The sequence below is a fragment of the Saccharothrix sp. ALI-22-I genome (genome assembly GCF_001984175.1).
Taxonomy (GTDB): Bacteria; Actinomycetota; Actinomycetes; order Mycobacteriales; family Pseudonocardiaceae; genus Actinosynnema.
In genome coordinates this window covers 794,016-1,120,032 of record NZ_MTQP01000068.1, presented here as the reverse complement: position 1 = coordinate 1,120,032, position 326,017 = coordinate 794,016, and the positions used below count along the sequence as shown (strand labels likewise).

340 protein-coding genes, 8 tRNA genes and 6 pseudogenes (1 of these 354 running past the window's edge) are annotated in these 326,017 nt (G+C 69.9%); 120 read left to right on the top strand and 234 right to left on the bottom strand.

All coding sequences use genetic code 11. The annotated features are described in order from the left end of the window. Positions 1-4 precede the first annotated feature (4 nt). Complete coding sequence (locus ALI22I_RS55795) at positions 5-124, top strand: AbfB domain-containing protein (RefSeq protein WP_443216939.1); 120 nt, start codon at positions 5-7, stop codon at positions 122-124. A gap of 60 nt (positions 125-184) precedes the next feature. On the opposite strand, the pseudogene ALI22I_RS42270 reads toward ALI22I_RS55795, so the two are convergent. From ALI22I_RS42270 to ALI22I_RS42260, 3 genes and pseudogenes are all read right to left on the bottom strand, one after another. After that, positions 185-484: pseudogene (locus ALI22I_RS42270) on the bottom strand (S1 family peptidase); the annotation flags it as partial. Positions 485-506: 22 nt separating this feature from the next. Continuing rightward, positions 507-1,829 (bottom strand): M20/M25/M40 family metallo-hydrolase, encoded by a 1,323-nt coding sequence (locus tag ALI22I_RS42265; protein WP_077011251.1) that lies wholly within the window; start codon positions 1,827-1,829, stop codon positions 507-509. 154 nt (positions 1,830-1,983) lie between these two features. Next, positions 1,984-2,934 carry a universal stress protein gene (locus tag ALI22I_RS42260; RefSeq protein WP_077011100.1) on the bottom strand — a complete coding sequence of 317 codons (951 nt, stop codon included), beginning with the start codon at positions 2,932-2,934 and terminating at the stop codon, positions 1,984-1,986. Between the two features lie 446 nt (positions 2,935-3,380). Here ALI22I_RS42260 and ALI22I_RS42255 point away from each other — a divergent pair, with 446 nt between their 5' ends. From ALI22I_RS42255 to ALI22I_RS54915, 6 genes are all read left to right on the top strand, one after another. Next, entirely contained in the window at positions 3,381-4,139 is a 759-nt protein-coding gene (locus ALI22I_RS42255) for a hypothetical protein (protein ID WP_143532704.1), read from the top strand. Positions 4,140-4,180: 41 nt separating this feature from the next. After that, the gene (locus ALI22I_RS42250) at positions 4,181-4,735 is read left to right on the top strand and encodes a hypothetical protein (protein ID WP_077011098.1); all 555 of its coding nucleotides are present in this window, start codon (positions 4,181-4,183) and stop codon (positions 4,733-4,735) included. Further along, on the top strand, positions 4,728-5,951 hold the full coding sequence (locus ALI22I_RS42245; protein WP_143532703.1) for an MAB_1171c family putative transporter: 1,224 nt from the start codon (positions 4,728-4,730) through the stop codon (positions 5,949-5,951). Before ALI22I_RS42250 ends, ALI22I_RS42245 begins: the two co-directional genes overlap by 8 nt. Positions 5,952-5,970: 19 nt before the next feature. Beyond that, on the top strand, positions 5,971-7,365 hold the full coding sequence (locus ALI22I_RS42240) for an FAD-dependent oxidoreductase (RefSeq protein ID WP_077011096.1): 1,395 nt from the start codon (positions 5,971-5,973) through the stop codon (positions 7,363-7,365). Between the two features lie 14 nt (positions 7,366-7,379). After that, the gene (locus ALI22I_RS42235) at positions 7,380-8,294 is read left to right on the top strand and encodes a virginiamycin B lyase family protein (RefSeq protein ID WP_077011250.1); all 915 of its coding nucleotides are present in this window, start codon (positions 7,380-7,382) and stop codon (positions 8,292-8,294) included. 130 nt (positions 8,295-8,424) lie between these two features. Then, entirely contained in the window at positions 8,425-8,583 is a 159-nt protein-coding gene (locus ALI22I_RS54915) for an NAD-dependent epimerase/dehydratase family protein (protein WP_143532702.1), read from the top strand. A gap of 398 nt (positions 8,584-8,981) precedes the next feature. Here ALI22I_RS54915 and ALI22I_RS42225 read toward each other — a convergent pair whose 3' ends face one another. The 5 genes from ALI22I_RS42225 to ALI22I_RS42205 form a co-directional block, all read right to left on the bottom strand. Continuing rightward, entirely contained in the window at positions 8,982-9,248 is a 267-nt protein-coding gene (locus ALI22I_RS42225; protein WP_077011095.1) for a metal-sensitive transcriptional regulator, read from the bottom strand. Between the two features lie 129 nt (positions 9,249-9,377). Beyond that, the gene (locus tag ALI22I_RS42220) at positions 9,378-10,232 is read right to left on the bottom strand and encodes a sulfite exporter TauE/SafE family protein (protein WP_202971169.1); all 855 of its coding nucleotides are present in this window, start codon (positions 10,230-10,232) and stop codon (positions 9,378-9,380) included. Between the two features lie 4 nt (positions 10,233-10,236). Further along, entirely contained in the window at positions 10,237-10,812 is a 576-nt protein-coding gene (locus ALI22I_RS42215) for a rhodanese-like domain-containing protein (protein ID WP_077011094.1), read from the bottom strand. Next, positions 10,809-12,188 carry an MBL fold metallo-hydrolase gene (locus ALI22I_RS42210; RefSeq protein WP_077011093.1) on the bottom strand — a complete coding sequence of 460 codons (1,380 nt, stop codon included), beginning with the start codon at positions 12,186-12,188 and terminating at the stop codon, positions 10,809-10,811. The genes ALI22I_RS42215 and ALI22I_RS42210 overlap by 4 nt, the downstream gene beginning before the upstream one ends. 13 nt (positions 12,189-12,201) lie before the next feature. Next, entirely contained in the window at positions 12,202-12,519 is a 318-nt protein-coding gene (locus ALI22I_RS42205) for a rhodanese-like domain-containing protein (RefSeq protein ID WP_077011092.1), read from the bottom strand. 232 nt (positions 12,520-12,751) lie between these two features. Between ALI22I_RS42205 and ALI22I_RS42200 the strand changes: the two genes are divergently transcribed. Continuing rightward, positions 12,752-14,419, top strand: a complete 1,668-nt coding sequence (locus tag ALI22I_RS42200; protein WP_077011091.1) for a DUF6461 domain-containing protein — start codon at positions 12,752-12,754, stop codon at positions 14,417-14,419. 93 nt (positions 14,420-14,512) lie between these two features. Here the strand turns inward: ALI22I_RS42200 and ALI22I_RS42195 are convergent, their stop codons facing one another. Then, positions 14,513-15,091, bottom strand: coding sequence for a TetR/AcrR family transcriptional regulator (locus ALI22I_RS42195; RefSeq protein ID WP_077011090.1), 579 nt, complete (start codon positions 15,089-15,091; stop codon positions 14,513-14,515). Between the two features lie 122 nt (positions 15,092-15,213). On the opposite strand from ALI22I_RS42195, the gene ALI22I_RS42190 reads away from it, so the two are divergent. The 5 genes from ALI22I_RS42190 (at position 15,214) to ALI22I_RS42170 (ending at position 19,949) form a co-directional block, all read left to right on the top strand. Beyond that, entirely contained in the window at positions 15,214-16,113 is a 900-nt protein-coding gene (locus ALI22I_RS42190; protein ID WP_077011089.1) for an alpha/beta hydrolase family protein, read from the top strand. A gap of 126 nt (positions 16,114-16,239) precedes the next feature. Next, a complete protein-coding gene (locus ALI22I_RS42185) occupies positions 16,240-16,644 on the top strand; it encodes a GNAT family N-acetyltransferase (RefSeq protein WP_077011088.1) in 405 nt (134 codons plus the stop codon). A 155-nt stretch (positions 16,645-16,799) separates the two neighbouring features. After that, positions 16,800-17,183: a VOC family protein gene (locus ALI22I_RS42180; protein ID WP_338013539.1), complete on the top strand. Its 384-nt coding sequence runs from the start codon at positions 16,800-16,802 to the stop codon at positions 17,181-17,183. Positions 17,184-17,509: 326 nt separating this feature from the next. Further along, on the top strand, positions 17,510-17,905 hold the full coding sequence (locus ALI22I_RS42175) for a hypothetical protein (protein ID WP_077011086.1): 396 nt from the start codon (positions 17,510-17,512) through the stop codon (positions 17,903-17,905). Positions 17,906-18,407: 502 nt separating this feature from the next. After that, complete coding sequence (locus ALI22I_RS42170; protein WP_077011085.1) at positions 18,408-19,949, top strand: ankyrin repeat domain-containing protein; 1,542 nt, start codon at positions 18,408-18,410, stop codon at positions 19,947-19,949. Here ALI22I_RS42170 and ALI22I_RS42165 read toward each other — a convergent pair. The 3 genes from ALI22I_RS42165 to ALI22I_RS42155 all read right to left on the bottom strand — a co-directional run bounded on the left by ALI22I_RS42165 (position 19,915) and on the right by ALI22I_RS42155 (position 22,303). Next, the gene (locus tag ALI22I_RS42165) at positions 19,915-20,283 is read right to left on the bottom strand and encodes a hypothetical protein (protein WP_077011084.1); all 369 of its coding nucleotides are present in this window, start codon (positions 20,281-20,283) and stop codon (positions 19,915-19,917) included. The two genes, ALI22I_RS42170 and ALI22I_RS42165, sit on opposite strands and share 35 nt — an antisense overlap. Continuing rightward, a complete protein-coding gene (locus tag ALI22I_RS42160) occupies positions 20,280-21,089 on the bottom strand; it encodes a phosphotransferase family protein (protein WP_077011083.1) in 810 nt (269 codons plus the stop codon). The genes ALI22I_RS42165 and ALI22I_RS42160 overlap by 4 nt, the downstream gene beginning before the upstream one ends. A 353-nt stretch (positions 21,090-21,442) precedes the next feature. Next, positions 21,443-22,303: a helix-turn-helix transcriptional regulator gene (locus tag ALI22I_RS42155; protein WP_077011082.1), complete on the bottom strand. Its 861-nt coding sequence runs from the start codon at positions 22,301-22,303 to the stop codon at positions 21,443-21,445. Between the two features lie 127 nt (positions 22,304-22,430). Between ALI22I_RS42155 and ALI22I_RS42150 the strand changes: the two genes are divergently transcribed. Then, complete coding sequence (locus ALI22I_RS42150; RefSeq protein ID WP_274523039.1) at positions 22,431-23,444, top strand: aldo/keto reductase; 1,014 nt, start codon at positions 22,431-22,433, stop codon at positions 23,442-23,444. Positions 23,445-23,749: 305 nt separating this feature from the next. On the opposite strand, the gene coaD is transcribed toward ALI22I_RS42150, so the two are convergent. Continuing rightward, positions 23,750-24,160: a pantetheine-phosphate adenylyltransferase gene (coaD, locus tag ALI22I_RS42145; RefSeq protein WP_077011081.1), complete on the bottom strand. Its 411-nt coding sequence runs from the start codon at positions 24,158-24,160 to the stop codon at positions 23,750-23,752. Positions 24,161-24,330: 170 nt separating this feature from the next. Here coaD and ALI22I_RS42140 point away from each other — a divergent pair, with 170 nt between their 5' ends. Both ALI22I_RS42140 and ALI22I_RS42135 read left to right on the top strand, forming a co-directional pair. Further along, the gene (locus ALI22I_RS42140; protein ID WP_143532700.1) at positions 24,331-24,618 is read left to right on the top strand and encodes a hypothetical protein; all 288 of its coding nucleotides are present in this window, start codon (positions 24,331-24,333) and stop codon (positions 24,616-24,618) included. Positions 24,619-24,663: 45 nt separating this feature from the next. Further along, positions 24,664-25,446, top strand: a complete 783-nt coding sequence (locus ALI22I_RS42135; protein ID WP_077011079.1) for a DUF899 domain-containing protein — start codon at positions 24,664-24,666, stop codon at positions 25,444-25,446. 754 nt (positions 25,447-26,200) lie between these two features. On the opposite strand, the gene ALI22I_RS42130 is transcribed toward ALI22I_RS42135, so the two are convergent. Both ALI22I_RS42130 and ALI22I_RS51605 read right to left on the bottom strand, forming a co-directional pair. After that, positions 26,201-30,559: a cation-translocating P-type ATPase gene (locus ALI22I_RS42130; protein WP_077011078.1), complete on the bottom strand. Its 4,359-nt coding sequence runs from the start codon at positions 30,557-30,559 to the stop codon at positions 26,201-26,203. Between the two features lie 6 nt (positions 30,560-30,565). Further along, on the bottom strand, positions 30,566-31,003 hold the full coding sequence (locus tag ALI22I_RS51605; RefSeq protein WP_179118528.1) for a hypothetical protein: 438 nt from the start codon (positions 31,001-31,003) through the stop codon (positions 30,566-30,568). 134 nt (positions 31,004-31,137) lie between these two features. Between ALI22I_RS51605 and ALI22I_RS42120 the strand changes: the two genes are divergently transcribed. The 3 genes and pseudogenes from ALI22I_RS42120 to ALI22I_RS42110 all read left to right on the top strand — a co-directional run bounded on the left by ALI22I_RS42120 (position 31,138) and on the right by ALI22I_RS42110 (position 33,023). After that, positions 31,138-31,656 carry a pyridoxamine 5'-phosphate oxidase family protein gene (locus ALI22I_RS42120; protein WP_077011247.1) on the top strand — a complete coding sequence of 173 codons (519 nt, stop codon included), beginning with the start codon at positions 31,138-31,140 and terminating at the stop codon, positions 31,654-31,656. A 54-nt stretch (positions 31,657-31,710) separates the two neighbouring features. Then, positions 31,711-32,364 (top strand): annotated as a pseudogene (locus ALI22I_RS42115) (acetamidase/formamidase family protein); the annotation flags it as partial. Between the two features lie 128 nt (positions 32,365-32,492). Continuing rightward, the gene (locus ALI22I_RS42110; RefSeq protein WP_338013542.1) at positions 32,493-33,023 is read left to right on the top strand and encodes a DUF1097 domain-containing protein; all 531 of its coding nucleotides are present in this window, start codon (positions 32,493-32,495) and stop codon (positions 33,021-33,023) included. Between the two features lie 3 nt (positions 33,024-33,026). Here the strand turns inward: ALI22I_RS42110 and ALI22I_RS42105 are convergent, their stop codons facing one another. Continuing rightward, positions 33,027-33,941: a helix-turn-helix transcriptional regulator gene (locus ALI22I_RS42105; RefSeq protein ID WP_083752387.1), complete on the bottom strand. Its 915-nt coding sequence runs from the start codon at positions 33,939-33,941 to the stop codon at positions 33,027-33,029. Between the two features lie 97 nt (positions 33,942-34,038). On the opposite strand from ALI22I_RS42105, the gene ALI22I_RS42100 reads away from it, so the two are divergent. Next, a complete protein-coding gene (locus ALI22I_RS42100; protein WP_077011075.1) occupies positions 34,039-34,830 on the top strand; it encodes an NAD(P)H-dependent oxidoreductase in 792 nt (263 codons plus the stop codon). Between the two features lie 114 nt (positions 34,831-34,944). Here the strand turns inward: ALI22I_RS42100 and ALI22I_RS52600 are convergent, their stop codons facing one another. From ALI22I_RS52600 to ALI22I_RS42065, 8 genes are all read right to left on the bottom strand, one after another. Continuing rightward, positions 34,945-35,472 carry an NUDIX hydrolase gene (locus ALI22I_RS52600; protein ID WP_238598814.1) on the bottom strand — a complete coding sequence of 176 codons (528 nt, stop codon included), beginning with the start codon at positions 35,470-35,472 and terminating at the stop codon, positions 34,945-34,947. Then, a complete protein-coding gene (locus ALI22I_RS52595; protein WP_202971167.1) occupies positions 35,469-35,654 on the bottom strand; it encodes a hypothetical protein in 186 nt (61 codons plus the stop codon). Before ALI22I_RS52595 ends, ALI22I_RS52600 begins: the two co-directional genes overlap by 4 nt. 276 nt (positions 35,655-35,930) lie before the next feature. After that, positions 35,931-38,327, bottom strand: coding sequence for a VIT domain-containing protein (locus tag ALI22I_RS42090; protein ID WP_077011074.1), 2,397 nt, complete (start codon positions 38,325-38,327; stop codon positions 35,931-35,933). Next, positions 38,324-38,944, bottom strand: a complete 621-nt coding sequence (locus tag ALI22I_RS42085; RefSeq protein ID WP_077011073.1) for a MerR family transcriptional regulator — start codon at positions 38,942-38,944, stop codon at positions 38,324-38,326. Before ALI22I_RS42085 ends, ALI22I_RS42090 begins: the two co-directional genes overlap by 4 nt. A gap of 46 nt (positions 38,945-38,990) precedes the next feature. Beyond that, positions 38,991-39,239, bottom strand: a complete 249-nt coding sequence (locus ALI22I_RS42080; RefSeq protein WP_077011072.1) for a cytochrome d ubiquinol oxidase subunit II — start codon at positions 39,237-39,239, stop codon at positions 38,991-38,993. Between the two features lie 238 nt (positions 39,240-39,477). Beyond that, a complete protein-coding gene (locus ALI22I_RS42075) occupies positions 39,478-39,990 on the bottom strand; it encodes a DUF1360 domain-containing protein (protein ID WP_077011071.1) in 513 nt (170 codons plus the stop codon). 216 nt (positions 39,991-40,206) lie between these two features. Then, the gene (locus tag ALI22I_RS42070) at positions 40,207-40,533 is read right to left on the bottom strand and encodes a GYD domain-containing protein (protein WP_077011070.1); all 327 of its coding nucleotides are present in this window, start codon (positions 40,531-40,533) and stop codon (positions 40,207-40,209) included. Between the two features lie 122 nt (positions 40,534-40,655). Beyond that, a complete protein-coding gene (locus ALI22I_RS42065; RefSeq protein WP_179118527.1) occupies positions 40,656-40,934 on the bottom strand; it encodes a hypothetical protein in 279 nt (92 codons plus the stop codon). Between the two features lie 335 nt (positions 40,935-41,269). Between ALI22I_RS42065 and ALI22I_RS42060 the strand changes: the two are divergent. Further along, a pseudogene (locus tag ALI22I_RS42060) lies at positions 41,270-41,716 on the top strand (AtzH-like domain-containing protein). A gap of 52 nt (positions 41,717-41,768) precedes the next feature. Here the strand turns inward: ALI22I_RS42060 and ALI22I_RS42055 are convergent. The 3 genes from ALI22I_RS42055 to ALI22I_RS42045 all read right to left on the bottom strand — a co-directional run bounded on the left by ALI22I_RS42055 (position 41,769) and on the right by ALI22I_RS42045 (position 46,099). Further along, entirely contained in the window at positions 41,769-43,079 is a 1,311-nt protein-coding gene (locus ALI22I_RS42055; RefSeq protein WP_077011068.1) for a glycosyltransferase, read from the bottom strand. Beyond that, positions 43,076-45,382, bottom strand: a complete 2,307-nt coding sequence (locus ALI22I_RS42050) for a GH92 family glycosyl hydrolase (RefSeq protein ID WP_238598813.1) — start codon at positions 45,380-45,382, stop codon at positions 43,076-43,078. The genes ALI22I_RS42055 and ALI22I_RS42050 overlap by 4 nt, the downstream gene beginning before the upstream one ends. 144 nt (positions 45,383-45,526) lie before the next feature. Then, positions 45,527-46,099 (bottom strand): hypothetical protein, encoded by a 573-nt coding sequence (locus ALI22I_RS42045; protein WP_143532698.1) that lies wholly within the window; start codon positions 46,097-46,099, stop codon positions 45,527-45,529. A gap of 136 nt (positions 46,100-46,235) precedes the next feature. Here ALI22I_RS42045 and ALI22I_RS54910 point away from each other — a divergent pair, with 136 nt between their 5' ends. Then, positions 46,236-47,006, top strand: coding sequence for a helix-turn-helix transcriptional regulator (locus ALI22I_RS54910; RefSeq protein WP_077011066.1), 771 nt, complete (start codon positions 46,236-46,238; stop codon positions 47,004-47,006). A gap of 73 nt (positions 47,007-47,079) precedes the next feature. On the opposite strand, the gene ALI22I_RS42035 is transcribed toward ALI22I_RS54910, so the two are convergent. Both ALI22I_RS42035 and ALI22I_RS42030 read right to left on the bottom strand, forming a co-directional pair. Next, positions 47,080-48,096: a glycosyltransferase gene (locus tag ALI22I_RS42035; protein WP_077011065.1), complete on the bottom strand. Its 1,017-nt coding sequence runs from the start codon at positions 48,094-48,096 to the stop codon at positions 47,080-47,082. Positions 48,097-48,165: 69 nt separating this feature from the next. Next, entirely contained in the window at positions 48,166-49,182 is a 1,017-nt protein-coding gene (locus ALI22I_RS42030) for an Lrp/AsnC family transcriptional regulator (RefSeq protein ID WP_077011064.1), read from the bottom strand. A gap of 103 nt (positions 49,183-49,285) precedes the next feature. On the opposite strand from ALI22I_RS42030, the gene ALI22I_RS42025 reads away from it, so the two are divergent. Both ALI22I_RS42025 and ALI22I_RS42020 read left to right on the top strand, forming a co-directional pair. Continuing rightward, positions 49,286-50,473, top strand: coding sequence for a M20 metallopeptidase family protein (locus tag ALI22I_RS42025; RefSeq protein WP_077011063.1), 1,188 nt, complete (start codon positions 49,286-49,288; stop codon positions 50,471-50,473). A gap of 240 nt (positions 50,474-50,713) precedes the next feature. After that, the gene (locus ALI22I_RS42020; RefSeq protein ID WP_077011062.1) at positions 50,714-52,141 is read left to right on the top strand and encodes an RICIN domain-containing protein; all 1,428 of its coding nucleotides are present in this window, start codon (positions 50,714-50,716) and stop codon (positions 52,139-52,141) included. A 149-nt stretch (positions 52,142-52,290) separates the two neighbouring features. On the opposite strand, the gene eccCa is transcribed toward ALI22I_RS42020, so the two are convergent. After that, a complete protein-coding gene (gene eccCa, locus ALI22I_RS42015) occupies positions 52,291-56,295 on the bottom strand; it encodes a type VII secretion protein EccCa (protein WP_077011061.1) in 4,005 nt (1,334 codons plus the stop codon). 257 nt (positions 56,296-56,552) lie between these two features. On the opposite strand from eccCa, the gene eccD reads away from it, so the two are divergent. Together eccD and mycP are read left to right on the top strand one after the other, a co-directional pair. After that, positions 56,553-57,947 (top strand): type VII secretion integral membrane protein EccD, encoded by a 1,395-nt coding sequence (eccD, locus tag ALI22I_RS42010; RefSeq protein ID WP_077011060.1) that lies wholly within the window; start codon positions 56,553-56,555, stop codon positions 57,945-57,947. 7 nt (positions 57,948-57,954) lie between these two features. Beyond that, positions 57,955-59,385 (top strand): type VII secretion-associated serine protease mycosin, encoded by a 1,431-nt coding sequence (gene mycP / locus ALI22I_RS42005; protein WP_077011059.1) that lies wholly within the window; start codon positions 57,955-57,957, stop codon positions 59,383-59,385. Between the two features lie 100 nt (positions 59,386-59,485). On the opposite strand, the gene ALI22I_RS51600 is transcribed toward mycP, so the two are convergent. The 3 genes from ALI22I_RS51600 to eccB form a co-directional block, all read right to left on the bottom strand. After that, positions 59,486-60,559, bottom strand: a complete 1,074-nt coding sequence (locus tag ALI22I_RS51600; RefSeq protein WP_077011058.1) for a WXG100 family type VII secretion target — start codon at positions 60,557-60,559, stop codon at positions 59,486-59,488. A 13-nt stretch (positions 60,560-60,572) separates the two neighbouring features. Continuing rightward, the gene (locus tag ALI22I_RS41995; protein ID WP_083752385.1) at positions 60,573-60,929 is read right to left on the bottom strand and encodes a hypothetical protein; all 357 of its coding nucleotides are present in this window, start codon (positions 60,927-60,929) and stop codon (positions 60,573-60,575) included. Between the two features lie 98 nt (positions 60,930-61,027). Then, positions 61,028-62,668, bottom strand: a complete 1,641-nt coding sequence (gene eccB, locus ALI22I_RS41990) for a type VII secretion protein EccB (RefSeq protein WP_077011057.1) — start codon at positions 62,666-62,668, stop codon at positions 61,028-61,030. A 171-nt stretch (positions 62,669-62,839) separates the two neighbouring features. Here eccB and eccE point away from each other — a divergent pair, with 171 nt between their 5' ends. The 4 genes from eccE (at position 62,840) to ALI22I_RS41970 (ending at position 67,401) form a co-directional block, all read left to right on the top strand. Further along, positions 62,840-64,135 carry a type VII secretion protein EccE gene (gene eccE, locus ALI22I_RS41985; RefSeq protein ID WP_077011056.1) on the top strand — a complete coding sequence of 432 codons (1,296 nt, stop codon included), beginning with the start codon at positions 62,840-62,842 and terminating at the stop codon, positions 64,133-64,135. A gap of 71 nt (positions 64,136-64,206) precedes the next feature. Further along, the gene (locus ALI22I_RS41980) at positions 64,207-64,860 is read left to right on the top strand and encodes a hypothetical protein (RefSeq protein ID WP_238598838.1); all 654 of its coding nucleotides are present in this window, start codon (positions 64,207-64,209) and stop codon (positions 64,858-64,860) included. Positions 64,861-65,115: 255 nt separating this feature from the next. Further along, positions 65,116-66,678 carry a S8 family peptidase gene (locus ALI22I_RS41975; protein ID WP_077011055.1) on the top strand — a complete coding sequence of 521 codons (1,563 nt, stop codon included), beginning with the start codon at positions 65,116-65,118 and terminating at the stop codon, positions 66,676-66,678. A 144-nt stretch (positions 66,679-66,822) separates the two neighbouring features. Beyond that, a complete protein-coding gene (locus ALI22I_RS41970) occupies positions 66,823-67,401 on the top strand; it encodes a Uma2 family endonuclease (RefSeq protein WP_077011054.1) in 579 nt (192 codons plus the stop codon). A gap of 3 nt (positions 67,402-67,404) precedes the next feature. Here ALI22I_RS41970 and ALI22I_RS41965 read toward each other — a convergent pair whose 3' ends face one another. Then, on the bottom strand, positions 67,405-68,472 hold the full coding sequence (locus tag ALI22I_RS41965; protein ID WP_077011242.1) for a glycosyltransferase family 4 protein: 1,068 nt from the start codon (positions 68,470-68,472) through the stop codon (positions 67,405-67,407). Positions 68,473-68,521: 49 nt separating this feature from the next. On the opposite strand from ALI22I_RS41965, the gene ALI22I_RS41960 reads away from it, so the two are divergent. Both ALI22I_RS41960 and ALI22I_RS41955 read left to right on the top strand, forming a co-directional pair. Then, entirely contained in the window at positions 68,522-69,259 is a 738-nt protein-coding gene (locus ALI22I_RS41960) for a PIG-L deacetylase family protein (RefSeq protein WP_077011053.1), read from the top strand. Continuing rightward, positions 69,256-70,197: a lysylphosphatidylglycerol synthase domain-containing protein gene (locus ALI22I_RS41955; RefSeq protein WP_077011052.1), complete on the top strand. Its 942-nt coding sequence runs from the start codon at positions 69,256-69,258 to the stop codon at positions 70,195-70,197. Before ALI22I_RS41960 ends, ALI22I_RS41955 begins: the two co-directional genes overlap by 4 nt. On the opposite strand, the gene truA is transcribed toward ALI22I_RS41955, so the two are convergent. The 36 genes from truA to rpsL form a co-directional block, all read right to left on the bottom strand. Beyond that, complete coding sequence (gene truA, locus ALI22I_RS41950; RefSeq protein ID WP_238598812.1) at positions 70,163-70,954, bottom strand: tRNA pseudouridine(38-40) synthase TruA; 792 nt, start codon at positions 70,952-70,954, stop codon at positions 70,163-70,165. The genes ALI22I_RS41955 and truA overlap by 35 nt on opposite strands. A gap of 59 nt (positions 70,955-71,013) precedes the next feature. Then, the gene (rplQ, locus tag ALI22I_RS41945) at positions 71,014-71,607 is read right to left on the bottom strand and encodes a 50S ribosomal protein L17 (RefSeq protein WP_077011050.1); all 594 of its coding nucleotides are present in this window, start codon (positions 71,605-71,607) and stop codon (positions 71,014-71,016) included. A gap of 58 nt (positions 71,608-71,665) precedes the next feature. After that, positions 71,666-72,718 (bottom strand): DNA-directed RNA polymerase subunit alpha, encoded by a 1,053-nt coding sequence (locus tag ALI22I_RS41940; protein ID WP_077011049.1) that lies wholly within the window; start codon positions 72,716-72,718, stop codon positions 71,666-71,668. 148 nt (positions 72,719-72,866) lie between these two features. Next, positions 72,867-73,472: a 30S ribosomal protein S4 gene (rpsD, locus tag ALI22I_RS41935; protein WP_077011048.1), complete on the bottom strand. Its 606-nt coding sequence runs from the start codon at positions 73,470-73,472 to the stop codon at positions 72,867-72,869. 23 nt (positions 73,473-73,495) lie between these two features. Next, complete coding sequence (rpsK, locus tag ALI22I_RS41930; protein ID WP_015105236.1) at positions 73,496-73,903, bottom strand: 30S ribosomal protein S11; 408 nt, start codon at positions 73,901-73,903, stop codon at positions 73,496-73,498. 43 nt (positions 73,904-73,946) lie between these two features. After that, the gene (gene rpsM / locus ALI22I_RS41925) at positions 73,947-74,327 is read right to left on the bottom strand and encodes a 30S ribosomal protein S13 (RefSeq protein WP_077011047.1); all 381 of its coding nucleotides are present in this window, start codon (positions 74,325-74,327) and stop codon (positions 73,947-73,949) included. A 219-nt stretch (positions 74,328-74,546) separates the two neighbouring features. Next, positions 74,547-74,660, bottom strand: coding sequence for a 50S ribosomal protein L36 (gene rpmJ, locus ALI22I_RS41920; protein ID WP_010148647.1), 114 nt, complete (start codon positions 74,658-74,660; stop codon positions 74,547-74,549). 52 nt (positions 74,661-74,712) lie between these two features. Next, the gene (infA, locus tag ALI22I_RS41915) at positions 74,713-74,934 is read right to left on the bottom strand and encodes a translation initiation factor IF-1 (protein WP_005166804.1); all 222 of its coding nucleotides are present in this window, start codon (positions 74,932-74,934) and stop codon (positions 74,713-74,715) included. Between the two features lie 515 nt (positions 74,935-75,449). Continuing rightward, positions 75,450-76,226 carry a type I methionyl aminopeptidase gene (gene map / locus ALI22I_RS41910; protein WP_077011046.1) on the bottom strand — a complete coding sequence of 259 codons (777 nt, stop codon included), beginning with the start codon at positions 76,224-76,226 and terminating at the stop codon, positions 75,450-75,452. A gap of 50 nt (positions 76,227-76,276) precedes the next feature. After that, a complete protein-coding gene (locus tag ALI22I_RS41905) occupies positions 76,277-76,828 on the bottom strand; it encodes an adenylate kinase (RefSeq protein WP_077011045.1) in 552 nt (183 codons plus the stop codon). Further along, positions 76,828-78,141, bottom strand: coding sequence for a preprotein translocase subunit SecY (secY, locus tag ALI22I_RS41900; protein ID WP_077011241.1), 1,314 nt, complete (start codon positions 78,139-78,141; stop codon positions 76,828-76,830). The genes ALI22I_RS41905 and secY overlap by 1 nt, the downstream gene beginning before the upstream one ends. A 631-nt stretch (positions 78,142-78,772) precedes the next feature. Beyond that, on the bottom strand, positions 78,773-79,216 hold the full coding sequence (rplO, locus tag ALI22I_RS41895; RefSeq protein ID WP_077011044.1) for a 50S ribosomal protein L15: 444 nt from the start codon (positions 79,214-79,216) through the stop codon (positions 78,773-78,775). Beyond that, entirely contained in the window at positions 79,213-79,398 is a 186-nt protein-coding gene (gene rpmD / locus ALI22I_RS41890; RefSeq protein ID WP_033428588.1) for a 50S ribosomal protein L30, read from the bottom strand. The genes rplO and rpmD overlap by 4 nt, the downstream gene beginning before the upstream one ends. A 2-nt stretch (positions 79,399-79,400) precedes the next feature. Then, a complete protein-coding gene (rpsE, locus tag ALI22I_RS41885) occupies positions 79,401-80,006 on the bottom strand; it encodes a 30S ribosomal protein S5 (RefSeq protein WP_037329520.1) in 606 nt (201 codons plus the stop codon). 34 nt (positions 80,007-80,040) lie between these two features. Then, entirely contained in the window at positions 80,041-80,439 is a 399-nt protein-coding gene (gene rplR, locus ALI22I_RS41880) for a 50S ribosomal protein L18 (RefSeq protein ID WP_077011043.1), read from the bottom strand. Position 80,440: 1 nt separating this feature from the next. Continuing rightward, positions 80,441-80,980 carry a 50S ribosomal protein L6 gene (gene rplF, locus ALI22I_RS41875; RefSeq protein ID WP_077011042.1) on the bottom strand — a complete coding sequence of 180 codons (540 nt, stop codon included), beginning with the start codon at positions 80,978-80,980 and terminating at the stop codon, positions 80,441-80,443. A gap of 17 nt (positions 80,981-80,997) precedes the next feature. After that, on the bottom strand, positions 80,998-81,396 hold the full coding sequence (gene rpsH / locus ALI22I_RS41870) for a 30S ribosomal protein S8 (protein ID WP_033428586.1): 399 nt from the start codon (positions 81,394-81,396) through the stop codon (positions 80,998-81,000). A 127-nt stretch (positions 81,397-81,523) separates the two neighbouring features. Further along, a complete protein-coding gene (locus ALI22I_RS41865) occupies positions 81,524-81,709 on the bottom strand; it encodes a type Z 30S ribosomal protein S14 (RefSeq protein WP_053715226.1) in 186 nt (61 codons plus the stop codon). Beyond that, a complete protein-coding gene (rplE, locus tag ALI22I_RS41860; protein ID WP_077011041.1) occupies positions 81,709-82,272 on the bottom strand; it encodes a 50S ribosomal protein L5 in 564 nt (187 codons plus the stop codon). The genes ALI22I_RS41865 and rplE overlap by 1 nt, the downstream gene beginning before the upstream one ends. Then, the gene (gene rplX, locus ALI22I_RS41855) at positions 82,272-82,586 is read right to left on the bottom strand and encodes a 50S ribosomal protein L24 (protein ID WP_077011040.1); all 315 of its coding nucleotides are present in this window, start codon (positions 82,584-82,586) and stop codon (positions 82,272-82,274) included. The genes rplE and rplX overlap by 1 nt, the downstream gene beginning before the upstream one ends. A 1-nt stretch (position 82,587) precedes the next feature. Further along, on the bottom strand, positions 82,588-82,956 hold the full coding sequence (gene rplN, locus ALI22I_RS41850; RefSeq protein ID WP_033436721.1) for a 50S ribosomal protein L14: 369 nt from the start codon (positions 82,954-82,956) through the stop codon (positions 82,588-82,590). Between the two features lie 68 nt (positions 82,957-83,024). Further along, on the bottom strand, positions 83,025-83,312 hold the full coding sequence (gene rpsQ, locus ALI22I_RS41845) for a 30S ribosomal protein S17 (RefSeq protein WP_077011039.1): 288 nt from the start codon (positions 83,310-83,312) through the stop codon (positions 83,025-83,027). After that, positions 83,309-83,557: a 50S ribosomal protein L29 gene (gene rpmC, locus ALI22I_RS41840; RefSeq protein WP_077011038.1), complete on the bottom strand. Its 249-nt coding sequence runs from the start codon at positions 83,555-83,557 to the stop codon at positions 83,309-83,311. The genes rpsQ and rpmC overlap by 4 nt, the downstream gene beginning before the upstream one ends. Then, on the bottom strand, positions 83,557-83,976 hold the full coding sequence (rplP, locus tag ALI22I_RS41835) for a 50S ribosomal protein L16 (RefSeq protein ID WP_033436719.1): 420 nt from the start codon (positions 83,974-83,976) through the stop codon (positions 83,557-83,559). Before rplP ends, rpmC begins: the two co-directional genes overlap by 1 nt. A 3-nt stretch (positions 83,977-83,979) precedes the next feature. After that, complete coding sequence (gene rpsC / locus ALI22I_RS41830; RefSeq protein WP_077011037.1) at positions 83,980-84,804, bottom strand: 30S ribosomal protein S3; 825 nt, start codon at positions 84,802-84,804, stop codon at positions 83,980-83,982. Beyond that, positions 84,804-85,220, bottom strand: a complete 417-nt coding sequence (gene rplV, locus ALI22I_RS41825; RefSeq protein WP_077011036.1) for a 50S ribosomal protein L22 — start codon at positions 85,218-85,220, stop codon at positions 84,804-84,806. The genes rpsC and rplV overlap by 1 nt, the downstream gene beginning before the upstream one ends. A 35-nt stretch (positions 85,221-85,255) precedes the next feature. Beyond that, complete coding sequence (gene rpsS / locus ALI22I_RS41820) at positions 85,256-85,537, bottom strand: 30S ribosomal protein S19 (protein WP_033436717.1); 282 nt, start codon at positions 85,535-85,537, stop codon at positions 85,256-85,258. An 18-nt stretch (positions 85,538-85,555) separates the two neighbouring features. Then, positions 85,556-86,392: a 50S ribosomal protein L2 gene (gene rplB, locus ALI22I_RS41815; RefSeq protein WP_077011035.1), complete on the bottom strand. Its 837-nt coding sequence runs from the start codon at positions 86,390-86,392 to the stop codon at positions 85,556-85,558. 22 nt (positions 86,393-86,414) lie between these two features. Beyond that, entirely contained in the window at positions 86,415-86,714 is a 300-nt protein-coding gene (rplW, locus tag ALI22I_RS41810; RefSeq protein ID WP_053715234.1) for a 50S ribosomal protein L23, read from the bottom strand. Further along, positions 86,711-87,403 (bottom strand): 50S ribosomal protein L4, encoded by a 693-nt coding sequence (gene rplD / locus ALI22I_RS41805; protein WP_077011034.1) that lies wholly within the window; start codon positions 87,401-87,403, stop codon positions 86,711-86,713. The genes rplW and rplD overlap by 4 nt, the downstream gene beginning before the upstream one ends. Before the next feature lie 2 nt (positions 87,404-87,405). Next, positions 87,406-88,056 carry a 50S ribosomal protein L3 gene (gene rplC, locus ALI22I_RS41800; RefSeq protein ID WP_077011033.1) on the bottom strand — a complete coding sequence of 217 codons (651 nt, stop codon included), beginning with the start codon at positions 88,054-88,056 and terminating at the stop codon, positions 87,406-87,408. 52 nt (positions 88,057-88,108) lie between these two features. Continuing rightward, positions 88,109-88,414, bottom strand: a complete 306-nt coding sequence (gene rpsJ / locus ALI22I_RS41795; RefSeq protein ID WP_003938093.1) for a 30S ribosomal protein S10 — start codon at positions 88,412-88,414, stop codon at positions 88,109-88,111. 327 nt (positions 88,415-88,741) lie between these two features. Continuing rightward, on the bottom strand, positions 88,742-89,935 hold the full coding sequence (gene tuf / locus ALI22I_RS41790) for an elongation factor Tu (protein ID WP_077011032.1): 1,194 nt from the start codon (positions 89,933-89,935) through the stop codon (positions 88,742-88,744). A gap of 138 nt (positions 89,936-90,073) precedes the next feature. Continuing rightward, positions 90,074-92,176, bottom strand: a complete 2,103-nt coding sequence (gene fusA / locus ALI22I_RS41785) for an elongation factor G (RefSeq protein ID WP_077011031.1) — start codon at positions 92,174-92,176, stop codon at positions 90,074-90,076. A gap of 97 nt (positions 92,177-92,273) precedes the next feature. Continuing rightward, positions 92,274-92,744, bottom strand: a complete 471-nt coding sequence (rpsG, locus tag ALI22I_RS41780; RefSeq protein ID WP_053715239.1) for a 30S ribosomal protein S7 — start codon at positions 92,742-92,744, stop codon at positions 92,274-92,276. Further along, positions 92,744-93,118, bottom strand: a complete 375-nt coding sequence (gene rpsL / locus ALI22I_RS41775) for a 30S ribosomal protein S12 (protein ID WP_030473471.1) — start codon at positions 93,116-93,118, stop codon at positions 92,744-92,746. Before rpsL ends, rpsG begins: the two co-directional genes overlap by 1 nt. A 398-nt stretch (positions 93,119-93,516) precedes the next feature. Here rpsL and ALI22I_RS41770 point away from each other — a divergent pair, with 398 nt between their 5' ends. From ALI22I_RS41770 to ALI22I_RS41755, 4 genes are all read left to right on the top strand, one after another. Continuing rightward, positions 93,517-94,386: a phosphotransferase gene (locus ALI22I_RS41770; protein WP_077011030.1), complete on the top strand. Its 870-nt coding sequence runs from the start codon at positions 93,517-93,519 to the stop codon at positions 94,384-94,386. 38 nt (positions 94,387-94,424) lie between these two features. Next, positions 94,425-94,721 (top strand): TFIIB-type zinc ribbon-containing protein, encoded by a 297-nt coding sequence (locus ALI22I_RS41765; protein ID WP_077011029.1) that lies wholly within the window; start codon positions 94,425-94,427, stop codon positions 94,719-94,721. 96 nt (positions 94,722-94,817) lie between these two features. After that, positions 94,818-95,258, top strand: coding sequence for a hypothetical protein (locus tag ALI22I_RS41760; RefSeq protein WP_077011028.1), 441 nt, complete (start codon positions 94,818-94,820; stop codon positions 95,256-95,258). 62 nt (positions 95,259-95,320) lie between these two features. Further along, a complete protein-coding gene (locus ALI22I_RS41755; protein ID WP_077011027.1) occupies positions 95,321-95,689 on the top strand; it encodes a hypothetical protein in 369 nt (122 codons plus the stop codon). A gap of 60 nt (positions 95,690-95,749) precedes the next feature. Here ALI22I_RS41755 and ALI22I_RS51595 read toward each other — a convergent pair whose 3' ends face one another. From ALI22I_RS51595 to ALI22I_RS41720, 7 genes are all read right to left on the bottom strand, one after another. Next, positions 95,750-96,577 (bottom strand): class I SAM-dependent methyltransferase, encoded by an 828-nt coding sequence (locus tag ALI22I_RS51595; protein WP_179118526.1) that lies wholly within the window; start codon positions 96,575-96,577, stop codon positions 95,750-95,752. Positions 96,578-96,582: 5 nt separating this feature from the next. Then, on the bottom strand, positions 96,583-97,818 hold the full coding sequence (locus ALI22I_RS50025; RefSeq protein ID WP_077011026.1) for an aminotransferase class V-fold PLP-dependent enzyme: 1,236 nt from the start codon (positions 97,816-97,818) through the stop codon (positions 96,583-96,585). Beyond that, a complete protein-coding gene (locus ALI22I_RS50020) occupies positions 97,815-99,011 on the bottom strand; it encodes a hypothetical protein (protein WP_143532694.1) in 1,197 nt (398 codons plus the stop codon). Before ALI22I_RS50020 ends, ALI22I_RS50025 begins: the two co-directional genes overlap by 4 nt. 29 nt (positions 99,012-99,040) lie before the next feature. Continuing rightward, positions 99,041-100,342 (bottom strand): glycosyltransferase family 4 protein, encoded by a 1,302-nt coding sequence (locus ALI22I_RS41735; RefSeq protein ID WP_077011024.1) that lies wholly within the window; start codon positions 100,340-100,342, stop codon positions 99,041-99,043. An 84-nt stretch (positions 100,343-100,426) separates the two neighbouring features. Next, on the bottom strand, positions 100,427-101,425 hold the full coding sequence (locus ALI22I_RS41730) for an NAD-dependent epimerase/dehydratase family protein (RefSeq protein ID WP_077011023.1): 999 nt from the start codon (positions 101,423-101,425) through the stop codon (positions 100,427-100,429). An 81-nt stretch (positions 101,426-101,506) separates the two neighbouring features. Next, on the bottom strand, positions 101,507-102,379 hold the full coding sequence (locus tag ALI22I_RS41725; protein ID WP_238598809.1) for an EamA family transporter: 873 nt from the start codon (positions 102,377-102,379) through the stop codon (positions 101,507-101,509). An 84-nt stretch (positions 102,380-102,463) separates the two neighbouring features. Beyond that, positions 102,464-102,682 (bottom strand): hypothetical protein, encoded by a 219-nt coding sequence (locus ALI22I_RS41720; RefSeq protein ID WP_077011022.1) that lies wholly within the window; start codon positions 102,680-102,682, stop codon positions 102,464-102,466. A 408-nt stretch (positions 102,683-103,090) separates the two neighbouring features. Here ALI22I_RS41720 and ALI22I_RS41715 point away from each other — a divergent pair, with 408 nt between their 5' ends. After that, a complete protein-coding gene (locus ALI22I_RS41715; protein ID WP_143532693.1) occupies positions 103,091-104,305 on the top strand; it encodes a cytochrome P450 in 1,215 nt (404 codons plus the stop codon). Between the two features lie 35 nt (positions 104,306-104,340). On the opposite strand, the gene ALI22I_RS41710 is transcribed toward ALI22I_RS41715, so the two are convergent. Then, the gene (locus tag ALI22I_RS41710) at positions 104,341-105,390 is read right to left on the bottom strand and encodes a methyltransferase (RefSeq protein ID WP_077011021.1); all 1,050 of its coding nucleotides are present in this window, start codon (positions 105,388-105,390) and stop codon (positions 104,341-104,343) included. A gap of 192 nt (positions 105,391-105,582) precedes the next feature. On the opposite strand from ALI22I_RS41710, the gene ALI22I_RS41705 reads away from it, so the two are divergent. Together ALI22I_RS41705 and ALI22I_RS41700 are read left to right on the top strand one after the other, a co-directional pair. Next, complete coding sequence (locus tag ALI22I_RS41705) at positions 105,583-106,911, top strand: NB-ARC domain-containing protein (protein ID WP_143532692.1); 1,329 nt, start codon at positions 105,583-105,585, stop codon at positions 106,909-106,911. A gap of 91 nt (positions 106,912-107,002) precedes the next feature. Continuing rightward, a complete protein-coding gene (locus ALI22I_RS41700) occupies positions 107,003-107,809 on the top strand; it encodes an NTP transferase domain-containing protein (protein WP_083752381.1) in 807 nt (268 codons plus the stop codon). Between the two features lie 73 nt (positions 107,810-107,882). On the opposite strand, the gene ALI22I_RS41695 is transcribed toward ALI22I_RS41700, so the two are convergent. From ALI22I_RS41695 to rplJ, 15 genes are all read right to left on the bottom strand, one after another. Beyond that, positions 107,883-111,779: a DNA-directed RNA polymerase subunit beta' gene (locus ALI22I_RS41695; RefSeq protein WP_077011018.1), complete on the bottom strand. Its 3,897-nt coding sequence runs from the start codon at positions 111,777-111,779 to the stop codon at positions 107,883-107,885. Between the two features lie 109 nt (positions 111,780-111,888). Then, positions 111,889-115,371 carry a DNA-directed RNA polymerase subunit beta gene (rpoB, locus tag ALI22I_RS41690; RefSeq protein ID WP_077011017.1) on the bottom strand — a complete coding sequence of 1,161 codons (3,483 nt, stop codon included), beginning with the start codon at positions 115,369-115,371 and terminating at the stop codon, positions 111,889-111,891. Between the two features lie 468 nt (positions 115,372-115,839). Beyond that, positions 115,840-116,937: a hypothetical protein gene (locus ALI22I_RS41685; protein ID WP_077011016.1), complete on the bottom strand. Its 1,098-nt coding sequence runs from the start codon at positions 116,935-116,937 to the stop codon at positions 115,840-115,842. 9 nt (positions 116,938-116,946) lie between these two features. Next, positions 116,947-117,474 carry a hypothetical protein gene (locus ALI22I_RS41680; protein ID WP_077011015.1) on the bottom strand — a complete coding sequence of 176 codons (528 nt, stop codon included), beginning with the start codon at positions 117,472-117,474 and terminating at the stop codon, positions 116,947-116,949. A gap of 11 nt (positions 117,475-117,485) precedes the next feature. Beyond that, positions 117,486-118,718: an MCE family protein gene (locus tag ALI22I_RS41675; RefSeq protein ID WP_077011014.1), complete on the bottom strand. Its 1,233-nt coding sequence runs from the start codon at positions 118,716-118,718 to the stop codon at positions 117,486-117,488. After that, positions 118,715-119,863 (bottom strand): MCE family protein, encoded by a 1,149-nt coding sequence (locus ALI22I_RS41670; protein ID WP_077011013.1) that lies wholly within the window; start codon positions 119,861-119,863, stop codon positions 118,715-118,717. The genes ALI22I_RS41675 and ALI22I_RS41670 overlap by 4 nt, the downstream gene beginning before the upstream one ends. Next, complete coding sequence (locus tag ALI22I_RS41665) at positions 119,860-121,029, bottom strand: MCE family protein (RefSeq protein WP_077011012.1); 1,170 nt, start codon at positions 121,027-121,029, stop codon at positions 119,860-119,862. The genes ALI22I_RS41670 and ALI22I_RS41665 overlap by 4 nt, the downstream gene beginning before the upstream one ends. 1 nt (position 121,030) lies before the next feature. Continuing rightward, positions 121,031-122,068, bottom strand: a complete 1,038-nt coding sequence (locus ALI22I_RS41660; protein WP_238598808.1) for an MCE family protein — start codon at positions 122,066-122,068, stop codon at positions 121,031-121,033. Next, positions 122,065-123,093, bottom strand: a complete 1,029-nt coding sequence (locus ALI22I_RS41655; protein ID WP_077011011.1) for an MCE family protein — start codon at positions 123,091-123,093, stop codon at positions 122,065-122,067. The genes ALI22I_RS41660 and ALI22I_RS41655 overlap by 4 nt, the downstream gene beginning before the upstream one ends. After that, the gene (locus ALI22I_RS41650) at positions 123,090-124,433 is read right to left on the bottom strand and encodes an MCE family protein (RefSeq protein ID WP_077011010.1); all 1,344 of its coding nucleotides are present in this window, start codon (positions 124,431-124,433) and stop codon (positions 123,090-123,092) included. Before ALI22I_RS41650 ends, ALI22I_RS41655 begins: the two co-directional genes overlap by 4 nt. Beyond that, a complete protein-coding gene (locus ALI22I_RS41645; protein ID WP_077011009.1) occupies positions 124,430-125,269 on the bottom strand; it encodes an MlaE family ABC transporter permease in 840 nt (279 codons plus the stop codon). Before ALI22I_RS41645 ends, ALI22I_RS41650 begins: the two co-directional genes overlap by 4 nt. Before the next feature lies 1 nt (position 125,270). Continuing rightward, positions 125,271-126,002: an MlaE family ABC transporter permease gene (locus ALI22I_RS41640; RefSeq protein WP_238598837.1), complete on the bottom strand. Its 732-nt coding sequence runs from the start codon at positions 126,000-126,002 to the stop codon at positions 125,271-125,273. Between the two features lie 50 nt (positions 126,003-126,052). Then, positions 126,053-127,138, bottom strand: a complete 1,086-nt coding sequence (locus ALI22I_RS41635) for an ABC transporter ATP-binding protein (protein WP_077011007.1) — start codon at positions 127,136-127,138, stop codon at positions 126,053-126,055. Between the two features lie 304 nt (positions 127,139-127,442). Continuing rightward, positions 127,443-127,829: a 50S ribosomal protein L7/L12 gene (gene rplL / locus ALI22I_RS41630; protein ID WP_077011006.1), complete on the bottom strand. Its 387-nt coding sequence runs from the start codon at positions 127,827-127,829 to the stop codon at positions 127,443-127,445. 64 nt (positions 127,830-127,893) lie between these two features. Continuing rightward, positions 127,894-128,451, bottom strand: a complete 558-nt coding sequence (gene rplJ / locus ALI22I_RS41625) for a 50S ribosomal protein L10 (protein ID WP_077011005.1) — start codon at positions 128,449-128,451, stop codon at positions 127,894-127,896. 255 nt (positions 128,452-128,706) lie between these two features. Here rplJ and ALI22I_RS51590 point away from each other — a divergent pair, with 255 nt between their 5' ends. Beyond that, positions 128,707-129,498 (top strand): hypothetical protein, encoded by a 792-nt coding sequence (locus ALI22I_RS51590; RefSeq protein WP_077011004.1) that lies wholly within the window; start codon positions 128,707-128,709, stop codon positions 129,496-129,498. A 100-nt stretch (positions 129,499-129,598) separates the two neighbouring features. Here ALI22I_RS51590 and rplA read toward each other — a convergent pair whose 3' ends face one another. From rplA to ALI22I_RS41595, 5 genes are all read right to left on the bottom strand, one after another. Next, positions 129,599-130,315, bottom strand: a complete 717-nt coding sequence (gene rplA, locus ALI22I_RS41615; RefSeq protein WP_077011003.1) for a 50S ribosomal protein L1 — start codon at positions 130,313-130,315, stop codon at positions 129,599-129,601. Between the two features lie 78 nt (positions 130,316-130,393). After that, entirely contained in the window at positions 130,394-130,828 is a 435-nt protein-coding gene (rplK, locus tag ALI22I_RS41610; RefSeq protein WP_077011002.1) for a 50S ribosomal protein L11, read from the bottom strand. Positions 130,829-130,934: 106 nt separating this feature from the next. Beyond that, on the bottom strand, positions 130,935-131,792 hold the full coding sequence (gene nusG, locus ALI22I_RS41605; RefSeq protein WP_077011001.1) for a transcription termination/antitermination protein NusG: 858 nt from the start codon (positions 131,790-131,792) through the stop codon (positions 130,935-130,937). Positions 131,793-131,857: 65 nt separating this feature from the next. Further along, the gene (gene secE, locus ALI22I_RS41600) at positions 131,858-132,259 is read right to left on the bottom strand and encodes a preprotein translocase subunit SecE (protein ID WP_077011000.1); all 402 of its coding nucleotides are present in this window, start codon (positions 132,257-132,259) and stop codon (positions 131,858-131,860) included. 31 nt (positions 132,260-132,290) lie between these two features. After that, positions 132,291-132,363 (bottom strand) — tRNA-Trp (locus ALI22I_RS41595). A gap of 188 nt (positions 132,364-132,551) precedes the next feature. Here ALI22I_RS41595 and ALI22I_RS41590 point away from each other — a divergent pair. Continuing rightward, a complete protein-coding gene (locus ALI22I_RS41590; RefSeq protein ID WP_077010999.1) occupies positions 132,552-133,793 on the top strand; it encodes a pyridoxal phosphate-dependent aminotransferase in 1,242 nt (413 codons plus the stop codon). Positions 133,794-133,988: 195 nt separating this feature from the next. After that, the gene (locus ALI22I_RS41585; protein WP_077010998.1) at positions 133,989-134,378 is read left to right on the top strand and encodes a hypothetical protein; all 390 of its coding nucleotides are present in this window, start codon (positions 133,989-133,991) and stop codon (positions 134,376-134,378) included. Between the two features lie 5 nt (positions 134,379-134,383). On the opposite strand, the gene ALI22I_RS41580 is transcribed toward ALI22I_RS41585, so the two are convergent. The 7 genes from ALI22I_RS41580 to ALI22I_RS41550 all read right to left on the bottom strand — a co-directional run bounded on the left by ALI22I_RS41580 (position 134,384) and on the right by ALI22I_RS41550 (position 139,471). Further along, positions 134,384-134,803, bottom strand: a complete 420-nt coding sequence (locus ALI22I_RS41580) for a MaoC family dehydratase (RefSeq protein WP_077010997.1) — start codon at positions 134,801-134,803, stop codon at positions 134,384-134,386. After that, complete coding sequence (locus ALI22I_RS41575; protein WP_077010996.1) at positions 134,800-135,249, bottom strand: MaoC family dehydratase N-terminal domain-containing protein; 450 nt, start codon at positions 135,247-135,249, stop codon at positions 134,800-134,802. The genes ALI22I_RS41580 and ALI22I_RS41575 overlap by 4 nt, the downstream gene beginning before the upstream one ends. 71 nt (positions 135,250-135,320) lie before the next feature. Further along, the gene (gene rpmG, locus ALI22I_RS41570; RefSeq protein ID WP_015105301.1) at positions 135,321-135,485 is read right to left on the bottom strand and encodes a 50S ribosomal protein L33; all 165 of its coding nucleotides are present in this window, start codon (positions 135,483-135,485) and stop codon (positions 135,321-135,323) included. 179 nt (positions 135,486-135,664) lie between these two features. Next, positions 135,665-135,737, bottom strand: a tRNA-Met gene (locus tag ALI22I_RS41565). A 42-nt stretch (positions 135,738-135,779) separates the two neighbouring features. Next, positions 135,780-135,855, bottom strand: a tRNA-Thr gene (locus tag ALI22I_RS41560). A gap of 72 nt (positions 135,856-135,927) precedes the next feature. Further along, positions 135,928-138,528: a putative bifunctional diguanylate cyclase/phosphodiesterase gene (locus ALI22I_RS41555; RefSeq protein ID WP_077010995.1), complete on the bottom strand. Its 2,601-nt coding sequence runs from the start codon at positions 138,526-138,528 to the stop codon at positions 135,928-135,930. 175 nt (positions 138,529-138,703) lie between these two features. Continuing rightward, the gene (locus ALI22I_RS41550; protein WP_077010994.1) at positions 138,704-139,471 is read right to left on the bottom strand and encodes a PhzF family phenazine biosynthesis protein; all 768 of its coding nucleotides are present in this window, start codon (positions 139,469-139,471) and stop codon (positions 138,704-138,706) included. Between the two features lie 31 nt (positions 139,472-139,502). Between ALI22I_RS41550 and ALI22I_RS41545 the strand changes: the two genes are divergently transcribed. After that, the gene (locus ALI22I_RS41545; protein ID WP_143532691.1) at positions 139,503-140,294 is read left to right on the top strand and encodes a GNAT family N-acetyltransferase; all 792 of its coding nucleotides are present in this window, start codon (positions 139,503-139,505) and stop codon (positions 140,292-140,294) included. On the opposite strand, the gene ALI22I_RS41540 is transcribed toward ALI22I_RS41545, so the two are convergent. Beyond that, positions 140,291-140,818, bottom strand: coding sequence for a hypothetical protein (locus ALI22I_RS41540; RefSeq protein WP_077010993.1), 528 nt, complete (start codon positions 140,816-140,818; stop codon positions 140,291-140,293). The genes ALI22I_RS41545 and ALI22I_RS41540 overlap by 4 nt on opposite strands. 268 nt (positions 140,819-141,086) lie before the next feature. On the opposite strand from ALI22I_RS41540, the gene ALI22I_RS41535 reads away from it, so the two are divergent. Continuing rightward, complete coding sequence (locus tag ALI22I_RS41535) at positions 141,087-141,329, top strand: hypothetical protein (protein ID WP_077011235.1); 243 nt, start codon at positions 141,087-141,089, stop codon at positions 141,327-141,329. Between the two features lie 90 nt (positions 141,330-141,419). On the opposite strand, the gene ALI22I_RS41530 is transcribed toward ALI22I_RS41535, so the two are convergent. Both ALI22I_RS41530 and ALI22I_RS41525 read right to left on the bottom strand, forming a co-directional pair. After that, positions 141,420-142,349, bottom strand: coding sequence for an HNH endonuclease signature motif containing protein (locus ALI22I_RS41530; RefSeq protein WP_077010992.1), 930 nt, complete (start codon positions 142,347-142,349; stop codon positions 141,420-141,422). A 92-nt stretch (positions 142,350-142,441) separates the two neighbouring features. After that, a tRNA-Tyr gene (locus ALI22I_RS41525) sits at positions 142,442-142,522 on the bottom strand. Positions 142,523-142,645: 123 nt separating this feature from the next. Here ALI22I_RS41525 and ALI22I_RS41520 point away from each other — a divergent pair. Continuing rightward, positions 142,646-143,137: a YajQ family cyclic di-GMP-binding protein gene (locus ALI22I_RS41520; RefSeq protein ID WP_077010991.1), complete on the top strand. Its 492-nt coding sequence runs from the start codon at positions 142,646-142,648 to the stop codon at positions 143,135-143,137. Further along, a complete protein-coding gene (rfbA, locus tag ALI22I_RS41515; protein WP_077010990.1) occupies positions 143,134-144,006 on the top strand; it encodes a glucose-1-phosphate thymidylyltransferase RfbA in 873 nt (290 codons plus the stop codon). Before ALI22I_RS41520 ends, rfbA begins: the two co-directional genes overlap by 4 nt. Positions 144,007-144,019: 13 nt before the next feature. Here rfbA and htpX read toward each other — a convergent pair whose 3' ends face one another. The 4 genes from htpX to ALI22I_RS41495 are packed head-to-tail and all read right to left on the bottom strand — an operon-like array spanning position 144,020 to position 146,397. Continuing rightward, complete coding sequence (htpX, locus tag ALI22I_RS41510) at positions 144,020-144,886, bottom strand: zinc metalloprotease HtpX (protein WP_077010989.1); 867 nt, start codon at positions 144,884-144,886, stop codon at positions 144,020-144,022. A 20-nt stretch (positions 144,887-144,906) separates the two neighbouring features. Then, positions 144,907-145,383: a 4Fe-4S binding protein gene (locus ALI22I_RS41505; protein WP_077010988.1), complete on the bottom strand. Its 477-nt coding sequence runs from the start codon at positions 145,381-145,383 to the stop codon at positions 144,907-144,909. Beyond that, positions 145,376-145,981: an NADH-quinone oxidoreductase subunit C gene (locus tag ALI22I_RS41500; RefSeq protein ID WP_077010987.1), complete on the bottom strand. Its 606-nt coding sequence runs from the start codon at positions 145,979-145,981 to the stop codon at positions 145,376-145,378. The genes ALI22I_RS41505 and ALI22I_RS41500 overlap by 8 nt, the downstream gene beginning before the upstream one ends. Beyond that, the gene (locus tag ALI22I_RS41495; RefSeq protein WP_077010986.1) at positions 145,978-146,397 is read right to left on the bottom strand and encodes an NADH-quinone oxidoreductase subunit B; all 420 of its coding nucleotides are present in this window, start codon (positions 146,395-146,397) and stop codon (positions 145,978-145,980) included. The genes ALI22I_RS41500 and ALI22I_RS41495 overlap by 4 nt, the downstream gene beginning before the upstream one ends. 244 nt (positions 146,398-146,641) lie before the next feature. Here ALI22I_RS41495 and ALI22I_RS41490 point away from each other — a divergent pair, with 244 nt between their 5' ends. After that, positions 146,642-147,679 carry a LysR family transcriptional regulator gene (locus ALI22I_RS41490; RefSeq protein ID WP_077010985.1) on the top strand — a complete coding sequence of 346 codons (1,038 nt, stop codon included), beginning with the start codon at positions 146,642-146,644 and terminating at the stop codon, positions 147,677-147,679. Between the two features lie 10 nt (positions 147,680-147,689). On the opposite strand, the gene ALI22I_RS51585 is transcribed toward ALI22I_RS41490, so the two are convergent. Next, positions 147,690-147,857: a hypothetical protein gene (locus tag ALI22I_RS51585; RefSeq protein WP_179118525.1), complete on the bottom strand. Its 168-nt coding sequence runs from the start codon at positions 147,855-147,857 to the stop codon at positions 147,690-147,692. 126 nt (positions 147,858-147,983) lie between these two features. After that, on the bottom strand, positions 147,984-148,742 hold the full coding sequence (locus ALI22I_RS41485) for a DUF6597 domain-containing transcriptional factor (RefSeq protein WP_238598807.1): 759 nt from the start codon (positions 148,740-148,742) through the stop codon (positions 147,984-147,986). Between the two features lie 63 nt (positions 148,743-148,805). Between ALI22I_RS41485 and ALI22I_RS41480 the strand changes: the two genes are divergently transcribed. Then, positions 148,806-149,375, top strand: a complete 570-nt coding sequence (locus tag ALI22I_RS41480) for a TIGR03086 family metal-binding protein (protein ID WP_083752377.1) — start codon at positions 148,806-148,808, stop codon at positions 149,373-149,375. 66 nt (positions 149,376-149,441) lie between these two features. Here ALI22I_RS41480 and ddaH read toward each other — a convergent pair whose 3' ends face one another. Next, positions 149,442-150,320: a dimethylargininase gene (gene ddaH / locus ALI22I_RS41475; protein WP_083752376.1), complete on the bottom strand. Its 879-nt coding sequence runs from the start codon at positions 150,318-150,320 to the stop codon at positions 149,442-149,444. 75 nt (positions 150,321-150,395) lie between these two features. Here ddaH and ALI22I_RS41470 point away from each other — a divergent pair, with 75 nt between their 5' ends. From ALI22I_RS41470 to ALI22I_RS41455, 4 genes are all read left to right on the top strand, one after another. Beyond that, positions 150,396-150,836, top strand: coding sequence for an Lrp/AsnC family transcriptional regulator (locus tag ALI22I_RS41470; protein WP_077011231.1), 441 nt, complete (start codon positions 150,396-150,398; stop codon positions 150,834-150,836). Positions 150,837-150,846: 10 nt separating this feature from the next. Next, positions 150,847-151,608, top strand: a complete 762-nt coding sequence (locus ALI22I_RS41465; RefSeq protein WP_077010984.1) for an enoyl-CoA hydratase — start codon at positions 150,847-150,849, stop codon at positions 151,606-151,608. Positions 151,609-151,826: 218 nt separating this feature from the next. Then, positions 151,827-153,728 carry a 2-oxoacid:acceptor oxidoreductase subunit alpha gene (locus ALI22I_RS41460; RefSeq protein WP_077010983.1) on the top strand — a complete coding sequence of 634 codons (1,902 nt, stop codon included), beginning with the start codon at positions 151,827-151,829 and terminating at the stop codon, positions 153,726-153,728. Further along, the gene (locus ALI22I_RS41455; protein WP_077010982.1) at positions 153,725-154,780 is read left to right on the top strand and encodes a 2-oxoacid:ferredoxin oxidoreductase subunit beta; all 1,056 of its coding nucleotides are present in this window, start codon (positions 153,725-153,727) and stop codon (positions 154,778-154,780) included. The genes ALI22I_RS41460 and ALI22I_RS41455 overlap by 4 nt, the downstream gene beginning before the upstream one ends. 99 nt (positions 154,781-154,879) lie before the next feature. Here ALI22I_RS41455 and ALI22I_RS55790 read toward each other — a convergent pair whose 3' ends face one another. Then, complete coding sequence (locus tag ALI22I_RS55790) at positions 154,880-155,806, bottom strand: sunset domain-containing protein (RefSeq protein ID WP_443217021.1); 927 nt, start codon at positions 155,804-155,806, stop codon at positions 154,880-154,882. On the opposite strand from ALI22I_RS55790, the gene ALI22I_RS55785 reads away from it, so the two are divergent. Next, positions 155,796-156,308 (top strand): pentapeptide repeat-containing protein, encoded by a 513-nt coding sequence (locus ALI22I_RS55785; RefSeq protein ID WP_083752413.1) that lies wholly within the window; start codon positions 155,796-155,798, stop codon positions 156,306-156,308. The two genes, ALI22I_RS55790 and ALI22I_RS55785, sit on opposite strands and share 11 nt — an antisense overlap. A gap of 1,079 nt (positions 156,309-157,387) precedes the next feature. Then, positions 157,388-158,254 (top strand): EamA family transporter RarD, encoded by an 867-nt coding sequence (rarD, locus tag ALI22I_RS41445; protein WP_238598805.1) that lies wholly within the window; start codon positions 157,388-157,390, stop codon positions 158,252-158,254. 200 nt (positions 158,255-158,454) lie between these two features. On the opposite strand, the gene ALI22I_RS41440 is transcribed toward rarD, so the two are convergent. The 19 genes from ALI22I_RS41440 to ALI22I_RS41350 all read right to left on the bottom strand — a co-directional run bounded on the left by ALI22I_RS41440 (position 158,455) and on the right by ALI22I_RS41350 (position 180,287). Further along, complete coding sequence (locus tag ALI22I_RS41440; protein WP_077010981.1) at positions 158,455-159,456, bottom strand: polyprenyl synthetase family protein; 1,002 nt, start codon at positions 159,454-159,456, stop codon at positions 158,455-158,457. 21 nt (positions 159,457-159,477) lie between these two features. Beyond that, on the bottom strand, positions 159,478-161,049 hold the full coding sequence (nuoN, locus tag ALI22I_RS41435; RefSeq protein WP_077010980.1) for an NADH-quinone oxidoreductase subunit NuoN: 1,572 nt from the start codon (positions 161,047-161,049) through the stop codon (positions 159,478-159,480). 1 nt (position 161,050) lies between these two features. Continuing rightward, on the bottom strand, positions 161,051-162,613 hold the full coding sequence (locus ALI22I_RS41430; protein ID WP_077010979.1) for an NADH-quinone oxidoreductase subunit M: 1,563 nt from the start codon (positions 162,611-162,613) through the stop codon (positions 161,051-161,053). Then, entirely contained in the window at positions 162,610-164,544 is a 1,935-nt protein-coding gene (nuoL, locus tag ALI22I_RS41425) for an NADH-quinone oxidoreductase subunit L (protein ID WP_443217013.1), read from the bottom strand. The genes ALI22I_RS41430 and nuoL overlap by 4 nt, the downstream gene beginning before the upstream one ends. A gap of 10 nt (positions 164,545-164,554) precedes the next feature. Beyond that, on the bottom strand, positions 164,555-164,854 hold the full coding sequence (gene nuoK / locus ALI22I_RS41420) for an NADH-quinone oxidoreductase subunit NuoK (protein WP_077010978.1): 300 nt from the start codon (positions 164,852-164,854) through the stop codon (positions 164,555-164,557). Continuing rightward, the gene (locus ALI22I_RS41415) at positions 164,851-165,693 is read right to left on the bottom strand and encodes an NADH-quinone oxidoreductase subunit J (protein ID WP_077010977.1); all 843 of its coding nucleotides are present in this window, start codon (positions 165,691-165,693) and stop codon (positions 164,851-164,853) included. The genes nuoK and ALI22I_RS41415 overlap by 4 nt, the downstream gene beginning before the upstream one ends. Beyond that, on the bottom strand, positions 165,690-166,229 hold the full coding sequence (gene nuoI / locus ALI22I_RS41410; protein ID WP_077010976.1) for an NADH-quinone oxidoreductase subunit NuoI: 540 nt from the start codon (positions 166,227-166,229) through the stop codon (positions 165,690-165,692). Before nuoI ends, ALI22I_RS41415 begins: the two co-directional genes overlap by 4 nt. Next, complete coding sequence (gene nuoH, locus ALI22I_RS41405) at positions 166,216-167,565, bottom strand: NADH-quinone oxidoreductase subunit NuoH (protein ID WP_077010975.1); 1,350 nt, start codon at positions 167,563-167,565, stop codon at positions 166,216-166,218. Before nuoH ends, nuoI begins: the two co-directional genes overlap by 14 nt. Further along, positions 167,562-170,123, bottom strand: a complete 2,562-nt coding sequence (locus ALI22I_RS41400; protein WP_238598804.1) for an NADH-quinone oxidoreductase subunit G — start codon at positions 170,121-170,123, stop codon at positions 167,562-167,564. Before ALI22I_RS41400 ends, nuoH begins: the two co-directional genes overlap by 4 nt. Beyond that, positions 170,120-171,400 carry an NADH-quinone oxidoreductase subunit NuoF gene (gene nuoF, locus ALI22I_RS41395; protein ID WP_077010974.1) on the bottom strand — a complete coding sequence of 427 codons (1,281 nt, stop codon included), beginning with the start codon at positions 171,398-171,400 and terminating at the stop codon, positions 170,120-170,122. The genes ALI22I_RS41400 and nuoF overlap by 4 nt, the downstream gene beginning before the upstream one ends. Before the next feature lie 15 nt (positions 171,401-171,415). Beyond that, entirely contained in the window at positions 171,416-172,216 is an 801-nt protein-coding gene (gene nuoE / locus ALI22I_RS41390) for an NADH-quinone oxidoreductase subunit NuoE (protein WP_083752374.1), read from the bottom strand. Further along, complete coding sequence (locus ALI22I_RS41385) at positions 172,213-173,583, bottom strand: NADH-quinone oxidoreductase subunit D (protein WP_077010973.1); 1,371 nt, start codon at positions 173,581-173,583, stop codon at positions 172,213-172,215. Before ALI22I_RS41385 ends, nuoE begins: the two co-directional genes overlap by 4 nt. Then, positions 173,580-174,278, bottom strand: a complete 699-nt coding sequence (locus ALI22I_RS41380; protein ID WP_143532719.1) for an NADH-quinone oxidoreductase subunit C — start codon at positions 174,276-174,278, stop codon at positions 173,580-173,582. The genes ALI22I_RS41385 and ALI22I_RS41380 overlap by 4 nt, the downstream gene beginning before the upstream one ends. Before the next feature lie 96 nt (positions 174,279-174,374). Beyond that, positions 174,375-174,923 carry a NuoB/complex I 20 kDa subunit family protein gene (locus ALI22I_RS41375; RefSeq protein ID WP_077010971.1) on the bottom strand — a complete coding sequence of 183 codons (549 nt, stop codon included), beginning with the start codon at positions 174,921-174,923 and terminating at the stop codon, positions 174,375-174,377. Between the two features lie 12 nt (positions 174,924-174,935). Further along, positions 174,936-175,301, bottom strand: coding sequence for an NADH-quinone oxidoreductase subunit A (locus ALI22I_RS41370; protein ID WP_033428518.1), 366 nt, complete (start codon positions 175,299-175,301; stop codon positions 174,936-174,938). A gap of 357 nt (positions 175,302-175,658) precedes the next feature. Then, positions 175,659-176,936, bottom strand: a complete 1,278-nt coding sequence (locus ALI22I_RS41365) for a geranylgeranyl reductase family protein (protein WP_077010970.1) — start codon at positions 176,934-176,936, stop codon at positions 175,659-175,661. A gap of 105 nt (positions 176,937-177,041) precedes the next feature. Further along, positions 177,042-177,731 carry a demethylmenaquinone methyltransferase gene (locus tag ALI22I_RS41360; RefSeq protein ID WP_077010969.1) on the bottom strand — a complete coding sequence of 230 codons (690 nt, stop codon included), beginning with the start codon at positions 177,729-177,731 and terminating at the stop codon, positions 177,042-177,044. 312 nt (positions 177,732-178,043) lie between these two features. Then, a complete protein-coding gene (locus ALI22I_RS41355; protein ID WP_077010968.1) occupies positions 178,044-179,153 on the bottom strand; it encodes a glycosyltransferase in 1,110 nt (369 codons plus the stop codon). A gap of 30 nt (positions 179,154-179,183) precedes the next feature. Further along, positions 179,184-180,287 (bottom strand): glycosyltransferase family 4 protein, encoded by a 1,104-nt coding sequence (locus tag ALI22I_RS41350; protein WP_202971165.1) that lies wholly within the window; start codon positions 180,285-180,287, stop codon positions 179,184-179,186. 144 nt (positions 180,288-180,431) lie between these two features. Between ALI22I_RS41350 and ALI22I_RS41345 the strand changes: the two genes are divergently transcribed. Then, complete coding sequence (locus tag ALI22I_RS41345) at positions 180,432-181,256, top strand: inositol monophosphatase family protein (RefSeq protein ID WP_077010967.1); 825 nt, start codon at positions 180,432-180,434, stop codon at positions 181,254-181,256. A 114-nt stretch (positions 181,257-181,370) separates the two neighbouring features. Here the strand turns inward: ALI22I_RS41345 and ALI22I_RS51580 are convergent, their stop codons facing one another. The 8 genes from ALI22I_RS51580 to ALI22I_RS41310 form a co-directional block, all read right to left on the bottom strand. After that, positions 181,371-181,535 carry a hypothetical protein gene (locus ALI22I_RS51580; protein ID WP_179118522.1) on the bottom strand — a complete coding sequence of 55 codons (165 nt, stop codon included), beginning with the start codon at positions 181,533-181,535 and terminating at the stop codon, positions 181,371-181,373. Positions 181,536-181,647: 112 nt separating this feature from the next. Continuing rightward, complete coding sequence (locus ALI22I_RS41340; protein ID WP_077010966.1) at positions 181,648-182,262, bottom strand: hypothetical protein; 615 nt, start codon at positions 182,260-182,262, stop codon at positions 181,648-181,650. 17 nt (positions 182,263-182,279) lie between these two features. Beyond that, a complete protein-coding gene (gene paaE / locus ALI22I_RS41335) occupies positions 182,280-183,314 on the bottom strand; it encodes a 1,2-phenylacetyl-CoA epoxidase subunit PaaE (RefSeq protein ID WP_077010965.1) in 1,035 nt (344 codons plus the stop codon). Next, entirely contained in the window at positions 183,314-183,805 is a 492-nt protein-coding gene (gene paaD / locus ALI22I_RS41330; protein ID WP_077010964.1) for a 1,2-phenylacetyl-CoA epoxidase subunit PaaD, read from the bottom strand. Before paaD ends, paaE begins: the two co-directional genes overlap by 1 nt. Continuing rightward, complete coding sequence (paaC, locus tag ALI22I_RS41325; protein WP_077010963.1) at positions 183,799-184,686, bottom strand: 1,2-phenylacetyl-CoA epoxidase subunit PaaC; 888 nt, start codon at positions 184,684-184,686, stop codon at positions 183,799-183,801. The genes paaD and paaC overlap by 7 nt, the downstream gene beginning before the upstream one ends. Beyond that, positions 184,683-184,967: a 1,2-phenylacetyl-CoA epoxidase subunit PaaB gene (gene paaB / locus ALI22I_RS41320; RefSeq protein WP_077010962.1), complete on the bottom strand. Its 285-nt coding sequence runs from the start codon at positions 184,965-184,967 to the stop codon at positions 184,683-184,685. Before paaB ends, paaC begins: the two co-directional genes overlap by 4 nt. Next, positions 184,964-185,896, bottom strand: coding sequence for a 1,2-phenylacetyl-CoA epoxidase subunit PaaA (paaA, locus tag ALI22I_RS41315; protein ID WP_077010961.1), 933 nt, complete (start codon positions 185,894-185,896; stop codon positions 184,964-184,966). The genes paaB and paaA overlap by 4 nt, the downstream gene beginning before the upstream one ends. A gap of 41 nt (positions 185,897-185,937) precedes the next feature. Then, positions 185,938-186,423, bottom strand: coding sequence for a DUF3592 domain-containing protein (locus ALI22I_RS41310; RefSeq protein WP_083752373.1), 486 nt, complete (start codon positions 186,421-186,423; stop codon positions 185,938-185,940). Between the two features lie 12 nt (positions 186,424-186,435). Between ALI22I_RS41310 and ALI22I_RS41305 the strand changes: the two genes are divergently transcribed. Beyond that, a complete protein-coding gene (locus ALI22I_RS41305) occupies positions 186,436-187,665 on the top strand; it encodes an isochorismate synthase (RefSeq protein WP_077010960.1) in 1,230 nt (409 codons plus the stop codon). A gap of 45 nt (positions 187,666-187,710) precedes the next feature. On the opposite strand, the gene ALI22I_RS41300 is transcribed toward ALI22I_RS41305, so the two are convergent. Continuing rightward, positions 187,711-189,207, bottom strand: coding sequence for a M1 family metallopeptidase (locus ALI22I_RS41300; protein ID WP_077010959.1), 1,497 nt, complete (start codon positions 189,205-189,207; stop codon positions 187,711-187,713). 56 nt (positions 189,208-189,263) lie between these two features. Continuing rightward, the gene (gene menD / locus ALI22I_RS41295) at positions 189,264-190,886 is read right to left on the bottom strand and encodes a 2-succinyl-5-enolpyruvyl-6-hydroxy-3-cyclohexene-1-carboxylic-acid synthase (protein WP_077010958.1); all 1,623 of its coding nucleotides are present in this window, start codon (positions 190,884-190,886) and stop codon (positions 189,264-189,266) included. A 162-nt stretch (positions 190,887-191,048) separates the two neighbouring features. On the opposite strand from menD, the gene ALI22I_RS41290 reads away from it, so the two are divergent. The 4 genes from ALI22I_RS41290 to ALI22I_RS41275 all read left to right on the top strand — a co-directional run bounded on the left by ALI22I_RS41290 (position 191,049) and on the right by ALI22I_RS41275 (position 195,352). Continuing rightward, positions 191,049-191,960: a 1,4-dihydroxy-2-naphthoyl-CoA synthase gene (locus ALI22I_RS41290; protein ID WP_077010957.1), complete on the top strand. Its 912-nt coding sequence runs from the start codon at positions 191,049-191,051 to the stop codon at positions 191,958-191,960. Positions 191,961-191,969: 9 nt separating this feature from the next. After that, positions 191,970-193,094 carry an o-succinylbenzoate--CoA ligase gene (gene menE, locus ALI22I_RS41285; RefSeq protein ID WP_083752372.1) on the top strand — a complete coding sequence of 375 codons (1,125 nt, stop codon included), beginning with the start codon at positions 191,970-191,972 and terminating at the stop codon, positions 193,092-193,094. 129 nt (positions 193,095-193,223) lie between these two features. After that, on the top strand, positions 193,224-194,426 hold the full coding sequence (locus ALI22I_RS41280; protein WP_077010956.1) for a hypothetical protein: 1,203 nt from the start codon (positions 193,224-193,226) through the stop codon (positions 194,424-194,426). 53 nt (positions 194,427-194,479) lie between these two features. After that, complete coding sequence (locus ALI22I_RS41275; RefSeq protein WP_077010955.1) at positions 194,480-195,352, top strand: 1,4-dihydroxy-2-naphthoate polyprenyltransferase; 873 nt, start codon at positions 194,480-194,482, stop codon at positions 195,350-195,352. 290 nt (positions 195,353-195,642) lie between these two features. Here ALI22I_RS41275 and ALI22I_RS41270 read toward each other — a convergent pair whose 3' ends face one another. Further along, positions 195,643-196,041: a hypothetical protein gene (locus ALI22I_RS41270; RefSeq protein ID WP_077010954.1), complete on the bottom strand. Its 399-nt coding sequence runs from the start codon at positions 196,039-196,041 to the stop codon at positions 195,643-195,645. A 78-nt stretch (positions 196,042-196,119) separates the two neighbouring features. Further along, on the bottom strand, positions 196,120-197,262 hold the full coding sequence (locus tag ALI22I_RS41265; protein WP_077011225.1) for a PLP-dependent cysteine synthase family protein: 1,143 nt from the start codon (positions 197,260-197,262) through the stop codon (positions 196,120-196,122). Here ALI22I_RS41265 and ALI22I_RS41260 point away from each other — a divergent pair. From ALI22I_RS41260 to ALI22I_RS41250, 3 genes are all read left to right on the top strand, one after another. Then, positions 197,238-198,230, top strand: a complete 993-nt coding sequence (locus tag ALI22I_RS41260; protein WP_077010953.1) for an ADP-ribosylglycohydrolase family protein — start codon at positions 197,238-197,240, stop codon at positions 198,228-198,230. The two genes, ALI22I_RS41265 and ALI22I_RS41260, sit on opposite strands and share 25 nt — an antisense overlap. Before the next feature lie 63 nt (positions 198,231-198,293). Further along, on the top strand, positions 198,294-198,629 hold the full coding sequence (locus ALI22I_RS41255; protein ID WP_077010952.1) for a PadR family transcriptional regulator: 336 nt from the start codon (positions 198,294-198,296) through the stop codon (positions 198,627-198,629). Then, positions 198,626-198,925 carry a hypothetical protein gene (locus ALI22I_RS41250; protein WP_077010951.1) on the top strand — a complete coding sequence of 100 codons (300 nt, stop codon included), beginning with the start codon at positions 198,626-198,628 and terminating at the stop codon, positions 198,923-198,925. The genes ALI22I_RS41255 and ALI22I_RS41250 overlap by 4 nt, the downstream gene beginning before the upstream one ends. On the opposite strand, the gene ALI22I_RS41245 is transcribed toward ALI22I_RS41250, so the two are convergent. Then, positions 198,922-199,185 (bottom strand): DUF4229 domain-containing protein, encoded by a 264-nt coding sequence (locus tag ALI22I_RS41245; protein ID WP_274523038.1) that lies wholly within the window; start codon positions 199,183-199,185, stop codon positions 198,922-198,924. The two genes, ALI22I_RS41250 and ALI22I_RS41245, sit on opposite strands and share 4 nt — an antisense overlap. Positions 199,186-199,196: 11 nt before the next feature. Continuing rightward, positions 199,197-199,664, bottom strand: coding sequence for an Lrp/AsnC family transcriptional regulator (locus tag ALI22I_RS41240; RefSeq protein WP_077010949.1), 468 nt, complete (start codon positions 199,662-199,664; stop codon positions 199,197-199,199). A 174-nt stretch (positions 199,665-199,838) separates the two neighbouring features. On the opposite strand from ALI22I_RS41240, the gene ALI22I_RS41235 reads away from it, so the two are divergent. Both ALI22I_RS41235 and ALI22I_RS41230 read left to right on the top strand, forming a co-directional pair. After that, a complete protein-coding gene (locus tag ALI22I_RS41235) occupies positions 199,839-200,057 on the top strand; it encodes a BldC family transcriptional regulator (protein ID WP_077011224.1) in 219 nt (72 codons plus the stop codon). 52 nt (positions 200,058-200,109) lie between these two features. After that, on the top strand, positions 200,110-200,289 hold the full coding sequence (locus ALI22I_RS41230) for a hypothetical protein (protein WP_077011223.1): 180 nt from the start codon (positions 200,110-200,112) through the stop codon (positions 200,287-200,289). Between the two features lie 46 nt (positions 200,290-200,335). Here the strand turns inward: ALI22I_RS41230 and ALI22I_RS41225 are convergent, their stop codons facing one another. The 4 genes from ALI22I_RS41225 to ALI22I_RS41210 all read right to left on the bottom strand — a co-directional run bounded on the left by ALI22I_RS41225 (position 200,336) and on the right by ALI22I_RS41210 (position 205,127). Then, positions 200,336-201,688 carry a nucleotide-binding protein gene (locus ALI22I_RS41225; RefSeq protein ID WP_077010948.1) on the bottom strand — a complete coding sequence of 451 codons (1,353 nt, stop codon included), beginning with the start codon at positions 201,686-201,688 and terminating at the stop codon, positions 200,336-200,338. Between the two features lie 156 nt (positions 201,689-201,844). Further along, on the bottom strand, positions 201,845-202,798 hold the full coding sequence (gene ccsB, locus ALI22I_RS41220; RefSeq protein ID WP_077010947.1) for a c-type cytochrome biogenesis protein CcsB: 954 nt from the start codon (positions 202,796-202,798) through the stop codon (positions 201,845-201,847). Then, entirely contained in the window at positions 202,798-204,291 is a 1,494-nt protein-coding gene (gene resB, locus ALI22I_RS41215) for a cytochrome c biogenesis protein ResB (protein WP_077011222.1), read from the bottom strand. The genes ccsB and resB overlap by 1 nt, the downstream gene beginning before the upstream one ends. A 50-nt stretch (positions 204,292-204,341) precedes the next feature. Beyond that, complete coding sequence (locus tag ALI22I_RS41210; protein ID WP_077011221.1) at positions 204,342-205,127, bottom strand: cytochrome c biogenesis CcdA family protein; 786 nt, start codon at positions 205,125-205,127, stop codon at positions 204,342-204,344. Between the two features lie 186 nt (positions 205,128-205,313). On the opposite strand from ALI22I_RS41210, the gene ALI22I_RS41205 reads away from it, so the two are divergent. Continuing rightward, positions 205,314-206,288 carry a M64 family metallopeptidase gene (locus ALI22I_RS41205; protein WP_077010946.1) on the top strand — a complete coding sequence of 325 codons (975 nt, stop codon included), beginning with the start codon at positions 205,314-205,316 and terminating at the stop codon, positions 206,286-206,288. Between the two features lie 50 nt (positions 206,289-206,338). On the opposite strand, the gene ALI22I_RS41200 is transcribed toward ALI22I_RS41205, so the two are convergent. The 18 genes from ALI22I_RS41200 to ALI22I_RS41115 form a co-directional block, all read right to left on the bottom strand. Further along, on the bottom strand, positions 206,339-206,917 hold the full coding sequence (locus ALI22I_RS41200; RefSeq protein ID WP_077010945.1) for a TlpA disulfide reductase family protein: 579 nt from the start codon (positions 206,915-206,917) through the stop codon (positions 206,339-206,341). Beyond that, a complete protein-coding gene (locus ALI22I_RS41195; protein ID WP_077010944.1) occupies positions 206,914-207,522 on the bottom strand; it encodes a histidine phosphatase family protein in 609 nt (202 codons plus the stop codon). The genes ALI22I_RS41200 and ALI22I_RS41195 overlap by 4 nt, the downstream gene beginning before the upstream one ends. Before the next feature lie 17 nt (positions 207,523-207,539). Then, positions 207,540-208,829: a glutamate-1-semialdehyde 2,1-aminomutase gene (hemL, locus tag ALI22I_RS41190; RefSeq protein WP_077011220.1), complete on the bottom strand. Its 1,290-nt coding sequence runs from the start codon at positions 208,827-208,829 to the stop codon at positions 207,540-207,542. Between the two features lie 11 nt (positions 208,830-208,840). Continuing rightward, complete coding sequence (locus tag ALI22I_RS41185; RefSeq protein ID WP_143532688.1) at positions 208,841-209,176, bottom strand: hypothetical protein; 336 nt, start codon at positions 209,174-209,176, stop codon at positions 208,841-208,843. A gap of 13 nt (positions 209,177-209,189) precedes the next feature. Next, positions 209,190-209,651, bottom strand: coding sequence for a hypothetical protein (locus ALI22I_RS41180; protein ID WP_077010943.1), 462 nt, complete (start codon positions 209,649-209,651; stop codon positions 209,190-209,192). An 8-nt stretch (positions 209,652-209,659) separates the two neighbouring features. After that, entirely contained in the window at positions 209,660-210,241 is a 582-nt protein-coding gene (locus tag ALI22I_RS41175; RefSeq protein ID WP_077010942.1) for a hypothetical protein, read from the bottom strand. 16 nt (positions 210,242-210,257) lie between these two features. Further along, complete coding sequence (locus tag ALI22I_RS41170) at positions 210,258-210,659, bottom strand: hypothetical protein (protein ID WP_077010941.1); 402 nt, start codon at positions 210,657-210,659, stop codon at positions 210,258-210,260. Next, on the bottom strand, positions 210,656-211,093 hold the full coding sequence (locus tag ALI22I_RS41165; protein ID WP_077010940.1) for a hypothetical protein: 438 nt from the start codon (positions 211,091-211,093) through the stop codon (positions 210,656-210,658). Before ALI22I_RS41165 ends, ALI22I_RS41170 begins: the two co-directional genes overlap by 4 nt. 230 nt (positions 211,094-211,323) lie before the next feature. Beyond that, on the bottom strand, positions 211,324-211,827 hold the full coding sequence (locus ALI22I_RS41160) for a hypothetical protein (RefSeq protein WP_077010939.1): 504 nt from the start codon (positions 211,825-211,827) through the stop codon (positions 211,324-211,326). 43 nt (positions 211,828-211,870) lie between these two features. Then, complete coding sequence (locus ALI22I_RS41155; protein WP_077010938.1) at positions 211,871-212,416, bottom strand: hypothetical protein; 546 nt, start codon at positions 212,414-212,416, stop codon at positions 211,871-211,873. Then, the gene (gene hemB, locus ALI22I_RS41150) at positions 212,413-213,390 is read right to left on the bottom strand and encodes a porphobilinogen synthase (protein WP_077010937.1); all 978 of its coding nucleotides are present in this window, start codon (positions 213,388-213,390) and stop codon (positions 212,413-212,415) included. The genes ALI22I_RS41155 and hemB overlap by 4 nt, the downstream gene beginning before the upstream one ends. A gap of 216 nt (positions 213,391-213,606) precedes the next feature. Then, entirely contained in the window at positions 213,607-215,139 is a 1,533-nt protein-coding gene (locus tag ALI22I_RS41145; protein ID WP_077010936.1) for a uroporphyrinogen-III synthase, read from the bottom strand. A 14-nt stretch (positions 215,140-215,153) separates the two neighbouring features. Next, on the bottom strand, positions 215,154-216,095 hold the full coding sequence (hemC, locus tag ALI22I_RS41140; RefSeq protein WP_077010935.1) for a hydroxymethylbilane synthase: 942 nt from the start codon (positions 216,093-216,095) through the stop codon (positions 215,154-215,156). After that, positions 216,092-217,435 carry a glutamyl-tRNA reductase gene (locus ALI22I_RS41135; protein WP_077010934.1) on the bottom strand — a complete coding sequence of 448 codons (1,344 nt, stop codon included), beginning with the start codon at positions 217,433-217,435 and terminating at the stop codon, positions 216,092-216,094. Before ALI22I_RS41135 ends, hemC begins: the two co-directional genes overlap by 4 nt. A gap of 37 nt (positions 217,436-217,472) precedes the next feature. Further along, positions 217,473-218,228 carry a redox-sensing transcriptional repressor Rex gene (locus tag ALI22I_RS41130; RefSeq protein ID WP_143532687.1) on the bottom strand — a complete coding sequence of 252 codons (756 nt, stop codon included), beginning with the start codon at positions 218,226-218,228 and terminating at the stop codon, positions 217,473-217,475. 234 nt (positions 218,229-218,462) lie between these two features. Next, positions 218,463-219,971, bottom strand: a complete 1,509-nt coding sequence (locus ALI22I_RS41125) for a molybdopterin-dependent oxidoreductase (RefSeq protein WP_077011217.1) — start codon at positions 219,969-219,971, stop codon at positions 218,463-218,465. A 74-nt stretch (positions 219,972-220,045) separates the two neighbouring features. Further along, on the bottom strand, positions 220,046-220,282 hold the full coding sequence (locus ALI22I_RS41120; protein WP_179118521.1) for a glutaredoxin family protein: 237 nt from the start codon (positions 220,280-220,282) through the stop codon (positions 220,046-220,048). Positions 220,283-220,287: 5 nt separating this feature from the next. Next, positions 220,288-221,757 carry an AMP-binding protein gene (locus tag ALI22I_RS41115; RefSeq protein WP_077011216.1) on the bottom strand — a complete coding sequence of 490 codons (1,470 nt, stop codon included), beginning with the start codon at positions 221,755-221,757 and terminating at the stop codon, positions 220,288-220,290. A gap of 171 nt (positions 221,758-221,928) precedes the next feature. Here ALI22I_RS41115 and ALI22I_RS41110 point away from each other — a divergent pair, with 171 nt between their 5' ends. The 3 genes from ALI22I_RS41110 to ALI22I_RS41100 all read left to right on the top strand — a co-directional run bounded on the left by ALI22I_RS41110 (position 221,929) and on the right by ALI22I_RS41100 (position 224,725). Next, on the top strand, positions 221,929-222,582 hold the full coding sequence (locus tag ALI22I_RS41110; protein WP_083752370.1) for a sigma-70 family RNA polymerase sigma factor: 654 nt from the start codon (positions 221,929-221,931) through the stop codon (positions 222,580-222,582). A 100-nt stretch (positions 222,583-222,682) separates the two neighbouring features. Then, the gene (locus ALI22I_RS41105) at positions 222,683-223,795 is read left to right on the top strand and encodes a DUF5667 domain-containing protein (RefSeq protein ID WP_077010933.1); all 1,113 of its coding nucleotides are present in this window, start codon (positions 222,683-222,685) and stop codon (positions 223,793-223,795) included. A 39-nt stretch (positions 223,796-223,834) separates the two neighbouring features. Further along, positions 223,835-224,725, top strand: a complete 891-nt coding sequence (locus tag ALI22I_RS41100) for an HAD family hydrolase (protein WP_077010932.1) — start codon at positions 223,835-223,837, stop codon at positions 224,723-224,725. A gap of 244 nt (positions 224,726-224,969) precedes the next feature. Here ALI22I_RS41100 and ALI22I_RS41095 read toward each other — a convergent pair whose 3' ends face one another. From ALI22I_RS41095 to ALI22I_RS50015, 13 genes are all read right to left on the bottom strand, one after another. Beyond that, positions 224,970-225,998 (bottom strand): lysophospholipid acyltransferase family protein, encoded by a 1,029-nt coding sequence (locus tag ALI22I_RS41095; RefSeq protein WP_077010931.1) that lies wholly within the window; start codon positions 225,996-225,998, stop codon positions 224,970-224,972. Positions 225,999-226,028: 30 nt separating this feature from the next. Further along, entirely contained in the window at positions 226,029-227,066 is a 1,038-nt protein-coding gene (locus ALI22I_RS41090; RefSeq protein WP_077010930.1) for an NAD-dependent epimerase/dehydratase family protein, read from the bottom strand. Positions 227,067-227,287: 221 nt separating this feature from the next. Next, positions 227,288-227,389 carry a 30S ribosomal protein bS22 gene (locus tag ALI22I_RS41085; RefSeq protein ID WP_015105422.1) on the bottom strand — a complete coding sequence of 34 codons (102 nt, stop codon included), beginning with the start codon at positions 227,387-227,389 and terminating at the stop codon, positions 227,288-227,290. A 122-nt stretch (positions 227,390-227,511) separates the two neighbouring features. Next, a complete protein-coding gene (locus tag ALI22I_RS41080; protein ID WP_077010929.1) occupies positions 227,512-227,715 on the bottom strand; it encodes a helix-turn-helix domain-containing protein in 204 nt (67 codons plus the stop codon). A gap of 120 nt (positions 227,716-227,835) precedes the next feature. Continuing rightward, a complete protein-coding gene (gene proC, locus ALI22I_RS41075) occupies positions 227,836-228,648 on the bottom strand; it encodes a pyrroline-5-carboxylate reductase (protein ID WP_077010928.1) in 813 nt (270 codons plus the stop codon). Between the two features lie 184 nt (positions 228,649-228,832). Further along, complete coding sequence (locus ALI22I_RS41070; RefSeq protein WP_083752369.1) at positions 228,833-229,639, bottom strand: thioesterase family protein; 807 nt, start codon at positions 229,637-229,639, stop codon at positions 228,833-228,835. Between the two features lie 8 nt (positions 229,640-229,647). Further along, positions 229,648-230,568, bottom strand: a complete 921-nt coding sequence (locus tag ALI22I_RS41065) for a proline dehydrogenase family protein (RefSeq protein ID WP_077011213.1) — start codon at positions 230,566-230,568, stop codon at positions 229,648-229,650. A gap of 300 nt (positions 230,569-230,868) precedes the next feature. Further along, complete coding sequence (locus tag ALI22I_RS41060; protein WP_143532686.1) at positions 230,869-231,654, bottom strand: sugar phosphate isomerase/epimerase family protein; 786 nt, start codon at positions 231,652-231,654, stop codon at positions 230,869-230,871. Then, positions 231,651-232,874: a hypothetical protein gene (locus ALI22I_RS52590; RefSeq protein ID WP_077010926.1), complete on the bottom strand. Its 1,224-nt coding sequence runs from the start codon at positions 232,872-232,874 to the stop codon at positions 231,651-231,653. The genes ALI22I_RS41060 and ALI22I_RS52590 overlap by 4 nt, the downstream gene beginning before the upstream one ends. Then, positions 232,874-233,884 carry a Ppx/GppA phosphatase family protein gene (locus ALI22I_RS41050; RefSeq protein WP_077011211.1) on the bottom strand — a complete coding sequence of 337 codons (1,011 nt, stop codon included), beginning with the start codon at positions 233,882-233,884 and terminating at the stop codon, positions 232,874-232,876. Before ALI22I_RS41050 ends, ALI22I_RS52590 begins: the two co-directional genes overlap by 1 nt. Before the next feature lie 27 nt (positions 233,885-233,911). Next, the gene (locus tag ALI22I_RS41045) at positions 233,912-234,592 is read right to left on the bottom strand and encodes a response regulator transcription factor (protein ID WP_077010925.1); all 681 of its coding nucleotides are present in this window, start codon (positions 234,590-234,592) and stop codon (positions 233,912-233,914) included. Beyond that, positions 234,589-235,788 carry a sensor histidine kinase gene (locus ALI22I_RS41040; protein ID WP_443217011.1) on the bottom strand — a complete coding sequence of 400 codons (1,200 nt, stop codon included), beginning with the start codon at positions 235,786-235,788 and terminating at the stop codon, positions 234,589-234,591. The genes ALI22I_RS41045 and ALI22I_RS41040 overlap by 4 nt, the downstream gene beginning before the upstream one ends. Before the next feature lie 108 nt (positions 235,789-235,896). Continuing rightward, positions 235,897-236,007, bottom strand: coding sequence for a hypothetical protein (locus tag ALI22I_RS50015; protein WP_443217010.1), 111 nt, complete (start codon positions 236,005-236,007; stop codon positions 235,897-235,899). A 12-nt stretch (positions 236,008-236,019) separates the two neighbouring features. On the opposite strand from ALI22I_RS50015, the gene ALI22I_RS41030 reads away from it, so the two are divergent. Continuing rightward, positions 236,020-236,277: a hypothetical protein gene (locus ALI22I_RS41030; protein WP_443217009.1), complete on the top strand. Its 258-nt coding sequence runs from the start codon at positions 236,020-236,022 to the stop codon at positions 236,275-236,277. A gap of 5 nt (positions 236,278-236,282) precedes the next feature. Here ALI22I_RS41030 and ALI22I_RS41025 read toward each other — a convergent pair whose 3' ends face one another. The 8 genes from ALI22I_RS41025 to ALI22I_RS40990 all read right to left on the bottom strand — a co-directional run bounded on the left by ALI22I_RS41025 (position 236,283) and on the right by ALI22I_RS40990 (position 244,457). Then, positions 236,283-237,029, bottom strand: coding sequence for a phosphoglyceromutase (locus ALI22I_RS41025; RefSeq protein ID WP_077010923.1), 747 nt, complete (start codon positions 237,027-237,029; stop codon positions 236,283-236,285). A gap of 171 nt (positions 237,030-237,200) precedes the next feature. After that, positions 237,201-237,443, bottom strand: a complete 243-nt coding sequence (locus ALI22I_RS41020; RefSeq protein WP_077010922.1) for a hypothetical protein — start codon at positions 237,441-237,443, stop codon at positions 237,201-237,203. Between the two features lie 135 nt (positions 237,444-237,578). Beyond that, positions 237,579-239,150, bottom strand: a complete 1,572-nt coding sequence (locus ALI22I_RS41015) for a 4-coumarate--CoA ligase family protein (protein ID WP_077010921.1) — start codon at positions 239,148-239,150, stop codon at positions 237,579-237,581. 363 nt (positions 239,151-239,513) lie between these two features. Beyond that, on the bottom strand, positions 239,514-240,419 hold the full coding sequence (locus tag ALI22I_RS41010; RefSeq protein ID WP_077011210.1) for a DUF4349 domain-containing protein: 906 nt from the start codon (positions 240,417-240,419) through the stop codon (positions 239,514-239,516). 67 nt (positions 240,420-240,486) lie between these two features. Beyond that, entirely contained in the window at positions 240,487-240,987 is a 501-nt protein-coding gene (locus ALI22I_RS41005; RefSeq protein ID WP_238598803.1) for a YbjN domain-containing protein, read from the bottom strand. After that, positions 240,984-242,237, bottom strand: coding sequence for a D-inositol-3-phosphate glycosyltransferase (gene mshA, locus ALI22I_RS41000; protein ID WP_179118520.1), 1,254 nt, complete (start codon positions 242,235-242,237; stop codon positions 240,984-240,986). The genes ALI22I_RS41005 and mshA overlap by 4 nt, the downstream gene beginning before the upstream one ends. Beyond that, on the bottom strand, positions 242,234-243,031 hold the full coding sequence (locus ALI22I_RS40995; protein ID WP_077010920.1) for an alpha/beta fold hydrolase: 798 nt from the start codon (positions 243,029-243,031) through the stop codon (positions 242,234-242,236). The genes mshA and ALI22I_RS40995 overlap by 4 nt, the downstream gene beginning before the upstream one ends. A 280-nt stretch (positions 243,032-243,311) precedes the next feature. Continuing rightward, on the bottom strand, positions 243,312-244,457 hold the full coding sequence (locus ALI22I_RS40990) for a L,D-transpeptidase (RefSeq protein WP_077010919.1): 1,146 nt from the start codon (positions 244,455-244,457) through the stop codon (positions 243,312-243,314). Between the two features lie 78 nt (positions 244,458-244,535). On the opposite strand from ALI22I_RS40990, the gene ALI22I_RS40985 reads away from it, so the two are divergent. Beyond that, complete coding sequence (locus ALI22I_RS40985) at positions 244,536-245,270, top strand: SDR family NAD(P)-dependent oxidoreductase (protein ID WP_077010918.1); 735 nt, start codon at positions 244,536-244,538, stop codon at positions 245,268-245,270. Here ALI22I_RS40985 and ALI22I_RS40980 read toward each other — a convergent pair. Both ALI22I_RS40980 and ALI22I_RS40975 read right to left on the bottom strand, forming a co-directional pair. Beyond that, a complete protein-coding gene (locus ALI22I_RS40980) occupies positions 245,221-246,219 on the bottom strand; it encodes a hypothetical protein (protein WP_077011207.1) in 999 nt (332 codons plus the stop codon). The genes ALI22I_RS40985 and ALI22I_RS40980 overlap by 50 nt on opposite strands. Positions 246,220-246,375: 156 nt before the next feature. Next, positions 246,376-247,485 (bottom strand): UDP-N-acetylmuramate dehydrogenase, encoded by a 1,110-nt coding sequence (locus ALI22I_RS40975; RefSeq protein WP_077010917.1) that lies wholly within the window; start codon positions 247,483-247,485, stop codon positions 246,376-246,378. On the opposite strand from ALI22I_RS40975, the gene ALI22I_RS40970 reads away from it, so the two are divergent. The 5 genes from ALI22I_RS40970 to ALI22I_RS40950 all read left to right on the top strand — a co-directional run bounded on the left by ALI22I_RS40970 (position 247,484) and on the right by ALI22I_RS40950 (position 251,689). Continuing rightward, entirely contained in the window at positions 247,484-247,978 is a 495-nt protein-coding gene (locus ALI22I_RS40970) for a DUF2505 domain-containing protein (RefSeq protein WP_077011206.1), read from the top strand. The genes ALI22I_RS40975 and ALI22I_RS40970 overlap by 2 nt on opposite strands. Continuing rightward, positions 247,957-248,760, top strand: coding sequence for an SAM-dependent methyltransferase (locus tag ALI22I_RS40965; RefSeq protein WP_077010916.1), 804 nt, complete (start codon positions 247,957-247,959; stop codon positions 248,758-248,760). The genes ALI22I_RS40970 and ALI22I_RS40965 overlap by 22 nt, the downstream gene beginning before the upstream one ends. Before the next feature lie 28 nt (positions 248,761-248,788). Further along, a complete protein-coding gene (locus ALI22I_RS40960; protein WP_077011205.1) occupies positions 248,789-249,505 on the top strand; it encodes a maleylpyruvate isomerase family mycothiol-dependent enzyme in 717 nt (238 codons plus the stop codon). Positions 249,506-249,516: 11 nt separating this feature from the next. After that, complete coding sequence (gene purU, locus ALI22I_RS40955) at positions 249,517-250,395, top strand: formyltetrahydrofolate deformylase (RefSeq protein ID WP_077010915.1); 879 nt, start codon at positions 249,517-249,519, stop codon at positions 250,393-250,395. A 220-nt stretch (positions 250,396-250,615) separates the two neighbouring features. Continuing rightward, positions 250,616-251,689, top strand: a complete 1,074-nt coding sequence (locus ALI22I_RS40950) for an LOG family protein (RefSeq protein WP_077010914.1) — start codon at positions 250,616-250,618, stop codon at positions 251,687-251,689. On the opposite strand, the gene ALI22I_RS40945 is transcribed toward ALI22I_RS40950, so the two are convergent. Continuing rightward, positions 251,686-252,234 (bottom strand): YbaK/EbsC family protein, encoded by a 549-nt coding sequence (locus ALI22I_RS40945; protein ID WP_077010913.1) that lies wholly within the window; start codon positions 252,232-252,234, stop codon positions 251,686-251,688. The genes ALI22I_RS40950 and ALI22I_RS40945 overlap by 4 nt on opposite strands. A gap of 72 nt (positions 252,235-252,306) precedes the next feature. On the opposite strand from ALI22I_RS40945, the gene ALI22I_RS40940 reads away from it, so the two are divergent. Then, complete coding sequence (locus ALI22I_RS40940; RefSeq protein ID WP_077010912.1) at positions 252,307-253,065, top strand: MerR family transcriptional regulator; 759 nt, start codon at positions 252,307-252,309, stop codon at positions 253,063-253,065. Between the two features lie 51 nt (positions 253,066-253,116). Here the strand turns inward: ALI22I_RS40940 and ALI22I_RS40935 are convergent, their stop codons facing one another. The 4 genes from ALI22I_RS40935 to ALI22I_RS40915 all read right to left on the bottom strand — a co-directional run bounded on the left by ALI22I_RS40935 (position 253,117) and on the right by ALI22I_RS40915 (position 255,831). Then, the gene (locus ALI22I_RS40935) at positions 253,117-253,671 is read right to left on the bottom strand and encodes a type 1 glutamine amidotransferase domain-containing protein (RefSeq protein WP_077010911.1); all 555 of its coding nucleotides are present in this window, start codon (positions 253,669-253,671) and stop codon (positions 253,117-253,119) included. A gap of 656 nt (positions 253,672-254,327) precedes the next feature. Next, a complete protein-coding gene (locus ALI22I_RS40925; protein ID WP_443217020.1) occupies positions 254,328-254,612 on the bottom strand; it encodes a DUF2516 family protein in 285 nt (94 codons plus the stop codon). Positions 254,613-254,728: 116 nt separating this feature from the next. Beyond that, complete coding sequence (locus ALI22I_RS40920) at positions 254,729-255,442, bottom strand: hypothetical protein (RefSeq protein ID WP_077010910.1); 714 nt, start codon at positions 255,440-255,442, stop codon at positions 254,729-254,731. Between the two features lie 5 nt (positions 255,443-255,447). Then, complete coding sequence (locus ALI22I_RS40915) at positions 255,448-255,831, bottom strand: helix-turn-helix domain-containing protein (RefSeq protein WP_077010909.1); 384 nt, start codon at positions 255,829-255,831, stop codon at positions 255,448-255,450. A gap of 112 nt (positions 255,832-255,943) precedes the next feature. Between ALI22I_RS40915 and tgmC the strand changes: the two genes are divergently transcribed. After that, a complete protein-coding gene (gene tgmC, locus ALI22I_RS40910; RefSeq protein WP_077010908.1) occupies positions 255,944-257,077 on the top strand; it encodes an ATP-grasp peptide maturase system methyltransferase in 1,134 nt (377 codons plus the stop codon). A gap of 175 nt (positions 257,078-257,252) precedes the next feature. Here the strand turns inward: tgmC and ALI22I_RS54150 are convergent, their stop codons facing one another. Next, positions 257,253-257,843, bottom strand: coding sequence for a TFIIB-type zinc ribbon-containing protein (locus ALI22I_RS54150; RefSeq protein ID WP_274523036.1), 591 nt, complete (start codon positions 257,841-257,843; stop codon positions 257,253-257,255). A 73-nt stretch (positions 257,844-257,916) separates the two neighbouring features. Here ALI22I_RS54150 and ALI22I_RS40900 point away from each other — a divergent pair, with 73 nt between their 5' ends. Next, complete coding sequence (locus ALI22I_RS40900) at positions 257,917-259,845, top strand: NACHT domain-containing protein (RefSeq protein ID WP_238598802.1); 1,929 nt, start codon at positions 257,917-257,919, stop codon at positions 259,843-259,845. A gap of 18 nt (positions 259,846-259,863) precedes the next feature. On the opposite strand, the gene ALI22I_RS40895 is transcribed toward ALI22I_RS40900, so the two are convergent. Then, complete coding sequence (locus tag ALI22I_RS40895) at positions 259,864-261,036, bottom strand: pyridoxal phosphate-dependent aminotransferase (RefSeq protein ID WP_077010905.1); 1,173 nt, start codon at positions 261,034-261,036, stop codon at positions 259,864-259,866. 80 nt (positions 261,037-261,116) lie between these two features. Here ALI22I_RS40895 and ALI22I_RS40890 point away from each other — a divergent pair, with 80 nt between their 5' ends. Next, complete coding sequence (locus ALI22I_RS40890; protein ID WP_083752411.1) at positions 261,117-262,322, top strand: DUF445 domain-containing protein; 1,206 nt, start codon at positions 261,117-261,119, stop codon at positions 262,320-262,322. 197 nt (positions 262,323-262,519) lie between these two features. Here ALI22I_RS40890 and ALI22I_RS40885 read toward each other — a convergent pair whose 3' ends face one another. Next, positions 262,520-263,056: a CGNR zinc finger domain-containing protein gene (locus tag ALI22I_RS40885; protein WP_083752364.1), complete on the bottom strand. Its 537-nt coding sequence runs from the start codon at positions 263,054-263,056 to the stop codon at positions 262,520-262,522. A 152-nt stretch (positions 263,057-263,208) separates the two neighbouring features. On the opposite strand from ALI22I_RS40885, the gene ALI22I_RS40880 reads away from it, so the two are divergent. From ALI22I_RS40880 to ALI22I_RS40845, 8 genes are all read left to right on the top strand, one after another. Next, complete coding sequence (locus tag ALI22I_RS40880; RefSeq protein WP_077010903.1) at positions 263,209-263,733, top strand: PadR family transcriptional regulator; 525 nt, start codon at positions 263,209-263,211, stop codon at positions 263,731-263,733. Continuing rightward, complete coding sequence (locus ALI22I_RS40875; protein ID WP_077010902.1) at positions 263,730-264,461, top strand: ABC transporter ATP-binding protein; 732 nt, start codon at positions 263,730-263,732, stop codon at positions 264,459-264,461. The genes ALI22I_RS40880 and ALI22I_RS40875 overlap by 4 nt, the downstream gene beginning before the upstream one ends. Next, positions 264,458-266,749 (top strand): FtsX-like permease family protein, encoded by a 2,292-nt coding sequence (locus ALI22I_RS40870; protein ID WP_077010901.1) that lies wholly within the window; start codon positions 264,458-264,460, stop codon positions 266,747-266,749. The genes ALI22I_RS40875 and ALI22I_RS40870 overlap by 4 nt, the downstream gene beginning before the upstream one ends. Positions 266,750-266,867: 118 nt before the next feature. Next, a complete protein-coding gene (locus tag ALI22I_RS40865; RefSeq protein ID WP_077010900.1) occupies positions 266,868-269,039 on the top strand; it encodes an FtsX-like permease family protein in 2,172 nt (723 codons plus the stop codon). A 103-nt stretch (positions 269,040-269,142) separates the two neighbouring features. Then, complete coding sequence (locus ALI22I_RS40860) at positions 269,143-269,688, top strand: RNA polymerase sigma factor (RefSeq protein ID WP_077010899.1); 546 nt, start codon at positions 269,143-269,145, stop codon at positions 269,686-269,688. Further along, on the top strand, positions 269,685-270,107 hold the full coding sequence (locus ALI22I_RS40855) for a hypothetical protein (protein WP_077010898.1): 423 nt from the start codon (positions 269,685-269,687) through the stop codon (positions 270,105-270,107). Before ALI22I_RS40860 ends, ALI22I_RS40855 begins: the two co-directional genes overlap by 4 nt. Further along, positions 270,104-271,687: a CHAT domain-containing protein gene (locus ALI22I_RS40850; protein WP_077010897.1), complete on the top strand. Its 1,584-nt coding sequence runs from the start codon at positions 270,104-270,106 to the stop codon at positions 271,685-271,687. Before ALI22I_RS40855 ends, ALI22I_RS40850 begins: the two co-directional genes overlap by 4 nt. 316 nt (positions 271,688-272,003) lie before the next feature. Next, complete coding sequence (locus ALI22I_RS40845; RefSeq protein WP_077010896.1) at positions 272,004-273,011, top strand: hypothetical protein; 1,008 nt, start codon at positions 272,004-272,006, stop codon at positions 273,009-273,011. 761 nt (positions 273,012-273,772) lie between these two features. On the opposite strand, the gene yczR is transcribed toward ALI22I_RS40845, so the two are convergent. Further along, positions 273,773-275,233, bottom strand: coding sequence for a MocR-like transcription factor YczR (gene yczR / locus ALI22I_RS40840; protein ID WP_077010895.1), 1,461 nt, complete (start codon positions 275,231-275,233; stop codon positions 273,773-273,775). 61 nt (positions 275,234-275,294) lie between these two features. Here yczR and yczE point away from each other — a divergent pair, with 61 nt between their 5' ends. After that, on the top strand, positions 275,295-275,924 hold the full coding sequence (yczE, locus tag ALI22I_RS40835) for a membrane protein YczE (RefSeq protein WP_077010894.1): 630 nt from the start codon (positions 275,295-275,297) through the stop codon (positions 275,922-275,924). On the opposite strand, the gene ALI22I_RS40830 is transcribed toward yczE, so the two are convergent. Next, entirely contained in the window at positions 275,893-276,426 is a 534-nt protein-coding gene (locus ALI22I_RS40830) for a Clp protease N-terminal domain-containing protein (RefSeq protein ID WP_143532684.1), read from the bottom strand. The two genes, yczE and ALI22I_RS40830, sit on opposite strands and share 32 nt — an antisense overlap. Further along, positions 276,423-276,635: a helix-turn-helix domain-containing protein gene (locus ALI22I_RS40825; protein WP_077010893.1), complete on the bottom strand. Its 213-nt coding sequence runs from the start codon at positions 276,633-276,635 to the stop codon at positions 276,423-276,425. Before ALI22I_RS40825 ends, ALI22I_RS40830 begins: the two co-directional genes overlap by 4 nt. Before the next feature lie 65 nt (positions 276,636-276,700). Between ALI22I_RS40825 and ALI22I_RS40820 the strand changes: the two genes are divergently transcribed. Continuing rightward, positions 276,701-277,453, top strand: coding sequence for a protein phosphatase 2C domain-containing protein (locus tag ALI22I_RS40820; protein WP_077010892.1), 753 nt, complete (start codon positions 276,701-276,703; stop codon positions 277,451-277,453). A 42-nt stretch (positions 277,454-277,495) separates the two neighbouring features. On the opposite strand, the gene ALI22I_RS40815 is transcribed toward ALI22I_RS40820, so the two are convergent. The 5 genes and pseudogenes from ALI22I_RS40815 to ALI22I_RS40800 all read right to left on the bottom strand — a co-directional run bounded on the left by ALI22I_RS40815 (position 277,496) and on the right by ALI22I_RS40800 (position 278,588). Next, a tRNA-Phe gene (locus tag ALI22I_RS40815) sits at positions 277,496-277,572 on the bottom strand. A gap of 35 nt (positions 277,573-277,607) precedes the next feature. Beyond that, positions 277,608-277,681 (bottom strand) — tRNA-Asp (locus ALI22I_RS40810). A 56-nt stretch (positions 277,682-277,737) separates the two neighbouring features. Further along, positions 277,738-277,810: transfer RNA gene (locus ALI22I_RS40805), tRNA-Glu, on the bottom strand. Positions 277,811-278,025: 215 nt separating this feature from the next. Further along, positions 278,026-278,224 (bottom strand): annotated as a pseudogene (locus ALI22I_RS55780) (SCO6745 family protein); the annotation flags it as partial. Positions 278,225-278,342: 118 nt separating this feature from the next. Next, positions 278,343-278,588 carry a hypothetical protein gene (locus ALI22I_RS40800; RefSeq protein ID WP_077010891.1) on the bottom strand — a complete coding sequence of 82 codons (246 nt, stop codon included), beginning with the start codon at positions 278,586-278,588 and terminating at the stop codon, positions 278,343-278,345. Between the two features lie 164 nt (positions 278,589-278,752). Between ALI22I_RS40800 and ALI22I_RS40795 the strand changes: the two genes are divergently transcribed. Further along, on the top strand, positions 278,753-279,082 hold the full coding sequence (locus ALI22I_RS40795) for a hypothetical protein (RefSeq protein ID WP_077010890.1): 330 nt from the start codon (positions 278,753-278,755) through the stop codon (positions 279,080-279,082). Positions 279,083-279,354: 272 nt separating this feature from the next. After that, on the top strand, positions 279,355-279,666 hold the full coding sequence (locus ALI22I_RS40790; RefSeq protein ID WP_077010889.1) for a hypothetical protein: 312 nt from the start codon (positions 279,355-279,357) through the stop codon (positions 279,664-279,666). 125 nt (positions 279,667-279,791) lie between these two features. Here the strand turns inward: ALI22I_RS40790 and ALI22I_RS40785 are convergent, their stop codons facing one another. From ALI22I_RS40785 to ALI22I_RS40775, 3 genes are all read right to left on the bottom strand, one after another. Continuing rightward, on the bottom strand, positions 279,792-279,995 hold the full coding sequence (locus tag ALI22I_RS40785; protein ID WP_015105489.1) for a cold-shock protein: 204 nt from the start codon (positions 279,993-279,995) through the stop codon (positions 279,792-279,794). A 216-nt stretch (positions 279,996-280,211) separates the two neighbouring features. Continuing rightward, entirely contained in the window at positions 280,212-281,039 is an 828-nt protein-coding gene (locus ALI22I_RS40780; RefSeq protein WP_077010888.1) for a glutamate ABC transporter substrate-binding protein, read from the bottom strand. A 239-nt stretch (positions 281,040-281,278) separates the two neighbouring features. Continuing rightward, positions 281,279-282,082, bottom strand: a complete 804-nt coding sequence (locus ALI22I_RS40775; protein WP_238598801.1) for an oxygenase MpaB family protein — start codon at positions 282,080-282,082, stop codon at positions 281,279-281,281. A 159-nt stretch (positions 282,083-282,241) separates the two neighbouring features. On the opposite strand from ALI22I_RS40775, the gene ALI22I_RS40770 reads away from it, so the two are divergent. After that, positions 282,242-282,766: an excalibur calcium-binding domain-containing protein gene (locus ALI22I_RS40770; protein WP_143532683.1), complete on the top strand. Its 525-nt coding sequence runs from the start codon at positions 282,242-282,244 to the stop codon at positions 282,764-282,766. A 72-nt stretch (positions 282,767-282,838) separates the two neighbouring features. Here the strand turns inward: ALI22I_RS40770 and ALI22I_RS40765 are convergent, their stop codons facing one another. From ALI22I_RS40765 to ALI22I_RS40750, 4 genes are all read right to left on the bottom strand, one after another. After that, a complete protein-coding gene (locus ALI22I_RS40765) occupies positions 282,839-287,659 on the bottom strand; it encodes a DNA repair ATPase (RefSeq protein WP_077010886.1) in 4,821 nt (1,606 codons plus the stop codon). Continuing rightward, positions 287,656-289,653: an SPFH domain-containing protein gene (locus tag ALI22I_RS40760; protein ID WP_077010885.1), complete on the bottom strand. Its 1,998-nt coding sequence runs from the start codon at positions 289,651-289,653 to the stop codon at positions 287,656-287,658. The genes ALI22I_RS40765 and ALI22I_RS40760 overlap by 4 nt, the downstream gene beginning before the upstream one ends. Further along, positions 289,653-290,234, bottom strand: coding sequence for a hypothetical protein (locus tag ALI22I_RS40755; protein WP_077010884.1), 582 nt, complete (start codon positions 290,232-290,234; stop codon positions 289,653-289,655). Before ALI22I_RS40755 ends, ALI22I_RS40760 begins: the two co-directional genes overlap by 1 nt. Positions 290,235-290,391: 157 nt before the next feature. Beyond that, complete coding sequence (locus tag ALI22I_RS40750) at positions 290,392-291,258, bottom strand: exodeoxyribonuclease III (protein WP_077010883.1); 867 nt, start codon at positions 291,256-291,258, stop codon at positions 290,392-290,394. 125 nt (positions 291,259-291,383) lie between these two features. Here ALI22I_RS40750 and ALI22I_RS40745 point away from each other — a divergent pair. From ALI22I_RS40745 to ALI22I_RS55775, 3 genes and pseudogenes are all read left to right on the top strand, one after another. Beyond that, positions 291,384-291,459 (top strand) — tRNA-Lys (locus ALI22I_RS40745). A gap of 3 nt (positions 291,460-291,462) precedes the next feature. Beyond that, positions 291,463-292,011 carry an NUDIX hydrolase gene (locus tag ALI22I_RS40740; protein ID WP_443217008.1) on the top strand — a complete coding sequence of 183 codons (549 nt, stop codon included), beginning with the start codon at positions 291,463-291,465 and terminating at the stop codon, positions 292,009-292,011. Next, positions 291,995-292,048: pseudogene (locus tag ALI22I_RS55775) on the top strand (hypothetical protein); the annotation flags it as partial. The gene ALI22I_RS40740 and the pseudogene ALI22I_RS55775, both read left to right, overlap by 17 nt. Here the strand turns inward: ALI22I_RS55775 and ALI22I_RS55770 are convergent. Together ALI22I_RS55770 and ALI22I_RS55765 are read right to left on the bottom strand one after the other, a co-directional pair. Next, complete coding sequence (locus ALI22I_RS55770; protein ID WP_443217007.1) at positions 292,025-292,291, bottom strand: hypothetical protein; 267 nt, start codon at positions 292,289-292,291, stop codon at positions 292,025-292,027. The pseudogene ALI22I_RS55775 and the gene ALI22I_RS55770 overlap by 24 nt on opposite strands. A gap of 131 nt (positions 292,292-292,422) precedes the next feature. Next, positions 292,423-292,902, bottom strand: a complete 480-nt coding sequence (locus ALI22I_RS55765; protein ID WP_083752363.1) for an AMIN-like domain-containing (lipo)protein — start codon at positions 292,900-292,902, stop codon at positions 292,423-292,425. A 226-nt stretch (positions 292,903-293,128) separates the two neighbouring features. Between ALI22I_RS55765 and ALI22I_RS40730 the strand changes: the two genes are divergently transcribed. The 4 genes and pseudogenes from ALI22I_RS40730 to ALI22I_RS40715 all read left to right on the top strand — a co-directional run. After that, the gene (locus ALI22I_RS40730) at positions 293,129-293,602 is read left to right on the top strand and encodes a hypothetical protein (RefSeq protein WP_077010881.1); all 474 of its coding nucleotides are present in this window, start codon (positions 293,129-293,131) and stop codon (positions 293,600-293,602) included. Between the two features lie 47 nt (positions 293,603-293,649). Continuing rightward, positions 293,650-294,135 (top strand): GNAT family N-acetyltransferase, encoded by a 486-nt coding sequence (locus ALI22I_RS40725; protein WP_077010880.1) that lies wholly within the window; start codon positions 293,650-293,652, stop codon positions 294,133-294,135. Positions 294,136-294,332: 197 nt separating this feature from the next. Beyond that, positions 294,333-294,953: a DUF4937 domain-containing protein gene (locus ALI22I_RS40720; RefSeq protein ID WP_338013540.1), complete on the top strand. Its 621-nt coding sequence runs from the start codon at positions 294,333-294,335 to the stop codon at positions 294,951-294,953. Further along, a pseudogene (locus ALI22I_RS40715) lies at positions 294,946-295,080 on the top strand (tRNA-dihydrouridine synthase); the annotation flags it as partial. The gene ALI22I_RS40720 and the pseudogene ALI22I_RS40715, both read left to right, overlap by 8 nt. Positions 295,081-295,098: 18 nt before the next feature. Here ALI22I_RS40715 and ALI22I_RS40710 read toward each other — a convergent pair. From ALI22I_RS40710 to ALI22I_RS40700, 3 genes are read right to left on the bottom strand one after another with little or no spacing between them, the layout of a single operon-like run. Next, positions 295,099-295,491, bottom strand: coding sequence for a PIN domain-containing protein (locus ALI22I_RS40710; protein ID WP_077010878.1), 393 nt, complete (start codon positions 295,489-295,491; stop codon positions 295,099-295,101). After that, entirely contained in the window at positions 295,488-295,808 is a 321-nt protein-coding gene (locus tag ALI22I_RS40705) for a hypothetical protein (RefSeq protein ID WP_077010877.1), read from the bottom strand. The genes ALI22I_RS40710 and ALI22I_RS40705 overlap by 4 nt, the downstream gene beginning before the upstream one ends. Before the next feature lie 53 nt (positions 295,809-295,861). Beyond that, positions 295,862-296,260 carry a DUF6069 family protein gene (locus ALI22I_RS40700; protein WP_077010876.1) on the bottom strand — a complete coding sequence of 133 codons (399 nt, stop codon included), beginning with the start codon at positions 296,258-296,260 and terminating at the stop codon, positions 295,862-295,864. A gap of 188 nt (positions 296,261-296,448) precedes the next feature. On the opposite strand from ALI22I_RS40700, the gene dusB reads away from it, so the two are divergent. From dusB to phoU, 5 genes are all read left to right on the top strand, one after another. Further along, on the top strand, positions 296,449-297,606 hold the full coding sequence (gene dusB / locus ALI22I_RS40695) for a tRNA dihydrouridine synthase DusB (RefSeq protein WP_202971164.1): 1,158 nt from the start codon (positions 296,449-296,451) through the stop codon (positions 297,604-297,606). Next, positions 297,599-298,057 carry a hypothetical protein gene (locus ALI22I_RS40690; protein ID WP_077010875.1) on the top strand — a complete coding sequence of 153 codons (459 nt, stop codon included), beginning with the start codon at positions 297,599-297,601 and terminating at the stop codon, positions 298,055-298,057. The genes dusB and ALI22I_RS40690 overlap by 8 nt, the downstream gene beginning before the upstream one ends. 180 nt (positions 298,058-298,237) lie before the next feature. Beyond that, entirely contained in the window at positions 298,238-299,101 is an 864-nt protein-coding gene (locus tag ALI22I_RS40685) for a GGDEF domain-containing protein (RefSeq protein ID WP_077010874.1), read from the top strand. Between the two features lie 210 nt (positions 299,102-299,311). Beyond that, positions 299,312-302,917: an LCP family glycopolymer transferase gene (locus tag ALI22I_RS40680; protein ID WP_143532681.1), complete on the top strand. Its 3,606-nt coding sequence runs from the start codon at positions 299,312-299,314 to the stop codon at positions 302,915-302,917. Positions 302,918-302,998: 81 nt separating this feature from the next. After that, positions 302,999-303,667: a phosphate signaling complex protein PhoU gene (phoU, locus tag ALI22I_RS40675; RefSeq protein ID WP_077010872.1), complete on the top strand. Its 669-nt coding sequence runs from the start codon at positions 302,999-303,001 to the stop codon at positions 303,665-303,667. Positions 303,668-303,682: 15 nt separating this feature from the next. On the opposite strand, the gene ALI22I_RS40670 is transcribed toward phoU, so the two are convergent. The 10 genes from ALI22I_RS40670 to ALI22I_RS40625 all read right to left on the bottom strand — a co-directional run bounded on the left by ALI22I_RS40670 (position 303,683) and on the right by ALI22I_RS40625 (position 313,074). Continuing rightward, a complete protein-coding gene (locus ALI22I_RS40670; protein WP_083752359.1) occupies positions 303,683-304,480 on the bottom strand; it encodes an ESX secretion-associated protein EspG in 798 nt (265 codons plus the stop codon). Next, positions 304,477-306,045, bottom strand: coding sequence for a hypothetical protein (locus ALI22I_RS40665; RefSeq protein ID WP_077010871.1), 1,569 nt, complete (start codon positions 306,043-306,045; stop codon positions 304,477-304,479). Before ALI22I_RS40665 ends, ALI22I_RS40670 begins: the two co-directional genes overlap by 4 nt. A gap of 19 nt (positions 306,046-306,064) precedes the next feature. Beyond that, a complete protein-coding gene (locus ALI22I_RS40660; RefSeq protein WP_077010870.1) occupies positions 306,065-306,607 on the bottom strand; it encodes a DUF3558 family protein in 543 nt (180 codons plus the stop codon). A gap of 12 nt (positions 306,608-306,619) precedes the next feature. Then, a complete protein-coding gene (locus ALI22I_RS40655; protein ID WP_238598799.1) occupies positions 306,620-306,979 on the bottom strand; it encodes a hypothetical protein in 360 nt (119 codons plus the stop codon). Positions 306,980-307,186: 207 nt separating this feature from the next. Next, positions 307,187-307,963 (bottom strand): phosphate ABC transporter ATP-binding protein PstB, encoded by a 777-nt coding sequence (gene pstB, locus ALI22I_RS40650; RefSeq protein WP_033436541.1) that lies wholly within the window; start codon positions 307,961-307,963, stop codon positions 307,187-307,189. Between the two features lie 10 nt (positions 307,964-307,973). Further along, positions 307,974-308,888 (bottom strand): phosphate ABC transporter permease PstA, encoded by a 915-nt coding sequence (pstA, locus tag ALI22I_RS40645; RefSeq protein WP_077010868.1) that lies wholly within the window; start codon positions 308,886-308,888, stop codon positions 307,974-307,976. Next, positions 308,885-309,940 carry a phosphate ABC transporter permease subunit PstC gene (gene pstC, locus ALI22I_RS40640; RefSeq protein WP_077010867.1) on the bottom strand — a complete coding sequence of 352 codons (1,056 nt, stop codon included), beginning with the start codon at positions 309,938-309,940 and terminating at the stop codon, positions 308,885-308,887. The genes pstA and pstC overlap by 4 nt, the downstream gene beginning before the upstream one ends. Positions 309,941-309,974: 34 nt before the next feature. Then, a complete protein-coding gene (pstS, locus tag ALI22I_RS40635) occupies positions 309,975-311,096 on the bottom strand; it encodes a phosphate ABC transporter substrate-binding protein PstS (RefSeq protein WP_077010866.1) in 1,122 nt (373 codons plus the stop codon). Between the two features lie 191 nt (positions 311,097-311,287). Then, positions 311,288-312,166: a mycothiol synthase gene (gene mshD / locus ALI22I_RS40630; RefSeq protein ID WP_077010865.1), complete on the bottom strand. Its 879-nt coding sequence runs from the start codon at positions 312,164-312,166 to the stop codon at positions 311,288-311,290. A 152-nt stretch (positions 312,167-312,318) separates the two neighbouring features. Next, positions 312,319-313,074 carry a winged helix-turn-helix transcriptional regulator gene (locus tag ALI22I_RS40625; protein ID WP_077010864.1) on the bottom strand — a complete coding sequence of 252 codons (756 nt, stop codon included), beginning with the start codon at positions 313,072-313,074 and terminating at the stop codon, positions 312,319-312,321. Positions 313,075-313,182: 108 nt separating this feature from the next. On the opposite strand from ALI22I_RS40625, the gene ALI22I_RS40620 reads away from it, so the two are divergent. The 10 genes from ALI22I_RS40620 to ALI22I_RS40580 all read left to right on the top strand — a co-directional run bounded on the left by ALI22I_RS40620 (position 313,183) and on the right by ALI22I_RS40580 (position 319,776). Next, positions 313,183-314,055: an alpha/beta hydrolase family protein gene (locus ALI22I_RS40620; protein ID WP_443217006.1), complete on the top strand. Its 873-nt coding sequence runs from the start codon at positions 313,183-313,185 to the stop codon at positions 314,053-314,055. Beyond that, positions 314,052-314,855, top strand: coding sequence for an LmeA family phospholipid-binding protein (locus tag ALI22I_RS40615; protein ID WP_077010863.1), 804 nt, complete (start codon positions 314,052-314,054; stop codon positions 314,853-314,855). Before ALI22I_RS40620 ends, ALI22I_RS40615 begins: the two co-directional genes overlap by 4 nt. Further along, positions 314,856-315,281, top strand: coding sequence for a TlpA family protein disulfide reductase (locus tag ALI22I_RS40610; RefSeq protein ID WP_077010862.1), 426 nt, complete (start codon positions 314,856-314,858; stop codon positions 315,279-315,281). A gap of 66 nt (positions 315,282-315,347) precedes the next feature. Next, a complete protein-coding gene (locus ALI22I_RS55760) occupies positions 315,348-315,425 on the top strand; it encodes a putative leader peptide (protein WP_443217019.1) in 78 nt (25 codons plus the stop codon). 106 nt (positions 315,426-315,531) lie between these two features. Further along, positions 315,532-315,984 (top strand): DUF4395 domain-containing protein, encoded by a 453-nt coding sequence (locus ALI22I_RS40605; protein ID WP_077010861.1) that lies wholly within the window; start codon positions 315,532-315,534, stop codon positions 315,982-315,984. A 24-nt stretch (positions 315,985-316,008) separates the two neighbouring features. Then, positions 316,009-316,854, top strand: a complete 846-nt coding sequence (locus ALI22I_RS40600) for a sulfurtransferase (RefSeq protein ID WP_077010860.1) — start codon at positions 316,009-316,011, stop codon at positions 316,852-316,854. A 2-nt stretch (positions 316,855-316,856) separates the two neighbouring features. After that, entirely contained in the window at positions 316,857-317,156 is a 300-nt protein-coding gene (locus ALI22I_RS40595) for a DUF1416 domain-containing protein (protein ID WP_077010859.1), read from the top strand. A gap of 211 nt (positions 317,157-317,367) precedes the next feature. Beyond that, positions 317,368-318,003, top strand: a complete 636-nt coding sequence (locus ALI22I_RS40590; RefSeq protein WP_077010858.1) for an FABP family protein — start codon at positions 317,368-317,370, stop codon at positions 318,001-318,003. Positions 318,004-318,208: 205 nt separating this feature from the next. Then, on the top strand, positions 318,209-318,814 hold the full coding sequence (locus ALI22I_RS40585) for a 5-oxoprolinase subunit B family protein (protein ID WP_077011198.1): 606 nt from the start codon (positions 318,209-318,211) through the stop codon (positions 318,812-318,814). Then, positions 318,811-319,776, top strand: coding sequence for a biotin-dependent carboxyltransferase family protein (locus tag ALI22I_RS40580; protein ID WP_083752357.1), 966 nt, complete (start codon positions 318,811-318,813; stop codon positions 319,774-319,776). Before ALI22I_RS40585 ends, ALI22I_RS40580 begins: the two co-directional genes overlap by 4 nt. A 178-nt stretch (positions 319,777-319,954) precedes the next feature. Here the strand turns inward: ALI22I_RS40580 and ALI22I_RS40575 are convergent, their stop codons facing one another. Beyond that, positions 319,955-320,797, bottom strand: coding sequence for an aminodeoxychorismate lyase (locus tag ALI22I_RS40575; protein WP_077010857.1), 843 nt, complete (start codon positions 320,795-320,797; stop codon positions 319,955-319,957). Positions 320,798-320,831: 34 nt separating this feature from the next. Here ALI22I_RS40575 and ALI22I_RS40570 point away from each other — a divergent pair, with 34 nt between their 5' ends. From ALI22I_RS40570 to ALI22I_RS40550, 5 genes are all read left to right on the top strand, one after another. Further along, positions 320,832-321,299, top strand: coding sequence for a Fur family transcriptional regulator (locus ALI22I_RS40570; protein WP_274523035.1), 468 nt, complete (start codon positions 320,832-320,834; stop codon positions 321,297-321,299). Next, the gene (ygfZ, locus tag ALI22I_RS40565) at positions 321,296-322,387 is read left to right on the top strand and encodes a CAF17-like 4Fe-4S cluster assembly/insertion protein YgfZ (RefSeq protein WP_077010856.1); all 1,092 of its coding nucleotides are present in this window, start codon (positions 321,296-321,298) and stop codon (positions 322,385-322,387) included. The genes ALI22I_RS40570 and ygfZ overlap by 4 nt, the downstream gene beginning before the upstream one ends. A 101-nt stretch (positions 322,388-322,488) precedes the next feature. Continuing rightward, on the top strand, positions 322,489-323,337 hold the full coding sequence (locus ALI22I_RS40560) for a 3-keto-5-aminohexanoate cleavage protein (RefSeq protein WP_077010855.1): 849 nt from the start codon (positions 322,489-322,491) through the stop codon (positions 323,335-323,337). 60 nt (positions 323,338-323,397) lie between these two features. Next, positions 323,398-323,979, top strand: a complete 582-nt coding sequence (locus tag ALI22I_RS40555) for an RsiG family protein (RefSeq protein ID WP_077010854.1) — start codon at positions 323,398-323,400, stop codon at positions 323,977-323,979. Between the two features lie 80 nt (positions 323,980-324,059). Next, on the top strand, positions 324,060-325,256 hold the full coding sequence (locus ALI22I_RS40550) for an MFS transporter (RefSeq protein ID WP_238598797.1): 1,197 nt from the start codon (positions 324,060-324,062) through the stop codon (positions 325,254-325,256). On the opposite strand, the gene ALI22I_RS40545 is transcribed toward ALI22I_RS40550, so the two are convergent. Next, positions 325,209-326,017: the 3' portion of a hypothetical protein gene (locus tag ALI22I_RS40545; protein ID WP_077010852.1), read on the bottom strand. 73 nt of this gene lie beyond the right edge of the window; 809 of the gene's 882 nt are visible here — the last part of the coding sequence; its start codon lies beyond the right edge, outside the window; its stop codon occupies positions 325,209-325,211. The genes ALI22I_RS40550 and ALI22I_RS40545 overlap by 48 nt on opposite strands.

The window sequence follows — 326,017 nt, the reverse complement described above, 5'->3', positions numbered from 1 at the left end:
GGACGTGTCGTTCGAGTCGCAGAACGTCCCCGGCCGGTACATCCGCCACAACGGGACGACCGTCAACCTCACCACCACACCCGACACCGTCGCCCGCGCCGACGCGACCTTCATCCTGGAGTAAACGTCCCGGAAGGACACCGTGGACCCGCCCATGGCTACACGGGCGGGTCCACGTTCGTTGTCAGGCGGTGAGCAGGATCAGGTCGTAGGCGGACAGGATCTCGTTGATCGGTTGGAACCAGGTCCGGCCGCCGGACGTGCAGTTGCCGTAGCCGCCGGACGTGACGCCCTGGGCCTGGTCGCCGGTGATGAACGAGCCGCCCGAGTCGCCGCCTTGGGCGCACACGCTGGTGCCCGCCATCTGGTGGACGTCGCCCTGTGCGTAGTGGATGGTCTCGTTGCGGGTCTGGATGACGCCGCAGTGCCAGCGGGTCGTGGAGCCGGAGCGGCAGACCGACGTGCCGACCGGTGCCGTCCACGTGTGCGGACGGCACCCGTCGGGGTCAGGAGTTGCGCAGGAACCGGTCCAGCACGCGGACGCCGAACTGCAGCGCGTCCACCGGCACGCGTTCGTCCACGCCGTGGAACAGGCCGGAGAAGTCCAGGTCGGCGGGCAGCTTCAGCGGGGCGAAGCCGAAGTTGCGGATGCCCAACTGCTGGAACGACTTGGCGTCCGTGCCGCCCGACAGCATGTACGGCAGCACCTTCGCGCCGGGGTCCTCGGCCGTGATCGACGCCGTCATCGCGTCGACCAGCGCGCCGTCGAACGTCGTCTCCACCGGCGGCAGCCCCAGCCACTCGCGCTCCACGTCCGGGCCGAGCAGTTCGGCCAACTCGCGGTCGAACGCCTCCTCGCGGCCGGGGAGGATGCGGCAGTCCACGGTGGCCTCGGCGACCGACGGGATGACGTTCGCCTTGTACCCGGCGGACAGCATGGTCGGGTTGGCCGTGTCGCGCAGCGTCGCCCCGATCATCCGGGACAGCGCGCCGAGCTTTCCGACCGCGCCCTCAAGGTCGTCCTCGGGGAACTCCAGCCCGGTAATCTCCGATACCCCGGCCAGGAACTCGCGCACGGACGGCGTCAGCACCACTGGGAACCGGTGCTGGCCGAGCCTGGTGACCGCGGCCGCGAGCTTGGCCACCGCGTTGTCGTTGTGGATCATCGAACCGTGGCCGGCCGTGCCGCGCACGCGCAGCTTGAGCCACCGGATGCCCTTCTCGGCGGTTTCCACCAGGTACGCCCGGACGTCGTCCTTGAGCGTGATGGAGAACCCGCCGACCTCGCTGATGGCCTCGGTGACGCCCTCGAACAGCTCCGGCCGGTTGTCCACGAGCCACTTGGCCCCGTACACGCCGCCCGCCTCCTCGTCCGCCAGGAACGCGAAGACGATGTCGCGGGGCGGCACGATCCCGTCCCGCTTGAACCGGCGCGCGATGGCCAGGCTCATCGCGACCATGTCCTTCATGTCGACCGCGCCGCGGCCCCACACGTACCCGTCCTGGACCGCGCCGGAGAACGGGTGCACGGACCACTCGGAGGCGTCGGCGGGCACCACGTCGAGGTGGCCGTGCACCAGCAGCGCGCCCCGTGACGGGTCGGCGCCGGCCAGGCGGGCGACCACGTTCCCGCGTCCCTTCGCCCCGGACTCGACGTAGGTGGTCTCGTAACCGACCTCGCCCAGTTTCTCCGCGACCCACTCGGCCGCCGCGCGCTCCCCGACGACCGTGGCCGGATCCCCCGTGTTGGTCGTGTCGATCCTGATCAGCTCGCTGGCCAGCGACACGACCTCGTCCTGCGCGAGCCGCAGCCCGGCCCCGTCATCCAAGTTGCTCACCCGGACTTCCTACCATCTGTCACCCGACGACTTCCGGACAGCGCGCGGCACCAGCGCGTTCGGGCTCCCAACCGGTCGGCTGAACGACACTGGTCATCGTCTTTGGTGGCGGACGTGCCGCCCGGCTCGCCCGCTTGACGCAGCGTTAGCGCGGCGGCCCGTCACCGCGCACGACGGCCAGTGAACAGGGCGCGTGGTGGAGCATGGCGTGGCTGACCGAGCCGAGCAGCGCGCGGCGCACTGCTCCGTGTCCGTGGCGGCCGACGACCAGCAGTGCGGCGCCCTCGGCCTGTTCGACCAGAGCTTGGGCGGGCCGCAACAACGAGACCACCCGTTCCGCCCGCACCTCGGGGTGGCGGGCGAGCGGCCCCGCGAGGGATTCGGCGATCAGGGTGTCCGCCGACGCCTGGAGCTGGTCGGTGTCGATGCCCAGTCCGAGGCCCTGTCCCCAGGCGCCGGTCGGCGCGAGCGCGTCCATCGGCAGGCCGGTGGTGGCGTGCACACCGACGACGATGCGCCCGTGCCGGGAGGCGAAGTTCACCGCGAAATCGACCGCGCGGTCGCTCGGCTCCGATCCGTCCACCCCGACCACCACGCGCCCGTCGTCGCCCCCGGCGTCACGGACCACCACGACCGGGCCCGCGAAGTGGTGCGCCAGGTCCGCCGTGACCGAACCGGTGAGCACCCTGGCCAGGCCGGTGGCACCGGACGAGCCGACGACGAGCAGCTCCGCGTCCCGGCCGACCTCGCTCAACACCGCGGCCGGATGCCCGTCGAACACGCGGAAGTCCACCACTACCCCGGGCGCCGCCTGTTCGCACTCCGCGGCCAGCTCCGCGAGGTGGTCGTTCGTGTACGCGCGCACCGCCTTCTCGTCGACGAACTGGGGCAGCGGCATGGACACGGGCGTCACCACCACCTCGGGGAACGGGCCGCGCAGGACGTTCACGATGACCAGGCGCCGACCTCGGCTCGCCGCCTCACGCGCAGCCCAGTGGGCGGCCTGCCGTGACCGCTGCGAGCCGTCGAACCCGACGACCACCGCACCACGCCCGACCGCGCGGTTCAGGGTGCTCGAGCTGTCCGGGCCGGCCATCGCCCACCTCCACGTTCCCGGCGAGAACCGATACCACCTGGGTATCCGAAGAGGTCGGGGCTGACACGTGACCGGCTGTTCGGGTCACAATCGCTCACAGGCGGTGCGGGCACAGGACGAAGGTCGGAATTCGCGGCTGTTCACGAGATCCCGAGGCCCTGCGCACCCCTCAGTCGTGTGCCGCCGTGGCGGATGCGGCGGCACAACCGCAGGGCCTGGTGACGGCCGGCGTGGTCACCTGGGATCTCGCTGTACCGCGCAGCCAGCCTCTCCCGTTCCACTGCTGGGTCGCCATGGGCGCCTGCCCCCAATACCAGTGGAACCGCCACGCCAAGGCTACTGGGGCCCACACGCTGGAATCAACTGGTGTTGCGGAGTAGCTTTGGCGTGCCACTCGCAGTGGAAGTGCCGGCGAGCGGCGGCTGTCGTGCGTACGGGGGGTGACCATGACCGCGGGCCATCAGCGATTGTTCGCCGATATTCTCGACGAGCTGTGCCTGCACCCCGGCGACCGACCCCGGTACACGAATGTGGAACTGGCCGAGCAGATCCGCCTCGACGGCGGCGAGATCACGCACACCTACATCTCGCAGTTGCGCCGGGGCGACAAGGACAACCCCACGTGCCGCACGATCGAGGGCCTGGCCAACGCCCTGCGGGTGCACCCGGCGTGCTTCGTCGGCGGACGCACGCGGCTGCACGAGGGCGAGCGGCCGACGTTGCGGCGTGGCGCGTTGAAGCACCTGTTCAACACGGTGTACCCGGCCAACCGGGGCCCGTTCTCGCCGGAGGAGGTCGCCGCGCGCATCAGCGGCGGCCCGTACGGCTCCATCTCGGCCACCTACATCCGTGAACTCCTGGCCGGCACCAGCGACAACCCCAGGTTGAAGCACATCCTCGGGCTGGCCGAGGCGTTCGGCGCGGCGCCCGCGTACTTCTTCGACGACGAACTGGCCGCGCGGGTCGACGAACAGCTGGAGACCCGGCTGGCGATGGACAAGCTCGGCGTCAACACCGTCATCCTGCGCACCGCGGAACAACCGCCGCCGCCGGGTGTCCGGAACAAGATCCTGCTCGCCCTCGTGCGGGCGCTGCACCCCGGCGTCGCGGCCGAGGACGCCATCAGACGGGCCCTCGAACCGGAGCCGTCCGGGGTGATCGCCGAAGTCGCCGACGGGGTGGTGACCGATGACGAGTCCCGCTGACTTAGCCGTGACGGCCCCCGACAGGCCTGGGTGGTGACCGGATGAAGGCGAAGGACCTGCGTGAACTGCGCGACGAGCTGATCCGCGAGCTCGACCTCGACAAGTCCGCGACCACCGAGACGGTGTGCGTCCGCCTGTGCGAGGTCATGGCCCGGCGGCTTCGGCGGGAGATCATCCTGCGGTTCGACGACCTCGGCGCGGGCGGCACGAGCGGGCTGTGGGCGGTGACCGAGGACGAGGTGCACGTCGTCATCGTCACCACGGCCCGCAGCTGGGTGCACCGGCTGCTCATCCTGCTGCACGAGATCGCGCACATGCTCTGCGGCCATCAGCCGCCGCAGCTCGACGCCGAGGAAGGCCGCCGCCTGCTCTACCCCGACCTGTCCCCCTCGATGCTCCAGATCCTGGCGGGCCGGACCGACATGTCCCGTCGGGAGGAACGCGAGGCCGATCGCGTCGCGGGCGTGCTGACCAGGGCGTTGATCGAGTGGGCGGGCCGACAGCAGTACGAGCCGTCCCTCCCCGACGGGGACGACCTGGCGACGCGGGCGTGGTACTCGTTCGGGTACTCGCCCGAGCGGGGCGCCCGTGGATGACGTGCTCTACCTGCTCAGCGCCTGCGGCGTGCTGGTGTTACTCGCGCACAAGTACCGGGCGTTCCGCCAGGCGCCGCCCGAACGGCGGCCCGCGGTGCTGCCGATCTGCCTCGCGTGCGTGACGGCGGCACCGGCGTTCCTGTTCCTGGCACCGGTGATCGGCGTGAACTTCGACCGGCTCACCGGGGTGCCGAACCTGTCCGTGATGCTGGTGTACGGCTTCGGTGTCGCCTTCGTCGCCGCGAACCAGGCCATGCTGCTGTACTGGCGTCACCCACCCGCGCAGGCGTGGCGGACGACCCGGCAGGTGCTGATCGTCTGTGCTCTCGTCCTTGCCACGATGGTCGTGCTGTTCGCGCTGGGCGCGCCTACCGAGGAGCACCACGGCGACTTCCCGGCGGCGTTCGCCGACACCCCGTACATCGCCGAACTGCTGGTGCTCTACCACTTCACTTACCTGATCGGGCTGCTCAACGTCGTCCGCCTGTGCTGGTTATGGGCCGACGAGACGCCTCGGGACCAGCCGTGGCTGCGGCGCGGGCTGCGCCTCAACGCGGTCGGTGTCCTGGTGGGGGCCGCCTACGCCGTGATCGTGCTCATCGCCGTCGTGGGCAGTTGGTTCGGCGCGGAGCTGGACTCCTGGAGCGTGGCGGCACCGAAGGTGCTCACCCTCGCGGTGCCGGTGGTCGTCGTCGCCGCGAGTATCGCCGCGTGGGGCCCTCGCCTGTCCTACTTGCGTGAACGAATGGCGCGGCTTCGGGACGCGGTCCGCGACCAGGTGCGGCTGCGTCCGTTGTGGCGGGCGCTGAGGACGGTGGACCCGGCCATGCGGCACGCTCCCGGAACGCTGTGGGAGCGCGTCAACCCCGAGTACCGGTTGTTCTGGCGGGTCATCGAGATCAACGACTGGTTGCACCAGCTGCGGGTGGCCCGCGATCCGGCGGTCACGAGCGCGGTGGAGCGAGCGGCAGCAGAACTGCGCCTGGACGAGATCTGGGCGGCCACCGAAGCCGCGCAGATCAAGGCCGCCCTACAGGCCCGTGCGCGAGGCGCCACGACAGCCGACACCGCACCGGCCGACCAGGACGGTCCCCTCCCGGCCAGACACGCGTTCGCCAGTGAACGCACCCGACTGGTACTGGTGGCCCAAGCGTTCGTAGGCCCGGTCGTGGCTTCGGCCCTGTCGGGTATCGGCCGGCCGGCGACACGTCGGTAATCCGGGAAGGGAGCCTTACGTGCCGAGCACACACGCGCTGGTCCTGGGCGGCGGTCTGGCGGGGATGCTCGCGGCCTCCGTCCTCGCCGCGCACGCGGACCGCGTCACTGTCGTCGACCGGGACCGCGTCACCGACGACGGCCACCGCAAAGGGCCACCGCAGACCCGTCACACGCACGTGTTGATGGCTGGTGGGAGTCGTGCGCTGGACGAGTTGCTGCCCGGCTTCACGGCGGACCTGATCGCGGCGGGCGCACAGCACCTCGGCCTGCCGAATCGACTGCTCGTGTTCACCCAGTCGGGTTGGTTACCCCGGCTGGACGAGATGCAGTTCGTGATCGGATGCAGTCGCGCCCTGCTAGACCGTGCCGTAGCGCAACGGGTTCTGGCGATGGACCGCATCAACCTTGTGAGCGCGGCCGACGTCGTCGGTCTGCTCGGCGACCGCGCCCGCATCACCGGAGCACGCGTGCGCGACCGCGACACCGGAACCGAACAGGACATCGACGCCGATTTCGTGGTCGACGCGACCGGCCGCGGCTCCAAAGCCGACCGCTGGCTCACCGCACTCGGTCTGCCGGCCGTGCGGGAAGACCGCGTCGACTCCGGCATGGTCTACGCGACGTGCGTGTACCGCGCTCCCGCCAGTGCACAGGACGGCTTCCCGGGCGTCAACATCGTCAGCGATCCCCGGTCGATGCGATTCGGTCAGGGCGGCGTGCTCCTGCCGATCGAGGACGGCCAGTGGATCGTCAGCCTCGCCGGCACCCGCGGCGGCGAACCGGACATCACCCCGGAAGGCTTCCTCGCCTTCGCCCGCGGCCTGCGCCACCCCGCCATCGCGGACCTCATCAGCGTGGCGGAACCCCTCACCCGACCGTTCGGCTTCCACGGCACCGTCAACCGCCGTCGCCGCTACGAACGCCTCTCCCCCTGGCCGAGCGGTTTCGTCGTACTCGGCGACGCCGCGTGCGCCGTCAACCCCGTGTACGGGCACGGCATGACCGTCGTGACCCGACAGGCCGTCGCACTACGCGACAACCTGACCCGACACGGACTCCACGGCCGGGCGGCCAAGCAGCTCCAACGCAGATTCGCCGCCGTCACGACCGACGCGTGGGACATGGCCACCGGGCAGGACCTGCGCTACCCCGCCACCATCGGCCCGGCCCCCAGCCGCGCCACCCACCTCCAGGAGCGCTACCTGGACCGGCTCATCCTCGCGGCAACGGGCCGAGCCACCGTCACCAAAGCGCAGCTGGACGCGTACACCCTCTCCACACCCCTACGCCGCCTCCTGTCACCACGCGTAGTCCTAGCCGTCCTACGCGGCCCCGGCCGCCCACCACTGACCGACCCACCATTCACCGAAGCCGAGTCACGCGTCCTCGCGGACGTCCAGATCGAGCAGTGAGGAGCACGTTCGCGGTGGAAGCCCAGACTGTGCCAATCGTCGAGTACCCCGTGTCCGAGCCCGGTTCGGGGCCGTACGGCATCACCGCCGGACCCGATCACGCACTGTGGTTCACCGAGGTGCACCACGGCCGGATCGGACGACTCGACCTCCGCGGAGAACACACCTCCTACCGGCTGGATCCACCGTCAGGCCGCCCGTCGCTGCTCACCACCGGGCCGGACGGTGCGTTGTGGTTCACCGAATCACTAGGACACCGGATCGGCCGGATCACCACCGACGGCGACATCACCGCATTCGACACACCGTCCGCCGAAGCAGGACCTTTCGGCATCACACCGGGGCCGGACGGAGCGCTCTGGTTCACCGAGATGAACGCCGACAAGATCGGTCGGATCACCGTGGACGGAACGATCACCGAGTTCCCCCTCCCCCAATCCGGGACCTTCCCGTCGATGATCGCCACCGGCTCCGACAACGCGCTGTGGTTCACGATGAACCAGGCCAACGCCATCGGCCGAATCACCACCGCCGGAGTCGTCACCACGCATCCACTGCCCACCACCAACGCCGGCCCAGTCGGTATCACCCAGGGCGCCGACGGCGCGATGTGGTTCGTCGAGATCGGCGCCGGACAGATCGGCCGCATCACCACGGACGGCCACATCACCGAGTTCCCCCTACCGGACCGCACCGCCCGCCCGCACGCCATCACCGCCACCCCCGACGGGCACTGCTGGTTCACCGAATGGGCCGCCAACCGCATCGGCCGCATCAGCCCGGACGGCACCATCGACACCTACCGGCTGCCGACCCCGGCCTCGGAACCCCACGGGATCACCGTCGGCCCCGACGGTGCACTGTGGGTCGCCCTCGAAATCGGCTCCATCGCCCGCCTGACCCCGACCGATCAGGCCGACCAGCGGTAACCACGCATCAGGCCGAGGTTGCCATTCCGGCAACGAACTTTGCGGCTCCGGCTGAGCGACGACGACGCTGCACACGGGCCGTCACATCAGCGCAGTCAGCGCCAAGGGCCCGGCGACCGGAAGGACTCTGATGCACGTTTTCGTCACCGGGGCGAGCGGCTACATCGGCGGCGCCGTCGCTACCCGCCTCCTCCGGGCGGGCCACACCGTCACCGGCTTGACCCGCGACGTGGCCAAGCCGGCACGTTCTACTTCGTCGAGAACGGCGAGGAATCCTTCGCCGCGATGACCGACGCCATCGCTCGTTCCCTCGGTCTGCCCGGCCCGCGGCCCTGGGCCCCCGACTCCCCGACAGCGTCTGGAACCCGAGTTCGCCATCCACGCCTTGGGCTCCAACAGCCGGGTACGCGCCACCCGGGCCCGCGACCTGCTCGGTTGGCGCCCCCTGCACCACTCGATCACCGACTGGATCATTCATGACTCAAACATCGAGAACGCGACCTTGCCGGCAAACCGGAACCCGGTGATCGCGTTCGCTTTGTATCGGCCGCCGGTCCCGTACCCAAAGGGAGTATCGGCGTCAAAGTACTCGAAGATCTAGGACAAGCAGGAGTGCGATAAAAGGCCGGAACCCGGCCCGACGACGCCGCGCGTCGTCGGGCGCCCTGGGCGCGACGGGTGGTTTGCTCAGGCCAGGGAGAGGAAGAGCTTTTCCAGTTTTGCCCGGTCGAGGGTGTTGCCGTTCTCTCCGGCGGTGATGCACTGCTCCAGGCCGGTGGCGATGATGGCGAATCCGGCCTTGTCCAGGGCGCGGGAGACGGCGGCGAGTTGGGTGACGACGTCCTCGCAGTCCCGGCCGGCCTCCAGCATCCGGATCACGCCGGCCAGTTGGCCCTCGGCGCGGCGCAGTCGCTTGATGACGTCGCCGACGACCTGGGCGTTCTCCAGTTGCATGCCGCTCATCCTCTCCTCACCGCCGGGGTTGGATACCCCGGCGGGTACTGCAATGGTGCAGCGCCGCACGGGCCGTGGACATTCCGGGGCCGCGCGGCGTCCGGCTCACGTCCCGGCCGTCGCACGGGTTCAGGTGGTGCCGATGTGCCGCAGTGGGCAACGGGGCACGAACCCCAGGCAGGTGCCCACGGCGATGCCGAGGCCGGCGACGGCGAGGAGCGCGGGGACGCGCAGCTGGTCCGGGGCCTGCTGGGCCAGCACGAACGCTCCCGTGGCCAGCACGAACCAGCCGAACCCCCGGCGCAGCGCGTCCGCCGGAATCCGGGCCACCAACCGGTTGCCGATGAGGCTTCCGACGACCGCGGCGGCGGTGATCGCACCGGTGAGGGCCCAGTCGATCGGCACCGCGGCCAGGTAGCCGGTCAGGCCCGCGACCGACTTCATGGCGATGACCAGCAGCGACGTGCCGACGGCGACGGACATGGGCAGTCCGCCGAGCAGTGCCAGGGCGGGAACGACGAGGAAACCACCGCCCGCACCGACCAGACCGGTGACCAGGCCGACGACAGTCCCGTCCAGGAGCACCCGGCCGACTGGCAGGTCGGTGTGCGCGGACGTGGTGGCGACCTGCCCGCGACCGCGCAGCATGCCCACGGCGGTGGCGACCATCATGACCGCGAACGCGGCCATCAGCAGCCGGCCGGGCAGGTGGCCACCGACCAGTCCGCCCACGAAGGCGCCGGCCATGCCCGCGAGGCCGAACAGCAGGCCGGTGCGCAGGCGGACCCGTCCGGCGCGGGCGTGCCCGAGGACGCCGACCGCCGAGGTCACGCCGACGACCACCAGGGAGGCGGCGATGGCCTCCTTGGTGTCCATGCCGGCCGCGTAGACCAGCAGCGGCACCATGAGGATCGACCCGCCGCCGCCGAGGAGCCCCAAGGTGATCCCGACGACGACGGCGAGCGCGACGGTCAGCGTCAGCACCGGGTCACCGGTCCGCGGCGAGCCGGTCGATTGGAGACTCGCCGCGGCGGCGGTTCCACGGCATCCGTGCCAGTGCCATGCCCAAAGCGCAGGTGTTCGACAAGGCCGCCACGACCAACCCGCCACCGATGAGCGCCGCCAGCCACTTCGCCTGCGGCACGGCGACGCTGGCGAGCACGGCCGCGAGGACCATCGCACCGGCCGCGAAGCGGATCTGACGTTCCAGCTCCCACACCTGTCGGCCGCGGTCGAGTTCCCCGCCGGCCCTCTCCCAGTCGACGATGCCGCCGGCGAGCACCTTGCTGGTGCCGAGGCCGGCTCCGGCCAATGTCTCCTGGGCCTGGCCGGCACGCCGCCCCGATCGGCAGACCAGGACGATGTCCTGGCCGCGCAGCACGGGACACAGATCGTCCAACCGCTCCTGCAACACGTCCAGCGGCACGTTGACCGCGCCGGGGATGTGCCCGGCCTCGAACTCCACGGCCGTGCGGACGTCGATCAGGCGCGGGGCAGGGCTGGTGACGTCGTCGAGGCGTTCCCGGAGCGATGGGCCGTCGACGGTGGCGAGGTGCCGCGTCATGCGTGGATCTCCTGGTGTTCCGGGGCTGAGGTGAGGGGCAGACCGGCCGGGCCGGCGTTGTCGAAGGTGTCGTCGATCGCCACGACGTCGACCCCGTGGGCGTCGAGCAGGGCGGCCACCACGCCGGCGCGGTAACCACCGGCGCAGTGCACCCAGATCGGGCCTGCCGGCATCTCGTCGAGGCGGTCGAGCACTTCGTGGATCGGGATGTGCGTGGAGCCGGCGATGTGCTGCTCGGCGCGCTCCCAGTTCCGGCGCACGTCCAGGACAACGGTCCTCTGGTCCCGTTCGGCGGCGAGGTCGGCGAAAGTGGCCGTGGGGTAGCGGCGCAGCGGCTCGCCGCCCGCCCAGTCCTCGGGCCGTCCGGTGGCCATCGCGGCCGGGCGGTCGATGCCGATGCGGACCAGTTCGCGCTGCGCCTCGGCGACGTCCTCGACGGTCTCGCCCACCAGCGTCACGGGCGTGCCCCAGGGGATGAGCCAGCCGAGGTAGGTGACGAACGGGCCGTCGAGGCCGAAGTTCACCGTGCCGGCGACGTGCCCGGACGCGAACGCGGTCCGGCTGCGCAGGTCGACGACCCACTCGTGGGCCGCGATGCGCCGCCGCAGTTCGGCCGGGTCGGCCTCGGCGGGCGGTGAGAGGTCCGGCCGGCCCGGTCCGGCGGAGTTCGCGGGAGCCATGTGCGCGTAATACGCCGGGTATGCGTCGAGACCGGCGAGCAGTTCCTCGACGTAGCCGTCCAGTTCCCGGGTCAGCGCCGGGTTGGACAGCTTCTCCTGGCGGATGGTGCCGGTGGTGGCCTCGGACTGGGTGGCCGAGCAGAAGCTGCCGAAACCGTGCGTCGGGTAGACGGCGGTGGTGTCGGGCAGTTCGTCGGCCAACCGGCGGGCCGAGTGCCATTGGGCGTGCGCCAGTGCGTCGGTGTGGTCCGGGCCCAGCAGGTCCGGACGACCGGTGGAACCGTAGAGCAGTGAGCCGCCGGTGAAGGCCGCGAACGGTTCACCGCCCTCCGACAGGGCGAAGGACAGGTGGGTGTGGGTGTGGCCCGGGGTGAGCAGGACCCGCACCCGCATCCGGTCGCCGACCTCGACGACGTCGCCGTCGCGCACGCCGACCCGCTCGAAGGAGACCGGGTCGTCGGCGTTGAGCAGGTACTGCGCCCCCACCTCGCGGGCGAGTTCGTAGCCACCGGTCACGTAGTCGTTGTGGATGTGGGACTCGAAGACATGGGTGATGCGCACGCCTGCGGCACGCGCCAGGCCGAGCACCCGGTCGTAGTCGCGCTGAGGGTCGACCACCAGGGCCACCGCGCCGTCGTGGGCCAGGTAGGTGCGGTCGCCGAGTCCCGGTGTGTCGATGGGCAGAACGGTGATCATCGGTTCGCGCCTCTCACGCCTTCGTGGTCTCGACGGGACGGCCCGAGTCGATCCACGCACCGGTGCCGCCGAGGACGTCGACCGCGTCGACCCCGACGGCGCGCAGGAGGCCGGTGGCCTGGGCGCTGCGACCACCGGCCTGGCAGACGACGTAGACGGGTCGGTCCTTGGGCAGCTCCGCCACGCGGGCGGGCAGCACGCTCAGCGGCACGTTCAGGGCACCCGGAACGTGACCCGGGCGGTACTCACGGGCCTCGCGGACGTCGAGCACGAAGGCGTTTCCCTCGGCGAGGCGGGCGGCGAAGCCGTTCTGGTCGATCTCGGACGTCACATCAGCTCCCGTAGTCGGACTGGATACCCCTGGGGGTATCTACTCCAGACGGTAGCATGCCCCCAGGGGTATGCAAGTGGCCGGAACCTGGCGGGCAGCAGGGCGGTCTTCGACTGGGGCTTGGGCTCGTCCAACCGCTCCCCCATCGGCAGCCACCGTCAAGTGCCCGCATCGCGGCATGACGGGACGTTCCGGCTGGAGGCCCGCTTCGGCGCGCCGGCAGGATGGCGCGATGGGGATCAAGGATTTCGCACCGCTCGTGTCGGCCGCGCTGCCGGACATCGTCGCGGTCGTGCCCGAAGAGCCCGCCGCCCGGCTTGGCCGGTGGGAGCCGAAAGGGAGTCGGCAGCACGGCACGAGAGTCCAAGCGGCACTGGACGAGATCGGCAACGTGCTCTCCGAACGTCTGCTGGGCGCGCTGGAACTGACCGTCGATCGGCTGGCCGTGGACATCCCGCACGATCTTGTTTCCGGCCTGACCCGGCCGACCGTCACGCGGTTCAGCACGATGGCGATCGGCGGTGAGCAGACCGCCACGAAGCAGCCCGTGGCCATCGTCGAACAGGTCCACCCCGGCGCGACCGACCTCGTGGTGGACCTGGTGGAAGCGTTGCGGGACAAGGCTGCCGTGCCCGACGCGACCGGTGACGAAGCGGAGATCGCCGCGCAGCACGGTGCCGCGCACTTCGCCCTGGCCGTGATCGTGTCAACCGCGGTGCTGCGCTCGTTGGGCACCGCCGTGGGCGGCGAGACGTCCGCGATCATCGGTGTGGCGCTGGGCGCCGCGGCGATCGTCCTGCCGACGGTGCCCAAGCCTCGCGGCTACGCGGCGGCCGTGCTGGCCAAGCGGCGCGCCGAATACCTGCTGCCGCGGTCGTGGTCGCCGTCCGCCGCGGTGACGGACCACCAGTTCCGGATCACCGAAGGCTCGGCGCCCGCGAACGTCGATTTCTCCGGCAACGGCCTGGTAGCCGCGGTCGAGGACGGCGTGGTGGTCCGTACCGGCGTGGCAGCGGGCCATGTGCCGACAACGATGCGCGTGCTGGCCGGTCCGCCCGACGAGATCGACCTGAACGGCTGGGACGAGGTCGTCGAGATCAGCTGGACCGCGCCGGAGGGCGGCGCGGTTCTGCACGGTGACACAGCCAGGCACAACCGTCGTTGGGAATTGCCGCCGTGGCCGGGTGACTATCGCGTCCGCGTGCACGTGACCGGCCGCGACGATGCCGAAGACTCCTACCACGTGGTGGTGTGGCAGGCACCGGCCGCGCCCGGGGTCGTGCACAAGAAGACGGACCGGCTCGGCCATCGGCTGCGCGGGGAACCCGAACCGCCCCTGGTGATCCCGCCCGACGCCGAGCACTGGTGGATCGAGAAGAGCTCGCTCAGCGAGGCCGCCACGATCACCGTCGTCCACGGCCTCACCCCGAGCGAGGTGATCAGCACCTTCGGCGGTGACCCGGCCGCACCCGTGTCGATCAAGTCGATCGCCGAGCGACCCGCGTGGGAACGACACGGCGATCCGCGATACGGCTATGTGCCGTTGCTGGCCGTACTCGCGGTGGACGACGTCGTACTGGCCGTCGAGGAGAACGGCTTCCAAGGCGCCGACAATGACACGCTGACCGCGCTGTCCCGCAACGGGAAAGCCGCGAGCCTGTACTGGAACGTCAACGGCAACTTCCAGCTCACCGTCGCCGAGCGCGGGGAGCCGTTGTTCGCGGGCAATCCGCGTCACGAACCGGGCGCACCGCACACCGAAGACCTGGACTTCGACGACTTCCGACACCGCAAAGCCAAGGGCCTGACCGCGGTCGCCCGCTTCACCGGCCGCGGCATCACCGCGGACGACCTCGCCGCGATCTACGCCGCCGACCAGGCCTACGTCCTGAAGGGGTGACCGCCATCCGGCTGCTCCGCACCCAGCCTGCCCACAAAGGACTGCTCCACGAGATCGGCCGCGCGATCTACGCCCCCGCGCCAAGCCCGTGACCTAGCGGAGCCGCAGTCCCGCGATGACGAGTCCGACCATGCGGCGCGCGTCGTAGTGAGGGCTGTCGGCGCCGATGCAGAGATTGCCGATGCCGCGCATCAGCACGAGGGCGTCCATGTCGGGGATGATCTCGCCCGCCGCGGCGGCGGCGGTGAGCAGCTGGGCGCAGACGGGGACGAGGCGGTCGAGGAAGTAGGCGTGCAGCGTCCGGAAGGCGTCGTCGTTGGACTGCAGTGCCTCGGCCAAGCCGTGCTTGGTGACCAGGAAGTCGACGAAGAGGTCGATCCAACCCGCCAGCGCGGTGTGCGGTGTGGCGCTGTCCGCCAGCAGCGCCGGACCGGCTTCGGCGCACGCCTCGACCTGGTGGCGGTAGACCGCGACGATGAGATCGGCCCGCGTCGGGAAGTGGCGGTAGATCGTGCCGACGCCGACGCCGGCCCTGGTGGCGATGTCCCGCACCGGCGCGTCGACGCCGGAGGCGACGAACACCGCGGCGGCCGCGTCCAGCAGCGCCTTCTCGTTGCGTCGGACATCAGCCCGTCTCCGCGGGGCCGCCGATCCGTCGTTCGTGCGGGCCATCGTTACCTCCGTCACATCCCTCGAAAAACGGAACCACGTTCCGTATTGTCGAATCGGAACCATGTTCCGGATCGAAGGATGCCAGTCCGGCAGGCCGATGCCAAGTCACGGAGGAAACAACCATGCACGCGATGCCAGAACCCACACCGGTCGTTTCGGTGCACCCCGTCACGCTGTTGGCCCCGGGTCGAGGCGAGGATCTGCAGGTACGGATCTCCGCGCCGACGACCGGCCACGAACTGCCCGTCATCGTCTTCTCCCACGGCTTCGGCGAGTCGGCGACCAACTACGACCCGCTGGTCGACTTCTGGGCCTCCCACGGCTTCGTCGTCGTTCAGCCCACCCACCTCGACTCGCGGACGCTGAACCTCTCGCCTGACGACCCGCGCACACCGCTGATCTGGAAGTTCCGGATCGACGACCTGAAGCGCACCCTCGACCGACTCGACCTATCGGAGTCGTCCGTCCCCGGCCTCGCCGGACGCCTCGACCGCACACGCATCGCCGTGGCCGGGCACTCCTGGGGCGCCCAGACGGCGAGCACGCTGCTGGGAGCACGAGTCCTCGACGCCGACGGCAACCCCGGAGAGGACCTGTCCGACCCACGGATCAAGGCGGGCGTACTGCTGGCCGTGACGGGCACGGGCGGAGCCGACCTTTCCCCGTTCGCGGCCGAGCACTTCCCCTTCATGAGCCCCAGCTTCGCGGACATGACCACCCCGGCCCTCGTCGTCGCAGGCGACCAGGACGACTCCCTGCTATCCGTCCGGGGGCCGGACTGGTTCACCGACGCCTACCACCTGAGCCGGGGCAGCAAGAGCCTGCTCACCCTGGTCGGGGCGGAACACTCGCTCGGCGGTATCTCCGACTACCAATCCACGGCGACGACGGACGAGAGCCCCGAACGTGTCGCCCTGATCCAGCGGCTCACGTGGGCCTACCTCCGCGAGGCCCTCGGCCTCAAGGACTCCACCTGGCCGGCACCGGTGGAGAGCACCCTGGGCCGCCTCGACTCCAAGTAAGGACAAGCCCAGGTCGTTACGTTGATCAGCAAGACTGCGTTCGGTGAACCACCCGGTAGTGTCCGCCACCGGTTCCACGCATCCAGGCCGACATCGTGCGGACGCGCTGCAAACCACAGGAGTGTCGTGACCTACGTCGTGCGAGCCGAAACGCCCCCGGTCGAGGTGTACCAGCACCTGCGGGTCGCGGCAGGCCTGAGCCCGAAGTCGACAGCGGCGGCAACGGCCGGCCTGGCCGGCACGTGGTACGCGGTCGTCGCCTATCGCGACGACCACCCGGTGGGCATGGGCCGCGTCATCGGTGACGGCGGCACTGCTTTCCAGATCGTCGACATGTGCGTCCTGCCCGAACACCAGGGACGCGGACTGGGCAAGAAGATCATGACCGCGCTGATGGAACACCTGCGGCAACGAGCGCCGCGCACGGCCTACATCTCGCTCATCGCCGACGGCGACGCACGCCACCTCTACGCGAAGTACGGCTTCACGGAGACCACACCGGAGTCGGTTGGCATGGTTCTCCGACTCTGATGGCGCGCCTGTCCGGGGCCTCCCCGCCATGCGGCTGACGCAATGCCGTGCGGCGCGACGATCGTCAGCGGGGCCACGGTTCCGGAAGTAGAACGTCCGCAACGGGTTCTAGGGTGCCGCATGACCGGCAATGACACTCCCTGGAAGGTGTACGGGTGCGATCTCGAACGAAGGGCATGTGGTGGGGAACCGCTATCGAGGCGCCCGACCCCGGCGCGTTGGCGAGGTTCTACTCCGAACTGCTCGGGTGGACCATCGGCCACGAGGAGCCGGGCACGACGATCCTCGCCGCTCCCGAGGGGTCCATCCATGTCGTGTTCCAGCAGGCGACCGGTTACCAGGCCCCCGTGTGGCCGCCCGTCGACGGGCAACAGCGCCCGATGATGCACTTCGACTTCCAGGTCGGAGACCTCGACTCGGCCGTCGCCGAGGCAGTCGCACTCGGAGCCTCGGTCGCCGCCCACCAGCCACAGGACAACGTCCGGGTGCTCTTCGACCCGGCCGGCCACCCCTTCTGCCTCTGCCGCGACGACGGCTGATCACGCGTCCACTCGTCGGCAGTAGCGGACGTTCCGCTGGCGCTGTTCGGACTTGACGTTGCCGAGCCGGGCCGCCGACGCAGCCATCTCCTGCAACGCCCGTAACACTCGAATGCGCGCCGCCCTCGTCACTGATCGACGGCAGGACCTTCTCGACGGCCCCGAGCCGCCTGACCAGGATCCTGCGGTGCCGCTCGTCGAAGGGCCCTGACAACCACGAAACGCACCGGCCTTTCCGCCTGGTCGTCCCGGTACCGTTGATCTCGGGCCGGCTGCACAATGGCCGCCCGCGTCCGTGATGTCCACGTCGAGGAGGTCACACGACCATGTCACCGGGTGAGGGTTCCGCGACGCCGGAAGGGGTGCCGCCCAGCGCGACCAGGGTGGACTGGGGAAAGGCTTCGGCCGGGACCAATGCCGACCACGAACACGCGGCGGGCCGGTACGGCCTCATCAACGCCCTGTTGGCGGCGGGCATCGACGCGACACACATCCACCTGTACCACGACGACGTCCAGCACGGCGCGTACTGGGTCGTCAACCCGCTACGCGGTTTCAGCGTCGTGCTCACCGACGACACGGAGAGCTACGCGGGCTGGCTGGAGGGACCGTGGCCGTTCGTCGCCATGTTCGGCGGCCCGGACGGCGTCGTTCGCACGGAGGTCGACCTCTCCCTCGACACGCTCCTGACCCAGGCCATCGCGTGGTGCACCGACCACTGACAGCCGGTCGGCGCCAAGACGAACTCTGCCGCGTCGGAGACCACCGGGCCGACCTGCCCGGCCTGGTCGCCGGGGTGCCCGACTACGTCCGCGTCGCACCTGCGGACCCGGCGGACCACCGATGACCGGTTCCGCGCGGCCGTCGCATGTCGCTTGAGTTACCGGTCACGGGCCGCCGACCGGGAGCCGGAGAGGGTTCCTGACAGGCAGCGGACGGTACGTGCCGCCGTGGCAGTGCTCGGGAGACGCTCGGTCTGCGGTATGAGAGTGCGTTGGTAGCTGCCTGCTCAGCCGGCGAAGCCGGCGCGGCTCTGCGTCACCGGACGGTTGGGCCCGACGAACCCGCGTGCGCCGGCGCGACTGGGCTAGAATGACGGCGGCTGCCAGGAAGCCACCGGTCCGCGGGAATGGGCTCAGCCCACCTGGCGCGTGCACCACGTGTCACCATCGCTCTCCTTTCGGCCTGACCGAGCGGACATCAGGCAGACGAAAGGAGACCATCGTGCCGACCCCGGGCATGCCCGACCGTCCCCACCTCGACAGCTTCCGCCGGCAGGCCCGTGCCCTGCAGCGGGCCGTCCGGGCCGGTGACCCCGACGCCGTCACGCGGCTGGCCCGTCACCACCCCGGTGTCCTGCCCGACCACGCCGGCGGTTTTCAGCTCAGCGCGGCGCAGTTGGTCGTCGCTCGCGAATACGGATTCGCCAGCTGGCCCCGGCTTGCGCGATACACGGAAACCGTGGCCGAACACGGCTGGGACACCGGGCTCGGTGCGGCGCCCGCGGCCGGCCCGGCGGAGGAGTTCTGCCGCCTCGCCTGCCTGACCTACAGCCGCGAGGACGGGCCGGAGCGCTGGGCGCAAGCCCGTCAACTGCTGGCCGAGCGTCCCGATCTGACCACCCAGAACATCTGGGCCGCCGCGGCGGCCGCCCGCCCCGACGACGTCGGCCGGCTGCTCGCGGAGCAGCCGCGGCGGGTGGCCGAGCGGGGTGGCCCGTTCCGGTGGCGGCCGCTGTTCTACCTCGTCTACTCGCGATTCGACCAAGCCGTGTCGGCCGAGCGTGTGCTCGCGGTCGCCCGGCAACTGCTCGACGCCGGCGCCGACCCGGACGACGGCTACCTCTTCGACGCCCTACCGTCACCGTTCACATTGCTGACCGGGGTGTTCGGCCACGGCGAGCTGGGCCAGCGGCGCCAGCCGCGCCACCCGCACTGGCGGGCGTTGGGCCGGCTGCTGCTCGACGCGGGCGCCGACCCCAACGACGCCCAGGCCCTGTACAACAGGATGTTCGAGCCGGACGACTCGCACTTGGAGCTGCTGTTCGAATACGGGCTCGGCACCGGCGACGGCGGCCCGTGGAGGACACGGATCGCAGAGCCGGGCACGCCCGCGCAGATGCTGCGCATCCAGCTCCGCTGGGCGGTCGAGCACCACCAACCCGCCCGCGTGCGGCTGCTGGTCGAACACGGCGTCGACTTCCACTCGCCGTTCGAGGACGACGGGCCCGCGTGGAGTCCCGGCGACGGCAGGACACCGGTCGAGCTGGCCCGGCTCAACGGCGACACAGAGATCGCCGACTACCTCGTCACACAAGGTGCCGCGCAGCCCGGCCCTGATCCGGTGCGCGAGCTGATCGCCGCGGCGTTCCGCGCCGACCGGTCCACCCTCGACCGGGTCCGCGCCGAGCATCCCGACACCGTGACGGAAACCCGCCGCAGCCGCCCCGGACTCGTCGTGTGGGCAGCGGCCCACGCATCCATCGAGACAGTCACGTTGCTGGCGGAGCTCGGCTTCGACGTGAACGCCTACGGCCGCGGCGATGCGCCGGTCGAAGAGGCTTGGGAGACCGCACTGCACCACAGCGCGATGGCCGGCAACGTCGAGCTCACGCGTCGGCTGCTGGAACTGGGCGCCGACCCCGACCTCCGCGACCAGCGCTTCGACGCGACCCCGCTCGACTGGGCCCGGCACTTCCACCAGCTGTCGACCACCGACCTGCTCGAACCAGTCACCGCTCCCCCGGCAAGCGGCGAACGAGTGTGACGCGGCAGTCGGTCGGGTCGGGACCGCTGCGCCTGAGGCAACGTCCGTGACAGGGCTGTGGACCGCCGGTCGACGACAGCCCGGTCCAGTGCCCGTGCGACCGCGGGCGGCAGTGGAACGAGGGTTTCTTGCCGCCTTTGCCGTGCACGAGCAAGACGCGGTGTTCGTGTTCCTCGCCGATGTCCTCGACGTCGGCTCGGCCGGCCTCCGAGATCCGGAGCCCGAGCAGGCCGAGCATCGCGACCAAGGCGAGGTCGAACGGGTCGTCCGACTCCCGTGCTGCGGCGGGCAGGGCCTCGAACTGCAGGTGCGACAGGCCGAGCACCTTCGTCAAGGAGATATCCGCGTCCTGGCTACTTGCTCCAACAGACGGGGTGTGCGGGCGGGGTTACCGTGCTGGTGCTCCCAGTTGGCTGCTGCGAGCCGGCGCAGCAGCACGTAGAACGGAATCAGCTCGTCGAAAGCTGCCGCTTCCGCCCTCGTCGGCGCGTATCCGTCCAGCACCGCGGGCAGCAGGTCCTCGTCGGCGACTGCGAGCACCGCCAGATCCATTGCGGGGTCGCCGGCGCTGACGTCTTCCAGGTCGATCAGACCGGCGATCCGGCCATCGCGCACCACGAAGTGGTCGGGGCGGCCGTCCAACAGCGTCAGCGTGCCGCGGCTGGTCATCAGCGGCTGGAGGCGTCGGCACCAGGCCTGGATCTCGTCGCACCGCTGCGCCGGCACACCGGCGAAGTCCGCCAGCCAAGCCAGGATCCAGGTGGTCCAGTCCGTCATCCACTCACCGATCGTGTCCGGTCTGCTCTCAGGCTCGGCGTGAACCCGACGCAGCAGCCGGCCCGCCTCGCGCCGCGCCGATGGCGGGCTGGCCGCCGACAGTGGCTCTCCCTCGATCCACCGCAGCACCAGATGGGACGGGGTGCCATCGCGACTGGCGTGGACTTCCGACACCGGCAGGCCCGCCGCGCCGAGCCGGGCGATCGCCGCCCGTTCCCGCACGAACGCGTCCGGCCGCTCGTCGACCTTCACCGCGAAGCCGCCGACCCTGGCGACCAGTCGGCCGGGGCGATCGACATGGATCGTGACCGGCCCGGTCGGCAGACCGTGGCCGGCCACGACGGCGTCCGGGGCGACGAGCACACGGCCGATTCTGGCTGAACGATCCAGCCGGCTCCAGCGAATTTCGCCGCCCGCCCGCCGCGAGCAGAACGGTGCCGGGCATCGCCACGCTGATCAACGGCAACGCGGTGGCGCCGGAACCGCTCGACGGGAACGCTCATCGACAGAAGCGGATGTTCATCGGTACGCGCGCTCGGCGGCAGAAGAGTGCGTTGACAACTCGACCGTCGCGCCCGGGGCTGCGACTGCGTCCGGCATGCGGGCGATTGTTCGTCCACGTGCCCTGGCGGCCTCCGGTCGACGCGGACCGCAGGTCGGCATGCAATTCGGGGGCCACTCCGCCGAATATCGAGCCGGTGCCGTGGTCGGCCGCTTCACCGTAGGGGCGTGCCCGTAGCCCTCGTGGGGAATTCCTCGATGCCGAGCACCTGTAGTAGCTCCAGCCGCTCGCGGGCTTCGGCGTCCGCCGGGGTGAGCACCAGCAGCTGCTGCCCCTGGTCGGGCGTGACCAGAGTCTCGCAGTCCATCGTCAGCCAGCCGACCCTCGGGTGCAGCAGGGTTTTGCGGTCGACGCGCCGGACCGCCACCTCGTGCTCGGCCCAGAGCCGCCGGAAGTCGGCGCTCGCGGCCTGCAACCGGTCGACGAGTCCGGCGACGGTGGGATCGGCGGACCGGCGGCCGGCGACCGCGCGCAGGTCGGCCACGACCTGACGGGCCTGGCGCTCCTGCTCCTCCGGCGGGGTGACGGCGCGGGCGGCGGGGTCGGTGAACCAGCGATATGCGGCGTAGCGCCGGTCGCCGGAGAAACCGGTGTGGTCGCCCGTCAGCAGGACAGCTGCCCGGTTCTGGGCGAGGACCTCGCCCAGGTCGGACAGCACCAGGGCCGGGGTGTCGCCGAGCAGGTCGAGCATGCGCAGCAGGCCGGCGCGGGCCAGGCGGGCCACCCCGTCCGCGGGCGGTGGCCGGTGGCCGGCCAGGTGGAACAGATGGTCGCGCTCGTCGTCGGACAGGCGCAGGGCCCGCGCCAGCGCGCCGAGCAGTTGGGTCGAGGGCTGGCTGCTGCGGCCCTGCTCCAGGCGTACGACGTAGTCCACCGACATGCCGGCGAGCATCGCCACCTCTTCCCGGCGCAGGCCGGTGGTGCGGCGGCGGGGGCCGTCGGCGAGACCCGCCTCGGCCGGCCGGATCGCCTCGCGGCGGCGGCGCAGGAAGTCGGCGAGCTGGTCACGGTGCATGGCCCCATGGTCCCTCGCGGCGGGCGTGCCCATCCAGGGAGCGGCTCTCCCATGATCAACGCTCCGCTCCCACACGTCGTGGCGCGGGCGCAAAGTGGGTGACAGATCGACGACGAAGGAGAACGCAGTGCAGAAACCAATCCTGGGCAAGACACGAACCCTGGGCCGCACCGGCCCGGCCGTTTCCGGGCTGGGCCTTGGCGCGATGGGAATGTCGGGCGCTTACGGCGCGGCCGACCGCGCGGAGAGTATCGCCACCGTGCACGCCGCGCTGGAGGCCGGCGTCACGCTGATCGACACCGGTGACTTCTACGCCATGGGCCACAACGAGTTGCTGCTCGCCGAGGCCCTGCGCGACCGAGATCGGGACAGCTACAAGCTGAGCGTCAAGTTCGGCATGCTGCGGGGGCCGGGCCACGAGTTCGGCGGGTTCGACGCCCGGCCGAAGGCCGTGAAGAACTTCCTGGCCTACTCGCTGACCCGGCTGGGCACCGACCACATCGACATCTACCGGCCCGCCCGGCTGGACCCGGCGGTGCCGATCGAGGAGACGGTGGGGGCGATCAAGGAGATGATCGACGCCGGGTACGTGCAGCACATCGGCCTCTCGGAGGTCGACGCGGCGACGATCCGCCGAGCGCACGCCGTGCACCCGATCGCCGACCTGCAGATCGAGTACTCGCTGATCTCCCGCGCGGTGGAGGAGGACATCCTGCCGACGCTGCGGGAACTCGGCATCGGCCTGACCGCGTACGGCGTCCTCAGCCGCGGCCTCATCTCCGGGCACTGGTCCGCCGGCCACGCCGCCGGCCCCGGCGACAGCCGCGGCTTCAACCCACGGTTCTCCAGCGGGAACGTGGAACACAACCTCGCCCTCGTGGAGGCGCTGCGCCGGGTCGCCGAGGCGAAGGGCCGCACCGTCGCCCAACTGGCCATCGCCTGGGTGGCCGCACAGGGCGAGGACATCGTGCCGCTGGTCGGCGCCCGCACCCGCGACCGGCTGGCCGAGGCACTGCCCGCGACGGACCTGAACCTCACCGCGGACGACCTCGCCGAGATCGAGAAGGCGGTGCCGATGGGCGCGGCACGCGGCGACCGATACCCGTCCGCGTTCATGTCCACTCTCGGCGTGGGGAACTGAGTCCAGCTCTCCTGACTCCACGGACGCCAGACGACGACCGACCACTGCGGACACTTCCCAGCACGCAGCCGCAGCACGCGCGGGACACCTCCGGTCATCGGCATGACCGTGTGGTGGTGGTTTCAGGTTGCTGAGGCCATGTAGGCGGCGAGGATCTAGTTGAGGTGGCGGTCGAGGTTCTTGCGGGCGCGGTCGTAGCGCATGGCGGTCTGGGGGCGGCGTGGCGTGCGGCGATCTGGACGTCGCGGAGATCGGGGAGCAGATCGATGAGGAGGACGGGGCTCGAGCTGCTCTTCGAACGGGCGCTACCGCTGGGCCGTCGCCGCGATGAGGGTTGAGGAGATGTACGCCTGCGCGGGACTGGTCGGGACGAAGAGCGTTTCGATGCCGCTCAGGTGATGGTTCATCCGAGCCATCGGCAACTCGTGCCCTAGGTCGCCCGGGGTGCGCGTGCCTCGCACGATCACGCCGATACCCGCCCCGCGGCAGTAGTCGACCAGTAGCCGGCCGGGGCTGGAGTCCACCGTGACATTGGCCAGGTCGCTGGTCATGTCGGCCAGCAGGGCCAGTCGTTCGGCGAGGGGGAGCCGACCGGTCTTCTCCGGGTTGGTCAGGACGCACACGACGACTTCGTCGAACATGCCCGCGGCCCGGCCCGCCACGTCGAGGTGTCCCTGCGTGGCCGGGTCGAAGGAGCCGGGGAATACGGCGCGCATGGCTTGTCATGCCAACGATCGGCGGTGGTCGCGCGGACGGCCGGTGACAGGAGTCTCTCCCCGGAACGGAACAGCTCCGCCAGGCCGGCCGAGTACCGGATGCGGAGCTCGGTCGAGTGCGTCACCACGCGCACAGCGGCATGAGCATGTCGAGCCGTAGCCTGGGCGTCGTGGCGACTTCGACGGTCACTGTGATCTCCCAGGGATGGGACCTGCCGTACTACCGCGTTCGGACTTCCTCGTTCGTCGTGGCCTTTCTGCTCGGCCACGACGAAGATCCCGATCGAGTGGAGAACCTCGACGCCGAGGTGCGACTGCCCGACGGTTCCCGCTGGAGCGCGTCGATCTTCACGGTCGCCGAGGTAGGACGACTCATGGCACGTTGGGCCCGCACCGGCGAGTACTCGGGCGGCAGCTACTTCTGGTGCCGGGTCGCCGGATCTGTTCTGGTGTCATAGGACGTCGCACGACGCTGCCCGGCACGAGACACCACGGAGGACACCATGACGATCACGCCGGACGACCCGACCACCGCGCTGCCCGGCCGCCCGCCCGTCGTTGACCTGGCCACCTGGCAGGCCGCCCGTGACGAGCTCCTGGTCCGCGAGAAGGCCCACACCCGCGAGGGCGACGCCCTCGCCGCGGCCCGCCGCCGACTGCCGATGGTGGAGTTCGACGGGACGGTCGAGGTCGTCGGACCCGACGGCCCGGTCCCGTTCCTGGACCTGTTCCAGGGCCGCGACGAGCTCGTGGTCTACAAGCACATGTGGCACGACGGCGCGCCGCACCAAGGGCAGTGCGAGGGCTGCACCACCGCGGCCTGGCACCTGAAAGACGCCGTCTACCTCAACGCCCGCGGCGTCTCGTTCGCTGTCCTGACCACGGGCCGTTGGGACGAGGTGGCCTCCTACGTCGAGTTCATGGGCTACACCCAGCCCTGGTACTCGGTGCGCGACGTGGACGCGCCGGTCGGCGGCAGCATGGGTTACATCACCTGCTTCCTGCGCGACGGCGACCGCGTGTTCCTCACCTACTCCACGACAGGCCGTGGCAACGAGCGGATCAACGGGTCCTTGGGTCTGCTCGACATGACGCCCTACGGCCGCGGCGAGGCGTGGGAGGACAACCCCGAGGGCTGGCCCGAAGGGCTCAGCCCGTGCTGGTCCTGGCGCTCGGACGCGGACGGGAACGCCACCTGGGGCCCGACCAGCCGCCCAGTGCCGCAGTGGACCCGCCCCGGCGCGACCCCCGTGGAGACCCTCGGCCGGCACGACCACCACCACTGACCCGCCTTCGTCGACGGCGTCACGGCGTCGACGAAGGTGTCAGGCGTCAGGTGGCGGGCGGAACCTCCGGACGATGCGAGGGTCCGCCCGCGCGCTCGGTCGGTGGGCGGTTCGCCCGGAAGGTGAAGGACTCCTGGTAGGAGAGGGGTTGTCCCAGGAGGCAATCGCAAATCATTGAAAAATTGAAAGCAGCCTCAACGTTGCGGCAACCACACGCTCCTCGATGTGAGCGTGCTTTCACTGTCAGTCACTCTTCCGGGCAGACGCAGTCCGCAGTCGGAGTGACGTACCTCATCGTTTGCCCAGTACCGGCCGGCGGGAACCACAAGGGTGCATATGCACTTTCCCACGGAGGAGACCATGCACGAGACAGTCACTGGGCAGCCCGTCGCCAACCCCCGCAGGACCAGGCTGGGGCCGGACTGGACCGCGCGGTCCACCGGCGTGACCGCGCGCCCACAGCCGATGCCCGGCCCTGCGACCAACGCAGGTGCGGGCAACACTCCCTCGGTTGAGCCGCTGCGGGTGACGGCGGGCGGGCCGCGACGCTGAGGGCGTTTCTCAGGCCATGCGGTAGTTGCGGAACATCGCCTCGAACATGGCTTGCACGAGGCGCACCACGAGCGCTTCGAGCAGAGCGACACCCACCCTGGTGAGAATGCTGGCGAACAGGTCGGGCATGATGATCTCCTACAGCGGCGACGGGTTCCGGACTCGGCGCCACGCTCGCTTCCCTATGTGAAGCCCGTGTTTCCTAAAGGTGTCCACCCGGTGAATCCGGGCGGAAGTCGCCGTGCCGGCTGAACGCCTGGACGGCGGTCGCGGCCGCGGCGGCGGTCAACGCGATGAACCACTGGTGCGGCAGCAGCGGCCGGTTGCCGAAGAACCGGCTCACCCCCGGGACCTGCACGAACGCGGCCAGTGCGACGAGTGATCCGACGCCCGCCGCGACGACCAGCGGCGTTCGGCCGCGCACGGCCACCGTCTGCCCGAGCTGCGCGCTGACGAGCGCCACCAGCGCGGTCGTGCCGGCCTGCCCCGAGGTGCTGACGGGCCGGGCGAGCAGCCACGCGAGCATGGCCGCGCCCGCCGTGGTGGCGGCCCGGACGTAGATGTCACGGGTCAGGCTCACACCGAGCGACGCGTCAGGCCCTTCGGCCAGGAGTTGTTCGGGCGTGGAGTGCGGCGGGGGCCGGACGGCCACCGCCAGGGCGGGCAGGACGTCGGTGAGCAGGTTGATCAACAGCAGTTGCCGGGCGTTGAGCGTGTCGCGCGCGCTGAGCAGCCCGGCGGCCAGCGTGAACGCGATCTCCCCGAGGTTCCCGCCGAGCAGGATCGACAGCGCGGCGCGGACGGACGACCACGTCCCGCGTCCCTCGACGATCGCGTCGGTGATCGTCTCGATCCGGTCGTCGGTGACCACGAGATCGGCCGCCTCCCGCGCGGCCGGGGTCGCGCGGGACCCGAGGGCGATGCCGACGTCGGCGAGTCGGATGGCCGGTGCGTCGTTCGCGCCGTCACCGGTCATGGCGACCACCCGCTTCGCGTGCTGCAACCGGCGCACGATCCTGGCCTTCTGCTCAGGGCTGACCCTGGCGAACACGGTGATCTCCGGCACGACGGCCGCCAGCGCGTCGTCGTCGAGAGCGTCCAACTCGGGACCGGTCATCACGCGCCCTCCATTGAGGACGTTGAGCTCGGCCGCGATCGCCTCGGCGGTGCTGGGATGATCACCGGTGATCATGACGACGTCGACGCCCGCGCGCCGAAGCCGGTCGACGGACTCCGCGGCCGTGGAGCGCACCGGGTCGGCGAGGGCCACCAAGCCGCGGAAGTCGAGATCACCGACGCTCGACTCGGTCAGCTCCGACGAGCCCGAGTCCTCGCGCTCGGCCACCGCCAGCACCCGGAAACCCTTGCGTGCCAAGCGATCCACCGACGCCTCGACATCGTGACGGGCCTGCGCGTCGAACGGTTCACCCCGCCATCGGCTGCACGCCGCGAGCACGGCTTCGGGCGCGCCCTTCACACTCACCACGAGTCCCCGCGGCGAACGGGCGAGCATCGCGTGATAGCCGCGGGACGGTTCGAACGGGAGCGAGGCGACGTGGTCCCAGTCGTCGGGCACCAGGGAAAGCCGACGACCCACGTCGAGCACGGCGCCGTCGGTCGGGTGCGCAGGCGGCCGAGCCGTTTCATGCCAAGGACTTGCCCGCGTCGCCGCGGCGAGAACCTCCCGCAGCGAGGGGGTGAGGTCCGACACCGGCCGCTCGGTCCGGCCGTCACCGATCTGCTGCACCGTGATCCGACCTTCGGTGAGCGTTCCCGTCTTGTCGAAGCACAGCACATCGACCCGGCCGAGCGCCTCGATCGTCGACGGACTCCGCGCGAGCACGCCGTGTCGGGACAGGCGCCGCGCGGAGGCCAGTTCGGCGACCGTGGCCACGAACGGAAGGGCTTCCGGCACCGAGGCCACCGCAAGGCCTACCGCACGTCCCAGCGCCTGGCTCATGCCGTGGCCGCGCAGCAGGTCCATCACCATCAGCAGGGCACCGGCACCGAGGGAAACGGGCAGGGCCTGCTTGGTCAGCGAGCGAAGTCTCGACGCCACACCGGTGATCGGCGCGTCGCCGTCGGCCAGGCGCGTGGTGCGGCCCGCCTCGGTGCGCCCACCGGTGGCCACGACGACACCGACGGCACGGCCGGCGGCCACCACGGTGCCCTGGTACAGCATCGACGAGCGGTCCGCGACCGCGGCGGCGCCGGTCGCCCGCACGGTCTTGGCCACGAGCTGGGACTCGCCGGTGAGGCTGGACTCGTCGACTTCGAGTCGGTCGGCCTCCAGCAGCCGGCAGTCCGCGGGGACCGCGTCACCGGCGTGGTACTCGATCACGTCACCGACGACCAGCTGATCAGCGCGCACGTCCTGCGCTTCCCCCTTGCGCCGCAGCCGTGCCCGCAGGGCGCTGGTGTCCAGCAACCGCCGCAGCTCACGATTGGCGCCGACCCGCTGCGCTCCGCCGATCAGGGCGTTCAGGCCGAGCACGCCGGAGATCATCACAGCGTCGGTGATCGAGCCGAGGCTCGCCGACAGGCCCGCTCCGGCCGCGAGCGCGGGTGTCAACGGGTTGGCCAGCTCCTCCACCGAGGCTCTGGCCAACCCGAACCGGCTCGGATCGTCGTCGACCGGCTCGTGGCGTCGTCTTCGTTCGGACTCGGCGGCGTCCAGACCGCGACTGGAGGAGGTCAGCGCGCTGAGCACCGCCTGCGGCGACATCGCGTGCCACGGCGTCCGGTCCACGGGGACCGGAGCGGGCCGACGCCGAGGCTGCGAGCCCCACCACGTCCCTGCGGCGAGTGCGAGCAGGGCCGCGAGCTGCACCGGGTAGGCGGCGCGAGCGGGTGCCCCGCGAACAGGCCCGAACACGCCGAGCAGCACCCCCAGCGACGATCCCGCGACGGCGAGTTCGGCGCTGTGCCTGCTCGCCTTCCGGGCCGCGGTCGCCGCGTCGAGCACCACGCAGGCCTGCGCCAGTCCCACGCACAGGACGTCGGCTGCCCACGGCACGGCGCCGGTCGGTCCGGGCACGCCGATGCCGAGGTCGGCGGCGGCCAGCGCGGAACGGCCGCGCGTCGACACCACGGCGACCACGTGCCCTTCCGCCTGGAGCGCTCGCACCGACGTCGCCAGCCGGTTGCCGCCCGGAACCACGCGATCCACGTCCAAGCGCTGGTCGAGCCCATCGGTGACCCCGCCGAGCACCAAGGTCCCGGCTCGCCGCGCCGCGGCGATCAGCGCGTCGGTGAGCGGGTCGGTTTCCGCGACGACGCTGACCACACCGACCGGCCGGGCCTCCCGCGTCAGCACCAGCACGGTCGCGCCCGCGTGAGCCTTTTCGCGCGCGACCTGCCTCGCGTGGCCGGGAAGCGACGCGTCCAGCTCACTCACCGGCGCCACCGCCCAGCCGTCGTCGCGCCGGGGAGCCCTCGGCGCGTGCACATCGACGAGATCGAGCGCGTGCGCGAACAGTTCGGCGTGCCCTTCCGCGTCGTCGACGGCCACGACCTCGTCCACGATGTGACGCCCCGTCAGCAGCACCGAGGCGTCCACGACGACGGTGTCCACGCGGTCGAGGCGGCGCAACGCGTCCGGATCGAAGATCAGCGCCCGTGCTTCGGACAGGTCCACGTCGAGCTGGGCGGCGAACGCCTCGCGGCCCACCTTCGCGGCCCGTGCCACGCCGGCGATCAGGACGCCGACGGCACGCCCGGGGTTGCGGACGACGATCCGCCCCGCGGCATAGCCCGCGAGGGCGAGCGCGGCCGAGGTGTTCGCCACGAACTCGACCGGACCGTCGGGAACGGCACGCGGGCGCGGGACCTCGTCGACGGGCTCGGCGCGGTACGCCTCGGGCAGATCGGCGACGCTGGCTTCCCACCGTTGCCAGGCCTGTCGTCTGGCTGTCGCCTCGCGTCGCAGGCACAACCGGTAGGCGATATCGGTGAGCAGCACGACCGGCCGCTGTGACAGGGCGTTGCCCGCCGCGCCGCCGATCGTGAGCAGTGTTTCGGTGGCCTGCCTGCCGAGCGCCGCCTCCAGCTTCGCGCGCAGCCACGGTGCGGTGTCCACGACACCCATCAGTGCGGGGACGAGGGGCGGGAGCGCGCCGACCGGCAGCACCCGCCCCAACGCGGCGTACCCGAGCCCGACCAGGTCGATGCCCAGGGCGGCGACCTCGCGAAGCTGCGGGCTGTCCATGTCGCCGGGGTGCGTGACGCGGGCGGGTGGCTCGTCCAGGTGCAGCCCCAGTTCCTGCTCGATCTCCGCTACCAGCGCGGTCAGCTCCTCGCTACCGATCACGTCCGGGTCGTGGCCGACCACGACCCGGCCGAGGACGCCGTTGACCTCCGCGCTGCGCACCCCGGGCAGCGCGGTCAGCCGTTGGCTCAGGACCCATGCCGCGTCCTGGCTACCGGGCCGCCGCAGCCCTGGCACCTCGACGTGTGTCAGGCCGCCGGAGGTCCACGTCCGGCGGTCAGGGCTGGGTGCCGGCCGAGCTGTCGCCGTGACGAGCCCGGCGATCTTCGAAGCCAGCGCGCGGAGGGTCCCCACCGGTCGTCAGCCGGTCGGTTTCGCCGTGCTCTCGCGTTTCCTCGCGGGGGTGTCCTCGCGGGTGCGTTCCCCGCGCGGAGCGAGCGCCGCTCCGACACCGATGGCCGCGGCGACCGGCCACTCGATCACTTCCAGGGCCGCCATCAGGGCGAGGCCACCGAAGTACAGGACGGTGCGCGGCGCGGGCAGGAACGAGCCCGCGGTGCGGACGACCGCGCCGAGGTCCTCGCGACTGGGGGCGTGGACGTGGGGCATGTGCAGTTCCGGCGCGCGGAACTGCGCGGTCACGAAGGGCAGGTTCACGGTCGCGGTCCGTCCGGCTTCTCGTGTGCCGTCGGTCTCGGTGTCCGCAGCCCTGGTCTTGGCTTCTGCGGTGGGGCGCTGTCGGGACTGAGCCCGTGCTGTTGTCGTGGCCATCAGGTCCCCCGGGGAGGTGGGAGTCATGGACCGCAAATTTTACGCGCAGACGAACATCGAATGAACCAATGGATCTTCGCCCGAACGGGGTATTCACTCGTGCGAACGGTTCTGTGTCGATTTGCGGTCGGCTCGTTCGTCGCCTGGGTATGACTGACACCATGACCGAGCCAATCTCGACTCGCAATCTGGACCGGTACGGGTTCGCGGAGCTGCCGTGGAGCCGTCCGCGCGACGTCCTCGTCAGCGACACGCCCACGGCCGACCTGACGTTCTTCGTGGCGACCGTGCGGCCCGACGGACGGCCGCACTCGGCGGGCGTCGGGGCCGTGTGGGTGGACGACACGCTGTACTTCACGAGCGGACCGGGTACGCGCAAGTCGCGCAACCTGGCGGTGAACCCGGCGTGCAGTGTGTCGGTGCGCTTGCGCGGTATCGACCTGGTGCTGGAGGGCGAGGCCCATCGGGTCACCGACTCCTCCACCCTGGAGCGCGTGGCCGCCGTTTACCGCGTGGGCGGCTGGCCGGCTTCGGTGGAGGGCGACGCGATCACGGCCCCGTACAGCGCGCCCAGTGCGGGTCCCGCGCCCTGGCACCTGTACCGCCTCACCCTGCACACCACCGTCGGCGTGGCCACCGCCGAGCCACACGGCGCCACCCGCTGGGACTTCGCCCACTGAGCAATCGGTTCAGGGCGCTGTGTCGGCTCTACCCCACCGCCCGACCGCCAGGGAACAGGCCTCATCGACACCGATCCGCACCGGGTGCCGGCCCTGGCCCTGCCGCCGCTGGCCCACAACGCGCTGGCAGGCCAGCTGGTCGGCGAGGACGCGGCCAAAGTCGCCCGGGAAGGCGCCCGCACGGTCCCGGCCCGGGAGAACGGCGGCAACCAGGACATCAAGAACTTCAGCCGCGGCGCTCGGGTCTTCTACCCGGTGCACGTCCCCGGTGGTCTGCTGTCCGGTGGCGACCTGCACTTCAGCCAGGGCGACGGGGAGATCACCTTCTGCGGCGCCATCGAGATGGGCGGGTTCGTCGACCTGCGCGTCGACCTGATCAAGGACGGCATGCGGAAGTACGGCGTGACCACGAACCCGATCTTCATGCCGGGCAACGTCGAGCCCCGCTACAGCGAGTTCATCTCGTTCGTCGGGATTTCCGTGGACCACCCCAGCAACACCAACTACTACCTCGACGCCACCCTGGCCTACCGCAACGCCTGCCTGAACGCCGTCGAGTACCTGAAGACTTTCGGCTACAGAGGCGAACAGGCCTACCTGCTGCTCGGTTCGGCGCCCATCGAGGGCCGCCTCAGCGGTGTCGAGGACACCGGATTCATCGACCTGGGCCTGCGTGAACTGCTGGCAAAGCCGGGCGGGCCGGCCTGACCGTCCCTCACCGACCGTGCCGCCGGTGAAGGCCCACTACGGCCTGGGCTTTCACCGGCACTGTCACCGGCACCGCCACCGTCCGTCCACATTGGAGCACCCATCATCGCCTTCGCCTACCGCACGAGATCAGCGCCTCGATAGTCGCCATGGCCACCGTCTTCCTCACCATGAGCCCGCTCGCCCTGCCGACCTGGGCGATCTTCATCGCCTGGGCGGGCACCTTCCTGCTCGGCGGCCCGAGCCGGGCCAACGCGGTCAAGATGATCACCGCCACCACCACCGGTGCGGTGTACGGCGTCGTCGCCACCCTGCTCAACCAGGCGACCGGCACGATGTTCGGCGAGGGGGCGTTCGCCCGGACCCTCGCGCTCGGCGTGGTCATCTTCGTGGCCAACGGCACCCTGCTGGCGACCGGACGCATCCCGTTCTTCGCCTGCATCCCCGGGATGTTCTTCGGCTTCGCCTCCCTGTTCGCCACCTACTTCGACGGATTCGGCTTCGCCCCAGGCGATCTCGCCGGCGCCTTCGTCAGCGCCGCCGCCATGTGCGCACTCAGCCCGCTCTGCGCGTTCCTGGGCCTGCGCCTGATGTTCGCACCGACGGCCCCAGCGCCAGAGTGGACTGAACCGGAAGTCAAGGCCGAAGCCCCGGCTTAGCCTTCACGTGGCCAGTCGGGCGAGGGCGGCGGCCTCCCGGCTGCCTTCCTCGGCACTGAACACGTGCACGACCAGGCCCGTCTCGCCGGGTGCGGCCGGTACGTGCAGCGTCTCGTAATCCAAGGTGAGCGGCCCGGCCTCCGAGTGCCGCAGCCGCTTGCGCCCCGCCCCGCACATCACGACCTCGCCGCTGGCCCAGATCCGGCGGAACTCGGGGCTGCGCGCGGACAGTTCGGTGATGAGCGCGGCCAGTTCCGTGTCGTCGGGGTAACGCCCTGCGGAGACGCGCAGCTGGCCCACGGCCTCCCCTGCCCTGTCCTCCCAGTCGGGGTGGACGAGCCGGGAGGCGGGGTCGAGGAAGAGGTACCTGGCGTTGTTCCGGTCGCGGCCGCCTGGAGCAGCCAGGCCGCCGATCAGTTCGGCGCCCAGGCTGTTCCAGGCCACCACGTCGAGGCGGTGGTTCGTCACGAAGGCCGGGAAGTCGCCCAAGGCGGCCAGGACCCGCTCCAGCAGAGGGCTGACCCGGGCCTTGGGCGCGGGGCCGGACCTGGCACCGGCCAGGGTGTCGAGGTGCTTGCGCTCGGCTGCGTCGAGGCCGAGCGCCCCGGCCAACGCGTCGAGCACCTCGGGGGACGGCTGGGTGGCTCGACCCTGTTCGAGGCGCACGTAGTAGTCCACGCTGATCCCGGCGAGCTGGGAAAGCTCCTCGCGGCGCAGCCCGCGCACCCTTCTGCGCCGACCACCGGCAAGCCCGACGTGCTCCGGCGCGACGCGTCCCCGGCGGGCGCGCAGAAAGCCGCCGAGCGCCCGCCGCGCGTCACCGATCCCGTCGATCCCCTCGATGCGGTCGATCCCGTCGATGTTCTCGATGCGGTTGTCGGCGCCGTCTGTGCGCTCGATGTGATCCACGCCGTCCATGAGCCCAGTATGCGTGGCCCTCGCAGTACCAGGATTGCGGTTCCGCCGGCTGAACCGGGTACTGGTTACGCGCCCGCGCTCGGGAGAACGTGGCGGCATGACCACCGAAGCCACTCGGCAGCCGAAGAAGATCCTGATCGTCAGCGCACACCCGGAACCCCGGTCGCTCAACAGCACCATGACCTCCTTCGCGGTCGAACAGCTGCGCGCGGCAGGCCACGAGGTGCGGGTATCCGACCTCTACGCGATGAAGTGGAAGGCAGCGGTGGACGCCGACGACTTCCCCGACCACACCGCGGACCAGCCGCTGGACGTGCTGGCCGCCCACGAACAGGCCACCCTGGCGGGCCGGCTGACGCCCGACGTCGCGTCCGAGCAGGAGAAGGTGCGCTGGTCGGACGCCGTGATCCTCCAGTTCCCGATGTGGTGGTTCTCCATGCCCGCGATCCTCAAGGGCTGGATCGACCGGGTGTTCACCAACGGATTCGCCCACGGCCCGGCAGTCCCCCCGCCCTACAGCGAGGGCGCCCTGGGCGGACGACGCGCGCTGGTGTCCGTGACGATCGGTGCCCGGGAGTCGTCCTTCTCCGACCGAGGCATCCACGGACGGCTGGCGGACGTCCTCTTCCCGGTGCAGCACGGCCTGCTCTGGTTCACCGGCATGGCGCCGCTCGAACCGTTCGCGATGTACGGCACGGTCGGCCTGACGGAGGAGCAGTTCACGGCGGCGAAGCACGAGTACCGACGACGGCTCGACGGCCTCTTCACCGACGAGCCCGTCCCGTTCCGATCACTCGCCGACGACTACAACCGCGACATGCGGCTACGGCCGGGCTTGGAGGCACCGGGGACCATCGGACTCGACATCCACGTCCGCTCGCGTGCGTGAGCGCGCGTTCGTGGAAGGTGTGGTTCGACCAGGCCATCCTCCCCGCGCGCAACCACCGCACGGCCTCGCCGTAAAAGTAGACGTAACCAGAGCAGGGACCTCCTTCTCGGCGGATCATGGAACCCACCGCTCCGAACGGTGGACGACGTGTGCCAGGTAGTCCACTTGTGTCCCATCGAGTTCCGCCAAGTCGGCCGGTGAGCGGACAAGGGCGATCTGGTCCAGTTCCGGATCACGGCCCAGTGTCGTCTCGGCGGACACCAGGGCGGCGAATCGTTCGCGCAGCAACGACGCCGGCCGTGGCGGAGCGAGGAACAGGACGCCGACGTTCCCCGTGTCGCTGTGCGTCACGAGCCACAGGGTCAGGTCGTCGGGCACCACGTCGATGCCGGTCTCCTCGGCCAGTTCCCGCACGGCGTGGCCGCGGAGTGCGGCCACATCGAGGGTTTCGTGGTCGTCCGGCGGTTCGACCGATCCGCCCGGCAGCTGCCAACGACCGGGAGCGGCTGTCCACGACGCCATCCGCCCCACCAACAGGCGCCCGTCGTCGGTCGGCTGCGCGACGGAGACGAACAGGCACGGTAGCCACGAGGTCACACCCGGGACCAGGCGCAGGGCGTTGAACCGGAACGTCGTCCTCACCCACGCGAGGACCAAGCTGTGTGGCCCTCCCGGTCCAACCCCGCGCACGCCACCACCGGCCCGTCGAAGAGACTCGGCTTGGCCCGCACCGCCTCGTCCCAGACGCGGTCCATGGTCAGTCGGTCTTCGGGCGGCACGCGCGGGGCGGCGGCTTCGACCAGGCGGACTCGGTGAGCTGCCACGATTTCGACACCCGAAGGCCGCCGCGGTGTTCCGGTCACCGGACCATGCTGCCGGCCAGTCGGGATACAGACCGAAGATCACCCGAGTGAGCGAACCGAGCGCCAACCGGAAACTTTCAGCACACCATTGACGTTGCCGGGTTGAGAAGGAGGCAGCGGCACGGCGGGACCGGTGGGTACGGCGTCGGACACGGCTCGAACAGTGACGCGGGCTCGAACAGTGAGGTCCTCGAACAGCGAGGTCCAGGCAGGCACTGGCGAGGGCGAGCGCACCGATCACCGCTTCCAGAACGGGCGCTTGCGCGGCGCGGTCAGCGATTCCAAGGTGGTGATCGCGAGCCGCAGTCGACGTTCGACCTCCGAGGGGTCGGTGGTGGGCGTGGCCAGCCGGGCGACCAGTTCGTCGAGTGCCCGGAGGGTCTCCGCGGGCTCGCCCGCCGCCCGCCAAGCCGCGCGGTGGCGGGTGATCCGGTCGCACAGCCCGGTCAGCGCGGTCAGCGCGGCGGCGCGGTGCTCCGGGTCGTCCGCGTCCACCGCGCGCAGCGCGGCCAGTTCCCTGGTGAGGAACCCGTCCAGGTCCACGGGCGGTTGTTCCCGCGCCCCGGTCGCCTCGGGTCGACCGGCGGGCGCCGACCTGCGCGTCCGCCGGAGGCGACCCGCAGGGGCGGACATGGCGGCGGAGGCCGGTGCGGCGGGCGCGGCGGCGGCAGGTGCGGCGGGCATGGGCGACATCCGGGGTGGGGCTCCGTAACCACCACCGGCGTAGCCACCACCGGCCGCCTGGAACGTGCCGGCTGAGGGCAGGCCGGCCCAGCCTTCGGGGGCCTCCACCGGTTGGGTGACCCGGTGCACGTGGCCGGACTCGTTGACCACCCGTTCGTCGACGGCCACGAACGCGGTGAACCGAGACAGCACGCCGAACTCCAGCGACGTCTCCACGATGCGCCGTTCCAGCGCCCCCGGGTCGCCGGAGCCCACGACGTACCGGTCCTCCAGGTCCCGGATACGGGCCCTGGCCCACAACGCGGTCAGGCTCGGGTTGTCACTCGCGACGGCGTCCACCCGGTGCCGCCACCCACCGTCGCCCACCAGGTCCACCGCGCCGGCGGGCGCGCCGGTGAAGCGGCCGGTGACCACGACCGGGACACCGGTGAACACGTCGGGCAGCGGGGACGGGGCCAGGGAGTCGGCCACCACGGCCAGACCGGCGGACTGCACTCCCAGCCCGGTCAGCACAGGCGCGCCGATCCGGCCGTGGATCCGCCGCATGGCCTCGTCCAGCCGGTCCTCGGACTCCACCAGCTCACACCGCCCGGTCGGCCCGGCGAGCCGCTGGAGGAACGCCTCGTTGACCGCGCGGTCGATGCCGACGGTGTGCACGCGCACGCCGGCCAACCCGGTCGCCAACTCACGCAGCAACCGGTCCTCGTCGCCCACCTGGCCGTCGGTCACCAGCACCAGCACGCGCTCCCGATCACCGTCGCCACCGAGCAGGTCGGCCGCGCGGCGCAGCGGCGCGAGCATCTCCGTCCCACCGCGCGCGGACAGCTCCGCCAGGAACTCCACCGCGCGGTACCGGTTGCGGTCGGTCGCCTCGACCAGGCCGGCGGGCAGCGCGGCAGGGGTGTCCACCCGGTTGTCGAACGCGAGTACGGCGAACCGGTCGTGGGTGTGGAGCGAGTCGACGATGCGACTGGCCGCACGCCGGGCGGCCACCATCTTCCAGCCGTTCATCGAACCGGAGCGGTCCAGCACGAGCACGACGTCACGGCCCCGTGCGGGTTCGACGGCCCGCGGCGGCAGCACGGTCAGCGCGAACGTGCCGGCCTGCGCGTCGTCGTCCGGGCGCACCGCCAGCGACGTGCGGACCACGTCGTCGTCGGCGAACCGCAGGCGCAGCAGGAAGTCGCGGTCCACGCGCGCGCCGGGCTCGACGCGGACGCGGAACCCGGTCGCGGTCTCCTCGGTGACGGTGGCGTGCAGGGTGGCCGACGGCGTGGCGGGCGGCAGTCCCGCCGTGTCCACGTCGACCGCCAGCGACAGCCGGACCGGGTTGGGGAAGCCGGGCAGCAGCACCGGCGGGCTGATGCGCGAGGCGTCGGGCACCACGTCGGTGTCCGCGGCGACGCCGTCGCCGACCTGGCCGCCGGGCAGCGGCGTGCCGGGGATGTAGCGGGGCGCGACCACCAGCGGAAGCCGGAACGTGGCCGCGTCGTCCTCGTAGGCGAGCACCCCGGCCAGGGTCAGGCGCACGGTGACCCGCTCCCCCGGCATGACGTTGCCGACGCGCGTGGTGAACACGCCGGGCCGTTCCTCCTCCGCGATGGCGGCACGTCTACCGGCCGCGATCGCCTGGTCGTAGTCGGCTCGCGCCTCGGCGCGTTCCTTCAGCACGCCCTCGACCACGCGGTCGGCGGCCTCCATGCGCAGTGCCGTGACCGCCGACCGGGCGGGCAGCGGGAAGACGTAGGTGGCTTCGAGCGGGTCCTCGTGCGGGTTGTGGAACGTCTGGGTGATGGTGGTCCGCGAAGCCAGGCCGGTGATCGCCGCGTGCACGTCCACCGCCTCCAGCGGCAGGTTGCCGCGCTCGGTGCGCAGGCAGCCCAGCCCGTCGTCCTCGGTGGGCCGGGTGACTTCCCCCGTGGGCTCGATGACCTCGACGCGAGTGCTCATCCGTTGTCCTCTCCAGTGGTCGGCGCCAGTCCCAGGCGGACGAGCAGGTCCAGCAGGGGCGCCGCAGCGGCTTCGATGGCGGCCAGCTCGGTGGCGTCGGGGATGCGATCGGCGGTGTCGAGCACGACTGTGACACTGTCACCGAGGCGCAGGCTCGGGACGATCTTCGGCGCGGCGGCACGGTCCGGTACGACACGGTCCGGCACGGTCGGTTCGACCGCCGGCAGCGCCCGGTCGCGCCAGAACTCCCCGCTCCGGGGTGGCGGCGGTGGTGCGTCGTTGTCCGGCAGCCCGGGCGCCCCGTCCAACCCGGCCAGTTCGGTGAGCCTGCGGTCGGAGGCACCGACCGTCATGGACTGGATCTCGGCGAGCGTGCGCCCGGCCGCCTGCAGCTTCTTGACCGCGACGATCTGCAGCAGGTGACGCCGCCCGTACAGGGCGGTGCGCCCCCGGTGCGCGGCCGGCCGGTCCACCAGGCCGATGGTCGTGTACCACCGGATGGCGCGGCCGTTGGGCAGCTCCCGCACCCGGCCGCTGCGCTGGCCGTCGTAGTTGTCGGCCAGCAACGCGGCGACCCGGTCCGGGAGCTGTTCGATGGTCCACAGCTCGTCGCTCACCCCACCAACAGTGCCCGCCGGATCTGACACTGTCAAGATTGCAGTGTCAGCGAGATTCTGCGCCGCGGTCGCCGACGACCGGTGGACGTTGGAACAGCGTGTAGAGGTAGACCAAAGCGGGAATGAGCACGACCGCGCCGGCGACGAGGGCGATCAGCAGCGCCATGAGCGTCGAGTGACCCCGCGCGGCCTGTTCGACCGTGAGACCGGGTAGCAGCACGTACGGGTACTGCGCGACCGCCCACCCCACCAGGATCGTGGTCACGGCGAGCGCGGACACCAGCCTGGCCGGCACGTACCGGCGGGGTCAGCAGCAGCACGAGCGCGAGCCCGGTCAGCTCAGGATCGGCCCGCCGGTGCCCGCGCCACTCCGTGAACACCACGATCGCCGGGAAAGCGATGCCGAAGCACGCGAAGATGATGTGCCGCCCCAGTGACAGCGCCATCTGCGTGCGTGCCGGCAACAGGTTCTCCGCGCCACCCGCGGTGATGAACTCGACTACCGCCACACGACCCCCCTACTACCAGCGGCTTCAGTGGTCGAGGACGTCGTGCTTGAGCCTGCTGTCCAGCAAGTGCAGCCAATCCGACACCGCGACGGCGGACAGCGTGGTCGCGGCCAGCCGGGTGACCCGCGGCGCGAACACCAGCCCCGCCGTGAACGCGCTGGCGATCCACACACCCGAGCAGAACGGACACGTCACCAACTCGCCCACCGCGTGCCGGGCACCGTCGCCGCGCACCGACTCGTTGACCTCCGCCGCACCGGCCGGCTCGTCGTACCGGGCGAACGGCGCGCGCAGCACGCTGGTCACCGCGCCCTTCGTCAGCAGCCGGCTGGCCTTGTGGGTGGCCAGCGACAGGAGCAGCGCATCCCTCACGGACACCCGATCGGGCAACCGCACACCGGCGCGCCGGCCGACCGCGGTGGCGCCGACGACCAGCGCGCCGTACGAGCAGAGAGTCGCCAAGTACCCCCGCAACGGGCGCCGCTCGCCGGCGGAGTAGGCGGCGCTGACCCGCCGGAGTACCTCGGTAATCGGCATGGCCAAGGTGTAGCCGCAACCCGCCGGTTCAAACTCGCGTCGGCCGCCGTCAGACTTGGTCGGTCGCGGGATCGGTCGCTACGCGGGCGAGGAGGGTCCCGAGTCCGAGTGGGGCGACCACGTCACCGCCGAGGAATACCAGACCCCAACCGCGTCGCAGAGGTGATGCGGCTGTTCCGGTTGAAGCCGCAGTCCCGCGGTCGAGGAATGCCGCCGTCAGGCCCCGGGCGGGCTGTACTGGATGTCGTTCGAGCGCCGCATCGCGTCCATCGCCTCCTCGACCGTGAGCAGCACGGTGGTCTCGTACTTGCTGAGCGCGCCGCCGCCCGCGATCGCTACCCCGACGGCTGCCATCGACACGTTGTCCGGCGCCTCCCACACGGTGTAGGCGTCGTACTCGCCGAACGCGTACCAGAAGCCCTGGAGATTCCCGCCCACCGCCTCGATGTACGCGCGGGCCGCGTCGCGTCGGTCCTCCGGCTTCCGCGCCAGCCTCGCCCACGTTTCGGGCGTGTAGCTGAACCGGGTCAGGTAGAGCGCCATGCGCGGCCTCCGGCACCTCGTCGTAGCTCGGCCCGACGAGAGTAGGTCCGGCCGGCCCGGTGTGCTCCGTCAGCGAACGCGCGACATCCGATCCGGTGATCCGACATGGTCGGAACCGGCTTTCAGTGACACAGTGGCCGTTCTTCGGCGGTCGGCAGGAACGTCACGGTGGCACCGGGAAGCACACTGCTGCCGGTATCGACGGTGAACGCGAGTCGATCGGCGGACGTGAGCCGCATGGAGCCCGGCAGGTAGTTGACGCTGCCGCGGGCGAGCGGTTCCCCGGGCGGGTCCGTGACCGGCTGCTCGACCTTCCACGCCCGGCCGGCGAAGACGGCGTACACCAGGCCGCAGTGGACGAGCAGGTCGAACGGGTAGGCGACGCCGACGTCGGCTTGCACGGGACCGGTCCTCGGCTGGGCCGGCGACTGGTTGTCCACGGGGGCCTTCGTCGGAGGAGTGCTCACCGGCGTCGATCCGGTGGTCAGCTCGGCGGAGCCCACGGGCGCGGTGCCCTCGTAGGGCGCACTCGCGCACGCGGACAGGGCTAACAGCGCCGCCGTGGCGAGCGCGACCGTCGATCACCGGAGCTTCATCGTCTTCTGCCCTTCCGAAGGTGGGTGGCGCGGCGGAGTCACACCACCTCGGAGACGTAACGCCGGCCGGTCCGGGTTGCCCGCGCCGGCATCCGCGATCCTCGACCGCGCGCCAGGTTACGGGCGGCGCCGTCATTGCGATGGGTGAAGCCGACCTATCGGGGAGTGGTGGTTGTGGTGGCCGAGTGAGCGCCCCGGACACCGCGGTGGTGGTGGACGACCCGGCCGTGGTCGCCGAGGTGTGGGAGGTGTTCGAGCGCTACGAGGCCGCGCTCGTCGCCGGTGATCACGCGGTCCTGGACGAACTGTTCTGGTCGGGTGCGGAGGCCGTGCGGTTCGGCATCGCGGACCTCCAACGGGGTGGCGCGGAGATCCGGGCGTGACGGGCGGGCCAGGGTCCCCTGCCCGGTCGGGTGCGCACCGGCACCACGGTCACCACGTTCGGCGCCGACACCGCGTCGGTCACCACCCTGTTCCACTACCCGGATCGGCCGTTGATCGGACGGCAGAGCCAGATGTGGGTGCGGCTGCCGGAGGGCTGGCGCATCGTGAGCGCCCACGTCTCCGAGATCCCCGCACCGGGGTGATCGCGGCACGGTGCGGCACGCCGTCGAGGTCGGACGGCGTGCCGCACCGGTCTCAGCCTTGGGCGGCGCGAGCGCTGTGCAGGTCCAGCGCGGGCATGGCGACGGGCGGCGGGGGCGTCTCGAACAGGTCGTCGAACACCCTCGCCCGGTCGAACGACAAGGCGTGGGCGCGCGCCCGGCCCTCCATGAGCTCACGTTCCTCGGGCGACATCTCCAGCACCACCCGGTCGATCGCGGCGGCGATGCCGTCGACGTCCCCGGCCTCCACGATGATCGCGGTGTCGCCGACCGCCTCGCCGGTCCCGCCCGTGGTCGTGGTGATCACCGGACCACCGCCCGCGAGCATCTTCTCGGTCAGCGCGATGCCGAAGGTCTCCACGAAATCCGGCTCGGGCTTGGTCGGCAGCGCGTAGGCGGCGCAGCCGCGCATCAGCAGCGGCTTCTCCTCGTCGTCCACATCGCTCAGGAACACGATCCGGTCGTCGTCCCGCGTGAGCGCCCGGACGTCCTCCAGGGCCGGACCGTTCCCGGCCACGACCAGCTTCACCCGCGACCGCGCCTTGGACCGGGCGAACGCCGTCACCAGGTCGTAGATGCCCTTGGCGCGCGCCACCCGTGACAGGAACAGCACGTAACCGTCGCGTTCCAGGCCCCGCCGCGCGAGCGCGGCGTCCACCTGCACCGGGTCGAGGTCCAGGTACGCGGCGGTGTCGATCGGCGGGTAGCTGACCTCCACCCGGCGCCGGCACTCCTCGGCGAGCCGGGTGCCGCAGCGCGCGTCGACCTGCTCGGCGGAGGCGATGATCTCCTGCCGGGTGTACTCCGACACCGCGAGCACCCGGTCGTTGGCCAGGAACGTGGTGAACAGGACCACGGCCGCGCCGAACCGGCCTTCGAGCAGGCAGTTGCGGATCACGTTGGTGACGTCCGAGCCCACCGCCTTCGCCATGGTGACGACGTCGGGCCGGTACCCGGCCGCACGCGCCGCCGTGACGGCCTCCCCCACCACCGCGGTGTGCGGCGCGAGGTACATCGACAGGCACGTGGTCGGCACCTGCTCGGCCAGCAGCTCCACCAGGCGGCCGGTGAGCCCGGCCATGTACCGGCCGTCGGGCACCCGGTAGTCGCCGACCGGTTCGGGCCGCTCCACCGTGATGCCCTCGCTGTAGGGCGTGATCCGGTCGAGCGGTTTCAACGGCAGCCCGGCCGCCTGGAGGGCGGGGATGGGCCAGGTCAACAGGCGCACGTCGTCGAAGCCGCGGGTCAATGCGACCTCGGCGAGGTTGCGCGCCTCACCTGAGTGCCCGCAGATCACCGGATCGGCTCGGACCACGATGACGAGGCGGCGGTTCGGCCTGCTCATGTGCGGGTTCCCGTCGCGGATGGGTCGGACAAGGACGGCGGCCGGATCTTGCGACCCCACTCCGAGGGCTCCGGACCTAGTTCGAGGTGCAGCGTGCCGCCCGCGTGGATGTCGGACGCGCGCAGGTGCGCCACGTCCAGCGGCTTCCCGTTCAACCGGGCGGACTGCACGTACTGCGGCGGCGGCACCCGCTCCAGCCCGTCGGAACTGATGGGCGTCTCGCGGTGGCCGCTGGTCTCGATGACGAAGTCCCGGTCCTGGATGTGGACCGTGGCGCGTTCGAAGGCGGGCGCGTTGACCAGGAACAGGTTCTGCCCGGCGATCGGGAACAGCCCGAGCGAGGCCCACACGTACCAGGAACTCAGCCCACCGGAGTCGTCGTTGCCCGGCAGCCCGCCGGGGCCGGTGCCGAACTGGTAGGTCAGCGCCGCGTGCACGATCTCGGCCGTGCGGTCGGGCCGGCCCGCGTAGTGGTAGGACCAGGGCGCTTCCATGTCCGGCTCGTTGTTGAGGCCTTCGAACCGGTTCAACGAGTAGCCGACCGCCATCTCCACCGGATCGGGCAGCCTGCCGGGCTGCACCACCGGCGGCGCGCCGTAGCCGAAGAACGCGTCCAGCATGGCGACGAACGCGTCGTCACCACCCGCCAGCGCGATCCGGCCGGCCATGTCGTGCAGCAGCCGGAAGGAGTAGTTCCACTTGCCGCCCTCGTAGAACGACGAGTCGTGCAGCAGGCCGGTGGCCGGGTCGAACGCGTTGGACCACAGCAGACTGCGCTTGGCGAGGTCGTCGGCGAGCTGGCGGTCGTTCAGCGCCCGTGCGACGCCGGAGGTGCAGTGGTAGGCGTAGGCGAGGTCGAGGGTGTGCGAGATCGGGTGCACGACGCCCTGCTCGTAGAAGTCCTCGCCGTACATCCGGCGCAGGTCTGCCTCCATGTGCACGAGCGCCCAGTTCCAGTCCAGGTCGCCCAGGCCCAGGGCGTGCACGTCGGCCAACGCGGTGTGCACCAACGCGCTGGCCTGGCGGAAGAACCGGTCCGCGCCCCGTGCCATCCGGTACCCGATCGGGAAGTTGCCCTCCTCCTCGCACACCCTGATCAGCGACTCCAGCAGGTCGACCGCCCGGTCCGGGACGATCGCCTCCAACAGCGGCAGCTGGGTCTTGTAGATGTCCCACATCGTGCAGACGTCGAAGGCGAACGGCCCGGACGTGGGCCAGAACGGGCTCTCGTCGTCGGCGAAGCACGGTTTGATCAGCGAGTGGTACAGGGCCGTGCCGAACACCTGCCGCCGGGCGGGCGACCCGCCCTCGACCTCGATCCGGTCGACGTGGTCGCGCCACCGCTCCTTGGTCTGCTCCAGGACGGTGTCGAAGCCGGGCGGGCCCTCGCCGCACTCGCGGTAGAGGTTCTCCCGGGCCTGCTCGGGGCCGCGCAGGGAGAACCCGATCCGCACCTCGACGCTCTGCCCGGCCCTGGTCGGCCCGAGGAAGAGCAGCCCGAACGGGCGCAGGGTGGTCTGCCGGATGCGGTCGAAGTCCAGCCGGGTGCCGCCCTCGATCAGCCGGCGGTCGTGCCAGAGCATCTGCCGCCAGCCGGGGGTGTCCACCTCGATGTGCACCGACAGCGGCACACCCTCCACGACGACCGTGCCCTGCGCGCGACCGTTGCCGATGCTCTCCACGTGCGCCCGCAGCGGCACCGTGCGGCCGTGGTCGATGGCCAGCCCACCGCAGGACAGGTCCACCACGACGCGGGCGCTGCGGTGCTCCGGGAACGTGTACCGGTGGATCGCGACCTTCGCGCCGACCGTGATCTCGCACCGGACCCCGGTGTCGAGGGTGGCCGCGTAGTACCCGGCTTCGGCGACCTCGTCGTGCAGCGGCCAGGCCTGGCCGAGGGTGTCCAGCGGCTGCACCATCGGGGTCACCCGCACGTAGTTGTAGTACTTGCGGATCGCGCCGGTGCCGGACTGCTGGAAGTGCGTGAACCCGGAGGCCTGCGGCCGGTCGAACATCTCCTCCGGCAGGCCCTCGGTGTTCTTCGTGTAGATGCCGTACCCGGTCGGGTAGGCGCCCGAGTAGGCGCAGGCGGACACCATGCCCAGCGGCGATGTCGCCCCCGGGTGGGTGTTGCCGATCTGCGCTTTCGGCCACCACCAAGTGGCCGCCAGACCCTGCGCCGCTGGCAGTGAGGTCGGGGCCGTACCGATGAAAGGATCAATCTCGTTCAGGATGGCGAGACTGTAGAACAAACCGGGCGTCTTGATGGTTTCAGTCAGGTGAACTCCGGCCGTGTCGCACACGTCCGTTTGATGGAACCCCCGATTCCCGCAGGTGGCGAACCGTCATGCATGCTTTAGGTGACAATCCCATCACATACAGTAGTGACCGAGCCTGCAGTCGGGATGCTTGTCGATCCGGCCCGCCGGCCCGCGTGGGTTTCGTCGTCACCGAACCGGGCGGGGTGGGCGTTCCGGCTTGAGGTGGGGTGCTTTCGTCGTCGGCTTGGTGGTCGGGGTTCCGACAAGCGGAGCGATGACTTCGGCGTCCACGACGACGCCCCGGCAGACGGTGACCTTGCCGTCGCCGCAGACGGGGCTTCCGGGTCGGCTGTCGACCAGCTTGAGGACACCGGCAGTGGTGTCGCCGGACGCGTAGCCGAGGAAGACGCAGATCGCGGGTTTCGTGGGGCACGACCCCGGGCGCCCGGCCAGGGCAGCCGCGACGAGCGGACCGAGGCAGGTTTCCCCGGTGGCCGGCACACTGGCATCCTCACGGCAGCGGTCTTCGATTCCCGCCACTTGTTCTTCGGCGAGGTCGATGCCCGTCATATTCGTCACGTGGTCGGACGGTCTTCCCGGAACTGTGAGGGTCGCCGACGGCACGTCCTGCACGGTCGTGCCCGTCGTGGACGAGTCGGAGTCCTGGCACGCCGCGGTCGTCAACGTGAGGGCGAGTGCGGCGAGCACCGCGATCACCCGGGTGCTGGGGTAGGTCAAGCCTTCTGAAGTGTTCGTCATGGCGGCAGCGTGCGCGTCAGCCGGCACAGCCCGGTATTCGCCTTCAGGCGTATTTCCGTGCGCTCACTTCACTCATCCGCATGATCAGAATCCCGTGCATCACCGGGCGGCGTAGCGTTGGCCGCGGAGGTGGGTGATGGCCGAAACTCTCTCCGACTGGGACCTGCGCCGCCTCGTGACGGTCATCGAAGACGGACGCCGCGACGACCCGAACCGGGCGATGCCGTGGGCCGTGCTGGACGGGTTGCTCGACCTCATCCACTGTGACGCCGTGGGCTTCACCGAGTTCGACGTGCCCCACAAGGTGTTCCTCACCGAGCAGTTCCTCGAAGGCCACGAGCGCTCGCTGGCTCTCGACAACGACCAGGAAACCGACCACCCGTACTGGCGGTTCCACCACGATTTCCTGCCGTGCAGTTACGCCGAACGCACCGGCGATCTCAGACGGATCGTCCTGCACTCGGACTTCTATTCACCTGCCGAATTGCACAACACACCATTCTTCGCCGAGGTGTGGGGCGGCCACGGCCCGACGCACCGCATGGTGGCTACGCTGCCGGCCGCACCCGGCCGCACCCGGCGCATTCTGCTGGACCGCGACAGCGGCCCGGACTTCAGCGAGCGCGACCGCCTGGTGGTCCAGCTGCTCCGTCCGCACCTGTACGAGGTCTACCTCGATGCGCAACGCCGGCTGAACGGCGTTCCCCGACTGAGCGACCGGGAACTGCAAGTCCTCCAGCTGGCCGCTCAGGGGCGCAGCAACGCGGATATCGCGCGGGAACTGTTCATCTCCGTCAGCACCGTGCGCAAGCACATGGAACACATCTTCGACCGCACCGGCGCCCGCAGCCGTGCGGCGGCAGCCGCTCTGGTGGTGCCGCACCTGAACGTCGGCAACCTCGGCTAGCGCTTCTCGCCCATCCGGAATCCAACGCCGTCAGGCTTGGTCACCGGCCTTCAGGTGCACTCGGTTCGATGGCTCATCCGCACTTGGCGTAGTCCGGCAACCGGCGGGCGACCTCGTCCGGGGAGGGCATGCGGGCGATCTCCTCGGCGATCGCGCGGGCCGCGTCGCGGTGGTCGGAGGGTCCGTGGCGGGGCGACAGGGCCCGCACGTGCTCGGCGATGGCGTCCGCGCTCAGTTCGCCGGGGAGGATGCTCAGCCCTGCCCCTGCGGCGGTGACGGCGTCGGGGTTGGCGAACTGGTCGGCGCCCTGCGGCAGGATCAGCTGTGGGACGCCGACGGCGAGCGCTCCGAGGGTGGTGCCGCTGCCGCCGTGGTGGACGACCACGTCGGCGTGCGGCAGCAGGTCAGACTGCGGCACCCAGGTCCGCACGGTGACGTTGTGCGGCACGTCGCCGAGTTCGTCCAAGCGTACGCGGCCGGTGGCGACAACCACGTGGGCGTCCAGCGTCGACAGGCCCTCGATGGCCGTGATGAGCAGTTCGGGGGTGCCGAACGCGGTGCCGAGCGTGAGGTAGATCAGTGGCTGTGACGTGGGCCGACTGTCCCAAGTGGGCAGTGCCGCCGGTTCGGAGTACGGGACGGGGCGCAGTTCGATCCGGTCTTCGGTGGCGATGAAGTCCTTGTCCTGCATGGACGGCGGGCAGATGTCGATGTGCGGCCGTCCGGGGGCTTCGGCGTTCTTCGTGGGCAGTTCGAGGCCGATGCCTTCGGGGATCATGCGGCCGAAACCGTGCCACATACCCGGAATTCCGGCGCGGGCCGCGGCGACGGCCGCCCCCGGCAGTCCCCACTCGTGCACCACGAGGTCGGGCTGGAGCCGTACCAGTTCGGGTTCCAGGTCCTCGGCGTACAGCTCGTAGAACGAATCCGCGGGCCGGAACGGCCGCAGTCCGTTCGCGGCCAGTGGCGCGTGCACGCCCTCGCCGGCCGCGAAATGCACCTCGTGCCCGGCGTCCCGGGCGGCGATCGCGAGCGGGATCAGCGGGTAGGTGTGACCCACCGAAGCCAGGCTGGCAAACAGAACGCGCATGCCGGAGAACCCTACGCGTGATCATCAAGCGCTCGCCGACGGGTTCGCTCACGGCGATGGCACAGCGGGTCAGGAGGACGCCCACGGGTCGATCGGCACCACGTCGGTGATGAGGCCGGTTTCATCGAGCAGGCACCCCATCCGTTTCACCGCACGCAGGGTCACGGCGCGGTCGGTGAGGGTCAGTGCGGGCAGTCGTCTGGCAAGTTCCACCTCCAAGCGTTGGATGTCGCCGAGCGACCGCAGCCACAGCGTCATCACCAGGTTGTCCGCCCCGGTGACGGCCGCGCACAGCCGGACTTCCGGCAGTTCGGTCAGCCTGGTCGCGGTGCGGTCGAGCTCGTCGGGTGGCACGCGGGCCCAGAACGTCGTGGCGATCGGCCACCCCGTGATCGGCTGGGCGACCTCGCAGCGCAGGGACAGCAGTCGGCCGTCGACCATCTCGTTGAGCCAGCGCCGAACCGTGGACCCGCTCTTCCCCGTGCGGGCCGCGATCTCGGCCGCGGGCCTGCGTCCGTCGTCCAACGCGCGCAGCACCTCCCGGTGGTGGTCCTTCCAGACGGCACGGCTCCCGGACGGTTGGGGTTGCGCGGCGAGTTGCCCGCGCCGCTGGGGTTCGAGCGCGCCGAGCCGCCAGTGGTTGCCCTCGCCGTAGACCGTGGTGACGGTGTGGGTGCGCGTCCGGCGCACGCCGGGGAGCCGTTGGAGCCGGTGCAGCACGACCTGGGACAGCGTCGCCAGATCAGGGGTCAGGACGGTCAGGAACAGGTCCCGGCCACTGCTGATGATCGAGATCGAGACGATCTGCGGCAGCCGCGACAGCGCCTCGACCGCGTGCTCGCGGGCGTTCGGCTCGATGTCCAGCTCGATGAACGCGTTGCAGTGGTCCTTGGCCCACAGCCGCACGTCGGGATAGGCGGTGACCCGCGCGAACCCGGCGTCGGTGAGCCCTTGCCAACGCCGTGCGGCGGTGGCCGGGTCGATGTCGAGCGACCGCCCGACCTCGTGCCACGTCGCACGCGGTGCGGCTTGCAGTGCGTGGACGAGCCTGAGGTCGGTCTCGTCAGGTGTGAGCGAATCCTGCACAGATAGCCACCTTGGTGAGCAATTCCAGCAATTTTAGCCCTGAGAGTGACACTCGAAGTGATCCTTCGGCAAGTACCCCAGCCACCAAGTCGAGGAGAGACCCATGCCGGTCCACGAGGACGCCGTCGCGTTGCGGGACGACCTGGTCCAGTTGCGCCGACGCCTGCACGCCGAGCCCGAGATCGGCCTGGACTTGCCGCGCACGCAGGAGAAAGTGCTCGCCGCGCTCGACGGGTTGCCGCTGGAGTTGACGCTCGGGGACGCGCTGACCTCCGTGACGGGCGTGCTGCGCGGCACGCGGCCGGGGCCGCCGGTGCTGCTGCGCGCCGACATGGACGCCCTACCCGTGCAGGAACGCACCGGCCTCGACTACGCGTCCCGTGTGGACGGTGCGATGCACGCGTGCGGACACGACATGCACACCGCCATGCTGGTCGGCGCCGCACACCTGCTCGCCGGTCGGCGGGACGAGTTGACCGGCGACGTCATCTTCATGTTCCAGCCCGGCGAGGAGGGGTGGGACGGCTCGGCCAAGATGATCGCCGAGGGTGTGCTGGACGCCGCCGGCCCGAAACCGACCGCCGCCTACGCGTTACACGTGTTCAGCGCCGCCGTGCCGCACGGGATGTTCACCGCCCGCCCCGGCACGACGATGGCCGCCTCCGACGGGCTGGAGGTGACCGTCGTCGGCTCCGGCGGGCACGGCGCCAGGCCACACCGCGCGAAGGACCCGATCCCGGTGGCCTGCGAGATCGTCACGGCACTGCAGACCCTGGTCACGCGCCAGTCCGACATCTTCGACCCGGTGGTCCTGACCGTGGGTTCGTTCCACGCCGGCAGCCGCCGCAACGTCATCCCCGACACCGCGCGGTTCGAAGCCACCCTGCGGTCGTTCTCCGCGCGGGCCAAGGCCAGGATCAAGGACGCCGCGATCACCCTGACCCGGTCGATCGCCCAGGCCCACGGCCTGCACGCCGAGGTGACCTACATCGACGGCTACCCGATGACCGTCAACGACCCGCAGGAGACGACGTTCGTCGCCGACACGATCACCGACGTCCTCGGTGAGCCACGCTTCCGCCACCTGGCCAACCCGCTCCCCGGCGGCGAGGACTTCTCCCGCGTCCTCCAGCAGGTCCCCGGCGCGTTCGTGCTGCTCGGCGCCGGGAACGGCACCACCGACAACCACTCCCCCCTCGCCGAGTTCGACGACGCCGTACTGCCCGACGGCGCCACCGTCCTCGCCGAACTCGCCCTGCGCCGGAGCCGGCTTCCCGGTGGGGCGGCGTGATCGTGGCCTTCCGGGCGGTTTACCCACGACCGGAAAAACCGAATTCGTGATCGGACGAATCAAACAAAGCCCAACACGGCCGTCGTTAGAGGCGCGACCGGCTGCGTTACACCCTTGACACGAGGGCGTCACGCGCCGTTCTATGTGCGCCAGCGTTTGATTCAGTCAGGTTTTTGCTCGTTCGTGGTCTGCTTTGAGCTGCACTGTGGCTGCGGGCAGTCCGGAGTGAAGGGAACGCCCATGCGTCGTGCTTGGCTGCCGATACTCGCGCTGGTGATGAGTCTGCTCCCGCAGGCGGTCCTGACGGGTACCGCACAGGCGGCGACCGTCACGATCCCCAACGGCGTCCAGTTCACCGACACCACCGGCGCCGTGGTGCACGCGCACGGCGGCGGCGTGATCAAGGTCGGCAACTACTACTACTGGTTCGGCGAGAACCGGAACGAGGACAACACGTTCCGGTACGTGTCCGCCTACCGCTCCACCGACCTGAAGACCTGGGAGTTCCGGCGTCACGTGCTCACCCAGGCCACCGACCCGGAGTTGGCCGTGGCCAACATCGAGCGCCCCAAGGTGGTCTTCAACAGCACCACGGGCAAGTACGTCATGTGGATGCACAAGGAGAACGGCGCCGACTACAGCGAGGCCCGCGCCGCCGTGGCCGTGGCCGACACCGTGGACGGCGACTACTCCTGGCGGGGCAGCTTCCGGCCGCTGGGCCACATGTCCCGCGACATCACGCTGTTCAGGGACGACGACGGCACCGGCTACATGATCTCGGCGGCGCGCGAGAACCGCGACCTGCACGTGTACCGGCTCTCCGCCGACTACCTGACCGTCGAGAGCCGGGTGCAACTGCTGTGGGCGGGCCAGCTCCGCGAGGCCCCGGCGTTGTTCAAGCGCAACGGCGTGTACTTCCTGCTCACCTCCGGCGCCACCGGCTGGAACCCCAACCAGCAGAAGTACGCCACCGCCTCCAGCGTCACGGGGACGTGGAGCGCGCTGGCGGACGTCGGCGACGCCACCGCGTACGGCTCGCAGACCACCTACGTGCTGCCGGTCCAAGGCACCTCGGGCACCTCGTACCTCTACATGGGTGACCGCTGGGGCAACTCCTTCAACCAGAACGTCAACGCCTCGCGGTACGTCTGGCTGCCGTTGGCGTTCCCGACGAACACGACCATGACCATGGACTGGTTCCCGCAGATCACCATCGACACCGCCACCGGTTCGGTGGCCGGCGTCGGCGGCCCGTGGCAGACCGTCACCGCCCGCCACAGCGGCAAGTGCGTCGACGTGCCGAGCAGGTCCGTGGACAACGGCGTGCAGCTCACCCAGTACACCTGCAACGGCGGCATGAACCAGGCGTGGTGGTTCAAGGACCTGGGCAACGGCTACCACCAGCTCATGGCCAAGCACAGCGGCAAGTGCCTGGACGTGGCGAACAACTCCCTCGCCGACGGCAACCCGATCATCCAGTGGCCGTGCGGGTCCGGGAACAACCAGCAGTGGCAGTTGCAGGACGCGGGCAGCGGCTACGTGCGCCTGATCTCCCGCCTCAGCGGCAAGTGCCTGGACATCAAGGACGCCTCGACCGCGGACAGCGCCAAGGTCGTCCAGTTCACCTGCGGCACCGGCACCAACCAGCAGTTCCGGCGCGGCGCCTGAGCTCTTCGCACCACCACGCGGCCCGGCCGGTTCTCCCGGCCGGGCCGCCTGCCGTTGCGGGCCGGAACGCCGGGCACACCGGCCCGTCGAGCGAGCGGCGCTCGCGGGTGGTGAGGTCCCGCGCGGGCAGGGCACCGACGTGACGCCACCTAGTCCGGATCGATCCACGCCACCTGGATGCGCTGCTGGCCCAACTTGCGGGTGACCAGCGTGCCCCGGCCGGGAGGCTGCGGCGAGGCCTTGAGGGTGCCCACGATCGAGCCTTCCTCCTTCGACCCCGAACCCACCATGATCGGCGCCGAGATCTCCTTGAGCTTGCCCAGGATCGGGTCGTACATCGCCCGCGACGCGCCACCCATCCGGCGCACCGCGATGACGTGCAGACCGACGTCCTTCGCCTGCGGGATGAACTCCGCCAACGGCTGCAACGGGTTCTGCCCACCCTGCGGCGCGACCAGGTCGTAGTCGTCCACGACCACGAACAGCTCCGGGCCCTTCCACCAGGAGCGGTTCTTCAACTGCTCCTGCGTGACGTCCGGGCCGGGCAACCGGCCGTACATCGACGTCCGGATGTCCTTGATCATATCCGTCAACTGCAACGACGACGCCGCGTAGGCCAACAGGTGGTCGGTGTCGATGAAACCGAGCATCGTGCGCCGATAATCCACCAGCATGATCAACGCTTCAGCGGACGTGTAGCTGGTCATGATGCCGCGCACGATGGCGCGCAGCAGGCCGGTCTTGCCGGACTCGCCGTCGGCCAGCGCCATGAAGTGCGGGTCGGCGTCGAAGTCCAGGTAGACCGGCGCCAGCTCGTCCTCGTTGACCCCGATCGGCACCAGATGACCCCGATTGGGACGCATCTGCTGCACCTGCGCCATGAAGTCGCCGTACGGCAGCAGATCGGGCAGCAGCCGGACCTGCGGCGCACGCCGGCCCCGCCACGCCCCGTTGACCTTGGCGATCATGTCCTGCACGCCCGCCGCCACGTTCTCCGCGTCCGACGACGCGTCGATCCGCGGCAACGCGGTCAAAAAGTGCAGCTTCTGCGGCGACAGACCCCGACCCGGACGACCCGCCGGGATGTTCACCGCGACCTTCCGGTCCACCTCGGACTCGCTCGGGTCACCCAGACGCAGCTCGAACCGCGTGCCCAGCAGGTCCTTCATCGCCGGCCGGATCTCCGCCCACCGGTTCGCCGCCACCACCACGTGCACGCCGTAGGACAGACCCTGCGCCGCCAACGCCTGCACCATCGGCTCCAGCGCCTCGAACTCCTGCCGGAAGTTCATCCAACCGTCCACGATCAGGAACGCGTCACCGAAGTTGTCGTCCCGGATCTCGCCCCGCCGCTTGCGGTTGCGGTACTCCACCATCGAGTCGATGCCCTGCGCCCGGAACCGCTGCTCCCGCTCCGAGATCAACCCCGACAGCTCCGCCACCATCCGGCGCGCCTTGTCCACGTCCAACCGGCTGGCGAAACCACCCACGTGCGGCAGGTTCTCCAACGCCGCCAACGTGCCGCCACCCAGGTCCAGGCAGTAGAACTGCACTTCCTCCGGCGTGTGCGTCAACGCCATCGACGTGATCAGACCACGCAGCATCATCGACTTGCCCGACTGCGGACCACCCACGATCGCACCGTGACCCGCCGCACCGGAGAAGTCCGCCCACAACAGGTCGCGCCGCTGCTCGAACGGCTTGTCCACCACGCCCAACGGCACCTGCAACTTGCCGTTGGAGAAGAACCCCGGCGCGGTCAACCCGCGATCCTCGGTCGCCTGCAACGGCGGCAGCAGGGTGTCCAGCGACGGCGGCTCGTTCAACGGCGGCAGCCACACCTCGTGCGCCGGCGGGCCCTGCCCGACCAGGCGCTCGACGATGACTTCCAGCTCGGACGGCTCGTTGCTGTCCTCTTCCTTCTTCTCCTGCTTGACCGGTTCGAGCGGCTTGACCGGTTCCTTCGGGATCTCGATGTAGTCCGGCACGAAGTACCGCGGCCGCTTGTCGCTGGTCACCGGCGCGGACGGGCCCGCGACCTGCAACCCGGCTGGCCGGTACGGGCCGGACACGTACAGCGCCTTGAACCGGGTCAGCGGCGAGCCCTGCACGCCCAGGTAACCCGAACCCGGGATGGGCGGCAGCTCGTAGGCGTCCGGCACACCGATCGCGGCCCGCGACTCGGCGGCGGAGAACGTCTTCAGACCGATCCGGTAGGACAGGAACGTGTCCAGACCGCGCAGCTTGCCCTCCTCCAGGCGCTGCGAGGCCAGCAGCATGTGCATCTGCAGCGACCGGCCGACGCGGCCGATCTGCAGGAAGATGTCGATGAAGTCCGGCTTCGCGGTCAGCATCTCGGAGAACTCGTCGATGCAGATGAACAACGCCGGCAGCGGGTCGAGGTCGGCGCCGTTCTCGCGCGCCTTCTCGTAGTCCCACACGTTCTTGTAGTTGCCCTTGGCCAGCACTTCCTGGCGGCGCGACACCTCGCCCGCGATGGCGTCCTTCATGCGGTCGACCAGGGTCAGGTCGCCCGCCAGGTTGGTGATCGTCGCGGCCACGTGCGGCGCCTTGTCCAGGCCGAGGAACGTCGCGCCACCCTTGAAGTCGACCAGGATCATGTTGAGCGAGGTCGACGAGTGCGTCGCCAGCATGCCCAGCACGAGCGTGCGCAGGAACTCGGACTTACCGGAACCGGTCGCGCCGATGCACAGGCCGTGCGGGCCCATGCCCTCCATGGCCGCTTCCTTGATGTCCAGCTCGACCTGCTGACCGAACTCGCCGATGCCGAACGGCACCCGGTAGCGGTCGCGCACCGGCCGGGGCCGCCACGCGCCCTGCACGTCGAAGGTCATCGGGTCGCCGGGGATGCCCAGGAACTCCAGCAGCGGCGGATTGTTGCTCATCGACAGCGGGTCCTCGTCGGTACCGCCCGCGTCCACGCCGCCCACCCGGTACGGCGACAGCCGCCGGGCCAACGCCTCGGCCTCGACCACGCTCAGCCAGTCCGGCCCGCCGAACCACTCGACACCGCTGGCGCTGCGCGCGCCGAGCTTGCCGTCCTCGATCACCAGCCGCAGGCCGCGACGCGCGGTCAGGTTGCCCAGCGACTCGGACAGGTCCAGCAGCGTGACGCCGACCAGGCCCTCCTCCAGGATGATCTGCTCTTCCCGGGTGACGTCGCCGTCGTCGATCACGATCACGATGTGCGGCTGGTCGGCGGGCGGCGGGGCGTTGCGGGTGAACCGCTGCCGGTCGCGCAGCTGCTCGTCCAGCATCTGCTCGACCTCGGCCAGCGAGCTCGCCATCATCCGCATCTGGCCGATGCCGTCCACGATCTGCGGGTGCTGCACGTGCGGCAGCCACTTCATCCACTCCCACTCGGCCTTGGTGCGACCGGTGGTGACGACCGCGATCAGCAGGTCGTCCGGCGAGTGGAAGGTGGCCATCTGGGCCAGCAGGGCGCGGGCCAGGCCGCGCTTCTCGTCGATCTCGCCGAGCAGGCCGACTGCGGCGAAACCGCGCAGCGCGATGGAGATCGGCAGGTCGGGCACCAGCGAGTGGGCGCGCACGAACCGGCGCAGCGCCAACGTCGCGATCGGCTCCAGCTCCTCGACCGGACCGGTCTGCGGCGGCACGAGCCGGGTGGCCAGCCGCTGCGAGCCGCGGCCCGCGCGCAGGTGGCAGAAGTCGGGGTCGTTCTGCCGGCGTTCCCACATCCGCCGGGTGGTGGCCAGGGACCACAGCATCTGCGGGTCGGGGTGGACCCACTCGCGCTCGGCGCGCTGCTCGTTGGCGGCCTCACGGGCGCGGTCGCGCATCTGGCCCAGGTACCGCAGGTAGTCCTTGCGGTCCTCGTTCATCTCGGCCTTCTTCTGGCCCTTGCCGCCGCCCATGCCGCCGGCCATCATGCCGATGGTCGAGATCAGCATCATGCCCGGCATGATCATCGCCGCCGGGCTGCGCTGACTGGTCTGGAACATCAGCGCCATCATCCCGACCGAAGACACGATCATGACGACCGGCAAGGCCTTCATCATGATGTTGCCGGGGATGACCCGGGGCACCTCGGGTGGCGGTTCGAGGTGGACCTCACCGCCGGGCGGGCGGGGGGCAGCGAGGCGTGCCGTGCGCTTGAACTGCAGCGTGCTCACCTAACAGGCACCTCTTCAAATCGATCGAACACCCCTTGGCGTGTGTGGGCACGCCACCAGTCGCAACGACACTATGGCGCATCGCGACCCCGCACGACGGGGGGTTCGGTTAAATCCGCGACCAACGTGTTGCGCGGAACCGCCCTGCCACGGCACCCGCTGCGTCCATACTGGGGCCGCCCGAAGCACGTCCGACCGGACCAATAGGGTCGGGGCGGAACCACAGGCACACACTCATCAGGACTTAGGGGGCGCTGGTGGCGACCGGTACGACGGTGTTCAGCCGGGTGACGGTGGTTGCGCCGCGAACGCGTATCGACGTCGCGCTGCCCGCCGACGTCGCAGTGGCCGATCTGCTGCCGATGCTGCTGGACATGGCCAAAGAGGCCACTCCGGACGGTGGCGTGCGGCACGGCGGGTGGGCGTTGGCCAAGCTGGGCGACAGCCCTCTTGACCCGAGCCGCACGCTGGCCTCGCTCGGCGTGGTCGACGGCGAACTGCTCCAACTGCGCAAGCGCAACGAGAACCCGCCGCCCCCGCTGTACGACGACGTGGTCGATGCGATCGCCGAGTCCGACCCGGACAGCTTCCGCCCGTGGACCAAGGACACGGCGCGGCGCTACGGCCACATCGCGGGCGCGTTGGCGCTGATCACGGCCGCGGTCGCGGTGCTGATGGCCGGTCCGCTCTCGGGCGGCGGCAACCTGGCGCCGGCGATCTGCGCGGGTGTGATCGCCATCGCGGCGCTGGCCGCGGGCGCGGTCGTGGCGCGGGCCTACAACGCGACCGGCACCGGTGTGCTGATCGCGGCGGCCGGCGGCCTGCCCATGGCGTACGTCGCGGGCCTCTACATCGTGCCGGGCCCGCTGGGCCGGCCGAGCCTGCTGCTGGCCAGCGTGCTGGTGCTGATCTTCGCCTCGGCCGCGATCATGCTGATCGGCCGCGGCATCACGGTGTTCATCGCCGCCGCCACGGCGGGCGCGTTGAGCGGCCTCGCGTTCCTCATCGGCATTTTCGTCGACCACCCGATGCACGGCATCGCCGCGGCCACCGCGGCCGTCTCGCTCGCCGTGCTGTCCGCGCTGCCCCGGTTGACGATCCAGCTGGCCAAGCTGCCGCTGCCGACCGTTCCCGGCAGCGCCGAGGACCTCAAGGAGGACACCGGTTTTCCGGAGTACTCCGTCATCGAGCGGCGCACGGCCAACGCGCACGAGTACCTGACCGGCATGATCATCGGCTGCGGTGGCATCGCCGCTCTGTTCGCCGTGATCGCGACGAGCAACGGCAGCATCTGGGGCCCACTGCTCGCGATCGTGGTGACGCTGGTCCTGATGCTGCGCGGCCGCGTCTACGCCAACGGCGCGCAGGCGGTGGCGCTGCTGGCCAGCGGCATGGTCGCGGGCGCCGGCGTGCTGCTGGGGTGGCTGGTGCAGTCCTCGCCGGGCGACCGGCTGCTGTACGTGTTCGGCACCCTCGTGATCGTCGGCGCGGGAGCGCTCGTGCTCGGCGTGATCTTCCCCAACCAGAGGTTCTCCCCGGTGCTGCGCCGCACGGTCGACGTGCTGGAGGCCATCCTGATCGCCGCGGTCCTGCCGCTGGCGCTGGCGGTGATGGACCTCTACGTGGCCATGCGCCAGGTCATCCCCACGTGAGGCCCTGATGCGCATCCGCAAGATCGCCGCGCTGACCGCGGTGGCGGTCACCCTCGTGACCGCGCCCGGCGCGTACGCGCAGCCGGCCACGACCACCGCCCCGAACGCGCGGCCGAACTCGGTGCCGCCGGCGCTCGACAAGAGCTTCCGCCCGGCGCTGGGCAAGTCGCCCCAGGAAGACGTCAACTACACGCGGAACCAGACGGCGTGCATCTCCTCGGACACGGGCAACCGCCCCATCCCGAGGCGGCCGTGGGGTCAGATGCAGCTCCGGTTGGAAGAGGCGCACCGCTTCGCCACCGGCAAGGGCGTGACGCTCGCCATCATCGACACCGGTGTCAACGACAAACACCCACGGCTGGCCAACCGGGTCAGGCCGGGTGGCGACTACGTCGAGACCGAGAAGCGCGGGGTCGTCGACTGCGACGGTCACGGCACCGAGGTCGCGGGCGTGGCGGCGGCCAGCCGGGACGAGCAGACCGGGTTCGTCGGCGCCGCCCCCGAGGTGCAGGTGCTGGCGTTCCGGCAGACCAGCGACCGCTTCGAGTTCCAGGACCCCAACAAGGTCGACAACCGGCCGTCCGCGGGCAAGGTCGGCACCCTGGCGGAGGCCATCGTGTCCGCCGCGGAGCAGGGCGCGAAGGTCATCAACATCTCACTGACCTCGTGCGAGGCGCCGCGCGAGCCGAGCACGGGGGAACGCCAGCTGCAGGCCGCGGTGGACTGGGCGGTGAACGAGAAGGACGTCGTCATCGTGACCGCGGCGGGCAACATCGACTCCGAGAGCGGCTGCCAGTCCCAGAACGACAACCAGGACCCGAACAACGTGAAGGTGGTCGCGTCGCCGCCGTGGTACGCCGACGACGTGCTGTCCGTGGCGTCGATGAACATCGAGGGCGAGGTGTCGTCGTTCTCGGTGTGGGGCCCGTGGGTAAGCGTGGCCGCGCCGGGTGAGGACATCGTCACACTCGACCCGGCGGGCCAAGGCCTGACCGACGCGAACCTCGATGAGAACAAGCGGGCGACCGCGATCCAGGGCACCAGCTTCGCGTCGCCGTACGTGGCGGGCGTGGTGGCGCTGGTGCGCGAGCGGTTCCCGGACCTGACCGCCAAGCAGGTGATGAACCGGATCAAGGCGACGGCGAAGCACCCGGGCAATCCCAACGGCCGCGATCACAAGGTCGGCTTCGGCATGATCAACCCGGTGGCCGCGCTGACCGACGAGCTGCCGTCGGAGCGCCCGGGCGCGCAGCAGTCCACGCCCCCGGAGCTGATCACCAACCTCGCCCCGCTCAACCCGCCGGACCAGACGCCGATGATCGTGGCCCTGTCCGGCACCGGCGCCGGCGTGGGCCTCCTGCTGCTGACGATGTTCATCATCCACACCGTCAACCGCAACCGCGCCAAGCGCCTACCCGCACCCAAACGCTCTGTTTAATTGCCGCTCCTCCGGAGACGGCGGGCTCGGTCGCCTGGAAGTCGCGACCTCGCGGGGTGGTTCAGTCGGTCTTGACTGAGGACCGGTGGGGCGGCGGACTTCAATCCTCGCCGAGGACTGGTGGGGCGGACTTTTTGGGTTTGCCGAAGACTTGTTCGGTGGAACCGGCCAGCTGGACTTTGGACTTGTGTTCCTTGTCGCCGCCCTGCTGGCCGCCGGCGGCCATGCCGCCCATCATGCCGCCGCCCATCATCCCGGTACCGCCGGCGGTTGCCGGGCCGGACGGACCGGCGGCCGCGGCGGCAGGACGTGCGCCGGGCTCCACGGGACGCGGCTCGGACACGGCCGTCGAGCCACCGTGCTGCATCCGCTCGGGGGTCTCAGCGCCGGACGGGCCACCGCCGGGCACACCGCCGCCACCGCCGGGTACGCCGCCACCGCCGCCGCCCGGCGCGCCACCACCGGAACCGGAACCCGCGCCACCACCGGCGGCAGCGGGCTTGGTGTCGACGGGAGGGGTGGCCGGGGGCTGCGGCACGGTCGGCTTCGCGGGCTCGGTGAACTTCCAGTTCTGCTCGGGGTACTTGTGCTCCATCTTCACGTCGGCGAAGTCCGCCGAACCGGACACGCCGTCGCACAGCCGCAGGAACGCCTCCAGCACGTCCCGCACCGACTCGTGCAGCTCCTTCGCCGGGTCGTGCAGCTCGTCCAACGCCTCCACCACGCGCCGGTCGCCGTCCACCGGCAACGCCGCCGCACCGGACACCGTGTCGGCCGCCTCGGCGAACACCCGGGACATGTCCTCCACGATGCCGCGGATGCCCTCGGCGGTCTGGTCCAACGCCTCGCCCATGGCGTGCATCGCGTCGGACATGTCGTGCCCGGCCAGGCCGACCTTCTGCATGTGCTCCACGAACGAGTCCGCGTCCTTGCCCTGCCACGCCGAGTCGAGCTTGCCCAGCGGCTTGGTCAGGTCACGCGTCACGTGCTCGGCGACGAGCCCGGCCTTGCGCCAGCGCTCCGCCTCCTCGTGCAGGTCGTTCCAGTCGCCCACGACGGGCGTGAAGTAGTCCGCCACGAGGTCGCGCACGCCGAGCCGGCGGCTGATCCCCGACAGGTAGTCCAGCTCCGGCCCGATCTCGGCGGCGATCTGCTTGCCGTCCTTGCCCCGCATCAGCCCACCCCGTCTAACGCCGGTCGGCGTTCTTGATCAATGCGACCGCGTCGTCGTCCTGGGCGCCGTAGTGCTCGGCCACGTCGTGCAGCCCCTTCGCCGCCGAAGTCAGAACCTCGCACGCCCGGTCGAGCTGCTGGTTCAGCATCCCGGCGGCCCGGCCGTACGCCTCGGCGCTGCGCAGCGTGCGCCCCAGCTCGCCGAAGCTCTGGGTGCGCAAGGGCGCCTCGCGCAGCTCGGCACGCGCGCGGGTCAGCTCTTCGGCCGCCTCGTCGACGCGCTGGGCGTACAGCTCCAGCCAGCGCGGGTCGATCGACACCTGCCCGGTGCCCACCGCACCGACCGCGGGCCTGCGTGTGATCTCGTTCACCCCGACACCTCCTGCACCCTATGACGGGAACCGGTCCACGCCGGTTCCGCCAAAGGGCCCAGCAATAGCGCTGCGACCGTACGCGCGACGGCCGGTGCTCAGCCGCCCGCCTTCTTGGCCTGCTCCTCGGGCAGCAGGCTGTTGCTCTTCGGCACCGGGATGGAATCCCAGCTGCGGGAGGCGTCGTTGCGGTTGAGCTGCGGCCCGTTGGGCAGCAACCTCAGGATCGACTCCGGTCCGGGCGTGAACTTGTCCGCGCCCAACCCCAACCCACCGCTGGTGGTCACATCCGGGATGCCGTACTTCACGCCACGACCGGTGATCAGGTGGATCGGACCGCTGTCGAAGTCCTCTGTGGACGTCGCGCTGCGCACCACGGCCGCCTTGCCCGGCGCCATCACGAACTGGCTGACCACCTCGCCGGTCGCGCCGACCTGGTTGATGCTCACCGGCGCCACGTCGGACGGGATCGGCAGCGACGGCGCGATGGTCACCTTCGTGTGCTGCGACTTGTTGGCCGAGGTCACGTTCTGCGCCTGCCAACCGAGGCAGATCACCTTGTTGTTCTCGTTCGCGTCCAAGACCTGCGGCACGTCGGCCGGGTAGTCGTCGAAGTCGAGTTGGTTGACCGTCGGGATGTTGTTGATCCGGGCGATGTCGACCAGCTTCGGCTCGGCACCCTGCGCGTACGCGGCGCGGAGCAGGACGCTCGCCGCGAGGCTGACCTCCTGCAGGCCGTCCTTGAGCGCGACGTAGTAGTCCCGCTCGGAACCGCTGATCGCCACCTCGATCACGTCGCCGACCTTGAGGTTCGCGCCCTGGATCGTGTAGTTCATCGCGGTGCCGCGGCCCGCGATCTCCGGCGCGCGCAGCGGTTTCGCCTCGGGGATCGCGTTGAGCAAACCGGTGCTGATGGCGCGCGGCGTCTTCTGGCCCAGGCCCAGCGCGTTCACCACCTGGCCGTTGCCGAGGTCCACCTTGGCCCGCACCGTGGACGTCGAGGTGATCTTCGAGTTGTCCGGCGCCCGGTAGATCAGGTACGCCTGCTTGTCGTCGGTACCCGCCCGCACCAGCAGGGCGCGGTTGCCGTCGAGCAGTTCGCCGCCGCCGCTCATACCCGCGAGGACGGTGGTGGTGAACTTGCCCGGCGACGACGGGTCGTTCAGCGACTTGTCCAGCTCCAGGGCGTCGCACACGGACCAGTCCGCGCCGATCCGGTTCTCCGGCTTCGGCAGCACGTCCGGCCCGTCGGGGATGCCGGTCAACCGGCCCTTGGCCACCTTCGACAACACCTTCTCGCTGACCAGCTTCGGATCGCCGCCGGCGACCTGCGCCCCTTGGGTCACCGCCCCTGCCGGCGCGTCACCGCCGCCGACCGCGGCCTGACTCGCGTCCGGCTGCTGCTGCTGCAACAGCAACAGGCGCGCGGACGCGAGGTTGGTCATCGGGATCAACGTCCTCGGCGGGCCGTTGTTCACGACGTAGACCTGGCCGGTCTCCTTGGAGATGGCGATCTGCGTCTGGCCGTCGAGCTGCGGGTCCGGCGAGAAGAAGCCGAAGATCAGGAACCCGATCATGCCGACGACGCCCAGCAGGACGCCCACCGCGGTCGCACGCGAGTGGGTGCGCATCGGGTCGTGCAGCATCACCGCGTCTCTGCGCACCAGAGCGGACTGCATCCGGCGCAGCACGAAGCGGTAGGCCTGGACCTGTGACTTGGTGGTGGGTGTTGATGCCATTCTCGGCTCGCTGCTCTCCCAGTCGCGGTACGGTCTGCACGATAGCCGGACGGCGGGTGATCCGTGTGCGGGTTGGTCAGACCCGATCGGTCCACCCGGCGCACGTCGACGGAAAGAGAACCAGATCGGATGTCTGTGACCACCCCACATCCGGGCCCACCAAACCCCGCCATGGCGCGCGCGCAGGCCGCAGGGGGCGCGGTGCGAGCCGCACTGCTCCGGGCGCGTCGCCGCACCGCGGGCGCGAGCCTGGGCGCGCTGCCGGTCGCCAACCTGGTTGTGCTGGAGGTCGGCGTCGCCATCGGCCTGGTCCTGCTGGCGATCGGCGCCACCGGTGACGGTGTCGAGCCCGTGCCGATGTACATCGCCGGCGGCATCGTGCTGATCGCGCTGATCCTGGCGTTCACCAGGTCCCGGGGTCGCTGGCTGACCCAGTGGATCGGTCTGGTGGTGCGCTACAGCTTCCGCTCGCACGGCCGCACGGCCAAGCGCAGCGGCCCGGTGGAGATGAAGCCGCCGTCGGAAGAGGAGTCGTCGGTCATCGGCCCGGACGACCCGCGGGTGGCGCTGCTGCGCCTCGCGGTGCCGGACCTGGTGGTGGCCAAGGGCGTCGACCACGAGCGCCGCCCGCTGGGCATGGCCTGGCACCAGGGCGCGTGGACCGCCGTGCTGCTGGTCGACCCGGCACCGGGTCTGATCACCGCGGTGGGCAGCGCGCCGTCGTTGCCGCTGGGCGCGCTGGCGCCGACGTTGGAAGACCGCGGTGTGGTGCTGGACGCGATCTCGGTGATCTGGCACTGCTACCCGGGCAGCGCGGCGCTGCCGTCGAACTCGCCCGCGCTCAACTCGTACATGGAAGTGCTCGGCCCGCTGCCCGCGGCGGCCCGCCGGACGACGTGGATCGCGGTGCGGTTGGACCCGAGGCGCTGTGCGGCGGCGATCCGCGAGCGCGGCGGCGGCGTCGTGGGCGCGCACCGCGCGTTGATCGGCGCGCTGTCCCGGGTGCGCAACGCGTTGGAGTCGACGGGCGTGTCGATCCGGCCGCTCGACCCCGACGAGCTGATCCGGGCGGGCATCTCGGCGGCCGAGCTGACCTCGGTGGCCGGGTCCAACAACTCGGTGTCGCTGCGCGAGAAGTGGTCCGGTGTGACGGCGGGTGGTGTTGGTCACGCCAGCTACGCGATCACCGGTTGGCCGGCCAAGGGCATGCGCAACAACCTGAACGCGCTGACCGGCGTCCGGGCGCTGTCCTCGACGTTGTCCATGACGATCTCGCCGAGCAGCGAGCAGGGCCAGGTCGGCCTGCGCGGCATGGTGCGGGTGAGCGCCCGCACGCCGTCCGAATTGGACCGCGCGGACGACCGGCTCAACGCGTTGGCCGACAAGCTCGACATCACGCTGACCCCGTTGAACGGCCTCCAGGTCGCCGGGTTGGCCGCGACGCTGCCGCTGGGAGGTGTGGCGTGACCAACTCCCGACTGCTGGACGCGCAGGGCAACGGCAAGGGCGTGGCGCCGGAATTCTTGGTGTCGCCCCAGATGCTGGACGTGGTGAGCCCGTCGGGCGACCGCGGCGGCATGGTGCTCGGCTCGGGTCTGCAGGGCGAGCCGCTGACGATCTCGGTGCTGCGGTCCGCGCCGACCCGCATGGTCGTGGTCGGCGGGCTGTACCTGGCCCGGCAGATCGCGCTGCGGGCGATGGCGACGGGCGCGTGGATCACCATCGCGACGGGCCGCCCGGCGGCCTGGCAGCCGGTGGTGCGCGCGGCCGGCGCCGGCGCGGACGGTCGTCCCTCGCCGCTGGTGCAGTTGCGCCGGCTGAGCCCGGTGGAGCTGCCGCGGCCGTCGGAGGACAGCCCGCTGCTGGTCGTGCACGACGGCGGCCACGTGCCGCAGGAACTGTTCCCGCCGCGCTCGCCGTGGCAGACCACGATGTACGTGTTGCCGTATTTGCACCCGCAGGCGGCGACCACCGCGAATTCCGCGGACCTGGTGCTGCTGCAACGGCTGCCGGTCGGGCAGGCGCAGTTGGCGAGCCAGATCTGGCGGCTGCCGCCGCAGATGGCGCACCAGCTCACCACGCTCAAGGACGACCAGGTGATCGCGCTCGGCACGAACCTGTGGCGGCCGTTGCGCCTGGTCACAACCCCTGGCGAGCAGCAGATCCTGGGTGCGGTGCGCCGCGGCGATTGACCCTTTCAGCAGCACCGATACCGCCGATATGCCCCCGGACCATTGTCCGGGGGCATATTTTGTGATCCAGGTCCAGTCACTCTGGGCACCAATTCGTTCACAGCGCGAATAGGTGTGTACGAGCTGTTCGCCGGTTGTTACCGACAAATCATTGCGCCTCACCCGCAGGGCGAACTAGGAACAACTCAACGTGTTCGGTCGGTATCGGGGTGACATCGGCCGGGCGCCCACCCTGCGAAGAGGAGACCCCCTGACATGGGAGACGTTCGCGCGTCCTGGACCACGCGGTTGGCCGGTGTCGGGCTGGCCACGGGCACGGCGTTCGCGGTCACGGCCGCACTGACCACCTTCACCTCCGCGGCGGCGGAAGGCTCCATCCTCGGGTTGGGTGCGCCCAACGCGGTCAAGGACAGCTACATCGTCGTGCTCAAGGACGTGAGCACGAGCACCGTGGACACGTTGAGCAACAAGTACGAGGCGAACGTCAAGCACACGTACGCCAGCGCGCTGCGCGGCTTCTCGGCCACCATGACCGAGGCGCAGGCCCGCAAGCTGGCCGCCGACCCGTCGGTGTCGTACGTGCAGCAGGACGGCGAGGTGACGATCTCCGGCACGCAGGCGCCGACCCCGTCGTGGGGCCTGGACCGGATCGACCAGGCCGCGCTGCCGTTGGACAACTCCTACACCTACCCGAACGAGGGTGAGGGCGTCACCGCCTACATCATCGACACGGGCATCCGGTTCTCGCACAGCGACTTCGGTGGGCGGGCCGTGACCGGTCGCGACACCGTCGACAACGACGCCGACGCGACCGACTGCAACGGCCACGGCACGCACGTGGCGGGCACCGTCGGCGGCACCGCGTACGGCGTGGCGAAGAAGGCCAAGCTGGTCGGCGTGCGGGTGCTGAACTGCGCGGGCTCCGGCACGTACGCGGGCGTCATCGCGGGTATCGACTGGGTGACCGCCAACGCGGTCAAGCCGGCGGTCGCGAACATGTCGCTCGGCGGCGGCGCGGACGCCACGGTCGACCAGGCCGTGCGCAACTCCATCGCGTCCGGCGTGACGTACGGCATCGCGGCGGGCAACAGCAACGGCGCGGACGCGTGCAACTACTCCCCCGCGCGCACCGCCGAGGCGATCACGGTCGGTTCCACGACCAACACCGACGCCCGGTCGTCGTTCTCGAACCTCGGCACCTGCCTGGACATCTTCGCGCCGGGCACGTCCATCACGTCGGCCTGGTACACCAACGACACCGCCACCAACACCATCAGCGGCACGTCCATGGCGACGCCGCACGTGGTCGGCGCGGCGGCCGTCTACCTGGCCGCGAACCCCACCGCGACCCCGCAGCAGGTGCGCGACGCCCTGGTGAACGGCGCGACGAACGGCGTGATCGGCGGCGCGGGCAGCGGTTCGCCGAACAAGCTGCTCAAGATCGTCGGCGCCACCACCCCGCCGCCCGGCGGCTGCACCGCCAAGACCAACGCGACGGACGTGGCCGTGCCGGACATGGGCGTCGCGTCCAGCCCGATCGCGGTGACCGACTGCGGCGGCAAGGCGGGCACGTCGTCCACGGTCGAGGTGCACGTCAAGCACACCTACCGGGGTGACCTGGTGATCGACCTGGTCACGCCGAGCGGCGCGGTCAAGCAGCTCAAGGTCTCGTCCGGTACGGACGGTGCGGACAACGTCGACGCCACCTACACGGTGAACGTGGCGACGGAGGACTCCAACGGCACCTGGCAGCTCCGCGTGCGCGACGTCTTCGGCCAGGACACCGGCTACATCGACACCTGGACCCTCGACCTCTAGCGGTCCCCGAATCCTGTCGCACAACAGCGGCCCCTCACCAACTTCCGCCGGTGAGGGGCCGCTCCACGTTTCACCTGGTCGAGGCGGTATCGCCCAGTGGGATTGTGGCAGGGTCATAATCGAGTCGATCCAGGAGGTGGAGCCATGTCCGCAGCCCTGCAAGACCCGATCGGCCCGCACACAGTCGAAGACTGGCTGGCCCTGCCCCCTTCGGAGGACGGGTCACGCACCGAGCTGATTCTGGGGCAGTTCCACGTGTCACCTGCGCCCACCTACGGACACCAGGTGGTCGCCTTCGAGCTGGCAGTGCAGATCCGCAACGCAGTTCGCGCTGCCGAGCGCAAAGACCTGCGCGCCGTTCCGGCGGTGAACGTGAAGATCTCCTCGACCTTGCGCACCGGACTGATCCCCGACGTGGTGATCGTCGACAGGCCTGCGGGCGTGGTCTTCCCGGCCGAGGCGCTGTTGCTGGCGGTCGAGGTGTGGTCGCCCGGCAACACGCGCGCCGAGCGGGAGGCGAAGATGGATGCCTACGCCTCAGCGGGCGTGCCGTACGTGTGGACGATCGACCAGAAGAACGATCTCCACCAGCTGAAGCTCACCGCGTACCGGCTGGACGGTGACCACTACGTGGTGGAGCAGGCGGTTCACGCCGCAGGCCCGGTGACGATCACGGCGGCACCTGTCCCGATCACCGTCGATCTGGGCGAACTGAGCTTCTAGTCCTCACACCCGCGCCGAGCAGTCGCGCAGCGCCTCCAGGACGCGTGGCCAGGTGCAATGGGTGGGTTCCGTCCCCCGGTTGTGCTCGGCGATGCGGGAGCGTTCCTCCCGGTCCGACACCAGGCGCGTGATGCCGGCGGCCAAGTCGTCGGTCAGCAGGCCCTCCACGCCATCCCGCACGAAGTCCGCCACGCCCGTCCCCTGCCGTGCGATCACCGGCACGCCCGCCGTCCGTGCCTCCAACGCCGCCAGGCCGAACGCCTCCTGCGCCGCCGGGTTGACGAACACGTCCGCCCCCGCCAGCAGGTGGCCCACACCCTGGCGGTCCAGGCGGCCGGGCAGGTTTACCCACTTCATGCCGTGTCGCTCGACGTACCGGTGCATCGCCGCCGACTCGGGCCCGGCGCCGGCCAGAGTCGCCCGCAGCGGCACGTCGGCACGAACGGCGCGCAACGCGCGCAGCAGCGCCATCGGTTCCTTCCGTGCCGCCAGCCGACCCACCGACACCACGTGCACCGCGTCGTCCGGTCGCTGCGTCGGAATCCCCCGCCACCGCTCCGGCGTGATCCCGTTCGGCACCACCCCCACCGAGATGCCCGGCACCGCCGCACGCATCCGGTCCGCCGCCGCACGGCTCACCGCCGCCAACGCCACCGGCGAAGAACTCCACGCGGCGAGCCGGTCCAGCACGCGGTAGCACCGCTGCACGGCCGGGTCCCACATGCTGTGCACGACGACCACCGTCGGCAGCCCGAGCCGCACAGCCGACCGCACCCCCGACCACGCGAACGGCGAGATCGCGCCGACGTGCACGTACACCACCGACGGCGACAGCGAGACGATCACCCGGTCGAGATGCGAACCGGCCCGCGGGTGCACGGGCAGGTCCCACGGCAGCCGCACCGCGATCCGGTGCACCGAGTACCCGACCCCCGGTGACGCGAGCCTGGTCGCGGTCACCACGTGCACGTCCTCACCACAGAGCGCCTGCTCCCGTGCCAGACCGGCGACCTGCACCTCGATCCCGCCCAAGCGCGGCAGGAAGCAGTCGGTGACGTGGATGATCGACAAGTGCACTCCCGTCAAGCCGCCGAACGGACCAACTGACACTCTTGCACCCGTGAGCCGAACGTGCGTCTTCTTCCACGCCCACCCCGACGACGAAGCCCTGTTGACCGGCGGCACGATGGCGCGCCTCGCGCAGGAGGGCCACCGCGTGGTGCTGGTCGTCGCGACCGCCGGTGAACGGGGGCTGAGCGCCCCCGAACCCGACCTCGGCGCGGTCCGGACCAGAGAGGCCCACGCCTCGGCCCGCGTGCTGGGGTGCGCGCGGGTGGAGTTCCTGGGGTACCGGGACTCCGGCTTGGACGGTCGGCACGGTTTCGCCCGCGTCGACGTGGGCGAGGCCGCGGAACGGCTGGCCGAGCTGCTGCACGAGGAACGCGCCGACCTGCTGTCCACCTACGACCCCAGCGGCGGCTACGGGCACCCCGACCACGTCCAGGTGCACCGGGTCGGCACGCTGGCCGCCGAACTCGCCGGCACACCCCGCGTGTGGGAGGCAACGGTCGACCGCACCCTGCTGCTGCGCGGGCTGCGGCTCGCCCGGCTGGCCCGCCGGTTCGACCTGGCGCCGTTCGAGAAGGCCTACACCGCCCGCCACGAGATCACCCACTCGGTGGACGTCCGGCCGTACGCGCACGTGAAGCGGGCGGCCATGGCGGCGCACGCCACGCAGACCACCGGCGGCGAGTCCACCCGCACCCTCGCCGCCCTGCTCAAGCTGCCGCCGCCGCTGTTCAAGGTGGTGCTGGGTACCGAGTGGTACGTGGAACGCAAACGGTTGAGCGCCCGGTGAGGCGGTGGCTCCGGGTCGCCGCGTCGCTGGCCTCACTCGGCCTGGCGGCGTGGCTGGTGGTCGCGCTGGTGCCCGCCGTCGGCGGGGTGGCGTGGACGGCCGTCGGCGAGCAGCTGCGGAGGGTCGGACCCGGCACCGTGCTCTGGCTGACGACGCTGTGGCTGGCCGGCCTCTGGGCCTACACCTACGTGCTCACCGGCTCGCTGCCCGGCCTGCGCCACACCCAGGCGTTCAGCCTGAACGCGGCGGGCAGCGCGATCAGCAACGTGCTGCCGTTCGGCGGCGCGGCCGGGGTGGCGGTGACGGCCGTGATGGCGTCGAGCTGGGGCCACTCCGCGCGGGCGATCACCACGTCGGCGATCGTCAGCGGCCTGTGGAACGCCCTGTCCCGGGCGGCCCTGCCGGTGTTGGCGCTGGCCGTGCAAGGCGCGGTAGTACTCGGCAACGGGGTCTTGGCGGCGGCGATCGGCGCGGCCGCCGGTCTGGTGCTGGCCGTGGTCGTGCTGCTGAGCCTGCGGTGGCTCGGCCGGATGCTCGGCGGCGGCCGGACCACCCGGTTCCTGCTGCGGCTGCGCCGCGAGGCCGGCCAGGTGATCCGCGACGGCTGGCGGCAGATGACCCTGGGCATGCTCACCTACCTGCTGCTGCAGGGCCTGCTGCTGTGGTGGTGCCTGGCAGCCGCGGGCGTCCACCTGGGGCTGGGGCCGACGGTCGCGGCGTTCGCGGTGAGCCGGCTGCTCACCCTGGCCGTGATCACGCCCGGCGGGGTCGGCCTCACCGAGAACGGCACCATCGCGCTGCTGGTCAGCCTCGGCACGCCCGCCGCACCGGCCGTCGCCGGCGTGCTGCTGTTCGCGTTCTTCACCTACCTGGCCGAGATACCGCTGGGCGGCGTGGCCTGGCTCAGCTGGTCGGCACGACGCGCACGTTCCGGGTGATCGCGGCCCGCGCGGCCAACTCGTCGTCGGCCGGGTAGTCGACCTGGACCAGCGACAACCCGTGCGGCGGCGCCACCGTGACCTCGCTGGACCGCGCGGTCAGCGACAGCAGCGACGCGGGCCAGGCCACCGGCTTGCGCCCCTCGCCCACCGCGAGCAGCGCCCCGACCAGGCTGCGCACCATCGAGTGGCAGAACGCGTCCGCGGACACGTGCGCGGTCAGCACGGCGCCGTCCCGCACCCACTCCAGCCGTTGCAGCTCACGGATCGTGGTCGCGCCCTCACGGCGTCGGCAGAACGCGCAGAAATCCCGTTCGCCCAGCAACAACGCCGAGGCCGCGTTCAACGCGTCGAGGTCCAGCGGACGCGGCCAGGCCAGCGTGTCCAAGCGCCGCAGCGGGTGCGCCCCGAACGCGGCATCGGTGACCCGGTACTCGTAGTGCCGGCGCAACGCGGCGAACCGCGCGTCGAACGCGGCAGGCACGACCCGTGCCGAGAACACCCGCACATCCGCAGGTAGAGCGCGTGCCAAACGCTTGGGCAACCCGGCGACGTCCACGCCGGACGGCAGGTCCACGTGCGCCACCTGCCCCGAAGCGTGCACGCCCGCGTCCGTGCGACCCGCCACGGTCAGCTGCACGTCCTCGCGCAGCACCTTGGACATCGTGTCCTCCAGTACCCCGCACACCGTGCGGCGGTCGGGCTGGCGCGCCCACCCGGAGAAGTCCGTGCCGTCGTAGGCCAGGTCCAGTCGCACACGAACGAGCCCGTCGTCCCCAGCGGGAACGACGGGCTCGTCGGTGAAGTTCTCGTCCGTCAGGACTCGTCCTTCTTGTCTTCGTCCTTCTTGTCCTCTGCCTTCGGAGCCTCGTCGGCGCCCTCGGCGGGCTCCTCGGTGGCGTCCTTGGTCGCCGACTCGGGCGCGTCAGCGTCCTGGTCAGCGTCCTCGGCGGCGGCGTCCTCGACCTTGGTCTCCTCGGTCGAAGCAGCCTTCGCGGCCTCGTCCTTGGCGAACTTGGTCTTGCGGGCGCGCTCCGCCTCGGCGGTGACGGTCTGCTCCGCAACCAGCTCGATCACGGCCATGGGGGCGTTGTCGCCCTTGCGCGGCAGCGTCTTGGTGATGCGGGTGTAGCCACCGGAGCGGTCGGCGAACTGCGGGCCGATCTCGGCGAACAGCTTGTGCACGATGTCCTTGTCGCGGATCACCTTCAGGATCTCGCGACGGTTGTGCAGGTCACCGACCTTCGCCTTGCTGATCAGCTTCTCGGCGTACGGGCGCAGCCGCTTCGCCTTCGCCTCAGTGGTCGTGATCCGACCGTGGGTGAACAGGGACGTGGCCAGGTTGGCCAGCATCAGCCGCTCGTGGGCCGGCGAGCCCCCGAGACGGGGTCCCTTGGTGGGGGTGGGCATCGAATTGCTCCTCGGATTTCTTTCTGATCCTCTGCTCCGGCCCGGCCGCTAAGCGACCTCAGAGCTGCTCGGTCTCCGCGTAGTCCTGACCGTCGTCGTGGTTGTCCACGACGGCGTCCGTGCCCCAGCCTTCGGCCGGGTAGTCGGACGCGGCGGCCGACGGGTCGAACCCAGGAGGGCTGTCCTTCAGCGCCAAGCCGAGGCCGACGAGCTTCATCTTGACCTCGTCGATCGACTTCGCACCGAAGTTGCGGATGTCCAGCAGGTCCGCCTCGCTGCGCGAGACCAGCTCGCCCACGGTGTGGATGCCCTCGCGCTTGAGGCAGTTGTAGGACCGGACGGTGAGGTCCAGGTCCTCGATCGGCATCGCGAACGCCGCGATGGTGTCCGCCTCGGCGGGCGAGGGGCCGATCTCGATGCCCTCGGCGTCGACGTTCAGCTCGCGAGCGAGACCGAACAGCTCGACCAGCGTCTTACCGGCCGACGCGACGGCGTCGCGCGGCGTGATGGACGGCTTGGTCTCCACGTCGAGGATCAGCTTGTCGAAGTCGGTCCGCTGCTCGACACGGGTGGCCTCGACCTTGTAGGTCACCTTCATGACGGGCGAGTAGATCGAGTCGACCGGAATGCGGCCGATCTCGGCACCAGCCTGCTTGTTCTGCACGGCGGGGACGTAACCGCGACCGCGCTCGACCACGAGCTCGATCTCCAGCTTGCCCTTGCCGTTCAGGGTGGCGATGTGCAGGTCGGGATTGTGCACGGTGACACCTGCCGGAGGCACGATGTCGCCCGCGGTCACCGCGCCCGGCCCCTGCTTGCGCAGGTACATGGTCACCGGCTCGTCCTCCTCGGAGCTGACGACCAGCTCCTTGAGGTTGAGGATGATGTCGGTGACGTCTTCCTTCACACCGGGGACGGTCGTGAACTCGTGCAGCACACCGTCGATGCGGATGCTGGTCACGGCCGCGCCGGGGATGGACGACAGCAGGGTGCGGCGAATCGAGTTGCCGAGGGTGTAGCCGAAGCCCGGCTCCAGCGGCTCGATGACGAACCGGGAGCGGGTCTCGTTGACCGCTTCCTCGCTGAGCGAGGGACGCTGGGAAATCAGCACTGGGTTCTTCCTCTCTAACCCCGACGCCCGCTATTTGACGTCGTGGAAGCCGGTCGCGGAGACCGGCAAACGCATGCGGCACACCATTCCGTGCCGCCGCGGGACCCGACTGGAGGGCCCATCCGCGTGGACAGGCCCTCCAGGAGGATCACTTCGAGTAGAGCTCGACGATCAGCTGTTCGGTGACGGGCGTGTCGATCTGCGCCCGCTCCGGCAGCTGGTGGACCAGGATGCGCAGGTTGGACTGCACGACCTGGAGCCACGCCGGGATCGGCCGGTCACCGAAGGAAGCACGCGCGGCCTCGAACGGCAGCGTGGGCAGCGACTTCGGCTTCACGTCGATGATGTCGAACTTCGACACCCGGTAGCTGGGGATGTTCACCTTGTGGCCGTTCACGATGAAGTGACCGTGGCTGACCAGCTGGCGGGCCTGACGACGGGTGCGCGCGAGACCCGCGCGGTACACCACGTTGTCGAGCCGGGATTCGAGGATCTGCAGCAGGTTCTCACCGGTCTTGCCGGTGCGGCGAACCGCTTCCTCGTAGTAGCGGCGGAACTGCTTCTCCAGCACGCCGTAGGTGTAACGAGCCTTCTGCTTCTCCTGGAGCTGAAGCAGGTACTCGGACTCCTTGATCCGACCGCGGCCGTGCTGGCCGGGCGGGTAAGGACGACGCTCGAACGCCTGGTCCCCGCCGACGAGGTCGACCTTGAGACGGCGCGAGATGCGAGTGGCCGGTCCGGTATAGCGAGCCATAGTGTCTTACTCCTCCCCGTGCCTCAGACCCGGCGCCGCTTGGGCGGGCGGCAGCCGTTGTGGGGCTGCGGGGTCACGTCCTGGATGGTGCCGACCTCGAGGCCGGCGGCCTGCAGCGAACGGATCGCGGTCTCGCGGCCGGAGCCGGGACCCTTCACGAACACGTCCACCTTGCGCATACCGTGCTCGGCGGCCTTGCGCGCGGCGTTCTCGGCGGCCATCTGCGCGGCGAACGGCGTGGACTTGCGGGAGCCCTTGAAGCCGACGTGGCCGGCGGAGGCCCAGCTGATCACGTTGCCCAGCGGGTCCGTGATGGACACGATGGTGTTGTTGAACGTGCTCTTGATGTGCGCCTGGCCGTGCGAGACGTTCTTCTTTTCCTTGCGCCGGACTTTCTTGACCCCGGCGCCCGTGCGGGACTTGGGTGGCATGTCTGGGTGAACTCCTACTTGCTAGAGCTAGAGACGCGAGGTCTTACTTCTTTCCGGCCTTCTTCTTGCCGGCGACGGTCTTCTTCGGACCCTTACGAGTGCGCGCGTTCGTCTTCGTGCGCTGCCCGCGGACGGGCAGGTTGCGACGGTGGCGCAGCCCCTCGTAGCAGCCGATTTCCATCTTCCGGCGGATGTCGGCCTGAACCTCGCGGCGGAGGTCACCCTCGACCTTGAAGTGGTTCTCGATGTAGTCCCGCAGCTTGGCGAGGTCGTCGTCGCCGAGGTCCTTCACCCGGAGGTCCGGGGAGATCTCGGTGGCGGTCAGCAGCTCCTTCGAGCGCGTCCGACCAATGCCGAAGATGTAGGTGAGCGCGATCTCCAACCGCTTTTCGCGGGGGAGGTCGACGCCAGCGAGTCGTGCCATACGGCGCTTGCTCCTAACAGTGGTGTCGCTCCAGGTCTGCTCCTCGCCCGATCCCGGGACTGACTCGCTGTGTCAGTTCCGGTCGCTCTCGCGACCGGCGTCCCGGCCCCGGCCTGGAGTCCGGGGGTGTGCCGCACTGCGTTGCGTGTGCGGCAGGTGCGAGGAGGCTTACTTAGGTGTCGCGTCCGTGAAGACTCGACTCGTGCTCGACGGCTCTGGTCAGCCCTGGCGCTGCTTGTGGCGCAGGTTCTCGCAGATGACCATGACCCGGCCGTGACGGCGGATCACCTTGCACTTGTCGCAGATCTTCTTGACGCTCGGCTGGACCTTCACGCCTGAGCTTCTCCTGCGTCAGCCGGCGCGCCCCTGCTGGAGCGCACCGAGGTCACTTGTAGCGGTAGACGATGCGCCCGCGGGACAGGTCGTAGGGCGAGAGCTCCACGACAACCCGGTCCTCAGGGAGGATGCGGATGTAGTGCTGACGCATCTTGCCGCTGATATGTGCCAGGACCTTGTGACCGTTCTCCAACTCGACGCGGAACATCGCGTTGGGAAGCGGCTCGACTACGCGGCCCTCGACCTCAATGGCCCCGTCCTTCTTGCCCATGTCCTCCGCGTTTCGTGACGGTGAGTGTTACTTCTGGAGTGCGGGCACGCGGCACCCCGACTCCTCAAGGCCCTTGCGAACCCCTGCCACCTCCGGGAAGAGAGCCCCGGGCATGACGGAACCGGCGCGACGTGTGCGCCACCCGTCCATACTACGCGGGTCTGCGCGAACGCCCAAATCGGCCCACGTGACCGGCCGGCAGGGCGCGGCGCAGGTCCGCAGTGAGGGCGCTCGGCCCAGCGTAGGCACGAGCCATCCGACCGCCGCCGCACTTCACCGGTTCAGGTGACAACAGCACAGCGGACGGGTTGCGCGGACGGTTGCCCAGGCGCTGCTTCGCAGGGGTCCCCGCCAGGGGAACCCCTGGTCTTGATCATGCCAGAACGGACCGACGAACTCCGGCCGCGCGGCCTCGCCTGTGGACAACTCGCGAGGCGGACAGATCCCGGAGCAGCCAGATCAGCGGGTCAGCGGAGCGGTGGGTCAGCGGAGCGGTGGGTCAGCGGAGCGGTGGGTCAGGCTCCTTCGAGGGCGGTGAGGACCCAGGGGCCGTCGTCGGTGATGGCCACCGAATGCTCCCAGTGGGCGGCGCGGGAGTCGTCGGCCGTGACGACGGTCCAGCCGTCGTCCAGCTCGACCGTGCGCTCGGTGCCCAGGGTGAGCATCGGCTCGATGGCGATCGCCATGCCGACCTTCAGCCGCGGACCCTTGCCGGGCTTGCCGTAGTTCGGCAGGAACGGGTCCATGTGCATCTTCGTGCCGATGCCGTGGCCGCCGTAGCCCTCCACGATGCCGTACTCGACGCCGTGCTCCTCGCCGGCCAGGATGGTGGCCGACTCGATCGCGAACGAGATGTCGCTCAGCCGCCCACCGGGCACCGCCGCCTCGATGCCCGCGAGCATCGACGCACGGGTCGCGTCGGACAGCTTCAGCTCCGCCTCGGTCACCGCGCCCACCGGCACGGTGATGGCCGAGTCGCCGTGCCAGCCGTCCAGGATGGCGCCGCAGTCGATCGAGATCAGGTCACCCTCCACCAGCACCTGCGTGCGGCTGGGGATGCCGTGGACCACCTGCTGGTTCACCGACGCGCAGATCGACGCCGGGAACCCGTGGTAGCCCTTGAACGACGGGATGGCGCCGGCGTCGCGGATGCTCTGCTCGGCCAGCTCGTCCAGCTCGGCGGTGCTGACCCCGGCTTTGGTGTGCGAGGCCAGCAGCGCCAACGTCCGTGCCACGACCAGCCCGGAGGCCCTCATGGCCTCCAGCTGACCGCGGCTCTTGATCTCGATCATGCGATCCCGACCGGGGACGACCCGACGCAGCGCATCGACAAGTCCACCGCTCACTTCAGGGCGCGCAACGCGCGGAGAGCGCGCTCGCTGATCTCGTCGACCTCACCGACCGCGTCGATGGTCACGACGATGTCGGAGTAGTAGTCGAGCAGCGGCGCGGTCTCCGTCCGGTACACCTGCTGGCGGTGCCGGATCACTTCTTCCTTGTCGTCCGTGCGACCGCGGGCGAGCAACCGCTCGACCACGACGTCCTCGTCGATCCGGAATTCCAGCACCGCGTCCAGCGCGTGGCCGTCCGCGGCCAGCATCCCGCCCAGCACGCCCGCCTGGGCGGTGTTGCGCGGGAAGCCGTCGAGCAGGAAGCCGTTGACGGCGTCCGGCTGTGCGAGCCGGGCCCGCACCATCTCGTTCGTGACCGCATCCGGCACCAGCTCGCCGGAGTCCAGGTACTCCTGGACCTCCTTGCCGAGGTCGGTCTGCTGGCTGATGTGGGCGCGGAAGAGGTCCCCGGTGGAGATGTGCGGCACGCCGAGCTTGTTGCTGAGAACTTCGGCCTGGGTGCCCTTGCCCGCTCCGGGCGGGCCGACGAGAACGAGTCGCACTAGCGGAGGAACCCTTCGTAGTTGCGCTGCATGAGCTGGCTCTCGATCTGCTTCACGGTGTCGAGACCGACACCGACCATGATCAGCACCGCGGTGCCGCCGAACGGGAAGTTCTGGTTCTGGCCCTGACCGGTCAGGTCGAGGAACAGGTTCGGCAGGATGGCGACGATGCCCAGGTAGAGCGAGCCCGGCAGCGTGATCCGCCCCAACACGAAGCGGAGGTACTCGGCGGTGGGGCGGCCCGGCCGGATGCCCGGGATGAACCCACCGAACTTCTTCATCTCGTCCGCACGCTCGTCCGGGTTGAACGTGATGCCGACGTAGAAGTAGGTGAAGAAGACGATCAGCAGGAAGTACAGCGCGATGTGCACCGGGCTGGACTGGCTGACCAGGTGCGTGGCGACGAAGCTCTCCCACCAGTTCGGCGTGCTGCCGTCGGTGGTGGAGGAGGTCAGGCGCGAGACGAGGTCCGGCAGGTAGAGCAGCGACGAGGCGAAGATGACCGGGATGACACCGGCCTGGTTCACCTTGAGCGGCAGGTAGGTCGACGTGCCGCCGTACATCCGGCGGCCGATCATGCGCTTGGCGTACTGGACCGGGATGCGGCGCTGGGCCTGCTCCACGTAGATGACGCTGGCGATGATCAGCAGAGCCGCGACGCAGACCAGGAAGAACGTCAGGCCACCGCGGTCGAGGATGATCTTGCCCTCGATCGGGATGCGGGCCGCGATGCCGGTGAAGATCAGCAGCGACATGCCGTTGCCGATCCCCTTCTCGGTGATGATCTCACCGAGCCACATGATCACGCTGGTGCCCGCGGTCATCACGACGACCAGGACGATCAGGTTGAAGATGCTGTCGTCGGGGATGACGTCGTACTCGCAGCCCGCGAACAGCTGCCCGCGCACGGCCAGGGCGATGATGCCGGTGGACTGGAGCACCGCCAGCGCGATGGTCAGGTAGCGGGTGTACTGGGTCAGCTTGCCCTGACCCGCCTGCCCTTCCTTCTTCAGCTGCTCGAACCGCGGGATCACCACGGTGAGCAGCTGCACGATGATGCTGGCGGTGATGTAGGGCATGATGCCGAGCGCGAAGATCGACAAGTTCAGCAGCGCGCCGCCGCTGAACAGGTTGATCAGCGAGTAGATACCCTGCTGGTCAACCGCCTCGACGCACTGTTTGACGTTCTTGAAGGAGACGCCCGGCGCGGGCATGGTCGCGCCCAACCGGTACACCACGACGATCCCGAGTGTGAAAAGGATCTTCTTGCGTAGGTCCGGCGTCGCGAGAGCCGAGCGGAATGCGCCGAGCACGCGAACCTCCATCAGCGTTGCCGCCCCACTGGGGTCGGCATCCTGCGGTGCCGGCTGTGTTGCCGGCACAGTCTTGCGGACATGCCGTCGACCATCGCCGACGGTGGCGGAAGCGACGGGTAGCCGCGACCGACCCGGAGGGCATCCGGGTTCAGCCCGCGACTTTAACAGCCGCTTGGCCGATCGCCGTAGGCAGTCGCCCTTCACACTTCGTACCTGATCGGCTACGACAGCCGGCAAGCCCCCGAATGGATCAAGTTCGGTTCGTCGCCGGCGCATCCGCCATACCCAGTAGAACAGCTTGCAAGACGCAGAACAGCCACAAGGCGGCCCAGGAGCGCCGTAGCGGCCTTGAGAGGGCCGTGGTGGCGCCGTGCCATACCCAGGGGGTTCGGGCGGCCAGGGGTCAATGCGACCAGGCCAGAGGCGCCGACGAAGACCCCGAGCCCCGGGCGAGCACGCCAACCCCGGCTGCCGACTGTTTACGCCCTGCGCGAACGTCCGTCTCACCAGCTCCGCCACGGCGTCCCTCGCCGGTGGGACACCCCTGGCAGCCGCCGGCAAACGTCAATAACCGGGGAACGCGAACGGCCCCGGAGCGGAGGCTCCGGGGCCGTTCGTCAGTGTGTGCTCAGAGCACGGTGGTGGTGCCACCGGCGGCGGCGATCTTCTCGACCGCGCTGCCGGAGAACTTGTTCGCCACGACGTCCAGCTTGACGCCGTCCAGGTCACCGTTGCCGAGGACCTTGACGAGCTCGTTCTTGCGCACCAGGCCCGCGTGGACCAGCGCGTCCACGTCCACCCGACCGCCGTCCGGGAACACCCGGGCGAGGTCGCCCACGTTCACCACCTGGTACTCGGTGCGGAACGGGTTGCGGAAGCCCTTCAGCTTCGGCAGGCGCATGTGCAGCGGCATCTGGCCACCTTCGAAGCGCGGGGAAACGTTCTTCCGCGCTCCGGTGCCCTTCGTACCGCGACCGGCCGTCTTGCCCTTGGAGCCCTCACCGCGACCGACACGGGTCTTCGCGGTCTTGGCGCCGGGTGCCGGACGCAGGTCATGGATCTTGATGGTCACGACTGGACCTCCTCGACGACCACCAGGTGGCGCACGGCGTGGATCAGGCCGCGAACCTGCGGCGTGTCCTCGCGGACCACCGACTGGCGGATCTTGCGCAACCCCAGGGTCCGGAGGGACTCACGGTGGTTGTGCTTGGTACCGATGCTGCTCTTGACCTGGGTCACCTTGAGCTGAGCCATGGTCACACCGCCCCTGCACGGGCACGGAGCATGCCGGCGGGAGCCACATCCTCGAGCGGCAGACCGCGGCGGGCGGCCACCTCCTCGGGACGCTGGAGACCCTTCAGGGCCGCCACCGTGGCGTGCACGATGTTGATGGCGTTGTCGGAGCCCAGCGACTTGCTCAGCACGTCGTGGACACCGGCGCACTCCAGCACCGCGCGAACCGCGCCACCGGCGATGACACCGGTACCGGCCGAGGCCGGACGCAGCAGCACGACACCGGCCGCCTTCTCGCCCTGGATCGGGTGAGGGATCGTGCCCGCGATGCGAGGGACGCGGAAGAAGTTCTTCTTCGCCTCCTCGACACCCTTGGCGATCGCCGCCGGCACTTCCTTGGCCTTGCCGTAGCCGACACCGACCATGCCGTCACCGTCGCCGACCACGACCAGCGCGGTGAAGCTGAAGCGACGACCACCCTTGACGACCTTGGAGACGCGGTTGATCGCAACCACGCGCTCCAGGTGCGGGGTCTTCTCCTGGGCCGCGCCGCCGCGGCCGCCGTCACGACGGTCGCGACGCTCTCCGCGCTCGCCCCCGCCGCCTTCGCGACGCGTGCGTCCTGGCATCAGGCGTCCCTCTCAATTCGGTTCATGTGCATTGTCAGAACTCCAGCCCAGCCTCACGGGCGGCATCGGCCAGAGCGGCGATCCGACCGTGGTAGGCGTTGCCGCCGCGGTCGAAGACCACCTTGCTGATCCCGGCGTCCTTGGCACGGGCGGCGGCCAGCTGGCCGACCTTCGCCGCACGGGCCTTCTTGTCGCCGTCGATCGCGCGGACGTCCGCCTCGACCGAGGAAGCCGCCGCCAGGGTGTGGCCGGCGATGTCGTCGATGATCTGCACGGTGATGTGCTTGGACGACCGGTGCACGACCAGGCGCGGGCGCTCCGCCGTGCCGCTGACCTTCTTGCGGAGGCGGAAGTGACGGCGGGTCTTGGCGATGCGGCGAGTGGTCGAGATGTCCTTGCCCACCGGCTTGCGCTTCGTTGCAGTCTCGCTCATGTCACTTACCCGTCTTTCCGACCTTGCGGCGGATCTTCTCACCCGAGTACCGCACACCCTTGCCCTTGTACGGGTCGGGCTTGCGCAGCTTGCGGATGTTGGCGGCGACCTCGCCGACGAGCTGCTTGTCGATGCCGGCCACGGAGAAGCGGGTCGGGGTCTCCACCGCGAAGGTGATGCCCGCGGGGGCCTCCACCTTCACCGGGTGGCTGTAGCCCAGCGCGAACTCCAGATCGGAGCCCTTCAGCGCCACGCGGTAACCGACACCGTGGATTTCCATCTTCTTCTCGTAGCCCTGGGTCACGCCGACGACCATGTTCTGCACCAGGGTGCGCGACAGGCCGTGCAGCGAGCGGCTGCGACGCTCGTCGTTCGGGCGCTTCACCTCGAGAGTGCCGTCGTCGGCCTTCTCGATGATGATCGGCTCAGCGATGTTCAGCGACAGGGTGCCCTTCGGGCCCTTCACGCTGACAGCCTGGCCGTCGATGTTCACGTCGACCCCGGAGGGGACGGTGATCGGCAGTTTTCCGATGCGCGACATTGCCTAGTCCCCCTTCCTCACCAGACGTAGGCGAGGACTTCTCCGCCCACGCCCGACTTGTTGGCCTGGCGGTCGGTCATCAGACCGCCAGAGGTCGAAATGATCGCGACGCCCAGACCGCCCAGCACCTTCGGCAGGTTGGTCGACTTCGCGTACACGCGCAGGCCCGGCTTCGACACACGGCGCAGGCCGGCGATGCTGCGCTCCCGGTTCGGGCCGTACTTCAGCTCGATGACCAGGTTCTTCGCCACATCGCCCTGCTCATCGCGGTAGCTCGCGATGTAGCCCTCGCGCTTGAGGATCTCGGCGATGTTGGCCTTCAACTTCGAGTGCGGCATCACGACCTTGTCGTGGTAAGCCGAGTTCGCGTTCCGCAGACGCGTCAACATGTCTGCGATCGGGTCGGTCATCGTCATGGTGACCTGGTCAACCTTTCTCGCTGCGGTTCCCCAGCCAGGGTCCGAGCCGGCCTTGCGGCCGGCTGGTCGTGGACGGGCCTACAGCGAAGTGATGAGTCTTAGAAAACCTGCCGCCGAGCCGGACTTACCAGCTGGACTTGCTCACACCGGGCAGCTCGCCCCGGTGCGCCATCTCGCGGAGGCAGATCCGGCACAGGCCGAACTTGCGGAACACCGAGTGCGGGCGACCGCAACGCTGGCAGCGGGTGTAACCCCGCACCTTGAACTTCGGCTTGGCCGCGGCCTTGTTGATCAGCGCCTTCTTGGCCATCAGTTCTCCTTGAACGGGAAGCCCAGGAGCTTCAGCAGCGCCCGGCCCTCGTCGTCGTTGGTCGCGGTCGTCACCACGGTGATGTCCATACCGCGGGGGCGGTCGATCGCGTCCGGGTCGATCTCGTGGAACATCGACTGCTCGTTGAGGCCGAACGTGTAGTTCCCGTTGCCGTCGAACTGCTTGCCCGAGAGGCCGCGGAAGTCGCGGATACGCGGCAGCGCGATCGTCAGCAGGCGGTCCAGGAACTCCCACATGCGGTCGCCGCGCAGCGTGACGCGCGCACCGATCGGCATGCCCTCGCGCAGCTTGAACTGCGCGATGGACTTGCGGGCCCGACGAACCTCGGGGCGCTGGCCGGTGATGATCGACAGGTCCTTGACGGCACCCTCGATCAGCTTGCCGTCACGGGCGGCGTCGCCGACACCCATGTTGACGACGACCTTCACCACGCCCGGGATCTGCATGACGTTGGCGTACTCGAACTGCTCGCGCAGCGCGGCGACGATCTCCTCGCGGTAGCGAGTCTTCAGTCGCGGAATGGTCTTCTCAACGGTGGTCATCAGATGTCCTTCCCGTTACGACGGGAAATGCGGACCCGCTTGCCCTCGTCGTTCGTCCGGTAGCCCACGCGGGTCGGCTTGCCGTCCGAGTCGACCACCATCACGTTGGACACGTGGACGGGGGCTTCCTGGGTCACGATGCCGCCCGACTGCGCGCCGCGCTGGGTCTGCGTGATCCTGGTGTGCTTCTTGATGCGGTTGACGCCCTCGACCAGGACGCGGTTCTCAGCGGGGTAGGCCATGATGACCTTGCCGCGAGCACCCTTGTCCTTGCCGGCGATAACGACGACCGTGTCGCCCTTCTTCACCTTCATGTCAGAGCACCTCCGGCGCCAACGAGATGATCTTCATGAACTTCTTGTCGCGCAGCTCTCGACCGACCGGGCCGAAGATGCGGGTGCCCCGCGGCTCGTTGTCGTTCTTGATGAGCACCGCGGCGTTCTCGTCGAACCGGATGTAAGAGCCATCCGGACGGCGCTTCTCCTTGACGGTGCGGACGATGACCGCCTTGACGACGTCGCCCTTCTTGACGCCGGCGCCGGGGATGGCCTGCTTCACCGTGGCGACGATGATGTCCCCGATGCCCGCGTAGCGGCGGCCCGAGCCACCGAGAACACGGATGCAGAGGATTTCCTTCGCACCGGTGTTGTCGGCGACGCGCAGCCGCGACTCCTGCTGGATCACTTACCTGCTCCTTGACCATTCCTGGCCCGCCAGATTTCCGACCTGACGGGCTCGGTCGTAACGACTGGTTACTTGGCCTTTTCGAGGATCTCGACGAGGCGCCAGCGCTTGGTGGCCGACAGCGGCCGCGTCTCCATGAGCAGGACGCGGTCGCCGATACCGGCGGTGTTCTGCTCGTCGTGCGCCTTCACCTTGGTGGTGGAGCGCAGGACCTTCGAGTACCGGCGGTGCTTCTTCCGGTCCTCCAGTGCGACCACGATCGTCTTGTCCATCTTGTCGGACACGACGTAGCCCTCGCGGACCTTCCGGTCGTTGCGAACCTCGGTAGCCGTAGTCACTTCGTTGCTCTCGCTCATGCCGCACCCTCACCAGTGGAAACCGCGTCGGGGGAGACGGAGAGACCGAGCTCCCGCTCCCGCATCACGGTGTAGATCCGGGCGATTTCGTGCCGGATCGTCCGCAGGCGGCGGTTGTTGTCGAGCTGCCCGGTGGCCATCTGGAAGCGAAGGTTGAACAGCTCTTCCTTCGCCTCCCTCAGGCGCAGAACGAGCTCTTCCTCGGTGAGCTCGCGCAGCTCGGTAGCGGTGGTACCCGCTGCCATCAGAACTCACCACCCTCACGCGTAACGATGCGGCACTTCATCGGGAGCTTGTGGATCGCGCGACGCAGCGCCTCGCGGGCCACAGCCTCGTTCGGGAAGCTCATCTCGAAGAGCACCCGACCCGGCTTGACGTTGGCCACCCACCACTCCGGCGAACCCTTACCGGAACCCATGCGGGTCTCGGCCGGCTTCTTGGTCAGCGGGCGGTCCGGGAAGATGTTGATCCAGACCTTGCCACCACGGCGGATGTGCCGGGTGATGGCGATACGAGCCGACTCGATCTGCCGGTTGGTCACGTAGGCGGGCTCCAGAGCCTGGATGCCGAACTCGCCGAAGGTGACCCTCGTGCCGCCCTTGGCAGCACCGGACCGTCCGGGGTGGTGCTGCTTGCGGTGCTTAACCCTGCGCGGGATGAGCACGACTCAGCCCTCCGTCTTCTCTTCGGTCGCGGTCGGTGCGGCGGTCTGATCGCCCGCAGCGGCCCGACCGGCCTCGGTGCTGGTCGCGGTGGTGCCGCTGGCACCGGAACGACGCGCCCGGTTCGGGCGTTCGTTGCGGTCGCGGCGCGGCGCGCGGTCGGCCGCCGGAGCGGCGTCACGCTCGCGCTTGGCGCTGATGCCACCGACGATGTCGCCCTTGTAGATCCACACCTTCACGCCGATCCGGCCGAACGTGGTGCGGGCCTCGAAGAAGCCGTAGTCGATGTCAGCGCGCAGCGTGTGCAGCGGGACACGGCCATCGCGGTAGTGCTCGGAGCGGGACATCTCGGCACCGCCGAGACGACCGCCACACTGCACGCGGATGCCCTTGACCTGCGGCGAACGCATGGCCGACTGGATGGCCTTGCGCATCGCACGGCGGAAGGCGACCCGGTTGGACAGCTGCTCCGCCACGCCCTGCGCGACGAGCTGCGCGTCCGACTCGGGGCTCTTCACCTCAAGGATGTTGAGCTGCACCTGCTTCTTGGTGAGCTTCTCCAGCTCACCGCGGATGCGGTCGGCCTCCGCGCCGCGACGGCCGATGACGATGCCCGGCCGAGCGGTGTGGATGTCGACGCGAACCCGGTCACGGGTGCGCTCGATCTCCACCTTCGAGATGCCGGCCCGCTCCATGCCCTTGGAGAGCAGCTTGCGGATCTTGACATCCTCGGCCACGTACTCCGCGTACTGCTTGTCGGCGTACCAGCGGGACTTCCAGTCCGTGGTGATACCAAGTCGGAAGCCGTGCGGGTTGATTTTCTGGCCCACTACCGAGCCCCCTTCCTGTCAGCGCCGGCCTTCGCGCTGGTCTTCTTCGGACGGCTCTCCACCTCGACGGTGATGTGGCTCGTCCGCTTGCGGATCCGGTATGCACGGCCCTGGGCGCGCGGGCGGAACCGCTTGAGGGTCGGACCCTCGTCCACGTAGACCTTCGACACCCACAGGGTGTCGGGGTCCAGGGACAGGTTGTTCTCGGCGTTGGCCACGGCGCTCGCGAGCACCTTGCGGACCGGCTCACTTGCCGCCTGCGGCGCGAACTGGAGCACGGCCAGGGCCTCGCTGGCGCTACGACCCCTGATGAGCTCGACGACGCGACGCACCTTCATGGGCGTGTCACGGACGTAGCGAGCCCGAGCCACGGCGCGCGGGAGCTCCGGCGCTTCGGCTTCGTTACGGGCGTTCATCGCTGCTTCCCCTTGCTCTTCCTCTAGTTCGTCGCCTAGCGACGGCGCGACTTCCGGTCGTCCTTGATGTGGCCCTTGAACGTGCGGGTCGGGGCGAATTCGCCGAGCTTGTGCCCGACCATCGCCTCCGAGACGAACACCGGCACGTGCTTGCGGCCGTCGTGCACCGCGATCGTGTGGCCCAACATGTCGGGGATGATCGTCGACCGGCGGGACCAGGTCTTGATGACGGTCTTCTTGCCCGACTCGTTGAGGACGTCCACCTTCTTGAGCAGGTGGTCGTCCACGAAGGGGCCCTTCTTAAGGCTGCGAGGCATCCTTCACTCCCTCCCTGCTCAGCGCTTCTTACCGGTGCGACGACGCCGGACGATGAGCTTGTCGCTTGGCTTGTTCCGGCGACGGGTACGACCCTCGGGCTTGCCCGCCGGGTTCACCGGGTGGCGACCACCGGAGGTTTTGCCCTCACCACCACCGTGCGGGTGGTCGACCGGGTTCATGGCGACACCGCGGACGGTGGGCTTGCGGCCCTTCCAGCGCATCCGGCCGGCCTTGCCCCAGTTGATGTTCTGGTGCTCGGCGTTGCCGACCTCGCCGACCGTGGCGCGGCACCGGACGTCCACGTTGCGGATTTCGCCCGAGGGCATCCGCAGCTGGGCGTAGGGGCCGTCCTTGGCGACGAGCTGCACGCTGGCGCCCGCGGACCGGGCGATCTTCGCGCCGCCGCCGGGGCGGAGCTCGATCGCGTGGATCACGGTGCCGACCGGGATGTTGCGCAGCGGGAGGTTGTTGCCCGGCTTGATGTCAGCCTTCGGGCCGTTCTCCACCATGTCGCCCTGCTGCAACTTCGACGGGGCGATGATGTAGCGCTTCTCGCCGTCGAGGTAGTGCAGCAGCGCGATGCGCGCGGTGCGGTTGGGGTCGTATTCGATGTGCGCGACCTTGGCCGGCACGCCGTCCTTGTCGGTGCGGCGGAAGTCGATGAGGCGGTAGGCCCGCTTGTGGCCGCCACCCTTGTGCCGCGTCGTGATCTTGCCCGACGCGTTGCGGCCACCACGGCCGTGCAGCGGGCGGACCAGCGACTTCTCCGGCGTCGTCCGAGTGATCTCGGCGAAGTCGGAGACGCTCGCACCGCGACGACCGGGGGTCGTCGGCTTGTACTTGCGAATGCCCATCTCTACGCAGTCCTCGTCGTCATCAGGCGGCCGGGCCGCCGAAGATCTCGATCGGCTTGCTCTCGGCGGACAGCGTCACGATGGCGCGCTTGGTGTCCTTGCGCTTGCCATAACCGGTCCGGGTGCGCTTGCGCTTGCCCTGGCGGTTGAGCGTGTTGACGCTGACGACCTTGACGCCGAAGACCTTCTCCACGGCAATCTTGATCTGGGTCTTGTTCGAGCCGGGAGCCACCACGAAGGTGTACTTGTTCTCCTCGAGCAGCCCGTAGGACTTCTCGGAGATGACCGGCGCGAGCAGGATGTCCCGGTGGTCGGGGATCACTTCGCGGCCTCCTCGTCGACCTCGGACGACTCGGCGGTGGCCTCGGCGGAGCCCTGCCCGTGCTGGGCCTTGCTCGCCAGGAACACGTCGAGCGCGTCCTTGGTGAACACCACGTCGTCGTTGACCAGCACGTCGTAGGTGTTGAGCTGGTCCGGCGCGATGATGTGCACGTGCGGCAGGTTGCGCAGGGAAACCCACGAAACCTCGTCCGTGCGCAGCAGCACGGCCAGCACGCGGCGGGCCTCGCTGACCGTCCCCAGCACCTTGCGGGCCGTCTTGGTCGAAGGCACGTCGCCCTCGACGAAGCCGGTCACCACGTGCACCTGGCCGGCGCGCGCCCGGTCGGAGAGGGCGCCACGAAGAGCGGCGGCCTTCATCTTCTTGGGGGTGCGCTGGCTGTAGTCACGCGGCTGCGGGCCGTGGACGACGCCACCACCGGCGAACTGCGGCGCGCGGGTCGAGCCCTGACGGGCGCGGCCGGTGCCCTTCTGCCGGTACGGCTTCTTGCCACCACCGCGAACTTCGCCGCGGGTCTTGGTGGAGTGCGTGCCCTGGCGGGCCGCGGCCAACTGGGCCACGACGACCTGGTGCAGCAGAGCCACGTTCGCCTGCGCGTCGAAGATCGCGGCGGGCAGCTCGACGGAACCGTCGGTCGCGCCTGCCGGGGTGCGGATCTCAACGGAAGTCATGATCAGGCACCACCCTTCGCAGCGGTCTTGATGAACACGGTGCCGCCCTTGGGGCCGGGAACGGCGCCCTTGATGAGCAGCAGGCCGGACTCGGCGTCCACGCGGTGCACCTTGAGGTTCTGGGTGGTCACCTTCACGTTGCCCATGCGACCCGCCATGCGCATGCCCTTGAACACGCGGCCGGGCGTGGCGCAGCCGCCGATGGAACCCGGCGAGCGGTGCTTGCGCTGCGTGCCGTGGCTCGCGCCGAGGCCGTGGAAGCCGTGTCGCTTCATGACACCCGCGGTGCCCTTGCCCTTGCTGGTGCCGACCACGTCGACCACCGCGCCGGCCTCGAAGACCTCGGCGGTGATTTCCTGGCCGACCGTGTACTCGGACGCGTCCGTGGTGCGCAGCTCCGCCAAGTGGCGGCGGGGCGTGACGCCCGCCTTGGCGTAGTGGCCCGCGACGGGCTTGTTGACCTTGCGCGGATCAATCGCGCCGAAGGCCAACTGCACGGCCGAGTAGCCGTCGTTTTCCTGGGTCCGAACCTGGGTGACCACGTTCGGCTCGGCCTTGACGACGGTAACCGGAACGATCCGGTTGTTCTCGTCGAAGACCTGAGTCATGCCGAGCTTGGTGCCCAGGAGGCCCTTAACCTGCCTGTCAGACATGGGTCTCGTTACTCTCCGCCCCAAATGGGATCAACACTGCCGCGTCCAACGCTTACTGGATGTTGACGTCGACGCTCGCCGGCAGGTCGATGCGCATGAGCGCGTCCACCGTCTTCGGCGTCGGGTCGAGGATGTCGATCAGACGCTTGTGCGTGCGCATCTCGAAGTGCTCGCGCGAGTCCTTGTACTTGTGCGGCGAGCGGATGACGCAGTAAACGTTCTTCTCAGTGGGCAGCGGCACAGGCCCGACGACCCGAGCGCCGGTGCGCGTCACGGTCTCGACGATCTTGCGCGCGGACGCGTCGATCGCCTCGTGGTCGTAGGCCTTGAGCCGGATGCGGATCTTCTGTCCCGCCATGATGGCTTGCCGTTCCTCTGCTTCTAGTACCGCTGCGGTGCGGGCACCTTGCACGAGGTCACGGGACCTCCGGCGCGCTCCGCCCCCTATTCAGGATTGACACCGAGCGGTGTCACGGTGCCCGGTCCACGCGGTCGGGCGTGTCGCGCCCCAACGCATAGACCGGTCCCACTGATAGAGCCTGTGGGATTGTCTTACTCGATCAAACCCCGCTCGTGGCGGGGCGGCCGACTCCAGAACTCGAACCGGCCGCCCCGACGAGCAACCCGTCAATCGTCGCACACGCGGACGCGCAGACCAAATCGGGGGTGGAGTTGTAGAGCTAGATCACTTGATGATCTTGGTGACCGAGCCCGCGCCCACGGTGCGGCCACCCTCGCGGATGGCGAACCGCAGACCCTCGTCCATGGCGATCGGCTGGATCAGCTTCACGGCCATGGTCGTGGTGTCGCCCGGCATGACCATCTCGGTGCCCTCGGGGAGGGTCACCACGCCGGTCACGTCGGTGGTGCGGAAGTAGAACTGCGGCCGGTAGTTGTTGAAGAACGGCGTGTGCCGGCCACCCTCGTCCTTCGACAGGATGTAGACCTGCGCGTCGAACTCGGTGTGCGGGGTGGTGGTGCCCGGCTTCACGATCACCATGCCGCGCTCCACCTCCTCGCGCTTCACGCCACGCAGCAGCAGCGCCGCGTTGTCGCCGGCGCGACCCTCGTCGAGGAACTTCTTGAACATCTCGATCGAGGTGACCGTGGTCTTCTTCGAGGTCTCCTTGATGCCGACGATCTCGACCTCTTCGTTGACCTTGACGATGCCGCGCTCGATACGACCGGTCACCACGGTGCCACGACCGGTGATGGTGAACACGTCCTCGACCGGCATCAGGAACGGCCGGTCGACCTCGCGCTCGGGCTCCGGGATGTTCTCGTCCACGGCGTCCATGAGGCCGATGAGCTTCTCGCCCCACTCGGCGTCGCCCTCCAGCGCCTTCAGCGCGGAGACGCGGACGACCGGCAGGTCGTCACCGGGGAACTCGTACTCGGAGAGCAGCTCGCGGACCTCGAGCTCGACGAGCTCCAGGATCTCCTCGTCGTCCACCATGTCGGCCTTGTTCAGGGCCACCACGATGTAGGGCACGCCGACCTGGCGGGCCAGGAGCACGTGCTCCTTGGTCTGCGGCATCGGGCCGTCGGTCGCCGCGACCACCAGGATGGCGCCGTCCATCTGCGCCGCACCGGTGATCATGTTCTTGATGTAGTCGGCGTGACCGGGGCAGTCGACGTGCGCGTAGTGCCGGTTCGCGGTCTGGTACTCGATGTGGGCGATCGAGATCGTGATGCCGCGCTGCTTCTCCTCCGGCGCCTTGTCGATCTGGTCGAACGGCGTGAAGGGGTTCAGGTCCGGGAACTTGTCGTGCAGCACCTTGGAGATCGCCGCGGTCAGCGTCGTCTTGCCGTGGTCGATGTGACCGATGGTGCCGATGTTGACGTGCGGCTTCGTCCGCTCGAACTTCGCCTTCGCCACTGGATTGTCCTCCTGGACTTCTATTGCTTAGTCCGGCGGGCGGATTCCCGCCCGCCGGACGTCACGTCAGGGTCGGTTGTGCGGACCCCGGGGCGGTCCCCGGAGAGCCCGCGTGGTGCTGCGGTGCTCCGGTTGGGGTTACTCGCCCGTAGCCTTCGCGATGATCTCCTTCGCGACGTTCGCGGGAACCTCGGCGTAGGAGTCAAAGGTCATCGAGTAGTTCGCGCGACCCTGGGTCCTGGACCGCAGGTCGCCGACATACCCGAACATCTCCGACAGCGGGACCAGTGCCTTCACGACACGGGCGCCACTGCGCTCCTCCATGGCCTGGATCTGGCCACGGCGGGAGTTCAAGTCGCCGATCACGTCGCCCATGTAGTCCTCGGGCGTGGTGACCTCGACCGCCATCAACGGCTCCAGGATGGCCGGGCTCGCCAGGCGAGCGGCTTCCTTGAGCGCCATGGAACCCGCGATCTTGAACGCCATTTCCGACGAGTCGACCTCGTGGTAGGCGCCGTCGATCAGGGTCAGCTTGACGCCCACCAGCGGGTAACCCGCCAGCACGCCGTACTGCATCGCGTCCTGGGCGCCCGCGTCCACCGACGGGATGTACTCCCGGGGGATGCGGCCACCGGTGACCCCGTTGACGAACTCGTAGAGCGCGCCGTCCTCGGTCTTCTCCAGCGGCTCCAGGTCGATGAGGACCTTCGCGAACTGGCCGGAACCACCGGTCTGCTTCTTGTGGGTGTAGGAGTACTTCTCCACCTTGCGGCGGATCGTCTCCCGGTACGCCACCTGCGGCTTACCGATGTTGGCCTCGACCTTGAACTCGCGGCGCATGCGGTCCACCAGGATGTCCAGGTGGAGCTCGCCCATGCCGGCGATGATGGTCTGACCGGTCTCCTGGTCCAGGTTGACCCGGAACGTCGGGTCCTCCTCGGCCAGCTTCTGGATCGCGGTGCCCAGCTTCTCCTGGTCGGCCTTCGTCTTGGGCTCGATCGCCACCTGGATGACCGGCTCGGGGAAGGTCATGGACTCCAGCACGATGGGGTTCTGCGGGTCGCAGAGCGTCTCACCGGTGGTGGTGTCCTTCAGGCCGATGACCGCGTAGATGTGGCCGGCCATGGCCTCGTCGACCGGGTTCTCCTTGTTGGCGTGCATCTGGAAGATCTTCCCGATGCGCTCCTTGCGGTCCTTGGTCGAGTTGATGACCTGGGTGCCCGCGGCCACCTTGCCCGAGTAGACCCGGATGTAGGTGAGCTTGCCGAAGAAGGGGTGTGCGGCGATCTTGAACGCGAGCGCGGCGAACGGCTCGTCGGTCTTGGGCGCGCGGAAGGCCGGCGTCTCGCCGTCCTGCAGCGTGCCCTCGACCGGCGGGAGGTCCAGCGGAGCCGGCAGGTAGTCGATCACCGCGTCGAGCATGGGCTGGACGCCCTTGTTCTTGAACGCCGAGCCGCACAGCACCGGGTAGCCGGAGCGGTTCTTGACGATCGCGCGGATGCCCGTCTTGATCTGCTCGACGGTGAGCTCCTCGCCGGCGAGGTAGGCCTCCATGAGGTCGTCGTCGGTCTCGGCCACGGCCTCGACCAGCGCCTCGCGGTACTCGGCGGCCCTGTCGGCGAGGTCGGCCGGGATCTCCTCGACCGTGTAGTCCTCGCCCTTCTGGACCTCGCCACGCCAGGTCAGCGCACGCATCTCGACCAGGTCGACCACGCCGATGAAGTCGCTTTCCGACCCGATCGGGAGCTGGATCGGCAGCGGCTTCGCGCCCAGGCGCTCCTGGATGGTGCGGACCGTGAAGTAGAAGTCCGCGCCGAGCTTGTCCATCTTGTTGACGAAGCAGATGCGCGGGACGTCGTACTTGGTCGCCTGGCGCCAGACCTGCTCGGACTGGGGCTCGACGCCTTCCTTGCCGTCGAAGACGGCAACGGCACCATCGAGGACGCGGAGGTTGCGCTCCACCTCGACGGTGAAGTCGACGTGGCCCGGCGTGTCGATGATGTTGATCTGGTGGTTCTTCCAGAAACAGGTCGTCGCGGCCGACGTGATCGTGATGCCGCGCTCCTGCTCCTGCTCCATCCAGTCCATCACCGCGGCGCCGTCGTGGACCTCGCCGATCTTGTAGCTGATCCCGGTGTAGAACAGGATCCGCTCGGTCGTCGTGGTCTTGCCCGCGTCGATATGGGCCATGATCCCGATGTTGCGGACCTTGGCCAGGTCGGTGAGCACGTCCTGTGCCACGGGTGTCTTCCCCTGTCTTGAGCTAGCTGGTAGCAGGCTCACTAGGGCTGGGAGGCGCCAGGCGGGGAGCTCGGGGCTTACCCCGCCTGGCGGCACGTCACCAGCGGTAGTGGGCGAAGGCCTTGTTCGACTCGGCCATCTTGTGCGTGTCCTCGCGGCGCTTGACACTCGCGCCCAGGCCGTTGCTCGCGTCGAGCAGCTCGTTCATCAGGCGCTCGATCATGGTCTTCTCACGGCGCTGCCGGGAGAAGGTGATCAGCCAGCGCAGCGCGAGCGTGGTCGAGCGGCCCGGCTTCACCTCGACCGGCACCTGGTAGGTGGCGCCACCGACGCGGCGGGACTTCACTTCCAGGGCGGGCTTGACGTTGTCCAGAGCGCGCTTGAGCGTGACGACCGGGTCGGTGCCCGTCTTGTCGCGGGCGCCTTCGAGGGCGCCGTACACGATCCGCTCGGCCACGGAGCGCTTGCCGTCGACCAGCACCTTGTTGATGAGCTGGGTCACCAGCGGAGAGCTGTAGACCGGGTCGGAGATCAGCGGCCGCTTCGGGGCCGGTCCCTTGCGGGGCATCAGCTCTTCTCCTTCTTCGCGCCGTACCGGCTGCGAGCCTGCTTGCGGTTCTTCACGCCCTGCGTGTCGAGGGAACCGCGAATGATCTTGTAGCGGACGCCGGGGAGGTCCTTCACACGACCGCCGCGCACGAGCACCATCGAGTGCTCCTGCAGGTTGTGGCCCTCACCGGGGATGTAAGCCGTGACCTCGATACCGCTGGTCAGCTTCACGCGGGCGACCTTGCGCAGCGCCGAGTTCGGCTTCTTGGGCGTGGTCGTGTAGACGCGGGTGCACACACCGCGCCGCTGCGGACTGCCCTTGAGCGCCGCGGTCTTCTGCTTGGCGACCTTGTCCTGCCGGCCCTTGCGGACCAGCTGCTGGATCGTTGGCATACGCCGGCTGCTTCTTCCCTTTACGTGCTCGCCGCGTGGGCGACGAGCCCTGTTTACTTGGTCCCTCTCTGCACCCGAGGTCGGGCGTGTCGCTCCCCTCGGCGGAACCGAAGGTGCGAAGCCCTGTCCCAGGTCCGCAGGCGACATCCCAGGATGCCCCTACGCGTGGAGGTCACCGCGACCGGCTTTCCAGCACCACTGGCGCGTAGGCACGCGGAGCGGCCCGACATGGGTCGGGCACGAGTACCAAAGATACCCCGCCTGGTTCCCACGGGTCAAAACGGATACCCGCCACACCTTGACACGCCGCCCGCCCACCCGCGAATCGTGCGCTCGGGCTCTCGTCGTGGACGACGCCGGCGGCACCCCGGATCGTTGCGTCCGGAAGACTTGATCGGGTGAACTCCGATCTCATCGCGGGCATGGCGGCGCTGGTGGCCGCCGACGCCTCGCCCGAGGTGCTCGCGGTGCGCGGCGACGTCGTGGTGGTGCGGGTCGCGGACGTGGTGCTCAAGGCGCACGAACGCGGCACGGACCTCGCGGTGCTCACCGAGCGGCTCCGGTTGGCCGCCGACCCACGGTTGGGTGAACTCCTGCTGTCGCCCCGGTCGGCGCCGGCGGTGGTGCTCGGGCGGGTCGTCACGGCCTGGCCGATGGGCACGCCGGTGCCGCAGAGCGAGCCGGAGGACCTGCCGATGGAGGCCGCCGGGCGGATGCTGGCCGCGTTGCACCGGTTCACCGCCGCCGATTTCGCGCCGCCCGTGCCCCTCGCCGGGGCCCACCCGCGGATGGAACGGGCGGTGCGCGACCTGACGCTGGACACGCCCGCCGCTGCGCTGGTGCGGCGGGCGTTCGCGACGTTGCCGCAGTTCGCGTCGGGCGGGACCACCCTCATCCACGGTGACTGGCACCTGGGCCAGCTGGTGTGGCGGGACGGGTACCGGCTGATCGACGTGGACGACCTCGGCGTCGGCGACCCGGCGTGGGACCTGGCCCGGCCCGCCGCCCTGCACGCGGCGGGAGTGCTCGACGCTCCGGCGTGGGGTCGGCTGCTCGGGTCGTACCTGGACGCGGGCGGGACCGGCGTGCCACGGGACGACCCGTGGTCGGTGCTGGAGGCGCCGGCGCGCGCTCTGGTCGTCCAGATGGCGGCGCGTGCCCTGTCCGCTGCGCAGCGCGACGAGAAGGAGTTGAACGACGCGCAGGAAGCGCTGATCGAGGCGTGTGCCCGGATCGTGTCGGCACACGAACCCATTCCGCGCGGCTAATATCGGGTTCATCGCGTCAAGAGCAGGAGGCTCACACGATGCAGTGTCCCAAGTGTCATGCGAACATGCGCACCTTCGACCGCATGGGCGTGCACATCGAGCAGTGTGATGGCTGCCGCGGGGTCTTCCTCGACTACGGCGAGCTGGAGGCCATCACCCGGCTTGAGCAGCAGATGGCTCCGCCGCCCCCGCCTCCGGTCGCCGCACCGCAGCCGCAGGTGCACTACGTGCAGCAGCCGGTGGTCCAGCCGGGCTGGGGCGCCCAGCCGGGCTACGGCGGCCACTACGGGCACCGGAAGCACCGCGGTCTGGGTGGGTTGTTCTTCTCGTCCTGATCTTCGCCACGGTGGCCCCGCGCGGTGTGTGCGGGGCCACCGTTGTCACTACCGAAAAATAGGGTGATAATCGGTAGTGACACCGGGAGGTCCGTCATGTCCGTCGCCACCGAGGCCGCGCAGATCCGTGACCTGTTCGACCAGATCGAGGAGATCGAAGAGGTCGCGTCGAGCTTGTCGGAGGACGACGAGCGGCGGCGGAAGTTGCACGGCGTGGTGGCGAAAGCCCTGCGCACGGCGCCACCGGTGCGTCCGGTGGTGGCCGGTGAGCTGCTGGACCTGACCGAGAAGACGGTCAAGGCGTGGGCCCGCGAGGGTGTGCTCGCCATTCACAGCCGGGAGCCCCGGATGCTGTTGGACGCGGTGCGGCTGCACGAGGTGCTGCACGTCGTGTCGGAGCTGCGGCGGGCCGGAAAGAGCCGCGCGCTGTTGGACGAGGTGCACCGGCGGTTGAGCGATTCGGCGCTGTTGGAGCGCGAGGACCTGGCCGACAGCCTGGCGCAGATGCACCGCGGTGAAGGACGCGTGGTCCGCTGATCACGGTTGTCGAAACGCCCGTCGCCGGTACCCAAGCGGCAGGCCTGCGCGGCGCGGCCCGCGTGGCCTACGACCGTTTCCTGGACGAACTCGCGCACAGCGGCTGCTCAGCCCTCGGATACCGGGTGACCGGTCCCGACCCGTTACCCCGGTTGTGCGTGAAGCACCTGCACGGACCCGATCGGGTCGTGGTGGCTTTCCCCTCCCCCGCCAACGCGTGGGTGTTGCTCGTGGGCGCCCACGACGATGATCCGGGCCGGAACCTGTACGACGCCCTGTACGAGTTGGCCGGGGTGCGACCCCGGTTGAACGAGCGGCGCACCAAGCCGCCCTGCTGCTCCGACGGCGCCCCGCCCGTCGTCGACTCGGACCTGGTGGACGACCTGGTGGCGCGGGCCCGGGCGCTGGCCAAGTCACGTCGGCGGCCGTGAGACGGGTGCGGTACGCCCGGGCACGGGCGGGCGGTCCCGGCCCGGACGCACGCGCACCGATCACCGGGCCATGACGTAGCTGACCATCGTCGGAATCGTCACCAGGCCCGTGTCGGGGTCCCGGTGGGTCTCGGCCTCGGCGTCGATGTCGGCCGCCACGTCCGCCCGCCGGTCCGCGGGCACCCGCTCCCAGAACAGCCGCATGCCGTGCGTCCAGGTCCAGTCGACCAGCGCCCGGCCGGAGCTCGCCGTCAGGTGCAGCACCTCGTCGCGCACGGCCGCCGCGCGGAACCCGGCGGTCCGCAGATCAGCCAGGACGCGTTCCTCTCCGCCGAACGCCGAGGACTGGGGATAGACCCGGGTGCCCGCCTCGTACTCCTGCACCCACTTGGCGATCGAGGCGAGGCCGAAGACCAGGGGACGCGGGGTCAACACGGTGGTGGGCGCGGACACGCACAGCCGGCCTCCGGGCCGCAGCAACTCCCGGAACCGGGCGAACGCCGCGCCGGTGTCCGGCAGCATGTGCACGCTCATGCTGCCGATCACCGCGTCGAACGAGCCCGCCGGGAAGTCCGGGTCCTGGCCGTCCATCCGCAGCACCTCGACCCCGGACAGGCCGAGGGCACGCGCTTCGGCCGCCGTCGCCGCCACCATCGCCTCGGACAGGTCGATGCCGACGACGCGGCCCTCACCGCCGGCCGCGGCGGCTGCCGGGAACAGGGCGGCGCCCCGCCCGCACCCCACGTCCAGCACCGCGTCCCCCGCGCGGATCTCGGCGAGTTCGACCACCCGGCGCCCCACCGGTCGGAAGTAGTCGACGTCGGAGGGGTCGTAACGGTCGGCGACCGCGTCGAACGTGGCACGCAGTACCGGTCGGGCATCGGACAAGGCGATCACCTCTCGGCTTCGGCGAGTCTGGGCACGATGGCGGCCAGCGCCTCGACGCCGCGGTCGACGTCGGCCGGCGAGTTCACCACGCTCGGTGCGAAGCGGACGGCGCTGCTCCGGTAGGGCGTCTGGCCGGCGATGACGCGGGCGTCGAGGAGCCGTTCGACCACCACGTCCGGCGGCATCCCCGGCACGTCGAAGCAGACCATCCCCGCCGACAGCGCGGGGTCGACCGGGGTGCGCACCGACACACCCGGCACGGCGGCCAAGCCCTCCTGGCAGCGGTCGTTGAGCTGTCTGGTCCGCGCCGCCACCGCGGCCTTGCCGATCGCGGTGTGGAACTCGAACGCCTCGGCCAACGCCCACCGGTGCTCGAAGGCGGGGAACCCGCCGGGGCTGTGCCGCCGTCCCGGCGGCGCGACGTCGTCGGGCGAGGACCCCAGGTACCAGGGCCAGAACACCTCCACGTCGAACGACGGCGAGATCGGGGCGACCGCGGCCCACCCCCGCTCGCTGCCCCACACCAGGCCGGTGCCGCGCGGCCCGAACAGCCACTTGTGACAACCGGTGACGAAGAAGTCGCACCCCAGGTCGGCGACCCGGAAGTCCTCCACGCCGAAGCCGTGCACGCCGTCGACGCAGACCAGCACCTCGCGGCCGGCCGCCCGCCCCCGGTTGACCTCGGCGACCAGCGCGCCCAGCCGGGCGAGCGGCAGTTTGACGCCGGTGCCCGAGTGCACCCAGGTGAGCACCAGCAGCCGGGTGTCGTCGGAGATGCCCTCGCGCAGCGCGGACACGACTTCCTCCTCCGTCACCCGCCTCGGGTCCCGGTAAAGCCGGATCACGCGGTGCCGTGCGCTGCTGCTCGCGGCCTTGAACCGGAGCATTTCGGAGGCGGCGTAGTGCTCGTGCTCGGTGCTGACGATCTCCTCCCCCGGCCGCAGCCGGAAGCCGGCCAGCACGACGGCCAGGCCCGCGGTGGTGCTCTCGGTGAGCGCGATGGCGTCGGGCGCGGCGCCGAGGTAGGCGCCCGCGCGGTCGAGCACGACGCGCACCAGTTCGTCACGGTGGTGGAAGTACAGCGCCGGGTTCGCGTCCAGGCCCGAGCGGTGTCGCTCGACCGCCTCCCGGACCGGTCGGGGGTGCGAGGCGACCAGCGACATCGACAGGTGCGCGTAGGTCGGGTCGAGCAGGAACTCCGCGCGGACCCGGTCCCAGGACGGCGGACCCGACGGGGTCACGCCCGCCCCCTGTCCACACCCCACTTGAGGCGCTCGACCGGGGTAAGCTGGATCAGCTTCGCCCCGCGCTGGATCGCGTCCTCGTCCAGCACGGCGATGTCGGCGGGCGTCGGGTTCGGCATCAGCCGGCGCTCGTGGGCCTCCATGATCTGGTAGATGTCGAAGCCGTACTGGTTGCGCATGATCCGGTAGCCGAGCTCGTTCATCATGCAGTTGGTGCTGCACGAGCCGGTGTTGCGCGGCACGGCCCAGCCCAGCGCCTCCAGGTCGGCGATCTTGCGCTCCAGCGGGGGCTGCGGGATGAACTCGTAGAACGGCACCATGACCGTCCGGGTGCGGAACGTGCGCAGCAGCTCGGCCGCCTCCGGCGCCTTGGCCTGGGCGTGGGCCCGCAGCATCGACACCATGTCCTCGACCGCGGCGTCCAACGGGGGCAGCGCCCCTCCCGGCACGTACGGCTTGCCGCGCATGTTGGTGCGGTTCTGCCCCTTCTGGGTGCCGATGAAGCAGAGCGGCACGTCGTTCTCGTGGCAGAAGACCGACGACTGCGCCACGATCGTGGAGAAGCACGGCCAGCACGCGGGGCCGTAGGACATCGCGGCACGCAGCAGCTGGGGGTCCTGCTCCTCGTTCACCGCGAACCCGAGGCGGAACAGCGTGTTCATCGGGTCCTGCTCCGGACGGGTGACGACCAGCTCGACACCGAGCTTCTCGCACAGCGACTCGGCGTTGCGCAGCGCCGCGGGCGACTGGTAGCCCTGGTCCAGCATCCAGGCCACGACCCGCAGGTCGCCGCGCTGGGCCAGCTTCATGAGCATCCAGCTGGAGTCCTTGCCCCCGCTGAACAGCACGACGGCGTCGTAGCGGGAGCCGGGCCTGCGCTCGGGCACGCTCTCGATCAGCGCGGCGGGCGCCGCGTCGTCGGGCACGCCCAGTTCCCGCGCGATCGCGCCGGCGTCCCGGGGCCAGGCCGCGCTCTCCCGGTAGGCGCGCAGGAGCAGGTCCAGCTGCGCGCTGCGGTCCTCGGCGACCGGCCGCTCGACCTCCGGCGCGGGTGCGGCGACGCCCGCGCAGTGCGCGCACAGCTCGGGGTCCGGCGAGACCGGATCGCCCTCCACCGTGGCGACGTACCGGTCGTAGGACAGCGGCATACCGCATCGGGCGCACGTGGAGCTGTCGGGTTCGATCGGCATGGTGATTGCCTCCTTGTCACGCGGTGAGGTCATGCGGTGACCGCGAGCGGCTCTTCCGCGGCGACGGTGGCCGGGTCGGCCGCCATCGGCCCGAAGACGTCGTCGTGCAGGCGGCGCAGCAGGACGGGGTCGCCGGCCGAGCGGCGGTCGACCAACCCCTGCCGCTGTGCCTCGACGACGATGTCCCGGGTCGTGCGCAGCCCGTGGTGGGAGAGCACGGCCCGCACCGACTCCGGCAGGTGGTCGACGGCGAGCCGGCGGTCCGCGTCGAAGGGCTCCGCGGCGCGACCGGTCGCGACCAGGTCGCGGACCAGTGCGGTGAGCACCCCCATGGTGTGGTCGTAGGTGCCCCACGCGGGCAGCTCGATGCGCAGGTCGGCGGCGCGGTCGAGGACGTCGAGGCACTTGGCGGCCAGGTCGTCGGGCCGCACCCGGGCGAAGTCGTAGGGGCTGACGCCCGTCTCGACCGCTTCGACCTCGGCGAGCGCCCCGTTGTGCGACCCGATGAAGTAGGGAAAGCCGTCCCACCGCGGCACGACGACCGGCACCCCGCACGCCAGGGCCTCCAGCGGCGCCTTGCCGTAGGTCTCGAAGATGCTCGTCGCGCCGGACCAGTAGACGTCGGCCGAGTTGTACAGGTCGACGGTCGACGCGCGATCGAGCCGCTGGAACAGGACCACGTCGGTCATCCGGGGCGCGAGGCGGTTGTAGTACGGCGGGTCGACATGCGTCACGGACATCACGAGCAACGCGTCCGGCCGTGATTCCCGCACGAGCCGGTACGCCTCCAGCAGCGCGCCCAAGCCCTTGTCGTTCATGAACCGGCCCGTGTACAGCAGGATCCGGCGGTCCTCCGGCAGGCCGAGCGCCCGCCTGCTCGCCACGCGGTCCCGCGGCCGGTAGACGTTCTTGATGCCGAACGTGCAGATGTTGCGGGCCGGGATGCCGGTCAGCCGCCGGTAGGCGTTGGCCGCGTTGGTGGAGCCGCAGATCACCAGGTCGGCCGGGTGCGGGTGCGCGGCGACGAGCAGGAAGTAGAACAGGATGTTGAGCGGGTAGGGGTTGGTGTGCGGGATCATCAGCGCCGGGCAGTGGTGGCCGTCGCGGCGCATGAAGTACAGCAGCGGCAGGGAGTCCACGTACTCGGCGATGACCAGGTCGACCTTCGACAGGTCGCAGGACTCGGCGAGCGCCCGGTACTGCCGCTCGAAGAAGGCGAAGTCGTGCTGCTCCGTCGGCAGTTGCGCGATGCGGAACAGGAGGAGTTCCCCGTCGACGCAGAACTTCTCGACGTCGTCGGATGCGTCGGTCAGCGCCAGCACTGTGGTCACGCGCGCTCCTGGTGGTCTCCGTGCGGGTGTACGGCGGGCCGGGGGGCCGCACCCGCCGCTGGAGGGCAGGTGCGGCGATCCCGCTCAGGCCTTGGGCAGGGTTTCGAAGTACATCTGCATCGAGCCGAGGTCCGGCCACTGCCGCTTGGCCTCCCGACCGGCTTCGACGACCCGGCGCACGCCCTCGCGGACGCTGATCCGCGGCTCGAAGCCCAGCACTTCGCGGGCCCGTGTGGTGTCGGCGAGCAGGCGCTCGGCGTAGATGGCGATGGGCACCGGCACGTACTCGGGCTCCAGCTCGACGCCCAGTTCCGCACCGACCAGCGCCAGCGCCTCGTTGAAGGTCGTCTCGATCCCGGTGCCGACGTTGAACTCCTGCGTCTCCAGGTCGGCTTCCAGTGCGACCTGGAAGGCATAGCCCGCGTCCTCGACGTAGATGAAGTCCCGCGTCTGGTTCCCGTCGCCCCACACCACCGGGCGGACACCGTTGAGCGCGGCCCAGGCGAACAGGGAGATGACGTTGGCGTAGCCGCCCTTGCTGAACTCGTCGTGGCCGTACACGCTGAACGGCCGCATCCCGATGGCCTTGATGCCGTACCGCTCGGAGTACTGGCGGGCCGCCTCCTCGTTCCACTTCTTCGACAGCGCCTTGAGGTCCGGCGGCTTGATCTCCATGCCCTCGACGTAGGGCACCGGGTTGCCCTCGTAGACGGCGCTGGTGCTGGCGTAGACCAGCTTCTCCACGTCGCTGCGGCGCACCGCCTCCAGGATGTTGAGGAAGCCGTGGGTCGTCACGTGGGCGCCGTCGACCGGGTCCTCCTCGTACATCAGGAACGACGACGGCGCGGCGAGGTGGATGACGGCGTCCTTGCCCTTCACCGCCTCGGCCACCAGCCGGTAGTCACGGGAGTCGCCCTCCACCCAGTTCACGGTCTCCCGGACGTCCTGGGGCAGGAATTCTTTGCCACCGATCTTGTAGTTGTCGAGCGAGGTGATCTCGTACCCGTCCTGCACCATCCTCCGGATCATGTTTCGGCCGATGAACCCCGCGCCACCGGTAACCAGGACATGCTTGGCGGACATGCTTCTCCCATGTTTGCGAACGAGCGGACAAGAACAGTTCCGAAATGTCGACCACGGATTTGGCGAGTCGACTCCCGCGGGTCACGCGTAAGTCAGCACCAACACCCCGCCGGTCACCACCAGGGCGCCGACGAACCGGCGGGCGAGTTCTTTCTCCTTCAAGAAGAGCCACGCCCCGACCAGGGCCATGACGACACTGAGTTCTTTCGCGGGCGCGATGACGCTGACCGGCGCGATGCGCAACGCGAACAGGACGATGACGTAGGCGGTCGGCGCCAGCACACCGACCAGGAGCACCTCGCGCCGGTGGCCGGTCCACAGCCGGCGCAGCCGGGGTCGGTCACGCAGCGCCACCGGCGCCAGCAGCAACACCTCGAACACCGAGATGCCCCAGTAGAAGAGGAACGGGGACAGGTCGAGGTTGGAGACGGCCTGCTTGTCCCACAGCGTCGCCGCGGCGTTGGCCAGTCCGATCAGCGCGCCGAAGACGACGCCGTAGATCTTCGCGGTGCGGGTGGAGTCGCCGGTGGAGCGGTAGGCGCTGATGATCACCACGCCGATGACGACCACCAGCACGCCGACCAGGCCGAGCGGCCCCGGTCGCTCGCCGAGCAGCACCACCGCCGCCGTCACCGAGAACAGCGGCGCCATCCCGCTGGACAGCGGGTAGATCACCGACAGGTCGGACTTGGCGTAGCCGAGTTGGAGCAGGACGTAGTACGCGAGCTGGAACAACGCGCCGACCGAGACGGCCAGCAGCACGCCCGGCAGGTCGACCGCGCCCTCCTGGAACAGGAACACCAGGCCGATGGGCAGCACCAGCAGACTGCCGACGATCTTGTAGAGCCACACGAAACCCGCGCCGCCGTCCGGCACCCGCTTGGCGCACACGTTCCACCCCGCGTGCGCGACCGCGGCGACGGCTACGAGCAGAACCCCCAGTGGGACCAACACTGAACCCTCCGGTCCTCCGTGCCCAGACCACCCTGTCCGGCGAGCGTGGCGCCGGAGCGGCGGCGGCCGCCCCGGCGCGACGGGTCACCGAACGGAGACCAACTCGTAAGCGCCCGACACAGCGGCGGCCCGAGGGGCCAGCCACTCGGTGCGGCCGGACATCCACTCCGTGCGGCTCGTCAGCCACTCCGTGCGGTCGGACATCCACTCGGTGCGGTTCGCCAGCCACTCCGTGCGGTCGGACATCCACTCGGTGCGGCTGGCCAGCCACTCAGTGCGATCGGACAACCAGGTCGTTTCCACTGATCACTCCTTGTGCGATGGACGTGCACACCTGAATTTCGGCATGCCGAGAAATCGGCGCCCAGGGCGGCGTCGGCCGAAGAAGCGGCGCAGCAACAGAGCGGATAACCCCAGACACCGGGAGAGCCGGCCGACCTATAACCCGCAAACTACGCCCGTTACATTCCTAGCGATTACCGCCGAAGCGCCTCAATAGGCCGATCGGGTAATTACGGAACCGAGCTGATCCTTAATTGTACCAGCCGAAAAGTTCCCCCTATCGGACCATTGACCGACCCAACGGCCCACGTCACCCGTGCGGCGGATTGTCCGACTACCGGTAATGCGACGTTATGATCGGAAAATCGAGGCGGCGCCGACCGCCGTGATTCACGGGATTTTCCGTACCGCGTCCGGAAGGAGCTCGTGGTGCTCGACACCGTTCCGGGACTCGACCTGTCCGACCAGCCGGCGGGCTACGAAGCGTTGAAGTCGTGGTGGGCGCACATGCGCGAACACGCCCCGATCCGGCGCGACAGCGTCCTCGGCCACTGGCACGTGTTCCGCCACGCCGACGCGACCGCCGTGCTCACCGACCACGAAACGTACTCGTCGGACCTGCGCGACCTGGTCGTGCAGCCCGAGCAGTTCGCCATCGTGGCGCGCGGCGCGTTCAACGGCTTCGACCCGCCCGACCACCGCCGGCTGCGCGGCCTGGTGAGCAAGGCGTTCACACCCCGGGTGGTGGAGGCGCTGGAGCCGGTGGTGCGGCGCATCACCCGCGAACTGCTCGACGAGGTGCGCGGCCGGCCGGAGGTCGAGCTGATCGACGCACTGGCCTACCCCCTGCCGTTGGCGGTGATCGCGGAACTGCTGCGCGTCCCGCTGAGCGACCGCGAGCGGTTCCGCCGCTGGGCGGACGCGCTGTTCTACCAGGGGCGGGGAGACGACCCGGTGATCATCCCGACGGAGGAGATGCTGCGCTCGGTCGAGCCGCAGATCGGCGAGATGAACGCCTACTTCCTCGACGTCATCGCACACCGGCGGCAGCGGCCCGGCGACGACCTGATCAGCAAGCTGCTGCTCGCCGAGGACGAGGGTCAGCGGCTGGTCGACGAGGAGGTGCTCGGCGTCTGCGGGTTCCTGCTGGTCGCCGGACACATCACGACGACGATGGTGCTGGGCAACGCCGTCCACCTGCTGGCCACCCGGCCCGACGTGGCCGCCGCGCTGCGCGCGGAGCCGTCGGCGATCCCGGCGGCGGTGGAGGAGGTGTTGCGGCTGCGCGGGCAACTCCCCGCGACCGCGCGGCGCACCACGCGGGAGGTCACCCTCGGCGGGCAGGTGATCCCCGCGGGCGATGTCGTGCTGGTGTGGGTCGCCTCGGCCAACCTGGACGAACGGCAGTTCCCGCACGCCGACGAGTTCCGGCCGGGACGCCACCCGAACCGGCACCTGGCCCTGGGCCGGGGCATTCACTTCTGCATCGGCGCGCCCCTGGCCCGGCTGGAGCAGAAGGTGGCGCTGGAGGCGCTGCTCGCCGACTGGAGCGACTTCCGCCTCGGCGACGGTGTCGAACCGGTCGACCCCCGGCAGGCGATCGGCCTGCGCCGGCTGCCGATCCGCCCGGTGTGGGCGCGCTGAGGCAGTCCGGGGATCAGTCGCCGGCGCGAGAGGGCTCAGTCGCCGGCGACGGTGAAGGCCAGCAGGTGCACGCCCTGCTCGGCCACCAACGGTGTGGTGAACTCCAGCCGGAGTCCCGACGCCTCGCCCAGTGCCCGGAATTCCTCCAGACCGCGTTCCCGGGCGCCCAGCAGCACCAGCATCGCCATGTCCCGCTGGCTCACCAGCGTGCGCGCCGCCGGGGCGCGATCGTCGCCGACCAGGCGCTCCGCCAGCAGCACCGTGCCGCCCGGCCCCGCCGCCTCGGCGCAGCGCCGCAGGATGCGCTCGCTGTCGGCGTCCGCCCAGTCGTGGATGATGTTGGACAGCAGGTAGACGTCCCCACCGGCGGGCAGCGGGTCGAAGAAGCTCCCGGCGGCCACCTCCACCCGGTCGCCGACACCCGCGGCGTCGAAGGTGGGGTGCGCCCGCCGCGCGGTGTCGGGCAGGTCGACCAGAGTCCCGCGCAGGTGCGGGTGGCGGCGCAGCACCTCGGCCAGCACCAGGCCGGTGCCCCCGCCGACGTCCACCAGGCGCGTCACGCCCGACCAATCCCACCGGGAAGCGACCGCGGGCCCGAAGACCGCCGCGTGCACGGCCATCACCTCGTCGAACGCCTTGGAGAACTCCGCGTCCGCGGCCAGGTCCTCCCAGAAGGGCCGGCCGAACACCGAACGCCACGCGCTCGTGCCCGTGCGCACGGACTCCAGCAGTCCCGGCACCGCGCGGTCGGTCCGCTCGGCCCACGAGTTCGACTGGTCCAGGAAGCGCGCCAGCTGCGCGGGGTGGTCCGCCAGCAGCACCCGGCCGCGTGGCGCGAGTTCCACCTGATCCGGTCCGGCTTCGGTGAACAGCCCGAGGTTCACCAGATGGCGCAGCACGCGGCGCAGCGCGTCCGGGTCGGTCCCCGACCGCTCGGCCAACTCGGCCACGCCGGTGCAGCCCTCGGCCACCAGATCGGGCAGCCGGTAGGTGACGGCCAGGCGCACCGACCACGGCGTGAACAGCGTGGACATCGCCGCGACCTCGCTGACGGCGGCGGCGTCCTCCATCGCTTCGTCGTTCATCCGGGATCAGCTCCCTCTGCTCCGAGATCGACTCGATCGCAACGTAACAACGGGCCCACGCTCTTCGCCGCCACCGAACGAGCGACATCGGTGACGCGGCAACCGGCTGTACGCACTCTCAGGCATTACTCCTCTGGGTAGTTGTCCGGTTACGCTGAAATAAACACGTGGTACGGCCGGGGGAGGCACATCGTGGGAGGTTCCAGAGCCAGACGTGCTCACACGCCGTTCGCCGCGGAGTTGGAACGGCTGCTGCTGCGCCGAGGGCTGTCGTGGCGCAAGTTCGCCGACCTGGCGGGGTACACACCCGGCTGGTTGAGCAAGATCAAGCACGGCACTCCGCCGTCGGTCGACTTCGCCCGGCGCTGCGACGAGTTGCTGGAGGCCCGCGGCACGCTGCTCGCGCTCGTCGGCAGCAACGTGCCCCGGCCCGCGGAACTGCCGGCCGCCGTCGCCGGGTTCGTCGGGCGGCGCGGCCACCTGGACCAGCTCGACGCGCTGCTGGCGAAGCTGCACCGCCCCGGCGCGTCCCGCATCGCGGTGATCGAGGGCGCTCCGGGTGTCGGCAAGACCGCCCTCGCGCTGCGGTGGGCGCACGACGTCTCGCACCGGTTCCCCGACGGCCAACTCTTCGTCGACCTGGGCGGGTTCTCCCACGACCGTTTCCCCGCCGCACCCGAGGACGTGCTGGAGGAACTGCTACTCGCGCTCGGCTCCCCCGTCGACGTCGGCCCGCTGGACCTCACCCGCCGGGCCGCGCTGTTGCGGTCGATGCTCGCCGACCGCGAGGTGCTGCTGGTGCTCGACAACGCCGCGGACTCCGACCAGGTGCAGCCACTGCTGCCCGGTTCCGGTTGCTGCTTCGTGGTCGTGACCAGCCGTCGGTCACTGCCCGCGCTGGCGGTGCGCACCCACGGCGAGCGGCTGGACGTGGGCCGGCTGACCGACGCCGAAGGGGAGGAACTGCTGCGCGAGGCGCTCGGCAAGGCACGGCTCGACGCCGACCCCTCGGCGCAGAAGGGGTTGACCGAGCTGGTGCGGCGGTGCGGCCACCTGCCGCTCGCGCTGCGCATCGCCGCCGAACACCTCATCACCGACCCGCTGTTGTCGGTGGGTGACCTGGTGCGGCACCTGGACGAGGAGAACAACCGGCTGGACGTGCTCGCCTTGGACGACCAGGTCGCCGTGCGCACCGTGTTCTCGTGGTCCTACCGCCGCCTGGCCGACGAGGAGCGCCGCGTGCTGCGGCTGATCAGCACCCTGAAGTGCACGGAGATCACCACGGCCGCGGTCGCCGTACTGGCGGCGGTGGAGTACGAGCAGGCCCAGCAGCTGCTGTACTCGCTGGTCTGCGCGCACATGCTCGAACACCTGGGCGGCGACCGGTACCGGCTGCACGAGCTGCTGGGGTTGTTCGCGGCCGAACGGGTGGAGCAGGAGGACGATCGGGCGCAGCTGGCGGCGGCCACGGCCCGCCTCGAACAGTGGTCTGCCCTGGACCGGCTGCCCACCCACTGTTGACGCGGCGGTGTGCGTTCGCCGGCCATGTTTACCGCAAGAGTCAACGGCTCAACACTGCCGATGACCGGCGCGGACGGCAAGTGTTGCTGGTATGCGGCGAACATCCCATGTTTCCGTCCCCGTCCGGCTGTCCTCGCCGCCGAGGGCTGTGATCCTCACCGCGGGTCGCAGCGCCGAACTGGGGCACGTGACCGCGGACCGCCCGGCGAGCCTCGTCGAGGTCTGCGGCGACACCCTGATCAGAAGGCAGAAGGCGGCGTTGCGCCGCGCGGGCGTGTGGCGGATCGGCGCGGTCGTCGGCTGGCGCACGGACGGTTTCCACGGCACGGACCTCACGCTGTTCGAGAACCCCCTCTGGGCGAGCACCACCTCCCTCGACTCGCTGGCCGTGGCCGACGACTGGCTGCGCCGCGTCCCGGTGATGGTGCAGTTCGGCAACGTGCTGTGCTCGGCGGAGACCATCCGGCGGCTCTGCACGGCCCCTGGTCCGCTGGCCGTCGCCTACGACCCGGGCTGGCGGGCGTTGGGGGCGCGGCGGTGCGGTGACCCGTGGTCGAACGCCGAGCCCGTCGTCCTCGACCGCAGCAGGCGGTACGTGGCGCAGATGGGCGGACGCCCCGCGAGTCTGGCGGTCGTGCAGGGGCAGTGGCTACGACTGGTGAAGCTGACCCCCGCGTCGTGGGCGGTGCTGCGGCGGATGCGGGACACCGGGCAGACCGAGGGCCTCGGCGTGGGCGCCGCGCTCGCCCAGTTGGTCCGGCACCGGTTGGTGCCGGTCACGGCGGTGCCGTCGGCGGGCCCTTGGTTCCCGTTCGACAACCCGACCGACCTGGAGATCGGCCGCGACGTCGTGGACGAGCTGGACGGTTCGGCCACCGCACGATCGCACTCGGCGTGACGAGCCGGACAAGCCGGACAAGCCGGAGGCCCCGGAGCGGTGCTCCGGGGCCTCTGGCTCATGCGGTCTGACTTCAGCGGTAGTCGCGGCCGAAGTCGTAGTCGTCCAGCGGGACGGCCGCGCCGGTGCCCGTGCCGAAGACGTCCGGCGTGTAGTAGCCGTCGTCGTAGCTCGGGATGGCGTAAGCCGCCGCGCGGGCTTCCTCGGTGGGCTGCACCTGGATGTTCCGGTACCGGTTGATACCGGTGCCGGCCGGGATCAGCTTGCCGATGATCACGTTCTCCTTCAGGCCGATGAGCTTGTCCGAACGCCCGTTGATGGCGGCGTCGGTCAGCACCCGGGTGGTCTCCTGGAAGGAGGCCGCCGACAGCCACGAGTCCGTGGCCAGCGACGCCTTCGTGATACCCATCAGCACCGGACGACCGGCGGCGGGCTCGCCGCCTTCGGCCACCACGGCCCGGTTGCCCGACTCGAACTCCGCGCGCTCGACCAGCGAGCCCGGCAGGAACTCGGTCGCACCCGAGTCGATGATCGTCACCCGGCGCAGCATCTGCCGGACGATGACCTCGATGTGCTTGTCGTGGATCGCCACACCCTGGGCCCGGTAGACCTTCTGGACCTCACCCACCAGGTGCAGCTGGGCCTCGCGGGGCCCCATCACGCGCAGCACCTCGTGCGGGTCGGGCGTGCCTTCCAGCAGCTGCTGGCCGACGTGCACGTGGTCGCCGTCCTGCAACGGACCGGTGGCCGTGTTCGCGAGCCGCTGACGCTTGGACAGCTTCTCGAAGAGGATCTCCTCGGACCCGTCGTCCGGGATGAGGGTGATCTTCCAGAACCGGTCGCCGTCCTCGATGCGCACCCGGCCGTCGACGTCCGCGATGGGCGCCTTGCCCTTCGGCACCCGAGCCTCGAACAGCTCCTGCACACGGGGCAGACCGGTGGTGATGTCGTCACCGGCCACACCACCCTGGTGGAACGTACGCATGGTCAGCTGCGTGCCGGGCTCACCGATGGACTGCGCGGCGACGATGCCGACGGCCTCGCCGACGTCGACCAGCTTGCCGGTCGCCATCGAACGGCCGTAGCAGGACGCGCACACACCGACCGCGGACTCGCAGGTCAGCACCGAGCGGACCTTGACCCTGGTCACGCCCGCCTCGACGAGCGTGGCCAGCGCCGGGTCGCCCAGGTCGTCACCGCGGTTGAGCACGATGTTGCCACCGGCGTCGGTGATGTCCTCGGCGATGGTCCGCGCGTACACGCTGGTCTGCGCGAACTCGGCCAGCACGACCTTGTCGCCCTGCCGCTCGCCGACCGTCATGTTCACGCCACGCGTGGTGCCGCAGTCGACCTCGCGGATGATGACGTCCTGCGAGACGTCCACCAGACGACGGGTCAGGTAACCCGAGTCGGCGGTGCGCAGCGCGGTGTCGGCCAGACCCTTGCGGGCGCCGTGCGTGGCGATGAAGTACTCCAGCACCGACAAGCCCTCGCGGAACGAGTTCTTGATCGGCCGCGGGATGTACTCGCCCTTCGGGTTGGTCACCAGACCACGCATACCCGCCAGCGAGCGGACCTGGGTCATGTTGCCCGCCGCCCCGGACATCACGATCATGCGGATCGAGTTGTCCTCGGGGAAGTTGGCCTCCATGGCCTCGGCGACCTCTTCGGTGGCCTTGGTCCACACCTTGACCAGCTCGTTGTTGCGCTCGGTGTAGGAGAGCTGACCACGCTGGTAGCGCTTCTCCACCGCGTCGGCGAGCTTCTCGTACTCGTCCAGGATGCCCTGCTTGGCCGCGGGCATGAGGACGTCGGAGATCGCCACCGTCACGCCGGACCGGGTGGCCCAGTGGAAACCGGCGTCCTTCAGCCTGTCCAGCGTCCGGGCCACGGTGACCATCGGGTACCGCTCGGCGAGATCGTTGATGATCATCGCCTGCCGCTTCTTCGGCATGACCTCGTTGATGAACGGGTAGTCCGGCGGCAGGATCTCGTTGAACAGCACCCGGCCGAGGGTGGTCTCGGCCAGCCACGGCTGACCGGGCTCCCAGCCCTCCGGCTCCTGGCCCTTGGGCGGGTTCTTGTCCGTGATCCGGATCTTGACCATCGACTGGAGGCCGAGGACCTTGCGGTCGAACGCCATCTGCGCCTCGGCGGGCGAGGAGTAGGCCCGGCCTTCGCCGAGGTCGTTCTCCTTGTGCCGGGTCAGGTGGTACAGGCCGGTCACCATGTCCAGACGCGGCATGGCCAGCGGCTTGCCCGACGCGGGCGAGAGGATGTTGTTCGACGACAGCATCAGCACGCGCGCCTCGGCCTGCGCCTCGGCCGACAGCGGCAGGTGGACCGCCATCTGGTCACCGTCGAAGTCGGCGTTGAACGCCTCACAGACCAACGGGTGCAGCTGGATGGCCTTGCCCTCGATCAGCTGCGGCTCGAACGCCTGGATACCGAGGCGGTGCAGCGTGGGAGCACGGTTGAGCAGCACCGGGTGCTCGGTGATGACCTCTTCCAGCACGTCCCACACGGCGGGGCGCGCGCGCTCCACCATCCGCTTGGCGGACTTGATGTTCTGCGCGTGGTTGAGGTCGACCAGCCGCTTCATCACGAACGGCTTGAACAGCTCCAGCGCCATCTGCTTGGGCAGGCCGCACTGGTGCAGCTTCAGCTGCGGGCCGACCACGATGACCGAACGGCCGGAGTAGTCGACGCGCTTGCCGAGCAGGTTCTGGCGGAACCGGCCCTGCTTGCCCTTGAGCAGGTCGGACAGCGACTTGAGCGGCCGGTTGCCCGGACCCGTCACCGGCCGGCCGCGGCGGCCGTTGTCGAACAGCGCGTCGACGGCCTCCTGCAGCATCCGCTTCTCGTTGTTGACGATGATCTCGGGCGCACCGAGGTCGATCAGTCGCTTGAGGCGGTTGTTGCGGTTGATGACGCGGCGGTACAGGTCGTTCAGGTCGGACGTGGCGAAGCGGCCACCGTCGAGCTGCACCATCGGGCGCAGGTCCGGCGGGATGACCGGGACGCAGTCCAGGACCATGCCCTGCGGGTTGTTGCGGGTCGCCTGGAAGGCGGCCACGACCTTGAGCCGCTTGAGGGCGCGCAGCTTCTTCTGGCCCTTGCCGCTGCGGATGGTCTCGCGCAGCACGTCGGCCTCGGCGTCGACGTCGTAGTCACCCAGGAGCCGCTGGATGGCCTCGGCGCCCATGGCGCCGGTGAAGTAGTCGCCGTAGCGGTCGTACAGCTCGCGGTAGAGCATCTCGTCCGCGATCAGCTGGGCGCGTTCGAGCTTGGTGAACGTCGACCAGATCTCGTCGAGCCGGTCCAGCTCGCGCTGGGCGCGGTCGCGGAGCTGGCGCATCTCGCGCTCGCCGCCCTCCTTGACCTTGCGGCGGACGTCGGACTTGGCGCCCTCCGCCTCCAGCTCGGCCAGGTCGGCTTCCAGCTTCTGCGCGCGGGCCTCGACGTCGGCGTCACGCCGGTTCTCGACGCGCTTGCGCTCGACCTGCATCTCGCTCTCGAGCGTGGGCAGGTCGTTGTGGCGCAGCTCGGTGTTCACGCCCACGATCACGTAGGCCGCGAAGTAGATGATCTTCTCGAGGTCCTTGGGGGCCAGGTCGAGCAGGTAGCCCAACCGGCTGGGGACGCCCTTGAAGTACCAGATGTGGGTGACCGGCGCGGCCAGCTCGATGTGGCCCATCCGCTCACGGCGCACCTTGGCGCGCGTCACCTCGACGCCGCAGCGCTCGCAGATGATGCCCTTGAAGCGGACGCGCTTGTACTTGCCGCAATAGCACTCCCAGTCCCGGGTGGGACCGAAGATCTTCTCGCAGAACAAGCCGTCCTTCTCGGGCTTGAGCGTGCGGTAGTTGATGGTCTCGGGCTTCTTGACCTCGCCGAAGGACCACTGGCGGATGTCGTCCGCGGTCGCGAGACCGATGCGGAGCTCATCGAAGAAGTTGACGTCTAGCACGTCTACTCTCTTCCCCTTATTTGTTTCGTTGCCCCGAAAGGCGGTGCTTGGGAGCTGGTGGCGGGGTCACCGGGGGCGCGGATAGGGCACCCCCGGTGACCGACGAGGGTCAGTTGACGACGTCGTCCACGGACGGCGACTCGGACCTCGACAGGTTGATGCCGAGGTTCGCGGCCGCGCGCTCCAGGTCTTCGTCGTCGCCGTCGCGCATCTCGATCGCGGCGCCGTCCGAAGACAACACCTCGACGTTGAGGCACAGCGACTGGAGCTCCTTGAGCAGCACCTTGAAGGACTCCGGGATACCCGGCTCCGGGATGTTCTCGCCCTTGACGATGGCCTCGTAGACCTTCACGCGGCCGAGCACGTCGTCGGACTTGATGGTGAGCAGTTCCTGCAGGGTGTAGGCGGCGCCGTAGGCCTGCATCGCCCAGCACTCCATCTCACCGAAGCGCTGGCCACCGAACTGCGCCTTACCACCCAGCGGCTGCTGCGTGATCATCGAGTACGGGCCGGTCGACCGGGCGTGGATCTTGTCGTCCACCAGGTGGCCGAGCTTGAGGATGTACATGTAGCCGACCGACACGGGGAACGGGAACGGTTCGCCGCTGCGCCCGTCCAGGAGCACCGCCTTGCCGTCCTCCTTCACCAGGCGCTCGCCGTCGCGGTTGGGCAGCGTCGAGCCGAGCAGGCCCATCAGCTCGTCCTCGCGGGCGCCGTCGAAGACCGGGGTCGCGGTCTTGGTGTCGGGGTCGACCTCGTACAGCTCCGTCGGCAGGTTCTTCGCCCAGTCCGGGTCGCCGTTGATGCTCCAGCCCTGCTTGGCGATCCACCCGAGGTGGGTCTCCAAGACCTGGCCGATGTTCATACGACGCGGCACACCGTGCGTGTTCAGCACGATGTCGACCGGCGTGCCGTCCTCCAGGAACGGCATGTCCTCGACCGGGAGGATCTTGCCGATGACGCCCTTGTTGCCGTGGCGGCCGGCGAGCTTGTCGCCGTCCTGGATCTTGCGCTTCTGGGCGACGTAGACGCGGACCAGCTCGTTGACGCCCGGGGGCAGCTCGTCGTCGTCCTCACGGCTGAACACGCGGATGCCGATGACCTTGCCGCGCTCGCCGTGCGGCACCTTCAGCGACGTGTCGCGGACCTCGCGGGCCTTCTCGCCGAAGATGGCGCGCAGCAGGCGCTCCTCCGGGGTCAGCTCGGTCTCGCCCTTGGGCGTGACCTTGCCGACCAGGATGTCGCCCGGCTGGACCTCGGCGCCGATGCGGATGATGCCGCGCTCGTCGAGGTCGGCCAGCACCTCCTCGGAGACGTTCGGGATGTCCCGGGTGATCTCCTCGGCGCCCAGCTTGGTGTCCCGCGCGTCGATCTCGTGCTCCTCGATGTGGATCGAGGTCAGGACGTCGTCCTGCACGATGCGCTGGGAGAGGATGATCGCGTCCTCGTAGTTGTGACCCTCCCACGGCATGATCGCGACGAGCAGGTTCTTGCCCAGCGCCATCTCGCCGTTCTCGGTGCACGGTCCGTCCGCGATGACCTGGCCCGACTCGACCCGGTCACCTTCGTTGACGATGGGCTTCTGGTTGATGCAGCTGCCCTGGTTGGACCGGCGGAACTTGTGCAGCGCGTAGGTCTGCCGCGAGCCGTCGTCGGCCATGACCGTGATGTAGTCGGCGGAGATCTCCTCCACCACACCGGTCTTCTTGACCACCACGACGTCACCGGCGTCGACCGCGACGCGCAGCTCCATGCCCGTGCCGACCAGCGGGGACTCGCTGCGCAGCAGCGGCACCGCCTGACGCTGCATGTTCGCGCCCATCAGGGCGCGGTTCGCGTCGTCGTGCTCCAGGAACGGGATGAGCGCGGTCGCGGCGGAGACCATCTGACGCGGCGAGACGTCCATGTAGTCGACGTCGCCCGGGTCGATGAACTCGACCTCGCCGCCCTTCTTGCGGACCAGGACGCGGTCCTCGGTGAAGTTGCCGTCCTCGTCGATCTTGGCGTTGGCCTGCGCCTTGACGTACCGGTCTTCCTCGTCGGCCGTCAGGTAGTCGATCTGGTCGGTGACCCGGCCATCGACGACCTTGCGGTACGGCGTCTCGATGAAGCCGAACGGGTTCACCCGCCCGAAGGAGGACAGCGAGCCGATCAGACCGATGTTCGGGCCTTCCGGCGTCTCGATCGGGCACATGCGGCCGTAGTGCGACGGGTGGACGTCGCGGACCTCCATGCCGGCCCGTTCACGGGACAGACCGCCGGGACCCAGCGCCGACAGGCGGCGCTTGTGGGTCAGGCCCGCGAGCGGGTTGATCTGGTCCATGAACTGCGACAGCTGCGAGGTGCCGAAGAACTCCTTGATCGCCGCCACCACCGGGCGGATGTTGATCAGGGTCTGCGGCGTGATGGCCTCGACGTCCTGGGTCGTCATGCGCTCACGCACGACGCGCTCCATGCGGGACAGGCCGACCCGGATCTGGTTCTGGATCAGCTCGCCGACGGTGCGCAGGCGGCGGTTGCCGAAGTGGTCGATGTCGTCGACCTCGACGGGCACCTCGGTCTCGCCCGGCTTCATCGACGTCTCACCGGCGTGCAGGCGGACCAGGTACTCGATCGTGGTGACGATGTCGTCCTCGGTCAGCACACCCGTGGAGATCGGGGAGGCCAGGCCCAGCTTCTTGTTGATCTTGTAGCGGCCGACCTTCGCCAGGTCGTAGCGCTTGTCCTTGAAGAACAAGTTCTCCAGCAGCGCCTGCGCGGACTCCTTCGTCGGCGGCTCGCCCGGGCGCAGCTTGCGGTAGATGTCGAGCAGCGCCTCGTCGGTGCCCGCGGTGTGGTCCTTCTCCAGCGTCGTCAGCAGCGTCTCGCTGAACGAGAAGCGCTCGCGGATCTGCTCGGTGGTCCAACCCAACGCCTTCAGCAGCACGGTCACCGGCTGACGGCGCTTGCGGTCGATGCGGACACCCACGGTGTCGCGCTTGTCGACGTCGAACTCCAGCCAGGCACCCCGGGACGGGATGATCTTGACGCTGAAGACGTCCTTGTCGGTCGTCTTGTCGATCGCGGTGTCGTAGTAGACACCCGGCGAGCGGACGAGCTGGGAAACCACGACCCGCTCGGTGCCGTTGATGATGAACGTGCCCTTGTCGGTCATCATCGGGAAGTCACCCATGAACACGGTCTGGCTCTTGATCTCGCCAGTGGTGTGGTTGGTGAACTCCGCCGTGACGAACAACGGGGCGGCGTACGTCATGTCCTTGTCCTTGCACTCCTCGGTCGAGGCCTTGACCTCGTCGAAGCGCGGGTCGGAGAAGGAGAGCGACATCGAGCCGGAGAAGTCTTCGATCGGGGAGATCTCGTTCAAGACCTCCTCGAGGCCGCCGGTCGGGGCCTCGTCACCTTCGTCGACGCGGCGCTGGAACCACGCCTCGTCGCCGGTGAGCCATTCGAACGACTGGATCTGCAGGTCGAGCAGGTTGGGCGTCTGAAGCGGTTCGTGGATCTTCGCGAAAGAGACTCGCTTCGGCGCTCCGGGAATCCCCGACGTGGAGTTGGTCGCAGCAGTGGCCTTGGTCGCGCGAGAGATCGCCAAGATGCGTCCTTCCAGGGACAGGTAGCTGGCTAGTCAGCGGAACTAGCACGGCTGTCAAGGGTGCGGCGATGCCCGGCAATCCAGCTCTCGGCGAAGGGCAAACGGAAAGAGGGCAGCGCAAAGGAGCAGTCTAGCCACGCGCGCGGCAACTGTCGAGAGGCACCTGGAAGGACCTTTCTCGTGCTCACCGACAGAGTGACCCCGCCGACGCCCACAGTCAAGATGCCACGCGGCGATCACTCCACTGGCGCAAGGCGTGCTAACGCGGAGTTATCGCCGTGACCTGCGAAAATACATGGACGTGAGCACGAGTGAACCTTTGGCGGGCCTTCAGACCCCGAAGGGAGAAGGTTGCGACTCCGTTCGGTCACCGGCAGAAAATTGTGATGCGGATCACGTTGTGCTGAACGGGAAGAAGGGCACACGAGTCCTGAATGGACGTCTGAGCAGCCGTTCCGCGACGCAGCGTCAGCACTTGGCGGTCTGGCCCGCCTGGTCGCCGGTCTGGCCGAACATCTCCATGTTGTCGACCCGCCACCGTCCGTCGACCTTCTGCGCGCCCACCCGCATCATGGCGATGCCGCCACCGCTCTGGTTGTCGGTGGTGCGGGTGGTGACCTGGTCGAGGAACAGCAGCACGGTGGCGCGGTCGCCGTCGAGCGAGGTCACGCCGCTGGACACGGCCTTCACCGTGACCACGAGCTTCTGCTCGGGCGCGAGCTTGCGGACCGGGTCGAAGATCGCGTTGTACTGGCACTTGGCCTTGCCGACCAGCAGTTCGTCGGCGGCCTGCTCGGTCGCGGAGACGTCGGTGAAGTCGTAGGAGAACGCCTTCTCCACCGCCTCGCGGGCCTGCCCGGCGACTTCGGTGGTGCCCGCGCTGTCCACCAGCGCCTTGTTGTAGCGGACGCCGCTCGCCTGGTTCTGGAACCACACGCCCAGCCCGACCAGCAGACCGGCCAGCACGAACAGCGCGATCGGCAGGCCGAGGCCCGACCGGGCCGGCTCGTGCACGGAGGACTTGCCGGTGGTGGAGGCCCGGTACCGGGCGGCCCAGTCGGTCTCACCGGGCTTGTGCCGCTGGTCGTCGAGGACGCTCGGGGCCACCGCCTCGCCGGTGCGCTTGCGGCGACCGGTCGGGCGGGGGCGCGGTGCGGGCTCGGGCACGTCGTCCTCGACCACGCCCTCACCAGGCTCGATCAGACCAGCGGCTTTGGCCGACGCCGCGTCGGCCCGGTCGGCCTCGGCCGACTCCTCGTCGGCCTGCTCGTCTGCCCGCGAGCGCTCAGCCTGGGCGTCCTGGACCCGCGAGCGCTTGCCGCGACCGCGTGCGCCCCCAGCGTCCTCGACCTGCTCGTCTTCGGTCCCCAAGCGCTCAGCCCGGATGTCCTGGGTGCTGGAGCCGTTGACGCTTGCCCCGTCCGCTCGGCTGTCCTCGACCGGCGTGGCCTGGGCATCGAGCTCAGGGGCGGCGGGCGCGGGGCGTTTGCGCAGGCCGGCGACGCGTGGGCGGGTGGTCGGCGTGGTCGGGACGGGGCGGCGGCGGGACGGTGGCACTGACGTCATCTCCTCGGGTCACGCGCCGCCGGCCGCGACCGGCCCCAGCGCGCTGAGCTTCCAACCGGCATCGGTGCGGGCCAGGTCCGTCTGGTACCGGTTGACCTTCTTCACCGCCTGCCCGCCCTCCGGCGTCACGGTGGTCTCCACGACGGCGATCAGGTGCGCCTTCCCGGCCCGCGAGTCCAGTTCGGTGACGGCCGCGTCGAGCACCCGGCTCACGGTCGTCGTCTTGGCGTCCTCGATCTGCTTCTTGCGGCTGTCCCTGCCGTTCTCGATCTCGCTGCGCAGCTCGCCGGTGGACGAGTCGAGCCACCGCTTGAGGTCTTCGTCCACCCTCTTGTAGTCGAGCGTGGTGAAGTTCGCGATCCCGACCTGCCCGACCCGCAGCACCTCGTCCCGCTCCCGCGAGAACGCCACCGAGTCGTTGGTCGACGCGCTCCACCACCACCCCCCGGCCAACACCGCGTAACCGGCGGCCAACACCGCCAGCACGGCCGCGACCGGCAGTACCCAATTCGTTCGGAACGAACGTCGAACGTCCATCGCGTCCCTCCTCAGCCCGGCAGCCCGAGCAACTGCCCCAGGCTGGTCAGCACCGGCGTCTCGGCGGCCTCGCCCGATGCCGTCGGTTCCTGCCCCGGCTGCGACGTCGCGTGACCGGTGGGCGTGGTCGGGGTGCCACCGTAAGGCGCGTTCTGCGCGCCCCGAACGCCGGTGGCGCTGCCCCGCGCCAACGCGCAGTAAGCCTGGGTGTTCAGCTCGGCCGGGCTGGTGTCGGTGCCCTGCCGGATCTTCGTGCCCTCGTAGCCGACCGTGCACGGCGGCGGGTCGAACACGTTCAGGGCCAGCCCGAAGTGCGCACCCGTCCCGTCGCCCTTCGCCACGGAGAACCCGCCGCCGACCACGATCGGGTAGGTGACGGCGATCTGCTCCAGCCCGTCCAGCCGCGTGACCAGGATGTTCCCCGTGGTCAGCAGGTTGGCCAACACCACACCCAGGTTGGGCCCGGTCTCCCGCAGCAGCGCCGACACCTGCTCGGCGGCCTGCGGCGACACCCCGATCAGCCGCCGGATGTCGGTGTCGGAGTTCTTCAGCTGCTCCGCCAGCGCCCGCAGGTCGGTGGAGAACGACCGGATCGCGCTGCCCTGCGCGGCCTGTGTGTTCAGCACGACCAACCCGTCGTCGATCAACGCCTTGGTCTGCGGCAGGTGCTCGGTGGCCGCCTGGGTGAACACCCTGGTGTTGTCCAGCAGCACCTGGAGGTCCGGCCCGGTGCCGCTGAACGCCAGGTCCAGCTCGTCCACCACGGTCCGCAGCGAGTCCGTCGGCACCGATTTGGCGAACTCGTCGAGGTTGGTCAACAGCGTGTCGACCGGCGGCGGCGTCTTGGTCGCCGTGCGCGGGATGACCGACCCGGCCTCCAGGTACGGCCCGTCCTCGCCACGCGGCCGCAGGTCGACGAACTGCTCGCCCACCGCGGACCGGTTGGCGACGACGGCCTCCAGGTCGGCGGGGATGGCGGGCGCGCTCGGGTCGATGTCGAGGTCGACCTCCAGCCCGTCGGCGGTCAGCCGCATCTGCCCGACCCTGCCGACACCGACGCCGCGGTAGGTGACCTCAGCGTTGGTGAACACGCCGCCGGAGTCGGCCAGCTGCATCGTCACCACGTACCCGGACGCGCCGAACAGCCGGCCGAGCCCGACGTAACGGGCGCCGACGTAGCTCACGCCGACCAGCGCGATCAGCACGAACGCACCGATCTGGACCTTGATCCGGCCGGGGATCACCGCCCACCTCCGAGCAGTCCGCCGAGCAGGTCGCCCAGCCCGGACGTGCCCGACACCCCGGGCAGGGGCAGGTTGGGCAGCGGCAACGGCAGGGACGGCGCGTGGCCGTCGAGACCGGGCGGGGTGGGCAGCGGCGACTCCCGCGACCGGCCCAGGTTGTCCACGATCGTGCCCAGGTTCAGGTCGAGGTCGACGAACAGGTTCGTGTAGTCGCCCTTCATGCCGTCCACCGCCGAGTCCGGGAACGGGTAGGTCAGCAGCAGCTCGAAGCCGTTGGGCAGGTTGGTGCCCGCCTCGGCGAGCTTCTGCAACGTGGGCGTCAACGCCTTGAGGTCGGCCACGATGTCGTCCTTGGACTTGTTCACCGTGTCGACCGCGACATCGGACAGCGTGTCCAGCGACTGGAGCAGGGTGACCAGCTGGGTCCGCTGGTCGCTGAGCACCTTCAGGCCCGGTTCCAGCTCGTCCAGCACCCCGGCGATCTGGTCGCGCTGGGCGTTCAACGTGCCACCGAGGCGGTTGACGCCGTCCAACGCGCGGGTGATCTCGCCCTTGTGCGCGTCGAGGTCCCCGACCAGCGTGTTCAGGTTGGTCAGCAGCGACCGGATCTGCGGCTCGTTGCCCTCCAGGGCGGCGTTGAGCTCCCGGCTGATGTCCTGGATCTGGGCGATGCCGCCACCGTTGAGCAGCATGGACAGCGCGCCGAAGACCTCTTCGACCTCGGGGTTGCGGTTGGTCCGCTCGACCGGGATGACCGAGCCGTCGCCCAGGGCGCCCTCTTCACGCCCCTCGGCGGGCTTGGCCAGCTCCACGTACTTCTCGCCGAGCAGCGCGGACTGGCGCAGCCGGGCGACGGAATTGCCGGGCAGCCGCACGTCGCCGTTGACCAGCACGGTCACCTCGGCGGTCCAGCCGTCGGGGCCCAGGTCGATCCGGTCCACCCGGCCGACCGGCACGTCGTTGACCTTCACGCCCGCCTGAGGCACCAGGTCCAGCACGTCGTTGAACCGCACCTTCACCTGGTACGGCCGGTCGCCGACGTCCGCGCCGCCGGGCAGCGGCATGTTGTAGACGCCGTCGAAACCGCCCGAGCCGCAGCCGGTCAACACCAGCGCGCTCGCCACCAGCACCACCCAATGCCTCACTGGGGCACCCCCGCGAGCGGCAGGGGCAGCGGCAGCTTGCCCTGGGACATGTCGGTGAGCACTTCGGCGGGCGTCTTCAACGGCACCGCGCCGCTCAGGATCGGCTCCAGCTGGCGGCACGCCTGCGCCAGCTCACCGGGCACGCGACCCGGTTCGACACCCTGGATGAGCTTGCAGATCAGCACGATCGGCGGCTGGTTCAGCTCGTTGATGTTGGCGCGGGTGTCGAGCGTGCCGGAGGCGGCGTTGTAGGCGTTCTGCAGGTTGCCCAGGGCCAGCGGCGCGACGTCCAGCGTCTCGGCGAGCGCGGCGCGCTGGTTCACCAGGACCTGCGTGATGCCCGCGAGCTTGTCGACGTTGGACTTGAGCACGGCCCGGTTGTCCTGGATGAAGCCCTGCACCTGGCCGAGCGCGGTGGCCAGCTCGTTCAGCGCGCCGCCCAGGTTCTCCCGCTCGTCGGCGAGGAACCCGGCGACGTCGGCCAGCTGCCGGTTGAAATCGCGCACCTGGCTGTCGTTGGCGGCCAGCATGCCGGTGAACTTCTGCAGGTTGTCCACGGTGCCGAACAGGTCGTCCTTCGAGCCGGACAACGTGCGGGTGGCGTCACCGAGCTGCTTGATGGTGTCGCCAAGCGCCTGGCCGTTGCCCTGGAGGTTGTCCGCCGCCGAGTCCAGCAGTTCGGACAGCGCGCCGTTCTTGTTCGCGCCGTTCGGCCCGAGCGCGGTGGTCAGCTTGTTCAGGCTGGCGTACAGCTCGTCCAGCTCGACCGGGGTGGCGGTGCGCTCACGCGGGATGGTCGCGTTGTCGTCCATCACCGCGCCGCCGGTGTAGACCGGCGCGAGCTGCACGTACCGGTCGCTGACCACGCTGGGCGCGACCACGACCGCCTGCACGTCCGCGGGCACCTTCACCGTGCGGTCGACCGACATCACGACCTTCACCATCGTGCCCTGCGGCTGCACTTCCTCGATGGTGCCGATCCGGACGCCGAGCACCCGCACGTCCGAGCCGGGGTACACGCCCACGGCCGCGCCGAACAGCGCGGTCACCCGGCGGCTGTTGGCGCCCGCGAACACCCACCACATCGCCGCCGCGGCCACGATCGCGAGCACGCACGCGATCGCCACGGCACGGACCAGGTCACGGCCCGCTCTGGTAGTCGCCATGTCAGTTACCCCCACTGGGAGTCCGTTGCACACCGGGCGGGAGGCAGCCCTCTTCGTTGAAGCCGACCACGCCGAGGTTCACCGACGGCGGCAGCAGGCCGCAGATGTAGGAGTCGAACCAGCGGCCGTTGCCCAGGGTGTTCGCGAACACCCGGTAGAACGGCGCCATCAGCGCCAGGCTGCGGTCCAGCGTGTCCTGGTTGCGCTGCAACATCGTGGCCACCCGGTCCAGCTGCTCCAGCGCGGGCCGCAGCTGGGCGGAGTTGTCGGCGACGAGGCCGGACAGCTCCCTGGACAGCTCACGGGTGCCGGTGAGCAGCGCCCCGATCGCGTCCCGCCGCTTGCTCAGCTCGCCCAGCAGCAGGTTGCCGTCCGCGAGCAGCTTCTCGAACTGCTCGTTGCGGTCGGACAGGGTCTTGGTGATCTGGTTGGTGTTGGCCAGCAGCTGCGCCAACTGCTCGTCCCGCGACGAGATCGTCTTCGACAGCGCGGACAGGCCGTCCAACGCGCCGCGAACGCTCTCCGCCGAGCCCTGGAACGTCTCCGACAGCACCTGGAAGCTGTCCGCGAGCTGCTTGGTGTCGATCTGGCCGACCGTGGACGCCAGGCCGTTGAACGCCTCCTGCACGTCGTACGGCGAGAGGGTGCGCTCACGCGGGATCGGGTCGCCCGGGTTCAGCGGCTGCGAGCCCTGCGGGTCCAGCGCCAGGTACTTCTGCCCGAGCAGGGTCTTGATCCGGATCATCGCGGTGGTGCGGTCGCCCACCCAGGCGTCCTTGACCTTGAACGACACCTTCACCCGGTCACCGTCCAGCTCGACGTCGGTCACCTTGCCGACCTTCACGCCGGCCACCCGCACCTCGTTCGCCGGGACCAGGCCGGCGGCCTCGGTGAACTCGGCCGAGTACGTGGTGCCGCCGCCGACGATCGGCAGGTCGTCCGAGTAGAACGCGGCGAGCAGCAGCAACACGACCACGGTCAGGCTGACCGCGCCGACGGTGACGGGGTTGCGCTGCGTCACGCCTCCGGTGGTTTTCACGGGCGACACCTCGGCTGCGTGACCGGCAGAGCGGTGATCGGGACGGGGTCGTTGATGATCGGCGGCACGGCGATGCGGCCGGTGCCCTCGCACAGGAAGAAGTTGAACCAGGACCCGTAGGACGCGGTCCGGGACATCGACTCGATCTTGTTGGGCAGGCGCTGGATGACGCCCTCGACGATCGCCTCGTTGTCGGCCAGTGTCCGGGCCACCAGCCCGAGGTTCGCGATGTCGTCCTTCAACGGCTGCCGCGACTGGTTGAGCAGGTCCGCCGTGGTCGTGGTCAGGTCGCCCAGGGCGTCGATCGCCTCACCGATGGGCTGGTGGTCGCCCGCCAGGCCGGTGGTCAGCTCCTGGAGCGTGGTGACCAGCGCGGAGACCTGCTCGGTGCGCGAGTTGACCGTGTCCAGCACGGCGTTGAGGTTGGTGACGACCTCGCCGATCACCTGGTCGCGGCTCGCCAGCGTGGACGTCAGCGACGCGGTGTGGCGCAGCAGGCTGTCGATCGTGCCGCCCTCGCCCTGGAGGACCTGGATGATCTCGTTCGACAGCTGGTTCACGTCGTCCGGGTCGAGCGCCTGGAACAGCGGCTTGAACCCGTTGAACAGCACGGTCAGGTCGAGCGCGGGCTTGGTGCGCTCCAACGGGATCACGTCACCCGGGGCGAGCGCGGACGCGTCGCCCACGCCGTGCTCCAGCGCGATGTACCGCTGGCCGACGAGGTTGCGGTACTTGATCGTCGCGGTGACGGAGGCCGGCAGCGTGCGCTCGCCCTCCAGCGAGAACTCCACCTCCGCCAGCCGTCGGTCCACCACGCGGATCTCGTCCACCTGGCCGACCCGGACGCCCGCGATGCGCACGTCGTCGCCCTCGTTGAGCGCCGTCACGTCGGTGAACCGGGCGGTGTAGCCGGTGGCGCCGTTGAAGTTCACGTTCGAGATGGTCACCGCGAGCAGCGTGGTCGCCAGGACGGTGATCGCGGCGAACACGCCCAGCTTGATCAGTGGTGCGGCCAACGACCTCATGCCGTCACCTCCGCGCCCCGGTACAGCGGTCCGAGCAGCAACGCGGTGAAGCTCGGCATCTGGTCGCGCTCCAGACCGAACTGCGGCGCGAGCAGCGCGGCCAGGAAGTCCTGCTCCTCCGGGGAGTTCGCCAGGGTCGGCACGCCGCGCAACGACGACGGCGACGTGGTGCCGTCGCTGTTCACCCCGGTGGCGGGCGGCAGCACGCCGTCGTGCGCGACCCGGGCGGCCGGCGGTGCCGTGGTGCCGTCCTTGACCGGGCCGTCCGGCGGGTACTGCGGGAACGGGTCCGGCCGCGGCACGATGTCGTAGCAGCGCGGGCCGCGATTGTCGGCGTACTCCGGGTCGTCCTTGCCCGGCTCGTACTTGCCGCGGTCGGCGGTGATCTCCAGCGTGATGTGCAGGCCCGGCTCGTTCGTCCCCTTGCCGAACGCCTGGTCCATGATCGGCTTGAACTCGACCAGGCCCTTGAGCAGGCAGGGGTACTCCGGCGCGTACTTGGCCAGCAGCTCCAGTGTCGGTCGGCTGACGTCGGCGAGCTGGATCAGGTTGTTCTTGTTCACCGCGAGGAAGCTGTTCAGGTCCATCGCGGTGGTGGTCAGCGTGCCGTACATGGCCAGCAGGTTGTCCCGCTGCTCGACCAGCGTGCGACTGGTGACGGTGGCGTCGCTCAGGGCTTGCACCAGGTCCGGCGCGGCGTCCGCGTAGACGTTCGAGACGTCGGCGAGGCGGCTGATGCCCTGCTTGAGCGCGGGCAACTGCTGGTTGAACTCGCCCAGGTAGGAATCCAGCTGGACCAGCGTCTCGCCCAGCGGCCTGCCCCGGTTCTCCAACGCCTGCGACATCGCGGTCAGCGTGGTGGCCAGCTTCTCCGGCTGAACGGCCTGGAGCACCGGCATCAGGTCGTTGAGCACGCGTTCCAGCTCGATGGCGCTGCTGGAGCGGTCCTGCTCGATGACGTCACCCTCGGTCAGCGCGGACTGTGCCTGTTCTTTTGGGCTGTTCTTGGGCAGGACCAGGTTCACGTACCGCTCGCCGAACAGCGTCTTCGGCAGCAGCCGCGCGGAGACGTTGCCGGGGATGTGCCGGACCTGCTCGGGGTCCAGCGCCAGGTCCAGCTCGGCGCCGTCACCGGCGGTCCGGATCGCCCGGACCTCGCCGACGATCATGCCGCGGACCTTGACGTCCGAGGCGACCTGCAACTGGTTGCCGACCCGGTCGGTCTTCAACGTCACCTTCACCACCTCGGTGAACGCGTTGTTGTACATCGCGACCGTGAAGGTGAGGAAGAGCGCGATCACGGCCAGGAACACGACCCCCAAGAGTCGTCGCTTGATCATCCGGCGATCCTCACCGTCGTCGTGTTCCCCCAGATGGCCATGCTCAGGAAGAAGTCGAGCACGCTGATCGTGACGATCGCCGTGCGCACCGCGCGGCCGACCGCGACACCCACGCCCGCCGGGCCGCCGCTGGCGCGGTAGCCGTAGTAGCAGTGCGTCATGATGATCACCACGGCGAAGACGAGCACCTTGCCGAACGACCAGAGCACGTCGATCGGCGGTAGGAACAGGTTGAAGTAGTGGTCGTAGGTGCCCGCCGACTGCCCGTAGAACTCGACGGTGATGAACCTCGCCGCCAGGTACGAGGTGAGCAGGCCGATCACGTACAGCGGGATGATCGCGACGAAACCCGCGATGATCCGCGTGGTGACCAGGTACGGCAGGCTGGGGATGCCCATGACCTCCAGCGCGTCGATCTCCTCGGAGATCCGCATCGCGCCCAGCTGCGCGGTGAAACCCGAACCGACCGTCGCGCTGAGGGCCAGGCCCGCCACCAGGGGCGCGATCTCGCGGGTGTTGAAGTACGCGGACACGAAGCCCGCGAACGCCGGTGTGCCGATCTGGTTGAGCGCGGTGAAGCCCTGCAGGCCGACGACCGTGCCGGTGAACACCGACATGCCGATCATCACGCCGATCGTGCCGCCGATGACCGCCAGCGCGCCGGAGCCGAAGCTCACCTCGGCCAGCAGCCGCAGCGTCTCGCGCAGGTAGCGGGTCAGCGTGCGCGGGGTCCAGGCGAGCGCGCGCAGGTAGAACCACAGCTGGTCACCGAAGGTGTCCAGCATGGTCAGCGGCGCGTTGCCCACCTTGCGGAACCGGTCGTTGATCGTGGCCATCTCAGCTCCCCTTCGCCGGGACGACCTGGAGGTAGATCGTGGTGAGCACGAAGTTCACGAAGAACAGCAGCAGGAACGTGATGACCACGGCCTGGTTGACCGCGTCGCCGACGCCCTTCGGGCCGCCCGCCGGGTTCAGGCCGCGGTAGGCGGCCACGATGCCCGCGATGAACCCGAAGATCAACGCCTTGATCTCGGAGATCCACAGGTCCGGCAGCTGGGCCAGGGCGCTGAAACTGGCCAGGTACGCGCCGGGCGTGCCGTCCTGCAGGATCACGTTGAAGAAGTAGCCGCCCATCACGCCGACCACGCTGACCATGCCGTTGAGCAGCACGCTGACCAGCATCGCGGCCAGCACCCGCGGCACGACCAGGCGCTGGATCGGCGAGACGCCCAGCACCTCCATCGCGTCGATCTCCTCGCGGATCTTGCGGCTGCCCAGGTCGGCGCAGATCGCCGAACCGCCCGCACCCGCGATGAGCAGCGCCGTCACGATCGGGCTGGCCTGCTGGATGATCGCCAGCACGCTCGCCGCGCCGGTGAACGACTGCGCGCCGATCTGCCGGGTCAGCGAACCGATCTGCAGCGCGATGACCGCGCCGAACGGGATCGAGACCAGCGCCGTCGGCAGCACCGTCACGCTCACCACGAACCAGCACTGCTGGATGAACTCGCGGAGCTGGAACGGGCGGCGGAACGTGCTGCGGACCACGTCGATGCCGAGCGCGAACATCCGCCCGGTCTCGCGCAGCGCGCCGACGCCGGGGAACGACGTCGGTGCGCTCACAGCACGCCCCCTTGCCGCGGCCACGGGCTGGGTGGCAACGGGCTGGTCGGCAACGGGCTGGTCTGGTTGGCGTCGACCATCACCTGGTAGTGGCGCTGCTCGTCCGGGGTGAGGCTGGCGATGATGCCCTGCTGCGCGTCGACCGGCAGCGTGTGCAGGATGCTCATCACCCGGTCCTTACGGCGCCGCACCGCGCCACGCGGCGGCAGACCGGGCGTCGGTTCGAGCTGCGGGACCACGCCGCGCATGTCCTCGTCCGGTGAGCCGTCCGAGTGGCCCGCGTCGCGGTGCGCCAGCTCGGCGGCCATCGTCGCCTGGTCCTTCTCCTCCGACATGCCGATCGGGCCGATGCGGCGGCCGTTGAGGAACTGCTCGACCACCGGTTCGTCGCTGGTCAGCAACACCTCACGAGGGCCGAACATGACCAGTTCGCGGCGGAACAACATGCCGAGGTTGTCCGGGACCGTGCGGGCCACGGTGATGTTGTGCGTGACGATCAGGATCGTGGCGTCGATCTGCGAGTTCAGGTCGATGAGCAGCTGGCTCAGGTACGCGGTGCGGACCGGGTCGAGGCCGGAGTCCGGCTCGTCGCAGAGGATGATCTCCGGGTCCAGCACCAGGGCCCGCGCCAGCCCGGCGCGCTTGCGCATACCACCGGAGATCTCGCCGGGGAGCTTCTTCTCCGCGCCGACGAGCCCGACCATCTCCATCTTCTCCAGCACGATCCGCCGGACTTCCGCCTCCGTCTTGCGGGTGTGCTCGCGCAGCGGGAAGGCGACGTTGTCGAAGAGGTTCATCGAGCCGAACAGCGCGCCGTCCTGGAACAGGACGCCGAACAGCTTCCGGATCTCGTAGAGCTTGTGCTCGGAGCAGCGGACCAGGTCCGTGCCGTTGATGACGATCTTCCCGTGCTCTGGTTTCAGCAGTCCAACCAAGGACTTCAGGAAGACCGACTTGCCCGTGCCCGACGGTCCGAGCATCACGCTGACCTCGCCCGGCGGGAGGGTGAGCGTGACGTCCCGCCAGATGGTCTGCTTGCCGAAGGACTTGGTCAGGCCTTCGACGACCACCTCGACGCCCATCGCACCTCCAGGTCAGCGGCAGCAGTGCCCGACGCCGGCCGGGCCGCGTCATACCGGTGCAACGATGCTGCCGCGTCGTAGTTACTCACCAGTTGGGCTAACGCGGTCTCGGATGGGTAACGGTGTGAGCTTCCTCAACCCCGCCGGCCCGCTGGTGATCTCCGGTGCAGATGGTGGGCCACTACCTACTGGCCGGTCAATATCGCCCGAACGCCAATCGGGGAGGTCCGAACAGCACGAGGGCGGGCACCCGGTGTGGGTGCCCGCCCTCGTAGCAGCGGTGGAGCAGCTTTGGAGCGCTAGATCACTTGAGCGAGATCTTGGCGCCGGCAGCCTCGAGCTTCTCCTTGGCGGCGTCGGCGACGTCCTTCGCCACGTTCTCCAGGATCGCCTTCGGAGCGGACTCGACGAGCTCCTTGGCCTCCTTCAGGCCCAGGCCCGAGACGACCTCGCGGACGACCTTGATGACCTGGATCTTCTTCTCGCCGGCGCCCTCGAGGACGACGGTGAACTCGTCCTTCTCCTCCTCGGCGGGAGCGGCAGCGGCGGCCGGGCCGGCAGCGGCAACGGCGACCGGCGCGGCGGCGGTGACCTCGAAGGTCTCCTCGAACTGCTTCACGAAGGCCGACAGCTCCAGGAGGGTCATCTCCTTGAACGCGTCGAGCAGCTCGTCGGTGCTGAGCTTCGCCATGATGGCGGTCCTTTCTTTTCAACGCCCGAACTGCGGCCGGGACGCGGAGTGTCTGGGTGTGTGATCAGCTTTCGGCGGGAGCTTCGGCCTCGGCGGCGGCAGGCGCCTCCGCGGCCTTCTTCTCCACCAGGGCAGCAGCCAGGCGAGCGACCTGGGAAGCCGGGGCGTTGAACAGACCCGCGGCCTTGGCCAGATTGCCCTTCATCGCGCCCGCCAGCTTGGCGAGCAGCACCTCACGGGTCTCCAGGTCCGCGATCGCGGAGACCTCTTCGACCGAGAGGGGACGGCCATCCATGTAGCCGCCCTTGATGACCAGGGCCTTGTTGTCCTTCGCGAAGTCGCGCAGGGCCTTCGCCGCGTCGACCGGCTCGCCTTCGACAAAAGCGATGGCGGTCGGGCCGACGAGCAGGGCTTCGAGGCCCTGGACGCCTGCGTCCTCAGCGGCACGCTTGACCAGCGTGTTCTTCGCAACGGTGTACGTGGTGCCCGCGCCGAGAGCGCGACGCAGCGTGGTGAGCTGCGCCATGGAGAGGCCGCGGTACTCGGTCACGACAGCGGCCGAGCTTCCACGGAACTTGTCCGTGAGCTCGGCGACGGCCGAAACCTTGCTGGGCTTCGCCATGATCGCCTCCTCTCTGGGCTAAGTGACGCACCGGTCGAGCCGAGAGGGCCGCGCAAAACAAAAACGCCCCTGCGCAGCAGCACGGGGCGTGACGGGCGTGCGAACACACCGGGTCTTCCTCGTTCTCCTGCGCGGGCCGCCCGCTTCGCGGGTCCTTCGGTCCTATGTCAACTAGGACAACCAGCGGTCTTTGGTGAACCGTTGTCCAGAGTACGGGACGTGTCCTCGCGGCTCCAAATCGGCATGATGTGACCCGTGACCGAAGAGCCCCCGAGGAACCCGCCGCCACCGGACATCGACCCGGAACAGCTCCGGCAGTTCCAGGAGTTCCAACGGTTCCAGGAGTTCCAGCGCTTCCAGCAGAACCAGGGCACCGGCCTCCCGGCCCTGCCCCCCGGCGCACCGTCCGGTGGCCCGCCGGCCCTGCCTCCCGGCGCAGTCCCCCCTGGTCTCCCGCCCGGCGTCCCGCCCGCCGCGCCACCACCGGCCCGCCCGTCGCGCAAGCCGCTGTGGAAGATCCTGCTGGGCAGCAAGCTCTTCCGGCGCCTGGTGTACCTGGTCGTCGCGCTGCTGATCGCGTCCTACTTCTACAACCAGTACTTCGGCGGCGACGACCCCGGCAGCATCGCGGTCGACAGCGGCGGCGTGGAGAACAACGTGATCGCGCCGCCGACCCCGTACGGCAGCAACGGCACGATCGGCCAGTTCTACAAGCACGTCGGCACCGGTGACGGGGACCGGGCGTGCCTGTACTTCAAGGACGACGGGCCGAAGAAAGCGTTTGCGGAGGCCTTCGGCGCGGCCGACTGCCAGGCCGCGGTGGCGAAGCTGAAGACCCAGGTCACCGACGTGACGACCTACCGCCAGCTCGTCTTCCCGGCCACCATGATCAGCCCGCCCGCGTCCGGTTCGGTCGAGGTCAGTTCCTGTGCGCTGACCGTGCGCAACGGCCCGAAGCTGGGCAAGTTCGTGCTCACCAAGCAGCCCAGCTCGGGTTGGGCGATCACCGGCTACGAGGCCGAGCCCGCGGACTGCGTCAGCCGATGACGGGCCATGACGACCAACCGTGACAACGAAAGGGCCCCTCGGCGGGAAGCCGAGGGGCCCTTTCAGCGTGCTTCGAAATGCTTCGAACGACGAACCGACGTCAGACAGTGGCCTCGTCGGACAGCAGGTTCCGGGTCCGGTTCGGGTCGACCGGGATGCCGGGGCCCATCGTGGTCGAGACGGTGACCTTGCGCAGGTACCGGCCCTTCGCCGCGGACGGCTTGGCGCGCAGGATCTCGTCGAGCGCGGCGGCGTAGTTCTCCACCAGCTTCTCGGAGTCGAACGACACCTTGCCGATCACGATGTGCAGGTTGGCCTGCTTGTCGACGCGGAAGTTGATCTTTCCGCCCTTGATCTCCGTGATGGCCTTCGTGACGTCGGGCGTCACGGTGCCCGTCTTCGGGTTCGGCATCAGGCCACGCGGGCCCAGGATGCGGGCGATGCGACCGACCTTGGCCATCTGGTCGGGCGTGGCGATCGCGGCGTCGAAATCGAGCCAGCCACCCTGGATGCGCTCGATCAGGTCCTCGGAGCCGACCGCGTCCGCACCGGCGGCCTCGGCCTCGGCGGCCTTGTCACCGGTGGCGAAGACGATCACGCGGGCGGTCTTGCCCGTACCGTGCGGCAGGTTCACGGTGCCGCGGACCATCTGGTCGGCCTTACGAGGGTCGACGCCGAGCCGGATCGCGACCTCGACGGTCGCGTCCAGCTTCACCTTGGACGTTTCCTTGGCGAGCTTGGTGGCCTCCAGCGGCGAGTAGAGCCGCTCCCGGTCAACCAGCTCAGCAGCGTTCTTGTACGCCTTGCTGCGCTTCATGCTTCTGTCCTTAAAGTGGATCAGTTGTGGTGACGAGCCAGCGCGTGGCTCTCCCACGAACTACGAGAGAGAGAAAGGTCAGCCTTCGACGGTGATGCCCATGGAACGCGCGGTGCCAGCGATGATCTTCGCCGCCTGGTCCACGTTGTTCGCGTTGAGGTCGACCATCTTGTTCGCGGCGATCTCGCGCACCTGCTCCATGGTCACCTTGGCGACCTTGAGGCGGTGCGGCTCGCCCGAGCCCTTCTCCACACCGGCGGCCTTGAGCAGCAGCTTCGCGGCGGGCGGGGTCTTGAGCTTGAAGTCGAACGAACGGTCTTCGTACACGGAGATCTCGACCGGCACCACGGTGCCGCGCTGCGACTCGGTCGCGGCGTTGTACTGCTTGCAGAACTCCATGATGTTGACGCCGTGCTGACCCAGCGCGGGGCCGACGGGCGGCGCGGGGTTCGCGGCCCCGGCCTTGATCTGCAGCTTGATGACCGCTGCGAGCTTCTTCTTCTTGGGTGGCATGTCAATGCTTCCTGTTATTGCGGTGTCCGCGCGCGGCCCTGCCAGCCGCGGCGTGGCTGCCGACGCCCGTCCGTCCAGAAGGGCACCGGAGATTGTGTTGTCCTGGCTAGATCTTGGAGACCTGGCTGAACGACAGCTCGACCGGAGTCTCGCGGCCGAAGATCGACACCAGGACCTTCAGCTTCTGGCCGTCCGCGTTGACCTCGCTGATCGTGGCGGGCAGCGTGGCGAACGGGCCGTCCATGACGGTGACCGACTCGCCGACCTCGAAGTCCACCTCGATGGTCGACTTCGACGGGGTCGCGGCGGTCTTCTTGCCGGCGGCGGGCTTCGGCTCGACCTGAGGCAGCAGGAACTTCAGCACCTCGTCGATGGTCAGCGGCGACGGCTTCGACGTCGCGCCGACGAAACCCGTCACGCCGGGCGTGTTGCGCACCGCGCTCCACGAAGCGTCGTTGAGTTCCATCCGGACCAGGATGTAGCCGGGCAGCACCTTGCGCTGCACCAGCTTGCGCTGGCCGTTCTTGATCTCGGTGACTTCCTCGGTCGGCACCTCGACCTGGAAGATGTAGTCCTCCATGTCGAGCGTCTGGATGCGCGTTTCGAGGTTGGTCTTGACCTTGTTCTCGTAGCCGGCGTACGAGTGCACGACGTACCAGTCGCCGGGCGCGCGCCGCAGTGCTTCGCGCATCTCCTCGGCGGGGTCCGCCGGCTCGGCGTCGATGTCGACGACAGCGACCGCCTCGACGTCACCGCCGGATTCGACATCACCGCCCGACTCGACGTCGCCGCCGGACTCGGTCTCGGCGTCCTCGGCAGTTTCGGCGTCCTCGACGGGGGCGGACTCCTCGGTGTCCTCCGACGCCTCCGCCTGCTCGACGTCCTCGACGCCACCGTCGAAGTCCTGCTCGTCGGTCAGGTCGTTCAGCTCCTGGGCGTCAACGGCGCCGTTCTCGGAGGTCACTGTGGGTCTCGCTTCCTCTCATGCATCACATGTCCGCCGCCACCCGGGGCAGCGAGGTGATCGGCTCAGCCGAACACCCTGAACATGCCCCAGGCGAAGGCCGAATCCAGGCCGAACACCAACGCCACCATGAAGGCCACGAAGACCAACACGACTCCGGTATAGGTGATCATCTGCTTGCGGGTCGGCCAGATGACCTTCCGCAGCTCGCTGACCACCTCACGGACGTACCGGACGATCCGGGCGAAGAAACCGACCCGCTTCTCCGAATCCGTCCGCGAGCGCGTGGGACGACCCTTCTTGGTCTCCTCGGCGTCGGAGTCGGCCTCGGCCGACTTCTTCGCCTCGGCGTCCTTGCGGCCCGCCGGCCGTGCGGAACCACGGCGCTCGCGCCGCGCTGCGGCGGTAACCGGCCGGGACGCGCTCTCGCGCTCGTCCGGCTGGTCCTGCTCGCGGCCCTCGCTCATGCCGTCCTCCGCTCACCATCGCGCTTCGACGCAGGGGCGACAGGACTTGAACCTGCAACCTGCGGTTTTGGAGACCGCTGCTCTGCCAGTTGAGCTACACCCCTTTGAGGCCCCGGTTCCCGGAACCCCCTGGCTGGAGACGCCCCGCACCCTCCTCACGTGGCCCGTGAGGCAGCGACTGGACGCTCCGAGAGCAAAAGCATACGGCACCATGTGGCCGCGTTTCCAACTGGCCCGGTCAGAGGGGGTGCCGGCGGCCGACCCGGTTGTGCGATCTGCCACGATTGGAGCCATGGGCACGCCTGAGACGACCACCGGGACCAGTACCTCCGAGCACCCGCGCATCTCCAAGCGGATCGGCGGCATCGCCGAGTCCGCCACCCTCGCGGTCGACGCGAAGGCGAAGGCGCTGAAGGCGGCGGGACGACCGGTGATCGGCTTCGGTGCGGGCGAGCCTGACTTCCCCACCCCTGATGCCATCGTAGCCGCAGCTCAGGCCGCGTGCGCCGACCCGCGCAACCACCGCTACACGCCCGCCGCCGGCCTGCCGGAGCTGCGGGAAGCCGTAGCCGCGAAGACCAAGCGCGACTCGGGCTACGAGGTGACCGCCGCGCAGGTGCTGATCACCAACGGCGGCAAGCAGGCCGTCTACCAGGCGTTCGCAACGGTCGTGGACCCGGGCGACGAGGTCCTGCTGCCCGCGCCGTACTGGACCACCTACCCCGAGGCGATCACGCTGGCGGGCGGCGTCCCGGTGCAGGTCACCGCGGACGAGTCGACCGACTACCTGGTCACGGTGGAGCAGCTGGAGGCGGCGCGCACGCCGAAGACCAAGGTGCTGCTGCTGTGCTCGCCGTCCAACCCGACCGGCTCGGTCTACACCCGTGAGCAGATCACCGCGATCGGCGAGTGGGCGCTGGAGCACGGCCTGTGGGTGATCACCGACGAGATCTACGAGCACCTGCTGTACGACGGCGCCGAGTCGGTGTCGCTGCCGGTGGCCGTGCCCGCGATGGCCGACCGGACGATCGTGCTCAACGGCGTGGCGAAGACGTACGCGATGACTGGGTGGCGGGTCGGCTGGCTGATCGGCCCGACGGACGTGGTGAAGGCCGCCGCGAACCTCCAGTCGCACCTGACCTCGAACGTGGCCAACGTGTCCCAGCGGGCCGCGCTGGAGGCCGTGTCCGGGCCGTTGGACGCGGCGCACGAGATGCGCGAGGCGTTCGACCGGCGCCGGCGCACGATCGTGGACCTGCTGTCCGCGATCGACGGCGTGGAGTGCCCGACCCCGAGGGGCGCGTTCTACGTGTACCCGTCGGTGAAGGCGTTGATCGGCAAGGAGCTGCGCGGCGCGAAGATCACCGACACGGTGCAGCTGGCGGCGCTGATCCTGGAGCACGCCGAGGTGGCCGTGGTGCCCGGTGAGGCGTTCGGCACGCCCGGCTACCTGCGGCTGTCCTACGCGTTGGGCGACGACGACCTGAAGACCGGTGTGACCCGGATGGCCGAGCTGCTGGCCGAGGTGAAGTAGGCCCGGAGCGACCCGTTCTTGTCCGGCCCGAGGGGCACCCCGCCACGGTGGGGTGCCCCTCGGCGTTTCCGGGTACTCCACCGCACCGGTGGACCTGACACTGAGTAATCCCCTTGGGTGACTGACGTAACCGTCGGTAGAACTAACCCCATGGTCCATTCAGTCGTAACGATCTTCACCCGAGGAGCTCAGCGCATGACGGAGTCCGACCTACCCGAGCGTCCGGCCCGCAAGTGGCCCGTGATCGCGGCCTCGGCGGCGCTCGTGGTGGGCGCGCTCGCGCTCGTCCTGTGGACCACGGCGCCGGCTCCGCCGGTCCGGGTCGTCTACCAGGTCACCGGCACGGCGGGACGGGTCACCGTCACGTACTCGACCTTCCACGGCGAGGAGTTGCGCCAGGAGCAGCTGACGTCGTTGCCATGGCGGGTGGAGTTCGACGCACCGGGCGAGCCCGAGCACGGCGTGCTGACCGTGACCATCGGCCCGAGCGGTGGGGACGTGGCGTGCGAGGTGACCGTGGCCGAGGTCGAACGCCGATCGGCCACGGCCACCGGCGCCCATACGAGCGCCCTGTGCGGGTTCTAGCGGCCCTAGGGCAGGCGGACGCGGGCGGAGGCGCCGCCGAGGACGGACTTGCCCTCGAACGAGGCCGTGACGTTGACCTTGAACGTCCCGTCCTCCAAGACCTTGGTCACCTTCCCGGTGACCTCCACCAGCGCGCCCTCGTCGTCGTCAGGCACCGGAACGGGCCTGCCGAAGCGCACGCCGTACTCCAGGACGGCGCCGGGGTCGCCCGCCCACTGGGTGACGATCCGGCCGGCCAGGCCCATGGTCAGCATGCCGTGCGCGATCACGCCGGGCAGACCTACCTCGCGGGCGAACCTGTCGCTCCAGTGGATCGGGTTGAGATCGCCGGACGCGCCCGCGTACCGGACCAGGTCGGCGCGGGTGATGCGCAGCGACAGCGGCGGCAGCTCGTCGCCGACGGAGACCTCCGATGCGCGGATCACGCGTCCTCCCCCCGCACCACGAGCGTGCAGCGCCCGGTCGTCACCGGCTCGCCGTCCTCGGTGCTCACCTCGGCCCGGATCGTCAGCATGTCGTTGCCCATCCGCGACGTGATGCCGTCCACGTGCAGCACCACGGTGAGCCGGTCGCCCACCGTGATCGGGCGGTGGTGGATGAACGTCTGGTCGCCGTGCACCACGCGGGTGTAGTCCAGGCCCAGGTCGGGGTCCTCGATCAGCACGTCGTTCGCCTTCAGGGACACGATGATCGCGAACGTGGGCGGCGCGATGACGTCGGGGTACCCGGCCGCGCGGGCGGCCTCGGGGTCGCGGTGCACCGGGCTCGTCTCGCCGACCGCGTCGGCGAACTCGCGGATCTTCTCGCGGCCGACTTCGTAGGGCGGCGACGGCGGATAGGAACGTCCGACGAAGGACTGGTCGAGAGGCACGCCGAGCAGGTTATACGCGGCGAGGCCCGCCCCGGATTCCGGGACGGGCCTCGTCGAACGGCTGGGGAACCCTAGCGGGTTTCCTTGTGCGCCCGGTGGGTCTTGCAGTTCGGGCAGAACTTCTTGATCTCCAGGCGGTCCGGGTCGTTGCGCCGGTTCTTCCTGGTGATGTAGTTCCGGTGCTTGCACTCCTCGCACGCGAGGGTGATCTTGGGGCGTACGTCGGTTGCAGCCACGGTCCTTGCCTTTCTAGAGCTCGCTTGCCCCGGCCCGGTAGGGCGACCGCGGCGGGCTTACCACCACGGCGGGGGTCCAGGGGGCAAGCCCCCTGGGCGGGGTTCGGGGGCTGCGCCCCCGATGTGATGCGGAGCGAGAAGGGTCCGCGCTTTCCGCGGACACACCTTGCCCACTTGCGTAGCGGTGGCCGGACTTGAACCGGCGACACAGCGATTATGAGCCGCTTGCTCTACCAACTGAGCTACACCGCTTTACACAACACGGCCGCGATGCACGAGCACCGCGGCCAGTTGTGGAGCCCCTTTACGGAATCGAACCGTAGACCTTCTCCTTACCATGGAGACGCTCTGCCGACTGAGCTAAAGGGGCTTGATCTGTTGCTCTTGCAGCGAGGAGAACTCTACAACAGAGCCGCCGCAGGACGGAAATCGGGGTACCCGCTCAGTGGACCAAGGTGAGCACCGTCTCATCGCGCGCGCCCCTGACCTGCACGGTCCGTGCCCGCAGCCAGGCCTCGAAGCGGTCCTCGGACAGCGGCCGGGAGATCAGGTAGCCCTGCGCCACGTCGCAGCCCATGCCGACGAGCTGATCACGCGCGGCGTCGTCCTCGACACCCTCGGCGACCACCGTGAGCCCCAGCGAGTGGCCGAGTTCCACGATCGAGCGAACCACCGCCATGTCGCCCAGATCGGTGCCCATGCCCAGCACGAAGCTCTTGTCGATCTTGACCTCGTCCACCGGCAGCTGCCGCAGGTAGGCCAGCGACGAGTAGCCGGTGCCGAAGTCGTCCACGGCCAGCACGACGCCCATCGCGTGCAGCCGCCGCAGCACCGGCAGCGCGCGCTCCGGGTCGGCCATCACGCCGGACTCGGTCAGCTCGAACGTCAGCAGCTCCGGCGGCACCTCGTGCCGGGCCAGCGCGGCCGCCACCCGGTCCGGGAACTCCTCGTCGGCCAGCGTCCGCACGGACAGGTTCACCGCGATGGACATCCGCAGCCCGCGGTCGATCCAGCGGCGCACCCGTTCCAGCGCTTTTTCCATGACGAAGTCGGTGAGCACGTCGACCAGACCGGTGGCCTCCACAGCCGGCACGAACTCGTCCGGGGTCACCCGGCCGAACTCGGGGTGCTTCCAGCGCACCAACGCCTCCGCGCCGATCACCTGGCGGCTGGGCAGCGCGACCTTCGGCTGGTAGTGCACCGAGATCTGGCCGTTCTCCAACGCCGACCGGAACTGCGTGACCAACTGGAAGCGGCGCAGGAAGATCTGGCCCATGCTCGGCGCGTACTGGCGCAGCGGCTCGTTCTCGCTGGTCGCACGGACCGCCACGTCGGCGCGTTGCAGCAGCGCGTCCGGGTCGGGCTCCTCGACCTCGCAGTCGCCCGTGGTGGCCCAGCCGACGACCGCGCCCGCCTCGACGGTGAGCCGGTCGACCGGGTACGGCACGGACAGCGCGGCGCGCAGCCGTTCGGCGATCTCCTGGATCCGCTCGGCCTGCCGGTCCAGCAGCAGCGCGGCGAACGCGCCGCCCTCCAGCCGGGCCAGCGGCACCTCGGGCCCGAGCTCGTCGCGCAGCCGTCGTCCGGCGGCGACCACCATCCGGTTGCCCCACGCCTGGCCGAGCGCGTCGGAGACGGTGGACAGCACGTCGAGGTCGATGCGCACCACGACGGTCGTGTCGGCCTGGCGCATCGGCTCGTTCGCGGCCTCGCGGAAGCCGGGCCGGTTGAGCAGGCCGGTCAGCGGGTCGTGGTAGGCGTCGTGGCGCAGCCGGGCGAGCAGCCGCCGGTTGTCCACCGCCGTGGACAGGTGGCTCGCCAGCGTGCGCAGGAGCTGGATGTCGGCCTTGCCGAAGCCGCGCCACCGGCTGAGCCGGTCGTGCACCTCGATCGCGCCGAGCAGCTGGGTGGCCCCGCGCAGCGGCACGACCAGAGCTTCCTGCGCGTCACGGCGGGACAGGGCCTCGGAGACTTCTTCGCCCGCGTCCACGATGCGGAAGTACCGCACCTGTGCGCCGGGCAGTTGGAGCATGGCGTCCTCGCGCAGCACGCGCGGGTCGTCGCGGCGCATGCCCGGCGGCAGCGGCTCGCCCGCGATCAGCGTGCGCATCGGCGCCTGCGGGTCGGTGCGCAGCCGCAGCACGACGCGGTTGGCGTTGAGCTGCTCGCGGATGCGTTCGGCGATGAGCTGCCACTCGTCGTTCTCGGCGCCGTCGTCGCTCTCGTCCGGGGTGCCGCGCGGTCCGGTGGCGTGCCGGCCGGAGCGGGCCACGCGCAACGAGACCTCGCTGAGCGCCTCCAGGTCGCGCTGCTCGCGCAGCAGACCGGAGTAGGCCAGGTAGATGGCGGTGATGCCGAGGAAGACCAGGCCGATCAGCAGGCCGCCCCACGGCGCCTTGTCGGCGATCTCGTAGCCGGCCAGGCCCGCGGAGGTGTTCAGCAGGGCCACCACCAGCGTCTGCAGCACCAGGCGCAGGCTGGGCGCGACCCGCATGCCCTTGCCCATCAGCCGCAGCGCGGTCAGGCCGAGCACGCTGGCCAGCAGCGGCACCGCGATGGTGCCGACGAACGCGCCCGCCCAGAACGGACCGTGCGGGCCCATGAGCTGCTTGACCCACTCGGCGACCGCGAAGGCCACCGAGATCTCCATGAACATCAGGCCCGCGTTGTAGACCGCGCGGTCGATCACCCGGCGGCCGAGCAGGGTGCCGACGCCGGCGACCACGTGCGCGGCGAGCACGACCTCGAACGGCGCCACGAGCAGACCCAGCACGAGCGGGATCTCGGTGAACGAGATCGTCCAGGCCGCTCCGCTGCGCACGTCGACGTTGATCGACAGTTGCTCGGCGAGCAGGAACCCGACCACCAACAGCGGTCCGGTCAGCAGCAGGTCGACGTTCGGCGAGGTGTCGGGCAGCCACATGCCGACGGCGAACGCGGACAGCCCGCCCGCGACCAGGAGCAGGGCCGCGAACACGCTGAACGCGCGGTTCGTGGACCGGGTCGGCGCGTTGAGCGCCGTGGCCGACGCGTGGTCGGACATCCAGCCTCCTCGTCGGCCGTCGTCGCGGTCGGCCGGGTCTCGGCCTACGTGCTCCGGGCGTGACTGAGGGGTCCCGAACATCGACCAGGACCCCTCCAAGGCTGCCAATGTACCCCGGTCGGGCGATGAAATGGCAGGTCGTGTAGCGGATTGCCACCAGAAGTAACAGTTCGGTTCACACGATCAGCCGCCCCCGGATCACCGTCACGGCCTGCCCGGCCAGCCGTACCCGATCTTGGTCGAGGATGGCCCGGATCAGCCCGCCGCGGGCCGAGGCCTGCTCGGCCAGCAGGTTCGCCCGGCCGAGCCGGGGCACCCACCAGGAGGCGATCGTGCAGTGCGCGGAACCGGTTACGGAATCCTCCGGGACTCCGTAGGTGGGGTAGAAGCACCGGCTGACCACGTCCAGTCCGGGCCGGTCGCCGGGTGCGGTGACGATCACACCGCGGCCGGGCACCTCGGCGAGCGCGCCGAAGTCGGGGCGCAGGTCGCGGATCTCGTCGGCGGAGGCGGCCTCGACCAGGACGTCGGACACACCTTGCGCGACGGCCCGCACCGTCACGCCCGGTAGACCCGCGCGCAACGGCGTCGTCATCTCGATCGGCTCCGCCGGGTCGGCCGGGAAGTCCATCTCCACCCAGCCGTTGTCGGCGGTGCAGGTGAGCACGCCGCTGCGGGTGCTGAAACTGCGGCTGCCACCGAGCACGTGCGCGGTGGCGAGGGTGGCGTGGCCGCACAGGTCGACCTCGGCAACCGGGGTGAACCAGCGCAGCGGCAGCGGGCTCTGGTCGGTGACCTCCACGAACGCCGTCTCGGCGTGCTTCATCTCGGCGGCGACGGCCTGCATCCAGGCGTCGTCCACCTGCCGGTCCAGCAGCACCACGCCCGCCGGGTTGCCCGCGAACGCGCGGTCCGTGAACGCGTCGACCACATAAATCTCCACGGCGGGGAATGTACGTGCGGTTAAGTTAGGTGTGGACTCGTTGCTGCCCGACATCCCGCGCGTGGACAACCCGTATTCGTTCTCCGAACTGCCCGAGGACTCCTTGCGCGCCGCGTGGAGCGCGTTGCGCATACACACGTTGACGTGGCATCCCGACGCCGATCTGGACGACCAGCTGCGCCACTGGACGCTGACCGGCACCGGCGATCACGAGACGGCCGCCATGGTGACCGTGCCCAGCCGTGCCGTCGACGCCGCCCACACGCTGGTGCGGCACGGTTTCGCGCCGCTGTCGGTGACCGCCGCCCGGCTGCCCGGGCAAGGGCGCGACGGCCGTTCGACGGTGAAGATCCGGCCGTTGACCGCCGCCGACCTGGACGTCGCGGTGGAGCTCAACCTGGAAATCGTGCGGTACGACGGCTGGTTCGGCCTGATCAACGCCCGGCCCTCGACCGCGGACCGGCTGCGTGAGCACATCACCGAGCTGCTCGGGCGTGCGGAGCCGTGCGCGTGGCTGGCGGAGGACGGGGGTGAGGTCGTCGGGTTGCTGTACTACGACCTGCCGGAGCACTCGGACTGGATCGCCGGGCGGACGTCCGTGCGGCCGGTGGCCTACCTCGCGGTGCTGGGTGTGCGGGAGGACTCGCGTGGCGGCGGCATCGGCGCGGCGCTGGTCGACCACGCGCACGAACTGCTGGACGCGGCGGGCGTCGGCGTGACGCTGCTGCACCACTGCCTGCCCAACCCGCTGTCCACGCCGTTCTGGTACTCCCACGGCTACCGGCCTTTGTGGACGACCTGGCAACGCCGTCCGGCGCGTTAGACCCGGACGAGTTCCTTCCTGGACGTGCGGGACATCCGGGACATCCGGGACATCCGGGGCTCGTGCCGTCCGGCGCGGATCTCGTCCAGCACGCGGCGCGCCTCCGTGGCCGCGACGTGCTGCGCCGCACCGCTGCCAATCGCGTCGCGCAGCGCCAGCCACACCGCGGCCTCGTCCTCCCGGACAGCGGTGAGCAGGTCGTGCCGCTCGGGGTAGGGATGCAGGGCGATCTTCTCGGTGTGCGCCTTCAGCGTGGCCAGGGTGGCTTTCGGGACCTCACCGGTGGCGGTGACGCGGTCGAGTTTCGCGGGCAGGTCGACCGAGACGAGTTCGGACAGCGACAGCGGGCCGAAGTTGAGCACGGTGTTGAGGCCGTACTCCAGATCGTCGGCCGCCCGCAGCAGTTCGCGCGCGTCCGTGCGCCGGGCGTGGTCGGGCGAGCGACGCCGTCCCGAGAACCGGACGACCAGGCCGAGCACGATGCCGGTCGCGAGGGCCGTGACGGCGATGAGGATTTCGCTCATGTGTTCCAGTCTCCGACCTGTGCCGCCACCATCCGGACCAACGGGCGGCAACGGGTCGATCGGAGCGCCGACCGGTCGGGGCCGGTTCGGTTGGACTGAACAGCGCAACCGGTCGGCGTGGCGTCGTGGTCCGAACGGCTCCAAAGAGGAGAGTGGAAACGCCTCGTCCACCCGAGTGAACTCGCCGCGGCGGGGTACTCGAAGCGCGGGTCGAGACCTCCTACAGGACGAGGGAAGCAGGATGAGAGGGACGGGCGAGGGGGTCGCCATGACCGTTGCGAGGGAGCTGTCCAGCCGCGCCAAAGCCATGCTCCGCGCCGTTGCCGCTGGTCGAGGTCAACTGTCCGGGGGATGTGAACCGAACCTTTACGTGGACGGTTTGCCGTGCTGCGACCAGATGGCCACGCACGACCTGGTGCACGCCGGACTGCTGCGGGCACGTCGAGCGGTACGCCTGGACGAGCGCGCCGACGCGGAGCTGACCGAAGAGGGAAGAGCCGCGATCACATAACCCTCGAACAGACGTTCGATATGGGTTATGCTGCATCGCGAGGCCGACACGCAAGCGAGAGGAAGCGCTTGCGCGTCGGCCTCACCTACGTCAGGCCCAGGTCGCGGCCGCTGCGGCGAAGTGCTGCTTCACCGCAACCAGGTCCACTCCGACCAAGGCTGTGGGCCGGCCCTCCAGTGGCGCATAGCTCTCGTAGGCGCGCAGTACCGGCGCCAGACAGACCTGCTTGGTCGACGGGTCCACGGCCATCAGCCCGCGGTCGAACAGCACGTGCACGTCGGCGCGGAGCAGGATGCCCTCGTCGAGGTTGTGCTTCTCGTGCTTCGCGAACTGCCGCAGGTGGGCTGCCTGCAACGCCTCGGCCGGACAGGCACCGGTGATCGCGCACACGAGCCCGTCCCGCTGGAGCAGCGCCGTGCGGAACGCCTGCTGCCCGGTGCGCACCTGGACCAACTGCCTGCGGCGCCCGGCCGGCAACGGGGCAGTCGGCGGCGCTGCCGGGGCGGTCGGCGGCAACGGCACCGCCACTCCCGCGAGCAGCTCCTCGACGCGGCCGAGGTCGAGCGGGCTGATCGACTGCTGGGTGGACCGGTTCAACGCGGTCGAGCGCAATCGCTCGACCGTCAACGCCCCCTCCAACTCCCGCCACGTACCGCCGTAGTGGGCGGTGTACCGCGTGATCGGCACCTGCACCGCGGCCGGCGTGTCGAACTTGACCCGACACAACTGGCACAGGAACGCAGGGCTCGCCACGGCCCGTTTCTTGAAGCCGGTGCGTTTGCAGGCGGGGCACACGAGCCGCAGCTTCTCCAGCCCGGACTCGACCGCGATGCGCTGCACCCGCGCCACACCGAGCGCAACCTTGCGGTCCCGCAGCACGATGAGGTCCGCTTTGCCGACCTTGTCGGCGTAGGTGACAGTCGAGTCGAACACGTAGGACGCCCCGAGCACGTCGGCGTATCCCGTGTTGCCCTGGAAGTGCCTGTCCTCACCGACCGACAACAAAGACCAAGCCCGCACAACCCCTCCCCGGGTCCAGGCTTACCAACCCCTGAAGACGAGAAAGCCCCCGTCACCAGTTCACACTGGTCACGGGGGTCTTCTCGGTGGTGTGGCGGGTAGAGGATTCGAACCTCTGTAGCTTTCGCGACGGATTTACAGTCCGCTCCCATTGGCCGCTCGGGCAACCCGCCCCGCCCCCGGTGGTGCCGGGTGCGGTGGAGACAATACATAAGCCCGTGGGGGCCTGCGCAACCGGGATACCCCGGTAGGCTTCCTGGCGGTTCCAGACCCACCGACGCGGAGGTACCGGGCACGTGGCAGACCCGTCGTTCGACGTGGTGAGCAAGGTCGACCGCCAGGAAGTCGACAACGCGCTCAACCAGGCCGCCAAGGAGTTGAGCACGCGGTTCGACTTCCGCGGCACCGAGACTTCGGTGTCCTGGGCGGGTGAGGAGGCGATCACCTTCCAGTCCGAGACCGAGGAGCGCTGCCGGGCCGCGATCGACGTCTTCCAGGAGAAGCTGGTCAAGCGCGGCATCTCGATGAAGGCGTTCGAGATCGGCGACCCGGCTCTCTCGGGCAAGGTGTTCAAGGTGACCGGCAACCTGGTCCAGGGCATCTCCAGCGAGAAGGCCAAGGAGATCGCGAAGAAGGTCCGCGACGAGGGCCCCAAGGGCGTGCAGGCGCAGATCCAGGGCGACCAGCTGCGCATCACGGGCAAGAAGAAGGACCACCTGCAGGACGTGATCGCCCTGCTGAAGAACTCCGACTTCGGTATCGCCCTCCAGTTCACCAACTACCGGTGAAGGGCATCGTCCTCGCGGGCGGTAGTGGCACGCGCCTGCACCCGATCACCCAAGCGGTGTCGAAGCAGTTGCTGCCTGTGTACGACAAGCCGATGGTGTACTACCCGCTTTCGGTGTTGATGCTGGCGGGTGTGCGCGAGGTGCTGCTCATCTCGACGCCGGTCGACCTGCCGTTGTTCCGCCGGCTGCTCGGTGACGGCTCGCAGTTCGGCCTGAGCATCTCCTACGCCGAGCAGGCCGAGCCGAACGGGCTGGCCGAGGCGTTCGTCATCGGCGCGGACTTCATCGGCGACGACGACGTGTCGCTGGTGCTCGGCGACAACATCTTCTACGGCCAGGGCTTCTCCAAGCTCCTCCAGCACAACGCCGCCACGCTGGACGGCTGCGTGCTGTTCGGCTACCCGGTGAAGGACCCGGAGCGCTACGGCGTGGGCGAGGTGGACGGGGACGGCAGGCTGATCAGCATCGAGGAGAAGCCCGAACGGCCGAAGTCGAACAAGGCCATCACCGGCCTGTACTTCTACGACAACGAGGTCGTGGACATCGCCAAGTCGCTCAAGCCGTCACCGCGCGGCGAGCTGGAGATCACCGACGTCAACCTGGCCTACCTGCGTGACAACCGGGCGCACCTGGTGGACCTGGGCCGCGGTTTCGCGTGGCTGGACACCGGGACGCACGACTCGATGCTGGAGGCGGCCCAGTTCGTGCAGGTGCTGGAGCACCGGCAGGGCGTGCGCATCGCGTGCCTGGAGGAGATCGCGCTGCGGATGGGCTTCATCAGCGCCGAGGAGTGCTACGCGCTGGGCGCGAAGCTGGCGAAGTCCGGCTACGGCCAGTACGTGATGAACGTCGCACAGGAAGTCTGCTAGCCACCGGTACTGGCTAGCCCTGGTGCTTGCGGGCCAGCTCTTCCAGTCGGCGCACGCGGTCCGCGATCGGTGGGTGGGTGGAGAACAGCCTGGCCAGGTTCTCCCCCGCCCGGAACGGGCTGGCGATCATCAGGTGCGACTGCGCGACCACGGCCGGTTCGGGCGCCAACGGCGCCGCCCGCGTGCCGTACTCGATCTTCCGCAGGGCCGAGGCCAGGGCCAGCGGGTCACCGGTCAGCTCGGCCCCGGACTCGTCGGCCTGGTACTCCCGGGACCGGCTGACGGCCATCTGCACGATGGCGGCGGCGATCGGGCCGAGCACGGCGATGAGCAGCAGCGCGAACGGGTTGGGCCGGTCGTCGTCACCGTCGCCGAAGACGCTGGCGAAGATCGCCAGGTTCGCCAGCGTGCTGACCGCACTGGCCAACGCCCCCGCCACGCACGAGATGAGGATGTCGCGGTTGTACACGTGCGACAGCTCGTGCCCGAGCACGGCGCGCAGCTCGCGTTCGTCGAGCAGTTCGAGGATGCCGGTGGTGCAGCACACGGCGGCGTTGCGCGGGTTGCGGCCGGTGGCGAACGCGTTGGGCGCGATCGTGGGGCTGATGTAGAGGCGCGGCATGGGCTGGCGTGCGGCCATGGCCAGCTCGCGGACTATCCGGTACAGCGCGGGCTGCTCCACCTCGGACACCGGCCGGGCCCGCATGGCGCGCAGCGCGAGTTTGTCCGAGTTGAAGTACGCGTAGGCGTTCACGCCCAGCGCCAGCAGCAGGCCGATGACCAGGGCGGTACGCCCGAACAGCGAGCTGATCGCCACGATCAGACCGCCCATGGCACCGAGCAGCAACGCGGTCTTCAACGCGTTGTAGTGCTTGTGCACGTCGCTTCGCCTCCGCCTGTCTACGTCCTCTCCCTCAACGTGCCCGGTCGGCGCGGGGTTCCGGTACCGGGGCGTGCCGGGCGTGTGGCGGTGGTCTCGGGTGCGGGCTCGGCGCCCGCGTCGAGCGGCGGCGGAGGCGGCACGTGCGTGACCCACGTGGCCAGCACGTCGCGTTCGTGGACGAGTTCGGCGACCGCGCCGGCACCGTCCAGGCCACCCGTGCCGGGGTAGGAGAAGTCCGGCGCCCAGTGCAGGGCGTCGAACGGGCACGCCTCGACGCAGATGCCGCAGTACAGGCACTGGCCGTAGTCGATGGCGAACCGGTCGAGCACGTTGCGTGCACGCGGTCGGGCCGAGCCGGGCTGCTCCTCGACCTCGGTGTGCGAGTCGATGTGGATGCACCAGTCGGGGCACTCGCGGGCGCAGATCATGCACACCGTGCAGTTGGCCTCCAGCAGCGCGATGACGCCACGGGTGCGCGGGGGCAGGTCAGCCACGGGTGTCCTCCGTCCGATCGTCGGCGGCCTCGTACCGCGGTCCCCAGGAGGGGTCGGGCACGCCGGGCGGCGCGGCGCGCCTGCGGCTGGGTGCGGACGTGCCGTCCTCACCCGGTTCGAGCCGGCCGGGCCACGGGCGCACCACGCGGGAGGCGAGCACGAAGTCCTTGCGCAACGGGTGGCCGCTGAAGCTGTCCGGGAGCAGCAGGTGGGCCGGTTCGCCGTCGGCGAGGGTGATGCCGAACATCTCCACGGCCTCGCGCTCGTGCCACCCCGCGCCCGCCCACAGCGCGGCGACGCTCGGCAGCGCGTCGTCCGGCCCCAGTTCGGTGCGCAGCAGCACGCCGTTCCTGGTGTCCGGGTCGAGGACGTGCAGCAACACGGCGTGCCGCTGCCCGACGGCGCCCGGACGTCCGGCGTCCTCGACGCCGAGCCAGTCGAACTGCGTGCAGCCCAGCTCGTCGTGGGCGTAACGGGCGGCTTCGGGCCACGCGGGCAGCGGCACGTGCGCGGTGGTCTGGCCGAACGCGGTCTTGGCCTGCGCGTCGGGGATGCGCGTGGCAAGAGCGGCGGCAAGAGCCTCGGACGCGGCGCTCACGACACCAGCCGGTGCAGCGCGGCGAGGCCGTCGAGCAGGGCCTCGGGACGTGGTGGGCAGCCGGGGACGGCGACGTGCACGGGCAGCACCTGGTCGATGCCCTTGGTGACGCTGTAGGAGTCCCAGTACGGGCCGCCGGTGTTGCTGCACGCGCCGACTGAGAGCACGTAACGCGGTTCCGGCATCTCCTGGTACGTCGCGATCACCGCGGGCAACATGGCATCGGTGACCGTGCCGGAGACGACGAGCACGTGTGCCTCACCCGCCGAGTGCACCGGATCGACCCCCAGGGCGGCGAGGTGTTCCGGCCGGTGGCCTTCGAGCGCGGCCATGACCTCGACGCCGCAGCAGGCCAGGCCGAGGTCGAGCACGGTGACCCGGTACGTCGTGCCCCAGTCCAAGGTGGAAACCGTCACGCCGATGAGGTTAATACGTGGGGGCCCGCCCGGCTGCTGCCCGGCGGGCCCCCAACCCCCCAATACCCCCCACGATTGCTTCCACGTGAACAAGCACCTGTGGTTGCGGCAGAAGTCTCTTACGGATCGCGTATACCTGTCCAGGGAAATCAGACAAGATCTTCGGATAATTTGAGCGCGAACTGTGGTCAAGTTCAGTACAACTAATCGGTAGAACACCACGCCACGACCCGAGAGGCCCTGCATGTCGACCTCGGCCCAACTGCTCCTGCCCGCGGGCAACCAGCTCACCAGGCTCCTGCACACCTCTCCCCTGCTGATGGACACCACGTTGGACCAGCTCAGGACCTTGATCGCGGTGTACGAGACGCGATCGGCACTGCGCGCGGCACGGGTGCTCGGCCGGGAGCAATCCAGTGTGCAGAAGCAGATCGACACGCTCAACCGCAACTTCAAGTCGCTGTGCGGCGAGCCGCTGGTCGTCAAGCAGGGCCGGGGAAAAGACGTGCTGATCACACAGACCGGCGAGGCGTTGGTGGAATTGGCGCGCACCACGTTGACCGAGTGGCTGGATTCGATTCACGAGTGCCGGCGCAAGCTCGGCACCACGCTCACCGTGGGCACGACGCGGTTCATGCTCGACTCGCTGGCCAAGGCGTGGCACCACGTGGCGGACGACTTCCGCAGGCGGGACGTGGAACTGAAGGTGGTGCACATCCGGACGAAGGACATCTGGACGAGCCTGGAGTCGAAGGAGGTCGACATCGTGTGCGGGAGCGTCGTCACGCACGCGGGTCGCAACAGCGGGTTCGAGGACTTCGACGTGATCGAGTGGCGGCGCGGCGGGCTGGCGCTGCTCACCAACCTGCCCGAGAGCAGGCTGGGCGACAGCATCGGCACCGGGGAGTTGCCGAAGCTGCCGCTGGTCGTGCCGGGCGACGGGCTGATCGCGGAATTCCTGCGCGGGTGGTTCGGCCCGGACTACCGCAACGAGCTGGACATCGCGGCGGAGATCGACGAGATCCAGTACGGGATGTCGTTGCTGCGGTCCGGGCTGGTGGAGGGCTGCATGATCGTCACGTCCGGGCTGGGCGTGGTGGCCGCGAACAACGAGCTGCGCGAGGGGTCCGGGCTGCGGGTGGTGGAGCTGAAGAACGACCGGAAGCCGCAGTTGGAGCGTTTGGTCGGGGTCTTCGCCCGCAAGGAGGAGCGGGCGAAGTTCCCGGCCGACCACCCGTTGAACCTGCTGTGGGCGGCGTTCCAGCGTGAGGTTTCGGACTAGCGGTGGCGGGCTAACGCGCCGTGTCGGACGGGCGTTCCTCGCGCCGGCGTTGGGCTTGGCGCACCAGCCACTCCAGGCCGGTGAGCTGCTTCGGGACCTCGGGCTTCTGGTGTTCCACGGGCTCCTCCTGCTCCTGCTGCGGTCGGGGCGACGGGCGCTGGGCGTCCAGGTCGTTCATGGCGCGCTCCCTACCTTGTCGACAGCGAGTGCCGTCGATCGGAGCACCGACGGGGGTCGGCTCGCTAGAGCGATCAGCCCTATGGGTGACGGACGGCGGCTTGGATTCGTCCGGCGGTCAGGACGCCTACCGCTCGGCTGGTAGGCGCGCGTACCGCTCGGCGTACCGGGTGGGGGTCTCACCGAACATTGCCGTGAAGTCTCGAACGAAGTGCGGCTGGTCCGCGTAGCCGAGGTCGGCGGCGAGGGCGGCCCAGTCGATCCGCCCGCCCGCCTCCATGCGTTCGGTGACCTCGCGCAGGCGGTAGCGGCGGATCACCCACTTCGGGCCGACGCCGACGTGTTCGGCGAACAGGCGTTGCAGCTGCCGGACACTGCTGCCCACCTCGTCTGCCAGCACGTCCACTCTGGTCATCCGGGGGTCTTCGACGATCAGGTTCACGACGTCCGCCGCCTGTCGTGCCCTCGGGTCGGGTTCCGGCAGGTTCCGGCGCAGCACGTCCTCGACTGCCGGGACGTCGGGGTGACCGGGCAGGCCGTCGAACACGGTTGCCGCGGGGATGGACCGGTCGGTGATCGACTGGACCGGTCCGCCGAGGAACGGCCGGAAGACGCCGGGGTGGAACGCGACGCCGAACACCCGGCCCGTGCCGTCGAGCTCCTTGAACACGTGCCCGCTGGACACGCCGTGCACCTCGGCGGGGCGGCCGTCGACGAAGCTGAGGTGGACGTTCGGGTAGGGCACGATCAGCTGGCGGTAGGGCCGGTCGTACCGCCACTCCACCACCCAGTAGCGGGCCACGAGCCCGGCCAGGTCGGTCGACGGCTGGTGGAACTCCATGCGCTGGTGTCGTGGCCACGCCAGCTCGCGCTCGTCCCGCGTCACGTCAGCGAGGGTATGTCGCGTTTGTTCAATACACGTGCGGCGGCCGTTCCTACGGTTGACCGCATGTCCCGTGAGCAGTTGATCGACAAGGCCGTGGCGACCGCGCTGGAGGTCGTCGAGAACATCAAGCCCGGCCAGTTGGACGCCCCGACGCCGTGCACCGAGTTCGACGTCCGCAAGCTGGTCAACCACCTGCTGTTCTGGGGCCCGTCCCTGGCCGCCGCCGCCCACAAGCAGCCCGTGCCGCCGCCTGCGGAGTCGGAAGCCGACATCGATCTGACCGCCGGCGACTGGTCCACCGATCTGAGCGCCCAACTCCACTCCACCGCCACGGCGTGGAGCACGCCTTCGGCGTGGAGCGGCATGACGTCGGTCGGGAGCCCGCAGCAGCTGCCGGCCGAGATGATCGGCGCGATGGTGCTGGGCGAGATGGTCGTGCACATGTGGGACCTGGCCAAAGCCACCGGCCAGGCGCCGACCTGGGACACCGGCCTGCTGGAGTTCATCCACGCCGACCTGCTCCAGACCGCGTCGATGGGCCGCGAGATGGGCCTCTACGGCCCGGAGGTGCAGGTCCCGTCGGACGCCCCGCTGATCGACCGAATCGTCGCCCTCACCGGCCGCCGGCCCTGATCCGGTCACGCAGGCCCCGGCCGGTGGTCGCGTGAGTCACGCGACCACTGGTGCGCGGTGGCCTGGTCAGTCCCTGAGTTCCATCGTGCAGCACTTCGGGCCGCCGCCGGATTTGCGGAGTTCGGAGATGTCCACGAAGACGGGTTCGAAGCCGTGGCGGGCTACTTGGTCGGCCAGGGCGGTGGCTTCCAGCGGCAGGATTACGTGGCGGCCGTCGGAGACGGCGTTCAGGCCCAGGCAGGCGGCGTCTTCGGCGGTGGTGGTGATCGCGTTCGGGAAGAGGCGGCGAAGGACTTGTCGGGTGCCCGGGGAGAAGGCGTCCGGGTAGTAGGCGATCAGGTCGTCGGCCAGGACGAAGAGGGCCACGTCGAGGTGGTAGTAGCGGGGGTCCGTCAGGTGCAGGGAGATGACCGGGACGCCCAGGACCTCTTGGGCTTCCGAGTGGGCCTGCGGGTCGGTGCGGAAGCCGGTGCCGGCCAGGAGGTACTTGCCGGTCCACACGAAGTCGCCCTCGGCTTCGTTGGTGCGCGAAGGCATGACGACCGACCGGTAGCCGTTGGCGAGGAACCAGCGGCGGAAGTGGTCGGCTTCCGCGGCACGTTGGGGGGCGCGGAAGCGTGAACCCAGGACCTGGCCATCGATGACGGTTCCCGAGTTGGCCGCGAAGACCATGTCGGGCAGGCCCGGTTCGGGGTCGATGACGTCCACCTTGTGACCAAGGCGCTCGTAGGTTTCCTTCAGGGCCGTCCACTGCTCCATCGCCAGCGAGGTGCTGATCGGTTGCGTGGGGTCCATCCACGGGTTGATCGAGTACTCCACGGTGAAGTACGCGGGCGGGCACATCAGGTACCGACGGGTGGTCGGCACGCGCACCTGCGTCGCGGGCGTGGTGACGCCGAGCACGATCGGCTCGTCGCCGGGGCCCACCAAGGAAACCGAGGTCATGGATCGAAATGTAGATGGCTATCTGACCCTCGAACAACGCCGCAATATTGCGCGTTCCAGGGCAGAATGTTGCGTGTGGACTCGATCGACCAGCGAATCATTTCGTGCCTCATGACCAACGCCCGCTCCAGCTACGCCGATATCGGCAAGGAGGTCGGACTCTCCGCCCCGGCCGTGAAGCGGCGCGTGGACAAGCTGCTCGACAGCGGCGTGCTGCGCGGCTTCACCGCCGTCGTCGACCCCGAGCAGTTGGGCTGGGGCACGGAGGCATTCGTCGAGGTGCACTGCCGCGGCAACGTCGCCCCGCACGACATCCAGCAGCGCCTGGAGGCGATGGCCGAGGTCAGGGCCGCTTACACCGTCTCCGGCGCGGCGGACGCGATCGTGCACCTGCGTGCCGCGAACATCCACCACCTGGAGACCGCGCTGGAACGGCTGCGCGCCGTCGACATCATCGACCGCACCGTCTCCACCGTGGTGCTGTCCCGCCTCCTGGACCGACCACCGGCCCCTTAGAGTCGCCCGCATGGCCGAAGTGCTCCTGGACCGCTCCGACCGCGTGGCGGTCATCACCGTGCACGACCCCGAACGCCGCAACGCGCTCACGCTCGACCTCTCCGACCAGCTCGTCGAAGCCGTCAAGAGCTGTGAAGACGACGAGGACGTCCACGCGGTCGTGGTCACGGGCGCTCCGCCGGCGTTCTGCGCGGGCGCGGATCTGACGGCCTTGGGCGAGGCTCGTGAAGAGAGCCTGCGGCGCATCTACGCCGGGTTCCTGGCGGTGGCGGGCTGCACGCTGCCGACGATCGCGGCCGTCGGCGGCGCGGCGGTCGGCGCGGGGCTCAACCTGGCGCTCGCGTGCGACGTGCGCATCGTCAACGCCCGGGCGCGGTTCGACGCGCGGTTCCTCCAGCTGGGCATCCACCCCGGCGGCGGGATGACGTGGATGCTGCAACGGCTCGTCGGTCCGCAGACCGCGGCCGCGATGACGCTGTTCGGCGAGGTTTTGGGCGCCGACGCGGCGGTATCCCACGGCCTGGCCTGGGAACGGGTCGACGGCGGGCACGACGAACTGGTCGCCTCCGCGATCGGGTTCGCGCGCCGTTCGGCCGGAGCGTCGCGCGAACTGGTCCGCACCACCAAGGCGTCCATGCGCACGACCGCCCGCCTGGCCGACCACGCCCAGGCCGTGGACATCGAACTGACGCCGCAGGCCGCCTCCATCGCAACACCGGAGTTCCAGGCGAAGCTGGCGGCCATGAAGGCGCAGATCAGCAGCCGGGAGTGACCTGGACAGACGACCGGCAGTACATGTAACTTCCGGTAACAGTTACCGGACGGTACTACCACATTACTGCTCAGTTGACGACCTGCGCACCTGGTGGGACGAATTGTCCCGCAGAGTGGTACGGGGGAAACCGGCACCGCGACGGGCACGACTACCCTCGCGATGGGGGAGGGGCACAAGCCCCATAGCGGGTGTGAGGAAAGGGATTGGCGTAGGACATGACTACCGACGTGGGTAACGGCGCCGCGCCAGCCGGCTCGCCAGAACAACCGGGCACCGTCCGCAAGCTCGACCGCGTGGTGATCCGGTTCGCCGGCGACTCCGGCGACGGCATGCAGCTCACGGGTGACCGGTTCACCTCCGAGGCTGCCGCGTTCGGCAACGACCTCGCCACCCAGCCGAACTTCCCGGCCGAGATCCGGGCGCCTCAGGGCACCCTGCCGGGCGTGTCCAGCTTCCAGCTGCACTTCGCCGACTACGACATCCTCACCCCCGGCGACCGCCCCGACGTGCTGGTGGCGATGAACCCGGCGGCGCTCAAGGCGAACATCGAGGACCTGCCCAAGGGCGGGATCCTGATCGTCAACACCGACGAGTTCACCAAGCGCAACCTGGTGAAGGTCGGCTACGCGGCCGACCCCCTGGAGGACAACTCCCTCACCGAGACCTACCAGGTGCACAAGGTCGCGATGGCCACGCTGACCATCGGCGCCCTGGAGAACACCGGCCTGGGCAAGAAGGACGCGGAACGGGCGAAGAACATGTTCGCCCTGGGCCTGCTGTCCTGGATGTACCACCGGCCGACCGAGGGCACGGAACGGTTCCTGCGCGAGAAGTTCGCCAAGAAGCCGGACATCGCCGAGGCCAACGTGCTGGCGTTCCGGGCGGGCTGGAACTACGGCGAGACCACCGAGTCCTTCGCGGTCACCTACGAGGTCGCGCCGGCCAAGCTCAACCAGGGCACCTACCGGCAGATCACCGGCAACACGGCGCTCGCCTACGGCATCGTCGCGGCCGGTCAGCAGTCCGGGCTGCCCGTGGTGCTCGGCACGTACCCGATCACCCCGGCGTCGGACATCCTGCACGAGCTGTCCAAGCACAAGAACTTCGGCATCACCACGCTGCAGGCCGAGGACGAGATCGCGGGCATCGGCGCGGCGCTGGGCGCCTCGTACGGCGGCGCGCTCGGCATCACCTCGACGTCCGGTCCCGGGCTCGCGCTCAAGTCGGAGACCATCGGCCTGGGCGTGATGACCGAGCTGCCGCTGATCGTCATCGACGTGCAGCGCGGCGGCCCGTCCACCGGTCTGCCGACCAAGACCGAGCAGGCCGACCTGCTCCAGGCGATGTTCGGCCGCAACGGCGAGTCGCCGGTGCCGGTCGTCGCCCCGCAGTCGCCCGCGGACTGCTTCGACGCCGCGATGGAGGCTGCGCGCATCGCGCTGGTCTACCGGACGCCGGTGCTGCTGCTGTCCGACGGCGCGATCGCGAACGGCTCCGAACCGTGGCTGATCCCGGACGTCGAGGACCTGCCCGACCTGTCCGTGACGTTCGCCACAGAGCCCAACGCGCCGGACGGCACGTTCTGGCCCTACCTGCGCGACCCGGAGACGCTGGCCCGACCGTGGGCGGTGCCCGGCACGCCCGGCCTCCAGCACCGCATCGGCGGTCTGGAGAAGGCCGACGGCACCGGCAACATCTCCTACGACCCGGCCAACCACGACCACATGGTGCGGCTGCGGCAGCGCAAGATCGACGGCATCGAGGTGCCGGACGTCGTGGTGGACGACCCGTCCGGCGAGGCGCGCGTCCTGGTCATCGGCTGGGGCTCGTCCTACGGCCCGATCGGCGCCGCCGCGCGCCGGGTGCGCAAGCTGGGGATGCCGGTGGCGCACGCGCACCTGCGGCACCTCAACCCGTTCCCGAAGAACCTGGGCGCCGTCATCAGTCGGTACGACCGGGTCGTCGTGCCGGAGATGAACCTCGGCCAGTTGGCGATGCTGCTGCGCGCCAAGTACCTGGTCGACGCGATGAGCTACACGAAGGTGCAGGGCCTGCCGTTCAAGGCCGAGGAACTTCAGGACGTGCTCGCCGATGTGATCAAGGGAGTGTCCGAATGACGGCGACGGAACTGGGTCTGCCGACCGTGGGGGGTCTTGTCGGCGTGCCCACCACGGACGAGCCGCAGAAGGCCAAGGACTACAAGTCGGACCAGGAAGTGCGCTGGTGCCCCGGCTGCGGCGACTACGTGGTGCTCAACGCCGTGCAGTCCTTCCTGCCCACGCTGGGCCTCAAGCGCGAGAACATCGTGTTCGTCTCGGGGATCGGCTGCTCGTCGCGGTTCCCGTACTACATGAACACCTACGGGATGCACTCCATCCACGGGCGCGCGCCGGCCATCGCGACCGGCCTGGCGGTGGCCCGGCCGGACCTGTCGGTGTGGGTGGTGACCGGTGACGGCGACGCGCTGTCCATCGGCGGCAACCACCTGATCCACACGCTGCGCCGCAACGTGAACCTCAAGATCCTGCTGTTCAACAACCGGATCTACGGCCTGACCAAGGGCCAGTACTCGCCGACCTCCGAGGAGGGCAAGGTCACCAAGTCCACGCCGCTCGGGTCGCTCGACCACCCGTTCAACCCGGTGTCGCTGGCGCTGGGCGCGGAGGCCACGTTCGTCGGCCGCGCGGTCGACTCGGACCGGGCGGGGCTGACCGAGGTGCTGCGGCAGGCCGCCGAGCACCGCGGGTCGGCGCTGGTGGAGATCTACCAGAACTGCCCGATCTTCAACGACGGCGCGTTCGACGTGCTCAAGGACGCCGAGGAGGCGTCCCGGCGGATCATCAACGTGGTGCACGGGCAGCCGATCACGTTCGGCGGCGGTGACTACGCGGTGGTGCGGGCGGGCTTCGGCCTGGCCGTGGCCAAGACCGCGGACGTCGCGGCGGAGGACATCGTCGTGCACGACGCGGAGGACCTGAACCTGGCCTTCGCGCTGTCGCGGCTGTCCACGCAGGACCTCCAGCACACCGTCACCGGCGTGTTCCGCAACACCGCGCGCACCACGTACGACGACGCGGCGCGTGAGCAGGTGGAACAGGCCAAGGCAGCCAAGCCCGCCGACCTCAGCGCGCTGCTGCACGGCAAGGACACCTGGACCGTGGCCGGCTAGTCCGGTTACGCCCCGCACGACGGAGGACCCCCTGTTCCGCCTCCCGGAACAGGGGGTCCTCGCGCTTTCCCTCCCCAGGGAAGCTGTGGTGAGCGGCCTTTACGGGGCTTGGCGGAAGCCGGCCTTCTCGGCGTCCGAGGTGGTGCGGAACCAGACGTCGGCGCGGGTCTCGCGGAAGTTCGCCGACTCGTTGGTGAAGTATCGGCGGCCGGTCAGGGTCGCCTTGACCTGGAACTCCGGCGCGGGCGCCAGGCCGTCGGACTTCGGCAGCACCGAACCGGGGCCGAACGGCGAGCGCGGGTTGAAGCCCTCCTGTTGGCCCTGGTAGCGGGGGCTGTTGCCGGACGCGGCGGCAGGCCGGCCACCGGTGCTCGGGCTGAACCCGACCGGGCGCGGGCGCACCGGAAGCGGTGGCGGTGGTGGCGGCGTGGCCGGCTTCGGCGAGAGCGGTGCGGGGGAAGGCGTGCGCGGCGAGCCCGTCGGACGGGTGGGGCGCTGCGGCAGGCCGTTCGCGGTCAGCGGGGTGGGGTTGCCGGCCAGCAGTTCGGGCGAGAGCGTGGGCACGAACGGCTGGTCGTTGCCGGACGCGGGCGGCGGGGTCGGCCGGGTCTGCTCGGGCTCCGGCTCCTCGTCCGTGTCCAGCAGCGGCTCGAACAGGCTGCGCGGCCGTGTGGGCTCGTCCTTCTTCGGCTCGACCTTGGCCTCTGCGGGCTTCGGCTCGACGGGCTTGGCCTCTGCGGGCTTGACCTCGGCGGGCTTGGGCTCGGCGGCCTTGGGTTCGACCGGCTGGGGCTTGACCGGCTGGGACGAGGGCTGGACGAACGTCGGCTCGAAGGCCGGGGGCTCCACCGGCGCCGGGGCCTTCACCTCGGGCTCGGCGGGCGCGACCGGCTCGACGACCGCGGGCTCGGGCGCACGCGGCGGCTCGGGCGCGGCAACGGGCTCGGCAACGGGCTCGGCGAGCGCGGTCGGCTCGACGATCTCAGGCTTCGACTCCACCGGCGGGGAATCGACGATGGCGCTCATGACCTCGGTCCGAGGTCCGTCGTTCCTGAACAGGTCGTTCGAGGGCTCATCACTCCGAGACACCTCGCTGCGCGGCGGTGCCTCGCCTCGCGAGGCCTCGTTACGGGATGCATCGCTCCGGAGTACATCGCTCCGGGAGGCCTCATTGCGGGAGATCTCGCTGTGGAATGCCTCGCTTCGGGCGGCCTCACTACGGAGCGCCTCGCTGCGGGATGCCTCGGCCGTCCGCTCGGACAGCTCACCGCGTGTCGACTCGACGTCGACGGGCGAGAAGTGGCCGGTCAGGTCGTGCTCGGGCCAGACCTGCGGCTCCGGCTCGGCCGGACGTCGGCGCTCCTCGGACCAGACCTGGGGCTCCTGCTCGGGCTCGGTCTCGGGCTCGGCCGGACGGCGCTGCTCGTTGTCCACCTCGGCGATGGCCTGGGCCAACGCGGTCGCCGGGATGAGCGCGGTCTCCTCGGCGGACGCGGGCCGGCGTTCCGGCTCGTCCTCCTCCTCGTGACCGCCCGCGACCTCGTCCTCGTCGTAGACCTCCTGGACGGGCTCCTCGCGCCACACCTCGCGCGGCTGGAAGACCTGGACCTCCGGCGGGGCGGTCGGCTCCTCCTGCGGCGGCGCGACCTCGGCGACCGGCGTCGGCGGCACGACCGGCATGAGTTGCGTCGCCTCGGCGGGCAGCTCCGGCTCGTCGTCGGGCGTGTACTGGCGCGGCCGGGGCGACGGCTTGAACGGCGGCGGCTCCAACGGTGGCCGGGACTGCTCCACCAGCGACCGGGGCCTCGGCTCCAGCGTCTCCCGGGTGTCGTGACCGGCCTCGGGCGACAGCCGGTCGAACATGCGGCGCGGCGGCTCGGCCTCGAACTCCGGGAAGTCGTGCTGCTCCTCGAAGTCCGACAACGGCCGGTGCTCGTCGTCCAACTCCTCCAGCAGCGAGTCGCGCTCGTCGAGCTTGATGTTCGACATGTCGTAGCGCGGCGCCTCGACGGAAGACTCGTGGCCCGAGGACTCGAAACCGGAGGACTCGTAGCGGGTCGGCTCAAGAGGAGCCTCGAACCGCGTGCGTTCCGGCGTGAGCACGTCGTCCGCCAACGAACGGGACGCCTCGACGTGCCAGTTGTCGAACTCGTCGCGCGGTTGCGACTTGAGCCCGACCGAACTGGCCGCGGAAGCCTGAGGCGCGGGCCGCGGAGATGCGAGGAGGCGTTCCTCAAGGTCTTCCAGCTCGCGCTTCGCCGGACGCACCAGGACCAGCCAGGTGAGTGCGACGCCTGCCACGAAGGACAGCAGGCTCCACAGCCACACCTGCCCGAAGAGCGAACTCACGGGAGACCCTCCCACTGCTGCTTGTCACACACCCCGACACGCTCCGCTTCCGAATCTTCACCCGGTTGGGGAGCGGTGCAAAACTACCCTGACCGACGGGTCCAGCGCGTGGGGCCGGCCGGACCTGTGACCAGGGTTCGATAATAGGCCACTCGGAGCAACTGACCAGCCAAAATGGCTGGCGTAGAGTAGCCTCTTGTGCCGCCGTTGACTAACTCCTCCACTGTTTCGACGGAAGTTAACCGCCCGAACCGGGGAGTGGCTTTCGGCGCCGGCGCCTACTTCCTCTGGGGCATCGTGCCCGCTTACTGGCCGTTGCTGCAGCCGGCCGGGTCGGTGGAGATCCTGGCGCACCGGATCGCGTGGTCACTGGTCGTGATGGCGATCATCACCGCGGTGCTCGGCCGGTGGGCTGGCATCCGCCGGCTGTCCGGGCGGGGCTGGGCGATGGTGACGGCGGCGTCCGTGCTGATCGCGGTCAACTGGGGCGTCTACATCCACGCGGTCAACACCGGGCACGTCGTGGAGGCCGCGCTCGGCTACTTCATCAACCCCCTGGTGAGCGTGCTGCTCGGGGTGTTCGTGCTGCGTGAACGTTTGCGCCTGCCGCAGTACGCCGCCCTCGCCATCGCGGTGACCGCCGTCGTGGTGCTGGCCGTGGACTACGGCAGGCTGCCGTGGATCTCGCTGGCCCTGGCCTGTTCTTTCGGCTTCTACGGGCTGCTGAAGAAGACGGTGCCGCTGGAGGCGACGGCCAGCCTGACCGCGGAGAGCCTGGTGCTGGCTCCGGTCGCGGTGGGTTACCTGATCTGGCTGGGCCCGGCCGGGACGTTCGTGTCGCACGGCTGGGGCCACGCGCTGATCATGGCCTCGACCGGCCTGGTCACCGCGATCCCGCTCATCTTGTTCGGCGCAGGCGCCCGACTCGTGCCGCTGGTGACCATGGGCATGCTCCAGTACCTGGCCCCCGTGCTCCAGTTCGGCTGGGGCGTGTTCGTGATGCACGAACCGATGCCCGCGTCCCGCTGGTTCGGCTTCGCCCTGGTCTGGATCGCCCTGGCCATCTTCACCATCGACGCCGTCCGCACCCGCCGCCGCGTCCCCGTCGTAGCCGACCTCACCTAACCGTCGAAACCGCGCGTGTCCAACGTTCGCGTCACGCGTGTCCAACGTTCAGAACACCCGAGTTGAACGCTCAGAACAGGAGCCGACGACCTGAGTGTTCAACTCGGGGTACCGGAACGTTGGACACGCGCGTTCCCAACGTTGGACACGCGCGTTCTGGAGGTTGGACACGCGCGTTCGCAACGTTGGACACGCGGGGGTTAGTGGGAGCGGGTTACTACGTACTCGCTGACGGACTCCAGCGCGTCGCGGGCGGTGCCGGAGGGGAGTACGCGGAGGGTGGCGCGGGCGCGGGTGGCGTAGTCGTCGAGGGTTCGGCGGGCTCGGGCCAGGCCGGTGGACGCGCGGAGGAGGTCCAGGGCCTCGTGGACCTCGGCGTCGTCGGTGATCGGGGCGGCCAGGAGCTTCGCCAGCCGGGAGTTCGGCTCGTCCTCCAGCGCGTACAGCATGGGGAGGGTCTTCACGCCCTCGCGCAGGTCCGTGCCGGGTGTCTTGCCGGACTCCTCCGACGGTGACGCGATGTCGATCACGTCGTCCGAGATCTGGAACGCCGCCCCGATGATCTTGCCGTACGTGTGCAGCGCCTCGACCTGCTCCGGCGTCACGTCGGAGAACATCGCGCCGAACCGGGCCGCGGTGGCGATCAGCGAACCGGTCTTCTCCGCGATCGTGGTCAGGTAGTGCGCGACCGGGTTCTCCCCGTCACGCGGCCCCATCGTCTCGCGCATCTGCCCGGTCACCAGCTCGGAGAACGTCTCCGCGATGATCCTCGCCGCCCCCGTGCCCAGGTCCGCGACCAGCGCCGACGCGTGCGCGAACAGGTAGTCGCCGGTCAGGATCGCGATGCTGTTGTCCCACTTCGCGTTGGCCGACTCCGCGCCGCGGCGCATGGTGGCCTCGTCCATGACGTCGTCGTGGTAGAGCGTGGCGAGGTGGGTCAGCTCGACGACCGCCGCCGCCTTGATCACGCTGTCCCGGTCCCACGTGCCGCCGAACTGGGCGGACAGGATGGTGAACAGCGGGCGGATGCGCTTGCCGCCCGCGGACACCAGGTGCAAGGACGTCTCCATCACCGGGTGGAACTCGCTGTGCACGGCCTTGTGCAGCAGCTCTTCCACCTCGGCCAGGCCGTCCTGAACCACCTCCGCGAGCACGGGGTCCGCAAACCGGAACCCCGCCCCCGCCCGCTCGCTACTGGTCACGGCTACAGAGCCTACGTACCACTAGAAGATGAATACGCCTGCCCCCGCCCATTCGAGGACATCAGGCGGGTAAACGCCGAGCACGAGCGTGACCGCCGCACCCAGGGTGATCGCGATCGTGGTGAACGCGCCGGGCACGCTCACCGTCGGGCCGTCCACCGCGGGCTCGCTGAAGTACATCAGCACGATCACCCGCAGGTAGAAGAACGCCGCCACCGCCGAAGCCACCAGGGCGATCACCACCAGCGGCGTCATGCCGGCTTCGATGGCCGCCGCGAACACCGCGAACTTGCCGACGAACCCGCTGGTCAGCGGCAGACCCGCGAGAGCCAGCAGCAGGAAGGTGAACACGGCCGCCGCCAGCGGCGACCGCTTGGCCAGACCGGCCCACTGGGACAGGTGGGTGGCCTCGCCGTCGGCGTTGCGGACCAGGCTGACCACGCCGAACGCGGCGATCGTGGTGAAGCCGTAGGCCATCAGGTAGAACATCGTGCCGGACAGGCCCGCGTCGTTCAGCGAGATGGCGCCGATCAGCAGGAACCCCGCGTGCGCCACCGACGAGTACGCGATCATCCGCTTCACGTCGGTCTGGGTGAGCCCGAGGACCGCGCCGATCACCATGGACGCGATGGCCACGCCCCACAGGACGCCGCTCCACTCCCAGCTCGACCGCTCGAACGCGCCGTAGAGCACGCGCAGGATGCCGCCGAACGCGGCGACCTTCGTGCACGCCGCCATGAACGCCGTCACCGGCGTGGGCGAGCCCTGGTAGACGTCGGGCGTCCACGCGTGGAACGGGCCGACGGAGGCCTTGAACAGCAGACCCACGATCAGCAGGCCGAAGCCCGCGTAGAGCAGCGTGTCGGAGCGGTCCGTGGCGGTGGTGGCGTTCGCGATGTCGGCCAGCTTCACCGAGCCCGCGAAGCCGTACAGCAGCGCCACGCCGTACAGGAAGAACGCCGACGCGAACGCGCCGAGCAGGAAGTACTTCACGGCGGCTTCCTGCGACAGCAGGCGGCGACGGCGGGCCAGACCCGCCATCAGGTACAGCGGCAGCGACAGCACTTCCAGCGCGATGAACATGGTGAGCAGGTCGTTCGCCGCGACGAAGGTCATCATGCCGCCGAGCGCGAACAGCGTCAGCGGGAAGACCTCGGTCTGCATCTCCCGCCGGATCAACTGCTCCCGGACGCCGCCCGAGCCGGGCAGGATCGAGGCGTCCGCCACGAACGCGCCGCCCGGTTCGACGGACCGGTCCGCGATGAGCAGCACCGAACCGAGGCCGAGCATCAGCAGGGTGGCCCACAGGAAGATCACCGGCCGGTCCACCGCGATGGTGCCCGCCAGGGTCAGCTTGCCCTGTTCGAGGGTCTCCTCGGCGACCGCGTACGTCAGCAGCGCGAAGCCGGCGCCGAGCAGCGTGAAGAAGGTCAGCAGGACCTGCGCCGCCCACCGCACGGCCTTCGGCAGGAACGCCTCGAACAGCACGCTGAGGCAGGCCGCGCCGAGCACGATCAGCAACGGTGCGACGGCCCAGTAGTCGATCTCCGGGGCTTGCAGCCGTTCCACGGTCTGCGAGAGGAACGTCGTCACGTCACTTGCCTTCCTGCGCGACCGGGTCGGCCACCCCGACCTCGCTGAGCGTCGCCCCGACGGACGGGGTGATCACGTCCAACACCGGCTTCGGGTAGAAGCCGAGCACCAGGATCAGTGCCACCAGCGGCGCGAGCACGGCCAGTTCGCGCTTGTTCAGGTCCGGCACCGACGCCTTCTCCGGGTCGACTGCCGCACCGGGACCGCCGACCGCGTCGATCAACGCGGTGCCGCGCACCGGGCCCTGGAACACGCGCTGGTACAGCCACAGGACGTACAGCGCGGCCAGCACCATGCCCACGGCGGCCAGGATCGTGTAGACCGGCGCGTTCGGGTAGGAGCCGATGAGCACCAGGAACTCGCTCACGAACGAGTTGGTGCCCGGCAGCGCCAGCGACGACAGACCGGCCACGAAGAACAGCCCGCCCAGCACCGGGGTCAGCTTGGCCATGCCGCCGTAGTCCTCGATCAGGCGCGACCCGCCGCGGGCCATCACCATGCCGACGACCAGGAACAGCATGCCGGTGGAGATGCCGTGGTTGACCATGTAGAGCACCGCGCCGGTACCGGCCTGCGAGCTGAACGCGAAGATGCCCAGCGCGATGAAACCGAAGTGCGCGATCGAGGTGTAGGCGACGAACCGCTTCATGTCGGACTGGCCGACCGCGAGCAGCGAGCCGTACAGGATGCCGACGACGGCCAGGACCAGCACGACGGGCGCGAGTTCCTTGCTGGCCGCCGGGAACAGCGGCAGGCAGTAGCGCAGGAAGCCGAACGTGCCGATCTTGTCCAGGATGCCGACCAGCAGCACGCCCGCGCCGACCGGCGCTTCCGCACCGGCGTCGGGCAGCCAGGTGTGCAGCGGCACCAGCGGCGCCTTGATCGCGAACGCGATGAAGAAGCCGAGGAACAGCCAGATCTGGGTGGACAGCGGCAGGTCCCGCGTCACGGTGACCAGCGTGGCCCAGTCGAACGTGCCCTGGCCGAGCTTGTCCGCGCTCACCACGTACAGGCCGATCACCGAGGCCAGCATGATCAGGCCGCCGAGCAGCGAGTACAGGAAGAACTTCATCGCCGCGTACTGCCGGTTCGGTCCGCCGAAGCGGCCGATCAGGAAGTACATCGGGACCAGCACGGCCTCGAAGAACACGTAGAACACGAACACGTCGGTGGCCGCGAAGACACCGACCATGCCGGTCTGCATGGCCAGCAGCAGCGCGAAGAACCCGCCCGCGCTGCGGCCCTCGGGCAGCTTGTCCGCCCACGAGCCGCCGATGACGACCGGCACCAGGAAGGCGATCAGCGCGATCATCACCAGCGCGATGCCGTCCACACCGAACGACAGGTGCACGCCGAAGGCGGGGATCCAGTCGGCCGAGCTGGTGAGCTGCAAGCGCTCGCCGCCCGGGTCGAACGCCGTCCACGCCAGCACCGCCAGCGCCAGCTCCACCAGGGAGAACGCCAGCGCGACCGTCTTGGCCAACCGGTCGTTGCCCCGCAGGAACGCCACCACCAGGCTGCCGACCAGCGGCAGCAGGAGCAGCGCGATCAGCGTCCAGCTCACGAGAACCTCACCATCAGCAGCGCGCCCAGGACGAAGACCGCACCCAGGAGCATGGAGAGCGCGTACGAGCGCACGAACCCGGTCTGCAACCTGCGCAGCCGGCCCGAGCTACCGCCCAGCAGCGCCGCCGACCCGTTCACCAGGCCGTCGACGCCCTTGTTGTCCACGAACACCAGCGCGCGGGTGAGCCAGGTGCCCGGCCGCGCGAACAGCGCCTCGTTCAGCGTGTTGCCGTACAGGTCGGCGCGCGCGGCGCGGACCGGGAACGACACCCGCACCGGGCGTTCCACCGGCTGGGGCCGGCGGCCGAAGATCAGGTAGGCGATCAGCACGCCGAGCGCCGACAGGCCGAGCACCAGGTAGTTGACCACGCTGTGGTCCAGCACCCCGTGCTGCTCCTGCAACTCGCCCAGCGACGGCGCCAGCCAACCCGAGAGGTTGTGGTTCGACTCCAGGAACCAACCCGCGCCGACCGACCCGACCGCCAGCAGGATCATCGGCACCGTCATCGACAGGCCGGACTCGTGCGGGTGGTACTCGCGGCCGTCGGCGGACTTCAGGTCCGTCCAGCGCGGCTTGCCCAGGAACACCAGGAACAGCAGGCGCGTCATGTAGAACGCGGTGATGCCCGCACCCAGCGCGGCCACACCGCCGAACACCCAACCGCGCCAACCCGGCTCGCTGAACGCCGCCGCGATGATGGCGTCCTTGGAGAAGTAGCCGGACAGGAACGGGAAGCCGATCAGGGCCAGGTAGCCCAGGCCCCAGGTGACGAAGGTGATCGGCATCTTGCGGGCCAGCCCGCCCATCCGCCGGATATCGCCCTCGTCGTTCATGCCGTGCATGACCGAACCGGCGCCGAGGAACAGCCCGGCCTTGAAGAAGCCGTGCGTGAGCAGGTGCATGATGCCCAGCGCGTAACCGACCGGTCCGAGGCCTACGGCCAGGATCATGTAGCCGATCTGGCTGACCGTCGAGTAGGCCAGCACCTTCTTGAAGTCGTCGTAGGCGCAGCCGATGATGCAGCCGATCAGCAGCGTCAGCCCGCCGATGATCATCACGACCAGCCGGCCGTCGGCCGACAGGTTGTAGATCGGGTTCGACCGGGCGATCAGGTAGACGCCGGCGGTGACCATCGTCGCCGCGTGGATCAGGGCGGAGACCGGGGTCGGGCCGGCCATCGCGTCGGGCAACCACGCCTGCAACGGGAACTGGCCGGACTTGCCGCACGCGCCCAGGAGCAGCAGCAGCGTGATGGCCAGCACCTCGGCCGAGGAGAACTCGCCGACGCGGGCGAACACCTCGGTGAACTGGGTGGTGCCCAGCGTGTTGAACATCATGAAGATGGCGATCGCCAGACCCAGGTCACCGACCCGGTTCATCAGGAACGCCTTCTTCGCGGCCGACGCCGCCTCCGGCTTGTGCTGGTACCAGCCGATGAGCAGGTAGGACGCGAGACCGACGCCCTCCCAGCCGAAGTACAGCGTCACGAAGCCGTTGCCGAGCACCAGCAGCAGCATCGCGGCGACGAAGAGGTTCAGGTAGGCGAAGAACTTCCGCCGCCCGGCCTCGTGCGCCATGTAGCCGATCGAGTAGATGTGGATCAGCGACCCGACACCGGTGATCAGCAGCACGAACGTCAGCGACAGCGGGTCCAGGCGCAGTCCGAACTCCACGTCCAGCGCGGCCACCGGCACCCAGTCGAACAGGTGCACCTCGCTGGTCCGCTCCTCCGGGCTCATGCCCAGGGTGGAGAAGAACAGCGCCACGCCGTACGCGAACGCCGCGATCACGGTCGCGCAGCCCAGCAGGTGGCCCCACTTGTCGGTGCGCTTGCCACCCACGAGCAGCACGAGCGCGCCGAAGGCGGGCAAAGCGAGCAACAACCAGGCGAGACCGCCGATCCCGCTGGCGGCAACAGGTTCCGTCACCGTCGACCTCTCAGTACTTCAGCAGGTTGGAATCGTCGACCGAGGCCGAGCGACGCGTCTTGAAGATCGCCATGATGATCGTCAGACCGACCACGACTTCGGCCGCGGCCACGACCATCACGAAGAACGCCATGACCTGGCCGTCCAGCCCGCCGTTGATGCGGGCGAACGTGACCAGGGTCAGGTTCACCGCGTTGAGCATCAGCTCCACGCACATGAACACCACGATGGCGTTGCGCCGCACCAGAACGCCGACCGCGCCGAGGCTGAACAGCAGCGCGGACAGCAGCAGGTAGTACGTAGGGGTCACGACGACTCTCCCTTGAGCGCGTGCGCGTCGGGCTGGTGCCCGGTGCCGGACACCTCCGCGACGTCGTCCTCAAGACGTTCCTTGGCGGTCGTCTCGATGAGCTCGGACAGGGACTCGGAGGCGACCGAACCGTCCGGCAGCAGGGCGGGCGTGGCCACCGAGTTGGCGGTGGCGAACACACCGGGGCCGGGCAGCGAGCCCGGGCGGTTGCCGCGGAAGCGCTCCTCGACCAGTTCGCGCTGGGTCTTCTTGGCGTCCTTGCCGGTGCGCGAGGTGAAGGCGAGCACCATCGCGCCGACCGCCGCGGTGATCAGCAGCGCGGACGTCAGCTCGAACGGGAACAGGTAGTCGGTGAACAGCGCCTCGCCGATGTTGGCGACGTTGCCGCCGTTCTGCGTGTTCTGCGCGGCCAGGCCGACCGGCTCCACGTCGGTCAGCGCGCGGGCGACCGAGGCGACCACGATGCCGGCGAAGCCGACGCCGATGACCGCAGCGGCCAGCCGCTGGCCCCGCAGCACTTCGACGACCGAGTCCGAGCTGTCCCGGCCGACCAGCATCAGCACGAACAGGAACAGCATCATGATCGCGCCGGTGTAGACGATGATCTGCACGAAGCCGAGGAACGGCGCCTGCTGGACCATGTAGAGCACGCCGAGGCTGAGCATGGTGAGCACCAGCCACAGCGCGGAGTGCACCGCGTTGCGCGCGAAGAGCATGCCCAGCGCGCCGGCGAGGGCGAGCGGGCCGAGGATCCAGAACGCGACCGCCTCGCCGGTGGTGACGGTGTCCACCACGCGTTCGACGGCGTCGGGCTGCTGTGCCAGGAGGGAAGCGATCATTGCCCCGCTCCCGGTGCTTGCTTCGCCTGGGCGGCCAACTGCGGACCGTTCACGTAGTAGTCCTGCTCGTTCTCGCCGAGCCGCATCGGGTGCGGCGGCTGCTCCATGCCGGCGAGCAGGGGCGCGAGCAGGTCTTCCTTGGTGAAGATCAGCTTCTGCCGGTCGTCGTCGGCCAGCTCGTACTCGTTGGTCATGGTGAGCGAGCGGGTCGGGCACGCCTCGATGCACAGGCCGCAGCCGATGCAGCGCAGGTAGTTGATCTGGTAGTCGGCGCCGAACCGCTCACCGGGCGAGTAGCGCTCCTCGTCGGTGTTGTCGCCACCCTCGACGAAGATCGCGTCCGCCGGGCACGCCCACGCGCACAGCTCGCAGCCGACGCACTTCTCCAGCCCGTCCGGGTGCCGGTTGAGCTGGTGGCGGCCGTGGAACCGCGGCGCGGTGACCTTCTTGACCTCGGGGTACTCCTCGGTGACGACCTTCTTGAACATCGTGCCGAAGGTGACGCCGAAGCCCTTGACGGGATCAAACACGCCCATCGCTGGCCTCCTTTTGTGAAGCTGCGGTTACCGCTGCCGGTTCCTTGGTCTGGTCACCCGGGAGTTCCGCGACCGGCACCTGCCGGCGCGGCGGTGACTTGGGCACCTTCAGGTCCAGCGGCGGCACCGGGTAGCCGCCACCGGTGATCGGCACGGCGTTGGGGTCCTGTTGCTCCCGCTTGTCCGGCAGCAGGAACGCGATCAGCAGGATCGCCGCGAGGAACGCGCCGATCACGATCAACGCGGTGCTGGTGTCCAGGCCGGTGCCCGTCTCCACCTCCTGGCGCACGTAGCGGGCGAAGGCCACCGCGACGAACCAGACCAGCGCGATCGGGACCAGGAACTTCCAGCCCAGCCGCATGAACTGGTCGTAGCGCAGGCGGGGCAGCGTGCCGCGCAGCCAGATGAACAGGAACAGGAAGCCCAGCGTCTTGATCACGAACCAGAGCAGGCCGAACCAGCCGCTGTTGAGGATGTGGTCGTCGCCGACGAACGGGAACCGCCAGCCGCCCAGGAACAGCGTGGTGGCCAGCGCCGAGACGGTCACCATGTTGACGTACTCGGCGAGGAAGAACAGCGCGAACTTCAGCGAGCTGTACTCGGTGTGGAAACCGCCGACCAGCTCCGACTCGGCCTCGGGGAGGTCGAACGGCGCCCGGTTGGTCTCGCCGACCATCGAGGTGACGTAGATCAGGAAGCTGACCGGCAGCAGGATCGCGTTCCACGCGGGCAACAGGCCCCACAGGATGGTGCCGGTCTGCGTTCCCGCGATGTCCGCCGTGGACAGCGAGTGCGAGTTCATCACCACGGCCAGGATGGACAGGCCCATCGCGATCTCGTACGAGATCACCTGCGCGGCGGCCCGCAGAGACGACAGCAGCGGGTACGGCGAGCCGGAGGCCCAGCCGGACAGCACGATGCCGTAGACGCCGAGCGCGGAGCAGGCCAGCACGACCAGCACGCCGACCGGCAGGTCGACCAGCTGGAGCGCGGTGCGCTCGCCGAAGATGGAGACCTCGCCGCCCAGCGGGATCACCGAGAAGGCGACGAACGCGGGGATGCAGGAGACCACCGGGGCCAGGAAGAACACCCACTTGTCCGCCAGGACCGGGCGAATGTCCTCCTTGAAGGCGAGCTTCAGCCCGTCGGCGAGCGACTGGAGCCAGCCGTTCGGGCCGACCCGGTTGGGTCCGGGGCGCTGCTGCATCCGGGCCACGACCTTGCGCTCCCAGTTGATCATGAACAGGGTCATGACCACGAGGAAAGCGAAGATCGCGACGACCTTGACGAGGATCAGCCAGAGCGGATCGTCGGCGAGGAGTTCAGCGGTGTTCATGCCTTGCCTCCGACGGGCGAGGTGTTCTTCTCAGCGGAGCCCGCGACGGGTGCCGTCGACGTGTCCTTCTCAGCGGAGACCGCGGCCGGCGGCGTGATCCGCTGCGCGGTGCCCGAGACGAACGGCGCGACCGCCACCACGGAGCCGTGGCCGGCGACCAGGTTGCGCCGCACGGTGACCGCGCCCGAGTTGCCGGGCAGCCACACCACGCCGTCGGGCAGGTCGGCCGCTTCGACCGGCAGCACCACCTCGCCCCGGTCGGTGGCGACGGTGATCTCACCGCCGAGCTGCACGCCCAGGTGCCGCGCGGTGGCCGCGGAGAGCTTCGCCACCACCGGCCGCGCGGTGCCGGCCAGGTTCGGCTCGTCGTCCTGCATCGAGCCGTTGTCCAGCAGCCGCCGCCAGGTCGCGAGTACGGCCTGGCCGTCCTTGGGCTGCGAGAGCAGCGGTGCCGCCACGGTGGGTGCCGAAGCGGTAACCGTCGCGACGCCCAGTCGGGCCAGGTCCGCGGCGGCCGCGGCGGGGGTCTGGGTGAACAGGTCCGCGTCCATCTCCACGGCCAGCGTGTCGAGCACCCGGCCGTCCGGCAGCGCGCCGGTGCCCTCGATCGTGGTGCCGAACTGGCGGTGGCGGCCCTCCCAGTTGAGGTAGCTGCCCGCCTTCTCCACCGCCGGGGCGATCGGGAGCACCACGTCGGCGTGCGCGGTGACTGCGCTGTGCCGCAGCTCCAGGCTGACCACGAAACCGGTGAAGTCCAGCGCGCGCTCGGCCAGCGCCGGGTCGGGCAGGTCGAACGGGTCGACACCGCCGACCACCAGCGCGTCCAGCCCACCACTCGCGGCGGCGAGGAGGATGCCGTTGGTGTCGCGGCCGGCCTTCGCGGGCAGCGTGTCCGGCTCCAGGCCCCACGCCTGCTCGACCTCGGCGCGTGCGGCCGCGTCGCTCACCAGGCGACCGCCCGGCAGCAACGTCGGCAGCAGACCGGTCTCCAGCGCACCGCGCTCACCGGCGCGACGCGGGATCCAGGCGACCTTCGCGCCGGTCCGCTCGGCCAGCGCGGCGACCGCCGAGAACAGGCCGGGGACCTCGGCGGCACGCTCGCCGACCAGGATCACCGAGCCCGGCTTGGCCAGGTCGTCGACCACGTCGGCGGCGTGCTCGGGCAGCGCGTTCAACGCGGCGGGCTCGCCACCGGGCACGCACGCCAGCAGCACGCCGTTGGTCTTCTCCACCGCGGGCGTCGTGAACTGGCCCAGGTGGAAGACCTTGGTCCGGTTCTTGCGGGCCGCCTTGCGCAGCCGCAGGAACACGATCGGCGCCTCTTCCTCCGGCTCGAACGCGACCAGCAGCGCGGCCGGCGCCCGCTCGATGCCCTCGAACGTCACGCCGCCGTTGTCCGGGTTCGTGCCGAGGATCGTGCTGGTCAGGAACTCCAGCTCCTCGGCCGAGTGGGCGCGGGCGCGGAAGTCGACGTCGTTGGTGCGCAGCGCGATCCGGGCGAACTTCGAGTACGCGTAGGCGTCCTCGACGGTGAGCCGGCCACCGGCCAGCACACCGACACCCTTGCCGTCACGGGCCTTCGCCAGGCCCTCGGCGGCGTACTGCAACGCCTCGGTCCAGGACGATTCGCGCAGCTCACCGGTGGCCTTGTCGCGCACCAGCGGCCGGCGGACGCGGTCCTCGGCGGTGGCGTAGCGGAACGCGAAACGACCCTTGTCGCAGATCCACTCCTCGTTGACCTGCGGGTCGTCACCGGCCAGCTTGCGCTGCACCTTGCCGCGCCGCCAGTCGGTGCGCTCCGCGCAGCCCGACGAGCAGTGCTCGCACACACCGGGCGTGGACACCAGGTCGAACGGCCGGGCGCGGAACCGGTACGCGGCGCTGGTCAGCGCGCCCACCGGGCAGATCTGGATGGTGTTGCCGGAGAAGTACGACTGGAACGGCTTCTCCTGCGCCACACCGATCTGCTGCTGCGAACCGCGCTCCAGCAACTCGATGAACGGGTCACCGGCGATCTGCGCGGAGAACCGCGTGCAGCGCTGGCACAGCACGCACCGCTCACGGTCCAGCAGCACCTGCGTGGAGATCGGGATCGGCTTGGGGAACGTCCGCTTGTGCTCGTGGAACCGGGAGTCCGAGCGGCCGTGCGCCAGCGCCTGGTTCTGCAACGGGCACTCGCCGCCCTTGTCGCAGATCGGGCAGTCCAGCGGGTGGTTGATGAGCAGCAGCTCCATCACGCCCTGCTGTGCCTTGTCCGCCACCGGCGAGGTCAGCTGGGTCTTGACCACCATGCCGTCGGCGACGGTCATGGTGCAGGAGGCCTGCGGCTTCGGCATCGGCCGGCCGCCCATCTCCACCTCGACCAGGCACTGCCGACAGGCGCCCGCGGGCTCCAGCAGCGGGTGGTCGCAGAAGCGCGGGATGACGGTGCCGAGCCGCTCCGCGGTGCGGATCAGCAGCTCGCCCTTGGGGGCGACGACCTCCACGCCGTCGATGACGAGCTTGACGTGGCCCTCCGGGACCACGAGCTCAGTGCTCTTCTCGGGTGCCATCGTCATGCCGTTGCTCCAGCCAGGACCTGAGAGTTCTGGTCGCACAGAGCCAGGAACTCGTGCTTGAAGTACTTGATGCCGCTGGTGATGGGGCTGACCGCGCCGTCGCCGAGCGCGCAGAACGAGCGGCCCAGGATGTTGTCGCAGACGTCCAGCAGCGTGTCGATGTCACTGGCCGTGCCCTCGCCGCGCACCATCCGCTGCAGGATCTGGACCAGCCAGTAGGTGCCCTCGCGGCACGGCGTGCACTTGCCGCACGACTCGTGCTTGTAGAACTCGGTCCACTTCATGACCGCCCACGGCACGGACACCGTCTCGTTGAAGATCTGCAACGCGGTGGTGCCGAGCATCGAGCCCGCCTCGGCCGCGCCCTCGAAGTCCAGCGGCACGTCCAGGTGGTCGGCGGTGAACAGCGGGGTGGACGAGCCGCCGGGCGTCCAGAACTTCAGCGGGACGCCGTCCTTCATGCCGCCCGCCAGGTCCAGCAGCTCGCGCAGCGTGACGCCCATCGGCGCCTCGTACTGGCCGGGGCGCTCCACGTGGCCGGACAGCGAGAAGATCTTCGGACCCGGCGAGCGCTCGCGGCCCATGGTGCGGAACCAGTCCGCGCCGCCGTTGACGATGTACGGCACGCTCGCGATGGTCTCGACGTTGTTCACCACGGTCGGCGAGGCGTACAGGCCGGACGTCGCCGGGAACGGCGGCTTGAGCCGGGGCTGGCCGCGCCTGCCCTCCAGCGAGTCCAGCAGCGCCGTCTCCTCGCCGCAGATGTACGCGCCGGCGCCCGCGTGCACGACCACGTCGAGGTCGAAGCCCGAGCCGAGGATGTCCTTGCCCAGGTAACCGGCCTCGTACGCCTCGCGCACGGCCGCGTTCAGCCGGCGGATCACGTGCAGCACCTCGCCGCGCACGTAGATCGCGGCGAAGTTCGCCCGGATCGCGTACGAGGTGATGATGATGCCCTCGATCAGCGAGTGCGGGTCCGCCATCATCAGCGGGATGTCCTTGCAGGTGCCCGGCTCGCCCTCGTCGGCGTTGATGACGAGGTAGTGCGGCTTGCCGTCGCCCTGCGGGATGAAGCCCCACTTCATGCCGGTGGGGAAGCCCGCGCCGCCGCGACCGCGCAGCCCGGAGTCCTTGCACTGCTGGATCAGCTGGTCGGGGTGGGCCGTGAGCGCTTTGCGCAGCGCCGTGTACCCCTCCAACTGCTCGTAGGTCTTCAGCGTCCACGAGCGCGGCGACAGCCAGCGCTTCGTCAGGACGGGAGTCAGGTTGTCGACCACGTCAGCTCCCCCTACCTACTTCTTCTCCGGCAGCGGCGGGAAGTCCGCGTTGTCCGGCATGGCCGGCGCGGTCCAGCCGCGTTCCGCGGCGATCCTGGCCCCGCGCACCGTCTCGGGGGCGGCCGACGGGCCGTCCAGGTCCGCGTCCCGACCCTCGAAGAACCCGGCCAGCTGCAACTCGGCCTGGCGGAAGTCGGTCAGCGGCGCGCCGCGCGTCGGGTGCGGCTTCTCCCCCGCCTGCAAGGACTTGACCAGGCCCAGCGCGCCGTCGGGCGTCTGGTTGTCGAAGTACTCGTAGTTGACCTGGAGCACCGGGCCGAGGTCGCACGCGGCCAGGCACTCGGCGTGCTCCAGCGTGATCGAGCCCGGCGTGCCCGGCTCGCCCGCGGTCTGCTCGTGGCCCAGCGGCTTGCCGTCGCTGCCCAGGTGCTCGCGCAGCTTGGCGTAGATGGCGTCGCCGCCCAGGGCCGCGCACAGCGTGTTCGTGCAGACGCTCACCAGGTGCTCGCCGCACGGGCGGCGCTTGTACATGGTGTAGAACGTCGCGACCGCGCTGACCTCGGCGTTGCTCAGGTCGAGCTGGTCGGCGCAGAACGTGATGCCCGCCTGGCTGACGTACCCCTCGACCGACTGCACCAGATGCAGCATCGGCAGCAGCGCCGACCGCGCCTGCGGGTAGCGGGCGATGATCGCCTGCGCCTTGTCCACGATCGACTGGTCGAACACAGCCGTGTCGACCGGGTTCTCGGTCACCAGCCGGTGCGTCTCGACGGGGTCCAGCGGCGAGGCCGCGTAGACCTCTTCGGAAGTGCTCATCGGTCACAACCACCCATCACCGGGTCGATAGAGGCCACCGACGCGATGACGTCGGCGACCATGCCGCCCTCGCACATCGCGGGCATCGACTGGAGGTTCACGAAGCTGGGTTCGCGCACGTGCACGCGCATCGGCCGGGTGCCGCCGTCGGACACGACGTGGTAGCCCAACTCGCCGCGCGGCGACTCGATCGGCACGTAAACCTGGCCGGCAGGCACCGCGAAGCCCTCGGTCACCAGCTTGAAGTGGTGGATCAGGGACTCCATGGACTGGCCCATGATCTTGCGGACGTGCTCCAGCGAGTTGCCCATGCCGTCCGAGCCGATGGTCAGCTGCGCAGGCCAGGCGATCTTGGCGTCCGCCACCATGACCGGGCCGGGCGTCAGGTTGTCCACCGCCTGCTTGACGATCCGCAGCGACTGGTGGATCTCCTCCACGCGCAGCAGGTAGCGGGCGAAGGCGTCGGCGGCGTTCGACGTCGGCACGTCGAACTCGTAGTTCTCGTAACCGCTGTAGGGCTCGACCTTGCGCAGGTCCCACGGCAGGCCCGCGCCGCGCAGGATCGGGCCGGTGATGCCCAGCGCGAGGCAGGCGTCCACCGGCAGGTAGCCGATGCCCGCGAGGCGGTTGCGCCAGATCGGCTGACCGGACAGCAGCTTGTCGTAGTCCGGCAGCCGGGAGTCCATCACCTTGATGAAGTCCTTGATCTTCTGCTCGGCGCCCTCGGGCAGGTCCTGCGCCAGGCCGCCGGGCCGGATGAACGCGTGGTTCATCCGCAGACCGGTCAGGAACTCCAGCAGGTGCAGGACCTCTTCGCGCTCGCGGAAGCCCGCGGTCATGCCGGTCAGCGCGCCCAGCTCCATGCCGCCGGTGGCCAGCGCCACCAGGTGCGAGCTGATCCGGTTCAGCTCCATGAGCAGCACGCGGATCGTCTGCGCCCGCTGCGGGACGGTGACGCCGAGCAGCTTCTCCACGGACATGCAGTACGCGGCTTCGTTGTGCAGCGGCGCCAGGTAGTCCATGCGCGTCACGAACGTGACGCCCTGCGTCCAGTTGCGGTACTCGACGTTCTTCTCGATGCCGGTGTGCAGGTAGCCGATGACGCTGCGAGCCTGGGTGACGGTCTCGCCCTCCAGCTCCAGCACCAGGCGCAGCACGCCGTGCGTGGACGGGTGCTGCGGACCCAGGTTCATGACGATGCGCTCGTCACCCGCGGCCTCGGCCAGCACCTCGTCCCAGTCGCCGCCGGTCACCGTGTAGACGGTGCCCTCGGTCGTCTGGCGGGAGCTCGCGTCGTACGGGTCGCTCACCCGGCCGGGGGCGCTGGTGTCGGTACCCGCGGTCACGTCGGAAATTCGCTCGGTCATGAGTAGGACCGCCTCTGGTCTGGCGGGGGGATCTCCGCGCCCTTGTACTCCACCGGGATGCCGCCGAGCGGGTAGTCCTTGCGCTGCGGGTGGCCGTCCCAGTCGTCCGGCATGAGGATCCGGGTCAGGCCCGGGTGGCCGTCGTAGACGATGCCGAACATGTCCCAGGCCTCGCGCTCCTGCCAGTCCGCGGTCGGGTAGACCGAGACCACGCTGGGGATGTGCGCGTCGTCCACGTCGACCGCGACCTCCAGCCGGATGCGCCGGCGGTAGGTCATCGACGTCAGGTGGTAGACCGAGTGCAGCCGCTGCGGAGCGTCCACGCCGTAGTCCACACCCGACACCGAGCTGCACAGCTCGAAGCGCAGCGCCGGGTCGTCACGCAGGATGCGCGCCACCTCGACCAGGTTCTCCCGGCGCAGGAAGAAGGTGATCTCGCCGCGGTCGACGGTGATCTGCTGGACCGTGTCGGCGGGCAGGCCCTTCTCCCGGATCGCGGCCAGCAACTCGTCGGCGACCTCGTCGAACCAGCCGCCGTAGGGCCGCTCGGACGGCGCGGCGACGTGAGCGGGCAGCCGCAGGCCGCCGAAGCCGGAGGTGTCGCCGGAGCCGGAGATGCCGAACATGCCCTGCCGGGCCTTGCCCGCGACCATGCCGCCGCGGGCCAGGTACTCCTCGTGCTGGGTCTGGTTCATGCTCGCCGAGCTGAGCGCTTCCGGCTGGTCACCACCCTTTGGCGTGTCCGCGCCGGGGGTCTTGTCGACCTCTTTGTTCTCGTCAGCCATTGCCGCTCACTTCTTCGCAAAGCGCTCGGAGGACGGGATCAGGTCCGTCGTGTGGCCCGACGCGGCCAGCAGCGCGGCCCGGTTCGCCCCGAGCGGCTCGTCCATGATCTTGGCGTGGATCTTGAGGATCGCGTCGATCAGCATCTCCGGCCGCGGCGGGCAGCCGGGCAGGTACATGTCGACCGGCACGACGTGGTCCACGCCCTGCACGACCGCGTAGTTGTTGAACATCCCGCCGCTGGAGGCGCACACGCCCATGGCCAGCACCCAGCGCGGCTCGGGCATCTGGTCGTAGATCTGGCGCAGCACCGGCGCCATCTTGTTGGTCACCCGGCCCGCGACGATCATCAGGTCGGCTTGGCGCGGCGAGGCGCGGAAGACCTCCATGCCGAACCGCGCGAGGTCGTAGCGCGGGCCGCCGGTGGTCATCATCTCGATCGCGCAGCAGGCCAGGCCGAAGGTGGCCGGCCACAGCGATGACTTGCGGGTCCAGTTGACCAACTTCTCCACGCTGGCCAGCAGGATGCCGTTCGGGAGCTTTTCCTCAAGACCCATGGGTTCTCCCCCTCAGTTCCAGTCGAGGCCGCCGCGACGCCACACGTAGGCGTACGCGAAGCCGACCGTCGCGACGAACAGTGCGATCTCCACCAGGCCGAACAGGCCGAGCCGGTCCGCGGAGACCGCGAAGGGGTAGAGGAACACCATTTCGATGTCGAACAGGATGAACAGCATCGCCGTGAGGTAGTAGGCGACCGGCATGCGGCCACCGCCCACCACCGGTTGCGGTGACGGCTCGATGCCGCACTCGTAGGCGTCGAGCTTCGCGCGGTTGTAGCGGCGGGGTCCGATGTACGGCGCGGCCGTCACCGAGAACAGCGCGAAAGCCGCGGCGAGGGCGAACATCAATACGAGGGGGAGGTAAGGGTCCAGCACTCTCCGTCGTCCTTTCCTCGCTGTCGCGGTGGTGGTGCACCGCTGACCGTTGCGCACCCTAAAGGGTGTTCTAGCGGCCTCCGGAGGTTAGGCGGGCCTAACAAGTGCCCAACAATCCGCAGGTCGCTTGTGAAACACTTCACAAGGTATCTCAGCCGGTTGTGAACTGATTCACAAGACCTGAGGGTCAGTGTAGAACGTCACACAGCGGCGTGACGGGCACCCCCGCCATAGGCCCTGACCTGGCCTTTTACGGTGCAGATCAACAGTTGACCGACCCCGGGGTGAACGGGAGCACACCAAAAACGAAACAGCGCCGACCCGTAGGGCGACGCTGCGTCCGTTAGAGGAGCCTTATTAGGCCGTTGGGGTGAGTTTCGTGGCCGTCGTGATGATGCGGTCGAACGAGTCGCCGTCCTTCGGGTCGTAAAGACCCGCGAGGAGCTTCAGGACCAGCTTCATCAGGGTCTTGCGCGGCAGGCCGTACTTGGTCGCGGTGCGCATGATCGTGGGGTGGCCGATGAGCTTGCTGAACACGTTGCCGAGCCGGTAGTAGCTGCCCAGGGCCTGTTCGATGCGCACCGGGTAGCCGTGCAGCGCCCGCTCGCGGCTCGCACCCTGGCGGGCGAGGGCCTGGATGGCGCTCTCCGCGGCGATGCGCGCCGACTCCATGGCGTAGCCGATGCCCTCGCCGTTGAACGGGTTGACCATGCCGCCCGCGTCACCCACGAGGAGCAGGCCGGGGCGGTAGTGCGGCTTGCGGTTGAGGCCCATCGGCAGGGCCGCGCCGCCGATCTTGCCGGTGGCGTTCTCCTCGCGGAAACCCCACTCCTCGGGGGTGCCGTCGAGCCAGCTCTTGAGCAGCGCGCGGTAGTCCGTGGTGCCGTAGGCCTTGGAGGTGCTGAGGATGCCGAGGCCGACGTTCACGGTGCCGTCGCCCATGCCGAAGATCCAGCCGTAGCCGGGCAGCAGCACGTTGTTGGCCCGGTCCCACAGCTCCAGGTGCGACTCCAGGTAGTCGTCCTTGGTGCGCGGGCTGGCGTAGTAGCGGCGGACCGCGACGCCCATCGGCTTGGCGTCGTCCTTCTGGATGCCGACGCTCAGGGCGAGCCTGGCGCTCACGCCGTCGCAGGCCAGCACGAGCGGCGCCCGGTAGGTGACGGGGGTCTTGTCCGGGCCCTGCTTGGCGGTGACGCCGACGACCCGGCCGTTCTCCACCACCGCGCCGGTGACGGTGGTCTGCTCGTGCATCCGCGCGCCCGCCTGGACGGCGGCCTGCGCGAGCATCTCGTCGAAGTCCTGCCGGGGCCGGACCAGGCCGTAGGGCGGGAACGTGGCCAGCTCGGGCCAGTCCAGTTCGAGCGTGACGCCGCCGCCGACCACCCGCAGGCCGCGGTTGTGCAGCCAGCCGGCTTCCTCGCGGGTGTCGATGCCCAGGTCGATGAGCTGCTTGACCCCGCGCGGGGTCAGCCCGTCACCGCAGACCTTCTCGCGCGGGAAGGTGCTCTTCTCCAGCAGCACCACGTCCAGGCCCGCGCGTGCCAGGTAGGTGGCCGCGGTCGAGCCCGCGGGGCCCGCACCGACCACGATCACCTCGGCGTCCTCGCCTGCCTTGCGGCGGCTGGGAGTCGTCATCCCCGCTCCTTGTGCCCGTGTTCACAAAGTCCACGGCGAGTCTACTGGCGGGCCGCTGAGGGATTACCGCCTCCAGCAGGCTCAACGCCTCGGGCAGGTCGGGTCCTACGCGGGTTTGGTGCCGCGGTGCAAGGCGACCATGCCGCCGGTGAGGTTCATCCAGGCGACGTCCTCCCAGCCGGCGCGGGCCACGATCTCGCCGAGCGTGCGCTGGTCGGGCCAGGTGCGCATGGATTCGGCGAGGTACTGGTAGGCGTCCGGGTTGGAGGACACGAGCCGGCCGATGAACGGCAGGATTCGGAGCAGGTAGCGCATGTAGACGAAGCGGAACGGGCGGAACGTCGGCGTTGAGACCTCGCACACCACCAGCCGGCCGCCGGGCCTGACGACCCGGGCCATCTCGCGCAGCGCGGCCTCGGTGTCGTTGAAATTCCGCAGCCCGAAGGACACGGTGACCGCGTCGAAGGCGTTGTCGGCGAACGGCAGGTGCAGGGCGTCGGCGGCGACCTTCGGCACCGGCCGGTGCGCGCCTCCGAGCAGCATCCCCAGCGAGAAGTCGGCCGCCACGCACCACGCACCCGAGGCCGCGTACTCCACGGTCGACACCGCCGTGCCCGCCGCGAGATCAAGAACCTTCTCACCGGGCTTCGCGTCCAGAACCCGCCGACTCCACTCCCGCCAGCGCCGGTCGAACCCGAGCGTCATGACCGAGTTCGTCCGGTCGTAGCCCTTGGCCACCCCGTCGAACATCTCGGCGACCTCGTGGGGGTTCTTGTCCAGACCAGCACGCGCCATACCCAAAGCCTAATCCCCGCGTGTCCAACGCCCAGAACGCGCGTGTCCAACGCCCAGAACGCGCGTGTCCAACGTTCCGAACGCGCGTGTCCAACGTTCCGAACGCGCGTGTCCAACGTTCCGAACGCGCGTGTCCAACGTTCCGAACGCGCGTGTCCAACGTCCAGGTACCCCGAGTTGAACACTCACGTCGGGCGGCCCTGTTCTGAACGTTCAATTCGGGTGTTCTGAGCGTAGGACACGCGCGACGCGAACGTTGGACACGCGCGTTCTGGAGGTACGACACGCGCGTTCTGAACGTTGGACACGCGGTTAGGGGGCGTGGAGGGCGGCGAGCATGCCGGCTACGGCGGTTTGCCAGGGGTATTCCTCGGCGCGGGCGCGGGCGGCTGAGCGGCGGGTTGGTTCCGGGTCGTCCAGAAGGGCGTTGACGGCGCCGGCGAACGCCGGGGCGTGGTCGGCCACTGCGGCGCCGCAGCCTGGGCGGACGATTTCACGCAAGGCCGAGGAAGCGGAGACGACGACCGGGGTGCCGGAAGCCAGGGCTTCGAGGGCCGCCAAGCCGAACGTCTCGTGCGGGCCCGGGGCGAGTGACACGTCGGCCGTGGCGAGCAGGTCGGCCACGTCGGTCCGCTGGCCGACGAAGCCGAGAAACGTCACGGGGAGCCCGGCGGCACGGCGTTCCAGCGCCTCACGGCGCGGACCGTCACCCGCGATCACCAGCCGCACGTTGAGCCCGGCCGAGTGCAGCTCAGCCGCCGTGTCCACGCTGCGCTCGACGTGCTTCTCCGGCGACAGCCGCCCGCAGTGCACGAGCAGCGCGTCCGCCCCACGCGCCAGATCAGCCTTGAGCGACCGGTCGTGCCGGGTCGGCGTGAACGTGCGCAGGTCCACCCCCAACGGCACGCGGACGACGTTGCGCGCCCCGATCCGGTCGAACTCCTCCCGCGCGAACTCGGTCGTGCACACCACCGTGTCGTAGGAGGCGGCCATCCGCGCGTTCGCCCAGTCCGCACCCCGCCGCGCCACCGCCGACGGCAGCAGGAACTGCTCCAGCAGCCGGTCCAACCGCTCGTGCGAGATGACCACGCTCGGCACCCCGCGCGCCGCCGCCCACCGGCCCATACCGCGCAACGTGAGCCGGTCGGACACCTCCAGCCGATCAGGTGAAAGGTGGTCCAACAGCGTCCGCATCCGCCACGGGTCGACCGCCCGGTAGCCACCGGTGCCCGGGATCTGCGGCGCGGGCAACGTGATGCGCCGGACGTCCGGCGACAGCTCCTCATCGGCGTGCGCAGGACCGGGCACGACGAGCGTGACCTGGTGTCCGCGAGCCGCATAACCACTGCCGAGGTGGTGCAGTGCCGTGCGCAGACCACCGGAACGCGGGCCGTAGAAGTTGGCCAGCTGAACGATTCTCATGCGTGCACGACCCTCATGCGTGCACGACCCTCATGCGGCACGGCGCTCCGGCACGTCCAGCACGGCCGCGTAGTGCCCGAGCAGTTCGTCGCACACCGCCGACCACGTGCGTCCGCGCACCCACCGCCGACCCGCCTGGCCGAACTGGCGACGGCGCAGCGGATCGCTCAACTCCACGACGGCCTGCCGGAGCTGATCGTCGGAGGCGAACAGGTACCCGGTGTTGGGTTGCACCAGGTCACGTGGCCCGCCCGCATCGGGCGCGACCACCGGCACCCCGCTGGCCAACGCCTCCTGCACCGCCTGGCAGAACGTCTCGTGCGGCCCGGTGTGCACGAACACGTCCAGGCTGGCGTAGGCGGTGGCCAGGTCGTTGCCGGTCTTGAAGCCGAGGAACGCGGCGTCGGGCAGATCCCGACGCAACTGCGCCTCATCCGGCCCTTCACCGACGACCACCAGCCGCACGCCGGGCAGGTCGCCGAGCGCGGCGAGCCGGTCCACCCGCTTCTCCGGGGACAACCTGCCGACGTACCCGACGAGCAGTTCACCGTTCGGTGCCAGTTCGGCGCGGAGTGCGGCGTCCCGACGGCCGGGGTTGAACAGCTCGACGTCCACACCGCGCCCCCACCGGTGCACACGCGGCACGCCGTGGTCTTGGAGCGCTTCCACGGCCCACGTCGACGGCGCCAGCGTGCGGTCCGCCTGGGCGTGCAGCCGGCGTGTCCACCGCCAGGCGGCGCGGGCGGTGAGGCCGAGCCCGTAGTGGCCGGCGAACCCGGCGATGTCGGTCTGGTAGACCGCGACGGTCGGGATGCCCAGCCGCCGTGCCGCCAACAGACCGCGCGCGCCCATCACGAACGGGCTGGCCAGGTGCACCACGTCCGGCCGGAAATCGGCCAACGCGGTCAGCACCTTGCGCGTGGGCACCCCGACGGGCAGCGAGCTGAACCTCGGCAGGTCGACCGCGGGCACCCGGACCACCGGCGTGCCGCGGTGGTGGTCCGCACCCGCGCCGGGCGCCACGACCAACGCCTGGTGACCGTGCGCTTTCAGGTGTTCCAGGACCCGCAGAACGGAGTTGGTGACCCCGTTGACCTGGGGCAAGAAGCTCTCGGTGACGATCGCTACGCGCACGCCGATCACCTTGCGATGCCAAGGACACGGCGGCGTGACACCTCAGCGAACGCCTGCCGAACTCCTCGCGTCGCAGTTGACGTTGTCCGCGGCTTCACCTCGTGTACGCATCGCGGTCACTCTGTGCGGTGACACTAGGTCGGCATGACCGTCTTGTCGTCCCGTCCCGCGCAGCCCGTCGATCCCGGCCTGGTGTCGATCGCGCTGGAGATAGCGGGTCGACTCGCCAACGACGCGTCCGACGTGATCATGGCGACGGCGGGACGTGGTGCGCGATCCGACGACGAGGCGTCACCGTTCGACTGGGTGACGGACACGGATCGGACGTTGGAGCGGCACACCCGGCGGGTGCTGACGGCAGAGTTCCCGGACATCCCGGTGTTCTGCGAGAACGTCGACGAGGACACCGCGAGCGACGCCGAGTTCCGCTGGGTCGTGGACCCGGTCGACGGGACGGCGAACTACGTGGCCGGCGTGCCGTGGTGCGCGTACAGCCTCGCGCTGGTCGACCGGTGGGGGCCGGTCGTCGGCGTGGTCGCGGACCCGTACCGAGCCCAGATCTACGCGGCGGCGCGGGGACGTGGCATGCGGGCGAACGGCACGCCGGTGAAGCTGGGCGACCAGGCGGTGAGTTCGATCGTGTGCACGGAGATGACGCGGACCGGCCCGTGGCCCGGCATGGGCGAGTTCATCTCCCGCGCCGCGGTGGCCGGTACCGGCGTTCGCGTCCTGGGTTCCAAGGCCCTCGCCGTCGCCCAAGTAGCCCTGGGCCACGCCGCAGCCGCCGTCCTGCACAGCTACCACGAGTGGGACGTAGCCGGTGCCGTCGCCCTGGCCGTCGAATCCGGTGCCGCCGTACTGGACCGCAGAGGCGAAGACGACCCACTACCGCTGGACGGCCTGCTCGTCGCCATGCCGGAGGTGGCCGAGGAAGTCCTCGCCTGGTGGCAGTCCTCCACGTCCCGCTAATCCGTTTGCCGCAGCCAGCGCGGACCGAATAGAGCAGCCATCGCCGGGCCCAATAGGGCCCGGAAGTGAACCCGGTTCACCTCCCGGACGGTGGGTTGCCGGGTTTCGCGCTGTCTAGGGGACTTCCAGCCGGTGCACCTTCTCCAGCCGGCCCGCGACCCGGCGCCGCCACTCCCCGCCCGCGCCGTAGCTCCACGCGATAGCGTCACCGGCCCACAGCATCGGGCCCTCGTGCGCGCGGAAGTGCTCGTAGGTCAGCTCGAAGATCTTCCGCTTCACCAAGGCCAATGCGTGCCGGTCGTGGGCATCCTGGTGCGCGCAACTCTCCAGCAGTGAAGGCGTGCCACATGACAGGACGATCTCAAAGGACTAACGGTCTAGTGCATTTGGGCTAACCGTTGCCCAGGTGCGGCAGCTGTTGTTCCAGCACTTCCAGGTGCGTGCGGACCTTGTCCAGTGAGGCCTGGTTGAGCAGTTGGAGGGCTACGCGGCCCACCTCGTCCTCGAACGACGTGAAGTCGCGGACGGCGGCCGTCAGTCTCTGGGTCACCGGGTGGTCGTGGTCGGCGCCCAGCGCACGCGCCAGGTCGGCGATCCGCCGCACGTCCGACAGTTCACCGCCGAACTGCCCCGCGATCCGCTCCAACCAGTCCCGAGCCGGTGACGGCGGCACAGTCGCCACCGCAGCACCCACCCGGCGCACGGCCAGCTCGCACCGTCCCACCATCGCGGCCCACCGGTCGTGCATCGGGGGCGGCGGCGCGAGCGGAGGTGGTGGCGGCGGCGGTAGCACCGGCTGGGGGCGGCGGCGTACGGCTCCGACGACCAGGCCGATGAGGGTGCCGGGGATGCCTCCCATGACCACACCGAACATCCCTGAGGCGATGAAGCTCGCCACGAGGGGGACGCCGGACCCGTTCTCTGGCGACGTCGCGAAGCCGAACATGATGAGGGTCGTCATCAGCGTCGTGCCGATGAGCAGTCCCCAGAGCGCCGCCCGTCCCATGCGCTCAATGTGCCAGATCAGGCGTCATAATCCACGGTAACCGCCGAGCTCACCGCCACCGATTGGCACGTCAGCACGAACCCGGCCTCCACCTCACGCGGCTCCAACGCGTAGTTCCGCCGCATCTCCACCTCACCCGACACCACCAGCGCCCGGCACGTCCCGCACACACCGCCCTTGCACGCGAACGGCAGGTCGGCGCGCACCCGCTGGGCCGCGTCGAGGATCGGCACGTCCGCCGGCAGCGGCACGACGGTGGTCCGCCCGTCGAGGATCACGGTCGCCGACGCGGCCGCCACCTCGGCGGTAGACGCACGGCGCGGCGGAGGCGGCGGCTCGTCCACGTAGAACAACTCGTGGTGCACCGACGACGCGGGAACGCCCAGGGACGCCAGCACGTCCTCCGCGTCCTTCACCATCCCGTAGGGCCCGCACAGCCACCACTGGTCCACGTCGGCCCACGGCACCACCACCCCGAACAGCGCCCGCAGCTTCGCCGCGTCCAACCGCCCGGAGAACAGCTCGACGTCCCGAGGCTCCCGCGACAGCACGTGCACCAGCTGGAACCGCGCCGGGTACCGGTCCTTCAGGTCCGCCAGCTCCTCGGCGAACATCACCGTGTCCGCCCGCCGGTTCCCGTACAGCAACGTCACCCGCGCGCCACCGGCCAGCACCGACGCGGCGATCGACAACGCCGGCGTGATCCCGGACCCGGCGACCACCAAGCCGTGGTGCGAGCCGCCGGACGGCGTGAAGTTGCCCAAGGGCGGCAGGACTTCCAGCACGTCACCGCGCTGCACCCGGCCCACCAGCAGGGTCGAGAACAACCCGCCGTCCACCCGCCGCACCCCGATCCGCAACGGCCCACCGGCCGGCGCGCAGATCGAGTACGACCGCCGCTCGTCGCCGTTGCGCAGGGTCAGGTACTGCCCAGGGGCGAAGGTGAACACGGAGGCCAGCTCGGCAGGCACCTCGAACGTCACCGCGACGGCGTCCGAGCACAGCTGCTCGACCGACGCGACGGTCAGCTTGTGGAACACCGGCCGCGCCATCAGATCTCCTTCACGTGCTCGAACGGCTCGGCGCAGTCCGCGCACCGCCGCAACGCCTTGCACGCCGTGGACCCGAACCGCGACAGCTCCGAAGTCCGAACCGACCCGCACCGCGGGCACGGCACCCGCCGCGACGGCGGCACCAGGTTCAGCGGCACCGGACCGGCAGCACGCGGACCCAGCCGGGACGGCGGCGCGATGCCCGCCTCCCGCAGCTTGCGCAACCCGTCCTCGCTGATCCAGTCCGTAGTCCAGGCCGGCGACAGCGACATCCGCACGTCCACCGCCGAGAACCCCGCCGCCAGCAACGACCGCCGCAGGTCCGCGCCCATCTCGTCCAGCGCCGGACACCCCGAGTAGGTGGGCGTGATCGTCACCGACACCCGCCCGTCCTCCTCGGTCACGTCACGCAGCACCCCGAGGTCGGCCAACGTCAGCACCGGCAGCTCCGGGTCCCGGACCCGCGCGGCGACCTCCAGCGCGGTTACCACGTCGCACCCGGCAACGACCGGTGCAGGTGCTGCATCTCGGCGAGCAGGTAGCCCATGGCCTCGGTGTGCACGCCGTCGCGCCCGGCCAGCCCGTTGACCCGCGCCGCAGGCACGTCCACCGGCCGGGTCAGCCCGGCCGCCGACAGCACCGCGTCCAGCACACCGTCCACTTCGGACCGGAGCTCGCCCGGATCCACCGCGACCCCGGCCAACCGCCGCTCCACCGCATGAGCCGTGAGCAGCTCGTCCAGGAACGGCCACACCCGCTCCAACCCGGCCTGCATCCGCCGGTGCGACTCGGCCGTCCCGTCACCCAGCCGCACGACCCACTGGGCCGCGTGATCACGGTGGTAGGCCAGTTCCTTCAACCCCTTGGCCGCCACCGCCGCCAGCACCGGGTCGGCACTCGCGCGCAACCGCGAGTACTGCGCGATCTTCCACGACGAGAACACCAGCAGCCGGGCCATGGTCGTGGCGAAGTCACCGCCGGCGAACGGACCGCACTCGATCTCCGCCAGGTGCACGTTGCGGAAATCGCGCTCGTCCCGCAGGTACGCCAACGCGTCCTCGTCCCGCCCGTCACCCTCGACCTCACCGGCGCGGGTCAGCAGCAGCCGGGCCTGTCCGAGCAGGTCCAGCGCGATGTTGGCCAGCGCGACGTCCTCCTCCAGCTCCGGCGCGCGGGAACACCACTCGGCCAGCCGGTGGGACAGGACCAGCGCGTCGTCACCGAGCATCAGGCAGTACGCGGTCAGGTCGGCGCGGTCGACGTCGGGCACTTCGCGGTCGACCCCGGCCAACGCCTCCGAGAACCCGGTCCCGAACGCCCAGTGCGTGTCCTCGTGGTCGATGAGCGACTCGTACGCATTATCGAAGCTCATAGGTGCGGCACGTCCTCGGGGATCTCGTAGAACGTCGGGTGCCGGTAGACCTTGTCCCCGCTGGGCTCGAAGAACGGGTCCTTCTCGTCCGGCGACGACGCGGTGATCGCCGCCGCGGGCACCACCCAGATCGACACGCCCTCGTTGCGCCGGGTGTAGACGTCACGCGCGTTCCGCAACGCCATCTCGGCGTCCGGCGCGTGCAGCGACCCGACGTGCACGTGGTTCAACCCGCGCTTGCCGCGCACGAACACTTCCCACAACGGCCACGAAGAACTCATGCCACACCTTCCTGAACGGACCGCTTCGCGGCGTGCGCGGCAGCGGCGGCACGCACCCACTCGCCGTCCTCGTGCGCCTTGCGCCGGTGCGCGATCCGCTGCGCGTTCGTGGGCCCGTTGCCGCCGACGACCTGCCAGAACTCGTCCCAGTCCGGCTGGCCGAAGTCGTGGTGCCCGCGCTCTTCGTTCCACTTCAGCGCGGGGTCGGGCAGCGTCACGCCCAGCTTCTCCGCCTGCGGCACGGTCATGTCCACGAACTTCTGCCGCAGCTCGTCGTTGGTGTTGCGCTTGATCCGCCACGCCATGGACTGCTCGGTGTTGGCCGATTCCGCATCCGGCGGACCGAACATCATCAGCGATGGCCACCAGAAGCGGTTCACCGACTCCTGCACCATGGCGCGCTGCGCGTCGGTGCCGCTCATCATCGTCATCAGCAGCTCGTAGCCCTGCCGCTGGTGGAAGGACTCCTCCTTGCAGATGCGGATCATGGCGCGCGCGTACGGTCCGTAGGACGTGCGGCACAGCGGCACCTGGTTGCAGATCGCGGCGCCGTCCACCAGCCAGCCGATCACGCCGACGTCGGCGTAGGACAGCGTCGGGTAGTTGAAGATCGAGGAGTACTTCTGCTTGCCCGAGATCAGCTTCTCGGTCAGGTCGCCCCGGTCCGCGCCCAGCGTCTCGGTCGCGGCGTACAGGTACAGGCCGTGCCCGGCCTCGTCCTGGACCTTGGCCAGCAGGATCGCCTTGCGGCGCAACGACGGCGCGCGGCTGATCCAGTTGCCCTCCGGCTGCATGCCGATGATCTCGGAGTGCGCGTGCTGCGCGATCTGCCGGATCAACGTCCTGCGGTAGCCGTCGGGCATCCAGTCACGCGGCTCGACGCGCTGCTCGGCGGCGACGGTGCGCTCGAACTGAGCCTCCAGGTCCATGCATCGATGTTACACCTGAAGGCCAATTTTGAGGAGAACTGTCACAAACGCCGACGGAGCCACCAGACCAGCGGCAACAGCCCCGCCCACACGGCCAGCAGGAACGTGCCGATCGGCAGCAACGCGAGCACGGCGGTGCGGCCGGCGACCCGTGCCACTTCGGGATCGGCCGTGTCGTACTCGATGCGCACCAGCTGACCCGGCTCCAGCCCCTCCGGGTACAGCACGCCCTGCGACGGGCTGTGCACGGCGCCGTCCGGCGTCGCGAAGCGCACCACGGTGCGCTGGAACGAGACCGACACCACCTCGGCGGTCGCCTTGCCCAGCCGCTTCTCGATCATCAGGTCGTCCCGCCAGCACGCCGCGAGCAGGATCACGCCGATCAGCGTCACGACCGCGCCGAACACCAGCAACGACCGGCTGACCAGGAGCCGAGCCTTCGGACGGGCACTCGTTCGCACTGCGTCGTCCACCACAACTGAGGAGTCTAGGGCGGCCTGGGCTCCGGATCTCAGCCACGAGTCCATACCCTCGACGCCGTGACCACAGCTCCTGTCTCGCGGACCCGACAACGGCTGCGCGTGCACACCAGGCGCGTCGCGGGCGACGATTTGCTGAGCAGGCTGCCGGCCCCGACCGGCGCACTGAGCTGGGTCCGGGATGGAACGGGCCTGGTCGGATGGGGTGAGGCGGCCCGTTTCGAGGTCTCCGGACCGGACCGTTTCGCGGCCGCCGACCGCTGGTGGCGCGAGTTCACCGACGGCCTCGACGTGGACGACGAGATCGGCGTGCCGGGCACGGGCGCGGTGGCGTTCGTCAGCATGGCGTTCTCCGACCGGCCGGGACGTTCGGTGCTGGTGGTGCCGGAAGTCGTCATAGGTCGCCACAACGGGCACAGCTGGTTGACCACGATCGGCAACGTCACCGGACGGCGGGTCGAGCCGGTGCGCAAACCGTCCGAGGTGAAGTACGCCGACGGGCAGGTGTCCGTCACCGGCTACCGCACGGCGGTGCGCGCGGCGGTCGAACGGATGCAGGCCGGCGAACTGGACAAAGTCGTGCTGGCACACGACCTGCTGGCCGTCGCGGACATCGAGATCGACCACCGTTTCGTACTGGAAGGCCTGGCCCGCCGATACCCCGAGTGCTGGGTGTACGCCGTGGACGGCCTGATCGGCGCGACCCCCGAACTGCTGCTGCGGCGCAACGGATCCGTGGTCGATTCGCGCGTGCTGGCCGGGACGACATGGCCGCACGACGGGATGTCCGATGACGAACTGGCCGCCGCGCTGCTGTCGTCCGGCAAGAACCGCGACGAACACGAGTACGCGGTGACGTCGCTGGTGGAGACCCTGCGGCCGTTCTGCTCGACCATGTCGGTGGACGGCCCGTCGGTCCTCCGGCTGCCGAACGTCTCGCACCTGTCCAGCGACGTGGTCGGCACGCTCAGCGAAACGCCGTCGTTGCTAGCCCTGGGCGAGGCCCTGCACCCCACCGCCGCCGTCGGCGGCACCCCACGTGCGGACGCCATCACGGTGATCGAAGAACTGGAAGGCATGGACCGGGGCCGGTACGCGGGCCCGGTGGGCTGGATCGACGGCAACGGCGACGGCGAGCTCGGCATCGCCCTGCGCTGCGCCCAGGTGGACGGCCCCACAGCCCGCCTCTACGCCGGCTGCGGCCTGGTCGCCGAGTCCGATCCCGACTCCGAGGTCCACGAGGCACACGCCAAGATGCTGCCGTTCCGCGAAGCCCTCGAAGGCATGTGACGGACGCGGGGCCGCCCTCGACTCAGGACGGCCCCACGTTCGACTTCAGTGGTGGTGGCCCGCGAGAAGTTCGCGGGTTTCGTGGATCTTCTTGAACGACTTCGGCTCGGTCACCGTGGCCGCACGTGCCGCGAACCCGGCCGCACCCGGTGCCACGGCGGGCTTGCCCGGTGTGAACAGCCACGTCTGGAACAGCTCGTCCAGTTGCTGCCCGGACAGCTCCTCGGCGAACGCGATGAACTCGTCCGTCGTCGCGTTGCCGTTGCGCTTCTCGCTCGGCCACTGCTTCAGCAGCTGGAAGAACGCCTCGTCGCCGATCGCGCCGCGCAACGCGTGCACGGTCAGCGCACCCCGGTCGTACACGGCGCCGTGGAACTGGTTCGGCGCGCCCGGGTCACCGGGCAGGACCTGCCAGAACGGGCTGTCCTCCGGGTACGACGCGTAGACGAAGTCCGAGTTCTCCTGGACCGTGCCTTCACCGACGTGCTCCGACCACAGCCACTCCGCGTAGCTGGCGAAGCCCTCGTTCAGCCAGATGTCCTTCCAGCCCTGCACCGACACCGAGTCGCCGAACCACTGGTGCGCGACCTCGTGCGCCACCACGTAGGTGTTCGAGCCGCGGCGGAAGAAGCCGGCGTCGTAGGTGGAGCGGGTCTGGTTCTCCAGCGCGAAGCCGATGCCCGGCGTGGCCACGCCGCCCTGCGCCTCGAACGGGTAGGTGCCGAACTGGGTCTCCAGGAACTCCGTCACCTCGGGCGTGCGCTCGATGCTCGCCACCGACGCGCCGTAGTCCGCGCCCAGCCGCTCCGAGTAGGCGTTGAGCACCGGCTGGCCGTTCGGCGCGGTCGACTGGCGGATCTCGAACTGGCCGATCGCGATGAACGCCAGGTAGGTGGCCTGCGGCTGCAGGCTGCGGTAGCGCCAGCGGGTCCAGCCGTTGATCTGCTGGGTGGTGCCGCCGAACAGGCCGTTGGAGATCACCTCGACGCCGCTGGGCACGGCCACCGACACGTCGAACTTCGCCTTGTCGGTCGGGTGGTTGTTGCTCGGGAACCACCACGGCGCGATGTCCGGCTGGTCGATCGCCAGCGCGCCGTCCGGGGTCCGCTTCCACGACGTGTAGCCGTCCACGTCGTGGGTCGAGGGCACGTCGGAGTACGTGACCACGATGGTCAGGTCGGCGCCCTGGCGGAGCGCGCCGCGCGGGTCGACCACGAGTTCGCCGTCCGCCTGGGAGAACTCGGCGACCTTGTTGTTGACCCGGACCGAGCTGACCTTCAACAGGAAGTCGAGGTTGAACTGGCTCAGTTCCTGGGTGGCTTTGGCCAGGATCGTCGTCGTGCCGGAAAGGTTGTCGTTCGCCGGCTGGTAGTTGAGCCTGATGTCGTAATGGGAAACGTCGTACCCGCCGTTGCCGGCATTCGGGTAGTACGGGTCTCCGATGCCCGGTGCTCCTGGTTGGGCCGCCGTCGCCGTGCCGGCGAGCAGCAGCAGGGACGCCGCGGTGGCGGTACCGAGGGTCAGCTTCGCTCTCAGGGACATGCGGCGAAGCTAGTCGTGCCCTCCGGCCCGCTGTACCCCCGTCGGTGGGATTTCGGCTATTGGAAAGCGGTTGACACGGCGGCCTTCAGCCGGGCGTGCAGATCCCGCAATTCCTTGCGCTCGGTGCGGATTTCGACCACCCGGATTCCGCTCGGCCGGTCGAGTGCTCGTCCCAACTCGTCCGGCGTGCGGGCCCGGGTGTGCGGCACCTGGTGGGCTTTGCACAGGGCTTCGAGGTCGACGCCGTGCGGGGTGCCGAAGACGCGTTCGAAGGTCTTCTCGTGCTCCTTCGCGCCCTGTTCCAGCAACGCGAAGATGCCGCCGCCGTCGTCGTTGAGGACGACGATCGTGAGGTCCGGGCGGGGCTCGTGCGGGCCGATGAGCAGGCCGTTCGCGTCGTGCAGGAACGTCAGGTCGCCGATCAGGGCGTAGGTCGGGCCCTGGGTGAGCGCGATGCCGGCGGCGGTGGAGACGCTGCCGTCGATGCCCGCCACGCCCCGGTTGGCGTAGGTGTGGACGTCGCGGCGCGGCGCGGCGACGAGGTCGACGTCGCGGACCGGGTTGGACGAGCCGAGGAACAGGTTCGCGCCCGCGGGGAGCGCGGCGAGGAGGTCGCGGGCCACGTGCAGGCCGGTCGGCCACGGCTCCTTGGCCAGCAGGTCGTGCACGACGTCGGCGACCGCCTTGTCCGCGTGCTGCCAGGCGGTGAGCCAGTCGTGGTCCACCTCGTGCTCGCCGAGGACCAGGTCGGTGGAGGTGTGCGTGGCGGCGAACTGCGGGTCCGGCCAGTCGAGTTCGTCGGAGAGGACGTGCACGACCGGGGTTCGGGCGATGAGCTTGAGCACGCCCCTGGAGAGGGTGGCGCGGCCCACTACTACTACGGCCTGCGGGTTCAGGTGCTCGGGGAGTTCTCCCGCGTTGAGCAGCAGGGTGCCGTGGCGCAGGCCGTGGCCGGTCGGTTCGGCGATCACCGGCCAACCCGCGCGTTCGGCCAGGTCGGTGAGGTCGTGGTCGGTGTCGCCGACGACCACCAGGGTGCGCGGGCCGAGGTGGTCGGCCGGGTGCAGGGAGGTGGTGGTGCGGCGGGCGGTGCGGGTCCAGGGCATGTCGAACGGGCGGCCGTCCAGGCTCTCCGGCCAGTCGTCGTCCTGATCGGGCACCAAGGGCTCGCGGAACGGGATGTTGACGTGCACCGGGCCTTGGTCGCGAGCGGTGGCGACGGCCCGGCAGACCAGGGAGCGCCACAGGCCGTTCTGGTTCTCCCGGCGTTCGGCGATGGGGAATTGGAGGGTGTCCGTACCGAAGATGCGCTGCTGGTCGACGGTCTGGCTGGCGCCGGTGCGGTAGAGCTCGACCGGGCGGTCGGCGGTGAGGGCGATGACCGGGACGCCCGCGTGCCCGGCTTCCAGCATCGCGGGGTGGAGGTTCGCCACGGCGGTGCCGGAGGTGCAGGTGACGGCGGTGACCTGGTTGCTGCCCTTGGCCAGGCCGAGGGCGAGGAAGCCGGCGGTGCGCTCGTCGATGCGGACGTGGAGGGTGAGGCGTCCGGCCGCGGCGGCCTCGTGCAGGGCGAAGGACAGGGGGGCGTTGCGCGATCCGGGGCTCAGCACGACGTGCTTGACGTCGTTGCGGATCAGCTCGTCGACAAGCACCCTGGCCTGCGCGGTGGACGGGTTCACCTGGACATTGTCGCTCAGTGCACGATCAGGTGATTCACCTTGCTGAATCGAACACCGGTTCGAACAATGGAATCATGATCCCCCACCAGCACCGACCCGTCACCCCGACCCGCCGGGAACCGGCGCCGCTCTCAGCTCCGCGGCAGGCATATTGTCCGTGCCGTGGCAGATCAGGACGTTTCCGAGCTGTTCGACCCCACCCGCTGGAAGCTGGTCGAGGGGTTCGACTTCACCGATATCACCTACCACCGCGCGGTCGACCAGGGCACGGTGCGCATCGCGTTCAACCGGCCCGAGGTGCGCAACGCGTTCCGCCCGCACACGGTCGACGAGCTGTACCGCGCGCTGGACCACGCCCGGATGAGCTCGGACGTCGGGTGCGTCCTGCTGACCGGCAACGGCCCTTCACCGCGGGACGGCGGCTGGGCGTTCTGCTCGGGCGGCGACCAGCGCATCCGCGGCCGCAGCGGGTACCAGTACGCGGCGGGTGAGACGGCGGACACCATCGATCCGGCCAGGGCGGGCAGGCTGCACATCCTGGAGTGCCAACGCCTGATCCGCTTCATGCCGAAGGTGGTGATCGCCGTCGTCCCGGGGTGGGCCGCCGGCGGTGGCCACAGCCTGCACGTCGTGTGCGACCTGACGCTGGCCAGCGCGGAGCACGCCAGGTTCAAGCAGACCGACGCGGACGTCGGCAGCTTCGACGGCGGCTACGGGTCGGCGTACCTGGCGCGGCAGGTGGGCCAGAAGTTCGCCCGGGAGATCTTCTTCCTGGGTCGGGCTTACACGGCCGAGGACATGCAGAAGATGGGCGCCGTCAACGCGGTCGTGCCGCACGCCGAGCTGGAGTCGACGGCGCTGGAATGGGCGAAGGAGATCAACGGCAAATCCCCGACCGCGCAGCGGATGCTGAAGTACGCCTTCAACCTGATCGACGACGGCCTGGTCGGTCAGCAGATCTTCGCCGGCGAAACCACCCGCCTCGCCTACATGACCGACGAGGCGGTGGAGGGCCGCGACGCCTTCCTGGAAAAGCGCCCGCCGAACTGGTCCGACTACCCCTACTACTACTAGCCCGCCGCCATGATCACCCTCGACCAACTACGCGCCGCCCTGAGCCGGGACCGGGCACCTGCGCCAACGCCCGCCAACGCGACCGGCTCGGGCGCCGAAGGCCGATCGCCCGTGCTGGTCGCCCAGCCGAGCGACCAACCGCGCCCACCTCCCCAGGGCTGGGAGACCGAAGCCGTCCTGGCGGTCGGCACGTCCGGCTCCACGGGTGAGCCGAAAACGGTCCTGCTCGGGGCCGAAGCGCTCACCACCTCGGCCGAGCTGACGCACGCCCGCCTCGGCGGCCCCGGCACGTGGCTGCTCGCCCTCCCGACCACCCACATCGCGGGCATCCAGGTGCTCGTCCGCTCGATCGTGGCGGGCACCGAGCCCGGCGTGATGGACCTCGCCGCCGGCTTCCGCGCCTCCGGCTTCGCCACCACCGCCCGCACCGTCCTGGCCACCCCCGGCCGCCACTACACCGCCCTGGTGCCGACCCAACTCGCCCGCCTGGTCGCGATCGAAGGCCCCGGCCTGGCCGCGATCCGGCAGTTCGACGCGGTCCTGATCGGCGGTGCCGCCACACCGCCCGCACTGCTCGAACGGTCCCGGCAGCTCGGCGTCCGGGTCGTCACCACGTACGGCATGAGCGAGACGTCCGGCGGCTGCGTCTACGACGGGCTGCCGCTGGACGGCGTCCGGGTCCGGCTGGTCGACGGCCGCATCGAGGTCGGCGGCCCGGTGCTGGCCCTCGGCTATCAGGGCGGCGAGCGGTTCGGGGAGTGGTTCCGGACCGGTGACCTCGGGCGAATCCGGCCCGACGGCACGTTGGAGGTGCTCGGACGCGCCGACGACGTGATCATCAGCGGCGGCGAGAACATCGCGCCCGCCCAGGTCGAACGGGCGCTCACCGCCCAGGCCGGCGTGCGTGAGGCGTGCGTCGTGGGGCTGGCCGATCCCGAATGGGGTCAAGTGGTCGGCGCGGCCGTGGTGCCGGACGATCCGAGCGCCCCGCCCGACGTGGACGAGCTGTGCGCGGCGGTCGGGGAGGCGGTCGGGCGGTTCGCCATGCCGAAGCGGGTTGTTTTCGTCTCCGAGCTGCCACAACGCGGTCCCGGCAAGGTGGATCGGAGGGCGGTCGCTAGCTCGTTTGGGTGAGTTCTTGTCTTATTGCGCATGGTTGTTGGTTGACAGGTAACCACTCCGGGGGATTGGCTCGGCAGCGCCGTGACGCGCGGCCCTGCCGCGGTCCCCTCCGCACCGCGTGTCCGGACGAGGAGTGCTGCGATGACCAGGCGCTACCTGTTACCGCTCGCCGTCGCCACCGTCATGACCGCCGGACTGACGGCACCCGCCGCAGCCGCGGCTGACGCCAATGCCGAATGGCGGGCCGACCTGTCCACCGTGAACGCCGACGACAACGGCGTCACCTCGGACAACGGCACGGTGCGGCTCGACCGCGCCGCACCGACGCCCGCCAGCGCGCGGACCGCCGTGCGCACCGGGTTCCTGCAACTCGACCCGCGCGGGTTCGACACCCCCGTCAACGCCATCGCCGCGACCGTGAAGAGCAACGTCCCCGCCGGCGCCGAAGTCGCCGTGGACGTGCGCGGCGCGCTCGGCGACGACCAGTGGACCGAGTGGGTCGAGGCACGCCCCGACGCCCCGGCCGTGCTGCCGACCGCCGTCACGACCGTGCAGGTCCGGCTGGCACTGACGGCGGAGAAGGCGACACCCGAGGTCAGCCAGGTCGACCTCAGAGCGTTCACGACCCCGAAGACCGCCGACGTCAACGCGCAGGCCGCGGGCCTGTCGTACCGGGTCTACGCGACCCGCGAGGGCCTGGTCGGCGGCACCACCGCGAACGGGCACGTGATCACGAGCCGCGACCACTTCGTCGCCCTGCCGTCGCGGCGCGGCCTGTCGGCCAAGGCCACCGGCACGTACAGCGTGCGGGTGTGCGCGGCGAACGGCCGCTGCGAGTGGGCGCCGGTGTGGGACGTCGGCCCGTGGAACACCAAGGACGACTACTGGAACCCGTCGTCGACCCGTGAGATGTGGACGAACCTGCCGCAGGGCAAGCCCGAGGCGCAGGCCGCGTACGAGGACGGCTACAACGGCGGCAAGGACCAGTTCGGCCGCACCGTCGCCAACCCGGCGGGCATCGACCTGGCCGACGGCACGTTCTGGGACGGCCTGAAGCTGACCAACAACGCGTGGGTCACCGTCACCTATTCGTGGACCGGTTCGGGCCCGGCCGGGTTCGTCCGCACCGCGGGCGACCCGCTCAACGTCCGCAGCGGCGCCACGTCGACGGCGTCCCAGGTCGGCCTGGCCGCGAACTACGCGCAGGTGCGGGTCGAGTGCCAGCTCACCGGCCAGTCCGTGACGGGCTCGCAGGGCACGTCGAACATCTGGTTCCGGATCGCGGCGGGCAAGTACATCGCGCGGGCGTACGTGTCCGGCGTGTCCGGCGCCACTGCCTGCTGATCTGCGAGCACCCGGAAGCGGGTCCCCGTTCATCATGTCGGAGGATGTCCGACATGGCCACAGCCACCCAGTGGGTATCGGGGACCCGCCCCCGCACGCTGCCGAACTCCATCGCGCCGGTGCTGGTCGGCGCGGGCGCCGCGCACCACATCGACGGGTTCAACCTGACCTGGTCGCTGCTGGCGCTCGCGGTGTCGGTCGCGCTCCAGGTGGGTGTGAACTTCGCCAACGACTACTCCGACGGCATCCGCGGCACCGACGCCAACCGGGTCGGCCCGTTCCGGCTGGTCGGTTCCGGTGCGGCGACCCCCAAGTCGGTCCGCACGGCGGCGTTCGCGGCCCTGGCCGTCGCCGCGTTGGCGGGACTGGTCCTGATCGTGCTGACCGGCCGGTACTGGATGGTGTTGTTCGGCGCGGTCTGCATCGCCGCGGCGTGGTTCTACACCGGCGGCCGCAAGCCGTACGGGTACTCAGGCCTGGGCGAACTGGCCGTGTTCGTCTTCTTCGGCCCGGCCGCCGTACTCGGCACGCTGTACGTGCAGACCGGGGAGATCACCGGGATCGGCATCGGCGGCGCGATCGCGATGGGCTCCTTCTCCACCGGCGTGATGATCGCCAACAGCCTGCGCGACATCCCGACCGACATCCAAGCGGGCAAGCGCACCCTGTCAACCACCCTGGGCGACAAGGACTCCCGCCGCCTCTACCTCGCCCTGGTCGCGATCCCGTTCCTGATCACCCTGGCGATCGGCCTCCGCGTCCCCCTGGCCCTTACCGGCTTCCTAGCCCTCCCCCTGGCCGTCCTCGGCGCCCGCCGCGTAGCCAAGGGCCACAAGGGCCACGACCTGATCCCCGTCCTCCGCGACACCGGCCTCGCCATGCTCATCTGGGGCCTAGCCATCCCCACCGCCCTAATCCTCGGCTAACCCCCACCCCACGCCCCCGCGCGTGTCCAACACTCAGAACGCGCGTGTCCAACCTCCAGAACGCGCGTGTCCAACGCTCAGAACGCGCGTGTCCAACGCTCAGAACGCGAGAGTCCAACGTTCAGGTGCGGTGAGTTCAACGCTCAGGACGCGCGCTGAGGCACCGTTAGTCGGCCGCCCGAGGGAGTTATCCACAGGCAGCGCGCGAACGCCGTGGATTGTCGGACCCTTGTGGCAGGGTAAAAGCAGGGGTCCCCTTGGCGGGGACCCTTGCGGAGCGAGCGGGGCGGTTACCAGGCGTCTTCGGTGAAGGTCATTGGTTCATCGTCGTCGCGACGCTTGGGTTTGGGGGGTTCTACGCGGCGTTCCTCGCCTCGGCACAGGGCGGCGAGGGTTTCGCGGTCTGCTTCCAGCGCGGCCTTCACGCCGCGGTCGTCTGCGGCCTCGCCCATGAGCACTTGCCGCCAGCTCAGGTAGCCGCCCGCGATCCTCCGCTGCAACGCCTGCAATTCCGGTGACGCCTCGTTCGACTTCGCGAACTGCATCACCCGTCGCACGTCCTCCGCCGAGGGCTCGCGCTGCGGGTATCGCAGCTTCGCCGCCTCGCGCATCGCCTTGTCGGCGTCGGCGACCGACCTGGCGAGCACTTCCTCGGCTGTGAGCACCTCCGCCGTCCGCCACGCGCTCACCGCAAACCCCTTCCCACGCGCCGCCGATCCACGCTGCGACGCACGGCACGCGCCGTGCGTTCCCCATCCAAGCAAGAATCAGCCCGACCAAGTGCCGGTAGAACGGAATCGGGTCAACATGGCCAGGTGCGGTTCCAGGTCCAGGCCCTGCGCGGCCACCCACGAATCGTCGTAGTAGGTGTGCGAGTACCGCTCCCCACCGTCGCACAGCAACGTCACGACGCTCCCCCGCAGCCGCGACGCCCGCATCTCCGCGATCAGCTGGAACGCACCCCACAAATTCGTGCCGGTCGACCCACCGACCCGCCGCCCCAGCACCTCCTCGACGTGCCGGATCGTCGCGATCGACGCCGCGTCCGGCACCTTGATCATCCGGTCGATGACGGCACCGATGAACGACGGTTCCACCCGCGGCCGGCCGATGCCCTCGATCCGGGAGCCACGCGTCCCGGTCAAGGACACATCACCATCACGCCAGGCGTCGAAGAACACCGAGTGCTCCGGATCGACGACGGCCAGCCGCGAGTGCAGCTTCCGGTAGTGGATGTACCGGCCGATGGTGGCGCTCGTGCCACCGGTGCCCGCCCCGACCACGACCCACTCGGGCTCGGGCGCGGCCTCCAACTCCATCTGCTGGAACACCGACTCGGCGATGTTGTTGTTGCCACGCCAGTCCGTGGCCCGCTCGGCGTGCGTGAACTGGTCCATGAAGTGCCCGTCCAGCGACGCCGCCAGCCGCCGTGACTCGTCGTAGATCGCGCCCGGCTCGTCCACGAAGTGGCACTGCCCGCCCTGGCGCTCGATCAACGCCACCTTCTCCTGGCTGGTGGACCGGGGCATCACCGCGATGAACGGCAACCCGAGCAGCCGGGCGAAGTACGCCTCCGACACCGCCGTGGACCCCGACGACGCCTCGATCACCGGCGTGCCGCCGACCACCCAGCCGTTGCAGATCGCGTACAGGAACAGCGACCGGGCCAGGCGGTGCTTCAAAGAACCGGTGGGGTGGGTCGACTCGTCCTTCAGGTACAAGTCGATGCCCCACTCCGGCGGGAGGGGGAAGTGCAGCAGGTGCGTGTCGGCGCTGCGGTTGGCGTCCGCTTCGATGATGCGGACGGCCTCGCACACCCATTCCCTGGTCCGGGTGCTACATCGATCTACCGAAGAGGTCACGCCGGCACGATAACTTCTGCGACGTGACCTCACCTCTGAGCGGCTCATTCCGCGGCAGCCTCCTCGCCGGCGCCGTCGGCGACGCGCTCGGCGGTTCGATCGAGTTCGACCGGATCGACCGCATCCGGGGCCGCTTCGGCCCGTCGGGTCTCACCGACTACGCACCGGCCTACGGCAGGCTCGGCGCGATCACCGACGACACCCAGATGACCCTGTTCACCCTGGAAGGCCTGTTGCTGGCGAAGAAACGCGGCAGCGACCCGGTGCACGAGGTGCGCGTCGCGTACGGGCGCTGGCTGCGCACGCAGGGCGGCCCGGCGGTCAGACCGGACGGGTGGCTGCTGGACGTGCCCGAGCTGCACGAGCGCCGCGCACCCGGCAACACGTGCCTGACCGCGCTCCGCTCCGGCGTGCTGGGCACGGTGGACACCCCGATCAACGATTCGAAGGGCTGCGGCGCGGTGATGCGCGCGGCGCCGGTGGCGTTGTGGTCGGACGACGTGCACGAGGTGTTCGACCTGGCCGCCGCCACCGGCGCGCTGACCCACGGCCACCCCAGCGGCTACCTGTCGGCAGGCGTGCTGGCGGTGCTGGTGCAGCAGGTGCTGGCGGGCACGGCACTGCTGCCCGCGATCGAGGTGGCCCGAGCCGAACTGATCACGTGGGACGGTCACGAGGAGCAGTTGGGCCTGCTGGACCTGGCCGTGGAGCTGAGCGTGCGCGGTGTCCGACCGACGCCTGAAGTGATCGAGACGGCGTTGGGCGGTGGTTGGGTCGGCGAGGAGGCGTTGGCGATAGCGGTGCTCACCGCGTTGACCGCACGGGACCTGGCGGACGGCCTGCTGCTCGCGGTCAACCACTCCGGGGACAGCGACTCGACCGGTGCCCTGTGCGGGAACCTGCTCGGCGCGCGGGACGGTGTCGAAGCCATCCCCGAGCACTGGCTGACGGACCTGGAACTCCGGGACGTGCTGGAACGCCTGGCCGACGACGCGGTGGAAGCGTTCACGCGCTGACCCACCGCCGCCTGCCGCTGACAACACTGGACGAACCTTAATCTACATAGGTAGCCTAGAACCGTGGAACCACTCGGACGTATCGGAGGGGCCACGGTGGACGTGCTGGAAGTGCTGCTCAAGAGCGACCAGCCGCGCTGGGGCCTGGAGATCATCAAGCTGACCGGACGCCCGTCCGGCAGCGTCTACCCGCTGCTCGACCGCCTGGAACGGGCCGGGTGGGTCACGTCGTCCTGGGACGACGACAGCGAACGCCGCGGCCCGCGGCGCCGGATGTACGTGCTCACGCCCGGCGGAGCCCAAGAGGCCGTCAAGGTGTGCGCGAAGACCGCCGGCGGAGCCGGCAATCGGACAAAGGCCAGGCCCGTGCCCGTCACCCGACCGGAGGTCGCCCGATGACCCGACTCGCCCTGGCCGCGGTCCGAGCAGCCGCCGCGCTGCTCCCCCGCGGGCAAAGAGACCGTTACCTGGAGCAGTGGCGCGCCGACGTGGAAGGCGCGCGGGAACTCGGCCTGAACCCGCTGGGCGTGGCGTTCGGCGCGATCCGCATCGCGAACCGGGAGCGCAAGCCGGTGATGCTGCCGATCGGCCCGTTGGCGCTGGCCCTGCGGCTGCGCGAGAGCACGAACCTCGGCGCGGTGCTGGCCGTGATGGTGCTGGCCAACCTCGGTGGCGCGATCCTGCTGGTCGTCTAGCCGGCGGCGCCGTCGCCGCGCAACTGGGCGCGCAGCTTCTCGCGCTCGGCGCGGCGCACGGCCTGCTTCTCTTCGAGCCCCTGCGCGACCCGCGTCCGCAGCCCGCGGAACACGAACAGCGACAGCGGCAACGCCACCACCACGCCGACGGCGAGGGCGACCAGCAGCGGCACGTTGGCGAGCACGAGCAGCGCGGTGACCGCGGCGACCATGCCCAGGCGCGCGCCGATGTAGAGCGTCACATCACGACCCAGGTGCACGGTAAACCAGGTTACGCGTCACCCATCGGCCCGGCCGCCGCGGTGTTGGGACGGCCCTCGAACCGGGTGGACAGCACGACCGTGGTGCGCGTGCGCGCGACGCCCTGGATGCGCCGCAACCGGCTCAGCGAGCGCTCCAGGTCGTCCACCGTGGCCACTCTCACCTTCACGATGAACGACTCGTCACCCGCCACCCGGTAGCACGACTCCACCTCGACCAGCTCGGCCAGCGCGACGGCCAGTTCGTCGTCGTCCGCGGTGTCCGTGGGGTGGATGCTGACCAGCGCGGTCACCCCGAGGCCGACGGCGCTCGGGTCCACCACGGCGTGGTAGCCGACGATCACACCGGTGCTTTCCAGCTTGCCGACCCGCTCGTGCACGGCGGAGGCCGAGAGGCCGACTTTGCGGCCCAGGTCGGCGTAGGTGGCCCGACCGTTCTCCCGCAGGGCGGCGATGATCTGGCGATCAAGAGCGTCCACCGGTCACAGCGTAGGCCCACCGACCTGCCCGGTGTCACGGCACTGATGTCCGAACCGCGCGCTTCGTCCCTTACTACCTCTTTACCATCACCCAAGCGTTCGAGTACCCATAGGGTTCGATGCCACGATGCGTCCGGTACGTCCGTTCGCCATCGGGGAGGAAAGACCGTGACCATGACGCTGACGCAGGGACACCAGGGTGAACGACTGCTCACACCGGGAGAGGTCGCGAACCTGTTCCGGGTGGACCCGAAGACGGTCACCCGTTGGGCGACCGCGGGCCGCATCGGCTCGATCCGCACGCCCGGCGGTCACCGCCGGTTCCGCGAGTCCGAGGTCCAGCAGCTGTTGTCGCAGCTGACCACGGAGGCGACCGAACCCGTTCGGCACTGACCACGTACACCTCCACGACACGAGTAATCTCGTGGCAAAGGAGGTGGCGACCATGCTCTACCTGCTCGCGGTGATCGGTGCGCTCACCATCGCCGTGCTGCTGTGGCGTGCGTTCGGACCGGACCGGGTCGATACCGCCCCCAGTCGTCGTTTCGTGGCACCGGACGACGACCCCGACTTCCTGCGCAAGCTCGGTGAGCAGCGCAAGAAGAAGCCGGACGACGAGGAGTGACAACGAAGGGGCCTCACCACGGAGGCCCCCTTCGTCACGACACGGACTAGTTGTTCGGGAAGTCGTCCGCCACGGTGGCGGCGAGTTCCAGCAGCGCGAGGCGGGTGTCCGGGGCGAGCTTGTCCAGCTCGATCTCCGCGCCCTCTTCCAGGTGCGTGTCGAACGGGATGCGCACCACGGCGCGGCAGCGCTGCGCGAAGTGCGCGGCCAGCTTGTCCAGGTCGACCTTGCCCGAGCCCGGCCGCACCGAGTTGATCACCACGACCGACTTCGCGACCAGCTCGCGGTAGCCGTGCGCGTCCAGCCAGTCCAGCGTCGCCGCCGACGTCTGCGCGCCGTCCACCGAGCCGGACGAGACGAGCACCAGCGAATCGGCCTGGTCCAGCACGCCCTTCATGGCCGAGTGCATCAAGCCGGTGCCGCAGTCGGTGAGCACGATGTTGTAGAACAGCTCCAGCAGCGCGACCGTGCGCAGGTAGTCCTGGTCGCTGAACGCCTCCGACACCGCCGGGTCCTGCTCGGACGCCAGCACTTCGAGGCGGCTGGGCGACTGCGAGGTGTACGCGCGCACGTCGCTGTACCGGGTGATCTTCGAGGCGTCGCGCAGCAGGTGCCGCACGGTCGCCGTGGTCTCCCGGGGCACCTTCAGCGCCAGCGTGCCGCGGTCGGGGTTGGCGTCCACCGCGATCACGCGGTCGCCGCGCAGCGAGGAGAACGTCGAGCCGAGCGTGGTGGTCGTGGTGGTCTTGCCCACACCGCCCTTGAGGCTCAGCATCGCGATCTTGTAGCAGCCGCGCAGCGGCTGGTTGATCCGGCCGATCAGCTCACGCCGGCGGACGTCCGCCGGGCTCTCGCCGAGGTTGACCAGCCCACCGGTGACCGAGTGCAGGGTCTTGCGCCAACCCGACTGCGGCTTGCGCTTCGCGCGCTTGATCAGCTGCTGCGAGGACATGTCGCTGGCGTTGGCCCGCTGCGGCTGCGGCTGGACGCTCTGCGGGAAGTTGTTGGGGAACCCGCCCTGGTACTGGTGCGGGCCCGACTGACCCGGGCCGGGGTACGGACCGGACTGGCCGCCCGAGACCTGGTACGCGCCCGACTGGTGACCCTGTTGTCCGGGCACCTGGTACGCGCCGGACTGCTGGCCCTGGACCTGGTAGGCGCCCGACTGCTGCCCCGGCACCTGGTACGGCCCGGACTGCGCCGGGAACCCGCCGGACGGCGGACCGGTCACCGGGCCGGACGTCGACGGGTCGAGGTAGACGGTCTGGGGGTCGACGTAGTGGGCTCCCGATCCCGGCTCGACCTGGTAGCCGCCCGACTGGTTCGGGTTGGGCTGCTGCCCTTCCGCTCCGGCCGACTGCTGCCACGACGGCTCAGGATTCTCGTAGCGACCGGTCACCGCTGGGGTCCTCCCTGAGCGAAGCGGATCGAGACCTCCCCGACCCCACGCGTCCGACGGTAGTCGGCGACCAGTGGTTCCACGACACTGGGTGTTCGTCCACCCCGAGCCCGTGACATGGGTGGACGAACACCGCGTACCTGGTGGTCTACGGGATCAGCCGACACCCGCGTACGAGTGCAACCCAGTCGTTACGAGGTTGATGAAGAACAGGTTGAACACGGTCAGCGCGAAGCCCAACGAGTTGATCCAGGCGGCGGGACGGCCCCGCCAACCGGCCGTCGCCCGCGCGTGCAGGTACGCCGCGTAGACGACCCACGACACGAACGCCACCGTCTCCTTGGGGTCCCAGCCCCAGAACCGGCCCCACGCCGCCTCGGCCCAGATCGCGCCGCAGATGATGCCGATGGTGAACAGCGGGAACGCGAACACCGTGCTGCGGTAGGCGAGCCGGTCCAGCACCTCGGCGTCGGGGAACTTGCGGAACCGCGCGTGGCCGGAGGACTTCAGCAGGTACAGCACGCTGGCCACACCGGGCACCAGCAGGATGCCGGTGGACACCGAGATCACCGAGACGTGCACCACGAGCCAGTACGACTGGAGCGCGGGCTGCACGGGCGCGGCGTCGGCGTAGAGCACGGTGCCGCCGAGGAACATCAGGATCACGACCGGCACCAGCACGAACCCGCCGAGCCTGCGCACCGGGAACGTGCGGGACAGCACCAGCCACGTCACCACGCCCGCGAGCGTCAGCAACGAGCCGTACTCGTACATGTTGCCCCACGGCGCGCGCTCGGTCGCCAATCCGCGCAGCACCAACGAAGCGACTTGCACCACCACGCCGAGGACGGTCAGCGCCACGCCCATCCGGCCGAGGCGTTCGGCGCGGGACAGCTCCGGCTTGACCACCAGGCCGGGCGTCCAGGTGCCCGCCGCGTCCGTGCCGCCCAGCTGGATGCCGCCGGCCGCGACCAACTCGCGTTCCTTGGCCTTCTCGGGCCGGGCGAACGCCGCCTCGCACAAGTAGAGCACCGCGGCGAAGAAGTAGATCGCCACGGCGGCGCCGTAAGTCCAGTCGCTGTACGTCGCCAGGGTCGCGTTGACCGGCATCAGCTCTCCTCCTTGTGGGCGAGCAGGTCCCGGGATAGAGCGGTGAACTCCTCGCCGTATCCGGCCTGATCAGTGCGCGCGAGGCCGCCGACCTCGACAACGGTACGCCCGTCCTCCTGGGGCGTGGCCCGCACCCACACGCGGCGGCGCTTGATGCTCAGCGAGACGCCCAGACCCAGGATGACCAGCACCGAGAACACCAGCACCCACATCTGCGTGGGGTCGTGCGACACCTGCAACGACACCCAGTCGCGGACACCGTCGAAGCGGATCACGGTGCCGTCGTCGAGCGTCAACTGCTCGCCCTGCTTGAGGTTCTGCCGGGCGACTTTGGCGAGTTTGCCGTCCTGCACCATCTTCTGGTCGATGGAGAAGATGGACTGGCCGCGGCCGGAGTCGGTGCCGAGATCGCCGCGGTAGACGTCGATCGCCACCGCCGGGTCGTTCGCGGCGGGGAACGCCGAGTCCAGCAGTTCGCCGCGGAAGACGGCGGTCGGCGCGAGCAGGCCGGTGATCGCGAGTTGGCTCTTGCGGCGCTGCTCGGCGTCCGGCACGTCCGGCGGGTCGAACTTCGTCGCGCCCTCGGAGGCCAGCGTGACCTGGTTGACCGGTCGCCACTGGGTGGTGCCGGTGCGGATCTCGCCGTTGGGGAAGGTCACCGTGAACAGCGGCGTGTAGCCGTGGCCGAGGAGGTAGAGCCGGTCGCCGGCGGTGCGCAGCGGGCTGTTGACCTCCAGCGGGTACGGCCGCCAGGAGCCGGTCTCCAGGTCCGCGCCGGACTGGTACTGGATGTCCGCGCGGAAGCTCTCCGCTTGGCCGTTGTGCAGGAACGTGGCGTTGAAGTCGTCGATCTTCACGCAGAACTGGTTGAGCCGCGTGCCGTCCACGCGCAGGCCGGGCCGGAACGTGTCGTAGTTGTAGACGCCGGAGTTGCAGAACTGGCCGCCGTTGGCCTGCACGATGACCTGGCCCTCGTAGCCGAACATCTTGCCCAGCGCGAACGCGATCAGCAGGCCCAGCAAGGAGAAGTGGAACACCAGGTTGCCGGTCTCGCGCAGGAAACCGCGTTCGGCGCTGACCGTGCGGGCGCCGTTGCGCTCCTCGCCGGTGACCAGCCGCCAGCCCTTGAGCCGCCGTTCGGCGTGCTCGATCACGGCCTGCGGGCCGGCGGTCGTGTCGGCCGTCGCGTGGTGCGGCATCCGGGCCAGGTTGCGCGGGGTGAGCACGGGCTTGGCCCGCATCTGCTTGAAGTAGTCCCAGGTGCGCGGCAGCAGGCAGCCGACCAGGGACACGAACAGCAGCACGTAGACGGCGGAGAACCAGACGCTGGCGTAGACGTCGAAGAACTGGAGGTCGTCCAGGAACCGGCCCCACCAGCCGTTGTTCGCGATGTACTCGTCGACCTTCAGGGCGTTCAGCGAGCGCTGCGGGAGCAGCGCGCCCGGCATCGCGCCCAAGGCCAGCAGGAACAGCAGGGTCAACGCGGTGCGCATGGCGGTGAGACCGCGCCACGTGTTGCGCAGGAAGGCGAGGAGAACGCTCACTACAACGGCAGTTCTAGGTCGGTGATGACGGCGTCACGCAGCCAGGCCACGAAATCGCCCCACAGGCCGGTGACCAGGGCGACGCCGACCGCGATCAGCAGCGCGCCGCCGAACACCTGCACCTGGCGGACGTGCGTGCGCAACCAGCCGGTGGTCCGGACCGCCCAGCGCGCGCCCATCGCGATCAGGATGAACGGCAAGCCGAGGCCGAGGCAGTAGGCGAGCACCAGCACCCCGCCGCGCGCGGTGACCGAGCCGACCTCGGTGCTGCGGGTCAACGCCAGCACGCCCATCAGCGTCGGGCCGATGCACGGCGTCCAACCGAGCGCGAACACGCCGCCCAACAGCGGTGCGCCGAGCAGGCCGGCTCTGGGGGTGCGGTGCACGCGGACGTCCCGTTGGAGGACGGGGACCAGGCCGATGAACACCAGGCCCATGGCGATCGTGATCACGCCACCGATGCGCTGGAGCAGGTCGCCCTGGAGCCAGAACAGGTCGGTCAGGCCGAGCACCACGAACGACGTCAAGGAGAACACGATCGTGAAGCCGAGCACGAAGAGCAACGCGGCTCCGGCGACTCGCCAGCGGCCGGTCTTCCTGGATTCGCCGTCCTGGACCGCCGGGGCTTCCGCGCCTACCAGGCCGGCCAGGTAGGCGAGGTAGCCGGGGACCAAGGGCACTACGCACGGGGAGGCGAACGAGATGGCCCCTGCCAGCAGCGCTACCCCGGTCGCGAGCAGGATCGGGCCCGAGGTGGCCAGATCGGTCGGGTTCACGGGGTTCAGGGTAGGTAGGGCGCACTTGACGCCGTGCACCGGCATCCCTTATGGGCGACCCACATCACAGTGCCGAATGGGGCGGTGGCCCACAGCGGGGCGTACAGGAATCGGCACTTTTTACCCAATCGAGGGAACTTTTAAACCCGACCTTCTTCCCTAGTGGGTGATTGGCCAACTCCATAGCGTGACAGCATGCGCGCACACCAGCTCACCCTGCCCGTGCTGGCTGTCGCCTTCGCCGTCGTCGCCGCGCCCCTGCCCGGCGACGCCGCGGAGTCCACCACGCCCGCGCAATCCGATGTGGAGTGGGTGGAGGTGTTCTCGCCGGACGGCACGATCAGCCGGACCGCCGTCCCGCGCGCCGTCGAGACCCGCGCCGCACCGGCCGACGTGGCCGCCGACGTGGTGCCCATCCAGGAGACCGGCGCACCCGACCAGCGGTTCGACCTGGTGTTCATCGGCGACGGCTACACCCCCGCCGAGATCGACCTCTTCCACACCCACGTGGTGGACAAGTGGACCGAGCTGTCCGCCGTGGAGCCGTTCAAGTCCTACCGCCAGTACTTCAACGTGTGGCAGGTCGACGTCGTGTCGAACGAGTCCGGCGTGGACCACGACCCGACCCTGGGCACGGCCCGCGACACCGCCCTGGACATGGGCTTCTGGTGCCAGGGCCGGGACACCCAGACCGAACGCCTGCTGTGCGTGAACCAGACCAAGGCCACCCAGTTCGCCGCTCTCGCGCCGCAGGCCGACCAGGTCATCGCACTCGGCAACACCGCCAAGTACGGCGGCGCGGGCGGTGGCGTGGCGACCGCGGCGGGCGCGAACGACCAGGCCGGGCAGATCGCGGTGCACGAACTGGGCCACTCGATCGGCAAGCTGGCCGACGAGTACGACTACCCCAACGACCAGTACACCGGCACCGAGCCGACCGAGGTCAACGTGACCACGAGCGCCACCGGCGCGAAGTGGTCGGCCTACCTCGGCCAGGCGTCACCGGACGGTGGCGTGGTCGGCGCGTTCGAGGGCGCCCGGTACCACCTGCACGGCCTGTACCGGCCCACCGAGAACTCGATCATGCGCACGCTCGGCCGCGAGTTCAACCTCATCGGGCGGGACGCGATGATCGAGGCGTTCAAGGCGAAGATCCCCGAGCTGCGCTGACGCCGGTGACCCGTTCAGCCGTTCAGCCGGTGGCCGTCAGCCGGTGGCCGTTATGACTCGGCGGCCAGGTCCTTCACCAGCTGCAGCAGGTCGGAGGCGATCACGGGGCCCAGGAACGCCGCCGCCACCCGGTGCTGCTTGTCCAGCACGAACGTGGACGGCACGGTGTTCGGCGGCAGTCCGCGGAAGGACAGCATCGCCCGACCGGACTCGTCGTAGATCGACGGGTAGCTCAGACGGCGGTTGGTGATGAAGTCCCGGGGCGACTCGGTCGAGGTCTCCTTGACGTCGACGCCCAGCACCTGCACCCCCAGCGAGCCGGTCTCGTCCTGCACCTTCTGCAGCTCGGGTGCCTCGGTGCGGCACGGCGGGCACCACGCGCCCCAGATGTTGACGATCACGACCTTGCCCGCGTAGTCGTCCAGCGAGATCGTCTTGCCGTCCTCCATCAGGCTCGGGCCGGTCAGTCCCTTGATGCCCTTGCGCTCCTCGCCGTCGTAGCGGAGCTTGGTCTCGCCGTTGGGCGCGACCAGCTGGAACTCCGAACCGGCCACCACCGCGTCGTCCCCGGTCGAACAGGCCGTGAGCAGCAGCAACGCGGCCATCAGGCCGGTCAGAGCCTTCCTCATGCGCCGGTCACCCTCGGGTTGGTCGCGCCGACCGGTTCGGTGTAGACCACCCGCACCAGCTGCTCCCCCTCGAACACCAGGCTGGTCAACGACGCCAGCGAGCACTCCCGGCGGCGCGGGTCGTGCCACATCCGCTTGCCCTCCAGGAACCGCCGCAGCGTCCAGATCGGCAGCTGGTGCGATACGCACACCGCCTCGTGGCCCTCGGCCGCCGACCGGGCCCGCTGCACCGCGCCGAGCATCCGGTGCGCGATCTCCAGGTACGGCTCGCCCCACGACGGCCGGAACGGGTTGATCAGCTTCGGCCAGTGCTTCGGCGAGCGCAGCGCGCCGTCGCCGACGGCCACCTTCAGGCCCTCGAACTGGTTGCCCGCCTCGATCAGCCGGTCGTCGGTGGCCAGTTCCAGCCGGTGCGAGTCGGCGATCGGCGACGCGGTCTGCTGCGCCCGGTCCAGCGGGGACGCCACGACGTGCGCGATGTCGTGGTCGGCCAGGTGCTCGGCCACGGTCAGCGCCTGCTTCTGGCCGCGTTCGGACAGCTTGAACCCCGGCAGGCGGCCGTAGAGGATGCCCGTCGGGTTGTGCACCTCGCCGTGGCGGAGCATGTGGATGACTGTTCTGCTCACTTCGTCGCCTCCGCGGCGGCACGGGCGGCGTGCGGCAAGGCGTCCGCGATGATCTGGAAGTCGTCGTCGGTCATGGCGGCGTTGACGAACCACGCCTCGTAGGCGCTCGGCGGCGCGTACACGCCGCGGTCGAGCAGGGCGTGGAAGAACGGCGGGAAACGCCACGTCTCGGCGGCCTGCGCGCCCGCGTAGTCGGTCACCTCGTTGTCGGTGAAGAATACGCTGCACAGGTTGCCGGCGAACTGCACGCGGTGCTTGACGCCCGCTTCGGTGAGCGCGGCGGTGAACAGCGCGCCCAGGCGGGTGGCGTTGGCGTCGAGGGTGCGGTAGACGTCGTCCGTCGCGGCGCGCAGCGTGGCCAGGCCCGCCGCCACCGCGACCGGGTTACCGGACAGCGTGCCGGCCTGGTAGACCGGGCCGGACGGGGCGAGCTTGGACATCACGTCGGTCCGGCCGCCGAACGCCGCCGCGGGCAGGCCGCCGGACATGACCTTGCCGAACGTGTAGAGGTCGCCTTCGACGGTCTCCAGGCCGTACCAGCCGGCGCGGGACACGCGGAAGCCGGTCATCACCTCGTCCATGATCAGCAGCGCGCCGTTGGCCTGGCAGAGTTCCTTGAGCTCGGCGTTGTACAGGGGCGGGATCGCGCCCATGTTGCCCGCCGCGGCCTCGGTGATCACGCAGGCGATCTCGTCGGGGTTCTCGGCGAACGCCTTCCGGACCGCGTCGATGTCGTTGTACGGGAGGACGAGGGTGTCGGCTGCTTGCGCGCCGGTGACGCCCGGCGACGTGGGCAGGCCGAGCGTGGCCACTCCGGAGCCCGCTTGGGCGAGCAGTGCGTCCACGTGACCGTGGTAGCAGCCGGCGAACTTGACGATCTTGTGACGGCCGGTGAAACCGCGGGCGAGGCGGATCGCGCTCATCGTGGCCTCGGTGCCGGAGTTGACCAGCCGGACCTGGTGCACCGGGGCGACCCGGTCGATGATCTCCTCGGCCAGTTCGATCTCGCCCTCGGTGGGGGTGCCGAACGACAGGCCGTGCGCGGCCGCCTCCTGGACCGCCTGGACGACGTCCGGGTGGGCGTGCCCGAGGATCATCGGTCCCCACGACGACACCAGGTCGACGTACCGGTTGCCGTCGGCGTCCCACAGGTGCGGGCCCTCGCCGCGCACCATGAACCTGGGCGTGCCGCCGACCGAGTGGAAGGCCCGGACCGGGGAGTTCACGCCACCGGGGGTCACCGCCGCCGCGCGCTCGAACAGTTCCTGGGATCGCGTCGCTGTCACGGGGTCCAGTCTCACACGTCGGATTGTTCGACCTGTTTCCGACCACGGGTGCGCACCGCGAGCAGCGTCTGGCGCACCGCGTCGAGCAGCAGGACGCCGGCCACGGTGACCAGGCCGACGGACGCGCCGATCCAGTTGCCCTTGAACCGCGTCGACTCCAGCGGCGGCTGGTCGGGCACGGGGTAGCTGTAGTGGAGGACACCCCGGTTCCAGCACCAGACGGCGACCGGCACGAGCAGCACCACGAGCACCACCTCACCTGCCGCGATGAGCGCGCGTTTCGGCTGGTGCAGCGTGGGCATTCCGGGTTCCGGCTCGGTCTCGGTCTCGACGGTGGCCGCAGTCACGTCGATCAGCTTCTCACGCTTCCGGTCCGCTCCGCTGGCCGCCACGGGTGATCAGCAACTTCGCCAGCTCCGTGCGCAACGCGTCCGCGTCCCGTGCCCAGCCCATCACCACCGTGCCGTCGGTGAGCCTGATCGGGACCGGCTCCGTGCCACGCGGCACGGACCAGCCGCCGCCCAGCACCTTCGCGCCGGACCGCGGTTCCACGCCCTCGACCGACTCCACCTCCCGCATCGCCAGCTCCTCCCGCCCCTGGTGCAGGGCGACCGGTGTGAGGCGCACCGCGTAGAGGCGCCGCCGGCCCTGCACCCACAACGTCGTGGGCAGGAAGAGGAGGAGTGCGACCAGGAACCAGAGGGTCGGGCGCGTCGAGCCGGTCAGCGCTTCGACGCCCAACCCGAGCGCGGCGAACACCGGACCCCACAGCAGCGGCCACCAGGACGTGCCGGGTTCGGCGTACAACGTCGGCTGTTCCACTTGCCCACTTATCCCATGTTCCCCGCGAAGTAGTGCCGCGTCCCCGGCAGGAAGGCGAACACCGTCGCCACCGCCGGCAACGCCAGCCGCAGCACCATCACCACCCATGACAGCGGTCCGGCGTCACCGTCACGTGCCGCGACGATCACGGCGGCCAGCGCGAGGACACCGATCACCAGCGACACGCCGACCAGGCCGATCCGCGCCTGGTAGCTGCCACCGATCAGCAGCACCGCGCCCCACACCCCGGCGACGCCGATGCACCCGGTGGCGAACAGCGTCATTATCGGCCCGAAACCGGCGAACGACCCGTCGTCCTCGGCCAACGTCCGCACCACCGTGCCGACCGGCCACGACAGTGCCGCCAACACCCAGAACACGAACGACACCACGACCACACGGGGCCGGACCAGCGCGGTGGTGAACTGGTCGATGTTGCGCATCTGCCCGGGGTACGGGGACTGCGGGGACTGGTACGACTGTGGACCGGGGTACGGGGACTGCGGGTTGGGGTACGGCGGCTGTGGGCCGGCCTGCGGGTAGTCCACCGGCCGCATGGATTCGCGGTACGGGTCGAACGGTTCGGACATGAGGTCTCCGCAGGGGTCAGTGCTGCTTCACCCACTGTGCCGTACTGGGGAGCCACGTGAGGGCCAAACCGAGAGCGATCAGCAGCAACGTCACCAGGTTCACCGCGCTGGCTCCCGGCAGCACGATCCACAGCACGTGCAGCACGGCCGCCCCCGTGAGCACGCCGCGCGCCCACCGCCTGCCCGACCGCAGCAACCAGCCGAACAGGCCGTAGCCGACCGCGAAACCCACCGCGACGACGGCCAGCTGCGCCAACAGCCCGGTGACGTGCGCGGGGTCGTCCCCGACGCGGACCGCGGACTGCTCCAGCTCGTCCCGGCGCAGCCACAGCACGACGTTCTCCAAGAGCAGGAACGCGCCGAGGGCGAGCCACACGGCGACCGCGCCGCGCACCACCGCGGGCGGCTGCCCGGTCACTCGGCCCGCTTGACCGCGTCGAAGTAGGCCTTCGAGGCGGGCAGGTACAGCGTCACCACCGCCGCGCCGATCACCAGCACCACGAGGACCAGGCCGATCAGCGAAGACCCGAACACCATGAGGTACAGGAACACCGCGGCGGCCGACACGGTCAACGCGACCCGGGCCCAGCTGCGTCCCGCGCGTGCCTTGATGGCGAAGAGCGCCATGAGCCCGGCGAGGATGACGCTGACGATCATGGAGAAGGTGATCAGGACGGTGGCCCCTGTTTGCAACTGCTCCTCGGTGAGCCCCTGGTTGGTGGCGGCTTCGCGAGCGGCGTCGACCAGGGCGTCGCGTTGGCCCAGGAGCAGCACGGACGACAGGACGAGCAGGGCGGCACCGGAGATCCACAGCCAGAAGGACAGCCGTACTTCCTTGGGTTCGACCGCCACCGGTTGCCCAGGTTGCCCGGTCGCAGGCTGCCCCGAGGGAGCGATGCCGCTCGGCTCGGGCTCGCTCGGCGGGGGCGGTGCCGGGACGTACGGCTCCTGCGGCGATGGAGGCGGCTGCGGAGGCCGGTCCTCTGGGTCCTGTGGGGTCGTCACGCCTGAAAACGCTAGGGCCGCCGGATGGTGCTGTCCACCGCGACAGGCAGTGGACAGCACACCTGTGACCTCCCCGGTCAGCTGGCCTTGAAGTAGTAGTTCGAGTCGGGCATGAACATGAAGACGATCGCGGCGATGATCGTCACGAGCGACGCCACCACGAACAGCGCGGAGATCACGCCCAGGAAGCCGATCGAGAACAGGATGCCGAAGGCCAGCAGGCTGAGCAGGTTGCCGATGGTGGACAGGCCGCCCAGCACGGTCAGCACGATCCGAGCCCAGTTGGCGCCCTTGCGCATCTGCATCACGACCAGGATCCACAGCACCGCGAAGATCAGGCTGACGATCGACGTGCCGGCGCCCGTCTCCACGCCGGTCTCGGCCGCGATGTCCGAGGCGATGACGAAGCCGATCAGGTTGCTCAGGATGCCGATACCTGCCGCGACCAGCCACAGCAGGTACGCGGTGTCGACGGACTTGGGACGGGCCGGCGGGCGGAGCTCGCTCTCGTTCAACGGCGGCGCCGCCGGCGGGTAGCCACCGGGCTGCTGCTGGTTGTAAGGATCGTTCGGAGTGGTCATGTGACGGACCGTAGGAGTGATCCGCATCTCCGTCGACCGATAATCACAATCCGTTAGCTACCTGCGGTGGCTTCACACTGACCGAACGCACTGATCTGAAGTACCCGGAAACTGATGGCAAGTACATCAGCACCACGGCCACCGCGTCGATGATCATCGTGACCCCGCCGAAGGCCAGGTCTACCGGGCTGACCACCAGTCCGAACGCCGCCGCGAAACCGGAGCCGACGGCGATCAGCCGCACCAAGCCGAAGAAGATCCCGACGCCCGCGAGCACGGTCAGCACGATCCGCGCCCAGTTGCGGCCGGACGCCATCCGGTTCGCCAACAGCGTGTAGACCAGCACCAGCCCTGCCGCCAGCAGCAGCCCGAACATGATCCCGCCGGTCGCGGCGGCGTCCAGTTCGTCCTGGCCGAGGGCCGGCTGCTGCGTCCGCAGCTGGTCGATCAGCATCTCGCGGTCGGACAGCTGCACGAGGAACCGGCCCATGCCGATCACGGCGCTGGCGATGAACAGCCATCGCGCGATGTCGATCAGCTTGGGTGGGGTCGGTTTGGGTTTGGGCCGGGGTGGTTTGGGGGTGGTCATTCGCGGTCCAGCCAGCCGGCGGCTTCCACTGCCCAGTAGGTGAGCACGATGTCCGCGCCGGCTCGGCGGATCGACGTCAGCATCTCCAGCACGGTCCGCTCCCGGTCGATCCAGCCGTTGCGGGAGGCGGCCTCGACCATCGCGTACTCGCCGGAGATCTGGTAAGCGGCCACTGGGACGTCGGAGATCTCGGCGATGGATTTGAGGACGTCGAGGTACGGCAGGGCGGGCTTGACCATGACCATGTCGGCACCCTCGGCCAGGTCGAGGGTGACTTCGCGGAGGGCTTCGCGGGCGTTCGCCGGGTCCTGCTGGTAGGTCTTGCGGTCACCCTGGAGCTGCGACTCGACCGCGTCGCGGAACGGGCCGTAGAGGGCGGACGCGTACTTGGCGCTGTAGGCCAGGACGCCGGTGTCGGTGAGACCGGCGTCGTCCAGGGCGTTGCGGATGAACCCGATCTGGCCGTCCATCATGCCGCTGGGTCCGACGACGTGGGCACCGGCTTGGGCCTGGGCCACGGCCATCTCGCCGTAGATTTCGAGCGTGGCGTCGTTGTCCACGGTGCCGTCGGGGGTGAGGACGCCGCAGTGGCCGTGGTCGGTGAACTCGTCCAGGCAGCAGTCCGACATCAGGACGGTGGCGTCGCCGAGTTCGTGGCGGAGGTCGCGCAGGGCGGCGTTGAGGATGCCGTCCGGGTCGGTCGCGCCGGAGCCGACCGCGTCCCGCTCGGCGGGCACGCCGAACAGCATGATCCCGCCCACGCCTGCCTGGACCGCTTCCACGGCGGCTTTGCGCAGTGACTCGCGGGTGTGCTGGTGGACGCCCGGCATGCTCTTGATCTCGGTGGGCGCGTCGGCGCCTTCCTTGACGAACATCGGCAGCACGAGCTGGCGCGGGCGCACGGTGGTCTCGCTGACCAGTCGGCGCATGGCCGGCGTGGTGCGCAGACGGCGGGGGCGGTGGGCTGGGAACACGGCGGCACTCCCTGGTGTTGTCGGTGCCCTGTGGTTGGGTGTGTGTCGGGGGTGCTGCGTTCGGGGGTACGCCTGGTTTGAGCTTCGTGCAGGCCCAGGGGTTGGGTCCGGCTCGATTTGACATGGGGCTCTTACGGGCAGCCTAAGGCACCCGAACCCATGTCAAATCGAGCCTCGTCGGCCTCCGGCGGTTTGGCCGGGGGCCTGTTTGTTGCGTTATGACCTGCGTAGACGCTTGGTCTTGCGTGGGGGCGGTAGGGCTCCCTCGGCGCGGAGTCGGGCTGCGTGTTGGGCCAGGGCGTCTACCAGGGCCGGGACGTTGGCGTCCTCTGGTTGGACGTCTACGCGGAGGCCGAACTCGCGGGCTGTTTCTGCCGTCTGCGGGCCGATGCAGGCGACCAGGGTGCGGGCGTGGGGCTTGCCCGCGATGCCGACCAGGTTGCGGACGGTGGACGACGAGGTGAAGCAGACTGCGTCGAAGCCGCCGGACTTGATCATTTCGCGGGTGTCGGCGGGCGGCGGGGCCGCCCGGACCGTGCGGTAGGCCGTGACGTCGTCGATTTCCCAGCCGCGTTCGCGCAGGCCGGCCGCCAGGGTTTCGGTGGCGATGTCCGCTCGCGGGAGCAGGACACGATCCACCGGGTCCAGTATGTCGTCGTACGGCGGGAAGTCCGCGAGGAGACCCTCGGAGGACTGCTCGCCGCTCGGGACCAGTTCGGGGATGATGCCGAAGCTGCGGACCTTGGCGGCGGTGGACTCGCCTACGCAGGCGATCTTCACGCCGGAGAACGCGCGGGCGTCCAGGCCGAACTCGCGGAACTTCTCCCAGACGGCGCGGACGGCGTTGGTCGAGGTGAAGATGACCCACTGGTAGCGGCCGTCTACCAGGCCCTTTACCGAGCGTTCCATCTGTGCGGGGCTGCGTGGGGGCTCGACCGAAATGGTCGGGACCTCCACCGGGATCGCGCCGTGGGAGTGCAGGCGGTCGCTCATCGCGCCCGCCTGTTCCTTGGTGCGGGGGACGAGGACTCGCCAGCCGTAGAGGGCGCGGGACTCCCACCAGGAGAGCCTGGTGCGACCGGCTACGGCGGCGCCGACCGTGACGACCAGGGGGCCGCCCAGGTCGCCGGCGTCGGCGGCCAGCGAGGCCAGCGTGGTGTCGACGGTGCGTTGGCCGAAGCCGGTGCCGTCGCAGGTCACCGCGACCAGGGTCTGCGGTGCCACGCCGTGCTCCACGAGGGAGGACGCGGCCTCGGCCAGGTGGCTGCCGGTGGCGTGCAGGACCAGCGTGCCAGGCGCGGCGGCCAGGCCGGCCCAGTCCACTACGCCTCGGACGTCGGCCTCGGTGTGCACGGCGCCCAGTGCGACGCCGGCGTAGGCGGGTACCGCCGTGCCGGCGGGTACGCCCGGCACCACGTCGAAGGCGATGGTGGTGCGGGAGACGGCTTGCGCCTCCTTCACCACCGAGTCCAGGGTCAGCGGGTCACCGGCCACCAGGCGCACCACGGCATGGCCGTTCTTCGCCTCGGCGACCAGGTCCTTCGCCACGTCGGCGGGGTCGCCCACGGCGGGTCGGACCTCGACGCCGTCGGGTACCAGCGCCACCACCTCGGCCGGTACGTCCGGGTCCGTGACCACGAGCTCCGCCTTGTGGAGCAGGTCGCGGGCCCGGACCGTGAGCAGCCCGGTGTCGCCCGGACCGGAGCCGACGAACGCGACTCGGCCGGGGGTCTTGCGTGCGCGGGTCATCAGGGCACTCCCCATCAACTACGCCTCGCCGGCGACGCGGTGGCGTGGCCGGAGAGGTCGAGCAACTCGGCGGCCAGCGCGCGGCCGAGTTCCTCTGCTTCGGTCAAGTCACCGGTGGCGGACGCACGGAGGAGGTCTCCATCCTCCGTCGCCATGACCCCGCGCAGGGACAGGCGGAGAACCACGGCCCCGTCGTCGCTGAGGTCTTCCACCACATCGGCCAGTGCGCCGACCGGCGCGCTGCACCCCGCTTCGAGCGCGGCCAACATGGCGCGCTCGGCGGCGACAGCGGCCCTACTGGCCGAATCGTCCAGAGTGGACTGGAGTAGGTGTTCGGTATCGACGTCGTCGACCCGGCACTCCACTGCGAGGGCGCCCTGTGCGGGCGCGGGGAGCATCTGGATGGGCTCCAAAGTCTCGGTGATCTCGGCGGTGCGGCCGAGGCGGGCGATGCCGGCGCGGGCCAGCACGACGGCGTCCAGCTCACCGTCGGCGACCTTGCGGATTCGGGTGTCGACGTTGCCGCGCAAGGCGACTACCTCGATGCCGAGGCCGAGGGCGTTGAGCTGCGCGGCGCGGCGGGGCGAGCCGGTGCCCACCTTGGAGCCGGTGGGCAGTTCGCCCAGGGTCAGGCCGTCGCGGGCGACGAGCGCGTCACGCGGGTCTTCGCGGGGCGGCACGGCGGCCAGCGACAGGCGTGGGTCGCGGGCCGTGGGCAGGTCCTTGTAGGAGTGCACGGCGACGTCGATCTCACCGTTGGCGAGCGCGTCGCGCAGCGCCGAGGTGAACACCCCGATGCCGATCTCGGCGATGGGGGCGGACGAGCGGTCGCCGGGTGTGGAGATCGTGATGATCTCCACGTCCGCGCCCGCCTCGCGCAGCGCATCGGCCACGTGGCCGGTCTGCGCCAGCGCGAGGGCGCTGCCGCGGGTGCCGATCCTCAGGGTGCGGTTCACCGCTTCTCACCTTTGGGTTGCGTCGAATGGGGTGTGCTGACGGCGGACGGCGCCTGCGGGTCGAGCCCGAACAGCTCGCGCAGCGCTTCGGCGTAGCCGGCGCCACCGGGTGCCGCGGCCAGCTCCTTCACCCGCACGGTGGGGGTGTGCAGGAGCTTGTCCACCACCCGACGCACGGTTTTGGCCAGTTCGTCGCGCACCGCGCCGTCCAGCTCGGGCAGCCGCGAGTCGAGCCGCAGCAGCTCGGCGTCCACGACCTCGGCGGCGCGCTTGCGCAGTGCCGTCACAGTGGGCGTGACCCCTGCCGAGCGCTGCCCGGCCAGGTAGGCGCGGACCTCCTCGGCCACGATCTCCGCCGCGCGCAGCGTGCCCTGCCCGGTCGGGGCGTCGGACAGCCTGCGCTGAAGGGTCTCCAGGTCGACCACGCGGACGCCGCTGAGCAGCGTCGCGGCCGGGTCGATGTCTTTGGGCAGGCCGAGGTCGCACACGACCAGCGGCCGGTCCGGCTCGCGTTCGCCGATCAGCTCGGCGCCGACGACCGTGCCGACCGAGCCGGTGCAGGCGAACAGCACGTCGGCCTTGGCGATCTCGTCGGCCAGGTCGTTCAGGTCGGTGGAGGTGGCGTTGACGCCGTCCGCGCGCAGCGCCGTGGCCAGGCGCGCGCCGTTGGCGGCGGTCCGGTTGGCGATGACGACCTCGCCGATGCCCGCGCGGCGCAGGTGGGCGGCGGCCAGGCCGCCCATGGAGCCCGCGCCGACGATCAGGGCGGTGCGTCCTTCGAGTCCCGTCCTACCGCCGGAGGCACGACGCAGTGCCTCGTCCGCATCCTTCAGCGCCTCTGAGACGACGGACGCGCCGGCGTGGTCGATGTCGGTCTCGGTGTGCACGCGCTTGCCGACCCGCAGGGCGTGCTGGATCAGCTCGTGCAGCGTGCGGCCCACTACGCCCTGATCGTCGGCGGCGTTGTAGGAGTTGCGCAGCTGGCCCAGGATCTGGGCCTCGCCGACCACCATCGAGTCCAGGCCGCCCGCCACCGAGAACAGGTGTTCGACGGCGGCGGCGGAGTAGTGCACGTAGAGGTGTTCGAACAGCTCGGCGGGTTCCGCGCCCGCCTGGCGGGCCAGCACCTCGACGACCTCGTTCATGCCGCCGTGGAAGGTCTCGACGACCGCGTACACCTCGACCCGGTTGCAGGTCGACAGCAGCACGGCCTCGGACACGCTGGGCGCCTTCAGCAGCTGGTCGAGGACCTTGCCGCGGTCGGCGTCGGCCACCGCGACGCGTTCCAGCACGGGAACCGGGGTGGTCCGGTGGGACAGACCGACAACGAGCACGCTCATGCCGCCGTCACCACCGTTCGGCTCACTACCCGCACGATCACGGGCGAATCACCACCCCGTCCACACCGATGCCGTTGACCACGTCGTTGGCGGCTTCGTCAGCCCGCCGAGCCACGTGGAACGACAGGATCTGCATTTCGACCGCCAGGTCGACCTTGCGCACTTCGACGTAGTCCGGCACTTGGAGCACGACGGGTGCGAAGTTCAGGATGCACTGGACTCCGGCGGATACCAAACGGTCGCAGACGGCCTGAGCTGCCTGCGGCGGTGTCGCGATGACCCCGATCGACACTTCGCGTTCCGAGCAGACGGACGTGATGTCGTCGATGTGGTTGACAGGTATGCCACCTACCGGCACTCCCGTCAGGTCGGGGTCGATGTCGAACAGCGCGGCGACCGGGAAGCCCCGGCTGGGAAACCCGCCGTAATTCGCCAGCGCGTGACCAAGATTACCGATCCCGACGACCGCCACGGAGTGCTTGCGGGTGAGGCCGAGGATCCGCTCGATGTGGCTCACGAGCACCTCGACGTCGTAGCCGACGCCGCGCGTGCCGTAGGAGCCGATGTAGGAGAGGTCTTTGCGGAGCTTGGCCGAGTTGACCCCGGCCGCGCCCGCGAGTTCCTCGCTGGAGATGGTCGTCACGCCCTGCTCGACCATGCCGGAGAGCACCCGCAGGTACACCGCGAGCCGCGCCACCGCCGCCTCGGGGATCGCACGTGCCCGCTCCCGGACGTCCGCGGGCGCTTCCGGGCTGGTCACGACACCGTCACCCTCGCCCCGCTGAGCCGCCACGCTGGAACTCCTCGACATCCGTCGCACTGACCCACTGGGTAGCTTCACCAGCGGAGTGATGGCCCCACCGTACCGCTTGTGAACGCTTGCACAAAGTTGATGGACCGGACCCCCGCTGGCTTCGTCAGCTCCAGGAACGGCGCGGTACTCCTCCATGAACATCCCCCCAACAAAATCCCCCTGAGGAAAAGGGGAGCCGTGCCGCCCCGTGGATACGGGGGCGGCTCACGGGGTTCACCCGACGGTGAAGGAGATCGAGTGCCAGCCGGTCGCGCCGTCCGGGACCGGGGAGACGCGGGCCTGCGGCTGGGTGGAACCGGACTTGTCGGTGGCCCGTGACTCGATGGTGTGACCGCCGGGCGCGATGTCCAGTTCGATCCGCCACATGCGCCACGTCGAGTCGTTGACGTCGGCGGACAGGGTCGTGGTCTGCCACGGCCCGTTGTCGACCCGCACCTCGACCTTCGCCACGCCGGTGGGCTGTGCCCAGGCGACACCGGTGGCCACGACCCGGCCGGACACCGTGGACCGGTGTTCGGGGCGGTCGATCCGGGACATCACCTTGACCGGTGCTTTCGCCGCCCAACCGCGCTCCAACCAGTACGCCTGCCGGTCGGCGAACGTGGTCAGCTCCAGGTCGACGACCCATTTGGTGGCCGAGACGTAGCCGTACAGGCCGGGCACGACCAACCGGGCCGGGAACCCGTGCTCCAGCGGCAGCGGCTCGCCGTTCATGGCCAGGGCGATCAGCGCGCCCCGGTCCTCCTCCAACACGACGTCGACCGGTGAGCCGGCCGTCCAGCCGTCGACGCTGGTGGAGAACAGCTGGTCCGCGCCTTGCTGGACGCCCGCCTCCATGAGCACGTCGCGCAGCGGCACGCCGACGAAGTTCGCGGTGGAGATGTACGGCCCGCCGACCTCGTTGGACACGCACACCAGGGTGACCGTGCGTTCGACCAGGTCACGTCGCCGCAGGTCGTCGTAGCGGAGGTTCAGCTCGCGGTCGACCATGCCGTGCACGCGGAGCACCCACTCGTCGGCGCGGATGCGCGGCACGCTGAGCGCCGTGTCGATCCGGTAGAAGTCCTTGTTGGGTGTGATGAAGGTGGGCGAGCCCTCGGCGGCGAAGTCCGCGCCCGACGGGATGGCCGGCGCGGACGAGGTGGGCTTGAGGTCGCCGACGGCCCGCCGTGACGCCTCCACGTCCACCCTGGTGCCCACGAACTGCCCGATCAGGCCCGCGAGGCCCGCACTGGCCGCCGTCGCGCCCGAGGCGATGAGGAACGTGCGCCGACCCTCGGCGTCCGGGGTGGGCTCCGTCGCGGTGGCCTTGGTGTGCAGCCACCGGAAGACCACGACGCCCGCGACCAGGCTGGCGATGGGCGCGAAGATGCCGAGTTGGCCCAGGTCCGGCCGGTACAGCACGGCGGCGACGCCGAGCAGGCCGAGCGCCACGGCCAGGACCGTGCCGGGCAGCGGGGAGCGGCGGGACAGGAGTCCGGCGCCCACCGCCACGGCCAGCAGCACCACCGCCATGCCGAGCAGGAGCACGAGTTTGTCGTAGGTGCCGAACGCCTGGACCGCGAAGTCCTTCAGCGGGCTCGGCGTGAAGTCGATCGCGGTGTTGCCGACCGCGAGGAACGGGGAGGCCGAGGGGCCGACCAGCCCCGCGACCAGGTGTCCGGCCGCGAGGGCGGCGGCCACGCCGAGGAGTCCGATGAGGGCGGCGGTCGAGCGCTTCATGAGGTCCATTCGACACCCGCCGCGATCCGGTTCGCCGAATCTGTAAGCGCCCGGTAATCAGGCCGAGCCCGAGGTCAGGTCAACGCCGCGCGGAGGCGGTCCTCCTCGACGGACCAGTAGCCGTGCTCCTCGCCGTCGACCAGGATCACCGGCACCCGGTCGCCGTACTCGGCGCGCAGCTCACGGTCCGCGTCGACGTCCTGCACGTCCCACGGCACGCCCAGCTCGCCGCAGATCCGTTCCAGATCGGCTTTGGCCTGCTCGCAGGCGTGGCAATCGACCCGGCTCATCAAGGTGACGTGGTGGCTCACGCCGTTCAGGCTAGGGGCACCCGCAGCCGGGCCCGCGCGAGCTTCCCGGTCGGCGAGTGCGGCAGCGTGGTGGCGAACTCGACCACGGTCGGCACCTTGAACTTCGCCAGCCGTGCCGCGCAGTGGTCCTTCACCGCGTCCTCGGTGAGCTCGGCGCCGTCGGCGAGCACCACGACGACCTTCACCGATTCGCCGGTCCGCTCGTCCGGCACGCCGACCGCCGCCGCCTCGGCCACCCCGTCCAGCTCGCACACCACCTGCTCGACCTCGTGCGGGTAGACGTTGAAGCCGTTGACGATGATCAGGTCGTTGGCCCGGTCCACCAGGTGCAGGTCGCCGTCCTCGTCCAGGTAGCCGACGTCACCGGTGCGGAACCAGCCCTCGGCGTCCGGCCCGTGCGCGCCGTCCGGCCAGTAGCCGCTGAACAGGTTGTCGCCCTTGGCCGCGACCAGGCCGGTGCCCGGTTCGTCCTCGTCCTGGTCCAGCGGTCGGCCGTCGGTGTCGACCAGCCGCACCTGCACGCCCGGCAGCGCGCGCCCGACCGAACCCGCCTTGGGCACGCCGGCGGCCAGCGTGGTGGTCAGCACCGGGCCGGTCTCGGTCAGGCCGTAGCCCTCGTAGACGGGCAGGCCGACGGCCTGGTGCATGGCGTCGAGCAGGCCGGGGGCCAGTGGCGCGGCGCCCGACGTGAAGAGGCGGACGGTGGCCAGGTCCTCGCGGAGCCGTTCGATCGGCTGGGCCAGGATCGCCGAGTACATCGGCGGCACGCCGACCAGCGTGGTCACCCGGTGCTCGCGGATCGCGGTCAGCGCCTGGTCCGGGTCGAACCGCTCCAGCAGCACGGCCGTCGCGCCCGCGCCCGCCACCTGGAGCAGGCCGGGGCCGAGGCCGTAGACGTGGAACAGCGGCAGCGCCAGCAGCACCCGGTCGCCCGCGGTCACCGGGGCGGGGCGCAGGGCCGCGCACTGCTGGACGTTGGCCAGCAGCGCCCGGTGCGACAGCATCGCGCCGCGCGGTGAACCGGACGTGCCGGAGGTGTAGCCGAGCACGGCCAGGTCCTCGCCACCGCCGACGGCGGTGAACTCCTCGCCCGGCTCCATGGTCGGGGCGGGCAGCACCTCGGCGTCCGAGCCGGCGCCGTCGCCGATGAGGAGCTTGGCGCCGCTGTCCGCGACGAGCCGCTGCAACTCGCGGGTGGGCTGACCCGGTCCGGCGGGCACCAGGACACCGCCGGCCCGCAGCACGCCGAACACCGCGACGCAGAACGCCGGGCCGGTGGGCAGCCGCACGACGACCCGGTCACCCGGTTCCACACCCGCTTGGACCAGCCGGTGCGCCTCACCGTCGACCGCGGCGTCGAATTCGTCCCAGGTGTAGCTGTTCGCAGTCGTGACATCGACCACCGCGACGTGCTTGGGTCCACGGTGCGCGGAGGCGCGAACCAGGTCGGAAATGTTGCTTGCAGAAGCGGTCAACACAACCTCCTGGTGAACCACAGCGGACCTCAGCGCAGTCTGTCACGCGGGGGCGGCGTCATGCATTGCCTCCATCCGCGTCGCGGATACGAGACCACTTGCCGCTACCTACTACGGAGTAACAACACGTATGCTGCCGGCACGGCGACTCTGTGGAGGTGCCGCGGGCCGATGACCGCAAAGGCACGCGAAAACTCCGTCCGAACCATCCGGACGCTTCGCTCCAGGTGGAGTGCGGGAGGGCAGTCGAGCACGATCGAGAGCGTGGAGAGCGACGCGGCCGGTGAGCCGTGGAACCTGGTCCGCGCCGCTCAGGGCGGCGACACGGACGCGTTCGGCGCGCTCTACGACCGGTACGTCGACGTGGTGTACCGGTACGTGCTCTTCCGGGTCGGCGACCGCACGTTGGCCGAGGACGTCACCAGCGAGACGTTCCTGCGCGCGCTGCGCAGCATCGGTTCGATCAGCTACCAGGGCCGCGACGTCGGCGCTTGGTTTGTCACGATCGCGCGAAACATCGTTTTCGACCACGTGAAGTCCAGCCGGTACCGACTGGAGGTCACGACCGCCGAACTGGCGGACAACCGCGAGGTCACGGACGGTCCGGAGCAGGAAGTACTGACCGACGCGACCAACGCCGAACTGCTCCGCTGTGTCGCCCAACTGGGTGCCGACCAGCGGGAATGCATCACCTTGCGTTTCATCAAGGGCTTGTCCGTGGCCGAGACGGCGGCGATTATGGGGCGCAACGAGGGCGCCATCAAGGCCCTGCAGCACCGAGCGGTGCGCCGGTTGGCCCAACTGCTGCCCACCTGGCTGCGGTGATCACCGTCGCACCGCTCGTGCTCGCGTAACCCAGGGACCTCCTGGTTCGTTACTCGGGGCAGGGATCGGTCGAGACGGTGCGGAACGGTTGGCCAGCGGGATGGTGGGCAGAGGTATCACGCCGCTATGGCGTCACAGGCAGCGCGAGCAGTTCGCCCGCGCGGTCGACGCGCATCCCGGATCGGCGTCCTCCGATTCGGAGCCGTCCGATCCGGCTGACCGGGAACTCGCCGACGAACTGGCCGTCGTGGCACTGCTGCGGCAAGCCGCAGTCACCAGCGGCCCGGACGAGGCCGCCAAGGCCCGGATGCGGGCCAGGGTCATGGGCGAGGCCGCGCCGCCGCCCACCAAGCTCGATCTGCTCGACGAGAAGCGCCGCAGGTCCCGCAGCGGAGCCCGCGGCCGGCTGGCGGTGTCCCTCGCCGCGGCGCTGTGCCTGCTGTTCTCGCTGGCCGGGATGAGCCTGCTGCTCAGCCAGGACGCGCTGCCCGGCGACGCGCTGTACGGCGTCAAGCGCACCGCCGAGTCGGCATCGCTCGGCTTCACCTTCGGCGAGGACTCGAAGGGCTACAAGCGCCTGGAGTTCGCCGCCGCGCGCGTCGCCGAGATCGAGACGCTGGCCGACCGGTACCGCGAGTCCGACGGCGGACCGCTCGGCGGCTACCTGACCGCGCTGACCGATTTCGACGCCGACGCCGCGGCCGGTTCCCGCGTGCTGGCCGCGTTCGGGTCGAACTCGGATCAGCGCGCCCTGGAGGAACTGCGCGACTGGGCCACCTCGCAGGCGACCCGGCTGGCGGAGCTGCGGGGGTCGCTGCCCGCCGAGGCCGCCGACCGGGCGGGCACGTCGCTGGACCTGCTCGACCGGATCGCCCAGCGCGCGTCGGCGCTGCACGCCCGGGCGAACTGCATGTCGGTGACGTCGGGGCAGGTGGACCAGGTCGGACCGGTGCCGGACGAGGGCGAGTGCGTCGCGCGGCCCGTCGACCCCGGCACGTCGCCTCAGGGCTCGCCGTCCGTGCTGGAAACCACCACCCCCGCCGCCGCGCCCACCACCTCTGGCAACGCGCCGGGCACCACCAGCGCGTCGGGCGGCGTGCTCACCGGTTTGCTGCCGCCGGCGCCGTCGCCGACCACCACGACGCCCGGTCCGCCGCTCCCGCTGCCCACGTTGACCCTCCCGTCACTACCGCTGCCCGGCCTCGGCGGCTGATCGCTACCCTGTCCCCATCGGACCGCGGGAGGCGCTGACGTGGTGAAAAGGCGTGTGGTGGAGGGCTCGGCCGAGCGGGAGAGACTTGCCGCACTGGCCGGTGAGGCTTCGGCCGAGGCCGCGCTGGCGGTGGTCGGGCCGCCCGGGAGCGCGCCCACCGACCTCACTGCCGCCGCCTTCTTCGACGTCGACAACACGATGATGATGGGTGCGTCGATCTTCCACTTCGCACGTGGACTCGCGGCGCGCAAGTACTTCAAGAACTCGGACTTGGCCGGATTCGCCTGGCAGCAGATCAAGTTCCGCGTCGGTGGGCGGGAAGATCCGCAGAGTGTCGCGGCGTCCCGTGAGCAGGCGCTGTCGTTCGTGGCCGGCCGGTCGGTGGCGGAGTTGGTCTCGCTCGGCGAGGAGATCTACGACGAGCTGATGGCGGACCGGATCTGGACCGGCACCCAGGCACTGGCGCAGATGCACCTCGACGCCGGGCAGCGGGTGTGGTTGGTCACGGCGACGCCGGTGGAGCTGGCGCAGATCATCGCGCGGCGGCTGGGCCTGACGGGCGCGCTGGGCACCGTGTCGGAGAACACCAACGGCATCTACACGGGCCGCCTGGTCGGTGACCTGCTGCACGGCCGCGCCAAGGCGCACGCCGTGCGGGCGCTGGCCGCGAAGGAAGGCCTGGACCTGCGGCGGTGCACGGCGTACTCGGACTCGGTGAACGACGTGCCGATGCTCTCGGTCGTCGGCACCGCGGTAGCCGTGAACCCCGACTCCGGCCTCCGCGAAACCGCCCGCAAACGAGGCTGGGAAATCCGCGACTTCCGCACCGGCCGCAAGGCCGCCAAGATCGGCGTCCCGTCCGTCCTGGGCGCCGGCGCCCTGGCCGGCGCTGTAGCCGCCACCATGGCCTACCGCCGCCGCGACCGCTAACCCCTCCGACTGCCAGCTGCCTGCCTGCCGACTGCCTGCCTGCAGCCGCCAGCTGCCGACTGCCGCTCACGGCCCGTCCACAGCGCTGACGGTGATCCGGTGATCCGGCTATCCGGTTATCCACAGGCTCGACAGTTATCCACAGCCCGCCGCCGGCCGCGCCCCAATCGTCGGTCCCGTCCGGCAGGATAAAAGCAGGGGTCCCCTTGGCGGGGACGCCTGCGAAGCCGTCGCGACGGGCGTGTCAGCCCAGGAAGACGTTGCGCCGCTGCGTCAGCAGCCGGTACAGGGTCTGCTGGATGGTCTCGCGCACCTGGTCGGTCAGGTTGAACACCAGCATCGGGTCGTCGGCCGCGTTCGGGCCGTGGACATCGGTGCGGATCGGCTCGCCGAACTCGATGTACCACTTCGACGGCAACGGGATCGCGCCCAGCGGGCCGAGGAACGGGAAGAACGGCGTCACCGGGAAGTAGGGGAACCCGAAAAGCCTGGCCAGCGCCTTGATGTCGCCGATCTTCGGGTAGATCTCCTCCGCACCCACGATCGAGCACGGGATGATCGGCACACCGGTGTTCAACGCCGCCGAGACGAACCCGCCCCGCCCGAACCGCTGGAGCTTGTACCGGTCCTTGAACGGCTTCCCGATGCCCTTGAAGCCCTCCGGCCACACGCCGACCAGCTCACCCGAGCTGAGCAGCCGCTCCGCGTCCGGGTTGCACGCCAGCGTCTGCCCCGACTTGCGCGCCAACGCACCCAGCACCGGCGTCTTGAACACCAGGTCCGCACCCAACATCCGCAGGTGGCGACGCTTCGGGTGGTCTGCCCGCACCGCGAACGCGGTCATCGTCGCGTCCAACGGCAGCGTGCCGGAGTGGTTGGCGACGATCAGCGCGCCACCCTCGCCCGGCACGTTGTGCATGCCGATCGTCTCCACCCGGAACCACTTCTCGTACAGCGGCTTGAGCGGCGGCATCAGGATGTGGTCGGTCAGGTCCGGGTCGAAGCCGAACTCGTCCACCTCGTAGTCGCCCTGGATGCGCCGACGGGCGAAGTTCAGCAGATCCGCCAGGTGCCGCTCCCAGGGCGCGGGCTCGGCCGACACCGGCTCGTGCAGCTGCCCTTGCGCCTGCTCTTGCTCTCGCGGTGATTCCGACGGCTGCGGCGGCTGGGAGTGCTGGGCCGCGGCGTGAGCTCTCACCTGAGCCGCGCCGCGCCGTCGTCGAGGAGCCTCCCGGTCCGCACCGTGCAACGGGATCACCCGTGCCTCTGCCACGTGTCCACCTCCTCGCCGTTCACCAGCCGTCTAACGGAGCTTGGCGGCCAGGTCGAGCACACCCCGCTCGACCGAAGTCAGCAACTCCGGATCGATGAGCGGACGCAGGGCGCGCCCGCTCACGTAGTCGTCGAACGCCTGCTGCGTGGTCCACCTCGGCGTGAAGCCGAACTCCCGCTTCAGCAGCGTCGTGTCCACCACCCGTCCCCAGTTGAGGAACCTCATCTGGTCCGGGGAGAAGTCCACCAGCCGCGCACTGCGGAAGAACCGGCCCATCATCGGCACCGCCGCGCTCGGCACGGGCAGGGCGACCCGGCCCGCACGGCGGATGGCCTGCGACAGCAGCAGCACGCCGTCACCACCCACGTTGTAGACGCCGGGCAGGTCGTGCAAGGTCGCGCGCTCCAGCACCGCCAGCGCGTCCTCGGAGTGCAGCAACTGCACCCTGGCGTCGTACCCCAACACCGTCGGCACGACGGGCAGGGCGAAGTACCTGGTCAGCACCGTGTCGATGCGCGGGCCGATGAAATTGGTGAACCGCAGCGCGGTGACGTCGACGTCCGGCCTGCGCCGGGCGAAGCCGCGCACGTAGCCCTCGACCTCGACCGCGTCCTTCGCGTACCCGCTGGACGGCAGGTCCTTCGGGCCCATGTCCTCGGTGAACACCGCCGGGTCGCGCGAACTCGACCCGTACACCGCGCTGGTGGACTTCACCACCAGCTTGCGCACGTGCGGCGACTTCTGGCACGCGGCCAGCAGCTGCATCGTGCCGATGACGTTCATCTCCTTCATCACGGTCCGGCCGGTCGGACCGGCCGGGTTCGCGGTCACCGACGCGTGCACGACCGTGTCGACCTGCGCGGTGGCGATGACCTTCGCGATGAGGGGGTTGCGGATGTCGGCGCGCACGAACTCGGCGCGGCCCATGCGGCGCAGCAGGTCACGTGACGGCGGCTCGGTGTCCACGCCGAGCACGCGTTCGATGTCCGGGTTCGCCGCGAACCGCGCGGCGAGGTGGCCGCCGAGGAAACGGCTGCAACCGGTGACGAGAACGACCTTGGGCGCCATGCGACTCCCTGTGCGGGTGGGGCGACTCGACGATGCTATCCGGATACCGGTGTCACGCTCGGCGACGGAGGGGCGTCCTGACGCAGGTCACCACGGCTTTACCGGTCAATCACCCGGATGGGGCACCCGCTGCGGGTTCTCGCGAGGCCGCCGCAGAACGACGACACCGCCAGTCCCACGGCTGTTCACCGGGGGACTGGCGGTGCGAGAACCCGCAGGGGTTACTTGCCGCGCTTCCTACGCTGGACGCGCGTCTTGCGCAGCAACTTGCGGTGCTTCTTCTTCGACATGCGCTTGCGGCGCTTCTTGATGACCGAGCCCATGCGGGTTCCTTCACTACTAGACGTTGGTGGTCTCCACGCGCCGGTGGAGACACCCGTCAAGCGGGCGCGCCGACACCAGGCACGAACGGCCTATCACTTTACGCGCTCGCCCGTACCCGCTCTCACCCGGCGTCGAAGTAGGCGTTGCGCAGGTACTCGTGCACCGCCTTCTCCGGCACTCTGAACGACTTGCCCACGCGCACCGCCGTCAGCTCACCGGAGTGAACCAGCCGGTACACCGTCATCTTCGACACACGCATAACCAGCGCGACCTCGGCGACCGTCAGGAATCTGACTTGGCCGAGTGGCTTCTCCTCCGCAGGCATAGATCACCGCGTCCTTCGACACGCGTCGTGCCGTCGGCTTCCCCACCGACGGTTCGACACGCACGTGCTCCCTTGAGGGTAACGGGACACGTGGGACTGGTGCGACGGCCAATGGCGGTATCAGTCCGCCTCGTGGTCCCGTCCCAGTTCCACCGAACGGTCGCGGGCCGCCTCGATGGCCGCCAGCATGGCCGCGCGCACGCCGTGCCTCTCCAGCTCGCGGATGGCCATGATGGTGGTGCCGGCGGGGGACGTGACGGCTTCGCGGAGGATGACCGGGTGCTGGTCGCCCTCGTTGAGCATGGTGGCCGCGCCGACCGCCGACTGGATGATCAGCTGACCGGCCAGGTCACGCGGGATGCCCAGCAGGATGCCCGCGTCGATCATGGCTTCGACCAGGTAGAAGAAGTAGGCGGGGCCGGAGCCGGACAGGGCGGTGACGGCGTCCTGCTGGCTCTCCGGGACGCGGGCCACCTTGCCGACGGTGCGCAGCAGCTCCTCGACCAGGTTCAGGTGGTCGTCGGTGGCGTAGCGACCGGCTGAGATGGCGCTCATGGCCTCGCCGACGACCATCGGGGTGTTCGGCATGACCCGGACCACCGGGGTGCTGTCGGGCAGCCTGCGCTCGTACAGGGACGTCGGCAGGCCCGCGCAGAGCGACACGACGAGCGTGCCCGGCTTGAGCACGGGGGCCAGCTCGTCCAGCAGCGGTTCGATGTCCTGCGGCTTGACCGCGACCACGAGCACGTCGGCCCGCTGCGCGGCACCGGCCACGTCCAGGCCCTCCACCCCGTACCGCGCGGTCAACGCGGCGGCCCGCTCCGGGTGCTTCTCGGTGAACAGCAGCTCGTCGGCCTTGCGCCCCCCTTGCAACAGCCCCGACAGCAGAGCTTCACCGATCTTGCCAGCCCCCAACACGGCGATGGTCGTCATGCGCCAAGCCTGCCACGCCCCCTCAACCCCCAACCCCCCAGGACACGAGAGTCAAACCCCCAGGCCCGCGTGTCCAACGTTCAGAACGCGCGTGTCCAACGTTCAGAACACGCGTGTCCAACGTTGGGAACGCGCGTGTCCAACGTTCAGAACAGGCGAGTTGAACGCTCAGAACACCGTCCTGTCAGCTCGCCGGGGTCAACGCCAACTGCCGCGCCTGGCACACCAGCCGACCCGCGGAGTCGATCACCACGGCGTCCTCGTCGAACCACTGCCCGTGCACCGCGCTGCACGACACCCGCACGCGCAGCCACCCCGGTGCCGGGTTCGCCCGCAGCAACGCCGTCAGCTGCACCGTCGGCGACCACCCGAACCGGCCCAGGTTGAACGTCACCGGCATCGAGATGTCCCCGGCGATCAGCGTGAAGTACGGATCGGGCCGCTCACCCAGCGGACGCACCCACAGCCGCAGCACCAACGGGTCACCGACGCGCCCCTTCAGGAACCCTGCACCCTCCTGGTCCAGCCGCACGTCGCACACCGACCCGAGCTTGTACACCCCACCGGACCCCATCGACGCCAGGTCGATCGCGTCCACGGGCGGCGCGGCGGGCATGTCGGGCAGGTCGACGTAGTCCGGCACGGCCGTCGGCATCCGCCCGACCGTCACCACCGCCTCCACGCAGCTGCGCCCGCGCTGCTCCAGCGTCGACGTCACCACGGTCGCCGTCCGCCCCGCCTTGCGCACCTGGGTCCGCACCAGCACCGGCCCCACCTCCGGCGCGCTCAGGAACTGCGTGCTCACCGCCAACGGCGCCAGGTCGTCGGCATCGGGCACGGCCGCCCGTGCGCTGTCCACCGCCGCACGCGCGACCAGTGCCAGCAGGAACCCGCCGTGCGGCTTGGGGCCGACGGTCCAGTCGGCGGGCAGGGACGCGGTGTACGTGCCGTCGCCCAGGGGGCGGACCGCACTGGCTACCGAGAAGGACACAGGGCTCCTCACGAACGGCTTACCAGCGAGCGCAGGAAGAACGCGACGTTGGCCGGTCGCTCGGCGAGCCGGCGCATCAGGTACCCGTACCACTGCCCGCCGAACGGCACGTACACGCGCACGACGTGCCCCTCCGCGGCGAGGTGCAGCTGCTCGCCGGTCCGGACGCCGTACAGCATCTGGAACTCGAAGTCCTCGACCGACTTGTCGTACCAGCGGGCGCGTTCCCCGATGATCTCGATCAGGCGCGGGTCGTGGGTGGCGAACATCGGGTAACCGGAGCCGGCCAGCAGGACGTTGGCGCAGCGCACGTAGTTGAGGTCGACCTGGTGCGGGTCGACGTAGGCCACCGACGCCGGCTCGGCGTACGCGCCCTTGCACAGCCGGACGCGGGTGTCCGCGAGTTCGCGGCAGTCGTCCAGGGTGCGGCGCAGGTACGCCTGGAGCACCGCGCCCACCGACGGCCAGTGGCGGCGCAGTTCGGCGAGCACGCGGAGGGTGGCGTCGGTGGTGGTGTGGTCCTCCATGTCGAGGGTGACCGTGGTGCCCGCCTGCTCGGCCGCCGCGCAGATGCGGGACGCGTTGTCCAGCGCCAACGTCTCGTCCAGGGCCAGGCCGACGGCGGACAGCTTCACGCTCACCTCGGCGTCGACGGCCAGGCCGACGTCGTGCAGCTGGTCCAGCGCCTCCAGGTACGCGTGGACGGTGCGTTCGGCGGTCGTGCGGTCGGTGGTGTCCTCGCCCAGGTAGTCCAGGGTGACGCGCAGGCCGCGTCCGATCAGCGTGCTGGTCGCGTCGATCGCGTCGGCGGTGGTCTCACCGGCCACGAACCGGCGCACCACGTCACGGCTGACGGGGGCGGTCGCGACGACCCGGCGCACCGTGTCGTTGCCCGCGGCGGCGAGGATCAACGTGCGCAACGGGTTCACGATCAAGACCCTAGCCGCTGAGTCGGGTGAGAGCGGATGCGAGTTGGCGGGCCGACGCGGTTACCGACCCCTGAATATCACGTTCACAGCGCCTGAACGTTCAACTCGCGCGTTCCGAACGTAGGACACGCCCGTTCCGAACGTTGGACACGCGCGTTCTGAACGTTGGACACGCGCGTTCTGAACGTTGGACACGCGCGAGAGTCGAACGCTCAGGTAGGGCGAGTTCAACGTTCAGTGTCGGGGTACGCGGGTCCTGAGTGTTGAACTCAGGGGGTCTGGGGGTTCGACTCTCGGGGGCTAGAGGTGCAGGCGGGCGTAGAGGAGGGATTCGGCTAGGAGTTCGGCGCGTTCGGCGGCGGTGCGGGCGCGGCGGGTGTTGACTTCCAGGACTACCTGGCCGGTGAAGCCGGTGCGGGTCAGGTGGGACAGGAGTTCGCCGCACGGCTGGTTGCCGCGGCCGGGGACCAGGTGCTCGTCTTTGGGGAGGCCGGAGCCGTCGGCCAGGTGCACGTGGGTCAAGCCGTCGCCCATGCGCTTGGCCAGCTCCATCACGTCCTCGTGCGCGGCCGACGCGTGCGACAGGTCCAGCGTGTAGTTGCGGTGCCCCACGTCGGTCGGGTCGATCGACGGCCGGAACGCCGTCACCTGCACCGATCGGCCACGGCCCAGCGCACGCCGCACCGGGAACATGTTCTCCACCGCGATGGCGACATCGCTGGAGTCCTCCAACGACGCGACCAGGTCGGCGAACCCGTCCGCGTACTTCCGCTGCCACAGGAACGGCGGGTGCAGCACGACCGTCCGCGCACCCAGGTCACTGGCGGCCTGGACGCTGCGCCGCAGCCGTTCCCCCGGGTCCGGCGACCACACCCGCTGGCTGATCAGCAGGCACGGCGCGTGCACGGCCAGCACCGGCATCCGGGTCCGCTTCGAGAGCCGGTCCAGCGCCCGCACGTCCTGGCTCACCGGATCGGCCCACACCATGACCTCGACGCCGTCGTAGCCCAGCTCGGCGGCGGCCTCGAACCCGGCACCGGCCGGCTGCGGCCACACGGCCGCGGTGGACAGGCCGACCGGGATCAAGACTTCACCAAGAGCATCGCGGCAGGCGAGACCGTCACGATCAACCCCACCAGCACGGCCAGGACGGTGGTCTGGAGATCGTCCGCGCGGCGGATCTTGCGGACCACCATCACCAGACCGACGGTCACACCCAGTGCCACGACCAGCGCCGCGGGCGCGGCCGTGCGCCACAGGAAGTTGAAGCCGAGCCACAGCGCCGCGCCACCGATCACGCCGACGGCGAGCTGGCCGATCATGACCAGCCACTCCTTGCCGGCCGAACGGTCGGCGGGGCGGTCGTCGTCCTCGTCCTCGTCGACGTCGGCCAGCCCGGCGGGCTCGTCGTCGTCGAAGTCGCGTCTCTTGGAGTCGCGGCGACCGTAGTTGTCGTCCTCCTCCTCTTCGTCGAGGTCGACGTACGGGTGGAACTGGGTGCTCTCCGGCCCGGCGTCGCCTTCGGGCTCGTCGTCGTCGTCGCCGAACCAGTCCTCGGGGGTCTGGTCGGGCAACGGCTCGGGCAGCCTCGGCGGCGCGGGCGGCACGATCAGCACCGACTCGGTCGGCAACGACTCCAGCGGCACGTTCGGCGTGAGCTTGTCCGCGATGCGCGGCAGCACCTCGGTCACCGGCTCACGCGCCGGCGGCTTGCCCACCGGTGGTTTGCCGGGCGGCGGCGCGGGGCGCACCAGGTTCGACCGCGACGGCTCGGGCGGTTTCGGCATGGCGGGCCGGGCCGGCTCGCCCGGGTAGTCGGCCAGGATCGGCGGCACGACCCTGGTCTCCTCGGCCGGGTCGATATCGGGCGCCCGCCGACGACCGGACTCGGCCTTCTTGGGCGGTTCGAGCCGCGAGACGGGCGGCTCACGCCGCGCGCCCGGTGACTCCAGCCGGGAGATGTCCGACCGGGAGACCGGCGGCTCCTGCCGCGACGGAGGCGGAGGCGGCGGGGGCGGCGGCGCGACCGGCTGTTGGTAGGTGGTGCGCTCGGCCTCGACGGAGCGCTGCCGCTGCGGCAACGGGGGCGCGGCCGGCGGCGGCGGCTCGGGCTCGTCGCGGATCGCGCGCAGCTGTCCGCTGTCGGAGTTGACCCGGTCGATGATGGCCTGCGGAGCAGTGTCCGAGGCCTCTTCGGCACGGCGGCGTCGGCGACGCGGCGTCACCTCACCGGAGCCCGCGCCGTACTGGGCGAGCAACTCCGCGACGGTGCGCTGGGTCTGCTCCGACTCGCTCTCTCGACTCATCAACTCCACCGTGCCCCGTGGCGGCCAGTCCGTCCAGTGTCACCCGTCCAGCGGGTGCTCTCCGGCGGAGTGTTCAGGTCCGAGCCATTAGTGTGGTCCAGCCGACGCAGGATGACACCCTCCCGCAGGGCCCAGGGGCAAATCTCCAGCTCGCCGAGTGACAGGGCTCGCATGGTGGCCTCCGCCACCAGAGCGCCCGCCACCAGCTGGTGCGCCCGGCTCGCGCTCACCCCTTCGAGTTCCGCCAGGTCGGACGCGGACATCCGGGAGATGAACGCGATGAGCTGCCGCAGACCCGAGTCGGTGAGCACGCGCCGTGCCCGCGGACCGGCCGACGACGGCGCCGCGCCGGTCAACCGGGCCAGCGTCCGGAACGTCTTCGACGTCGCGACCACCCGATCCGGGGTGCCCACTCGGCGGATCTTCTTCGCCACCGGCGCCAGCTGCTCGGCCAGCCACTCGGTGGTGTCGCGCACCTCGGCCCGGCTCGGCGGGTCGTTGTCGAACCGCGTGCGGGTCAGCCGGCCCGCACCGAGCGGCACCGAGAACGCCTCCTCCGGCTCCTCGTCCACGCCGACCGCCAGCTCCAGCGACCCGCCGCCGATGTCCAGGCACAACAGCCGGCCCGCGGACCAGCCGTACCAGCGGCGCACCGCGAGGAACGTGTACCTGGCCTCGTCCTCGCCGGTCAGCACCTGCAGGTCGACGCCGGTCTCGGAACGCACCCGGTCCAGCACCTCGGCCGAGTTGCCCGCCTCCCGCACCGCGGAGGTCGCGAACGCCATCAGGTCTTCGCAGCCCAAGCGCTCCGCCGCCGCCTTGGACGCGGCGACGGTGCGCACCAGCTGGTCGGCGCCGTCACGGCCGAGCATGCCGGAGGAGTCCATCTGCTCCGCGAGGCGCAGCATGGACTTCTCCGAACTCATCGGTGTCGGGTGGGCACCACGATGAACGTCCACCACCAAGAGGTGGACGGTGTTGGACCCGACATCAAGCACCCCGAGGCGCACGCGGTGCACCGTACCTGGTCGAGATGATCAGGATTCGAACTTGTAGCCCAGTCCGCGCACGGTCACCAGGTGACGAGGGGTCGACGGGTCCGGCTCGATCTTCGACCGCAGCCGCTTGACGTGCACGTCCAGGGTTTTGGTGTCGCCGACGTAATCCGCTCCCCACACCCGGTCGATCAGTTGGCCGCGGGTCAACACCCGGCCGACGTTGCGCAGCAGGTACTCCAGCAGGTCGAACTCCTTGAGCGGGAGGCTCACCTCTTCGCCGTCCACCGTCACCACGTGCCGCTCGACGTCCATCCGCACCGGCCCCGCCTCCAGGACCTGCGGCAACAGCTCCTCGTTCTCGCCGCCGCGGCGGAGCACCGCGCGGATGCGGGCGATCAGCTCACGCGCCGAGTACGGCTTGGTGACGTAGTCGTCCGCGCCCAGTTCCAGGCCGACCACCTTGTCGATCTCGCTGTCCCGCGCGGTCACCATGATCACCGGCACGGCGGACCGGGCGCGCAACTGCTTGCACACGTCGGTGCCGCTCATCCCGGGCAGCATGAGGTCGAGCAGCACGATGTCGGCGCCGTTGCGGTCGAACTCCTCCAGCGCCTCGTGGCCGGTGGTCGCGAGCGCCGCGGTGAAGCCCTCCTTGCGCAGCAGGAAGGCGAGCGGATCGGCGAAGGACTCCTCGTCCTCCACGATGAGCACCCTGGTCACAGCTCTCCTCCATGATTGCTGCCCGCGCCGCTCGGCACGGGGCTCGCCGGCCCCTGTCTGGGCAGGTCCTTCGTGGGCTCGTCCTGATCGGGGTGAGCCGGGATGCGCAAGGTGAACGTGGAACCGACGCCGGGCAGGCTCCACAGCTTCACCTCGCCGCCGTGGTTGTTGGCGACGTGCTTGACGATGGCCAGGCCGAGGCCGGTGCCGCCGGTGGCGCGGGAGCGGGCCTTGTCGACCCGGTAGAAGCGCTCGAACACGCGGGTCTGCTGGTCCTCGGCGATGCCGATGCCGCGGTCGGTGACGGCGATCTCGACGAACCCGTCCACGAGCTTGCGGCTGACCGAGACCGGGCTGCCCGGCGGCGAGTACGCGACTGCGTTCTCCAGGAGGTTGCTCAACGCGGTGACCAGTAACGTCCGGTCGCCCTCGACCTCGAGGCCGCTGGGCTGGTCGGTGCCGATGTCGATGCCGGCGGACTCTGCGGCCAGCTTGGACCGGCTCATCGCCTCGTTGACCACCACGTCGACCTCGACCCGGCTGAGCTCCGGGAGCTTCTCCGCGCCCTGCAACCGCGACAGCGCGATGAGCTCGGTGACCAGGGTGCCCAGCCGGGTGGCTTCCTGCATGATCTTGGCGCTGAACCGGCGGACCTCCTCCTGGTCGTCCGACGCGTCCAGCACCGCTTCGGCCAGCAGCGCGAGCGCGCCGACCGGGGTCTTCAGCTCGTGGCTGACGTTGGCCACGAAATCGCGGCGGGTCGCCTCCAGCCGGACCGATTCGGACTCGTCGGTGGCGTCGACCACCACGAAGTTGTCGGTGAGCACCTTCACCGAGGCGTGCACGGCCTCCGGCTGGCGGCCCTTGTTGACCTCCAGCGACGACAGGTCGACCGCGACCACGCCGCCGTTGCGGCGGGCCAGCTCGGCGGCCCGTCTGGCCCGGTCGTCGACCCGGTTGTTCCGCACCACGCCGAGCTCCTCGGCTCTGGCGTTGTGCAGCACGACGTCACCGAAACCGTTGAGCACGGTGATGCCGTTGGGGGACGAGTGGACGACCATGGCCATCAGATCGGCGACGGTGAGGCCATTGGGGCGGGTCTCCCGGGGACGGGAGGTCGCCCGTCCGGCGAGAAACGCCGCGCCGCCGATCAGCAGAGCGCCGATCGACAGGACGAGGTAACCCATTGCGGTCACGAACGCATGGTAAGCAGGTCAGGGCGGGTATGGCCTAGTGTGCAAGTGTGGTTCGTGACTCCTACGACACCGTCTGGGTCCGATGTTTTCCCGTCGGACGGCCGCAGTTCACCCAATCGTGTCCAACAGGGCCATGTCCTGTTCGGACAGGTGCAGATCGGCGGAAGCCATGTTCTCCTCCAGGTGACCAGTGGAGGACGTGCCGGGGATCAGGAGCACGTTCGGCGCCCGGTGCAGCAGCCACGCCAGGCGATCTGGCGGTCGGCACGGAGCTGGGCCGTGCACGGGGCGGAGATGGCCGAGCTGCGCGCGTTCGTGCCGGGCGTGCTGGACGCGTTGAACCACGGCTGGACGGACGAAACGGCGGCACGCACGCTGGGTGTGCCCCTGCGCACGTACCGCCGTCGCGTGGCGGAACTGATGACCGCTCTGGGCGCGTCGTCCCGGTTCCAGGCCGGGGCACGCGCCCGTGAGCTGGGCCTCGTCTAATAGGTCTAACGGCCCTGGTTGGCTACGGCCTTGATGGCGTCGGCGGCGGCGTCCGGGTCGAGGTACTCGCCGCCCGGCTTGAGCGGCTGGAGCTCGTCGTCCAAGTCGTAGCGCAGCGGGATGCCGGTGGGGATGTTCAGGCCCGCGATCGCCTCGTCGGAGACGCCGTCGAGGTGCTTGACCAGGGCGCGCAGCGAGTTGCCGTGCGCGGCGACGAGGACCGTCTTGCCGGTCCGCAGGTCGGGCACGATCTGGGACTCCCAGTACGGGATCATCCGCTTGACCACGTCCAGCAGGCACTCGGTGAGCGGCAGGTCCGGGCCGAGGTCCGCGTAGCGCGGGTCGGCGTCCTGGCTGAACTCGGTGCCGGGCTCGATCGGCGGCGGCGGGGTGTCGTAGGAGCGGCGCCAGAGCATGAACTGCTCCTCGCCGAACTCCTCCAGGGTCTGCTTCTTGTTCTTGCCCTGGAGCGCGCCGTAGTGGCGCTCGTTGAGCCGCCAGTCCCGGCGGACCGGAATCCAGTGCCGGTCGGCCGCGTCGAGGGCGAGGTTCGCGGTGCCGATGGCCCGCCGCAACAGCGACGTGTGCACCACCTCCGGCAGCACGCCCGCTTCACGCAGCAGCACGCCGCCGCGCTTCGCCTCGTTCACGCCCTTCTCCGAGAGGGGCACGTCCACCCAACCGGTGAACAGGTTCTCCGCGTTCCAGACGCTCTCGCCGTGGCGGAGCAGCACCAGGGTTCCGACAGCCATGTGGGTCAGCCTGCCAGATGCCCCTGCCCTGTTCACGAGGGTGGTCAGTGTGACCTTGATCGGTGCAGCTCCGCCCGGCCCGTTTCGCCCCCGTTTCGGCTTCGTTCCGGCCCGGGAACGGCTCCGGGCCGGATCCCACTGGTCCGGCCCGGAACGAGGTTCGACCGCCGATCAGCCGTTGTTGACGCCGCCGCCTACGCCGCCCAGCAAGCCGCCGAACAGCTCGCTGACGATCGGCAACTTGAGGCCGCCGACGGCCGGCAGGCGGGGGGTGGCCTTCGCCTTGTCCTGCGAAACCGACTTCGACAGCTGCTTGAGCTCCTTGAAATCAGGGTCGGCGTTGGCCGCCGGCGCCGCGAGCAGGACAACGGCCGTGGCGCCGGCCGCGATGGCCAGCCTTCCGAGCATGCGCATGCGTATGTTCTCCGATGTGTGGTGCTGGATTTGCACCCGCCATGGTTGTGGCGCGCCGCCGGTCCAGCACCGACAAGCGGCCGACAACAACACCATCAGGTGGCAACAACACCCCAATCAGGTAAAATTCACCGGTTACCGCGATGCGCCGGCCTCACGAGCGCGGAGGTCCTTGCGGAGGATTTTTCCGGAAGCGGATTTCGGGATGGCTTCGATGAACTCCACCACGCGCACCTTCTTGTGCGGTGCGACCTGGGAGGCGACGAATTCCATCACGCCGGCCGCGTCCAGAGCCGCACCGGGCTGGCGCACGACGAAAGCCTTGGGGACTTCTTCACCCTCCTCGTCGCGCACACCGACAACGGCGGCGTCGGCGATTTCCGGGTGGGTCAACAGCAGCGCTTCCAGCTCGGCCGGCGGGACCTGGTAGCCCTTGTACTTGATCAGCTCCTTGACCCGGTCCACGATGCTGACCAGGCCGTTCGCATCGATCACGCCGACGTCGCCGGTGTGCAGCCAGCCCTCGGAGTCCAACGTGGCGGCGGTCGCCTCCGGGTTGTTCAGGTACCCCTTCATGACGTTCGGCCCGCGGCACCACAGTTCGCCGCGTTCGCCGACGCCGACGTCCTCGCCGGTGGCGGGGTCGATGAAGCGGCACTCCATGTTCGGTGCGATCACGCCGACCGTGCCGACGGAGATGTCGTCGCGGCCGTCCGGGATGGCGTGGCTGACCGGGCTCATCTCGGTCATCCCGTACCCCTGCGACACCCGGCAGCCCAGGCGCTTGGCGACGGTCGCCGCGAGGTCCACGTCCAGTGGCGCGGCGCCGGAGAAGATCGTGTCGATGCCGGACAGGTCGTACTGGTCCACCAACGGGTGCTTGGCCAACGCCACCGCGACCGGCGGGGCGATGTAGACGCGGTCGGTCCGGTGGTCCTGGATCACGCGCAGGAACTCGGGCAGGTCGAACTTCGGCAGCGTCACCACCGTCGCGCCGACGTGCAGGCCGTTGTTCATCAGCACCTGCATGCCGTAGATGTGGAAGAACGGCAGCACGGCGAGGATCTTCGTGGTCCCGTCGACCTTCAGCAGCGGCTGGCACTGGACGATGTTCGCGACCAGGTTCCGGTGCGTCAGCATCACGCCCTTGGCGCGGCCCGTCGTGCCGGACGAGTACGGCAGCACGGCCACGTCCTCGGCCGGGTCGATCGACACCGCCGGCACCGGCTCGGCGTTGGCCAGCAACGACGACAGGCTGGGGTAGCCCTCGGCCTGGTCGAGCACCACCACGTCGGAGATGCCCGCCTTCTCGGCGCCGGGCGCGGCGTTGGGCAGCAGCACGGACACCGTGAACAGCATCTTCGCGCCCGCGTCCGCCAACTGGTGCGCGACCTCGTCCGCCGTGTAGAGGGCGTTGATCGTGGTCGCGGTGGCGCCGGCCCGCAGGATCCCGTGGAACACGACGGCGTAGTACGGGGTGTTCGGGCTGAGGATGCCGACGACGTCGCCCTTGCCGATCCCCTTGGCGGCCAGCGCGGCGGCCAGGCGGTCGATCGCCCCGGCGAGCTGGGCGTAGGTCAGCGACGCTCCCGAGGTGCCGTCGACCAGGGCCACCCGGTCGGCGCGGTCGCCGAGATCGGCGAACAACAACTCGTGCAGCGAGACGTCCGGGACCGCGACATCGGGGAACGGACTGCGGAAGACCATGCGGCTTGCCTCATTCATCCGGAACGGTGATCTCGTCATCGTGAGTCAAGCCACATCGCTGGTCAAGGCAGTCGCTCGGGCCGCTACAGCGTTACTTAACCCGGCTAAGAACACACGAATGGCCTAGCGTCGGCTCTTGTGGTGATCACCGGCGATCTGCCAAGTTGGCAGGGCCTCGCGGGTCGGCTCCCACGCACTCCGACGACCTGCGCGGCACAACCGCGGTTTGCAATCCCCCCGTCGAACCGCGGCCCGCTTGGAAACCCGGGCTCCCCCCGCCCGGATCCACTGCAGCGGGGAATGACGCGGGGCGGCTTGAGCTCGCGACTCCCCCTCTCTCCCAAGCCGCCCCGCGCTCCGCGCCTAAGGCGTGCCCGACCCGGTGGCGGCCGGAACGACCTCGCTCTTGCGGCGACGACGCCACCACAGGTAGACCCACGTGGGCACGCCGAGCACCACGGCGAACGGCAGCACGGCACCCACCACCACCATCAGCCAGCCGAACGCCGTCACCAAGGCCCCCCAGCCACCGGCGAGCGCGTCCAGGAAACCGGCCTTCTCCTCCTCGACGACCGGCACCGGCGCGCCCTGCGACGTGATCGTCACGGTCAACGTCGACATCGCGACCTGACCCTTGAGCGTCTCGTACCGGCGTTGCAACGACTCCAGCTCGGACTGCCGCTTGGTCAGCTCGGCCTCGATCTGGGTGATCTCCGACGTGCTGGACGCCCGGTCCAGCAACCCGCGCACCCGCTCCACGCTGGCCCGCTGGTTGGCGATCCGGACCTCGATGTCCACCACCTGCTCGGTGACGTCCTCGGTGCGCAGCTCGCGCTGGTTGACCTCGACGCCGCCCAGCCCGCCGATCGATTCCAGCACCGCCTCCAGCTTGTCGCCGGGGACGTGGAGCGTCACGGTCGCGTGGTCGAGCTGCGACTTCTCCTGCGCCGAGTACCCGCCCTCGGCGAGGACCAGGCCCTTCACGTCGCGCAGCACGCCGGTGACGTCCGCCGCCCGCAGGTCCATCGTCGCGGTGCGCACGAGCTGCCGGTTCTGCTGCGCCGACGTGCCCGCCTGCTGCCCCTCGCCCGCCGCCTCCAGCTTCGGCGGTGCGACGCCCGGCTGGTCCACCGGCGCGTTCGCCAACTGCCCCGCCGGCTGCCCCGAGTCCGCCGAACCGGACGACGACATGGTCGAACTACACCCGGCCAGCGCCAACACCGCTAACGCGGTCACCGCGAAGCCGGCCACACCCACCTGTCTGCCCATCTGCCCCTCCCTGGTCACGGTCACCGGGAGGACGGGGCGCGGGCTCAACGCAGTTGCGCGAACCCGATCACGATTCGGACACCAGGTGCCGGAACGCCTGGAGGTTGGCCAACGACTCGCCGCGCGAGACCCGCCAATCCCACTCGCGCTGGATGGCGCCGGCGAACCCGATCTCCAACAACGTGTTGAAGTCGCCGTCCGCGGCCTCCACCACCTGCCCGAGCACCCGGTCCAGCTCGTCGGGCGTCACGGCGTGCGGCGCGATCCGGCCGACCAGGTAGATGTCACCGGTGGTGTCGATCGTGTAGTGCACGCCGTAGAGCTTCGCGTTGCGCCGCAACAGGAACCGGTAAACATCCTCATGCGCCTCGTCCGGTTTGCGGCAGACGAACGCCTCCACCACCAACGCGTGCCTGCCGGCCACGAGCCAGCAGTTCGTCTGGAGCTTCTTCGTGCCGGGCAGGGTCACGAAGAACCGACCCGGTCCCTTGCGGTCGTAACGCAGCTCGCGGTCGTCCAAAGTAGACTGAATGACCTCGTCCAGGCCCGATTCCAGTTCGCGGCTCAAGCGAAGACCTCCTCGCGGAACACATCCCGTGCCTCGGCGTACCCGGCGAGGAGTGAATCAGTCGTCCGGTCCCAGGAGAACCTGCGGGCGTGGCCGACGGCGTTGCTGGCCAACTCCTCGCGGCGCGCGGGGTGCAGCGCGATATCGGACAACACACGCGCCCACTGTTCCGCGTCATGGCCGTCCACCAACGCACCGGACACACCGTCACGCACCGCCACCGGAAGCCCCCCGACGGCCGCCGCCACAACCGGCGTGCCACACGCCTGCGCCTCCAACGCCACCAGGCCGAACGACTCGTTGTAGCTAGGCACGGCGACCACGTCAGCAGCCCGGTAAACCTGAGCCAACGCCGCACCGCTCTGCGGCGGCAGGAACCGCACCACGTCCGAGATCCGCAGTTCAGCCGCCAGCCGCACCAGCTCCTCAGGCGTCTTCATGCCCGACCCGGACGGCCCACCCACGATCAACACCACCAGCCGCGACCGCAGCCCCGGATCCCGCACCACCATCTCCGCAGCCGCGCGCAACAGCACGTCCGGCGCCTTCAACGGCTGAATGCGCCCCACGAACGCAAGCACCACCGACTCCGGCCGCAGCCCCAACGCCGCCCGCGCCCCCTCCCGCTCGCCCGGCGCAAACCGCTCCAGGTCCACCCCCGGCGGCACGACCAGCACCTTCCCCGGGTCCGCGTCGTACAGCTTGATCAGCTCCGCAGCCTCGACATCGGTGTTGGCCACCAACCGGTCGGACTCGGCGACCACCTGCTCCTCACCGATCACCCGCATCCGCGGCTCAGGCGTGTCGTCAGCGGCCAACGCCAGATTCTTCACCTTGGCCAACGTGTGCGCCGTGTGCACCAACGGCACCGCCCACCGCTCCCGAGCCAGCCAACCAACCTGCCCGGACAACCAGTAGTGCGAGTGCACGACGTCGTAGTGCCCCGGCTCGTGCCGCGCCTCAGCCCGCAGCACCCCCGCGGTGAACGCACAGAGCTGACCAGGCAGCTCTTCCTTCCCCAAGCCCTCGAACGGCCCCGACACCACGTGGCGCACCTTCACACCCGGCGCGAGTTCGGCAACCGGCGGCAACTCGGACGACGTGGCACGGGTGAAGATCTCCACCTCAATGCCCCGCTGCGCCATCCGCGTAGCGGTCTGCACGATGTAGACGTTCATACCGCCCGCGTCGCCCGTGCCAGGCTGCTCCAACGGCGAGGTGTGCACGGAGAGCACCGCCACCCGCTTCACCGGGAAACCTCCGCCACGAATCCGGCCAGCTCAGCGGCAAAGCGCTCAGGTTGTTCCAGGAACGGCGCGTGTCCAGTGCGTTCGTAACGGCGCAAGTCGGCTCCGGGGATCAGGGCCGCCGCGTACTCCCCAGCGACCGGGTCGACCACCTCGTCGGCGGTGCCGTGCACCACCAGTGTCGGCTTGTCGACCGCCTTCAGCACAGCGGCGCTGCCCACATCACGCCGAAACACCTCGCCACGCACCCTCGGCGGAACGCGCAGAGCCGTCCCGATCAGGCGTTGCACCACCTCACCGGGCAGACCCGGAGACTGATCGCGCCAGAACTCAGCCAACGCGGGCACAGCCACCGCCGGGTCGTCCGACAACGCGCCAGGCAGCGCAGCACGCATCAACTTCCCGATGACACCACCCGGCCGATCGCGGCCGATCTCGGTGATCGCGTCCACCAGCACCAACCCGTTCACCCGAGCCGTGCCGTGCACACGCAAGTAGTCGGCGATCACCAGACCCCCGTAGGACCACCCGACCAACACCGCCGGCCGCCCAACGTGGTCAAGCACCGCCTTCAGATCGGCCGCCCAACACGCCGAGTCCCGGTAACCGCCCTCGGTGACCTCCGAGCCACCGTGACCACGCAGGTCCGGCGCGTAGGAGCGGAACGACCGATCAGGCGCCCACACCTCCCCGGACTGGGCCCACCCGTGCACCAGCACGACCGCCGGGGCATCAACGGGACCCGACTCACGGACCGAGAGCCGGACGCCCTCAGCGTCGAGGAGAGAGTTCTGCACGATCTACAGCAACGCCGCAACCACCCCATCGCTTCCCAATGCAAGCGAATTTGCGCCATGAAGCCCACCACAACGCCCCCGCCACCAGCCCACAAGGCCAGTCAATCCCCCACCGGACCCCTGCCAGCCGCCAGCCGCCAGCCGACGAGGCCACCACCCCCAGCCCACAACAGACCCGCCACCGGCCGACGCGTGCACCAAATCCACCCGGCCCACACCAAACCGCCGTGAGCCGGACGAGACCCCAAACATCACGAAACCCAACCCGCAGCTCACCACATCACAGAGCAGACATCGTCTGCCACTGCGCCCACGGAATCTGCCAGTCGTACCAGTCGTACTGCGCGGGCAACGTCGTGATCGACCCAGTCACCTCAACCGGGTCCCCCACAAGCGCACTGTCGTAGTACGCCTTGGCATCGGCCTCCAACAGATTCGCACAACCATGCGACGTGTTGTTCTTCCCGATGTTGCCCGCGTTGTCGTTGTTCTCGTGGATGAACTCACCGTGGTTGGAGAACCGCACAGCCCACTTCTTCAACACGTTGGTGTACCCATAACGCGGGTTGTCGAAGCTGAACTGCGGGTCCTTCTGCATCACCACGAACGTGCCGTTCGGCGTGGTCAGCTCCGGATCAGCGTCCTTCCCGAACGACGCCGGGTAAGTCGCCACCGTCTGCCCGTCGCGCTGCACCACGAGCTGATGCGACGGCGTGTCGATCTTCACCACCTGGTTGCGACCGATGGTGAAGTCGCTGGTCACGTCCGCGCGACCATAAGCACCGCCGCCATAAGGAACGCCGTAGAGCTTCGCCTCGACGTGGATCTGGGTGTTCGCGGGCCAGTACTTCTCCGGCCGGTAGTGCACCTCACGGGAGCTCAGCCACGCCCAACTCCCCTGCACCCCCGCCGAGTTGGTGACGGTCAGCGCCTTCTCCACGGTGGCCCGGTCGGCGACATCAGCCTCGAATTCGATCTTGATCGGGACCGCGACACCCATCGTCTGGTTGTCACCGGGGAACAGCGTGGCGCGCACCTGCGACGCCGGGTTCAGGGTGGTGAACGCGCCCGTCAGCTCGACCGGCCTGCCGTCGGTGCCGGTGGCCTTGCCCGCGTAGGTGTAGCTCTTGCCGAAGCCCAGCGGCTCGGTGCTCGACCACGACTTCTTGTCGTCGGCGAGCTTGCCCGCCACCGCCTGCCCCTCGGGGTTGGTGACCGTGACCTGGTCGATGGTGCCCTCGGCCACGGTGACCTGCACCGGCACGTTCACCGGCACGTCGGTCGCCCCGTCAGCGGGCGCGGCGGTGAACTTGGCCACCGGCGGGTTGTCGCCCCCGACCGGCTTGGCCGTGCCCTGTTCCACTTTCGCCGAGCAGCCGGCCAGCAGAGCCAGGCCGAGCAGCAGAGCCGCCAATCTCTTGTGCACGTTACGACCTCCCGATCGAAGGACGTTCCACGAGGCTTTCGGTGCGAGTGATGTACATCACACACATAGGATGCTCCTGTGAACCGACCTATCGCAGTCGTGACCGGAGCCAGCGCGGGAATCGGTGAGGCCACCGCCCGCAGGCTCGCCGCCGAGGGTTTCCACGTGGTGCTCGGTGCCCGGCGGGTCGACCGCCTCAAGGTTATCGCGGATGACATCGAGGGCACGGCCGTCGAGCTGGACGTCACGTCCGCCCCGTCGGTCGAGGCGTTCCTGCGAGCCGTGCCCGCCGCACAGGTTCTGATCAACAACGCCGGCGGCGCACGCGGCCTGTCCACCGTGGCCGAGGCCGACGAAGAGGACTGGCGGTGGATGTGGGAGACGAACGTGCTGGGCACGTTGCGGATGACCAAAGGCCTGCTGCCCAAGCTCATCGCCTCCGGTGACGGGCACGTGGTGACGGTGACGTCCGTCGCCGCCTACGAGGCCTACGACAACGGCTCCGGCTACACCTCCGCCAAGCACGCGCAGTCCGCGCTGCACCGGACGTTGCGCGGCGAACTGCTCGGGCAGCCGGTGCGGGTGACCGAGATCCTGCCCGGCATGGTGGAGACCGACTTCTCGGTCAACCGGTTCGACGGCGACGCCGAGCGGGCCGCCGCCGTCTACCAGGGCGTGACGCCGTTGACCGCGGACGACGTGGCGGACGTGATCGCGTTCGCGGTGACCAGGCCGTCGCACGTGAACCTCGACCAGATCGTGCTCAAGCCCCGTGCGCAGGCGTCCGCGTCCCGCGTGCACCGGGAGCAGTGAGCAGGTCCACGTCGAGCTGGTCGAGCACCGGGCCGATGGGGTTGGCGAACCCCCGGTCCGGGCTCCCGCCGCAGTAGAGGCCGACCACGCGGTTGGTGTCGTCCAGCAGGACGGCGCCGGAATCGCCGTGGTCGGCGAACCGCGGCGTCTCGATGCGGATCTGGTCGTGCAGGGTCCGGACGCCGATGCCGACACCGAAGTCCAACGTGATCGCCGCGTCCGTGGACGCCACCACACCTTCGGTGACGGCCGTCGTCCGACCGCGCTTGCGCACCCGTTGGCCGACCCGCGCGTTCGCCTGCCCCGTGACCGCGCCCAACCCCACCACCTCCGGCCGCACGCGCGGCGTGGTGAGCATGATCGCGGCGGCGTCCACCCGACCGGACAACGCGGCCCGCGCCAACGCCCCGACGCGATCGTGCACCGGGTGCCCGCCGTCCACCCGGGACGGGTGCACCATCGGATCACCGACCGCCCAGGCGTCGTCGACGCAGGCCACGTGGAAGGACGTCAACGCCATGGTGAGCTGCCGACGACGCGGCGTGACCAGCGCGCCCAACGTCCCCGCGACCACGTAGTCGTCCACCACCGGGACATACGGCGGCACGAACCGGATCGCCCGACTGGGCCCGATCCCGATCCCGCCCAACAACAACTCATGCCGCTCCGCCCCGCTCACGCCCTCCGGTGACGCGATGGTGTGGTGCGGCCAGAACGAGTCCTCGACCACGTCGGTCGGCACACCCAGCACATCCGACGGGATGGCGAACTGGGCGGCAGCGCCCTTGCGGCGGACGTACACGACGATCGCCAACTCACCGGTCCCCAGGCCGCCGACGACCTTCTCGCCGAGATCGACCCCCACCACGCCGGGCCGGCTCAGGAAGTCGTCCTCAACCAGCTTCTTGATCGGCCTCACGGCCGCGCGCTCGTCGTCCGGGTAGGCCATGACGACCTCCAACGGGTGCCTCTACCTCCATGAAACGCGCGGAGTGAGGATTCGTCACACCCGGTCACCCATTCGGCCCGTTCAGCCCTCGGCCCTCGGCCCTCGGCCCTCGGCATCGACGGAGTCCGCGATCCGGTTCCGGGATCCGGTTCCGGATCACCCCAGCTCGCAGCCCACCAACACCGGTTCCGGTTGCAGCTCCACGCCGAACGCCGTCCGCACCCCGTCACGCACCTCGCGCGCCAGGTCCAACAAGTCCTCCGTCGACGCCCCGCCGCGGTTCGTCAACGCCAACGTGTGCTTCGACGACAACGCCACCCGGCCACCAGGTCCTCGATACCCGCGGGTGAACCCGGCCCGTTCGATCAGCCACGCCGCCGACAGCTTCGAGAACCCGACCCCCGCCGGGTAAGTCGGCACCTCGACCTGCGGCCCCAACCGCTCCGCGATGCGGATCAGCACCCCGGTCAACGTCGAGTCGTCCACCAGCGGATTGGTGAAGAACGAGCCCGCGCTCCACGTGTCGTGGTCGGTCGGGTCCAGCACCATGCCCTTGCCGCGCCGCAGTTCCAGCACCGCCTTGCGGGCCGCGTCGGCCGGGACCCGGGAGCCGGCCGTGACACCGAGCACACGCGCCAGCTCGCCGTACCGGATCGGCGCGGACTGGCCGCCGGCCGTCAACGCGAACCGCGCCCGCAGCACCACCGCGTGATCCGTGCCCTTCAGCACACTGGTCCGGTACGCCAGACCCAAGCCGTCGGCGGGCACCTGGTGCACCCGGCCGGTGCGCCGGTCCAGCAGGTCGACCGACGTCAGGACCTGCGCGATCTCCACCCCGTACGCGCCGACGTTCTGCACCGGCGTCGCCCCGACCAGCCCGGGAATGCCCGACAGGCACTCCAGCCCGCCCAGGCCCTGCGCCACCGCCTCCGCGACGACCGAGTCCCAGTCCTCGCCCGCCTCGACGGTGAGCTGCACGAGACCGTCGCCCAACGGGTCGAGCCGGCGGCCGGCCGTGCCGACCTGCACCACGGTGCCGGTGAACCCGACGTCCGCGACCACCAGGTTCGAACCGCCGCCGAGCAGTAACAACGGCTCGCCGGACGCGTCCAACGCGCGCACGGTCTCGACCAGCTCGGCGGCTGTGCCGGCACGTGTGAACCTCGCCGCGGGGCCACCGAGCCGCAGCGTGGTGCACTCGGCCAGCGGCACACGGGCACTCGAAGGCGGGGTGGTCACGACCGAGAACGGTAGCCTCCGCGACATGGCACGCCGCATCGAGCACCGAACCACGTCCCGCTGGCCCGCGCGGGACGTGTACGCAGCGCTGGTCGACGAGACGTACCTCCGCGACCGCCTGGCCGAACTGGGTGGCACGGACCCGAAGCTGGTCGCCTTCACGACCACCGAGCAGAGCACGTCGTACCAGCTCAGGCAGGGTGTCCCGGCCGACAAGCTGCCGTCGGTGGCACGTGGTCTGCTCGGCGGGGACCTCGTCATCGACCGCGCCGAGTCGTGGACCGAGGCGGGTTACGCGGGCACGGTCGAGGTGATGTTGAACGGCGTTCCGGGCCGCCTGGACGGCACGATCACGCTCGCCGACACCGCGAGTGGGAGCGAACTCACCCTCACGGGTCAGGTCAAAGTGGGCATCCCGCTCATGGGCGGCAAGCTGGAGACGATGATCGCCGAGCAGGTGGCCCTGCTGCTGGACAAGGAAACCGAGTTCACCGCCGAATGGCTCGCACGCCGCGCCTAGCCGCGGGCCGGGCGCGTGCGCTCGGCCTGCCCACGAGAGGCACCACCAACCCGAACCGCCTGCGCCGGGTCGACCGGTGGGTGACACACACCTACCGCGACCTGCTGTCCCATGCAGAACCGCTGGTGGTCGACCTCGGCTACGGGTCGTCCCCGATCACCACGGTCGAGCTGGCGCAGCGGCTGCGCAAGGTCAACCCGGACGTCCGCGTGCTCGGCTTGGAGCTGGACGCGGAACGGGTCGCCGCGGGCAAGGAGGTCGCCGACCCGCCGCGGCTGGACTTCCGGCGCGGCGGGTTCGAGCTGGCCGGCGCCCGCCCGGTGCTGCTGCGCGCGTTCAACGTGCTGCGGCAGTACACCGAGGAGCAGGCGGCGGAGGCGTGGGACACCATGGTCGGCCGGCTCGCGCCGGGCGGGGTGCTGGTGGAGGGCACGTGCGACGAGATCGGCCGCCGCTGCTGCTGGGTCGCGTTGACCGCCGACGGGCCGCAAACGTTCACCTTGTCGTGCCTGCCCGCCGACCTGGAAACCCCGGGTGACCTGGCCGAACGGCTGCCGAAGGCGTTGATCCACCACAACGTGCCCGGTGAGAAGGTGCACGCCCTGCTGAGCGAGTTGGACGCGTGCTGGGCGACGTCCGCGCCGTTCGCGCCCTACGGGCCGCGGGCCCGGTGGGTGGAGTCCGTGCGGCTGCTCGCCGAACGCGGCTGGCCGGTGCTGGACGACCGGAAGCGCTGGCGGATCGGTGAGGTCACGGTGCGCTGGGACGTCGTGAGTCCCTAGGCTGTGCGGAGTGGACCACGCGGACTTCGTGAAGCACTTAAGGACCGAGTACGCGGCTCTCCGGGCCGCAGCGGTGGCCGCCGGGCCGGACGCGGAGGTGCCGACCTGTCCCGGGTGGATGGTGAAGGACCTGGTCGACCACCTGGGGCTGACGCACTCCTGGGCGTTGCGGGCCCTGCACACGGCGCCGGACGCCGAGCGGCCACGTCCCGACGATCGTCCTTCGGATTGGGACGAACTGCTCGGCTGGTGGGACACCAAGTTCGCCGAGCTGGCGGACACACTGGCCGACACCACGTCGAACACGCCCGCGTGGACGTTCATCGGTCCCAAGACCTTCGGCTTCTGGTCCCGCCGGCAGGCGCACGAGACGGCGATCCACCGGCTGGACGCCGAGCACGCGTTGCACGGCGCGGCGGTGCCGTCGCTGCTGTTCGACGTGGAGTTCGCGGCGGACGGCGTGGACGAGTACCTGACCCGGATGCTGGTGCGCGCCGCTCAGCTCAAGCCGATCGAGCGGGCGGGCCGGGTGCTGTTCCACGCCGCCGACGCCGGTCGGGCCTGGGAGGTCCGGCTCACGCCCGGTCAGCCGCCGGAGGCCGGTCCGATCACCGATTCGGCCACCCACGAGGACGCCACCGTCGCGGGGACAGCCGACGCGCTGTACCGGGCGGTGTGGGGACGGCCCAGCGGGGCCATCACATCGGGTGACAGGTCACTGCTGGACGGGCTGCCGCGACCGTAGATACTTCCGTCGTGCCTCTGCCTGAACGACGCTACGTGATCACCTTCGGCTGCCCGGACCGCACCGGGATCGTGGCCAGGATCTCCTCGTTCCTGGCCGAGCACGGCGGGTGGATCGTCGAGGCGGCCTACCACACCGACCCGACGACCAACTGGTTCTTCACCCGCCAGGAGGTGCGGGCGGACTCGCTGCCGTTCGACGTGGACGAGCTGCGGACCCGGTTCGCCGAGGTGGCCCGTGACCTGGGCGCGCACCCCGGTTCGTGGCGGGTCACCGACACCGGTGAGCGCAGGCGCGTGGTGATCCTGGTGTCCCGGGAAGGGCACTGCCTGTACGACCTGCTGGGCCGGGTGGCGTCGCACGAGCTGGACGTGGACGTGTCGGCGGTGATCGGCAACCACACCGACCTGGCCGGGATCACCAGGGCGCACGGCATCCCGTTCCACCACGTGCCGTTCCCGGCGAGCGACCCGGAGGGCAAGCAGGCGGCGTTCGCGCAGCTGCGGCAACTGGTGGACGTGCACGAGCCGCACGCGGTGGTGCTGGCGCGGTTCATGCAGATCCTGCCCGCCGAGTTGTGCGCGGACTGGGCCGGGCGGGCGTTGAACATCCACCACAGCTTCCTGCCGTCGTTCGTCGGGGCGCGGCCGTACCACCAGGCGCACAGCCGGGGCGTGAAGCTGGTCGGCGCGACCTGCCACTACGTGACCGCGGACCTGGACGAGGGCCCGATCGTGGAGCAGGACGTGATCCGGGTGGACCACACCGACTCGATCAACGACATGGTGCGCAAGGGCCGTGACATCGAGAAGGTCGTGCTGGCCCGCGGCCTGCGCTGGCACCTCGAAGACCGGGTGCTCGTGCACGGGAACCAGACCGTCATCTTCTAGGCCTCTTCCAGGCCTCTTCTGGGCGTTTACCAGGCGTTTCGCCGGCCCGAATCCCTCTTCTTCAGCTGACCCCCGCGGTCCTGAGCGTTGAACTCACCGGTCCTGAGTGTTCGACTCTCGGCACCTGAACGTAGGACGCTCGCGAGAGTCCTACGTTCGGGTCGCGTGAGTCCCACGTTCGGGACCACCGAGTTCAACGCTCAGAACGTAGGCTGCGCCGGTGCGCACCGAGTTCACCGCCCTCGACCAGGTCCGCGCGGCGGATGATCTGAAGCGAGCCGTGCTCGTCGGGCTCGATCTGAGCGAAGAGGATCTGCGCGTGCCGATGGACGGCGCGCTGTTCCTCGGCTGCACGCTCTCACCGGTCGGCCAGCGGCGTGCGGCGGCGGCCGGTGCGCTGGTCTTCCCGGCGATCCCGGACCTGCCGTACGACGTGTACCGGTCGCGGCTCTACACGCCGGCCGAGCTGTTCGCCGGGTTCGACCCGGCCGACCCGGTCTCCTACGCCGACACCCCGGACGCCCTGATCTACCAGCACAGCCGCGCGCAGGGCCACAACCCCGACCCGTTGCACGCCCTGGCCGAACGCCTGCACGACCACGCGATCACCGAGGCGTTGGCGGACGCGCTGCCGGACCGGCCGGTCGCGGTGATGGGCGGGCACGCGCTGGGACGTGACACGGACGGCTACCGGCGGGCCGTGCAGCTGGGTGCGGCGCTCGGCGAGGCCGGGTTCACCGTGCTGACCGGCGGCGGGCCGGGCGTGATGGAGGCCGTGCCGCTGGGTGTGCGGGTCGGGGTGGACGACTCGGTCCTGAAAGACCTGGCCAGGGCCCCGAAGTTCGGCGCCGACGCCGAGTCGGTCGGCCGCTGGATCGCCGCCTGCCCCACCGACCTGCCGACGTTCGACCGGCCGCGCACCGTCGGCATCCCGACCTGGTTCTACGGCCACGAACCGCCGAACCCGGCGTGCGAACTGCACGCCAAGTACTTCGCCAACTCGGTCCGCGAGGACGGCCTGCTCACCATCGCCACCGGCGGCATCATCTACACGCCGGGCAGCGCCGGCACCGTCCAGGAAGTCTTCCAGGACTACTGCCAGAACCACTACGGCTCAGTAGGCCCGGCCGCCCCGATGGTGTTCCTGGGCAAGGACTTCTGGCTGAACGAGGTACCGGCCGCACCGCTGGTCCAACAGCTGGCCCGAGGCCGGGACGCCGAACGCTGGATCCTGGTCACCGACGACACCGACGAGGCCGTCAGCTTCCTGCGGGGCTACCGGGGCGTCGGCTAGCGGGCCAGGCCTTCCACGACTTCGGCGCCCGGCAGCTTTGCCAGCACTTCGCCGGGTACCAGCAGTTTGCTGCCACGGATGCCGCTGCCGATCACCAGCTCCGGCGCGGCCGCCGCCTCGGGGGACAGCAGCACGGGCCAGTCGGCGGGCAGGCCCACGGGCGTGATGCCGCCGTACTCCATGCCGCTGAGCGACACCGCGTCGTCCATCGGCGCGAACGACGCCTTGCGCGCGTCCAGCCGACGCCGCACGACCCCGTTCACGTCCGCCCGCGTGGTCGCCAGCACGACGCACGCCGCGTACCGGATGGTGTCGCCGCGCTTGCCCGCGACGACGACGCAGTTCGCCGACGCCTCCAACGGCGAGCCGTAGTGCGCGCAGAACTCGGCCGTGTCCGCCAACGCGGGGTCGATCTCCGCGACCGCGACCCGTGCGCCGTCCGCCATCGACCGGAGCGCGGCGGCGACCGGTTCCGCCACCAGGTCCAGCCGGTCGAGCACGGGCACGGGGGTCAGGGTTCCAGCGATGGTCCACACGCCCACCATCCTGCCGGCTCAGCTTGACGTTGACGCAACGTCAACCTCTAGCGTGGTCGACGACAGGGAGGGAGCACGGTCATGGCCTGGTCGATCGCACAGGTCGCGCGGATGTCGAAGGTGACTTCGCGGACGCTGCGGCACTACGACGCGATCGGTCTGCTCGAACCGGCGTGGATCGGCGGCAACGGCTACCGGTACTACGAGCGCGAGCAGCTGCTCCGGCTCCAGCAGATCCTGCTGCTGCGCGACCTGGGACTCGGCCTCGACACCGTCGCCGAGGTCCTGGACGGGCGGCACCGGACGGTCGACGTGCTGCGCAACCACGCGCGGTGGTTGGCCACCGAGCAGGAGCGGCTGGCGAGCCTGGCCAAGACCGTCTCCCGGACGATCGAGGAACTGGAAGGGGGTAGCCGCATGAAGATGGAAGAGCTGTTCGACGGCTTCGACGCCGACCGCCAGGCCCGCTACGAGGCGGAACTCGTGGAGCGGTACGGCGAGCACATGCAGGAGCACATCGACCAGAGCAAGCGCCGGATGCGCGACTGGACCAAGGCGGACGCCGACGGGTTCATGGCGGAGTGGCAGGCGATCTACCAGGCCTACGCCGAGCTGTTCGACGCCGGTGTCGCGGTCGACGCGCCGCGTGTGCTGGACGTAACCGACCGGCACTACCGGTGGATCTGCCGGAGTTGGACGCCGAACCGGGAGTCCTACACCGGGCTCGGTCAGCTGTACGTCGACTCGCCGGACTTCAAGGCGCAGTTCGACGCGCACGCCGAGGGCTTCGCCGAGTACGTCCGCGACGCGATCGCGGCCTACGCCCAGAGTCGGCTGTAGGGAAGACCACGGGGAGGTGCACATCCCCGTGGTCTGCGTCTCGAAAGTGGTTCAGATGTCTTGCAGCCCGAACGCCTTCAGCGCCTCACGGTTGAACGCGGGCAGGTCGTCGGGCTTCCGGCTGGTCACGAGGGTCCACCCGGCGCCGGCATCGACCCGCACCTCGGCGTCCTCCCACTGCCCACCCGCGTTGCGGATGTCGGTGGCCAGGCTCGGGAACGAGGTCAGCCGCTTGCCGCGCACCACGTCCGCCTCGACCAGCAGCCACGGGCCGTGGCAGATCGAGGCGATCGGCTTGCCCGCGGCCACGTGCTGCTTCACGAACCGCACCGCGTCGTGGTCCATCCGCAGGAAGTCGGCGTTGGCCACCCCACCGGGGATCACCACGCCGTCGTAGTCCATGGGGTCCGCGTGCGCGAACGGCACGTCGACGTCGAACGTGTCGGCGGGTGTCAGGTGGTCGAACGCCTGCACCTGCCCCAGCTTGGGCGCGAGCAGCCTCGGCAGCGCTCCGGCCTTCTCCACGTGCTGCCAGGGCTCGGTCAGCTCGACCTGCTCGATCCCCTCCGTGTCGACCAGGAATGCGATCTTCTTCTGTTCGGCCATGTTTTCGGCTACCCGCGCAGGAAGTCGACCAACCACCCGCGGACGTCCGCGGGCGGTTGGTCGGCCACGAGGACACCAGCTCCAGCCGACCGATCCGATTTCGCCGGTAGTTCCAATAGCCGTTACTTGAAGTGTGAGCAGATGTGAGTCCGCTCTATCCAAGCAGCCGTCTCCTTGCGGTGACGGCGTTGGCCTGGCCCCCTGCGGGCCGGGTCTTCCCGTGGCAGTACCCGCTGCCCGCGCGATGCGGGTCTGACGTGGGTTTCCATCGGGCTCGTTTACTGTCGCCCGCAACTCGGGGAGGACATGCAGCACGTCCGCTCGGACAGGCGCGACTTGGTTTTCACCACGCCCATCCGACCGAACAGGTGTCGGATGCCCGACACAGACCACTATCGAACCGTTGTTCGACCAACGGCAAGATCACTTTCGGGTGAAGCGGGTCGACCGAACAGCCGCCGCGCCGGTGTTGCACGGAGCCCGCCCACTCGGCCCACAACCCTCGGGCGCGTCCGGGGCGTCGCCGTGCGAGGGGAGGGTGACCACGACTTTCGTGCCCGGCAGACCGGACGTGGGCAGGCGTGCTTCGCCGGGTGTCGCGCCCAGGCCGTGGCCGACGAGCGTGACGGGCGCTCCGGAGCCGAAGCTCCGGTGCGTCACCACCGCGGGCCGCGCTGGACCTCGATCAGCCGGGGCCGGACGTCGACCACGTACACCGTGACCGCGACCAGCCCGGCGAGCCAGAACATGGCGCCGGCGGAGAACGGGTGGAACAGCAGCAGCGCGAACGCCCCACCTCCGGTGATGCCGAGCCACGCGGGCTTGGTCATGCGCTCGGCCGCCGTGTAGGCGTCGGCGCGCTGCGAGAGCGCGTGCGCGAACGCGAACACGCCCATGATCAGCGCGGCGTAGTAGGCCGCGAACATGACCCAGTAGTCCAGGACGAGCGGACTGAAGGCCGGGAACGTTGGCAACACCCCCTCAGCCTACGTGCGTCCCGCGCTCCCGGTACAGCCGAAACGGGGCACCCCTGGTGGGACGCCCCGTGTCGGTTGGGTCACTTGGTGGTGTCGGTGGGCTTCTTCGCCGCGGTGGAGCGGGTCGTGGTGCCCGTGGTCTTGGTCGTCGCGCCCGTGGTCTTCGCGGCGGCGGCGGGCTTCGGCGTGGTGATCGGCTTCGTCGCGGCCGGCTTGCGCGGCGTGGCCTTGGGGGTCGTCTCGCGCACCTCCGCGGCGACGTCACCGCCGATCTCGACCACGGTCTCGGCCAGCTTCTCGCTCGCGTCGTCCACGTCGTCGGCGACCTTCGCGCGGACCGCGCGGGTCCGGCGGCTCACCTTGCCGAGCACGTCGTCGGCCATCACGCGGGCGTCCGAGGCGGCCGCCTCGGTGCGCTTCTGCGCGGTCTCGACGGCTTCCTCGACCTGGTGCAGCGCCTTCTGCAGCTGCGGCTGGGTCTTCAGCTTCTCCAGCGCCTCCTCGCCGTGCTCGGCGAGGAACTGGTAGAGGTTGAGCGCCGACTGCGTGTACGCGTCCACGACCTTGCGCAGCTCGGCCGGGTCCAGCTTGTCGCGCAGGTCCTTCTTCAGGTCGGACGACTCGGCCGCGGTCTTCGCCGACTCGGCCCGCTCGCGGGCCTTGCCCAGCGCCTCGATGACGGCCTTCGCGGCCAGGTCACCGGCGCCCAGGGCGGCGAGCAGCGGGGTGCGGGCGGCGGCGACGGCCTGTTCGCCCGCCTTGCGCAGCTCCTCGGTGGTGGGCAGGTTCGGCATGGAGATCACTCCTCCGGTTTGGTCTGATTGGCGGCGTTCTCCCGCCGGAACGACTCGTAGACGTCGAGCAGCACCTGTTTCTGCCGCTCGGTCAGATCGGGGGCGGTGACGATGGCGTCCGCGAGAGCGCCGCCCTCGCGCTGCTCCAGAATCCCGGCCTCGACGTACAGCGCCTCGGCCGAGATCCGCAGCCCTTTGGCGATCTGCTGCAGGATCTCCGCACTCGGCTTGCGCAAACCGCGCTCGATCTGGCTCAAGTACGGGTTGGAGACCCCGGCGAGCTTGGCCAGCTGCCGCAACGACATCTTCGCCGTGCTGCGCTGCTGGCGGATGTACTCGCCGATGTCGCGGCCGAGTTCGGCCACCGCCTTGTCGATGGACTTGTCCAACTTGCGGCACCTCCTCGGTCCGTAATCCAACGGTACGCGGAGGTGCTAGCAGTTGCAAGCGGATTGCTAGCAATCCGGATGTGTGCTCGCCCATAGCGCTACGGTGGAGTGCGTGGACGTTGCGGCGAACCTGCGCGGACAGCTCGTCGACTCGCTCCTGGCCTCCGACGTGCTCCGCGATCCGCGCTGGGTCGATGCGTTTCGCCAGGTCCCGCGGCATGTGTTCCTGCCGGGGTTCTTCGTCCAGCGCCCGGACGGGGCGTGGGAGCCGGTGACCTCCGCGCACCCCGACCACTTGGCGCTGGTCTACCGCAACGAGGTCTGCGTGACCCAGCTCAACGGCGACGACCGGGCGTGGGAGCAAGCACTCGCGACGGGTGCCGTGACGGGGGTACCCACCAGTTCGTCGAGCATGCCGGCGATCATGGCGATCATGCTGGAGGCGCTGGCCGTCACGCCGGGCGACCAGGTGCTGGAGATCGGCACCGGCACCGGCTACAACGCCGCCCTGCTGTGCCACGCGCTCGGCGACTCCCGGGTGACGTCGATCGACGTCGATCCCGGCGTGCTGCGACGGGCCGCGTCCCGGCTCACCGCCGCCGGTTACCACCCGACGTGCGTGGCGGGCGACGGCGAGCAGGCGTACGCGCCTCGTGCGCCTTACGACCGCATCCTCGGCACGTGCGCCGTGTCCCGCATCCCGACCGCGTGGCTCGACCAGACCGCACCCGGTGGGCTGATCGTGACCACGTTCAACCGGCCGATCGGCGCGGGGCTGGTGCGGCTGACCGTGCACGACGGGCAGGCCACCGGCCGCGTGCTGCTGGAGGACGGCCGTTTCATGCCGCTCCGCGCGCACCGCCAGTCATGGGCCGACGAGGCCCTGCTGAACGCCCTCACCGCCGAGCCGGACACCTCACGCACGACCCTGCTGCCGTCCGGCGCCGTCGTGGACCCGTCCAGCGGCTTCGAGTTCTTCGCCGGCTTGGCGTTGGCCGAGGTCGCGATAGCAGCCGACCCGATCCGCCTGGCACACCCCGACGGCTCCTGGGTCAGACATCGCGGCGCCGTCGTCGAACAGGGCGGCCCACGCGCCCTCTGGGACGAAGCCGAAGCCGCCTACCGCCAGTGGCGCTCACTCGGCAAACCCCGCCGCCACCAGTTCACCTTCACCGCCACCCCGACAAGCCAATACTTCGCCCTGGACAACACCCCCCTGACCTGGCCCCTCCTCCCCGACCGTTGAACTCACCCGACCCGACCGTTCGACTCACGCGAGAGTCCCACCTCCAGGCCCCCCGAACTCAACACTCACAACCCGCGTGTCCAACCTTCAGAACACGCGTGTCCAACGCTGGGAACACGCGTGTCCAACGTTCGGGACACCCGAGTTGAACGCTCAGAACACGGGAGTCGGCCGCTCAGTCGAGCAATTCCTCCAGGAAGCTGCGCTTGCGGTGCGGGTACGGCTGGTAGTAGCCGGGTGGGTACACGGGCGGCGGCGGGCCGGTCACGGTGCCGGGTGGCGGCTGGTACGGGGGCGGCGCGGCCGCGGGCGTGCCGGGCATCGGGGTGCCGGGCGGCGGTTGGTAGGGCGGGGGCGGCCCGGTCGTGGGTGCGGGTGCGGGTGCGGGAGTGGCCGGCGGCGGCTGCTCGCCGTCCACTGGCACGGCGCCTTCTACCGGCACAGCACCGTCGGCCGGCACGGGAGCGTCCACCGGTACGCCGACGTCAACGGGTACGCCCGTGTCGACCGGCACACCGACGTCGACCGGTACGGCCGCGTCGACTGGTACGCCGACGTTGACCGGCACGGCCATCGTGGGGGCAGGAGGGGGGACGGGGAAGCCTTCGGGCCGGTACGGCTGCGCGTAGTGGGCCCGCTCGGCGGCGATGATCTGTTCCAACTCGCCGCCGTCCAGGAAAACGCCCTTGCAGTTCTCGCACTGCTCGATGTGCACAGAACCACGGCTGATGGTCTGCATGAGGTCCTGGCATTTCGGACAGATCACATACCCAAGGTTACGCACGACACAGGGGTGACCGTGCCACCACCACCAGTGATCGGTCCGTCATGATGCGTTGGTGTCCAGATTCCGCCAGCGGGCCGTTCTCACCGGGTGCGTGCTGGCCGCCGTGCTCGCCACGGCCGGCCTGTTCGTCACCGACTACGGCATCCACCCCGAACTGTGGCTGACCGGCCTGGCCCTCGGGTTCCTGGCGCTGCTCGCCGTGCTGGACCCGTGGCTGCACCGCAGGCGCGCCGCGGGCCTGGCCACCGACGACAACCTCGACGCCGCCGCGAGTGCCCTGGCCCGTGCCCTGCACGCCCAGTGGAACGAGGAGTACCGCGCCCGCGGCCTCCAGGACAACCTCCTCAACCTGCACTGGAGCGCCCTCGAAGGTGAACCCGGGCACAGCGACGCGATCGTCCGCGCGTTCCAGCGCAGCCGCCGCATGGTGTTCCTCGGCGACCCCGGCGCGGGCAAGAGCACCACGGCGATGCTGCTCACCATCGGCCTGCTCGACCAGAACACCAACGGCCCGGTGCCGTTCCTGCTCCCGCTGTCCACGTGGGACCCGAACGCGGAAGACGTCCGCACCTGGATGACCCGCCGGCTCTACGAGGACCACCCGGCGCTGCGCAACACCGAGCTGTACGGCAGCTACGCCGCGGACCTGCTGGTCGAGCAGCGCCGCGTGTTCCCGGTGCTCGACGGCCTGGACCAGATCCCACCCGAACGCCGACCCGACGCGTTGGACCGCATCAACCGCGCGTTCCCCGGCTCGCACCCGCTGGTGCTGACCAGCAGTGCCGAGGAGTTCGCCGAGGCGGGCACGCCGGTCCCGGGCGCGCACGTCGTGCAGCTCCAGCCGTTGGACCACGAGGAGATCGCGGGCTACCTGCGGGCCGTCTCGGACCCCGTCACGGCCGCCCGCTGGGAGCCGATCTTCCTGCACCTGCGCGACGAGCCGGGCGGTCGGCTGGCCGAGGCGCTGTCCACGCCACTCGCGGTGTGGTTGGCGGGCGTGGTCTACGGGTACGGCGAGCCGAGCGAACTGCTGGACCGAGCCCGGTTCCCGGACCGCCGCGCGGTCGAGAACCACCTGGTGGACGCGCTGGTCGGCGGCGCGTTCGGCGACCGCGCGGTAGCGCACCACGCCGGTGCGAGCCAGGTCTGGCCGAAGGACAAGGCGACCCGCTGGCTGGCGTTCCTGGCCGAGGAGATGCGCAAGCGCGGCGTCCGCGAACTGGGTTGGTGGGAGCTGCGCCGTTCGGTCGGCAGCACGTGGTTGGCGCTGCTCGGCGCGATCGTGCTGGGCACGATCGGCGGGTTCGGCGTCGGCTGGCTGATGGCGTACGCGAGTACGCCGAAGCTGGCCCCGATCACCGGTCTGGCCGCCGGGCTCGTCGTGGCGGTGGCCGCGCTGTACGCGTCCGGGCACCGGGTGTCGAAGCCGCGGCTGGGCGTGTGGCGCAGCCTGGTCGTGGTCAGCGGTGTGTTGGGGACGGCGGCGGGTCTGGTGTTCGGCGCGCTGTACGGGCTGTCCGCGGGGCTGGTGGTGGGCCTGGGCATCGGGGTGGCGGTGGCGCTGCGGTTCGCGTTGGGCAGCAGCGCCGAGCTGAGCCACCCGTCGAGTCCTAAGTGGACGATGGCGCGGGACCGGATCGCGGTGTGGACCGGGTCGCTGGTGCTGGCCGTGGTGTTCGGCGCGGCGGCCGGTGTGGTGTTCGGGCCGTCCCAGTCGGGCATGGTCGGGCTCGGCCTGGCGTGCGGGCTGATGCTCGGCTTCACGCTGTCCGTGCTGCACCTGCGCTGGTGGTGGTTCACCGTGGCACGGATCTGGCTGGCGCTGCGCGGCAAGCTGCCGTGGGAGCTGATGGTGTTCCTGGAGGACGCGCGCAAGCTCGGCGTGCTGCGCCAAGCGGGCGCCTCCTACCAGTTCCGGCACCCGCTGGTGCAGGACCGGCTGGCGGGCGCCCGCCCGTCCGAGGTCCCGTCGGACGCCTAGCTTTCGGACGCCTGGCTCCTACACGCTCAGCTTGCGCAGCCGGCCGATCGCCTCGTCCAGCACCTCGTCCCGCTTGCAGAACGCGAACCGCACCAGGTGCCGCCACTGGTCCGGGTGATCGGTGAACACCTGCACCGGCACGGCCGCGACACCGATCCGCTCCGGCAGCTCCCGGCACAGCTGCGCACCGTCGGTGAACCCGAGCGGGCGGACGTCCGCGGTGATGAAGTACGTGCCCTCGCTGGGGCGCACCGAGAAACCGGCCTCGGTCAGGCCGTCGGCCAGCCGTGACCGCTTGTTCTGCAACGACGCCCGCAGGTCCTCCACCCAACCCAGCTCGTGCCGCAACGCGTGCGCCACGGCCGGCTGGAACGGCGCGCCGCCCACGAAGGTCAGGAACTGCTTGGCCGCACGCACCGCGCCGACCAGCTCCGCGGGCCCGCACGCCCAGCCGATCTTCCAGCCCGTGCAGTTGAACGACTTGCCCGCGCCGGAGATCGTGACGGTCCGCTCGGCCATGCCCGGGAAGGTGGCCAGCGGCACGTGCTCCAGGCCGTCGAACACCAGGTGCTCGTACACCTCGTCGGTGATCGCCACGATGTCGTGCTCGACGCACAGCGCGGCGACCGCGGCCAGCTCCGCGCGGTTGAGCACCGTCCCGGTCGGGTTGTGCGGCGAGTTGAGCAGCAACGCCTTGGTCTTCGGGCCGATGGCGGCCCGCAGCGCCTCGACGTCCAGCCCGAGCCGCCCGGTGCCCGGCTCCTCGACCAGCCCCACGGTCCGCCGGGTCGCGCCGGCCAACGCCACGGACGCCGCGTAGGAGTCGTAGTAGGGCTCGACGAGCACGACCTCGTCACCGGGCTCCACCAGCGCGAGCAACGCGGCGGCGATGGCCTCGGTGGCGCCGACCGTCACCAGGATCTCGGTGTCGGGGTCGTAGTGCGTGCCGTAGCGCGCCCGGTGCTCGGAGATCGCTTGGCGCAGCTCCGGCATGCCGGGGCCGGGCGGGTACTGGTTGAGCCCGGCGTCGATGGACGCCTTGGCGACCTCCAGCATCCCCACCGGCCCGTCGGTGTCGGGGAAACCCTGCCCGAGGTTCACCGCCCCGGTCCGGATCGCCAACGCGGTCATCTCCGCGAAGATCGTCGAGGTGAACGGCCGCATCCTGGGGACTAGCGCTGGTACCCGCACAAGGCCGAATCTTCACGGACAATGGCGGTGTGGAGCAACTGACCGCCGCTGACCAGCTCAAGCGCCAAGGCCTGCGCCGGATGAAACTGGTGGCCACCGGCTTCTTCCTGGGGGCCACCGCGATCTTCCTCATCGCCCTGCTCTACGAGGACGGCGGCCCGGCCTGGATCGGGTACGTCCGCGCCGCGGCCGAGGCGGGCATGGTCGGCGCGTTGGCCGACTGGTTCGCCGTCACCGCGCTTTTCCGCAGGCCACTGGGCCTGCCGATCCCGCACACGGCGATCATCCCGACCCGCAAGGACAGCTTCGGCGACGCGCTGGGGTCGTTCGTCGGGACGAACTTCCTGTCCGAGGCGGTGGTGCGGGACAAGCTGCGCCGGGCCGGCATCGGACGGCGTCTCGGCGAGTGGCTCGCGGAACCGGATCATGCCGAACGGGTGACGTCCGAGCTGGCCAACGTGGTTCGCGGTGCGGTCACCGTGCTGCGGGACGACGACGTGCAGGCCGTGGTCGAGCAGGCGCTGGTGCGACGGCTGGTCGACCAGCCGTGGGGCCCGCCGCTGGGCAAGCTGCTCGGGCAGGTGCTCACCGACGGCGCGCACCACAAGCTCGTGGACCTGGTGTGCGACCGGGCCTACGACTGGGTGCGGGACAACTACGACAAGGTCATGAGCGTGGTGTCGAACCGGGCGCCGTCGTGGTCGCCGAAGTTCGTCGACTCGCTGCTCGGTGACAAGGTCTACGGCGAGCTGCTGGACTTCGCGTGGGCGGTGAAGACCGATGCCCACCACCCGATGCGGCAGGCGGTGGACCACTTCCTGATCGAGTTCGCGGCCGACCTGCGGACCGACCCGGCGACCATGCAGCGGGCCGAGCAGGTCAAGCAGCAGCTCGTGACGCACCCGGACGTGCAGCGGCTCATCGGGTCGGCTTGGGGCACGGCGAAGAAGATGCTGCTCGACGCGGCCGAGGACCCGTCGTCCGAACTGCGCAAACGCGTGCGCGAGGGGCTGATGTCGTTCGGCCGGCGGATGGTCGAGGACGACTCGATGCGCGAGAAGGTCGACGGGTGGCTCGAAGGCGCGGCGGGGTACGTGGTGACCAACTACCGCGACGAGATCACCACGCTGATCACCGACACCGTCGAGCGCTGGGACGCCGAGGAGACCTCGCGCAAGATCGAACTACAGGTCGGCCGCGACCTGCAGTTCATCCGCATCAACGGCACGGTCGTAGGCGCACTGGCCGGCCTGGTGATCTACACCGTCAGCCAACTGGTGACCTGACCCCCGCCGTCCCGAACGTTCAACTCACCCGTCGCCAACGTTGGACACGCGCGTTCCCAACGTTGGACACGCGCGTTCGGAACGTTGGACACGCGGGTCGCGAACGTTGGACATGCGCGCGTGTCCAACGTTCGGAACAGGCGTGTCCAACGTTCGGGTCGGGCGTGTCCTGCGTTCGGAACAGGCGAGTTGAACGCTCAGGTCACGCTGAGGGCGCGGCGTTCCCGCCAGTTGCGCGCCTTCTCCCGGTTGCCGCACGTCTGCATCGAGCACCAGGTGCGCGAGCGGTTGCGCGAGCGGTCGAAGAACGCCCATCGGCAGTCGTCCGCCTGGCAGATCTTGAACCGCTCCCACGACCCGAGCACCGCCAGCCGTGCCGCCGCGCCGAGCACCGCGCCGAGGGCGTCGGTGCTGGACATCGTCGGCACGCCGTGGCTGAGGTCGACGCGCACCAAGCCCGCCGCGGGGGTCGGATCGGGCCCGTCGTGCGGTTCGCCCAGCGAGGCCCGCAGCGCCGCACGCACGGCGCGGACGTCATCGGGGTCACCCGCCCGGCCCAGACCCCGTTCAGTGACCCACGCGCGCCAAGCGGCGGCACTGTCCAGGACATCCGTGCCGAGTTCGAGATCTCGGGTGTTCAGGAAAGCGAGCAGCAGCTCCACATCGTGTTCCGCATCGCCGGCTCGACCCTGCGAGAAAGCCGCGTGGTCCCAGCCGGCCGCCAGACCAGTCACCCCTCCACTGTAGGCGTCGAAGAGTCACGATGTGGCTAAGTAACCGTCAAACGATTGTGACTGGTTAGCCCGGCCGCGCGACCCCATACCGCCCGACATACCGCCGATCGGGCTATGAACCATGTGTATACCTCGTGTGTATAGTGCCTCGCATGTCAATCGGACACACCCTGCTGGGCCTGCTGGAAAAAGGCCCACGACATGGGTACGACCTCAAACGGGCCTACGACGAGCGCTTCGGCCAAGACCGGCCGTTGCACTACGGGCAGGTCTACACAACGCTGTCGCGCCTGCTCCGCAACGGCCTGGTGATGGAGGCGGGCGTCGAGGCGGGTGACGGTCCGGAGCGCAAGCGGTACGCGATCACGGACGCGGGCGTGACGGACGTGGAGCACTGGCTGGGCACGCCGGAGAAGCCGGAGCCCTACCTGCAGAACACGCTCTACGCGAAGGTCGTGCTGTCCCTGCTGTCCGGTCGTCGCGCGGACGACGTGCTCGACGTCCAGCGCGCCGCCCACCTGGCCGCGATGCGCGAGCTGACCAAGCGCAAGGCCGCCGGTGACCTGGCCGACCAGCTGATCTGCGACCACGCCCTGTTCCACCTGGAGGCCGACCTGCGCTGGCTGGAGCTCACCGCCGCGCGCCTGGACCGGCTGAAGACGGCGGTGACCCGATGACCGACCCGGCAACCCCGTATGACCCAGGATCGGCGCAAGGCCCAGGGTCGGCGCAAGCACTGCTGGAAGCCGTCGACCTGCACAAGTCGTTCGGGCCGACGCCCGCGCTCGACGGCGCCGGCCTGCGCGTGCGCGCCGGTGAGGTGGTGGCCGTGATGGGTCCGTCCGGCTCAGGCAAGTCGACCCTGCTGCACTGCCTGGCCGGCATCCTCACGCCGGACAAGGGCACGGTCCGCTACCGCGACGTGGAGCTCAGCGCGATGGGCGACGGCCTGCGCAGCGAGTTGCGGCGGACCGATTTCGGGTTCGTGTTCCAGTTCGGCCAGCTGGTACCGGAGCTGAGCTGCCTGGAGAACGTGGCGTTACCGCTGCGGCTGGGTTCGGTGAAGCGCAAGGAGGCCGAGTCGCGGGCCCGCGAGTGGCTGGAACGGCTGGAAGTCGCCGACGTCGCGGACAAGCGGCCCGGCGAGACGTCCGGTGGCCAGGGCCAACGGGTCGCGGTCGCACGCGCCCTGGTGACGGGCCCGCGAGTGGTGTTCGCCGACGAGCCGACCGGCGCGCTCGACTCGCTCAACGGCGAACGCGTGATGCAGCTGCTGGTCAACGCGGCGAAGGAGACCAACGCGGCGGTGGTGCTGGTGACGCACGAGCCGCGGGTGGCGGCGTACTCCGACCGCGAGGTCGTGGTGCGCGACGGGAAGTCGCGCGAGATGGAGCCGGTCACGTGAGGCAGTGGTTCTCCGATCTCGCGCTGGGCGTCCGGCTGGCTCTCGGTGGCGGGCGCACGTCGTGGGTCCGGCTCGCGTTGACCGGCGCGGGCATCGGCCTCGGCGTGGCCGTGCTGCTGACGTCGGCCTCGGTCACCACGGTGTTGTCCGAGCGCGCCGAACGGCAGGCCGCGAACGCCCCGGTCACCGGCGAGCAGACGTCGGGGGACGTCCTGTACTTGACGTCGTGGTTCACCGACTACCGCGGCGAGTCGATCTCCGGGCGGTTCGTGAAGGGCACCGGCCCGGACGCGCCGGTGCCGCCGGGTCTGTCGAGGGTGCCCGGCGACGGCGAGATGTTCGTGTCGCCGGCACTCGCGAGGCTGATGGAGTCGCCAGAGGGTGCGCTGTTGTTGGAGCGGTTCCCGCAGCAGGTGATCGGCACCATCGACGAGGTCGGTCTGAACACGCCGCACGACCTCGTGTTCTACGCGGGTGACGCGACCGTCCCGGAGGACGCCAACGCGATCTCCCGGTTCGGCGGGCAGTTGCACGAGAACACCCTCGACCCGGTGCTGTCCCTGCTGGTCATGGTCGGCGTGGTCGCGCTGCTGTTCCCGGTGCTGGTGTTCGTGGGGATCAGCACGCGTCTGGCCGGGGCCGAGCGGGACCGCAGGCTGGCGGCGTTGCGGCTGGTCGGCGCCGGATCGCAGCGGGTGCGCCGGATCGCGGCGGGTGAAGCGCTGCTCGGCGCGTTCGTCGGGCTGGCGGTGGGCGCGGTGCTGTTCCTCGTCGGACGGCAGTTCGTGGAGGACATCCAGGTAGCGGGGCTCAGCGCGTTCAAGAGCGACCTGATCCCGTCACTGCCGTTCGCGGTCATGATCGCCGTGCTGGTGCCGGTGATGGCGGTGGTCACGTCGGTGATCGCGATGCGGCGCACGGTGATCGAGCCGCTTGGCGTGGTGCGCCGGGCGAAGCCGGTGCGCCGGGTGCTGTGGTGGCGGCTGGTGCCGCTCGTCATCGGCGTGGGGGTGCTGATCACCCAGGCCAACGCGTTCGGTGGGACGGAGAGCCAGGGGTCCCCGACGATCGTGATCGGCGGGATCGTGATGCTGCTGCTGGCGATCCCGGTGCTGCTGCCGTGGGTGGTGGAACGCGCGGTGGGCCGGATGCGCGGCGGCGCGCCGTCGTGGCAACTCGCGATCCGCAGGCTGCAGTTGGAGAGCGGCACGGCGGCGCGCGTGGTCGGTGGTGTGGCCGTGGTCCTGGCCGGTGGCATCGCGCTGCAGTCCGTGATGGCCAGCGCCCAGAGCGAGGTCATGGACAGCCCGGCCCCGGAGGTCGACCGCGGCCGGCTCACGATCCACCTGAGTGATTCGACGCCCGAGATGGTCGAGCAGACCGCGAACCTGGTGGCGCGGACGGTGGGCGTGAACCAGGTCCACTCGCTGCGAAGCGTGGGGATGGAGGCCGGTGCGGGCAACTACCACCCGGCGACGGTCGGCACCTGCGAAGCCCTGATGACACAGGCGGTTCTGCCCAGCTGCCAGGACGGCGACTCGTTCTACGTCGACGCCGGCTCCTCCCTGGGTTACGGGACGCAGCTGGAGGCCGGTCAACGGGTCACGGTGTCCGACTCCGATGAGGACCGCCAGAACGATCCACAGTGGACAATCCCGCCGTTCACCGTGGTCAAGGGCCCTGGTGAATCGATCAACTTCCGGAGCGGCCTGTTGCTCACGCCTGCCGTGGCACGTGCCATGCCGGTCGAGCCCGGGAACCCCAGCCTGCTGGTGTTGATCGACCAGAACGAGCCGGACGTCGGGGACCACGTCCGCAACGCCGTGGCCCCGATGACGTGGCGCGTCTTCGTGTCCTACTTCGGCGAGGCCGACGTCACCCAACGGGTGGCGCAGTTCCAGAGCATCCGCCAGGGTCTGTTGGCTGGCTCCCTGATCACGCTGTTGTTGGCGGGCGCGAGTCTGCTGGTGCTGGCCTTGGAGCAGGTCCGCGAACGCAGGCGGCCACTCGCGGTTCTGGCGGCGAGTGGTGTCCCGCGAGGCGCCCTGGGCAGATCGCTCCTCTGGCAGAACGCGGTGCCGTTCCTCTTGGCGCTGGTCGTGGCCGTCGGTGTGGGCAGTGCTCTGGCGGCCCTGCTGTTGAGGATCATGTCCCAGCCGATCGTCCTGGACTGGCCGGGCATCGCGGTGCTCAGCGGCGCGGCGGCGTTCATGGTCGCGGTGGTGACCGTCCTGTCGCTGCCGTCCCTGCGGCGGGCGACGGGCGCGCTGGGCCTGCGTTCCGAGTAACCCCGAACATCTTGTCCACGTCGGCAGGCCACGTCGATGCCCTCCGTCGCGTCTCAAGAGTTGTGATCCCTATGCAGCGCCCCCACCACATCCCCCGGAGCACTCAGGACGCGCTCCGATGAGGTGGGCCGCCGACCTGGTTCTGGGCGTCCGACTGGCTGTCGGGGGCGGCCGGACGTCCTGGGCCAGGTTGGCGCTCACCGCCGCCGGCGTGGGCCTCGGCGTCACCGTCCTGCTCCTGGCCGCCTCCATCGGCCCGGCTCGCGAGGCGAAGTCCGAACGCGTCCAAGCCGCGTCGCTCAACTCCACCGAAGCGGACACCACCCTCAAAGCCCGCTACGTCAGCGTCTCCTGGCAAGGCCGCCTCATCACCGGTGTGGAACTGGCCGCCACCACGCCCGACGCCCCCGTCCCACCCGGCGTCGGCCGCATCCCCGGCCCCGGCGAACTGGTCGTCTCCCCCGAACTGCTCGACCTGATGCGCACCGAGGACTCGGTCCGCGCCCGCTTCCCGGAGCGCGTCATCGGCGTGATCGCCGACGCCGGCCTACCCCGACCGAAATCCCTGACGTTCTACGCCGGACTCCCCGAAGCCCACCTCGACAGCGCCCACGCGGTCACCGGTTTCGGCAGCGAAAGGCCCCCGTCGACCCTGCTGCCCATCTACCGGCTGCTGATGGTCGCCGCGATCAGCGCCCTGCTGGTCCCGCTCGGCATCTTCGTCCTGGTCGCCACCCGCCTCGGCGCCACCGGCCGCGAACAACGGCTGGCCGCGATCCGCCTGGCGGGCGCGTCCCGCAACCAGGTCCGCTGGATCGCGAGCGGTGAGACGTTGACCGGGGCGGTGCTCGGGTTGTTCGTCGGCGTGGCGTTGTTCTTCGCCGCACGGCCGCTCGCCCGGTTCATCGAGGTGGAGGGGGTCGGCTTCTTCCCGACCGACCTGCTGCCCGACCCGCTGCTCGGCGCCATGATCGCGCTCGGCGTGCCGGTGGTCGCGGTCGTGTCGGCCCTGCTCGCACTGCGCACCGAGGACGTCGGCCCGCTCGGCCTGGCCCGCACCGTCGAACTGCCGCGGTACCGGGCGTGGTGGCGGTTCGCGCTGATCGGCACCGGTGCGCTGCTGATCGTGGTGATCTCGACGGTCGGCAGCTACTGGCAGGTGATGTCCGACGCGCGGCTGGCCGTCAGCCTCGGCCTGGGCATCGCGCTGGTCCTCGCGGGCACGGGCGCGGTGCTGCCGTGGCTGGTCGGCAAGGTCGCCCACCGCCTCGAACCGGACGGCATCGCGCCGCTGCTCGCCCTCCGCACCCTCCGCTTCGACTCGGGCACCCCGCGCGTGCTGTCCGGTGTCGTCGTGGTGCTCACCGGCTCGTTGACGCTCCAGGTCCTGCTCGGCGTGGCGGCCCAGTTCACCGCCGCCCCACCGTCCGACACCCCCGGCCGCTGGGTGCTCGACCTGCCCCAACACACCCCGGTCCGGTCGCTGGAAGAGGCGATCGCGCTGGTCGGCGGCGTGCGGCAGGTCAGCGAGGTGCGCTACTACTACTCGGGTACCACCTCCATCATCAGCGCCGACTGCGCCGAGATCGCCGAACGCCTGGAGGTCGACGACTGCGTGACCGGCTCCGCCTACCTGATCGGCCCCGGCCCGGAGCCCGGCACCGAGCTCACCGTCAACGGACAGCAGTGGGTCGTGCCGCAGTACAGGACGTTGACGGGGGACATGCCACAGCTGGTCGTCGCGGGCGGAGCCGATCCGGTGCTGGCGGCCATCCCGCCGACCGAACTGGTCGTGCGGGGCAGCCCGGACGAGTCCTTCGGTGACCGCCTGCTGGCCGCCACCGGCCGGGCCGACCGGGGTGTCACCCTCCGCCGCCAGTTCGGGGCCGGGCAGGTCGAGCTGTTCACGTCGCTGCGCAGCGGTGTCATCGGCGGTTCGGTGCTGCTCACCCTGCTGGCCGTGATCGGTCTCGCGGCGGCGGCCGTGGACCAGGTCTTCGAACGCCGCCGGGCCACGGCGGTGCTGGCCGCGAACGGCGTGCCGGAGAAGGTCCTCGCGGTGTCCGCGCTGTGGCAGTCGGCGATACCCACGGCGCTCGGCATCGGGCTGGCCATCCCGATCGGTCTCGGCACGGCGTGGCTGGTGGCGCCGACCGAACGGTTCCGCGTCGACTGGACCGAGATCGCCACCACGGTCGCCGCCGCGGCGGTCGTCGTCCTCGTGGTGTCCCTGTGCACGCTGCCGGCGCTGCGTTCGGCGATCCGCCCGGCCAGTCTCCGAACGGAGTAGTGGCGAACCGGGTAGCGACGCAGGAAAACGATCATCGGTTCCCCCGACCACACCATCGGGCGGCAGCGGTATCCCCAGGTCAGCCGGACCGCTCTCAAGGAGCATGCAAGATCGGACCAACACTGAACTGCTGACCCGCGCGCAGGCGGGCGACGAGGCCGCGTGGAACGAGATCGTGCGCCGGTACGTGCGCCTGGTCTGGGCGGTGCCGCGGTCGCACCGGCTGAGTCCGGACGACGCGGCCGACGTCTGCCAGGCCACCTGGCTGGCGCTGGCCGAGAACCTGACCCGCATCCGCCGTCCGGACCGGCTGGGCGCGTGGCTGGTCACGACCACCCGGCGCGAGACGCTGACCGTGCTGCGCCTGCGTGGCCGGGAAGAGCCGCTGGACCCGTGGGAACCGCTGGACGACGGGCCGACGCCGGAGGACGCGGCGCTGGACGGTGACTCCGGGACGAGGCTGTGGCGCGCCTACGCGACGTTGACCGACCGTTGCCGGGAAATCCTGCGGCTGGCGGCGTTCGCGCCGGAGTTGTCGTTCACGCAGGTCGCCGAGGCGGTGGGCGTCCCGGTCAACAGCCTGGGCGCCACCCGCGGCCGGTGCCTGGCCGTGCTGCGCCGCCGGATCGGCGTCGAGGTGGCCCGATGACCACCGACCGCGAACTGCTCGACACCCTCGCCCACCTCGTGGACGACCTCGACCCGACTCCGCGAACCCTCGCCGCACAAGCGCAATGCGCGCTGAACGAACGCACCGACGCCGCGACGATGCGGCTGGTCGCCGACTCGGTCCGGACCGCCCCGCCCGGTATGCGTGGGCGGGGCGGCACGCGGACGTTGACCTTCACCGACCTCGACCTGCGGCTCGACCACGTCAGGGGCGGTCTGCACGCCACCGGGCTGGCCCGCGCCGGGACTCTCGCCGTGGTGCGGTGGCCGGGAGGGCAGGTGACGGCCGCGATCGACCCGGCGGGGTGGTTCCACGTCGAACGGGTGCCGTTCGGGCCGGTCAGGTTCGTGTTGCGCGGTACGGGCCGTGATCACGCGACGCCGTGGTTCGTCGCATGACGCGCTTCCTTACGCCGGACCGTTCGCTGGCCCTGGTCGACCGTGCGGAAGCCCTGCTCAACACCGGTCTGGTGCGGGAGGCGAACGTGCTGCTGCGGCCGGCGGTCCACTCACGGCTGCCCGAAGCGCTACTGCTCGCCGCGCGGTGTGCGTTGCGGGGCAACAACTTCGATGCCGCACGGTCGCTTGCCGCCGAGGCGGAAGCCCTGTTCCGGGCTGAGGGCCGTCCGTCGTGGATACCGGCCGCCCAGGCCGTGGCCCTGCGCGCAGGCGCGCCGAGTGCGCCGGGTTCACCGGGTACGCCGATCGAGGTCGCCGACGCCTGCGACCAGCACGGACATCACGACGACGCGGCCGAACTGCGGCTCCTCCATGCGCCCGAGCAGGCCGCCGCACGCAGGTACCGGGGCACGTCCCGGTCGAAGGCCATCGGCTGGCTGGCGCGCGCCCGCCTCGCGCAGACCCGACGCGGCGCAGTGGCCGCGTGCCGGGCCGGTCTGGCACTGCACGAACCCGACACCCACGGAGACCTGGTGGACATCGCCCTCGACCATGCCCTCACCAGCGGAGACGCCCGGTCGGCGTGGCGCTGGAGCGAACGCCGGCCGGTTCACCCGTTCGAACCGGCCCCCGAGGTCGCGGAGGTGCGGGCCGAACTGCGCCTGGCCCGCGTGCGGGGTGATCGGGACCGGATCGTGCGGCTGGAACACGAGATCCGCAGGCTCGCGCAGTCGCCGCGCGCCGCCGGACCGCCCGTCGTCCCGCTGACGGACGTCGTGGACGCGTTGGAGGACAAGGCTTTGCTGATCTTCATCAGCCATCGTGACCGGTTGATGGCGGTGTCCGTGGCGGCCGGCCGGGTCAGGCTGCACGACTTCGGCGAGGCCCGGACCGCCGCCCGGCACGTCCGTTCGCTGGCTCTCGCGGACGCGCCGAACGCGCTCGCCGACCTCGACCGCCTCCTGCGGCCTGGCGGTGACCGGCCGCTGGTCGTCGTGCCGAGCCCGGAACTGGCGCGGATGCCGTGGGCCGCGCTGCCTTCGGCTCGTGGGCGAGCGCTGTCGGTGGCGCCGTCGGCGAGTTGTTGGCATCGGGCCAACACGCGGCCGTTGACCTTGGAGAACCGGCTTTGGGTGGCCGGGCCGTGCCTGCGGCACGCGCACCGGGAGGTGGAGACGTTGCGCCGGACGCACGGCGGGCGGTTCCGCTCCACAGTGGATGAAACGTTGCGCGAAATGGCCCATGCGGACGTGGCGCACATCGCGGCTCATGGTGTCCGGCAAGACGAATTGTTCTCGTATCTGCAGCTGGACGACGGGCCGTTGCACGGGCACGACCTCAACGGCTTGGCGCGCGTGCCGTCGGTCGTGGTGCTGTCGGCGTGCGAGTCCGGTTTGGCGCAGGTGTTGTTGAGACGGGGTGCGCGGGTGGTCGTGGAGAGCGTGCGGGCGGTGCCGGACGATCGGGTGGTGGATCTGATGGTCGATCTCCACGCGAACCTGGCGCAGCCGGCGCAAGCGCTTGCGGACGCCCAGGCGCGGCACGGCGATCTGGGCTTCGTCTGCGTGGGCGCAGGGTGACCACGCACCACCCGACTGAGGGACGCCCATATGGGGTAACTGGACCTTCGGTACCGAAGGCGTTCCTCGGCGGTCCACAACGGACACGAAAGCGGCGTCCACAACGGACATCGGCACTCATCACCCGATTCGGTGGACACGACAGACTGTGTTCACCGACCGCCGGGGCGACCCGGACAGCCGCACCGCACCGCCCTTCCGAGTGGGTTCGGGCGGAGAACGTTCGAAAATGCGGTAACCAGTGCTACACATAGCAGAACGTCGACCTCGAACGGTCCATCCCGTTCGCCGTACTTTGGAACGGTGGTGATCCACAGTGGCAGTCTCCGACGCGGTGCGCCGCAGCGGATCGCTGCTGCTTCGGGCACTCGCCGTCGGCGGGTTGGCGACGGCGGCGTGGTTCGTCTGCGCCGGGGTCGCCTCGGCCGGCGAGGATCACTCGAACGAGATCGCGAAGACGCTCGACGTGGTGAACGTGACGCTCGGCGAGCAGCAGGCGGCAACCACCGACCTCCTGCTCGCCGACGTGCTCCCGCAGCACGCCACACCGTTCACCTCCGCCGGATTCCCGCACGCGCACCGCCCGTCCGAGCCACCGGCGTACAAACACCACCCGGTCGGCGTGGACTTCCACCCCACCAACCGCCCCCTGGTGCTCGACCACTCCTTGGCCGTCGGCTGCCCCTTGGTGGTCGACCGCCCGCCGGAGTTCGACCGCCCATCGCTCGACGTCGGCTTCCCACCCAGTCAGGGCGGGCACCCAGCGGATGACGACAGCTACCCCGGCTCATACCCGTACCCGTACCCGGATGACGACCCGTACCCGGACGACACCGAGTACAGCCACTCCGGTTACAGCCACTCGGGCTCGGTGTCGAACACCATGCCCGCCCCGCTGTACGAGGCAAAGGTCGCCGCGAAGGCCTCCACCCGTGCGGCAGCCGCAGCCGCTTCGACTCCACCGGCCGCGGCTCCCGCACCCGCGGAGGCTCTCGCAACCGCACCGACCCGCGCGGGCGTCCTGCCGTTGGACGTATTCGTGCCCGCCGCACCAGCCGCCCAGATCACGTCGAACGCAGTAGTGATCTGGGAAGTGCCGGAGCCGACCGCCCCCGCACCCGCTCCGACGCAGGCGCCCGCACCCAGTGTGCCGACGGCGTCGTCGAGCAGCGCGGACAACGGCGGCGGTCACCGGGGTGGTGTCATCGCGTCGTTCACCAGCCAGTCGGACCCGAAACCGTTGACCGCGTGGTCGGTGGAACGGCGGGACGACGGCCGATCTCCAGGCAGCATTCCCGGGCTGCCCAGCACGTCACCCGACTGAGTAAGGCAGGACCCGTGTGCCCAGCGCACACGCGGCTATACCTCGTCTGACCAGTCACTTCTCGCACGATCGCTTTCTCGCAATGCACCCACCGCACGACCCCCGGACTTCCCGTCCTGCCGACCGCGCCCCGGCAGGAACGGGCAAGGTCCCATCGCCGCGCTGCCCCCGCGAGCGAAGGGACCGCACGGGAACCTGCGGCAGGGGACGCCAATCCCTGGAGCGTCCCCGCCGCAGGTCCACCACCGCCGTCGGGTTCCGGCCCATCGAGGGGCTGCGCCGGAGCCCGACGGGGCCGGACACCCGATCAGGTGATCATCACCAAAATATGTACGGAAACACCGTTACCCCACCTCGGTTAAACCATGAGGAGCCCCGACCAACCACCCCACACATCCCCCACCCCGCACCCCGCACCGATCCCAGGGCACGACGCGCGAGCAGCGATCCGCAGCGCCATCGGCCATCGGCGAGCCAATAGCGGCGGCGAGGCCGTGAGGCAGCGCGAATCGGGAGGGTGATCAGCAGCAGCCAGTGCGAGCAGCGGCGATCACACCCGCCGGCCTTCGCCGGCCAACTTTGGCCAAGCAGCGGTCGGGCTGAGCGCGGTCAGGTCGCGCAGGCCGGACGTGCCCAGTCGAGCAGGTCGGATCGCGCCCGGTCGGGCGATGAGCAGAGCGAGATCGCCCTGGTCAGGTGCGGGTCAGGTGCGGGGATGCGGGGCAGGCGTGGGTGAGGTTGGGCCCTGGACTTGGGGGCGGTCAGGCGACTGGGACGGTTACGTCGGTCTCGGCTGCGGTGCCGGTGCCGGATACCGAGGCGGCCACCAGGCCTAGGCGGCGTACGGCGTCGCGGAGGACGTCGGGTGGTTGGACGAACGGTAGGCGGAGCCAGCGTTCGAGGCCGCCGTGGGCGCCGAAGCGTGAACCGGGGGCCAGGCGGATGCCGTGGTTCTGGGATGCGACGGCTATGCGGGTGCTCACTGGCGCGTCGAGTTCGCACCAGACGCTGAGGCCGCCCGCCGGCCTGCGGAAACGCCAGCTTGGGCAGTGTTCGCGCAGGGCTTCCATGAGCACGTCGCGTTGGGCCGCCAGCTGGGCGCGCCGTTCGCGCAGGGCCGGTTCGGGGTCGGTCAGCAGTTCGGCCAGCACCAGTTGCTCGACCACCGCGGAACCGAGGTCCATGGCTGTGCGGGTGGAGATCAGGCGGTGGACGACCTCGGTGGACGCGCGGATCCAGCCGATTCTCAGGCCACCCCAATGGGATTTGCTGGCTGAGCCCAGGGTCACCACCAGGTCCTCGGCGAACGTTGCCATGGGTGGTGGGCCGTCCAGGGGGTCGCCGTCCAGGTCCAGCTCGACGACCGTTTCGTCCACCACCAACGGGGTCCGCGCACGCCGCGCCACGTCGGCCAGTTCGGCACGGCCCTCGGCATCCAGGCGGTGCGCCGTCGGGTTGTGGAAGTCGACCACGACGTAAGCCATGCGCGGCGCGGCTTGGCGTAGGGCCGCGGCTATCCCGGGCAGGTCCCAGCCGGTGTCGGTCATCGCCACCGGGACCGGGATCGCCGAGACGGCCTTGATCGCGTCGAGGGCGTTGGGGTAGCTGGGCTGTTCGACCAGCACCCGGTCGCCGGGGCCGGTGAGCAGGCGCAGGGTCAGGGCTAGCGCGTGCTGCGCTCCGCTGGTGATCACGATCTGGTCGGGTGACGTCGGCAGACCGCGGGCCGCGTACCGGTCCGCGATGCGTTGCCGCAGGCCGGGCAGTCCGTGCTCGTAGTAGCCGTGGTCGGCCAAGTGGTCCGGCAGGTAGCGGCGGACCTGGTCGAACGCCGCCAGCACACCCGGTAGCGCCGGCGGTGCGGCACGAGCGAAGTCGATCATGCTGCTGCCCATCAACGGACTGTCCGGAACGATCCCCAACGTCCCGGTGGGCAAGCTGATCCAAGAACCCGCACCACGACGGCTGGCGACCAAGCCTTCGACGCGGAGTTGGTCCAGGGCCGCGGTGATCATCGTGCGGCTGACCGGCAGGACCTCGGCCATCTCGCGTTCCGCGGGCAGCCGGGTGCCGGCGGGCAAGTGCCCGTCCAGAACCAGCATCCGGATCGCCGCGGCCAGGTCCGCCGACCCGTGACGCGCACCACTACGACGCCACTCGCCGAGCAATCGGGCCAGACGGAAGCCGGATATACGTCCACCAGGCGGGACGTCAGGGTTCATAAGGCCAATTATTGCAGATTGGCTGTGGAATACAAGGCCAATCGGAGCGAAGGATGGCCACATGCTCGCCGCCCTCACCCAGGTCCCGGTCACCGTCTCGCCGCTCCGACGCGTCCCCCAACTCCTCGCCGGGCTGTGGCTCTACGGCGCCAGCATGGCGCTCCAGATCCGCGCCACCCTCGGCCTCGACCCGTGGGACGTGCTGCACGAGGGCCTGACCAAGATGACCGGCCTGTCCTTCGGCACGATCACCGCCCTCGTCGGCGTCCTGGTCCTGCTCTGCTGGATCCCGCTCAGACAAAAGCCCGGCGTCGGCACGATCAGCAACGTCATCGTCATCGGCGTCGCGGTGGACGTCAGCCTGGCCCTGCTCCCCAACCCGGCCGAACTCCTGCCGCGCATCCTCTTCCTCACCGCCGGCATCGTGCTGAACGGGCTGGCCGCCGCCGTCTACATCGGCGCCCGCCTGGGCCCCGGCCCGCGCGACGGCCTGACGACCGGTTTCTGCGCGCGGACCGGGACCTCGTTGCGCCTGGTTCGCACCGTGGTGGAGTTGACCGTGCTGGCCATCGGCTGGCTGCTCGGCGGCACGATCGGCGTGGGCACCGTCCTCTACGCCGTCACCATCGGCCCGCTCACGCAGGCGTTCCTCCCCCTGGTCACCTGGGTGAGCGAGCGACCAGCTTCCTGACCTCCGTGTAGCTCACCCCACGCGCTTCCAACACCTCGGCCACGAGCCCCCGCTGGGCCAGCAACGCCAACAACAGGTGCTCCTGGCCGAGCGAGTCGTGGCCGAGGTCGCGCGCTTCGACCAGGCTGCGCTCCAACGTCTTCTTCGCCGCCGCCGTGAACGGCCGGTGGTTGCCGAAGAACCGCCGGCGACGCCGAGGCGCACCGGCCAACGCACCCTCCCCGTGTGAACGTTCGACCGACGCCACGATCTGGTCGACGTCGATGCCCAGCCCGCGCAACGCCGCGGTGTCCGCGTCGCTGAGCCCGCCCTTGCGCCGGGCGGCGGCGAAGGCGTCGACCACCTCGTCCCGCGACAGCTCGAAGCTCGCCAGCACCGGCGCGTCGAGCAGCGCCAGCGCCAGGTGCTCGGGCCCGATCTCCGGCGCGTCGAGGCGTTCGGCCTGCGCCACCGCGTCGTGGACGGTCTGGCGGGCGGCCCTGGTGAACCTTTCCCCGATCATCGATCTCCCCCGTGCTTCTTGTGGACGGCCTGCCGGGTGACCCCGAGTTCGGCCGCGATCTCCTGCCATGACCAGCCGCGGGCGCGGGCGTTGCGCACCTGCACGGCTTCGAGCGTTTCCAGTAGGCGGCGCAGCGCGCTCACTGCTCGCAGCCCGACCCTGGGGTCCTGGTCGCCCGCCGCCGAGGCGAGCTCTGTTGCCTCCGTCATGCCGTCAACTTTGGTTGACAAACGCCGAGTTGTCAACCCAGGTTGACACACTAGGCTCGACACCGATGACGGAGATCACCATCGCCGAACGGGCCGGAGTAGGCGCGGACGGCCTGCCGCGCCCCACCGAGGACCGCATCGTCCGACTGCCGAACGCCGTGGTGCTGCTGGACGGCGCGACCTCGCCGACCCCGCGCGAACGGGACGGCGGCTGGCACTCCCGACACCTGGCCGGCGAGTTCGAGCAGCTGCCCGGCCTGGACGGCGACCTCGCCGACGAACTCGCCCGAGCCATCGAACGCCTGGCCCGCAAACACGCCCTGACGCCGGGGAACTCGCCGTCGAGCACGGTCGCGATCACGCGGTGGACCGAAACCGACGTGGACGTGCTGGTGCTCGCCGACAGCCCGGTGGTGGTGTTCACCGACACCGGCGCGGAGGTCGTCGCCGACACCCGTCTGCGGGACATGCGCGGCAAGGTCGAGCGGATCACGGACTGGCGCAACCGCGAACACGGCTGGTGGGTGGCCGAGGCGGAACCGGCCGCCGCACACCGGGCCGTTCGGGCGAGCTGGCCACGGGACCGAGTGCGCGCCGTGCTCATGGCGACTGACGGTGTGTCCTGCGGCGTGGACGACTACGGCTTGTTCACGGACTGGCAAACCGTGTTGCACATCACATCCGAGAAAGGCCTTGAAACGGTCTTGGACGAGATCCGCGCGGCGGAAGCGAGTGATCCTGATCGCACGAAGTGGAGCCGGTCAAAAGTGCACGACGACCAAGCGCTGGCGGTCATCCGATTCACCCGGGAAAAATGAGAAAAGCCCCTCGCGTCAGGCGAGGGGCTTTCTCGAACGGACTGGTGGCCAGGGGCGGGGTCGAACCGCCGACCTACCGCTTTTCAGGCGGTCGCTCATACCAACTGAGCTACCTGGCCAGGTAGCGGCCCGACCAACCGGCCGAACTGCCTTGCGACCCAGACGGGACTCGAACCCGCGACCTTCGCCGTGACAGGGCGACGCGCTAACCAACTGCGCCACTGGGCCTTGCTTCACTACCGTCACACTTTACTGCTGTCACACTATCTCAACACTGTACTACGTGCCCCCAACGGGATTCGAACCCGCGCTACCGCCTTGAAAGGGCGGGGTCCTAGGCCGCTAGACGATGGGGACCTAGTTCCTCCGGCAGCCCTTGGGCCACCGTTCTTCCCAGGCCCTCCACGCTGTCCGGTGGAAGCATCGTAAGCATAGGGCACGAGTGTCCACACCTCCAAAACGGGGGTGGCACAACTTGTTGACCTGCGATTCCACCCCCGTTCGCGAGGGCTCACCCGTACGTCGGAGCCCCGACTGCGGCGCCGGGCGCAGTCACGGGCGCAGCAGCCGCCCCTTCCGCCACCGGGGTCCAGCGCCACGGCCTGGGTCACGCTCAGCCCCACGGCGCGCAGCGCGGCGAAGTGCAGGCCGCCTCGCAGTTCGCGCAGCACCATCAGGACGTGCCGCGTCACGCCGGCCGAGGAACAACGGCAAGGCGGACGCGTCGGCGGCGTCAGCCACCACGAAGCCGAGCTTCGCGCGCCGTTCCGGCCCGGCCGGGCAGCACGAAGTCCACGGCTTGGGTGCGGCGCCGTGGTGAACCGCTCGTCGTGCCTGGTGACGGTGGCCCCTCCGGAACGTGTCCCGGAGGGGCCATCAGCCGCGCGTCCTACCGCTGCACAGGCGGCGCGCCCCCGTCCTCACCCGGTGACAACCCGAGCATGTCGAGCAGCAGCCGACAGTCCTCGGCACTGGTGGCGCCTCGCGCCACCGACAGCCGGGCCCGGTGCACCTGCTCGTCCGAGATCCGTGATGGTTCACCGGTCCGCTGGGCGGGCACCCCACCGCCGCCCGGCCTGGACATCGTGTCGTCCTGGTTCCACAGGAACTGACGTACTTCTAGGGACCCGCTCATGACGCCTCCCCGACTTGAGGTTGGCGCGAGGCTAAGCGAGCCTGCCGAACCGCCGCAGCCCCCCGGAGAGTGATTCAGGTGCGACTGAGCGTCACTTTCCGTGTAGGCCACTTGGTGTCAAGCGCCGCGTGATGTGCTTGACGCGAACTAGGAGGGTGCAACCCATGACCGAACCGGTACCGGGGCAGACGCCGGAACCAGTGGCGGCGGATGCCGCAACCGCCACGCCGCCGCCGGCAGGCGGGCAGGCGACGGAACAGCAGGCGACGGAGACGCCGGAGCCGGCCGAACCCGCTCCCGCGGCGGGGATGAACCCGCAGGAGCTGTTCGGCAGCCTCTCGCTGGCCGATATCGAGGCGGACATCGACCGGCTGATGAACGACAAGATGAGCCAGCTCGACGGCATGCTCGCGGGCCTGGAGGATCTGGTGCAGAAGCTGGAGGGCGAGATCACGAACCTGGAGCCCCCACCCGACGACCCCACTACCCCATAGGGGTATCACTGCCGGCGCGGTCCGACGTGCGACAACGGGCCAGGGCACGGGGTTCCCGCCATCGGCTACCTGAAGATTTCGGGTCAACCCACTCCCCAGGCCCACGTGCGCGTGCAACAATCCGAATTGCTGACACACCCCCGGTCAGCGCCTGTGGAGATCCCCTCCGGCCCCCGCGTTCCTCCCCCTGGCGCGGGGGCCTCTCCATGCGCAGATCTGTGACCCAGGCCACACTTTGGCCTGCCCCGCAATCCAACCGTTACCATTCCGCCGTGGCTCTTGGATCCCTTGGACGGTCGAAGTCGGGCAAGCACCGCCCGCCCGCAAGCGAACAGGACGAAGCCCTGCCCGACGAGGAGCTGACGTCCTACCTGGCGGCTCTCGCGCCGGAGACCGCGGACGCGGAGACGACCGCGGGCGGCAACAGCTTCGGCAACGCGCAGGTCTACCAGCTCCGCCTCCAGCTGATGGCGAACGAGCAGCTGAAGGAACTGGCCGCCGAGCGGCAGACATCCCCCCAGGCGCTGGCCACCGAGTGGGTCATGCAGCGGCTGGAGTGGGAAGCCCGCCAGCGCGGCTTCTAGCGGCTCCCAACGGCTTCTAGCGGCTTCCCGAAGCCGGAACGACACACACGGACAGGCCCCCGACCTTGAGTGGTCGGGGGCCTGCGCCGTAGATCAACGATGTGAGCTGGAACGATCAGACGCGATCAGACCTTGCGCACGTTCTGGGCCTGTGGACCCTTGGTGCCCTGGCCGATCTCGAACTCGACCCGCTGGTTCTCCTCCAGGGTGCGGAAACCCTGACCCTGGATCTCCGAGTAGTGCACGAAGACGTCCGGCCCGCCGTTCTCCTGGGCGATGAAGCCGAAGCCCTTCTCGGAGTTGAACCACTTGACAGTGCCCAGTGCCATGTACCTGCCTCCATCGCAGGGAAGCTTGGGACTGCACCGTGCAGCCCCCGGCCGTCCCGGGGCGTTTCCCCCGCCAACTTGAGCCGGGGGACGGCACGCCCGCGTGTCGTTCCGCGAGCGTGAGACACGAACACAGAAACCACGGCCTGCGTGGCCGAGCGTATCGGTTGGTCCCGTTCAGCACTACCATTCCGAAGCCATTGGTCAACCGGGGGTCTACTTCTCGGTCACCTCGGGCGGCTCCGGCAGTTGCACGCCCGCCTGCCCGATGTTGCGCTCCAGCGCGGCCCGCCATTCGCCGGAGCCGACCATCTTCTCGATGGCCGCACTGACCTCCGCCCGGCCCTCGGCGTCGCCCTTGGCCAGGCCGATGCCGTACCGCTCGGTGGTGAACGGCTCACCGACCAGTTTCAGCAGCTCGGGGTGCTCGGCCACGTACCCGGCGAGGATGACCTGGTCGGTGGTCACCGCGTCGACGTTGCCCGCCAGCAGGGCGATGACGCAGTCGGAGTACTGGCCGTACTCGACCAGCTCCACGTCCTGGGCGAACTGCTCCTTGACCTTCTGCGCGGACGTCGAGCCGGCGACGGAGCACAGTTTCTTGCCGTTCAGCGCCTCCGGGCCGATGATCTCCTCGTCGGTATAGCGCACCAGCACGCTCTGGCCGGTCTCGAAGTACGGGCCGGCGAAGGACACCTTCTCCTTGCGCTTGTCGGTGATCGAGTAGGTGGCGACCACGAAGTCCACCTCACCGGACGTGATCAGGTCCTCACGGTCGGCGGATCGCGCCTCGCGCCAGGTGATGCCGGTGTCCTCGACGCCGAACTGGGCGGCCACGTACTTGGCGACGTCCACGTCGAAGCCGACGAACTTGCCGTCCAGCCTGCGCTGTCCCAGACCCGGCTGGTCGAACCGGATGCCGATGGTCAGTTCGCCGTCGTCGGCCTTGCCTGCCAGGGTGTCGTCGCTCGCGCCGCCGCACGCCGCGGTGAGCGACAGGGCGGTCACCAGCGCGGTTGCGGGCAGCATTTTTCGGAACAGCATGAGCTGCGAACCTCTCGGGGTGCTCGGGTCTCGGGCTCTCGGGACTTCGGGGTCCCGGGAAAGGGCGGGCGCGGATCGACGCGCTGGCCGTTGTTCATGCTAAGCAAACCGGGAGGGGGCACCGGTGCGACAAAGGTCGCAGTGGGCCATTCCACTGCGCCATTCGGGGCAATGGGCGGTGTGAGCCGTACGACTGTCCGGTTAAGCGATTACCGGATCACGGGATACGAGATACGGGACTACGGGAGGAGTGCCCGCCTGGGTGCCACGCGGAGGCCGAGTCGGCGGATGGCCTTGTTCACGTGGCCGTTCGGGACGCCCCAGCGGATCGGTGCGGGTACCAGCAGTGCGGCGGTCCGGACGGCGTGCAGGAGGGCGGTGGCGGCCGGTTCGGGGTACGGGCGGTGGCCGTGCAGGGCGGTGGCCCACGGGGGCAGCACGGAGTACGCGAGGTGGCCTAGCAGCGGCTCGTAGGCGTGCAGGCCCAGGCGCAGCACGCCGTCGACGGGTGGGCGGTGCAGGAACCGGTACACCACTTCGGAGTCCGGGGTGCGCTTGAGCTCGGTGAGCACGGCGGTGAAGTAATCGGCCATCTCGCGGGCGCTGCCGGGCACCTCGTCCTCGTGCAGGCCGACCAGGGCGGCGGTGCGGCGTTGTTCGTCGTAGTAGCGGTCGACCTGGGCGTCGGTGAGCCGGTAGCCGGCGCGGCGGAGCACGGTGAGGAAGCAGTGCACCTCGGCGCAGTGCACCCACAGCAGCAGCTCGGGGTCGTCGATGCGGAAGCTCTTGCCGGTGGCGTCCTTCGCGCGCAGGGTGCGGTGCACGGTGCGGACCCGTGCCGCGGCCCGTTCGACCTCCTCGGTCGAGCCGTAGCTGACCGTGCCGACGAAGTCCGCGGTGCGGAGCAGCCTGCCGAGCGGGTCCTGCTGGAAGTTGGAGTTCTGCACCACCGCCGCGACCGCGCGCGGGTGCAGTGCCTGCAGGTAGAGGCTGGCGATGCCCGCGACCCACATGGCCGGGTCGGCGTGCAACTGCCACGTCACCGTTCCCGGTCCGAGTAAGCCGACATCCATCATCCGATGGTGTCACGCACGGCGGTGTGCGTCACCCATTCGAGATGCCGGAACGGACTGGGACGTAACGCGTTTACCGGCGTGAACGATTCCACGTGACACCGTGGAGCGTCCGGAACGGGTGCTGGGATGAGCAGTGGCAGAAGCGTTGTCTTCGCCGGAGTAGTACTACTACTCGCGGCCGGCGCGCTGGTGGCGATGACGATTGTGGCGAACGAGCCGCGTCCTGTGGACGTGCGCCGGGTCGACGCGAGCCCGGTGGAACCGGGTGTGCTGAGTGCCACCTACACCACCACGGTCGAGGCGGTGCGGCCCACGACGTTCACCGAGGCGTTCACCCTTGTCGTGCCGCAGCCGGCCCCGCCGCCTGCCACCACCACGACGACGACCGAACTGCCGCCCTCGTCCAGCGTCCCGGAGAGCACGACGTCCTCTTCCCAGCCGCCATGGGAGGAGAACTGCGACCCCGCGTACGTGACCGACGGCGTCTGCGTGCCGTGGCGCTTCCCGAGCCATGTGTGGCGCCTCTGCGACTGGCTGCACGACCAGGGCCTCACCCACATCCAGGTGGAGGGCTGGGACCGCCACCACCTGGACCGGGACCAGGACGGCATCGCCTGCGAACACCCCGACTGGCCCAACCCTGAACGTTGAACTCGGCTGTTCCGAACGTTGGGGACGGGTGGGTCCTGCGGTCGGTAGGGGTGGGTTGAGGGGTCGGGAGGGTTAGCGGTCGGCTAGACGGTCTAGGGCGCCGCCTACGCGGTCGGCTAGGAGGCCTACGGCGCCTACGGCTCGGGTCATGGGGTCGTCGTCGGAGCCGCCTAGGGCTTGGGCGCGGATGTAGGCGGCTTTTACGTCGGACCAGCGGGCGGATTGGGCGGGGGTGAGGGTGCCGCGGAGTTCGGCGAGTTTGAGGAGGTTCGATTCGGCGCCGGAGGTGAGGGTTTGGGCCTCGCCTGCGTAGTGGTCGTCGATGACTGCGGCCAGTTCGGCGTCGTTCATCACCGGCACGACCTTCTCCGCCAGCTTGTTCATGTTCCGGTACGAGCCCTGCAGCTGGAACGGCGGCTCGACGCGGGAGGCGTCGGTCTGGGCGGCCGAGGCGATGTACGCCTGGTTGTTCGCCAGCACGACCTCCTGCACGCGCAGCAGTTTCCGCAGCACGGACAGCACCTGCTCCAGCTCCACCGACGTGTAAGGGTGCGCGAGCCGGTCCGCCCGCACGTCCTCGCCACGCGCCATCCGCACCAGCAGCTCGATGTCACCCCGGTCACGGGTGGACAGCGGCGCGAGCACCGGGTTCGACGTCAGCGCGTTCTCGATGTAGCTCAACGCGAACAGGTCCTCGCGCCCGGACAGCACGTCACCCAGGTTCCACACGTCGGCACGGTTGGCGAGCATGTCGGGAATGCGGAACCGCTGCCCCGACTCGGTGTACGGGTTGCCGGCCATGCACACCGCGAACCGCTTGCCGCGCAGGTCGTAGGTGCGCGTGCCGCCGTCCCACACGCCTTCCATCCGCCGCTGCGCGTCGCACAGCGAGATGAACTTCTGCAACAGCTCCGGTGACGTGTGCTGGATGTCGTCCAGGTACAGCAACACGTTGTTGCCGGCCTCCAGCGCGAACGAGATCTTCTCGACCTCCTGCCGCGCGGTGGCGTTCGGCGCGTCCGCCGGATCGACCGACGTCACGTCGTGGCCCAGCGACGGCCCGTTGACCTTGACGAACACCAGGCCGAGCCGGTTGGCCACGTACTCCATCAACGTCGTCTTGCCGTAGCCGGGCGGTGAGATGAGCAGCAGCAGGCCCATCTGGTCGGTGCGCTTGCCGTCGCCGGACGCGCCGAGCTGCTTGGCCAGGTTGTCGCCGATCAGCGGCAGGTACACCTCGTCCAGCAGCCGGTTGCGCACGAACGCGCTCATCACCTTCGGCTGGAACTCGTCCAGCCGCAGCCGAGCCCGTTCCGACGCCACGACCTCGTTGCGCCGCCGTTGATAGGCGCGGAACGCGGGCACGCGTTCCTCCCGGAACACCCGCGTCCGGGTCAGCAGCTCGTCCAGCCGGATCTCCAGCTTCCGGTCCACGATCCGCGGGTGCGTGCCGAGCAGACCGTCCACGGTGGCCGAGAGCTGCGCCGACGACTCGTGCCGGGGCAGGTCGCGGCACAGCTCCACGGCCACCGCCTCCGGCAGATCAGGTTCGGCTCGACCGCCGAGGAACGCCTCGTACCAGCCCTCCACCAGCCGACGCCGCACCGCGAGATCGCTGAACGACCGCAGGTCCTCGTCGAACTCCTTGCGCCCGCCCAACGCCCGGTGGAACGCGTCCACCAGAGCGCGCGCTCCGGCGCTTGTCGCGAACCCGAACGGCGAGCTGCACAGCTCCTCGAACAGGTACTCACCCGCCAACGGATCGCCCGCCAACGAAGACAGCTCCGCACACAGCTCGTCGATAGCGGCCGTGTGCCCGAACGCCGCCCGCGCCCGTCCCAACGACGCCGCCCGACGCGACCACGAAGCCCGATCGTCCTCGGCAGCCGCAGCCCAGAACAACTGCGCCGCGGCACGAGCCGAAGGCGGGTACCGCAGCACACCGGCACCCGCGTGCAGCCGCAGCAGCACGTCCAGAATCCGTGCCGCGTCGTGGTCGTGCACGCCTCGCTCGTACCCCTCGTCCAGCCGCGACTCGGCCACCTGGCGCACCAGGTCCAGCAACCGGTCCTCGGTGACGGCGGCGTGCAGCCCGTCCAGCGGGTGGGCGGCCAGGATCGACGCGGCCAGGTGCTCGGCCCGGTAGACCTCGGCGGTCTCCGACACCAGCAGCTGCTCCCAGAACGGCTTGGTGTCCGCGAACTCCGGATCGCGCACGGGCGCACGGAAGTCGGTGCCGGTGATGGCGAACGACAGCGCGCCGTCCTTCGGCACCAGGGTCAGGTCCACCGGCTGGGTGTTCACCGCGAACCGGTGCCTGCCCAGCCGGATCGTCTCGCCCTCGAACAGGTCCAGCCGGTCGCGCAGCGAGCGACCCGCCTCCTGCCGCGCGGCCAGCAGCCGGCCGTCCAGCTCCTCGGCCCGCACCTGATCGCCCAACGAGCGCAGCTCGTCGGCCACCGACCGGATCTTGGCCACCATCGGGTCGGACACGAAGTAGGTGTTGACGTCGTCCAACGACGCCAACGACGCGACCCGCCGCGTCACGCCGGCCAGGATGCGGTCGGCGGAGGAGGCCAGCCGGTCGGCACGCCGGGCCCGGTCGTCCAGCAACGCCTGCTTGCGCGACGAGAACGCCTCGTAGACGTCGGTCCGCTTGGCGCCGAGCTGGGTCAGGAAGTCGTCGAACTCGCCGAACCGCGACTCCAGGTTCTCCAGTTGCAGCAGCAGCCGACCGAGCTGCTCGTCGCACCGCTGCGGCGTGTCCGCGACCGCCAACGCGCCGGTGATCGCCTGCCCGAGCAACGCGAACTCGGCGGCGAACTCGGCCCGGCCCTCGGTGGCCAGCAGCGCACGCCGGCGACCGTCCACGGTGGCCCGAGCCCGGTTCAGCCCGCCCAGCACCTCGCCGATGCGTTCCAGGATCGACGTGCGCACGGTGGCGTCGGCGATGTCCAGCGAACCGACGACCTCGGTCAACACCTCAAGCCCGCGCTGCTGCTCGCCCAGCTCCTCGACCACCGGCACGGCCTCGGCGACTGTGCGGATGCCGTCCGCCTTGCCGACCAGCGCCTCCACCTGCTCGTGGTAGCCGGTGAACGCGTCGTCACGGCGCAGGTGCTCGACCGCCCGTTGCGCCGTTTCACCCAGCTCTTCATCCAGCGAAGAGACCAGCTCGTCGATGCGCGCCACATCGACGTACCGCATCTCCTTCAACGTCACCAGGTGCCCCTGCGCCTGCCGCAGGTCGGCCAACTGCCGCACCCACGCGTCCGCGGAAGTCGGCACCTCGCCGCGCACCCGGCGGACCATCGACGCGATCCGCTCGCCCGCCTCGGACAGCGCGGTCGCCGCCTGGTCGGTCAGCGCCTGCACGGTCTCGAACTCGTCCAGCACCTGCTCGGCGGTCGCCCGCACCTGCGTCAACGGGGTGCGCAGGTCCTCCAGCTCGGCCTCGCCCAGCCAGTGGTAGGCGTCGAACACCCTGGTGCACGACGCGATCAGGTCCTCGAACACCGGCACGGACGGCGCCATCTCGCCGACCATACGGCTCACCGACAGGCAGTCGGAGATACCGCGCACCAGGTCCGCGTTCCCGACCCGCTCCAACGGCCCGGTGCCGACCGGTTGCGCGGCGGTGTAGGCGTCGGACAGGTACGGCGTCTGCCACACCTGCATCGGGTGCACGCGGGTCGGCTCGTCGCTCATCGCCCGGAACACGACCAGCGTGCCGTCGTCGAACAGCGAGAACCCGTGGCACGACAACGGGTTCGCCACTTCCTTGCGGATCACGTTGTACGGCAGCAGCAGCGACCGGCCGTCGCGGCGGGCGTGGAAGACGTACAGCACGTCCTCGCCGTTGGTGGACCGGATGACCCGCTCGAACTCCAGCTCGTCCACCGGGGTGTCGAACGTCTTGCTGACCCCCGTGGCCAGGTAGTAGCCGCCGGGGAAGATCAGGCCCTGGTCCTCGGGCAGCCGCTGGCAGGCCTGGCCGATGCCGTCCAGCTTCACCACGGACCTGGTGCGGGTGTTGAACACCAGGTGCCGCCACGCGGTCTCGTTGTACGGGCGGATGCGCAGCAGGATCAGCGAGCCGACCCGCGCGTACTGCACCTCGCCGTCGGCCAGCGACTGCAACGGCTCGTCCACCGGCTCCCGGTAGATGCCCTCGCCGGTCTCGGTGTTGTTCTCCACCTTGATGGTGAGGTCGCCGCCGATGGTCTCGACGAACACCTCGTCCTCGATGGAGATGTGCGGGTGCCGGCCCAGCACGTGGTGCTCGCGTCCGGTCGTGATCCACTCGAAGTCGTGCGACGGCGGGAACACGTGGTCGCGCTCGCCCCGGTTGTCCAGGTACGTCACGGTGCCGTCCACGCCGACCTGCCAGCGCAGCACCCGGATGTCCTCGATCCGCGCGCCGGTCTGGAACACCGCCAGCAGCTTGCCCTCGACCCGCCGCAACTGCACCAGCCGGGTGTCCCGGTAGTACCGGTACAGCTCGGCGAAATCGCGTTGGAACTGCGGGTCGCGCAGCAGGCCGGGCAGCTCGTCGTCAGCCGCGTCCTCGAACCGGAACGCCCCACCGTCGCGGGTGAAGCGGTGCAGCGAGAACACGTCGTCGACCGTCGTCTCCGGCTTGAGGCCGATGAAGACGTTGTAGCCGAACAACATGAGCCCGGCGACCTGCACCACGTCACGCGGCACGCAGTTGTGCTCGGTGCGGATGCGCTCGGTGCCCAGCAGCGTCAGCTCGGCGCTGCCGAACACCTCCAGCCGGCGCGCGTTGAGCGCTTCGGCCCGGCGGGCGAGCCCGGCCGCCTGCTCGGCCAGCCGGGCCCGCAGCACCTCGTAGGTGCCCGCTTCCAACGTCGCTTCCACCACGGCGGTCACGACAGCGACGCGACCGGCCGCTCGGCCACTCCCAGGCGTTGGGCGGCGGCCAGCAGCTCACGCAGCTTGCCCTCGTCCGGACCACCGGAGCTGATCAGCTTGAGCAGCAGCGCGGACACCGTCAGGTTCTTCACGTCACCGGTGCTCAGCGAGCCGAGCAGCCGGCCGATGTCGTCGGTGAAGCTCGCCGACCCGTTCAGCCACGGCCCGGCGAGGGCCTGCGCCACGTCGGAGTGCTCGACGAACCCGTCCACCTGCTTGCCGACCGTGATGGCGCCGACGATCCGGTCGAAGAACATGCTGTCGCCGCCGACGATGTCGATATCGGCCTTCTCCAGGCCCGCGGCCAGCACCAACGCCTGCGACTCGGCCACCTGCCGCTGCACGTCGATCCCGGCGAGCCGGATCTGCTTCTCGGCGTCCAACCGCAGCCGGTACTCCTCGTGCTCGCGGGTGGCGTCGTCCAACGCGGCCATCGCGCCTGCCTTGTCGGACAGGCCCTCGGCCTCGCCCTTCAGCTTCTCGCGGATCGCCAACGCCTCCACCAGGGCCTTCTCCCGCTCCACGACGGCTTCGGCGCGGCCGACCTTCTCGATCGCCTCGGCGTCCCGTTCGCGCACCTGCACCTCGGCCAGCCCGCTCGCCGCCGCCTCGGCCTGCTTGCCCTCGGCGAGGCGGATCATGGCGCGGGTGTCCAGCTCGGCGGCCTGCTGCCGGGCCTCGGCGAGCACGAGTTCCTCACGGGCCTTGAACTTCGCGGCCTGCTCGGAGGCCTCGGCCGCCTTGATGTCCTTGACCAGGCCCTCCTGGGCCTCCGCCTCGGCGTGGATCACCATGCTCTGGCGGGTCCGCTCGGCCTCCTCGACCACGCGCAGCCGCTTGATGATCTCCTCCTGCTCGGCCACGGTCTTCTCCACCGCGATCCGCTCGCGCACCACCTCGGCGATGGCCCGCTTCTCGCCTTCGACCTCCTTGTTCGCGGAGATCCGGGACAACTCGGTCTCCCGCTCCCGGCCGATGACCTCCAGCAGCCGGTCCTTCTCGATGCGCTCGGTCTCGATCGCGATCACCCGTTCGCGGTTCTTCTCCGCCACCGCGATCTCGCGCGCCTTGTTCTCGGTCTGGATGCCGAGCTGCTCCTCGGTGCGGATGTGCGCGGTGTTGGCCTTGAGCCGTTCCTCCGCCTGCACCTTGGCGATCTCGGCTTCCTCGCGGGCCCGCATCGTCTCGACCTCGCGGCGCTGCTTGATCTCCGCGTCGGCCTGGCGGCGCTCCAGCTCCAGGATCGCCTCACGCGCCTCGACGTTCTGGCGGGTGATCTCCTTCTCCTCGCCGCGGGTGAACTCGTTCGTGCGGACGTGCTCGATCGCGGTCAGCTCGGTGATCTTGCGGATGCCCTGGGCGTCCAGGATGTTCGACGGGTTGAGCTGCGCCATCGGCGTCTGCTCCAGGTAGTCGATCGCCGCGTCCTCCAGGCTGTAGCCGTTGAGGTCGGTGCCGATGACCTGGATGATCCGGTCGCGGAACTCGTCGCGCTTGGTGTAGAGGTCGACGAAGTCGAGCTGCTTGCCGACCGTCTTCAGCGCCTCGGAGAACTTGGCGTTGAACAGCTCCTGGAGCGTGGTCTCGTCGCTGGCCCGGGTGGTGCCGATGGCCTGGGCGACCTTGATGACGTCCTCGACGGTCTTGTTCACCCGCACGAAGAACGTGATGCGGATATCGGCCCGGATGTTGTCCTGGCAGATCAGGCCCTCTTGGCCGGCGCGGCGGATCTCGATGGTCTTCACCGAGATGTCCATGACCTCCGCGCGGTGCAGCACCGGCAGCACCACGGCGCCGGTGAACGTGACGTCCACCTTGCGCACCTTGGAGATGATCAGCGCCTTGCCCTGGTCGATCTTGCGGAACAGGCGGCTGATCAGGATCAGCAGTCCGATCACGACGACCAGGATGACGGCGACGAGAATGCCGAACCCGGTGGTGATGACATCCATCAGTGGTCCCCCAGTGTGAGCGTCGGGCTGTGTCCGATTTCCAAGGACGCGACCCAGAAGAACTCGCCGTCCGCGTCGTAGTCGAAGATCAGTGCGGTGGTGCCCGCGGTCATCGGGTCCTGGCCCGGCTGCCGCACCTGGACCAGTGCCGACGAGCCGTCCGCGGCGGTGACCTCGGCCTGGCCGAAGGTCCGCGTCACCCGGCCGGTGCGGATCACGCACGGGCGGCCGACGAAGTCCAGGCGTGACGCGGGCAGGTCCGCCGGGAACAGCCGCTTCAGCGGCGTCATGATCAGCCGGGTCAGCACCAGTCCGACGACCAGTGCCCCGGCGAGCACGGCCGCGCCCACCAACGTCGAGGACGGCGTGAACAGGACCGTGCCGGCCAGGCTCGCGAACCAGGAGAAGGCGATCAGCAGGGAGACGCCGACCGTCACGGGCGCGCCGCCGATGTCCAACTCGACCCAGTCCGCGTCCGCCACACCGACGGCGACCAAGAGCCAGTAGACGATGACGATCACCAGCAGGACGGTCAGCACAACGACCGGGAATCCCAGCGCCGCCGCGAAGAACTGCCCCATGTACCCCCCTTTCGCGGGACTTTAACCCGTTCCGCGGGGGAACTTGAGCGGAATCACAGAGCGCGGTCGGACCATCCCGATCAGTACACGGGTCAGTACACGAGCAGGCCGTGGAGCGCCGACCTGGAACCTGGCGAACTGGCGGGCTAGGACTGGGCTAGGACTGGGGGAGCTTGACCGACTTCCGGGTGCGCGGTGCGGACGGCGGCGGCACCATCGGCCCGATGTCACCGTCGGGGGCTTCGTCCAGGTCGACCATCACCGGTGCGTGATCACTCGGTCCGGTGCCCTTGCGGGCCTGCCGGTCGACCCAGGCGGCTTTCACCCGTGCGGCGACCGGTTCGGATGCCAGCACCAGGTCGATGCGCATCCCGAGGTCCTGGTGGAACATGCCGGCGCGGTAGTCCCAGTAGGTGAAGACCCGTTCGTTGGGCCAACGGTCGCGGACCACGTCGTGCAGGCCGGTGGCTTGGAGCGCCCGCAACGCTTCACGTTCGGGCGCCGTCACGTGCGTCTGGCCGATGTAGGCCGCCGGGTCGAACACGTCGGCGTCCGTGGGCGCGATGTTGACGTCACCGCAGACCACGGAGGCGTCTGGGCCAGCCGCCACCACGTCCCGCAACGCCGCCAGCCACGCCAGCTTGTAGTGGTAGTGATCGGAATCGGGCGCCCGCCCGTTCGGCACGTAAACCGAGTGCACCCGCACCCCACCGCACGTGGCCGCCACCGCCCGCGCCTCAGGGTGCGGAAACCCCGGCCCGTCCTCGATCCCTTTGACCACGTCGTCCAACCCGACCCGGGACAGGATCGCCACCCCGTTCCACCGAGCCTCCCCGTGCACCGCCACCTCGTACCCGCGGCCGGCCAACTCCTCACCGAGCAACGCCGTGAACGCGTCGTCGGCGAGTTTCGTCTCCTGGAGACACACCACATCAGGCTGCCGCTGGTCCAACCACGGCAACAACCGCGGTACCCGCTGCTTCACCGAGTTCACGTTCCAAGTAGCCACCCGCACCCGGCCCACGGTAGGCCACAAGCCCCTGACCTGCACCGCAGCGCCGCCTACGGGCCAGAATGTGAGGGCACCCACACCGAAGAGTCGACCACCCTGCTCACCCAGCGCCCCCGCCTCGGTAAGCTGTCCCGCAAGGGCTGCTAGCTCAATTGGCAGAGCAGGAGACTTTTAATCTTCGGGTTCAGGGTTCGAGTCCCTGGCGGCCCACCAAACGTGCAGGTCAAAGCGGTGAGTCAGATCGTCTATCCCGTCTCGATCAAGGGCGTGGTGGTACGTGACGACCGGGGGCTGTTGCTGAAAAACGAGCGCGACGAGTGGGAGCTTCCCGGCGGACGGATCGAACCGGGAGAGACGCCCGAACAATGCGTAGCACGCGAGATCACCGAGGAGACTCGGTGGAAGGTCACCACCGGCCCGATCCTCGACACGTGGATGTACTACATCACTGTGGCCGCGAAGAACGTGTTCATCGTGACCTACGGCTGCTACCCGGACGGCGACGCAGAGCCCGTGCTCTCCCATGAAAACAAGGAAATCGGCCTGTTCACCGAGCCCGAGGCGCAAAGCCTGAACATGCCGGACGGTTGCAAGCGCTCAATCGCGAACTGGTTCGCGTTCCACGCTTACGCCGGCAGTCCGGCTGTGGTCGGCTCCCGAGGCCGCCGCCGCACTGCGCAGCCGCGACCTGGCGACGATCCTGCGTCTGTACCGGAAGCTGAACCAGCTCAATCAAGAACGACTCGCCGCACTGCTCGGCTATGACAAGACCTACGTCTCAATGATCGAGACCGGTCGGCGAACAATCAGCGATGTGGCGACGCGACGTCACATCGCCCGAGTGCTCGGGCAGGGCAGAGCGGCATTGGGCGTCTCGCTGGGCACGGTTCTGCCCGAAGAGCGCTTGGCCGCAGCGGCGCGCTGGACCGGCAAGGCGCTGGTGGTCGCCGAACGACTGGGCGATTCCGCGTTTCTCGCGCACGCACTCCGGATGTACGGCAACGAGCTGCGCAAGGCCGATCACGTCGGTGCGGCCGTCGCCCATCTAAGCCGAGCGGTGACCTTGTCCAACGATCACGAAGGCCAAGGCGCGGCGTTCGCCCTGCTCGCGTACGGCCGCCATCAGCGCGGATCAGGACCGGCCGTGATGCACGACCGGTCCACCGCCCCCGCGGGTCAGTGCTTGATGTCGATGATCAGCTTCTTGCCCTCGGGCGTGACCGTGTACGACTTGTTGCGGGCCAGGCCGACCGCCAACTCGATGGTGCCGCCGTGGCCCATGTCGTTCACCACGGCGCCCTTGACGTTGGAGTGGCTGTAGCTCGCGGGGTTCTTACCGGTCACCGTCACCTGCGGCGACTCCGCGGCGATGTGGAGGAAGTACTTCCCCGGCAGGTTCTCGACCGGCTCGCCCGACGGTCCCCACGCCGGGCGCTGGGTGTCGATCGCCTTCCAGGTGAACTTCGTGGGCGCGTTGGCACCCGCGAACTCGAACACCACTCGGTCGAAACCGTCATGCCCCCCGGACCGGAACGACACCGACGGAGCGGCTGCCGCCTGCCCGGCCGACGTCGGCGCCGCGCTCGCGATCGGGGCCACGCCGACGGTAACGGCGGCCAGAGCGGCGACGATCAGGGAAAACTTGGGGGCACGCAAGGAGATCTCCTCTTTGTTGGTAACCAACTCGGACCGTTGGCAGTTGGTTTCTTCTTCCTGACAGACGCGACGGTTGATCAAGTAGTTCCCGTGTCGTGGATCACGTCCGGCCGCGACGCCGGCCCGGGACCGTCCTCATGCGACCCCTGACTGCCGGAAACCCCGTGTACCGCTGGAACGGGTGACTTGACTGGTGTGCCCGCGCGCGGCGGGTTACAGAGGTTTCATGCACCTCGCTGTGGCACTCGCTCTCGCGGCCTCGTTCACGCCCGTCGTGTCCGGGGAACTGATCAGCTACGACCCGCGCGTGCCCGCCGGTGCACGGGCCGTGGTGGCGTCCGTACCGATCGCGGGCGGCACGGTCGTGATGCTGCACACCACCGGTCTGCTGCCCAACCGGGACTACGGCGCGCACGCGCACGTGAACCCGTGCGGGCCCGCCCCGGCTGACTCCGGACCGCACTACCAGCACGTCCAGGGCGGGGCGACCGATCCGGCCTTCGCCAACCCGCGCAACGAGATCTGGCTGGATTTCACCACCAACGCGAAAGGCCGGGGCGTGGCGTACACGCGGGTCAAGTGGCAGTTCGGCGAACGGCGGGCGAAGTCGGTCGTGCTGCACGAAGAGCACACGCACACCGAACCCGGTCACGCGGGCACCGCCGGAGCCCGTCTCGGCTGCCTCACCGTGCCGTTCTGACCTGCTGGAACACCGGAATTGTCAGACCACGCCGGCATCCTGACCCCATGACCGCGAACGTCCGCGTGGAGCCGTGGTCCGAGGGTGACCTCGGATTGCTGCGGCGGCTGAACGCACCGGAGTTGACGACCCACCTCGGCGGCCCGGAGCCCGAGGCGCGGGTCCTCGACCGCCACCGGCGCTACCTCGTGCCGGGCGACGGCCGGATGTTCCGGGTGGAGGTCGACGGAGCGCCCGCGGGCAGCGTCGGGTACTGGGTGCGGTCCTGGCAGGGTGAGGCGGTCTGGGAGGTCGGGTGGGGCGTCCTGCCGGAGTTCCAGGGGCGCGGGGTGGCCGCGGCGGCGGCGCGGGCGGTGGTGCAGGCCGCACGGGCGGAGAGGACGCACCGGTGGGCGCGGGCGTTCCCGTCGGTGGACCACGCGGCGTCGAACGCGGTGTGCCGCAAGGCGGGCTTCACACTGCTGGGTGAAGCCGATTTCGAGTACCCGCCCGGTCGGTGGATGCGGTGCAACGACTGGGGAGTGGAGCTGTGAGCGCTTGCACGCGGCGCGGTAAGCCGGCGGTCACGTTGCCGTCCAAGGGGTAGCGGCCGGCTGACGCTGCGGTCCTCCACTTACCCGATCACCGACCAAGCGGGTCGTGCCACCGCCCCGTCGAGCGGTGATCGTCGCCTGATGGGTTGACCTCCACCTCGGACGAGGTTGGATCATTGCCCTCGACGGACGGGGAGGTGCCGGTGCTCGCCAAGTGGATCACCTGTGACGTGCCGATCGACGCGCGCGACGCGTTCGCCGCGACCCAGCGGAGGTGGTCGGTCATCGCCGACCAGCCGGGACTGGTCGGGCAAGTGGGCGGCTGGGACTCGCGAACCAGCCGTGCGCACGTGTTGGCGTTGTGGGCGGACACCGACAGCCACGGGGTGTTCCTGCGCGACCGGCACGACGCGGTGGCCGACGCCGGCGGCTACACCGGGATCTCGGTCGCCCTCGGCGAGGTGGCCCTCACGATGTCCGGCGCGGCAGCGGACGTGGCCGAGGCGATGGACGGCGGAGTGCTGCGCGTCGCGGACTGCCACCTCGCCGAGGGTGCGGAGGAGCACTTCCGGAACGTCCAGCACCGAGTGTGGGCCCCGGCGATGGAGGCCGCAGGTGTGCTCGGAGGGGTCCTCACGGGCCTCGCCGCGCGCCGCTACCTCGTCGCCACGTTCTGGCCCGACGCCGCGACCCACCGCCGGTACGCCGAGCAGGTGCCCCGGCTGCGCACCGAAGCGGCCGCGGACGCCGACATCACCTCGATGACCGGCCACGTCCTGGCGCTGGAGCCGACGTGGCGGGTGCGGGCGTTTCGCTGAGGACGAGAGCCCACGCTCGATGCAGCTCTACGGCGTGGACCCGAAGCCGATGCCCGAAGCCGCGAAGATCATCGTGGCCGAGGACCGCGCCGACCACATCGACATCAACCTCGGCTGCCCGGTGTCAACACGTTGACAACAACAGTCAGATGACAACGAGCGGCACATGCACTCCGGCCGCGTCTGCGAGTTTCCCGAGGTCTCCAGGGTCCGAAGTCAGCACGGCACAACCGTGGCTGATCGCCCCGATGACGACCGCCGCGTCCACGACATCCGCAGTGCCGGCCAAGGCGAGCAACCGGCCGGCCGCTTCCGCTACGTCCTCGCTGAAGGGAACAGACCTGCACATCCGGCGCAGCATCGCGACCGGCGCCTGCCGGGGGCTCGCCCGCCACACCTGCGCCAGCACGACCGTGGGCAGGAGTGCGGGCGCGCCCGCCTCCAGTGCGTCGCGACATGCCCCGTAGACGCGTCCCCTGGGATTTCCCTCGACGTGGATCAGCGCACCGGTATCCAGAATCAGGCCGCGAGCACTCAACCCGCTCGCCTCTCATTCGGCAATCCGAGCAGCCGGGCCAGCGCTGCCATCCGGGCTGCCGCATCCTCGTGCGATTCCGGCGCGCCGACACCCGCCTCGGCGAGCTGAGTGCGGATCTGCTCCAGTTCTCCCGCGTCGGGCTCGCCGAACCTCGCCGCGTAGTCCTGAGCGGCGGCATGGGCTTCGGCGAGATCCGCAGCGGCTTCAGCGGCCTCCGCCAGCCACGCTGACAGCGGCACTCCTGCTCGCTCAGCCGCCCGCCGGGCTCGCGCGGCCACGATGTCCGGCAAGGAAACACTCAACTTCTCTACCGCCATGGTGCGATGGTAAGCCTTCGAGTGCCACCACGGTAGCACCGTTCTCCGCGCATTCACCGACCAGCCTGAAACCCGTCCGGAAGCACGATGGCGAGCACCACGGCACCTGCGACAAGGTGCATCGCCACGAGCGCCACCGTGGTTGCGGCGGCCAGTCCCAAGACGAGCAACGGCACGCAGGACAGCACCGCTCCCACTACAACGGACCACCCGAAGACCCGCGCGCTGTTGTGCGGGACGACGCGCCGGAGAGCCGCGGCGTATGCGGTTGCCACGAGTGCCGCAGCAGCGGCGACTACCAGGTACCACGTCAAGCCGCCCAGCGAGTCGATCCCCGGCAAACCGAGAGTGAAGGACACACCACCAGCGCGAGCAACGAGGAAAACGACCAAGGTGGCCAACGCTGCCACGACCGCCGCCAGTACCCCGCGCGCCACGAACCCAGCCGGCATGATCGACCCGTTCTCCCCATTGTCGATTGTCGGGATCAGGTTGACCGGGCCACCGCACCGACCACATCCGGGAAGACATCCGGGGACCTCAGGGATCCCCCTGAGCCCGGCTCGGCTGGTGTCCATGCGGTGGTCGCACCGCAGCAGGTCGGCCGTGTGGCACCCGCCACTGGTGGTGCTGGGCAACAATGGTGGGGATGTCCACCGCGCTGCACACCACCAAGACCCTGAAGATCGGCCCCTACGCGGTCGATCCTGCCGTCGTGCTCGCACCGATGGCGGGCATCACCAACGTGGCCTTCAGACAGCTCTGCCGCGAGTTCGGCAGCCCCACCTCGCTCTACGTCTGCGAAATGATCACCGCCCGCGCGATCGTCGAACGCGACGCCAAGACGATGCAGATGATCACCTTCGGCGAGGACGAGAGCCCGCGCTCGATGCAGCTCTACGGCGTGGACCCGAAGTCGATGGCCGAAGCCGCGAAGATCATCGTGGCCGAGGACCGGGCCGATCACATCGACATGAACTTCGGCTGCCCGGTGCCGAAGGTGACGCGCAAGGGCGGCGGGGCGGCGCTGCCGTACAAGCGGCAGTTGTTCCGGCAGATCGTGCGGGCGGCGGTGCGGGCCGGTGAGCCTGCCGGGGTGCCGGTGACGGTGAAGTTCCGCATCGGTATCGACGACGATCACCTGACCTACCTCGACGCCGGGCGCATCGCCGAGGACGAGGGGGCGCAAGCGGTTGCGCTGCACGCCCGGACCGCGGCGCAGCGCTACTCCGGTCAGGCGGACTGGTCGGCCATCGCCCGGCTGAAGGAGGCCGTGACCGGTATCCCGGTGCTCGGCAACGGTGACATCTTCAGCGCACAGGACGCGCTCGACATGGTGGCCAAGACCGGCTGCGACGGCGTCGTCGTCGGACGCGGTTGCCTGGGGCGTCCGTGGCTGTTCGGCGAGTTGCAGGCGGCGTTCCGGGGGGAGCCGATCCCGCAGGGGCCGCGACTGGGCCAGGTCGCCGAGATCCTGCGCCGCCACGGCGCACTGCTCGCGGACTTCCTCGGTGAGGACAAGGGCATCCGTGACCTGCGCAAACACATGGCCTGGTACCTGAAGGGCTTCCCGGTCGGCGCGGAACTGCGGCGCAACCTCGCCATGGTCTCCACCCTCACCGAGCTGGACGACCTGGTCGGCAAGCTCGACCCGACCCTGGAGTTCCCGGACAACGCCGACGAGCCACGCGGACGGCAGGGTTCACCCGGCAAGGTCGTGCTGCCCGAGGGCTGGCTGGACGACCCCGAGGACGCCACGGTGCCCGTCGGCGCCGACGAGATGCACTCGGGTGGCTGATGTGGTCCTGCGCGCCGTGACGGTGGTGGCGTGTGCCCTCCTGCTCGCCGCGTGCGGCTCGACGCTCACCGGCACCGCGCGTCCGCTCCAGGTCACCGACGTGGAGCGGGAACTGGTGACCGGCTACTTCGCCGACCTCAACGAGGCGGGCGGGCAGGGCGCGGACGAGCAGCGAGACCTGCTCAAGGACACCCAGCACCCGGATTTCCGCGACGAGGACTGCCAGCTGCCCACGGGCACCATCAAAGTGCAGCCGACCATGTCCACGCTGCGCCTGGACCCGGAGTGGACGCCGCCCGGCACGGACGAGCACCCGCGCGGTGTCGTGCTGGTCGTCGCGGTCACGCTCACCGTGGTGCAGGAGGGCTCCGAGGTCGGCAGCCAGATCGGGTCGCAGCACGTCGTGCTGCTCAACGGCAAGGCTTACGGCTTCGCCCCTTGCGTCAATTGAGGTGCGGGTGAGCCGCTTGAACACGCTCAGCACACATTGAGACCTGTCGATCACCGAAAGTCACCGGTTCGGAGCAGTGCACGGTCAACCAGTCGAGGGAATTCCTTCTCTGACGCGTCCTGCCCGCTCAAGCGTCGCCCCGGATCAGACGACACCTTGGCAAGGAGGGAGGTGAGCGCGATGACCGCACTGCGACCCGAGGTCGCCGAGTCCGACGGCAACGGCCGGCCCGGAGCAGGCACGCCCGCGTCCGACAGCGAGGGCACCGGCCTGGTGCAGCTGCACGAGTCGATCGCCACGCTGCTCGCCTCCCGAGGCCAGTGGCGGCAGGCCTACCAGCACCTGCGGTCCGCGTTCGACCTGGTCTACGCAGATCAGGACGACCAGCCGGAGGTGCCCGAGCAGCTGCGCCGGGAGGTCGACCGGCTGCGCCGCGAGCACGCCGAGGCGCGTGAGCAGAGCCTGCGGGACAGCCTCACCGACAGCTACAACCGCCGATACCTCGACGAACGCCTGCTCGACATGGTCGCCGAGCGCGGCGCCACGACGTCCGGCCTGGCCATCGCGTTGATCGACCTGGACTGGTTCAAACAGGTGAACGACACGTTCGGGCACCTGCTGGGAGACCGGGTGTTGCAGCGCGTGGTCGAACTGCTCCAGGAAGAGCTGCCGGAGGGCGCGTTCTGCGCCCGCTACGGCGGCGAGGAGTTCGTCCTCGTGCTGCCCGGTTTGGAGGCCGGGCCGGCGGTGGAGATCGCCGAGTCGGCCCGCTTGCGTGTCGAGCGTCACGCTTGGGCTTCCCTCGCACCGGGATTGCGAGTAACCGTCAGCATTGGTTTGGCTTATGAGCCGCCCACCGACGACTCGTCGACCCGTCCGCCGGTCGCGCCCGAACAGCAGCTCCTGCGCGCCGACAGCCTCCTGTACACGGCCAAGCAGTCAGGACGCAACGCGGTTGCCTATCGGGAGAACGGCCGCGTCCGCCTCGCGGGTGCCGCTTCCGGGCGACGGGGAATAGCCGAATCACGCGTCGCCGGTTACTGAAACCGGACCTCAACTCACCCTTTCGGACGTAGGCCGCTGCGCGTATCCGCCTACTGGCGACCCCTGTATCACCGGGAGTGGTCGTCAGGACTGGCCGTCATCCGTAGTATCGCCAAGGCAAGTGACACGCCGTTGGTGCAACCAATGTGTCCTTGCCGTCGTCAACTCGTGATGACGACCGACTAATGACCGAAGCTGAAGGGAGACCGGGTGCCCGACGAGCCCCGCCGTGGCGGCCCCGGACCCGGAGGTGACCAGGCCCCTCAGGAAGACCAGCCAACCGGCCGTCGCCGCAGGTCCCTGGACGGCGGCGGGCTGAGCGTGTCCGAGCTGCTGGAGCAGCACAGCCGCACGAACCTCCCCCGCCCGGTCCCGCCCGGTCCATCGGACACCGGCAGGCGCGCCGCGCCCGAGCCGGAGCCGCCCCGCAGACCCGCGCCGCCCACGAACGGCCACGCCCCGGAGAGCACCGGCCGCCGTGCCGCCCCGGAGCCGCCGCGCAGGCAGGCGCCGCCACCGGACTACGCCGCCCCGGCACCCGAGGACACCGGCACCCGCCCGAGGCCGACGAACGGCGCACCACCCGTCGGCAGGCGCTCCGCCGCACCGCCGCCGTCGAACGACTACTTCGCCCCGACCGGCGAGGGCACCGGCACCCGTACGCCGCGTCCCCTGCCTGAGGACACCGGACGTCGCCGTAGGGCCGAGGAGCCCCAGGCACACCCCGGTGACGCCGCCAGGCGGCCGGAGGACGGTGGACGACGCTTCGCCGAGGGCCAGCGCCCCGCGAACGGCTACGCCGGACGACCGGACGACGTCGACCCGAGGCGTCCCGCGCCCGGTGCGGGTCCGCGCCCGGGACCCGAAGTACCCGGTGACGCGAGCAGGCGTTTCCCGGCCAACGGCCAGCCCCGCCCCGAAACCGGCCCTCGGCGGCCGGAGGATTCGGACAGCCCGCACGCCGCGCAGGACCCGACCGCGGCACCGCGTCGGCCTGCCGACGGCACCGGCCGACGCCCGCGGCCCGAGCTCCCCGGCAACGCGCCGGGTCGACGGCTCTCCGACGGCAGCGGTCCGCGCCAGCGCCCGGAAGACCTCGCTCCCGACACACCCCGGCGTTCGGCCGAGGGCAATGGACCGCGCCAGCGCCCGGAAGACCTGGTCGACGGTCCGCACGGCAGTGGGCCGCGGCAGCGTCCCGACGACCTCGACGGCCTGCGTCGGCCGGCCGACGGCACGGGCCGGCGTCCCCGACCGGACGAGATCGGCACGCCGGGTCGCCGGGCCGCCGCCGAGGGTGCGCCGGAAGGCATCGGTCGGCGACTCGCGGAGGGCCCGCGTCCCGGTGAGCACACCGGCCAGCGCCCCCACCCCGGTATCCCGGCTGGTGACGGCCCCCGTCGCCCAGCGGACGGCACCGGCACGCGGCCGCGCCCCGATCTCCCGGCCGGTGAGGCTCCTCGCCGTCTCGCGGACGGCAGCGGCCCGCACGACCTGACCGACGGTCCCCGTACCGGTCGGCGCCCGCGTCCCGAAGGCTTGGCGGACGGCGCACGACCGGGCCTGCCGGTCGAAGACCCGACCGGACGCCGCCCTGACGGGAGCGGCCCGCGCCGCCTCGCCGAAAACCTGCCCGGCGCACCGCTCGACGAAGCCGGCCGGCCGCGTCGCCTGGCCGACGGCCCTCCCGGCGCACCGATCGAAGACCTCGCCGGCCGCCGCCCTGACGGCAGCGGTCCACGCCGCCTGGCTGAAGGTCCGCCCAGCGGCCCCATTGACGGCAACGGTCCGCGTCGCCTGGCTGACGGCCCACCGAGTGGCCCGATCGACGGCAACGGTCCGCGTCGCCTCGCCGACGGCCCACCCAGCGGCCCCATCGACGGCAACGGCCCACGCCGACTCGCCGAAGGCCCACCGAGTGGGCCCATCAACGGCAACGGTTCACGGCCGGCCGGGGACGTGACCGGGCGGAGGTTCGTCGAGGACGCCGCCGCCGCGCTCGACCAGGCCCCGCCCGTGATCGCCGACCGCCTCGGCGGTGGCGGTCCGGAGCCGCGCGAAGCCTTCGACCCGGCCAGCCTCACCACCGAGATGGAGGCCATCAGCGACGACGTCAAGAAACGTCGCGAGGTCGACCACACGCTGGCCCGCTTCTCCGCCGTCCACGACGAACTGGCCGAGCAGGAACGCCAGCGCAAGGAACGCCGCCAGAAGCTCATGCCGTGGAAGGCCGACCACGACGAGGACGCCACCGAGTACGCCTCACCGGTCGACGTCCCGGACGACGACGACAAGCCGCGCCGCCGCGGCCGCACGGCCAAGCACAGCAAGATCGTGGGCACGGTCAAGGTCATCGCGCTGACCGCCGCCGTCCTGGTGTTCGTGTCGACCGGCCTCGGCTGGGGCGCGATGCTCTACATCGACAGCAAGTTCACCGAGATCGACGCGCTGGGCACGAACTCCGAAGCGGTGCACCAGGCGGAGAAGCAGCTCGGCGACGAGAACTTCCTCATCGTCGGCTCGGACACCCGCGCGGGCGCCAAGCCGGAGGACGGCGTCGGCGACGAGGAGTCCGCGGGGGGTGGCGCCCGCTCGGACGTGCTGATGCTGGCGCACATCCCGGCCGACCGGAAGCGCATGGTCGTCGTGTCCGTGCCACGCGACCTGCTGATCAACCGCCCGGCGTGCGAGAAGTGGGACTCCACTACCGGCCAGTACACCGGCGAGCAGCTCGACCCCGAAGAGAACGTGAAGGCCAACGAGCCCTACGCGCTCGGTGGGCCGCAGTGCGTCAGCAAGTTCATGACCGAGCTGACAGGTCTGGACATCAACCACTTCATCAGCGTCGACTTCAACGGCTTCAAGGGCATGGTCGACGCCATCGGCACCGTCGAGGTGTGCGTGAAGCAGCCGATGAACGACGAAGAGCTCGGCCTGATCTTCGACAAGGCGGGCAAGTTCGAGGTCAACGGCACCAAGGCATTGGACTACGTGCGGGCCCGCAAGGTCGACGGCGAGTTGTTCGGCGACTACGACCGCGTCACGCGGCAGCAGAAGTTCCTGTCGTCGTTGCTGCGCAAGGCGTTGTCGTCGGAGATCCTGCTGAACCCGGGCAAGCTCAACGCATTCCTCAACGCCTTCGCCGCGTCGACCGTCGGCCAGAACATCGGCGTGAACGACATGCTCACGCTGGCGCAGTCGTTGCAGAGCCTGGAAGCGGGTCGGGTTTCCTTCGTCACCATCCCGAAGGAGACGGCCGAAGGTCCGACGAAGTCCAACGACGACAACCTGGAGCTGTTGAAGGAAGAGGACGCCAAGAAGTTGTTCCAGGCGATCATCGACGGCACGCCGTTGCCGAACGAGACCCCGGACACCACGGCGCCGGACCCGAACCAGACCCAGACGACCACCACACCGCCGCCCGGCCCCAAGCCGGGCAAGATCATCGACCACCAGGGTCTGAAGATCCAGGTGCTCAACGGCGATGAGGACTTCGACGGCGCGGCCGGCTTCGCCAGCGAGGCGTTGGAGGAACTGGGCTACACAGTGGTCTTCTCCGGTGACGCTCCGCCCACCGACAAGACCGTCGTCAAGTACGGGATCGGCGGTGAGGACGCCGCGGCGACGCTCAAGTCCTCGGTGCCCAGTGCGACGCTGTTGTTCGACGTGGCCATGGGCGGCACGGCGCAGCTGGTGATCGGGGACGACTGGAACGAGGAGATCGTCCCCCCGCAATCGCCCGGCACCGATCCGGGCAAGGCGGCGCCGCCGGAGAAGCTGGAAGTGGTGAACGCCGCGCAGGACCCCTGCGCGTAGGGTCCACTGGACGCCTTGGGTTCACCCCGGGTTCATCGAGGTGGGTCGCTACCGCGATGACCTGCACGTAGGCTGACGCCCATGCGTGAGGCTTACCATGACCAGCTCGGACATCTGGCCGACCAACTCTCCGACATGTGCGGGATGGCCGGCGACGCGATGGAGCGCGCGACCTCCGCGCTGCTCGGGGCGGACCTCGCCTTGGCCGAGCAGGTGATCGGCGACGACGTCAAGATCGACGACGTGCGCGCCGACATCGAGGAACAGGCGTACGCGCTGCTGGCGTTGCAGGCGCCGGTCGCCACGGACCTGCGCGTCGTGCTCGCGGTGATCCACGCGGCCGAGAGCGTGGAGCGGATGGGCGACCTGGCGCTGCACGTGGCGAAGGCCGCGCGGCGCAGGCACCCGAACCTGGTGCTGCCCGACACCGTGCAGCCGTACTTCGCCGAGATGGGCCGCATCGCGGTGGAGCTGGCGCGTGAGGCGACCGACATCATCCGCACCCAGGACGTGGCGCGGGCGCGGTCGTTGGAGGACGCCGACGACGCGATGGACGACCTGCACCGGCACCTGTTCACGGTGATCATGGACAAGGACTGGGCGCACGGCGTACCGGCGGCGGTCGACACCACGCTGCTCGGCCGGTTCTACGAGCGGTTCGCCGACCACGCGGTGTCGGTCGCCAAGCGCACCGTCTTCGTGGTCACCGGCCGGATGCCCGGCTACAGCAGCACCACCGACGCGTCCTGACGTCCTTTTCGGACGTCAGTTCATCAGGCCGTTCAGCTCCTGCGCGAGTTGGGCGGCGATGCGCGCGTTGTCGGCGGGGGCGTGGGTGAGCCACTTCTGGCCGTCCTGCCCCTGCCGGGTCTGCGACATGTAGCGGCCCTGGTCGTTGTCGAACCAGGCGACCTGCGGCGCCCGCTGCTCCCGACCGTGCCTGCCGCGGACCGTGACGCCGAACTGACCGGCGCGCAGCCGTGGACGTTCGAACACCGCTTCCAGCGCGCGGACCTGCGTGGACGCGGCCGAGCGCGGTGCCATGGCCTGGGTGAACGTGGCGCTGCCGAAGTCGTCGTCCCGGCGCGGCGGGGGCGGCGGTGCGGATGAGGGCATCGGCACGGTGATCGACTGGCCGGGGCCCGGCCGTGAACCCGGGATCAGGTCCACGATCGTGCGCAGCAGGCCGGCCGACCGGATCAGGTCGATCTTGATCTGCCGGTCGTCCATCACCGCGAGCGCCGCGTTCTGACCGGCCGCGCCGCCGCGCGCCAGCAGCTGGCGTTCGACGTTGCGCGGGTCCAGCGAGGCCACCGCGTTGAGGGAGTAGTCGAAGCGGACCAGCAGGGTGAGCGCTTCCTCCACCTCGGGCGCGACCCGGCCGCGATTGGCCAGGCCGCGCGACTCCAGATCGCGGTAGACGGCGTTGCGGATGCCGCGCCGTTCGTCGATCGTCTGGCCGAGGTAGGGGAATTCGAACGGGTAGGGCCGGCTGCCGAGCTTCAGGTCTTCCCAGAGCATGTCGGCCGCCGCGTAGGACAGGGCGAACGAGAACACGTTCACCCGCCGATGACCGGCGGAGCGACCATGGTGCCGTCACCGAAGACGTCCTCGGTCTCCACCAGGTACGACGCGGCCTTGTGCTCCTTGTCCTCGTCTCCCTGACCACGCGCGCCACCGGCGCCCGCACCCATGCCGGCACCCACGCCCGCCGCGCCACCGCGGCCCGCCGCTCCGGCACCAGCAAGTCCACCGCTGCCGCCCGGCCCGAAGCCACCGGCACCGGACCGGCCCGTCTCACCTAGCGCGCCCGCGCTGCCGCCGGGGCCGAAGCCACCGCCACCCATACCGCCACCGCCCATGCCGCCACGACCGGCCGCGGCCATGCCGCCGGGACCACCGCCGCCACCGGGCATCCGACCCATGCCGTTGCCACCGCCACCACCGCCGCCTGGGCGTCCGCCGGTACCGGGACCACCCGGCATACCGGGACGTCCACCGGGCGGCACGGTCGGCCGTCCGTTGGGGCCGGTGCCAGGCGGGTAGATGCCAGGGCCGGGCGGGTAGATCCCGTTGCCGCCGCCGGGGAGGTTCGTGTTGCCGCCACCGCCGCCGGGCAGGTTGGTGTTGCCACCACCCGTGCCACCGTTCAAGCCGGACTGGTGGGTGTTGCCGCCACCGGTACCACCGCCGGGGACACCGAGCTCACCCGATCCAGTGCCCGTACCGGTGCCAGTGCCCGTTCCGTTCCCGACACCGCTCGGCATGGTCTGCCGACCACCGATCTCGCCCGTGCCGGTCTGGTTCCCGTCACCCGTGCCGCCACCACTGCTCATGGGCGGGGGTGGGGAGAAGGCGGGCATGGTCGAGCCCGACTCCTGGAAGCTCGTGGACATGGTCGTCATGACCTCAGCCGCCCGTTCGTGGGCCTGCTGCTTCTCCTCGAACTTCTGCTCGATCTGGTCGATCGTGCCCGCCCACTTGAACGGGTTCGGCTCGGAGAACAACATCTTGTAGGCGTCGGCGGTGCTGAAGTCGACCGGCTCGGGCATCGCGTTCTTCGCCTGCTCGGCAGCCGTGCTCTGGGTGTACAGCTTGTTGCCGGTGAGCTGCGCGCCCTGAGCCGCGTTACCGGACCAGGTGGCAACGTTGGTGAAGTACCCCTGCGCCGACTCCGCCGCCGCGCCCTGCCAGGCACCCTTGCTCGCGGCGGTGGCGCTGGTCAGGTTGGTCTGCAACTCCGCCAGCGTGTTGCCGATCTTGGTCCAGGCCTCGCCCTGCTCGTTGGCGGTGCTGGGCACCATGTTCTCGGTGACCATGGTCTGGAGTGCTTTGTGGTCGTAGCCCATGTAGAACGAGCCAGGGGGCGAGAGCGGTGGTCGGTAGTTCTCGACCACCTGCTCCAGTTGCTTCTCCTGGGTGGCCTGGTACTGCGCCGACTGCGTCTTGTAGCGCAGATAGTCGTCAAGCGTCAGGATGCCGCCGAAGAGCCCCGGGTTGGCGGCTCGCTCGCGCTCGTATTCGGCGCGCAACTCGGCCTCGGTCTGGCCGGCGTAGGTGACCTGAGTCGCCTGGCTGTTGTTCTGCGGCGGCTGCGAGTACGGCTGCTGCGAATTCGGCGGCGTCACGACGTTCTCCCCCCTTGGGTTACTTCGGCAGCTTCGGTTCGATTGCGGTGGCGACCTTCGTGGCCGCTTCGCACGCAGCTTCCAACGAGTTGTTCGAGGAGGCGATGACGTCGACCCTCGACGTCGGACCGACTTCAACCGCCACCAGGCACGAGGTCCTGCTCCCAGGCGCCTCGACAAGCTTGGCCTTGTGCGAACCGACAGAGATGTCGGACTTCTTCCCGTCGCCCACCGCGTCGCCGATCGCGAGCTCAGGCTGCTTCGTGAGCCCGAAAGACACGGTCGCCGAGTAGTCGGCGCCGCACTCCTTCTCGTCGACCTCTTCGATGTTCGAGAGATTCAGCTGCGACGCCACCGAGTTGAGGGCCGCGCATGAGTCGAAGTCAGCGAGCGAGTCACCCGCATCGGATGGCTTTGCGCTGGTAGTGGTCTTCGACGCCTGGTCGGTCGTCGTCGACCCGGTGGATCCCGGCGTGGCGGTTCCCCCGGTCGTGCAGCCGGTGACAACCGCGCCCAACACCGCCAACGACAGAACGACGCGAGTCGGCAATCCCTTGATCAACTGACTCCACCCTCAGTAGCGTTGGTAGGTGCTTGCGTTCGAGCTGTCGACTTCACGATAGTTCTCGATCGCTTTCTGCATCGCGTCCCGCGCCTCGTTCAACGCGGACCGCAATTGCTCGATCGCCGGCACGATGCCGGTCGTGCCGCCACCGCCTTCGACGCTCTCCTGGTTGTAACTCGCCATGGCGGTGCCGTCAGGACTGGTGCCCAGCTTGGTCTCCTGCCGGAGACGACCGATTTGCCGGTCCATCTTGCGGAGGTCGCTCAGAGCGTCGTCGATCGCCTTCAGGTACGCCTGCGCACCGGCCTCGCTGATGGCGAACGAGCCCGACTCGGCGGCCTGCTTCAAGCCCACCATGTTGGCCGTCATAGCCTGCATGGACTGTGCGCTCCACGCACCTTCCGCCGCCACGGTTACCCCCCTGCGAGTCTGCCGATCCCAACGGTCACGGTACCCCCGAACGGAGGACCATGTCTCGATTTTGACGGCAGGGGCGGGTGACCGGTTCCACAGTCACCCGAACGCGTAGGAGCCCTTCCACCGCAGGTGGAAGGGCTCCGCGTAGCGAACCGGTGATCAGCCGAAGCGGCCGGAGATGTAGTCCTCGGTGGCCTTCTGGCTCGGGTTGGAGAAGATCTTCTCCGTGTCGTCCACCTCGATCAGCCGACCCGGCTGACCGACGCCCAGCAGGTTGAAGAACGCGGTCTGGTCGCTGACCCGCGCGGCCTGCTGCATGTTGTGCGTCACGATGACGATCGTGTACTCCTTCTTCAACTCCGTGATCAGGTCCTCGATCGCGAGAGTCGAGATGGGGTCCAGCGCCGAGCACGGCTCGTCCATCAGCAGCACGTCCGGCTGCACGGCGATCGCCCGCGCGATGCACAGCCGCTGCTGCTGACCACCGGACAGCCCGCCGCCGGGGCGGTCGAGGCGGTCCTTGACCTCGTTCCACAGGTTGGCCCCGCGCAACGACCGCTCGGCCACCTCGTCGAGCTTCTTCTTGTTCCGCTCACCCGCGAGCTTCAGGCCCGCCACCACGTTGTCCCGGATGGACATCGTCGGGAACGGGTTGGGGCGCTGGAACACCATGCCGATGGTCCGCCGCACCTGCACCGGGTCGACCGACGAGGCGTAGATGTCCTCCCCGTCGAGCAGCACGGTGCCTTCCACCCGGGCACCCGGCGCCACCTCGTGCATGCGGTTCAGCGACCGCAGCACGGTGGACTTCCCGCAACCGGACGGGCCGATGAACGCCGTCACGTTCTTCGGCGGCACGGCGAGCGAAACACCGTCCACGGCGTGGAACTTGCCGTAGAACAGGTTGAGGTCTTTCACGTCGATGCGCTTGGCCATGACCGCCCGCTCACTTCGTCTTCGGAGCCAGCCACCGCGAGATCACGGTAGCCAGCAGGTTGAACAGCGTGATGATGATGACCAGGGTGATCGCCGCACCCCAGATGCGCTCGAAACCGGCCTGCGTCGGGTTGTTCCGCTCCGAGGTCATCAGCAGCGGCAGCGACGCCATCGGCCCGTCGAACAGGTTGTAGTTGATGTACGGCGCGTACGCGGCGAGCACGAGCACCGGCGCGGTCTCGCCCATGACGCGGGCCAGGGCCAGCATGATGCCGGTGATGATGCCGGACAACGCGGTCGGGATGACGACCTTCACGATCGTCTTCCACTTGGGGATGCCCAGCGCGTAGGACGCCTCACGCAGCTCGTCCGGCACGATCTTCAGCATTTCCTCGGTGGTCCGCACGATCACCGGCACCATCAGCAGCACCAGCGCCAGCGACACCGCGAACCCGCTGCGGCCGAAGCCGAAGTAGGTGATCCACAGCGTGTAGATGAACAGCGCGGCCACGATGGACGGCACACCGGTGAGGATGTCCACCATGAACGTGGTGGCGCGGGACAGCTTGGACCGGCCGCCGTACTCCACCAGGTACACGCCGACGAACAGACCGATCGGCACCGAGAGCACACCGCACACCAGGCCTTGCACCAGCGTGCCGTAGATCGCGTGGTAGACGCCGCCGCCCTGCTGGCGACCCAGCAGACCGGACAGCGACTTCTGCCACCAGTCGCCGTCCAGGACCACCGGGAACCCGCGCTGGATCACCACGAACAGCACCCAGACCAGCGGCACGATGGCGACCAGGAACGCCCCGTACACCAGGGCGGTGGCGATGCCGTTCTTGAGCTTGCGCGCACCGCTGACGCTCTGGAACGTCGGCGGCGTCGCGAGGCGGTTCAGGTCCGCCGTGTCGGTCGTCATTCGTACTCCTTGTGACCGGCGACGATGGCCCGGGCGATGGCGTTGACGCCGAAGGTGAGCACGAACAGCACCAGACCGGCGGCGATGTACGCGCCCGCCGTGCGCGGGTCGTTGAACTCGGGCGCGGCCAGCGCGATCTTGGACGCGAACGTCGCGCCACCGTCGAACAGGCTCCACCCGAACACCGCGCCGGTGCCGCTGAGGATGATCGTCAACGCGATCGTCTCGCCCAGCGCGCGGCCGAGGCCGAGCATCGAGGCGCTGACGTAACCGGCCTTGCCGAACGGCAGCACGGTGGTGCGCACGACTTCCCACTTGGTGGCGCCGAGCGCGATGGCCCCTTCGACGTGGGTGACCGGCGTGCGGTCGAACACCTCGCGGCTGACCGCGGTGATGATCGGCAGGACCATCACGGCCAGCACGATGCCGGCGGTGAAGATGGTGCCGCCCAGTTCGATGCTGACGTTGCCCTCGGCGAACAGCGGGATCCAGCCGAGGTTGGCGGTCAGCCACTCGCCGATCGGGGTCAGCACCGGGCCGAGCACGAGCAGGCCCCACAGACCGAAGATGATCGACGGCACGGCGGCCAGCAGGTCGATGACGTAGGCGAACGGCCGGGCGAGCCGGCGCGGCGCGTACTGGGTGAGGAACAGGGCGATGCCCAGGGCGATCGGCATGGCGATCAACAGCGCGAACGCGGCCGACACCACGGTGACCAGGAGCAGGTCCAGGATGCCGTACCGCATGTTGTTGACGTCGCCGGTAGACCACTCGCGGCTGGTCAGGAAGTTGACCTTGTCCAGGCCGAGCGACGGGATGGCCTGGAGCAGCAGGAAGACACCGATCGCCGCGATCAGGACCACGATGAAGATGCCAGACCCGGTGGCCAGGCCTGCGAAGATCCGGTCACCCGGCCGGACGAGTTTCTTCTGGTCGGCTTCCGTGGTCGGGGGAATCGGAGCCTCCGAGTCGGGTCGAGCGGCGGGAACGCCCGCGCGGGCACCGGTCGAACCGGCGCCCGCGGGGCGTTGGGCCGCTGTGCGGTCGTTCATCGCAACGGCGTTCCCGGGAAGTGTGCCGGCCTGATCAGGCGATGGCCTGGATGGCGGTCAGCAGCTTGTCCTGGAAGGCCTTCGGCAGCGGAGCGTAGCCCGCGTCCGCGAGACCGTCCTGGCCCGTGGTCGCCGCCACCGTGAGGAACGCCTTGACGGCCTTCGCGGTGTCGGCGTCGTAGCCCTTGGAGCAGACGATCTCGTAGGTGGCCAGCAGCAGCGGGTAGGCGCCCGCGGTGGTGGAGCCGTAGATCGAGTTCAGGTCGAGCACCAGGTCGTTGCCGGCGCCCTTGATCGTCGCGCCGTCGATGGCCTTGCCGACCGTCTCGTTGGTCAGCTCGACCGGGCCGGAGCCGTTGTCGATCTTGGCGATGGACAGCTTGTTGTCCTGCGCGAACGACAGCTCGACGTAGGTGATGGCGCCGTCGACCGAACCGGCGGCCTGCGCGACACCGGCGGACTTCTCCTTGGCCTCGCCGACGCCACCCTTGAACTGCTTGCCGTCGCCCTGGGTCCACGCGCCCTTCGAGGCGGCGGTCAGGTACTTCTGGAAGTTGTCCGTGGTGCCGGACTCGTCCGAGCGGTAGACGACCTTGATGTCCTTGTCCGGCAGCGACGCGCTGCCGTTGACGGCCTTGATGGCCGGGTCGTTCCACTTCTTGACGGTGCCGTTGAAGATCTTGGCGGCGACCTCGCCGGTCAGCGTCAGGTCGGTGACGCCTTCGAGCTTGTAACCGAGCGCGACCGGGCCGAACACCAGCGGCAGGTTCCACGCCGGGTTGCCCTTGCAGCGCTCGGCCGCCGCGGCGACCTCACCCTTGCTCTCGGACAGCGGCGAGTCGGAGCCGCCGAAGTCGACCTGGCCCGCGTTGAACTGCTTGACGCCGGCGCCGGAGCCCGAGGGGTTGTAGGCGAGGTCGGCGTCGGGGCACTTCGCCTTGTACGCCTGGATGAACGTGGCGATCGCGTTCTGCTGCGCCGAAGAGCCCTCTGCGCTGAGCTTCGACTTCCCACCGCACTCGACCGGCACGGACGAGTCGCCGGCCGCAGGCGTCGAGCCCGCGCCGGGGGTGTTCGCGTCGCTGCCACACGCGGTGAGCAGAAGCGCACCGGCCGCGATCAGGCCGAGAACGGCGCCGTGTCGCTTGGTCTTCACCTGGGTCCTCCAGCTACAAAGCGGATTTCGCGGCGAACTTCCGCCGCTCGACACGGACGGTAGGCAGCGAGGGTGGACAGGCACCCAGGAGAAGATGAACGCGAGGTGAACACCACACGGGAGGTGACTGAGTACACCGCCTTTTGGGTGTCCCGTGACCTGCACGTTTGCATGGCGTGATGGGTTTGTCACTACCGGGCGTATTGGACGTCCGAGTCCCAGAGAGTGAATCCCAACCGGCTGTACACGGCCAGTGCCGCAGCGTTGTCGGATTCGACGTACAGCATCACTTCGGTGCGCCCGGTGTCGCGGAGGTGCGCGAGGCCGGCGAGCGTGATGGCCTTGCCGAGGCCGTCACCCTGTGCGTCCGGGTCGACGCCCACCACGTAGACCTCGCCCAGTTCGGCGCTGTGCGCCTTGGTCCAGTGGTAGCCGAGGAGCCGTTCGTCGGCGTCGACGGCCAGCAGGAAGCCGGCCGGGTCGAACCACGGCTGCTCTTCCTTCTGCCGCACGTCCTCGATGCTCATCGCGCCCTGCTCGGGGTGCCACGAGAACGCGCGGTGGTTGACGTAGACCACGGCCGCCTCGTCCCGACCGGGCACGAACGAGCGCAGCGTGACGCCGTCGGGCAGGACGGGCTCGGGCAGGTCGCCGTCGAGCGGGCGGCGCAGGCGCAGCAGCTCGCGGACCTTGAGGTAGCCGAACTTGGCGGCGAGCGCCTCGGCGCCGGGGTGGCCGCCGTGCGACCAGATCCGGAGGGGCTTGGCGCGGTCGGCCACGGCTTCGACCAGCGCGCCACCGACACCGCGACGGCGGTGGTCGGGGTGGACGGCCAGCTCGGCGACCTCGTTGCTGTCGGAATCGCCGAAGACGTCCAGGTGCAGGTAACCGACGAGCCGGTCATCGTCACGGGCCAGGAGGTGCTTGCTGCCAGGTGCGCCGGGGCGCAACCGCAGCACAACGGCCTCGCCGACAGGAGCGACACCGTCGGCGGATTGGGCAGCCCCGAGCAGACCGGAGATCTCGTCGGCCTGCTCGGGGGTCACTTCCTCGAACCAGGTCAATTCCACACGGGAAAACCTACTCGGCCGGACCGCCCGCGAGGTCGCGTCGGTCGTTCGTGACTCATTTTCCGGCGATCATGCTTTTCGATCGTCGGAAGATGAGGCGTGAGCGGCCGACTTCCCAGGCGACCGAGCCGCCGTCTGCGGAGCAGCGGCCATTAAGCACGGAAGATCAGCTCGGCGTCGTCGATCGTGGTCTCCGGCGTGTCGATGGCGTGCTCGACGCGGCGGTTGCTGCCCGGGCGCGGCGGGCGGACGAACTTGTAGCCCACGTTGCGCACGGTGCCGATCAGGGACTCGTGCTCGGGGCCGAGCTTGGCGCGCAGCCGCCGGACGTGCACGTCCACGGTCCGGGTGCCACCGAAGAAGTCGTAACCCCAGACCTCCTGGAGCAGCTGGGCGCGGGTGAAGACCCGACCCGCGTGCTGCGCCAGGTACTTCAGCAGCTCGAACTCCTTGTAGGTGAGGTCGAGCGGACGGCCGCGCAGGCGCGCGGTGTACGTCGCCTCGTCGATGACCAGCTCACCGAGCTGCAGCGAGCCGTCGCCACCGGGCTGCGTGGTGCCGCGCCGGGAGCGCACCAGGCGCAGTCTGGCGTCCACCTCGGCCGGGCCGGAGGTGGGGAGCAGGATCTCGTCCACGCTCCAGTCGGAGTTCACCGCGACCAGACCACCCTCGGTGACGATCGCCACCACGGGCACGTCCACCCCGCTGGAGTCCAGCAGCCGGCACAGGCTGCGCGCGGCGACCAGGTCGGTCCTGGCATCGACCAGGACGATGTCGTGCGGACCTGCCTCCAGCAGCGCCGAGACCTCCGGCCGCAGCGGACGCACCTCGTGCGGGAGGAGCGACAGCGCGGGGAGAACCGCCTCGGGGTCGGAGTCGGTGGTCAACAGCAGCACGTCGATACTCATCGCGGCGCCCTCTCGTTCGGCCGGTGCTTGGTCACCGACCAAGCACAGCGAAGTACGGTGACCGGGCCCCGTTGCCTGCGGATGACGGAGACAATACCGGTGCACACGATGAAAGACCCAGGTCAGCAGGTCAGAGTCACAGTTGTTTCCACAAGCGTCACCCCTGTTACATCCGTGTCACACGATGCTGTCGTCTTGCACGGTTTGCACGTGAGATCAACACACTCCGTGACGGATCTCGCATTCGTGGTGGGTCATGGCTTCACCAACCACGTCCGAAAGCCGTTCGTTTCGCGCGTGTTGCAGCGGTTCGCACGGCATGGCGGGGTCGTCGCACTGGACTTCCGGGGCCACGGGCGCTCCGCCGGCCGGTCCTCGGTGGGCAGTGACGAAATCCACGACCTCGCGGCCGGTGTTTCGCTCGCCCGTGATCTCGGGTACCGACGCGTGGTGACGGTCGGGTTCTCCATGGGCGCGTCCGTCGCCCTGCGCCACGCCGCCCTGCACGAGGACAAACCGGACGCCGTCGCGGCGATCAGCGCGCCGTCGCGCTGGTGGGTGCGGGACACGGTGGCCATGCGCCGGGTGCACTGGCTGCTCGAACAGCCGCACGGCAGACTGGCCGCCCGTGCGCTGGGCGTGCGCCTCGGCCCGCCGTGGACGACGACGCCGGAGAGCCCGCTGGAGGTGGTGCACCGCATCACCCCCACACCACTGCTGATCGTGCACGGTGAAGAGGACCACTACTTCGGTCCCGCGCACGCCGTCGCGCTGCACCGCGCGGCGGGTGGCGCGGCGGAGCTGTGGTTGGAGCCCGGCGTCCGGCACGCCGAGTCGGCGATGACGCCGGCTCTGGTAGACCGGATCGCGACCTGGCTTGCCGAAAGCTCCCACCAGGCAGAACGCTCACACCACGCAGAACGCTCGCAGGACCCCGCAGGACAAGACGCCGCAGACGACCAGACAAAGGGCAGGCGATGACCGCGACCGAGACCAAGCGCCGCCGTCCCACCCGCGGGCGCAAGCTGATCATCGCCGCCCTCGTCATCGGCGGGCTGCTGGTCGCGGCCGACTTCGGGTTGGCCGCGGCGGGCGAGTACCAGGTCGCGCAGAAGATGCGGGAGAAGTTCAAACTGAGCGAGGACCCGTCGGTCCGGATCAACGGCTTCCCGTTCATCACGCAGGCCGTCGGCGGCGACTACCGCGACATCGAGATCAGCGCCTCCGGCGTGCCGGTGCAGGACCAGCTGCGCGACCTGGAGATCCACGCGAACCTCTACCACGTCCGCATCGGCCTGTCGGACCTGTTGGCCGGCAACACCCGCGGCGCGAAGATCGACCAGGTCAAGGGCAGCGTCAAGATCAAGGCGACGGACCTGAACCGGCTGGTCAACCAGGTCACGCCGTTCACCGACATGGCCATCGAGCCGGACACCCGCACCGAGCCGCCCGCCGGGCAGGAGCCGGACCCGACGGTCGCGGCGGTGAAGCTGTCCGGCAACACCAAGGTCGCCGGCCGCACCGTCCGGATCAGCGCGTACGGCTCGGTGTCGCTGGTCAACGGCCAGGTGATGATCGCGATGAACGACGTCGAGGTGGACGACCTGGCGTTGGACGGGCTGGACGCGGTGCTCGGCGTGGTGCGCGAGGCGTTGAGCGTGACCATCGACCCGGGTGAGCTGCCCTTCACGGTGACGCCGACCGCTGTCAAGGTGGAGAGCGGTGCGTTCACCGTGGAAGGCGCTATCAACGACATCCCCTTGGATGAAGGCGGCAACTAGATGACCGGGGTCTGGGCGCTGCTCGGCGCGGTCGCGCTGGTGGCCGTGATCGGCGTGGTGCTGCGCGCGCGGAACGGCCGCGTCCGCGTGGCGAAACCGCGCGACGGCCTGCCCGCCCCGGTGCGCGATCTGCTCCACCCTGGCACCCCCGTCACGCTGGTCCAGGTCTCGACGACGTTCTGCGCCACCTGCCGGCAGACCCGAGCGCTGCTCGAAGACCTCGCCGGGCGCACCGAGGGGCTGCGGCACGTCGAACTCGACGTGACCGACCTGCCGGAGGTCGCGGCCGATCTCGGGGTGCTGCGCGCGCCGACGACGCTGGCGCTGGACGCGTCCGGCGCGGAACTCCTGCGCGTCGGCGGCGTCCCGAAGCGGGACACGCTTATTGCGGCGTTGCGCCCACACCTGCCTCGACCGATCGGGTGAACCTGCGAACTCCCACCAGATGGACGCCACTCCCGACAGCAGAGATGACCGGCTAGTCTCCAATCCATGACCATGCTGCTGACCAAGCGACTCGCGGTGGACCTGTGCCGCGTGCGCAGCAGCCTGTGTCGCGCGGCGCGCTGACCGGGCGGTCCCCGGCGGCCCGCACGCCCTTGACGGACGTGTGCGCCTGCCCCTAACACCGCCTGAAGACGGACTGCCCAGTCTTGTCCACCGTCAGGAGGTCGCCGTGCCGAAAGATGCCCCCGTGGACCCGCGTGGTCCGCGGTTCAGCGCCTGGATCACCACCGTCGTGTTAGCGGTCGTGCTGCTGACCGGGTCGTGGCGGTTGCTCGCCGCGCAGACCGTGATGTTCGGCCTGTGCGCGTTCATCTCGCTCAAGCTCAACCCGTGGGGCCACGTCTACCGGTACGCCGTCCAGCCGAGGATCACGCCGACGACCGAGCGCGAGGAAGCCGCCCCGCTGCGGTTCGCGCAGGGTGTCGGGTTCGTCTTCGCCCTGGTGGGCACGGTCGGGTACGCCACCGGCCTCACCGCGCTCGGAGTCGTCGCGACGTCCGCCGCGCTGGTCGCCGCGCTGCTCAACGCCGCGCTCGGCCTGTGCCTTGGCTGCGAGATGTTCCTGCTCCTGCGCCGTTACGCACCCGCACTCGCCCGACCCCAGTCGACACCGTCGCAGTAAGAACGAAGAAATTGGAGCAGCTCGATGAGCCGTGAAGACGTCCTGGTCTCGGCCGCTTGGTCCGAGGAGAACCTCAACACGCCCGGCGTGGTGTTCGTCGAGGTGGACGAGGACATCAGCGCCTACGACGGGGGCCACATCCCCGGCGCGGTGAAGATCGACTGGAAGAACGAGCTCCAGGACCCGGTGCGGCGCGACTTCGTCGACCGCGAGGGCTTCGAGAAGCTGCTGTCCGCCAAGGGCATCTCCAACGACGACACGGTCATCCTCTACGGCGGCAACAACAACTGGTTCGCCGCCTACGCGTACTGGTACTTCAAGCTGTACGGCCACGACGCGGTGAAGCTGCTCGACGGCGGCCGCAAGAAGTGGGAGCTGGACGGCCGTCCGCTGGACAAGGAGCCGGTCGTGCGCGAGACGACCGCGTACACCGCCCAGGAGCAGAACCTGGCGCTGCGCGCGTTCCGCGACGAGGTCGTGGACGCGATCGGCCAGAAGAACCTGGTCGACGTGCGCTCGCCGGACGAGTTCTCCGGCAAGCTGCTGGCGCCCGCCCACCTGCCGCAGGAGCAGGCGCAGCGCGCCGGCCACATCCCGAGCGCGATCAACGTGCCGTGGAGCAAGGCGGCCAACGAGGACGGCACGTTCAAGTCGAACGAGGAGCTGGCCGAGATCTACGGCGAGGCCGGTTTCGACGGCTCGCGCAAGACGATCGCCTACTGCCGCATCGGCGAGCGCTCGTCGCACACGTGGTTCGCGCTGCACGAGCTGCTCGGCCACGAGGACGTGAAGAACTACGACGGTTCCTGGACCGAGTACGGCTCGCTGGTCGGCGTGCCGGTCGAGCTCGGCAGCGGCAAGGAGGCCTGACAATGAGCAACGGCTGTGGTGCACCGGAGCAGGGCGTGGAGGTCCAGGTGGGCGCGAACGAGGTTGTGTTGACCGGCAAGGTCCGCTCGGAGGGCGGTCCGGTCGGTGGCGCGTTCGTGCGCCTGCTGGACGCGTCCGGCGAGTTCACCGCCGAGGTCGTGTCCTCGGCCGAGGGCGACTTCCGCTTCTACGCCGCGCCGGGCACGTGGACCATCCGCGCGCTGCACCGGTCGGGCAACGGGCAGGCGTCGGTCAACGCGGAGGGGCCGGGCGTGCACCCGGTCGAGGTCGCGGTGGCCTGAGCTGTGTGATTCACAGGAGTGCACGGGCTCAGTCCCGGCGCTACCTGCTCGCCGACCCCGGTGGCGTTCGCCACCGGGGTCGGCGGCTTTCCGGGGCGTGACGATAAACTCGGCGGGTGGAACACTTCTTCACAGGATTGCTGATCCTCGTGTCCCTGCTGATCGTGTGGTTCGCCGGGTACGTGGTGTACCGCCTGTTCTCCGACCAGCGGTGAGCGACAACGGGCCCGTTCCGGGCAGTGGTGACGCGGCCGTCCAGGCCGCCGCTTCGCGCGCTTCCGTGACGGGTGCGCGCAACCTGCCGCAGTTCGACGACCTGCCGATCCCGGCGGACACCGCGAACCTGCGCTCCGGTCCCTCGCTGCACGACGCCTGCCTGGCGCTGCTGCCGCTGGTCGGCGTGTGGCGCGGTGAGGGCGAGGTCGTGTACTCCACCATCGACGGCCCCCGCCGGTTCGGGCAGCAGATCACCTTCGCGCACGACGGCCGCCCGTTCCTCTACTACGAGGCGCGCGCGTGGCTGCTCGACGAGAACGGCGGGGTGATCCGCCAGGCGGCACGGGAGACCGGCTTCTGGCGTCCCCAGCCGGACGACACGATCGAGGTGCTGCTCACGCACAACACCGGGATCGTGGAGCTGTACTACGGCAAGCCGCGCAACCAGACGTCGTGGGAGTTCGGCACCGACGCGGTGATCCGCACGGCGACCGCCAAGGAGGTCACCGGCGCGCAGCGGCTGTACGGCATCGTCAACAACGGCGACCTGGCGTACGTCGAAGAGCGCGCCATGGTCGGCCAGCCCCTCCAGCCGCACACCTCCGCCCAGCTCCAGCGCTGGGTCGGCTGAACCTGCGCCGCCCGCGACCCTGAACCGACCACCACGCGAGGTCGCGTCGATCGTTCGCGACTCATTTTCCGGCGATCACGCTCTTCGATCGTCGGAAAATGAGGCGTGAGCGGTCGACTTCCAGGCGACCGAGCCCGCCGTCTGCGGAGCAGCGGCCATCGAACACAGATTGTTCAACAATCCTCACAGGTTCTACGCTGTGCTCATGCAGCTGCGGCGTTGCGGCACCCACGCGGTGCTGGTCGAGGTGGACTCGCTCGGCGAGGTGGAAGCCGTGCGCGCCGCGGTCGAGGCGGCCGAGCTGCCGGACGTGGTCGAACTCGTCCCGGCTGCCCGAACAGTCCTGATCGTCACCAGACCCGGCGCGATGCAGGCAGTCCGCAAGATGCTGACCACCGTCGACCTGGTCCACCACCCCGGAACCGTCTCCGACGAGGTGGTCATCCCGGTCCGCTACGACGGCCCGGACCTCGACCTGGTCGCCGAGACCGCCGGCCTGACCACCGCCGAGGTGGTCGACCTGCACGCCGGCGCGACCTACCAGGTGGCGTTCTGCGGGTTCGCCCCCGGCTTCGCCTACCTGACCGGCCTGCCGGAACCGCTGCGCCAACCCCGCCTCGACTCGCCGCGCACCAAGGTCCCGGCGGGCTCGGTGGCCGTGGCCGGCGAGTACACCGCCGCCTACCCCCGGGCCACCCCCGGCGGCTGGCGGCTGATCGGCCGCACCGACGCGCCGCTGTTCGACCCGCGCCGCCCCACCCCGGCCCTGCTCACCCCCGGCCACCGCGTCCGCTTCGAGGCCACCCCATGACCCGCGAGTCCTCCCTCCAGAACGCGAGAGTCGAACGCTCAGAACACGAGAGTCGAACGCTCAGAACGCGTGAGTCCTACGTTCAGGACCCCCGAGTTCAACACTCGCGCACCCTCACCGTCCTGCGCACCGGCCCGCAGACGCTGATCCAGGACCTGGGCCGACCGGGCAACGCCCACCTCGGCGTCCCGCCCTCCGGCGCCCTGGACGTGCCGTCGTTCACGCTGGCCAACCGCCTGGTCGGCAACCCCGAGGACGCCGCCGGCCTCGAAGTCCTCCTCGGCGGCCTGTCCCTGCGCGCCGACACCTCGTGCACGATCGCCGTCACCGGCCCGACAACCCCGACCTGGGTCAACGGGGTCCTCCGCGACTCGCCGCTGCACCTGGCCGCCGGCGACACCCTCACCCTCGGCACACCCCGAGGCGGACTGCGGTCGTACGTCGCGGTGTCCGGCGGCATCACCGTCCCGGCCGACCTGGGCAGCCGGTCCACCGACCTGCTCTCCGGCCTCGGCCCGGCACCGCTCCAGCCCGACGACGAACTCCCCCTCGGCGATCCGACCGGCGTGCCGGTGGGCGTCGACGTGCTGGTGCCCGTGCAGGTGCCGGACGAGCTGATCGTCCCCGTCTTCCTCGGCCCGCGTGACGACTGGTTCGACAACCCGACGCGCCAACTCAGCGCGGGCCGCTGGACGGTGTCCGACCGCAGCAACCGGGTCGGCATCCGCCTCACCGGCACCGCCCTCGACCGGGTCTCGTGCCGGGTCGGCCAGGAACTGCCGAGCGAAGGCCTGATCACCGGCGCGGTGCAGGTCCCGGCCGACGGCAGCCCCGTCGTCTTCCTCGCCGACCACCCGACGACCGGCGGCTACCCGGTGATCGGCGTGGTCCCGGAGGACGCCCTCCCACTGCTCGGCCAGGCCATCCCGGGCACGCCGCTCCGCTTCGCCCCTCAGCCCTGATTCGCCCCCAGGCCCGCTCGCCCAGACCTGAACACAACGCAACCACCACCGCGAGGTCGCGTCGGTCGTTCGTGACTCATTTTCCGGCGATCACGCTTTTCGATCGTCGGAAAATGAGGCGTGAGCGGCCGACTTCCAGGCGACCGAGCCCGCCGTCTGCGGAGCAGCGGCCATCAATTCAGTACTCCGACTCGTACAGGTCGGCCAACTGCGCGTGCAGCTCAACGGAGTCCGGCAGGGTCTTGCCGTCCAACGTGTGCACGCGCGTGATCTTGCGGACGCTCGACACCAGGAGCACGCCGTCCGCCGAGTACAGGTCCTCCACCGCGATCGGCCGCACCTCGATGGTCCAGCCCTCGCGCTTGGCCGCCCGGAACAGCGCGGCCTGCGTGGTGCCGGGCAGGATGCCCAGGTTCGCGGGCGGCGTGGTCAGGGTGCGGCTGCGCACCATGATCAGCGTGGACGTCGGGCCTTCGAGTACCGAGCCGGACGACGTGGTGAACACGACCTCGGACGCGCCGCGCCGTTCGGCCTCGCGGATCGCGGCCATGTTCACCGCGTACGACAGCGACTTGGCGCCCAGCAGCAGCCACGGCGCGCGCTCCATCAGGCCCGGCTCGATCCCCCGGTCCAGCGTCACGGCGGCGATGCCGTCCACGCGCTGCGCCATCACCTTCGGCGCGATGTCCATCCCCAGAGCGAAACCGGTCGGTGTGCCGTCACCGCCTTCGACACCGCGGGTGTAGACGAGCTTCAACGCGATCTCCGCGCCACCCGTCCAGTTGTCCAGCACCAGGTCGACGGCGCGCTCGAACGCGCCGCGGTCGGGTTCGGGCAGGTCGAGCATGGCCGCCGAGCGGGCCAGCCGGTCCAGGTGCGGACCGAGCTCCCGGGGCTTGCGGCCGACGACGAGGATCGTCTCGAAGATCCCGTCGCCGCGCATCAGGCCGTAGTCGTCGACCCGGATCAGCGGGGCGTCCGGGTCGGCCAGGGTTCCGTCCAGTAGTGCGAGCACGCGCATACCGTGAGACTACTCACGGCCTACCATCGAATTCGTGGACACCGCCAGCGCCCCGAAAGCCCTGCGCAAAACGCTGCACGACCGCGGCATGCGGATGACGCCCCAGCGCCAGCTCGTGCTGGACGCGGTGCGCGAACTGGGGCACGCGACGCCGGAGCAGATCTGCCAGCGCGTCCAGGTCACCGCGCCCACGGTGAACATCACCACCGTCTACCGCACGCTGGACCTGCTGGACCGGCTCGGCCTGGTCCGGCACACGCACCTCGGCCACGGCGCGCCGAACTACTCGGTGGACGAGCACGAGCACGTGCACCTGGTGTGCCACCGGTGCGGGCGGGTGAACGAGGTGCCGTGCGAACTCCTCTCCCCTCTAGGGGGAACACTGCGGGCGGAGTACGGGTTCGAACTTGATGCGAGCCACCTCGCGCTGTCCGGCACGTGCCGCGAGTGCCTCGCCGAGAGAGCGTCGAAGGCCGAACGAGCACCGAAGGAGTCCGAGTGAATTCACCGCTGTTGACCGCCCCTGGTGCGGTGGGGCCGTTCGAGGGCTCTCCCGACCAGGGTGTGCCGTGGCATTTCGGCGACCCGTTCGCCGAACAGCGCGCGGCCGTGCGGTCGGTCGCGGTGTTCGACCGCTCGCACCGGGCCGTCATCGCGGTGTCAGGTGACGACCGGCTGACCTGGCTGCACTCGCTGACCAGCCAGCACTTCACCGCGCTCGACGAGGACCAGGGCACCGAGATGCTGATCCTGGACGTGCAGGGCCGGGTCGAGCACCACGCGGTCGTGGCGAACGTCGGCGGTGTGGTCTACCTCGACACCGAGCAGTCGCGGGCGGCCGAGCTGCTGGCGTACCTGACCAAGATGGTGTTCTGGTCGAAGGTCGAGCCGCGGGACGCGACGGCCGAGCTGGCGGTGCTGACCGTGATCGGCCCGGAGACCGTCGGGTTGTTCGACAACCTGGACCTGCCCTTGCCCGCCGGCCCGCACGGTGTCGTCGCGCTGGAGGGCGGCTTCGCCCGCCGCATGACGTGGCCCGGCCAGGACGCGGTCGACCTGGTGATCCCGCGCGGCGACATCGCCGAGTGGTGGCGCAAGCTGACCGACGCGGGCGCGCGCCCGGCCGGCAGCTGGGCGTTCGAGGCGCTGCGCGTGGAGTCCCTGCACCCGCGGCTGGGCGTGGACACGGACGAGAAGACCATCCCGCACGAGGTGAACTGGATCGGCGAGGCCGTGCACCTCGACAAGGGCTGCTACCGGGGCCAGGAGACGGTCTCCAAGGTGCACAACGTCGGCCGCCCGCCGCGCCGGATGCTGCTCCTGCACCTGGACGGGTCCCGCGAGGTGCAGCCGGAGACCGGCGACCCGGTGCTGGCCGGAGACCGCGTGGTCGGCCGGGTCGGCAGCGTGGCGTTGCACCACGAGCTGGGCACGATCGTGCTGGCGCTGGTCAAGCGGTCGATCGGACCGGAGACCGAGCTGCTGGTGGGCGCGGAGGACCGGCGGGTCCAGGCGTCCGTCGATCCCGACTCGGTGCCGCCGGACACCCCCGGCCTCGGCCGGGAGGCGGCGCGCAACCTGGGCCGGTAGATCCGGACCGGAAAACCGGCGACCGCGGCTGCCTGGGGTTCCTGCCCCCACCGGTACCGCTGAGGCGCTAGTCCGAACGGGTTCTGTGTCAGGATCAGGACATGTCCCGACCCGGAGCCCACGGCACGCTGCTCACCGTCGCCCCCACCGGGGCCGAGCACGCGAAGGCCGACGTCCCCCAGCTGCCGGTCACCATGGAGGAACTGGTCCGCGCCGCACAGGCGTGCGAGCAGGTCGGCGCCGCCATGGTCCACGTGCACATCCGCGGCGCGGACACCAAGCCGACACTGGACCTCGGGCTGCTCAAGGAGACCGTCGCCGCGCTGCGCGCGAACACGAACCTGATCGTGCAGCTGTCCACGGGTGGCGCGGTGACCGACCCGGAGGCCGACCGGCTGCGCGTGCTCGACGCCCTGCCGGACTCGGCGTCCTGCACCATGGGCACGGTGAACTTCGGCGACGACGTGTTCCTGAACCGCTGGGAGTTCATCGTCGCGTTGCACAAGGGGATGCAGGAGCGGGGCATCGTCCCGGAGTACGAGATCTTCGACATCGGCCAGCTGGCGTCGCTGCGGCGGCTGCTGGACCAGCACGGGCTGCCCGCGGGCGGCAAGGTGCACGTCGACCTGGTGATGGGCGTGCCGGGCGGTATGCCGGGTGACGCGGAAACCCTGGTGGCGGCGTTGCGGCTGCTGCCGGAGGGAGCGTCGTTCTCGGCCACCGGCATCGGGCGGACCACGCTGCCGGTGATGCTGACCGCGTTGGCCGCGGGTGGGCACCTCCGCGTGGGCATGGAAGACACCATTTCTTATGCGAAAGGCCAGCCGGTCCGGGACAACGCGCAGCTGGTCGCCCGTGCGGCCGGGTTGGCGAAGATCGCCCAACGACCGCCCCTTTCACATGCGGACGCACGTGCACTTTTGGGCGTTCGCAGTCCGGTACAGGTTTGAGACAACTTTGGAAGCAGGTTTGTGTTGGCGGGTGGACACGAACTACCGCAGGATGAGTACGTGATCGAGGTGCGTCCTGGCGGGCGCCGCCGTATCGACCGGGTGCTCGCCCCTGACTACGCGGAGGGGGTCGAGCGACTCCCGCTCGCCGAGGTGCGCGCACTGCGCGACGAAGCGGCGCAGGAGGAGACCGACCTGTCGTATCTCAGACGACTGCTGCACGCGCGGATCGACATCGTGCGCGCGGAGCAGGAGCGGCGGATGTCGGGCGGCTCGGCGGTGGTGGACCAGCTGGCCACCATCCTCGCGTCGAACGCCGTCGGCCCGGCCACCGGCCTGGGTCGGTACCAGACGCAGGAGCCGTCTCGGGCCGAGGCGCACCGGCGGCACGTCGAGGCGTTGGTGTCGGACGTCGACCTGTCGGACGTGAGCGCGCTCTCGGACGACAAGCTGATCCTCGCGCTCCGGGTGTTCATCGGCGAGGAGGCCTCGGTCTCGTCACGCCGGCGCGAGGTGCAGGCCGTGGTCGACCTGCTGAACGCCGAGATCGCCGGGCGGTACCAGAACGGCAGCGCCTCGGTGGACGAGCTGCTGGCGGCCGAGCGCGGGTGGCCGACCAACCCCGGTCGCACCAAGGACTAAGCCGTCCCAAGACGTAAGCTGTATCAGATTGTAAGACGGCACTCCCGCGATCTGGACCGGCTGCCTAACGTGGCCGGTTGATGGCACAACAACGATCGGCCCCGTCGAGGTACCGGTGGGTGGTGCTGGCGGTCGGCGCGGTCGCGCAAGGCACCAACGCCGCGGTGTTCCTGGGTCTGCCGGCGATCACCCCGCAGCTGCGCGAGCACTTCGGGCTGTCGCTGCCGCAGGTCGGGCTGCTGCTCGGCGCGGTCAACCTCGGCACCATGCTCACCCTCGTGCTCTGGGGCGCGGCGGCCGACCGGCACGGTGAGCGCCTGGTCATGACCATCGGCGGGTTCGGCGCCGCCCTCTGCCTGGCACTGGCCGCGTTCGACGGGCCCGTGGTGGCCGGGTTGGCGCTGGTCGGCGTGGGGTTGTTCGGTGCGAGCGTGAACGCGGCCAGCGGTCGTGCGGTGCTCACCTGGTTCCCCGCCGAACGGCGTGGGTTCGCCATGGGTCTGCGGCAGACCGCCACCCCGCTCGGCGCGGCACTGGCCGCCGCGGTGCTGCCGGTGATCGCGCTGCGGGCCGGCGTGCCGGTGGCGTTCCTGGCGCTGGCGGGCTTCACCGGGTTCGTAGCGATCGCGATCGCGTTGTGGATTCGCGAGCCCCCGTGGGCCGTGCGCTCCGGCCAGGGACAGCACGGGGTCGTGCTCAAGGACCCGAACCTGATCCGGCTCAGCGCGGCCAGCGGGCTGCTGGTCGTCCCCCAGTTCACCGCCGCCGCCCTGATGGTGGAACTCCTGCACGACCACCGCGGCGTGGCCGTCGGACTGGCGGCCGGGTTGTTCGCCGCCGCCCAGGTCACGGGCGGGGTCGGCCGGCTGGTGGTCGGGGTGTGGTCGGACCGGTCTTCGACCCGGGTCCAGCCGCTGAAGGTGCTGAGCGTGCTGGTCGCGGTCGGGTTCGTGCTGTGCGCGGCGCTCGACCAGGCACCGGTTTGGCTGCTGTCCGCGGTCCTGGTGCCGACCGCCGCCCTGGCGCTGTGCTGGAACGGCGTCGCGATCACGGCCGCCGGGGAGCTGGCGCCGCCCGGCCGGACCGGAATCGCACTTGGTATGCAAAATACCGCCAACTACCTGAGTGCCACCGTGACGCCCCCGTTGGCCGGGTTGGTCGCGGTGAGCATCGGCTGGCCCGGCGCCCTGCTCATGGCGGCAGCGGCGGCCGTGGGGGCCCGCGTGCTGCTAGCCGTGCCGTTCGCGACGCGCCAGCTCGCCCCAGAACTCCCGTAGCCGCTCGTACCGGAGGGCGACCTCCTCGGCGTCACCGGCCTCCAGCGCGTCCACGATCGCGTTGACGTCCGTCGCCGAGCTGTCTTCGAGCAGGTCCTTGTCGTCGATGAGCTGCACCAGGCCGCCGTAGTCCAGCTCGACGGCCGAGTCCGGCGCGAAGTGGTCGAGCCAGCGCCCGGTGTCCTGGAGGACCTTGGCGGGACCCGCGTCACCCAGGGAACTGGACACCACGCGGTGCGCCCGGGCCACCCGCGCGCGGGCGTCCGCCATGGACACCCGCCACGACACCTGGCGCTCCGGGTCGTCCTTCGGCGCCAGCACGACCCGCCGCGCCTCCGGCTCGACCAGGGCGAACCAGGGCAGCGGCACCGTCCAGGTGGTGGAGATGACGTGCACCGCCCCACCGGTCAACTCGGCCATCACCGCGGACGCCCGGGCCCGGATCGCGTCCGGCTCGACCGACACGGCCTCGTCCTGGAGCGGTCCGGTGGACGTGGCGAGGAAGCCGACCAGCGCGGCGGCGGACCGGGCGCGCAGGTCGAGCGGGCAGACCAGGGGACCCGGTCCGACTTCTCCGGGCACCTCGGCGGGACTGATGGTCATCACGTCGAACGGCGCGTCGGGGGAGACGCTGCCGTCCGACCGCTCACCAGGCAGGAGGCGGCGCGGCCGGGCCAGCTGTGATCGCAACCACAGTTCCCGTTCGCGCGCACCGACGTCCGCACGGCTCAACACCCCGTTTTCCAGGGCTTTTCGCACCT

Coding starts and splice junctions, on each gene's coding strand:
- ALI22I_RS42260 (WP_077011100.1), bottom strand. CDS start 2,934: ATGGCCGGCCCGGACAGCTCGAGCACCCTGAACCGCGCGGTCGGGCGT.
- ALI22I_RS42255 (WP_143532704.1), top strand. CDS start 3,381: ATGACCGCGGGCCATCAGCGATTGTTCGCCGATATTCTCGACGAGCTG.
- ALI22I_RS42250 (WP_077011098.1), top strand. CDS start 4,181: ATGAAGGCGAAGGACCTGCGTGAACTGCGCGACGAGCTGATCCGCGAG.
- ALI22I_RS54915 (WP_143532702.1), top strand. CDS start 8,425: ATGCACGTTTTCGTCACCGGGGCGAGCGGCTACATCGGCGGCGCCGTC.
- ALI22I_RS42225 (WP_077011095.1), bottom strand. CDS start 9,248: ATGCAACTGGAGAACGCCCAGGTCGTCGGCGACGTCATCAAGCGACTG.
- ALI22I_RS42215 (WP_077011094.1), bottom strand. CDS start 10,812: ATGACGCGGCACCTCGCCACCGTCGACGGCCCATCGCTCCGGGAACGC.
- ALI22I_RS42210 (WP_077011093.1), bottom strand. CDS start 12,188: ATGATCACCGTTCTGCCCATCGACACACCGGGACTCGGCGACCGCACC.
- ALI22I_RS42200 (WP_077011091.1), top strand. CDS start 12,752: ATGGGGATCAAGGATTTCGCACCGCTCGTGTCGGCCGCGCTGCCGGAC.
- ALI22I_RS42195 (WP_077011090.1), bottom strand. CDS start 15,091: ATGGCCCGCACGAACGACGGATCGGCGGCCCCGCGGAGACGGGCTGAT.
- ALI22I_RS42190 (WP_077011089.1), top strand. CDS start 15,214: ATGCACGCGATGCCAGAACCCACACCGGTCGTTTCGGTGCACCCCGTC.
- ALI22I_RS42175 (WP_077011086.1), top strand. CDS start 17,510: ATGTCACCGGGTGAGGGTTCCGCGACGCCGGAAGGGGTGCCGCCCAGC.
- ALI22I_RS42155 (WP_077011082.1), bottom strand. CDS start 22,303: ATGCACCGTGACCAGCTCGCCGACTTCCTGCGCCGCCGCCGCGAGGCG.
- coaD (WP_077011081.1), bottom strand. CDS start 24,160: ATGCGCGCCGTATTCCCCGGCTCCTTCGACCCGGCCACGCAGGGACAC.
- ALI22I_RS42135 (WP_077011079.1), top strand. CDS start 24,664: ATGACGATCACGCCGGACGACCCGACCACCGCGCTGCCCGGCCGCCCG.
- ALI22I_RS51605 (WP_179118528.1), bottom strand. CDS start 31,003: ATGACTCCCACCTCCCCGGGGGACCTGATGGCCACGACAACAGCACGG.
- ALI22I_RS42120 (WP_077011247.1), top strand. CDS start 31,138: ATGACCGAGCCAATCTCGACTCGCAATCTGGACCGGTACGGGTTCGCG.
- ALI22I_RS42105 (WP_083752387.1), bottom strand. CDS start 33,941: ATGGACGGCGTGGATCACATCGAGCGCACAGACGGCGCCGACAACCGC.
- ALI22I_RS42100 (WP_077011075.1), top strand. CDS start 34,039: ATGACCACCGAAGCCACTCGGCAGCCGAAGAAGATCCTGATCGTCAGC.
- ALI22I_RS42090 (WP_077011074.1), bottom strand. CDS start 38,327: ATGAGCACTCGCGTCGAGGTCATCGAGCCCACGGGGGAAGTCACCCGG.
- ALI22I_RS42075 (WP_077011071.1), bottom strand. CDS start 39,990: ATGCCGATTACCGAGGTACTCCGGCGGGTCAGCGCCGCCTACTCCGCC.
- ALI22I_RS42070 (WP_077011070.1), bottom strand. CDS start 40,533: ATGGCGCTCTACCTGACCCGGTTCAGCTACACGCCCGAAACGTGGGCG.
- ALI22I_RS42055 (WP_077011068.1), bottom strand. CDS start 43,079: ATGAGCAGGCCGAACCGCCGCCTCGTCATCGTGGTCCGAGCCGATCCG.
- ALI22I_RS42045 (WP_143532698.1), bottom strand. CDS start 46,099: ATGACGAACACTTCAGAAGGCTTGACCTACCCCAGCACCCGGGTGATC.
- ALI22I_RS54910 (WP_077011066.1), top strand. CDS start 46,236: ATGGCCGAAACTCTCTCCGACTGGGACCTGCGCCGCCTCGTGACGGTC.
- ALI22I_RS42035 (WP_077011065.1), bottom strand. CDS start 48,096: ATGCGCGTTCTGTTTGCCAGCCTGGCTTCGGTGGGTCACACCTACCCG.
- ALI22I_RS42025 (WP_077011063.1), top strand. CDS start 49,286: ATGCCGGTCCACGAGGACGCCGTCGCGTTGCGGGACGACCTGGTCCAG.
- ALI22I_RS42020 (WP_077011062.1), top strand. CDS start 50,714: ATGCGTCGTGCTTGGCTGCCGATACTCGCGCTGGTGATGAGTCTGCTC.
- mycP (WP_077011059.1), top strand. CDS start 57,955: ATGCGCATCCGCAAGATCGCCGCGCTGACCGCGGTGGCGGTCACCCTC.
- ALI22I_RS51600 (WP_077011058.1), bottom strand. CDS start 60,559: ATGCGGGGCAAGGACGGCAAGCAGATCGCCGCCGAGATCGGGCCGGAG.
- eccB (WP_077011057.1), bottom strand. CDS start 62,668: ATGGCATCAACACCCACCACCAAGTCACAGGTCCAGGCCTACCGCTTC.
- eccE (WP_077011056.1), top strand. CDS start 62,840: ATGGCGCGCGCGCAGGCCGCAGGGGGCGCGGTGCGAGCCGCACTGCTC.
- ALI22I_RS41980 (WP_238598838.1), top strand. CDS start 64,207: ATGCTGGACGTGGTGAGCCCGTCGGGCGACCGCGGCGGCATGGTGCTC.
- ALI22I_RS41975 (WP_077011055.1), top strand. CDS start 65,116: ATGGGAGACGTTCGCGCGTCCTGGACCACGCGGTTGGCCGGTGTCGGG.
- ALI22I_RS41970 (WP_077011054.1), top strand. CDS start 66,823: ATGTCCGCAGCCCTGCAAGACCCGATCGGCCCGCACACAGTCGAAGAC.
- rplQ (WP_077011050.1), bottom strand. CDS start 71,607: ATGCCCACCCCCACCAAGGGACCCCGTCTCGGGGGCTCGCCGGCCCAC.
- rpsD (WP_077011048.1), bottom strand. CDS start 73,472: ATGGCTCGCTATACCGGACCGGCCACTCGCATCTCGCGCCGTCTCAAG.
- rpsK (WP_015105236.1), bottom strand. CDS start 73,903: ATGCCACCCAAGTCCCGCACGGGCGCCGGGGTCAAGAAAGTCCGGCGC.
- rpsM (WP_077011047.1), bottom strand. CDS start 74,327: ATGGCACGACTCGCTGGCGTCGACCTCCCCCGCGAAAAGCGGTTGGAG.
- infA (WP_005166804.1), bottom strand. CDS start 74,934: ATGGGCAAGAAGGACGGGGCCATTGAGGTCGAGGGCCGCGTAGTCGAG.
- map (WP_077011046.1), bottom strand. CDS start 76,226: ATGATCGAGATCAAGAGCCGCGGTCAGCTGGAGGCCATGAGGGCCTCC.
- rpmD (WP_033428588.1), bottom strand. CDS start 79,398: ATGGCTCAGCTCAAGGTGACCCAGGTCAAGAGCAGCATCGGTACCAAG.
- rpsE (WP_037329520.1), bottom strand. CDS start 80,006: ATGCCAGGACGCACGCGTCGCGAAGGCGGCGGGGGCGAGCGCGGAGAG.
- rplR (WP_077011043.1), bottom strand. CDS start 80,439: ATGAGCGAGACTGCAACGAAGCGCAAGCCGGTGGGCAAGGACATCTCG.
- rplF (WP_077011042.1), bottom strand. CDS start 80,980: ATGTCGCGCATCGGAAAACTGCCGATCACCGTCCCCTCCGGGGTCGAC.
- rpsH (WP_033428586.1), bottom strand. CDS start 81,396: ATGACGATGACCGACCCGATCGCAGACATGTTGACGCGTCTGCGGAAC.
- ALI22I_RS41865 (WP_053715226.1), bottom strand. CDS start 81,709: ATGGCCAAGAAGGCGCTGATCAACAAGGCCGCGGCCAAGCCGAAGTTC.
- rplE (WP_077011041.1), bottom strand. CDS start 82,272: ATGACCACCGTTGAGAAGACCATTCCGCGACTGAAGACTCGCTACCGC.
- rplX (WP_077011040.1), bottom strand. CDS start 82,586: ATGAAGGTGAAGAAGGGCGACACGGTCGTCGTTATCGCCGGCAAGGAC.
- rpsQ (WP_077011039.1), bottom strand. CDS start 83,312: ATGAGCGAGAGCAACGAAGTGACTACGGCTACCGAGGTTCGCAACGAC.
- rpmC (WP_077011038.1), bottom strand. CDS start 83,557: ATGGCAGCGGGTACCACCGCTACCGAGCTGCGCGAGCTCACCGAGGAA.
- rplV (WP_077011036.1), bottom strand. CDS start 85,220: ATGAACGCCCGTAACGAAGCCGAAGCGCCGGAGCTCCCGCGCGCCGTG.
- rpsS (WP_033436717.1), bottom strand. CDS start 85,537: ATGCCTCGCAGCCTTAAGAAGGGCCCCTTCGTGGACGACCACCTGCTC.
- rplB (WP_077011035.1), bottom strand. CDS start 86,392: ATGGGCATTCGCAAGTACAAGCCGACGACCCCCGGTCGTCGCGGTGCG.
- rplD (WP_077011034.1), bottom strand. CDS start 87,403: ATGACTTCCGTTGAGATCCGCACCCCGGCAGGCGCGACCGACGGTTCC.
- rplC (WP_077011033.1), bottom strand. CDS start 88,056: ATGTCTGACAGGCAGGTTAAGGGCCTCCTGGGCACCAAGCTCGGCATG.
- rpsJ (WP_003938093.1), bottom strand. CDS start 88,414: ATGGCGGGACAGAAGATCCGCATCCGGCTCAAGGCCTACGACCACGAG.
- rpsG (WP_053715239.1), bottom strand. CDS start 92,744: ATGCCCCGCAAGGGACCGGCCCCGAAGCGGCCGCTGATCTCCGACCCG.
- rpsL (WP_030473471.1), bottom strand. CDS start 93,118: ATGCCAACGATCCAGCAGCTGGTCCGCAAGGGCCGGCAGGACAAGGTC.
- ALI22I_RS41765 (WP_077011029.1), top strand. CDS start 94,425: ATGCAGTGTCCCAAGTGTCATGCGAACATGCGCACCTTCGACCGCATG.
- ALI22I_RS41760 (WP_077011028.1), top strand. CDS start 94,818: ATGTCCGTCGCCACCGAGGCCGCGCAGATCCGTGACCTGTTCGACCAG.
- ALI22I_RS50020 (WP_143532694.1), bottom strand. CDS start 99,011: ATGCCGATCGAACCCGACAGCTCCACGTGCGCCCGATGCGGTATGCCG.
- ALI22I_RS41730 (WP_077011023.1), bottom strand. CDS start 101,425: ATGTCCGCCAAGCATGTCCTGGTTACCGGTGGCGCGGGGTTCATCGGC.
- ALI22I_RS41710 (WP_077011021.1), bottom strand. CDS start 105,390: ATGAACGACGAAGCGATGGAGGACGCCGCCGCCGTCAGCGAGGTCGCG.
- ALI22I_RS41700 (WP_083752381.1), top strand. CDS start 107,003: ATGCGGCGAACATCCCATGTTTCCGTCCCCGTCCGGCTGTCCTCGCCG.
- ALI22I_RS41685 (WP_077011016.1), bottom strand. CDS start 116,937: ATGACGTCAGTGCCACCGTCCCGCCGCCGCCCCGTCCCGACCACGCCG.
- ALI22I_RS41680 (WP_077011015.1), bottom strand. CDS start 117,474: ATGGACGTTCGACGTTCGTTCCGAACGAATTGGGTACTGCCGGTCGCG.
- ALI22I_RS41665 (WP_077011012.1), bottom strand. CDS start 121,029: ATGGCGACTACCAGAGCGGGCCGTGACCTGGTCCGTGCCGTGGCGATC.
- ALI22I_RS41655 (WP_077011011.1), bottom strand. CDS start 123,093: ATGAGGTCGTTGGCCGCACCACTGATCAAGCTGGGCGTGTTCGCCGCG.
- ALI22I_RS41650 (WP_077011010.1), bottom strand. CDS start 124,433: ATGATCAAGCGACGACTCTTGGGGGTCGTGTTCCTGGCCGTGATCGCG.
- ALI22I_RS41645 (WP_077011009.1), bottom strand. CDS start 125,269: ATGGCCACGATCAACGACCGGTTCCGCAAGGTGGGCAACGCGCCGCTG.
- ALI22I_RS41640 (WP_238598837.1), bottom strand. CDS start 126,002: ATGTTCGCGCTCGGCATCGACGTGGTCCGCAGCACGTTCCGCCGCCCG.
- ALI22I_RS41635 (WP_077011007.1), bottom strand. CDS start 127,138: ATGGGCGTCGAGGTGGTCGTCGAAGGCCTGACCAAGTCCTTCGGCAAG.
- rplL (WP_077011006.1), bottom strand. CDS start 127,829: ATGGCGAAGCTCAGCACCGACGAGCTGCTCGACGCGTTCAAGGAGATG.
- rplJ (WP_077011005.1), bottom strand. CDS start 128,451: ATGGCGAAGCCCAGCAAGGTTTCGGCCGTCGCCGAGCTCACGGACAAG.
- rplA (WP_077011003.1), bottom strand. CDS start 130,315: ATGAAGCGCAGCAAGGCGTACAAGAACGCTGCTGAGCTGGTTGACCGG.
- rplK (WP_077011002.1), bottom strand. CDS start 130,828: ATGCCACCCAAGAAGAAGAAGCTCGCAGCGGTCATCAAGCTGCAGATC.
- secE (WP_077011000.1), bottom strand. CDS start 132,259: ATGAGCGAGGGCCGCGAGCAGGACCAGCCGGACGAGCGCGAGAGCGCG.
- ALI22I_RS41590 (WP_077010999.1), top strand. CDS start 132,552: ATGGGCACGCCTGAGACGACCACCGGGACCAGTACCTCCGAGCACCCG.
- ALI22I_RS41585 (WP_077010998.1), top strand. CDS start 133,989: ATGACGGAGTCCGACCTACCCGAGCGTCCGGCCCGCAAGTGGCCCGTG.
- ALI22I_RS41555 (WP_077010995.1), bottom strand. CDS start 138,528: ATGTCCGACCACGCGTCGGCCACGGCGCTCAACGCGCCGACCCGGTCC.
- ALI22I_RS41540 (WP_077010993.1), bottom strand. CDS start 140,818: ATGAGCGAAATCCTCATCGCCGTCACGGCCCTCGCGACCGGCATCGTG.
- ALI22I_RS41535 (WP_077011235.1), top strand. CDS start 141,087: ATGACCGTTGCGAGGGAGCTGTCCAGCCGCGCCAAAGCCATGCTCCGC.
- ALI22I_RS41490 (WP_077010985.1), top strand. CDS start 146,642: ATGTCGACCTCGGCCCAACTGCTCCTGCCCGCGGGCAACCAGCTCACC.
- ALI22I_RS51585 (WP_179118525.1), bottom strand. CDS start 147,857: ATGAACGACCTGGACGCCCAGCGCCCGTCGCCCCGACCGCAGCAGGAG.
- ALI22I_RS41480 (WP_083752377.1), top strand. CDS start 148,806: ATGTCCCGTGAGCAGTTGATCGACAAGGCCGTGGCGACCGCGCTGGAG.
- ddaH (WP_083752376.1), bottom strand. CDS start 150,320: ATGACCTCGGTTTCCTTGGTGGGCCCCGGCGACGAGCCGATCGTGCTC.
- ALI22I_RS41465 (WP_077010984.1), top strand. CDS start 150,847: ATGGCCGAAGTGCTCCTGGACCGCTCCGACCGCGTGGCGGTCATCACC.
- ALI22I_RS41460 (WP_077010983.1), top strand. CDS start 151,827: ATGACTACCGACGTGGGTAACGGCGCCGCGCCAGCCGGCTCGCCAGAA.
- ALI22I_RS41455 (WP_077010982.1), top strand. CDS start 153,725: ATGACGGCGACGGAACTGGGTCTGCCGACCGTGGGGGGTCTTGTCGGC.
- ALI22I_RS55785 (WP_083752413.1), top strand. CDS start 155,796: ATGGCGCTCATGACCTCGGTCCGAGGTCCGTCGTTCCTGAACAGGTCG.
- ALI22I_RS55790 (WP_443217021.1), bottom strand. CDS start 155,806: ATGAGCGCCATCGTCGATTCCCCGCCGGTGGAGTCGAAGCCTGAGATC.
- ALI22I_RS41415 (WP_077010977.1), bottom strand. CDS start 165,693: ATGATCGCTTCCCTCCTGGCACAGCAGCCCGACGCCGTCGAACGCGTG.
- nuoI (WP_077010976.1), bottom strand. CDS start 166,229: ATGGGCGTGTTTGATCCCGTCAAGGGCTTCGGCGTCACCTTCGGCACG.
- nuoH (WP_077010975.1), bottom strand. CDS start 167,565: ATGAACACCGCTGAACTCCTCGCCGACGATCCGCTCTGGCTGATCCTC.
- ALI22I_RS41400 (WP_238598804.1), bottom strand. CDS start 170,123: ATGACGATGGCACCCGAGAAGAGCACTGAGCTCGTGGTCCCGGAGGGC.
- nuoE (WP_083752374.1), bottom strand. CDS start 172,216: ATGAGCACTTCCGAAGAGGTCTACGCGGCCTCGCCGCTGGACCCCGTC.
- ALI22I_RS41385 (WP_077010973.1), bottom strand. CDS start 173,583: ATGACCGAGCGAATTTCCGACGTGACCGCGGGTACCGACACCAGCGCC.
- ALI22I_RS41380 (WP_143532719.1), bottom strand. CDS start 174,278: ATGAACCAGACCCAGCACGAGGAGTACCTGGCCCGCGGCGGCATGGTC.
- ALI22I_RS41375 (WP_077010971.1), bottom strand. CDS start 174,923: ATGGGTCTTGAGGAAAAGCTCCCGAACGGCATCCTGCTGGCCAGCGTG.
- ALI22I_RS41365 (WP_077010970.1), bottom strand. CDS start 176,936: ATGACGACTCCCAGCCGCCGCAAGGCAGGCGAGGACGCCGAGGTGATC.
- ALI22I_RS41360 (WP_077010969.1), bottom strand. CDS start 177,731: ATGGCGCGTGCTGGTCTGGACAAGAACCCCCACGAGGTCGCCGAGATG.
- ALI22I_RS41355 (WP_077010968.1), bottom strand. CDS start 179,153: ATGAGAATCGTTCAGCTGGCCAACTTCTACGGCCCGCGTTCCGGTGGT.
- ALI22I_RS41345 (WP_077010967.1), top strand. CDS start 180,432: ATGACCGTCTTGTCGTCCCGTCCCGCGCAGCCCGTCGATCCCGGCCTG.
- ALI22I_RS41340 (WP_077010966.1), bottom strand. CDS start 182,262: ATGGGACGGGCGGCGCTCTGGGGACTGCTCATCGGCACGACGCTGATG.
- paaE (WP_077010965.1), bottom strand. CDS start 183,314: ATGGCGCGGCCGGTGTTCCACAAGCTGACCGTCGCGTCGGTCGAGCAG.
- paaC (WP_077010963.1), bottom strand. CDS start 184,686: ATGAGCTTCGATAATGCGTACGAGTCGCTCATCGACCACGAGGACACG.
- paaB (WP_077010962.1), bottom strand. CDS start 184,967: ATGAGTTCTTCGTGGCCGTTGTGGGAAGTGTTCGTGCGCGGCAAGCGC.
- paaA (WP_077010961.1), bottom strand. CDS start 185,896: ATGGACCTGGAGGCTCAGTTCGAGCGCACCGTCGCCGCCGAGCAGCGC.
- ALI22I_RS41310 (WP_083752373.1), bottom strand. CDS start 186,423: ATGGACTCGTGGCTGAGATCCGGAGCCCAGGCCGCCCTAGACTCCTCA.
- ALI22I_RS41300 (WP_077010959.1), bottom strand. CDS start 189,207: ATGTCCCTGAGAGCGAAGCTGACCCTCGGTACCGCCACCGCGGCGTCC.
- menE (WP_083752372.1), top strand. CDS start 191,970: ATGATCACCCTCGACCAACTACGCGCCGCCCTGAGCCGGGACCGGGCA.
- ALI22I_RS41280 (WP_077010956.1), top strand. CDS start 193,224: ATGACCAGGCGCTACCTGTTACCGCTCGCCGTCGCCACCGTCATGACC.
- ALI22I_RS41275 (WP_077010955.1), top strand. CDS start 194,480: ATGGCCACAGCCACCCAGTGGGTATCGGGGACCCGCCCCCGCACGCTG.
- ALI22I_RS41265 (WP_077011225.1), bottom strand. CDS start 197,262: ATGAGCCGCTCAGAGGTGAGGTCACGTCGCAGAAGTTATCGTGCCGGC.
- ALI22I_RS41250 (WP_077010951.1), top strand. CDS start 198,626: ATGACCCGACTCGCCCTGGCCGCGGTCCGAGCAGCCGCCGCGCTGCTC.
- ALI22I_RS41235 (WP_077011224.1), top strand. CDS start 199,839: ATGACGCTGACGCAGGGACACCAGGGTGAACGACTGCTCACACCGGGA.
- ALI22I_RS41230 (WP_077011223.1), top strand. CDS start 200,110: ATGCTCTACCTGCTCGCGGTGATCGGTGCGCTCACCATCGCCGTGCTG.
- ccsB (WP_077010947.1), bottom strand. CDS start 202,798: ATGCCGGTCAACGCGACCCTGGCGACGTACAGCGACTGGACTTACGGC.
- resB (WP_077011222.1), bottom strand. CDS start 204,291: ATGCGCACCGCGTTGACCCTGCTGTTCCTGCTGGCCTTGGGCGCGATG.
- ALI22I_RS41205 (WP_077010946.1), top strand. CDS start 205,314: ATGCGCGCACACCAGCTCACCCTGCCCGTGCTGGCTGTCGCCTTCGCC.
- ALI22I_RS41200 (WP_077010945.1), bottom strand. CDS start 206,917: ATGAGGAAGGCTCTGACCGGCCTGATGGCCGCGTTGCTGCTGCTCACG.
- ALI22I_RS41195 (WP_077010944.1), bottom strand. CDS start 207,522: ATGCTCCGCCACGGCGAGGTGCACAACCCGACGGGCATCCTCTACGGC.
- ALI22I_RS41175 (WP_077010942.1), bottom strand. CDS start 210,241: ATGTCCGAACCGTTCGACCCGTACCGCGAATCCATGCGGCCGGTGGAC.
- ALI22I_RS41160 (WP_077010939.1), bottom strand. CDS start 211,827: ATGACCACTCCGAACGATCCTTACAACCAGCAGCAGCCCGGTGGCTAC.
- ALI22I_RS41155 (WP_077010938.1), bottom strand. CDS start 212,416: ATGACCACCCCCAAACCACCCCGGCCCAAACCCAAACCGACCCCACCC.
- ALI22I_RS41145 (WP_077010936.1), bottom strand. CDS start 215,139: ATGACCCGCGCACGCAAGACCCCCGGCCGAGTCGCGTTCGTCGGCTCC.
- ALI22I_RS41135 (WP_077010934.1), bottom strand. CDS start 217,435: ATGAGCGTGCTCGTTGTCGGTCTGTCCCACCGGACCACCCCGGTTCCC.
- ALI22I_RS41125 (WP_077011217.1), bottom strand. CDS start 219,971: ATGAAGCGCTCGACCGCCGCCCTCATCGGACTCCTCGGCGTGGCCGCC.
- ALI22I_RS41110 (WP_083752370.1), top strand. CDS start 221,929: ATGACCGCAAAGGCACGCGAAAACTCCGTCCGAACCATCCGGACGCTT.
- ALI22I_RS41105 (WP_077010933.1), top strand. CDS start 222,683: ATGGTGGGCAGAGGTATCACGCCGCTATGGCGTCACAGGCAGCGCGAG.
- ALI22I_RS41090 (WP_077010930.1), bottom strand. CDS start 227,066: ATGGCGCCCAAGGTCGTTCTCGTCACCGGTTGCAGCCGTTTCCTCGGC.
- ALI22I_RS41085 (WP_015105422.1), bottom strand. CDS start 227,389: ATGGGCTCGGTCATCAAGAAGCGCCGCAAGCGCATGTCGAAGAAGAAG.
- ALI22I_RS41080 (WP_077010929.1), bottom strand. CDS start 227,715: ATGCCTGCGGAGGAGAAGCCACTCGGCCAAGTCAGATTCCTGACGGTC.
- proC (WP_077010928.1), bottom strand. CDS start 228,648: ATGACGACCATCGCCGTGTTGGGGGCTGGCAAGATCGGTGAAGCTCTG.
- ALI22I_RS52590 (WP_077010926.1), bottom strand. CDS start 232,874: ATGAGTCGAGAGAGCGAGTCGGAGCAGACCCAGCGCACCGTCGCGGAG.
- ALI22I_RS41025 (WP_077010923.1), bottom strand. CDS start 237,029: ATGGCTGTCGGAACCCTGGTGCTGCTCCGCCACGGCGAGAGCGTCTGG.
- ALI22I_RS41020 (WP_077010922.1), bottom strand. CDS start 237,443: ATGCGCATGCTCGGAAGGCTGGCCATCGCGGCCGGCGCCACGGCCGTT.
- ALI22I_RS41015 (WP_077010921.1), bottom strand. CDS start 239,150: ATGGTCTTCCGCAGTCCGTTCCCCGATGTCGCGGTCCCGGACGTCTCG.
- ALI22I_RS41010 (WP_077011210.1), bottom strand. CDS start 240,419: ATGGGCAGACAGGTGGGTGTGGCCGGCTTCGCGGTGACCGCGTTAGCG.
- ALI22I_RS40980 (WP_077011207.1), bottom strand. CDS start 246,219: ATGGCCTACCCGGACGACGAGCGCGCGGCCGTGAGGCCGATCAAGAAG.
- ALI22I_RS40970 (WP_077011206.1), top strand. CDS start 247,484: ATGGCACGCCGCATCGAGCACCGAACCACGTCCCGCTGGCCCGCGCGG.
- ALI22I_RS40975 (WP_077010917.1), bottom strand. CDS start 247,485: ATGTCGCGGAGGCTACCGTTCTCGGTCGTGACCACCCCGCCTTCGAGT.
- ALI22I_RS40965 (WP_077010916.1), top strand. CDS start 247,957: ATGGCTCGCACGCCGCGCCTAGCCGCGGGCCGGGCGCGTGCGCTCGGC.
- ALI22I_RS40945 (WP_077010913.1), bottom strand. CDS start 252,234: ATGGTGGGCGTGTGGACCATCGCTGGAACCCTGACCCCCGTGCCCGTG.
- ALI22I_RS40940 (WP_077010912.1), top strand. CDS start 252,307: ATGGCCTGGTCGATCGCACAGGTCGCGCGGATGTCGAAGGTGACTTCG.
- ALI22I_RS40935 (WP_077010911.1), bottom strand. CDS start 253,671: ATGGCCGAACAGAAGAAGATCGCATTCCTGGTCGACACGGAGGGGATC.
- ALI22I_RS40920 (WP_077010910.1), bottom strand. CDS start 255,442: ATGCCGAACCTGCCCACCACCGAGGAGCTGCGCAAGGCGGGCGAACAG.
- ALI22I_RS40890 (WP_083752411.1), top strand. CDS start 261,117: ATGAAACTGGTGGCCACCGGCTTCTTCCTGGGGGCCACCGCGATCTTC.
- ALI22I_RS40880 (WP_077010903.1), top strand. CDS start 263,209: ATGTCAATCGGACACACCCTGCTGGGCCTGCTGGAAAAAGGCCCACGA.
- ALI22I_RS40875 (WP_077010902.1), top strand. CDS start 263,730: ATGACCGACCCGGCAACCCCGTATGACCCAGGATCGGCGCAAGGCCCA.
- ALI22I_RS40865 (WP_077010900.1), top strand. CDS start 266,868: ATGAGGTGGGCCGCCGACCTGGTTCTGGGCGTCCGACTGGCTGTCGGG.
- ALI22I_RS40860 (WP_077010899.1), top strand. CDS start 269,143: ATGCAAGATCGGACCAACACTGAACTGCTGACCCGCGCGCAGGCGGGC.
- ALI22I_RS40855 (WP_077010898.1), top strand. CDS start 269,685: ATGACCACCGACCGCGAACTGCTCGACACCCTCGCCCACCTCGTGGAC.
- ALI22I_RS40850 (WP_077010897.1), top strand. CDS start 270,104: ATGACGCGCTTCCTTACGCCGGACCGTTCGCTGGCCCTGGTCGACCGT.
- yczR (WP_077010895.1), bottom strand. CDS start 275,233: ATGAACCCTGACGTCCCGCCTGGTGGACGTATATCCGGCTTCCGTCTG.
- yczE (WP_077010894.1), top strand. CDS start 275,295: ATGCTCGCCGCCCTCACCCAGGTCCCGGTCACCGTCTCGCCGCTCCGA.
- ALI22I_RS40830 (WP_143532684.1), bottom strand. CDS start 276,426: ATGATCGGGGAAAGGTTCACCAGGGCCGCCCGCCAGACCGTCCACGAC.
- ALI22I_RS40825 (WP_077010893.1), bottom strand. CDS start 276,635: ATGACGGAGGCAACAGAGCTCGCCTCGGCGGCGGGCGACCAGGACCCC.
- ALI22I_RS40820 (WP_077010892.1), top strand. CDS start 276,701: ATGACGGAGATCACCATCGCCGAACGGGCCGGAGTAGGCGCGGACGGC.
- ALI22I_RS40800 (WP_077010891.1), bottom strand. CDS start 278,588: ATGAGCGGGTCCCTAGAAGTACGTCAGTTCCTGTGGAACCAGGACGAC.
- ALI22I_RS40795 (WP_077010890.1), top strand. CDS start 278,753: ATGACCGAACCGGTACCGGGGCAGACGCCGGAACCAGTGGCGGCGGAT.
- ALI22I_RS40785 (WP_015105489.1), bottom strand. CDS start 279,995: ATGGCACTGGGCACTGTCAAGTGGTTCAACTCCGAGAAGGGCTTCGGC.
- ALI22I_RS40780 (WP_077010888.1), bottom strand. CDS start 281,039: ATGCTGTTCCGAAAAATGCTGCCCGCAACCGCGCTGGTGACCGCCCTG.
- ALI22I_RS40770 (WP_143532683.1), top strand. CDS start 282,242: ATGAGCAGTGGCAGAAGCGTTGTCTTCGCCGGAGTAGTACTACTACTC.
- ALI22I_RS40760 (WP_077010885.1), bottom strand. CDS start 289,653: ATGGATGTCATCACCACCGGGTTCGGCATTCTCGTCGCCGTCATCCTG.
- ALI22I_RS40755 (WP_077010884.1), bottom strand. CDS start 290,234: ATGGGGCAGTTCTTCGCGGCGGCGCTGGGATTCCCGGTCGTTGTGCTG.
- ALI22I_RS55770 (WP_443217007.1), bottom strand. CDS start 292,291: ATGGGCGACGGCCGCACCGACGTGATCGGCCTTGCGCAGCTCGTTGCC.
- ALI22I_RS40730 (WP_077010881.1), top strand. CDS start 293,129: ATGCACCTCGCTGTGGCACTCGCTCTCGCGGCCTCGTTCACGCCCGTC.
- ALI22I_RS40725 (WP_077010880.1), top strand. CDS start 293,650: ATGACCGCGAACGTCCGCGTGGAGCCGTGGTCCGAGGGTGACCTCGGA.
- ALI22I_RS40705 (WP_077010877.1), bottom strand. CDS start 295,808: ATGGCGGTAGAGAAGTTGAGTGTTTCCTTGCCGGACATCGTGGCCGCG.
- ALI22I_RS40700 (WP_077010876.1), bottom strand. CDS start 296,260: ATGCCGGCTGGGTTCGTGGCGCGCGGGGTACTGGCGGCGGTCGTGGCA.
- dusB (WP_202971164.1), top strand. CDS start 296,449: ATGGTGGGGATGTCCACCGCGCTGCACACCACCAAGACCCTGAAGATC.
- ALI22I_RS40685 (WP_077010874.1), top strand. CDS start 298,238: ATGACCGCACTGCGACCCGAGGTCGCCGAGTCCGACGGCAACGGCCGG.
- phoU (WP_077010872.1), top strand. CDS start 302,999: ATGCGTGAGGCTTACCATGACCAGCTCGGACATCTGGCCGACCAACTC.
- ALI22I_RS40655 (WP_238598799.1), bottom strand. CDS start 306,979: ATGACGGCCAACATGGTGGGCTTGAAGCAGGCCGCCGAGTCGGGCTCG.
- pstB (WP_033436541.1), bottom strand. CDS start 307,963: ATGGCCAAGCGCATCGACGTGAAAGACCTCAACCTGTTCTACGGCAAG.
- pstA (WP_077010868.1), bottom strand. CDS start 308,888: ATGACGACCGACACGGCGGACCTGAACCGCCTCGCGACGCCGCCGACG.
- pstC (WP_077010867.1), bottom strand. CDS start 309,940: ATGAACGACCGCACAGCGGCCCAACGCCCCGCGGGCGCCGGTTCGACC.
- ALI22I_RS40625 (WP_077010864.1), bottom strand. CDS start 313,074: ATGAGTATCGACGTGCTGCTGTTGACCACCGACTCCGACCCCGAGGCG.
- ALI22I_RS40620 (WP_443217006.1), top strand. CDS start 313,183: ATGAAAGACCCAGGTCAGCAGGTCAGAGTCACAGTTGTTTCCACAAGC.
- ALI22I_RS40615 (WP_077010863.1), top strand. CDS start 314,052: ATGACCGCGACCGAGACCAAGCGCCGCCGTCCCACCCGCGGGCGCAAG.
- ALI22I_RS40610 (WP_077010862.1), top strand. CDS start 314,856: ATGACCGGGGTCTGGGCGCTGCTCGGCGCGGTCGCGCTGGTGGCCGTG.
- ALI22I_RS55760 (WP_443217019.1), top strand. CDS start 315,348: ATGACCATGCTGCTGACCAAGCGACTCGCGGTGGACCTGTGCCGCGTG.
- ALI22I_RS40600 (WP_077010860.1), top strand. CDS start 316,009: ATGAGCCGTGAAGACGTCCTGGTCTCGGCCGCTTGGTCCGAGGAGAAC.
- ALI22I_RS40595 (WP_077010859.1), top strand. CDS start 316,857: ATGAGCAACGGCTGTGGTGCACCGGAGCAGGGCGTGGAGGTCCAGGTG.
- ALI22I_RS40585 (WP_077011198.1), top strand. CDS start 318,209: ATGCAGCTGCGGCGTTGCGGCACCCACGCGGTGCTGGTCGAGGTGGAC.
- ALI22I_RS40580 (WP_083752357.1), top strand. CDS start 318,811: ATGACCCGCGAGTCCTCCCTCCAGAACGCGAGAGTCGAACGCTCAGAA.
- ALI22I_RS40575 (WP_077010857.1), bottom strand. CDS start 320,797: ATGCGCGTGCTCGCACTACTGGACGGAACCCTGGCCGACCCGGACGCC.
- ALI22I_RS40560 (WP_077010855.1), top strand. CDS start 322,489: ATGTCCCGACCCGGAGCCCACGGCACGCTGCTCACCGTCGCCCCCACC.
- ALI22I_RS40550 (WP_238598797.1), top strand. CDS start 324,060: ATGGCACAACAACGATCGGCCCCGTCGAGGTACCGGTGGGTGGTGCTG.